Raw genomic sequence first — 458,281 nt, forward strand, 5'->3', positions numbered from 1 at the left:
GCGTAATCGCCGATACGGATACCCGATGCCCTGGCGCCCTCGATCAGGATCTCGCCCTCGCTCGGCTCCAGCAGCCGCCCTGCCATCATCAGCAAGGTGGTCTTGCCCGCGCCGTTGGGGCCGATGAGCGAGGTCATCCGCCCGGCGGGGAACTGCAAGCAGACATCGCGCAGCACCGTCTTCGGGCCATAGCTCTTCGAGAGATTCTTGATCGTGATCATGCGGTGCCTCGCGAGCGCGCCATCAGCGCCAGGAACCAGGCGCCGCAAACCAGGTTGACCAGGATGCCGACGCTGGTCCGGTAGTTGAAGAGATGTTCGACCGCAAGCTGCGCCAGGATGAAAATGCCGACCGCGATAGCGCAACCGGCCGACAGCGTGGCGCGGTGGCGGCGCGTGCGCGTCAGGGCATAGGCGGTGTTGGCGACGAAGATGCCCATGAAGGCGGTGGGTCCCAGCAGACTGGTCGACACCGCGACCAGCACCGCAATCAGCGCCAGATGCAGCCGCAAGACGCGCTGATAATCCACGCCCAGGGAGATGGCCTGATCGCGTCCCAGCGAGATCACGTCCAGCGCCGGCAACGTCTTGACTCCAGCCAGGCACACGCCCGCGACGACGATCGCGGAAACCAGCAACTGGCCCGGCTCCGCCTTGTTGAAGGAAGCCTGGGTGAAGCCGAGCAGAATGGAGAATTCGCCAGGACTGGTCTTCAATTGCACGAACTGCGTGAAGGTGCCGATCACCATCGTCAGCACCAGCCCCACCAGCAGCAGGAAGTACACGTTCTGCCTGCCATCGCGGAACAGCCAGCGGTGGATGATCCACGAATAGCCCAGCATCAGCAGCACGGACAGGAAGAAGTTGCCGTTTGCGCCCAGCAGGACCAGGCTCTGCGCCCCCATGGCCAGGACCATCAGGGATTGCAGCAACAGGTAGACGGCTTCGTAGCCCATGATGGCCGGCGTCAGGATCCGGTTGCCGGTGATGGTCTGGAACACGATGGAAGACCACGCGATGCAGATCCCGCCGATGAGCATGGCCGCAAGCCGGGCAAGCCGCTTGGGAATGATGTAGTCGAAGTCCAGGTTGGAACGGAACAGCAGGAAAGCCAGGGCCAATGCGATGACCGTCACCCATGCCGCCTGCCGGGGAACCGCGCGCATCACCGGTGCCTCCAGAAGATCAGCATAAGGAACAGGATGCCGCCCACGCCGCCCGCGGTCAGTCCGATAGGCACTTCGAACGGATAGATCAGAAGGCGGCCCAGGATGTCGCAGGCCAGCAGCAGCGTCGCGCCTCCCAGCGCGACGACGGGCAAGGTGCGACCCAGGTTGTCGCCGTAGCGCAGCGCGACCAGATTGGGGATGACCAGCCCCACAAAGGGAATAGCCCCAACGGTAATGACCGTGGCGGACACGGTGACGGCCACCAGGATCAGCCCCAGCGCCACGGTGGCCCGATAGTTCAGGCCCAGGCTCGCCGCCATGCCTTCGCCCATGCCCAGGACGGTGAAGCGGTGCGCGTACAGATAGGTCAACACGACGATCGGCAGGATCAGGTAGATGATCTCGTAGTTGCCCTGCACGATCTTGGAAAAGTCGCCCAACATCCAGCCCTGCATGCTCTGCATGATGTTGTTGCGATACGCGTAGAACTCCGCCAGGGCGCTCAGCACGCCGCCATACATCAGGCCGATCACGGGCACGAGCACCGAATTCTTGAACTTGATGCGGCGGACGACTGCGACGAAGAGCAGGCTGGCCGCGAAGCAGAAGCCCAGCGCAAACAGCATCCGCGCCGCCGGCCCGGCGGCAGGCATCGACAGCATCGACACCAGGATGCCCAGCTTGGCGGCATCCAGTCCGCCCGACGTGGCGGGTTCGACGAACTTGTTGCGCACGATGTGCTGCAGGATCACGCCGCAGACGGCCAGCCCGACGCCCGTCAGCACCAGCGCCGCCAGGCGCGGCAGCCGGCTTGCGGTCAAGGTGAGCCAGGCATCGCCCGACAGCGAGTACAGCTGCGGCCAGGCGATCTGGCGCGCGCCCACCAGCAGCGACGCGCCGCAAAGCACGATGAACAGGCCGACCAGGCTGGCACGCATCAGGCGTGCGCCCCTGCAATGCGCCAGCCGCGGGCAGCCTTGCGCTGATCCAGGAACTGCGCGTACCGCCCCTGGCTCTCACGCAGCGCTGCGGGCGTGCCTTGCTCGGCGATACGTCCGTCCTCGAGCACCACGATCTGGTCGGCCATCGCCACGGTGGAAAGCTGGTGCGCGATCACCACCAGCGTGCGCTTCCCGCGCAGCCGCGCCAGCGTCCCGGTGATGATGGCCTGGTTCTCCGCGTCCAGCGCCGCGGTCGCCTCGTCCACCAGCATGATGGGCGCAGGGTTGAGCAGCGCGCGGGCGACGGCGATGCGTTGGCGTTCGCCGCCGGACAGCCGCGCGCCGCCCTCGCCTACCGGTGTGTCCAGCCCTTGCGGCAGGCGCGCGGCGATGCCGTCCACGCCGGCCTGTTTGGCGACATCCATCAACTCGGCATCGCTGCAGCCCGGCCTGCCGGCGCGGATGTTTTCGGCGATGGATCCCGTGAACAGATAGTTGTCCTGGAAGACCTGGCTGATCTGGCCGGCCAGCCTCAAGCTGGAAATCTGCCGCACGTCCACGCCACCGACCAGCACGCCGCCCTGGTTCACGTCGAAGAAACGCGCAATCAGCCGCGCCAGCGTGGTCTTGCCGGAGCCGGACGCGCCAACCAGGGCAACCATGCTGCCCGGTTCGATACGCAGATTCACACCTTGCAGCACCTCGGGCGCGTGATCCGCGTAGCGGAAATGCACATTGCGCAATTCGATCGAAGCATCGCGCGGTTCCTGCGGCGCATCGGACTCCGGCAGCGGCGGGACGGCATACAGCGCTTCGATGGCGTCGAGTTGCCCGCGCGCGCCGCGCAGCACCTCCCCATAGCCGACCACCTCCAGCAACGCATCGATATAGCGGACCGCAAGCATCAGCGCGACGATCGCGGCCACGATCTGTCCGGTTGCCAGCGGGTTGCCCAGGATGCCGTCGAGCCACCAGGCTGAGGCGGCCAGCAGGACGGCAAAGACGGCCTGCACGGCCCAGACGTTGAGAACGGCCGCCCCGGCCGACAGCCAGATCACCCGCGCCCCGGACGCGCGCTGTTGTTCCACTGCCTGTTCGAGCAGTCGCGTGCCTCCGCCAGCTCCGTTGAACGCGCGCAGCACCGACTGGGCCTGCGCGAATTCGACCATGCGCTGGCTGGCATCGGCAAAGCGCTGCTGGAAAGCCTCATCCGCGCGCCGCGCCAGTCTTGCCGTGAGCGCCAGCAAGCCTGCCAGCAACGGCAGCGCCGCCAATGCGATCAGGCCCAACAGCCAGTGCTGCGCAAACAGTGCGACGACGAGCACCGCTGGCGTCACCACGCCGGCGATGACGGGCGTGAAGACATGCGCGGGGAGCTGGGCCACAGACATCATGCCTTGCGTGACGACGTGCCCGAGACGGGCCGTATTCTGCGGCGTGAACCAACCCACGGGCAGGCTGGCCACATGGTCGCCGAGGCGATGGCGGGCGTCTTGCAGGATGGCGACGCCCACGCGCACGCCGGCCCGCTCCACATGGCGCCGCAGGCCCCAGCAGACCGCTACCCCGGCCAGCAGCGCGGCCAGCCACGGGGCGGCAGCCTTCACGTCCGCTTCAAGCAGATGCGTGAGCAGCGGCGCCAGCGCGGTAATGGTCAGCCCGCAAAGCACTCCGTAGGCCACGGCCATCCAGCCGTAGCGGCGCAGGACAGGCGCGTCCTGGCCCAGCAACAGCATGAAGGTCTTCAGCATGCGGCCACCTCTTTGTCATCGGAGCTTTCGTAGCCGCCCTGCGCCCACAGCCGGGCATAACTGCCGCCTTGCGCCAGCAACTGCTCATGCCGGCCTTGTTCGACGACGGCGCCGTCCTCGACGACCAGAATGCGGTCGGCGTGCATCACCGTATCCAGCCGGTGCGCGATCACCATCACCGTGCGCCCCCGGGCGAAGCGCGACAACGCGCCCTGGACCGCCGCCTCGTTGCCGGCGTCGGCCGCCGCCGTGGCCTCGTCCAGCACCAGCACGGGAGGATCCAGCAGCACGGCGCGCGCAATGCTGGCGCGCTGGAGTTCGCCGCCGGAAAGCTGCGCGTCCTCGCCGATCACCGAATCGTAGCCGCGCGGCAGCGCCAGGATGCGCTCATGGATATTGGCGGTGCGGGCGGCGTCCTCGATCTCTTGCAGGGTCGCGGAGGGCCGGCCCAGCGCGATGTTGTCGCGCACGCTGGCATGGATCAGGCGCACTTCCTGCAATACGAAGCCCACGCGCCGGTAGAGCTGCGCGCTCGCGATCCGCCTGAGATCGGCGCCGCCCAGCGTGATGCGCCCTTCGTCGGGGTCGAAGAATCGCAGCAGCAGCCGCGCCAGCGTGGACTTGCCCGCGCCCGAGGGCCCGACGATGGCGGTGACCGTGCCGGGTTCCAGCGTGAAGCTGATGCCCGACAGGGTCCGGCGCTCCCCGCCATAGGAATAGCCCACGCTCTCGAACCGGACTTCATGGCCCTCGGGGATTTGTTCCTGGCCGGGCGCCAGCGGTTCCAGCACCGGCGTCTCCAGCAGCGCCTGCACGCGCTGCGCGGCGCCCGCGGCGCTGCCCAGATCGTGCAGCAGCGTATGCAGCAACAGCACCGGCGCGCATATTCCCGGCGCCACCAGCGCGAACGGCAGCACATCCACCGGCGCCATCCAGTCCAGCCCGACGAACAAGGCGCCAAAACCCAGCACCACGCCCAGCACCGTGACCGGCGCGATCATTGCATGGGCATGCGCCATCGCCGCCACCAGCGGACGGGTAAAACTGGCAAACGCCTCGGCGAAGGCGTCGACGGCCTCGCGATAGCCGCGATGCGCCTTGCCTGCATCGCCGAATGCCTTGACCACGGAGATGCCGCCGACGAACTCGACCGTTGCGCCATTGAGGCGCCCAAGCCGCTCGACGAATTCCTGCATGTTCGCCCCGCCGGCCTTCATGGCCCGGCGCAGGAACAGGAAGAAGCCGGGGAACGGCAGCAACGCCGCCAACGCCATGCGCCAGTCCTGCGCGAACAGGTAGATGACCGAAATCGCAATAGCGCCCGCGGCGCGTCCCACCGCCGTGTAGAAATGCGCGGCCAGGCTGTGCAGCGTGCCGATGTCGTCCTGCATCGCCTGCTTGACCTCGCCCGACGCCCTGCTGGTGAACCAGCCCAGCGGCACCTGCGACAGCCGCTGCGCGGCGGCCAGGCGCAGTCGATGCGTAAGGCGGTTATCGGCCAGATGAGCCGTCAATTCGCCGGCCGAGATCAGCGCCATGCCGGCGAACATGCACGCCAGGCTGGCGACGACAGTCCACCAGATTCCTGGCCAGGCTTGAGCGGTTGCGGAAGGCTCGGCGCCAGCGAGGACGATACGGGCAATGTGCGCGATCCCCGCCAGCGGCACCAGGGTAAGCATGGTGCCCACCGCGGCCAGCGCTGCGGCGGCCATCAATTGCCCGCGTACGGGGGCCAGCACCAAGCCTAGCGGACCGGGTTTCCCAGGCTTGGCCGCGGCTGCTCCTGAACTGCTCATGAAATCGACTTACCCAGATGTTGGTGATAATTATTTGCATCACTATAAACTAAATTCTCGAATTAGTTTCATTGCAATAAACTAAATAAATCGGGCCGGGTTAAAGTGAAGGCTGAATGACGCCAAGGAACCAGGAACAGCCATGACACCGCCAGAGCGCCGACCAGCGCGGGGACGCCCTCCCACCATCACCCGGGAGCGGATTGCCGACGCCGGCATAGCGATGGGCCTGCCGAACATCACCTTCGTCGGGCTCGCGGCGGCACTGGGCGTCAGCCATATGGCGCTGTACAAGCACGTGCCCAGCCTGGAGGAACTCAAGCGCCTGGTCGCCGAGGAGATCTTCAAGCGCTGGCAGATACCGCAAGCCTGTAGCAACGACCGCGGCGAACTGAAGGAATACCTGACCACTTTTGCCGCGTCCGTGCGCGAGTTCGTCAAGGCGCACCCAGGCGTCACGCCCTACGTGATCCGCAGGCTGGCTGCAACGCCTTCCATGCTCGCCAAGATCGACGAACAACAGCGGCACATCGCCAAGGCCTACGGAATTTCCAGGGAACAGTCCCGCATCCTGCTGGCGACGGTGGCCTTCCACGGCATGGCGGTGGCCGACACGGTGTATTCGGTCGCCGGGCTGGAGCCGGTCGTGGAGGCGGAACGCGCGGCGGAAGAATCCGAGATGGAAGTGGAACTGGACCAAGGCATGCAGGCGCTGATCATCGGCCTGCTCGCCATGCTGGATAACGGCCCCCCGCGGTCCGACGCCGCCGCGCCCAAGAAGCGCGTCCCCGGACAGGAAAGAAAGCCGTCCAAAGGCTGAGGGCCGGCCGCGCGGCCCATTGCCGGAATGGCAATCCCGCTACGCAATCGGCCATTTCGGCAGCCTGGCCTTGCGGTACGGCAAGCTGCTCCAGTCCGGGCTGGCGGAACCGGGCGCGGCCACGTACAACACCGCCTTGGCCAAGGGCGCGTACCTGGCGTGGAAGTGGTGCGCGGACTTCACCACGATCAGGCGCTGCGCCGTCAGGTCGCAGCCCAGCTGGGTAAAGAGGTCCGTGTGATAGGCCTGTGTACGCAGCGAGACCAGGACGACCAGGATGCCGTCCACGTCGACCAGCGCGCAGTCGCCCAAGGCGATGCGGGTGTTGGAGTTACCCGTCATGTACATGTCCGCATGCGTCGCCACGACCCGGCAGCGCGCGTCCACGGGGCTGCCGGACAACGGACCGACCTTGCCGCCGATACGCAGGTCCAGCTCCGCGCCGGGGCCGGCGTCGAACGCAATGCGCGCCGCAACCGGATCCCACAAGGGACCGATGGCGGCATTGCGTATGCCGCGCTCGCGCATCCTGGCCAGCAGATAAGTGGAGTCTCCGGCTGCGCCGCTGCCGGAATTGTCCGAACGGTCGGCCAATACGATCGGCCCGTCGCCATGGGCCAGCGCTTCATCCAGCGCCTGGTCCACGCTGCGGTAGGACACCATGAGCTGCTCGCGCATGCCGATGAGTTCATCGGCCAGGCGGCGCGCCAGCGCTTGCGCGGCGCTAGCGTCGCCATCGGCGTAGACCAGCACCTTGGTGCCCATTTCCGGCACGTCTCCCGTGGCGAAGCCTTGCGCCGCCGAGATCGACAGGATGCCGTCGCGGCCTTCCAGCGCCTTGATACGGCTGACGAAGCCCTGCGCCGGTTCGCGCGTGGTGTGCATGGGCACGATCATGTCGCAGTCGATCAACGCCGCGACGGGTCGCGTGCGCCCGGCCTGCGCGTCCAGGCACAAGGCCAGCAGGTCCTCGGCGCGCTCCAGTACATCGGTGTGAGGATATTCCTTGAACAAGACCAGCACCGTGGCCTGCTCCACCATCAGCGGCGTGAGATGCGCGTGCGGATCCAGCTCCGCGCCCACCACCACGTCGGGGCCGACGATCTCGCGCACGCGGCGCAGGATGTCGCCCTCGCAGTCGTCGTAGCCGTCGGCCACCATGGCGCCATGCAGGCCCAGCAAGACCATGTCCACCGGCAGCGCCGCGCGCAGGTCGGCCAGCAACTCGTCTCGCAAGGTTTCGTAGGCCGCGCGCGTGGTGGTGCCGCCCGGCTGGGCCGAAGCCACCAGCCCTTCGACCAGCGTCCAGCCTCCTGCGCTTGCGCCTTGGCGCGCAACCCATAGCGGTCCGGCGTAGAACGTCATATGGTCGGGATGCGTGCCGCCGGGAAGATACTCGCGCGACTTGAACGCTGCGAGGCCGGTAGGCAAAGGCGAGAACGTATTGGTTTCGGTGGCGAGGGCGCCGGTGAATATGCGCATGGGGCGACTCCAGGGCGCGGCGCGCCGCTAGCGGTTGAAAGGCGACGGCCTTGCGGCTTGCCCGCCGGCCAGGAACAGCTCCAGATTCTGAGCGCCGCCAGACCCGCCCACAAATTCCAAATCATGAACTGTCCATAACCTTTCATATGCGCGCGGAAAGGCTTTCGGCCGGCCTATCGTTTTCCCTTAAAAGCAGCCGATCTGCGCGCTTTTCGCCGCGATTTTCCCCGAAAAAGCGCACACCATAACCTTGGGTTATCCATGGGAACACGTTAGCTATTTGTGCCTCGCTGGTGTGCCGCCGATCATCCGCGATACGGAACGCAGTGCCTCTCTCATGTGGCGGCAATGACGGACATCCGATCCATACAAGGGGAAAATTATGTCGTCGACCTGGACCGCCGCGCGCGCCGCGGCGCATGCAGCAGCCTGTCCGGAGGCCCGGCCATGAAGATCTTCAGCGCCGGCCTGGGCACGGAAACCAACACCTTCGCGCCCATGCCCACCAGCCTCGCCTCCTTCCAGGACCGCGACTACTATCCGGCGGGCACGCATCCGGACTCGGTGACCTTTGCAGGCGCGCCGCTGTACGTGGCACGGCAGCGCGGCCGCGAGGCCGGCTGGACGCTGGCCGAAGGCCTGGTCACGTCCGCGCAGCCGGGCGGCACGACCACCCGCGCCGCCTACGAGACGCTGCGCGACCAGATCCTGGCCGACCTGCGCGCGGCGATGCCGGTGGACATGGTGTTGCTGGGCCTGCACGGCGCCATGGTGGCCGACGGCTACGACGACTGCGAGGGCGACATCCTGCGCCACGTGCGCGAGATCGTCGGCCCCGATGTGGTGGTGGGCGCCGAACTGGATCCCCATGCGCACCTGAGTCCGTTGATGGTGGAACAGGCCACGGTGCTGGTCCTGTTCAAGGAATATCCCCACACCGACATCCGTGAACGCGCGGAAGACCTGCTGGCCTTGTGCCTGGACGCGCAGGCCGGGCGCACGCGACCCGTCGCGGCGTTGATCGACTGCGACATGATCGTGCCCATGCACACCACCCGCGAACCGGCGCAGGGCTTCGTCAGCCGCATCAAGGCGCTGGAAGGCCGCGACGGCATCCTGTCGATCTCGGCGGCGCAAGGCTTCGCCACCGGCGACGTGCCGGAAATGGGCACCAAGGTGCTGGTCTACGCCGATGGCGACGCTAGCGCCGCGCAAGCGCTGGCGCGCCGCCTGGCCGATGAACTCATCGGCATGCGCGAGCAGCTCATGGTGCCCTACCGCAGCGTGGACCAGGCGCTGGACGAAGCGCTGGCCTTCGGCGACGGTCCGGTGGTGCTGGCCGACCGGCCCGACAATCCCGGCAGCGGCGCGCCCGGCGACGCCACGTTTGTCCTGAGCCGCATGCTGGAACGCGGCGTGACGAACGCGGCGCTGGGTCCCATGTGGGATCCGGTTTCGGCGCGCATTGCGTTCGACGCCGGTCCCGGCGCGGTGCTGGACCTTCGCATTGGCGGCAAGGTCGGTCCCTTGTCCGGCGACCCTCTGGACCTGCGCTGCACGGTCAAGGCCATCCAGGCCGACATGATCATGACGGGCCTGTCCGGCGCGCCGGCAGCGATGGGGGACTGCGCGCTGGTCGAGACCCAGGGCATCGAGATCGTGCTGACCTCACTGCGCAACCAGGCCATCAACATGGACCTGTTCACGCAGCTGGGCTGCGATCTTTCTTCCAGGAAGATCGTGGTGGTCAAGTCCGCGCAGCACTTCCATGCCTCGTTCTCGAAAGTCGCGCGCCACATCATCTATGTCGGCGGCAAGGGCGTCGCCACGCCCGACTGGAAAACGCTCACGTACCGCAATATCCGGCTGCCCAAGTGGCCGCTCTAAGAACCTGCCGGCGCGCGGACGCCGGCGCCTCCACCAACAAGATGGGAGCCTAGCGCGATGAAAAAACGCCTGCTTTGCCTGTTCTCGACGGCCACCCTCGGCCTGGCCTTCACCCTTGGCGCCGCGCCGGCGCACGCGCAGCAGGCCAAGACCCTGCGCATCGTGCCGCACGCCGACCTGAAGGTGCTGGATCCGACCTTCACCACCGCCTACATCACGCGCAACTTCGGCTACATGGTGTACGACACGCTGTTCGCGATGGACTCGCACAGCAAGCCGCAGCCGCAGATGGTGGAAAAGTATTCGGCCAGCGACGACAAGAAGACCTGGACCTTCACGCTGCTGCCTGGCCTGAAGTTCAGCGACGGCCAGGCGCTGACCACCGCCGACGTGATCGCGTCGCTGCAGCGCTGGTCCGCGCGCGACAACATCGGCCAGGCCATCACGCGCGCCGGCGGCAAGTGGGAAGCCGTGGACGCCAACACCTTCAAGCTGACGCTGGACCAGCCGTTTGACCTGGTGCTCGAAGGCCTCGCGAAGGTGTCCAGCTATCCCGCGTTCATCCTGCCCCAGCGCCTGGCCTCGCAGCCGGCCGACCGCCCGCTGACCGAGGTCGTAGGTTCCGGCCCTTACCTCTTCAAGCGCGCCGAATGGGTGCCCGGCAGCAAGATCGTGTTCGAGCAGAATCCGAACTACGTCGGCCCCAAGGCCCAGGCCGACGGCCTGGCCGGCAACAAGACCCCGCACATCCCGCGCGTGGAATGGCGCGTGCTGCCCGATTCCAACAGCGCCACGGCCGCGCTGACCAACGGCGAAGTCGACATGATCGAACAGGCGCCGGCGGACTACATCGACGCCTTGCGCGGCAACAAGAACGTCAAGATCGGCGTGATGGAGCGCGCCCAGGGCTACATCATCCTGAACCAGTCCATGCCGCCGTTCAACAACGAGAAGGCGCGCCAGGCCGTGGCCCACCTGGTGGACCAGGACAAGTTCACCGCCGCCATGGGCTACCCGGACGACCTGCGCATGAAGTACTGCGCCACGGTCTTCATCTGCGGCGGCCCCAACGACACCACCGCCGGCGCGGCGCCCTACGCCAAGCCCGATCCCGCCCTGGCCAAGAAGCTGCTGGCCGAAGCCGGATACAAGGGCGAGAAGGTCGCGATCCTGCTTCCCACCGACCTGGCCTACCTGAACTCCGCCACGCTGGTCGCCATCCAGGCGCTGCAGGACATCGGCGTCAACCTCGACATCCAGTCCATGGACTGGGCCACGCTGACCGCCCGCCGGGCCCGCAAGGAACCCATCGACAAGGGCGGCTGGAACATCTTCCTGTCGGCCGCTTCCGAGTTCAACGTCGACTCGCCCATCAGCAACACCTACCTGGGCGCGGTGTGCGGCAACAGCCTGCCGGGCTGGCCCTGCGACAAGAAGCTGGACGAACTGCGCGCCCAGTGGATCGCGGCCACCAGCTCGGACGAGCGCAAGCGCGTGCTGGACCAGTTCCAGGAGCGCGCCTATGAAGCCTTCCCCGCAATCTCGGTGGGCCAGTATTCGCGGGCATTCGCCTCGCACAACAGCCTGAAGAATGCGGAAAAGATCTGGAGCCTGCCGAACCTGTGGGTGCTGGACAAGTAATCCGCAGCCAGCCTAATCGATACGCGAGACAACCATGGGTTACATCATCCGGCGAGTGCTTGCCATCGTGCCTGTCATGGCAGTGGTGGCGGTGATCGTCTTCCTGCTGATCCACCTGTCGCCGGGAGACCCGGCGGCGCTCATCGCCGGGGATTTCGCCTCCGCCGACGACATCGCCAAGCTGCGCGTGGCGCTGGGCCTGGACGAGCCGCTCTGGCGGCAGTTCGGGCTGTGGGCGGGCAAGCTGCTGCAAGGCGACCTGGGCACGTCCATCTTCACCCACGTGCCCGTGACGCAGCTGCTGGCGCAGCGGGTGGAACCCACGTTGTCCATTGCCGCGCTCACGATGCTGGTCTCCATCATCGTGGCCGTGCCGCTGGGCGTGCTGGCCGCCTACCGCGCCGGCACCTGGATCGACCGCCTGGTGATGCTGTTCGCCGTGCTGGCGTTCTCGGTGCCGGTGTTCCTGGTCGGCTACCTGCTGATCTACGGCTTCGCCATCAAGCTGCAATGGCTGCCGGTGCAGGGCTATGTCAGCCTGTCCGAGGGCGTGGGCCCGTGGCTGCGCAACCTGACCCTGCCCTGTATCAACCTGGCGCTGGTATACATCGCGCTGATCACCCGCATGACCCGCGCAACCGTGGTGGAAGTGCTGCACGAGGACTACATCCGCACGGCGCGCGCCAAAGGCCTGGCGGTGCTGCCCGTGCTGGAGCACGCGCTGCGCAATGCCGCCATCCCGATTGCCACCACGGTGGGCGTGGGCATCGCGCTGCTGATCGGCGGCGTGGTCGTGACCGAGACTGTGTTCGCCATTCCCGGCATCGGCCGGCTGGTCATCGACGCGGTCCAGCACCATGACTATCCGGTGATCCAGAGCGTGCTGCTGCTATCGGCCGGCACCTACGTGCTGATCAATCTGCTGATCGACCTCAGCTACCGGCTGTTCGATCCTCGCATCCGTTACTGAGCCGCCGCAGGAAAGAATCATGTCAGAAAGCTCGATTTCCACCAGCCCGCCCGTGGTGCTGCACGAGGCGCTCAGCGCCAGCGGCCGCCGCTGGCGCTGGATACGCAAGCACCCCACCCTGATCCTGGGCCTGGCGCTGCTGTTGATCGTGGCGGGCCTGGCCATCGCCGCGCCCTGGATCGCTACGCACAACCCTATCAGCATCAATCCGCTGCAACGCATGAAGCCGCCGTCGGCCGAACATTACTTCGGCACCGACGCGCTGGGCCGCGACGTGTTCAGCCGCGTGGTGTGGGGCGGCCGCGTGTCGCTCGTGGTGGCCATCGTGGTGGCGCTGATCGCGACCGCGGTCGGCGTGGTGCTGGGCCTGATGGCGGGCTTCGTGCGCTGGGCCGACGCGATCATCATGCGCATCATGGACGGCATGATGGCCATTCCCGACATCCTGCTGGCCATCGCCCTGATGGCGGTGATCCGCGCCAGCCTGACCACGGTGATCATCGCGATCGCCATTCCGCAGGTACCGCGCGTGGTGCGCCTGGTGCGTTCGCTGGCGCTGACGCTGCGCGAACAGCTTTACGTCGAGGCTGCCCACGCCGTGGGCACGCGCCTGCCGGTGATCCTGCGGCGCCACGTGCTGCCCAACATGGTCACGCCGCTGGTGGTGCAGGCCACGTTCATTGCCGCCACCGCGGTGCTGACCGAAGCGGTGCTGTCGTTCCTGGGCGTAGGCGTGCCGGCCCAGGTGCCCAGCTGGGGCAACATGATGGCCGACGCCCGCAACTACGTGGCGGTGGCGTTCTACACCATCCTGTATCCGGGCATCCTGCTGGCCGTCACCGTGCTGGCGATCAACCTGATGGGCGACGGCCTGCGCGACGCGCTCGACCCCCGCCTGACCAACCAACGCTAGGAGCACGCCATGGCAATCTCTCCCGCCGCCGTCGCCCCTGGCGATGTGCTGCTCGAAGTCGACAACCTGCGCACCTACTTCGATACCGTGTCCGGCACCGTGCGCTCGGTGGACGGCGTGTCCTACCAGGTGCGGGCAGGCCGCACGCTGGGCGTGGTCGGCGAGTCCGGCTGCGGCAAGAGCGTCACTGCGCTGTCCATCCTGCGGCTGATCCCGACGCCGCCCGGGCGCTATGCCGGCGGCCAGATCCGCTACCGCGGCACCGACCTGCTGGGCCTGACCGAAAAGCAGATGCGCCAGATCCGCGGCAACCGGATCTCGATGATCTTCCAGGAACCGATGACCTCGCTGAACCCCGTGCTGACAGTGGGCCGGCAGATCGCGGAAACGGTGATGCTGCATCAAAAGCTCGGCCGCCGCGAGGCCTACCGCCGCGCCGAGGAAATGCTGCGCCTGGTGCAGATCGCGGAACCCGAGCGGCGCGTGCACGAGTACCCCTACCAGCTTTCCGGCGGCATGCGGCAGCGCGTGATGATTGCGCTGGCCCTGGCCTGTAATCCCGAAGTGCTGATCGCCGACGAACCGACCACGGCGCTGGACGTGACCATCCAGGCGCAGATCGTGGACCTGCTGCGCAGCCTGCAGCAGAGCTTGGGCATGGGCATCGTGCTGATCACCCACGACCTGGGCGTGGTGGCCGAATGCTGCGACCGCGTGGCCGTGATGTACGCAGGCCGCAAGGTGGAAGAAGCTCCCGTCACCGAACTGTTCGACCGCCCCCTGCATCCGTACACGCGGGCGCTGATGGCGTCGATGCCGTCGATGAACGCGTCGACGCAACGCCTGGCCGAGATCCCCGGCATGGTGCCCGCGCCCAGCGAGCTGGGCAAAGGCTGCAGCTTCGCGCCGCGCTGCGCCTACGCCACCGACCGCTGCCGGGCCGAAGCGCCGCAATTGCTGGAACATGGCAGCGACCACGTGGTCGCCTGCCACGAAGCGGCGCGCGTCGCCGCGCAACCGGCCCCGCAGGCGGCCGCTTCGACGCCCCCCGGCGCCGCCCTGACTGGAGTCCAAGCATGAGCGCCCGCAACCAGCCCGCCGCCCCGGCCACGCCCTTGCTGGAAGTGCGCGACCTGAAGATGCACTATCCCGGCGCGGGCGGCTGGTTCAAGCCGCGCCGCAAGGTCATCCAGGCCGTGGACGGCGTTTCCTTCTCTGTCGCCCGCGGCGAGACCCTGGCGCTGGTGGGCGAATCCGGCTGCGGCAAGACCACCACCGGCAAGTCCGTGCTGCGCCTGATCCAGCCGACCTCGGGATCCGTGCGGCTGGAAGGCGAGGAAATCCTGGCGCTGTCGGCCGAGCAGATGCGCAGCCGCCGGCGCGACATGCAGATCATCTTCCAGGATCCGTACGCGTCGCTGAATCCACGGCTGACGGCAGGCGACATCGTCGGCGAACCGCTGCAGAACTTCCCGGCCTCGGGCGGCCGGTCACGCGCCGATGAGATCGCCTGGCTGTTCTCCAAGGTCGGCCTGCGTCCGGAGGCGATGAAGAAGTTCCCGCACGAGTTCTCCGGCGGCCAGCGGCAGCGCCTGGGCATCGCGCGGGCGCTGGCCCTGCGGCCCAAGCTGATCGTGTGCGACGAACCGGTGTCCGCGCTGGACGTGTCGGTGCAGGCGCAGGTAATCAACCTGCTGATGGACCTGCAGGAAGAGATGGGCATCGCCTACCTGTTCGTCGCGCATGACCTGGCGGTGGTGCGCCACATCAGCCATCGCGTGGCGGTGATGTACCTGGGCCGCATCGTCGAGGTCGCCGACCGCGACACGCTGTTCTCGCGCCCGCTGCACCCGTACACGGAAATCCTGCTGTCGGCCGTCCCGGTTCCCGATCCGCACAAGCCCGCGCAGCGCAAGCTGCTGCAGGGCGATCCGCCCAGCCCGGCGAATCCTCCCAGCGGCTGCCGCTTCCACACGCGCTGCCCGCTGGCGCAGCCAGTGTGCAAGGAGAAGCAGCCGGTCCTGACCCAGCGGCCAGACGGCTCGGACGCCGGGCAGCACTGGGTGGCGTGCCACTTCCGATGAGCGCGCCGCGCCTGCTGGCGGGTCCTCTGCCGGGCAGCGACCCGGTCTTTGGCCGCGGCATCGCCGAGCTGCGGTCGGCCATGGCAGCGGGCGCGCTCAGCGCCATGGACCTGGTGCGCGCCTACCTGGCGCGCATCGCCGCGCACGACCAGGCCGGGCCAGCGCTCAACGCGGTCATCGCGCTGAACAGCCAGGCGCTGGCCGAGGCCGCCGATCGGGACAGGGAAAGACAGCGCGGGGCGGCGCTGGGGCCGCTGCACGGCATTCCCCTTCTGCTCAAGGACAACATCGATACCGTGGGCATGCCCGCCACCGCTGGCTCGCTCGCGCTGGCCGGCCGCCGCCCGCAGCGCGACGCCGACGTCGTGCGCCGGCTGCGCGAAGCCGGCGCCGTGGTGCTGGGCAAGACCACGATGCACGAACTGGCCTGCGGCATCACCAACGTTTCTTCACTATCCGGCCGCACGCGCAACGCCTACGACGCCGCCCGCGTTCCCGGCGGATCCAGCGGCGGTAGCGCCGTCGCGGTGGCGTCCAGCTTCGCGGCGGCCGCGATAGGCACCGACACCAGCGGCTCGATCCGCATCCCCGCGGCCTTCAACCAGGTCTGGGGCCTGCGGCCCACGGCCGGACGCTACAGCAACGCCGGCGTGGTGCCGCTGTCGCCGACGCTCGACACGGTCGGCCCGATGGCCCGCAGCCTTGCTGATATCTCAGCCCTGTGGTCGGTGATGGCGGGACAAGGCGAAGACGCGCGCGGCGCGGACCGGGCCTGGCGCATCGGCACGCTGGAAGCATTCTTCGGCCCAGCCGGCGCGGAACTGGAGGTGTCGCGCCACGTCCGCGCGGCGCTCGCCGGTTGGCAAGCCGAGGGCGCACAGATCCAGCCAGTCGCGCTGGCGCTGGAAGACGCGCGCCTGACCGCCGCCAACGTCACCGGCCATGAATTCCGCGACGCGCTGGCCCTGTGCCTGCGCGATGCGGGTCTGCCCGTGCGCAGCCTGACCGACATCCTGGACGGCGGCTATCCCCACCCGGAAGTCGCGCCGCTGCTGCGCGAGCGCGATGCGCTGCGCGATCCCGACGGCAGCGCGCGCCTCGCGGTGCTGGCCCGCGCCCAGGTGCTGCGCGACGAATTGTTGACTGCCATGGACCAAGGCCAGCTGGACCTGCTGGCCTATCCCAGCGTGCGTGGCGCGCCGGCACTGCTGGGCCAGGCCCAGCGCGGCGGCAATGGGCTGCTCGCGGCGGTGACGGGGCTGCCGGCCTTGAGCGTGCCCATCGGCTTCACGCCCAGCGGAATACCCGTCGGCCTGGAACTGCTGGGTCGCGCGGGCAGCGAGCGCCAGCTGTTTCAGGCTGCGCGGCGCTTCCAGGCTTGAAAACTCCTTGCCGCGTAAGCAGCCGTAGCGGTCACGCCCTGGCCTCCTCGACGATCCAGTCGATGAAGGCGCGGACTTCCGGACGCTGGACCGCGCCGGGCCTGCTGACGGCGTAGTAGGCGAACCTCGCGGGCCAGGGCTTGTCCAGCGCCTGCACCAGGCGTCCGGCCGCGATCTCTTCCTGCGCGTGCGCGGCGGGCACCAGCGCAAGTCCCTGGCCCGCTTCCGCCGCCCGGATCAGCAGGAAATCGTCATCGAACGCATTGCCGCGCTGCGCCCGGGCATCCTGGGCCACGCCATGCGCGCTTAGCCACAGCGGCCAATCGGCGCGGTCCGCATCGTGCAGCAGCGGGTAATCCAGGCAGTCCGCCGGTTCGGCCAGCGCCGCTGCGAAGCCTGGCGCGGCCACCGGCACGAGCACCGGCGCCATCAGCGGCACCACATCCAGTCCCGGATAGTCGCCCAGCCCGTGGCGCAGGGCGACATCGACGTGGTCGCGCCGCAGATCGACCAGGGCAGGCGTCGCCTCTACCCGGATTTCGATGTGCGGATGCCGTTCCTTGAACCGCCCCAGGCGTGGAACCAGCCAAGACGCCGCGAACGTCGCCACGGTGCTGACGGTCAGGCTTTGCCGCGCCTGCTTCGCGGCCAGCATGTCCACTGCCTTGTCGATCTGCGCGAACGCCGCGCTAAGCATCGGATACGCCTCGGCGCCCGCCTCCGTCATGCGCATGCCGTGGCGTTCGCGCACCAGCAGGGCGATGCCGAGCCGGTCCTCCAGCAGCCGGATCTGCTGGCTGACGGCGCCCGGCGTGACATGCAAGGCCTGCGCCGCCGCGGTGATGCTGCCGCGCTGGCTTACCTCGACAAAAGTGCGCAGCGCCTGCAGGGGAAGCGTTGCCGTCATTTTAGATTTCCTAAATTTAAAAGTGAGAAATGATCGCTGTACCGGATCCCGCTCAACAAAGAAAATTTCAATGCCGCCGCGGATCCTGAATATTTAGCTAATCTTAAATGAGCAAGCCCATGCTGAATCTATACACCGATAGTTCTCCCAATGGCTACAAGGCCACCATCGCGCTGGAAGAACTGGAACTGCCCTACCGCCTGCACCATGTGCGCATCGCGCAGGGCGAGCACCGCCAGCCGGATTTTCTGGCCCTGAATCCGCACGGCCGCATTCCGGTACTGACCGATGATGAAACCGGCGTGGCGCTGTTCGAATCGGCGGCCATACTGCTGTATCTCGCGGAAAAGATCGGGAGGCTGCTGCCCACGGACATCCAAGGCCGCTGGGAAGCGATCAAGTGGCTGCAATTCCATTCCAGCAGCGTCGGTCCCATCATCGGGCAACGCGTGAACTTCGAGGTGTTCGACAAGGCGCGCAACCCCGCCGCGCTCGAACGCTACCAGCGCCTGACCGAGGATGCGCTCGCGGTGCTGGACCGCAGGCTGGCCGATCAGCCCTACCTTGCCGGCGACGCCTACTCCATCGCCGATATCGCGCATTTCGGCTGGAGCCACATCGCACGGATCATCGATTTCGATTTCAGCCATCACCGGCACCTGAGCGCATGGCACGAACGCGTGGCAGCGCGGCCCGCGGTCGCCAAAGGCATCACCCTGCCCGCGCCGGCAACGGGCGCTTGAAGGAAACAAGGACAGTCGGAATGGACACCACCCTCTCTCTCCATGGCACGACGGGAGCGTCGTACTTCGCTTTTTCCGCGCACCCCGGCTATCGGCGGATGTTCGCGCCCGACCGCCTGACGCTGGGCATCTTCCTGCCGCTGCGCTTCTATGAAGGCAGCATGGCGGTCCTTGCGGGGCAGGCCGAACTTGTGCGGCAGATCGACCGGCAGGAGTTTGCCGCCGTCTGGGTGCGCGACGTACCCTTGTACTCCCCTTCGTTCGGCGATGCCGGCCAGGTCTTCGATCCGTTCACCTACCTGGCCTTTCTGGCGGCGCAAACGAAGAAGATTGCACTGGCCACGGGCAGCGCGACCTTTTCCCTGCGCCCCCCCATCGATCTGGCCAAGGCGGCGACAACCATCGACCAATTGTCGGGCGGCCGGCTGGTGCTGGGGATTGCGTCGGGAGACCGTCCGGTCGAGTTTCCTGCCTATGGGCTGAATCACGACGAACGCGCTGCGCGTTTCGCCGAGGCGGTTTCGTACTTCCGTCAGTTGATGCGCCCAGGACGCCTGGAGATCGATTCGCCGCTGGGGCGCTTCAGCAACGCGGAATTCCTGCCCAAGCCCGCCGCGGGCGTCATTCCACTCATCGTCACCGGTTCGTCGGGGCAGTCGCTGCCGTGGGTCGCCGAACACGCCGATGGCTGGCTGACCTATCCCGACGCCACCGATACATCGACAGGACCCAAGCGCCTGGGGGCCAAGATCCGTGCCTGGCGCGCCCAGATTCCCGACGGCGGCTTCCGGCCGCACATGACCAATGAATGGCTGGACCTGGCCGAAGACCCCGACCATCCCCGCACGCCCTTGCATAACGGCTTCGTGCTGCGCACGGGCAGGAAAGGCTTGATCGCGTTGCTGGAGGAATGGCAGGAGGCCGGCGTCAATCACGCCGCGCTGGGCATCCAGTTCTCGCAACGGCCCGCGGCGGACGTGCTGCAGGAACTGGCGGAGGAAGTGCTGCCGCATTTCCCCACGCATGAAGGGCCTGGGACTTTGCCGGACGCTTGGTAGCTCACGCAGGCGGCTACGCTATCCTTGACGGTTTTCATCCTCCAACCCCGTCATGGCGCAGCCCTCCGCCCGCATACTCGAAGGAACCATCGACCAGATCCGCCTCGCGGTGCCGCTCGTGCGGCACGATGCGTTCCTGCGCGTAGGAACAGAAAGCGTGATCGCCGCCGGGCTGGAAGCGCCGCAGATCAATCAATTGCAGCGCCTGCATCAGCAGGGCATGCCGGCGCGCCTGGGTGTGATGGACGGCGAAGAAGGGCCGGCCGTCTTCTCCTGGGCAGTTCCGGCGCGTGGCGATCCCATCCCGCCGCGCTACTACCAAACCCTGAAACGGCGCGGCTGGCGCGAGGTCGTCATCGGCGGCGCGGTCTGCGCGGCGTTCGTGTGGCTGGCTTGGCTGCTCGGCATCGCCAGCCTCACACGCGTGTTCCTGATGGTCTTCTCGCTGGTCGTCGCCCTGGTGGCGCTGGTGGTGGCGGGTTCGGCCATGCACGGCCTCTGGCACAACCGCCGCCACCGCCCGCTGATCCTGGCCACCGAAGCGCTTTTCGATCCCGAGCAAAAGCCGGTTGCCGGCATACCTGCCCCGCCGCCCGAGCCGCCACGCCTGGAGCCGCTATCGACGCAGGACGAGGGCGAACCGCCCATCGGGTACGTGCGGGGCCGCCTTACCGGCCTCACGCATGAGATGCGCCAGGTTCACAAAGGGCCGAACTATGGCATCTACCGCTACACGGTCAACGGCGTGGACTACGCGATGATCGCCCAGGAAGCGTTCGGCGACGCGCTGCCCTTCCTGGCCGAGGGCGACCGCGTCGAATTGGCAGTGCGCACGGCCTCCGTCCACCAGGATGGCCGGCGCGCCGTCTATGCGCTGCGCAATCTGGAAGATGGCCGCTGCTATATGTGCCACCGCTACTACGGCGGCGAGCTAGGCAGGGACACGCCTATCCGCGTGGGCATGAGCCAGCGCGCGCGCCTGCTCAAGCTGATAGGCGCGTTGATGCTGACGGCCTGGCTGTTCGTGGTCGGCCTGCAGTTTTTCGCCGGACCGGACGACGGTTCGTTCCGGGACTTTCCCGAACTGGCCGTCTTCCTGCTGGCGCTCTTCTTCATCGTGTGGCTGGGCTTCGCCCTGCCCCTGCTATGGCTGGACACGCGCTGGCGCATGGGCCGGCCCACGCGGCGGCAGCGTTTCACGCAGCGGATCTACGCCATGCTGGACCTCGGTACGCCCCTTGCGCCCTCGCAGCGCATCGAAGACGTGTAGCGCGCGCAGGCCTCAGTTGCCCAGCAGCTTCACCGTCTGCGGGTTGTAGCCGGAATACGCGCCGCCGCAGCCCGTATAGGCTTGCGCGGCGGCGGGCAGGCCGGTAGCGCGGACGGAGAGTTCGCCGCGCGCGCGGATCTCCCTGTAGCGTTCGGCAGCCACCGTCTCATCCGGCAGGAAGTACAGCCGCACGCGCTGCAGGCCCTTGCCTGGGTCCTTGCCGCTCGCCGCGCTGAAGGCCGGGACGTTCACCGTCGCCTCGCGCCAGGTCCCGGGTTCTTCCAGCGTCTGCCAACGCACCCGCAAGGGCTGCTCCAGATCGAGCAGGACCGGGCTACCGCCACGCACCGGATCGCAAGGCTGCCGCAGCACGCTGCGCGCCGCCTGCGAGCCCATGTCATAGGCCTGGCCGTTGATCTCCACCCGGGCGATGGTCTGCGGCGTCAGGTTCTGCAGGCTGAAAATCGCCACCCCGGGCATCCCGGCCGCCTCCATCCGGTCGTCGGTGGTGCCAGCGAAGCGCGCGATGCCCGGCGCCACCTCGACGTGATCGGCATAGTGGTAATAGTGATAAACCACCAGTTCCGCTTCGCCCTGCGCGGACGCCGAGGGCAGCTTGCCCATATCCGGATACGGCAGGCGTTTCAGCGGCACGGACGGGCCTGGCGTTCCGTCCTGGCTGGAGTACACGTAGCGATCCACGCCGTCCTTCAGGCGCGCGCCGTCGTAGGGGAAATTCTCGCTGGCCGCGGCCCCCTGGTTCGGATAGCGGCGAAAGCGCGAAAACATGTATTGCGCCACCGACCCGGGCTCCAGGTACGGCGACGAGCCCGACGACACGCTCCCGCCGCGCCTGTCCGTCCAGATCGTGCGCCCGCTCAGATTGACGTGCGCTTCCTCGATCGCTGGGTGCGACGCCTGGAAACGGTCCCACCTGCCCTGCTCGATGGAGTCGCTGACGGGCACGATGGCGAGTGCCAACACCGTAGGCAGGAACATCAACGCGTGGACGCGCCCCGGCACCTGGCCTTTATCGCGCACCATGTAGATGATCCAGCACAGCGCCAGCACCAGGGCCAGAGGCCCGCCGAACAACACGCCATAGCTCAACAGCGCCTGCGCGCCCCAGCCCAGATTGGGGCTGGAGACGAACACGATGCCCAGGAACGCCAGCAGTCCCGCCAGCAGGAAGGAGACGATGATGCCAAACAGGTAGTGCCGGATTTGCTTCAAGTGCGCAGTCCTCGCCGGTCGCGGCATCGGCGCCATCCCGGTAGGCATGGCAGCCGACGATCTAGTCTGGCGGCAGGATAACGCTAATTCCAGTTCCGCTCTGGATCGGGAAGCGGATTTTGCCTGTCAATCCGCCAGCGCCCGCCCTGTTCTCTACGATGACGGGCGGCCCTTCCAGCGCCCCCCGAGGCTCGTCGCCTACTTGCCCTTGCGCAGCGACAGCGGCACACCCCAGATCGGGTCTTCCATGCCCTGCTTGCCCAAGGGCGTGATCTGCATCGGTGTCATCTTGGCCAGAAGCTGACGGTGTTCCGCGCTTACGTTCTCAAGCCGCTCGATGTACTTCTGCGTGAACTCCATGGGCGCTGGACGCGTGTAGACGGTCAGATCTTCGAGCGGGCATTCGATCATCTTCGGATCGACCGCGCGGCAGGCGGACTGCCGGTACTTGTAGCTCGGCGTCTTCAGGTGCATGCGCTGGCTCAGCACCAGTTGGCCGCTCTTGAGCGTGAAACTTGCCAGCGCCTGCTGCGGCGGGATGCGGGCCTGCACCTTGATCGCGGGGATATCGCGGGAATCGGTCTCTTCGCGATAGCCGGCCGCACCGAGCTGCGTGGTCTCGCTGTATTGCTGCTCGCCCCAGCTCACGCAGGCGCCCGAAGCCGCGTGCACGGCGGTGCAGACCGTGCGCGTCTTGGTCTCGGTGCCATAGGTAGCGTCGCGCCAGTTGGTTTCCCGGTAGAACTCGCGATAGAGCTCGGGCGACAGATAGGCGGTGCCGTTGGCGCCGCGGCCCGAACCCTCCTTGCCGCTCGCAGCGCCGACCTGGTCAAGCAAGGCATTCAGCTTGTAGTCGTCGCCACCGGTCAGCAGATATTTGCCCGGCGGCAGGATATGCACCTCGAAGGCCTGGAACAGATAGGTCGTCTTCTTGTCCCGTTGCAGCGAGTTGGTCTGAAAGCCGCGGCTGAAAGTTATGCGCGGATCCTTTTCGTACATCCAGATGACGCGCGAGGTCCATTTGGTCATTTCCAACGCGTCGCTCAGCGAACGATGCGGCATGATGTCGGCCACCAGCACCACGGCCATATCGTCCTTCAGCGCCGCGTCGATCAGGTCCAGCAGCTGGGCATAGCGCGGATCGTTCCTGGTGCCTTCGGCGCTCAGGAACGGATGAGGCGCGCAGCCGGACAGGGCCAGCGCGAGCGCCAGGGCGGACAGGGCAAGTCGCGGACGCGTCAGGGTCATGGATCAGTCCTTGGTATGAGCGGGATCGGTCGGTTGAGCGCGCATACTACTGGCTCGGGGCCAGATCGCAATCCTTGCATAGCGGCTGAAACACACGCCGGCCGGCTCCGATCCGGCGTTCATGCGGACCCGCGCAAGCGCCCGGCCATGCATCGCAGCCGCCAGGCCAATAACGGCGGGGCCGCGGCCCCCCCGTACTGCCGCGCCGCCTCGCATGGGCGCTCGGATCGCTGACACAAAAGGTTTGAAATTATTTGTTGCGATTGTTTCTCGTCTCGGCGACGCTAGGCGTCGTCCATCGCGATTCCGCCCCGGAGACCCCCGCCATGTCGCTCGCCCTTTACGGCCATCCCTTCTCCTCCTACACGCAGAAGGTGCTGATCGCGCTGTACGAAAACGGCACTCCATTCGAGTTCCGCTGCATCGGCCCCGACACGCCAGAGCACGCGGCCGAATGGCTGCGCCGCTGGCCCCTGCACAAGTTCCCGCTGCTGGAAGACGGCGGCCGCAACATCGCCGAGACCAGCATCATCATCGAGCATCTGCAGCTGGATCATCCCGGGCCGCAGCGCCTGCTGCCCTCCGATCCCAGGGCGGCGCTGCAGGTGCGCTTCCTGGATCGGTTCTTCGACCTGCACGTCATGAACTGGACGCAGCATGCGGTAGGTGGCGCGCTCTCGGGCGACGAGAACAAGCGGCGGGAAACGCTGGCCCTGGCGGTGGAAAAGCTGGAAGTCGCCTATGCATGGCTCGAAACGCATCTGGCCGGCAAGACCTGGGCGGCTGGCGAGGACTTTACCCTGGCGGACTGCGCCGCCGCGCCCTCGCTGTTCTATGGCGACTGGACGCACCGCATCGCCGAATCGTATCCGGTGCTGCGCGCTTATCGGGCGCGGCTGCTTGCGCGTCCATCGTTCGCGCGGGCCGTGGAAGAAGCGCGGCCGTACCGGCCGCTGTTCCCGCTGGGCGCGCCGGACCGGGATTGACCCCGGGCCGGCAGACGCGTCACTCGTTGCCGGCGGCCATGTCCCACACCTTCTGGGCGATGGGATTCTTCTGTTCCTCGATGATGTGCGCCATCAGGCCCACCGAACGGCCGATCATCGTCAAGGCCTTGCCCAACTCCGGCGTCAGGCCCATATCGAGCACGATGGCGCCCTTGGCCCCGGTGGCATTCAGCGGAATCTTGCGGCCCGACTGGCGGGCGGCCGCCGCGGCCAACTCGACGGCAAAGCGCGAGTAATTGCCGTAATAGCCGCAGTCCCTGGCGATCTCGAACATCTTTTCGCAACGGGGATCGCCGTCCACGTGTATGGGATGCCCCACGCCGGGAATCTTGCGCTTGGCCGCCTTGTTGGCCGCGACGCATTCCTCGGCATAGCGGCGCAGTTCCTCGTCCGTGTAGCTATCCTGCTTGGGCAGGGCGTCGCGCAGAAAGCGCGCGGCGTATTCGATCACGCCAAGAAAGCGGCTGCCTGCGCCCAGCAATCCCGCCGCCAGGGCGCCCTGCATGGCCTCGGGCGCGCCGTGCAGGGTCAGCCGCGCCGACAAGGCGCTGGGCGTGAGGCCATGGTCGGTCGCGCTCACCAGGAACAGGTTGAGCATGGTCTTGAGCTGCGGCGTGGGGAACTCGCCCAGCAGCTCCAGGGCCAGCACGTCGATGAAATCGCGCTGGAACAGGTCCTGCACCAGGTCATGGCCTCGCACCAGGATGGTATGGGCGTCGCCGCCTCCGATCTTGCTGTCGAACATCTGAAATCTCCGTGTTTTTTTCCGGGCAGCGGACGGCCGCTGCGCCGGCCTGCTATTCGATGACGGCATCCAGCGCCACCACGCCGCGCCCTTCGTCCAATACCACCAGCGGGTTGACCTCCAGCGATTGCACGTCGTCTCCCAGCGCCGTGAACAAGGCCGCGATGCGCAGCATGGCATCCACCAGGGCCGCCCTGTCGCGCGCCGGCAGGCCGCGATGGCTGGCCAGGCGGCGCGCGATGCGCGTTTGGTCCAGCGCGCGCTCGATCTGCTTGCGGCTGGCCGGCAGGTGGCAGCGCGCCACGTCGGCCTCGACCTCCACCCACACGCCGCCCGCGCCCACGCTCAGCACCGGGCCGAAGACCTCGTCGCGATGCAGGCCCACCAGCATTTCCACGCCGTCGACCACCATCTCCGACACCAGCACGCCGCGGATGGCCGCGACGGGCACCTGATGCCGCGCCGCGTTCGCGACGATGTTCTCGAAAGCCTGCCGCACTTCGGCTTCATCGCGCAGCCGCAGCTGCACGCCGCCGATCTCGCTCTTGTGCAGCACGCCGTCGGCCACCAGCTTGAGCGCCACCGGAAAACCGATGGCGCACGCGGCTGCCGCCGCCTCTTGCGCCGTGGCCGCCTGGGATTCGCGGGGCGCGCGCACGCCGTACTGCGCCAGCAGCGCCTTGGCCTGCGCTTCATTGCAGGGCAGCGTTACGACAGGCGCGGCCGCCGGCAGGCCTGCGGGCGGAGCGTCCGGCGCCTCGTCGGCCCCCAGGTCCGCGTACGCGCTGACGCGCTTGAGCGCCTGCATGGCGTTGCGCAGGCTGTAGACCGGCGCGAATCCTTCCTGGATCAGAAGGTCGTGCGCCGGCCCGCGGCGGCTGCTCATCCAGACGGGCACGAAGGCCTTGGCGCCGCCCTGTGCGACCGCCAGCATGTTGCGCACCAGCCCTTCGGTGCTGGCCGAATAATTGGAGGTGATGGGATAGAGCACGGCGTCCACGCCCGGGTCCGCAAACAGCGGCGCCAGGCAGCGCCGCGCCAGATCCGGGTCGGTCAGCGCCTTGGTGGTCAGGTCCACGGGATTGGTCAGGGCCGCGTAGGCGGGCGCGTGCCGCGCCATCTCGGCCACGGTTTCATCCGCCAGCGCGGCCATGGCCAGCCCGGCTTCGCCCACCTTGTCGGCCGATAGCACGCCCGCGCCGCCCGACGATGAATACACGCAGATGTTGCGCAGGCGGCGCACGCCCACGCGCGATATCAGGCTGGCGACGTCCAGCAGTTCGTCCAGGTCTTCGACGCGGATGACGCCGTACTGCGAGAACACCGCGTCGTTGACGGCATCCTCGCCCGCCAGCGAGGCAGTATGCGATTGCGCCGCCTTCTTGCCGAAATCCGAGCGGCCGATCTTCAGCGCGATCAGCGGCTTGCCCGCGCGGCGCGCGGCCGCCGCCGCCGCAATGAAACGCGGGCCGCTGCGTATGCCTTCCATCACGGTGCAGATCAGGTCGGTTCCCGGGTCATGCGCCAGCCAGTTGATGAAGTCCGCGCTGTCCAGGTCCAGTTCGTTGCCGGTGGAGAACCAGCGCGAAAAGCACACGCCGCGCTCGTTGCCCTGCATGAGCGAACGGCCCAGGCCTCCGCCCTGCGTCACCAGGCCGATGCGCGAAAGCTTTCCCGTCCTGCCGTCGTTGCGGAATTCGGTGGAAAAGGTCAGGCCCAGGCGCGGCGCCAGCATGGTCATGCCCGCGCAGTTGGGACCGTACAGGCGCATGCCGCTGCGCTGCGCCAGCGCCAGCATCTCGGCCTCGACCGTGCGCCCCGCTACGCCCAGCTCGGCGAAACCGCCCGTGAACACGATGACGTAGCGCACGCCCTTGGCGGCGCAGGCGCGCAGCGTGGCGACGGCGGATTCGGCCGGCACCAGCAGCAAGGCCACGTCGATGCCTTGCGCCGGCACCGCGTCCACGCTGGCATGCAAGGGTTTGCCGAAGAGTTCGCCGCCCTTGGGGTTGACCAGGTGCACCTCGCCGTCGAAATCCGAGTGCTCCAGCACGTTGACCACGGTGGTATGGCCCAGCGTGCCAGGCTTGCTGGAGGCGCCCACGATCATGACCGAACGCGGCCGCGTCAGCTCCACCAGATCGTCGAAGCGGACGTTGGGATCAAACTGGGAAGGACTGGCGCTCATGCGGCCTCCGGTCGGCATTTCATCAGGGTGGTCCATTCCGACTCCACCACGACCTCGCCGTTCTGGTTCTTCACCGTGCGCAGCATGGTCACGCGGCCCGTGCCGGGGCGCTTCTGCGACAGCGTCTTCTCGCCTATGCTCAATTCGACATGGATGGTGTCGCCGATGAGCACGGGCTTGCGCCACACGCAGCGCAGTTCGGTCAGCGCCAGCCGGGTGCCGTCCATCAGGCGGTACACCGGCATGCGGGTGGTCAGGCCCGACGCGATGGCCAGGGTCAGCATGCCGTGCGCGGCGCGCTGGCCGAAGGGATGGCTGGCGGCGAATACGGCATCCGTGTGCAACGCGTTGTAGTCGCCGGACAGCCCGGCGAACTGCACCACATCCGCTTCGGTGACCGTGCGGCGCGGACTTTCCCAGGACTGCCCGGACGCCAGGTCCTCGAAGTACAGGCGGCGGCCCAGATGTTCGTCCAGATCGAATGGCGTGCTCATGCGTAACGCCCTCCCGTCACGTGCACGGTCTCGCCCGTGGTGAAGCCGGCCAGGCGCGATGCCAGGAAGGCTACCGTCGCGGCCACATCGGCCGGGTCGCCCAGCCGGCCGACCGGCGTGTTGGTCTTGGCGCGTTCGGTCAGCTCTTGGTAGTCGGGGCGCTTCTGCATGCGCGGCGTCGAAATGACGCCCGGGGCGACCGCGTTGGCGGTGATGCCGAACTTGCCGGACTCCAGCGCCAACGAACGGGTAAAGCCGATCAGCCCGGCCTTGGCGGCCGAGTAGTTGGTCTGCCCGGGATTTCCCAGATGGGCGCGCGAGGCGATGTTGATGACGCGGCCGAAGCGCTGTTCCATCATCAGCGGCAGCACTGCGCGCGAGCAATGGAATGCCCCTTGCAGCGTCACGTCCAGCACCGCGTGCCAATCTTCCTCGGACATCTTGGTCAGATAACGGTCGCGCGCGAAGCCCGCGTTGTTGACCAGGATATCCACCTTTTTCCAGCGCTCGACCGCCTGCTGCACGGCGCGGCCGACCTCGTCCTTGTTGGTCACGTCGGCGCGCACGCCCAGGACGTTCCCGCCCAAGGCAGACAATTCGGCGCAGGCGGATTCGATCGCCTCTTCATTGGCGTCGCACACCACCACATTGCAGCCTTCCTGCACGAAGCGCCTGGCCATTGCCATGCCCAGCGTGCCCGCGCCGCCCGTGATGAAAGCGGTGCAACCCTTCAGTTCCAGATCCATGATGCCATTCCATTCGAGTTTCAATGTTCCTGCCACGCCGGGCCCGCCCGGGCCCGGCGTTCAATCGACCTGCAGCCGCGCCTTCTCCACCAGAGCCTGGGCGCCGGCCCTCTCCTTGGCCCAGAAGACCGCGAAGGCTTCGGGCGTGCTGCCCACCAGCGGCGTGTAGATGCGCGCGAAGCGTTCCTGCACTTCGGGCATCTGCAGGGTGTCGCGCAAGGCCTTGGAGAACTTGTCGACGATGGGTTGGGGCGTGCCCGCCGGCATGACCACGGCCTGCCAGGTCGTCACTTTGAAGCCGGGCACGCCGGACTCGGCCACCGTGGGCACGTCGGGCATGTCCGCCACGCGCTGGTCGCCGCTGACGGCAAGGGCGCGCAGCGCGCCTTCCTTGATGAAGGGCGCGGTGGTGGAGCGGCTGTCCACCATGAAGGACAGGCGCCCGGCGATCAGGTCCTGCAGCGCGGGCGCGCTGCCCTTGTAAGGCACGTGCGTCATGGGCGCGTTCAGGGCCAGCGACAGCGCGGCGCCCGCCACGTGCATGGAACTGCCGTGCCCGGCGGACCCGTACGACAACCCCGCGTCGGGCTTCTTCGCCGCCTGCACCAGGTCCTGCATGGTCTGGAATGGCGAAGACTTCGGCACCACCACAACCAGCGGCGAATCGGTCAATTGCGTGACCGGCACAAAGGCCTTGCCCGGATCGACCTGCACGCCCTTGTAGAGATAAGTGTTGATGGCCAGCGGCCCGACGTTGGCCCACAGCGCCGTGTAGCCGTCGGGTTCGGCCGTGGCCACGGCCTGGTTGGCGATGTTGCCGTTGGCGCCGGGCTTGTAGATCGGCACCACGGGCTGGCCGAGCTTTTTGGATAGCTCGTCCTGCACCATCTTGAACGCGATGTCCGAAGCGCCCCCGGGCGCGAAACCGATGACCATGCGCAGCGGACGGTCGGGCCATTCCGCGTGCGCGCCGGCCGCCAGCATGCAGGCGGCCAGGCCCGAGGCCAGCTTAACGATGAACTTCATGTTGTCTCCTGTGGGCGCCACGCTAGATCGTGGTGTCGTACTTGACGTTCTTGAGCTGGGTGTTTTCGTAGATGGCTTCCAGCCCGCGTTCCTTGCCGATGCCAGACTGCTTGTAGCCGCCAAACGGCGCATCGAACGACGTCCGCAGGCCGGTGTTGATGGCCACGCTGCCCGACTGCAGGCCGCGCGCCATGCGCAGGGCGCGGCCGCCGTCGCGCGTGTACAGCACCGCGGCCAGCCCGTAGCGCGTGTCGTTGGCGATGCGCAAGGCGTCGGCTTCGTCGCGAAAGCCGATCACGGATTGCACCGGGCCGAAGATCTCGTCCTGCGCGCTCTGCATGCGCGCGTGGGAGTTCAGCAGCAGCGTGGGCGGCACGAAGTAGCCCTTGGCCGTGTCGCCTTCCAGCTTCATGTTGCCGTAATGGACGGGCTGCGCGCCCTCTTCCCGCGCCAGCGCCACGTACTTCTCGACGCGCTGCTTCTGGGCCGCGCTGACCAGGGGGCCCATCTCGGTCGCTGGGTCCGCGGGCGAGCCGATGCGCACGGTGTCCAGGCGCTGCTGCAGCAGGCCAAGGAATTCCTCGCGCACGGAATCCTGTACCAGCAGGCGCGTGCAGGCGATGCAGACCTGGCCGGAATTCTTGATGATGTCGCCCGCGGCCACGGCCGCCGCCTTGTCCAGCGGCGCGTCCTCGAACACGATCAGCGGCGACTTGCCGCCCAGCTCCAGCGTGACGCGCTTGACGTCGGCGGCCGCGGACGCCTGGATACGCGCGCCGGTCACGGTGCCCCCGGTGAACGACACCCGTGATACCAGCGGATGAGTGACCAGCCGTTCGCCCACCGTGGCGCCGGGACCGTTGACCACGTTGATCACGCCGGGCGGAAAGCCGGCTTCCTCGAACAAGCGTGCCAGCGCCATGCTGGACAGCGGCGTCACTTCCGAGGGCTTGAGGATCACCGTATTGCCCGCGGCCAGCGCCGGACCGAGCTTGTTGACGGTCAGCGTCATCGGGTAATTCCACGGCATGATGAGCGCGCACACGCCCAGCGGCTCGCGTATCGTGAAATTGAGCACGTCGGCATTGCCCACCGGTATGGTCTCGCCGCGCAGGGCCGGAATGATGCCCGCGAAGTACTCCAGCGACGCCGGCATGCCCTTGAGCGAATCCAGCGAATGCGTAATGGGCTTGCCCACGTTCAGCGTTTCGATCCAGGCGAGCTTTTCGCGGTCGCGCTCGAACAGGTCGGCCAGGCGCCGCAGCAGCTTGCCGCGCTGCGCCGGCGTGGTCTTGCGCCAGTGCGTTTCAAAGGCGGTGTGCGCAGCCTGCACGGCGGCGTCCACATCTGCCGCCGAGGCTTCGTGCACGCTGGCGAGCACCTGCGCCGTGGCCGGGTTGCAGGTATCGAACGTGCGGCCTTCGGCGCCAGCGCGCCAGTTTTCCCCGATCAGCAGTTCATAGGGGCGGGAATCGATGACATCCATGCGGGCGCTCCTTACGCGGCCATTTGCAGGTATAGGGATTGGATTTCTTCCGGCGCGAGTACGCGCGGATTGATGGGCATGGACGCGCTCAGCATGGCCTGGCTGGCCAGCTGAGCGGCGTCCTGCTCAGACAGCGCCAAGCCGGAAAAGCGCAGGGGAATGCCCGCCAGCCGCGCCAGCGACTCGACCGCCTCGATCAGGGCCAGGGCGTCCTGTTGTTCGTCGCCCGTCGCGGCTATGCCCAGCGCGCGGGCGGCCTCGGCGTAAGGCGCGGCGGCGGTCTGCGCCGTGTGGCGCGCCACCACGCTGAAGATCGGACCCAGCACTTCCGCATGCGCCATGTGGACGCGCGACTCCAGCGGCGTGCACATGGCGTGCACGGCGTCCACCTTGCTCATGCCGATGGCCAGGCCCGCCATATATGCGCCCATCTGCATGTCGGCGCGCGCGCGCAGGCTGTCCGGGGCGCGCAGCACGTCGGGCAGCGCCCGCATGCACAGGCGCAGGGCCTGCAAGGCCATGGCCTTGCCGACAGGGGAAGGATCGGTATTGATCCAGGCGCCCAGCGCATGCAGCACGGCGTCGAAGCCGCCCTGCGCGGTGGGGCGCGGCGGCAGGCTGAGCGTAAGCTCGGGCTGCAGCGCCACCAGCGCCGGACGGGCGCGCAAGGAACGGTACAGGCGCTTGCGCCCGTCGTCGCCCTGGATCAGCGCGGCCGAGCTGCTTTCGCTGCCGGTGCCCGAAGTCGTGGGCACGGCGATGAAGAGCGGATCGGCGGGCTCGGCGGCGGCGTTCAGCCAGGCTTGCCCACACGGCGCCTGCAATTCGTCGGCATCGAACCCGCCCGCCAGGCAGGCGTAGACCGCCTTGGCCACGTCGATGGCGCTGCCCCCGCCCACCGCCAGCACGCTGGCGCAGCCCTGCTCGCGCGCCACGTGCAGCGCGGCCCGCACCTGGTCCATGGCGGGATTGGGCACCACGCCGTCATAGACATGCCATTGCAGTCCCGGCATGGCGGCAAGCGCCGCTTCGACCGCGGCGCCCGTTGCGCCCCAGGTGCCGGCATCGGTCACCACCAGCGGCAGGCGCAGGCGTGCGCCCGCGGCCGCCAAGGTTCTGGCCAGGGCCTTCCCGCCCCAATGGCAAACGCCAGGCCAGGACATCACGCCCTGGGCCTGTGGCGCACAATCCTGCTGACCGCTCATTCGTCCTCCTGATCTTGCATAATTTGCTATGCGAATTTATAATTCATTTAGTGAATTGATAATAGAAAAGGAGCTTGCCCATGTCAAGAGCCTCGCCTCGCGCGCCCAAGAACGACGCCACCGAAGATTCCGCGGAACCCGACCGCCAATTCGTCACCGCGCTGGCCCGCGGGCTGGACATCCTGCGCTGCTTCAGCGCCGAACGGCGCATGCTGGGCACGACGGAACTGGCCCATCTGACCGGCCTGGCCCAGCCCACGGTCTGGCGGCTGTGCCATACGCTGCAAAAGACGGGATTCCTGGCCGCCGTGCCAGGCAAGGACAAGCTGCAACTGGGCATCGCCGCCATCGCGCTGGGCGGCGCGGCGCTGGCGGGGCAGGAAGCGCTGGACATCATCCGGCCCATGTTGCAGGCGCTGGCCGACCGCTATCAGGTCGCGGTGGCGCTGGGACGGCGCGACGGCGACAGCATCGTCTACCTGCTGCGCTGCCAGGGAAATTCGCCGCTGCTGATGAATCTGCGCGTGGGTTCGCGCATACCGCTGTTCCATAGCGCGATCGGCTGGGCCTACCTGGCCTGCTGCTCGCCCGAGGAACGCGAGGCCCTGCTGCAAGAGGCCCGCGCATCCGGCAAGGCCGGCGATGCCACGGAGCAACAGGCCATTGCCGACGCCATCGCCCGGTATCCGGAGCGCGGCTTCGTCTATCACGAGCGCCCCGCCTATCAGATCAACACCGTCGCCGCCGCCATCGAACTGCCCGCCGGCGAACGCTACGTGGTCAGCTGCGGCGGCCCGGCGGCGCTGCTGCCCCGGCAACTGATGCTCGATGAAGCCGGCCCCACGCTACGGCAGTTGGCGCATGAACTGCAGCCCATCCTGCTGATGGGGAGGCACGTGTGACCCAGCCTCTTGCTCCGGCCATTCCGCAACGCTGGCCCACCCGCATCACCGAACTGATGGGCATACGCTGGCCGTTGCTGCTGGGCGGCATGATGTGGCTGTCGGATGCGCGGCTGGTCGCCGCCATGGTGCGCGCAGGCGGCATGGGTTTCATGACCGCGCGCAGCTCACGCACGGACCAGGACTTCCGGCAGGCGCTGCGCGATTGCGGCGAACTGACGGGCGGCCTGCCGTTCGGCGTCAACCTCACGCTGTCGCGGCGCGCGGCCAATAACGAGTCCATGCTGACGCGGCTGCGCATCGCGCTCGACGCGGGCGTGCGCCTGTTCGAAACGGCGGGCCTGCCGCCCACGCCGCTGCTGCCCGCGCTGCGCGAGGCTGGCGCCATCGTCATCCACAAGTGCGCGCATGTGCGCCATGCCGTCGCGGCGCAGAACATGGGCGTGGACGCAGTCACGCTGGTCGGCATGGAAGAAGGCGGCCACCCCGGCAGCAACCAGCTGCCCACGTTCCTCAACGGCGCCTATGCCCTGGAACAGCTGCGCATTCCGCTGGCGCTGGGCGGCGGCATCGGCCACGGCCGGCAGATCGCCGCGGCGCTGGCCCTGGGCGCCGACGCCGTGGTGATGGGCAGCGTCTTCACGCCAGCGCAGGAGACCCCGGCGCACGCCGCGTACAAGCAGCGCGTGGTCGACACCAGCGAGCACGGTACCCGCGCCGTGCTCGGCAGCCTGGGCGACACCTGGCGCATCCTCGACAACGAAAACGCCCGCAAGGTCGCCGCGCTGGAACAGGCGGGCGCCAGCAGCTACGCGGACTTCGGCGAACTGATCAGCGGCGAACGCACCCAGGCCCTCGCCTATCAGGCGGGCCAGCATGAAGAAGGCATGCTGTCCATGGGTCCGGCGGTGGGCTTTGCCCGCGGCATAGAACCCGTGGAAAGCATCGTCCTGCGGCTGCAGCGGGAATGCATGCAGGCCAGCGCGCGCTTCAGGCACATGCTCGATTCCGCTTGAATCCGGTCCCGCGCCAGCGGGCCGTTTCTCACCTCCCGCATCCCTGCCCCGCCCTGTGCGCGGCAGGGATTTTTCATGCGCGAACGGCGCCGAATCCAGCCGCCGGTCGAAAACCCGTTATTGCAGCGTCCTGATGGCCGCAGTATCATCAATTCATTAAACGAATTATTAATTCGCAATGCGAATAACAAACGGATCACCCAAGAATCCGTCCGCGCAACGCAAGCGCGCTCAACCCAGAAAAACAGGAGACAGGAATGAAGTTCAGCAAGATGGTTGCGGCAGCCCTGCTGGCCGCGGGATTCGCGACGGCGGCCTCGGCCGCGGAATGGCCGGACAAGCCGATACGCGCGGTGATCGGTTTTGCGCCCGGGGGACCTTCCGACATCGCGTTCAAGATGATGCAGGACGAGCTGAGCAAGAAGCTCGGCCAGCCCGTCATCCCGGAATACAAGCCTGGCGCCAACGGCAATCTCTCGCTGCTGGCCGCGGCCAGCGCGCCCGCCGACGGCTACACCATCCTCTGGACCAATGCGGCCACCATCGCCGTCAACCAGTACCTGTACAAGGACCTGAAGATCGACCCGGCCCAGGCCTTCGCGCCCGTCGCGCAACTGACCGATTCGCCGCTGGTGGTGGTGGTGCCCAAGGATTCGCCCTACCAGACCATGGCGGACCTGATCAAGGCGATCAAGGCGGACAAGCAGGCGACGATCACCTACGGATCGCCGGGCTACGGCAGTTCGGCGCACACCGCGGCGTCCTCGCTCGCGCTGGCCTTGAACACCAAGCTCACGCACGTGCCGTACAAGGGCAGCGCGCCCGCGCTGCAGGACCTGGTCGCCGGACGGTTGACCTTCATGATCGACAGCCGCTCCAGTTCCCTGCCCTACATCAAGGACGGCATGCTGCGCCCCCTGGCGGTCAGCGGCGCCACCCGCGTCAAGGATCTGCCGGACCTGCCCACCATCGCCGAGTCCGGCGTCCCGGGCTTCAAGGTCACCACCTGGCAGGCCGTGGTCGTCCCCGCCGGCACGCCCAAGCCCATCATCGACAAGCTGGCCCGGGCGCTGGAAGAAACCGCCGCCATGCCCATCGTGCAGGAACGCTTCGAACGCATCGCCACCCCGCTGGTCAGCAGTTCGCCCGAAGCGTTCGCCAAATTCTGGGCGGAGCACCGCGAGGTCACCCGCGACCTGGTGGAACGCGCCAACCTGAAGCTGGAGTAAACGCATGAGCAACATCGACCTGACGCCCGAACAACAGGAGCTGCAGCACAGCATCCGCCGCTTCATGCTGGCGGAAGTGGCGCCCATCGTCGCGCAGCACGAAAAGGCGCGGACCTTTCCGTTCGAACTCATGCCCAAGCTGGCGGAGCTGGGCTACCTGGGCGGCAACCTGCCCGAAGACCAGGGCGGACACGGCATCGACATGCCCACCTGGGCCATGATGATGGAAGAGCTGGGCTACCACTGGCTGTCGCTGCGCACCATCGTCAACATCACCAACGGCTCCATCAAGCGCCTGGCCGCCCACGGTTCACCGGCGCAGAAAGAGAAGTACCTCAAGCCGCTGATGGCCGGCCGCCTCAAGGCCTGCACAGGCCTGACGGAGCCGAACACCGGCTCCAACATCGCCGGCATCCAGACGCGGGCCGACCTGGTCGGCGACGAGTGGGTGCTGAACGGCCGCAAGCTGTGGATCACCAACGGCTGCGACGCCGACTTCGCCATGGTGGTGGCGCGCACCTACAGCCCCACCTGCGAGGGCAAGCTGTCGACCTTCATCGTCGAACGCGCCCTGGCCAACTATGACGTGCGCAAGCTCGACACCATGGTGCTGCGCTGCACCGGCACGGCCGAACTGGGCTTCGCCGACGTGCGCATCCCCAAGGAAAACCTGGTCGGCGTCGAAGGCGCGGCCCTCGCCGGCACGCTCAAGGGCCTGGATGCCGCGCGCCTGAACATCGCCATGGGCGCCGTCGGCGCCGCGCAGGCGGCCCTGGACATGTCCATCGACTACGCGAAACAGCGCGAACAGTTCGGCCGCCCCATCGGCAGCTTCCAGCTGGTGCAGAAGCACATCGTAGACATGACGGTCCGCGTCGAAGCGGCGCGCGCCCTGGGCATGCGCGCGGCCCATGCGCTGGAAGCGGGCAAGGACGTGCGCCAGGCCTGCTCCATCGCCAAGCTCTACGCCACCGAGGCCGCCCACGAAGTGGCCAACATGGCGCTGCAAGTGCATGGCGGGTTGGGCTACTCGGAGGAATATCCGATCGAGCGCATCTTCCGGGATACGCGCGGCGGCATGATTCCCGAAGGCACGACGGAGATCCAGACGCTGATCGCGGGGCGGGAGATCCTGGGGATGAACGCGATAGCCTGACGGGCGGAGCGCCAGCCCTCAGCCATCCCGCTCATGATTGGTGATGAAGTCCGGCGGCAACGCCGGGCCCCACACATACAGCGAATCCTCCGGCGGATAATCCCCCGACGGCCACTTCTGCCCTTCGGCGATAAAGTCGATGTCGTACGAATACTCGGCGTAGCTGCCCCAGGGATCGCGCACATAGCGGAAATAGTTTGAACCCAGCACGTGCCGGCCCACGCCCCAGCCGTCCGCATACCCCGCCGCGCCCATCTGCTCCATGCCTTGCCCCACCGCATCGATGGACGGCACGCACCAGCTGCTGTGATGCAGGCCCAGGCCATGCGACTTGGCCAATGCGATCAGGTGATGGTCGCTGCCGTGCGGACTGTGGATGAAGGCGATGGCATCGCCCGAGGTATCCGACACGCGCAGGCCAAGCGCGTCCACGTAGAAGCGCGTGGCCCGAACCACGTCGGCGCTGAACAACAGGATGTGCGACAGATACAGCGGCCGCACCTGCCGCACCTGGCTGCGCGCGGGCGCGCGGCCGGCGCCGCCGCTGGCCTGTGGCGGCTCTTGCGGCGCGGGGGCCGACGGTGAAGACTTGGCTGCAATCCGCAATTGCAGGGCCAGCCCGTCGGGCGCCTCAATCCAGAGCCCTGCGGGGTCGGCGTCCTGCGGCGCGTCGCGGCGGGCGATACCCAGGCGGTCCAGATGCACGGCGAACCGTTCCAGGTCGTCCGCGTGGATCCCCATGCTTACCCACAGCAGGCGCTTGCGCGCCCCCTGCAAGATGCGCGCCCAGCGATGCGGATGGCCATGGGTATACAACGCCAGGCAGCCGCCTTCATCCCGCACGTCCAGGCCGAAACTCGAATAGAAGCGCCTGGCCTCTTCGAGATCGGGAACGCTGAACACGAACTCGTCCACTGAGTGCACGGCGAGCGGCGCTGTCTGCGCATTCGATTGCATGTCTGTCTCCAAGAATCTTGTTCTGGTTGCGGCAGGCTGTCCTACCCTCACTGTTCGACGGCGACCTTCTGCGCCAGACCCTGGTACAGCGCCGTCTCCGTCTGGTAGAAGTCCCGCATGTCCGCCACCGAGTTCTGCGCCACCAGCTCCATGCCGGTGGAAACAACATACTCGCGAAACGCGGCGTCTTCCATGGCCTGGACGATCGCGCGGTTCAGGCTGGCGACGATCGCTTCCGGCGTCTTGGCCGGCACCAGAAAGGCGATCCACGTGCCGTATACGAAGTCCCGCAGCTTTTCGCTGGATGCGGACAAGGGCGGCACTTGGGGCAGCCTGGGACTAGGTGCGGCGCCGGTCGTCGCGTAGGCCCGTATGCGGCCGGACTCGATCAGGTCCAGCGTCGACCCGCCCAGCGGCAGGAAGCTCAGTTCTATCTGACCGCCCATCAGGTCCTGCGTGACGGGCGGAACGCCCCGGTAGACGACGTGGTTGAGCTTGAACTGGCTTTGCCGCGCCCATTGCTCGCCCAATAGGTGGATCATCGAGCCCGGACCGATATGTCCGAAGTTCAGTCCCTTGTCTCCCTGGGCCTGCGCCAGTTGGGTCAGTTCGCCCAGGTTCTTGGCCGCGACCGCGTTGCCGCCGGTCAGGATGTAGGGCAGCCGCGCCACCACCGCCACCGCGCGCAGGTTCTCCGCCCGGTACTTCACATGCTGCATCGTGGCCGGGGTCAGAATGGGTTCGGTCTGGGACGCGATCAACAGCATGCGTCCGTCCGCTGGCGCATTCAGCACCCGTTGCGTGCCGATGGAACCGCCCGCCCCGGGTTGGTTCTCGACGATGATGGTCCTGCCCAGCGCGGCCTGCAGCAGCGGCTGCAGCTTGCGCGCCACGCCGTCGGTGGGATTGCCCACCGGCTGCGGAACGACGATGGAGACGGGCGGCGCGTCGGCCTGGGCTTGCGCGTTCGCGCACGCCAGGATGCCGATCAGGAACTGCAGACTCGCGGCCACGCCGCTACGCAGTGCTTTCATTGCGGGCCTTTCTGGTTGAACTCGTTGGAAAGCCAAAGCTGCCGGGGATCTGGAATCCCCGCCACGGCATCACTCAAGTTGCAGGCGCGACACCATGGGGCCGAACTGGACGAACTGACTTTTCAGCAAAGCACTCATCTGCTCGGGACTGGAACCGCTGGCCTCGGCGCCCAGTTCGGCTAGGCGCTGGCGGATGGCGGGCTGCTGGACGGCCTTGGACACCGCCTGGCCGATACGCGCCACGACGGCGTCGGGCGTCTGCGCCGGGGCGAGCAAGCCGTTCCAGCCCTCGGTATCGATGCCGGTAAAACCCAGTTCGCTGACGGTGGGCGTGTCCGGCAGGGACGGCGAGCGCTGCGGCGAGGTGACCGCCAGCGCGGTCAAGGATCCGGCCCGGATGTCGCTCAGCGACGAAGACAATTGGTCGCCGCCCATCTGGATGCGGCCCGCCAGCATTTCGCCCTTCAAGGGCGCAGCACCCTTGAAGGGCACGTGCGTCATCGACGCGCCCGTCTGTTCCTGGAACCACATGCCGAACACGTGGATGTACGAACCGGGTCCCGTGGAGCCGTAGGCGTAGTGGGTCGAAGGATTCTTTTTGAGCAGTTCCGCGAATTCCTTCAGGTTGCGGGCCGGCACCGAAGGCGTGGAAGTGATGACCAGCGGCACGTTGGCCACCACGCTCACGCTGCGCAGGTCGGCCGAGGGATCGAAGTTCAGCCGCTTCGCGCCCTGCGCCACCAGGGCGGCCAACGGATAGGAGATGTTGGCCATCAATACGGTATAGCCGTCGGGCGCCGCCTTGGCGACGGCATCGGCGCCCAGCAGCCCGCCCACGCCCGGACGGTTCTCGACCACCACCGGCTGCCCCAGCTCTTGCGACATGGGCGTTGCGATCAGCCGCGCGATCAGGTCGGTGGTTCCTCCGGCGGCAAACGGCACCACGATCTTCACCGGCCGCGCCGGCCAATCCGCCGCGCTGGCCACGCCCAGGCTGGACGCCAGGCCTGCGGCCAGCAACAGCCTGGCCCAACGACGCCGGGCGGGATTGCTCACGGACGACTTCACAAAAGCAGTTGCGATTCGCATGTCTGGAGTTCCAAGAGTAGATCGTGGCCGTGCGCCCCGGCGCGGATGGCGCCGGGGCCGCTGGATGCGTGGAGAGAAACCTAGGCGGACGGCGCCTCGTCGCGGATGCGGTTGCGCAGCGTACCGATGCGCTCGATGTCCACCTCTACCGTGTCGCCGTCCTTCATGTAGAGCTTGGGCGTGCGCCCGAAGCCCACGCCGGCGGGGGTACCGGAGAAAATGATGTCGCCGGCCTGCAAGGTAATGGCCTCGCTGACGGTCGAGATCACGGTAGCCACGTCGAACAGCATGTCGCTGGTGTTGGACGATTGCATGGTTTCGCCATTGAGGCGGGTCTCGATCCGCAACCCGCTACCGCCCGCCGGCAGTTCGTCAGCCGTGACCACGTATGGCCCCCAGGTGCCCGTGCCGTCGAAATTCTTGCCCACCGTCCACTGCGGCGACTTGAACTGGTATTCGCGCACCGAGATTTCGTTGCCCACGGCGTAGCCGAACACGTGGTCCAGCGCCTGTTCCTTGGCGATCCGCCGTCCGCCCTTGCCCAGCACCACGACCATTTCGCCCTCGTAGTCCAGCGTATCGCTGATGGCCGGACGCTCCACCACCGCGTCATGCGCGCCCAGGCTGGTCGACACGCGCAGGAACAGCGTCGGGTAATCGGGCTGGTCGTACGGGCTTTCCTTGGTGTGGTCGGCATAGTTCAGGCCGACGCACAGGATCTTGGGAGGTTCGATCGACGGCGACAGAAAGGTCGCGGCAGCCGGATCGATGAACTGCGTGGCCGCGGCTGCCATGCGCTCCAGATCGGCCAGCGTCTTGCCCTGGCGCAGCAGCGTACCCAGATCGACGCCTGGAGCGGACAGCAGCGCCAGGCGGCCCTGCACGAGTGCGGCGGCGCGAGGCGCGCCGTCGATTTGTAGGGTGGCCAGTTTCACGTGATCTCCTGATGGATGAGGGTTGAACGAAGAATATGTAATTCATAAAAATATATATATTCTGGTTTTCCCTGGAAAACTTGAGCTTCATAGATAAAAACCTTATCGTTTCGCATGACCTCCGTTTCCACACCTTTCCGGACTGCGGCATCGGCCCTGGCCAATGACATCCGCGCAGACATCATCACGGGCAACCTGCCCCCGGGGGCACGCCTGCGCATCAAGGATCTCTGCGAACGCTACGACAGCGGCGCGATCCCGCTGCGAGAGGCGCTTTCGCGCCTGGCCACCAGCGGATTCGTGGTCGCGGAAGACCAGCGCGGCTTCCGCGTGGCGGACGTGTCGGCGGAAGAACTGCTGGACATCACCGAAACCCGGATCCACATCGAATGCGAAGCGCTGCGCCGCGCTATCGCGCTCGGCAGTCTGGACTGGGAAGAGCGGCTGGCCGGCGCGCACTACCGTCTGAGCCGCCTGCCCCTGCACGCTACGGACGGCTCCGGCTTGTCGGCTGAATGGGAACAAGCGCATTCCGCTTTCCATTCGGCGCTGATCAGCGGCAGCGATTCAAAGTCGCTCATCGCCATAGCCGAGCTGCTGCGCGACCAGACCGCGCGCTACCGCTACCTGTCGGTGCAGCTGAATTCCGGGACCAAAGCCGCCTCCGGCTCGAAAAAGGGCAAGGAACGCAACGTCGCCGACGAACACCGCAAGCTGCTGGAAGCCGCGCTTGCCCGCGACGCCGATACCGCCGCCAAATTGCTGGCCCAGCACCTGCGCCAGACCACGCAGCTGGTGCTGGCCCAAATTCCCAGCCATTAGAAATCTCCCCGCCTAGCGCCGGGCTGTCGGTCTTCCCAGGGAGCCGCCTCGCTACTCACGTCAAAATCACAACCTACCAAAAGTAAGTTACTATTGGTAGGTTAATTATTTTGATGGAGTGTAGACGCCATGCATGCGCTAATCGTTGTTGCACATCCCGATCCCGCGTCGCTGACCCACGCGGTGGCGCGACAGGTCGCTGAAGGAATTTCCGCTGCCGATGCCGGGCATACGTTCGAAGTCGCAGACCTGGCCGCCGAAGGTTTTGACCCTAGGTTCACCCAGCCGGACGTCGCGCTGGCCATGGGCAAGGGGGAGCCCCTGCCGGAAGTCGCCGCGGAACATGCGCGGCTTGAACGCGCCGATGCTCTGGTGCTGGTCTACCCCGTGTACTGGTGGTCCTTCCCGGGCTTGCTCAAGGGCTGGATCGACCGGGTGTTCACCCAAGGCTGGGCCTACGAAGATGCGGACGGCAAGCTGGTCAAGAAGCTGCAACGCCTCAACGTGCATCTGGTCGCTCTGGGCGGCGCCAACCAGCGCACCTATGCGCGGCACGGCTACTTCGGCGCCATGAAGACGCAGATCGACCACGGCATCTTCGGCTACTGCGGCGCCAACGTCGCCACCTCGGAATTGCTGCTGCCCTCCGACGCGGGCTTTCCCGCCGCCCATCTCGAAGCCGCCCGGACGATAGGCCAGAAGATTTTCTCCTCGCGTGCTGTAATCCACGAGGAGGAAGTCCAACAATCATGACCGCAAAGATGCCAAGCCCCGCCAGAGCCAACCCGCAGCGCCGCCTGTCGCGCGACGATCGCCAACGCCAGTTGCTGGACGTCGCCTGGAAGCTGATCAGCGACGAAGGCACGGACGCCCTGACCCTGGGACGGCTGGCCACGGAAGCCGGCATCACCAAGCCCGTGGCCTATGACCACTTCGGCACGCGCAACGGGCTGCTGGTGGCGCTGTACCAGGACTTCGACGTCCGCCAGACCGCGCTCATCGACGCCGCGATCGCCGCCAGCAAGCCGGCCTTGAAGGAAAAGGCCCGGGTCATCGCAGCGGGCTACATCGAATGCGTCATGACGCAGGGCCGCGAGATTCCCGGCGTGCTGGCCGCGCTGGGCGGCTCCCCGGAACTGACAGCAGTAAAGCATCAATACCAGCAGGCCTTCATCAAGAAATGCCAATCCATACTTGCGCCTTACGCCGGATCCACGGGAATATCGCCGGCCAGCATGTGGGCGATGCTGGGCGCGGCTGACGGCCTGGCGCACGCGGCCGTGGCTCAGGACATCAGCGTGGATCAGGCGCGCGACGAGTTGATGGATACCATCATGGCGATGGTCAAACGCAGCAAGTAAATCAGCGCAGCGGCATCGCCACCGGACGCAGCGGCGCCGCATCGCCGCCGCGGATCTTCAGCGGCCCGCCGATGAAGGCGAATTCATAGACCTGGTCGCGCGACAACTCGTCCAGCGCCGCCAGCTCGATGATGGGCACGCCCTTCTGCGCCAGCAGATAGGTATGCAACGGCACATAGTCGTCGGACACCTCTGAAGGGAAGGTCTCGAAACTGAGGTTGTCCGCCCCCAGAATCATGGCGCCGCCCTCCTCGACCAGATAACGCGCCGCGTCCAGGCCCATGCCCGGCGGCTTGGCCATGTAGGCCGCCGGATCGTTGTACAGCTTCATGCGGCCAGTGCGGATCAGGACGATGTCGCCTTCGCGCAGCTCGGTCTTCTGGCGCGCCAGCGCAGCTTTCAGGTCCTGCCGGGTAATGCGGTACTGATCGGGAAGCATCTCCACGCCCTTGAGCGCGGCCACGTCGATCAGCACGCCACGCGCCACCAGCGGCGGGAATTTCTCGATGCCCGTGCGCTTCCAGCCGCGGTCGCCCAGATGCTCGTCGGCCCGGAAGCCGTTCCAGATCTTGCCATGGATGCCGAAGTGGTTGAGCGCATCGATATGCGTGCCGGTGTGGCTGTACATCGAGAACGCCGTGCCGGTGTAGCTGCGCATGGCGTTCATGTCGCGGCCCATGCCCATGGGATCGTCGACTTCGGTGCCGCGCGGCGTGTGCGTCATCCAGAACTGGTAGTGCGGATCGCCCGCGTCCTGCCAGCTGGGCATGCCCACGTAGTATTCCGTGGCCAGGTCATAGACCTTGCCGCCAGCCACGCGCGACATTACCGCGGCGCGCGATTCGGGCGTGATCAGGTTGAGGCGGCCGATCTCATCGTCCGGTCCCCAGGGGCTGATGCCCACCTCCTGTCCGGAGGCCGGCGCCCGGGCGGGCGCGCCGTGCGCGAGCGCGTTGAAGCTGAGGGTGGCGCCCAGCGCCAGGCCGAGCAATTTTTGGGTGTAACGGGTAGTCATGATGCACCTTGTGCGTTTGGCTTCCGTCCCGCGGACGGAAAAATGGAAAGAAGGAAGACGTGGGCGACGCGCCGATACCCGGCGATCAGGCCTCGACCGCGGCGGGCATCAGCGCCCGCAGCCTGTCCCGCAGATCGGCCGTGGACATGGTGTGCAGACGGGCCCGGTGCGGCCCGGCTATCAACGTGGGTATGGAGTCGATGGCCAGCCGCGCGGCGGCGGCGCGATCGGCCTGTACGCGTAGCAGGGCTTCGTCGCCCTGCATGAGGGCGGCGAATTCGGCCCGGTCATGGCCCAGCCCTGCTGCGATGTCCAACAGCACGGCGTGATCGCCGACATTACGATGCTCGCTCAGGTGGGCATGCTGAATCGCGTCGAACATGTCCCAATGGCCCGCGTCGCCGGCCAGCAGATGCGCGGCCTGGCAAGCCAGCGCGCCGGCCATCCCGCTGGGGTAATCGAATGATTCGGCGCGCATGCCCTCGACGTCGATGCGGGGCAGGTCTTCATGGCGGGCGCAGGCTTCCCAATGGCCCAGGATCACCTGCTTGGCGCGCGGCATCGAGCCGAACACCTGGCACATCTGTTCAGGCGATTCCTGCAGCACGAAGCTGCGCTGGCGCACGGCAATGCCCAGTTCGGCCGCGACCTGGCGCAGGCGGGGAGACATGACATAGCACCAGCCGCAAACCACGTCATGGAAGAAGTCCACGGTCAGCGGCGCGGCGGGTGCGTAATTGGAGGTCGAAGTCATGATGGCGTCCATCTCGTTTCAATGGACGCCAGCTTAAGGACGGGCCGGCGCGGGAGTAAGGTGTCCGCCGGCAGGACTTTATTCGCTGCGCGTCAACAATCGCCGCGCATGGCCGCCGGCAGATGGTCCGCCATGAAATCCACAAAGGCCTTGACCTTGGGCTGCAAGTGGCGGCTGGTCGGATAGACCGCGTAGACATGGCGAGGCGCGGCGGGCTGTTGGGGTAAAACGCGCACCAGCCTGCCGCTGGCGATGGCGGGCGCGGCCAGGAACGACGGCAAGGCGCCTATGCCCAGCCCCTCTTCCAGCAGGTCCCGCAGCATCAGGCTGTTGTTGACCTGCACCAGCGCGGGTCCGGCCAACGGATCCGCCTGCAGGCCTGCATCCTCGTCCGCAACCGCGCCAGGGCTTTCGGCCAAGGTATAGCTGAGGATGTCATGCCCGCGCAGCGCGTCCACGCTTTCCGGAGTGCCGCGGCTGTCGAGGTAGGACGGCGCCGCGCACAGCACCTGCGTCAGCGACGCCAGCCGGCGCGCAATCAGCGAAGAATCGTCCAGTTGCGCGCGCAGCCGTATGGACACGTCAAAGCCCTGTCCCACCGCATCGACCAGCCGGTCTTCCATCGCCAGGTCCAGGCGCAGTTCCGGATATTGGCGCAGAAAGCGCGCCAGCAGCGGCGTCAGCACGCTCAAGGCAAACGAGACCGGCGCGTTCACGCGCAGCCGCCCCGACACCAGGCGGGACTCGCGCCTGACGGATTTTTCCAGGGCGTCCAGTTCGTCCAGCAGCCGGCAGCATTCGGCGTAATAGGCCGCGCCCGTGTCGGTCAGGCTCATCTTGCGGGTGGTCCGCTGGATGAGCACGGCCCCCAGGTGGGCTTCCAGCGCCCGCAACTGCTTGCTGAGCCCGGCGGACGACATATCCAGCGCCTCGGCCGCCTTGGCCAGGCTGCCCAGTTCGACGATGCGCCGGAAGGCGCGCATGTAGTTGAAGGTGTCCACCTGCGTTCAACCGCCGTCCGGCCGCGCCGCCTCGACCAGGTTGTCGCGCAGCGCGACAACCTGCTCCCTCAACGCCGCGAACTGATCGCCCGTGAGACCGCAAGCATCGCTCAGGTTGATGCTTGCGGTCTTCTCGCGCAAGCGCCGCCCTTCGTCGGTCACGCGCACCCGGACCAGCCGCTCGTCCACCGAGTCGCGCACGCGTTCCAGATAGCCCATGCCTTCGAGCTTCTTGAGTATCGGCGTGAGGGTGTTGGATTCAAGAAAGAGCTTTTCGCCCAGGCTGCCGACCGTCTGATCGTCCTCTTCGAAGAGGGCAATCATCGTCACGTACTGCGTGTAGGTGAGCCCGAGCGCGTCGAGGATGGGGCGGTACACGCGGCCGAACGCCAGGTTGGTCGAATAAACCGCGAAACAGAGGAATTCCGCCAGCTTTCTCTGGGATGGATCGTTTGGGGTCTTGGGCTTCATGTGCACCTCGGTATCTGGTCTGCCTGATGGCGCCACTTTACATCGCATGCGATGCAGTCGTAAACGATTTGATACGAATTTCCTCGCTTCAGCCTCTTGACGCCGGGACTCGCGCTTCTTACCATGCGCTTCAATCGCATTCGATTTAATCGAATCCGATTTAAATTCCAACTGACAAGGAAGTTCCCCATGCCCGCCCGTATCCAGAAAGTCCTTTTGACTGGCAAGACCCATACGACCCTCTCTCGCAACTATGTCTCCCAGGGCGGCGAGGAACGGCTCGATATCCGTCTTTCGACTCCCAACAACCCGGGCCTGGTCCAGGCTTTCGAAGACATCCAGCCGCATCCGACCGCCGAGCAGCTTTTCGCGGGCGCCTGGTCCGCCTGCTACACCAGTGCGCTGGACGTCATTGCCAAACAGATGAAGGTGCAACTGCCGAACGATCGCGCGGTGGACGTGGAAGTGGATCTGGGCATGGCGGGCAGCGCCTACCTGCTCCAAGCCCGCTTCAACGTGTTCCTGCCCGGATTGGGCCAGGCGCTGGCCGAGCAGATTGCCCACGCGGCCGATGAAATCTGCCCGTACTCGAAAGCCACGCGGGGCAACATCGATGTGACCCTCAACGTCCATGCGGCCTGAAGGGGAACCGACATGCGCAAGCTCCTGCTCGTACTCATCCTGTTTGCCGGCGGACTGGCGCATGAGCTGCGCAACCCGCTGAGCTGCCAGACCATCACGGCGCGCAACGACAGCGGCGCGCGCCGGCAAAAGCGCGAGTCCTGACTCTCGCGCCCCTCTCTCCTTGCGTCGCGGTGCCTACCCATGCTGATCATTCTTGTAGCTTTTCTTGGCGGCGTTCTCACCATCGTGAGCCCCTGCATCCTGCCCATCCTGCCCTTCGTGTTCGCACGCGGATCAGGTTCATTCCGGACCCATGCCTTGCCGCTGCTCGCGAGCATGGCCGTCGCGTTCGCGGCGGTCGCCAGCCTGGCGGCGTTCGGCGGCGCCTGGGTCGTGACGCTCAATGAGAGCGCGCGCTACGCCGCGATGGCACTGTTGGCGCTCTTCGGACTTGCGTTGCTGCTGCCCGCCGTGGGCGACTGGATGAGCCGGCCGCTGGTTGCGCTTGGCAATCGCCTGGCAGGAGCGCCTCCCGGCTCGCCGCGCGCGGCCGGGCTGCTTTCCATCGGGCTGGGCCTGGGCACCGGCCTGCTGTGGGCGCCGTGCGCCGGCCCCATCCTGGGACTGCTGCTTACCAGCGCGGCGCTCAACGGCGCGAACATCCAGACTTCCTTGCTGCTGCTGTCATTCGCCTGCGGCGCGGCGGTGGCGCTGGCCGCGGCGCTCTGGCTCGGACGCGGCATGGCCGCGACGTTGCACCGCTTCCTGCCTGCGGCCCAAGGCCTGCGCAGGGTGGCCGGCGCCGCCGTCATGGCCGCGGTTGCCGTGTCCGCGCTCGGATGGAACCCGGCGCTTCTCTCCAGCGCCTCTGCCTCGGGCGCAGCGCGGCTGGAGCAGCAATTGGTCGAACAGCTACGCCCGAACAATCCGGCCAAGACGTTCGCAGCCGCGAACGGTCCGCTGGCATCCCTGCAGGATGCCAACGGCTGGCTGAATTCCGGACCGTTGGGCGCCGCCGATCTCGATGGCAAGATCGTGCTGGTCGACTTCTGGACCTATTCCTGCATCAACTGCCTGCGCACGCTCCCCTATCTGAAGGCCTGGCACGACAAGTACAAGGATGCTGGGTTGGAAGTGATAGGCGTGCACTCGCCCGAATTCGCATTCGAGAAGAGCGCCTCCAATGTGCGCCGGGCGGTCGCGGACCTGGGCATTCAATACCCCGTCGCCCTGGACAACGGGTTCCGGATTTGGCGAGCGTTCCGCAATCAGTCCTGGCCCGCCTTCTATCTGCTCGATGGCCAGGGCCGCGTGCGGTACACGGTCGCGGGCGAGCACGATTACCAGCAGACGGAACGCGTGATCCAGCGCCTGCTCGCGGAAGCGGGCCGGACGCTGCCCGACGCCGATGCCGCCCGGCCCGCGGCGCGCGGCGTGGAAGCGCCGCCGCAGTGGTCGACGCTGCGTTCGGGCGAAAGCTACCTGGGCTATGGCAAGGCCACGAGCTACGCGCCGGGCGGCACGCCGATCAGGCAGCATAAGGACGCGGTCTACCAGCCCGCGGGCGAACTGGGCGCCAACCAATGGACGCTGGCCGGATCATGGCGGCTGGAGCCGGAACTTGCGGTGGCCACAGGCGCCAACGGCCGCGTCATCCAGCGCTTTCATGCGCGCGACCTGCACATGGTGCTGGGCCCTGCGGCGGACGGCCGGCCGGTGCGATTCCGCGTCACGCTGGACGGCCGGCCGCCGCTGGCGGATCACGGGGCCGACATCAATGAGCAGGGAGAGGGCGTCATCGAGGGGCACAAGCTTTATCAGCTCGTGCGGCAACAGACGCCGGACCGCGACCGCGTCTTCCAGATCGAGTTCCTGGAGCCCGGCGTTGAAGCCTACGCCTTTACTTTCGGCTGATGGCGATCTGGGGTTGCTTCGGAACGCCCTGCAGCAACCCCTTGAACGTGTCCAGGAACGCCTGGGCGCGCGCGGAGACCACGCGCGTCTGAGAGAGCGCATACAGGGTCGTGGGAGGCAGTTCCCACTCCGGCAACACACGCTCCAGCGTGCGCCGCGCCCCCCTGTGGTCCAGCAGCAGATCACACGGCATCCATGCGATGCCCGCGCCTGCCATCGCCAGCTGCACATTGAGCAAGGCGCTCTCGGTCACCACCGTCGATGAAACCGGAATGCGGCAACTCTCGCCGTTTCGGCGCAGTTCCCAGTCCGTCTCGGTCGCGACCACAAGCAACTCATGGTTGTGCAAATCCGCCGGGTCCCTGGGGCGCCCCGCGGCGTTCAGGTAGGCGCGCGATGCGATCAGGACGCGCCTGAGCTCCAGCACCGGACGCTGGATAAGCAAAGAATCGCGCTGAGGACCTCCCCGGATCGACAATTCAAAAGGCATCGGATTGTGGCCCGTTTCCCCTCCCCCCACCACGATGTCGAGCCTGACCTTCGGATAATCCCGGCGCATCGCCGCGACCAGGATAGGCAGCAATGCAGTGAGACTGGAAGGAATCGAAACGCGCAGCGTTCCTTCGGGTCGGCCGACATACGATTGAATGACCTCGTGCGCATTGAGCGCGGCCTCGACGTGGCCGACGCATTCCTCGAAATAGCGGACACCGGCCGTCGTGGTGGACACCTTGCGCGTCGTGCGTACCAATAGCTGAGCGCCCAGCTGGCTCTCCAGTATCGACAGCCGCCTGGACACCGTGGAAACAGGCATGTCCAGCATCGCAGCGGCGGATGTGAATCCGCCGTGCTTGACCACTTCCACGAAGATGAGAATGTCCTGCAGGGATATTCCGCGATTTTCCATGAGCGTCCTCGGCGGCCCTTGATTCGAACAGCCCGACGCGCTTCCCCAGTTCGATCCCGCCCGCCTTGCGCCGCAGCTCTTTGCAGCTGCTGTCATGCTGCGGGGCGAGTGAGCCAATTCTGGAAGCGCGTCGGTCCGATGTGCGCATGCGCGCCCGCGACCAGCGAACGGTCGTCCAGCTCGCTGCCGTAGTAGCGCGCATGCACGTCGGCAACAACGGTGCGGGCATCGCCGCGCGCGGCCAGAAACTTGCGGCCCAGCTCGTCAAGTGGAAAGCGGTCCGGCCCTCCCACTTCGACCGTGCCATTGACCGGAGTCGCGACGGCCAGGTCGGCCAGCACCGCCGATACGTCGTCGGCCGCGATGGGCTGGATCAGGGCGGGAGACAGCCGGATCATGCCATTTTGCGCACCCGCGCTCACGATGCCCTCTACGAACTGGAAGAACTGGGTTGCGCGCAGGATGGTGTAGGGAATCTTCGATTCCCGGATCAGCTTTTCCTGGGCCACCTTGGCGCGCATGTAGCCGCTGTCCGGCAATCGCTCAGCGCCGACCACGGATAGCGCCAGGTAATGTTCCACGCCAGCCCGGGTTGCCGCCGCCAACAGATTGCGCCCAGCGGTTTCGAAGAACGCCATCACTGCCTGATCCTCGAACGACGGAGAATTGGACACGTCCAGCACTGCCTGCGCCCCGGCCAGGGCCTCGGCCAATCCCGCGCCGGTCAAGGTGTCCACGCCCGTCCTGGGCGATGCCGCAACGGTTTCATGACCGTTTGCGCGCAGCCGTTGCACCACATTCGACCCGATCAGGCCGGTACCGCCGATAACCACGATTTTCATGTTCCGCTCCTTGCTTGATTGCCGTCCCGTCGCACATCCCGACCGGGTGCTTGCAGTATGCTTAGCACCCGGGCGGAAGGCTTTGCGGCCGCCTTGTTTTTCCCTTGGATTTGGCTTGCGCATTCGTCCAGCCGACTGACCTGAAGCCAGGCGCACAAGAACGGCACAAGGAGTACGGAATGCAATTCTCTTTTGACAACTGCGTGCTGGACCTGGACCGGCGCGAGCTGCTGCGCGCGTCCAGCGCCGTTGCCACGGCGCCCAAGGTTTTCGACGTACTCGCGTACCTGATGGAGCACCGCGACCGCGTCGTCAGCCGCGACGACCTGGTCAACGCCGTGTGGCAAGGCCGGATCGTGTCGGAGTCGACCTTGGCCACCCACATCAACGCGGTGCGCAAGGCTGTGGGCGACGACGGGCAACAACAGCGCGTGATTCGGACCGTCGCCCGCAAGGGCTTTCGCTTCGTCGCGGCAGTGACAAGCGAACAAGCGCCGCAGGCCGCAAGCCTTCCGACGGCTTCCGCCTCCGCGAGCCAGCCGGTAATGCACGCCACGCCTGCTGAAGTTTCCGCTTCCGCGCCGGCGGTTCTCGCCAAGCCCTCCATCGCCGTGCTGCCGTTCGTCAATCTCAGCGGCGACCCGGAACAGGACTATCTGTCGGACGGCGTGATCGAGGACATCATCTCGGCCTTGTCCCAATACCGCTGGCTTTTCGTCGTCGCCAGGAACTCGAGCTTCGCGTACAAGGGGCACGGCGTGGACGCCAAACAGGTGGGCCGCGAACTGGGGGTGCGCTATGTGCTGGAAGGCAGCTGGCGCAAGTCGGCAAACCGCGTGCGCACCTCGGCGCAACTGATCGACGCGACCACGGGAATACTGCATTGGGCGGGCCGCTTCGAGGGCGTGCTGGGGGACATCTTCGAACTGCAGGACCAGATCACCGAAAGCGTGGTGGGCGCCATCGCGCCACAGCTGGAGCGGGCCGAGATCGACCGCGCCCAGCGCAAGCCTACCGGCAACCTGGACGCCTACGACTACTATCTGCGCGGCATGACCAAACTGCACCAGGGCACCCGCGAATCCGTCGACCAGGCGCTGCAACTCTTCCATACCGCTATCGCGACCGATCCGGATTACGCGTCGGCGTATGCAATGGCGGCGTGGTGCCACTGCTGGCGCAGGGTCAACAACTGGATGACGGATGTCGGGAAGGAGACCGCGGAGGGTATACGCCTGGGTCGCAAGGCCGTCGACCTGGGGCCGGACGACGCGGTTGCGCTGACTCGGGGCGGCCACGCGCTGGGCCAGCTGGGCGGGGACACCTCGGGCGCCATCGCGCTGCTCGACAAGGCGCTCAGCCTCAATCCGAATCTGGCCGCGGCGTGGTTCCTGGGTGCGTTCCTCAGGCTTTGGCGGGGAGAAGTCGAGGACGCCGTGGAGTTCTTGAAGCATGCGATGCGGCTCAGTCCCCGTGACCCGGAGCTCTACCGCATGCAGGCAGGCATGGCCACCGCGCATCTCTTCCTGAAGGATTTTGACGCGGCGGCGTCATGGGCGGAGAAGGCCTACCAGAACCTGCCGAGCTTCCAGATGGCGGTCGCGATAGGCGCGGCCAGCCACGCGTTGGCCGGACGGACGACGGACGCGCAACGCGGGCTGCAGAACCTGCGGCAGCTCAATCCCAGCCTGCGTCTGTCCACGCTTGCGGAATGGGTGCCCATCTGCGCGCCGCAGCATCTCGCAACGTTGACGGAAGGCCTGCGCGCGGCGGGCCTGCCGCAATAGCGGCGGCCGTCCCCCTCGATTCCATCAGTCATCGACCAGGATTTCGGGCGTGACCGACATGCCCACCTTCAGATTGGCGGCTGCTGGCTGATCCGCATTGATGCGAATCCGCACCGGCAGCCGCTGGACGATCTTGGTGAAGTTACCGGTGGCATTGTGCGGCGCGACTGCGGAATAGCTCACGCCGCTGGCGGGCCCCAGGCTTTCCACCGTTCCCGCCAGCACCTCGCCCGCCAGCGCATCGACCTCGATAGCCACCGCCTGGCCCGGCCGCACGCGCGCCAGCTGCGTTTCCCGGAAGTTTGCCGACACATAGACAGCGTCCAGCGGGACTATCGCGAGCAAAGGCTTGCCGACAGTGACGAAGGCGCCGACACGCACCGATTTCTGCCCCACGGTGCCGTCCACGGGCGCGGTGATGCGGGTGTACGACAACTTGAGTTCCTCCGCGGCCTGCACCGCCTGCGCCTGGGCGAAGGCGGCGCGGGCCTTTTCCAGGTCCGCCTGCAGGACATCCACCTGCTGGCGGGCAGCCAGCAGGCTGGCCTGGGCCTTTTCCAGGCTGGCCTGTTGAACGCTGGCCTGCATTTCGGCCTGCTGGCGCGCCTGGACGGTTCCCGAGCCGTCCGTCGCCAGGTTCCGATAGCGCGTCTGGTTGGCACGGGCCAGCTTCAGCGCGGCCTCATCCACCGCCACCGCCGCCTGCGCCTGGCGGATGGAGGACTCCTGCTGGACCAGCCGGGCTTGCAGGCCGGCGACGCTGGCCTGGGCGCTGGCCGCCTGGGCCCGGGCGGCATTGGCGGCGGCGACGAAATCACGGTCGTCCACGGTGGCGAGCAGTTGCCCCTGCCTGACGGGCTGGTTGTCCTCGACCAGCACCTTGTCGATCCGGCCCGCGACCTGCGGCGCCACCATCGTGAAATCCGCGTGCACGTAGGCGTCGTCGGTGGACTGGGTGGATGCCCGGGATTCGGAACGGTTGAGATACAGGCCGCCGCCGATCAGCAGCATGAGCAGCAGCGCCGTGGTCGTGATCTTTGCTTTCTTCGGTAATGCCATGATGGACTATCCCTGAATGGAAGATGGAACTGTGGAAGGACGCGAGACCGGGCGCAGATCGGGAGGGGGGATGTAGTTCAGCCTCAACACGATGGGAATCAGCAGCAACGCCAGGACGCCCAATACGCGGTAGGCATCGGCGATCGACAGCACCAGCGACTGCTGGCTGACGATGCGCATGAGCTGCCCGGGCTCCAGGCTGTCCGGGACGTAGTTGCCGACCAGCGCCGCCTGGCCCAGCAGCATTTCCGCATGGAAGCGGCCGCGCACGGTCAACAGCTGCCCGACCACGGCGGCGCCCAGCACCGAGCCCAGCGCGCGCAGCGTATTGATTGCCCCCGAGACATAAGGCCCTTCGTGCGGTTGCACCACGCTGGTGATCAGGAACAGCATGGACACCACGGCCATGGGCTGCCCCATGGCTTGCAATGCCTGTGCCAGCACGAACTGCTCGCGGTTCCACGTGACCGTCAACTGCGCGCCTGCCAGGCAGGCGAGCGCGATCAGGACCAGCCCCGCCGAAAACACCATCCGCGCATCCACCCATTTCCGATACAGCAGCAACGCCACCGCAAAGCCCAGGACCAACTGCGGCAGCGCCACGATCAGCCCGATGGATGCCATTTGCGCGGGCCTGTAGTCCTGGATCGGCGCCAGATAGCCGGCCGGCAGCAATGAGCCGGACAACAGCACCACCAGCAGGAAAACGAACAGAGTGAAGCCCAACACCAGATTCCGGCGACCCAGAACCTGCAGCTTGATGAACGGCATGGGGTGATACCACTCCGTCAGCAGATAGACGACCAAAAGAATCACGCCCGCTGCCAGCGCAAAGGTGACCAGGGGCGAGTTGAACCAGTCCAGCCGGACGCCCTGGTCCAGCGCGACGGCGATCAATCCGAACGCCGGCACGCCGCAAGCCATGCCGAACCAATTGGCCTGACGAAAGCGCCCTGCGTCCACAGGCTCGCGGTGCAGCCCCCAGCCGACCAGCGCCGCGGCGATCACGGCCAGAGGGATGATCTGCCAATACACCCAACGCCAGTCGAACAGCGCGTCGGTCCACAGGCCGGCCAGCCAGATGGAGAGATTGGGGGCAAAAGTGGCGGTCATCGCATACAACGCCAGGCCGTACAGCCTGATGGGCGGCGGCAGGAACTTCAGCGCCGCCATCATCAACAGGGGAATCGTGGTGCCGCTGGCGAGACCCTGCAGGAACCGCAGGGCCAGCAGCAGATGCAGGTCCTGGACAGCAGGCAGGACCAAGGCCAGCGTCGTGCACGTGCCCAGCATCCAGAGTTCGAAGCGGCGCACCGACAGCGTGATGGCGAACCACGCCGCGAACGGCATGGCAATCAGTTCTCCCGCACTGTATGCCGTCGTGAGCCAGGAACCCCCGTCAAAGCCGGCGCCCAGCGCGCCGCGCAAGTCCGCCAGCGCCAATGCGCCGACACGGTTGTTCAAGCCAGCCATCATGGCCGCGAGAAAGATGCCCAGAAGTCCGGCCATGGCGCGCATCGAAGGCTTGGGCTGGCCGTGCGCCGCTTGAGCGGATGGCGTGGCGCTCATGGCGTGGCCTGCTCTTGCGAATTCCAGCCGCCGCCCAGCGACTTGTACAGATTGACCACCGTAAGCGTGCCGTCGGTGGCGCTGGCGTTCAGACGGGTCTGGCTGGCAAGCAGGTTGCGCTGCGCGGTGAGCACGGTGAGATAGTCGGACGCCCCCTGTTCATAGCCGCGCTCGGCGGCCCGCAGCGCCTGCAGGTTCTGCTCATACGACACCAGCAGTTCATCGTGTTCGCGTTGCTGCTCGGCCCAGGCATCCAGTGCATTGTCCACCTCATGCCAGGCCTGCAGGACCGTCTGCCTGTAGGCCAGCGCCGCCGCCTTCTGCCGCGCTTCGTTGAGCGCCAGGCGCTGCACCAGCCTGCCGCCCTGGAAAATGGGCAGGTAGACCGTCGGGCCGATCGAGAAAAAGCGGGAGTCCCAGCTGGCCAGGTCGCTGCCATCGAACGCTTCCACTCCAAGTTGGCCGACCAGGGCGATGCGCGGATAGAAGTCGGCCTTGGCCACTCCTATCGCCGCCGTGGCGGCATGGAGCCGGGCCTCGGCGCGCTGGATGTCGGGTCGCCTGTGCGCCAGCTGCGAAGACACGCCGACTGGCACGCTGGCGGGCAAGGAGGGCAGCGGCATCGTGCCGCGCAACGTTTCGTCCAATGCGCGCGGCCGCTCACCCAGTAGCAGCGCCAACGCATTCAGCAGCGCGTTGCGGCGCTTGTTCAGCTCAGGCAACAAGGCCCGCACCGTCGCCAGCTGCGCGCGGGCCGTGGCGGTTTCGAAACGGGTGGCCACGCCATTGCGTTCCCGGCTCTGCGTCAAGCCCAGAACCCGCTCGGCGACCGCCAGGTTCTGCCGGGCGATGTCGAGCTGGGCTTGGGTGCCGCGCAGTTGCAGGTATGCGCGGGCCACCTCGGCCGCCAACGCCACCTTTGCGGCCTCGCGGTCGTACACGGTGGCTTCCAGGGAAGCCTCGGCGCCTTCGCGCAGGCGCCGGGCGCGGCCCCACAGGTCTATCTCCCATCTGGCGTTGAACCCCAGCCGCCAGAAGTCGTCGGGGGTGCTGGACGCGCCCAACGCGACGAACTTGCCGTTTTCGCTGAGCGCTTCGCGCGCATAACTGGCGCCCGCGTCCAAGCTGGGCAAGAGTTCCGACGAGGCGATCCCCAACTGCGCCCGGCTTTGTTCGATGCGCGCGGCGGCCATCTGCAGATCGAGGTTGCCGGCGGCGGCCTGGGCCTGAAGCCGGGCAAGCACGGGATCTTCGAACAGCAGCCACCATTGCACCGGCACCTCGGCGTCGGACAGCCGCGCGTGACCGGCAGGCTCCTGCCTCGGCGCGAGATCCACCTCGGCCAGTCCATCGGCCGGCCGGACGAAGTCGGGCCCGACCGCGCAGCCCGCCAGCATCGCGGCGCACAACGCCGCGCTGGCGCAACGCCATAGCGGCGAACGGATCGGTGTCAACATCACGGCAGTTCCTTGTAGGTGAGCAACGCATTCGTCGGGACAAGCGACGAGGCCAGTATGCTCAGCCCCTTACGGGAACGCTTCGCGTACACCTTGGATTTCCATTGAGTTTGGCTTGGGGATTCGTCCAATCCACCCGTAATCCTGGACAACCGCTGTCAGCCCGAAGTTGTGTCTTTTCATTTCGATTTTGGCTAAAGAACGGGACAAAGATCCGCTATGTCTCAGCAACGGCCCAAACCGGCTTGAGCAGGCCCGGAAAATTCGCGCCTGGGACAGCAACCGAAGAAGTTAGAAATAATGCGAAATAAATTGCACTGCCCCCTCCGCTAAGGTCGAGCTAGCCATTGACTTGGAGGAGAGCGAGCATGAAGGCCATCGGTTCTGCTGCGATTCTGTCCGCGACTATCGGCTTATCCCTGCCCGCCGCGGCCCCCGCTCAGGTCTACCAGAACGGGACCGCGACGGCGACTTTCAATGTTTCCCTGACGGTGCAGGCAAACTGCACGATTGCGGCCGATCCGCTGGTCTTTCCCTCTACCGGCCTCTTGAGCGCCGCGGTGAATCAGGAAACTACAGTCAGGGTCACCTGCACCAACACCACGCCCTACAACGTAGGCCTGGACGCCGGCACGGCGGCGGGCTCGACGATCGCGAATCGCCTGCTCGTGGGCACCGCGCCAGGCAACACCACCACCAGCGTGGGCTATCAGCTCTACCAGAATGCAGGCCGCACGACGATCTGGGGCAACACGCAAGGCACGGACACGGTGGGCGGCACCGGCACGGGCGCGGCCCAGACGCTGACCGTCTACGGCAGGGTGCCGCCCCAGGCCGCCCCCAAGCCGGATACGTACCAGTCGACGGTCACGGCCACCGTCTACTTCTGACCGCGGATCGACATGACGACGCTTGGGATCGTACGCCAGGCGGCGGGGGCCTGTTTGTTCGGCATGGCGCTGCAAGCGCATGCCGCCAGCCTGCAGATCTCGCCGGTAATCCTGAACCTGGACGGCGCGGAACGCGCCGCCAGCATGACCTTGCGCAACGAAGGCGCCGAACCGATCTATGGCCAGGTCCGCGTGTACGCATGGAGCCAGACCACGACCGAAGACGTGCTGCAGGAGACCTCGGACCTGGTGGCCAGCCCCCCGATGATCCAGATCGCGCCGGGCGGCACGCAAGTCGTGCGCCTCTTGCAGCCCGAGGCCGCCAAGCGGCCCGGCGAAGCGTCGTACCGCCTGATCATCGACGAAATCGCGCCACCCGATCCTTTGCGCGCAACGGGCGTGCAAGTGCGGCTGCGCTATTCGGTGCCTGTGTTCGTGGGCGCGGCCCCGCAAACTCCCGCGCAGCGGCACCTGGCCTGGACCCTGGTGCGCAACGGTCCCGACTGGGCCCTGCGCGTCGACAACAGCGGCACGCACCGCGCGCAGCTCAGCGACGTGGCACTGGTCTTCAACGGCCAGCGCCGCAGCCTGCGGGATGGCCTGCTCGGCTACGTCCTGGGCGGCAGCGCGCGCCAGTGGCCCCTGCCCTTCCAGCCCGCCATGCACGGGGCGGTCACGGTCAACGCGCGGGTGAACAGCGTTCCCGTCCAGGCCGACGTGCAAGCCGATACAGGGAAGTGAAACATTGCACGCGCGCCATGCAGCTGACTCTGATGCTCGCCGCCGCAGCGGTTCATGGCGGCGTGCGTGCACAGGCCGCGCCTGAGACGGCCGTGGGACTGGCGGCCATCGACGTCTATCTGAACGTCAGCATCGGCGGCCAGCCCAGCCATCGGATCGCGCGATTCGAAGACGAGCATGGCCGCCTGTCGGCTCGCGGCGCGGACTTGCGCAGCCTGGGGATCGATACCCATGCCTTGGGAATAGCAGACGATGCACGGATTCCCCTGGAAGAGATCCCCGGCCTGAAGTACCGCTACGACGCGGCCGCGCAAGACGTCGATCTCGACCTGCCGGACCGGTACCGCATCGCGAACCGTATCGATGCGCGGGGCTTGAATCCCGTCGCAGCGGCCACGGCGGATCGCGGCCTGCTCATCAATTACGATCTTTATGCACGCACCGACCGCGACAATCCGCTGGCGATCTGGAGCGAACAACGCTATTTCGACCAATATGGGGTCTTCAGCAATACAGGCACGGCTTACCTGTATCGCGACCTGCGGCGCTATGTCCGCTTCGACTCCAGCTGGACCCACTCCGACCCCGCCACATTGACGGCCACCCAGGTGGGCGACACGATTTCCGGATCGCTGGCCTGGTCGCGCTCCATACGCATGGGCGGCCTGCAATGGCGGCGCAATTTCTCATTGCGGCCCGACCTGGTCACGTTCCCCATGCCGGACTTCGCCGGCAGCGCCGTGGTGCCGTCCTCCGTCGATGTCTATATCAACAACATCCGCCGCTATTCGGGTGACGTCCCCAGCGGCCCCTTCGTGGTCGACAACGTCGCGGGCATCACGGGTTTCGGGCAGGCAAACGTCATCACGCGCGACGCCCTGGGCCGGCCCGTGTCGCAGTCGGTGCCCATCTACATCGATACGCGGCTGCTGGCGCAAGGCATGTCCAGCTATTCGGTCGAAGCGGGCTTTCTGCGCCGCGCGTATGGCTGGCGCTCGTTCGACTACAAGGACGATCCCGCCCTCAGCGGCACCTGGCAATACGGCGTCTCGAACGCACTGACCGTTGAAGCGCATGGCGAAGCCAGCGCCGGCCTGTACAACGCGGGGGCCGGCATGCTGGCCAAGCTGGGCATGGCGGGCGTCGTCAACGCGTCGCTGGCCGGCAGCCTGGGCAGGAACAGCGGCCTGCAGGTGGGCCTGGGCTATCAGTACGTGGACGAGCGCTACTCCATCGACATACAGAGCCTGCGCGCGATTTCCGACTACGCCGATCTGGCGGCCAACGACGGCATCCCCGTATCGCCCGCCAGCGACAGGGCGACGCTGGCCGTGCCCCTGGGCGGCGGGCAGACCGTATCGCTGAGCTATATCGGCCAACGCTATCCGGGCGTCGACGCCGCCCACATCGGTTCAGTGGCCTACACCACGCGGCTGGGCAACCGCGCCACGTTGAGCGTGAGCGCCTACCAGGACTTCAACGACAGCGACAGCCGCGGCGCGTTCCTCAGCCTGGGCATCACCCTGGGCGAAACCTCGTTCAATGCCATGGCCGGACGCCAGGACGGCGGCTCATACACCAACGCCAGCGCAATCCGCAGCCCCGATTACGGCGGCGGATTCGGCTGGGGCGTGCAGGCCGGCACCTACGAGGCGGGCCGCTACGAGCAAGGCTGGGGCCGCTACCTGGGACGCTACGGCGAGATCACGCTGGGCGCGCAGCGCTACGACGGACGCACCACGGGAGAGCTCGACGTGAATGGCGCCTTCGTGTTCATGGATGGCGCGGCGCAAGCGTCCCGGCGCATCGACGACGGCTTCGCGCTGGTCTCCACCGGCGAACCCGGCCTGCCCATCCTGCATCAGAACCGGGTCATCGGCCATACGGGCTCGAACGGCCGCCTGGTGGTGCCGGACCTGAACAGCTACCAGACCAACACGCTGGAACTCGACGGCATGGACCTGCCACCCAACGCGCAGGTGTCGGCCTATGCGCTCGACGTCGTGCCCCAGTCCCGATCCGGCGTGCTGGCGGAGTTCGGCATCACCCACGAGGCCGCGGCCACCGTCGATCTCGTGGACGGCAACGGCAAGCCGCTGCCGGTGGGCGCGCGGGTCGTGCACAGGGAGAGCGGGTCCGAGGGCGTGGTGGGCTACGGCAGCCAGACCTTCGTGCGCAACCTGGGCAAGCGCAATCATCTGGACGTCCAAGGTCCGGATCTTGCCTGCACGGCGCGGTTCGACTTCCAGGCCCCCGCCGACGGCAGCCTGCCGCGCCTGGGGCCGGTGGCATGCGTGGAGGCCCGGCCATGAAAACACTGATGGCCGCATTGCTGCTGGCGGCCCTGTGGCTGGGCGGGAACGGCGCGCATGCGCAAACTTGCACCGTGTCCATGACACCCATCACGTTTCCGAACTTCAATCCGGTGCTCGGCGCATCGGTAACGCAGACCGGCACGCTGACGGCGACCTGCACCTGGGGCCTGCTTACCCCGGGATATGCCCGCGTGTGCGTGAATCTGGGCATCGGCGGCGGATCGACCGTGCAAGACCCGCGGCAGATGGCCAATGGAGTCAATCGCCTGCAATACCGGCTATCGCCGAACTCCTCCATGAGCCCGCTGTGGGGCTCGGCCGCCAACGGATCCACGCCCGTCATCATCGACCTCACGCAGCCCCTGCTAGGCAGCCAGGCCACCGTCAACCAGCCCATTACCGGGCAGATCCTGTCAGGCCAATACACGGTACCCACAGCCAACAACGCCACGACCGCGTACTCGGAAACTTTCACCGGCGTGGCAACCTTCGACTACGGATTCTCCATCCTGGTCCGGCCCGCCTGCTCGTCGCTGACCACTCGCGGCAGCTATAACTTCACGGTACGCGCCAACGTGACCAACAACTGCACCATTTCCGCCTCCCCGTTGAACTTCGGGTCGATGGCTGACTTTCGCTCGGCGCGCCTGGCCAATACGACGCTGGCGGTGCGCTGCACGAACAACGACGCCTACCGAATACGCCTGAATGGCGGCCAGAACGGCACCGTAAGCCAGCGCTACCTGCGAGACGCCACCGGCACGCGGCTGGTAAGGTATGACCTGCACACGTCGGCGGACCGCACGATCCCCTGGGGCGACGGCACCGCGGGCACCGCCTTCGTCACCGGCACGGGAACCGGCAACATCCAGCAGGTGCAAGTCTATGGACGGGTGCCCGCGCAGACGGCGCCACCCCCCGGGCAATACAGCGACGTGGTGACCGCGACCATCGAATTCTGAGGGTCAGAACACCACTGTCCAGTATTGGTCGCCCCCCGCGCGCTGCGCATGCCAGGGCGTTCCCTGGGAACATCGCACCGCGGGACGAGCCGGTCCCTGGCTGACCGTGCAGAGGCTGGGAACCGTGAAGCGCACGAGCATCGGCGCAAGCGGCGCGGACTTTGCCTGCTGGGCCGCCAGCCCGATGCTGCCTGCAAGCAAGAGTCCCAACGCCGGGAAGACAAATTTGGAGGTCATGAAAAAGCTCCAGACCAGAGTTGAGCCATCTGCACTAACGGCGACGCGCCGGATTTCTTAAGCGCGGCACGACTTCGCCCCCAATTTTTTGCCCAGATCGCACAGGAGATTCACTAGTGGTTAGATCCGCAACGACAGCATCGGTTCATTTCCCGCCTGCCGTCCTGGCAGCCCCATTGCGGCGGCGCCGACGGCCCAGGCCCTGGCTGGCGGCCCTGCTGCTGGCGACAATGCTGTGTTGCCTTGCCCTTTCCTGGCAAGCCCAGGCCGCGGGGCTGCTACAGCCGCAAGCCGCGGCGGCGTCTTCCTCGGCGCTGACTCCGGCGGCCCTGGCGGACTTGCTGGAGAATCCCGAAGCGCGCAAGGCGCTGGTGGATGAGTTGCGCGCGCAGGCCACCGGCGCAAAGCCTGCCGCTTCCCGTCCCGCAGGCGCGGCCCCTGCGTCCGCGCAGCCCGCCGAACCCGGGTTGCAGGAACGCATGGCCGACAACGTCCAGCGCTTCCTGACCGGCCTTGCGACCGACATGGGCCAGGGCGTGGAAGACATGCGCGCACTGGCCTCGGGCAGCAGCCTGCGCATGGACGGCGACGCCGCGGGCCATGCCCTGAAGCCTCTCGCCCTGGCCGCGGCCGCCACCATCCTCGCCTTCATCCTGCTACGGATGATCGCCATGTACGTCTACGGACGCATCGACCGCTGGGTCGCCGAACAGCGCCCCACTCCCGAAGCGCCGCCCAAACGCGGCGCGCCTGCCTCCATGCGGGTGCTGTACCGGCGCGCCGGAGCCATCGTGGGCGCGCTGGCCATCGATGCCGGCGTGGTGGTGCTTGCCGCCATGGCGGGCGGCGCCGCAGCCCTTTGGAGCACGCCTGGCCGCGGCACGCTGGACACGCTGGCCGCGGTATTCCTGCGCGCCTTCGTCTCGGTGGAAATCGTCAAGGTGCTGGTCCGCACGGTGTTCGCCGTCAAGCATCCGCACCTGCGCCTCTTGCCCATGACGGATGACAACGCCAGGTACTGGAATGCGTGGCTGCTGCGCATCGCCACCGCGGCCGGCTACGGCACGCTGCTGATCGATCCCGTGGTCTCGGCCTCGCTGTCGCCCGCGCTGGGGCGGCTGGCCAACCTGCTGATCATGCTGGCCGTGTACGTGTATGCGGTGCGCGTCATCTGGCGCAACCGCCAGACCGTGCGCGGGCACCTCGACCGGCGCGCCGCCAGCGCGACGACGTTCATGGGCTCGCGGCTGCACATTCTGGCGCGCGTGTGGCATGTGCTGGGCATAGGGTACTTCACCATCCTGCTGGTCGTCAGCCAGGTAGACCCGACCAACGCCCTGCCCTTCATGGCCCGCGCCACCGCGCAGACCCTGCTGGTCATCGGCGTGGGCAGCCTGCTGATCCTGCTGCTGAACACCGTGCTGGCCAAGCCCATCAGGCTGCCGGACGACCTGCGCAAGCGCCTGCCGCTGCTGGAGGCGCGCGTCAACGCCTATGTGCCCGCCACCTTGAAGCTGGTCGGCCTGATCATTCGCATCGTGCTGGTGCTGCTGGTCCTGGACGCGTGGCGCGCTTTCGACCTGTCCCGCTGGCTGGCCTCGGATGCCGGCGGCGCCGCCATCCGGATGACGGTGAACATCGTCATCGTGCTGCTGATCGCGGCGCTGGCCTGGACCGTGATCGCCAGCATCATCGAGCATCGCCTCAGCCAGAGCGAAGGTCGCGGCATGCCCAGCGCGCGCGAGCGCACCCTGCTGGCGCTGTTCCGCAACGCGGCGCTGATCGTCATCGTGACGATGACGTTGATGGTGCTGCTGTCGCAGATCGGCATCGACGTCGGACCGCTGATCGCCGGCGCCGGCGTGGTCGGCCTGGCCATCGGTTTCGGCGCGCAGAAGCTGGTCCAGGACATCATCACGGGCGTCTTCATCCAGCTTGAAAACGGCATGAACGAGAACGACGTGGTGCAGGTCGCGGGCGTATTCGGCACGGTGGAGAAGATGACGATACGCTCGGTGGGCATCCGCACGCTGGACGGGGGCTACCATCTGGTGCCGTTCTCGTCCGTGGACGTCGTCGCCAACCACATGCGGGACTTCTCGTACCACCTGGGCGAATACACCATCGCGCATCGCGAGAGCGTGGACGACGCCATCGTGCATCTGCGCGCGGCCTTCGCCGAGCTGATGACCGACACGGTGCTTGGGCCCGAGATCCTGGAAGACATCACGGTCGCCGGGGTCACCGCGGTCAACGAGAAGGGCGTGACCATCCGGATCCTGATCAAGACCACGCCGGGCATGCAATGGGCCGTGCAGCGCGGCTACAACCGCCTGCTGAAGAAGCACTTCGACGCCGCCGGCATCGAACTGCCCTACCCGCACACCGTGGTGTACTTCGGCCAGGACAAGCGGGGCTATGCGCCGCCGGCGAATGTCTTCGTGCAAGCCGAGCGGCCCGACGAAGGCGAGGACGCCCGCGCCGCCGGCCACACCCGGCGCCCGCTGGAACCCGCGCCGCGTGGCGAGGACTCGGCCGAGGTGCTGGGCAACGAGCTGGAGGCGCGCGAGGAAGGCGAAGCGCCGCGCACGTAGCCATACGCCAAGAGCATCCATGGGCCCGGCCAGGCAAGGAGCGTCCGCCCCTTGTCGCGGGCGCGCTTACGCATTGACCGCGACGTCATATTTTGATAATTTCTTAACAAATTATGTCATCGCCGAATTGCCCTGCGCAGGGTGCTCCGCGGCGCTCCGGAGCCAGCACCGCCCCCGCCGGCAGCTGGCCACCCTACCCGGAGATTCCCATGACGGCTGTGCTGATGGTCGACGACCACGCAATGTTTCGCGAGGGTCTGCAACTGACCATTGCACGGCTGGCGCCCTCCCTTGAAATCTGCCTGGCATCGAACGGCAACGAGGCCATCTCGATGCTTGCAGCCCGTGCGGATATCAGTTGCGTGATCATGGATTACTACCTGCCGGACATCGGCGGCAGCGCGCTGCTCAAGCGCCTGCGCCAATTGCGCCCCGGCATACGCATCCTGGTGATGTCCGCCTCCGAAGACCAGAACGACCGCGACCGCGCGCTGATGGCAGGCGCGCGCGGCTTCCTGCACAAGTCCGCAAGCAGCCAGATGCTGCTCGCAGCGCTGGAGGAAATGCAATCGCCGCAAGGAACAGGCGCGCAGCCGCCCACCGCCGCGGCCATACCGTGCGCGGCCATGACCGATGAAATTGCCTTGCTCAGCGAATTGACTCCCAGGCAAAGCGACGTGCTGCGCCTGATATGCGCCGGCATAGGCAACCGCGAGATTGCGCTGCAACTGGACGTGGCCGAGAAAACGGTCAAAACTCACATCACCGCCATCCTGTCTGCGCTCGGCGTGCAAAACCGCACGCAGGCCACACTATTGGCGCGCCGGGGCGGCTTGCTGGGCAAACCCAAGTAACCGTTCCGCTATTCGTTCAACAGCGACAGGTACCGCGCCATTCCCCCCTCTTCCTGCGCGACTTCCTGCATCAGGTCCGCCAATGACATGCCGCCCCAGGCCACTGCCTTTCGCAACAGGTAGGGCGTGGGGCTGTGCGGTTCGATCGCCGCCAGGTAATCGGCGATGCGCGATAGCTGGCGGTAGGCTTGCGCGCGATTGGTCAGCGGACCCAACGACGCCACGACACCGGCGTCCACAGGATCATGAATGGCCGCGGCCTCCTGATCCGCATGCGCCCGGCCGGGCATTGTCAGCGCCGGCGCTTTCCTGGCATCGCCGGCGATGGTTTCGCCCTTTCCCCCTGACCGGATGCTGTGTTCGGCCAGCAGGCCGCCGGCCACGCGCGCCAGCCGGGCCAATACATCGGGAGTACGCCGCAGCCCCGGCGCGTCGCGCCCCAGCCGTTCGTCCAATCTGCGTTCCAGCCCTTCCCATGCGGCTGCGGCCGCGTCGACGAACCTCACCATGGACTGAAGTCCCGCACGGTTGGCCGGTAGCGCCGCATACGGCATCAAGGCATCCCGGCTGAGCGCAGGCTCGGCAGGTTCAGATTCAGATTCCGCATCCGTTTCGATGCCGGAAATCGCACGGGACGTATTGCAGGCGCGCTCCCAATCGTAGAGATTGATCTCGGGCGGCTCCCTGTCTTCGGCGCGCAGCAACGGCAGATGCAGCGTGCAGGCCAGCGACAGGGTGGTGTCCAGCCAGATGAACGGCGCACAACGCGCGTCGGCCGCGTCTTCGTCTTCCATCCGCGGCCAGGCGGTTTCCCAATAACGCTGCAGCAGGCCGTCCAGCACACGAATCCCCGCCGCCAGGCCTTCCAGGCCATGCAAGCGCGTCCAGGCTTCGCATAACCATGCCGCCACCTGCAGGTCCTTGCCCTGCGTTGCCAGAGCCTCCTGGCACAACGCGGCAACCAGCGGCCAATCCGCTTTTTGCAACGGACGGTCCCAGTCGCCCATCGGCAGACTGGCGTCGTCATGCCGGCGCGCATCCTGGATCTGCTGGTACACGGGTGCATAGCGCAGCGCGGCACCCGCGCCGCCTTCCAGCGGCAACGGCGCCAGCAGGGCTTCCAGTACCGCCCCCTCCAGCGGCATTGCTTCGTGCTTGCTCATTGCGCGCTCCATTCCGGCGCGCGCGCCGGAAAACTGTTCGGCCATTGCAGCGGCGTCTTCCTGCCTGCCGGCATCAGGGCGATGCGCAGGAACACCCGCCCCTCTTCCAGGTCCGGCACCCGCGCCATTCCAGCCGCGTTGGCCATTCCCAATGGAAAATCGAAGCGCAGCAGCGGGCCTGCTCCGCGTGGCCCGGCGTCGGCGGCCTGGTGGCGCTGCATCATGGAGATCAAGGCCCAAGGATCGCTGAATTGCCACGTCAGGATTCGCCCGTCGGTCGTCAGGGCGGGCTGCCGCGGGTCCGCCATCGCGATCAGCGGCGAATCCTTGGCTAACCGCAGCGTCAGCGTGACCGGCGTGCCGTAATTCCAGTGCAGGGTCCTGGACGCGTCGCCCAGAGCGAGGCTCTGCCCCCCTATGTTCAGCGTCCAGTCGATCAATTGGTTGGCGGCCAATTCATCGCTGCGGTTGGCCCGGAACTCCACATTCAGGTCATAGCCGGCCACCCCGGCATCCTCGGACGGGTACAAGGGCGCGAACAGGGCGCGGACCTGCGCGAAATTGTCGATGAACCTCATGACCGATCCGGATGGAGTCGCGCCCCTGGCTTCGCCGTCCGCATCCCGGTATGTTCCGGCCACTCCGTCATAACGCTTCAAGGTCTGGCCAAGTTGCCCGTAATCCGCCGACGCCAGCCCCGCGGAGCCTTGTGCGGCAATGGCTCCCACGCTGGCATACCGCGCAACCGCACCCACCGCGCCCGGATTGAACGGCGCGCGGCCCGCCACCAGCACGTTGAAGGTCGCGGAGAAATCCTCCCACTGCTGGCGCAGGTCGGACACATACCGTTGATTGCAACGTCCCTGCAGCGCGCTGTACAGACGTGCATACACGGCGCCGAAGTAATCGTCGCCGCCGGCCGGCGGCGGACCCGCGGGGCGCGCCCTGCAGCCGCCCGAAGCCGGGTCCGCCACTGCCTGCACGAACTGTTCCAGGCGCAGCAAGCTGCTGTTTGGATTGCGCAACCGATACCGCTCCAGATCCTGATTGATGGCGCGCCACCGTTGAGCCAGCGGCGAGGCCGCGCTGATGGGATCCAGCGCCGCCAGGTACACCCCGGCCTCGGCGCCCAAGGTCAGGGCGCGCGCCGACTGATGGTCCAGATAGGGTCCGAGGCCGGCGGCGTCAGCGACGCCGAACATCGCCAGCACGGAAGTGCGCACGGCCGGCGCGGCGGCTTCCGCATCGAACCGGGTCGCGTACAGCTCCGAACGCTGCAGGCGCCGATCCACCTGGCGCAAATGCTCCATCGCGTCGCGGGACACCAGGGCATCCAGCGTGTCCGACTGCCGCGTCGCGCCCAACTCGGCCAACAAGGCGCGGATCCGCAGCAAGCGATTGCGTGCCGCCGTGAAAGCAGCGCTGTCTTCTCCCGCATCGGCCTGCGCCGGCGTGGCCGCTGCCATGGTCTGGTCGAACACCAGCCTGCCGAACTGCACGTCCAGCGTCCGTTCCACCACCGGTGACAAGGTGGGCGGCACGCTCTTCATCCCGTCCGCGAGAAAGCGCTTGCGCACCTCGCCCAACGCCAGGGCCTGATCCAGCTGCACGCGGTTCCAGACGATGACCGCGCCGCCGTCCAGAACGGGCGGCTGCAGGTCGCGTGGCGGGGCCATGAAAGGCTGCGCCAGCAGACCCGCGAACGCGTCGCGCAACGCCAACCGGGAAGGAGACAACACATAGCGCGCCTCCTTGTCCTGCCACAGCAGGCCGCTGTCCGGCCCGTCCAGACGCAGGGCTCTTTCGCTCTTGAATCCCTCGAAGTCCGCGCGGTCGCGCTCGCGCGCCGCGGCTGCGGCCTCCGGCCCCAGCAGACGGTTCTGGGCAGCGCGAGCCATCGCGCGGTCATAGGCGGCGCCTGGCGTGAACACGGCCTGACGCATCCATCCTCCCTTGCCGGCCGCCAACAGATCCTGTTGAGCGGTGATCGCGGTAACCAGCCTGCGATAGCTGCCGCTCACCTGCGCCGCGTCTTCCGCGTTCATGGCGGCGTCCGTGATCTGGCGCGTGGACTGCGCCACGGCGCGCTCCGTGAGCAGCAGCGGATTATTCGCAAACAGGCGCCGGTTCAGCTGCGCCGACGCCTTCTCGAACGCGCAGCCGAATGCCTGCTGCAAGCTGGCCAAGCCCTGCTCTGCCGTCGGCGTCATGCCGTAGAGCACGTTTCGATCGTGGCCGCGGCTGAAGTACGGAAGCACGTTACCCAGATCGCCTTGCAGATCGGCGCCTAGCGCGTAGCGGACCACCTGCCGCAGCGCGTCGGCGTTGCCGCCGCCCGGCTGGCGCAGATGCTGAAACGCCCGCAGCGCCGCATCGAACTGGTCGGCGCCCGCCACGTACCGTTGCAATGCACGCAGTTCGGGCTGTTCATCGATGCTCAGACTGCCGGCGCTGCTTTCATCGCCCTCCAGACTGGCGGACGGAGCGCATATGCCGTCCGACGCCAGCAAGCCGCTCACCGGGTCCAGTCCTACCCCCGTCAGCTGCGACGCGCGCGCGGCCAGCTCACGCTGGATAGCCGTCACGGCAATTTCGCCGAACTCTCGGGCAAAGCGCGCACGCACGCGGGGAGTCAGATCGTCGATGCGCGACCAGGATCCCGGCATGAAGACGGTCCACCCGGAATCCACCTGCAGCCCCTGATCCAGCGTCAGCAAGGCCAGGGCGCGCCGCCGGTACCATTCCGCCGGCAGCTCCTGGCCCTGTTGCAACGCCACGGCGCGCTCGCGCGCATCGCGCCGGGTATCTTCCAGCGCTGCGACCAGAGGCGCGTTGTGCCGTCCCAGTTCTACCGTGGCGATGATCAATCCCCCGCCCCACACCCCGAGCAAGGCGATGCCGCCCCAACGTACCGCCCGGTGCAGCACGGGCCGGGTCAGATGTTGCGAGCGCGAAGGCCGGGTCAGTCCGTACTCCTGGAAGATCTTGCGTTCGAAAAGGTCCCGCAGGAAGGCCGGTTGGCGCAACAGGTCCGCCAGCGCCGGATTCGCGGCCTCACGGCCGTCGCCCAGGTACGGTTCGGCGTCACCGGCATCCACTCGCGGCCCTGACTCGGCTTGCCGCCCGATCGTGCGCGCCGCCAGCTCTCCGCTGTCTCCGGTCAGATAAATGCCGCGAAAGAAAAAAGGCTCGTGATAAGCGCTGGGCCGCAACAGCTCGTCCACGTATAGCTGCAGCTGCGCCTGCATAGCCTGGATGCGCGCCGGCAGCAGCAGGAAGCCGCGCGCGTCCGCGACGCCCGCGTCGACCGCGAACAGTTCCGCGCTGGCGTCCGACACGGCGCCAGTGATGGAGCGCATCGCCGTCTCCACCCAATCCGATTGATATGTGGTGGACAGGTCGTAGGGGGAAGACCAGCCCAGCATGCTGGCCCGCAGCGGTTCCGGCAAAGCTCCCGCGAACTCGCTGAAGCCCTCCAGGGCTTCGCAGTCCGTCACCACCACATAAACGGCAAACCGCATGGCGAACCGGTTCTGCGCCAACCACAGCCGCCGATGCGCCAGCTTGGCCCGCCGGGCAAGTTCCAGCTGGGAGTCCGTGTCGGCGGTCAGCAGCATGCCAGCAGGCACCGTGATCACCACCGAGTCAAAGGGCCGCTGCGGACGATAATTCCGGCACAAACCCAGGAATTCGTCCCAGGGCTTTTCGTTGCTGTCCTGCCCCGGCGCATCCAGATAGGCCGCCTTGATATCGATGACAATGCCGCGGTCGAAGAAATTCCACGAAATCCCCTGCGTCGACGTCGGCCCCGCGGCTTCCGAGCCCAGCACGCTGGGTACGCCCGCCTGGGCTATCGGCAGTCCGCCGCTGCCGTCGCCCTCGTTGAGCACCATGATCCACGGTATGCGGTAGCGTTCGCCGCGCGCGGCGATGTTGGCCTCGATCAGCTCGACCGCCTGGCGGAAGGCATTGCGCAAGGAATCGGAGCGCAGCCGCACGACCTTGCGGTCCTGCTCGGGTTTCTTATGGGCGCCATGCCTGGCGAAGTACAGGACTATGCCCAGCACGGCAAACACAACCAGGGTCAGCACGACGACCGACAACAGGAACAGATTGCTCGTCAGCATGGCAAGGCTCCCTGGATCACGTCACGGATGATCTGCATGGCGTCAGTCCCGGGCAACATCGGCGTGCAGCGCCTGACGCACCGGCCATGACTGCCATAGCCAGGCGATCTCCGACACGGCCAGCAGCGACGCCATGCCCAGCAGAAAGATGAAGGTCCATCGGCTGACCGTCGGCAGCTTGCGCGGCGCGACGTGCGACAGGATGTTGGAGTACGCCGCCGGCGCCAGGACCCGGTCCCGGCCTCCCAGGTCCGCCCGCCGCTGATAGACGAATTCGTACAATTCCTCGCGATAGCCGCGCAGCCGTTGCGCCGCATCCGCACCGCGATAGCGGCCCTGAAACCCCACCGCCAGCGCAAACAGGTACAGGCGGGCGATGCTGCGGCGCGATGGCTCGCGCCCCGACAACAATTGCTCGATGCGCTGGAAAACCAGATCGCCCGCCACGTTGGTGCGGAACAAGTTGGATTCGAGCAGATAGGCGGTCCAGCGGTCACGCCCCGCCCACTCGGCATTCAACAGGATCTCATCGGCCAGGACCGCCTTCAGGTAGCGCGCGTCGGCCAGGTTCTCGGCGTCGAACCGGGTGCTGTCACGGCGTGCCTGCAATGTCTGGATCTCAAGCAGGCTCAGCATGTGCCGGCTGAGCTCCTGCGCCGCAGCCTCGGCCGATGGCGCCTCGCCTGCCGACACCCGCATCCGCACTCTCTCCAGTTCGTCCAGAAACCCGCGGAACTGGCTGGTCACCAGGTCGTCTTCGTCCCCATCGGGCCGATTGCGTGTCAGATTCGCCATGATCTCCCTTCCCTCAGCCCTTCACGAACAACAGCATTTCCTGGGGCCGCTGCGCACTTTCGCCCTCGTTGGAATTGGCGATCAGCAATGGCTCATCGCCGTGCACCAGGCCCGAGGCGGCCTGGATCTCGAACAACAGGTATCCCGAGCCCGAACGCAGGCCCAGTTCTTCGGCGTACTCGACATTGCGCCGTACAGCCCCCAGCACGCGACGGCTGCGCAACGATGGATAGACAGGCTGGGACCCGATGACCGCCCCTGCCATCCACGCCAGCAGGTCGCGGTCCGATTGGCCCCGCACGCCGATCACGAGCCGCTCCCCTATCCATTCCGGGCGCAGCTTCAGCGCGAAGGCGCCGTGGTCGAAGTCGAACTTGTACTGGCGGAAATCCTCGTTGATCTCGGAGCTTGCTTCCCGCAGAAAGCGCAGCATGGGCGTAAAGACGGAAAGCGGATCCGCATGGTCGTAGTCGGGTGGCGGCGGCGATATCGCGCCAGGCTTGAGCAGGCATAGCGATCCCGCCAGGGACGCCAGCGCCAGATACAAGGTCCAGGGGTGCAGATGCGGCGTGCGCAGGACGGCCTCGGCCATGGGCAAGCCTGCGAGCAGGCTGCGCAGCCTGTCCCTGAGCTCCAATTGGGTCAGCCGGTCATCCACCCGGGACGATGGATTGGCCGTCTGCCGGGCGATGAAGGCAGCCTTGCCGCGCAACTGGCCCAGCAACGCCGAGGCGGCGACCCAGAGCGGGTTGTCGTGTTGCACTTCCAGCAGCGGCGGCAGGCGTTCGCCAACCCTGACGACCTCATTGTCCTTGTAGAGCGATCCCAGGCGCAGCGCCACGAACTGCGCGGCAGGCACGTCCCCGGCCGACAACGCCAGGTTGGGCAGCAGGCGCGAGATATCCGCCGCAGGGGCGTCGGACACCTGGTCCTCTACCGGCGCCCCGGCCACGGAACGGAATCGGCGGACTTGCCCTTCGCGTCGCGCCAGGGTCGCGACGGGCAAGGTCACGTAAAAGTCGATCGGACCGTCGGCCAATTGCGCCGCATGGGAATCCAGCGCCAGTTCCAGTCTTTCCGCCGTGTCCGTTCGCGCGGCATAGGCAATGGCAGTGCCGTCCGGCATGATCGCTTCCAGCTCCAGAACCCGCACGATGCCGGCGGGCAACAGTCCGCTGTCCAGCACCAGCCGGCGCACGCCCCAGCTGAAGGGCGCCGCCGCCAGCGTCTGCCACGCCACCAGCGTGTCGACGCGCGAGGCCAGCAACTGGAAGTGCTGGGGCGCCAGCAGCATGCCTTCATGCCATTCCACGGCATCCGTCACCACAGTTTGAAGGCGGGTCATGCGGCGGCCCTCCTGGCATGCGCACCGGGCGCGCCGGGCAAGAATCGAATCCTATTCATCATTGGCCCGCCGTCACGGTAAATCCCTTGTTCTCCAGGCGGATCAGCAGCCGGCCGCTGAACGCGTCCACCCGCGCCCGATGAGCACCCGGCGCCGCATAGCGCGCAAACACGAATGCCCCCGCCACGCGCGGGCCTTCGAGTTTGTCTCCGGGTACGCTCAGATGCTGGCCCGGAACCACCTCCCAACCTTCATATCGCAATCCCTGCGGATAGGTGTTGAGCAGGTCGTCCTTCCCGGCGAACCACTTGGCTGCCGTCAGTTCGGCAAAGCGCGCCAAGAGGGCTTCGTCCTTGACCAGCACCAGGTCGACCGCCACCGGACTATCGCCATTCGCGTCCGTGGCCGCGGATACCACCACCTGCTTCCACGCCGGCTTTTCGCCTTTGAAATAGTCCAACCCCAACGCGGAACATCCCGTCAGGGCCGCCATCAGCATCAATACCCCGCCTCGCGCAGCGCGCCATGCCCACCCCGTCGCTCTCATCACCTGGCTCCCAACCCGATACCCAACAATACGATCAGCAATCCCGCCAGCACCATGCAACTTCCCATCAGCATCAGCTGCATGCCGGAAAAGGCCAGTTGCAAAGGAGCGCGCCCCGCCGTCCCGTCGCGCCCGGCCGCCCGTTCGGACGAAAGGCCGTCCGACACCCAGGCCACGACCACGCACACGCATAGCAGGCTGAGCACCGTCCGCAATCCGTCGCACAGCAGGTCAATGGCCACGAACAACACGCCTGCAGCTTCCACCGGCAGCTCGAGCAGCCCCAGCGTCAAGCCCGCGAACGCCACGTTCGCCGCTCCGCCATGTCCTGCCGACACGAAGGCCGCCGCCATCGAACCCGCCGCGACCAGCACGAGTTCCGCGCCGCCCAAAGGCCTGCCGTAAAGATTCGCGACGAATAGCGTCACCAGCGCGAAATACAGCGCCGCCCCGCCCCTCAGGAATACCGCACCGAAGGGCAAGGCAAGCTCAGCCACGCCGCGGCTGAATCCCAGGCGCGCGCTCATGACTTCGATGGCATGCGGAACTGGCGCTGTCGCGCTGCCGGAGGCCAGCCCGACCAGCAGCGGTCCTTTCATCTCCGCCAACACGGACAGGAACGGCAGGCCTGCGCGGGCCGATATGACGGCCATCGCCGCGATCGACAGCACGATCGCCGACAACATGAAGCACAACAGGAAGCCGCCCATGGCGCCCAGCGTGGCCGCCTGCGCGTTCGACGTCAGATACGCGCTGGCGCCAAACGCCAGGACCGGAATCAGCAGATTTGCCCGGTCGATGATGATCCCCAACGCCCGGTACGAGCTTTCAAAGATTCCATCGAGCAACGCGGTACGCTCGCGCGACAACGAAGCGAAGGCCAACCCGAACAACAGCGTCGCCACCAGAATTCCCAGCGTGTTCCCCTGCGCCAGCACGCGAAAGAAGTTGTCGGGCAGCAGCCCACGCATCACGCTCTCCCGCCGCGATGCGCCATCGCCCATTGCCGCGCCGGCATCCGGCGATTCCATCAGGCTGACGCTGTTCTCGGACAGCGCATTGCCCTCGCTCCAGACCAGCTCGCCCAACTGGGCATGTTCCTGCGGGCTCAGGTGCTTGCCCGGCATGACGGCCGCGCCCAGCAGGGTGCCGCTCACGGCGCACGCGCCCACCAGCGCCACCGCCAGGGCCGCGGTCAGCGCAATCCGCCTGCCCGGGCGCGGCATATCCAGCACCTGGCGCAAACCGAAGAAGATCGCCACCACCAGCAAGGGCATGGCGGCCATGTTCACCACCACCAGGTAGAGCTTGCCGACCAGGTAGGCGGCGTGCCCCAACGGCTGCGCCATGACGCCCGCCAACGCCCCGGTCGCCATGCAGAAGGCCAGCAATACGGTGCTGCCGGAGAGGCGGTTCAAGGCGCTCATGCGGACACGTTCCAACCGCGCGTCAACGCATAGCGGACGGTTGCCGCCGCCAGCTCCTGCGTGCTGTCGATCAGCGGCATGGGCGCGTGCGCGATCGCCCCCGCAGCCAAGGGAATCTCCGTGCACCCCATCACGGCCGCCGTCGCCCCGCCGGCTTCGAGCTGCCGCAACGCCAGTTCCAGCTGGCTCGCAGCCGCCGTCAGGTCTCCCGCCTTGACCTGCGCGATGCAGGCGGTGATCCGCGCCTGCTCCACGGCGCCCGGCACCAGGAAATCGATACCTCGTTCGCGCAGGCTCGCCTGGTAGAAGCCCGACACCAGCGTGCCGCGCGTGGCCAGCACCGCGACCTTGCCGCCTTGCGGCACGGCGTCGGCGCAAACCTCGCCGATATGCAGCATGGGCGCCGCGCTGCGCCGCTGCATTTGCTGGTACCAGTGGTGTGCCGAGTTGCACGGCACCACCAGCAATCCGACGCCGCTGCGATTGAGCAGGTCCACGCCCGCGTACAACGCCGGCAACGGATCCAGGCCATCCCCCAGGATCGCGGAAGAACGGTCTGGCGTATGCGGCAGGTTCGCCACCACCATGGGCAGATGATCCTGGTCGCGCGCGCCCTGTGTCAGGCGAACAATGCGTCCCATGAAGTCCACCGTCGCCAACGGCCCCATGCCCCCAAGCACTCCGATCATCGTCATCGCGGCCTCCTATACCCGCAGCGGCCGCGGGCAAATGACCGACACCGCCGCCGAGTTGCCGATCACCAGGATCAGGGTGCGCAACATGTCGCATAGCGGATCGATGGCCAGGAAGAGAATGAAGGCGGCCTCGAACGGCAACCCCAGATAGGCGCAGGTGATCCCGATGAGCGACACGGTCACCAAGCCCGTCATGCCGGCCGACGCAAAGCCGGCCAGCACCGACACCAGCAACACCGTGGCCACCTCGCCCACGCCCAGCGGGCGTCCATACAGCTGCGCAATGAACAGCGTGGCGCATACGTAATAGACCATCGGCCCGACCCGCAGCAACGACACGGCCAGAGGCACAAGCAGTTCCACCCGAGCCCGGGCGAATCCGAGCTTGTCGGCCAGGCTTTCGATCATGCTCGGCATGCAGGCCGCGCTGTTGCGCGTCGCCAGCGCCAGCGCGAACGGCGCGCGCAGGGCTTCCAGCGTCACGGACAGCGGCTGGTTCGAACGCTTCCAGATGACCACCACCGCCAGCGACAACAGCAGCACGGCCACCGCAAAAAAGGCCAGAACGAACTGCGTCATCGCCTGCAGCGGCTCGATGCCAGACTTGGCCATCTGCGAGGCGCTCATGCAGAACAGGATCAGAGGCAGGGGCAGGCTGAGCCAGTGCATCAGCTTCTGGCAAGCGCAATACACGGTCTCGAGCACCTGGCTCAAGCCTACCGAAATGCGCTCAGGCACATAGCCCACCGCGATCCCGAACAGCAACGCGAACACCAGCGACTTCAAGGCGTCGCCGCTGGCCAGCGCGGCGAAGATATTGGTCGGCACCAGGCTGCCGAGCAGGTCGGCCAGGGTCAACGTCTTGGCGGGCACATCGGCGCCGTACAGATTCATCACAGTGACGCTGGAGGCGGAATCGCTGCCGACGATGAGGCCGAATGCCTGCAATGTCGCGCTGGACAGGTCGGCGCCGGGGTTCAGGATGAGCAGCACGGCCGCCCCGACCAAGGCCACCAGCGCGGCGGTGCCGGCGAAGACCGCCAGCACGCGCAGAAAAAGACGCGATGCGCCGCCGTCGCGAAACAGGCGCTGCAGGCTGAATATCACCGCCGAGATCATGAACGGCAAGGTCGTCATCTTCAGGAAATCGACGTACACCTCGCCGATCAGCGACAGGCTGCGGGAAAATGCCGGCAGGTAAAGCCCGGCAAGGCCGCCCAGCACCAGGCTCCCCAGCACCAGCCAGGGATTGAGGACGATCGCGTAGAGTCGTTTCAGAGTCATGATGGTCCAGCTTGCGCCTGCCTCAGTGATTGGTGGCCTGCAAGACCACGTTGACGTCGAACCGCTCGCTGCGGTCCGCCAGGTACAGGTTGATAAAGCCCAGCAGCGCCTGATCCGACGCATTGACGGCCATGCCGAGCGTGTCCTCCAGATCCTGCAGCGTCACGACCCGCAACCGCAGCGAAGCCGTGGGATCGATCTTCAGCACGCGCTTGACCTCGAATTCGTCACGGTAGGCGGCGGTGACCTCTCCGCTGTCCAGCGCGGCCAGCACGGCCTGCCAGGTGGGGTATTGCCGCACATCGGCCTGCGGAAAGTTGGCCGTCACGTAATCCGCATAAGAGGATTTGGCCACCACGCCGATCGTGCCGGTATAGGCGCGTATCACCTCCGGCACCGAGCGGCCCCGCGCCAGTTGCGCGAACTTGACGCGGTTGAGCAGCAGGGCGCGCTTGAGCGACAGGTATGGCGCGCTGAAGCTGACGACCCGCGCCCGCGATAGCGTGCGCGACAGCTTGCTGATGGCAAGGTCCGCCTGGCCTTCGGCCAGCAGGGTCACCACGCCGTCGAAGGTCTGGGCCTGGCGGTTGAAGCGCACCCGCACTCCCAGCTTCTGCGCGATCTCCCGCGCGAAATCCACGTCAAAGCCACTCAGCTTTCCATTCCGTTCTTCGAAGAACGGCGGCTGGTCCACGCCCAGCAATGCGACCACCAGTTCCCCCCGGTTGATGATCCGGGCAAACTCAGGCGCCAGCAGGGCGCCGTTGTCCATCCGCACCACGCCGGTCTGCGCCTGAGCGGCCGCGCCCCAGGACATGGCCGATGCCGCGCAGAAGAACGTCGCCAGCACGGCGAGACGAACGGACCGGAACAGGGTTTTCAATAGGTGCAACATGCAAGGCTCCGGCCTGTCAGTAGCCAAAAGGAAGAAGCGGGGAACTCAGTCATGGCGGTCCGCCTTGGGCGCCGCGGCCTCTACCGTGGCGGGCGCGGCGGCGGCGATACCCGGCGGCGCGGCTGGCGGTTCCGACAGGCGGGCTCCGATCTGGAAGCCCAGCAGGAACAGCAGCACGCAGAGCAGGACGGCGCAGGCCAGCGTGACGGTCAACATTCGGGGAGTCAGGGAGAATACGTAAGACATGCGTTCACATCCTCAGGGAACCAAAGTCGTGACCTGCGCGGGCGCCGTGATCCGGATCAGTCCACCCCAGGTGCAGAGCAGCATCGACGCGTCCTGCAAGGCGGGCTTGCCACCGATCAGCACGGTGGGTGAACCGGGCAGCCAGGGGCCGGGCGTAGCGGGCATGCAGGGCATGGGCGTCAAGGCGCCCAAGGCCGCGGCGGTGGCCGCGGCAACCGCCGGATTGCCCAGGCAACTGCACATGCCGAAAGGCGCCACATTGGCGACTGGCGCATGGTCCATGATGGTGGCAGCTGGCAATGCCCCCGCCAGCACGCCCGCAGGCATTACATTCAGCACGGACGGCGCCGCGCCAAAGCTGCACATCAGGGCCGAACCCGTGGTCACTTGCAGGGCCATGGCTATCCTCTGATCCACTTTTCCAGGCGCGCGCCGAAAGTGGGAGATGACGGTTCGGAGTCTGCCGGCTCCAGGCGGCGCCAAGGCTGCTCCGGCGCACCATTCACGTAACGGCGCTCGGCCAGCGCAGCGCCATCAGGCGCGTAACGGCGGGCGATGCCGTGCAATACCCCCGCGCGGTACGGAGACGCTGCCAACAGCGTGCCGTCCGCAGCGTAGTCACGCGTTTCGCCATCCAGGAGGCCCAGGCGATAGCTTTCGCGGCGGACCACGACACCATCTTGCAGGTATTCGGCCATGCCATCGAGCCTGCCCATCAGGTAGGTCTGCCGCAACGTCTCCAGGCCCGACTGCGCATATGCCACGCAAGGTCCGTGCAATAGCCCGAGCTCATACTGCTGGCGCGACGCCAGCTTGCCATCGCGATAGGACAGCGCTTCGCCATGCAACCTGCCCTCGGCGTAAGACGCTACACGCAGCAACGCGCCAAATTCGTCGTGTATCCGCAGCGAGCCGGACAGGCGGCCCTGCCGGAACTCCGCCTGCAGCAACACTTCTCCGTCAGCGCCATATCGCGTCATCGGGCCTTGCGCCACGCCGGCCTGCCAGGAACTGCGCGCCGAGAGGCGGCCGGCCTCGTCCAGCTCTTCCATGATCTGGATCTCGGGCAAGGAGGTATCGGAGCTATGCATGGCGCGCCTCAGTTGATCTTGACCAGGCCGCCCTTGAGCGCCAGCAGGCCGCCGCCATCGACGGTCTGCGTCGCCGTCGCCTTGTGTTCGATCGTCAGCGCCTTGTTGCTCAGCGTGGTTGCGGCTTGCGCGGTCAGCGTCGACGCGCTTTTGATGCTGATGGAGCCTGTGACGTCGATGACAAGATTGCCGCTGACTTTCAGCGTGTAATTGCCGGCCACGTCCTGAGTAAATGCCGCCCGGTTGGCGTGCGTTTCCTCGCCATGGACCTCGACGCTGCGCACACCCTGCACCACATGCGATTCCTTACCCTTCTGTACCTCGATGCGGCGGTCTCCCCGCTTGACGATGCGGCTTTCATTACCGCCAACCTCCGTCTCAAGCGCGTCCTCGATGACGACCCGCATGTCCTTCTGCGCATGCAAGTACAGTTCTTCCGCATCGAGTTTGTCCTCCATGCGGATCTCATTGCCCGCCACGCCGCGCTTGGACGAGCGCGACCGCATGACGCTCTGCGTCTGCTCCGCCGGCAGCTGCACGGGCAAGGTCTGCTGCTTGTTGTAGACCGTACCCGTCACCAGAGGCCGGTCGGGGTCGCCATCGACGTAACTCACCACCACCTCCTGGCCGACTCGGGGCAGGAACCAATGCCCCCACCCCTGCCCCGCCACACTCTGCGATACCCGTACCCAGCAGGAGCTGTCCTGGTCTCGCGCGGGGCCGTCATCCCAATGGAACTTCAGCTTCACCCGCCCATGCGCGTCGGTCCATATCTCTTCACCCGCCAGCCCCACCACCTGGGCGGTATGCGTCCCGGTGACCATGGGCCGGGGCGTCACAGGCCTGGGACGGAACGGCACGGCCTCCGGCAGCACGTCAAAGCGGTTCCGGTATCCCTCCTGGGTCGCGTCGTGCGTGACGGCCCGCAGAACGTAGGACACATTCAGAGCGCTGTCCGGGTGACCGGCCAGTTCAAAGCGGGAACCGGCCGACAGGCCATGGCATCCGCTGACGCCGCTGCCCACCTGCCCGTCGGCCTGTTGCGCAGCCAGCCTGATGGCGGCCTTGCGGTCGCCGTCCGCGGCGTCGGCGTACTTGCCGGGATAGACATAGTGCCGGGCGTCGGGCAACAGCGCCGGCTTGCGCGATGCGGCAAGGGAAGTGCTCGCCGTGAGATAGTCATAGTCCGCCAGCACATGCCCCGGCGCCACGATGCCGTGCGCCATCTCGAACGCATGCACGCGGTCCGGGTCCGCCCCATCGTCCTTGTCCAGCGCGCACTGCAGGCGGGCGGCATGCGCATTCACGGAATGCGCGGCGGGGCTGTCGGCCAGCACCAGCGTATGCCTGCCATCGGCGCCGTCGAAGAAATAGAAGATTCCCTCTTCTTCCATCAGGCGGGAAATAAAGTCGAATGGGCTTTCGTCGTACTGCACGCAATAGGGACGCCGCGGATAGGCGCCCGCTCCCAGCCGGGTCTCGAATGCCACCTCGTAGCGTCCCAGCGTTTCCTTGACGATGTCCAACGCGGTCTTGTTCTGGTGTATGGCACGGTCCCGCCCCAGCGTCAGCAGCCACAGGCGCGGCTGCAGTTCTGCCAGGTAGTAGGCATGCCCGCGGTCCGCGCCCAGGTGCACGAAGCGCGTGACGATTCCGTTGAAGTGCCGAGGCCGCTGACGCGGGCGCTGCAATGTCACCGTGACGGCCTTGCCGACGATCGCTCTCGCATCCAGCGCCTTGTTGGCCGACCTCATCCTGAGATCGAACCGGAACAGCTCCGACATCGCCTCGCGCCCGCTGAAGGATTCCAGCAACAGGACGTCCTTGCCGAACGGCGTGGATACCGAGGCAAACCAGTGGGCTTGGGTCTGATCGGCGGCCATGGGCTTATCCGGTCTCCGCGTCGCGGAATCGGAAATCGATCGCACCCGCGGGCGTCAGGCCCAGATGGACGCCGCCGAACGGCGCGGCCACGGAAATGCGTTCCAGCACCTGGCGCGCCAGCTCCGGCAACACCGCCTGCGTCAGGATATGGTCCACATTGCGCGCCCCGCTGTCCACTTCCTTGCAACGCGCCGCGATCGACTGCGCCACGGCGTCGTCCCAGCTCAGGTTCGCGTGGTGGTTGCGCGCGAAACGCCGGGCCAGGCGTTCCAGCTTCAGATTGACGATGGCATTGATCTGGCTATCTCCCAACGGGTAGTAGGGAACCATCACCAGGCGGCCCAGGAACGCCGGGCTGAACTGCCGCAACAACGGGGCGCGCAAACGCTCGGCCAGGGCCTCTGGGGAGGGCCGCGCCCCGCCCCGGCAGGCATCGGTGATGACGTCCTGCGACGCATTCGACGTCAACAGGATCAGGGTGTTCTTGAAGTCGATGGAAACGCCCTCGCCGTCCTCCATGGTCCCTTTGTCGAACACCTGGAAAAAGAGCTCGAGCACGTCGGGATGCGCCTTCTCCATTTCGTCCAACAGCACGACGCTGTAGGGACGGCGCCGCACCGCTTCGGTCAGCACGCCCCCGCGGCCGTATCCCACATATCCTGGCGGCGCGCCTTTCAGGCCCGACACGCTATGCGCTTCCTGGAACTCCGACATATTGATGGTGATCATGTTGCGCTCGCCGCCGTACAAGGTATCGGCCAGCGCGCACGCGGTCTCGGTCTTGCCGACGCCGCTGGGACCCAGCAGCAGGAACACGCCCACCGGTTTGCCAGGATCGTCCAGGTCCGCGCGGAAAGTACGGATGCGCCGGGCGATGGCGTCCAGGGCTTCGTCCTGTCCCACGATGCGTCCGGACAGTTTCTCCTGCAGATACAGCACGGTGTGCAGCTCATCGGCCAGCATCCGGCCCACCGGAATGCCGGTCCAGCCGGAAATCACTTTCGCCACGACCGAAGAGTCCACGCACACCGGCACGATGGGCTCGTCGTTCTGCACTGCCTCAAGGCCTTTTTCCAGGCGGGTCAGATTGGCGGTCAACGCGTCCAGGTCCTCTTCGTCCGCCGCCTTGTCGCTGCCGGCCACGACGCGGTCGGCGATACGGCGGCGCCACGTCAGGATTTCAGCCACCGCGCTGCGTTCGGCTGCCAACTTCTCTCCCAGTCGGCGGTGCTGTTCGCGTTGATCCTCTATCTGACGCTGCGTCGCCGCGATCGCGTCATGACGGTCCGTGCCCGTGGCGGCCTCGTGGCGCAGTATGCGCAGCTGGTTCTCGGCCGCCTCTATAGCGCGCCCAAGGGCCTCGATTTCTTCCGGCTCCGCGCTCTGGCCGATCGCCACCCTGGCGCAAGCCGTATCCAGCACGCTGATCGCCTTGTCCGGCAACTGCCGGCCGGAGATATAGCGGTGCGACAGCTTCACGGCGTCCCTGACCGCGGCATCCAGGATCTCGACGCCATGATGGGCCTCCAGCCGTTGCACCATGCCGCGCAGCATTTCGACGGCCGCCGCCTCGGTGGGTTCTTCCACCTTGACGACCTGAAAGCGCCTTGCCAACGCCGGATCCCGCTCGACGTAACGCTTGTATTCGGCCCAGGTCGTGGCGGCGATGGTGCGCAATTCGCCGCGCGCCAAGGCCGGCTTGAGCAGATTGGCGGCGTCGCCCTGCCCTTCGCTGCCGCCCGCGCCTATCAACTGGTGGGCCTCGTCGATGAACAGGATGACCGGCGTCGCCGACGCCTTCACTTCACTGATCACCGATTTCAGCCGGTTCTCGAATTCGCCGCGCACGCCCGCCCCGGCCTGCAGCAGCGCCAGGTCCAGGGAGCGGACCGATACATTGCACAAGGCCGGAGGCACGTCGCCTTGCACGATGCGCTGCGCAAAGCCCTCGACCACGGCGGTCTTGCCCACGCCGGCCTCGCCCGTAAGAATGGGATTGTTCTGCCGGCGGCGCAGCAGCACGTCGACCAACTGCCGGATTTCCGCATCCCTGCCACGCACCGGGTCGATCGCCCCTTCGCGCGCCAGGGCCGTCAGGTCGATCGTATACAGCTCCAGCGCCGATTGGCGCGTCCCGCCCTCGCCCGGCGTCGGCATGACAGGCGCGCCGCCGGCGGGCAAGCCCGCGGCTCCCGGCCCGGACGGGGGAGACGAGGTTCCAGCGTCTTCCGCGCTGCCCGCCAGGATGGACGGCAATGCCGCTCGCAAGTCGGCCCGGGAGATGTTCAGCAATCCCGGCGCCGACTCCAGCAGCAATCCGCGCAGGCTGTCGACCTCCAGCAACGCCAGCAGCAGGGTGCCGGACCGGATCTGCTGCTGCCCCAGCAGCATCGAGCTGAGCAGCCATGCCTCCTGGAACATGGGAGGGAAATTCGGCGACAAGGACGGAGTGCGGCCGTTGCCCCGCTTGAATTGCTCCTGCGCGCGCTGCAATTGCGCCGACACGTCTTCCGCCCGGATCTGGTAATGATCCAGCACCGCTTTCAGATCGGGAGCGGCGGTTTCCAGCAGCGTCAGCAGCAAGTGCTCGACATCCACGTTGTAATGCGTCTGGCGCACGCACTGCTGCGCCGCCAGTTCCATCGCGTGCTTGCAGACCGGGTTGAGCCGGGCCAGCAGCGTGCGGATGTCGATATCCATGCCGGATTTGCCTTATGTACGGTTGGCCAATGGGGAAGCGGACGCCATGCGCGCCGTCAGGCGCACCGGCGCCGGAGCGAGGGTCTGCCGCTTAGCGGTGGCCCAGCTGGTCCACCCCAGCCGGGCTGCTGCCGCGCCGCCCAGCACGCACGCACCGGCGCGCGGCTGCGCGTGCAGCACGAAATCCACGTTCAGGTCTCTCCGGAGGTGACTGCGGATCAGCCACAGCGCCAGTTCGTGGTCCGCGCCCCCGGGTAACAGGCGCTCGAACCGGGCGGGACTCAGGTCCAGGAATTCGATACGGATCCCGGCCCCCTGGTCCCATACCCGGCGGCCCAGCGCCCGCGACGCATTCAACGCCAACCCCTTTCCGCCCAGGCGCGAATGATCCTTCGCGTCCAGCGTCCGCCATTGCCCGATGAATTGCCGGCCCAGCACCTTCAAGCCCAGACGGTCCGCCAGCAACGCCAGCAGCCCGGTCATCGATCGCGTCGCCACGCCCAGCAGACCGGCGTGCCTGACCCACAGGCGCTGGCCTTGCGGACCGGCCTCGTCGCGGGCATAGCCCAGGTCGCTCAGCGCATCCAGGCAGCCCACCAGCGCCGACGCATGCGGCGCGGACGCGTTAAGGCCCAGCGCGTGCTTCTTGCGGCTTCGGTAGAAGAAGGACAGGAAGCGGTGGTTGAAGATATCCAGGAAATCTGCGGTGGCGTGATCCCGCGACGCCCGCCGCTGCAGCACCAGTTCGGTGTACGCCAAGGGCAACGGACTGCTGGCGCCGGCAAGTGTCATCACCGGCGTAGTCAAGGCGTAGCGTGTCTGCATGGCCTGGCCCCAACGCCCCGCGTCCTGCTTCCGGGCGATGGCACGCACGTCGCTGGCCTCGAACGCGACCGACACATGCCCGTGCAGGCGCACAGCCTCGCCGTCGCCATTTCCGCGGCCCAGCGGCGCGGCCGCTGGCGTCGCGCGCTCCAGCAGGGCGATCGCCTGGAACAGGTTGTAGCGTTGCGGGCGGGAGAGCAGCCGGGCGATCATAGCGATTGCTGGTAGCCCGTCATGGGCTGCCACTGCTTCCATATTTCGTCGCCCCGGCGCACCGCCAGCCGCACGAACGAATTGACCGATGTATACATCGCAAAGAACCGCGCCAGCACTGCGCCCAGCAGCAGCGGCGATCCTCCCACGAACGCATCGGCGTCGAACTCCACCGTGACTTCCATGCCGTGGCAGAAGCCGCGCCAGGCCTCCTTGCCCACATGCGCCGTGACTGGGCGCGCACTGACGCCCTTGAGGCCGCGGATCAGATCCTGCTCACGCGTGCTGCCGGACGCGAACAACTGCAGGATCTGCTGCAGGCGTTTGTGTCCGGTCGATGACTCCACCAGCGACTGCTGATTCAACGTCAGCAGCGACACCAGGCGCCACAGCGCGTCGCCGCCCAAGGGCGGGTTGCGCTGCGCGGTGGGCTCGTACAGGCATTGCACCGATACGTTCTGCGCCACACGTTCGAACACCATGCGGGCGCCCACTGGCACCTGCTCGGCAAGGCGCCGGTTGGTGCAAAGCAGATTGGCATAGACCACGGGTTCAACGGGCCGGCGAATCTCGTTGCGGGCATCCACGAAGCTCAGGAACATGTCGGTGCCGCTTACGCGGTCACGCAGGCTGTGTTCCCTTCGGGCAGACCAGAACAACGTACCGCGAGCGGCGTCCGCGTGCTCGACCTCCGCATAGCTGGGCACGGGAATCGAGCGCTCGGCCGCCGGATCGGACAGGATCACGGACAGCACCGAATGCACTTCCGTCGTCTCGTCACGGCGCTTGTCGGCCACCAGGCGATATTCGTAATGGCTATCGTCGATCGTGACCGGTTCGCTGGTCTGCGCGTACAGGTTGATCACCGGCGTGCAACCCAGGCGGAAATGCTGGGCGCCTATCGCGCCCAGGCCGCGAGCCTGCCTGTCCAGGTGCAGCGCGATCTGGCAACGGCGCCCCTTGAACGGCAGCCCCCGCGGCAAATCCAGGTCAAAGAAATGGAACTTGCGCGGAAATGCGAAGTACTCCTGCATCAGGCCGTGCGCCGGCAATCCATTCGGCGGCTGCGGCAATACGCTCTCTTCCGGCGCATATCCCACTTCGCGCCAGGCCGTCAACGGCAGCGGCACAACGCCGCCCCCTTCGGCATAGAGCGATATGCCGGCCACGCCCGCCGCCAGCAACTCGTACAGCGGCATCGTCACCATCCAGTCGCCCTGCAGGTGGATGCGCAGTGTGCGGATTTCCAGCTCCGACAGCTCCACGCCGGAATCGCTTTCCAGCTCCAGGCGCAAAGCCTGGTCTTCAGAGAAGCCGGCGCTTCCTATCCTCAAGGGCCACAGCGTGGCATCCCAGGCGGTGCGGAACCGGCAAAGTTCGCCGGCCTCGGTCCGCGCCGCCAGGCCGCTATGCCGCGGCACGGGCAGTCCGGCCGTCACTTTTCCCTGGCTGCCGTCCAGAGCCAGCTGCACCACGGTCATCGACGGGATGGGCTGCACCAGCGTCGGACAGACGTTGTCCAGCATCGCGGCGGCGATCTGGGGAAACTCCTGATCCAGGTCGCGGTGCACCCGGGCCGCCAGGAACGCAGTGGCTTCTATCAGGCGTTCGGTATGCGGATCTGGCGATTCCGTGCCATGCAGCGCCAGCCTGGATGCCACCTTGGGATAGCGCAGCGCGAAGTCCGCCCCCTGATTGCGCAGGTAGGACAGCTCGCGCTTGTAGTACTGCAGGATGCCATCGGACGCCAGATCGGTCATGACCCGCCCCCCGTCCCGCTCTGCGCGCCTGCCAGCAGTTCGAATGCCACGTGGTTCACCGCGCCGCCGACCCGCATGTCGGCCCGGATCTCCAGCCGGCATGGGCCTATCCCGTTCGCGGCGGGCGCCATGTCCACCGACACATTGGACAGGCGGGGTTCATAAAGGGCAATGGCCTGCTTGACTACAGCAGCGACGGCCTCGCGATCCGACGCCGACACCGGCGACCGCGCCGAGTAGTCGGGCACGCCGTAGTCGACCACCGTTGCCGCCGAGCGTGAAAAGGCCTCGAAATCCAGGCGCGAACGCGTGTTCAGCAGGCGCTCCAGGTCCCTGGCCACCGCCAGTCTCTGCGCGTCGGCCCCCGCCAGTTGCGACTCCGCATCAGCCGCCAGGCGGTCAAACAAGGGCACGGGCGAATAAAGGGTATCGGTCGGCATGTTGCGGGCGTTCCTGTACGTGCACCGGCGCCGCGCCCGCACATGCGGGAGCGGCGTCCGGCATTACTTCTTGGGCGCGGCGGTGGACTTGTTCGTCGCCAGGTCCCAGCCGAACGATGCCGTGCCGGCCTTGTTGCCGGCGGTGGCCTGCTGGGTGTATTCGATGGAGAGCTTGCTGAAGCACAACGTGAAGCTGTCGCTGCCGCCGCCCTCGCCCAGCGCGGAGTTGATGGACGAGACCATCGCATTGCCCAGTACGTACTTCACGTGCAACAGGAACGACCCGCTCTCGTTGCGGCCGATGAGTATGGTCGCGTCGTTCAGCTTGGCGCCGGACGCGCACGCGTTGTATAGCGCGGGCGTGGACTGGTCCATTACCTTGGTAAACGCCATTTCCGAGAAGCTGGGCCGGCCCAGGGCGCGCTCGGTGTTGGCCATGTCCATCGACATCGGCAACATCACGCCATGCGAGGCGCCCAAGAGGATGATCGCGTCGGCATGGCCGTCCAGAGTGGAGTTGCCTTTGATGTTGTTGATCTTGAGCAGGATGGTATCCATGGAATTCCGTGTTCGAAGAGGATTCGGTTGGCGTGCGCCGCCGACTGGCGGCGCGCGGTTCGAAAGTTCAGGCAGCCGCGGCCGGCAGGTCTGCCACCAGGCGGATGGACGCGGTCAGCTCTTCCATCTGGAAATGAGGCTTGATGAAGCAGGTGGCGCGGTACGCGCCGGGCTTTCCGGGCACCTCCGTGACGTCGACGCGCGCCTCGCCCAGCGGATAGCTGGCCTTCTGTTCCTGCGAGGCCGAGGGGTTGATCAGCACGTAGTCCGCAATCCAGTTGTTCAGATAGTTCTCGACGTCCGTACGCGACTGGAAGCTGCCCACCTTGTCGCGCATCATCACCTTGATGTAATGCGCAAACCGCGACGCGGCCAGCACGAACGGCAGGCGTGATGACAGCTGCGCATTGGCATTGGCGGCATCCTTGTTGTAGACCTTGGGCTTGTTTGCCGTCTGGCTGCCGAAGAACGTGGCCTGGTTCGAGCCCTTGGCGTTCACGAACGCAATGAACCCCAGGTCGCTGAGTTCCTTTTCGCGGCGGTCCGTGATCGTCACTTCCGTCGGGCACTTGAGCGCGATGTCGCCTTCATCGGTCTTGTAGGCATGCGCGGCTATGCTCTCCACCTTGCCGCCGCCTTCCACCCCGCGGATCGCGGTCGACCAGCTGTACTTGGCGAACGCGTCGGTGATGCGCAGACCCAGCTGGTAGGCGGAATTCGCCCACAGATACTTGCTGTGATCCGAGCCGTCGACGTCCTCTTCGAAGTTGAACGTATCGACCGGCTTGGTCTTGGCGCCGTAGGGCAGGCGCGCCGCATAGGACGGCAGCACCAGCGCCACGTAGCGGGAATCTTCCGACTCGCGGAAGCTGCGCCACATGGCGAGCTCGGCGCTTTCGAAGACCTTGGAGAGATCGCGCGTGACGCCGAGGTCCGTGTACGATTTCAGGTCGAAGAGGCTGGGCGCGGCAGAGGCGATGAACGGCGCGTGCGCGGCGGCCGCGACCTTGGAGATGCGTTCCAGTAGCGCCAGATCCTGCGGATGCCGGCCAAATGCGTAATCGCCTATCAGCACGGAATACGGACTGCCGCCGAACGTGCCGTACTCGTCTTCATAGACCTTTTTGAAGAGCAGGCTCATGTCGTGATCGACGGCCGACTCCAGGTCTTTCAGCAATTCCTTCTTCTTGACGTTCAACAGCCGCAGCTTCAGCCGCGAGCTCGTCTCGGTGCCATGGACCATATCGTGCAAGCCGGTCCACGATGCTTCGAGCGCCTGGAAGTCCGGCGCATGCATGATGGCGTTCAGCTGATCCGTCAGCAGACGGTCGATTTCCGCCACGCGCTCATTGATCATCGCCACCACCGACTTGTCCGGGCTGGTGCGCATGCCTTCGTCCAGGATCTGGGACGCCAGCTGCCCGAGCAGTTTCTTCGCGTAGGAATTCTGCGACGGCTCCACCGCCATATTGCCTTCCTGCACGATGCGGTCCAGCAGGCTGAGTTCGCCCGCCTGCGCCGCTTCCTGCGTTGCGTTGCCTCCAACCGCCGCCGTATCGGCCGTCTGTTTGCTTGCCATGTTCGTCACCCTGAGAATTGAAATTGCCCGCGCGCGGCTTCGGCGCAAGGCCTGCCCTGCGCGCGCTGACGTTGCCGTCCGCGTTAGGCCGACGGCGCCGTTGCGGCCGGTTCGGCCACATCGCCGGCCGTCCCGCCAGCCTGCGCTTCGCTCTTGACGGCCTTGAGCTCCTCGGTGCTGCGCACGATGCGCTCAAGGATGGAGTCCAGCTCGTCATTGCCATCCAGCTTGGCCAGCAGGTCGCGCAGTTGATGCCGCGCCTCCAGCAGCTTGGACAGCCGCGGCACCTGCTCGACCAGGGATTCGGGATGGAAGTCGGCGAACTTCTCGAAGTTCAGCTCAATGCGCAGATTGCCTTCGCCCTTGGCGGTGTCGGGCACGGACAGGTCCAGGCGCGGGCGGATCTTGCCCAGGATTTCGTCGAAATTGTCGCGGTCGATCTCGACGAAACGGCGCTCTTTCAGCTTGGGCAGCGGCGTGGCCGGCTGACCCGAAAGATCCGCCAGCACGCCCACCACCATCGGCAATTCACGCTTCTCGATCGCGTCGCCGGTTTCAACGTCATACGTGATCTGAACCCGCGGCGGGCGGTTGCGGCCCACCCATTTCTGCAAGCTATTGGACATGACCCTCTCCGAAGAAACCACTCGTACCGCACAGCGAGCGCTGCGCTTTGCTGGTGCGAACAATAGCGCCGGCCTTCGGGGGCTACATCGGACTTTAGTCGTAGTATTTTGAAATTATCAGAAATTTCCATCCTGCTTTTGGATGAGAAATGACTTAGGCGCAACCTTGAAACTGCGGGCCCGACCCGCGTCAGCCCGGCTTCGCGGGGGAGCGTGTCCTTGCCAGAAAATTTCCCGAGGGCTGTGCTGACATCCACTGGATTTTCTCGACAATTTCCTTCGGGCTGCCCGTGGTGGAAACGAATTCATTGGCCTCTGGAGCGGCGGCTGCGGCATTGGCAACAGGTTCCCGCTTCGTCACGAGCAGGCAGGAGCGCGCCATGCCCATGTCCCTCGCAGGTCGTGCCTCGCGCAGAGCTCTCAAGTGACTGGCCGGCAGAAACTCCCCACGGTGCACCAACTGGCGGCATTCGGCCACAAGCAGCCCGACGCTGGCGGCATAGCAGACTTTCGCCACATTCTTCGCGCCATGCAGGGTCGCGTTCTCGGGCGCGCGCCGGTACTCGAAAAAGGTCGAAACGTAACGCTCTGTGCCCGGAACGGACCCCAGGCTGCCGGGACCGGCACTATCCATCCAGACCATCAAGCCCTGGAGGTTGTACGACCAGAGCAAGAGAGACTGGCCTGGCCTCAGCTTGCCTATGCGCCAACCTACCGGCGGGGCGGGTTTGGAAAAGAACTGCCCCAGCGTCTCCGGCTTGCTCCGCACCCGATTTGTCTCCACCTTGTCCAGTATTGTCCTACCCAGAATCAGACTCATGAGCCACCCCTTCCTGTGCTCTGCCCTTGGCAGCAAGCCCGCAGGATAGCTACCGTCCGCGGGCCGCGCATGGGACTTTGGTCTTACTGGGGCAAAGACTCGAGGACGGCGCACGGACAGCGGCGGGGCATTGCCGCCCGTGCGCCGGATGGGGCCGGCCGTCTACTTTCCATACGTCGCGATCAGCGTTTCCAGCGGCACATGGCCCTGGCACAGTCCCGGATAACCGGGGCTTGCTCCCTCTTCCAACGAGATCGCATATTTGACCGCCGGGTCGCTTTCCAGCCGCTGCCGCAGCGCCGCCAGCCTGGGCCAGCGGGACTGGGCAGCGACCTCATGGAAGTCCAGCCAGCGCGCAACGCCCACCAGCACGGCGTCCGCCAGAGTCGGACGATCGCCCATCAGGAACGGAGTCTCGCCCAGCATCGCTTCGAGCTTGTCATGGCGTTCTATGACGCGTTGCGCCCCCCACTCCCGCAGCGTTTTCTGCAAGGCCGGATCAGGCGGATCCATTTCCAGGGCGACCCAATGCGGGGTGAAGGCGGCGGTGAAACCAGTGTTCAGAAAAGCCATGAACTGGTGCATGCGGTCGGATTCCGGCGACAGCGGGTCAAAGCTGATCCTGCGCTCGTCATCACGGTTTTCGATCCAGCGCGCAATCGCCATGGTTTCCGTGAAAACCGCGCCCTGTTCGCTGACGAATGCAGGCGTCTCGTGGCGCGCGTTGATCCGCGCATAGGAGGGCAGACGCATTTCGCTCAGCATGTCCACGCGGCACAGGCGATAGGGTTTGCCCAGCCACTCCAGCGCAGCGACGAGCCCCATGGAACTTCCCAGCGGAAAGCCATAAACAAGAATGGGTTCCAAGATTTCTTTCTCCGTAGATGAGGGTCACGCTGCGCAGCGGATTGAATTCTACGGATCTGCTAGGCTAAGTAAATTACGCACATTTTTGTCACCATGACCCGCCCATGAAAGACCTGGTTTCGCGTTGCCCCATCGAGGAAGTCATGCAGATACTGAGCGGCAGATGGCCGACGCTGCTGGTCTATTACCTCAAGGAAGGCACCAAGCGTTTCAGCGATCTGCGCCGCGACAATCCGACCATCTCGCATCGGATGCTGACGCTGGAGCTGCGCAAGCTGGAGTTGGCCGGGATCGTCCAGCGCACTGATTTCGATGGCTATCCGCGGCGCGTGGAGTACGCGCTCACGCCATCGGGAAAGACGCTGGTGCAGCTGCTGGATGCGCTGGGCGACTGGTGGGATGAGCACGGCGAGGCGTCCGAAGACGCCTCCTGAGCAGGCCTGCCAGCTTTCAAGCCGGGCTTATCCGCCCCCCTGCTTGCCAGTGCCGATCAGATCCAGCAGGCCATCCGACAAGGTCCCGCGCCAGACCAGGTAATCATGTCCGCCCGCCACCTCGCGGTGCGTAACCAGATAGCCCTTGGCACGCAGCACATCCCGCAGATGCCGGTTGGTCTCCAGGATGCCCGGCTGGCCGCCGCGTCCGGACTCGAACAGGCCGGCGCCAAGGAAGAAGCGCACCGGCAGCTTGCGCACCGCGACGAATTGCCGCGTCAGCCACTGGTCCTCCTCGCCCGCCGGCGACCACCAATAGGAACCTGATTGGCTGAGCACGTTGCCGAACACTTCGGGGTGGCGCAACGCCGCATAGGCCGATGCCAATCCGCCGTAGCTGGAACCGCCGATGACGGTGCGCGCGGCAGGCGCGCTGATGCCTTGCTTGCGCGCCCACGGCATCAGCTCTTTCGCCAGGAAGTCCGCAAAGTCCGGGTTGGGCGGCAATTCCTGGCTGCGGGATTCCGCCGTAGGGTTGTCGATGAGCAGCGCCGCCGTCGGAGGAATGACGCCTGCGGCGATCATGTTGTCCAGAATGGTGGGCGTGGGCACGCGGCCCAGATAGGCGCCGGCGTCGAACAGCACCAGCACGTGATTGTCCGCTGCGCCAGACTGCCAGCCAGCAGGACGGTACAGGTGGATCTTGCGCGTGTTGCGCATGAGATCGCTGCGCAGCTCCATGGTCTCCACCGTTCCCTGCCGCACGCCCGCGCGGGGCTCGACCCAGGGCTGCTGCGGCGCGTCCGCCAGTTCCAGCATGGAATAGGTCTGGTACGCGTCGACGCCGCGCGCCGGGTATGCCTTGGGATTGTGCGGATCGGCCTGCGCCGTGGCCAGGATCGCGCGGCGCCGCGCCATGCCGGAGCCCGGAAGCTCGGGCACATCGGGCGCCAGGCGATATGACAGGCGCGTGGACCTGGGGACGACGAAGCTGGCATGCCAGACATCGGAGTTGCCCAGCCGCGCCAACTGAGCATGGTCCGACGACGGCCCGCCGAACAGGCGCACATTGCGTTCGGCGCCGCGCCACAGGAATGTGACGCGGTCATGCCCGGCGTCCACGGCCTCGACCAGCGGCGTGCCTTGCTGCGCCACCTCATCCCAAAAGGCATCCGTCGTGCCGCCCGCGGCCAGCGTCGCCGCCAGCGCGGTCAGGCGCGGGCTGTCGAGCGCCGCCGCGGGCGCACGTTGTCCCGCAAGGGGCAGGCGTTCCGTCACGGCCCAGCGGAACAGGCCCTGGCCCTGCGCGCGAACGGTGTAGAGGCCATCCTCCGGCGCCACCAGCATCAGGGCTCCGGCCGGCTTTTCGCCGTCGCTCAGCCGGCGTACGTGCTGCCCGGCGCTGTCCAGAAGATCCAGGGTCACGCCGGATTCGGCGGCCCAGGTGCCCGCGAGGAACTCTCCCTTCTGTAGCGAAATTCGTTCGTCCACATGGGCCTCGGGTGTGACGGCGCCCTGCCTGGACTGCGCCGCGGCCATGCCCGGCGCCACGCCTATCATCGACACCGCCAGCGCAGCCGACGACATCCAATCCCGCCATTCCAATCTGTTCTTTTTACGCATGTTCATCCATTCGTTTGTTCACGGCCCGTTCGCGGCGGTCCGCTATCCCTCGCGCGCGGCGAGCCTTCTGGGCGCCCATACGCTGTCCGCGTCGCCCCGTCCGATCCTGCGCGCGCTGGCCTTTGCCATCCAGGCAAATCCCAGCCCTGCCGCCAGGGCCGTCGCGTCCACTGCCAGCGCCGCGGCCGACGTGTGCGCCCAAAGCCCGGAGGCAGGAAACAGCCCGCCCACGAGCGAGGCCGCGGGTATCGCCAGCGTCAATGCTGCCGCGACCCATAGCAGATGCACCCCTGCCGCCGCGCCTCCGCGCAGGAAGGCCCAGGCCAGGCTGGCGAAGAACGCCATGTAGTACAGCGCCCGCAGCCAGGCATTCAGATCGCCGACGTGCCCGCTCAACCCTTTGGACGCGACCATCATCAACGAAATGCCACACACGCATCCCAGGCAGACGCCCACTGTCGCCGACGCCATCAGCCGCGTGTCCAAGCGCTGCACTGGAATCTCGCCCGTCTGCCGGTCGGCGCGCTTGCGGCGGGTTTCTATCCACAGCAGGTTGCCGCTATAGAACAGCCATGCGCCCGCCAGTCCAAGCAGGAAATAAAGCCACTGCACTGCCGCGCCGCCGAAGGAAGCCATGTGCAGCGCGAAGAAACTGCTGACCCAGAGGTTGGGCGCGTCCTGTCCGCCCGGCAGATAGTCGCGGTTGAGCACCTTCCCGCTGTAGGGATCGAGCGCCACGAAGCCGCCTCGCGCCCGCGGCGATACCGCACTGTCGTCCTTGCCCCAGACGCGTACGATGGCGCGCGGGCTGGCGACCTGTTGATACTGCAACCCATAAGGCTCGAAGCCCGGGGCGAGGGCGCGCGCCTGGGTCAGCAGTTCCGCCGGCGTCAGCATGTCTGCAGGATTCCGGACCTCTCCAGCCGGCGCGCCGCCGCCGGACCGCTGGAAGACGGATTCCAGCTTGCCTTCGTACATGAGCTTGTCCTGCAGATCGTAGATTCCGTCGTGGAACGCGAACACGACGGAGCTCAGCGCCATGACGATGTGAAATGGCAGCGAAACAATGCCCACCACGTTATGCGCATCCAGCCACATGCGCTTCAGGTTCTTCCCGACCCGCAACGCGAAAAAGTCCTTGACCAGCGACGGCAGCAGCACGATCACTCCCGACACCAGGGCAATTGCATAGAGCGATGCGACGATGCCCATGAACCAGCGGTTGGGATCGCTGTCGACAGGCAGGCCCACCACGCGGTGAAGCACATCGATGAACGGCATCAGCCCACTGGGCGCGGCCTCCTCCAACCGCAGCTCGCCGCGCGCATCCAGATAGGCGACATGGTGGCGGATCGACGATTCATCGTGATCGTCGGCCTGCCCGTCACGGACTTCCCAGGACATACGGGCCGGCACGTGTTCGGCGTCCTGCAGATGGATGCTGAACCCCTTGGCCACATCCGGCCGCGCTTGCAGGGTTCTGGCGATAAGGTCGGGCGCGTCTTCCAGCGCCACGGGCGCGACGGCCGCGGGCGGCGTAGCCCAACGGGTCAGCGGCTCTTTGAATACGGTCAGCGCACCGGCGTAGAAGGCGATGAACAGCGCCATGCCGGTCAGGATGCCCGTCCAGGTATGGACGGATTTGTAGATGCGTATGTAGTCGGCTCTCATGATCGCGGACTCCCTTCAGATCGCCTTGACGACAAGCAGTCCGCCATAGAGCAGCACGCAGGCTCCGCCCAGCCAGATCCACGCGCGCAGGCCGCTGGCGAAAAAGTAGACGGTACTCGCGACGCCGAGCCAGACGGGCGGCACCAGCCACATGGCCAGCTGCGAACGCGTCGCCAACGGAATGCCGGCAGTCAATGCGGCCAGCGTTGCGCTGGCGCCCATGGCCAGCGCGAAGCCGAGCAATGCGCCCGCCAGGCTCTTCGATATCCAGTCGCGCCGGATCGGCGCGGGCTTAACGGGCTTCATGCGTATCGCTACCGCGCAGGCCCGCCAGTACGCCCAGGTACGGCATGAGGCTGAAGAACAACATCAAGGCGGTGCAGAAAACGAACACGGCCGCGACGGCAGAGAATGCGCGCAGGCAACCCCAGCCGCCCAGCGCGAGCAGCAGAATGCCAGCGACGCGGGCGGGCAGGACCGGCCAGGACGTGGCGCCCCATCGCTGGTTGGGCGAAGCGCGATAGATACAGAAGCTGCCCAGGAACAGGCTCGCCAGGCTGGAAAGAATCAGGACTTCCATGGTCACCCCAGGATGAAATGCCCGAGACCTGCCTGCCAATCCCTGCTCCGAATCGACTGTCCGGAACAGGGACCGGCAAAACATCCCGCATTCAGAAACTGATGCTGGCGGAGGCGGTTACGGTGCGCGCCGGCCCCAGCGTCACGATAGGCGTCGTGTCGCTGAAACTGCCGGCGTAATAGTGCTTGTCGAACACGTTGTTGACATTCAGCCGGTACACGACGTCCCGGCCGTTGATCTGCGTGGCGTAGCGGGCGCCCAGGTCCAGTTGGCCCCAGCCCGGGATCTGCAGTTTGTTGGCCGCATCCGCGTACTGGCTCGAAGTCGCCTGCACGCGCGCGCTCAGCGTCACGCCGGGCACCCACGGCGTGTCCCATTCCAGCCCGGCATTGGCCTGCCAGCGCGGCGCGCCCACCGCGGTATTGCCGTCATAGCGGCCATACGAGGTCTTGACCTGCGTGCCTTGCGTGTAAGTGACGCCGCCCAGCACGCGCAAGCCCGCAGCCAACTCGCCGAAGGTATTCCACTCCACGCCGCGGACACGCTTCTCGCCGCCGTCCGCATACGTAGGCTTGGCCGTGGAGCCCTCCGTCACCAGCATGGGCTTGTCTATCTGGAAGAATGCCAGGGTATTGGTGAAAGTGCCGGCATTCCACTTGACGCCCAGCTCCTGCTGCTTGGTCTTGTAGGGCGCGAACACCTGGCCATAGTTGCTGGCGCTGGTGTCCGTGACGCTATCGCCCTTGCTCAGGCCCTGCACGTAGTTGGCATACAGCGAGACGTCCGGTCCCCAAGGTTTGACGACGATGGCGACAGCCGGTGTCACGGCGTCCTCGTCATAGCGGGCCGTCGTCTTGCCGGTCTTGTCGAAGTTCGTCGTCTTCACGCGCTGGTTGCGCAGGCCGCCGGTCAGGAGCAGCTTGTCGTCGAAGAAGGACATGGTATCCACCAGCGCCAGGCTGGACAGCGTGTTCTCCGCCGTCTTGGGCGCGCTGCCCGGCACCGCAGGCATGACCGGCGTGATCGGGTCGTAGATATTCGACTTGAAAGTCGATGCCGGCCCGGTGGCCGACCCGTCTTCCAGCTTCAGCAAGGAAGCCTGGAGCACCAGCTCGTGCCGTACGTTGCCCGTGTTGAACCGCGTGCGCAGCCCGCCCTCGGCCGAGGTGGCATCCGTGTAGGCGCGCTGGCCGATGATGGAGCCGGTGAAATTGCCATTGGCGTCGATCTGCCGCGCATGGGTGCCATTGATCAGGCCCGATTGATGGCTGTCGCGCCTGCCCACACCGGCAAAGGCCGATACGCTGTCATTGAAGCGGTATTCAGCCCGCGCCATGACCGCGTTGCTCTGGATGCTGCCATAGCCGGTGCTGAACTGGTTGATGCGAGGATCGGGCGCTTCGGGCACGACCGAACCGCCGAACCAGAACATGGCCGGCGTGCCGCCCGAAAACGACTCCTGGCTATGGTAGGCGTCTATCGACGCGCTCAGGGCGCTGCCGCGATAGTCCAGGCCGGCGGACAGGAACTCGCGTTTTCTGGATTGGCCGTCCAGCGTGGTGGCGCCGTCGCTGAAGGAACCGTTGACGCGCGCGCCCCATTCATTGGCGGAGCCGAAACGGCGGCCGGCATCGATGGTCGTGCCCAGCTGGCCGTCGGCCTGCCAGTTCACGCCGAAGGTGGCATTGGGCGTGTCTTCCGCCCGCTTGGGCACCAGGTTGATCGTGCCGCCCACCGCGCCGCTGGGCGCCATGCCGCTGAACAAGGCGTTCGGGCCTTTCAGCACCTCCACCCGCTCGACGAACTCCAGCGGCGTGCGCCCCATGGGCGCCAGGCCATACATGCCGTTGATCGCCACGTCGTTCTGGTTGACGTCGAAGCCGCGGATGCGGAAGTTCTCGTAGGCGTGTCCGCTCGACGTCGTGAACCGCACGGAAGGATCGTTGGCCATCACGTCCGCCAACGTGCGCGCCTGCTGGTTCTGGATCAGCTCGGAGGTATAGCTGGTGACGTTGAATGGCGTATCCATCACGTCCTGATTGCCCATCAGGCCCAGGCGCGCGCCCTGCGCCACCTGCCCGCCGGCATAGGGCGCGGGCAAGTCTTCCTCCGAGACCGAACCCGCGGTCACGGTGACGGGCTGCAGCGTCGTGGTTTGCGCCGCGGTCTGGGCGGCGGCGCTGGCGGGAAGAATCAAGGACAGCGCGACTGCCGGGCTAAAGCACTGGACGCACAGCGAGATAGTCAACTGAGTTTTCTTGGCCACAATTCATCGTTCCGATATCTAAATGCGAATGCTTATCAGATGAATTATATATTTAAGAAAGCACCGTTCGCCAAGAAATCAGGAGTCCGCGGCCAGAATCCGCTCGAATTGGCACGCAATTCAATAAGAATCAAAGGCTTATATTTTTTTGATTGACATCCCAACGCAAAATTCTGCGGCCTCGGTTTGGAAGTCGCCAGCGCGGGCGCGCTTGGCAGAAGCGACAAGGCCATCCCGGCGTCCCCAAGCACAGTCCCCGCCGGTAAACTGCGCAGTCCTCTCGGCGCCGACAGGCCCATCGAACGCTTATATAACCCTGGAGAGCTACACAAGATGATCCGTCATCTGGTCCTTGCAGCATCGTTGGCCGTGGCAGGCAGCGCCGTGGCAGCCCCCTCTTTCAACTGCGCCAAGGCCGCGACTCCGGTCGAAAAAGCCATTTGCGCCCACCCGGCGCTGGCCGACCAGGACGCGGCCATCGCGCAGCAGTACAAGGCGGTACGCGGCAAGCTCGACGCCGAGGCAGTCAAATCGCTGACCGCCGACCAACGTTATTTCCTGGGCGTGCGGGACAATATCTATGCCGAGCCCTTTTCGGGCAGCACGCCGGTCAAGGAGATCGGCACCAGCATGCGCTACCGCCTGAATTTTCTGAAGTCCATCGATCCGCAGCCGCCTGCCGGCTTTGTCGGCAAGTGGAAGAACGTCGAAGGTGAAATTGAAATCACCCGCGGCGCCGACGGCCAACTGCTCGTGGCCGCCAATTCGGCCCAGCCCTACAACGGCCGCTGGGTCTGCGATCTGAGCGGCAAGGCTGTCGCCGTAGGCGACAGCATCATCGTCACCTATCAGGACGGGCCGCCGTGGACGCTGGACCTGACGCGCCGCGGCGCTGTGCTGGTGGTGCGAGAAACGCCGCCCGCCGGGGTCGAGAAAGACGGCTTCGGTCCGCCGTTCTGCGGCATGAACGGCAGCCTGGAGGGAGACTGGTTCGCGGTGCGCTGATCAAAGGCATTCCGCAGCCGCACGCAAACTCGATGCGACTGCGTGCCGCCGGACACCACGATTACACCGATGACGCAGCTGTTCCAAGGGCTGCGGCCAGCAAATCGGCCAGGCCACGCCCGGCCCTGCCATCTTCATCAAGACGCGGATTGTAGATAGTGATCTCAAGGCCAACGGCCTTGCCGCTCGACAGGGCAATCCGCAGCGTGGCCGTCAGCTCTTCCCACGACAAGCCGCCAGGCACGCGGAAATCGACGGCCGGCATGATGGCGTCGTCAAGACAGTCTGCGTCGAGGTGGATAAAGAAACCATCCAGCTCTGCTCGCGTCAGATGATCGACTGCCTGCCGCGCAGCAGCCTCGATGCCCATCGAACGCACTGCGGGGAGATCAAGCGTCTTGAGCGCTTCAGGGAGCGGCTGGCTGCCGTACTCTTCCTGGTCCTCATGATCGCGATACGCGAACGCAACGGCGTCTTCAGGGCGGACCAACGGCCCGCGCCCTTCGATGTCGGCCAATAACGGCGGACCATGGCCGGTGACGAAGGCAAGATCCATCGAAGCGCCTTCGCCGTTGGGTTCCGCCTCCGGTTGGAAAAAGTCCGCGTTGCCGTCGATGAAGAGCAGACCGTAACGGCCGCGCCTGCGCAACGCGAGCATGGAACCCAGCAGGATTGTGCAATCGCCGCCTAGCAGCACCGGAAACTCGCCCGCATCAAGCAGCGCGCCCACCGCGTCGGCAAGCTTGGGCGACCACGCCGCAATGGCCTTGGCGTTCAGGGTGCCGGTCTCGGGATCCGGCGTCGGATTCTTGGGAGGTACGGCAAGTCGCCCGGCGCGGCGTGCACGGATGCGCTCAGCAAGGCCGTGGGCCAGCAGCTGATCAGGCAGGCATTCCACACCGTCGGTCGCCAAGCCTAGCGTGGAAGGGGCTTCGAGGATTGCATAGGAGAGAGTCGGCATCAGCGCCTCCGGGGCGGCCATTCCGCAAAAAATATGATGCCAGACTACAAATTGCGGCGCGAAAGCTCAATCCGACACCGTATCTTCCGTTTCCCTACGGAGACGCGGGCGGCTCCCATGACCCGTGCGAGCCCTGGAGCAAGACCCTCAAGCCTGCGCGCGGCGCGGCAGCCAGCGCCAGAACACGCCGGCCGCCACCAGCCCCAGCGTGCCGACACCGAACGATGCGCCGCCGAGCGACACCAGGGCGGTCAGCACCGACAGCGCCACGGGTCCGCCGCTTGAGCCAAGGTCGGCCATGAAACGCCAGATGCCGAGGAACTGCGTGCGCGCGCCCGCTGGGGCGGCGTCGGCGCCCAACGTCATGACGATGCCCGATCCGATGCCGTTGCCGAAGCCCAGCAGCGCCGACACCAGGATGAAGCTCGCCACCCCGTCGGTAAGCGGGATCGCCATCAGGCTCAGCCCCATCAGCAGCGTGCAAGGCAATGCCACCCACAAGCGGCCGCGCTGGTCCATCACTTTGCCCGCCGGATAGAACACCGACATATCGACTGCGGCGACCAGCCCGTAGATGAGCGAAGTGGTGGCGGCGTCGAGGCCCAGGTGGTCTGCCCACAGGGGAATCACCACCTGGCGCGACGCGCGCAGCGCGCTGATCAGCATCACGCCCACGCCGAGCGTGGCGTACACGCCGCGATGGTCGCGCGCAACCTCGCCCATGCGTGCGCGCGGCGCGCCCGCGCCCGCGCCCGCCGAAGGCTCGATATCAGGCGCCTTGATGGCAATGAGTCCTGCGCCGAGCATGGCGCAGATGGCAATCCAATAGGCGCCATCCAGCCCCACGAAATGAATCAGGGCCGCACCCGCGAACGGGCCGAAGAAAGTACCGATCCGCGTCGTACCGCCGAGCGTGGACAGGGCGCGCGCCCTGTACGCCAGCGGCACGACCTCGATCATGTAGCTCTGGCGCGCCAGCTGAAACACCGACTGCGCGCATCCTTGCATCAGCATGGCCAACGCCAGCACCCAGAGGTTGGGCACGCCAATCACGAGCAGCAGGCCGACCACGCTCAACACCGCCGCGCCAGCCATGGCGCGCTTCTCGCCGAAGCGATGGGTGATCAGCGCGGACGGAATATTGGAAAGCAGCGAGCCAACCCCGATGAGGGCGGCTATCAGGCCGGCGGTGGCTATCGACGCTCCTTGATCGCGGGCGGTGAGCGCGATCACGGGAAGAATGGCGCCGTTGCTGATGCCATAGAGCAGCGACGGGCCGAACGCCGGCACGGCGATCTGCTTCAGATTGAACGAATCGGGTTGCGACATGGCGGGAGAATGGGAGACCGGCCGCCTGTCCGCCGCCTTGCCACGGGGCACGGGACCGGTCCGGCGGACATTGGCGCGGGATGCCGGAAGTGTAGCTGGCGCCCCTCGCGCCCGCCTGTCGGCCAGCTGACAGCCGCCGCGTCTCTCGCCAGCTGTTCAACGTCCGGCAGATACCGCTTTCCCTTCCCGGCGAAGCTGGCCGCATCGCTTGACAATCCTTGACTGTTGAGTCCTGGCGATACATTGCAACACACTGTAATCTTTTTCCATACAAATTGTGTCGGCCGAGCATGCGCTCGACTGTGTACCGTTCCACGTATTCGCCTGTCCATGCCCGCAACCCTTCTTGAATGGTCCGTGCCTGCAGCGATCCTGATGTGCGCCATCGGACTCTGTGCTGCACGCTTCATCGGCTTCAATACGCTCCGGTGGGGCTGCGCCCTGGCCAGCCTGGGCGCAGGCTACGCCATCATGCTGGTGCAGGCCAGCGCACTTTCCCCATATAAACAGGTTGTCGAGGATGCTTTCATTCTGGGCGGCGTCATCCTCGCCTGTCGCGCCCTCCAGAGCCGCAGGCGCAGCCAGGTTCCCCCCTACTTCGATGCTGCGGTCCTGCTTGCCTCGACGGCGATGGTAGTTGTCTCGGTAGTGCTGTTTGCCAGTGCGAAGCTGGAAACGTTCTTCGTGCAAGCCTGTTGCGCGCTCGTGACCTGGCGGGCCACGCTGTCCTTCGCCAGGCATGCCGTGACCACGTCGGACAGGGTGCTCACCGCCGCGTTCCTCTTCATCTCCCTCGTGTTGACGGGCCAGTGCATCCTGTACATTGCCGCCCCGATTCCGCCGCTCTCAACGGGCGAATGGAGAACGTCGGTCTGGGGCATCCTGATCCAATACACCGGACTGCTCGGAAGCATAGTCCTGACCTTCGCGGTCTTCATCGCGACGAGCTACGACGCCATAGAGAAGTACCGTCGCCACGCCCATACCGACGCCTTGACGGGCCTGCTGAACCGCCAAGGACTCGATAGTCTGCTTGCCTCCGGGCGCGCATTCTCGGATGCGGCAACGCCGACCGCGCTGATCATGGCCGACATCGACAACTTCAAGCGCATCAACGATGTCTTCGGCCACGCGTTTGGCGACATGGTGCTTGCCCGATTCGGCGCCCTGCTCAGGCCGCTAACGGACACCCGCATCCATGCGGCCCGGCTGGGAGGAGAAGAATTCCTGCTGCTGCTGCCCACGGCAAGCCTGGAAAGCGCCACCGCAATCGCCGAAGAGATCCGTGCCAGTTTCGTGGCGCAGCGCTGGACGCCACAGGTTCCAGATTCCTGTTTCACCGCAAGCATGGGAGTGACCGTCGTGCAGGCAGGAGAACCTTTCGCCAGCGCGTTGAAACGGGCAGACGACCTGCTTTACGAGGCGAAGCGACGAGGACGGAACTGCACGGTTGCGGGCATGGCGCCGGCCGAGGCCGGGCATGGCCGCCACGCGCCTGGCGACAACGCAAGCACTCAAGCGTGTTGCGCACAGGCATGAAGTCGCCGGCGCGGCCCGCGCCGCGCTCATAGCGTCATGACCGGCTCGTCTTCAATCCGAAAGAACAAGGCGCTCGGCCCCATGATGCCCGTTCCGTCGAGATACTCGAAAGCAACGCGCTGGCCCGGCGCGGCAGCTTGCCCTAAATGCTCGACCCGGTACATCACGCCCCCGATGCGATAGTTGTGAACCAGCGTGGAAATGTTCGAGTTGGACGCGCGCACGCGATAGGTCACGACTTCCTCGACCAAGCCGCGTACCCCGTGCTTGTAGCGGGCCCGCTTCAGCCTGGGGCTGCGCATGCCCAGCACGAATCCCGTGAGAACGAAGAATGCGGCCAGCAGGATCAAGGGCCCCAGGAACAGGCTGCCGACCAGCGGGGCCAGGGCGAGCACGTAGAAGAACTTGCGCAGGCTCAATTCTTCCTTGCGCACGGCCTCGCGGTCGGCGTTGCTGACTTCCTCGACCGAATTCCAGGCCTGCGCGCTCATCGGGTACTCGGCCAGCAACAGCACGGGTGGCGCATCGGGGTCCAGCGTCAGCAAGTGCAGGCGCACGGGTAGGTCCGTCAGCGCCACGGCCGTCACAGGCCGGAAGCCTTCTCGAGTGTCCCTGGCGATCTCGTTCCAAAACGGCAGAGCTACGTCCACGCGCTGTTCGCCGAAGACGTAGCAGATGCCGGGACTCCCGGCCGGACCAAAACCGGTCAGGTGCCCGGAAACGATCTGCTTGGGTACACGCCCCTTCAACACCCGATTGAAGCGGCGCCAGGCTTGCGGCAGGCGCAGCAACCTGCGTCCAAGAAAGACCGCGAAGCAAGTCATCGCCACTGTGCACAACAGGATCACCACGCCGTCAGCGCCGCGGCGCAGGCTGCGATCGGACGCGCCAAGCACGACGAACATGATCGCGCTGCTCGCCAGTAGCAGGAACATCAGCCCCGCGAACACGGCCGTCAGGAATCTGCCGCGACGGCCACGGCGCAGGAGCACGATGTCCTCATCGGCCAGGGGTTCTTCCGTGACTTGCAGCATTGCGCTCATGCTACCCCGGCAGCTTGCGCTGCTTGCGCGCCGCGCGTTCGGCCAGCCGCTGCGCCATATCCTGCTGGCGCTGCAGCAGATCGGCTATCTGCTCGGCGTAGAGGTCGGTGAGGTCGCCGGCCAGCGGCTCCACATCGGTCAGGTCATCGATCGCCACGACCGTCCCCGCCTGATCCACGCCCCAGATCCGGCTGCCGTCACCCACGACCTTCAGCACGGGCAGGATGCCGGGCAAACCGGCCTCGGCAAGCTGGCGCTGCTGCGCCGAGATGCTGGCCCATTCGGGCAACTCCGGCGCATCGATGCCCAACAGCACCAGGCCGCGCCAGAAAGTCCAGGCGGGGCCGACTTCGAATTCCTTCGCATGCGGCCAGACTTCCTCGCGCGCCATCACGCACAGGCCGTTGGTACGCTGGCAGAAGGCCGCAAACGCCGAAGGCAGCGGGAAGCCTACAGCGGCTTCCAGCCCGGCGATCGCCTCCGCATCGGGCGCGGGCGCGGCCACGACCTCGAAATGCTCGGTGTCCACGGGATCCAGGATTTCCCACATGCGTTGATGAAACTGTTCGGCGGTCATGGTCATGCAAGCATCCTGAAGCTAAGAAAAGTCCTGGTTCGCCGCGAAAGCGGGAGCCTTGAAAGCGCACCACTATATCTTTGATTGCGGCGGCAAGCGCTTCCACGACCTGCGCACACACCTCGACCTGCCTGGCCGCCATGACCGTTCAGCCCCGCCGGCCAAACAGCATCGTCAATCCGAACAGCGCTCCCAGCCCGCCAACGATAGCCAGCGACATCGACGGTTCGCGCAAGCTCAGCGCCATCACCGCCACACCTGCCCCCAGCGCGATGATCAACAGGCCCACCAGGCGTCCTGCCGTGGAACCATAGAAATGTGTGCGGCGCGCCGCCTGCGTACCGGCGGGCTGGCGCGTATTCCACGCCGCCAAGGCCTGCTCAAACTCGCGCAACAGACGTTCACGTGTGGGCCGGTCCACTGCACTGACCAGCAACGTCGGCAGGCCGGGACGGACCAGCTTGAGATAATCGTCGGTGCCCCAGCGGGACAATTGGGCGAAGGCGACGGCAGAGCGGCGCGAAAACTCCAGCCCTTCGGACGTCACCTTGACGGTATTGCGTGTGGGAAAGCCCTTGAACGCCACCAGCGGCGGCGCCAGCAACCCCAGCACCGCCAGCACAACCGCCAGAACAATCGGCCCACGGTTGAACACCACCAGCATGAAGCTGCCCGCCGCCAGGGCGAAGGCCAACGGCACCGACAACTGGTGCCATCGGGTATAGACCGAGACCTGAATCCCGTCGTTGCTAGTCATGTTTGAGCCAATTGCATGTCGACTTCTCCGTGAATGACGCACGTGTCACGATCAGAGTGTAATCATGCGCCTGTGCGGAACCTGACGCGGCATTGCCTCCACGCGCCAAGAGGCCGCTTTGGATACGGTGGCTCGGATCAGGATTCGCAGATCCAGTCCGCAGGCCGGTCATCCGCCGCGAAGCATACGGCCGGCCAATAGCCATCCATGAACCAGGTCGCGTCGCGCGGCGCCAGATGCAGCACGTAGCCCCCGTCGGCCGCGACGATCAGGTCGGATGGCGTGAAGTGTTCCAGGAACGTCACAGGGGGATCTTCGGGGTCGCCGGTGTCGCGTCCCGCCTGCCAGAGGAATTGCAACGCGGCGTCGCGGTGCGTCGCCAGCGCTTGAGCGATCGAGCGGGCCCGCGCCAGCAGCGGCGCCGCCGCCTGCGGATCGGCTGCGAGCAGCACCACGCGCAGCCGGCCTCCGTCGGCGGTCGCGCAGTCCAGCCAAGTTTCCTGGGCCGGCATGTGGTCGTGGGTATAGGGCTGCATGGAAGGTCCGCCTATCGGCGCTGTCGCGCCTCGGCGCGACGCCGGCCGACGTGCATGATGGCCATGCCCGAGATCGCAAGGGCGGCGCCGATGAACAGATTCGCGGGCGTGGCTTCGCCCAGCCAAAGGCTGGAGAACAGCACGCCGAAGACGGGCACCAGCGTGATGTAGCCCGACGCCGCGCCGGCGCCCAGCGCCTTCACGCCTTCGAAGTACCAGGCGTAGGCGATCGCGGTCGCCCCGAACGCCAAAGCCAGCAGGCTGCCCCAGGCGCTGGCCGGCGCCTGCCCCAGCTTCTGCCAGGCGGGAACGCCTTCCACGATCAGACTGGTGAGCAGCAGCATCAGCGCGCCAATCACGGTGGTCACCGTGGTGGTGGTCAGGGCGTCCACGCCTTTGAGCACCAGCCGGCCGATCAGGGTGTAGGCCACCCAGCAGGCCACGCAACCGAGCAGCAGCAGTTCGCCGATGCCTACGCCGGAGCCGGCGGCTGCTTGTGAAACCCCGCCGCCGATGGCGATATACGCACCGATGGCCGAAAGAACCATGCCGGCCAGGATGGCTGGATTGAGATGTTCGCGGAACAGGATTGCCGCCAGCAACAGCGTCGCGCCGGGGTTCAGCGTCACCACGATCGCGGCCTTGCCGGCCGGCACCAGCTGCAGGCTCAACATGAAGAAGCTGGAGTAGCCAAAGACGCCCGCCAACGCGGCGGCGGCCAGGCCAAGCCATTGGTTGCGCGTCAGGGACTTAAGGCCGCGCAGCGCCGAGGCGCGATGCATCCACAGAACCAGCACCACGCTGGCGAACAGGAACCGCAGGCTGGCCGCGGCCAATGGAGCCATGGCCTGGGCGACGACCTTGCCCCAGGACCACGACGCGCCCCAGAGCGCGGCCATGCCGACCAGGCGCAGGTGCGTGGCCATCAGCGTATTTTTCATCTGTGCTTCGAAGGTGAGCTGCGGTGGTCGCGCGGGGCGACGGTGAAAAGCAATGCGTCGAGGTTGTCTATCCGTGACAGCCGTCAGCGCGCATGCGGGATTTTAGCTGGCGCAGTTTCAACGCGATATTGCAGTATGGCTTCTTCACACGGTCAAAGGCTCCTCAGGAAATCGACGAGCGCCTTGTTGACTGCCTCGGGGGCTTCCTGTTGCAACCAATGCCCCGCGCCGGGAATGACTTCAGCAGCGCGCAGTTGGGGAACTAGGGCCGGCATGGCCGCGATGATCTGGTCCATGCCGGGAATCGCCAGGCCCGTATCCCTTTCCCCTACGAGATAAAGCGCAGGCACATCCACCGTCTTTCCCTCAAAGGCCCCCTGCAGCGCCCAATTGCGGTCCAGATTCCGGTAATAGTTGAGGCCGCCACGAAAACCGCTGGCGGTGTAGCTTTGGACAAAGGTCGCCAGATCCGACGGAGTAAGCCAGGCCGGCAACGTCTGGGGGACAGGCAGCGAATCGAGCAGGCCACGGCCAGCGGCTACCATGCCAAACGGATTGGGCGTGGCGGGGTCGTCACGCGGCCCGGCGTCGCCCGATGCCGCGAAGTAGATGGCGCGCAGGGTCGCGCTGATGTCGCGCTCGAACTCCTCTTCAGCAACTCCCGGCTCGTTGAAGTAATGCGTGTAAAACGCAGCGGACTCGGTTCTGGGGAAGAGGCGGCTGGGTGCAACCGGCGCTCTGCGCATCATGGGAACGCCCAGGGCGACGACGGCCCGAAAGCGGTCCGGACGCAGTTGGGCTGCCTGCCATGCGATGCTGGCGCCCCAATCGCCCCCCACGATCACCGCATCATCGGCCCCCTCTCTTTCGATAAGCGCGACCAGGTCGCCGATGACATCCAATGTTGTGAACGCCGCCACATCCGCCGGACTGTCGCTGGCTCCATACCCGCGCAAATCCGGGGCCACGGCGCGGAATCCCGCATGGGCCAGGGCGGGCAGTTGATGGCGCCAGGCATAAGCGGTCTCGGGAAAGCCGTGGCACAGCACGACGAGTGGACCTTCGCCCTGGGCCGTGACGCTGAGCGCGATGCCGTTGACGGTCACATCGCGTGTTTCAAGGTCGATCATCGGGCAAGCTCTCAAGAAGTATCCGGTGCAGCTATAATACCGTAACACCTGTAGTTACGGTAATTGATCCCATGGCCAATGACACCCGCCTTGCCCGTCTGCTGCACGTCTTGATCCACATGCATTTGCGCGGCGGCACGACCACTTCTGGAACGCTGGCCCAGATGCTGCATACGAATGAGGTGGTGGTGCGCCGATCCATGGCGGCGCTGCGTACCGCCGGCATGGTGACCTCCACGGGCGGGCGCAACGGCGGCTGGGTACTGGCCAGGGGACTGGAAACCATCACCGCGCGCGATGTCCATGAAGCCATCGCCCATGGCACGGTCTTTACCATCGGGCCAGCCGACGACAATCCTGCCTGCCCCGTGGAACGAGCCGCGAACCAATTGGTGGCGGATTCCCTGCGCGAAGGCGAGCATGCCTTGCTGCAACGCTTGGGCGCGGTATCGCTTTCCGAGCTTGCCGCGGAGATTGCCTCGCGCGAGGAAGGATGACGCCGTAGAGTCGAATGAGCTGCGCAGGCAGAGCGTTTATCGTTGTTCTATCTACTGTTCCTTCAGCCCCAACGACTTCATCAACGGGGCGAACAAATTCTTTTCGTCCTGCACGCGCGCGGCATAGTCCGCCACACGCAGCGGTAGCGCCTCGGCGCCCGCATCGAGAAAGCGCGCCTGGATCTCCGGCCTCGCAAGCACTTTGTTGATTTCGGCGTTCATGCGATCGACCACGTCATCGCGGGTGCCAGCGGCGGCATACACGCCAAACAGGCTGTCTGCGAAAACACCGTCGATGCCGACCTCGGAAAAGGTTCGTATGTCGGGCGCCACGGCAGCGCGTTGCCGGCTTGCTACCGCAAGTACCTTCAGTTTGCCCGCTTGCACCATGGGAAAGACCGTGGCGGGTCCAAACGCAAAGTCGATCTGGCCCGCTGCCAGGTCTTGTATCGCTGGCGCCACGCCGCGATAAGGCGCATGGGTAGCCTGCATGCCAGTAGCCTGCTTGAGCAGTTCGCCGGCCAGATGCGGCGTCGTGCCGTTTCCGGCCGAACCGTAATTGAGAGGAGCTGGCTGCTTGCGCGCGTATGCCACGAACTCTTCGAGCGTATTGACGCCAAGCGAGGACCGGACAAACAGGAACAACTGGCTATTGGCCAGCAAGGCAACCGGCCGCAGGTCCCGCTGCGGATCGAACGGCATGCTGGCGAACATCACTGGATTGACCGATTCGGTCGTCGATGGATTGAGCAGGAAGGTATGGTTGTCGCCACCGTTGCGCACAACCTCGGCTCCCGCCACGTTGCCACCCGCACCGCCCCGATTCTCCACGATAACGGTCTGCTTCAAGGCCTCGGCCAAGTGCGGCTGCACCGTGCGCGCCAACACGTCGACCAGCCCTCCGGGTGCCAAACCCACGACCAGGCGCACGGGCTTGACGGGCCAGGCCTGAGACGGCGTTTGCGCATGACTGCCCGTGGCCCAGCCAGTCAGCGCCAGCATCATCATGGCCAGACAACGTCTACGCAACAGCATGCGATTCTCCTTATGGGGGCTCACCCCGCGATCCCGCGCTCGGTGCGTCACATGCCGCACCACGGAGAACCGCCTCGATGCCTCATGCGGCGGCGGTCCTGCGTCTGCCGCTCATTCTTCATAAAAGTTTAGGCTTAAAGAATCCCGGATTACCCTAATTTTCCAGCGGCACGGGCGGCGTATCACGCTACCTCCCACAACGCCGCTGTCACACCCAGCAACAGCAGCATCGCCGACGTAATGAACCACCGCACGGTTTTCCGGTATTCATTCTCGGCTTCATCCTCCAGACGCAAGGCGCGGTAGAGAGCAATTATCTGCAGCAGGCTGGCGAGCAACAGGGACACGCCGGGCAGCACGGACAGCGCGCTCCAATCGCCCGGCGCGTCGAAGCCCCAGTAGCGCAGGAAACCCAGCGAAAAGCCGAGCAATACCGTGATGGCCGTAATCAATCCAGCCCGAAAACCCTGGGGCAGTGGCCCGTGGTTGCGGGTCCGTACCGCGTCGTCGCCTGGCGTTTCCGGTGTCATCATTGAGATATTCCGCACTGAGTACGCTACGGCCCACCCGCTACCGGTTTATGTGGGAGCCAAACCTGAACTCCTGCCTTCACTCGAGACCAGGTTGAATTGATTATGGCTGCTATCACAGCGTACTGGGGCTGTTTCCCTCCCCGTGTTTGCACGCCTGTCCTTTGTCGCCGTGCTTGCCGGCTGCTCGTCTAACTTCCGCCTCAATGAAGTTAGACGCCATCCAGCTCCCCAATATGTAACAACCAGCCCCCTCCCCCTTGAACCCTAGAACATCATCCCTATAATTAGCACTCGACACCGGTGAGTGCTAACAAGCGTTCCCGGGCCTAACCGATCATTTCCTTCTCTTTTTTGCAACAGGAGTTCCTCATGGCCTTGCGTCCCCTGGGCGATCGCGTGATCGTCAAACGCCTCGAAAACGAGCGCAAGACTGCATCGGGCATCGTTATCCCCGACAGCGCCGCTGAAAAGCCCGACCAGGGTGAAGTCGTGGCCGTCGGCCCCGGCAAGAAGACCGAAGACGGCAAGATCCTGCCGGTCGACCTGAAGGCTGGCGACAAGGTGCTGTTCGGCAAGTACGCCGGCCAGTCCGTGAAGGTTGACGGCGAAGAGCTGCTCGTCATCCGCGAGGACGAAATCCTCGCCGTGGTCCAGTAAACCCCGCCTCAAACGAATTTTCGAAGGAAGCTAAGAAATGGCTGCCAAGCAAGTATTGTTCGGTGACGACGCCCGCGTGCGCATCGTCCGCGGCGTGAATGTTCTCGCCAACGCTGTCAAGACCACCCTGGGCCCCAAGGGTCGCAACGTCGTGCTGGAGCGCTCGTTCGGCGCCCCGACCGTGACCAAGGACGGCGTGTCCGTCGCCAAGGAAATCGAACTGAAGGACAAGTTCGAAAACATCGGCGCCCAGCTGGTCAAGGACGTTGCCTCCAAGACCTCCGACAACGCCGGTGACGGCACCACCACCGCCACCGTGCTGGCCCAGGCCATCGTCATGGAAGGCCTGAAGTACGTTGCCGCCGGTTTCAACCCGATCGACCTGAAGCGCGGCATCGACAAGGCTGTCGCCGCCGCCGTCGCTGAACTGAAGAAGCAATCCAAGCCGGTCACGACCAGCAAGGAAATCGCCCAGGTCGGCTCGATCTCCGCCAACAGCGACACCTCCATCGGCCAGATCATCGCTGACGCGATGGACAAGGTCGGCAAGGAAGGCGTCATCACCGTCGAAGACGGCAAGTCGCTGGAAAACGAGCTGGACGTCGTCGAAGGCATGCAATTCGACCGCGGCTACCTGTCGCCCTACTTCATCAACAACCCGGACAAGCAAGTTGCCGCTCTGGAAGATCCGTTTGTCCTGATTTTCGACAAGAAGATCAGCAACATCCGCGACCTGCTGCCCGTGCTGGAACAAGTTGCCAAGTCGAGCCGTCCGCTGCTGATCATCGCTGAAGACGTCGAAGGCGAAGCCCTGGCTACCCTGGTTGTGAACAACATCCGCGGCATCCTGAAGACGACCGCCGTCAAGGCTCCTGGCTTCGGCGACCGCCGCAAGGCCATGCTGGAAGACATCGCCATCCTGACGGGCGGCACGGTGATCTCCGAAGAAACCGGCATGTCGCTGGAAAAGGCCGGCCTGGCTGAACTGGGCCAAGCCAAGCGCATCGAAGTGGGCAAGGAAAACACGACCATCATCGACGGCGCTGGCGACAGCAAGTCGATCGAAGCTCGCGTCAAGCAAATCCGCGTCCAGATCGAAGAAGCCACGTCCGACTACGACCGTGAAAAGCTGCAAGAACGCGTGGCCAAGCTGGCCGGCGGCGTTGCCGTGATTCGCGTTGGCGCTGCCACCGAAGTCGAAATGAAGGAAAAGAAGGCTCGCGTCGAAGACGCCCTGCACGCCACCCGCGCTGCAGTGGAAGAAGGCGTTGTGGCTGGCGGCGGCGTTGCTCTGCTGCGCGCCAAGCAAGCCATCGCTGACCTGAAGGGCGACACGCCTGACCAGAACGCCGGCATCAAGCTGATCCTGCGTGCTGTGGAAGAGCCGCTGCGCACCATCGTCACCAACGCCGGCGAAGAAGCCAGCGTGGTCGTCAACACCGTGCTGAACGGCAAGGGCAACTACGGCTACAACGCCGCGACCGGCGAGTACACCGACCTGGTCGAGCAAGGCGTGCTGGATCCCACCAAGGTGACCCGCACCGCCCTGCAGAACGCCGCTTCCGTCGCCAGCCTGCTGCTGACCGCCGAAGCTGCCGTGGTCGAACTGGCCGAAGACAAGCCCGCTGCTCCGGCCATGCCCGGCGGCATGGGCGGCATGGGCGGCATGGACTTCTAAGTCCCGCCATCCTTGCAAGGCCTCCCCGGCTCCGGCCGGGGGATGCAGTATCCCGAAAAACCCCCGGTCCTTCGCCCCGGGGGTTTTTCTTTTTTCCGCAACGCGGCCTCGCCAAAGAACACGTTTGCGCACAATCTGCGGGTTTCGCCGCAGCGCATGCGTCCCTACAATGAAGGCTCCCCCAGAACGAGCCGAGTCCCATGCGTTTGCCCTCGACCCTGTTGCGCGCCCTGCGTCCGTCCGAAATCGGCGGGCTGTTGATGGACTCGGCCAAACAGTGGTCCACCCATCGCGCCTCCAGCAAGGGCGCGGCGCTGGCGCTGTACATGGTGTTTTCGCTTGCGCCCATGCTGATCCTGGTGATCGCGGTGGCGGGCGCGTTCTTCGGCGAAGACGCGGTGCGCTCGGAGTTGTTCTCACAACTGCGCGAGCTGACCGGCGAGCGCGGCGCTGAAGTCATCCAGACGGTGCTGGCCAGCGCCCATGAATCAGGCAAGGGCTGGATCGCGGCGCTGATCTCGATCTTCGTGCTGATCTTCAGCGCCACCACGGCCTTCGCGGAACTGAAGGCCAGCCTGGACGAACTGTGGGAAGTCTCCGCCAACCAGAAAGGCGGGCTGCACGGCATGGTCCGCAGCCGCATGCTGTCGTTCGGCCTGGTGCTGGTGCTGGCGCTGTTCCTCTTGATATCGCTGACGGTGAACGCCGCGCTTGGAGCCGCACGGGGTTATTACGGCGATCTCTGGACGGCTTCGTCCTTCGCCCTGGTGGCGGAGTGGATTTCCAGCCTGTTTTCCTTCTCCATCGTGGTGGCGCTGTTCGCGGTCATCTACAAGCTGCTGCCAAGCGCGAAGATCTCGTGGCCGGACGTGATCCCGGGCGCCATTGTGACCGCGGCGCTGTTCCTGGTGGGCAAGTGGGGCATCGGCGTCTATCTCAGCCGGGGCGCGGCGGTGTCGGCCTACGGCGCGGCGGGGTCGCTGATCGCGCTGCTGCTGTGGATCTACTATTCGGCGCAGATCTTCTTCTTCGGTGCGGTGTTCACGCGCCAGTTCGCGCTGCGCTTCGGCAGGAAGAGCGCGCCCGCGTCGGACTCGGCGGACTCCACGCCCGCAGCAGACGCCTAAGCTTGGCGCCATCAGCCCCGAGCGTCGTCCTGCTGCTCCAGACCCGCCATCAAGCGCAGACATTTCAGGAACACCGGCCGCAGATCCTCGGGGATGGGGGCCAGCACCTCCGCCTCCACGGCAGCATCCTGCGGCAGAATGCGCGCCAACAGAGCAATGCCCTCTTCCGTGATCTCCAGCGCATAGGCGCGCCCGTCCTGGGCTGAGCGCTTGCGGCGCACGTAGCCCTTTTTGGTCATGCGCGCGATCATTTCAGCGAAGGAATTGCGGTCCAGCGCGATCAGTTCGGCGATGCGATTCTGGGTCGCGCCGGGATTCTGGTAGACGGTGATAAGCAACGCCTTCTGGCGCGGGGTCAGGTCTTCGTCGGGAAAGGCCTGGGCGAACAGGGCTTCGGCCCGGAAATGGGCCCGGCGCAGCAGATGGGACGCGACCTGGGTCAGGTCGAACGCCTGCAAGGCCTGGGGAGCGGCCGGGTCGGGAGGGATACGTCGGGATCTAGCGGTCATCGGGCTTCCAAGGGATGGATGTCGGCGATCATGGCATTGCTGCGCGGGTCCATAAGATAGCTCACGCCCCTTTCAGACTTCATCATGCCCTGCCTTTCCGGTAGTCGGTCAAGCCCACGCCGGTATGGCGCTTGAAGAACTTGCCCAAATAGGAGGCGTCGGCGAAATGCAGTTCCTCGGCAATTTGCTGCACGGATTTCCTGGGCTGGGTAAGGCGCTTTTTTATCTCCAACACGACCTGCCTGTCGATCAGCGTTTTGGGCGCGTCGTTGAAGAACCTCCTGCTCAACTGCGACAGATAGTATGGAGTGATATGCAGCAGCCCTGCATAGAACGCCACCCCGCGCTGTTGTACGCAGTGCATCGAGATCAGCTCCCAGAATTTCCAGCAGACCGCTTCCGATCTGCTGAAGTCATTCCTCATGCCGGCCCCAAGGCCGTCTGTCTTTTCACAGATCCACAAGAACAGGTTCTGGACGTGGTTGACGATCATGGTCCGCTGGTAGGTGACGCACTGCTCATGGATCAGCGCCGCCTGGCCTTCCCAGGCCTTTGAATACCGCGGCGACAGCTTTTCGGCAGCGAAGAACGGCGAACGGCTCAAGAAGGAAAACAGGCTGTTGGGCAGGGCGTGCGCAATCTCCGCAGCGATGGACCGGTTCATCAAATAGCAGGCGCATGAATAGTCATCCGACTTGCGTTTGATGAGCGCGATGGAATCTTCCGCCAGGACCAGGAGATCATTTTTCTTCATCCGGTGCGGCTTGAAGTTCACTTCCCACTCGGCGCTGCCCTCGCGGCAGATCAACACCACCACATACGCCAACGCCAAGGGGTGCCCCACCTGTTCGTCAAAGCTGTTGAGGCCGATGGCCAGGTCTTCGATGCCTGTATCCGAGAGCTGAGAGAGCGTTTTCATTTACGCTGAAATTTTAAATCATCACCCATGAATTCCCGCAATCTTGTTTTCAAAATTACCTAATCTGCTCAACCCTGTCTATTATCAGTTGCGCCCTCGGATCCTAGAATTGCGGCTGCTGTTTTCATTGCTGAAAGGAAGGGAAATCATGCTGCGCACCGAACGCCTCATTTTGCGGCCCTGGCACACCGACGACGCGCCGAGCCTGTTTGCGTATGCAAGCGACGAACGGATCGGCCTCGCCGCGGGCTGGCCTGCTCATACAAGCGTCGAACATAGCCGGGAGATCATCCAGACAGTTTTTTCGCGGCCACTGGCCTATGCCTTGACACAGAAGGGAGACAACACCGCCATAGGCCTGGTGGCGTTGCTCATGGGGAAGGACAGCAATTTCGACATTGCTGACGACGAAGCCGAAATCGCGTATTGGATCGGCGTACCGTTCTGGGGCCAGGGGTTGATTCCTGAAGCAGTCAGGGAACTGATGCGCCATGCGTTTGAAACGTTGAACTTCAACGCGCTATGGTGCGGCTATTTCGCCGACAACGAGAAATCGCGCAGAGCCCAGGAAAAGTGCGGCTTCAAGCACCATCACACCGAGGAGAACAAGTTCAATCAGTTCATGAACGACTACCGGACGGAGCATGTCAGCCGCATCGGCAAGGAAGAATGGCAGACGCTGACGGCTTCGGAATCGCATTGACTTGAGGCGGGGCGCTGTCTATGATCCAAAATATAGTACGTATACGTATTTATTTTGCATCCAGACCGAGCCCTGCACATGACGATCCGACAATTGCGCAACTACATCGACGGCCGCTTCGAAGACGGCGCGTCCACCTTCGACAAGCACAGCCCGGTGGACGGGCGCCTGGTCGCCCAGGTCCACGAAGCCAACCGCGACCAGATCGACCGCTCGGTGGCGGCGGCGCACCGCGCCCTGCCCGCCTGGGCGGGGCTGTCGGTGGCCGAGCGCACCGATCATCTGCTGGCCCTGGCCGACGGCATCACGCGGCGCTTCGACGATTTCCTGCAGGCCGAGATCGGCGACACCGGCAAGCCGGTGGGCTGGGCAGGCAAGATCGACATCCCGCGCGGCGCGGCCAATTTCCGCGCCTTCGCGGAACTGGCGCGCACGCTGGACATGGAAAGCTACATGACGGATACGCCCGATGGCCGCCAGGCGCTGAACTACGCCTACCGCAAGCCGCTGGGCGTGGTGGGCGTGATTTCGCCCTGGAACCTGCCGCTCCTGTTACTGACCTGGAAGGTGGCGCCGGCGCTGGCGTTCGGCAATACGGTGATCATGAAGCCGTCGGAAGTCACGCCGTCCACGGCCACGCTGCTGGCCGAGGTCGCGCATGAAGCCGGGCTGCCGGCCGGCGTGCTGAACCTGGCGCATGGCTTCGGACCTGGCTCGGCGGGCGAATTCATGACCACCCATCCGGACATCGACGGCATCACCTTCACGGGCGAATCCGCCACGGGCGCCGCCATCATGCGGGCCGTGGCGCCGGGCGTGAAACCAGTGTCCTTCGAGCTGGGCGGCAAGAACGCCGCGCTGGTGTTCGCCGATGCGGATTTCGATGCCGCGGTGGATGGCGTGACGCAATCGGTGTTCGCCAATTGCGGGCAGGTCTGCCTGTGCACCGAGCGCGTCTACGTCGAACGCCCGATCTATGAGCGCTTCGTCGCCGCGCTGGCGGCGCGCGCGGAAGCCCTGCGCATAGGCTGGCCCATGGATCCGGCCACCGAGATGGGACCGCTGGTGTCGCGCGAGCATCGCGAGAAGGTGATGTCGTACTTCGCCCTGGCGCGCGAGGAAGGCGCGACGGTGGTGTCCGGCGGCGGCGTGCCGATATTCGGCGATGCGCGCGACGAAGGCGCCTACGTGCAGCCCACGATCTGGACCGGCCTGCCCGAGACCGCCCGCTGCATCAAGGAGGAAGTCTTCGGCCCGGTCTGCCACGTGACGCCCTTCGACACCGAAGAAGAAGCCATCCGACTGGCCAACGACACGCGCTACGGCCTGGCCGCGGCCGTCTGGACGCAGAACCTTACGCGCGGCCACCGCGTGGCGCAGGCCATGAAGGTCGGCCTGGCCTGGGTCAATTGCTGGTTCCTGCGCGACCTGCGCACGCCGTTCGGCGGCAGCGGCCTCTCGGGCATCGGCCGTGAAGGCGGACGCCATTCGCTGCATTTCTATACCGAACCCACCAATGTCTGCATTAAGCTCTGACCACCCCACGCAAAGGAAGACGCGATGAACCAACCCCAGCCCGGCGTCAGCGCCACCGTCGTCGCCGGCAAGGCCACGCCCCGCGGCAAGTATCCGCACATCAAGCGCGCGGGCGATTTCCTGTATGTCTCCGGCACCAGCTCCCGCCTGCCCGACAACCGCATCGCGGGCGCCGAGGTCGACGCCATGGGCACCGCCACGCTGGACATCCGGGTGCAGACGCGCGCCGTCATCGAGAACATTCGCGACATCCTGGCCACGGCCGATGCGACGCTGGCCGACGTGGTCGAGATCAGCACCTTCCTCGTCAACATGAATGATTTCGGCGGCTACAACCAGGTGTACGGCGAGTACTTCGACTCCGACGGTCCGGCCCGTACCACCGTCGCCGTGCATCAGCTGCCGCACCCGCAGCTGCTGATCGAGATCAAGGCGGTCGCCTACAAGCCGCAAGTGCGCTAGCGGCGCATGTCGGACTTCCGCATCACGCCCAACGCGCTCAGCCGCAAGCTGAAGCTGCACCAATTGCAGGTGTTCGAGCGCGTGCTGGCATGCCGTTCGCTGTCGCGCGCCGCCAGCGAGCTGCATCTGACCCAGCCCACCGTCACCAAGGCCATCCACGAACTGGAGTCCTTCTTCGGCGCGTCGTTGTTCGACCGTTCCAACCGCGGCGTGACGCCGACGGAGCTGGCCGTGGTGCTGGGCCGCCGGGTCCAGGCCATGATGGCCGAGATCCGCTACATGGCCGACGACATCGACGCGGTGCTGGGCGGGGCCAGCGGCCATGTGGTGGTGGGTACGCTCATCGCTGCGTCGGCCAAGCTGCTGCCCGAGGCGATTGCGCGCCTGATGACCGCGCACCCCGGCATCCAGGTCAGCGTGCGCGAAGGGCCGACCTCCCAGTTGCTGCCGGCGCTGGCCACGGGCGACCTGGACATCGTGGTGGGCCGCCTGCCCGGCGCCGACATGGCATCGATCTCCGGCGTGGCGGTGGACCATCACAAGCTGTACCGCGAGGAGCTGTGCCTGGTGGCGCGCGCCGCCCATCCCCTGGCCGGCGCGCCGTCCGCACCGCTGGCCGCGCTGACCGATCACATCTGGATCCTGCCCGCCGCCAGCTCGCCGCTGCGCGCTTCGATCGAGCGCAGCTTCCTGGACGCCGGCCTGCGCCTGCCGGCCCGGCATGTCGAATCGCTATCGCTCCTGACCAATATCGGCGTGCTCATGCACAGCGACGCGCTGGCGCTGCTGCCTTACGACGCGGCAGCGCCGTTCCTGGCCACGGGCATGCTCGCGCGCCTGCCCACCGACGCCTTCGGCGCATTCGGCGACGTGGGCTACTCGGTGCGCGCGGACCGCCCGCTGACGCCGGCCTGCCAGCGCCTGGTGGACCATCTGAAGCAGATCGCGGCGCAGCGCGCTGAAGCTGTCGGTTGACAGACAGGTCAGGGTTATCCCGCCATAGACAAGCCGCATACCCGGCGGCGTAATTTCTATTGTGCAGGCCCGCAAGGTCCCGCCTAGACTGCGGGCTATGGGGCAGCCCCGGTCCGCCCCCAGACTTCCGGAGATCCGCATGCCTGCCTATGGCCCGCCGTTGAACTTCCAGCGCTGGATAGACGACCACGCGCACCTGCTCAAGCCACCGGTCGGCAACCAGCAGATCTGGCAGGACGCCGACTTCATCGTCACCGTGGTCGGCGGCCCGAACCACCGCACCGACTACCACGACGACCCGCTGGAAGAGTTCTTCTACCAATTGCGCGGCAACGCCTGGCTGTCGCTGTGGGTGGACGGCAAGCCCGAGCGCGTGGATCTGAAGGAAGGCGATATTTTCCTTCTGCCGCCGCACGTGCGGCATTCGCCGCAACGACCCGAGACCGACAGCGCCTGCCTGGTCATCGAACGCCAGCGCCCTGAAGGCCTGCTGGACGGCTTCGAATGGTATTGCCCGCAATGCCGCAGCCTGGTGCACCGCGTGGAGGTACAGCTCAAGAGCATCGTGACCGACCTGCCGCCGCTGTTCCAGGCCTTTTATTCCAGCACCGAGAAACGCACCTGTCCCAGCTGCGGAGAGATCCATCCGGGCAAGGGGCATGCGCCCTCCGCGCAGGCGGCCCCGGCCTAGGGGCGTTTCCTTTTGCCCGATCTTGCGCCACACCGCCACGCGCCCGACCGACTTCTTTTCCTTTGCACATGACCCAGAAAATCGACATGCACGCGCACTTCTTCCCGCCGATCACCCGGCAGGAAGCGGCGGCGCTGGACCCCGTCAACGCGCCCTGGCTGCGGCTGGACGGCGACGGTTCGAGCGGCCAGATCATGGCGGGTGACCGCCCGTTCCGCCCGGTGGACGCCACCTTGTGGGACCCGGCCCTGCGCCTGGAACAGATGGACCGCAACGGCGTAGACCTGCAGATCCTCTGTGCGACGCCCATCATGTTCGGCTACTCCTATCCGGCCCGGGCCGCCGCCGACTGGGCGGCGCGCATGAACGACCTGGCGCTGGAACACTGCGCCCATGCGCCAGCGCGCCTGAAGGCGCTGGCGCAGGTGCCGCTGCAGGATCTGGAGCTGGCCTGCAAGGAAGCGTCGCGCGCCCGCGCCGCCGGCCACCTGGGTGTGCAGATCGGCAACCACGTCGGCCCGCTCGACCTGGACGACGAGACCCTGGTGCAGTTCCTGATCCACTGCGCCAACGATCACATCCCGGTGCTGGTGCATCCCTGGGACATGATGACCGACGGCCGCATGAAGAAATGGATGTTGCCGTGGCTGGTCTCCATGCCCGCTGAAACCCAGCTGGGCATCCTGTCGCTGATCCTGTCCGGCGCGTTCGAGCGCATCCCGCGCAGCCTGAAGCTCTGTTTCGCGCACGGCGGCGGCAGCTTCGCCTTCCTGCTGGGCCGCGTGGACAATGCCTGGCGCCATCGCGACATCATCCGCCAGGACTGTCCGCAGCTGCCCTCTTCGTACACCGACCGCTTCTACACCGACAGCGCGGTGTTCGACCCGCGCGCGCTGCGCCTGCTGATCGACGTAATGGGCGAAGACCGGGTGCTGCTGGGTTCCGACTACCCCTATCCCCTGGGCGAACAGGAAGTGGGCAAGCTGGTGACCCACGCTGGCCTGCTGCCGGACGTGCAGCAGAAGATTCTGAGCCGCAACACGATGGAGTTCTTCGGCCTGGTCCGCTGACGCTTCCTGCGTAGCGGGACGGCTGCGCTCAGGCCTGGCCGTCCAGCGGTGTGAACGGCGGCAGCGCAAGCCCCAACCTGGCGCTCCATTCGGCCATTTCGGCCTTCAAGGCCGGCGGCACCGGAATCCCCGCGGCCTGGCGCTGCGCCTGCGAGGCCAGTTCGGGATCGCCCGGCATGCGTGGCGAACCGGGCTGCGCCGCCAGTTCGGCCGCCATGCCCGCCACCACGGCAGCCAACGTCGCGCCGCCCGCGAACCGGGCGGGATCGATGACGATGAAGAACGCCCCGAGTTCGCGTGGACGATCCAGCTGCTCGTACATGGGACCGATGTGCGGTCCATGGGGGTTACCGTTGAGCGGCCCGCACAAGAGTTCGACCATCATCGCCAGGCCGTAGCCCTTGTGGCCGTAGTCGCCGCCCAAGGGCGTCAAGGCGCGGACACGCCGCGCGTCGGTCACGCTACGTCCCTCGGCGTCCAGCGCCACGCCTCCGGGCAGTTCTGTGCCGTCGCGGCGCGCGTTCATGACGCGATTCCATGGAATTGAGGTCGTCGCCATGTCCAGGCACAGCGGCTCGCCATCCTGTCTGGGGAAAGCGAAGGAAATGGGGTTGGTGCCGAAATACGGTTGCCGGCCGCCGAACGGCGCGGCAATGGAATCGGAATGCGTGTAGGCCATGCCAATCAGCCCTTGCCGAGCGGCCGCGCGCGTGTACAGGCCGATGGCTCCGCAATGCGAAGAGTCGCTGACGCCGACGGCGCCCACGCCCGCCTCGCGCGCCAGCGCCATGGCCGTCTCGTTGGCCCGGTGCGCCACCACGATGCCATGGCCCCTGCCGCCATGCACCTGCGCACAAGCCGCCCCGCTCTGCTCGATACGGATTTGTGGCCGCGCCAGGATGGAGCCATGGACGACCCGGTTCAGGTAGTGCGGCAGCCGCGCGATGCCATGCGAGTCAATGCCCCACAGGCTGGTCTGCGCCAGGCTGGATGCCAGGCAGTGGCCGTCGTCTTCATTGAAATCCAGGACCCGCAAGCACGCTTCGCCCCATTCCTGCCAATGCGCCGCGCCCACGCCTTCCGACCTTGCCATGCTGCGCTCCTTATGGATGCTGGCGGCGCGCCGCCAGCGGTCAAGCGGCCGGCACGGGCTGCGCCGAGTCTTCCCTCGCCGCGTCCTGCTCCAGGGCCTCCAGCGCGCCCAGCACGCCCAGCGTGCGCAGGCGTTCCAGCTGCAGGGCCAGCGCCTCGACAAAAGCGGGCTTGCTGCCCAGATCGCCGAACACAGGCCGGAATCCCGCCATCACAGTGGCTCGCCGATGCGCTGCCTGGGAGGGGGCCGAAGCCGTTGCCGCCACCTCGGCGCGCGCCAGCAGTTTGGCAAGCGCGCCGGCCAGCGGATCCTGGATGGCATAAGTGTTGCCCTGCTCGTCATATCCGCGCAGGTAATGCAGCCAGGCGGCTACGGACATGGCCAGCCGGCTGAAATCGTCGCCCCGTTGCTTGCGGTCGCGGATGGCGGCCAGCAGGCGCTGCGGCACCTTCTGCGAACCATCCATCGCGACCTGCCGGGTGAGGTGAGGCAGCGCCGGATTGGACACGCGCGCCAGGAAGCGCTGGCGATACTCATCCAGCCCTGATCCCGGAACGCCGCGCAGCGTGGGCGCAAGCTCCAGCCGCATCATGTCGTCGACATAGCGGCGCAGCGCCGGCGTCGCGGCGGCTTCGCTATTGGTGCGCAGACCCAGCATCGAGCCCAGGTACGCGAACGCGGAATGCGGCGCGTTGACCATGCGCAGCTTCAGGCGCTCGTATGGCGCCGCGTTGCGCACGAAGTTCGCGCCGGCCGCGTCCCAGGCAGGCCTGCCGGCCGCGAACTTGTCCTCGATGACCCAGTTGAGGAAGGGTTCACCCACCACCGGCCAGGCGTCCTCGAATCCCAGGCGCTTTGCCACGCGCGCGCGGTCTTCGTCCTGCGTGCCCGGCACGATGCGGTCCACCATGGAATTCGGAAAAGTGCAGTTGTTGTCGATCCATGCGGTCAGGCCCACGTCGACCCGCAAGGCGAAGGCCAGCACCAGGCTGCGCAGCGTGTCACCGTTGGCGTGCAGGTTGTCGCAGGACAGCAGCGTGACGGGGGGCAAGCTGCGTTCGCGCCGCAGCGCCAGGCCGTACACCAGGATGCCGATGGTGCTGCGCGGCCTGACCGGATGCGCAAGGTCGTGCACGATGTCCGGGTCATCCCAGCGCAGGTGGCCGGTGGACGGTTCGTGGCTGTAGCCCTTCTCGGTGACGGTCAGGCTGACGATGCGCGTCTGGGCGGACGCGATGCGCTCCAGCACCGCCTGGGGATCTTCCTCGGCCACCACGACCCGCAACACCGACCCGACCACCCGCAACTGTTCCCGCAACTGCCCATCCGGGCCGGCGTCGCGCAGCGCCAGGGTGTACAGGCCGTCTTGCGGCGTCAGCGCGTCGCGCGTGGCGGGGCTGCGCAGCGAAACGCCCACGATGCCCCAACTCAGGTCCCCGCTGGCGGCCATGGCCAGGTCCGTCACCACCGCCTGGTGGGCGCGGTGGAAAGCGCCTATGCCCAGATGCACAATGCCGGGCGTGACCCGGCTGCGGTCATAGGCGGGAGATTCCACGTCCTCGGGCAGATGCGCCAGGGACTCCGAATTCAAACGTTCGAGCATGGATTACCAGTGCCATAGTGCGCCATCATGCGCCTGCCGGTTGACCGGCAGGTAGGCGCGTTGGTAGGGATATCTGGCGGCGAGCTTTTCGTCGATGTCGACACCATGGCCCGGCGCGTCGCCAGGGTATAGCATGCCCTGATTGAAGCTGTAAGCATGGGGAAACACTGCGTCCGTTTCGTCCGTGTGCCGCATGTACTCCTGGATGCCGAAATTCGGCACCCACAGGTCGAAATGCAGAGCGGCTCCCATGCAGGCTGGCGACAGGTCGGTGGCGCCGTGGCAGCCGGTCCGGACCTGATAGAGCGCGGCCAGATCGGCAATGCGGCGCAGATGCGTTATGCCGCCCGCATGCACCACCGTGGCGCGGATGTAGTCGATCAGCTGGTTTTCGATCAGGTCCTTGCAGTCCCAGATGGTGTTGAAGACTTCGCCCACCGCGATCGGCGTGACCGTGTGCTGGCGGATCAGCCGGAAGGCTTCCTGGTTTTCCGCGGGCGTGGCGTCCTCCATCCAGAACAGGCGGTAGGGCTCCAGCGACTTGCCCAGGCGGCCGGCCTCGATGGGCGTGAGCCGGTGATGCACATCGTGCAGCAGATGGGTGTCCCAGCCCACTGCGTCGCGCACCCGCTGGAACAGGCGCGGCGCGTGGTCCAGATACTTTTCCGTGGACCAGTCATGCTCGGAGGGCAACGACCCGTCGGCGGGTTCGTAGAACATGCGGCCGCGCCCCACGCCATAGACCGAGTTCAGGCCCGGCACCCCGCTTTGCGCGCGGATGGCCAGATAGCCCATCTCGCGGTAACGCAGCACCTCGTCCACGGTTTCGTCGATGTCGCGGCCATTGGCGTGGCCGTAGACCATGACGCCCGAACGGCTCTTGCCGCCCAGCAACTGGTAGAGTGGCATGCCTGCGGCCTTGGCCTTGATGTCCCACAAGGCCGTGTCCACGGCGGCGATCGCGGACATGGTGACCGGACCGCGCCGCCAATATGCGCCACGGTACAGGTACTGCCAGATGTCTTCGATCTGCTGCGGATCGCGGCCGATCAGGCAGGGAATCACGTGCTCGGTCAGGTAGGCCGCCACGGCCAGCTCGCGGCCATTCAGCGTGGCATCGCCGATGCCGTACAGGCCTTCATCGGTTTCGATCTTCAAGGTAACGAAATTGCGGCCGGGGCTGCAGACGATGACGCGCGCTTGGGTAATCTTCATGGATGGTCCTGTGGAATGCTGGAAACCCCTGGCCGACGCCGGGCGCTTACATCACCGCGCCCAGTTGCCAAGGCACGAACTCGTTCTGGCCGTAGCCATGTTCCTCGCTGCGCGTGCGCCGGCCCGAAGCCGTTTCCAGCATCAGACGGAATATGCGCTCGCCCATCCCGGCCACGCTTTGCGCGCCGTCAACCACTTCGCCGCAATTGATGTCGATATCGTCGGACTGCCGCTGCCACAGCGCCGTGTTGGTCGACAGCTTCAAGGACGGCGCGGGCGCACAGCCGTAGGCCGAGCCGCGGCCGGTGGTGAAGCAGATCAGGTTGGCGCCGCCCGCGACCTGGCCGGTGGCGGACACCGGGTCGTAGCCCGGCGTATCCATGAACACCAGCCCGCGCGCCCTCACCGTCTCGGCGTATTCGTACACGTCGGCCAGGCGGGTCGTGCCGCTCTTGGCGATGGCGCCCAGGGATTTCTCCAGGATGGTGGTCAGCCCGCCCGCCTTGTTGCCGGCCGAGGGGTTGTTGTCCATTTCCGCGTCGTTGCGGGCGCAGTACTCCTCCCACCAGCGCAGCCGGGCCAGCAGTTTGGCCGCGACCTCGGGCGTGGCGGCGCGCCGGGTCAGCAGGTGCTCGCCGCCGTAGATCTCCGGCGTCTCCGACAGGATGGCGCTGCCGCCATGGCGCACCAGCAGGTCCACCGCGGCGCCCAGCGCCGGGTTGGCGCTGATGCCCGAATAGCCGTCGGACCCGCCGCACTGCAGGCCGACGGTCAGCATGCTTGCAGGCACGGGTTGGCGCTGGACGCGGTCGGCCTGCGCCAGCATGGCGCGCACCAGTTCGATGCCATGCTCCACGGTCTTGCGCGTGCCGCCGGTCTCCTGGATGTTGAAGGTATGCAGCAAGCCGCTCTCGCGCAGTCCTTCCTGCTCCATCAGGCCGCCGATCTGGTTGGTCTCGCAGCCCAGGCCCAGCACCAGCAGGCCCGCGAAATTGGGATGGCGGGCGTAGCCGCCCAGCGTGCGGCGCAAGAGGCGCAGCGGTTCGCCCTCGCTGCCCGTGGCGCAGCCGGCGCCATGCGTCAGCGCCACCACTCCGTCCACGTTGGGATAGGCCGCCAGCGCGTCCGGATGGATATCGCGACGGAAATGGTCGGCGATCGCGCGCGCGGCGGTGGCCGAACAGTTCACGCTGGTGAGGATGCCGATGTAGTTGCGCGTGGCGACGCGGCCGTCGGCGCGCACGATGCCGTCGAACTGCGCGGGCGCGTCGACGTAATCGGTGGCGCGCGCGTCGACGCCCACGGCGTAATCGCGCTCGAAGTCGGAGAACTCCAGGTTGTGCGTGTGGACATGCGCGCCGGGCGCGATGTCGCAGCGCGCGACACCGATGATCTGGTTGTAGCGGCGCACCGGCTCGCCCGCGGCGATGGCGCGCGTTGCCACCTTGTGCCCTGGCGGCACCAGGCCGCGCACGACGACGTCTTCGCCAGCCAGGCGCGTGCCGCCGGCCAGCTGGCGCCTGGCGATCACCACATTGTCCGCCGGGTGGATGCGTATGACGGCGGTATCGGTTTCAGACATGAATGCCTCCTGGCGTTCTCGCGCCGCTAACCGTCGATCAGCGCAGGATCCCAGGCGTGGACGCGCTGCTGCTGTTCGCCCAGGCCGGCAATGCCCAGCCGCATCTCGTCGCCGGCCTTCAGGTACACGGGCGCCGGCTTCTGGCCCATGCCCACGCCCGGCGGCGTGCCGGTGCTGATCAGGTCTCCCGGGTACAGGGTCATGAAGCGGCTGACGTAGGACACCAGTTGCGCCACGCCGAACACCATGGTGCGGGTGCTGCCGTTCTGATAGCGCTTGCCGTTGACCTCCAGCCACATGTCCAGCGCCTGCGGGTCGGCGATCTCGTCGGCGGTGACCAGCCACGGGCCGACCGGGCCGAAGGTGTCGCAGCCCTTGCCCTTGTCCCAGGTGCCGCCGCGCTCGATCTGGTACTCGCGTTCGGACACGTCGTTGACCACGCAATAACCGGCCACGTGCTTCATGGCGTCCGCCTCGCTGACGTAGCGGGCCCGCTCGCCGATCACCACGCCCAGCTCGACTTCCCAGTCGGTCTTGACGGAATCTTGCGGCAGCACCACAGGATCGTTGCAGCCGACCACGGCCGAGGTGGGCTTCATGAAGACCACAGGCTCGGCCGGCACCGGCAGGCCCGACTCCGCTGCGTGGTCGGCGTAGTTCAGACCGATGCAGATGAACTTGCCCATGCCGCTCCAGGGTGGAGCCAGGCGGCCCGGGCGGTCCACCAGCGGCAGGCTGGTCGGGTCCAGCGCGCGCAGCGGCGCGAGGCCCCCGCGCGTGAGCGTGGCGGCGCCTATGTCCGGCAGGACCGCCGACAGGTCCCGCACCTGCCCGCGAGCGTCCAGCATTCCGGGTTTCTCCGAGCCTTTCGCTCCATAGCGCAACAGTTTCATCGCATGTTCCTCATTTGTATGTGGTGAATGTTCAGTTGGACCAGCCGCCGTCGATGACCTGGGCGGTGCCGGTGGTAAAGGCGGACTCGTCGCTGGCAAGGTACACCGCCAGCAGGGCGATTTCCTCGGCGCTGCCGATGCGGCCCATGGGCTGGCGGGCGACGAAGGCGGCCTCCACCACGGCCAGCGTCTGCCCGCCGGCGCTGGCCTGCGCTTCGATGCGCTGGCGCAGCGAAGGCGATTCCACCGTGCCCGGGCAGATGGCGTTGCAGCGTATGCCCTGCCCGACGTAATCCGCGGCCACGGACTTGGTCAGCCCGATCACCGCTGCCTTGGTGGCGCCGTAGACGCAGCGGTTGGGCGCGCCCTTGATGCTGGACGCCACCGAGGCCATGTTGACGATGGAGCCGCCGCCCCGCGCCAGCATGCCGGGCAGGCAGGCGCGGATCATGCGGTACATGGATTTCACGTTCAGTTCGAACGAGAAGTCCCAGGCCTTTTCGTCGCATTCCAGGATGGTTCCGGCATGCACGAAACCGGCGCCGTTGAACAGCACGTCCACCGGCCCCGCCTCGGCGACCAGCGCGCCGATGGCGGCTGCGTCGGTCACGTCCAGCGTGCGGCGCCGGCATCCCGCCAGCGTCTCCAGCGCCCCGCCGTTGATGTCCAGCGCCAGCACGTCGGCGCCTTCGCGGACGTAGGCCTCGGCCACGGCGCGGCCTATGCCTTGACCAGCAGCGGTGACGATGGCGGTCTTGCCTTGCAGCCTTCCAGTCATGACGTCTTCCTTTTTACTTGGCCATGCCCATGGCGGTGGGCAGCCAGAGTGTGATCTGGGGGATATAGGTAATGGCGATCAACGCCAGGAACAGCGGCACCAGCCACGGCAGGATCGCGACCGTGGTCCGTTCCACCGACAGCTTGGACACGCGCGCCAGCACGAACAGCACCATGCCCATGGGCGGATGCAGCAGGCCGATCATCAGGTTCAGCGTCATGATCAGGCCGAAATGGATCGGGTCGATGCCGAGCTTGAGCACGATGGGCAGCAGGATAGGCACCAGGATGGTGATGGCGGCGATAGTGTCGATGAAGCAGCCCACGATCAGGATCAGGACGTTGGCCATCAGCAGGAACACCCATTTGTTCTGGGTCACGCTGAGTATGCCGTCGGTCAGCGCCTGGGCCGCCTGGGTGGTGGTCAGCAACCAGGCGAACACCGAGGCTGCGGTGACGATGAACAGCACCGACGCCGTGGTCTCGATGGTGTCGAAAGTCGCCTTGGCCAAGGTCCGCAAGGTCATGGAGCGATAGCGCACCAGTCCCAGGAACAACGCCCATATCACCGCGGCCACCGCGGCCTCCGTGGGCGTGAACCAGCCCAGCGTCATGCCGCCGATCAGGATGACGGGCGCCATCAGCGCCATCACCGCCGAAAAGTTGTAGCGCCAGTCCAGCGCCAGCAACACGGCAAAGGCGATGCCTGCTGCCAGGTTCGCCGACATGCCGGCCTCGGTCATGAGCCAGATCGCCAGCGGGAACGCCAGCACGATGCCGACTTCCAGCCCGGCGGCGCCCAGGCGCTTCCAGTCGAAGGACACGTCGCCGCCCCAGTTGTTGCGGCGCGCGTAATAGGCCACGGTCAGCATCATCAGCACGGTCAGGACTGCGCCGGGAATCAGGCCGGCCAGGAACAGCGAGCCGATCGACACGTTGGCCATCATGCCGTAGATGACGAAGGGCAGCGACGGCGGAATGATGGGACCCAGCGTGGCCGAGGCGGCCGTCACCCCCACCGCGAACTCGGTTTCGTAGCCGTGATCCTTCATGGCCTTGATTTCGATGGTGCCCAGGCCCGCGGCGTCGGCAATGGCCGTACCCGACATGCCGGCGAACACCACCGAACCGATGATGTTCACCTGCCCCAGTCCGCCGCGCATCCAGCCCACCAGCGCAACCGCGAAGTTATAGATGCGGCCGGTGATGCCCGCGATGTTCATCAGGTTGCCGGCCAGGATGAAGAACGGCACGGCCAGCAGGGGGAAGGACTCCACCCCTGCGATCATGCGCTGCGCCACCACCACGTCGGGCACGCTGCCCGAAATCAGCACGAACAGCAGCGATGCGCCTGCCATGGCCACCGCCACCGGCAGGCCGAAGATCATCAACAGCAGAAAGGTTCCGATCAGTATGCCCATGTCTCGCTTCCGGTTGTCGTTGTCGGATTCCGGGGCCGCCCCGGCTAGTCCTGCGACTCGTAGGCCGCGGGGTTTTCCAGGATGGAGTAACCCTGGCGCCAATTGCAGATCGACACCTGCACCGAGCGCAGGAACATCAGGACGAATCCCGCCAGCGCCATCCAGTAGACATAGGCCTTGTTCCAGAACAGCGTGGTCATGGGCTCGTCGCCCACCAGCGCGATGTAGCGGTAGGTGAGCCACACCGCATAACCGAAGAACGCCGTGCGCAGCAGGTCGATGATGGTGGCCAGCGTGCGGCCGACGGGGCGCGGCAGGTAGCGGTACAGGAAATCCACCTGGATGTGGCGGCAGGCGCGCACGCACATGGCCGAGCCGATGAACACCACGCCGATCAGGCAATAGACGGCCAGTTCCTCGGTCCAGGCGTAGGAGTCGTTAAGCACATAGCGCGAAAAGAACTGCAGGAAGACCAGCAGCGCCATGGTCCAGAAAATACCCAGGCAGATCCAGTCCTCGGGCTGGTAGCCCGCCAGGCTGACCTCGTGATGATCGGCTTCCTCGAAACTCTGGACGATCTCCTGCGCCGTGGCCGGCGGCTGGTGCCCCGCGGGATGGACAGGGTTGTTGCTGGCGGCCGCCATCACGGCGGCCTTGGCATCGGAATGCATGGCGTTCCCCTTGTGCGGAGTCGGACGGGTCGATGCGGGGCCGCGGGGCGGCCCCGGGCGCGCTTACTTCACGGCCTGGATCCGTTCCCAATCCGATTTTTCGTAGCCGTACTGCTTGAACGGCACTTTCTCCAGCACGGTGTCGCGGAAGTCCTGGACGTTCACCTCCGCCACGTTCAGGCCGCGCTTGCGAAACACCTCGACCATCTTCTTCTCGCTTTCGGCGACCTCGGCGGAAGCCTTCTCGGCCGCCTGCTGCGCCACTTCGGCAAAGATCTTCTTGTCCTCGTCGGACAGGCTCTTCCACAGCTTGCCCGAGATCACCGTGTTCAGGTGATCGACGATATGGCCGGTGAGGATGATGTTCTTCTGCACTTCGTAGAACTTCTTGGCCTCGATGGTGGTGAGCGGGTTCTCCTGCGCCTCAACGGTGCCGTTCTGCAAAGCCAGGTAGACCTCGGCGAAGGCGATCGGCGCGGTGTTGGCCCCGCAGGCGCGCGGCATGGCCAGATAGGCGGCCACGTCAGGCACGCGGATCTTCAGGCCCTTCATTTCGGAACACTTGGTGAATGGTCGGTTGGACGTGGTCTGGCGCGTGCCGTAGTAGGTGGTGGCGACGATGTGGTTGCCGCTTTTCTCGTCGTAGCCGCGCGTGAGTTCCTTGTAGATATCGCTCTTGGTGTAGGCTATCAGGTGCTCTGGATTGCGGAAGATGTAGGGGTAGTAGGTGACGCCGATACGGGGAAAGCTCTTGGCCGCGAAGCTGGAGCCGGAGATGATCATGTCCACCGTACCGAGGGTCAGGCCCTGGTTGATGTCGTTTTCCTTGCCCAGCTGCGAGGCCGGGTATACGTCGATCTGGTAACGGCCGTTGGTGCGCTTGCCGATTTCCTGCGCCGCCCAGACGGAGGCGGTATGGAAGGGTTCGGATGTTTCGTACACGTGGGCCCACTTGAGCTTGGTTTGCGCCACTACGCTGCCGCTGGCGGCGAGCGCCAGGGCGGCAACCAGCGCCTTGACGGCGTTGCCTAGGTTCATGTCGTCTCCTCGTTGTTTTTTGAATGCCCGGCGTGGCGGCCCATGGTGAGCCGCCAGCGGGGTCACGCTTCAACTACAAGTTGCACCTTGGTACTGCGACTGCGATCCGCCGCCAGCTCGAAGGCCTCGAACGCCTGCGACAACGGCAACTGCGCGCTCATCAGGGGCCGCACGTCCACCTTGCGCGTACGCAGGTAGGACACGGCCCAATCGAACTCCACGCCCGCGCGGAACGCGCCGACGTAGTCGAGCTCCCGCGCCATGATGTTGTTGGCCGGAAACGCAATGCCCTCGGCGGGCAACGTTCCCACTTGCACGATGCGGCCGCCGCGCCGCGTCGCCGTCAGGCAGGTCGCCAGCGCCGCCGGGCTGCCGGCGGCCTCGATGCTGATGTCGGCGATATCGGTCAGATCGGCGGGCGCGAGCTGGTCGCTGCGCACGGCCAGGTCGGCGCCGACCTGGCGCGCCATGTCCAGCGGCCGGTCGGCCACGTCCGCCACGGTCACGTGGGCCGCGCCCGCCAGCCTGGCAGCGAGCACGGTCATGCAACCTATGGTGCCGCCGCCCGTCACCAGCACGCGCTTGCCCATCATGGGACCCGCCCGGTTGACGCCATGCAGGCCGATGGACAGCGGCTCGGCACAGGCGATCTCGCCCAGCGTAACGTCTGCTTCCGGCACCGGCGTGAGTTGGCGTTCGCCCATGACGAAGCGCTCGCGGAACATGCCTTGCACGTGCGGATAGATGCTGGCGCTGCCGAGAAAGCGCATGTTGCGGCAAAGATTGTCGCGGCCGGCGCGGCAGTAATCGCAGCCGCCGCAAGGATGGGAAGGATTGATGGCGACCTTCATGCCCGGCGCCACCGACCGCACGGCATCGCCCGTGCGCAGCACGACGCCCGACGCCTCATGACCGGGGATGAGGGGTTCGCGGATGACGAAGGCCCCCACGCGGCCATGCAGGAAATAGTGCAGGTCGGATCCGCAGATGCCCGCGGCGCCCAGCCTCAGCTCCACCTCGTGCGGCGCCAGCGGCGCGACTTCGTCCGGTTCCAGGCGCAGGTCGCGCGCCCCGTGGATGCGACAGGCCAGCGTCATGGCGACTTGCTCCTTGGCGTTCCGAACATCGGGCATCTGCGTGCGATGCTCATGATTCCGTCTGCTCCCGGCTATCCAAGAGCTGACCTGACGCGTCCGCGCCGGGCCAGCTTGCGGTAAGACGGTCGTGCGAGCAGGCCAGATGGTGGTGCATGGCGGCGCGCGCGCCGCGGTCGTCGCCAGCGCGGATGGCGTCGATCACCTTGCGGTGTTCAGCGATGGCGGCAGCCCAGCTGGACGGATTCTCGAAGTAGTCGCCCAGCTTCACAGACAGCGGATTGTGGCGCTCGTCGAACAGTTCGCTCACCACGCGCACCAGCACGGCGTTGTTCGCCATCTCGGCCACGCGCAGATGGAACAGGCGGTCTCCGCGGATCGGCACGTTGCCGGCCAGCGCCTCGTCTTCCATGGTGCCGACGGCTTCGGCCAGCCCATCCACCAGCGCGGGCGTATTGCGCAACGCGGCCTGCGCGGCCAGCTCGCCCTCGATCACCTGGCGGGCGCGTATGGTTTCCAGAGGGCTCTCTGCCGTCAGGCTGGCGCGCGGCCCGCCGGCCAGGCTTTGCACATAGACGCCCGAACCCATGCGGACTTCCACCCAGCCTTCGACCTCCAGCGCGATCAGCGCCTCGCGCACCGAAGGGCGGGACACGCCGAGCTTGAGCGCCAGATCGCGCTCGGGCGGCAGACGCGCGCCGGCGGGGAACTCGCCCGACTCGATCAGCAGGCGCAGCTGGTCGGCGATCTGGCGATACAGGCGGCGGGGTTCGATGGTCTGAATGGGCATGGACTACGGTGGCGTCAGTCGGAAATTCAGGCCAAAAGGTAAAGTGGCCTTACCAATTGACCAAATCTTGCGCCCGCGCCGGATACGTCACAATTAGGGTTTGCCCAAAGATGCGTGCGATGGCTTCGCGGGCAATGCATATCTGTTAAAAAGCCGCCACACCCAGCCCATTTTCCGCACCCATGTCACAGAATCCGCATCATTCGCCCTACAAAAGCACCGGGGGCCTGCGCCGCATCCTGAATGCGCTGCGCTACTCCCTGCAGGGTCTGCAGGCCGCGATCAAATACGAGGCGGCTTTCCGCCAGGAGCTGGCGCTGGCCGTCCTGATGATCCCGGCCGCATTCTTCCTTGGCCGCACGACGGTTGAAGTGTTTTTCCTGGTGGGCACGGTCATCATGGTGCTGGCGGCGGAGCTGCTGAATTCCGCCATCGAGGCGCTGGCCGACGCGCTTTCCGTCGAATCGCACCCGCTCCTGGGGCGGGCCAAGGACCTGGGCAGCGCCGCCGTGATGCTGCTGCTGATCTTCGCCGGGACAGTCTGGGTAGGCGTGGCCATCAGCCGTTTCGTCATGCATTGACACCGCTAGTCATCTCCCGGGAGATGCGCCGCTATTTATACTGGAAGCCATGATGCCTAGATCGACGCCCGACTCCTCTGAGCGCATTGTCATCGTCGGCGGCGGCGCCGGCGGCCTGGAATTGGCGGCCAAGCTGGGCCGCGTGCATGGCCGGCAGCACATCACGCTGGTCGACAGCCGCCCCTTCCATATCTGGAAGCCCTCGCTGCACGAAGCGGCCGCCGGCACGCTGGACATCCACCAGGAAGGCCTGTCCTACCTGATGCTGGCCCACATGAACGGGTTTTCGTTCGCGCAGGGCCGCCTGGAACACATCGACCGCGAGCAGCGCCGCATCACCGTGGACGCGGTGAACGACGCGCAAGGCCAGGAAGTCCTGCCACGCCGCGAGCTCGCCTACGACACGCTGGTCCTGGCTCTGGGCAGCACGTCCAACTTCTTCAATACGCCCGGCGCGGCCGAACATGCGGTCACGCTGGATTCCACCGAAAACGCGGAGCAGTTCCGCCTGACCATGCTCAAGGCCATGGCCCTGGTGGATCAGGCCAAGGTGCGCAATCCCTCGGCCCGCCTGGATCTGGTGATCGTGGGCGGCGGGGCCACCGGCGTCGAGCTGGCCGTGGAGCTGGTCGAGGCCAGCCACGTGGTCAGCGCCTACGGCCTGCCGAATTTCCGCGCCGAACGCGATCTGGCCATCACCCTGGTGGAAGGCGCCCCGCGCATCCTGTCGGCCCTGCCCGAGAAGATCTCGGTCGCGGCCACCAACCGCCTGACGGAACTGGGCATCCGGGTGGAAGCGTCCTGCCGGGTCTCGGAAGTCACCGCCGACAGCGTCAAGACGGCCGACGGCCGCGAGTTCCCGGCCCAGCTCTGCATGTGGGCGGCAGGCATCCAGGGCCCGGCCCTGCTGGCCGGCCTGGACCTGCCGCTGAACAGGGTGGGCCAGGTGGAGGTGAACGAACGGCTGGAAACCGCCGATCCGCACATCCTGGCGCTGGGCGACTGCTGCGCCGCGCCGTGGCGCGACGGCCGCAGCGTGCCCGCCCGCGCGCAAGCCGCGCACCAGCAGGCCGACTATCTGGCCAAGAAACTCACCGCGCGCCTGCGCCATACGCCCGAGCCCACCACGCCCTATGTCTACGAGGACCATGGCTCGCTGGTGTCGCTGGGCCAGGACGCTGGCGTCGGCAGCCTGATGGGCAAGCTGGCCGGACGGGGACTGTTCGTAAGCGGTACACTGGCACGCCTGATGTACATGAGCCTGCACCTGATGCACCACAAAGCGGTGCTCGGCATCTCGCGTACCGCCTCCCTTGCCCTGGCCCGCCTGCTCATGCGGCGCACGCGCCCGCGGGTCAAACTGCACTGAACTCCCATGAATTTCCTGCAAAAACTCGAACACGCCTGGACCACCAGCAACTCGCTCCTGCAAGTCGGGCTGGATCCCGACCCGCAGCGCTTCCCCCGCGAACTGCAGGACAAGCCCGACGCCATCTTCCAGTTCTGCCGCGACATCGTGGACGCCACCGCGCCCTATGCCTGCAGCTTCAAGCCGCAGATCGCCTACTTCGCCGCCCATCGCGCCGAAGACCAGCTGGAAGCGCTGTGCCAGCACATCCGCGAAAAACACCCTGACCTGCCCATCGTGCTGGACGCCAAGCGCGGCGACATCGGCTCCACCGCCGAGAACTACGCCCGCGAAGCCTACGAACGCTACCAGGCGCACGCGCTGACGGTCAGCCCCTACATGGGCCTGGACTCGGTCGAGCCCTATCTGGCGTGGCGCGACCGCGGCGTGATCGTGCTGTGCCGCACCTCCAACCCCGGCGGTTCGGACCTGCAATTCCTGAAGATGGACAATGGCGAGCCGCTGTACCTGCACGTCGCAGGCCTGGTCGCCGACAAGTGGAACGCCAATGGCCAGTGCGGCCTGGTGGTGGGCGCGACCTTCCCGAATGAGCTGGCCGCGGTGCGCGCACGCATCGGCGACGCGGTGCCCCTGCTGGTGCCAGGTATCGGCGCCCAGGGCGGCGACATCACCGCCACCGTGAACGCCGGCGCCAACGCGGCCCGCAGCGGCATGATGATCAACTCGTCCCGCGCCATCATCTACGCCAGCGGCGGCGACGACTGGCGCGAGGCCGCCGGCACGGCGGCCAAGGGCCTGCGCGACGCGATCAACGCTGTGCGCTGATCCGGGGCATGGGGGCCGGCAGCCCCCTGCCGCGCAATCCGTTTCTCAGCGCCGGTTGACCGGCGCGCCCAACAATTCCAGCAACCCGCGCAGCGCGTAGTCCACCGCCGCCTGGCGCACCTGCGCACGGTCGCCGGGGAACACGTGCGTGACGGCGCGACTGCTGATGCCTTCGCCCGAACGTTGCGCAAAGCCGAAGCACACCATGCCCACCGGCTTGCCCGGCGTCGCGCCGCCCGGCCCGGCGATGCCGGTCGTGGACACCGCCACATGCGCGGCGGGAGACGCCAGCAGCACGCCGTTGGCCATCTCCAGCGCCACCGGTTCGCTGACGGCGCCGAAGTGGTGCAAGGCGTCGGGCGATACGTCCAGTTCAGCAACCTTGGCCTCGTTGCTGTAGGTCACGAAGCCGCGCTCGAACCAGTCGCTGGAACCGGCCACCGCCGTCATCGCGCCGGCCAGGAGGCCTCCGGTGCAGGATTCGGCCGTGCCCAGCATCCAGCCCTTGCGCCGCAGCGTTTCGCCCAGCCGTTCAACCAGCGCCAGCGAAGTGGCTTGCGCCAGTTGTTCGGCCGACAGATTGGGCCGGGTGCCTTCTTGTTGTCCGCTCATCCCAAGACTCCTGTGCGCACGACCAGCGCCATGACCAGCAGGGCGTATCCAGCCGCCACGATATCGTCCCACATCACGCCGAAACCGCCTTTGATATGGGCGTCAAAGAACTTGATGGGAGGCGGCTTGACGATGTCGAACGTGCGGAACAGCACGAACGCCAGCGCCTGCGGCAACCAGCCCGCGGGCGTCAGCCAGAGCACCAGCCAGAACGCCACCATCTCGTCCCAGACCATTCCGACATGATCCGACTGCTGGAGTTCACGCCCGACGCGATGGCAGGCCCAGCAGCCATACAAAAAAGCCAGCGCCAGGAATGCGCCGATCGCCCAATCCGAGGCTGCGGGCGCGGCGGCGACCCAGATCGCCCAGGCCAGCAGCGTGCCCCAGGTACCGGAGGCCGGCCGGATCAGGCCGCTGCCAAAGCCAAAGGCGATGAGCCGGCCCGGATCGCGGCAGACCCAGGACAGCGGCGGGTATGCGGTCCGGGCTCGGTCGCGCATGGAGGTGGGACGGTTGTCGGTCGACGGCATGGGTATGCGGGTTGGGACGCGGCGGATCAGGCCGCGGGAAAGTGATCGAAACCGGCCGGCAGCTCGGTCAGGGGCTGGCCCTGGCCGTCCAGCACGGACAGGCCCGGCTGCGCCTGGATCTGCCCCACGCGGGTCACGCGCGCGCCGGCCGCAGCCGCCGCCGCAAGCACGGCCTCGCGTCGGGAGGCGGGCGCGGTGAAGCATAGCTGGTAGACGTCGCCGCCGCCCAGCACCGCGCGGCGCAGCGGCGCTTCTTGCAAGCCAGCCAGGGCGGGCGACACGGGCATCGCGGCGTAATGCAGCATGGCGCCCACGCTGCTGGCAGCCAGGATATGACCCAGGTCCTGCAGCAGTCCGTCGGAAATGTCGATGGCGGCATGGGCGATGCCGCGCAAGGCCAGGCCCAGCGCGACCTGAGGCTCAGGCCATTCCAGCGCGCCGCGCGTCGCCGCCAGCAGCGCCGCGTCAGAGGGGTATTGCCCGTCCAGCAGGCGGTAGGCCACGTCGGCCGCCCCCAGCTCGCCGGACACCCAAATGTCGTCGCCAGCCCGGGCGCCATCGCGGCGCAAGGCCTGCCCGGCCGGCACGGCGCCGAACACAGTGACGCTGATGGCAAGGTCATGCGCGCTGCGCGTCGTATCGCCGCCGATCAGCGGGCAACCGTGAGCCGCAGCCAGCGCATGGAAGCCTGCGGCAAAAGCCGCAAGCCAGGGCTCGTCCAGCCGCGGCAAGGCCAGGCCCAGCACGCAGCCGATGGGGCGTGCGCCCATTGCAGCAAGGTCGGAAAGGTTCACCGCCAGGGCCTTATGCCCCAGCGCTTGCGGATCCACATCGGGAAAGAAATGGCGGCCTTCCAGCAGCAGGTCCGTGCTGGTGGCCACCTGTTCGCCGGGCGGGACCGGGAACAGGGCGCAATCATCGCCCACGCCCAGCAGGCCGGCAGGGGCCGCGCGGGTGAAATAGCGCGCGATCAGATCAAATTCGGACGCCAAGGCAACTCCGCAGTCCGGCACGGCAGGCCGGCATTGAAACCTACGGGGGCTTGCCGCCCCCACAAATCATGCGGCGCCCCGCACAACCAGGAAGAAACCCCAACCCACTCCTCACGCGGCAAGAAACAGGTGCCCCCCAAATCCGGGCCGCGCGGATCCGGCTCTGCCGGTCCGCAGCGGCGCCCCCCTGGGGGGGAAGCGCGCAGCGCTTCGGGGGGGGGGGAGAGGAAGCTACCTCTTGTTGACTTCGTGGGCGCGCACGTCGGCCGCCAGCTTATCGAGCACGCCGTTGACGAACTTGAAGCCGTCGGTGCCGCCGAACGACTTGGCCAGTTCGACGGCTTCATTGATGGCGACCTTGTACGGCACTTCGACATGATGAATCAGTTCGAAGCTGCCGATCAGCAGGATGCCATGCTCGACAGGCGACAGTTCGGCCAGCGGACGGTCGACGTAGGGCGTGAAACGCTCACGCAATGCGGGCGCTTCGCGCAGCACGCCATGCAGCAAGGTCTTGAACCATTGCGCGTCGGCCTCGGAAAAATCCTCGGTGTCGCGCAGATGGGCGTCGATCTCGCCGGCGTCCTGCGTACCCTCGCCGCCGCGCAGCAGCCACGCGTACACGCCCTGCAGGGCGAATTCGCGTGCGCGGCGGCGCGCGCTGCGCGCGTTGGCGCGGGCCTGCGCCGCGCTATCAGCGCTGGTCGTCGTCTTCTTCGTCGTCAAAATCTTCGTCCTCGTCTTCGTCGTCTTCGTCTTCTTCCTCGGGTTCCAGGGCCGCCACCAGGTTGGCCATTTCAACGGCCACCTGGGCGCAATCGCGGCCCTTGCCGGCCGCGCGCGCCTGCGCCTGCTCGTCGGTGTCGACGGTCAGCACGCCGTTGGCGACGGGGATGCCGGTTTCCAGGGAAATACGGGTGATTGCAGTGGCCATTTCATTGCTGACCACTTCAAAGTGATAGGTCTCGCCGCGGATGACCGCGCCCAGCGCGATCAGGGCGTCGAATTCAAACGTTTCGGCCATATGGGACAGGGCCACGCCCAGTTCCAGGGCGCCGGGAACGGTGGCGACCATCACGTCGCGCTCGTCCACGCCCAGTTCGGCCAGTTCCTTCAGGCACGCTTCGAGTTCGGCCTGGCCGATTTCTTCATTGAAGCGGGCGCGTACGATGCCGATGTGCAGCCCTTCGCCGTTCAGGTCGGGGGTAAGGATGTAAGGGTTCATAGGTCGGCCTTCAGTGTGTTGCGGGAGTATTCGGAGGGTCGCAATCGTAACCCGTAATGGTGAGCGAGAAGCCCGCCATGCTGGGCATCTTGCGCGGCCGGGCCAGCAGCTTCATCTGGCCCACGTTCAGGTCACGCAGAATCTGGGCGCCAATCCCGTAGGTACGCAGGCCGTAGCGGTCGGCGTTGCCGGGGTTGGCCTGGGCCTTGGAATCGTTCCAACCGGCGATCTGGCCAAACAGGTGTTCCGTGGACGACTGGCAGTTCATCAGCACCAGCACGCCGGCGGGCGAGGCCGCGATGGCCTGCAAGGCCTGCGCCACGCCCCAGCTGTGCGGGCTGGCGCCGGTGTCCAGCACGTCCAGCACGGAGGCCGGCTCGTGCACGCGCACCAGCGTCTCGGCGTCGGGAGTCACGTTACCATGCACCAGCGCCAAATGGGCGGAGCCGGTGGCGGCGTCTTCATAGGCCACGGCCTCGAATTCGCCCCAGGCGGTCTGCATGGTGCGCTTGCCCACGCGCTTGACGATGGATTCGTGTTCGCTACGGTACTGGATCAGGTCGGCGATGGTGCCGATCTTCAGGCCGTGTTCGCGGGCGAACTGCACCAGGTCCGGCAGGCGGGCCATGGTGCCGTCCGGCTTGAGGATTTCACAGATCACGGCGGCGGGCGTCAGGCCGGCCATGGCGGTCAGGTCGCAGCCCGCCTCGGTGTGGCCGGCACGGACCAGCACGCCACCGGGCACGGCGCGCACCGGGAAGATGTGGCCGGGCTGGACCAGGTCCGCGGGCTTGGCGTCGCGCGCCACCGCCACCTGGATGGTGCGGGCGCGGTCGGCGGCCGAAATGCCGGTCTCGACGCCTTCGGCGGCCTCGATCGACTGCGTGAAGTTGGTGCCGTAGCGCGTGCCGTTGCGGGCCGCCATCAGGGGCAGGTCCAGTTGGCGGCAGCGCTCTTCGGTCAAGGTCAGGCACACCAGGCCGCGGCCGTGCGTCACCATGAAGTTGATGGCTTCGGGCGTGACGAATTCGGCGGCCATGACCAGGTCGCCCTCGTTTTCACGGTCTTCTTCGTCAACCAGGATGACGATGCGGCCGGCGCGCAGCTCGGCGATGATTTCGGCAACAGAGGCGATGCCGAAGGATTCCGGCTCGGAGCCGGGCAAAGGGGACAACTGGACGGACATGGCGGGCACGTAAACCAGGCGGGAAAGCCCGGATTTTACCGCCCCTGGAGGCGGAACCCCTATCCGGCCCTGCCAGCCCCGCCGGCCGGGGGTGTCCGGTAAACTTTCGCCCGGAGACCACCCCTAAAAAACCGAGCCAAGGAAACCCCACATGCAAGCCCTTGCGGCCATGCCTTTGACCGTCGCGGCGGCCGTCCGCGTCGTGCTGACCGACATCGACGACACGCTGACCACCGAGGGCCGCCTGCCGGCGGACGCCTATGCGGCGCTGGAGCGCCTGGAACAGGCCGGCATCCAGGTCGTGCCCATTACCGGCCGCCCCGCCGGCTGGTGCGACCACATCGCCCGCATGTGGCCGGTGCGCGCCGTGGTCGGCGAAAACGGCGCCTTCTATTACGCCTATGACCGCCAGGCCCGCCGCATGACCACCCACTACTGGACCGACGCCGCCTCGCGCCAGGCCAGCCGCCGGAAGCTGGACGCCATCCGCGACCGCGTCCTGGCCGAAGTGCCCGGCGCCGCCGTGGCCAGCGACCAGGACTACCGCGTGGCCGACCTGGCCATCGATTTCTGCGAGGACGTGCCCGCCCTGCCCGATACAGCGATCACCCGGATTGTCCAGATCTTCGAGGAAGCCGGCGCCCAGGCCAAGGTCAGCTCCATCCACGTCAACGGCTGGTTCGGCGACTACGACAAACTCACCATGACGCGCACCATGTTCCAGCGCGAGTTCGGCGCGGACGTGGCCGGCGCCCTGGACAGCACCCTGTTCATCGGCGACTCGCCCAACGACGAACCCATGTTCGCCTACTTCCCGATTTCGGTCGGCGTGGCCAACATCCAGGCCCAGCTGCACCGCCTGACGCACCGCCCCGCCTTCGTCGCCGCCTACCATGGCGGCGCGGGCTTCGTGGAAATGGCCGACCGGCTGCTGGCCGCGCGGTCCCCCCAAGCACAGCCGGCCTGAGGTCCGCATACCGTGGCGACATCCCCTTCCGCTTCCTCTCCGGCCGCCAACGACGGCCGCCGCAGCATCCAGTCGATCGAGGTGGGCGTGCCGCTGCTGGCCGCCCTGGTCGACGCCGGCAAGCCCCTGACCCTGCGCGACCTGGCCGCGGGCGCCGGCATGACCTCGGCCAAGGCGCACCCCTACCTGGTCAGCTTCATCCGCGTCGGCCTGGTGCAGCAGGACGCCATCACCGGCCAGTACGAACTGGGCCCCTTCGCTCTGCAGATGGGCCTGGTCAGCCTGCAGCGCCTGGACCCCGTGCGCGTCGCCATGCCGGAAATCGCCAAGCTGCAATCGGAAATCGGCCACACGCTGGGCATTGCCGTGCTCGGTTCGCACGGCCCCACCATGATCCACATGACCGAAGCCAGCTACCCGGTCCACGTGAACATGCGCAAGGGCACGGTGATGTCCATGCTGCACACGGCCACTGGCCTAGTGTTCGCGGCCTGGCTGCCGCCCAAGGTCAGCGAGCACTACATCGCGCGCGAGGAAGGCGACACGGCCGTCATCGCCAGCATGCCACCGCCGCGCAAGGCGTCCCGCGCCAACATCGAGGCGCAACTGGCCGACATCCGCGTGCACGGCATGGCGCGCGCCCTGGGCAACCCGCTGCCAGGCGTGGACGCGCTGTCGGTGCCGGTCTTCGACAACACCGGCAATATCGCCCTGGCCCTGACCAGCCTGGGCCCCACGGGACTGTTCGATGTGGCCTGGGACGGCGCCATCGCCCGGCCGCTGCTGGCCTGCGCGCAGGAAATCTCGCGCAAGCTCGGTTACCGGAGCTGAGCCAAACGGCGAATTTCGCGCAAAAACGAACACAAATCGAACAAATCGAACAAAAGCCGAAAAGAAACACAGGGACTTTCCCGAGTGCGTCCCCTCCTCTTCCATGTTTGAATTCAGGTTGAATTAAGTGACACGTCACACAAACAAAGAAAGAGGAGACACAAGATGCAAGCTCTGCGCCTGCTTCAAGCGGCCACGCTGGCCGCCTTCGCCCTGGGCACGTCCGCCGCGCAAGCCGCCGACGCCTGCACCAACCGCGGCGACCTGGACCAGATGTACTGCGACGCCAACAAGGACCTGGCGGCCGACACGCCCACCGATCCGGCCAAGCTGAAGACCCCGTCCACCCTGGTGTTCACCTACACCCCGGTGGAAGACCCGGCGGTCTACGAAGACATCTTCAAGCCCTTCACCAAGCACCTGTCCGAATGCACGGGCAAGCGCGTGGTGTTCTATCAGGTGCAGAGCAATGCCGCGGAAATCGAGGCCATGCGCTCGGGCCGCCTGCACGTGGGCGGCTTCTCGACCGGCCCCACCGCCTTCGCCGTGAACATCGCGGGCGCCGTGCCGTTCGCGGTCAAGGGCTATGCCGACGGCTTCCAGGGCTACAACCTGATCGTCATCGTCAAGAAGGACAGCCCCTACCAGAAGCTGACCGACCTGAAGGGCAAGAAGCTCGCGCACACCGCCCCCTCGTCGAACTCGGGTCACATGGCGCCGGTCGCGCTGTTCCCCAAGGAAGGCCTGACTCCCGACAAGGACTACAAGGTCATCTTCTCCGGCAAGCACGACCAGTCCGTCATGGGCGTGAACTCCGGCGACTACGACGCCGCTGCCGTGGCCTCGGACGTGTTCAAGCGCATGGTCGAGCGCGGCCAGGTCAAGGAAGCCGACTTCCGCGTGATCTACAAGAGCGAGAAATTCCCGACCTCGTCGTTCGCCTACGCGCATGACCTGGAGCCCAAGTTCCGCGACCAGATGCTCAAGTGCTTCTACGACTACCGCTTCCCCGCGGAAATGTCCAAGGCCTTCGACGGCGCCGACCGCTTCTACCCGGTGACCTACGAGAAGGACTGGGCCATCGTGCGCCAGGTCGCCGAATCCGGCGGCGAAAGTTTCAACCGCGCTGCCTACGACCGCGAATCAGCCAAGAGCAAGAAGTAATTCCGTATGACGACGTCGCTACGCATTTCCGGCCTGGTGAAGGAATACCGGGCCGGCCGGCCGGTACTCAACGGCATCGACCTGCAGATCGCGGGACAGGGGCTTACAGCCATCATCGGCCCCTCGGGCACCGGTAAAAGCACGCTACTGCGTTGCATCAACCGGCTGATCGAACCCACCAAGGGCGAGATCGTGCTGCAGTCGAACGACGGGTCCGTGGACCTGGCCCGCGTGCGCGGCGCGTCGTTGCGCCGCGCGCGCCGCCGCATCGGCATGGTGTTCCAGGAATACAACCTGGTCGAACGGCTGACGGTCATGGAAAACCTCCTGACCGGACGGCTGGGCTACACCTCCGCCGTGAAGGCCTGGATGCGCCGCTTCGAGCCCGAGGACATCCAGCACGCCTACAAGCTGCTGGACACCGTGGGCCTGGCGGGTTTCGCCGACCAGCGCGCCGATGCGCTGTCGGGCGGCCAGCGCCAGCGCGTGGGCATTGCCCGCGCGCTGATGCAGCGCCCGCAGCTGCTGCTGGCCGACGAGCCCACGTCCTCGCTCGACCCCAAGACCTCCGTCGAGATCATGGAACTGCTGTCCGAACAGGGCAGCGCCACGGGCATTCCCGTCATCGTCAACATCCACGACGTCGAACTCGCCCGCCGCTACGCCACCCGCATCGTCGGCATGTCCGGCGGCCATGTGGTCTATGACGGCGACGGCCAGGGGCTGGACGCCGCCATGCTCAAGACCATCTACGGAGGCGAGTCTTGGCTGGAATGATCCCACCCAAGGGCGCCCGCCCCTTCGCCATGTCCGGGCGCGCCAAGGCCGGCGTGCTGCTGCTGCTGGCCTACACGCTGTATGCCGGCGCGCAGCTGGACTTCAGCTGGGCGCGCTTCGAAACCGGCATGGGGCACGCGTCGACGTTCCTGGCGCGTATGTTTCCGCCCAACTTCGAAAAGCCCGCCACCTTGTGGAAGGGCATCGCGGAAAGCCTGGAGATCGCGGTGCTGGCCTCGGTGCTTGGCATCATCATCGCGCTGCCCATCGGTTTGCTGGGCGCGCGCAACATGATGCCCACCTGGGTATCGTGGCCCGCCCGCGCCATCGTGGCCCTGTGCCGCGCGCTGCATCCCGTCATCGTCGCCATCCTGTTCGTCAAGGCCGTGGGCTTTGGCGCGCTGGCCGGCATCCTGGCGCTGACGGTCGCCTCGGTCGGCTTCATCGGCAAGCTGTTCACCGAGGCCATCGAAGAGATTTCGTTAAAGCAGGTGGAAGCCGTGCGCGCCACGGGCGCCTCGTTCGCCAACGTCATCATCTTCGGCGTGCTGCCGCAGGTATTCGCCCGCTTCATCGGCTTTGCCACCTACCAGTTCGACTCCAACCTGCGCAACTCCACCATGGTGGGGATCGTGGGTGCGGGCGGCGTGGGCGGCACGCTGTTCTCGGCGTTCCAGCGCTTTGACTACGATTTCGTCAGCGCCATCCTGCTGACCCTGATCGCCATCATCATGCTGGGTGAAATCCTGGCCGGCTTCGTGCGCGCCGTGTTCCTGGACAACCTGGGATTCGAACGCATCCTGCAAGGCCGCTTCGCGGGAGCGCGCGGCATCGGCAGCGGCGCAACTCCGGTCAAGCGCCGTGCGGAGGTGGACGAATGAACGCCCACGCATCCACCTTCAATCCACCGGGTTCGCCGCGCGTCTGGCAACGCTACAGCATGGGCCAGCGCCTGCTGCGCTTCGCGCTCTACCTGCTGGTGGTCGCGGCCATCGTGCAGGCGATCCGCGGCGTCGAGATCATTCCGGAGTTCCTGTACGACGCGCCCGAGCAGATGGCCGATCTGTTCCAGCGCATGTGGCCGATAGACTGGGCCTACTACCCGGAAGGCGTGCACGGCGCGCTGATCGAAACGCTGCACATCGCCACGCTGGGCACCATCCTGTCCGTGGTGATGGCGGTGCCGGTGGGCCTGCTGGCGGCCAACAACCTCACGCCCAGCAAGACCGTCAACATGCTGGCCAGGCTGATCCTGGTGTCCAGCCGTTCGGTCAATTCGCTCGTGTGGGCGCTGCTGTTCATCGCCATCTTCGGGCCCGGCGCGCTGGCCGGCACGCTGGCCATTGCGTTCCGCTCCATCGGCTTCGTCGGCAAGCTGGTGGGCGAAGCCATCGAGGAAGCGCAGCGCGGCCCGATCGAGGCCGTCACCGCCACCGGCGCCAGCAAGGCATCCGTGATCTGGTACGCCTACTGGCCGCAGATCCGCCCCGCCTTCTGGTCCATCGTGCTGCTGCGCTGGGACATCAACGTGCGCGAATCGGCGGTACTTGGCCTGGTGGGCGCCGGCGGCATCGGCATGGCACTGGACACGGCTCTGAACCTGTTCCAGTGGGACCGCGTGGCGCTGGTGCTGGCTGCCATCTTCGCGGTGGTGGTCGTGGCCGAAATCATCATCACCCAGGTCCGCAAACGCATCCTCTGACGCGTCCGCGGATCCCTACAGCGTTCCTTTGCTCCGCCCGGAAACGGGCGGTTTTTTTTGGGGGCTGATGAATCAGAACCGCACGCTCACCCCTGCCCTGACGCCGTGATCTTGCGCCCCGCTGGCGAGCTGTCCTTGGTAGGACAGATCGAACGACACCTTGCGCGACACCTGCACGTCCAGCCCCGCTTCCAGCACCGCGCTGTTCTTCGCGATGGGCACGCCGGCCACGGCAAAGGCATCGCCCGCCGCGAAAGCCTGGGTGGCGGCGGGCTTCAAGTCGCCGAAGGCGTAGCGCCAGCCCAGCGATCCGCGAGCCGTGGCTTGCGCGCCGCCCAGTTCGAAGCTGGACATGAGCCGCGAACCCAGTGTCGTGTACGTGGTCTCGGTGGTCTGGCTGTTTGCACGCAGGGCGGCTGCGCCGCCGCTCTCGCTGTAGCCGTCGGTCTTGAGGTTGACGTAGGCCAGGTTGGCGAACGGCTCCAGCGCAGCGACGCGCGTGTCGATGCGATAGCTGAGGTCGGCAAACGCCTGAACGGTGCGGCCGTCGTAGTTGGCCTTGAGGCTGTCGGAGTAGCCGGGCATGGATACCGAGCGCCGAGTCGCGATGTCGTGCCAGCTGTAGGCCAGCCCGCCGCGCAGGCCCACCGCGCCCCACTGGCCGCCGCCGTAGGCCCCGAGATGGTAGTTGTCGCTGTCGCCCGATGACGCGCGATCGCGCACGTCGAAATCCGTGCGGGTGTAGCCCGCCATCAGGCCCAGCCGCCAGGCATCGGACACCGGCGCATCCACGCCCAGCAGAAAGCCGCCGGTCGAGCTCTTGACCTGGGCAGCATTGCCGTCGCCGTCGGTCTGGCGCCAGGAACCCAGGCCCTGTATCCAGCTGGCGGGCCCCGTCGCCGTTGCCGGAGCCAGGCGGGCGCCGCCCCCTGCGGACGCCAGCACCGGCGTCGCCGACGCGCCGACCGCGCCCGCGGCCGAGCGCAGGCGCTCGCTGGCGGCGTCGCGCACATAGCGGCTGTCTTCGAGCAGCACGGTCTTGGCCGACGCGTGGATTTCGCCGGATAGCTGGTCGAAGCTGGAACGCAGCAAGCCCTTGTCGTCCGGTAGCACGGCGAACGCGTCGTAAAGCCCATTGCCCGCCGCCATGCCGATGCTGTCGATGGCGCCCGCCGCCGCGCGCTGGTTGCGCGTGTCGGCGGCCGTGGCCATCGCGGTGCCGTTGCGCGCCAATTCCAGCGACACTCGGCCCGCGCCGTAGTCGTAGCCGAGTTTCGGCGTCAGGAAGGCATAGTCGGACGTCACCGTATCGAACCGGCCGGACAAGGCGCCGTCGGCCGCCAGTATCGTGTAGACGGAACGCAGCCCGTAGTCGCCGCCGATACCGATATGCGCGACCGAGCCGCCATTGATCGTGGCATTGCCCGTGACATGGATGAGGTCGGCATCGGCGCCCTGCGGATTGGTTTCCACGGCGTAGCGCGCGCCGCTCTCGATGACGAGATCGCCGTCGACGGTCAGCGTGCCGATGGAATTCCCTGGCGCCAGCGTGCCGCCGGCCGCCACGGTCACCACCGAGCCAGCGCCCGAGCCCACTGTGCCGCGGCCTCCGAGCACGCCGCCCTGGCCGATATTGAGCGCGCCGCCAAGTTTGCCGTTCAAGGCCAGCCGGCCGCCCTGAATCGTGGTGCTGCCGGTAAAGCCCGAGCTGTCGCCGCTCAGCGCCAGCGTCCCCGCGCCGCTCTTGACCAGCGCGCCGCCACCGGAGATGGCGCCGCCGAACGTTGCGTTCGCACCTTGTTCGAACACCAAGGAGCCATTGTTGTCGACATTGCCCCGGATCGACCCGACATCGCCGATTAGCGTGCCTTCCCGGATGACGGTATTGCCGTAGGCGTTGCCCGCGTTGTCCAGTCGCAGCGTGCCGGCTCCGGTCTTGATCAGGTCGGCGTTGCCCAAGACTGTGCCGACCAGCCCCAGCGTTGCGCCGCCAGCCACCTCGAAGCGCCCGGCCTGGGTCAGCGTCATGGCACGCGCGGTATCGAAGGACGCCGATGCCGCCAGCGTGCCGCCATTGAATGCCACGCCGCCAGAAGCCGCACCCAGGTTCGCATCGCTTGCAACCTGCAACGTGCCCCCGGCTATCGTGGTGCCGCCGCTATAGGTGTTGTTGCCGCTCAGGACCAGCGTGCCGGCGCCGGCCTTGAGCAGCGATCGTCCGCTCCAGCCCGTCGCGGCGTTGGCCGCCTGGTCTGCCAGATCCGCGCCGACTACGAACCGGTTGGCGGCATCGCTCAACGTGAACGTGCCGTGCGCCAGATTGTTGTTGGCGGTCCAGCTCAGGTCGTAGCTGGCGAGGTATTGCAGGCCATCGGCCGACTTGCGCGTGTTGACCGTGAGGTAATCCACCGCGCCGCTGAAGCCGCCCACGCGCACCGACCCGAAGTCGCCGCGAATGCCGCCACGGGTGTCGATCAGCACCTTGTCGAGCTGGCTGGCGCTGCCTATGCCGCTGAGGGCGAAGGCGACGCCCTCGCCCAGCGTCAGCCCGCCCGCCTGCAAGGACGGGCCGCCCGCGCCGGCTGCGATATCCAGGGCTGTGCCATCCGCCAGATTGACATTGCCCGCCACCGCCAGCGACGCCGGCCCCTGCACCGACAAGGCGCTGCCCGCTGCGCCGACGTTCAAGTCCCCTGTCAGACTATTGGCTGCGCCGGCTACGCCGTCGCCATATTGCAGGACGCCGCCCGTGACTTCGGCGGAGCCGCCCAGCGAACCTTGCACCACGAGCCTTCCGCCGGACACCGTGGTCTTGCCGAAGTAGGAGGAACTGTTGCCAGCCAGGCTCAGCGTGCCCGCGCCCTTCTTTACGAGCGCGCCGTCGCCCGAGATGGCGCCGGCAAAGCGCGCATCGGCGGTCTGCTCGAACACCAGCCTGCCGATGCTGTTGATGTCGACGTTGCCCGAGATCGAACCGGCATGGCCGACCAGGGTGCCAGCGCGCACCCAGGTATTGCCGTAGGCGTTGGCCCCGTTGTCCAGACGCAGCGTGCCGGCGCCGGACATGAACAGATCACCGCTGCCCGTGACGGCGCCGAGCAACCCCAGCGTCGTGCCGGCGGCCACGTCAAAACTGCTTGCCTGCGTCAGTGCGACCGCCCGCGCGGTATCGAAGCTGCCCATGGTCGCCAAGGTGCCCCCGTCGAAACGCAAGCCGCCGGACGCAGCGCCAAGGCTCGCATCGCTCGACACCTGCAACCGGCCACCTGCAATCAACGTACCGCCGCCATAGCTGTTGTTACCGCTGAGAACCAGCGTGCCGCCGCCGCTCTTGGCCAGCGCGCCCGCGCCCGAGACCGCGCCGGTCAGGCCCAGCGTGGCGCCCGCGGCCACATCGAATCGCCCCGACTGCGCCAGGGCGACCCCGCGCGCGATGTCGAAGGTGGTCGTCACCGCAAGCGTGCCGTCGCCGAAGGCCAGGCCGCCGGCCGCGGCCCCCAGGTTGGCATCGCGGTCGATCTGCAGCGTGCCGCTGTCGATCGTCGTACCCCCGCCGTGGCTATTGCTGCCGCTCAAGACCATCGTGCCCGCGCCGCTCTTGACGAGAGCTCCCGCACCCGACACCGCGCCGGTCAGGCCCAGCGTGGTGTCTGCCGCCACGTCGAAACGTCCGCTCTGCGCCAGCGTGACGGCGCGCGCGGTGTCGAAGCTTGCGGTGGTCGCCAACGTGCCGTCGCCAAAATGCAGGCCTCCGACAGCTGCGCCCAGGTTGGCATCGCTATCGACCTGCAACGTGCCGCCCAGGATGGCCGTGCCGCCGCTGTACGTGTTGGCGCCTTGCAGCACCAGCGTTCCGGCGCCGGCCTTGGTCAAGCTCTTGCCGTCCCAACCGGCGGCGGCATTGGCTGCCTGGTCGGAAAGCGGCACCCCCAGCGTGAACCAGTTCGACGCATCGGCCAGCGTGAAAGTGCCATGGGCCAGGTTGTTGTTGGCGGTCCAGCTCAGGCCGTAGGTGGCGAGGTACTGCTTGTTGTCCGCGGACTTGCGTGTGTTGACGGTGAGATAGTCGACCTCTCCGGTAAAGCCGCCCACGTTGACGGCGCCGAAATCACCGTCGATGCCGCCTGTGGGCGCCTCGATCAACACGGTATTGAGCCCGCTCTTGTCGGCGATGCCGCTCAGCCTGAACACCACGCCATCGCCCAACGTGACCTTGTTTGCCTGCAACAGCGGGCTGCCCGTGCCGGCCATCAAGTCCAGCACAGTGCCATCGGCCATTTCCATGTCGCCCGTGACCGCCAGCGTGGCGCCCCGATGCACCGCCAGCGTGCTGCCGGTGCCTGAGACATTCAGGTTGCCGCTCAGGGTGTTGGCCGCGCCCGTGGCGCCGTCTCCGTACTGCAAGACCCCGCCCGTAACGGCGGCCGAACCTCCCAGCTGGCCCAGCACCACCAGCTTGCCGCCCGACACCGTGGTCCTGCCCTTGAATGCGCTATTCGCGCCCGTCAGCAAGGTGGTGCCGGCGATCTGGTTCAGACTATGTGAACCGGCGCCTGTGCTCAACAGCGGCGTCGAAAACGTGTAGGCGGACTCGGTATGGTTGAAGTTCACGGTGGCAATGCCGGCGCCGAACTGGATTGCGCTGGCGTTGAGCGTGCCGGCGCCTACGGCCGGCTGCCCCGCCGCCGCGCCGATATTGATCGTGCCGGTGGTGGGAAAGAAAAGAAACCGGTCCTGCGCCAGGGACACGGCCCCTCCGCCGCTCGCGCCAACGCTCACTGTGCCGCCTTGCGCGATCGTCAGGCTGCCCGCCCCCGTTCCCACGCCAAATCCCAGGGTCATCGCGCCGCTGTTGTCCCAGATGGAGCCGGCGCCGCGGACAACAACGTTGCCGCTACCGCTCATGCTGCCCACATAGCTGTCTTTGTTCGAGACGAAGCCCCCCGATTCGATGGTCAGTGTGCCCTGACCGGACACATCGCCCACCCTGAGCTCGCCGTTATTGATCCAGGTTGAACCGCGCCCCGACACCAGGAAGGCGCCATTGCCGTTCTGGATGCGCCCGACAACGCCATCGACGCTGGTCGCATATCCCCCCGCCAGGATCGACACGCTGCCCCTCCCGCCTTCCGAACCAACCAGCAGCACCGCGCGATTGCTCCAGAGCGACCCGACATCGGAAACCGTCACTTTCGCCGCGTCATTCTGCCGGGCATCCACCGTCGCAAACTGGTTCGAGACCGTGCCGCTACTGAAGATGCTCAGCTCTCCGGGTCCGGCGCCGCCGACAAAAAGGTTGTCCGTCAGCGCCCAGGTCGAGCCGGGGCTGAACACGCTGACCCGGGCCGTGGCGCCGGGAGCTTGCCCGGCATCGATACGTCCTTCCGCGGTACCCAGAACGTTGAGGATCTGCAGGTTCCCGCCCGTGACGGTGGTGTTGCCGACGAAGCCTGAACTATTACCGGACAGCCGCGTGGAGCCGGCATAGTGATTGAGCTGGTGCGTGCCCGCCGCGCTGCTGACCAGCGCCGCGCCGAAGTCGTAGAGGTTGTTGGTGTTGAAATTCAGCGTGCCGGTACCCGCGCCGAACGCGAGTCGCTGCGTTACCAGGAAACCAGCGCCCGCGGGCGCGGCGCCGGGAGCCGCGCCGATGTTGATCGTGCCGTCCGCCGAGGCCGAGTCGGCCAGAGACACTGTGTTGCCGAGCGACATCAACAGCTCGCCGCCATCGGCGATAGTCACTGTTCCCACGCCGAATATACCCACGGAGAGCGGGACGAAGACCGTAATCTTCGGGCTTGACATGGATCCGACCGTGGTATCGCCCGTGAAGGAGACCAGCGGCCCCGCTTGTGTTTCGCTGGCCGTGCCCAGGGCAACCAGCAACATCGCCATCAACGGCAGGCTTCCGCGCGCGGATCGCCCCCTGCGGCAACCGCCCTTGCCCTGCCCGCGAGCATTTTCACTTACCACTTTCCACAAGCCTGCGCTGCGGTTGAAGACGATGCGATACGTATGATTCATTGGGCTCTTATGTAATCGGGGCCCGCACGAACAGTTGCCGGGCAGACGCGGGTAGAAGCCGGGGCCGCGAAGCGCGTTACCCGCCAATTACAATTAGAAAAGCGATTCGTAACATTGCATATCACTGAAACTTGGTAATTGAACGAAGCCGGCCAACGCTTCGGCATGCGGCTGCCAGCGTCTCCCCCTGGCTTGCGGGCAAGGCTGCTCACCCGGTTGTTGATGCGCCGCAAACACGTTTATGCTCCATGTGAAATAAATATGACCGGTCATCAAATCGCCCGCCCCGTTTGATTAAGATCTCGGCTTTTGCCGTTGGACGCCCGCCGCCATGTCGGAACAGGAATTGAAACTGCACGTGCCTGCGGCCTCGCGCCAGGCGGTGCTCCGAGAGGTCAAGCAGCGCGAGGCGACCCGCATCCGCCTGCACGCCATGTATTTCGATACGCCGGAACGCGAACTTGCGCGGGCGCGCATCGCCATCCGGCTGCGCCAGGAAGGCCGCGACTGGGTGCAGACGCTGAAGATGCCTGGCATCAATGCCATCACGCGCATCGAACTCAATCACCCGCGGCCGGGCCCGGTGCTGGACCTGTCGGTGTATGCCGGCACCGAGGTCGAAGCCGCGCTGGCAGCCATCAAGGGCGAACTGGGCCTGCGTTATGAAACCGATGTGCAGCGGCTGCTGCGCAAGGTCCGCACGCGCTACGGCACGGTGGAACTGGCCTATGACACCGGCATCCTGCGCGCCGGCGCGCTGGAGCTGCCCATCTCCGAACTGGAATTCGAACTGGTGTCGGGCCGCCCCGCCGCTATCTTCGCGGCGGCTCGCGGCTGGCAGCAGCGCCACAGCCTGGTGCTGGACCCGCGCAGCAAGTCCGAACGCGGCGATGCGCTGGCCCAGTTGGCTCAGCGCCTGGCAGATGCGGACGCCATTCCGGGCGATGACCTCGAAGCCCGCCGCGCCCAAGCCATCGCCCAGTTCTGGGCGCCGCGCGGCGCCGCATCGGTCAAGCTGCGCGAAGACATGACGGCGCCCCAGGCCATGGCGCGCATCGCGGCGGAATGCCTGGACCAGATCGCGCGCAACGCCTCGGTGCTGGCCGAGGTCGACACCGAGGGCGTCTACCGCGCCGGCAACTCCGAACACGTGCATCAGCTGCGCGTGGGCGTGCGCCGGCTGCGTTCGGCCTGGAAGCTGTTCGACGGCTGGATCGCACCGATTCCAGACACTCTGCTGCAAGGCGTGCGCACGCACTTCGCCGCCTTCGGCGCCAACCGCGACCAGGACGTGCTGAACGAAACCGTGGCGCCCGCGCTGATGCGCGCAGGCATGCCGGTCATCCCCATGGAAGCCGCGCCCCCGGAACAGGACGCGCGCAGCATCGCCGGCGGCAAGGCCTTCCAGGCCTGGATGCTGGAGCTGCTGGAATGGAGCCTGGACGTGCCGCCGGCCCTGCCGTCCGCGGAAGGCCAGACTATAGCCAACGGCACCCCCAGCGACGCCGCGCCCGAGCCCGCCATCCGGCTGGAAGGCGGCGTGGCGGCGCCCAGCGTCAAACCCACCATCATTCCGATGCTGGCGCCCGAACCCGATCCGCAGCGCCTGCACAAGCAGCTTGCGCGGCGCCTGCACCGCTGGCATAGCAAGGTGGCCGACCAGGGCACGCAATTCGCGACGCTCGACATTCCCACGCGCCACGAACTGCGCAAGCGCGGCAAACGGCTGCGGTACAGCCTGGCATTCGCCGAGTCGCTGCTGCCCGCGGGCAAACTGCGCGGCTATCGCAAGCTGCTGTCGCGCGTGCAGGACGTGCTGGGCGAAATCAACGACCTGGCAGTGGCCAAGGACTACTACGAGTCGTGTACCGCCACCCATCCGCAAGCCTGGTTCGCCCTGGGCTGGATCAGCGCGCGCCTGGAAGAACTGGCGGACGACGCGCAGCAAGCGTTCGACGATCTGGCCGCCAGCAAGCCATTCTGGAAGTGACGCGGGCTTGAACGCAAAAGGGACGGCATGCGCCGTCCCTTTGTTTTTTCCGGCGCATGCGCGCCGGACCCACGGACCTCAATCCGCCAGCAAAGCCCCGGCGAACTCGTCGGCCACGAAAGGCTGCAGGTCTTCCAGGCTTTCGCCCACGCCGATCCAGTACACCGGGATCGGGCGCACGCCCTGGCTGCCCGCGGCCACGGCTGCCAGCGTGCCGCCCTTGGCGGTGCCGTCCAGCTTGGTCACGACCAGGCCGGTCAGATTGATGGCGGCATCGAAGGCGCGGATCTGCGCCAGGGCGTTCTGGCCGGTATTGCCGTCCACCACCAGCAGCACTTCGTGCGGCGCGGCGGCGTCCGCCTTGCCGATGACGCGGCGGATCTTCTTCAGCTCTTCCATCAGGTGCAGCTGCGTGGGCAGGCGGCCCGCGGTATCCACCATCACCACGCCCATGCCGCGCGCGCGGCCGGCGTTGACCGCATCGAACGCCACAGCCGCCGGATCGCCGCCGTCCTGCGAGATCACCGTCACGTTGTTGCGGCTGCCCCATTCGATGAGCTGCTCGCGCGCGGCGGCGCGGAACGTGTCGCCCGCGGCCAGCAGCACGCTGGCGCCCTGGCGCTGGAAGGTGTGGGCCAGCTTGCCGATGGAAGTGGTCTTGCCGGCGCCGTTGACGCCGGCGATCATGACGACCAGGGGTTGCGTGCGCTTCAGGTCGAAGGCGCGCTCCAGCGGGCGCAGGTGGTCGGCCAGCAGTTGGCGCAAGGCCGCCTTGACCTTGGCGGGGTCCTCGATGCGTTCCTTCTTGACCCGCGCGCGCAGCGCCGTCAGGAGCTTTTCCGTGGCCTCCAGGCCCGCATCGGCCATAATGAGCGCCGATTCGAGTTCCTCGAACAGGTTCTCGTCGACCTTCACGCCGATGAAGATCCCGCCGATGCTCTGGCCCGTACGCGACAGGCCTTGCTTCAAGCGGGACAGCCAGGAAGCCTTCTTGGGGGCTTCGGCGGCGGGCTCGGGGGCTGGGGCCGGCGCCGCAGCCGGAGCCACCGGAGCCGCAACCGGCGCGGGAGCGGCGATCGGAGCTTGCGTTGCCACCACCGGCGCGGGCGCCGCGACAGGAGCGGGGGCCAATGCCGGGGCCGGCGCTGGCGCCGGAACAGGCGCTGGCGCCGATACCGTAGCGGGTGTCGGCGCAACCGGCGCGGGCGTCACGGCCGGCGCCTCATGCGGCGCAGCAACAGGCGCCACAACGGGCGGTGCCGCCGGTGCGGCGACGCCCGGGTCAATGCTCGGTTCGCGGCGCGGTTCGGCGGCCACAGGCGCCGGCGGCGCGGGAGTGACCGGGACGGCGGCGGGCTCGGCAGGCGCGGCTACGGCGTCTGCAGCCTCCGGCGGCGGCGCGGGTTGAACCGGCGCGGCGGGCGGAGGGGATTTTTTCTTGAAGAAGCGGCTAAACATGGGTAACAAGTATATTCGTATCGTCGGGGGCCAATACAGACGCACCCCCATTGCCGTGCCCGACGTGGAGACGCTGCGCCCCACGCCCGACCGGGTGCGCGAGACGCTGTTCAACTGGCTCAATCACCTGTGGGGCGGCGAGTTCGCCGACAAGCAGGTGCTGGATCTATTCGCCGGCAGCGGCGCCTTGGGCTTCGAGGCGGCCTCGCGCGGCGTGGCGCATGTACAGATGGTCGAGCGGGACAAGACCGCTGCGTCCGCGCTGCGGACACTGCGCGACAAGCTCAAAGCCGACATGATACGCATCCACGTGGGCGACGCCATGCAGGTCGCCGAGCGCATGGATGCGTCCCGATTTGACCTGATCCTGCTGGATCCGCCTTTCGGCCAGGGCTGGCTGCCGCGCCTGTGGCCGATTCTGCCAGGCATTCTGACCGAGCATGGGCTAGTCTACGTAGAGGCGGAAAGCCCCATCGAAGCCCCCGAGGGATTCACGATCTTGCGGCAGGACAAGGCAGGCGCGGTCCACTACCACCTGCTGGAATTTGCTGCATTGCGCAAATAGGTCAATAATCCGAGCTTCGGAGGATGGTGTAAACCACAAATAACGGTACGGAGCTCGTATGATCACCGCTGTATATCCCGGCACTTTCGACCCGCTGACCAGAGGCCACGAGGATCTGGTCCGCCGTGCCGCCACGCTTTTCGACAAAGTCGTGGTCGGGATCGCCATTAGCCGCAACAAGAAGCCCTTCTTCAGCATCGACGAGCGCGTGGAAATCGCGCGCGAAGTGCTGGGACACTATCCCAACGTGGAAGTGCAAAGCTTCGGCGGCCTGCTCAAGGACTTTGTGCGCGACCAGGGCGGGCGCGTGATCGTGCGCGGCCTGCGCGCCGTGTCCGACTTCGAGTACGAATTCCAGATGGCCGGCATGAACCGCCATCTGCTGCCCGACGTCGAAACGCTCTTCATGACGCCCTCGGACCAGTACCAATTCATCTCCGGCACCATCGTGCGCGAGATCGCGCAGTTGGGCGGCGACGTGAGCAAGTTCGTGTTCCCGTCCGTCGAGCGCTGGCTCCAGGAAAAAGCCAAGGAACGTCGCGAACAGTCCTGGCCGGGCTGAGCCCCGCCGCAGGTATTGCTCCACCCTCGAAGGGCGCGCAAAGCGCCCTTCTTGCGCTGCGCGGCCCGGGCGCGCGGCGGCGGTACAATGCGCTTAGCCCTACCCGCCCCATACCGCAGCCCGCCATGGCCCTGACCATCACCGAAGAATGCATCAATTGCGACGTTTGCGAGCCCCAGTGCCCGAACGAAGCAATCTCCATGGGCGAGGACTATTACGTCATCGACCCTGACCGGTGCACCGAATGCGTGGGCCATCACGACGAGCCGCAATGCAAGGTCGTGTGCCCCGTGGAGTGCATCGAGCTGCACCCGCAATGGAATGAAGGCCAGGAACAGCTCATGGCCAAATACCGTCGCCTGACCGGTGCCGCATGAGCGACGCCGCGCAGTCCAGCATCAACCTCCCTCCTTCCCGCCACCACGCCCGCCGCGACCTGTCCGCATCGGCCATCGCCGCCGGCCTCGTCGCCGTGCTGGTCAGCTTCGGCGGCACCGCCGTGCTGATGGTGCAGGCAGGCCATACCGCGGGCCTGGATTCGGCGCACATCGGCTCCTGGATCGGCTCGCTCAGCCTGGCGTTCGGCCTGGGCGGCGCCTTGTACAGCCTGCGCACGGGCCTGCCCATCGTCATGGCCTGGTCCACGCCTGGCGCGGCGCTGCTGGTCACCGCGCTGGCCGGCGTTCCCTTCAATGAGGCAATCGGCGCCTTCATCCTGGCCGCCGCGCTGACGTTGGCCTGCGGCCTGTTCGGCTGGATCGATCCCATCCTGCGCCGCATCCCCGGCGAAATCGCCGCGGCCATGCTGGCGGGCGTGCTGCTCAACTTCGGCATGGGCGTCTTCAGCAACATCAAGCAGCAGCCCGCGCTGGTGCTGGCGATGTGCGTCGCCTATCTGCTGTGCCGGCGCTGGGCGCCGCGCTACGCGGTGCTGGTCGTCATGCTGGTGGCCATCGCCATCGCCTTCGGCCTGAACCTGATCCAGCTGGACCTGCTGGACTGGCGCCTCACCGAATTCGTCTGGACCACGCCCGCCTTCAGCGCGCAGGCCGCGGTCAGCCTGGGCATTCCGCTTTTCGTGGTCGCGATGGCCTCGCAGAACCTTCCCGGCCTGGCCATCCTGCAAGCGGCGGGCTACCAGCCGCCCGCCTCGCGCCTGGTGGCGGCCACCGGCCTGCTGGGCCTGCTGGCCGCGCCCTTCGGCGCGCACAGCGTCACGATGGGCGCCATCAGCGCGGCCATCTGCACCGGTCCCGAAGCGCATCCGGACCCGTCCAAGCGCTACATCGCCGCGGCCACCTACGGCCTGGGCTACGTCGTGCTGAGCGTCGTAGCCGGCGCCGTGGCCGTGTTCTTCCAGGCCTTGCCCTCCGCCCTGCTGGCCGCGCTGGCCGGGCTGGCGCTGCTGGGCACCATCATGGGCGGCATGGCCGCGGCCATGGCCAACCCGCAACGCCGCGAAGCCGCGCTCATCACGCTGCTGGCCACGGCATCTGGCTTCAGTTTCTGGGGTATCGGATCGGCCTTCTGGGGCCTTCTGGCAGGCCTGCTGGCCCACGCGGCTTTCGAATTCAAGCGCTCTGGCGCTCAGGCTTGAACGGCCCTTGCGCCCGGCCCGCTCAGGCCGGCCAGGCGGCCACGGGCGTATCGGGATGCACCTTCATGATGCGGCAAGGCACCTGGACGAAGTTGGAAATCCAGGCCGCGGCCAGTTCCCCTTCGTCGATCACGTCCACCACCTGCTCGCCCACCTTCATGCTGTAGCGCACGCTGTCGTCGTCTTCGATGACGTCCAGCGGAATGTCCATGCGCAGCATGCCAGGCGCCTTCAGCACCAGGTAGCCCAGCCGCAGCTCGACCGAAACGTCGGCCAGCCGCGGACACAGGCTGCGGTTCAGCCACTGCCCGGAATCGTTGGCGACCAGCCATTGCCGGTGATAGCCCGCGGCCTCGGCCTGCGTGGTGACGCCGCACTCGGCCACGGGTTGGAAGTTCTCGGCGTTCATTTGCCCAGCAGTCCCTTCAAAGCCTTGTCGACGGCAGCGCCGCCCTTGCCCTTGCCCGTCACCGCTTCGCGAAGCTTGTTTTCCAGGCTGCGCTGGAGAATGCCGCCGATGGCGTCCTTCCAGAGCACGGTATAGGTCGGCTTGTCGAACGGTCCCTTGACGTGCACGGGGATGGTCACGTCCTTCAGGTCTAGCAGTTCCTTGCCTTCCGGATCGGCTGCCGGATTGACGACGCGGGCTCGCGCCACCAGGTCCAATTCGCTCTTGACGAAGTCAATGGTGGCCGGATCGCCCTGCGTCACGCGCAACAGGGGCGACACCACGTTCAGGCGCTTGACCGCGGCCACGCCCTTGGTGAAGGCCAGGTCGGCGTCCATCTCGGAGAATTCCGTCTGCTTGCTGGTGTCGGACGCGACGGTTTCATTCTGCGATTCCGGTTTGAAGGCGGCCTTCAGTTCGCGCAGCGTCTGCGTCAGGTTGATGCCCTTGACCGCGCCATCGCGCAGGCGCAATTGCATGGTGCCGCCCAGGCCGCTCTTCATGGCGTAGGCATTGGCGCCGGCTGTCTTCAGGTCCAGCGCAAGGCTGCCCGTACCGCTCAGCACGTTCTGGCGCGCCAGGTCCATCAGGAACGGTTCGATGGCGATACCGGCCAGCGACATCTTGGTGGCCAGCTGGTTACCCTGCGCGGCGTCCACCGACAAAGTGCCCGCCAGCTTGCCGCCGTACAGGCCGGCAGTCAGGCTGGAGATATCCAGCTTGCCCTTGTCCAGCTTGACCGCGGCGCCGACGTCGTCGGCCTTCAGGCCGCGCACGACCAGCTTGCCAACCTTGATCGTGCCATTGACGCTGGGACCGATCAGCGCAGACAGGTCGATCGTGTCGTCGGCAGGTTTGGCAGGCGCCGCAGGGGCTGCAGGCTGCGCGGGCTTGCCGTCTTCCTTCTTGGCTTCGGCCGGCTGCTTGGGCGCCGGCTGCGCGGGCGTTGCCGCAACCGGCGGCACCAGCTTGTCCAGGTCCAGCGTATCCACCACCAGTGCGAAATTCACCTTGGGCGCATCGCTCAGCTTGGTAATGTCCGCGCTCAGATCGAACTTGCCGCCTTCCAGCACGGCGTTGATCTTGCTCGTGGCCTGATCCTTCAGCAGATCCGCGGTCACGCTGCCGATCACGGGGATCTGCAGGCTGCCCTTGGGCAGTCCAGGATCGGTGATGTTGACGTCGCCCCGCAAGCCAGACAGGCCGCCGCTGCGCTGCAACAGGTTCAAGGACAGCGGCGAGGCGAAGTTCAGCTTGACGATCCGTTCGCCATTCTTGGACGTGCTGTCCAGCTTGGCTTCCTTGATCTCCAGCTCACCGGCGTTGCCGCTGATGCCGTTCAAGCCGAAACTCGCGTCCAGGCCGCTGATGCGCACGCGGCCCGTCAGCGCCTCACCCGTGGCCGACGCCGGAGAGATATTGAGCGCGGGCGCGTCCACGGCGAATTCGAAGGGACCATCGGCCACGCCGCCCTTGGCGCGTATCGCCAGTTTCTCGATCTGCAGCTGGCTCTTATGCGGGTCGATCGCCAGCTTGGGGATGGCCACGCTGGCATCCACATTGGTCGCGCGCGCAGCGGGATCGGTGACGTCGCCCTGGAACACGACTTCCAGGCCGGCGATGTCCAACGCCGACTTCTGGCCGTTGAAGGCCAGATTGCCGCGCATGGCCAGGCTCTTGGCTTCGGCCCCCGGCAGCTTGCCGTCCATGCGCAGGTCCAGCTTCTGCGCAGCGTAGCGCTTGGCCGACGGATCCAGCGTAAGCAGGGCCTGGCCGGTCAAATTGGCGTCCACGCGCGGATCGCCACCCTCGACGCGTGCGGTCATGCGCACATCGAACGGTTGATTGAAGGTGACGCGGCCGGTGTTGGCGTTGATCTTGGTGACCGCCACCGCCATGCCCGTGATCTCGTCCTGCAGCTGCACCTGGCCGTCCTTCAGGTCCAGCCCGGCGATGTCGATCTGCATGTTGTTGCGCGGCTGCGGCAGGTTGCCGTTGGCGATGGCCTGCACCGCGCTCTGCGCCGCGCCCGCCAAGGCTTCAGCCGGATTGGCCGGCGCCGCCGTGATCGGCGCGGTGCCGCCCACGAGATTGCTGAAATTGAAATGGCCCTGCTTGTCCCGCACCACACGGGCCTTGAAACCGGTGATCGCGACGTGGTCCACCACGAAGCTGTTGGACAGCAGCGGCCACACCGCGACCGCCAGACGGGTGCTATCGATGGAGGCGAAGGTTTCGGAGCTGTCCGGCTCGGACAGCGACACGCCCTGCACCGACAGCCCGATGCGCGGGAAGAGCGACAGCTCGATCTCGCCGTCTATCGTCAGCGTGCGTTGGTAGCGTTGCTGGACAAGCTCTTCCAGCTTGTACTTGTACGCGTTGGGGTCGAATGTCAGCAAGAAGATGGCCAGGCCAACGACGGCCACGACAACCAACACTACCAGGCCTATCAAAATGCGCTTGAACCACGTTTTCATTGCTGCCCCGTCGGTACCTCGACTGGAAATCCTTGAATGCCGTCCGCTGCGCCGGGCGCGCGGAAGGTGCTTTAGCTGCGGAAAAACCGCCAGGCCCATGTAGCCACGGCCTTTCAGGGCGTGCCCGCTCTCTTGCCGAGCCTGGGGCTGCGGCGCCGAAAATGGAATCTGCCAAGGAAAGCCTGATGAAGACGCCAGCCGAGCCAGCGTACAGATAGCGCTATCGTAACAAATCGGGCCGACTTCGCGCGGATGGCCGGGCGCGGCCGCGCAAAATCAACACTATCGGTATCGATGCGGCGTCTCGAAATCCGGCCTCGGACCTGACAACTTTCTGTCTCGCGGATTGTAGGGCTAGAATGATTGATACATCAATCATTGATAGATCCAACAATGTCCGCCCCCGCTACAGGCACCCCGCACTCGCCCGGCCAAGTGCTTCCTTTCCGCCAAACCCTGCTTGCCATGCTGGGCATGTGCTTCGTCATGATGATGGTCGCCATCGATCAGACCGTGGTCGGCACCGCGCTGCCGACCATTGTTGCCGAACTCAAAGGCTTCGAACTGTATGCATGGGTAGCGACGTCTTACCTGCTTACCTCCGTCATCACCGTGCCTATCTTCGGCCGCCTGGGCGACTACTACGGGCGCAAGCCGTTCGTAGTGGCAGCCATCGTATTGTTCACCCTGGCCTCGGCGCTATGCGGCGCGGCCGACAGCATGTTCACGCTGGTCCTGGCGCGGGCGCTGCAAGGCATAGGCGGCGGCATGCTGGTAGGCACGGCGTTCGCGTCCATCCCCGACCTGTTTCCCGATCCCCACGTGCGGTTGCGGTGGCAAGTCATGCTCAGTTCCGCCTTCGGCATCGCCAACGCCATCGGCCCGACCTTGGGCGGCGCGCTGACCGAGCACTATGGCTGGCGCTCGGTGTTCTACGTCAACCTGCCCATTGGCCTCCTCGGACTCTGGTTCGTCGCCCGCTATCTGCCGCATCTGCGCAGCCACACGACCGGCCGCGTGCGGCTGGACTGGCAGGGTGCGCTGCTCATCGCCGTGGCGCTGGGCAGCCTGCAATTGCTGGTCGAGCTGTTGCCCAAGGAAGGGCTTAGCGCATCCCTCCTGCTGCTGGGCGCGGGCAGCGCGGTAGCCTTCGCCCTGCTGTTCTGGTGGGAACGGCGCTGCCCCCACCCGCTGCTGCCGCTGGACATGTTCCGCAACCGCGGCCTCGCCATGCTCTTCACGCTGGCCCTGCTGGTGGGCGTGACCATGTACTCGCTGCTGTTCTACGCGCCGCTGCTGCTGCAAGGCGGCTTCGGGCTGTCGCCCCAGGACGCCGGCCTGCTGATCACGCCAATGGTGGTTTTCATCACGGTGGGCAGCATCGTCAACGGCCGCATCATCACCCGCATCCGCAATCCCAACCGCATGCTGTATGCGGGCTTCATCCTGATGGCGCTCTCGTGCCTGGGCATTGTTACCACCCATAGCTATACGTCACATGCGCTCATCGCTGCATACATGCTGATGGCCGGGCTGGGCATGGGTTTCATCATGCCCAACCTGACGGTCTTCGCGCAGCAGACCGCCGGCCGCAGCCACCTGGGCATCGCCACGGCGCTGCTGCAATCCCTGCGCATGATCGGCGGCATGTTGGGCACGGCGATCGTCGGCACCATGATCAACCACAGCTATTTCAGCGGCGTCGAATCCACGCTGCGCGGCGCTTCCGCCCGCTGGCTGCCAGAGCTGAATGATCCCCAGATGCTCGTCAATCCCGAGGCCCAGACGCAGTTCCTGGCACAATTGGCGCACCAAGGCCAGGACGGAACCTCGCTGATCGAGATCGCGCGCGTCGCGCTCGTCGGCGCCATCCACGAAGGGCAACTCATAGCCCTGGCGGTCGCGGTGTTCGCGCTCTGGTGCGTGCGGCGCGTGCCGCCGGTCCAGTTGATCCGCCCTTCCACACCAGAGCCGGCCGGCGTCGGAGAATAGCTTTTGCCCAAACAACAACAAGGCTTGCAGGTCATCCAGCACATGGGACAGGCCTACCGCGGCATGCAGAGCGCGTTCAGCAGCACCGTCGGCCACGCCCTGCCCCGTTGGCGCATTTTGCTGGCGCTGCATGAGTGCGGCCAATGTTCGCAGAAGCATCTGGCCGAACGCTGCCGGCTCGATCCCGCGTCGCTCACACGGCAGCTGCAGGCCATGGAAAAAATGGGCTGGATCGCGCGCGCAGTGGATCCGCAGGACAACCGCCTGACCAACGCCAGCCTCACGCCGGCCGGCCAGGCCGTGGTGGACGAAGCCCTGCCCAAGCGGGCGGCGTTCTTCGAGGAGTCGCTCAAGGGGTTGTCGGCCGCGGATATCGACACTTTGAATCGCGTGCTGAGCGTGCTGGAAGCGAATTTCCTGCGGGCGGCGGACAAGGCGCCAAGCTAGCACGGGCTCCGCCGCCATAAGAAGCACGGTATCGGCCCATAGCAAAACACGATTCGCGAGCCATAAGGATCATCCAGAATACAAACCGACTCCCCCACATAAGAACAAAGAGGCGGCAATGGATTCGGTGTATTTGGTGGTGACGCTGGGCGCGGTCATCGCGGGCTTCCTGCAGGGCCTGTCAGGCTTTGCCTTCGGCCTGGTGGCGATGTCGTTCTGGGCCTGGGTGCTGGACCCGCGCCTGGCCGCGACGCTCGCGGTCTTCGGCGCCCTGGTCGGGCAGATCCTCGCCGCCATCACCGTGCGCCGCGGCTTCGATCTGCGGCGATTGCTGCCCTTCGTGATCGGCGGCCTGTTCGGCATTCCGCTGGGCGTGGCGCTGCTGCCGCGCCTGGACATGGACTGGTTCAAGACCATACTCGGCATCCTGCTTGTGATCTGGTGTCCCGCCATGTTGTTGGCCAAGAACCTGCCGAAGATCGCCGCAGGCGGGCGCGCCGCCGATGCGGCCGTCGGCATGGCCGGCGGCGTGCTGGGCGGCATAGGCGGCTTCACAGGCACGCTGCCCACCTTGTGGTGCACCCTGCGCGGATTCGACAAGGACGCGCAACGCGCCATCATCCAGAACTTCAACCTGTCCATGCTGCTGGCGACCATGGGCACGTATCTGGCCAGCGGCATCGTCACGCGCGCCATGCTGCCCATGTTCGCCATCGTCGCCGCCGCCATGCTGGTGCCGGTGTTGCTGGGCGCGAAGCTTTACATAGGCATCAGCGAGGCGCGCTTCCGGCAGATCGTGCTGGGGCTGCTGACGGCTTCCGGAGTCGCGTTGCTGGCCTCGGCGGTGCCGCGGCTGCTGGAGCGCATGGCATAGTTCCGTCCGTGAACGCAATACGGACAATCAATGCCCATGAATTCCGACCGCCGCTACCTCGTCATCCAGGCCCACGCCAGCGAGTTCCCCGAACCCATGCTGGTGCGCAAGGGAGATCGCGTCACCGTCGGCGAACGGTACGATGGCCCCGAGGGCTGGCCCGACTGGTATCTGTGCACGCCAGCAGGCCAACAAGCCGGCTTCGTGCCGGCGCAATTCCTGGACCGCCACGCCGACGGCAGCGCCACGATGCTGGAGGATTTCACCAACAAGGAGCTGGATGTCGCGCAAGGCGAAATGCTGCGCGGAGAACGCGAACTGAATGGGTGGGTGTGGGCGGTAAGGCTTGCGGATGGAGAGACGGGCTGGGTGCCGCTTGAAAACCTGCGTCTGTGCGATCACACCATCTGCTGATGCGGTCCAACCCGGCCGCTGCCAGTCATCCCGCTTTTCGCCGCAACCGATTGTTTCTCATCCCTCATACCGTTCTCGCAAAGCCCTTCCTGAAGCGGCGCGCATCGCTGTTGACGCCTCACCAAAAAAAGCACCCCAAAGATCGGACACAGGTCTGATCTTTGGGGTGCTTCGCGGGATGTGCTGTTTCGCTTAGACGTTGAACAAGAAGTTCATCACGTCCCCATCCTGCACGATGTATTCCTTGCCTTCCGCGCGCATCTTGCCCGCTTCCTTGGCGCCCTGCTCACCCTTGTAGGTGATGTAGTCGTCATAGGAGATGGTCTGGGCGCGGATGAAGCCGCGTTCGAAGTCGGTGTGGATGACGCCAGCGGCCTGGGGCGCGGTGGCGCCGATCGGCACGGTCCAGGCGCGCACTTCCTTAACGCCGGCGGTGAAGTAGGTCTGCAGGCCCAGCAGCTTGAAGGCGGCGCGGATCAGGCGGTTCAGGCCGGGCTCTTCCATGCCCATGTCCGACAGGAAAGCCTGGCGGTCGGCGTCGTCGAGGTCGACGATCTCGGATTCAATGGCGGCGCAGATGGCGACCACGGGCGCGTTGCGCGCGGCGGCGAATTCGGTCAGGCGGTCGAGCAGCGGATTGTTGGTGAAGCCGTCGTCCGCCACGTTGCCCACGTACATCGCGCGCTTGGCGGTGATGAAGCAGAGCTGGGCGATGTCGGCCTTTTCCTCGGTGGAGAGGTCCAGCGCACGGATCGGCTTGGCTTCGTTCAGCTGGGCCACGCACTTTTCCAGCACGGCCACGATGCGCTGCGATTCCTTGTCGCCCGAACGCGCGGTCTTCTGGTGGCGTTGCAGGGCCTTTTCAGCGGTCTGCAGGTCGGCCAGGGCCAGTTCGGTTTCGATGACTTCGATGTCGGCGATGGGATCGACCTTGCCGGCCACGTGGATCACGTTGGGATCTTCGAAGCAGCGCACCACGTTGACGATGGCGTCGGTTTCGCGGATGTGCGAGAGGAACTGGTTGCCCAGGCCTTCGCCCTTGCTCGCGCCGGCGACCAGGCCCGCGATGTCGACGAATTCGACGGTGGCGGAAAGGATGCGTTCGGGCTTGACGATTTCAGCCAGCTTCTGCAGACGCTGATCCGGCACTTCGACCACACCAACGTTGGGTTCGATGGTGCAGAACGGATAGTTCTCGGCGGCGATGCCGGCGCGGGTCAGAGCGTTGAAGAGGGTCGATTTGCCTACGTTGGGCAGGCCGACGATGCCGCATTGCAGAGCCATGGGAATCCTGTGTAAGTACGGTATTGATCGTTAACGTTCTAGTTTACCCCGGCTGGGCGCTCAGGCCCCGCCGGCCGGGCCGCCGTTGCGGCCCCGGTCAGGCTGCGGCGGCGGGAACCCAGCGCATGATGATCCAGATCATCAAAATGGGGCCAGCGTTGAAAGCAGAATGCAGCAATATGGCTGCGCCGATTCCGCGACGCACGCGCATCCAGCCCAGCACGAGGCCCGTGAGCCATTGCGGCAGCACCAGCAGGGGCAGCAGCCAGTATGGCGTCTTGCCGTAGACGAAGTTGGTCAGGTGCACCGCGGCAAAGGTCAGCGCGACCAGGTGGAACACCAGGCCGAAATGCTGCAAGTAATAGCGCCGCCAGGTGGTGTCCCAGCCTCGTAGCGGTTCGGGGCGCTGGCGCGCGCCCCAGCAGGCCAGGATGACGAATGCAGCCAGCAGCAGGCCGGTCCAGACCTTGGGCCCCCACAGCACCACGGGCACCATCGCCGGGATCAGCCATAGCGCCTGTCTTGGACGGCGCAGGCCATAGCGGAACAGTATCTCTTCCACCAGCGGCGCCCAGATGACGGCGGTCAGCCAGGGGATGTTGGCGGGATCGAGCCGATGCGTAACGCCGCCGAGCCCGGCGGCGGCCACCGCCACCGGCCCCAGTGCGAACAGGTTCACGGCCCACAGCAGCGCGGCCCAGGCCAGCAGGCGTCCAGGCCCCAGGCCCGGCCACCAGTCGGCCACCAGCCCGCTCGCGGACGCGCGGCCCGGCAGGCGCGAAGCCGGATGCGGGTGCCGGATGAAACGCCAGAAATCCGCAACTTCGCTGCGAAAGCGAAGTTTTCCGCCAGATAGCGAAGCCGATTGCCGCTGGTCCGTCATCAGGCCTCGTTGCCGCTGTGGAGTTGGCGTGTCGCCAGGGGAAAATCTCCGGCCAGCATCGCCGGCACGACCGCGCGACACCGGTCGATCACCGCTTCGATCTCTTTCTGTTCCTCGCGGCGCGGCGGATGCAGCACGAAGTCCGCCACCTGCTGGGCCAGGCCCAGCGTGCGGGGATGGCCGATGCCAATGCGCAGGCGCCAGAAGTTGGGGCTGCCCAAGGCCGCCTGGATGTCCTTCAAGCCATTGTGGCCGGCGTGCCCACCGCCCTGCTTCAGTTTCACCTGGCCGGGCATCAGGTCCAACTCGTCATGCAGCACCAGCACCTGCTCGGGCACAAGCTTGTAGAAACGAGCCAACGCGCCGACCGCCTGGCCGGAACGATTCATGTAGGTATTGGGCTTCAACAGCAGCACGTTGTCGGCGCCCAGACGGGACTTGGCCACCATGCCGAAAAAGGACTTCTCCAGCGCAAAAGAAGCGCGCAAGTCGTCCGCCAGATGGTCGGCCAGCCAGAAGCCGGCGTTATGCCGGGTCGTTTCGTAGTCAGGGCCGGGATTACCCAGTCCGACGATGAGGCGTATAGGAGTAGACATGATGGGGGGTGTTTAAACCAAAAAACCCTGCGCATGCAAATGCACACGCAGGGTTTCGGGTACCAGCCGTGGAAAGCCCGAGGGCTTTCCGGCAGGACTTAGGCGGCCGGAGCTTCGGCAGCGCCTTCGTCGGCGGCAGCGCCGCCCTTGACCACGGCCGTGGCGGCCAGCAGCGGGTTGGCGTCACCGCCGTGGGGCACGTACGTCACGCCCTTGGGCAGCTTGATGTCGGCCAGGTGGACCGAAGCGCCAGGCAGCAGATCCTTCAGGTCCACTTCGATGAACTGGGGCAGCGCTGCCGGCAGGCAGGTGATTTCCAGTTCGGTCAGGACGTGGCTGATGATGGCGCCGCCCAGCTTCACGGCCGGCGAGACTTCAGCGTTGATGAAGTGGAACGGGACCTTGGTGTGCAGGGCCTGGTTGGCGTCCACGCGCTGGAAGTCCACGTGCAGGACTTGCGGCTTGTAGGCGTGCCATTGAACCGAACGCAGCAGGACTTGCTCTTCCTTGGCTGCGCCTTCCAGCGCCATTTGCAGGATCGACGCGTGGAATTCTTCCTTGCGCAGGGCGTGGTAGATCTCGTTGTGGTCGAGTTCGATGTTCAGGGGGGCAGCCGTACCGCCATAAACGATGGCGGGAACGCGGCCCGCGCGGCGCAGGCGGCGGCTCGCACTCGAACCCTGGACGCTACGCGCAGTGGCATTGAATTTCATGGAAAACTCCAAAAACAATAAATGGCGAAGAGACTTCGCCGATTAGTGCACGGCACGCGAAATGCACGCCGTGTTTGTTGCGCCTTGCCGCGACCAGCAAGGCGCAAAACTCTGTATCCGGACTACCCGTCCGAGGGCCGCTACGTCTTAATCGACGAACAGCGAGCTGACCGATTCCGCGTTCGAGATACGCAGGATGGTCTCGCCCAGCAGCGCGGCGCACGACAGCTGGCGGATCTTGCCGCTGGCCTGGCCTTGCTCGGAGAGCGGAATGGTGTCGGTGACGACCAGTTCGTCCAGTTCCGACGCTTCGATGCGGTCGATGGCGCCGCCCGACAGCACGGGGTGCGTGCAATAGGCGTAAACGGCGCCGGCGCCGCGGTCCTTCAGGGCCTGGGCCGCCTTGCACAGCGTGCCGGCGGTGTCGACCATGTCGTCCATGATGATGCAGGTGCGGCCGTCGACTTCACCGATGATGTTCATCACTTCCGACACGTTGGCGCGCGGACGGCGCTTGTCGATGATGGCCAGATCGGCTTCCAGCTGTTTGGCCAGCGCGCGGGCCCGCACCACGCCGCCGATGTCCGGGGACACGACGACCAGGTTCGAGAAATTGCGGCGCCAGATGTCGCCCAGCAGGATCGGACCCGCGTAGATGTTGTCCACGGGGATATCGAAGAAACCCTGGATCTGGTCGGCGTGCAGGTCCATCGTCAGGACGCGGTCGACGCCAGCCACTTGCAGCATGTTGGCCACGACCTTCGCCGAGATGGCCACGCGCGCCGAGCGCGGGCGGCGGTCCTGGCGGGCATAGCCGAAATAGGGAATGGCGGCGGTGATGCGGCCAGCGGAAGCGCGGCGCAAGGCATCGACCATCACCATGATTTCCATCAGGTTGTCGTTGGTGGGGGCACAGGTGGGCTGCAGGACGAAGACGTCCTTGCCGCGCACATTCTCGTTGATCTCGACCATCACTTCGCCGTCCGAGAAGCGACCGACGGTCATCTTGCCCAGGGACATATCGAGGTGGTTGACTACGTCCACGGCCAGCCGAGTATTGGCGGTGCCCGTGAAAATCATGAAGCTATCGTTTGCCATGATGGATGATGCGATGGTCGTTTTAAGACACTAACGAGATGATGCGAGGTAATGCACCAGCGGACCCGGAAAATAAAAAAGCTGCTGAACCCGGGCCAGTGTCTTACAGGCGTGTTCAACAGCTTTTTTATGTATTCGGTTGGCTGGGGAGGAAGGATTCGAACCTTCGCATGCCGGAATCAAAATCCGGTGCCTTAACCAGCTTGGCGACTCCCCAACTATCTTGCAATCCAATTCCGCAACGGATGTTCAGCTAACCCAGTACATGCCTGCACTAACCGAAACCGTGGATGCGTTTGGCTGAATGTTTTATCAGCGCCGCGCATTATAGCGGATATTTCTGCTTCTGCCAAAACGGCTTCGGAGAGTTCGGAAAATTCGGCGAATAAACACGCGCCAGATCCCGACATGCGAACTGGAGTTCCACGAAGGACCTCCTGCTCAGCAAGCCACCGCGATGCCCCAAGCACTTCTGGGTAAAGGCGGTAGACCACCGGCTCCAAATCATTCCTGCCGAAGCGGGAAGTAGGCGAAGCAAGAAAGACCGCTATTGTGATGGAAGAAGAATCTCTTGTCAAATCAGGTGCGGAAAATATTTGTGGCGTGGGCACGCTGGCGTCCGGCTGTGCCACCAGATATGCACGATCCGGCAGCGTCACCGCCGTCAGGTCTTCGCCTACACCCTGGGCGAATGCGGATTGACCGAAGACAAACACGGGCACATCGGCGCCCAGAGGCAAGGCCAGCTCCATGAGTTCGCGCCGCGACAGCCCGGTATTCCACAACTTGTTCAGCGCGATCAGCACGGATGCCGCATCGCTGGAGCCGCCGCCCAGGCCGCCGCCTTGCGGGATGCGCTTTTCCAGGCCGATCTGCACGCCCTGCTTCGTACCCGTGGCCCGCTGCAGCGCATGCGCCGCGCGCAGGGTCAGATCCTGCTCTTCGGGCACGCCAGGCAGCTCCGTGGCGCGGCTGATGACGCCGTCGGCGCGCACATCGAAATGCAAGGTGTCGCACAGGTCGATAAAGCGGAAGGCGGTTTGCAGCAGGTGATAGCCGTCGGCGCGCCGGCCTACGACGTGCAGGAACAGATTGAGCTTGGCGGGAGCGGGTACGTCGTAGAGAGTCACGGCTGAACAAACAAAAAAAAGCGGTCGCCCCGATTTTACCGGGCGACCGCTGATTCCGGGCCAAGACGGCCCGCCATTCAAGGCTGATTGACGACCAGACGCAGCATGATGCGCCGGCCCGGCTCCTGGCGTTCCAACACCAGCAATTGGGGACCTAGCGTGTCGTAACGTGAGAGCCGCGCGCGCCAGCCGCCCTGCTCAAAAGCCGCCAGGCGACCCAGTTCGTCGCGCGACACTTCGGTCGCTTCGGGCGTGGCCGCCAGCTTGCCCCGCAGCCAGTCACGCAGCCCGGACACGGGCATGCTGCTGCCCAGCGCTTCCGCGGCCAGGGCATCGGGATTGTCGGCGACCAGGCGGGTGCCGTCGGCCTTGGTCAGGCTGGCCGCGCCGGGCCGTCCTTCCACCCGAGCCTCGGTCGAACCCAGCGGGTTGGTCAGGTCCAGCACATACTGGCGGCCATCGTCCGACCACGAGAAGCCGCCCTGCACGGCGTTCTGCTTGCCGCTTTCCTCGTTGACGGTAATGGCGAAGCGGCCGATGCGCGAAAACGCGTCGGCGCTGGCGCCTTCGATCGGTTTGGGCGTGGTGCAGGCCGCCAGCGTCGCCGCCAGCAGTGCCATCAGGAACCAGCGCAGCGGCGCGGCGGCGCCGAGCGCACGTTGAAACACTGCGGTCACAGGCTGATCCCCAGGCGCTTGGCCACGTCCTGAACAGTCTTGTTCTTGGGATCCTTGGCCACCGCGGCGCGCAGCAACTCGACGGCCTGGTCGCGCTTGCCCTGGGTCCAGAGGACCTCGGCCAGGTGGGCTGCGATATCTGCTTCCGGACGCACGCTGTAGGCGCGCCGCAGGTAGTCGGCGGCAGCTGCGGAATCGCCCATGCGGTACTTGACCCAGCCCATGCTGTCGAGGATGAACGGATCGTTGGGCGCGAGCTCCAGCGCTTGCGTGATCAGATCCAGGGCCTCGGGCAGGCGCTGGTTGTGATCGGCCAGCGTGTAGCCCAGCGCGTTGTAGGCATGCGCATGATCAGGGTCCAGCGCGATGACCTGGCGCAGCATGCGTTCGAGGTCGGCCAGACGGTTCTGGCGTTCGTACAGCATGGCCAGTTCGTACTTGATCTCGACCGTGTCGGGCAGCGCCTGATCGGCCGCTTCCAATACCGACACCGCCTGCTGCACGCGGTCGGCGTCGCGCAGGATCTGGGCCTTGGTCAATACGCCGAGCGTACGCTCTTCCTCGTCCTGCGGGCCGGCGGCGTCGATCATGGCCAGCGCGTCGTCAATGCGACCGCTCTTGGCGCGCAAGGCGGCCTGGCGCATGCGCACCGAGTAGCGCAGCGTCGGATCGTCGATACGGCCCAGTTCAGCAATGGCGTCGTCGTAATGGCCCTGGTCTTCGGCGATGCGGGCCAGCAAGACATGGGCGTCGGCCGCGGCGGCGCCGGCATCGGTTGCGCCCGGGACGGTCGCGCGCTGGCGTTGCTGCTGCACGTCCAGATACTGTTGCAACAGGCTCTTGGCCTGCGGCAATTGCCCGGCCTTGTAGGCCAGTTGCGCCTGCATGAACAGGAGGTCGAAATCTTCCGGCGAACGGCGCGACATGGCCTGCAATTCAGCCAGCGCGCCGTTGTAGTCGCCGCTGTCGGCCAACTGGCCGGCCAGCATCAGGCGCACCTTGCGGGCGTTGGGATTGCGGGCGATATAGGCGCGCGCCTCGGCCTGCGCGCGCTGCGGGTCCACTTTGTAGCCGTATTCCAGCACGCGCAGGGCCGCGGGTTCCGACTTGGGATCCGCCGCCAGGGCCGCGCGCGACTCCTGCGCGGCACGGGTGTAGTCGCCCGAGGCGGAAGCCACGTCAGCCAGCGCCAGGTGCGCTGCCGGCAGCTTGCGCACGCTGTCGCTCAGGGATTCGTCGAGGATGCGCAGGGCGAGGCGGCGGTCGTTCAGGCGGCTCAGCACGGCCAGGGCCTGGCCGATGGCGGCCGGCTTGTCGCGCGAGGAATCGATGCGGTTGCGCAGGGCCTGCGACAGGCCCTTGGTCTGGCCGTTGGCGGCGGCCAGCGCCAGCTCGGTGGAACTGGCCTCCACGTCGTTGGGAGACAGGCGCGCCCAAACCCGCGCGGCGTCCAGGGCGCCGGGCAGGTTGCCGCCGGCCAGTTGGAATTCGAGGGCGCGGCGAGCCAGGCGTGGATCGCCGGTATCCCGCGCCAGGCCCAGCATGGTGGTAGCCGCGGAACCGTACATGCCGCGCTGCGCGGCGATCTCGGAGGCGAGCACGCGATAAAAAATGTCCGCGGTCAGCGAGACATAGGGCAACTGCCCGGGGCGCAGCCGTATGACTTCGGTTTCAGGGTGGCGGCTCTGGGGCGCCATCCTGGGCCCGGTCGCATCGCGCGTCCGGCTGTCGGCGGCCTGGGCCGGCGGGGTCAGTATTGCTGCCAGCGCAAGCGCTAGCGCGGCGATCCCGATGTTTATAGGTTTGAAAGACGACTTCACGCGGCCCGTCCGGTTGATGGCACAATCTTCGTACACGCAATTAATGATCTTACACTGGCTCATGCCGGAACTGCCTGAAGTCGAAACCACGCGTCGGGGAATCGACGCCGTCATCACCGGCCGGACGCTCACGCGCCTGGTCATCCACGAATCCCGCATGCGCTGGCCGATCCCGCAGGATCTGCCGTCGCTGGTCGCTGGCCGCGCCGTGCTGGAATGCGCGCGCCGCGGCAAGTACCTGCTGCTGCGATTCGAACACGGCACCCAGATCGTGCATCTGGGCATGTCGGGGTCGCTGCGCAGCGTCGCGCCTGGTGAATTCCTGCGCAAGCACGACCATGTCGAATGGATCTTCGAACAGGCCGTGCTGCGCCTGCATGACCCGCGGCGCTTTGGCGCGGTGCTGTGGCACCCCGAATCCGACGGCCCCATCGAAGCCCACCCCCTGCTGGCCAAGCTGGGCATCGAACCCTTCGATCCACGGTTCGACGGCGCCTGGCTGCACCGCCATTTCAAGAACCACAGCGCCGCCATCAAGCAGGTGCTGCTGGCCGGCATGGCGGTGGTGGGCGTGGGCAATATCTATGCGTCGGAAAGCCTGTTCCGCGCCCGCATCAATCCCAAGACGCCAGCCAACAAACTGTCGCCCGCCCGCTGCGAGCGCCTGGCCGACATGGTGCGCGCCACCCTGGCCGATGCCCTGACCTCCGGCGGCAGCACGCTGCGGGACTACGTCGGAGCCACCGGCGAACCAGGCGCCTACTTCGAGATCCACGCCGCCGTCTACGAACGCGAGGGTCTGCCCTGCCGCGTCTGCGCCACCCCCATACGGCGCATCGTCCAAGGCCAGCGCGCCACCTACTATTGCCCGAAATGCCAAAGGAATTGACCGCTGCCGCCCCGGAAATCCGCGGGAAATCCCTGTAAAAACAAGACCATTTGTTTATAGCAAACGTATTGCACGAAAACTAACGTCAAGCTATATTCCTTCCACACACCCTATTCCTATAAAAGTGGAAGGAGCCTCCATGAGCAAGCAATTCGCCTCGCACGCCGACCTGGACGACAAGGTCGTCTCGTTCGAAAAACTGTCCGACAACGCCTATGCCTACACGGCCGAAGGCGATCCCAACACGGGCGTGATCATCGGCGACGAGGCCGTCATGGTGGTCGACACCCAGGCCACCCCTGTCATGGCACAGGACGTGATCCGCCGCATCCGCGAAGTCACGGACAAGCCCATCAAGTACATCCTGCTGTCGCATTACCACGCCGTGCGCGTGTTCGGCGCGTCGGCCTACAACGCCCAGGAAATCCTGGCCAGCCGCGACACCTACGACCTGATCGCCGAACGCGGCGAACAGGACAAGGCCAGCGAAATCGGCCGCTTCCCCCGCCTGTTCCGCAATGCCGAATCGATTCCGCCGGGCCTGGTCTGGCCGACGATGACGTTCAAGGGCGAAATGACGGTCAACCTGGGCAACCTGGAAGTCAAGCTGCTGCAAGTGGGCCGCGGCCACACCAAGGGCGACACCATCGCCTGGTTGCCCGAGCAGAAGATCCTGTTCGCTGGCGACCTGGTCGAATACCAGTCCACCCCCTACTGCGGCGACGCCTACTTCCGCGACTGGCCCAGCACGCTGGACGCGCTGTCTGGCTTCGAAGCCGAGAAAATGGTCCCGGGCCGCGGCCCCGCGCTGAAGAACGCCACCGAAGTCCGCCAGGGCCTGGCCGGCACGCGCGCCTTCCTGACCGACCTGTACGGCGCGGTGAACCGCGGCGTGGCCGAGGGCAAGGACCTGAAGACCATCTACCGCGAGGTCTACGACTTCATGAAGCCGCGCTACAGCGACTGGGTAATCTTCGACCACTGCATGCCGTTCGACGTGTCGCGCGCCTATGACGAGGCCACCGGCTACACCCACCCGCGCATCTGGACCGACAAGCGCGATCTGGAGATGTGGGCGCAGCTGGAAGGCTGATCCCGGCGGGCCGCCAATGGCCCATCCGAGCACCAACCGGAATCGCGCGCCGCAAGGCGGCGCGCGGCTTCGTGACATAAAAACAATATGACCCACACAGGAGACAACCGTGGGAGACATCGACTTTCAGGCGATGGAATTCGCCTATGAAAAACACGCCGACCAGGCCGCCAGCGAGCTGGCGCGCCATCAGGTGGTGGTGGTGGGAGCCGGCCCGGTCGGTCTGACCACGGCGCTGGACCTGGCGCGCCAGGGCGTGCGCGTGGTGGTGCTGGACGACGACTTCCGCCTGTCGACCGGCTCCCGCGCCATCTGTTTCTCCAAGCGCACGCTGGAGATCTGGGACCGCCTGGGCGTGGGTCAACGCATGATCGACAAGGGCGTGTCCTGGAACGTGGGCAAGGTCTTCTTCCGTGAGCAGGAAGTCTGGCGGTTCGACCTGCTGCCCGAACCCGGCCATCGCCGCCCGGCCTTCATCAACCTGCAGCAGTACTACGCCGAAGGCTATCTGTACGAGCAGGCGCGCCAGGAACCCAACATCGATCTGCGCTGGAAGAACAAAGTTGTCGGCCTGGAGCAGCGCGATGACGGCGTGGTCCTGAACGTGGAAACCCCGGACGGCGCGTATGCCCTGCATGCCGACTGGCTGATCGCCTGCGACGGCGCGCGTTCGCCGGTGCGCAAGCTGATCGGCCAGGAAAGCCACGGCCGCATCTTCCGCGACCGCTTCCTCATCGCCGACGTCAAGATGCAGGCGGACTTCCCGACCGAGCGCTGGTTCTGGTTCGACCCGCCCTTCCATCCCAACCAGTCCGTGCTCTTGCACCGCCAGCCCGACAATGTCTGGCGCATCGACTTCCAGCTGGGCTGGAACGCCGACCCGGTCGAGGCCGTCAAGCCTGAAAACGTGCTGCCGCGCATCCGCGCACTGCTGGGCCCCGACGCGCGCTTCGAGCTGGAATGGGTCAGCGTCTATACCTTCGCGTGCGAACGCATGGACAAGTTCCGCCACGGCCGTGTCGTCTTCGCCGGCGACTCCGCGCACCGCGTATCGCCGTTCGGCGCCCGCGGCGCCAACAGCGGCGTGCAGGACGCGGAGAACCTGGCCTGGAAACTGAAGCTGGTGCTGGCCGGCCAGGCGCCCGAGACACTGATCGACAGCTACGCCGTCGAACGCGAATACGCCGCCGACGAGAACATCCTGAATTCATCGCGCGCCACCGACTTCATCACGCCCAAGAGCGACATCAGCCGCAATTTCCGCAACGCGGTGCTGAACCTGGCCAAGACCCATCCGTTTGCGCGCTCGCTGGTCAACAGCGGCCGCCTGTCGCTGCCCGCGACCTACGCCGGTTCGCCGCTGAACACGCCGGACACCGACGCCTTCAGCGGCCGCATGGTGCCGGGCGCGGTGGCGCTGGACGCGCCCGTGAACGCGCAAGATTGGTGGCTGGCGCAATTGGACGGTGAATTCGTGCTGGCGTTCTTCTGTGGCGACGCCCTGCCCGACCGCAACACGCTGCTTGCCCTCCAGGCGCTGCGCATGGCGCCTGTGCCGGTCAAGGCCGTGCTGGTCGCCAGCCCGCAATGCGATCTGTCCGCGCTGCCCAAGGAGCTGGCGTCCGTCACGGACCGCGAAGGCTGCCTGGGCAAGCGCTATGACGCGCAAGCCGGCACGGCCTACCTGATCCGCCCCGACCAGCACATCACCGCCCGCTGGCGCGCCTTCGAGGCCGACGCCGTCACCGCGGCCGTCAGCCGCGCCACGGGCCGGGCCTGAACTTCGAGATCACTCCATCATGCTGATTACCGAAACCAACCTGGTCTCGCCTGACGACTTCTACGAAGCGCTGATCGAGACCCACCGCGACCTCACCAACGAGCAAAGCCAGGAGCTCAACGCGGCGCTGATCCTGTTGCTGGCCAACCACTTGGGCGACATGGAAGTGCTGCGCGAGGCGCTGCGGCAAGCGCGGGCGTCCGTGGCGCCGTAGTTCCCTTCACGCCCCGACCGCGAACGCATTGACGATCAACGCGCGCAGCCATTGGTTGCCGCTGTCGCGGTCCACCCGGCGCTGCCAGTACATGTTGGTCTGCAGCGCCGGCACTCTTATCGGCGGCGTCATGTAGCGCAGGCCGAATGGCGGCGCGGCGCTGGCGGCAAGTTTTTCGGGCACGGTGGCCAGCAGGTCGGTCGCGCTGACGATGTAGGGCACGGCCGAAAAATGCGGCACGCTGAAATGCTCGGCCAGATCGACGCCGGCGCGTTCCATGGACTGGTTGACCTGCCCATAGGGCGCCGCGCGCGACACGATGAGGTGGCGCTCGGCCCGGAAGGCCTTGAGGCTCATGCCGGCGTGCGCCGTCGGATGCGCCTGCCGGAACAGGGTCGCATAGCCCTGGCGGAACAGCATGCGCTGTAGCGTACCCGCCCCCATTTCATCGAATGCGCCGATCGCCAGATCCACCCGCCCCGCCTCCATTTCCCGAGGCAGATCCGGTCCCTGCACCCGCACCGAATCGATGCGCACCTGCGGCGCCACCTGCACGCAGACTTCCATCAGGCGCGGCATGAAGTGGATCTCGCCCACGTCCGTCATCGCCACCCGGAAGCGGCGGGTGCTGGTGGCGGCATCGAAGACGTCCTGGTCTTTCAGGGCCTGCGACAACATGGTCAACGCCTCGCTGACTGGGCCCGCCAGGCGCTGCGCGCGCGGCGTGGGCAGCATGCCCTGCGCCGTGCGCACGAACAGATCGTCGCCGAATGCTTCGCGCAGGCGGCGCAGCGCGTTGCTGACCGCGGGTTGCGACAGGTCCATGCGCCGCGCCACGGCCGACAGATTGCGGTCCTCCAGCAGATGCTGGAACAACAGCAGCAGGTTCAGATCGACATCGCGCAGCTCGGCCATACGCCCCCCTACTATTCACAAAATTTATAGTCTCTATTTTTGCATTCCCATAGCCGTAGCGGGGATTTTTTCCGACAATGCCATATGGGCTCCGGAAACCTTCCGCACGAGCCACCCGCACCAGGCCGCGCGGCCAAGCACCGCGCCGCCGCTCAGGAGGAATCTATGGAACTGCAATACCAGACTGGCTTCGGCAACAGTTGCGCTACCGAAGCCCTGCCCGGCGCGCTGCCGCTGGGCCGCAACTCGCCGCAGCAATGCCCCTACGGCCTGTACGCCGAGCAGTTGTCCGGCACCGCCTTCACCGCGCCGCGCAGCGAAAACCGCCGCTCCTGGCTCTACCGCATCCGTCCCGGCGCGCAGCACAAGCCGTTCGAGGCCTTTGACGGCGCCGCCGGCTGGCAAAGCACCTTCGGCCAAGGTCCCGTCACGCCCAATCAGTTGCGCTGGAGCCCGTTGCCCATCCCCGCCGCCCCCACCGACTTCCTGGAAGGCGTGAAGACCTGGGGCGGCAACGGCGGCCCCGACGAACTCAGCGGCGTAGGCATCCACCTGTATGCGGCCAACCGTTCGATGCAAGGGCGCTACTTCTACAACGCCGACGGCGAACTGCTGCTGGTGCCGCAGGAAGGCCGCCTGCGCCTGGCCACGGAGCTGGGCCTGATCGACCTGGAACCGCTGGAAATCGCCGTCATCCCGCGCGGTGTGCGCTTCCGCGTTGAACTGCTGGACGGCAACGCGCGCGGCTACATGCTGGAAAACTTCGGCGCGGCCATGCGCCTGCCGGAGCTGGGCCCCATCGGCTCGAACTGCCTGGCCAATGCCCGCGACTTCAAGACCCCGGTGGCCTGGTACGAAGACCTCGAAGGCGACTTCGAACTCATCGCCAAGTTCACGGGCGGCTTCTGGCGCGCTTCCATCGACCATTCGCCGTTGAACGTGGTGGCCTGGCACGGCACGCACGCGCCGTACAAGTACGACCTGCGCAACTTCAACACCGTCGGCTCCATCAGCTACGACCATCCGGATCCCTCGATCTTCACGGTGCTGACCGCGCCGTCGGACACCCCGGGAACGGCCAACATGGATTTTGCGATCTTCCCGCCGCGCATCCTGGCCATGGAGAACACCTTCCGTCCGCCCTGGTTCCACCGCAACATCGCCAGCGAATTCATGGGTCTGATCCAAGGCGTCTACGACGCCAAGGCCGACGGTTTCGCGCCGGGCGGCGCCAGCCTGCACAACTGCATGAGCGGCCACGGCCCCGACGCCGAGACTTTCGAAAAGGCCTCGCACGCCGATACCAGCAAGGCCCACTACATCCGCGACACGATGGCCTTCATGTTCGAGACGCGGCGCGTCATCCGCCCCACGGAGCAGGCGCTGGCCTCGGTAGAATTGCAAGGCGACTACTACCGGTGCTGGCAGGGCATCGCCAAGCATTTCGACCCCAGCAAGGCGTGACGCGCAGGCCTTCTGCCATCCACGCCCGCGGCGATGAGCGCAAGCTCATCGCCGTTTGGCATTTGTAATTTCCGGCGCCTGACGCCCGGCCACCGCATAACCACACTGAAAGAGACACGCAGCCATGACCACCATCAACGAAACCCACGACCCGTCCCTGAAGAGCTGGATCGCCAGCGCCAACACCGGCGAGTCGGATTTCCCGGTGCAGAACCTGCCCTATGCCACCTTCCGCCGCAAGGGTTCGACGGAGTCGTTCCGCCCCGGCGTGGCCATCGGCGACCAGATCCTGGACCTGGCCGCGCTGGCCGCCAAACAGCCCTTCGAGGGCCTGGCAGCGGAAGCCCTGGTCGCGTGCGCCACGGACAGCCTGAACGCCCTGATGGCCCTGGGCCAGGCCCACTGGAGCGCCCTGCGCCTGGCGCTGTCGCGCGCACTGCGCGAAGGCGCTGCCCTGCGCGGCACGGTCGAGCCCCTGCTCGTCGCGCAAGCCGACGCCGAATACACCACGCCCGCCCGCATCGGCGACTACACCGACTTCTACATCTCGGTGCACCACGCCACCGCCGTGGGCAAGCAATTCCGCCCCGACAATCCCCTGTTGCCGAACTACAAGTGGGTGCCCATCGGCTACCACGGCCGCGCCTCCAGCATCGGCGTGGACCAGAAGTTCCCCCGCCCCGTCGGCCAGACCCGTCCCGCCAATGAAGGCGAAGCGCCGCAGTTCGGCCCCTGCGCCCGCCTGGACTACGAACTGGAACTGGGCATCTTCGTCGGCACCGGCAACGCCCAGGGCGACCGCATCCCCCTGGCCGACGCCGAATCGCACGTGTTCGGCCTGTGCATCCTGAACGACTGGTCGGCGCGCGACATCCAGGCCTGGGAATACCAGCCCCTGGGCCCCTTCCTGGCCAAGAACTTCGCCTCCACGATCTCGCCCTGGGTCGTCACCATGGAAGCGCTGGAACCGTTCCGCACGCAGTGGATGCGCGGCCCGTCCGAACCGCAGCCCCTGCCCTACCTGGCATCCGATGCGAACCGCGCCAAGGGCGCCTTCGACGTGCAGATGGAAGTCCTGCTGACCACCGAAAAGTCGCGCGCCGACAAGCAGCCGCCGGCCTTCCTGTCGCGCAGCAACTTCCGCGATGCCTACTGGAACGTGGCGCAGCTGATCACCCACCACACCGTCAACGGCTGCAACCTGCAACCCGGCGACATGCTGGGCACCGGCACCCTGTCCGGCCCGCAACCTTCGGAAGCCGGCTCGCTGCTGGAGCTGTGCAACGGCGGCAAGAACCCCATCGACCTGCCTTGGGGCGAAAAGCGCACCTTCCTGCAGGATGGCGACCAGGTCATCATCCGCGCCGAATGCGTGAAGGCAGGCTATCCGCGCATAGGCTTCGGCGCCTGCTCCGGCACCGTGCTGCCCGCCCGCGCCTGATCCGCGCCTAGTCCGCGCCGGCGCCCGCCCTGGCGGGCGCCGTCAACGCCTCGATCTCATCGTCCTTGGCCTGCCACTGCTGGCCCAGCCAATGGTGAAAGGTCGTACGGAACGCCTTGTCGCCGGAGTAGTTGCCTTCGCAAAACTCCGGCGGCACCGGCAACTGCCGCATGCGCACCAGCACCTGCCCCGCACGACCGCAGGCCAGATCCCAGAAGCTGGGCGCACCATCCGGATAGACGATCGTCACGTCTATCATCGAACGAAACCGCTTGCCCATCGCATTCAACGCCACCGCCAGTCCGCCCGCCTTGGGCTTGAGCAGATGCCGATACGGCGATCCTTGCGCAGCGCGCTTGGCAGGGCTGAAACGCGTCCCTTCAGCAAACACCATCACGCTGGTCGGCACCAGCGAGAACTTCGCGCAGGCCCGCCGCGCAGTCTCCTGATCCTGCCGCCCCAAATCCGGATTGCGGCGCAACGCCGCCTTGCCGTGGCGCTTCATGAACGGAAAATCCAGCGCCCACCACGCCAGCCCGATCACCGGCACATAGATCAGCTGCTGCTTCAGGAAGAACTTCAGCAACGGAATACGCCGGTTCAGCGACTGCTGCAACACGAAGATATCCACCCAGGACTGGTGATTGCAGTTCACCAGATACCAGTCCGCATAGCGCAGGCCCTCATTGCCCTGTACATCCCAGGGCACATCCTGGATCCGCGCCAGCCATCCGGCGTTGCAGGACACCCAGGCCGTGGCAATGCCGTTGAGCACGGGATCGACACCCCGCCTGACCGCCGCGAATGGCAGCAGCAGCTTCAACAAGGCCAGCGGGAACAGCAGCAGGCACCAGAACACCGTGTTGAGCGCCAGCCAGACGGTGCTGATAACGCCCGTCACCCAGGCGAAACGTCCACGCGGCAATGGCAGCACGCGACGGCGCGCAGGCACGCGAGCACTGGATTTGTTTGATTGGGCAGGCGCAGCGCGGCCAGCCCCGGAAGACGATTCAGGAAAAGTCATGCGCCAGTTTCCTACCTTCAGCAAAAACTCGACTTGCGCAGAATCAAGCCACGATCAGCGCGCAGCGCACAGCGCCCCCCCCCACGGCAACACAGCGCAAGACACCACGTATGCTCGATCAGGCCGCCCGGGCGGCCTGATCGAGCGGGCACCGCAAAATCTTCCACCGCCCCGCCGCCCGCGGCAAGCACGCCAAGCAAACCACCCACCCCCGCGACGGTAAAGTTTCAAAAACCGAAGCTTGGGGCGTTGGGGGCCTGGGGCGCGCGGGGCGTCGATAAGCCCGAGGGAATCTGAAGGAAAGGCCGAAGGCCTTGACGAAGATGACGACGGGGAAGTCCGGAGCGAAGGCTCCGCACCGCAATCGTTGCCCCGCGCGCCCCAGGCCCCCAACGCTCCAAGCGTCTTAAGAACCAGCAGCATCCCGCACAAACCACGCCGCCATCAAGGCAACCGATACCGCTCTTCCCGATAAGCCCAACTAGCCCACAAAGCATGCGCCAAAGCCTCTTCCGAGAGCCGAGGATCCAAAGGTTCCACCGGCGCATAAACCTCATCCCGCCCCACAGGCGCAGCCTCATACCTGAACTGCCGCGGCGCCTTCGAAGGCTCCAGCACCAGCAATTGATCCCCCCGCAAATACCCGAAATTATCCGCGTACTGCATCATCGCCCGATCAGGATCCCGCTGCGTCAGGTCCACGCCCAGCATCGGATTCACGTTGTCCAGGCCCATCAAGGACAGCATGGTAGGCGCCATATCGATCTGGCTGACCAACCGTTCATCCTGCCGAGGCGCAATCCCCGCCCCCAGAATCAGCGCAGGAATCTGGAAATGCCGCACCGGCACCGGAATGGAACCGTAAACACGCGAATCGTGATCAGCAATTACCAGGAACACCGTGTTGTCCCAGTACGGCGCCTTGCGCGCCTTATCGAAGAACTGCCCCAGCGCCCAGTCCGCATAGCGCACAGTGTTATCCACCGTCGCCGGATCGCCCACCGGCTTGATGCGCCCTTCCGGATACTCCCACGGCGAATGGTTCGTCACCGAGAATGCCAGCGTGAACACCGGCTTGTCGCCATCCGCGCGCAGCAGCCGGTCCACCTGATTGAACATGTCCTCGTCCGACGCTCCCCACGACCCCTCGAACACCGGATTCACGAACTTGGGACGATCCACGATTTCGTCGAAACCGTTGCCCAGGAAAAAGGCCCGCATATTGTCAAAGTGCGACTCGCCCCCGTACACGAAACGCGAATGGTAGCCATGCTTGCCCAACACCTGCGCCAGCGTGAAGAAACCCGTCTGCGAACGCGGCAGCTTCACCACCGCGTCGGCCACGCTGGGCAGGAACCCCGCCGTCACCGCCTCGATGCCCCGCACCGAACGCGTGCCCGTCGCATAGGCACGGTGGAACATCCAGCCTTCCTTGCCCAGCCGGTCGATATTGGGCGTCAGGTCACGCCCGCCCAGGCTGCCCACATACTGCGCGCCCAGGCTTTCCTGCAGGATGATGACCAGATTCAGCGGCTTGTCCCGGCGCACCGTCGCCTTCTGCTCATGCAGGCTGGGATAGCGCGCATCCAGCGGCGCCCCCGTCAGTCCCGCCTTCTCACGCACAATGGCATTCATTTCGTCCACAGCCATCTTGGGATACATCGCGGCCGAGGAACGCTCATCGCGCATGCGGTAGGCGGCATCGAACACGCTATACAGCGAATTCAGCGCCAGCGCGTTGACCATGGCGTCCGAACTGTAGGCAACCTTGGCCGGATTGATCGGACGATGCTCCAGCGTGCCGCGCGCGCCCAGGAACACCAGCGCCAGGATCACGAATGAAGCCACCGGCCGCTTCCACCACGACATGAAGGGGTCGCGCGTGCGGGTCGGAAACAGGCGGATCGACAGCCAGGCCGCCAGCACCAGCACCACAAAGGCCGCCAGCAACACGCCCTTGTAGCCCTGCCACAGCATCGAACCGACCTCCTTCGGATTGAGCAGATAGATGAAATAAAGCCGGTTTGGCCGCGTATCGTATTCCGCGATGAACTGCGGCGTGGAAACCTCCAGCAGCACGAACAGCATCCACCAGGCGCGGAACCACCAGGCGGTGATGCGGGCGGCCAGCGGCCGATGCCCGAACCAGGGCGAAAACACCGCCGGCAGCGCGATCACCATGGACATCAGGCAGACGTCGATTCGCAGGCCGCCCAGCACCAGCGGCCCTAGCCCCCCTGCCGCCTCCACCCGGTCCCACATCCAGAAGGCCAGCCCCAGCCGCGACAGCGTCAGCAGCGCCAGGACCGCAATGATGAACCGCAGAGTCAGACGGCGCATGCGAGCACCTCCCCCTGGCGCCGCAACGCCTGCTCAGATGAAAGAATGCCGCTGTATATGCCGAGCAGAGCCATGCCGCCTCGTGGTTCGAAATTGGAAAACGCGCAAAGGTTAACGCGGTTTGGGACGATTCCGCGGCCGCTCTTACTGGGCGCGCCGCAGCCGCTCGCGGCTGTTGCTCAGATGCGTGCGCATGGCTGCGCGCGCGGCCTCCGCGTCCTGGCGCTGGATCGCACTGTAGATGTCTTCGTGCTCGAGGTTCACACGCGCCAGGTAGGCGGCGCGGTCCTCGTGTGCGAACTTTGCCGAATTGATCCGCGTGCGTGGAATGATGGCCGAACCCAGATGCGACATCAGATCCGCGAAATAGCGGTTGTCCGTGGCTTGCGCGACCAGCAGATGGAACTGGAAGTCCGGCGTGACGGTGTCCCCGTCGTTTTCCAGCGCGCTCTTGAAGGCCTCCAGCGCGCGCCGCATCTCATGCAACTGCTCCGGGCTGCGCCTGGCCGCAGCCAGGCCGGCAGCCTCGCTTTCCAGGCAGATGCGCAGCTCCAACAGCACCAGCACATCGCGCACCGTGGCGATGTCGGCAGGATCCACGCGGAAATCCCCGCCGCCGCTGGGCTCCAGCGCATATGTCCCCACGCCGTGATGCGTCTCTACCAGGCCCGAAGCCTGCAGTCGCGACAGGGCTTCGCGCACCACCGTACGGCTGACGCCGAACTGGCGCATGATCTCGGATTCCGTCGGCAATTTTTCGCCGGGCCGGATGTCCCCGCCACGGATGCGTTCCGTGATGCTCTCGACCAGCCCCTGAGCCAGGTTCCGGGGACGACGCCGCGGCGTGACGGGAGTATCGGCGGGAACATTCATTGGCTAGGATCCGAAAACAGTTGAGCGCGGCCGGGGACCGAGCGTCGCCGCTCATTGTACTTTGGGCCGGTATCGAGTCCGCGCGCCAGAATGGCGCCGGCGACGCGCAGCATGCCGCCGTTTCGCCCGGAGCAACCGTCCCGGGAGTCCCACGGCTAATGGTTCAAGCCCGAGACGGCCGGACGCGCAACGATGAGGGGATAGAAAAACAGGGCCGCCAGGAACCACATCAAGGTAGCGGACCAGAGCGTCTGACTGAGAAAATGGGCGCCCTGCAAGATACGCACCGTGGAAAAACCCACTCCTCCCGCGATACCCGCTGCCAGCCCCCACCAGCGCCATGCCGGACGCCCCAGCGCCCAGCCCAGGAAATACAGGGTCAACATCGAATAGCCCGCGCCCGCATGACCGCTGGGCAAAGCGCCGCCCCCTCCTGCCCGCACCCAGGTCCACCAGTACGACGGATAAGGGGTGTAGCCGCCCAGGGAGTCCAGATCATAGGGACGGGGCAGCGTCGTGTAGTGCTTCAGTTGGTTCACCAGCACCTGCCCGGTCAGGCAAGTTGCCGCCAGCACCAGCGCCGGTCCGCGCCACGGCCGCCAGGCCGGAATGCGATAGCTTGCCGCCGCCACGCCCACCGCGGCCAGTCCTATCCCGATAGGCAGGGCCAACACCATGCGATGCCCGATCAGATCCAGCCAACGGTTCAGACGCAGCGGAAAATCGTCCAGCGCCGGATCGAACAGCGCTCGAGCGATGCGCATATCCAATCCTGAGACATTGGCCCACCAAGCCAGGCAGGCCAGCGCAAGCGTGATCGCAAAGACATGGATCGACAGATACGATGCCGGCGTCGGCTTGCGCAACGCGGGCGGCGATAAAGGCGGCATGGTGGCGACAGGATGTCCGTCAGGCAAACGGGCAGCTTAGGCCGCCGACAGTCAAACTTTCGTCAAATTTGACCTTGCGCCCCGCCGGCCGCCGCCATCGCATGCCCCTCAGCGGCCTCAAAACGCAGCGTGAAGCAGGTGCCGCGCTGCTCGCCCTGGCGCGAAGAATCGACCGTCAGCGACCAGCCCTGCATATCGCAGACGCGCTTGGCGATCGCCAGTCCCAGACCGCGCGCCGTCTCGTCGGGGCCGCCCGCGCCCGAATCCCGCATGCGGCCGCTGTAATAGCGGCGGAACAGGAAGGGCAGATCGTCGGCGGCAATGCCTTTGCCATCGTCGCGCAGCTCCAGCGCGCCGTCGGCCGCCATGCTGGCGGTCAGCGTCGCGGGCGCGGCGTGTTCCACCGCGTTGCGGATCAGGTTGCGCAACACGGTCAACAAGGCATAGCGATCCAGCATGCGAACCTGACCGGCGGCGATCCGGTTTTCGAAACCGAGCCCGGTCAACCCCGCCTGGGTTTCGTACCCGCGCCAGGCGTTGTCCATGCATTCGCCGAGATCGACGGACTCCGCCGGGCGCAGTTCGTCCCGCGCCATAGAGCGTGCGCTCTCCAGCGACACGATGACATCGTCCACGTTGTCCACCACGCGAGTCAGCCGCTGGCGTTGGTCCGGAGTCAATACCTGGGTCAGCAGCATCAACTCGCTGTCCGAGCGGATCGCGGCCAAGGGCGTGCGCACCTCGTGGCTGAGATTGCCCGCGAATTCGCGCTCGCGCGCAATCGACCTGTCCACCTGGTTCTGCACCCGGTTGAAGGCCTCTATCAGCCGGCCCGCCTCGTCGTCGCGCGTCACTGCCATATCGGGCGACCCCGGCGCCCAGGTGGCCAGCCGGTCGGTCAGGTCCAGCAACGGACCGACCGCGATGGCCGCCACGCGCCGTGACAACGCATAGGCGCCCACCACGCAAATGGCGCCCACGCCCAGCACGATCAGGCCGAAGTCATGCACCCGCCCTTCGTTCTCGGTGGCGTCGTACAGCAGGTACACCTTGGCCCGTCCTGTTTCGGCCACCATCACATGCCAGGTGTAGGCGCCCGGCTCCACCAGATGCAGGCCGCTATCCAGAGACTCGATTTCCGGCGGCATGTCGGCGGGCCGATTGCCGTCCAAGCTGACCCAGGCGCGCATCGAACCGCCCAGTTCGCGTACACCTTCGCGCGGCAGGAAACCGTCGCTGACCCGGGCGTGCTGCACCAGCCGGTCCATTTCGGTGTTGAGGATGTCGTTGACCAGATCATCTTCCATCTGATCGAAGGTCAGGTAGGCCAGCAGGGCCAGCGCCGTCACGAACAACGCCACGGTTCCGGTCAACGCCCAGACCACGCGCTGGGTCAGCGTACCCCCCGCGGACGCCGACGAAATGCCGCTCATCTTGTCGCCCCGGCTTCCAGCGTCAGGCGCCAGCCGGTGCCGTGGATGGTTTCGATACCGTCGAAACCGGCATCGGCCAGCGCACGCCGCAACAAGTGGACCTGGCTGCGCAAAGCATCGGACGAAGGCGGCTCGTTGCCCCACAGCGTGGACTCCAGCTCCTCGCGCGACACCACCCTGCCGGGATCGCGCAGCAGCGCCTCGATGATGAGGCTGGCCTTGCGTGTGAGGTGCACGGGGCTGCCGTTGACCGACACCGCACGGTTGCGGGTATCGTAGGACAGGGGGCCAAAGGCCCGCACCGAGTCCACTGTCGCGCCCTTGGCGCGCTGGATAAGCGCCACCAGGCGCGCTTCCACTTCCAGCAGCGCGAAAGGCTTGGTCAGGTAGTCGTCCGCGCCATGCGAGAACCCGGCCAGCTTGTCTTCCAGGCTGTCGCGCGCCGTCAGCATCAGCACCGGAACATCCGCGCGCATGTCGTTTCGCAGCGTGTGCAGCACTGCGTTTCCGTCCATGCCCGGCAGGCCGATATCCAGGATCAGGGCGTCGAAGCGCTGCTCCTTCAGCCGCTCCAGCGCGGCCGGCCCCGAATAGGCGGCATCGGGCAGAAAGCCGCGCGCTTCCAGGAAGGTGTACAGATTGCCCGAGATGACCGGATCATCCTCGACGATCAACACCCTGTAATTCGCGCCCGCCGCGGGACTGGTTGCCATGGTTGCGATTCCCTTTCGTGCGCGCCACCTCAGGCCCGCAGTACCTTGCCCGGATTCATCAGACCTTGCGGGTCCAACGCTCGCTTTATTCTGCGCATCAGATCCAGTTCGATGGCGCTCTTGTAGCGCGGCAGTTCGTCGATCTTGAGCTGCCCGACGCCATGTTCCGCGCTGATCGAACCATGGTGCGCGTGCACGCTGTCGTGCACCACGCCGTAGATGTCGCCTTGCAGCGCCAGCAGTTCGGTCTCGGTCTGCCCCGGCGCATGGGCCACGTTGTAGTGCAGATTGCCGTCGCCCAGGTGCCCGAAGATCACATGGCGCACGCCAGGAAATCGCGCCTGCAGCAAGGCGTTGGTCTTGTGCACGAAGCCGGCGATGGCCGAGATCGGGATCGACACGTCATGCTTGACCGACTTGCCCAGCTCCGCTTCGGCCAGCGGAATACTTTCACGCAAGTGCCACAGCGCCTTGCTTTGCGCCACATTCGCGGCAATGGCTGCATCGTTCACGAGCCCGCTTTCGATGGCCTCGCCTAATACGGTCTCGAAGCGTTCGCGCGCGTGCGCCTCGCTTTCGCTGTCGGACAGCTCAAGCAGGGCGAACCATGGCGATGCGGCGGAATCCCCCTCGAAGGGCAGGCGCTGCTGCGGGAATAGTCGAACGACCGACTGCAGGCAGGCACCGCTCATCAGTTCAAAGCCGGTCAGCGCCGCGCCAAAGCCCGCCCGGGCGCGCGACAGCAGCTCGACGGCCTGATCGATGCCGTCCAGGGTCAGCAATGCCGTGCATGAAGCCACGGGCCTGGGAAACAGTTTCAGCGTGGCGGCGGTGATGATGCCCAGCGTGCCTTCGCTGCCGATGTACAGGTCGCGCAAATCGTAGCCGGTGTTGTCCTTGCGCAGGCCGCGCAGGCCGTGCCAGATCTCGCCTTCGGCGGTCACGACCTCCAGGCCAAGAGTCAGTTCACGCGTGTTGCCGTAGCGCAGCACCTGGGTGCCGCCGGCATTGGTCGCCAGGTTGCCGCCTATGGTGCAGCTGCCTTCGGCGGCCAGGCTCAGCGGAAACAGCCGGCCCGCCGCGGCTGCGGCCTCCTGTACGGCCTGCAGCACGCAGCCCGCTTCCACGGTAATCGTGTCGTTGTCGGTATCCAGTGCGCGCACCGCTGTCAGGCGGGTGGTGGACAGGATCACCGCGCTGCCGGACAGGTCAGGCGTGGCGCCTCCGCACAGGCCCGTGTTGCCGCCCTGCGGCACCACCGGCACTCCATGGGTAGCGCACAGTTTCACGGCCGCCGCCACTTCCCCGGTCGAGCCGGGACGGATAACCGCCAGCGCGGCGCCTCGATAACGGCGGCGCCAATCCAGCACATACGTGTCGGCGTCCGTGCCCGTCAGCACGTGGGATGCGCCCAGAAGGGACTGTAGATCGCTCAGCAAGGTCATAGCGCGGCACAAGTAGCGCCTGGGGCGAGCCCAGGCTGGGGGTGTGCGGTCTATTGTAGGGGGTGAGCGCCCGGGTCACAGCACGGCGGGCATGCCGCACCCGCCGGCAGAGTCTTTCAGCCGACGGCCTGATCCAGCCGCGTACCCGTCAGGCCCGAACAATAGGCCCGCGAGGCGATGCGGTTCATCAGGAAGGCCCGGTCCACGCCCGCGGGGCCGGGCATTTCCGACAGCGCGCGGTAGGCGCGGCGCAGGACCTCGCCCCGGGTCGCGCCGCACACCAGCAGCCGCGTGCACGGCAGGCGGCGGTCCACGCAACCATCGATGCGCAGTTCCAGCGCATGGGCAGCGACCGGTTCGCAGTCATGCACGGCCGTGCCCGCATGTGCCTGCGCCTGGGCGTCGATCACGCGGAACACGCCGCTGCGATCGTCCAGCGCGAAAGCGACAGTGCCCATGCCCTGCCAGCCGCGATCCCGCGCCACGTCGGCGGCGACGGCGCGCAACGCGCTTTCCACGGAAACCGGCAGATGAGGCGCCGGACACTCGGCGATCAGCACGCGGGCGTCGCGCCATACGCAGCGTTCCCAGGCGCGGCCTGTGGCCAGGCCGCCCGCCTCGGAAACGAACACGTGAATGTCGAGCCGGCGCTCGCGGCCTGCGGCCGGTCCGGCGTGATCCGTGGGCGGGCCCCGCCGGTTTGAGGCGCCCCTGGATGACATGACAGTAGAAACTTTGGCGCCCATGGCCCCTCCCGGTCTTTCTGCTTGCATAGCAAGCGTATCACCTTCGGAGGACGAGCAAGTTTTGTGCCATGCCCAGCCCACTGGGCAAACCCCGTAGCGCGGCCTGCCGCCGCACCGGAAACACGCGTGGGAGCCCGTGGGCGCACCAGATCAGGGCGGACGTCCCGCCACGGTGCAAGAAGGGAAAAAGCCCTACGCCGTCTGCCGGATGAAGGGGGAGCGCCAATGGGGGATAATTCCGGTTTAATCCCTAGCCAGGCGCGTTTTGATATGCGGGTTTACCAGAATCCGCTTCAGAACCCGAGCTGGAACCCAACATCCAAGGAACCGTCGTGGGCAACAACACGCAATTTCCGGGCTCGGTCTTCAAGGCCTATGACATCCGCGGCACCGTGCCCGACCTGATCGACGCCCGCTTCGCCCGCGCCTTGGGCGTGGCGCTGGCAGCCCGCGCGCGCGAACAAGGCGTGCAGACCCTGGTCGTCGGCCGCGACGGCCGCCTGAGCAGCGAGATGCTGTCGGTGGCGCTGCAGGAAGGCATGCTGGAAGGCGGAGTGGACACGCTGGACATCGGCATGGTGCCCACGCCGCTGGTCTATTTCGCCGCCAACGTCATGCAAACGGGATCGGGCGTCGCCATCACCGGCAGCCACAACCCGCCGAAGTACAACGGCTTCAAGATGATGATGGGCGGCCGCGCGCTCTACGGCGAGGACGTTCAGGCGCTGGCTGCCAGCATGAACGGCCCTGCCAGCGCCCCGGCGGCCCGGCCCGGCGTGCGCCGCCAGCTGGACTTGGTGGCGTCCTACATCGCGCGCGTCGCGTCCGGCATCAAGCTGGCGCGGCCCATGAAAATCGCCATCGACTGCGGCAACGGCGTGGCCGGCGCGGTCGCCCCGGCGCTGTTCCGCGCCCTGGGCTGCGAGGTCACCGAGCTGTTCTGCGAAGTGGACGGCACTTTCCCCAACCACCACCCCGATCCCGCCGAACCCAAGAACCTGCAGGACCTGATCAAGTGCGTGGCCGAGACCGACTGCGAACTGGGCCTGGCTTTTGACGGCGACGGCGACCGCCTGGGCGTGGTGACGAAATCGGGCCAGATTGTCTGGCCGGACCGCCAACTGGTGCTGTTCGCCCGCGACGTGCTGGACCGCAATCCGGGCGCCACCATCATCTATGACGTGAAGTGCAGCCGCCACGTGGGCCTGTCGGTCGAAGCGGCCGGCGGCGTGCCGCTGATGTGGAAGACCGGCCATTCGCTGGTGAAGGCGAAGCTGGCCGAGACCGGCGCCCCGCTGGCCGGCGAGATGAGCGGCCACATTTTCTTCAAGGAGCGTTGGTACGGCTTCGATGACGGGCTCTACACCGGCGCTCGCCTGCTCGAGATCGTGTCGCGCGACGCCGATCCCTGCGCCGTGCTGGAAGCCCTGCCGCAAGACGTTTCCACCCCCGAACTGAAGCTGGAGATGGAAGAAGGCCAGCCCTTCACCCTGGTCCAGGCCTTGCAGGAGCAAGGGCAATTCCCCGGCGCGAATCGCGTGATCACGATTGACGGCGTGCGCGCGGAATATCCTGACGGCTTCGGCCTGGCGCGCCCCTCGAACACTACGCCGGTGGTCGTGCTGCGTTTCGAAGCGCAAACGCCCGCAGCGCTGGAACGCATACAAGCCGACTTCCGCCGCGAACTGAGCAAACTCGCGCCGCAAGCCGATCTGCCTTTCTAGTTTTGCCTATGTCCTTATCGAACAGCCCAGCCTGGCAACAGTTCCTCGCGGCCACACACGCCGCGCCGCGCAGCGGCGAACAATTGCGTGTCCTCAATGCCCCCGGCCTACGCCTGGACCTGAGCGCGCAGGCGTATTCACCGGACCTGCAAAAGGCCGAGGCAGCCCTACTTGAACAACAGGGGTTCGACGCTGCCCGGTCCTGCCTGTTCGACGGCGGCAACGCAAACTGGACCGAACAACGCGCCGCCTGGCACACCGCGCTGCGCGCCCCCCAACCGCCCGCCAGGGTGGCCAAGTCCGTCCTCGGCGAACGCGAGCGCATGCGCGAATTTGTGCGCCAGGCCGACGCGGCCGGGCGCTATGGCAGCGTGCTGCACCTGGGCATAGGCGGCAGCGACTGGGGGCCCCGGCTGGTCACGCGCGCCCTGCGCCACGGCGGCGCGCGGCGCGAAGTGCGTTTCGCCTCCAACGTGGATTCGCATTCGGTCGCGGACGCGATGAGCCGCCTGGATCCGCACGACACCCTGGTCATTGTCGCCTCCAAGTCGTTCACCACCACTGAGCCGCTGGCCAATGCCGAGGTCGCCATGAACTGGCTGCGCGATGCCGGCGTAGCGGATCCGATCAGACAGGTCGTGGCGGTCACCGCCAACGTCGAGGCGGCCTTGAACCTGGGCATCCTGCCCGATCACATTTTCCAGATCTGGGATTGGGTGGGCGGACGCTATTCGCTATGGTCGGCGATCAGCCTGCCGGTCGCACTGGCGCTGGGCACAGACTCCTTTGACCAACTACTGGCGGGCGCCGCCGCCATGGACGAGCATTTCCGCACCGCGCCCATCGAGGAAAATGCGCCCGTCCAGCTGGCGCTGGCCGGCGTCGTAAACCGCAGCGTGCTGGGCTACGATTCACTGGTGATTGCACCCTACGATTCGCGGCTCTACCACATCGTACCCTGGGCCCAGCAGTTGGAAATGGAATCGCTGGGCAAGGTCGCCACCGCCGACGGCAGCCCGGCCGGCGTGCCCACCGGCCCGGCCGTCTGGGGCATGTCGGGCACCGATTGCCAGCACACCTTCTTCCAGTGGCTGCACCAGGACACCCGGGGCGCTCCCGTCGACTTCATCCTGTGCGAAAAACCCGACCACGCCTACGCGCGCCACCACGAGCTGCTGATCGCCAACTGCCTGGCACAGCGTTCCGCGCTGCTACGCGGCAAGTCCTTCGAGGAAGCGCTGGCCGAAACCTCGGCGATTGAAAGCGATCCCGACCGCGCCCGGCTGCTGGCGCAGCACCGCGTCCATCCGGGCGGACGGCCCTCCTCGCTCATCGTGCTGCCCCACCTGGAGGCCTATACCCTGGGTGCGCTGCTGGCGCTGTACGAGCACAAGGTGTTCACCCAGGGCGTAGTATGGGGCATCAACCCCTTCGACCAATGGGGCGTTGAATTCGGCAAGGCCTTGGCCAAGGGCATCATGCACGAGTTGAATTCGCAGCAAGCCAGCCAGCAGGATCCCTCCACCCGCTACTGGATCGACGCGATCACGCGCCGTCCTTAAGCGCGAACCGGCGCCTTGCCGGCGCCGGTGCTTCCATTTCAGGCGCTGAGCGCGTCGTAGATTTCCACGTGGACGCGCGCCACGCGATCGATGTTGAACTCGCGCTCGGCCAGCGCCCTGCCGGCGGCGCCCATGGACTGCCGCAAGGCCGGATCCTCGGCCAGACGGGCAATGGCGTCCGCCAGCGCCTGCGCATCGCGCACCGGCACCAGCAGTCCGGTTTCGCCCGGTTCGATCGCATCGCGGCAACCCGGCACGTCGGTGGTCACGACCGCGCGCGCGCAGGCCGCGGCCTCGATCAGCGACTTGGGCAGGCCTTCGCGATAGGAAGGCAGCACGGCGATATGCGAGGCTGCGTACAACGCGGCCACGTCGGAACGTTCGCCTAATGCGCGCACGCAGCCTTCCTGCTGCCAGGCGTCCACGTCGTCCTGCGTCGCCGAGGCCGGATTGCCTGCGTCCACGCCGCCAACCAGCTGCATCGTGACAGGCAAGCCGCGCTCGCGCAGCAGCCTTGCCGCCTGCACGAATTCCTGCACGCCCTTGTCGCGCAGCAATCGGGCCACCATGGTGACCACGACCGGCGGCGCCGGCGGTTCGGGTTGGGCCCGATACTCATTCAGGTCCACGCCCGCGCCCCGGATCATGACGACCTGGGCGTCGCGCACCGCTCCCAGCGACTTGAGCAAATCGCGGTCGCTGGCGTTCTGGAAGATCACGCGGCTATTGGGATGGCCCAGCGCCAGCCGATACAGGCGCGCCACCACGGCGCGCACCAGCTTCATCTTCAGCGAATTGGACAGGAACACGAAGCCCAGGCCGGAAATCGCCGCGACCATGCCCGGCACGCGCGTCAGACGGGCAGCGATGCCGCCATAGAGCACGGGCTTGATCGTGACCAGATGCACGATCTGCGGTCGCAGATGCCGGAACAGCCGTATCAGGGCCAGCAGCGTACCCAACTCCTGCAAGGGATGCTTGCCGCTGCGCGTCATCGGTATGGCGTGATGCGTCATGCCCAACGCCTGGATGTCGGCCACGGCCGGACCGTCCATGGTGGCGACATGCACCTCGTAGCCCGCCTGTTGCGCGGCCAGCGCCACGGGCACGCGGTGCGACATGAAGAAGGCCGGATTGTTGACGACAAACAGCAGGCGGCGCCCTGCGCTCATGCTTTGACTCCCGAGATGCGGCGCCACACCGCGATATAGCTTTGCACCATGCGAGCCAGGTCGAAATTTTCCAGCACGCGGGCGCGGCCCGCTTCGCCCGCGCGCATGCGGCCGCGCGAGGCCACTTCGCACAGGGCCGTCTCAATGCCGCGGGCCAGCGCCTCGGGCTGCTCCGGCGGCACAACCACGCCGGCGTCGCCCACGATAAAGGCCGCGTCGCCCACGTCCGTCACGACGCAGTAGACGCCGCAGGCCATGGCCTCGGCCACCACGTTGGGAAAGCCTTCCGCGCAGCTGGACAGGACATGCAGGTCCAGCCCGTTCATTGCGGCGGGCACATCGTCGCTTGGTCCCGCCAGCACCAGCCGGTCGCGCAGGCCCAGCCTGTCGATCAAGGACGCCAGCTCGGTGTTTGCGGGATCCATGCCGCGGCCGATCAGCACGCAGCGCAGTCCCGCGTCGCGTCCGTCGCGCACCAGCGCGGCGACGGCGCGCAGCAGGTTGGCGTGGTCCTTGAGCGGATCCCAACGGGCCACGCAACCAATGGCCGGCAGGTCCTGCGGCAAACCCCATTGCGCGCGCACCCGCTGCCGGGCTTCATCATTCGGCGCATAGCGCGATAAGTCATAGCCATTGGCGATGACCACCATGCGTTCGCGGTCATAGCCTTTGTCGGCATGGCGCTGCGCCGACTTCTGGGCGGCGCACACGATGGCCTTCGGTATGCGGCCCGACAGCAGCGCGCAGGCCCGCAGCACCAGGCGAGCCGAGCGGCTGCTGCGCTCCAGGTGTTCGCCCGAATTGCGGATGCCCCAGGCGATGGCGCGCACGCCCGCCAGGCGCGCCGCCAGGCCGCCGATCAAATCGGCGTGGTACATCCAGGTCTGCACCGCATCGGGACGCGTCGTCGCGATCAGCGAGCGCAGCGCCAGGAAGCCGCCCAGGCTGACTCGTCCGCGCTTCATGGCCAGCGTATGCACGGCGACGCCTGCCGCGCGCAGACGCTCGCCATAGATGCCTTCGTCCGTCAGCGACACGACGACATGCTCCACGTCAGCCCCGGGATAGGTCGCCAGGCGGAACAGCACGGATTCGGCCCCGCCCTGCCCCAGGCCGGTGATGATGTGCAGGACACGCAGCCGCCGGGCGTTCATCGTCCCTCCCGCACGGCATCGAATAATTCATCCCATTCCGCCAGGACGCTGGCCAGCGCATAACGCTGGCGCACCGCGGCAGCACCGCGCATGCCCAGTTGCTGACGCAGGGAGGCATCGCCCAACAAGCGGCGCAAGGCCTCGCGCAGGGCATCGCGATTGCCGGCGGGCGCCAACAGGGCGTCCTCGCCGTTGCGCGTCATCTCGCGCGGTCCGCTGGGACAATCGAACGCCACGCAGGGCAGGCCCAACGACATGGCTTCCAGCAGCACATTGGGGAAGCCTTCCACCAGCGAGCTCAGCACGAATGCCTGACCGCGCGCAAGTTCCTCCCAAGGCGCCTCGGTGCGGCCGGGCAGGCTGATGCGCGACTGCAGGCCCAGGCGTGCGACCTGCTCTTCCAGCGCGCCGCGTTCAGGGCCTTCGCCCCAGATGCGCAGATTCCAATCCGGAAAGTCCGGCGCCAATTGCGCGAACACGTCGATCAACAGGTCGAATTGCTTATCAGTGACCAGGCGTCCCATTGCCAACAGTTCGCGTGGACCACCGTCTTCTCGTTGCGGCACCAGCGGCGCATCCAGCAAGGGCGCGGGCAGAGGATTGGGAATCACGGCCAGACGCTTGATGCCCGGCACCTGCCGCGCGAACGGGCCGGCGGTATCCTCCGCCTGCACCGTCACCATGTCGGCGCGGGGATACAGGACGCGGCGCAGCTTGCGCCACACCGCTCGCGTCGTGGTTTCGGCCACCGGATTGGTGCGCTCGCAAACGATGAGCGGCGCCTTCAATCCCAGGGAAGCCAGTATGGCGGCCACATTGACGTTGGTCAGGAAGGACACCACCACGTCCGGCTTTGAATCGCGGATGTGTTTGCGCAGCGCGAGCAGACGCTTGAATGCGGCCATGGCTCCCGACGCACGCGTGCCTGCCAGATCCGCCAGCCAGGCCAGTTCGACCTTGTCCGACAGCGGATAAAAGCAGCTGCCCTTGGACGAGTAGGTGGGCGTCAGAATGACGGAATCCCCGCGTTCGGCCCATGCGTTGACCAGCGTGGCGGCGACCCGTTCGGCGCCGCCCGCGTGCATGGAACTGACCAGCATCAAGATTTTCATGCGTCAAAGACTCCCAACCGATCCTCCCTGTTCCTTGCCGCCGCGGTAGCGGTCAAGCCAGGCCTGCATCATCAACACGCCCCACAGATGGCTGTCCCAATTGCGATGGCCCGAACTGTGCTCGCGCCATTTGCGCAGGATGGGCTCGGGCTCGAACCAGCCCTCCTGGCGCAGGCGCGCCGGGTCCAGCAGCGCATCGGCCCATTCACGCAGCGGGCCGCGCAACCACGCGGCCAGCGGCACGGCGAAGCCGCGCTTGGGACGGTCCACCAGCGCTTGCGGCACATGACGGTGCAGCACCTGGCGCAGCAGCCACTTGCCCGTGTTGCCGCGCACCTTGTATTGGTGCGGCAGGCTCCAGGCGAACTCATACACCCGGTGATCGATCAGCGGCACGCGCGTTTCCAGGCTGACGGCCATGGCGGCGCGGTCCACCTTGACCAGGATGTCGTCCGGCAGGTAGGTCACCGTGTCCAGCTTCATCATGGCTTCGAAAGTGGAACCCTGCATCGCCCGGGCGAATTCGGACACCGGCTCCACCCCGCCCTTCACCACGCTGGAAGGATCGGCCCAGTACGACACGAAATGGCGGTAGAACTCGCCGCGCGTATCGGTGCGCAGCAGCTCGCCCAGCTTGCCGACCTTGCCGCGCCAGGCGCCGCGCCCGGGCAGATGGGTAGACGCACTCAACAACGCGCCGGCGGGCTTGCGCAGCAGCGCCGGGACGCGTTCGCATTGCTGCCACCAGTTGTTCACACGGAAATAGCGCGAATAGCCGCCGAAGAGTTCATCGCCGCCATCGCCGGACAGCGCCACGGTGACGTGCTGGCGCGCCATGCGGGTGACCAGCGAGGTCGGGATCTGCGACGAATCCGCGAACGGCTCGTCGTACATGTCGGCCAGCGTGGGCACCACGGCCAGCGCGTCCTCTGCCGTCACGTACAGTTCGGTGTGGTCGGTGCCAAGATGCGTGGCCACCGCCTTGGCATGCTGCGCCTCGTCGTAGCCCTTCTCGTGAAAGCCGATGGCAAAAGTGCGCACGGGCTGCGAGCTTTGCGCCTGCATCAGAGCCACGATGGTGGACGAGTCGATGCCGCCGGACAGGAAGGCGCCCAGGCTCACGTCCGACAGCATCTGGCCGCCTACCGCCTTGGACAGCACGCCTTCCAGCGCGTCAGTGGCCTGCGCGTCGGATTCGAAAGACAGTAGCGATTGCGCGGAAGTGTCCGCGGCTTCGCGGGCCGACCAGTACACGCGCGGCTCGGGCATGCGGCGGCTGCGGGTGTCATCGGCCGTGAATTCGACCCAGGCGCCCGGGGGCAACTTGGCGATACCCTGGTAAATCGACTGCGGCGCTGGAATGTAGTTGTGCCGCATGAACGACGCCAGCGCGTTGCGGTTGAGCTCGCGGCCGAAGCCCGGAATCGGCATCAGGCCCTTGAGTTCGGACGCGAACACCAGCTCGGCGCCTGAATAGCCGTAGTACAGCGGCTTTTCACCCATGCGGTCGCGCGCCAGCATCAGCTTGCGCGAGGCGCGGTCCCACAACGCGATGGCGAACATGCCCACCGCGGCCTGCAAGGTCGCCTCGATGCCCAGGGCGGTAAAGCCCGCCAGCAGCGTTTCCGTATCGGAATGGCCGCGCCACGACGGCGCCAGCGCCGATTGTTCGAGCTGCTTGCGGATGTCGAGGTGGTTGTAGATTTCACCGTTGAACACCATGACATAGCGGCCGCAGGCCGACGTCATGGGTTGGTGGCCGGCCTCGGTCAGGTCGAGGATCGCCAGGCGCACATGCGCCAGCGCCAGCTCGGCCTCGGGATCCTCCCAGAAACCATTGCTGTCCGGCCCGCGGTGGCGGATGCGGCGGCAGCTTTCCGCCAACACCCGCTCCTTGTTCCCGACAGGGCCCCAAATCCCGACTATTCCGCACATGATGAAGTTCTCGTTGTCACTGTAGCAACGGCGCGACGCGCGGCCTCAACGGCCGGTTCCGCGCACACCGTCAAAAAGTTCTTGCCATTTCTGCAGCACGCGCGCGGCCGAAAAACGGTCGCGCACGTCGGTCGCGGCCTGCGCCATGCGTACACGGTCCGCGTCATTGCGCATGACGGCGTCCAGCGCCTTGCATAGCGCGGGCACGTCGCCATTGGGGCGCACCAGCACGCCGTCCACGCCCTCGCGGATGATCTCGCGCGGCCCCGTGTCGCAATCGAACGACACGGCGGCCAGCCCGCTTGCCATGGATTCGAGCAGGGTATTGGACAGCCCTTCGAAGCGCGACGTCAGTACGTACAGATCGGCGCTGTCATACCAGTCGCCGACGTTGCCTGCGCGCCCCGGCATGAAAATCCGCGACGCCAGGCCGGCCTCGCGGACCTGCGCCTCCAAGGCGCGGCGCTCGTCGCCCTCGCCCAGGATAACCAGATCCCAGCCAGGATGCGACGCCGCCAATTTCGCGTAGGCCTGGATCAGCAGGTCGAAACCCTTGTCGGCGTGCAGGCGCCCCACCGCCAGCAGGCGCTTGCGGCCGTCGCCCGACACCGGCGTCAAGACCGGTTCAGCGCGAGGCAGGGGAAAGTGTACAGGGTTGGGAATGACGGCCAGCTTGCTGCCCGGCACGTGCTGCGCCAGCCAGTCGGCGGTGCCGCGGGTCAGCGCCACCACGCTGGCTGCGCGCGGATATGTGAGGCGGCGCAGGCGCTGCCAGAAGCCCGACAGGGTCTGCGAAGGCGGATGGGTATGCTCGGTGGCGATCACCCGGCAGGACAGGCCCGCGCAGGCCAGTACCGACAGTACCGACGCCGTCGTCATCATGCCCAGCACGATGTCCGGGCGGAACGACTTGACCACGCGGCGCAAGGCGCGCACCCGTTGCACATTGCTCCAGATGCCGCGCAGGCCACCGCCCTCGCCCGCCGTATGCAGGACCTCGCGGCGCACCTTGGGGTGCAGCGTGTAGACGTCACCCTCGGCGCTGGCCTGCGTCACGACCATGACCTCGCGGCCCATGCCCGCCCAGTGCGCGCTCAGGTCCGCGGCCACGCGCTCCGCGCCGCCGCCATGCAGGGAGTGGATGAACAGCAGGACGCGCGGCGCCGGGCCGGTATCGGTCACGGGCATTCAATCGGCCTCTTTGGGTTCAGGCTTGCGCATTGCCACCAGCAGGTAGCACGCGAAGGACAACAGATACATGAGGCTTGTCGCCAGCATGATGCCGGCAGCTCCCATCCTGGGCGCCAGCACGGTATTCAACACCGCCTTCAGGGCGAAATTGGCGACGGCAATGGCCGCCATCACGCGGTAGCGGTTCTGGCTGGCCAGCAATTGCACCAGGATCAGCACGCCGAAGTAGAACGGCAGTTGCAGCAGCCCCCAGCGAAACACATGCGCCACGGCCTGGGTATTCTCGGCGGTGAAGGCGCCACGCTGGAAAAGCACGGAAACGCCCCACGGCGCCAGTATCCAACCCACGGCGACGGCGACGGCGCCTGCGGCCACCATCAGCACCGACCATTTAAGCGCCATCCCTCGCGCACGAGCGGTGTCGCCGCGCGCCTGCACATCGGCCAGCACCGGCAAGGCCGCGCGCCCCACCGACACGGCGCCAATCCCCAGCACCAGCGACAGCAGCCGGCTGGCATAGCCCAGCGTGGCGTTGGCGTTCGCGCCCAGATTGGCGGCGGCGTACTGGTCCAGCGGACCGACGAAACTCATGGCCACCTGGCCGATCAACATCACGCCCGCGGCGCCCAGCAGTTCGGGCCAGTGCGGCGATTGCAGCGTCAGCCGGGGCGCGCCCCAGAAGCCGCCATCGGCGCGCGCAGCCAGCCACGCGAGCCAGACGGTCTGGATCGCGTAACCCACCAGCGTGCCCCACAGCAGCGGCCCGACGCCGTCGGCGCTGGCGGCCAGCATCACCCAGGCCAGCGTCGCCACGGCCGGCACGCTGTCCAGCAGGGTATTGACGTGTCTTTCCTGCGCCCGCAGCCGCGCGGCGCTGATGCCGGCAACCAGCAGCAGCGCCGACACCGGCGCGAAGGCGACAAGCAGCTGGCCCGTCATGTCGCCCACGCGGGCCGACAAACCCTGGCCCAGCACGCCGACGACCTGCGGCCAGGCGAACCAGGTCAGCAGCGCCAGCGCAATGCCCGCGGCGCCCACCCAGCCCTGCAGCTCGCGGATGAACAGATTTCTTTCGGCGACATCGGCTCGGCGCAGCCGCACCAGCACCGGGATCAGGACCACCGACAGCACGCCCACGATGGTGACCGGCAGCCAGGTGGCCATGGTCATCGTGAACTGGTAGGCGTCCACGGCGTCGCTGACGCCGTAGCGGTACGCCACCGCCATCTCCTTGATGGCGCCGGCGGCCTTGCCCAGCAGCAGGAACACCGCCACCCGGAAGGCGCCCTTGAAGATGCGCTGGTGGTCCGGATGGATGCTGCCGAGTTTTCTGACGAGTGCTTTCAAATCAACGCAGGAATTGCGTGTACCAGGGCATGGCCACTTCCAGGCCTTGCAGCACGGTGTGCGTAGGCTCGTAGCCCAGCAACCGGCCCGCCTTGCTGACGTCCGCCTGCGAATGGCGCACGTCGCCCGCGCGGAAGTCGGCGTAGACCGGCTTCTTGCCATAAACCACGTTTTGGTTGCCCAAGGCTTGCACCAGGAAGCCGAACAGCTGGTTCAAGGTGCTGCGGCCGCTGACCGCCACGTTGTAGACCTGGTTGCGGCCTTCCGGCGCGGCCATGGCCGCGAGGATGTTGGCCTGCACGGCATTTTCCACGAAGCAGAAATCGCGGCTGGTCTCGCCGTCGCCGTTGATGGTGACGTCCTCGTTCTGGATCATCGCGGCCGTCCACTTGGGGATCACGGCCGCGTAAGCGCCATTGGGGTTCTGACGCTTGCCGAATACGTTGAAGTAGCGCAAGCCCACCGTTTCGAAGCCATAGCAGCGCGCAAACACGTCGGCATAAAGCTCGTTGACGTACTTGGTAACCGCGTAGGGAGACAGGGGCTTGCCGATGTTTTCCTCGACCTTGGGCAACGCCGGATGGTCGCCGTAGGTCGAGCTGGAGGCTGCGTAGACAAAGGATTTGACCTCCGCATCACGCGCCGCCACCAGCATATTCAGGAAGCCGCCGATGTTCACTTCGTTGGACGTGATCGGATCCTTGAGCGAGCGCGGCACAGAGCCCAGCGCAGCCTGGTGCAGCACTAGCTCCACGCCTTGCATCGCACGGCGGCATGCTTCCAGGTCGCGGATATCGCCTTCGATGAAGGTGAAGCGGGCCCACTGCTCGGGCGTGACGGAATTGCGCACTTCGTCCAGGTTGTGCTGAAAACCCGTCGCGAAGTTGTCCATGCCGGTCACGGTCTGGCCCAGCTTCAGCAGGGTTTCCAGCAGGTTCGAACCGATGAAGCCGGCGCAGCCGGTCACCAGCCACTTGCGCGGCGCGGCCGACAGTTCCTTTTTGATGGTCTCAAAGCGGGTGGTCATGGGCAGTCCTTACAGGCGCAGATCGGATTCGGAAGGCGAAAGCACGTACTTCAGGTCATACAGGATGTGCTGCGGCTTGCCGAGCTTGCGGATGCCTTCCGCACCCAACGCCTTGAACTGGTTGTGCGCCACGCCCAGGATCACGGCGTCATACTTGCCTTCCTCGGGCTTGGCCACCGGGGTCAGGCCGTATTCGTGCATGGCTTCTTCGGAATCGACCCACGGGTCGTACACGTCGACATCGACGTTGTAGTCGCCCAGTTCCTTCACGATGTCCACGATGCGGGTGTTGCGCAGGTCGGGGCAGTTTTCCTTGAAGGCCAGGCCCATGACCAGCACACGGGCGCCCTGCACGTGGATGCGGCGCTTGGTCATGGCCTTGACCAGTTGCGACACCACGTAGCTGCCCATCGAGTCGTTCAGGCGGCGGCCCGCCAGGATGATCTCGGGGTGATAGCCGATGGATTGCGCCTTGTGAGTCAGGTAATAGGGATCAACGCCGATGCAGTGGCCGCCGACCAGGCCCGGACGGAACGGCAGGAAGTTCCATTTGGTGCCGGCCGCCTGCAGTACGGCTTCGGTGTCGATGCCCATCTTGTTGAAGATCAGGGCCAGCTCGTTGATCAACGCGATGTTCACGTCGCGCTGCGTGTTTTCGATGACCTTGGCGGCCTCGGCCACGCGAATGCTGGAGGCCTTGTGGGTGCCAGCGGTGATGATCTGCTTGTAAAGCTGGTCGACCAGTTCGGCCACTTCGGGCGTCGAACCGGAGGTCACCTTCTTGATCGTGCTGACGCGGTGGTCCTTGTCGCCCGGATTGATGCGCTCGGGGCTGTAGCCGGCAAAGAAGTCCACGTTGAACTTCAGGCCCGACACGCGCTCCAGCACCGGCACGCAGTCTTCTTCGGTGGCGCCAGGGTAGACGGTGGATTCGTAGATGACGATGTCGCCACGCTTGAGCACGGCGCCGATGGTCTCGCTGGCCTTGACCAGCGGGGTCAGGTCCGGCTGCTTGTACTCGTCGATGGGGGTCGGCACGGTCACGATGAACACGTTGGCCTGGCCAAGCACGGCGCGGTCCGCCGTGTAGCTCAACTGGGTTGCTTCCTTCAGCTCTTCATCGCTGACTTCCAGCGTATGGTCGTGGCCCGCCTTGAGCGCGTCGATGCGGCGCGTATTGATATCGAACCCGATGACCGAACGCTTCTTGCCGAACTCCACAGCCAGCGGCAGGCCGACATAGCCCAGGCCGACAACAGCGAGTTTCACATCCTGAATTCGCAACATAACTCTCCCTTCACCGTAGAACGATTACGGCATTTCAAATATGGTCGGGTAATTAGAAAAAGATTACCGAGCCCCCGGCGGCAGCCGCCGGGGCGCCCAAAACTAATCGGAAGCCCGTAAAACGGATGGCAGCAGCAGCCAGCCCGGACGACGCCAGGACACAAGCCGCGAATACAGCCAGATATAGACGGCGGCGAACACCACAAGGCTGACGCACAGCGCCCAGGCGTTGTCCCACCAGATGGTCGCGGGCACCAGGCCGATCAGGGCCAGCACCCACATGTAAGGCGAGGCCAGCGCATTGCACAGTGCCGGCACCGCATGCCGCCGGCCGCGGCTGAACGTGACACGCACCAGACGGCGGAACACCAGCTGGTGCAGGTGCAGCGCATCCGGCTGGTCCACCGGCACGCCGCGCTTGAAGCGGCGGCGCCAGATCGAAAAACCGGTTTCGAAGACGGGATAGAACAACACCGCCAGCGCGTAGAACGGCGACACCGAAGGATTGCGCACCACCAGCAGCACGGCCAGCTCGGCCAGCATGAAGCCCAGGAAGTACGCGCCCCCGTCGCCCAGGAACACGCGCCCGAACGGGAAGTTCCAGACCAGGAAGCCCAGCGTGGCCGAGGCCAGCGCCGCCGCCACCAGGAAAATCGGCACGTCGCCCACTTGCAGCGCCACCAGGCTGATCGAGACGGCCATCAGCGTGGCCACCATGCCGGCCAGGCCGTTCATGCCGTCGACGATATTCAGCGCGTGCGTACAGCCGCCCACCGCGAACATGGTGAACAGCAGCGACACCGGCCAGAAGGAAAGCACGTAATCCACCGGCGCCATGCCCACGCGGCTGACGCCGCCCAGCAGCCACCAGGCGATCGCGGCCGACAGGAAGGCCGCCAGCAGGCGCTTGCTGGCGCCGATGTCCTTGGTGATGTCTTCCAGCAGGCCGGCCACGAACACGGGCAGCGCCGCGACGAATAGCGCGGGCCACAGCCAGGTCAGCGTCATGTTGCTGGGTCCAAGAACCAGCAGGCCCGCCAGCGTGCCCGCGAGCACTGCCAGCCCGCCGACGCGGGGCGTGGCGCGGGAATGGTTGGCTTGGGGCTTGTTGAGGTCGCTGTCGCCGGTGAAGGCGCCATGCCAGCGCTCCGACGCCACGATGAGTCCCCCCACCATGAATGCGACCACGCAAATGTACAGCCAGGTCACCGAGTCACCTCTGGTTGGTCTATCGAGACAGGCCCGCCATTATCGGAGGCAGGTGTAACGCCCATATATGGGAGGAATAAGGAAGTGCAATTCACCGGCACAGAACGTAACGCATTGCGCCATGCCGGCAGCACCAGGTTGGAACTGCCATTTGGCTCGATCGCCAAGGCGAAACCGCGCAGGCGCGGAAATAGGGATTTCATGGAACGATTGTAGAACTTTCCGCCCTGGCGCACGCGAAATATCCAAGGGAAAACGCGCAGACCGCCCCCTGGCATAAGTGCCATGAAGGGCTACGGTCGATGCTCTGTTCCAGTTAAATGGGGACACATTTAAAGCATCGAAAAAAAAGCCCGAGATCGTGAGATCTCGGGCTAAATCCACCAAAGGAGGAGGGTGGAGGAGACAACCGTGGCATGTTGGGAGCTGGCCTTCTGCTCGCTACGCTTTCGGGGTTTTGCACCGCGCCGACTGCGTTTCAACATCCGATGAATGAATAGTACCGAGGTTTTTTGTGCGATGCAAGAATTTTTTTAGTCTGCCGCACAAGAGATTTTTTGCGTTGCAAATTTGCCGCAACACCCCAAGCATCCCTCTGGAAACCCGCGCCAATCAATGCCCGTTCCAAAAACAGGGTTTTTGCCGAATGGGTAAACCCACCCGGGGCTTACCCTAGCCATCATCGGGTTATCCCGCTCTGGATTTCGCACCAGAACGGTGCGCCCGGCACCGAGTTGCAGCTATTTTTGCGCATTGCAACATTTCGCTTTCCAACTGCTTCAGACCCAGTAAGCGGTAGTCGTCATGACCTTGGACATCGCCCGCATCGCGGCCTTCACTGGCCCCGGCAAGGGCACGCCGCCCGCCGCTTCCGCACTTGCGCGATGCTGCGCCTCGTCCTCTTTCATCTTCTGCACGATCTGGCGCGACCGCTCGTCTTGCACCGGCAAGGTGCGCAGATGTTCTTCCAGATGCGCTTCGACCTGTTTTTCGGTTTCCGCCATGAAACCCAGATTGCGCGGCACGCCGGCGTAGCTGGCCAGCACGCCGAGCGCAAACGAACCCGCGTACCAAACCGGATTCAGCAGGCTGGGGCGGCTGCCCAGTTCCGTCAGCCTTTGATTGCACCAGGCCAGATGATCCACTTCCTCGGAAGCCGCGTTCAGCAGCAATGCCCGCGGCGCGGGTTCGCGGCATACCGAAGCCTGGCCCCGGTACAGCGCCTGGGCGCAGACCTCGCCGACATGATTCACCCGCATCAAGCCGGCCGCGTGGCGCTTTTCCTGGGCCGACAGGGCTTGCGGCGCCTCATCGGCGGTGGCCGGATACGGACGGCCGGCAGTGGCGCTGCCGGACAGCACCCGCAACGCGCGGTCGGCCTCGGCCAGCAGGGCATCCACGGGGCTGATGCGGCGCAGGAAGGAAACGGGGCTGGGGCGTGACAGAGCGGTGTACATAGGGCAACTCCTCGGCAAGGCTGGCGCACACACCCCTGATGCGGGGCGGGGCTCTCATGCCCGGAATTGTACGCAACAGGTATCATCAGCCATTGACAGCGCTCAAGCTCAAGGACACGACAATATGGAATGCACGATCGACTGGGGCGGCCCGAACGGCATGCTCTTCACCGCCAGCACCGGCAGCGGCCACGTGGCCGTGATGGACGGCGCCGTGGACGGCGGCGGGCACAATCTGGCCCCCCGTCCCATGGAAATGCTGCTGGCCGGCACCGGCGGCTGCACCGCCTATGACGTGGTACTGATCCTCAAGCGCGGGCGCCATGCCGTCAGCGGCTGCAGCGTCAAGCTCCAGGCCGACCGCGCCGATACCGACCCCAAGGTCTTCACCCGCATCCATTTCGCCTTCACCGTTACCGGCCACAACCTGCCGCGCGCCGCGGTCGAGCGCGCGGTGCAGCTGTCGCACGAAAAATACTGCTCGGCCTCGGCCATGCTGGAGAAGACTGCGGCGCTGACCTTCTCGGTCGAGATCGTCGACACGCAGGAAACGCCGGCCGCCGCCTGAACCGCGCCCGCGTGGTGTAATTCGTCTATTCCTAACTTATAAGAGCCGCCGCGATCCGTTCGCGGCGGCTGTCTGCGTCACCCGCCGGGCGAGCGTGCGCAAGGACCGCCATGAAACAATACCTGGACCTCGTTCAATCCATCCTGGACACCGGCGCGTGGCAGGAGAACCGCACGGGCATACGCACCCTGAGCATGCCGGGCGCATCGCTGCGCTTCGACCTGCAAAAGGGCTTCCCCGCAGTGACCACGAAGAAGTTGGCCTTCAAGTCCGCCATCGGCGAAATGGTGGGTTTTCTGCGCGCCTCGCGCAGCGCAGCGGAATTCCGCGAGCTTGGCTGCAAGGTCTGGGACCAGAATGCCAACGAGAACAGCCAGTGGCTGGCCAACCCGTACCGGGAAGGACCCGACGACCTGGGCCCCGTCTACGGCGTGCAATGGCGCCAGTGGCCGGCCTACAAGATGCTGGACGCCAGCCGCTCGGCGCAGATCGCCGACGCCCTGTCGCGCGGCTACGCCAAGGTCTCCGATCTGGAGGAAGGCGGCGTGCCCAAGGTGCTGCTCTACAAGGCGGTGGACCAGCTGCGGCAATGCCTGGACACCATCCATGAGCGGCCCGGCGACCGCCGCATCCTGTTCCACGGCTGGAATTGGGCGCAGATCGAGGAAATGGCGCTGCCCCCGTGTCACCTGCTCTACCAATTCCTGCCGAACGCGACGACCCGCGAGATATCGCTGTGCCTGTACATCCGTTCCAACGACGTCGGTTTGGGCACGCCATTCAATCTCACCGAAGGTGCGGCCCTGCTGCATCTGGTCGGCCGACTGACTGGCTACACGCCGCGCTGGTTCACCTATTTCATCGGCGACGCGCACATTTACGAAAACCACCTGCCGATGCTGCGTGAGCAACTCACGCGCGAGCCCTACGAAGCGCCCACGCTGGTGCTGTCGGACCGCATTCCCGATTTCGCGGTCACCGGACGCTATGAGCCCGAATGGCTGGAGAAGGTGGAACCCAGCGACTTTTCATTGTCGGGCTACACCCACCACGCCCCCCTCACCGCCGCCATGGCCGTATAGACCGTGGCAGCCTGCGTGCTCATGGCCGCAGGTGAAGATTGGTGAGCATCTGGAAGCGTGTTTTCGGTATAACCCATCCCTTAGCCATGGACGCGCGTCCAGAAATGCCCGCGCGCCATTGCTTCCGACCGGCACCTGCCGCGCCGTGCCTGTCGCTCGCCGCGACCCGGGCAGTCCGCCCGGCAGCGCCGTCCGCAGGCGTTGCTCAGCCGCACTCCCCTTCCCAAAAAGAGAGCACGTGTATCACCAGCGTCGACCGCCGAATTCTGTCTTGCGACCGACTTGCAACCATAGACTACCAATTGAATTGATATGAAGCCCGCGCGGCGGCAGCATGCGCCAAGGACAGGACCCTACAAATGCTCGTCGGAACTTATAACCCTTCGCTCGTCCTCGTATCTCTAGGAGTCGCCATCCTGGCGTCGTACACGGCGTTGGGCATGGCCAACCGCGTCAGGGCCTCGCACGGGTTGCCCAGCGCGCGCTACTGGTTGGCGGGCGGCGCGTTCGCGATGGGCGTGGGCATCTGGTCCATGCACTTCGTGGGCATGCTGGCCTTCAGCCTGCCCATTGCCATGGGTTACGACCTGCCCCTGACCGTCCTGTCGCTGGTCATTGCCATCGGCTGCTCCGCCTTCGCGCTATGGACCGTAAGCAAGGATGAGCTGCCGCGGCGACGGCTGATGATCGGCGCCCTGCTCATGGGAGCCGGCATCGCGGCGATGCACTACCTCGGCATGGCCGCCATGCTCATGGAACCCGGCATCGTCTACGACGCCAAATGGTTCGCGCTGTCCATCGTGATTGCCGTGGCCGCCTCCGGCGCGGCGCTGTGGATCACCTACCGGCTGCGCCACGGCGGCCCCCGCGTGGTCTGGTCGCGGCCGCTGGCGGCAGTGATCATGGGCATCGCCATCGTCGGCATGCACTACACCGGCATGGCCGCCGCCGGATTCCCCGCGGGCAGTATCTGCATGGCGGCCAACAGCGGCATTTCGGCCGGCTGGCTGGCCATCGCCGTGACCGCGGTGACCCTGAGCGTGCTGGCCATCGCCCTGCTGGTCGCGGTGCTGGACAACCGGCTGGAGGCGCGCACCTCGGCCCTGGCTTCTTCGTTGGCCGAGGCCAACGAAGAACTGGTGCAACTGGCGTTGCACGACACGCTGACCAAGCTGCCCAACCGCATCCTGCTGGAAGACCGGCTGGAGCAGGCGATCGAAAGCGCCAGCCGCCGCAAGGGCTACTTCGCAGTCCTGTTCTTCGACCTGGACGGCTTCAAGGCGGTCAATGACGCCTACGGACACCACACCGGCGACGCTTTGCTGATCGACCTGGCGCAGCGCATCCGCCAGGCCCTGCGCACGCAGGACACCGTGGCGCGCCTGGGCGGCGACGAGTTCATCGTGCTGAGCGAAGTGATCGAACCCACCGACGCAGCCAACGTCGCCGACCGCCTCATCGACGCCATCGCGCGACCCGTCACTGTCTACGGGCATGAGGTGATGGTGACCTCGAGCGTGGGCATCGCCATCTATCCCAACGACGGCCAGGACACCCACGCCCTGCTGACCAACGCCGATGCGGCGATGTACCACGCCAAGCGCCTGGGCGGCACTGGCTACAGCTTCTTCGAACCGTCCATGAATGCGGACGCGCACGAGCAGATCGAACTGCTGCACGACCTGCGCCTGGCGCAGGAGCGCAACCAGCTCGTCCTGCACTACCAACCCAAGTACGAAGCGCCCGCCGGCCCCATCATCGGCGCCGAGGCGCTGCTGCGCTGGAACCACCCGACCCGCGGCCTGGTGGGCCCGGACCAGTTCATCCCCACGGCGGAAAAGACCGGCCTGATCCTGTCCATCGGCGAATGGGTGATCAACGAGGCCTGCCGCCAGATGCGGGAATGGATCAACGCCGGCCAGGGCCACTGGACCGTCGCCGTCAATATCTCGGCCCTGCAGTTCGCCCACGCCAGCCTGGTGGAAACGGTACGCTCGGCCCTGGACCGCCATGGCGTGCCGCCGGCCTGCCTGACCCTGGAAGTGACCGAGTCCACCGCCATGCGCGACGCCGAGGCCAGCCTGGCGGTGCTCAAGCGCCTGTCGAACCTGGGCGTGACGATTTCGATCGACGACTTCGGCACCGGCTATTCCAGCCTGCTCTATCTGAAGCGGCTCCCGGCCACCGAGCTGAAGATCGACCGCGGCTTCGTCAACCAGTTGGAGAACGACAACGAGGACGCCGCCATCGTCTCGGCCATCGTCGCGCTGGCGCAGCAACTCAACCTGCGCATCGTCGCCGAGGGCGTGGAAACGCCGGCGCAACAGAAGTTCCTGACGGGCCTGGGCTGCGATTCGCTGCAGGGCTTCCTGCTGGGCAAACCCATGCCCGCCACCGAATTCCTGGAACACGCGGTCGACTGAGCGGCCCGCGCGGCGCAAGCCGCCGCGCAAATTTGCTACGCTTGCCGTAGCCAACCGGCCGAACCCCTACCGTCCCGACCCCGCATGCCCGCCAGCCTTACCCTCATCGTCGCCTACTCCACCAATCGCGCCATCGGACGCGACAATGCCCTGCCCTGGAAACTGCCGGGCGATCTGGCGCATTTCAAGCGCAGCACCCTGGGCCACCCCATCATCATGGGCCGCAAGACCTGGGACTCGCTGGGTCGGCCGTTGCCCGGCCGCAGCAACATCGTGATCAGCCGCAACCCCGATTTCAGCGCTGCGGGCGCCATCGTGGTGCCGTCGCTCGAAGCAGCGATCCAGGCCTGCGGCGACATCGATGCGGCCTATGTGATCGGCGGCGCGCAGATCTACGCGCAAGCCCTGCCGCTGGCCCAGCGCGTGCTGGCCACTGAAGTCCGCGCCGAGGTTGAAGGCGACGCCTTCTTCCCCCTGCTGCCCGCCTTCCAATGGAAGGAAACGGCGCGCGAAGCGCAGCCGGCCGAAAACGGCTACGAATACGATTTCGTGACTTACGAGCGCCAGTGACTCAGGCCGCCGCCCCGGCATTTCGCATGAAGCGCCAGAGCGCTGGCGCCTCCGAGTAAGCGACGTTGAAACGCACCCAGGGCGTATCGGCCTCGTCCGCCTCGAAATAGGAACCGGGCGCCAGCCAGATCCCGTCCTTCAGCGCCAGTTCCGCGAGTCCGTTGGCGCCGCGTTCGCGCCACTGCCCGGCCACCTTGGCCCACAGGAAAAGGCCGCCTTGCGGCCTCCCATAGATCTCGAAGCCATGCTGCGCCATCAGCTCGCCCACGCCGGCATGGGCCTCTGCCAGCCGTTCGCGGGTGCGGGCGATGTGGGCACGGTAGCGGCCTTCGCGGATGACCTGGTGGACGATGCGCTCCATGATCTCCGGCGAGGTCAGGCCCACCGCCATCTTGGTGCGCGCGATGTCGCGCGCCAGATCGCGATGCGCCACCACGTAGCCCACCCGCACCGATGGACTGATAACCTTGGAGTAGCCGCCCAGGTAAACCACGCGCCGCGCCCCATCCAGGGCGGCCAGCATGGGCGTTACGCCGGGCGCAAGTTCGCGCGAGATATCGTCTTCCACCACCCACAGGCCATGCCGCTCGGCCGCCTGCAGGATGCGGAAGGCATTGGCCATGCTGATGCTGGCGCCCGACGGGTTCTGCAAGGCGGTATTGACGACCAGCGCTCTCGGCCGGTGGCGAGCCACCACCGCTTCCAGCGCCTCGCAGTCCAGCCCGTCCGGCGTGCGGGGCACGGACACCGCCCGCAAGCCAGCCAGACGCAGCATCTGCAGCAGGTTGGCGTAGGCGGGCTGTTCCACCACCACCGTGTCGCCCGGCCGCAGCAGGGTGCGTATCACCATGTCCAGCCCGTGCGTCACGCCCTGGGTCAGCACGACCTGCGAGGCTTCGACCTCCATGCCCTGCGCGCTCAGGCTGGCCGCGATGGTCTCGCGCAGCGGCGCGTAGCCGTAGGGATGGCCGTAGTTCGCGATACGCATGGCCGGCACCCGCCCCATATGGCGCAGGGCCATGTGCAGCCCCTCTTCGTTCAACCATTCGCCCGGCAGCCAGCCGCAGCCCGATTTGATGGGGATGGAATGGTCCGCGAAGATATCCGACAGCAGCCAGCCGGCGTTCAGGCGCGGCGGCTCCCAGGATGGCGGCTGGGCGGGGCGCGCCGGCGCGTCCGGCGTCGCGACCCGATAGCCCGCGCCCGGCCGCGCCGCCAGCCAGCCCAGCGATACCAGCCGGCTGTAGGCGCTGGCCACCGTGAAGGTGCTGACGTCATACAGGCGAGCAAACTCCCGCACCGAGGGTAGGGACATACCCGGACGCAGTGTCTGTTCTTCGATGGCGCGCAGGATGGCGGCGACCAGCTGCTCGACCAGGGTCGGCGCCTGGCCGCGAGCGCGGTTGGGCTGGAAATCGATCACGGAGATAACTGTACAGTTGTGTCGTTCATAACTATACAGTTAGCCGCATTTGCGCGGATCGTATATTTTCATTCCTATCCGGACGCACCAGAATCGTTTCAATCCCGCTGGCTGCACAACCGTCGCCCAAGTCCAGCGCTTGTCCGTCCCCTGGAGCCGCCATGAACGCCCCCGACAAACTGCCTGACCTGTCCCACCTCTGGATGCCCTTCACTGCCAACAAGCAGTTCAAGGCACACCCGCGCATGCTGGCGACCGCCAAGGGCATGTATTACACCTCGACCGACGGCCGCCAGATCCTGGACGGCACGGCCGGCCTGTGGTGCGTCAACGCCGGCCACGGCCGCGAGGAAATCGTCGCCGCGATCGCCAAACAAGCAGGCGTGATGGACTACGCGCCGGGCTTCCAGCTGGGCCACCCGCTGGCCTTCGAGGCCGCGACCGCAGTCGCGAGCATGATGCCGCAGGGCCTGGACCGGGTTTTCTTCACGAACTCGGGCTCCGAATCCGTCGACACCTGCCTGAAGATCGCCCTGGCCTATCACCGCGCCCGCGGCGAAGGCCAGCGCACCCGCCTGATCGGCCGCGAGCGCGGCTACCACGGCGTAGGCTTCGGCGGCATCTCGGTCGGCGGCATCTCGACCAACCGCAAGACCTTCTCCGGCGCGCTGCTGCCCGCCGTGGATCATCTGCCGCACACCCACAACATCGAGCAGAACGCCTATTCCAAGGGCCAGCCGGCCTGGGGCGCGCACCTTGCCGACGAACTGGAGCGCATCGTCGCCCTGCACGACCCGTCCACCATCGCCGCGGTCATCGTCGAACCCATGGCGGGTTCGACCGGCGTGCTGATCCCGCCCAAGGGCTATCTGGAAAAGTTGCGCGAGATCACCTCCAAGCACGGCATCCTGCTGATATTCGACGAAGTCATCACCGCGTACGGCCGGCTGGGCGCCGCCACGGCCTCCGAGTTCTTCGGCGTCACGCCGGACATCATCGCCATGGCCAAGGGCGTGAGCAACGCCGCCGTGCCGGCTGGCGCGGTCGCGGTCAAGCGCGAAGTGCATGACGCCATCGTCAACGGCCCGGCCGGCGGCATCGAGTTCTTCCACGGCTACACCTATTCGGCGCACCCGCTGGCCGCCGCCGCCATCCTGGCCACGCTGGACATCTACCGCCGCGAAGACCTGTTCGGCCGCGCCCGCAAGCTGTCCGGCGCCTTCCAGGAAGCCGCCCACAGCCTGAAGGGCGCGCCGCACGTCATCGACGTGCGCAACCTGGGTCTGGTCTGCGGCATTGAGCTCGCGCCGCGCGCGGGCGCTCCCGGCGCGCGCGCCGCCGAAGTCTTCCAGAAGTGCTTCGACAGCGGCCTGATGGTGCGGTACACCGGCGACATCATCGCGATCTCGCCCCCGCTCATCATCGAAGAGGCGCAGATCGGCCAGATCTTCGAACAGATCGGCCGCATCCTGAAAGAAGTCGCCTGATCGTCCGCCGCCCCGCGAGGGGCGGTTTTTCGCCTGGGCGGCCGACGGCCGCCCTGTGGCATTTTTCAAAGCCCCAGATTCGAGCGTTCCCATGAAGAAGATCCCGCATTTCATCAATGGCCAGCACTACGACGGCCGCAGCAACCGCTACGCCGACGGCTTCAACCCCGCCACCGGCGAAGTCACCGCGTCCATTCCGCTGGCGTCGAATGACGAAGTCGCGCTGGCCGTGGCCGCTGCCAAGGCCGCGTTTCCGGCCTGGTCCGAAACGCCCGCGCTCAAGCGCGCACGCATCCTGTTCAATTTCAAGGCGCTGCTGGACAAGCATCAGGACGAACTGGCAGAACTGATCACCCGCGAACATGGCAAGGTCTTCTCCGACGCCAAGGGCGAGGTCACGCGCGGCATCGAAATCGTCGAATTCGCCTGCGGCATTCCGCAGTTGATGAAGGGCCAATACTCCGACCAGATCGGCGGCGGCATCGACAACTGGAGCATGCGCCAGGCCCTGGGCGTAGTGGCCGGCATCACGCCGTTCAACTTCCCCATGATGGTGCCGTGCTGGATGTTCCCGGTGGCCATCGCCTGCGGCAACACCTTCGTGCTCAAGCCTTCCGAGCGCGACCCGTCGGCGTCCGTGCGCCTGGCCGAACTGCTGGCCGAAGCCGGCCTGCCCGAAGGCGTGTTCAACGTCGTGCACGGCGACAAGCAGGCGGTAGACGCGCTGATCGCGCATCCCGACGTCGAGGCCCTGTCCTTCGTCGGCTCGACGCCGATTGCCGAATACATCTACGCCGAAGGCACCCGCCGCGGCAAGCGCGTGCAGGCGCTGGGCGGCGCGAAGAACCACATGGTGGTCATGCCCGATGCCGACCTGGACCAGGTCACCGACGCGCTGATGGGCGCGGCCTATGGCTCGGCCGGCGAACGCTGCATGGCCATCTCGGTGGCGGTGGCGGTGGGCGACGTGGCCGACAAGGTGGTCGAACGCCTGACGCCGCGCGTCAAGGCGCTGGTGGTCAAGGACGGCATGCAAGGCGATGCAGAGATGGGCCCGCTCGTCACCTCGCAGCATCGCGGCAAGGTCGTGGGCTATATCGAAGACGGCATCGCTGCCGGCGCCACGCTGGTGGTCGACGGCCGCGGTTTGAAGGTACCTGGCAACGAAAAGGGCTTCTTCCTCGGCGGCACGCTGTTCGACAACGTCAAGCCTGCCATGAACATCTACCGCGAAGAAATCTTCGGGCCTGTGCTGTGCGTGGTGCGCGTGCCGGACTTCGCCTCGGCAGTCGAACTGATCAACGCCCATGAATTCGGCAATGGCGTGGCCTGCTTCACGTCCGACGGCGGCGTGGCGCGCGCCTTCGCGCGCCAGATCAAGGTCGGCATGGTCGGCATCAACGTGCCGATCCCGGTACCCATGGCCTGGCATTCGTTCGGCGGCTGGAAGCGCTCGCTGTTCGGCGACCATCACGCCTACGGCGAAGAAGGCATCCGCTTCTATTCGCGCTACAAGAGCGTGATGCAGCGCTGGCCCGACAGCATCGCCAAGGGCGCCGAGTTCACCATGCCTGTAGCGAAGTGAGCCCACCCCCGAAGCGCTGCGCGCTTCCCCCTCAGGCGGGCCCCCCTCAAGGGGGCGTCGCTGCGGACCGGCAAAGCCGGATCCGCGCGACCCCGCTTGGGACGATCTTGCCAGTTAGTTGCGTTGTGCCCGTTTGCAGCGGGAACTGAAACGGGCGCGGCGTAGCCGCGCCTTCCTCATATCAAAAACGACAAGGGGAATCCTGATGCGCATCGGGATAGGCGGCTTTCAGCATGAGACCAATACGTTCGCGCCTTCGCGCGCGGCGTGGGAAGATTTTGCCGAGAAAGGCGGGGGCTGGCCCAAGCTGGTCAGCGGGCCCGCCATGTTCCAGGCGGTGGCGGGCGCCAACATACCGGTGGCGGGCTTCATCGAAGCCATGGGACGGCACACCTTGCTACCTACTACCTGGGCGGCGGCCAGCCCCTCGGGTCCGGTCACCAAGGATGCGTTCGAACGCATCAGCGCGATGATCCTGCAGGGGCTGTCGCAGGCGCTGCCGCTGGATGGCGTCTATCTGGACCTGCACGGCGCCATGGTCACGGAACACCTGGACGACGGCGAAGGCGAACTGCTCAAACGCGTGCGCGAGCTGGTGGGTCCGGACGTGCCTGTCGTGGCCAGCCTGGACCTGCATGCCAACGTCACCCGCGCCATGGTGCGCCACGCGGACGCGCTGGTCTGCTATCGCACCTATCCTCACATCGACATGGCCGAAACCGGGCAGCGCGCAGCCGAACTGCTGGCCGCGCGGCTGGCGGGCGCGCCGCGGCCCTGCGTGGCCCTGCGTGCGCTGCCCTACCTGATTTCGCTGTGCTGGCAGTCCACCGACATCGAACCCTCGCGCAGCCTGTACCAGATGGTGGGCGACATCGAAGCGCGTGGCGCCCTCAGCCTGTCGTTCGCCACGGGTTTTCCCGCAGCCGATTTCCCCGAGTGCGCGCCCACCGTTTGGGCTTATGGCGCCACCCAAGCCGACGCCGACGCCGCTGCCGACGAAATGGCGCGCGCCGTGCTCAACGCCGAACGCGACTTCGGCGGCAGGCTCTACACGCCCGACGAAGCCGTGCAGGAAGCCATGCGCCTGGCGCGCGACGCGCACAAACCCGTGGTCATCGCCGACGCGCAGGACAACCCGGGCGCGGGCGGCAGCTCGGACACCACCGGCGTCTTGCGCGCCCTGATCCGGCACGATGCGCGCGACACCGCCATCGGCCTCATCGTCGACCCCGCGGCCGCGCTGGCGGCCCATCGCGCGGGCGCTGGAAACAAGGTACGTATTGCATTGGGTGGACACTCGGGTATTCCCGACGATGAACCGCTGGACACCGAGTTCATCGTCGAGAAAACTTCAGATGGACGCTTCGATACGCACGGCGCCTTCTATCGCGGCTTCCATATGGACCTGGGCCCCAGCGCCTGCCTGCGCGTGGGCGGCGTACGCATCATCGTCGCCTCCAACAAGGTGCAGATGGCCGACCAGGAGATGTTCCGCTTCGCCGGCGTGGAACCGCAACGCGCAGCGATCCTGGTGGTCAAGAGCTCCGCCCACTTCCGCGCGGATTTCACCGGCATCGCGGAAAAGATCCTGGTATGCGCGGCCCCGGGTTCCATGCTGATGGATGCGGCAAAACAACCATGGACACGGTTGCGTCCCGGCATCAGAATGGCGCCTTGCGGACCTGTCTTTTCGGGCGGGCCCGCTACCGCCTGAAGCTCGCACGCCGCCACCGCGCGGCGGACCAACGACGCAGCGGCGCGATGGCGCCGCTCACCACGCATCAAGGGGAACATTCATGCTGAAGTACGTCCGAGCGGCCGCGCTGGCCGGCGCCACCATGATGATGGCTCACGGCGCCTACGCCGAGACCGTCATCAAGTCGGTGATGCACTCGCCTCTGCGCCTGACCGACCCGCATGCCACCACCGCGTACATCACGACGTGGCACGGCTACATGATTTACGACACCCTGCTGGCCACCGACGCCGACAACAAGATCCAGCCGCAGATGCTGGAAAAGTGGGAAGTCTCCCCCGACGGCAAGACCTACACCATGACCTTGCGCGACGGCCAGAAATGGCATGACGGCAAGCCGGTGACGTCCGAGGATTGCGTCGCTTCGATCAAGCGCTGGGCCGCCGGCGACGGCATGGGCCGCACGCTGCTGAAGTTCACCGACAAGATCGAAGTCATCGACGACAAGAATTTCCGCATCGTCATGAAGGAACCCACGGACCTGGCGCTGCGCGCCCTGTCCAAGCCCACCGGCACCGCGCCGTTCATGATGCCCAAGCGCATCGCCGAACAGGCCATCGGTCAGCCCATCACCGACATGACCGGCTCGGGTCCGTTCAAGGTCATCGAATTCAAGCCGGGCGTGAAGACCGTCTACGCCAAGAACGCCGACTACGTGCCGCGCAAGGAACCCGCAAGCGGCCTGGCCGGCGGCAAGGTCGTCAACGTCGACAAGGTCGAATGGGACGTCATGCCGGATGCGCTGACCACCGCCAACGCGCTGCTGGGCGGCGAGATCGACTTCGTCGAACAGTTCCCCTATGACCTGCTGCCGATGATCGAAGGCAACAAGGATCTGAAGGAAGAGTCGCTCAGCCCGGTCGGCTACTTCACGATGTACCGCTTCAACTTCAAGTACCCGCCCTTCAACAACAAGAAGGTGCGCCAGGCCGCGATGTACGCCATCGGCCAGGAAGACGTGATGAAGGCGCTGGTCGGCAATCCGAAGTACTGGAAGACCTGCGCCTCGCTGTGGGGTTGCGGCACGCCGCTGGAAAGCGACATCGGCAAGGACATGGTGGTGCCGTCCAACATCGAGAAGGCCAAGGCGCTGCTGAAGGAAGCGGGCTACGACAACACGCCCATCCTGGTCATGCACGCGACCGACGTCGGTACGCTGTCGGCGCAGCCGGTGGTGATGGCGCAGGCGCTGCGCAAGGCCGGCTTCAACGTCAACCTGGCCGCGATGGACTGGCAAAGCGTCGCAACGCGCCGCGCCTCGAAGGCTGCGCCCGCGGAAGGCGGCTGGAACATCCACAACACCAACTGGTACGCCACCGACGTGATGGACCCGGTCCGTTCCGCCCCGGCCGCGGCCAACGGCGACAACGCCTGGTTCGGCTGGCCCGACTTCCCGCAGATCGAAGAACTGCGCACCAAGATGGCGCTGACCTCCGACCCCGCGGAACAGAAGAAGATCGCCGAGGAAGTGCAGCGCATCGGCATCGATGAAGGCCTGTACGTGCCGCTGGGCCAGATGTCCGTGCCCACCGTCTACTCGACCAAGCTCTCGGGCCTGGTGCACGCGCCGGTGTTCGCGTTCTGGAACGTCAAGAAAGCCCCTTGATGGGCAAGTAGTTCAGGGGGAAATACATGCTGGCATTTGTCTCACGCCGGCTCCTCGCGACCATCCCCGTTCTGGTGATGGTCGCGGTGGTGGTCTTCGCGATATTGCGTTTCAGCCCGGGAGATCCGGCCATCATCATGGCGGGCGACGGCGCCACGCCCGAGCGCATCGTCCAGATACGCCAGACGATGGGCCTGGACCAGCCGGTCATCAAGCAGTTCTTCATCTGGGGCGGCAAGCTCCTGCAAGGCGACCTGGGCACTTCGCTCATGTCGGGCGTGCCGGTCACCAAGCTGATCGGCCAGCGCCTGGAACCGTCGCTCAGCCTGGCGGTGCTGACCCTGGTGTTCACCCTGCTCGTCGCCATTCCGCTGGGCGTGCTGGCCGCATGGCGCCAAGGCAAGCTGCTGGACCGCGCCGTGATGGGCTTCTCGGTGCTGGGATTCTCGGTGCCGGTCTTCGTCACGGGCTACCTGCTGATCTGGCTCTTCGCCATCAAGCTGGGCTGGTTCAACGTGCAGGGCTACGCGCCGCTGGCCAAGGGCTTCTGGCCGTACCTGCACCGCCTCATCCTGCCGTCGCTGGCCCTGTCCACGGTCTACGTGGCGCTGATCGCGCGCATCACGCGCACCAGCGTCATCGAGGTCATGGGCGAGGACTTCATCCGCACGGCGCGCTCCAAGGGCCTGGGCGAAACCGGCGTGCTGCTGGGCCACGCCCTGCGCAACGCCGCCGTGCCCATCGCCACGGTGGTGGGCCTGGGCATCGCGCTGCTGATCAGCGGCGTGGTCGTGACCGAATCGGTGTTCAACATCCCCGGCCTGGGCCGGCTGGTGGTGGAAGCCGTGCTCGCGCGCGATTACCCCGTCATCCAGGGCCTGACGCTCTTCTTCGCGTTCGTCTACGTGTTCATCAATCTTGTTGTCGATTGCGCCTACACGGTGTTCGACCCTCGGATCAGGTACTAACACCATGCAAACGCCAACCGATGCCGCCGCGCAAGCGGCCGCAGATCTCCCCGGCGGCGGCACGCCCCAAGCCACCGCCTGGCGCCAGATCCGCCAGGGCCTCAAAAGCTGGCCCGTGATGCTGGCGCTGATCGTGCTGGTGGCCGTCGTCGCCATCGCGCTGTTCGCACCGCTGCTGGGTACCGTCGACCCCACCTCGATCAACCCCGGCGCGCGCCTGAAGCCGCCCTTCTCCGATTACCTGCTGGGCACCGACGCCTTCGGCCGCGACGTCTGGTCGCGCGTGGCCTACGGCGCACGCGTCTCGCTGATCGCGGGCCTGGGCGCGGCGCTGGTCAGCGTCGCCATCGGCCTGGTCATCGGCGTGATCGCGGGCTGGTTCCGTTCACTGGACGGGCTGATCATGCGCACCATGGACGCCATCATGGCCATCCCCGGCATCCTGCTGGCGATCGCCCTGGTGTCGGTCACTGGCGCCAGCATCACGACCGTTCTGGTCGCCATCACCATCCCCGAAATTCCGCGCGTGGTGCGGCTGGTGCGCGGCCAGATCCTGACCGTGCGCGGCGAACCCTATGTCGAAGCCGCGCTGGCCCTGGGCACGCCGCTGCCGCTGCTGCTGTGGCGCCACATGGTGCCCAGCACCATCGCGCCGCTGACGGTACAGGGCACCTATGTGTTCGCGTCCGCCATGCTCACCGAAGCCATCCTGAGCTTCCTGGGCGCGGGCATCCCGCCCGAGATCGCCTCCTGGGGCAACATCATGTCCGAAGGACGCATGTACTTCCGCATGCTGCCCGGCCTGATCCTGTTCCCCGGCCTGTTCCTGTCGCTGACCGTGCTCAGCGTGAACATCCTGGGCGACGCCTTGCGCGACGCGCTGGACCCGAAAATGGTGCGCAGGATCTGATGCCGATGACCTATTCCCCCACTCCTCCCGCGGGCGATACTTCGACCGCCATCCTGGCCATCCGCAACCTCTCGGTGGAAGTCGCCGGCGCCGGCAACCGCGTCGTGCGCAACCTGAGCCTGGACGTGCATGCCGGCGAAACCGTGTGCGTGGTCGGCGAATCCGGCTCCGGCAAATCCGTCACCTCGCTGGCCGTCATGGGCCTGCTGCCTCCCGGCGTGCTGGGCGTCAGCGCGGGTTCGATCCGCGTGGAAGGCGAAGACGTGGTCACGGCCACGCAGCGCCGCCTGCGCGAGATGCGCGCCACGCGCATGGCCATGGTGTTCCAGGAACCCATGACCGCGCTGAACCCCGTGCACACCGTGGGCAAGCAGGTCGACGAAGTGCTGCGCCTGCACCGCAAGCAGATGTCGGCCGCGGAGCGCCGCGCCAAGGTGCTGGACATGTTCCGGTCGGTGCACCTGCCAGACGTCGAACGCATCTTCGAAGCCTATCCGCACCAGTTGTCGGGCGGCCAGCGCCAGCGCATCGTGATCGCCATGGCGCTGATCCTGGAGCCCAAGCTGCTGATCGCGGACGAGCCGACCACGGCGCTGGACGTCACCACGCAGAAGCAGATTCTGGCGCTCATCAAGGAACTGCAGGTCAAGCACCAGACCGCGGTGCTGTTCATCACCCACGACTTCGGCGTGGTGGCCGAGATCTCCGACCGCATCGTGGTGATGAACCGCGGCGACCTGATCGAAAGCGGCACGCGCAACGAGATCCTGGCCGAGCCCAAGCAGTCCTATACCCGTCGCCTGGTGTCGTCCGTACCCAGCCTGGTGCCCTCGCGCCGCGAGGCGCCGGCGGGCATGCCGGTGCTGCACGTCAAGGGCCTGGGCCGCACCTACGGCACCAAGAGTTCGCTGTTCTCGCGCCAGGCCGCGCGCAACGTGATCGCGGCCGCCGACGTCAACCTGACGCTGCGCAAGGGCGAGATCCTGGGCATCGTGGGCGAGTCCGGTTCAGGCAAGTCGACCGTGGCGCGCTGCATCGTGCGCCTGATCGAACCCACCGCCGGCCACATGATGATGGGCGGCGAAGACCTCAGCACCCTGTCCGGCTCGGCGCTGCGCCCGGTGCGCCGCCGCATCCAGATCGTGTTCCAGGATCCGTACCGTTCGCTGAATCCGCGACGCACCGTCGGTGAGTCCATCATCGAAGGCCTCTTGAACTTCGGCGTTGCCCGCGAGCAGGCATTGAAGCGCGCCGGCGAAACGCTGAGCGTGGTGGGCCTGAGTCCGGACGCAATGAACCGCTACCCGCACCAGTTCTCCGGCGGCCAGCGCCAGCGCATCTGCATCGCGCGCGCCCTGGTCATGGACCCCGAGGTCCTGGTGGCCGACGAAGCCGTGTCCGCATTGGACGTGTCGGTGCAGGCGCAGGTGCTGGAACTGCTGGAACAGGTGCGCCAGCGCACGGGCGTGGGCGTGCTGTTCATCACCCACGACCTGCGCGTGGCGGCACAGATCTGCGACACCATCATGGTCATGCAGCGAGGCAAGGTCGTCGAAACCGGCTCCGCCGAAACCGTGCTGACCGAACCGCGCCACGAATACACGCGGGCCCTGATCGACGCCGCCCCCGGACGCGACTGGGACTTCCGCAACTTCCGGCCGGTCGCCGCCGGCCTGGGCCACGCGGCCGCGCCCTGAAACTCGCAGCCTGTACACACACTGGAACCGAAATGCCGCAACCGCATGAACTGTCCGCCGTGGAGCTGCTCCAGGCCTACCGCGACAAGACGCTCTCGCCCGTCGAAGTCACCCGCTCGGTGCTGGAGCATATCGCCCGCTGGGAACCCCAGCTGAAGGCCACCTACGCGCTGGATGCGGACGGCGCGCTGGCGCAGGCCCGCGCCTCCGAGGCTCGCTGGATGAAGGGCGAACCGCTGGCGGCCGGCGGGCACACGCTGGACGGCGTGCCCGCCACCATCAAGGAAAACATCGCCACGCGCGGCGTGCCGGTGCCGCTGGGCACGGCAGCAACGGAATTGAAGCCTGCCGCCGCCGATGCACCGCCGGCCGCCCGCATGCGCGAGGCGGGCGCCGTGCTGCTGGGCAAGACCACCATGCCCGACTTCGGCATGCTGTCCTCGGGACTGTCCAGCTTCCATGAACTGACCCGCAATCCCTGGGACCTTTCCAAGAACCCCGGAGGCTCCAGCGCCGGCGCGGGCGCCGCGGCAGCCGCAGGCTACGGCCCGCTGCATATCGGCACCGACATCGGCGGTTCCGTGCGTCTGCCGGCGGCCTGGTGCGGCATTGCCACGCTCAAGCCCAGCCTGGGCCGCATTCCCATCGACCCGCCGTTCATGGGCCGCTGCGCCGGCCCCATGACGCGCACCGTCGCCGACTCGGCGCTCATGATGGGCGTGCTGTCGCAGCCCGACGCGCGCGACCACATGAGCCTGCCCTACCAGGACTTCGACTGGCTGGACCTGGAACTCGACCTGCGCGGCCTGCGCATCGGCTTGCTCATGGATGCGGGCTGCGGCCTGCCCCTGGACCCGGAAATCCGCGCCGCGGTCGAGGCCGCTGCCCGCGCCTTCGAGGCCGCCGGCGCCATCGTGACGCCGATGCAGCCCTGGATGACGCCCGACATGCTGGAGGGCGTGGACCGCTTCTGGCGCACGCGCTCGGCCATCGATCTGTCGGCCTTGCCGCAGGCCCGCCGCGACAAGATCCTGCCCTTCATCCGCACCTGGGCGGAAAGCGGCGGCGGCCAGTCCGGCGAAGCCGTATTCCGCAGCTACTACGAGACCATGAACGTGCGCGCCAAGACGGTCGCGGCCTGCGCGCCCTACGACTACGTGCTCTCGCCCGTGGCCCCGGTGGTCGCCTACAACGCCGAATGGCCGTCGCCCACCAACGAGGTCGCGACCACCATGCACCACATCGGATTCACGCTTCCGTACAACATGAGCGAGCAGCCCGCGGCGTCCGTCAATTGCGGCTACACCAAGGCCGGCCTGCCCATCGGCCTGCAGATCGCTGGCGCGCGCTTTGACGACCTGGGGGTGCTGCGCATGGCGCGCGCCTGGGAAGCCATGCGACCCGAACAACACCCCTGGCCCCAGCCGCCCCGGGCGGCCTGACCGATCCTCAACAGCAAACCCACAGGAATTCCCATGCGTTGGCTTTTGGCAATGATCAAGCACGAGACGAATACGTTTTCGCCCGTGCCTACCCCGCTTGAGCGCTTCTTTCGCGGCAACCCGGAGGTCCTGGCCGGCGACCGCGCCATCAAGGCCTACGAGAACACCGACAGCGGGCTGGGCGGCTATATCGAAGTGGCGCGCCGCGAAGGCGCCGAGATGGTCGTGCCCGTGGCGGCCGAATCCTGGCCCAGCGGCCCCGCCAGCGCCGAAACCCATGAACGGCTATGCAAGCTGGTCCTGGACGAGGTCCAGCGCGGCGGCTACGACGCCATCCTGCTCGACCTGCACGGCGCCATGGTCGCCGAAGGCGTGGAGGACGCCGAGGGCGACCTGCTGCGCCGCCTGCGCGAGATCGATCCGCACACGCCCGTGGCGGTGACGCTGGACATGCACGCCAATATCTACGACGACATCGTCAAGCATGCCACGGTCATCACCGGCTTCCATACCTATCCGCACGTGGACATCCGCGCGGCCGGCCTGCGCGCCGCGAACGTGATCGCGCGCACCCTGAAGGGCGAGATCAAGCCTGTCATGTCCTGGGCCAACAAGCCCATGCTGCCGCACATCATGTGCCAAGGCACCCACGCGGCGCCCAACAAGCCGCTGCAGGAACGCTGCAAGGAACTGGAAGCCGGCGGCGTCCTGGCCGCCTCCGTCTTCGTGGGATTCCCCCACGCCGACATCCGCGAAGCCGGCCTGAGCGCCGTGGTCTGTACCGACGGCAACCTGGCCCAGGCGCAGCGCCACCGCGACGAGCTGCTGGACCAGGCCTGGAACGGCCGCGCCGACTGGGTATTCCACCCGGAGCCGCTGGCGCCCACCATAGCCCGCGCCAAGGCCATCGAACAAGGCCCGGTCGTGCTGCTGGACCATTACGACAATACCGGTTCCGGCGGCACCATGGACACCACCGCCGTGCTGGCCGAAGTGCTGCGCCAGGAACTGGAGAACGTGGTCTTCTATGCCATTTGCGACCCGCAGGCCGCACTCGATGCGGCCGCGGCAGGCGTGGGCCAGACGATCACGATCCAGCTCGGCGGCAAGCTCGCCATGCCCGCCATCAAGGAGCCCAGCGAGCCGCTGGAGGTTACCGGCCGCGTCAAGCTGGTGTTCGACGGCGTCTACCTGAACCGCGGCCCCATGTACCGCGGCGTGCGCAACGACACCGGCCTGACGGTCGTGATCGACACAGGCCGCGTGGAAATCGTGGTGGTGTCCCGTCACCAGGAGCCGTTCGACATCAACTGCCTGCTGTCGGCCGGCATCGATCCGCTGCAAAAACGCTATGTCGTGCTCAAGAGCCGGGTGCATTGGCGCGCGGGCTTTTCCGACATGGCAACGCAGGTCATCGAATGCACCGGCGTGGGGGTGACCACCTCGGACTACGGCCAGCTTGATTTCAAGCACGTGCGCCGCCCCATCTATCCCCTCGATCCGATGTAAACCGGACCGCCGTCGCTGTACCCCGGAAAGCCGGCGCAACTGCGCCGGCTTTCATTTTGAAATCTTCTGTAACGGCGAGCGCCCTCAGATGACCATCGGCCTCGGTATACTCGCCGCGGGCCTTACAGGCCGATGAATACGCGTATTCCGATGGCGGGCGTCAGTAACGGCGTCCGGCGGCCAGAAGCAGCCGCCGTTCACCGGATATGACTCGATAATCAACGATACAAGCAGAACGATGAAAAAGAGCGTAGCGATCACCCTGGGCGTGGTCATAGTGGGAGCGGGAAGCTGGGTCGGGGCCACGTGGTACACCGGCAAGCGCATCGAGGAAAGCTCGCAGCGCCACCTGGCGGAAGCCAATGAAAAGCTGGCCAAGATCACGCCCCGGTTCGGTCTGCGCATCGATCAGCTGAAGTACGAGCGTGGCCTGTTCTCGACGCAGGCGCGCTACGGCGTGTCGCTGGTCAAGGGCGACAAGGTCGCCGAAGACATGCCCAAGGGCATGATCGAGTTCGATGCGTCCATCGAACACGGCCCCTTCCCCAAGAGCGCCCTGGCGCGCGGCGCCATCGCGCCCAAGCTGGCGTTCACGCACGCCGAGCTCGCCAAGACCGACAACATCAAGGAACTGTTCGAGCTGACCAAGGGCGTCGCGCCCCTGAGCGCCGACACGGTCATCAGTTTCGGCGGCTTCGCCACCTCCACCGCCAATATTGCCCCCGTGCAGATCACGCACGAAGGCAACGCCGTCAATTTCAGCGGCATGGCGATCAACGGCACCTTCGACCGCGCGCTGCAGGCCGTCACGGCGCACGCCCTGGTCGAAACGCTGTCGGTGGACGGCGAAAAGTCGGATGATCCCGTCAAGATGCTGATGTCCGGCCTGACCATGGACGTAGACAGCCGCATGGGCAAGTTCGGCCTCTCCATCGGAGATTCCAGCGTCAAGCTCAAGCGCCTCGACGTGACCCGCGCCGGCGACGACATCAAGGTCTCGGTGGACAATCTGGGCTACGGCGTCAAGCTGGCCGAAGACGACAAGAACGTCAACGTCGAAGCCACCTACCAGACCGGCACCATCACGCTCAACGACGTGGCGCTGGGCAACGGCCAGGCCGTGATCAAGCTCGCCAAGCTGGACGGCGCCGCCATCAAGCAGCTGTCGGACACCTACAACCAGATCGTGCGCCAGTACATGCTGGGCGCCAGCGACGAAGGCCTGAAGGACGAGCAGTTCGACGCCGTGCTGGAAAACGCCGGCAAGCTGCTCAACGGCAACCCCACGTTCAGCATCGACCCGATCAGCTGGAAGACCGACAAGGGCGAAAGCAAGCTGACCTTCGCGCTGGACCTGACCAATCCGCCCAATGTCAAGGACCTGACGCCGCAGGAGATCATGGTCAAGGCCATCAAGCAGATCGACGCGACGCTGGTCATCTCCAAGCCCATGGTGCGCGAACTGATCGTCCAGTACGCCGTCAAGAAGCAAGGCTTGACCGCGGAAAAGGCGGCCGAGGAAGCCGACGACCAGATGCGCTCGATGTCCGGCATGGCTGAAATGCTCAACGTCGGCAAGAACGACGGCGACAACATCATCGGCAAGTTCCACTACGCCGATGGCATGGGCGACCTGAACGGCCAGAAGATCCCCGCCGACGAACTGTTCTCGGGCCTGCTGGGCGCGACCGGAATGGACGACGACATGGATGACATGGACGGCATGGAAGAGGAAGGCGAACCGGCCGAAGGCGCGGAACTTGCCGCGCCCTCCGACACCGCGTCCGTGGCCGGCTACATGCAGGACTTCGACCTGGACACCGTGACGACCATGCTGGACGACATGGTCTACAACCCCCGCAAGCAAGACGGCGACGAAGGTCCCGTCCTGATCCTGGATCCCCGCGACACCGGCGCCAGCGAGCTGCGCGTCGACTTCCTGTGCAACGACTTCACCGAGAAGTGCCATGACCTCGTCGTGACCGCGACCTACAGCAGCAAGAAGCCGGTCTCGCTCAAGGCCATCAACGCCTGGAACCAGGAATACCGCTGGACCCGCGCCTACCTGGACGACAAGAACCGGGCCGTGCTGCAGATGGACATGAACTCGGAAGGCGGCATCGGCAAGGAAAACCTGCAGATCATGCTCAACACGTTCTTCAGCATCGCGGAAGACTTCTCGGTGGCCAGCAAGGCCGCGCCGGCGAAGTAAACCTCGGCTGACGCAAGGCAAAAAAATCCCCCATCTTTCGGATGGGGGTTTTTTTTGCCTTGGGCCCGGCTCGCGCCGGGCCTCGCGGCCCGCATTTATGCGTAGGCTTCGATCGGCAAGCAGGCGCACACCAGGTTGCGGTCGCCGTAGGCGTTGTCCACGCGGGCAACCGGCGGCCAGTACTTGGCGTCGCGCAGCGAGGCCACCGGGTAGGCGGCCTGCTGGCGCGGGTACGCGTGCAGCCATTCCTCGGCCAGCAGCATCTGCGCGGTGTGCGGCGCGTTCTTCAGGACGTTGTCCTCGGCATCGCGCTCGCCGCGCTCGACCTGGGCGATTTCTTCGCGGATCGAGATCATCGCGTCGATGAAGCGGTCCAGTTCGGCAACGCCTTCCGATTCGGTCGGCTCGACCATCAGCGTGCCGGCCACCGGGAAGCTCATGGTGGGCGCATGGAAGCCGTAGTCCATCAGGCGCTTGGCGATGTCTTCGGCGCTGATGCCGCTGGTTTCCTTGAGCGGGCGCACATCGAGGATGCACTCGTGCGCCACGCGGCCGTTGCGGCCCGCGTACAGGACCGGATAGTGGTCACGCAGGCGGGTGGCGATGTAATTGGCGTTCAGGATGGCGACTTCAGTGGCGCGGCGCAGGCCGTCGGCGCCCATCAGCGAGATGTACACGAACGGAATCGGCAGGATGCCCGCGGAACCGAACGGCGCGGCCGACACCGGGCCGACCTTGGCGTCGCCAGGCAGCTTGCCCTGCTCGTTCACCACGCCCGGCAGGTAGGGAGCCAGGTGCGCGCGCACCGCCACGGGGCCCACGCCGGGGCCGCCGCCGCCGTGCGGAATGCAGAAGGTCTTGTGCAGGTTCAGGTGGGACACGTCCGAACCGAACTTGCCCGGCTGGGCCACGCCCACCATCGCGTTCATGTTGGCGCCGTCCAGGTAGACCTGGCCGCCGGCCTGGTGCACCAGATCGCAGATCTCGGTGACGGCTTCCTCGAACACGCCGTGGGTCGACGGATACGTGATCATCAAAGCGGCCAGCTTGTCGCCGACCTGTTCGATCTTGGCGCGCAGGTCGGCCAGATCGACGTTGCCGTTGGCATCCGACGCCACCACCACCACGTCCATGCCGGCCAGTTGCGCCGAGGCCGGGTTGGTGCCGTGCGCCGACGACGGGATCAGGCAGATGTTGCGCTGATGCTGGCCGTTGGCCTGATGGTAGCCGCGGATGGCCAGGAGGCCTGCGTACTCGCCCTGCGCGCCCGAGTTGGGCTGCAGGCTGATGTTGTCGTAGCCGGTGATCTCGCACAGCGCGGCCGACAGGCGGTCGATCAGTTCGTTGTAGCCCTGGCTTTGCGAAGCCGGCGCGAACGGGTGGATCAGCGCGAACTCGGGCCAGGTGATGGGGATCATCTCGGCGGTCGCGTTGAGCTTCATGGTGCACGAGCCCAGCGGAATCATGGTGCGGTCCAGCGCCAGATCCTTGTCGGCCAGCTTGCGCAGGTAGCGCAGCATGTCGGTTTCCGACTGCACGCTGGAGAACACCGGGTGCGTCAGGATCGCGCTTTCGCGCGCCACGCCGGCGGGAATGCCGCTGGCGGCGGCCGCGTCCAGCGCGTCGATGTCGAGTTCGACGTCATCGCGTTCCAGGCCGGCGGCGAAGACGTTGACCAGCGCCTGCAGGTCAGCCGCGGTCACGGTCTCGTCCAGCGACACCGCCAGGCGGGCGCCATCGACGCGGCGCAGGTTGATGTGCGCGCAATCGGCGGCGGTCAGGATGGCGGGCGTGGCCGCCCCGGTTTCCAGCAGCAGCGTGTCGAAGAAGGTGTCGTTGACGACCTTCACGCCCAATTTGACAAGTTCGGCGCGCAGGATGGCGGTGCTGCGCTGCACGCGCTCGGCGATGCGGCGGATGCCGGCCGGACCGTGCCACACGGCATACATGCCAGCCATCACGGCCAGCAGCACTTGCGCGGTGCAGATGTTGGAAGTGGCCTTTTCGCGGCGGATGTGCTGTTCGCGCGTCTGCAGCGCCAGGCGCATGGCCGGGTTGCCCTGCGCGTCCTTGGACACACCGACCAGGCGGCCAGCCATGTTGCGCTTGAAGGCGTCCTTGCAGGCCATGAAGCCGGCATGCGGGCCGCCGAAACCGAACGGCACGCCAAAGCGCTGGGCCGAACCGATGGCGATATCCGCGCCCCATTCTCCGGGCGCGGCCAGCAGGGCCAGCGCCAGCAGGTCAGTCGCGACGGCCACGATGGCGCCTTGCGCATGCGCGGCTTCGGCCAGCTTGCGGTAGTCGGCGACGGAGCCGGTGCTGTGCGGGTACTGCAGCAGCACGCCGAAGCACTCGGGCAGGCCTTCGGCCTCGTCGCCGATGGTGATTTCGATGTCCAGGCCTTCGGCGCGCGTGCGCACGACTTCGATGGTCTGGGGATGCACGTGGCGCGAAATGAAGAACACCGGGCTCTTCGACTTGGCGCTGCGGCGCGCCAGCGTCATGGCTTCGGCGGCGGCGGTGCTTTCGTCCAGCAGCGAGGCGTTGGAGATGTCCAGCCCGGTCAGGTCCGCGACCATGGTCTGGTAGTTCAGCAGGGCTTCGAGGCGGCCCTGCGAGATCTCGGGCTGGTAAGGCGTGTAGGCCGTGTACCAGGCGGGATTCTCAAGAATGTTGCGCAACACCACGTTGGGCGTCTGCGTGCCGTAGTACCCCTGGCCGATGTAGCTGCGGTAGACCTTGTTGCGGCCGGCGATCTGCTTCAGTTCGGCCAGCACGTCGGTTTCGCTGCGCGAGGCGGGCAGCGCGAGCGGGGCCTGGCTGCGGATCTTGGGCGGCACGACTTCTTCGATCAGGGCGTCCAGGCTGGCGCTGCCGATGACGGCAAGCATGGCGGCCTGGTCGGCGTCGGAAGGGCCGATGTGGCGGGGAATGAAGTCGGTGTGGGTGTCTAGGGCGCGCGACATGGAGAGGTCTCGGGATAGCGGGTGTCGTCGGAGGACGGACGGTATTGCATCTTGCGGAACAGGCGCGTGGCGGGTGCCCTGCGCCCGTTCCAGCCAGGCTGGCTTAGCCGTTGGCGACGGCTTCGTAGCCGGCGGCGTCGAGCAGCTTGTCGGCGTCGGCGGCGTTGACCGGCTTGATCTTGAAGATCCAGGCGGTGAAGGCCGATTCGTTGATCAGGTTGGGATTGTTTTCCAGCTCTTCGTTGAACGCGACGATCTCGCCAGCCACGGGAGCGTAGATGTCCGAAGCGGCCTTGACCGATTCGACCACGCCAGCGGTTTCACCGGCGTTCAGCTTGGCGCCGACCTTCACGTCGCCAACGAAGACCAGGTCGCCCAATTGATCCTGGGCGGTATCGGTGATGCCGACGACGAACACATCGCCTTCGGCTTTGACCCATTCATGGGACTCGGTGTACTTGCGATCGGTGGGCAGACTCATGGGAACTCCTGAGGGAATGCGGGTAGATGAATGGTGTTGCGCGCCTCGCGCGGGCGGCCGTCGCCCCAGGGGCCGGCGGCTCGCGCGAAGCTTCGAGTTTACGAGTGTTCGACCGCTTTGCCGTTACGCACGAACGGCAATTTGCAGGCCAGGGCGGGCACCCACTTACCGCGGATGTCGACTTCGACCGTGTCGCCCGGCTTGACGCCTTGAGGCAGACGGGCAAAGCCGATCGATACGCCCAGCGTGGGCGACATGGTGCCGCTGGTGAGCTCGCCCGTGCCTTCCTTGGTGCGCACGGCCATGTGCGCGCGCATCACGCCGCGTTCTTGCAGCTTCAGGCCGATGAAGGTGGCGGGGGTAGCGAATTGTTCCAGCGCGTCGCGACCGATGAAGCGGCGCTCGGCGTTCTTCAGGGACACGGTCCAGGTCAGGCCGGCCTGGTCGGGCTGGGTCAGCTCGTCCATGTCCTGGCCGTACAGATTCATGCCGGCTTCCAGGCGCAGCGTGTCGCGCGCGCCCAGGCCGCAGGGCCGCACGCCCTGGGCGACCAGGTCGCGCCACAGCTGCACGACTTCGGCGGCCGGCAGCACGATTTCAAAGCCGTCCTCGCCGGTGTAGCCGGTACGGGCCACCAGGGTGTCGTCGCCCACGCGGGCGGCCACGAAGGGGGTAAGCGGCTCGCTGGCGGCCTGCCAGGCCGGGCGCGCGGCCCAGACCTTGGCGCGGGCGTTGGGGCCTTGCACGGCCACCATGGCCAGATCGCGGCGCGGCGTGATGGCAACGTCGAACTGGCCAGCCTGCTTGACGCGCTGCATCCAGGCGACGTCCTTGTCGGCCGTGCCTGCGTTGACCACGACGCGCCATTCGTCGGCGGCGAAGAAATAGATGATCAGGTCGTCGATCACGCCGCCTTGCGGGTTCAGCATGCAGCTGTACAACGCCTTGCCGGGCACGGTCAGCTTGGACACGTCGTTGGCGACCAGGCGCTGCAGGAAGGCGAACGCGTCGGGACCGGCCACGTCGACGTTCAGCATGTGCGACACATCGAACATGCCGGCGTCCTGGCGCACGGCGTGGTGCTCTTCCAGCTGCGAACCGTAGGCCAGCGGCATGTCCCAGCCGCCGAAGTCGACCATGCGGGCGCCAGAGGCGATATGTTCTTCGGCCAGCGGGGTGCGTTTGAGGGTTGCGGACATGCGCGGAAACTCCGGGGCGGCAGTGTTGCCAGGGTTACGGAATGCCAGTGGTGCCAAGCGGGGTGCGCTTGTACAACGGCTGAATCTTCCGCCCCTCTGTCCTTTTGCCTGAGAGTTGCCCCGCATGGCGGGTTTGCACCTTCGGCGCCTGGGCTGCTCGCTATGTCCCTAGTTCAGGGTCGGCGCCAGGTCTCTCCAGAGTACTGTTTTGCCGCGTCCGCACGGTGAGAAAACCGGGACAGGGCAAGCATGGGCGGTATGGGTTACCTGAGCGATTCCGGGCGAATTGCGCCTTCGGCGGCGGCCGGACGTACAGGCCGCTCTCTCCCGCAACATGCGTGACAGCGGCGCAAGCATACAACGAAAGCCGCGGCCAGGGAATGCCCGCGGCGGCTCAGCCCAGCGCCGTGTCCAGCAGCATCATCAGCACGAAACCCAGCATCAGGCCGCAGGTCGCGTAGACCTCATGCCCCTTGCGGTGCGATTCGGGGATGATCTCGTGGCTGATCACGAACAGCATGGCGCCTGCGGCAAAACCCAGGCCCCAGGGCAGAAGCGGCTCGGACCAGCCGACCACTGCGGCGCCGAGCACCGCGCCCAGCGGCTCGACCAGGCCGGACAGCATGCCCAGCGCCACCGCGAAGGCGCGCTGATAGCCCGCCGCCAGCAGCGCCACCGCCACCACCAGCCCTTCGGGAATGTCCTGGATCGCAATGCCGGTGGCCAGCGCGGTGCCGCGCATGGCGTCGTTGCCCGCGTAGCCCACGCCTATGGCCAGGCCTTCCGGCAGGTTATGCAGGGTGATGGCGAAGACGAACAGCCAAGTGCGGCGCAGGCGGTGCGCCTCGATGCCTTCCCGGCCCTTGATGAAATGTTCGTGCGGCAGGGTACGGTCCATGAGCAGCAGCACCGCCGCCCCCAGCAGTACGGCCGCGCCCACCGTCAAGCCGGCGCCCCAGGGGCCATAGCCCAGGTCGCGGCCCGCGGCGATGCCCGGCGCCACCAGCGAGAAGGCGCTGGCGGCCAGCATCACGCCGGCGCCGAAGCCGAACATGCTGTCCTGCATTTTCTGGGGGATGGTCCGAGCAAACAGGATGGGCAAAGTACCCAGGGCAGTAGCGCCCGCGGCCACCAGCCCGCCCAGGAGGGCATCGGCCACGTGCGGCGCGCGCACGTCCAGATAGGCCCACAACTGGTGCAGGCCCAGGCATGCCACCAATACGGCCAGGGTCCACACGCTGATGCTGGTGGCCGCCGGCCGCACGCGATGACGGCTGAAGGTATTCATGTGCCGCTGCCCTCCTTGCGAGAGATGCGCTCAGCGCTGGGCTGCCGCGTAGCGGCGCGCCACTTCAGGCCAATTCACGACATTGTAAAAGGCGCCGATGTACTCGGGCCTGCGGTTCTGGTACTTCAGGTAGTAGGCGTGCTCCCACACGTCCAGTCCCAGGATGGGCGTGTTGCCGTGCATCAGGGGGCTGTCCTGGTTGGCGCTGCTTTCCACCGCAAGCTTGCCGGCCGGCGTCACCGAGAGCCAGGCCCAGCCGCTGCCGAAGCGGGTCAGCGCAGCCTTGGTGAACGCGTCGCGGAAGGCGGCCTGCCCGCCCAGTTCGGACTCGATGGCCGCTGCCAATGCGCCGTCCGGCTCACCCCCGCCCTCGGGCGACATGACCGACCAGAACAGGCTGTGGTTGGCGTGGCCCCCGCCGTGGTTGCGCACGGCGCCGCGGATGGCTTCGGGCAACTGCTCCAGCCGCGCCACCAGGGACTCGACCGGCTCGTTGGTGACGATGCCCGCGCCTTCCAGCGCAGCGTTCAGGCTGTTGACGTAGGTCTGATGGTGCTTGCTGTAGTGGATCTCCATCGTCATCGCGTCGATGTGAGGTTCCAGGGCGTCGTAGGCATACGGCAGGGGCGGAAGAGTGTAGGCCATGCATGTCTCCGTTGGATCCGCCCCCCGATTCAGGGCTTGGATCAATATCGAAAACATAAATGATAAGTATTTTTATTTGATATAACAATGGCAGGCTTCCAATACCTGCCATAGCGCCGGCCTATCGGCGCCCTGTCCCGCCAGAGGACGCTACAGCGCCTTGCCGCAGGCCACGCCCGAAGCCCAGGCCCACTGGAAGTTGTAGCCGCCCAGCCAACCCGTGACGTCCACGGCTTCGCCGATGAAATAGAGGCCGGCGACGGTCTTTGCCTGCATGGACTTCTGGTCCAGGCCGCGCGTGTCCACGCCGCCGCGCATGACTTCGGCCTTCTTGTAGCCAGCCGTGCCGCTGGGCACCAGGCTCCACTGATGGATGTCCTGGGCCAGCGTGCGCAGGGTCTTGTCCGGTGCGTCGGCCAGGCGCAGCGCCGCCAGGCCCGGCTTGCCGCCCTGCTCCGCCAGGTGCAGCCAGCGGTCAGCCAGGCGCTTGGGCCAGAGGCCCGCCAGGACGGTATGCAGCTGCTGCCGGTTGCCCGACTTCGACGCCAGCAGTTCTTCCGCCAGGTCGCGGCCAGGCGCCAGATCGATCACGATGGGCTCGCCAGGTTTCCAGTAGCTGGAGATCTGCAGAATGGCAGGTCCGGACAGGCCGCGATGGGTAAAGAGCAGGTCCTCGAGGAACTCGCCGCGCGCCTTGCCCTGCCCCGTGTGCAGATTGACCTCCAGCGCCACGCCGGACAATTCGGAAAGGGACCGCCACTGCTCGGCATCGAAGGTCAGCGGCACCAGGGCGGGACGCGGTTCCACGACCTTCAGGCCGAACTGCCGCGCGATCTTCAGGCCGAAATCGGTGGCGCCCAGTTGGGGAATGGCCATGCCGCCGGTCGCGATCACCAGTTTCGCGGCGCGGATCGTGCCCTGGCTGGTGCGCAGCTCGTAACCCTGCTCGCCATGGCCGATCTCGGCCACCGAGCATCCCATGCGCCACTGCACCCTGCCCGCGTCGCACTCCGCGCGCAGCATTTCGATGATGGATTCGCTGGAATCGTCGCAGAACAGCTGGCCGCGATGCTTCTCATGCCAGGCGATGTGGTGGCGCTTCATCAGCGCCAGGAAATCCTGCGGCGTGTAACCGGCCAAGGCCGAACGGCAGAAATGCGGATTGTCGGAGAGGAAGTTGGCGGGGCCGGCGCCGATATTGGTGAAGTTGCAGCGGCCGCCGCCGGAAATGCGGATCTTCTCCGCCAGGCGCTCGGCGTGGTCGACCAGCACCACGCGCAAGCCGCGCTGGCCGGCGACCGCGGCACACATCATGCCCGCGGCGCCGGCGCCGAGTACTGCTACATCGAACATCAGTCTTCGATCAGGCAGTCGACGTAGTAGCGCTTTTCGCCATCCGGACCCACTTCGTCGGCCAGGCCGTGGATGTAGGTTTCGAAGCCCGGGAAGCGCTGGTTGAACTCGCGCGCGAACTGCAGGTACTGGACGATGGTGCGGTTGAAGCGTTCGCCCGGGATCAAGAGCGGGATGCCCGGAGGATACGGGGTCAGCAGCACGCCAGTGACGCGGCCTTCGAGCTTGTCGATGTCGACGCGCTCGACCTCGCGGTGCGCCATGCGGGCGAAGGCATCCGACGGCTTGAGGGCCGGCACCATGTCGCTCAGGTACATCTCGGTGGTCAGGCGGGCCACGTCACGCGCGCGATAGGCTTCGTGGATCTCCTGGCACAGGTCGCGCAGGCCCATGCGCTCGTAGCGGCGATGGTCGCGGCAGAATTCCGGCAGGATGCGCCACAGCGGCTGGTTGCGGTCGTAGTCGTCCTTGAATTGCTGCAAGGCGGTCAGCAGCGTGTTCCAGCGGCCCTTGGTGATGCCGATGGTGAACAGGATGAAGAACGAATACAGGCCGGTCTTCTCGACCACCACGCCGTGCTCGGTCAGGTACTTGGAGACCAGCGCGGCGGGAATGCCGGTTTCGCCGAAGCTGCCCGACATGTCCAGGCCCGGGGTGATGATGGTGGCCTTGATCGGGTCCAGCATGTTGAAGCCTTCGGCCATTTCGCCGAAGCCATGCCAGTGGTCGTTGGACTCCAGGATCCATTCGTCGCGGTTGCCGATGCCTTCCGAAACCAGGCGGTTCGGCCCCCAGACCTTGAACCACCAGTCGTTCTTGCCGAATTCGGATTCCACCTTGCGCATGGCGCGACGGAAGTCCAGGGCTTCGCGGATGCTTTCCTCGACCAGCGCGGTGCCTCCCGGCGGCTCCATCATGGCGGCGGCCACGTCGCAGGACGCGATGATCGCGTACTGGGGCGAGGTGGACGTGTGCATCAGGTAGGCTTCGTTGAAGACGTTGCGGTCCAGCTTGCGGGTCTCGGACTCCTGCACGATGATCTGCGAGGCCTGCGAAATGCCGGCCAGCAGCTTGTGCGTGGAGTGGGTGGCGAACACCATCGCGTCCTGGCTGCGCGGGCGGTCCTGGCCGATGGCGTGCATGTCCTGGTAGTACTCGTGGAACGACGCATGCGGCAGCCAGGCTTCGTCGAAGTGCAGCGTGTCGACGTAGCTGCCCAGCTGCTTCTTGATCATTTCGACGTTGTAGATGACGCCGTCGTAGGTGCTCTGCGTCAGCGTCAGGATGCGCGGGTTCTTGTTCACCGCTTCGCGCGCGAAGGGGTTGGCCTCGATCTTCTTGCGGATGTTGTCCGGGTGGAATTCTTCCAGCGGGATCGGACCGATGATGCCCAGGTGGTTGCGCGTGGGGCGCAGGAACACCGGAATCGCGCCCGTCATCGTGATGGCGTGCAGGATCGACTTGTGGCAGTTGCGGTCCACCACCACCACGTCGCCCGCGGCCACGTTGGCATGCCACACCACCTTGTTGGAGGTGGAGGTGCCGTTGGTCACGAAGAAACAGTGGTCGGCGTGGAAGATGCGCGCGGCATTCAGTTCGGATTCGGCCACGGGACCGGTGTGGTCCAGCAGCTGGCCCAGTTCGTCCACGGCGTTGCAGACGTCTGCGCGCAGCATGTTCTCGCCGAAGAACTGGTGGAACATCTGGCCCACCGGGCTCTTCAGGAATGCCACGCCGCCGGAGTGGCCGGGGCAGTGCCAGGAATACGAGCCGTCCTGCGCGTACTTGACCAGTTCACGGAAGAACGGCGGCGGCAGGCTGTCGACGTAGCTGCGGGCTTCGCGGATGATGTGGCGCGCCACGAATTCGGGGGTGTCCTCGAACATGTGGATGAAGCCGTGCAGCTCGCGCAGGATGTCGTTGGGGATGTGCTCGGAAGTGCGCGTCTCGCCGTACAGGTAGATGGGGATGTCGGCATTGCGGAAACGCAGCTCGCCGATGAAGGCGCGCAGGTTCTTGATGGCGCTGGCCACGTCCTCGGGCGAATCCACGTCGAACTCTTCGTCGTCGATCGACAGGATGAAGGCGCTGGCCCGGCTCTGCTGCTGGGCGAACGAGCTCAGGTCGCCGTAACTGGTCACCCCGATCACCTCGACGCCCTCGGCCTCGATCGCCGCGGACAAGGCGCGGATACCCAGACCGGACGCGTTCTCGGAACGGTAGTCTTCGTCGATGATGAAAATGGGGAAGCGGAATTTCATGCAGGCGCTCCTGGGGGCAAGGCGGGTTCGGACGCGTAACGCGGCGCGAGTGTACTTCTAGTAAAAATCCGCCTGATGACAGACGGCGCGAGCACCCGCCAGGGCGGCGGGAATGGCCGAATTGTAGGGCTGTTTTTCTTACAGTCCTAAGGGAAATCCCGGAATGGCCCGGACGGCCGTTGTCATCGCGCCAAAAGCGGACGTTTTCAGCACAGAGAGCCGGGCCGCACGGGGAAGCAAACCGGGCGCCCGAGGCGCCGGGACGCTAGCGGATGGTGCGGGCCTCGCCCGCCTGCAAGGCCATCAGGAACTGCTCGAAATAAGGTGGGATGGCCTCGGCGGAGCCGTAACGGATGCGCCTTTCGACCTTGGCGATGGCGCCGAAGCAGACCTCGGAATCGGGCTCGCCGCAGACCAGCACCACTGGGTCCTCGTCATCGCACACTTCGTAGAGGCCGCCATACGCGCGGCGTCCCACCTCGTAGAGGTAGGCGGCGGCGCCGACGGTCTGCATGGGAGTGAGAGGCAAGGTCCCGAGATGGGCGGCCTCCAGCGCTTCGTCCAGCGCATGGACGCTGGATGGCGTGTAATCCAGCACGGCGCCAGCCGAGCCGGCTGCCTGGACGAAGTCCTGCGCAGCACCCGCCACGCGCGCCACGAACTCTTCCTGGACTTCGTCGCGCTTGGCGTCCTGGTTTGTCTTGAGGAAACCGAACATCATTGGCTCCTTTGTGAAAACCGCAAGCGGCGTTAGGACCATTATAGGCAGCGCGTCCCCCTATACTGGCGAATCCACCGCCGAACGTTCCCTATTCCCAACACTTGCCGACCATGTCCCCGATCACCGTCCGACGCCTTGTTCCCGCCGACGCGGCGCCGCTGCGCCAATTGCGCCTGGACGCCCTGGTGGAAACCCCTGAATCGTTCGGATCGAGTTACGAAGAGGAACACACGCTGACATTGGAGGATATCCGCGGCTGGATCCTGCCTTCGGACGACAGCGCAATGTTTGGCGCGTTCTGCGGCGGGGTCCTGGCCGGCATGGTCGGCGTGGGCCGACAGCGCAAACTGAAGATGCGCCACAAAGCGCACATCTGGAGCATGTACGTGGCGCCGGCGCAGCGCGGTCAGGGCCTGGCCCGGCAACTGATGCAGGCGGCGATCGCCCATGCCTCGGGCATGCGCGGCATCCGCCAGGTGCAGCTGAGCGTGACCGCCAACAATCAGGCCGCCACCGCGCTGTATCTAAGCCTGGGCTTTGCCGAATACGGGCGCGAGCGCGAAGCGCTATGCGTCAACGGCGAACTCTACGACGAAGCGCTGATGGCGCTGCCGCTGGCCGGCAAGTAGCGGCGCGGCATCAGGCCGCGCCAGTCCGGCGCCGCGTGCTGAACGCCCGCACCAGATTGCGGCCTTCGTCCTTGGCTTTGTAGAGCGCCTGATCCGCCGCCTTGATCACCGCGTCGGGCGCGCGCAGGGAGTCGCTGCGTTCGGCTACGCCTATGCTGACCGTCACCCGCAGCGGCCGCGCATTACGCGCGTCGCGCCCGCCGCGGCGGCGCAGGCCGATCTGGTCGGCCTTGGGGCGCACCGGCTTGTCGCGCAGGCGCATCTGGTAGGCCTCGATGGAGCGCCTGACGCTTTCCAGGTGCGGCATGCTTTCCGCCGCGGTCTTGCCCGGGAACACCAGCGTGAATTCCTCGCCGCCGTAGCGGTAGGCCCGGCCGCCGCCCGGCACGCGCCGCAACTGCGCCGCCACCATGCGCAGGACCTGGTCGCCTACGTCATGCCCGTGGGTGTCGTTGAAAGCCTTGAAGTTGTCGACGTCGGCCATCGCCAGCGTATAGACGCGCCCCATGCGCTGCAGACGCTCGTTCAGCGCGCGCCGGCCCGGCAGGCCGGTCAGCTCGTCGCGAAACGCCATGTGGAAACCTTCGTGGGCCAGCGAGATGCACAGGGCCGTCAGCGCGGCGGTAGACATCAGCGCCAGTTCGACGGGATGCTCCGCCCCGCGCGGCAAGGCCCACGCCATGCACACGAATCCTAGCCACTGCCCCGCCTGCTGCGGACGCCCATAGCGCAGCAACAGCAGGGTCAGCGTCAGGCCCGTGGCCAGCAAGGCGATCAATCCTTCGATCGGCACGCTCAGGTGGGCCAACCTGCCCTGCACGGAGAGCATGCCAAGCAGATCGTTCACGCCGTCCTTGCCGGCCAGCGCAATCGCCGCCGCGCCGGCGGCGATCATGCCGATGCGGGCGGCCAGGTCCAGCAACATGCTGGAGCGCTCGGACCACAGGGCGTTGATGGTGTAGGCCAGGGACCACCACGCCAGCGCCGGTCCGACGGCCCAGGGCGCTTCCGTGGCCAGCGCCGGCCAGGCCGCCGTGGCGGCCAGCACGCTGAGCATCAGCACCATGGTCTGTGCGCGCTGGTACATCAGGCACACGGCAACGCCGATCAGCGCCATCACCCAAGGCACGAACGGCACGATCTGCGTCAAGGCCGGCGGCCATTCGCGCCACAGCAGCAGCCCCACCGCAGCGGCCACCGGCAGCGCAGGATAGAACAACAAAGGCAGCCAGGGGATATGGGGGTAACGCACGGGTCGGGGCTTTTTTACGCTTGCGGAGATGACGTCGCCAAATCGGCAAACACATGTACTGTCATTTACGGACGCGGCCGCGATGTTCTTTAGCGGATTTGCAAGTAACACCGCGCGCCGCGGCCATGATATGTTTTTTTCTTCACTCAGCAGACGGCCCCCCAATGCACATCCTGGTCAACATCGACGTGCCCGATCTCGAACACGCCATCGACTTCTATCAACGCGCGTTCGGCCTGACGCTGCGACGCCGTATAGGACCGACGGTGGCCGAGATGGCAGGGGCCGAGGCGCCCATCTATCTGCTGGAGAAGGCGGCGGGTACGCCTGCCGCCGGCGCCACGCGCCAGCCGCGCGACTATGCGCGGCACTGGACGCCGGTGCATCTGGACGTGGTGGTGGAGGACGCGGACCGCGCGGTCGCACAGGCGGTGGCCGCTGGCGCGCGCCTGGAAGACCCGGCCGTCTCGCACACCTGGGGCCGCATCGCCCACCTGAGCGATCCCTACGGTCACGGTATCTGCATCCTGCAGTTCCTGGGCCGGGGCTACGATGAGCTGTCCACGCCGCAGCTGCAATACGCCCCGGTCTCGGAAGCGGATTTCGAAGACCTGCTGGCGCTGCGCATCGAAGCCATGCGCGAAAGCCTGGAGCGCCTGGGGCGCTTCGATCCTGAACGCGCGCGCTCGCGGCTGCGCAGCACATTCCGGCCGGAACACACCTGGTCCATCGAGCAAGATGGCCAGCGGATCGGGTTTTACGCGCTGCGCCCGGAGGGTGACGGCTTGCGCCTGGATCATCTGTACATCCGCCCCGCCGCGCAGGGTTCGGGGCTGGGCGGACAGGTCATGCGCAAGATCCTGCAGGAGGCCGACCGCCTGGGGCTGGCGGTAAGCCTGGGCGCGCTGCGCGACAGCGATTCCAACCGCTTCTACCGCCGGCACGGGTTCGTGCAGACGGGCGAAAGCGAGTGGGATATCGACTACCTGCGTCCGGCGCCGCGGCGCGCGGACTGAGACTTCAGGTGCGCGGCAGGGTCACGCCGCGCTGGCCCTGGTACTTGCCGCCGCGATCGCGGTAAGAGGTCTCGCAGACTTCGTCGCTTTCCAGGAACAGCATCTGCGCGCAGCCTTCGCCCGCGTAGATCTTGGCCGGCAGCGGCGTGGTGTTCGAGAACTCCAGCGTCACGTGGCCTTCCCATTCGGGTTCCAGCGGCGTGACGTTGACGATGATGCCGCAGCGCGCATAGGTGCTCTTGCCCAGGCAAACCGTCAGGACGCTGCGCGGGATGCGGAAGTACTCGACCGTGCGGGCCAGCGCGAAGGAATTGGGCGGGATGATGCAGACGTCGCCCTTGAAATCCACGAACGAGCCTTCGTCGAAGTTCTTCGGATCGACGATGGTGGAATTGATGTTGGTGAAGATCTTGAACTCGTCCGCGCAGCGCACGTCGTAACCGTAGCTGCTGGTGCCGTAGCTGACGATACGCCCGCCATTGGCCGTGCGGACCTGCCCTGCTTCGAAGGGTTCGATCATGCCGGCTTCGGCCTGGCGGCGGATCCAGCGGTCGCTTTTGATGCTCATGGTGGGAATGGTGCTAGGGAATGGAATGGACGCCATTTTATCCCGAGTGCGGATGCGCCACCGGCGAGGGGCCGGGCGGGACCGTGCCGCCCGGTTCCGCCTCAGTTCCCCCAGAAGGTCCGGTAGACCAGCGCGATGCCATTGACCGCCCCGCCCTTCAGGTCCACCGACAAACCGCGCGCCAGCCTGTAGCTGGCGCGGCCGACGGTATCGCTGCCCGCCAGCGCCTGCTCCACGCTCAGGGTGATGCCGTTGGCGAAGGTCTTGCTGGCCACCAGGAATTGCGTGGCCAGCTGGCTGTCGCTGTCCCGGTTGACGTCGCCGGCCACCGTGCGGTCCGGCAGGATGCTGCCGGAACTGCCGATGTTGCCCGTCTTGATGCTGACGTCGTCCAGGCCGAACTGCTTGTAGAACGGCTGCCCGCCGCCCAGCAGCGCGGTACCCACCGACATCAGCAGCGCCGCGTCGCCGCCGCTTTCGTCGGGGCCGCGGCCGAGCAGCAGCCAGGACAGCTTTTCCACGTCGCTGACGTCCGGGTACGACACCAGGTCGATGCGCGGCCGCTGCGCCGTGCCGACCACCTTGACGCCCGCCTCGACCTGTTCGCCCGTGCGCAGCGCCTCGATATCCAGCAAGGGGTTGTCCAGACGGCCCTGGAAAGTCAGCGTGCCGCGGCTCAGGCGCAGCTTCTGGCCGTAGGCTTCGATGCCGCCGCCACGGGTGCGCAGCGCGCCCACGCCGGTCAGGCGTCCATCGTTCAGCATGATCTGAATGGAGCCCAGCAGGCCGGCGTCCAGTCCCATGCCTGTGATGTAGAAGCGCGGCCCCATGTCGAACTTCAGGTTCATGCTGGTCTGCAGCGGCGTGGAGACGGTGCCGGGGTCATCGCCCGGCCGGCGCACCTTGACGTCATCGTCCAGCGACGGCACGCCCTGCAGGATTTCCAGGCTGAACCAGCCGGCGTCCGCCTTCAGGTCGCCCACGATGTCGATGCGCGGCATGGCCGCCTTCACGTCGATGACCCCGGACACCATGGCGTAGCGGTCCGAACGCTGCAGCGCCGGGAAGCGGTACAGGGTCAGCCGGATATCGCCGCCGCCATCGATGAAATTCCACTGCCCCTTGGCTTCGGCGTAGCCGCCCTTTGCCTCGGGATTGGTGGTGATCCATTCCTTGGTGCGCCATTCGGCCGGCATCACCCGCAACGAGGCCGGGAAGCGCAGGCTTTCCAGCACCACCCGGTCGCCGTCCAGGCGCGCGGACAAGGTGCCGTCGATCAGCCGCACGCCGTCGTCGATGCGCACCACGCGCAGCTTGTCGCCGCGGATGCTGCCGCTGGCCGACCATTTGCCCGCCAGGGTGCCCTGGGCTTCCAGATTGGCCTTGACCGTGCCGCCGACTTCCATCGAGTCGCCCACGAACAGGCCAACCCAGGCCAGGTCGGCGATATCCGCGTCCAGCTTGGCGCGCAGCGGCTGGCGCGGGTCCAGCGCCATGCCGCCCTTGGCGTCCACCACCAACACGGCGGTGCCGGTGCCGTTGATGAGGCCCATCTTGTCGGTGGCCAGATTGACCTTGGCGTCCAGGCGGCTGGCGTTGGCGGAGGTCGGCGTGGCGGTCAGGTCCAGCACCAGCGCCTTCAGTCCCAGCGGGATGGGAGGATCGCCCGGTATCAGCAGGTCGCCCTCGCGGCGCGCGATGCGCGCGCGGCCGCCCAGCCGGCCGTCGAACTTCAGGTCCCACAAGACGTCCAGCGCGATGCGGCGCTGGCCCTCGGGCACCATCGCGTTCACGCGGCCGGGCCGCTTGCCCAGCTTGGCCGCGGCCTCGGGATCGAAGGCGCCTATCACCTGGCGCGCCATGGCGGCCGTGATCACCAGGTTGTCGGCCTTGCCCGCCGTGTCCCAACGCTTGCCGCCCCCCCGCGAACCCTGGTGCGCCAGGACCACGCGCTCCTTGCCAGGCAGGGTCAGGCTCAGCGCCGTCTGCCCCACCTGCCACTGCCATTGCGGTTCCACGGCGGAAGGCACGAAAGCCAGCGTGACCGGACGGTCCACGGCCACGGTGAAGCCGGCGGTCTCTGCCGTCAGCCTCGAGAACGTGCCGCGCCATCCCGGCAGGGCTGCGTCGGGCGTGCCGGCTGGCCCCTTGCCCCAGGAACCGGCAAAGACGATGTTGGCCTTGGCGGGCGCCTCGCCCAGCACGCCCGCGCGCGGCTTGGGCGGCGTGTAGCCGGCAGCAAGCTCGCCGCGGTGCGCAGCCAGCGTGCCCGCCAGCTTGCCTTTCAACTCCGCGCCGCCGGGGATGCCCGGCCAGAACGCGTCGAGCTGGGGCGCTTGGGCGTCCAGCGACAGCGCGCCGTCCTTGGCGTCCAGCTCGCCCCTGGCCTGGACCCGGTTGCGGCCCAGCTTCAGGTCCACGTCCAGGCCGTGGATGCGCAGTCCGGCCAGAGGATCGGCCTCGGGCGCGGCAGCACCGTTCGGCACGGCGGCGGGTCCCCCGTTATTGGTCGCTGCGGCGATATCCACCTGGGCCTTGAGCGCGCCAGTCAGGGGCTGCTTGTTCCAGCGCGTGCCCTCTTCGAAGCGCAGATCGACCGCGGCGTGGCGTAGCTGGCTCAGGTTCTCGATGTCGGCTTGGACGTCGCCGCGCACGGTCAGGACCGCAGGCGGAACATCCTTGCCCAGCCAGGGCGACAAATCCAGGCGCTGGGCGCTTATGGTGCCCGCGATGCGGTCGCGGCCCGTCCCTTGCGTGCTATCGGATTGCAGGTCTAGCTGCGCGGCCAGGGTCGATTTGTCAGGCAGTTGCGCCTGCGCCCGGGCGCTGCGCAGCACCAGCGCCGTGCGCGGCGCAAGGTCGGCGGTCAGGTCCAGCAGCAGGCCGGAGCCCTCGCCCTCCAGCTTGGCCTGGATACCATCCAGGGAACCGGCGGCATCGGCGCGCAGCACCACCTGGCAGGCGGGCCGGGGCGGCTCGGAAGGCGTCGCCTTGGGATCTGTCCTGGCCCCGGCTTTGGATTCATCCTTGGGGTCGGCCTTGGCGCCAGGCTTGGGCTCAGGCTTCTTGGCAGCGCCCGCCTGACGCTCATACACGCCACTCAGCTTGTCGGCTTCGCACAGCGGGGAATCGGAGCCGGTCCCGCGCGCGGTCACGTCCAGGCGAGCGGCGAACGGCCAGGGATCGGCCATGCCTTGCAGTTCGGCCTGCCCGGAGATGTCCGCCTGCGCAGCCTCGTGGCCCACCCGCAGGCTGGCGATGCGCAACTGCGCGCCCTGCTTGCCCGCGGCGAAGGAGGCGTCCAGATTGCCCAGGGTCACGGGCAAGGGTTCGCCGTCCTGGTCCAACTGGAAGTCGCCCAGCGCCACCCGGTCGATAGCGATGTCCACCGGCAGTTCGGGCAAGGAGAAAGGCTCGCCGTCGTCCTCGGCAGGCGCCGTCTCGGGCGTTGCGGTCAGGCCGATGTAAACCGAGCCCGCCGATACATCGCGCACGTGCAGCAGACGGTCGCCCAGGGCGCGCCAGTTCACGTCCAGGTGCAGGTCCGTGATGTCGACGCGGGTGCCGCTGACGTCCAGGTCCAGCTTGCCCACGGAGACGCCGCGCAACAGCGAGCCGCTCACGTCCAGCGCCTGGCCATTCAATTGCTGGGCGGCGGTGGTCAGGAGCAGCCGCGTGCCGTTCTGCGAACCGACCAGCCAGAACAGGAAGCCGCCCGCCAGCACGGCCAGCATGGCCAGGCCCGGCAACCACCACACCAGCACATGGCGCAGGAATTTGCGCAAGGCCTTCAAAACGCGATCCCCAAGGAAAAGTGCAGGCGCAGGTCGCGGTCGCGCTGGCCGTAGGCCACGTCCAGGAACAAGGGCCCGGCCGGCGTGCGCACGCGGGCGCCTACGCCGTAGCCCACCGCCATCGACATGTCGCCGAACGATTCCGCGGCGTCGCCCGCGTCCACGAACACGCCCATGCCCCAGCGCTCATTGAAATAGTGGTCGTACTCGATGCTGCCGACCAGCAGCGTGGGCGCGCCCACCACAGCGTCGTCTTGCTTCACGCCTATGCTCTGGTACTTGTAGCCGCGGATCGAACGCGCGCCGCCGGTGCGGAAACCGAAATCGTCCGGCACGCGCACCTTGCTGTTGGACCAGACCCGGCCGACTTCGCCGCGCACGGTCAGCACGTCCAGCTTGCCGATAGGCCACCATTTCTGGGCCCTCAGCCGGGCGCGGGTGTAGGGTTCGCCGGAGTCCAGCGTCACGCCCACGCCGCCGCCCACCGCGATCAGGTTGCCTTCGCGCGGGTCGTACTTGTTATCGACATCGCGGCGCAGCCATTCGGCCGTGGCGGTCAGGGTCGGCAGTTTGTACTGGTCGCCGCCGTCGATCTTCACGTGATCCTCCGCCAGCAGCAGGCCCCAGCGGGTCTCGTATTCGACCCGGCTATCGCCCGCGCCCTTGCGCTCCTGCAGGCGCGTAGCGCCCAGCGCGTAACGCGTCACGTCCAGCCCCTGGATGTCGGAGTGGTCGTACAGGACCCCGAAGGAATCCTTGTAGCCGCGCTGGTTCGGCGGCAACAGGAAGTCCGCGTAGGCGCGCTGCTGCAGCCGGTCCACGCTGAAGCCCGTCTCCAGGGTGACCGGCTGGCCAAAGACCACGTTCTGCCGGTACAGCGACTCCACGCGCAGGCCGGCCTCGTCGTCCACGCCTATCGATCCGGTGAACCGCTTGGGCGGCGCTTCCACCACCCGTACCTGCACCGGCAAGGTCACTTCGCCGTTCGAGTCGTAGGCGGGCGCAGGCGGCGGCATGCCGCCGGACACGGAAGGATCTCCCGCCGGCGTGGCAGCCGCCAGATCGGTCGAGCCCGGCGCGCGTGCCCGGTCGGCATTGGGCGCAGGAGTCGGCTGCGCCTGGCCCGGCTGCTCCAGCGACACGAACGCGCCGCGGAAGAACGCAGTGGATTGCAGGTCCTGCTGCCAGGTGTCCAGCTTGTTCTGGTCATAGGCGGCGCCCGGCGAGTAGCGCACATAGCGCTCCACCAGCTTCTCTGGCACCCGTTTCAGGCCTTCCGTGGTGAGCTCGCCCATGCGCACCTGGGGGCCGCTGTCTATTGTGACGCGCAGGGCGGCCGATGCCGTATCGGCCTCGATTTCCGCCTGCGACGCGGTCATGCGCGCCAGCATGAAGTCACGCGAGGACACCGCGTCCAGCAGGTTCGACTTGGCCTTGTTCCAGTCGCTGTTGATGAAGGGCTGGCCCGTCTTGAGCTGCCAGTCGTCGCGCAGTTTCTGCACCCGCGCCGCGAACTCGGGCCGGGTGATGCGGCCGGTGAAGCTCAGGTCCACGGACGTAACGGTGGTGCGCTTGCCCGAAACGATACTGATGTCCCAGGTTTCTCCGCCGATATCGGTGCCGGCTTCGAGCTTCACCGTGGGCGAGAAATAGCCCTGGGTGGCCAGGGCCGCCAGCGTCGCGTCGCGCGCGCGCCGACGCAGGCGGTTGATTTCACCGCCGTCCTGGTCTTCCGCCAGCCGCGCGATCGCATCGACGGCTTCGGTAATCGCCTGCAGGGCGGCCGGCGGCACGCCGCCGGGGTCCACAATGATTTCCGGGCGCTTGGCCAACGCCTCGCCCGTCACCACAACAAGTCCTGCCAAGAAGGCGCGGGCTGCCCACCGCATGCGTCAGGTCGGTTGCTGCACGACGATGGACGGGAACTTCCCGGCCATGTCGCGGGGAAGCGCCGCCACGCCAGCTGCCAGCTTGCGGGCGATGCCGCGATACAGCGCCGCGGCTTCGCTGCCCGGATCCGACACCACGGTCGGCGAACCGGCATCGGTCTGCTCGCGGATCGCCAGCGTCAGCGGCAGGCTGCCCAGCCAGGGCGTCTGGTATTGCTCCGCCATGCGCTGGCCGCCGCCCTCGCCGAAGATATGCTCGGCATGGCCGCATTGCGAGCAGATGTGGATGGCCATGTTCTCGACCACGCCCAGGATCGGCACATCAACCTTCTGGAACATGCGCAAGCCCTTGCGCGCGTCCAGCAGCGCCACGTCCTGCGGCGTGGTGACGATGACGGCGCCCACCACCGGCACCTTCTGCGCCAGGGTCAGCGCCACGTCGCCCGTGCCGGGAGGCATGTCGACGATGAGGTAATCAAGATCGCGCCAATTGGTCTGGCGCAGCAGTTGCTCCAGCGCCTGCGTCACCATTGGGCCGCGCCAGATGGCGGGCGAGTCGGCGTCGATCAGGAAGCCGATGGAGTTGGCCTGCAGGCCGTGGCCCGTGAGCGGCTCCATGCTCTTGTTGTCCAGGCTTTCGGGACGGCCCGAGATGCCCAGCATGGTCGGCACGCTGGGGCCGTAGATGTCGGCGTCCAGCACGCCCACCTTGGCGCCTTCCGCCGCCAGGGCCAGGGCCAGGTTCACGGCCGTGGTGCTCTTGCCCACGCCGCCCTTGCCGGACGCCACCGCAATAATGTTGCGCACATTGGGCAAGGGCTTCAGCCCTTTCTGCACGGCATGGGCGGCGACCTTCCAGCTCACCTCGACCTGGGCGTCGGCCACGCCGGCCGCGGCCAGCGCCGCCACGGCGATATCGCGGACCTGGGTGCGCGCGGCATCGGCCGGATACCCCAGCTCCAGCGCCAGCGAAACCCGTCCGCCTTCCAGCTTGATGTCACGATCTTTTACAGAAACGCCCAAATCCATACCGGTATTCGGGTCCTGCGCGGCGCGCAGCGCGGCGCGAATTTGTTCTATCGTTATACTCATGTCACTATGGTTCCGTAGGCAGCGCGGCTTCTGCGGCCCGCCATCCCCTAAAGGATAGCGGATACCCGGGAACCTTTCCCTGCGTTTTGCATCCGATCTTCATGACCAACACACTTATCCGCTTCTTTCGTGCCGTCCTATTCGCCGCCCTGGCCTTGATCGGCATGGCGATGGCGCTGGTGTTCATGCTTTCCACGGCGATCGCCGTGGCGATCCTGTACGTGGTCGCCAAGGTGCGCGGCAAACCTTTCGGCGTACGCGCCTATTGGAGCCAGCGCCAGGGCGCCCGCCCGGGACCGTTCCAGTCCGCCACCGCCCCCTTCGCCACGCAGCCGCGCGGCGACGTGATCGACGTCGAAGCCCGCGAAATCCGCTGACGGCGGCTTTCCAGCATGCTTGCGCCGCCCGCGGCGCAAGCGGACCGTGGGCTTGTGCGTCCGCGCGGCGGAATTGCCGTGTATTCGCGCCCATCCCCGCATTCTTTCGCAACCCGCCTGATTCGCCTGCCCCGAAGGGCGGGTTGAGCCATTGACGGGCCGCTGTCCGGCAAGTCTGCGCGCTTGCCCTAAAATGGCCGGCCTACCCCTTTTTTCCCTCAACCTCCAAAGACAACCATGTCTCGCACCCTTTTTGTCACCACAGCGCTGCCCTACGCCAACGGATCTTTCCACATCGGCCACATCATGGAGTACATCCAGGCCGATATCTGGGTTCGTTCGATGCGAATGGCGGGCCACACGGTGCACTTCGTGGGTGCGGACGACGCGCACGGCGCGCCGATCATGCTGAAGGCGGAAAAGGAAGGCATCACGCCGCAGGCCCTGGTGGCGCGCTACGCCGCCGAGCGCCCGCAGTACCTGAACGGCTTCCACATCCGCTTCGACCACTGGCACTCGACCGATTCGGCCGAGAACGTTGCGCTATCGCAGGACATCTACCGCGCGCTCAAGGCCCAGGACCTGATCGAAACCCGCTCCATCGAGCAGTTCTACGATCCGGTCAAAGGCATGTTCCTGGCCGACCGCTACATCAAGGGCGAATGCCCCAAGTGCCACGCCAAGGACCAGTACGGCGATTCCTGCGAAGTCTGCGGCGCGGTCTACGCGCCCACCGAGCTGATCAACCCGTACTCGGCCCTGACCGGCGCCACGCCGGTGCTGAAGTCCTCGGACCACTTCTTCTTCAAGCTGTCCGATCCGCGCTGCGTGGAATTCCTGCAGCAATGGACCACCGGCTCCAACGCCGCCGGCGGCAAGCATCTGCAGCCTGAAATGCTGGCCAAGACGCGCGAGTGGCTGGGTTCGGACGATGGCGAGGCCAAGCTGGGCGACTGGGACATCTCCCGCGACGCGCCCTACTTCGGCATCGAGATCCCGGACGCGCCGGGCAAGTATTTCTACGTCTGGCTGGACGCGCCCGTCGGCTACCTGGCCTCGCTGAAGTCGTATTGCGCGGTCAAGGGCATGGACTTCGATGCGCTGCTCGATCCTGCCGGCCCCACCGAACAGGTCCACTTCATCGGCAAGGACATCGTGTATTTCCACGCGCTGTTCTGGCCCGCGATGCTGAAGTTCGCCGGCCGCAAGACGCCTGACGCCGTGAATGTGCACGGCTTCATCACCGTCAGCGGCGAAAAGATGTCCAAGAGCCGCGGCACCGGCATTTCGCCGCTGCGTTACCTGGAACTCGGCATGAACGCCGAATGGATGCGCTACTACATCGCCGCCAAGCTGAACGCCCGGGTCGAAGACATGGACTTCAACCCCGAGGACTTCATCGCCCGCGTCAACAGCGACCTGATCGGCAAGTACGTCAACATCGCCAGCCGCGCCGCCAGCTTCATCACCAAGCATTTCGATGGCGTCCTCGGCTATTCGGGCGACACCTCGGCGCTGGCCGCGGAGTACGCCGAACAGGCGGAGTCCATCCGCGCCGCGTTCGAGGCGCGCGAATACAACCGCGCCATCCGCGAAATCATGGCCTACGCCGATCGCATCAACCAGGCGTTCGACACGGCCCAGCCCTGGGTGCTGGCCAAGGGCATCGCCACCGCCGATGACGCTCAGAAGGCCGCCCTGCAGGACATCTGCTCGCGCTCGCTGGCCGGCTTCAAGGCCTTGTCCGTGATGCTGGCGCCGGTGCTGCCGGCGCTGTCCGAACGCGTGGCGCTGGAACTGTTCGGCGCGCAGGCGCCTTTCACCTGGGCCGATGCCTCGGTGCTGCCGCAGCGCGTGGCGCCCTTCAAGCACCTGATGCAGCGCGTCGAACCGCAGATGCTGGAAGACCTGTTCGAGCCGCCGGCCGCCCCCGTGGTGGTGCCTGGCGGCGAGCCCATCGCCGAGACCATCTCCATCGACGACTTCGCGCGCGTCGATCTGCGCATCGCGCAGATCGTCAACTGCGAACACGTGGAAGGCTCGACCAAGCTGCTGCGCCTGACGCTGGACGCGGGCGAAGGCCGTCACCGCAACGTGTTCTCGGGCATCAAGTCGGCCTACAAGCCGGAAGACCTGATCGGCAAGCTGACCGTCCTGGTGGCCAACCTGGCTCCGCGCAAGATGAAGTTCGGCGTATCCGAAGGAATGGTGCTGGCCGCCAGCCATGCGGATGAGTCCGTGGACGCCGGCATCTACGTGCTGGAACCGTTCCCCGGCGCCAAGCCCGGCATGCGCGTGCGCTGATCCCGCGCCCCCGCTGAATGCAAAAAGCCCGCCAGTTCAAATCGGCGGGCTTTTTGTTATTGAGCGCGGTACATCAGGCCTTGCTGGGCGCCAGCGCCGGGTCCAGCGAAATGCGTTCGTCGAAGACGAAGCATTTGCCGTCATAGCCGGGACCGCCGGTTTCCTCGAAGTACTTGAGGATGCCGCCATCGAGTTGGTAGACGTGCTCGATGCCGGCCTCGTTCATGTAGATCGCGGCCTTTTCGCAGCGGATCCCGCCGGTGCAGAAACTGACCACGGTCTTGCCTTCCAGTTCGGCCCGGTGCGCCTGCACCGCCGCAGGAAATTGCGTGAAGCGTTCAATGCGCCAATCGATGGCGTTCCTGAAGGTGCCTTCGTCGACCTCGAAGGCGTTGCGCGTGTCCAGCATGACCACGGGCCGTCCGGCGTCGTCCATGCCGGCCTCGAGCCAGCGCGCCAGCGTCTTCGCATCCACGCCGGGCGCGCGTCCCGCTTCCGGGCGGATCGCCGGATGATTCATGCGGATGATCTCGCGCTTGATCTTCACCAACAGCTTGCGGAACGGCACCGCCGCGCTATGGCTGAACTTCACTTCCAGGTCGGCGAAGCGCGGATCGGCGCGCAGGGTGCGCAGAAACGCGTCGATGCCATCCGCCGAACCCGCCAGGAACAGGTTGATGCCCTCTTCGGCCAACAGGATGGTGCCCTTGAGCGCGGCCAGGCCTGCCTCGTCCAGAAGGCGGGCGCGCAACTCGGGCAGAGCATCCAGCGAAACGAATTTGTAAGCGGCGATATTGACGACGGAAGTCATGGAAAAGCGGAAAAAAGCGGGCGGCGAAAGGCGTAATAGTAATCGCTGGGCGGTTTTCCCCGCCCGCCGCCCCGTTTGATCCGGCTCAACGATTGACGATTTCCTGCTCGACCACCGCGTCCAGCACCCACTGCAACGTCGACGCGTCGGCCGGCGGATTCGGGTTGCGGACCTCGACCACGCGCAAGCGGTAACGCACGCCAGGCTGGAAGTTGAACCCCGTGATTTCGCCGTACCAGAGCTGCCAGGGCTGTCCGGCGCTGTCGCGCACCTGGTAGCACATGGCGCGGCCCGCGCCGGCGGTGCAAGGCACGCGCTCCGAATTCACGTAGACCAGCTTGGTCGGTCCCTGCTGGCCGCCTGCGATGGGATCGGTGCGGCGTCCGAAGTCCAGCCTGTCGCCCGAGCTGAGCACCCAGGTCATGCGCTGCGGATTGTTGGCGTTGTCCACCGACGTGGCGGTGATGCTGGTCAGCGCAGCCAGGAAATCCTGCTCCAGCTTCATGTTCTGCGGCGCGCAGGCCATCATGGTCGACACCGGGCGCCCCTGCACGATCAGCAGGCCATTGGCAACGGTATAGGAGCCGTTGTACTGGTTGCAGCCGGAGAAACCGGAAATGCGCGGCGCCCCCTGGTCATGGACGAAGCTCGCCGTAAGCGGGCGCGAATTGGAAGAGGGATGCGGAATCTGCCGCAAGCCGCCGCCGGGCAAGGTCCAGCGCGCCAGATCCCAGCTGGTCTGCGCCAGCATGTCGGAAGCGGAAGCGGGCTGAAAGCGCGGATCCTGGCCATCCGCGGCACGCTTGGGCGGCGCCGAGCAGGCGGCCAGGCCGATGGACAACAGGCAAGGCGCCAGCCAGCGCAAAGACGCGGGAAGGGGCATGAGGGTCTCCGAAAAAGCAAGGAATGCAGCGCCCGCGCAAGGCGGCGGGCCGGACCACGCCATTGTAGGCGCGGCCTGGCGCCGTTATTCGCGGCTTAACACTCTTTGATACGCGGTCCGCTGGCTACGTCAGGGGGTGGGCGGATCCTGGCGCCGCGCGAACTCCAGCACGTCGCCGCCGCGCAGATTGAAGGTCAGGTGCCGCGGCGCGCCGCCGTTGTCCAGCGTGAACGTGTCGATGGACGCCAGGCCGCGCAGATAGTCCGCTTCGAGGCGGGCGCGTTCCGGCGCGGGGCAGGCCATGCGCGTGGCGGCGGGCGCGTCGATGTAGAGCTTGCCGCCTTCGAGCTTGTAGGTGCCCATGTAGCGGTTGCAGCCGGAAAAGCCATTGACGCGATATTGCTTGCCTTGCGCCAGGAAGGTCAGGCGTACCGGTTCGCCGTTGTCACCATGGGGAATGTCGCGCAGCGCGCCGCCCGCCTGCGTCCAGCGCACCAGTTCCCAACTGGTCTGGGCCAGCGAATCCGCGCTGCTGGCGGCGTTGGCCGCAGCTGCGCCTTGCGGGCGCGCGCCGCCAGTCGATCCGGCGCAACCGGCCAGGGCCGCGGCCAGCAGAGCCGGAGCAATCAAGCGGCAACGCGTGGACAAGAGCTTGGACATGTACGGGACTCCATCAATTACACATCCCTCGACTGTAACCGCCCTTTCGGTCCAGCACGCGTGTTCTAAGCCCATAAGCGGTATCCAAAAGCAGCACGGCAAATGCATGGCCACGCTCCAATTGCATGGCCTTGCTGCATCGAACGCCCCATGGCGGCGGCACACATCGACGCGCAGAATCAGTACAGATCGTCACCCGTGCCTGGCCGGCATGCAAGGCGCGGCAGCCGATCGCAACGACCGCAGGCGCAGGTGTCCGGCTCCTCACGGGGGCCAAAAATAAGATCAATCCGGGGGAGACACGGCGATGGGCTTTTTGAGAACCTTGTTGGCATTGTCGGTGGTGCTGGACCATCTGGGCGCAGGCGCCACCGATCATCTGGTGGGCGGCCGTCTCGCGGTACAGCTGTTCTACGTCATTTCGGGCTTCCTGATTTCCTATGTGCTCACCGCCACCGACCACTATCAAGGCGCGGTGGGCAAGTTCTATGCAAACCGCTTCCTGCGGCTGTTCCCGATCTATCTGGCCGTTGCGGCGCTGACGCTGGCCGCGCACGTGATGAGCGGCGGCGCATTCTTCCGCATCTACGACGCGCTGCCCTTCAGCGCCGAACTGTTCCTGGTGCTCTCCAACATTTTCATCATGGGCCAGGACTGGCTGATGTTCTTCGGCATCGAACATTCCGCGCTCAAGTTCACTGGCAACTTCGCGCACAGCGAAGTCCCGCTTTACGAAGGGCTGCTGGTGCCGCAGGCCTGGACCCTGGGCGTGGAGATGAGCTTCTACCTGGTCGCTCCCTTCATCCTGCATTCGCCGCGCCGGCTGCTCGCATTGCTGGCCGCATCGCTGGCGTTGCGCGGCGTGCTGATCGCCACCGGCATAGGCTTGGGCGATCCCTGGACGTATCGGTTCTTTCCGACCGAACTCGCCCTGTTCCTGCTCGGTTCGCTGTCGCACCAGGTGCTGTTGCCGCGCTATAAGGCCTGGACGCAACGGATCAAGCGCCTGCCGGAAATCGGCACGGCCGTGCTGGCGGTCTACTGTGTGCTGCATTTCTCGATCGCCATGAACCAGACCGTGCGCGACGGCCTGGCCGTGCTGCTGTTCGCGGCGCTGCTGCCGCTGGCCTTCCTGTTCCAGTCGCGCCACAGGCTCGACAAGGCGATCGGCGAGTTGAGCTACCCGATCTACATCTGCCATTCGCTGGTGATCATGTTCTTCAAGTGGCTGCTTGAAGAAGCGCATCTGGACCAGCCGCTGCTCTTCATGGCGCTGGTGATCACGAGCACCATCGCATTCTCGGCCCTGCTCAACAGCGTGATTGCGGATCCCATCGAGCGTCTGCGCAGCCGCCTGCGCACCGACGACCGCGATCCCGCGCCCGCGTCCGACACCCGGCGGCGCCCCGCTGGCGCGCCCGCGCAGCCCCTCGGGTCTATTCGCCGCGTGCCTTGATGTAGGCGGCCAGCACTTGTTCGATCTGCCGTTTTTCCTGGGAGCTCAGGCGCGCATAGGTGGCATAGGAGATGGATTCGAACGGCCAGGCGGCGGGGAGCGCCACACGCTCCGCGCCCGCCTGGATGACGCCCGGCTCCGGGTTCAGCATCGGCCCCTCGCCGGTGCTGAGCCACATGGGATTGACGCATAGCGCGCGGGTCAGCTTGATGAGCGCGTCGCTGGATGGCCGCCGGCGCTGCCCGCTCTCGTAGTTGCCGATAGCGCTTTGCGACAGGTTGCTTGCGACCGCCAAGTCCTTTTGAGTCCATCCCTGAAGCATTCTTGCGTTGCGCAGACGATGGCTAAACGTGTCCAATCGATCAACCTGAGACATTAATAAGAATTTATTTATTTGATTAAAACATCTCAATACTGGCGCCAAATAAACGGATTACACCCGAATTGCGGGGCTAATCCGTAAATCGCGCCACGTAGCCGACTGCGCGCGCTTCAAGCCTGTTCCAGGCGCCTCGAAGCGCGTCGGCGCGCCATCAAAAAGACCATATCTATCATTGGCTTGCATTGCCACATCGGTATTGCCGCGCAGCTGCGGCCCCTGTCATGCAAGCGTGCCGCGGCGGCAAGAGCGTGGCGAGTTTAGGGCGTTTCACGTATTCAAAATCGAAAATAATGTATCGGCGATACATAATGCGTTAACACCCGCTTCCCAAAACAAACAGTATTTCAAGCGTTTCCATAGCGCTGCCCCTGCACTTTCTGTTACTGTCAGAAACTACAGAAACGTATCTTCACAAAAAAACACGCCCGTGTTTAAATGAAACACGGGCGTGACTTCCAAGCAGCATCGAAGCATGGGCGGCCATCGGCGTAAGCACGAAACCAGGGGCAATCCCCCCCGGCCTCGCGCCCATCCGAACAACACCGCCCGGCGCTCTCGCGCCTCGGCGCGCAGCACAGGGAGACGGGTATGACACGCAGCGCCCCGCCTAGGCATCAGGCACAGCCGCCCAGGCCTGTCTCCTCATTGGAAGCATCAATGAACAACACGCTGGATGTCATATTTCTGGGCCACGACGACGCCAGGCATGCCGGACTCATCGAAGCCCTTTCGCACCTGGGTTTCAATGTGCGCCGCTGCCATGACCTGGCCGACGTCTACGACAGATACTCGCGCCGCCCCTGCCCGCTGGTGGTGCTGAAAGCGCCCCTGCCCGACATCCACAATGCCGCCGTCCGGCTGCGCGCCGTGGACCGAGGCCTGGGCATTGTCGCCATTGCCGCATTCGCCGATGCCGAAAGCCGCATCCGTACGCTGCTCTGCGGCGCGGATGCCTGCCTGCCGCCGGACGTATCCGGGCTGGAGCTGGCGGCGGCGCTGCAGGCGCTGGTGCGCCGCGCCGTGGGCCTGGACGGCGCGGACGCCGCATCCGACGGACACACGCTGGATGAATCCATGCACGACACCTGGCGCCTTGCGAACAAGGGTTGGACCCTGATCAGCCCCACGGGCCGCACGCTGGGGCTGACCACCGGCGAGCGCGACTTCCTGTCACGGCTGGTCAACGCGCCCGACCGCAAGGTCAGCCGCGACGCCTTCTACGCGGACGGCGCGGACGAGGCCGACAGCGGCATCTCGCGGCGCCGCTTCGTGGACGTCATGATCAGCCGCTTGCGGCGCAAAGCGGCGGCCAACGAGATGACGCTGCCGATCCGCGCCGTGCATGGCTGGGGCTACATGTTCGCAGCGGACATCACGCTGGACCTGGAATTTCGGGTATCTGGGGAAGAAAGCCGCCTGGAGGCCCAGGGCGACTGGCGCCGAGAAACGGCGGACGCGAACGCGTCCATTTGAGGTCCGGCCCGCAACGGGCCAGGACGAAAAAAACGCGGCGCTGCCTCGAAAGGTAAGACGCCGCGCTAAAACAACACGTGAGCCTGGAGTCATCAGCCGGCACTGATGCCTACTACCTGGATCACGCGATTCCAACATTCGTGCCTCATACTGCTCACGTACGGTCAGACCGTGAACCTGGGCGGGGTCTCTAGTCCCTGCACAGGCTGCAACGTGATCAACGCCAGGCGATTCGTCCGTTTGCTAAAACAGCGGCCGTCCCGCCCTTATCAGCGGCGTTCCTCATGGATAGCCGCTTGATGCACGAAGTTTAGGACCTCGGGCAGGTTTGCAGTAATTCTTTGTTGATAGCCTTCCATACATATCTGGTATAGCGCGGCACGCCCCCTACAATGCCGCCAAAGGACTTGGGATCCGTTCCCGCCAAAGCCATGCCCACACTACCCGTTCCCCTCAAGCACCGCTTGCGCAAGCTGCTGGCGCTGTTTCCGCCCAACTGGTGCCTGGCCATCCTGGTGGCGCTGGACGGGTACGCCTTCATGCATCCGGTGCTGCGCGAGGTGCGGGCGCGCGAATACGGATTCTGGCTCGCCATCGACAACTGGCATGAGGTCATGCGCGTGGTGGGCCTGCTGGAGATACCGCGCCTGGTGTTAGGCGTGGGGCTGCAGGTCATCGCGCTGGGACTGATCCTCAAGGCGCGCATCGCCTGGGCGTTCTCGCTGGTGCTGCTGATCGGCGTGGGCACCTTCGCCATCATGGGAGACAGCGGCCGCGCCGGCCTGGGCATCTATACGCTGGTCCTGGTCATCGCGCTGATCGCCTACTGGCGCCGTTTCGACCGCGCCAGCGTGACCGCCGGCTCGCTGTTCGCCCTGGTCAGCATGCTGTCGCTGCTGATCTACGCGGTCTTCGGCACGCTCTATCTGGGCAATGAATTCAATCCGCCCATCACAGACGCCACCACCGCGCTCTACTTCTCCATCGTATCCATGTCCACGGTCGGTTATGGCGACATCACGCCGCACACCGGAACCGCGCGGCTGTTCACCGCGTCGATTATCATCCTGGGCATCACCATCTTCGCCACCTCCATCAGCGCGATCGCCGGGCCGGTGATCGGCGGCAATCTGAAACGGCTGGTCAAAGGCAGGTTCTCCACCGCCATGCGCAAAAATCACATCATCATCGCGGGCGCGACGCCCCTGGCCATGAGCGTTTACGACGGCCTGCGCCGCCGCGGCGACGAAGTCACCGTCATCGTGCCTCCTGGCGTGCCGCAGGAATATCCGGCGGCCACGGACCTGATCGAAGGCGACCCGTCCAGCGTGGATGTGCTGCACAACGCGGGCGTGACCCGCGCGCGCTACGTGCTGGCGCTGCGCGACGACGACGCCGAGAACGCCTTCATCGTGCTGGCCGCGAAAGAAGCTTGCGGCGAAAACGGCGCCAAGACGGTCGCGCTGGTCAATACCAGCAAGCACCTGGAGAAGATCCGCCGGGTGAATCCCGACCTGGTGTTCTCCGTGCAACTGCTGGGCGCCGAGCTGCTGGCCCGCGCCATCAACGGCGAGCCCATGGACAGCCAGAGCATCACCGACCTGTTCTTCGCCAAGGCCGCCCCCAACGGCAAAGCCGCCTGAAGACTACGCGTCGCCGGGCGGTTCATGCCCGGCGTACCAGCGCACGAACTCGGCCGACGGCATCGGCCGCGCAAACAGATAGCCCTGGATGAACGCCACGCCGCGCGCCTTCAGATAGTCGAACTGATATGGCGTTTCCACGCCTTCCGCCACGACCGACAGCCCCAGACGGTGCGCCAGCGTGATGATGGCGTCCAGCACTGGCGCTTCCTCGCCCGCGGGCCCGATGGCCTGCACGAAGCCCTGGTCGACTTTCAGGTAGTCCACCGGAAATTTCTGCAGGTACGACAACGAACAGTGGCCGGTGCCGAAGTCGTCGATCGCCACGCGCAGGCCCTGGCCGCGCAAGGCATCGATGTTGCGCCGTGCCTGCCCGTTGTCCATGATCAGGCTGCGCTCGGTGATCTCCAGCACCACCAGCGGATGCCGAGCCGCGATCTTGGCCGCGAAGGCCTGGACGTCGGGCAGCAGTTCCACGCTGGATAAGTGTTCGGCCGCGATGTTCACGCCGATGTGGAAATCCGGCGGCGTGGGCCAGGTCCGCATGTCACGTTCGATCAGCGTGAGCAGATGCTGGGTCAGCGGAATGATCATGCCTTCGGCCTCGGCCTCGGCGATGAAGACGTCCGGGCGCACCGGCCCGATGCCCGGCCTCTCCCAGCGCATCAGCGCCTCCACGCCCTCGCAGCGGCCCGTGGCCTGCCCGTACACGGGCTGGTAGTGCACCAGGAACTCGCCAGCCCGCATGGCGCGGCGCAGGCGTTCCTTGAACGAACGCCTGCTGACCTGCAGCCGGTGCGTGGCCACGGCCAGGCCCAGCCCGAGCAGCAGCGCCACCGGCAGATACGTCGCCATGGACCGGGACCACGCGCGCACCAGGGTCTCTGGCGGCGCCAGGACGTTGACTCTCAGGCCCGTCGCGGTGGCATCGTCCTCGTCGCGCAGCGGCACCGCGCGCGCCGCCGCGCCGCCCCAGGAATCGCTGCGTATCGGCGCGCCGTTCCTGCCGACGACCAATTCCAGCTGCAGGTCGTCCATGGTGGCCACGGCATTCACCAGGTCCTGCACGTAGCGGCCATCCACCACCACGATGCCGCCATGGCCGTCGGCGCCGGACTTGCCTATGAGGATGGCCGGCCGCTCCGGCGCCAAGGGCGTGCCGGCCACCGAGATCTGCCAGTGGTCCGACACGATGTTGATTTTCCACTTGCTGAAATCGTCGAGCGAGGCGTCCACGGCGCCTACCGCCGATGAGCAGTAGACGCGCTGGTTACGTACCAGGACCAGGGAACGAAAATACGGATTCAAGGTGCCCCAGCGCTGCAGCATGGGCAGCACCTCGTCACAAGGCTTGCCCGCCTGTTCCGCCACCCGCCCCAGCATGTCCTGGGATTGGATGAGGATGCTCTCGGCCTGGGCGCGCACGATGCGCGCGGCGGTCTCGCCTTCGAGCCGCTGTGCGTTGTGCGCTTGCAGCCATGTCCAGCCAACACAGGCCAGGATGGGAAGCACCAAAGCCAGGGCCACAGGCAGATAACGCCAGGACGGTGTGTCGCCAGTCACTCCCGATGTCGCCATGTCACCTCGCCGCGTAGGTCGTGCATGGCCGCCGCGCGACCAACTCTGGATAGGACACCAAGCCGGGCGCAGCGTCAAGGAACTCCGGGGCCCTCCGTCACGCAGGGCTCTGGCGCAGAAGCTCGCAGATCAGCGCCACATGCGCCTGCCGCCGCTCGGGCAGGTCGATGCGCTCGTCAGGTCCCATCAGCGCAGACATGACCAGGGTATGAACGATGGGCGACAGCAGCAGCCAGGGATGCTTGAGCGCGACGCAATCGGCGCACAGGCCGCGGTCGCGCGCGCGCTCCAGCAGCCGCGCGATGTCGGTTTGATGCGCCTGCGCGGTCTCCTGCCGCCAGCGCGCGGCCAGGTGGGGCACGCGCCCGCTTTCGGCCAGCAGCAGCCGCATGGTGCTGATCATGGCCGCGTTTCCGAGGCTGACGTAGAGATGATTGACGATGCGTTCGGCCAGATGGCGCGGCGACTGGGCGCCATCCACCACCGCCTCGATGTCGAGCCGCGAGGGGCTGAGGTGGCGCGTCAGCAGGGCTTCGAACACCGCTTCCTTGCTGTCGAAATGCGCATAGAGCCCACCCTTGGACAGGCCAGCCCGCAGCGCGATGTCATCCATCCTGGCGCCGGCATAGCCCGCCTGCGAGAACTCCTGGAGCGCGGCATCGAGAATCTGCCCGATCCGCACCACCGGAGGAAGACGACGGCGCTGCATGACCATCCCTCTGCTCCCTGTATATGTGCAATTCATTAAAAACCGACCAGTCAGTCGCTACTTTGATTCTGATCAAGGAATGCGTAGCCGCCGCACTGCACAATATCTGCAAGCATGAACCCGGTATCGGGTCCGCCCCGAAGGCGGCGTCACAAGCCTGCCCAGGGACGCGCCCGGCCCCCGCGCTGGAGAGACCCCGCATGACACTCCGCCCGTTTCCGGCCACGATCGCCTCGCGCCTCGTTCCCGCAGCCCTGCTGACGCTGCTGGTCAGCGGTTGCGTGTCCATGGCGCCCGACTACGAGCGTCCCGCGCTGCCCGTGCCTGCCGCCTATACAGCCCCGGGGCCCGAAGCGACCGCGGCCAACGCCGCAGCCGCCGCCGAAATCGGCTGGCGGACCTACTTCCCCGATCCAGCGCTGCAGACGCTGATATCCACCGCTCTGGACAACAACCGCGACCTGCGCCGCGCCCTGCTGCGCGTGGAAGAAGCGCGCGCGTTGTATGGCATCCAGCGCGCCGACCAGTTCCCCACCATAGGCGTGCAAGCGGATGGCTCCCGCGCCCGTGTACCGGGCGACCTGAACCTCACGGGACAGCCGCTGGTCTCCAGCCAATACCAGGTGGGCCTGGGCATGGCCAGCTGGGAGCTGGACTTCTGGGGCCGCGTGCGCAGCCTGAAGGACGCCGCCTTGCAGAATTACCTGGCCTCTGATGCGGCCGCGCGGGCCGCGACGCTGAGCCTGGTCGCCGAAGTGGCGGACAGCTACCTGTCCTTGCGCGAACTGGACGAGCGCCTGGCGCTGACCCGCGAGACCATCGCCTCGCGCGAAGAGTCGCTGCGCATCTTCCGCCGCCGCTTCGAGGAAGGCGCAATCTCCAAACTGGACCTGACCCAGGTCGAAACGCTGTGGCAGCAGGCCAAGGCGCTGGGCGCGGACCTGGAACAGACCCGCGCCGCCCAGGCCAGCGCGCTGGAGCTGCTGGCGGGCGCGCCGCTGAACCTGCCCAAGCTGCCCACGCGCCTGGACGACAACGCCGTCATGCGCGAGTTGCCGGCGGGCCTGCCCTCGGACCTGCTGGTCAACCGCCCCGACATCGTCGCCGCCGAACATCAGCTCCAGGCCGCCAACGCCAACATCGGCGCGGCCCGCGCCGCCTTCCTGCCGACCATCACCCTGACCGGCGCGTTCGGCACCGCCAGCAGCGAGTTGGACGGCCTGTTCTCGGGCGGCAGCCGCGCCTGGAACTTCGCGCCCAGCATCAGCCTGCCGATCTTCGACGGCGGCCGGCGCTCGGCCAACCTGGACCTGACCGAAGCGCGCCGCGACCAAGCCGTGGCCGCCTACGAACAGACCATACAGACCGCCTTCAAGGACGTGTCCGACGCGCTGTCCGCGCGCTACTGGCTGGCGGAACAGGTGGACGTGCTGCGCGCCACCGTGGCGGCGCAGAGCGAACGCGCCCGCCTCGCCCAACTGCGCTACGACCATGGCGCCTCGCCCTATCTGGAGGTGCTGGACGCGCAGCGCGATCTGCTGGCGGCCCAGCAGAAGCTCGCGCAGACGCGCCGCGCCCTGCTGTCCAGCCGCGTGCGGCTGTATGCGGCGCTGGGCGGCGGCACGCAAGCGCCGCCCACGGCGCAGACCGCCTCCGCGCCAACCGCCAGCCCCCGATAAACCAATAATCAAGGATCCCCGATGCGCCTGCCCACCCGAAAACTGGTCCCTGTCCTGATCGCCCTGGCGGTTGCCGCCGGCGGCTACTACGGCTGGCGGTTGCTGTCCGACAGCGGCCCGGGCGAGGGATTCATCAGCGGCAACGGCCGCATCGAAGCCACCGAAATCGACGTGGCTGCCAAGCTGGCCGGCCGGGTGCAGGAAGTGCTGGCGGTCGAAGGCGACTTCGTCGCCGCCGGCCAGCCGCTGGCGCGCATGCAGATCGACACTTTGCAGGCGCAGCGCGAGGAAGCGCGCGCCCAGCATCAGCAGGCCGTCAACGGCGCGGCCAGCGCCAGCGCGCAGGTCGCGCAACGCGAGAGCGACAAGCTGGCTGCAGAGGCCGTGGTGGTGCAACGCGAAAGCGAACTGGACGCCGCGCGCCGCCGCCTGGCCCGCTCTGAGACGCTGTCCAAGGAAGGCGCCTCGTCCATCCAGGAACTGGACGACGACCGCGCCCGCGTGCGCAGCGCACAGGCCTCGGTGCATGCCGCGCGTGCGCAGGTGAAGGCCGCGCAGGCCGCCATCGACGCCGCGCGCGCCGCCGAGGTCGGCGCGCAATCCGCCGTCACCGCCGCACAGGCCACCATCGCCCGCATCGAGGCCGACATCGCCGACAGCGAGCTGCGCGCCCCGCGCGACGGCCGTGTGCAGTACCGCGTGGCACAGCCTGGCGAAGTGCTGGGCGCTGGCGGCAAGGTGCTGAACATGGTGGACCTGGCCGATGTCTACATGACGTTCTTCCTGCCCGAGCAGGCGGCCGGCCGCGTGGCGCTGGGTCAGGACGTACGCATCATCCTCGACGCCGCGCCGCAATACGTCATCCCCGCCAAGGTCTCCTTCGTGGCCAGCACCGCGCAGTTCACGCCCAAGACGGTGGAGACCGCCAGCGAACGGCAGAAGCTGATGTTCCGCGTCAAGGCCCAGATCAGCCCCGAGCTGCTGCAGCGGCACCTGAAGCAGGTCAAGACGGGCCTGCCGGGCGTGGCCTGGCTGAAGCTCGATGCCGACGCGCAATGGCCCGCCAATCTTGAAGTCAAGGTGCCCTGATGACCTCCCCGGACACCGCGCCCGTGGTGACGCTGTCCGGCGTCAACCTGCGCTACGGCAAGACGGTGGCGCTGGACGGCATCACCCTGGACATTCCCGCCGGCCGCATGGTCGGGCTGATCGGCCCGGACGGCGTCGGCAAGTCCAGCCTGCTGGCCCTGATCGCGGGTTCGCGCGCGGTGCAGGAAGGCAAGGTGGACGTGCTGGATGGCGACATGGCCAGCCGCGGGCACCGCGACGACGTGTGCCCGCGCATCGCCTATATGCCGCAGGGCCTGGGCAAGAATCTCTATCCCACCCTGTCGGTCGAAGAGAACCTGCAGTTCTTCGGCCGCCTGTTCGGCCATGACGAAGCCGAGCGCCGCCGCCGCATCGACAGCCTGACGCGCAGCACCGGCATGTCGGCCTTCCTGTCGCGCCCGGCCGGCAAGCTGTCCGGCGGCATGAAGCAGAAGCTGGGTCTGTGCTGCGCCCTGATCCACGACCCCGACCTGCTGATCCTGGACGAGCCCACCACCGGCGTGGATCCGCTGGCGCGCGCGCAGTTCTGGGACCTGATCAACGAGATCCGCCGCGAGCGCAGCGGCATGAGCGTGATCGTGGCCACGGCCTACATGGACGAGGCGCAGCGCTTCGACTGGCTGATCGCCATGGACGAAGGCCGTGTGCTGGCCACCGGCACGCCCGCCGAACTGCAGCAGCGCACCGGCGCGGACTCGCTGGAAGCCGCCTTCATCTCCTTGCTGCCGGAAGAAAAGAAGCGCGGCCACAAGCCGGTGGAGATCGTGCCGCTGGCCATCGACCAAGACGCCGAGATCGCCATCGAGGCGCGCGACCTGACCATGCGCTTCGGCGATTTCGTCGCCGTGGACCATGTCAACTTCCGCATCCGCAAGGGCGAGATCTTCGGTTTCCTGGGTTCCAACGGCTGCGGCAAGTCCACCACCATGAAAATGCTGACCGGCCTGCTGCCGGCAAGCGAAGGACAGGCCTGGCTGTTCGGCGCCGAGGTCGATCCGCGCAACATCGATACCCGCCGCCGCGTGGGCTACATGTCGCAGGCGTTCTCGCTGTATGGCGAGCTGACCGTAATGCAGAACCTGGTGCTGCACGCGCGCCTGTTCCACGTTCCGGAGGCCGAGATTCCGGCGCGCGTGGACGAGATGGTGCGGCGCTTCGACCTGGGCGAAGTGCTGGACACCTTGCCAGAGAATCTGCCCATGGGCGTGCGCCAGCGCCTGTCGCTGGCGGTTGCCATGGTGCACAAGCCCGAGCTGCTGATCCTGGATGAACCGACCTCGGGCGTGGACCCCGTCGCGCGAGACAACTTCTGGCGCCTGCTGATCGCGCTGGCGCGCCAGGACCAGGTCACCATCTTCATTTCCACCCACTTCATGAACGAAGCCCAGCGCTGCGACCGCATGTCGCTGATGCATGCGGGCAAGGTGCTGGTCAGCGCGTCGCCCGACGAGATCACGCGCATGCGCGGCGCGCAGACGCTGGAGGAAGCCTTCATCGCCTACCTGATCGACGCGGGCGCCGGCACCAAACCAGAAGACGCTGACGCGCAAGCCGCCCCCCCCTTGGCGTCCGCCTCCGCCGAAACGCCGGAACACCGCGGCTTCAGCCTGCAGCGCATGCTGAGCTACATGTGGCGCGAATCGCTGGAACTGCGCCGCGACCCGGTGCGCGCCACGCTGGCCCTGGCCGGTTCGCTCTTGCTGATGTTCGTGATGGGCTTTGGCATCAGCATGGACGTGGAGGACCTGCGCTATGCGGTCATGGACCGCGACCAGACCGGCCTGAGCCACAACTACAGTCTGAACCTGGCGGGCTCGCGCTACTTCATCGAACATCCGCCCATTTCCAGCTACGAGGAGATGGACGCGCGCATGCGCAGCGGCGAGCTGTCGCTGGCCATCGAGATACCGCAAGGCTTTGCGCGCGACGCGGAGCGCGGCAACGGCGCGCAGATCGGCGTCTGGATCGACGGCGCCATGCCGCAGCGCGCCGAGACCATCCGCGGCTATGTGCTGGGCATGCACCAGGGCTGGCTGATGCAGCAGGCGCGCGAACGCCTGGGCTCGGACGCGACCCTGCCGGTCAGCATAGAGACGCGCTTCCGCTACAACCCGGACGTGCGCAGCCTCCCCGCCATGGTGCCCGCCGTGATCCCGCTGCTGCTCCTGATGATGCCGGCGATGCTGACGGCGCTGGCGGTGGTGCGCGAAAAGGAGCTGGGTTCCATCATCAATCTGTACGTCACGCCCGTGACACGGCTGGAATTCCTGCTGGGCAAGCAGGCGCCCTACGTGGCGCTGGCCATGCTGAATTTCCTGCTGATGACGCTGCTGGCCGTGACGCTGTTCGGCGTGCCCATCACCGGCAGCTTCCTGACCCTGCTTGCCGCCGCGCTGATCTACAACGTGGTGGCCACCGCCATCGGCCTGTTGGCCTCCACGTTCACCCGCAGCCAGATCGCGGCGCTGTTCTTCACCATGATAGGCACCCTGGTGCCCGCGGTGCAGTTCGCCGGCCTGCTCAACCCGGTTTCGTCGCTGGAAGGCGCCGGCCGCCTGATCGGACAGGTCTACCCCGCCACGCACATGCTGACCATCAGCCGCGGCGTCTTCAGCAAGGCCCTGGACTTCTCCAATCTGCAAGGCTCGTTCTGGCCGCTGCTGATCGCCATTCCCGTCATCCTGGGCGCCTCGGCGCTGCTGCTGAAGAAACAGGAGACCTGAGATGCGGCACCTGGCCAATATCTACCGCCTGGGCGTGAAGGAGCTGTGGAGCCTGGCGCGCGACCCGATGATGCTGATCCTGATCCTCGTGTCGTTCACGCTGATGATCTACACCGCCGCCACGGCCGTGCCGGAAACCTTGCACAACGCTCCCATCGCCGTGGTCGACGAGGACGTCTCGCCCCTGTCCGCGCGCATCACGTCGGCCTTCTATCCCCCGCACTTCACACCGCCGGAAGTAACGACTTCGGCCGAGGCCGATGCCGGCATGGACGCGGGGCGCTACACCTTCTCGGTCAACATTCCGCCCAATTTCCAGCGCGACGTGCTGGCTGGCCGGCCCGCTGAAATCCAGCTCAACGTGGACGCGACCCGCATGAGCCAGGCGTTCACGGGCAGCAGCTACATCCAGCAGATCATCAGCGACGAGATCAACGAGTTCGTCAAACGCTACCGCGCGCCCACCGAACTGCCGGTGGAGCTGGCGGTGCGCATGCGCTTCAACCCCAATCTGACCCAGGCCTGGTTCGGCGCGCTGATGGAGATCATCAACAACGTCACCATGCTGTCCATCATCCTGACCGGCGCCGCGCTGATCCGCGAACGCGAGCACGGCACCATCGAGCACCTGCTGGTCATGCCGGTGACGCCGACCGAGATCATGGTCGCGAAGGTCTGGTCGATGGGGCTGGTGGTGTTGGCATCTGCTGGGCTATCGTTGACTTTCGTGGTACGCGGCTTGCTGCAAGTGCCGATCGAAGGATCGGTGGCGCTGTTCCTGGTCGGGGCGGCGCTGCACCTGTTCGCGACGACCTCTATGGGCATATTCATGGCCACGCTTGCGCGCAGCATGCCGCAGTTCGGCATGTTGCTTGTACTAGTGCTGCTGCCCCTGCAAATGCTGTCGGGCGGCACCACGCCGCGCGAAAGCATGCCGCAGTTCGTGCAGGACATCATGCTGGCCGCTCCCACCACCCACTTCGTGGAACTCGGCCAGGCCATTCTCTACCGCGGCGCGGGCTTGAGCGTCGTGTGGCAACCCTTCCTGGCGCTGGCGCTCATAGGCTCGGTCCTGTTCGCGTTCTCGCTGGCGCGCTTTCGCAAGACCCTCAGCCAGATGGCTTGAGGCCTGTGTGTTCGTTACCCCTTACCACTCTCTTAAAAGGACGGATGATGAAGAAAACCACTGCCTCCACGCCTCAGGGCCTTGCCAGCGCCAATGCCGCCTATTGCCAGCGCATGGCGCAGCTTGCGCAGGAAAGCCAGCAGCGCTGGGTTGAACTGGGCCGCCGCCTGGCCGGCGGCAACGCGGAACAATACCTGGCCGCACTGGCGCCCTTGCAACAATCCGGCAACTGGCAAGAGATCGCGCCCGCGCTGGGCGAAATGACGCGCAAGCAATGGCAAAGCCAGCTTGAAGCCAGCCAGGCCATCACCCACGCGCTGCTCGAAGAACAGGCCACCCTGGCCGCCGGCATGAGCGAAGCAATGCGAGGCTGGCTGAAGCAGGCCACCGGCGGCGCCATGGGCATCGAAGACACCCCCATGGCGCAGATCTGGAAGACGCTGTCGAACCAGATGGCGTCGGCGTGCTCGGCCATGCGCGACGCAAGCCAACCGGGATCCCATCATGACGGCTGAACGCACTGCGCTCGTCACAGGCGGGGCCGGCTGCCTCGGGCAAGCCATCGCGCGCGCCCTGCGCGATGCCGGCCACCAGGTCATCATCACCTACCACTCCAGCGAAGACGCCGCGCGGGCGTGGGTGGACGCGGAGGCGGCCCAGGGCCGCCGCTACGCCATGTACAGGGTGGACGTGGCCGATTACGACTCGTGCCAGGCGCTGGCGCGGCGCCTGGAGGAAGACGGCCGCCAGATCGACATCCTGATCAACAACGCCGGCCTTACCCGCGATGCCAGCCTGCGCAAGATGAGTCACGAAAACTGGACGGACGTGCTGCGCGGCAACCTGGACTCCATGTTCAACATGACGCAGCCGCTATGCGGCGCCATGGCCGACCGGGGCTGGGGCCGCATCGTCAACATCTCGTCCGTCAACGGCAGCAAGGGGTCGTTTGGCCAGACCAACTATGCGGCCTCCAAGGCCGGCATCCACGGCTTCACCAAATCCCTGGCGCTGGAGCTGGCCAGGAAAGGCGTGACGGTGAACACCGTATCGCCCGGCTACCTGGCGACGCGCATGGTGGAGGCCGTGCCCGAAGAGGTGTTGAAGGAGAAGATCCTGCCGCAGATCCCGCTGGGCCGGCTCGGCCGCCCGGAAGAGATCGGCGCGCTGGTCGCCTTCATCTGCAGCGATGCCGCGGCGTTCATGACCGGTAGCAATGTCGCCATGAACGGCGGCCAGCACATGTATTGATGCGGCTAGGGGCCGCCGCGGCTCATTCCCGCGGCGCGCCCAGTTCTTCCAGCAGGAAGTCGACGAAGGCGCGCACCTTGGCCACCATGTGGCGGCGCGAGGGATACACCGCATACACGTAGGTCTCGTCGGGTTTCCAATCCTGCAGCACCGCCTGCAGCGCGCCGCTGTCCAGGTCCTGCTGCACGTATACGCGCGGCACCAGGCTGACGCCAAAACCGGCGCGCAGCGCATCGCGCACCGCCAGGCTGGAACTCACCCTGTAGCGGCCCCGCACCGGCACGCGTTCGGTCTCGCCCGCGCGCTTGAAGGTCCATTCGTCCGCGTGGCCAGACAAGGTGAACTGCACGCGCTCCATGTTGCGCAGCGCCAGCGGCGAGGCCGGCACGCCATGGCGCTCGAAGTAGGCCGGCGCGCCGCAAAGCACGTGGTCCAGCGTCATCAGCTTGCGCGCCACCAGGCTGGAATCCTCCAGCCGGTCGGTGCCGCGGATGGCCAGGTCGTAGCCTTCCTTGACGATGTCGATGCGGCGGTCCTCCAGGTTGAGGTCCAGCGATACCTGAGGATAGCGCTCCAGGAAGCGCGGCATGGCGGCGGACAGCCGGACCAGGCTCAGCGACATGGGCGCGCTGACCCGCAAGGTGCCCGACGGCGCCTGCTGCAAGGGCCCCAGCGATTGCTCGGCTTCGCTCAGGTCGTCCAGGATGCGCACCATCTGTTCGTAGTAGCGCGCGCCGGCTTCGGTCAGGCTCATGCGGCGGGTGGTGCGGTTGAGCAGGCGCGCCGCCAGGTGGGTTTCCAGTTCGGCGATGTTCTTGCTGACCGCGGCGGGCGACAGGCCCATCTGCCGCGACGCGGCTGCGAAGCCGCCCCGCTCCACCACTTGCCTGAACACCCTCAGCGCCGTCAGATGATCCATAGATTATTCACTATTGGTGAATGATATTGCCATTGAATTGGATATTATCGCCAAACAAGGATTCAATTAGCCTGTGGACATGGAGACGGCGCGCATATGGCGAGCCGGCAATCTCAGCAAATCCCAAGGATGGCAGCCATGAACCACGCCCTGACCGACGCAATCGCGCAACGCGTTTCCGCCAACTTCTTCGATCCCGCCCGCGACGTGAACGACGACATCATCCGTACCCTGGTCTCCTGGGCCACCCGCGCGCCCACCGCCTTCAATCTGCAGAACTGGCGCTTCATCGCCGTGCGCAGCCAGGAGGGCAAGCGCCGGCTGCGCGAGTTGGCGTGGAACCAGCCCAAGGTGAGCGAATCGGCGGTGACCTTCATCGTGCTGGGCGTGCTGCCCCAGGCCGCCTGGATGGCCGACCGCCTGCAACCGTCCGTGGACGCGGGCTTCATGCCCGCGGCCATGGTGCCATCCTGGGAAGCCGCGGCCAGCCGCCTCTATGCCGACTCGCCGCAGACGCAGCGCGACGAGGCCGTGCGCAGCGCCACCTTCGGCGCCTCCACCCTGATGCTGGCAGGACAGGCCCAAGGCCTGGCCGCCAGCCCGATGACCGGCTTTGACGCCGCCGGCGTGGCCCAGGCCTTCGGCTTGCGCCAGGAGGAGGTGCCGGTCATGCTGGTCGCCATGGGCTACGCGCAGGAAGGCAATTGGCCGCAGAAGCCGCGCCGCCCCGTCCACGACGTGCTTGAACTTGCCTGAGCTAGCCGGAGCATGACAATGAACCGCGGTTCCGATCTGCTGTTGACTGCCCTGGCGCCCGCCATCTGGGGCAGCACCTACGTCGTCACCACCCTGATGCTGCCGCAGGACTATCCGCTGACGGTCGCCATGCTGCGCGCGCTGCCGGCCGGCTTCCTGCTGCTGCTGATCGTGCGCCAACTGCCGCAAGGCATCTGGTGGCTGCGCGCCTTCATCCTGGGCGCGCTGAACTTTTCCGTTTTCTGGGCTCTGCTGTTCGTGGCGGCCTACCGCCTGCCGGGCGGCGTGGCCGCCACGCTGGGCGCGGTCCAGCCGCTGGTGGTGATACTGCTGGCACGCAGCCTGCTGGGCACACCCGTGCGCGGCCTGTCGGTGCTGGCGGCGCTGGGCGGCCTGGGCGGAGTGGCGCTGCTGGTGCTGACGCCCAAGGCCGCGCTGGACCCGGTAGGCATTGCGGCCGGATTGATCAGCGCCGCCTCGATGGCCCTGGGCACGGTACTCAGCCGGCGCTGGCAGCCGCCGGTATCCGCGCTCACCTTCACATCGTGGCAGCTGACGGCGGGCGGCATCCTGCTGGCGCCGCTGGCCTTCGCCGCCGAGCCCGCCCTGCCGCCGCTCACCGCGCTGAACGTGGCCGGCATCGCCTACCTGGGCTTGATTGGCGCGGCGCTGACCTATGTGCTCTGGTTCCGGGGCGTGGCGCGGCTGGAGCCCGCGGTGGTCTCCTCGCTGGGCTTTCTCAGCCCCATCACCGCCGTGCTGCTGGGCTGGGGCATGCTGGGCCAGCAGCTGAGCGCCGCGCAGATCGCCGGCATGGTGATCGTGGTCGCCAGCGTGTGGCTGAGCCAGCGCGCCCAGCGTCCGGCCGCCATCACGCCTGCCCCGCGTCCGCTGTAACGGCACTGGCGCCGCCGCAAATAGTTGTGGCGGCGCCGTCCTGGCCGGCGCATGATCGTTGCTCCATCCCGAGGAAGGAGCCGCATCATGAGCAGCAAACCCAGCATCATTCTTGTGCACGGTTTCTGGGGCGGCGCCGCCCACTGGAGCCGCGTCATCCTGGAACTGGCGCGCAAGGGCTATCAAGACCTGCACGCCGTCGACATGCCGCTGGCCTCCCTGGCCGGCGACGCCGAACGCACGCGCAAAATGATCGCGCAGCAGAAGGGCCCCGTGCTGCTGGTGGGCCATTCGTACGGCGGCGCGGTCATTACCGAAGCCGGCAACCAGCCCAACGTGGCCGGCCTGGTGTACATCGCCGCCTTCGCCCCGGACGCGGGAGAAAGCCCGGGCGGCATCACTCAGGAAATGCTGCCCGCGGCTGCGCCCAACCTGGCGCCCGACAGCGACGGCTACCTCTGGCTGCGCGCCGACAAGTTCCATGAGAGCTTCTGCCAGGACCTGTCCGCCGACGAGGGCCTGGTCATGGCCGTCACGCAAAAGGCGCCCCTGGCCAGCGCCTTCGGCGAAACCGTGTCCGTCCCCGCATGGCGCAGCAAGCCGTCCTGGTACCAGATATCCAGCCAGGACCGGATGATCGCCCCCGAAAACCAGACGCGCATGGCCGCGCGCCTGAACACCCGCAAGACCATCACGCTGGACGCCAGCCACGCATCGCTTGCGTCGCGCGCCGCCGAGGTGGCCGGCCTGATCGACGAAGCGGCGCGCGCCTGCGCATCCTAGGCGCCGGCCTGGCGGGCTGCGCACTCAAAACCAGCGTATCAGGGGACGCACCCGCCTTTTCTGTGCTGCTTTTTTTGTAACTTCATCGTCTTCGCAAGACTTGCAGCACAGATGCTTTCCCTATGAAAAGCGCATTTTCTTCCGGCAATCCATCCAAACTGATCCGCTTTTTTATTCATGCTCTGAATCTGTACTGATCCAGGCTGCGGCTCTAACTTCACGGTGTAGGTCAAACACCCGTCAGCGCACGCCGTCTTGTGGCGGTTGAGGCGCGCTGGCGAAGAAGTCAGGAATACCGCCATGGATAGCGACGCGCTATTGCTTGCCCGAATACAGTTCGGCTTCACCATCTCGTTTCACATCATCTTCCCCGCCATCACCATCGGCCTGGCCAGCTATCTCGCCGTGCTGGAAGGCCTGTGGCTGCGCACGCGCAACACCGTCTACCGCGACCTCTACCATTTCTGGACCAAGATCTTTGCCGTCAACTTCGGGATGGGCGTGGTGTCCGGCCTCGTGATGGCGTATCAGTTCGGCACCAACTGGAGCTTCTTCTCCGATTTCGCCGGCAGCGTGACCGGGCCCTTGCTGGCCTATGAAGTGCTGACCGCCTTCTTCCTGGAAGCCGGCTTCCTGGGCGTGATGCTGTTCGGCTGGTCGCGCGTCGGGCCAGGCCTGCATTTCTTCTCGACCGTGATGGTGGCGCTGGGCACGCTGGTGTCGGCCACCTGGATCCTGGCCTCCAACAGCTGGATGCAGACGCCCGCCGGCTACGAAATCCTGGACGGGCGCGTGGTGCCCACGGACTGGCTGGCCGTGATCTTCAATCCGTCCTTCCCCTACCGCCTGGCGCACATGGGCATCGCCGCGTTCCTGGCGACCGCGCTGATGGTGGGCGCATCCGGCGCCTGGCACATGTTGCGCGGCGACCGCAGCCCCGCCGTGAAGAAGATGTTCGCGATGGCCATGGGCATGCTGCTGCTGGTGGCCCCGCTGCAAGCCGTGGTGGGCGACTTCCATGGCCTGAACACGCTCAAGCACCAGCCCGCCAAGATCGCGGCCATCGAAGGCCATTGGGAGAACGAGCCTGGCGCTGGCGTGCCGCTGACACTGTTCGGCATCCCCGACATGGAGCGCGAGGAAACGCGCTACGCGGTCAACATTCCGCGCCTGGGCAGCCTGATCCTCACGCATAGCTGGGACGGCCAGTTCCCGGGTCTGAAGTCCTATCCGCCCGAAGACCGTCCCAATGCCACGGCCGTGTTCTGGTCGTTCCGCGTGATGGCGGGCCTGGGCATGCTGATGATCGCGCTCGCCCTCTGGGCCGCGTGGTCGCGCTGGCGTGGCCGGCTGTACGAATCGCGCTGGTTGCACCGGTTTGCGCTGTGGATGGGACCTTCCGGGCTGATCGCCATCCTGGCCGGCTGGTACGTGACGGAAATCGGCCGCCAGCCCTGGGTGGTGTACGGCGTCATGCGCACCGCCGACGCGGCCACGCCGCACGGACTGGGCGAACTGACGCTGACGCTGGCGCTGTTCGTGGTGGTGTACCTGCTGGTGTTCGGCGCCGGCGTCTCGTACATGCTGCGCCTGATCCGCATGGGCCCCAGCCCCGCCCCCGGCCACGCGCCGCTGTCGGGCGGCCCGGGAGAACCGCGCCAGCCCTCGCGGCCGCTGTCGGCCGCCTCCACCCTGGCGGGCATCGAGCCCGCGCAACGCAAGCATTCGGGAGTCTGAGGCCATGGGCATCGACCTTGCACTGGTATGGGCCGTCATCATCCTGTTCGGGGTGATGATGTACGTGATCATGGATGGCTTCGATTTGGGCATCGGCATCCTCTTTCCGCTGATCTCCGATCGCGAGGAACGCGACGTCATGGTCAACACCGTGGCGCCCGTGTGGGACGGCAACGAGACCTGGCTGGTGCTGGGCGGCGCCGGCCTGATGGCCGCGTTCCCGCTGGCCTACTCGGTGATCCTGAGCGCGCTGCACCTGCCGCTGGTATTCATGCTGCTGGGCCTGATCTTCCGCGGCGTGGCGTTCGAATTCCGCTTCAAGGCGGACGAGCATCACCGCCCGCTGTGGGACCGCGCCTTTGTGCTCGGTTCCGTGTGCGCCACGTTCTTCCAGGGCGTGACGCTGGGCGCCTACATCGAAGGCATCCCGGTCGTGGACCGCGCCTATCAAGGTGGCGCCTGGGACTGGATCAGCCCGTTCTCGCTCTTCACCGGGGCGGGGCTGGTGGTGGCTTACGCGCTGCTCGGCTGCACCTGGCTCATCATGAAGACCGAAGGCCGCCTGCACCGCCACATGTGCGACATCGCCCGTCCGCTCACGCTGCTGCTGCTGGCCGTGATCGCGGCGCTCAGCGTCTGGACGCCGCTGGCGCAGCCGCAGATCGCGCAGCGCTGGTTCAGCCTGCCCAATATGTTCTGGTTCCTGCCGGTGCCGTTGCTGGTCGCCGTGACCGGCTTCGATCTCATCCGCCGCGTCAAGGGCATGCCCAACGCCGGCCCCTTCGTGCTGTCGCTGGCGCTGCTGTTCCTGGGGTACAGCGGCCTGGGCATCAGCATCTGGCCCGCCATCATCCCGCCTGACGTGTCCATCTGGACCGCATCCGCGCCGCCGCAAAGCCTGGGCTTCGCGCTGGTGGGAGCGCTGGCGATCATTCCGATTATTCTCATGTACACCGCCTGGTCGTACTACGTGTTCCGGGGCAAGGTGCGCCTTGGCGAGGAGTTCCACTGATGAACGGCTCCCAATCCTCCCTGCCCTCATGGCGCAGCCGCCTGCTCTGGCTGGCGATGATCTGGGCATGCAGTGTCGCGGCCCTGGGCGTGGCGGCCTATGCGCTGCGCCTGGTGATGAGATCCATCGGCATGTCGACCTGAACCCGCTCCAAACAAACGGACCCGCCCCATGAAGCGCTATGAACGGCTGACAGAAGAAATCACCGCCTCGATCCGATCGGGCCTGCTGCAGGCGGGCGACCGCCTGCCCTCGGTGCGGCAGACCAGCGCCAGCCGCGGGGTCAGCCCGTCGACGGTGTTCAAGGCCTATTACCTGCTGGAAGCGCGCGGCCTGATCCGGGCGCGCGACCGCTCCGGCTATTACGTGCTGCGCGCGCCGCACGCCACGCTGCCGGAGCTGGACGGATTGTCCAGCGCCAGCGCCGGACGCCATCCGGTGGACGTCAGCGACAACGTGCTGCAGGTGCTCAACGCCACCCTGCGCCGCGACATGCTGCCCTTCGGCTCGGCCTTTCCCAACCCGTCGCTGCTGCCCTACGGACGCCTGGCGAAGTTCATGGCAGCCACGGTGCAGCGCCTGGACCCCTGGGGCTCGATCGACGACCTCAGTCCGGGCGACGCGGCGCTGCGCCGCGCCATCGCGCTGCGCTACCTGGCCGACGGCATGTCGGTGCCGGTGGACGACATCATCATCACCAACGGCGCGCTGGACGCGCTGAACCTGAGCCTGGCGGCGGTCACCGAGCCCGGCGACGCGGTCATCGTGGAATCCCCCACCTTCTACGCCGCGCTGCAATCGCTGGAGCGCAACCACCTGCACGCCATCGAAGTGGCCACGCATCCGCGCGAAGGCATAGACCTGCGGGCGCTGGAGCAGGCCATCCTGCGCCACCGCCCCAAAGCCTGCTGGCTCATGACCACCTTCCAGAACCCGCTGGGCAGCCTGATGCCCGACGACAAGAAGGAAGCGCTGGTGCGGTTGCTTGCAAGCCACGACGTGGCGTTGATCGAAGACGACGTCTACGGCGAGCTGTACTTCGGCGAGCAGCGTCCGCGCCCCGCCAAGGCCTACGATCGCGATGGCATCGTCATGCACTGCTCTTCGTTCTCCAAGACCCTGGCGCCGGGCTACCGCGTGGGCTGGGTGGCCGCCGGCCGCTACACGCGGCGCATCATGCGCAACAAGCTCACCACCAGCCTGGCCACCGCCGCGCCTACGCAGGCCGCCATCGCCGCCTATCTGGAAAAAGGCGGCTTCGACCGCCACCTGCGGCAATTCCGCCAGGCGCTGGCCCAGCAGCAAGGGGAACTGCTGCAAGCCATCGCCCGCTACTTCCCCAAGGGCACGCGCGCCACGCGACCGCTGGGCGGCTACTTCGTGTGGGTGGAGCTGCCGGCCCATATCGACACGCTCAAGGTGCACCGCGCCGCGCTGGGACACGGCATCAGCGTCGCCCCGGGTCCGCTGTTTTCAGCGTCAGGCGCCTTCGGCAACTTCCTGAGGCTGAACGGCGGCCATCCCTGGAATCCCGAAATGGAGCAAGGCATGGCGACGCTGGGCAAGCTGCTGGCGGGCGGCTGATCCGCGAGCGTCGTTCAGCGGCGCTTTCTCGCGGCCTCCAGATCGCTGCGCAAGGACGCAGCGTCCGGCCGCAGGGGCAGCGCCAGGACGCCCTTGCGGTCGATGGCGCCCCAATCGCCGCCGACCATCACGGAATGCTCGCCATCCTGCACGCTGACGCAATAGCTGCACACTGCGGCCAGACCGCCGCTGAAAGGCTCAGCCCACGCATAGGAGGTGGCCAGCGCCAGGTCCAGCTGCTTGTCGTAGTAGGCCATGCCTTCCGGCCTGCGCCCGCGCGCCAGCCCTTCCTCGAACTCGTCCGGGCCGTTGTCGTAGGTAATCACGGACACCGACCGGCCATCCGGCCGCACCCAACGCCAGCCAGCGACGGCCGCGGGCGCCAGGCCATCGGCGCCGAACTGCATGCGGCGCAAGATTTCGGGGTTGAAGACGATGCCGCCGCCGTCCTCGCGGGCGCACTGTTCCGCGTGGCCGAATGCGCCTTCGTCGGTCTTGTCCGTATAGAAGCAGGAAAGTTCGAAGGCAGCCGCGTTGCCCGTTGCCAGGGCCAGCGTGGTGAGCAGGGCAATAAGCATGCGTCATTCTAGGACACTGCCCCGCTCTACGCCCCCGGTATCAGTTCGCCGTGGCGCCCGAATCCTTGACGGCCTTGGCCCAGGCCGCGATCTCGCTCTGGATGAAGGCGCCAAACGCCGCCGTGTTCAGGCTGGAGGCCTGCGCGCCCTCTTCCATCAGGCGCTGCTTGACCGCAGGCGCGGCCAGCGCGCCGCTCAACGCCTGGTTCAGCGTGGCGACCACCGCGTCCGGCGTGCCCGCCGGCGCAACGATGCCGTGCCACGACACGGCCTGAAAGCCCGGCAGGCCCGATTCCGCCATGGTGGGGATATCCGTCATGGCGGGCGAACGCTGCGGCGAGGTAACCGCCAGCGCGCGCAGCGTGCCGGCCTTTACGTGCGGCAGCACGCCGGGAATGGTCGTGAACATGAAGTCGATCTGGCCGCCGATCAGGTCGGTGATGGCCGGACTGCCGCCCTTGTAGGGGATGTGCGTGAACTGGAGCTTCGCGGCGCTCTTGAACATCTCGCCGGCCAGATGGCCAGGCGTGCCCGCGCCGGCCGAGCCCATGTTGATCTTGTCGCCCTGCGAACGGATGTAGGCAACCAGCTCCTGCACATTGGCAGCCTGCACCTGCTTGCCCACCACCAGCACATTGGGCACGGTGGCCAGCAGCGTCACGGGCGTGAAGTCCTTCACCGCATCGTACGAAATCCGCGAGTACAAGGACGGATTGATGCCATGCGTGCTGGCAGTTGCCAAGAGCAGCGTGTAGCCGTCCGGCGCGGACATCGCCACCTGCTTGGCGGCGATGGTGCCGTTGGCACCGCCCTTGTTGTCGATGACGATGGTTTGCCCCAGCGTCTTCGCCGCCTCCGCCGCAACGGTGCGCGCCAGGATATCCGAGGTGCCGCCCGCGGAATGCGGCACCACCAGCGTGATCGGCTTCGAGGGGAAGGACTGGGCTTGCGCCGGCAAGGCCGGCAGCAGACAGGCGGCCAGCGCGGCACGCGCCAGCAAGGAAGTGCGGAACATTGAAGTCTCCTGGTTTGTTGTCGGTCGCGGCGCCGTCGACGGACGCCGTCATGGCCGCGCGGCTGCGCGGTGCTTCAATCCGAGCCCAGTTGCAGCTTGTTGGGCTGGCGTTTCTCGATGGCCCACTTCAACAACGCGGCCGAACGATAGATGCCGTGGGCGAACTTGCCGTAGGGCAGCGTCAGGAATAGCGCCATCACCACGCCCAGGTGAATCGCCAGCAGCAGCGCCATCGCGCCGCCGTCGCGGCCGGCCAGCAAGGCCAGGCCCGTGGCGCTGGTCAGGAACAGCAGCGCAATGAAGCCGCGGTCCATGGGCTTTTGCGCCGCGTCGCCCTGCTGCGGATGACGCTTGAGGTTCAACCACAGCAGTCCCGCGGGTCCGATCAACAGGCCGACGCCGCCTGCCGTACCCAGCAGCACAGGCGCGCTCCAGAAGGGATACGGCGCCTGCTGGTCCAGCAGATAGTGATACAGCGTCGCCACGCTGGTGGCGGCGAAACACAGCATGAAGCCGTAGAACGTGAAGTGATGGAAGCGGCGGCGCCACAAGGTGAAGGCGTCGTCCGCGTTGTTGCAGCCCTTGCCATGCCCCCCATCCAGGTAGCGCAGGCGCAGGGCGTCATGCGCCGCTTCCGCCACTGCAGCGCCTGTGGCCGCGCCCGGACTGACATTGCGCCAGAAGCGCGTCACGCCCACGCCCAGCGCCAGCATCGCAAAGCCGAACACCGCGCCGAACATCAGCGCCAGCGTGTTGTGCGGGAACACCGCGTAGAAATTGCCGGCCATGGGCTCATGGAACAAGCCGCCCGCCATCAGCACGGCCATCGCCAGGAACAGTGCCAAGCCCGCAGCGGCGGCCAGCGACACGGTCAGGCCATTGCGCTTATACAGGGCGCCCAGCGCTGCGGGCCAGGCATAATCGGTGTACGTCTGCATCCGCACCCGCGCCATGGATTGCGGCACGTTCACCGCGAACTCGTGCGGCGGCGCGTACTGGCAGGCATGCAGACAGGCGCCGCAGTTGTGGCACAGGTTGGCCAGGTAGTTCAAGTCGGCCTTGCCGAATTCCAGGCGACGGGTCATGGCGGGAAACACCGCACAGAATCCTTCGCAATAGCGGCAGGCGTTGCAGATCTGCATGACGCGGGCGACTTCGGTTTCATCGCCCGTCAGCAGATCCGCCCGGCGTTCGGCCTGTTTGCCATGCCAGCGCACCGGCTGCTCTGCCATGACGGGCGCTGCCTCGCCATGCTGCGTGGAAAAGGACTGGGCCTCGCGGGCCAGGGCTTCAAGCTGCTTCATGTCGTGCTTCCGCGTTATGCCGGCCGCGCGCGGCGGCGGCGGCCCGGGTGCCGGCGATGCGGCCGAAGGCCGTGCCGATGGACATCCCCACCCCGGCCGTATAGCCCTTGCCCAGCACATTGCCTGCCATCATTTCGCCCGCGACGAACAGGTTGTCGCTGGGCACGTCGCTGAACCGGACCGCGGCGGTGTCGTCCACCTTCAGGCCCAGGTAGGTAAAGGTGATGCCGGGCCGCAAGGCATAGCCATAGAACGGCGCCGTGTCGATGGGCCGCGCCCAGTGCGTCTTCGCCGGCGCCAGGCCTTCGGTATGGCAGTCGTCCAGCGCCGTATGGTCGAACTTGCCGACGCGGCAGGCCGCGTTGTAGTCGCGCACGGTCTGCTCGAAGACCGCCGGGTCCAGCCCCAGCTTCACCGCCAGTTCCGGCAAGGTGTCGGCCTGCACGCCCGGGAACACCGGCGGCATGAAGCGGCCCACGGCCTTGGCGTCAATGATGGAATAGGCGATCTGGCCCGGCTGCATGGCTGTCAGGCGGCCCCAGATCGCGTAGCGCTTGGGCCAGAAGTCCTCGCCCTCGTCGTAGAAGCGCCTGGCCTCCCGGTTGACCACCACGCCCAGCGACACGCAATCGATGCGCGTGCAGATGCCGCCGTCGTACAGCGGCGCGCGCGCATCGATTGCCACGCAATGCGACTGCGACGGATCGCCGATGCTGTCCGCGCCGGCGTCCAGCATGAACTTCAGCAGCACGCCCATGTTGTAGCGCGTGCCGCGGATCAGGAAATTGTCGGCCGGCCATTCGCCGCGCTCGTTCTGGCCCCAGGCTTCGCGCAGCCACTCGCGGTTGGACTCGAAGCCGCCGGCCGCCAGCACGCAGGCGCGCGCCTCGATGCGCTCATGGCCGATGCGCGCCGCCACGAAGCGCCCTTCCTCCAGCTCCAGCGAGTCGACCGGCGCGTCGTAGCGGATCTGCACGCCCAGCGCTTCGGCGCTGCGATAGTAGGCGTTGACCAGGGCCTTGCCGCCGCCCATGAAGAAGGCGTTGGTGCGCGCCACATGCAGCGCGCCGGACAAGGGCGGCTGGAAGTTCACGCCATGGCGGCGCATCCAGTCGCGACAGGTGGAGGACTCGCGGATGACCAGCCGCGCCAGATGCTCGTTGGTCAGCCCGCCCGTCACCTTGAGCAGATCCTGCCAGTATTCTTCCTCGGGATAGGCCTCGACCAGCACGTCCTGCGGCGCGTCGTGCATGCAGCGCAGATTGCGCGTGTGCTGCGAATTGCCGCCGCGCCATTCGCGCGGCGCCGCTTCCAGCAGCAGCACGCTGGCGCCGGCCTCGCGCGCCATCAGGGCCGCGCACAGCGCCGCGTTGCCCCCTCCCACCACCAAGACGTCGACCATGCCATCGTTCCTCTTCCAAGGAACGGACTGTAGCGAGCGGCAGCGCCCGCCGATATCAGCCAGCCGTCAACAGGTCTTCATGAATCGTGAAGAGCCACCACCGGCCATTTGCCCTCGCGCGCCAGCGTGCGCGACACATCGGCCAGCACCAGGCGGGCGGCCAGCGCCGCAGGCGACAGCTCGTCCTCCGACAGGCTGGCCAGCAGATTGGGGCGGTACAGGTGCGCGTCGTCGATGCGCGCCATGTGCAGCTGGCCCGGCGCGATCCGGGCCATGGCGGAACTGGGCTGGATGGTGGCCACGTGGCCCAGTTGCACCACGTCCATCAGCACCGGCAGGCCGTCCACCTCCACCGCCACAAGCGGCGTGCGGCCCGATTGCTGATACGCGTTGTTGACCAGCGCCCGCAGCCCGTGGCGTCCACTGGGCAGGACCAGAGGCAGATGCGAAATGGCCTCGATGCGCGTGGTCTCGCCGGCAGGCAAACCCGCCATGTCCGGCCGCGCCAGCAGGAACAGCGGCTCGTCCAGCAAGGGCGTCACGCTCCAGCGGCGCGCGGATTCCGCCTGGAACACGATGGCCAGGTCCAGCATGCGGCCGTTGAGCATGTCGCTCAGATGGCCCGACAGCGCCTCCACCAGATGCAGACGGATGTCGGGATAGCGCTCGTTCATGGCCTGCACGAAGGGCGCGCCCAGGATGGCGGCGGTGGTGGAAGGCAGGCCCACGCTGACGTGGCCCGCCAGCCTGGCCTGCTGCGCGGCATGTACCGCATCGTCGGCGTGGCGCAACGCCAATTGCGCCTGACGGAAGAACGCCAAGCCCGCGTCGGTGGGCTCCACGCCGCTGGCGCTGCGCCGCAGCAGCCGCGTGGACAGCTCGCCCTCCAGCCGGCTGATCTGTTGGCTGAGCGCCGACGTCACCATTCCTATGGACTGCGCGGCGCGGCCGATGCTGCCCGCCTCCACGACGCGGACGAAGTAACGCAGTTGGCGCAGTTCCATGGGCGGCCCCGGCTTTCCAGAAGGGATGACAGGGCCGATTGTAGAGGCAGGGTACGCGCGGCGTTATCCGGGGATCGTCAGGCCCCTGGCCACCGCAGGACGCGCCACGAAGGCTTCCAGCACCCGGGCGACATTCTTGAAGCGCGAGAACTCCACCAGCTCGCCCGCGCCGTAGAAACCCACCAGGTTGCGCACCCAGGGCAGGATGGCGATGTCGGCGATGGTGTACTCGTCGCCCATCACCCAGTCACGGCCTTCCAGGCGCTGGTCCAGCACGTTCAAGAGGCGCTTGGATTCTTCCGCGTAGCGGTCGCGCGGGCGCTTGTCTTCATAGTCCTTGCCCGCGAACTTGTGGAAGAAGCCCAGCTGGCCGAACATCGGGCCGATGCCGCCCATCTGGAACATGACCCATTGCAGCGTCTCGTAGCGCCCCGCCGTGTCCGCCGGCAGGAACTTGCCCGCCTTGCTGGCCAGGTAGATCAGGATGGCGCCGGACTCGAACAGGCCCAGCGGCTTGCCCTCGGGACCATTGGGATCGAGGATGGCCGGGATCTTGTTGTTCGGGCTGAGCGACAGGAATTCGGGCGAAAACTGGTCTTTGGCGTCGAAGCTGACCCGGTGGACCTCGTAGGGCAGCCCGGTTTCCTCCAGCAGGATCGACACCTTCACGCCATTGGGCGTGGGCAGCGAATACAGCTGGATGCGGTCGGGGTGCCGGGCGGGCCACTTCTTGGTGATGGGAAAGGCGCTGAGGTCGGTCATGCGGGGGCTCCAGGGGGAGGGGCGGAAAGGTCGGGGTAATCCTAGCGCAAATCCGGTCCGCCGCGCCGCCGGATGAAATCCCCTAGCGCAGGTCTTCGGGATTCATCGACGCATCGCGCACGTACTTGTCGCCCGGCTCAGGTTGCAGCGTGGCCTCGATCTCCGGCGGAAACGCCGGGATCTTGCTGGTCTGCATCACCGCCCAGCGCATGATGGCATGCAGGTAGTTGAAGGGCACCATGACCAAATACATGAGGCCAGGGCTCTGCGCATCATTGGCGAAGATGCGTTCCTTGCTGAAGGCGAAACTCTCGCGCTTGCCGTCGACGGGCATGCAGTACAGGACCGCATCCAGCACCGCCTGAGGACCCTCTTCCATGTACCGGCGCAGGAACTCCCAGTGGGAATAGGCATTTTCGACGCGGCTGGTGGCGATGCAAAAGGCGAAGGTGTCCTGCACCGTGACGCCGTCCTCGGCCAGGATCAGGCCGCGTATGTCCCAGTTGAGCCAGCCGAACGTGCCCTTGCCTCGGCCCAGCGTGAAGTAAATCTTGTCCCAGGGCGCCGTCAAGACGGTGCCATTCAGCCGGAACACGTGTACCAGCCGGCGCTTGCGATCCAGCGCGATGGGATAGTAGGTCCAACGGAACATCTCCTTGCACGCAATCCAGACGCCAGCCAAGCCCAGCATGGCGAACATCGCCATTCCGATGAAGATCGCTTCCCAGAGACCGTTCTCATTGGGCAGATCGCCCGCTACCAGAATCCAGGCCAGCATCAGGATGCCACCCACACCAAAGGCGATTCCTATGGCGCCGATCAGTGCAATAAAGCCTCGCCAGCCATACCAGCGATCCACCGACAGCAGGCTGTTGGAATTCATCTTCACGACGCAGAGCTGCGCCAGCAGCGGCACATCGAGACGCTTCTTTTGCAGCAAGCGATGCTCGCGGTCGAACTCCGAAAGCGGACGATCGTTAGGGAACCTGGACATCAGTCCCGTAAAGTCCATCACGACCCTCCCAAGGCCACGCGCAGGCTGTTCATCTCTTGCTGCACCCCATAGTAGTAATCGGCCCCGGCCTGTCCCTGCAGTTTCCCCCACAGACAGCGCTTCAGCCATTCATCGATCTTGTTGCCCTTGAACTTCTCTATCAATATCGCCACGATGATCAGGAGCACCGCCGCGATCAGGCCCACGACCGTGGCCGACAGGGCGAACGCTCCGATGACAACCAGGCTGAGGATACCCGAGGCAAGGTAAAGCCCGCCCATCAAGCCGTTCTTTTCAATCGTGAATTGGTCCGCGGCAGATTTGAAATCGAACACGGCCATGATGACGCCAGTGACGACGCCTATGCGGCCGCCCCATCGCACCAGCAGAGAACCGGTGGTTTCAAGTCCCACCCCAATCCCCAGCCGCATACCCGCGGCCTGCCGGCTCTTGAGCGCCACGCCCAGTACGTCTGCCACCGAGCCGCCCGCCGACGCGATGCCGACCACGAACTTCCAGCTCGCGTCGCTGCGTTCGTGAGGCATGGCCGATTCCAGGTCGCTCCAGAGCTTGTACACCGCCACAGTCTGGAACAGGCAGCCGACGACGCCGACACGGACGTCCGTGTTGATCGCGGTGCGCCAGCGCGACAGTTCCCGGGCTTCGTATTCCTCGACCGTCATGGTGGTCTGCGCCAAGGCCCTGGCCCTATCCGCGGCCCGCAGGTCCGTTGACACATTGGCGGCAGCGTCCCTGTCCACCAGCATGAACCAGCGCTTCTTGTCGGTGCCCTCCAGCTGTTCGCCGCGCACCTCCAACCGCCGCAGCTCGTCCGCCACCGCCTGCTCCATCTGGCGCATGCTCACCTGGCTGCCATGCTGGCGCAGTACCTCGCGGATCAGCGCGGCGCGGAAAGCCTTCTTGCCGCCCTCGACTTCCACGATCGCCACGTTCTGCCGCGCCAGCAGGCCCACGTACATCGCCAGCTTGCGCGCGATGCCGCTATCCACGCCCAGCCTGAGCACATGCACAACCGGCCCCATGACCTGCTCCAGCAGGCGCGCGGTCTTGTCCATCTGACCTTCGCTCAGCACCTTGAGCCCGGTCTTGTAGGCCTCGTGCAGATTGCCCCAGGGGATGGCCTTCCAGTCGAGCGCCGCTTCGTGCGCCTCGACCACCTTCTTGACCACGAAATCCTGGTTGTGGAACATGGCGCGCAGCAACAGGTTGCGCGTGTCGTCCGGTTCCCCCTGTAGCCAGTCCGCATACTGCTTGAAGCAAATGCGCTTGTCCTGGGTTCCGTCGATGCACAACGCAAGGACCGTCTGGTAAACCGCACCGCTATCCGCGTTATTGGAGTCGTAGTTGCATTCGAACGAATCGAGCGTTTTCTGGCAGGTGATCCACGCCACGTGCGCCTTCGCCAAGGGCACGATGGTCGCCGCGTCGAATTGCGCCAAGCGCTCGTCGAATCCCTTCTGCCATGCCCTGCGCGCGTTCTCGTCGTAATTGTCGAAGTACTTCGACCAGGCTTCCCAGCGCACCTTGCCGCGCTCGGCCTCGGTCGGATGGCGATAGTCCTCCGCCTCGGCCATGCGCTGCTTCTTGTTCTCCGGCATCAGCCAGTCCGCCAGCATCTGGCCTACCGCCAGCCCCCCGGCCCCCGACCCTCCCGGGCCGGCTCCCATACTCGGAGTCGTGGTCCCATAGACCGTATGGTTGGTGGCATCCCGGCCTCTTTGCTCCAGGAACTCGCTCTCGGCCGACTGCATGATGATTTCGCTAAGAGACTCGATGGACTTCGACACGGTCAGGGGACGCAGGTCCTCCTTGTTCGATACGAAGTCGTCGAAGCGTATGCGCATCAGCCGCGCGAGATCCTGCAGGATTCCGGTGCTGTCCGGCAGCGCCAGCATCAGGCCCTTGCCGGGCAGGAAGGCCTCCGCGGCGTTCTCGATCATTTCCCCCATCCAGCCCTTCACGTCGTAATAGCCGACGGTGCTCCAACCCAGCAACTGCTGCTTCTGATGTTGATCCAGGTCGCGCTTGCGATGCACCTGGTAGTCCGCGGCCGTATCCTTCAGGGTGTTGATGCTCTTGGCATTTGCGTGCTTGCCGCTGCTGAGCCAGGCCTGCACATCGAACTTGAACATGTGCCGCTCGCGCATATCGGCGCCCTTCTTGCCCTTGTGCGCCTTGCACACGTCCTTGGTCCACTGCACGTCCGAAAACGCCAACCATACGAATGTCGCTTTTTTGGCGTTCGGAATAGTCAGCAGCGAAGCCTTGGCTTCGTGGTCCATCGTGCAAGTAAAGGTCCGGTCGCAGTCCTGCACCGGCTTGTCGAGATCAAAGTTGTACAGCGTGGCGTTTTCGTTGACGTAGTAGCCCTTCAGCTCAGAGCGCGCCTCGTCATAGACGTACAGATAGCCCGGACGCAGCAGCCGCACGCCATAGCGCGCGCTGTCACCCAGGGGCCGCTCTGCCAGCTGCGGCGTGTTCAGGTCGCCGTCCAGCGCCGCAAAGGCACCGTCGTTCTTCAGCACCGCGTAGCGCAGCGGCATGATGGGCAGGCCGATCCGGTGAAACGGGCAATCCTCTCCGCAATCCAGCGACGAGCGCTTCTTCCCGCAGTTCTTTGCATCATCGGCCATCGGGCTCTCCAGTTCGTTCCATATCCGCGCGCACGCTGGACCAGTCCTCATCCGACAGGTCCTGGACCGCAGCAAGGTAGGGGTAATCATCTTCGGGCTGCATTGCTGCCAGGCAGGCGCGGACCCGCTCGTGGCGGTGGAAGGCGGGGTGCACGTCCAGGGCATGCCGTGCAAACGCCTTGCGCTCCTGCGCGGTCGCCAGGCCCAGTTCGCGGGCCGTGCGGAAATGCGCCATCACCTTCTGGCCCAAGGCGACGCGCCCTTCGGGCTCCAGCGTATCCAGGTCCGACAGCACTTCATTCAGGGCCTGCAGCTGGGTCAAGGCGAAGGACTGATCCACGCTCAGCTTCGGACGCGCCGCCCCCTCGGCGTCGGGGCGCGCCACCGCACGCCATGCGCCATCCAGGTGGAACACGAAGCGCTGCACCGGCCCGCAAAGCCAGACCAGCTGCGCCGGGTCCAACATCCATGGCAGCTGGACCAAAACGCGCGGATCAAAAAAGCGGAAAAAGCACGGGCCCTGTCCCGCGATGTCGACGATCATCCGCGAGCGCAGATGCGCGGCAACGGCATCGGCGGGCTGATCGGACTGCAACAGCAGCCCCAGCCAGAGATCCTCGCCATCGAGCAAGGCCTGGTTCAGGCTAGCCAGCGCCTGCACCTTGTCCGCCGCTGGCATTGCGGTCAGGTCCACCAACCGGGGCATGAGTCCCGGCATTTTCCGTAGCGCCGGCGGCACCAGGGCTTCGGCCTGGACGCAGGCCGGCACGCCGGCCGTCCGCTCGTCCTGGATGAGGCCAAAGCCATGGGCGCTGAAAGCCTGGTAATCGAGCATGCCGCCTTCCTCCCGCCTCAACCCAGCGGCACCACGGCGCCGCCGCGCTGGGCCGCGCCGCGCACGCGCGCTTCGCACAAGGGGCTGGCTTCGTTGAAGACCAGGTTCGCCTGGCTGCTTTCCGGGCCGACCCAGTTATGCACGCCGGCCTTCAGCTCGACCTTCCCCGGCGCATGGAGCTGAATGCCGCCGCCCTCCACCCGCACATAGGCGCCGCCGGCCGTCGCCAGCACGCGCTTGGCCGCCTGCACCGTCACGCCGGCCTGCGCCGACGCGAAGGTCACCGCCTTTTCCGCGGACAGAGTCATCTTGGCATCCTGACTGTGCAGGCGCAGCTTGCCGCCCGCCGCATGCAGCAGCAGCCCCTGGCCCTGCACCGGGCTGCCGCCGGACGCCTTGCGGCCAAGCGTGAACAACACCGCGCCGCCGGCCACGCCCACCGCCAGGTTGGCGCTGCTGACCCAGTTCACGTCCGGCGCCACCTGCGCCAACGACGCCCCGGCCGCCAGGAAGGCGTTGGCCGGCGTGTATTGGCCGATGCCGCTGGGCGCGCTCACTTGGACCTGTGGTTCGCTATAGGCGGCAACGGGCTCGCCCTCGGGCGCGTCCTGCTTCGCGTCGATCACCTCCAGGACGTGCTTCAATGCATCCTGCGCCGGCAGTGTTTCCGGATCGTCTTCCAGCACCGCGTTCTGTCGCGCTGCCGCCTGCGCCAACTCCTCCGCTGAACGCGCCGCCCGCTCGATCTGCTTGGCCGCTTCCGAGCTGTCCAGCAACGCACCCTCGGCGTTCCCGCGCAGGTCCGCGCTGATCAGCAGACCGGAGCCGCCGCGCAGCGCCACCGCCTCTCGGGTCGACAGTTCCGCGCCGTGGCCCAGGTCCTGCAGTCTTTCGTTGTCGCGCTGCTGCTTGATATGGCCCAGGTTCAGGCGGCTCTCGGCCTGCGTGGTCGAAGCCGTCAGACGCGACTGTCCGGGCGTGTCGTCGTGCACCAGCTGGTTGTAGCCGCCGGTGCCCTGGCCGCTGCTGGCCAGCGCCTGCGTCTTGAAACCGGACATCACCACGTTGTGCGCATGACCGTCGGCGCCGCCCGCGAACCAGGCGGGCGCGTTGCCGGTGGCGTTGGCGGCGCCGCCTTGCACCTGGTTATGCGCGGCGTCCTCGGCGCCTGCGCCGTTGTAGAGCGCCCCCACCACCACGGGCCGGTCGATGTCGCCGTGCAGGAACTCGACCAGCACTTCCTGGCCGACGCGCGGCACGAAGTTCCCGCCCCAGTCGCCGCCCGCCACGGACTCCGCCACCCGCACCCATGTGCCAAGTTCGTCCTTGGCCGGCGCGTTCTCGTCGCCCGAAGGATGCTCCAGGCGGCTGCTGGAAGCCTTGCCGCGTTGCCAATGGAACTGCACCTTGACGCGGTGATCGCGGTCGGTGTGCACCGGCGCCTCGGCGCCCACCACCAGCGCGGTCTGCGCGCCGTACACGGTGGGCCGCGGATGCAGGCGTTCGCCGTGCCCGTCGCGCGTGGCCTTGCGGAATTCCGTATCGATGCCGATGCAGGTAAAGGTATTGCGGTAGAAGTCGGCCTCGGCTGCCTGCGGACCGGTCTCGCCCAGCGCCTCGCGCACGGCGCGGCCCAGGTCCTCGTCGAAGTTGTTGCGGGCCTCGTGCCGCACGGCGATCGCCACATAGGCGGCCCCGCCCTGCTGATAATGCCCGGTCAGCTCAAAGCGCTGGCCCGGCGCCAGCGTGCGCACCGTGCCCGCGCCTTCGCAGCTGTCCTGGCCCACGCGCAGCGCGGCCAGCGCGATGTGCGCCAGGCGTTCGCCCTGCGCACTGTCCTCGTAGGCGTACTGGCCGGGATAGTCATTGACGACCAGATCCATCGCGCCCTTCGCGCCGCCGCCATCGACCTGGGCCGCCACCGGCCTGGCCTGGGCGCTGCGGTAGTCCCAGCTGGCCATGCGCACCGCATTGGTTTGCCAGCGTGCGCGCCGGCTCCATTGCTGGATGCTGTCCTCGGTCTCCGTCACGTCGGCGCGCGCGAAGCGCACGCTGGCCTGCGCGCCAGGCTGAAAGGCGCCGTTGTGGTCGGCAATGATCAGCGTGTGGCTGCCCTCGCCTTCGCCGGCCTCATGCTCCACCCAGTAGAACAGGCCTTCTTCGGCCAGCAGGCGCTCGACGAAGGCATGATCGGTTTCGCGATACTGCACGGTGAGGCTGCGCTTGGGGTAGGCGGCGCGGTCCTTCACCACCCAGCGCCATTGCGGCGCCAGCCCCCCCTGGTCCTTGTAATCGCCGAAGATGCTGTCGACGATTTCAATGACTGTCTTGTCCTGATAGGCAAAGCTGTCGCGGCGCGCGCGCAGAAACGCGAGCCAGGGCTCCAGCGTCAATCCATAGCGCGCCAGCCCGCCGTTGGCGCCCTGGAACTCGGCCGCCATGATGTAGCCATTCCAGACACGGGGCTGTTCGCGGCCCAGCGCGGTCTGCAGGCGCAGCGTCGCCGGCTTGCCCAGCAGTTCGGACAAGGGGATGCCGGCATCGTCCGACAGCGCAGTCAGTTCCAGCCGGAACGCGCCGTCCGACAGGGTCTCCGTGGCGGACAGCGTTTCCGCGACGAGCCGGTTGGCGCCCAGCGGCGTGCGCAGGTCCAGCAAACGGTTGGCCTGGTCGACCGACGCGATCGACATTCGGGAAAGGCCGGCATTATCCATCGGCATGTCAGGCTCCGGCGTCAGGCAAGGCGGTAACGGAAATCGCCGTTCTTGCCGGCGGTAACGCGGATGCGGGCGATGGCCTCGCCCTGCGCCATGCGGCCCAGCACCTGTTCCGCGATTTGCGGCAACAGCGTGCCATTCAGGATGTGGTCGACGTTGCGCGCCCCCGTATCCACCTCGGTGCAGCGCGCCAGCACGGCCTCCACCAGCGCCTCGTCCCATTCGAAGACGGCGCGGTGATTGGCCTGGACCCGCTGCGCGATGCGGCCGAGCTTCAGCCCGATGATGCGGGCCAGCGCGTCGTCGTCCACCGGGTAATAGGCGATGGTCTTCATGCGGCCCAGGAAGGCGGGCTTGAAGGCCTTGTACAGCTGCGGCGCCAACAGTTCCTGCAAGGCCTCGGGATCGGGCCGTTCCTCCGCGCTCTTGTTCAGGCACGCCTGCATGATGGCCGAGGACCCGACATTGGAGGTCAGGATGATGAGCGTGTTGCGGAAATCGATTTCGCGGCCTTCGGCGTCGTCCATCACGCCCTTGTCGAACACCTGGAAGAACAGCTCCAGCACGTCCGGATGAGCCTTCTCGATTTCGTCCAGCAGCACCACGCTGTAGGGCTGGCGGCGCACCGCCTCGGTCAGAACGCCGCCCTCGCCGTAGCCCACGTAGCCCGGCGGCGAGCCCTTCAGGCCCGATACGCTGTGGGCTTCCTGGTACTCGCTCATGTTGATGGTGACCAGCTTGCGTTCGCCGCCATACAGCACGTCGGCCACGGCCAGCGCGGTCTCGGTCTTGCCCACGCCCGAGGGGCCGATGAAGAGGAACACGCCCTTGGGTTTGTTCGGGTCCTCCAGGCCGGCGCGCGCGGTGCGCACGCGCTGCGCGATGGCGTGCAAGGCATGGTCCTGGCCGATGACGCGTTCGGCCAGCAGGGGCTGCAGTTCCAGCACCGTGCGAATTTCGTCATTGACCATGCGGCCCAGCGGAATGCCAGTCCAGGCCGACACGATCTCGGCGATGACCTGCGCGTCCACGAAGGCCGGCACCAACGGCGCCTCGCCCTGCAAGGCGCGCAGTTGCTGCTGCAGTTCGGCCAGTTGCGCCTGGCCGGGCGTGGCGACGGGTTCGGCCGCCTTGCCCGAGCGGCGCTTGCCGGCGGGCTCCGGCGTCACGTCCGTTCCCGCCGCTTCCAGTTCCTCGCGCAGCGCGTGGATCTGCCTGACCAGCTCGCTTTCCTGCTCCAGCCGCGCTTCCGCGTCCGTCAACGCGGCGCGCGTGGCGTCCATTTCCTGATCCAGTTCGCGCAGGCGCGCGGATTGCGCCGCGCCCGCCGCGGCTTCGCGGCGCAGGGCGGCGCGTTCGGTCTCCAGGCGCGCCAGGCGGTGGCGCGCGTCATCGATCAGTGCCGGCGTGGCGCTGCGGCCCAAGGCCACGCGCGCGCAGGCCGTGTCCAGCACACTGACGGCCTTGTCCGGCAGCTGGCGGCCGCTGATATAGCGGTGCGACAGACGCGCGGCGGCCACGATGGCCTCGTCCAGCACGCGCACGCCGAAGTGCTGCTCCATCAGCGGCGCCATGCCGCGCAGCATGCTGGCGGCCAGTTCCTCGCTGGGTTCTTCCACCTTCACGACCTGGAAGCGGCGCGCCAGCGCGGCGTCCTTCTCAAAGTACTTCTTGTATTCGCTCCAGGTGGTGGCGGCGATGGTGCGCAGTTCACCGCGCGCCAGCGCCGGCTTGAGCAGGTTGGCTGCGTCGTTCTGTCCGGCCTGCCCGCCCGCGCCTATCATGGTGTGGGCTTCGTCGATGAACAGGATGATGGGCGTGGAGCTTTGCTTGACCTCGTCGATCACATTCTTCAGACGGTTCTCGAATTCGCCCTTGACGCTGGCGCCGGCCTGCAACAGGCCCATGTCCAGCGTGCGCAGGGCCACGCCCGCCAGCGCCGGCGGCACGTCGCCCGCCACGATGCGCAGCGCCAGCCCCTCGACCACCGCGGTCTTGCCCACGCCGGCCTCGCCGGTCAGGATGGGATTGTTCTGGCGGCGACGCGTCAGGATGTCGATCATCTGGCGGATTTCGGCATCGCGCCCGATCACCGGATCGATCTTGCCTTCGCGCGCGCGCTCGGTCAGGTTGGCGGTGTATTGGTCGAGCGCCGGCGTCTTGGACAGGCCTGCAGCAGGGGCCGCGCCGTCCTGGGCAGCGTCCGCCGCCGGACTGTCGCCCAGCGCCACCGACTGGCCCGCCTCTTCGGAGCCCGCCGTCAGCGCGGCGAAATCGTGCTTCAGTTCATCCAGCCTGAACGATTCGAACAGGCGCGAACCGCGGCGCGCCAACTGGGCCAGGTCGGGCTCGGTCAGCAAGGCCAGCAGCAGATGGCCGGAACGGATGCGCGTGGTCTGCGTGTCCAGCGAAGCGATCAGCCAGGCATGTTCGAACAGCCGCGGCAGATGCGGCGAAAACACCGGCGTGCGGGTGTTGCCATTCTTGAAGCCGCGGATCTCGGCATTCAGGTCCGCTTCCAGCACCGAAGCCTCGATACCGCTGCGCCGCGCCACGATGCTGAAATCGCTGGCCGGCTTTTCCAGCAGCGCCAAAAACAGGTGTTCCAGGTCCACCTCATAGTGCCCCTGGGCCATGCACAGGCTGGCGGCGCGCTCGGCCGCCTGGCGGCAGGTCTGGTTGAGCTTTCCAATCAGGGTCTTCAAGGGTGTGGCCATATTCCAGGTCGTCTAGTCTCAATGTATGGTGTGCAATTCGTAGCTGGCGTCATCGCGGTCCGATGCCACCGCTTCGGTGCAAAGAAAGGAGTTCCAGCCCAGACGCGCGCCGCCGCCTTCGCCCAGCACGCTGCCGCCCACGTCTTCCTTGGCCATCACCAGCCGCACTTCGTATTCGAAGCTCATGCCGCCGAACATGGTCAGGAGTTTCTCCAGCGCCTGGGCGCGTGCGCCGCCGGGCAGGAAGTCGGTGAACGCGTCCTTGGACAAGGGGCCGATCCACAGCCGGATGCGCATGTCGCGCTGCCAGATGCGGTCGCCGGCCATGGCCGACACGCCCAGCACCGCGCCAGGCATGCCCAGCTGCGTGCGGTTCTGCGGCGGCACGTGATACCAGCGCCCGACGAACTGCTCCACCCGCAGCGGCACCTGGAAGTAGTCCGCCAGTACCCGTTGCAGGTAGGCCGCCGATACCGGCCGTTGGCGCGCGGCCGCGGCGTAGTGCGCCAGCGATTCGTCGAACACCCGACCCTGCCCCGACTGCAGGCGGTCGCGCAGCGCCGGATGGCCGATGCCGCCCAGCGCCAGCAGCAGCGGCAGGTAATGGTGGTCCTGTTCGGTCTCGTGCCGCACCGGCATGCGGTACTTCTTCCAGGCCGCGTAGAACAGCGCCGCCGCCCGGTTGGAGAAGATATCGAAGAAGGCGCGGGCGCCGCGGTCGCGCCGCGAGCTCTCGCGCGTGCTCAGGATCTCGGTGTAATGCAGCGGCATGGCGCCCTGTGCGCCCAACAGGCCAAAGAAGGCCGGTTCGATCTCCACTCGTCCCAGGTTGCCTGCTGCCAGCGCCGCCAGCCGCGCTTCGGTGTCTTCCAGCGCCTGGCCCTGCTTGTCATAGGCTGTCAGCGCGGCGATCTCGCTGGCGGGAAAGCCCAGCGAAGACGAGTTCAGGAAGCGCAGGTGCGCGGGCACGGCATTGCGCGCGCGGCTGCCTTCCTGCCGCGCGAACCACGACTCCAGCACCCGCACGGCCTGGAAGAACTTGAAGCGCTGCGGCTCGGCCAGCAGCGATTCGATTACGCTAGGATCGCGTCGCCGTTGCATGGAGCGCACCGTAGGATTTCTTCCGCGCCGCGGCGCGACAGCACAACCAGCTGCACGAAGCTGTTGGCATGCACGTATAGGCCGAAAAAGCGGTTGATCACCGCCACGAAGGCATGCAGGCTGGTGCCGACGAAGTTGTCTTCGTTGATCGTCAGCCGGATCTCGATGCCGCGCACGAAGGTCGCGAACGGCTCGCCGGGCATCCAGTGCGTGGCAGGCTTGTAGTCCAGGCCGACCAGCCCTTCTATCTGGCGCGCCGCCACCGCGGAGTGCGACAGGTCATACAGCCGCAGCGTCTCTTTCAACGCAGGCAGACCGCTGTGGACCAGCGACAGGTGGTTCAGAGCCAGATGCGAAATAAGGCGCCAGTGCGCCGCCCGCCCCTGCTGGAAACGATGCGTGTGCGTCGGCCGGCGCAACATGCGGATCTCACGCGCGATCGAGCCGCCCTCCAGGAACAGGTCCCCGCCCGGCTGCCCCACCGCCAGATGCGCGGGCAGGTCACGGTTGGTGCAGGTCAGTTCCAGGCTGAGGGTCTCGGTCTGCGGCAGCGAGGGATCGAAATCGATGTCGACGATGGACAACTCCATTTCGTAGCCCGGACTGCGCTCGGCCACCATGGCATTGCGTCGCGCCGTCCAGTAGTGACCGGCGCCCTCGGGCGTTTCGCCATGATGCAGCGAATAGAAGGGTCGGAATTCCACCACCGAATCGCCCTGCATGTTCTGCCGCACCTGGCGCACGCGGTCGATCGAATAGATCTCGTAGCCATAGGCGCGGCGCGCGTCGGCCACCACCGGATAGGACGCCTGCGCATGGGTGACGCGGATGGGATCGGCGCGTTGCGCGAACAGGTTGACCACGGGCGTGCAGCCCAGCCGGAAATTTTCCGCGGAGGCCGACTCCAGCAGGCGCGCCGTGTTCGAATCCGCGCGCACGCCCTTCAATGCCAGATGCAGGGTGATTTCACGCACCGGCCCTGCCGCGCGCCTGAGCGCCGCGAGGTCGATGTCCACGAAGTTGAATTTCTCGGAGAACGCGAAGTACTCCGCCAGCAGCCGGTAGGCGGGATGCGAGCTGGCCGGGAAGTCGATCAGGGCTTCGTCCTCGGACAGCCCCACCTCCGCCAGCGGCACATCCTGCATGCGGTTCCAGCGGCCCGGCTGTGTTTCAAGATAGGCCGCGGCGGTGCGCAGGAACAGGCAGTCTCGCAGCGCGGCTACGAATGAGGGCTCGCCATGCAGGTATACGCGCAGGCGGTCCACCGCCAGGGTGGAAAAATTCTGGGTTTCTGCCAGGCAGGCCAGCGTCAGCGACAACCGGCCCGTCACGCCCGCCGGCAGGCTAGCTGCAGACGGTGCATTGGCCGTGGCCGCGAACACCGCCTGGCGTACGCTCACCGGCGCCAGGGTCACGTCGTACGCCGTGCGGAAACGGCACGCCACGCCGCGCACGGGATGCGACTTCAATTCCGTGCCGCGCGCCATGCGCACCGGCGCGGTCAGCTGCGAGGCCATGCCGCCCATGTCGAACTGCGCCACCGAGCACGAAGGGAACGGGCGCAGGTAATGCGGGTACATGACCTCGAACAACGCTTCCGTGAATTCCGGATAGTCGTCGTCCAGTTTCTTGTTGATGCGTGCGCCCAGCAGCGCGAACGATTCGATCATCCGCTCGACGTGCGGATCCTCGCAGGTTTCGCCGGATAGCCCGAGCCGCGCGGCGATCTTGGGATAGCGCTGCGCAAAATCGCGCGACGAACCGCGCAGAAAGCCCAGTTCGCGTTCGTAGTAAGGCAGCAGTTCTTCCATCTTTCCCTTCTTCGCCGGCGGCGTGCCGCCGGCGCCCGCGTGCATGGTTTGTTATCAGGCGGCCGCCGCGGCCTTGGCCCGGCCCTTGCTCACCGAGTACTGCAATGTCGACGGCTGCAGCGTCGCGTCGAAAGTGACCGGCTCATGCGCAGGCCCTACGTCCAGCATCGCGGTAATCGCGAAATACAGCACCGAGGTCGCGCGGCTGTCCACCTGCAGCAACACCCGCACATGCGTCAGGCGCGGCTCATGGCGGGCGATCGCCTGCTCCAGCGACCGGCAGATGAACTCGCGGTCGTAGTGACTGGCCAGGCTCAGGCCGGAAAAATCCGACAAGCCATAGGTCAGGATGGACCGCTGGCAGTTCGGAAAGCGCTTGAGCGAGTCTTCTGTGAAGACCATGCGCGTGTTGAGCAGGGCCTCGATGTCGCGCGCGACCGTTTCCTTGATTTCTTCCACCGACAGGCGTCGCAACGCATGCGGTGTCTGCCCGTCGCCGTCGAACAACTTGTCGAACAGGCTGGGTTCGAATCCCTTCATCGCGGCCTCATTGAGCAAAGGCGCCGGACCGGCCGGGGCCTTTGCCGTTCATGCGGTCAGGTTCAGACCGAGTACGTCTTGTCGTTCTTGGTGAGGCTCCATGCGCCCTGGGCGTTGCCGCCCTGGTTGCCGCCCACCTTCTGCTGCGTGTACTTCCACTGCACGGCGGCGTACTTCAGCGAGAACGATTCGTGCGGCAGGCCTTCGCTGACGACTTCCGGCGCCACGCGCGAGATGATCACGTACTTGAGCTTGATTTCCAGGTACTTGACGCGGTTGCCTTCGCCGTCGGCGCGCAGGAAATCGATGGTCACTTCGTCGAACGTCGTGCCGCCGGATGCGTGCTGATACAGCAGCGGGCTGACCACGTCCAGGTCCTTGGTGAAGACCATCTCGCCATGCTCGGTGCGCTCGGCGGTGTGGCCGCCGGAGGTGGAGGCGGTAGCCGAACGCGGCTGGATGATTTCATGGCGCCACGATCCGACTTCGATCCAGTCCGGATGGTCCTTGTCCTGCGACTCGCCCTTGAGTGCGGGGTTGCCGAATTTGACGTAGATGTCCTTCATTAATAGCCTCTCTGGTTAAAAATCGTCGAATCCGACGGTGGTCACGACTTCTGGGCTTGGGCGGGGAGTTCCGCGACCAGGCGCAACGAAATCGAAAGCTCATCGAGCTGGAAGTGAGGCCGCAGGAACGCCACGGCCCGGAACACGCCGGGACGCCCCGGCACCTCGGCAACCTGCACCGATGCTTCCCGCAAGGGGAACTGCGCCTTCTGCTCCTGGCTCGCGTTGTCGTCCAGCAGCACGTACTGCGAGACCCAGCGGTTCAGGAAGCTCTCGACAGATTGCGCGGAGGCAAAGCTGCCGATCTTGTCTCGCATCATGGCCTTCAGGTAGTGCGCCACGCGCGATACCGAAAAGATGTATTGCAGCTGGGCCGACAGCACCGCGTTGGCGTTGGCGCTGTCGGTGTTGTACTTCTTGGCCTTCTGCACCGACTGCGCGCCGAAGAACGCGGCGTAGTCCGAGTTCTTGCAATGCACCAGCGGAATCAGGCCCAGGTCGCTCAATTCCTTTTCGCGCCGGTCGGTGATGGCGATCTCCGTCGGGCACTTCAGGGCGATTTCGCCGTCGTCGGTCTTGAAAGTGTGGGTCGGCAGGTTCTCGACCAGGCCGCCGCCTTCCACGCCGCGGATCGCCGCGCACCAGCCGAAGTCGGCAAAGGCCGCAGTCAGGCGCGCGCCGAAGGCCCAGGCGGCGTTGCACCACAGGTACTTGGCATGGTCGGTGCCGTCCACTTCCTCGACGAAATTGAAGCCCTCTACCGAAGTGCCTTCCTTCGGGTCATAGGGCAGGCGGCCCAGGAAGCGCGGCATGGTCAGGCCCACGTAACGCGAGTCTTCCGAATCGCGGAAGCTGCGCCACTTGGTGTATTCCACGGTATCGAACACCTTGGCCAGGTCGCGCGGGCGGCCCAGGTCGGCAAAGCTGTCCAGGCCCAGCAGCTCGGGCGAGGCCGAGGCGATGAAGGGCGCATGCGAAGCCGCGGCCACGTGCGACATCTGTTCGATGAAGTACATGTCCTCGGGCTGGCGCGTGATCTCGAAGTTGCCCAGCAGCGCGCCGAACGGCGAACCGCCGAAGGTCCCGAACTCTTCTTCGTAGACCTTCTTGAACATCAGGCTCTGGTCGAAGTCGATGGCGGTCTGGAAGTCGCGCACCAGATCGCGCTTGGTGACGTTGAGCACCTTGATCTTCAGCATCGGGCCGGTGTTGCTCTCCTGGCACAGGTAATGCAGGCCGCGCCAGGTGCTTTCCAGCTTCTGGAACTCGGCGCCGTGCATTACTTCGCTCAGCTGGGCCGAGATCAGGCGGTCCAGCTCGGCCACGCGGGCGTCGAGCATCGCGGACAGGTTGTCCGAGACCACGACGGTGCCCTTCATGACTTCACGGGCCAGCTCGCCGATGAGATCCTTGGCGCGGTCGTGCTCGGCCGTGGACTTGGCCACGCGGCTCTGTTCGACGATCTGGTCCAGCAGGCCCGAGTCGGCCTCGGCGGCGGGCGCGGATACGTTCTGCGCGGCGGCGGAATTACTCATTGCTGCCTCCCTTGCCGTTCTTGCCGGCTTCGCTGGTCAGTTGCTGCAGTTTTTCAGTGCTGCTGAGCACTTCGCCCAACAGGTCTTCCAGCTTGTCGTTGCCCGCCAGCTTGTTGCGCAGGTCGGCCAGCTTGGTGCGGATGTCCAGCAACTCCTTGAGCGGCTCGATCTGCTGCACCACGGCCTCGGGCCGGAAGTCCTCGACCGAGCGGAACTTCAGGTCCACGCCGAAGGTGCCGCCTTCGTCGGTCAGGCGGTTCTTCACGCGGTACGCGGCGCGCGGCTCCAGGCCGCGCATCACGTCGTCGAAGTTGTCGACGTCGATGTTGACGAACTTGCGGTCTTTCAGGCGCGGCAGCTCGGCTTCGGACTGCGCGCTGAAGTCGCCGACCACGCCCACGACAAACGGCAGTTCCTTCTGCTCGATCGCGTCGCCCTTCTCGACGTCATAGGTCAGCTGCACGCGCGGCGGACGTACTTTCTGGAGTCTTTTCTGAACGCTTTCTTTCTTAGCCATGGGGGCTCCAAGCGAAGTGCATAGTGAAGAGGCCGTGGGGCCCGATCAGGGTTTGAGGAGGTTGCCGAACGGATCCGGCGCGCGGCCGGCCGGCGCGGCGCCGGAAGCAGCCGGGGCCACAGGCGGCTTTGCGGCGGGAGCCGCAGCGGAATTCGCCGCGGGGGCCGCAGGCGTAGCGGGCGGCGTCGCCGCCGCCGCGTTGGCGGCAGGCTTGGCCTGTTGCGCGGCGGCCGCGCCCTGCGCATCGTTGCGCCGCGGCTGGCGCGGGCGCGGGGGCTTGTAACCCTCGGGGAACAGCACGTCCTGGCCCAGGGTTTCACGCATGGCGGCAGCCAGCGCCACCGCATCAGTGCGGGCGTTGCCCGCCAACAGCGCGTTGGCGCGCAGATCGGCCAGCGATTGCATGGCCACGCGCAGGCCGCCCACGGCCCGCACGGTCTTGGCGGTGAAGTCTTCGGGGTCACGGTTCAGCGCTTCATCGGCCGCGACGATGGCCTCGCCGTACTTCTGCTCGTCGAAGCGGATCTTGGCGATGTACGACCACGGCTCGCCGCGCGCGGGATTGAGCAGGGCTATTTCCTGGAACTCGGCAACCGCCTGATCGTTGCCCTTGGCAGCCAGCGTCTGCGTGGCGTGCGTCATCGACTGCTTGTACTCGGCGTCGGTCTGCGGCTTGGGGGACGTGGCGCAGCCCGCGAGGAAGGCCATCATTGCGCCGATGAGGAGAACCCGGGATATGTGCATTTTTTTGGTATGTAGGAGGGTGTAACCAAGGCCGCGTATTTCAACAACCTTTTGTTAGCGCAGCACTACAGTGCATTACTTCATGTAACTCGCGCAGAAACTTCGCTCATCGTGCCGTGATCTGTATGTTGTCGCAGGCTTCCGGTATAAAGAGCCATGTCAAAACATCTCTATTTTTCTCGGTGCATGGCAGCAGCGGCCATCATCGCGGCAAGCCCCGTAATCAGCGGTTGCGCAGCGGTTTCAGCGATCGGAGCGGTGGCCGGAATGACCGGCGGCATGATGGATATGGCGGGCCTGAAAAAAGACCCGAATGCGCCAATCGATGTGAAATTGGCGATACATGCCGGAGAAAATTTGAATGCGAGTAGCGGACAGCCAATGGCTGTGGTTACGAAAATATACTATTTGAAGAATGCCGAGGCATTTCAGCGCGCACCGCTCACGCAATTGGTTGATACTGACGCCGAAAAGGCGGCGTTGGGTGACAGCATCATCGCTGCACGCGAAGTCACACTGACGCCGGGACAGCGCTACGAACACCTGGAAAAAGTGCCTAAAACCGCTGCCTACATCGCTGTCGCGGGCTTGTTCTACGCGCCCGCGCCGCAGCGTTGGAAATACGTATTCGAAGTGAAGACCGCCGAGGACACCGGCATCGTCATGGGCGCCCATGCCTGCGCGATGACCGTGGTCACCGGACAGATAGTGTTGCCACCGGGCGTGCCCGGCTTCGACCCGGCCCGCCTCGGCTCGGTGCAATGCCCGAACTGAACGCAAGCCGCGCCTAGCCGCCGTCATCGACGCCCTCTATATATAAGAAGCAAGAGCCAGCAAACGTGAGCCATTCAGCGAAGATACTGTGGGGAGAGGGGCTGTTCCTGCGGCCCCAACATTTTCAACGCCAAGACGCGTACCACGAGGCCCGCCTCGCGGAAATGAGCCGCGCGCTGCATCCCTATGCATGGGGCTTGCGCGCGGCGCGCTTCGACGCGGCGGCGCTTGCCAACGGCATGCTGCGCGCCACCGAGCTCTCCGCGATATTTCCCGACGGCGAAATCTACAGCGCCCCCCATAACGACGACCTGCCGCCCGCGGTCGCGCTGGACGGCCTGGACGGCGCCAGCACGGCGGTGTTCTACCTGGCGCTGCACCCGATGAAGGACATCGGCGGCAACTATCGGGACACGCGCCAGGAACAGGGCTTCGATGCGCGCTATGCGCACCAGGACAGCCCCGCGCCGGATCTGTACACCAACGCCAGCACGGCCGAACTTGCCTTCCTGCGCAAGAACGTGCGCCTGCTGTCGGAACACGAGCCACGCGACGCGCTGCTGACCATTCCCGTAGCGCGCGTGCGCCGCACGGCCAGCGCCGGCTACGAGCTGGACACCAGCTTCATCGCCCCCAGCGTCACGGTGCAGGCGTGCAGCGCGCTGTTCGAACAGCTGCGCCGGCTGCTGGACGCACTGCAGGCCAAGGTCAACGCGCTCTATGGCTTTCACCGCGAACCGAACAAGAACATCATCGAGTTCCGCTCGGGCGATGTGGCCTCGTTCTGGCTGCTGCACACCTGCAACGAAGCCTATTCCGCGCTGTCGCACCTGTTCCACAATCCGCAGCTGCATCCCGAGCGCCTGTTCCAGGAAATGCTGCGGCTGGCCGGCGCGCTCATGACCTTCTCCAAGGTGCACACCCTGGCGGACCTGCCGGCCTACCAGCACGACGCGCCGGGCGCGGCCTTCGCGCAGCTGGACGAAATCCTGCGCGACCTGCTCGACACCGTCATCTCCACCCGCTACTTCTCCATCGTGCTGGAAGAACTGCGCCCCTCGTTCCACGTCGGCCGGCTGGATTCCGGCAAGCTCGACGAGACCACCGCGCTCTACCTGTCGGTATCCGCCGCCACGCCGGCCAGCGAACTGGCCGAGACCGTGCCGTTGCGCTTCAAGGTGGGCGCGCCCGACGACGTGGAAAAGCTGGTGCTCTCGGCCATGCCCGGCGTGCAGCTCGTCTACACGCCGCAGGTTCCGCCCGCCGTGCCCGTCAAGCCGGGCGCCTGCTACTTCACCCTGCAAACACGCGGCTCGCTGTATGACCGCATGCTGCAGGCACGCAGCATCGCCATCTATGCCCCCTCGGGCATACCTGAACTGAAACTGGACCTCATCGCCGTCACCCGCTAGAGCCTGCCCATGACCGCCGCCGCGCCTACCCTGATGCCCGGAGCCTCGCTCCCTCCCCGAGCCGCCGATTTCTATGGCTCGCGCCCCGCGAAGTCCCTGCTGGACCTGCTGTACGACGGCTTCCTGATGCTGTTCCTGCTGAAAAGCGGCCAGGAACCCGTGGACGCCGCCTCGTTCTCGGCGCGCGTGCAGCAGTTCCTGGCAGACTTCGAGCGCAGCGCGAAGAAGATGGACATTCCGGCCGAGGACGTCTACGCCACCAAGTACGCATTTTGCGCCGCGGTGGACGAGACCGTGCTGAATTCGGGCTTTTCCATCCGCGACGCCTGGATGCTGCAGCCGCTGCAGCTGACCCTGTTTGGCGAACAGCTTGCGGGCGAGAATTTCTTTGCGCGCCTGGAAGACCTGCGCGCGCAGGGCGCGCCGCGCCTGCAATCGCTGGAAGTGTTCTACATGTGCCTGCTGCTGGGCTTCCAGGGCAAGTACATGATCGAAGGCCAGGAGAAGCTGGGCTATCTCACGGCGCGGCTGGGCGATGAAATCACGTTGCTGCGCGGCAAGCGCGCGGGCTTCGCGCCGCACTGGCCCCTGCCCGACAAGATCGCCCACACGCTCAAGCGCGACGTGCCGCTGTGGAGCATCGGCGCGTTGTTCGCGCTGCTGGGGCTGCTGGCCTATCTGGGCATGAGCCACTTCCTGAACCGCGACATGCAGACCGCCATGGCTCCGTACCATGACATCGTCAAGATCGGCCCGCGCGCCGCGCACCTGACCATCTCGCTACCCTGAAGGCCTCAGGCCACCGCTCAGCACCATGACCGACCGTTCCCAAGCGCCCGCCGGATTCAGCAGCCTGGATGTTGCCGCCCTCTCCCAGAACGCCCGCATGCTACAGGTGCGCACGCCCCTGGATGCGGCGCTCGCAGTGGAACGCATGGTCCTGCGCGAAAGCGTCTCCGAACTGTTTGCCCTGACGCTGGACTGCCTGGCGTCCTCGGCCGAACTGGATGTGCAAGCCCTGCTGGGCCGCGAGATCAGCGTCAGCCTGCTGCTGGCCGACGGCAACAGGCGCCAATGGCATGCAGTGGTGGAAGGCGTGGACGCGCTGGGCGCAGACGGCGGCCTGGCGCGCTACCGGCTGCACGCCGCGCCCTGGCTGGCAGCCCTGGGCTTGCGCCGCGACAGCTTTCTGTACCAGGACAAGTCGGTCACTGACATCCTGAGCGAGATCTTCGCCGACTATCCGCAGGCGGCCTATTCGTTCGACATCGCCGAACCGCCCGCGCCGCGTCCACTGCGCACGCAGTACCGCGAGACCGACCTGGCCTTCGTACTGCGCCTGATGGCCGAAGCCGGCTTGAGCTTCCGCTTCGACCACCAGCAGGGCGAACAGCAGGACGAAGCCTCGGGCGGCGCGCGGCACCGGCTGGTCGTGTTCGACACTCGCGCGGCGCGGCCCGTCTGCCCCGATGCCACGCTGCGCTTTCACCGCAGCGACGCAACGGAAACCGAGGACAGCATCACGCGCTTTGGCGCGTCCCGGGCGGTACGGCCTAATGCCGTGACGCGCCTGGCCTGGGACGACCGCAAGCTGCTCGCGCATGCGGCGCATGCGCAGTCCGACGTCCAGGCCGGCGCGGTGCCCCGCCTTGAAGACTATGACTACGACGGCCACGGCCGCCATGCAGACGGCGACAGCGCGGAGCTTGCCGCCGCGCGCAGCCTGCAGGCGCATGAAGCCCGCATGGTGCGCTTCGACGGCGGCGGCACGGCCCGCCAGATGATGCCCGGCCATGACTTCACGCTGACGCAGCACAGCCGCTACGCCGCGGGCTCGGGCCAGGCCGTCGATGAGATGGGCGGCAACCGCTACACGCTGCTGCACGTCGAACACGAAGCCGCCAACAACCTGGGCAGCCAGGCCGCCCAGGCGCTGGGCGATTCCGATCTGGAACATGGCTCATACCGCAATACCTTCGGCGCCCTGCCGGCAGCCGCGCCGCTCATGCCCGGCTGGCGCGCCAAGCCCACGGCGCCCGAAGGCCTGACGGCCGTCGTGGTGGCTGCGCAGGACGCGCCCATTTCCTCGGGCCGCGACCTGCGCATCAAGGTGCAATTCCCCTGGCAGCGCGGCGCGCGTCCGCTACCGGGTGGCCTGGCGCACCGCAGCCATGGCGACGACACCGGCAATGCGCCGGGCGACGACAGTTCCGGCACCTGGCTGCGCGTTGCGGGCGCGCAGGCCGGTCCCAATTGGGGCGCGCACCATCTGCCGCGCAAAGGCACCGAGGTCCTGGTCGAATTCCTGGACGGCGACATCGACCAGCCCGTGGCCTCGGCCCAGCTGTACAACGACGCCGACCTGCCGCCCTGGTCCGCCGGCGAGGACGCTGAAGCCAATCATCCCGGCAGGCTCAGCGGCTGGCACAGCAAGGGCCTGGACGGCGAGGGCCACAGCCAATGGCTGTTCGACGACACGCCGCGGCAGATGCGCACGCGCCTGTCGAGTTCCATCGGCGCCACGCAGCTGGGCCTGGGCTATCTGGTCGCACAGGGCGCGGATGAAGCCAGTCGCGGCGCATGGCGCGGCACCGGCTTCGAGCTGCGCTCGGATGCCTGGACCGTGGTGCGCTCAGGACAAGGCATGCTGCTGTCCGCCAACGCACGCGAGGACGCGCGCTCCACCCAGGCCGACGCGCAGGAAGCGCTGGCGCTGCTGCGCGGGGCGCAGAATGCGGCGCAACGCCTGGATGCCGCCGGCGCGCAGCGCCAGGCGCGCGCGCTCGCGGCCACCAGCCAATACGACACGCTGACCCGCGCCATCGATCCCAAGGGCGATGGCCGCTATCCGGGCAGCGTAGGCGGCCAGCAGGCGGTCAAGGCCAGCGGCGGCGAACGCACCGGCACGGACGCAGTGGAGCGCATCGACGGCGCCCGCATGCTGATCGACGCGCCGTCCTCCCTGAACTTCGCCACGCCCGCCTCGGCCATCCTGCACGCCAGCGAAAACCTGCACGTCACCGCGCAGGCCGACGGCCACGTGGCAGCGCGCCGGACCTTTGCCACGGCCTCCGGCCGCTCCACCAGTCTGTTCGTGCAGGACGGCGGCATCCGCGCCGTCGCCGCCGAATCTCCTGTGTCGATCCACGCGCATACCGACATGCTGGAAATGCTGGCCGGCCAGGACATCACCGTCACCTCCACTACCGACAGCATCGAGATCCTGGCGAACCAGAGCATCACCCTGCAGGCCGCCGGCGCCAGCATCGTCATGAACGGCGGCGACATCCTGTTCAAGGGGCCGGGCATGTTCTCGGTCAAGGGCGCATCCCACAACCTGATCGGGCCTGCCAGCGACGCGGCCGCGCTGCCCGCGCTGCCGTCCTCGCAAGTGGGCGATCCCATGCTGGTCACGGCCGAACTGGTGCACCGCCCCAAGGCCAAGTTGCAGGCGCAAGCCGGCTCCGGCCAGGCGCTGAATGCGGCCGGCGCGACGGGCGCGGTCGCCTCGGCTCCAGCGGCTGGAGGCCCCACAGCAGCTGCAGCCAGCGGATCGCAAAGCTCGCTGCTGGGTAGCGCGGGCGCGGCGCTTGCGAGCGGCGCAACCGCCGTATCCAAGGGCCTGTCCGCCGCGGCCGATGGCGCCTCCGGCATGCTGAACCAGGCCAAGAGCATGGCTGGCGAAGCGCTCAAGCCCGTGCAGGAATTGGGCGCGATGGCTGGCAAGACCATGCAGGCAGCGGGCAAGGCGGGCTCGGAACTGATGTCGGGCGCCATGGCAAAGGCCGGCGGCATGGCGCAAACGGCCATGCAAAATGTGGCTCCGTCGCTGACTGGCGGCGCCACGTCCTCACTGGCTAACGGCGCCACGCAGTCCTTGGCCAGCATGGCAACGCCGTCGCTGATGGACGGCGGCCTCTCCACCATGAAGATTCCACAGGGCGCTGGCGACGCGCTGGCCGGCGCGGTTTCCATGCCCCAGGCGCTGACTGACGCGGCAGGCGCCGTGTCCAAGGCCGGCGGCATGGCTACGCAGGCGTCGGCCCTGGCCTCGCAGGCGTCCACCGTCGCCTCGCCGGCCGCAGGCGCCGGCCCGTCGGCCTCGGGCATGCTGTCGGGCGCTTCCAGCGCCGCCACGGCAATGGGCAACGCCACGGCGGCATCCGCCCTGGGCGCCGCCTCCAACCTGACCGCCGCCGGCAGCGGCGGCGTGGGGTCCGCCATCGGCCCGGTCATGACGCAGGCCATGGGCGCCATGGGCGGCCGCCCCGCCGCGCTGAGCTCGGCGGTGAACACGCTACTGACCATGCCCGACGTCAACCAGGGCAATCTGCCCGCGGTGGCGGGCGCCATACTCAGCACGCCGGGCCTGACCGACTCCGCGATTCCGTCCGTGGTCGGCGCCATCCTGCAATCGCCCACGATATCCAACGTCACGCTGCCCAAGGTGGCGGAGGCGATCATGAACATTCCCGCGGTGGCGAACTCGCCTTATCCGGCGATGGCCAAGCGGGTCATGGAAATGGCCGGCGTCGGCCTGCCCAGCCCTGTGGCGAGGCCCGCTGGCGCGCCCGGCGGCCAGGACGCGGGCGGCTCCGCAGCGGCCGGGACGCCGGATGCCGGCGCACCCACGCCGTCCGCCTACCGGGCCAGGAGCGGCGCCAAGCTCCAGTACGTCAACCTGAAGGAAGAGGACGAGGTCTGGAACGATGGCCAGGCGCTGGACAGCCTGGATCGCCAGACCAACAAGCCCAGGATCCGCGTGCGCTTCAACAAGGCCGGCCAGCATCGCTTCAGCGTCAAGGTCAGCCCGCGTCCGGGCAACGCGGTGTACTCCGCGCGTGAGCAAAGCCGCCAACCGCTGTACCGCGAGCCCAACCAGCGTTCGTACAGCTACGTAACCGACGCCGACGGCACCAAGGTGGTCGACAACATCACCCTGCCCGCCGCCGGCCTGAACACCTATACCTTCGAGGTGGTGAACGACAAGAACCAGATCATCTCCACGGAGCAGGTCGAGACCGCAAGGCGGCTATATCTCCAGGAGATCATGCTGCCCGGCCCCGAGGCTCTGGCGCGCCGCCACGGCTTCCAGCCGACCGCTACGGAATACGCGCGGCATGGTGTGGACGTCGTGCAATTGCCGCCGGTCAGCACGCGCGGCGACGCCAACATGGACGTGTTCACGGACGACGGCTATGAACGCCTGCGCCGGCTGGCCGCCTCCGTCTATCCAGGGTCGCAGGGCCCGGATCACGAGCCCTATACGCTCGTCGTCTGCCACATCGACCGGCTGGCCACGATGCTGCCCGTCCAGCCCATTTACGTGCAAGCCTCGGCCGGCCCCGGCGCGGCCGACAAGCAGGTGCAGTTCGTCAACGCCGACGGCACCCTCAGCTTCCTGTGGTATCACATCGAACCTGGCGTGGACTGGTACGTCGAATGCCTGTTCGAGTACACCGACCCTGCGGCCGGCATCAGGCAGGTCCCCATCCCCAAGGATCGCATGACCCCGGTGCCTTACGACCCTGCGAATCCCAAGGCCTGCGATACCCTGAACATCCGCATGGCGGGCCTGGTGCCCGTGCCGACCTCGGGCAAGATCATTCTGAAGGTCCGGTTGCTGGAAAGCTCCGCAGGCGGCGTGGCGTTCCCTGGCACCAACCTCCTCGGCGTGGCGGCGATGAGCCCCTGGGAGCCCAACACGCTGGATTATCTGCAGCAGACGCTGGTGCACGAGATCGGCCACCTGATCGGCATGACGCCCAGCGGACCCGAGTGGGTACGCGCCCACCCAGACGAAGCCGACATGGACTCGTCCAAACTCGACAAGGGTCCGTATTTCTACTCCCAGTTCGGCAACCACTGCCACTTCGGCCTGCCCGCCAGCCAGGCCGATCCCAGCCACACCGGCTCCTGCGTCATGTTCGGCGGCGACTGCGTCAGCATCCGCTTCTGCGCCAGCTGCGCCCAGGCCGTACGCAAGACGGACATGTCCAATGGCTGGCCCTCGTTCTGACGCGCGGCGCCGCGTGGCGCCGGCGCTGGCCCTGCTGCTCGCGGCCGCGATGGCCATGGCCGCGCCTGGCGCCGCCACCGCCGCGCGCCCCACCCCACATACCCAGAAGACCACGATGAACACCGACTGGATCGACCCGCCCTCGTTCGCCACCGCCCCCATCGGCACGGTGCGCGACCATGCCTGCATTCCGCCCAACCATGGCAGCGACGACCAGCTCAACATCGCCGCGCCCGCGCGCGTACGTCCGCAGGCGTCCGGCGCGCTGGTGATCCCGGTCTGCGCGCAAGGCATCATTCCCGTATCGCAGAACCAGAAGCTGCCGCGCTTCGTCGCCGTCAATACGCAGACCAAGGCGGTTTATGAAGGCGTGGCCTACGAATACAAGCCGCGCAAACGCCCCGGCATGGAAGTGGACGAGATCCCCAGCTCGCGTCCGCCCAAGGGCATCCCCATCAGCCCGGGCATCAGCGTCGGCACGCAGTTCAGCACCGACCTTGCGGCGCAGGTGCAGCTGCCCAAGGATCCGGCGGTCTACGAGGTGTATATCGAATCGAACGGCGTGCGCTCGAATACGGTGAAGATCGAAGTGCAGGCGGCGAAGTAGGCGCCCTGCTTGCAGCGGCCGCCTCAGCCGCCAGGCCGGCGATTCCATATCGCGCCGCCCCATATCCAGCCCACAAGGGCCAGCGCCAGCATCGCGATCATGAATTCAACCCGGTGCTCCTGCGGCACAGGATTAAGGTGGGACAAGGTTAGAAAGGGTTCCACGGACAGCAGTTCGGTAGCCGCAAGCGAACTGAAAAGCATCGCCAGAACCAGCCCCGTAAAGCGCGGGCGCGCGCCGCGCGTCTCCTTGTCGCCCGTGATGAACCACAGCAGGCGGATCAGCTGTATCGCCGTCGCGGCGAACGGCACGCAGATGGCCAATGCCAGGGCGCCCAACGCAAGAAGACCGTAGATCGACATCATGCGTCCACCCTGGCGGCCGCTAAGAGGCGCGGGGCCCGATCATGCGCAGCACGCGGTCCCGGATCGACCGCCCATAGGCCCAGCACCAGACGGCCAGCGCCAGCATCGCGACAGTGAAGTAGGCCCTGGCCTCGATCGGCACTGGATTCATCGCCGAGATCGTCAGAAAGGGTTCATAGCCCACGAAATCGCTGGCGGCCAGGGTGCTGAAGACCAGCGCCAGCACCGGCCCCGTAAAATGCGGCCGATCGCCGCGCGTGGTCTTGTCGGCCCAGAAGGACCAATGGATGAAACGGCTTAGCTGGATCGTCACCGCGAACAGCGGGATGACGACGGCAAGCATCAGGACGATAAGGGCGACGAGGACTTGAGGCGGAAGCATGGCGGGATTTTAACGGCTGCGGGAAACGGCGCCGCGCCCGATACGGGCGCGTAGCGCCAGCCCGAACACCGCCATTCCCATCGACAGCGACAGCAAGCGCAAGGCTTCCAGCGCCTTGTCGAAATAGGCCGGCTGATCGAACTGGACGGCGACGCCATAGCCGAAGACGGCGTAAGCAATGCAGGCCAGCAGAAACACCGCCATCAGCGCGATCGTGACGTCACGCACCGCGCGCCAGGCCTTGGCCGAAAGCCCCGGCAGATTGGACTCCAGGCACAGCAGGATTCCAGCGCCCCACCAGAGCGGAACGATCTGGAAAATCCCCCAGGCCAGCAATTCGCCGGACTGCAGGACATTGGCGGGATACACCTCATTCATGGCCGCGCTCCCGCTTCGCCATTCTCCGATGGACCAGCAGGACAATTAGGGCGGTAAGTAGAGACGGGCTCATGTACGGCATCAGCCCAAGCAGCGGAAACTCGTAGCCGCTGTCATGGTTGGTCGCCAGCCAATAGAACATGCCCAGCAGGACCAGCGCAAAAACCCAGACGGCCAGCATGCCAGCCGATATCCCGCGTCTGAAGGAGCGCGTCCCCAGCCTGCCAAAATGCTGGGGCCACCGGCAGATGATCAGCGCCAGGATGCCCGCCGCCGGCACCAGGTAGGCGGTCGACTGGGCCATCAACATGCCAGACTCCGCAATCGCAGCAAGGACCGCACGCAAATTCTTCTCCCAGGGCTAGAACCGACGCTCTCAGCGCAATCTGTGGCGCAGTGTCGGGCCGATCCGAGGCAGGATCAGCGAGGGCCCCAGATAGTAGGGCAAGCGGGGCAGAAAAGTAAGCGTACTGCCGGTCATAAGTCGAACGACGACATGGATGGTTCGAATGGGGTGGCCATTCAGGCCCTGCCGGCGCCATCAAAGATTCGACTCCCGACCCATTCCCGGAAGCCCTGGCGCCACGTTGTCAACCATTGCCCCTTTCCGCTCGGCGCATCTTGTATCGGACAATCCCCCCAATGAGCGACAAGATCATTGACGGCCCCAGATAAGCCAGGAAGGAGAGCAAGAGGAAACCATAAGACCGCGAATAGTTCTCGGTGACATGATTGAGCAACAATGCGCCCATAGCGAAGAGCCAGACCGCAATCATGACAAAGGAAAATGCCCTGCGTGACGCTGAAGATCCCAAAACCCCAAATCTGCCAGGCCAGGCCTGGACGGCGACTCCGAAAAGGCAGACGAGTGGCAGCGCGTACATCGACGCCTGCGCCGTCCGAAACGCCTTTTCGGCGGACCAGAGCATCAGGTCGTCCAATACCGTCTCCCAAGACATTCAGAGAAACTGAGCTGACGCTCTAACAGAGCAGTCCGGCCAGGCGGTCCGAATGCTGAACGAGCATCGAGAGTGCCGCATCGCCGGCTGACTAGCGATCCGATTTGGGCCGGCGAATGAACCACAACACCACTCCTGTCGCCGCCAGTGCTATCGACAGCCACATTCTGGACAACGTGTGGCTAGCCAGATTCGCGAATCCAACATGATCGAAATGGGCGGCCGCCCACAATCCGTATATGCCGTAAGCGACTGCAAGCATCAGAAAGATCGCCATCGCCGCCGCCATAAGATTGCGCAAAAGACGCCATGCCGCCCGAGACAATCCGGGCCAGTCATGATCAATACATAGCAACAAGCCTATGACCCATATCGCAGGCAAAACTTGCTGCCAGTTCGTGGCGAAAGTCTCTCCCACAACTAGCAACAATGCACGCTGGTCATCCATTCTCCTTTTTCCTCCCGTACATCTTGTGCTGGATTACCAGTCAGACCAGCGACAGAATCATTGAGGGCCCTAGATAGCCAACAAGAAAGAAGAACCCGAAACCTTCCAATCGAGAATGGTATTTCCAAACGTAGTAGAGCAGCAGGACACTGACGGCTGCAAACATCCAAACAGCCACCATGGCCACAGCCCAGTACCTTTGCGCGGCTGGAGATCCCAATATCCCGAATCGGCTTGGCCATATTTGAACCGCGATTCCGAAAAGGCAGAGCAGCGGCAGTGCGTACGTCAAGTCGTGCGCCAGTTGAAACGTCACCCCTTCGACCCCAACAATCACTTCATGCACGCACACCTCTTAAGGGATTATGAGACACCGACGCTCAGCACATTGAACAATTTTTTCGCCCCAAGAGCGGCCAGGCCACATGTGAGCGACGATTCCGAAGACCGGTGGCATCACGTATTTCAAGGGTTCCGTGATGCGAGGCCCCGCTGCAGCAATGCCCTCAAAAAAGCAATCTAGACGACGGGCCGGATACGCGCACGCAGCACCAGTCCGAGCATCGCCATCCCGATGGATAGCGACAATACCCACAAGGCATCCCCGGTCATACGAAAATATCCGGGCTTATCGAAAATGGCAGCAACGCTGTATCCGAAGATGGCATAGACACCGCACACCAACAGAAAAACAGCCATCATGACGGCCACGATATCCCGTACCCTACGCCAAACTTTCGGCGACAGCCCAGGAAGAGCGGACTCGACGCATAAAAGAAATCCTACACCCCAAACAACTGGAAGAAGCTGAAAGACGCTTACGGCCAGGGACTTGCCAGAAAGAAGAATATTGACGGGAAACTCATACATGTTCGCGATCCCTCCGCGCCAATCGCCAATGGATCAATAGCGCAACGAGAGAAATGATGAGCGATGGAATCATGTAAGTCATCAGCCCAGGCATCGCGTAGCCGTATCCATTGTCATATCGGCTAGCAACCCAATAAAGCAGCAAGAGCAATGACAGCGCGAACACCCAAATCGCTGCCATTCCTCCCGAAATCCAACGCCTGGAAGCCACCGTTCCCAGCTTGCCAAAGCGCTGTGGCCAAAGATTGATGATCACCGCCAACACGCATGCGAGCGGCAATACGTGGCAGGAAGACCAGGCAATCAAAATTCCGAGCTCCGCGAGCGCCATCAAGATTTCCCGCAAAGCAGTCTCCGTCTTGAGCTAAGTTGCCTAACCAACTTTCCGGATTGCGTCATGCATTTCGATCACGTTTCGGCCCCGGCAGTGCCATCAGGAATTCGACTGCCAGCCCGTTCCCGGATACTCTGACGCCAGGCCGCCGAACTTCGATACCAATAGCAGCGCGACATAGCGAGCGCCGGCATGGCAGCGCGCTCCCCCCTCGGGATAAATGCGCAACTCCAGTACAACCTCGCCAGGGGGTGCCAACTTACCTATGGCCCCCTCCCAGCGCTTCTAGCCTGCAGTCGTTACCCCGGGGCCCTCAGCCGAGCAATCTTTTCTTCAGGCAAGGTCTTCATTGCCCTGGCGAAATCTCCAGGCTGGCGCCCCGGCCTTGCCAGTATCGCTGCGATCTCCGAATCGGCGTCGAAACTCGGCGAGACAGTGAAATACAGGTACATGTACTGCCTCATGTCTTGCTCATCCTCGATGCGATACTTTATCCACGCCGTTTTCGCCACTTTCACCAGGGGCTTATGCAAGTCAGAGATGTCCTCATACTCCTTGAGCGCATCAGGGTGTGTCCTGTACAACCAGCGCGTCGTCTCGACAATCGGAATTCGTGTTTGACCCAGCAACTTGCGACTTAGAGCCATCTCCATATGCTCATCGGGGTAGATATGCAGCTCGAGATTCAGCGGATCATGGCCCGGCGGGATCGCGGTGGAGGGAAAATTCACCGTCGTTTCCTTGTCGATGAACATCTCTTCGAATTTCCCGTCGTACATGTGCTTGCGCAAGGCATCGCCATCAGCGACCCGCCATCTAACCTTGAAGCTCGTTCCCTTCAAGGTATAACAGCACGTCACCGACCCCTCCCCGCCCCCCGGGCGGATGGAACCAGTACCAGCCCGCCCCCCCGATGCGTCCGTAATCTGAATGTAAGCCACATCCCAGGGCGTGTAGTTGTATGCGATCAGGCTGACGCCCTGATACGCGGGCTCGGCCGTGCAACCTGCGAGCAATACTGGCGCTATCAAGGCCATTAGACGCTTGGACATCCCCAATCTCATTCCTTGACGGCCAGTTCCGACGCCTGCCCGCCGGCGACTAGAACGGCAACCCCAATAGCAGTGGATTCGGTGTCGCCATGTTGGAGAAGGTTGCGTCGGCCGCCTTCTTCAATTTTTCCGTAAATGTGGGCTGCCGCGTATCGTCGCCATCGTCTATATAGCGGGACCGGAAAAGCCGTGCATTGTTGGGCAGGCGTTGAATCGCCCAACCATCATCCGGCGGATCCACCGGATCATGCATATAGCCCGAAAAAATACGCATAATCGCCGGCCCCACACGCAGACGCTCGTTCTCCGGCAACGACGACACCTCCATGCAGGCACGTTGATAGTCGTCGGGAGGCGAGATGCGGGATCCCCCGTAGAACGTCACCTTGCCGGGGTGCTTATGCATGATCTCCAGGCGCGCAAAGTCGATCGCGGCCTGCATCGCCGTGATGTACAAATACCCCGGAGCAGCGCCAGTTCGTGCGTCATTGAGCAACATCCGCAGCCAGGCCACGTAAACCATACGATGAAGGTAGAGTTGCCGCGCAAGCGTCTTGTCGCCTTCCATACCATCGATCGCGTCCTGGGCATGCCGTAGCCCCAGCAGCTGTTGGGAAGGCCGCGCCAGCTGTTGCTGATAGCTGCGCAGATCATTACGTACCCTGGAGGTCGCGGCAATATCGAAATCAACGCCGAGCTTGCCGGCGTTCACCCTGGTTTGTTCCAGCCCATCGAAAGGCACGCCGGAAAGCCTGGCTATCCGCCACATTTCCTGTAGCGTGACGCGGCCGATACCGGGATCGCGCTGCTGAAATCCGGGCGGGTAGCACCCCGACAGGTCGGCGCCCAAACCTGGATATATACGTTCTTGGCGAGCGGGAGGCGACATAGGCGTTTCCATCAATGGCAGCAACGTCGCACCGCCCAGCGTATGTACACGCCATCTCAGCTCATGCGCAGAGATAAAATGCGCCGCCTTCGCGAGCGCTCGCGGCAGCTCCTGGTCCTTGGCGGCGGTGTTGCTCAAGAATCCCCATGATGCTTTCGAAGCCAAGAATCCAACGACAGAGTTGTCGCGATACCCTACAGCGTCAAAAAATCCAGCAAACACCATCTTGAGCGGGACCTTGCGCTTATCCGCCAGTGTCCATTCCAGCTTGTCGCTATTGGCATCGCCGTCGCATTCCTTGCACAGCTCATTGAGAAAAGCCCGAGCCAGCGCCGCGCCCCAATCGCAGCCAAAAACCGAGACCTGAATTTCCTCAAGCCTTATCTGAGACGAATCGATGATCGCCTTGAACCCCGTCACGCCTTGGGAAATGCGGGGTTCCACTCCCGAATTTATTGCCTCGAACATGAATCTAGAATCGCGTACCGGATCAAGTTGATCCAGGATTGCTCGCGTAATGTTCCCGGCCGCATCCTTGATTACCTTGACTCCAGTCCTGCCTGGATTTCGCACGGCTTCCCCGACATCCCGCCGCACCTTTCCCGGCAGCCCTTTCAACGTGTCGCCGATCGCGTCTCCTACGCGCTTGCCCTTCAGGATTTCCATGCCGACGTCCTTGGCGGCATCTGTGGGAACTCCCTTCGCCGGATCCAGGGTCACGCTTTTCAGCATATCGCCCGAGATCGATCCGGCCCGGTCTTTCGCGAATTCATAGGCATTCAGATTCATTTCCGTGCCGAGCCCCGGAATGTATATCCGCCGACGCAAAATTGCTCCGAGAGCCCCCTGCCCAAAGCCCCTGGACAATCGACCTACGTTGGACGGAGGTAGAGAAGATTCTTCGATACTCAGACCGACTCCGTCAAAAAACACGGCAATATGCATCTTGCCGTGGCATCTGACTCCGTTGACGGGCTCACATTGGAGGGCTCGTGCAGCCTCCCGCTCCTCATCTACCGATATTTCCCTCCAGCTGTCGCGATCCGTCATTGGTTTGTCACCCAGTCATTCCCCGGAAGAGCGGGGTCCACATCGCTGAATTCCGATACCAGCGGGCGCGTGACATAGCGCGCGGCAGCCTTGCCATCGGGATAGATGCGCAATTCCAGCACCACCGCGCCCGCTGGCCGCCGAGGCTGCGGCAGCGTCACTACAAAGGGGTAATCTTCCTCTGCCGTTTCCTGAGGGCCGGAGTCATAGCGCCACGATATTTGCATCGGAGCATCGGGCGCGGCGGGCTTATACCCGAACAACTGCATATTGTCTCCCCTGGCGGAATTCGCTCTTGCGAACCACCGACGACCAGGCATCAACGAATACGCCACGTCGTACTGCGTAAAGTTGTACGCGTAGACCGCCACCGATCCTTCCAACGCGCTTCGCTGAAAATTTTGCGTCTGGCTTCGCTCTACGTAGACATAAGCCCCAGCCGCCACGGCGATCACCGCCAGCACGCCCAGCGCGACCCACCGTCCCAGTTTCGAACGCCCCGACTTTCCCTGACCCCGCTCAGACATCCCCGACATCCCTCTATCCCTAGTTGATCATTGACTGACCCAGTCGCCGCTATTCCACACCGATTCCGGCGCATCCATGGGCTCTGGCATTTCTTTTTCCGTCGCAAAGCGGGCCTGTACCCGGTCCGCTGCGGTAAAGCGCAGCAACAGCACCGCGGCATTTCCCGGACGTGGAACCTTCAATTCGGCGCTGTGCGGATACTGCTTCTCGCTGCCGTTGATGGCCCCCCACACGACCTGCACAGGTTTGCGGCGGCTGTCCGGGCCATAAAAGCACGCACCCGAAAGAGGCCCGCCAGGAGCTCCCGACGCTCTCGCGACCCGATCGCCCGGGAATGCGCCGGACGAGTCCTCCAAGCGATAGCCGATATCGACCTCCGTGTCGTTGCGGGCTTCGCAGATCAGCAATGGCGGCAAGAGTGCGACGTAGGCCCAGCGATAGAATGGCGGACCTGCGATGGCGCCAATGGCAACCAGGGCCAATATCAGTACCGTCCATGGCCACAGACGTTTGGACTTCATGCAACTCTCCTATGTGCGGACTCTGTTGGCAGCGGCTCAATGGCATAGCCTGCCGGAGCCTCAAACTCCGGCGCGCCATCCTGCATGGCCAACTCCGCCCTGACAGCGGCGCGCTCTTCGGAGGCAAGACGCTCCAACGCACTATCCAGTGCTTCCCCACCCCGTAAACGAGCCTGGACCACCGAGCTGCGGTGCGCCATGGGATGCAGATCCAGCGCATCCAGCGCGTAGCAGAACTGGCGCTCGAAGGTCGTCAGCCCATGTGCCGCCGCCACCCGCGAAAGATGGCAAGCCAAGGCGTACGGCGTGGGGCGCGTCCAGGGGGCCAGCATGGCTGGCACCCGCTGCATCAGCGCGTCGAGCAGAGGGCCGGGTTCGCACAAGCGCATCAGGGCCTCCGTCTGCGGCTGCGTCAGAATCCAGGGCGGCGAGCTTGGTCCCTCTGCCGGCCCGTCCGACGCCGGCGTCAGGGAGCAGCCCCGGTTCCAGGGATCGACCCAGGACCAACTTTCGCCCGGATTCAACATGCCGCGCAGCACGTCTACTCCCATCAGCGTCAGCATGGGTTCCGCATGGCGCGGATCGTAGTAGCGCAGCAGGAAGTCCAGGCCATCGTCGGTCCGCGCATCCAGCCAAACCGCCAGATGCCGGGCCATCTCTTCCAGAGGCCGTTCGGTCCATATCCACGATACGGCATGATGCGCCTGTCCGACCCGCCACAGCCACTCCGCCTGCGCGAGATCGGGCTGCGCCAGCATCGGGCCTATCGATGCCGCCACAGCCTCGTGGCGCCGCGCGTATAGCGATGCATCGCCAGGTTCCCTGAAATGCCGCAGCAATTCGGCGGGCGCGGGATCCCGGCAGCCATCCAACATGCCGGGTTCGACCAGGGCATAGAGATTGAGGTCCGATACCTGGACGCGAGCGCTGGCCAGGACCTTGGCGTGCAGGCCGTCGAGATCGGAATGCAAGACCAGCGGACGAACCTGATTGCTCATGTGCGAAACACCGCTGGCAATGCCTGCTTCATGGCGTTCTTCAGGCATTCGACGCAAACCTGGCCAGGCATGGCGGGAAACTGATAGGGCATCTGGTCCGGCCCCGCAAACTGCTTGTTCCCCGTCTTCACATCGATGCGCCCCGGCGCGGTCACCGTGATGTTGCCGCCTTCCAGCACGATGCTGGCGCCGGCCGCGGTGGCGATGCGGATGCGTTTGGGCGCGGCATACTCGACGTTGGTCTGCGCGCTGCCGATGGTGATGTCCTTCTGCGCCTGCACGCGCAGGATGTCGTGCTGGGCCTGGACGTGCACGTCGCCGGTGGCGGAGATCAGGTCCAGGCCGGAGTCCGCGCCGCCCTGCTGCAGGCCGGCGACGATGCCCAGGCCCTGTCCGGTGTGCACGCGCAGCGCGCCCATCACGGCCAGGTTCTGGTCCTTGCCGGCCGACCAGTGCACGGTCTCGCCGGCGGTGTATTGCATGTGTTGACCAGCGACCTGCGCCAGTCCCGCGCGCGCGGCCATGAACACGACCGGATCCGTCAGGTGCGGCACCTTGCCCTCGGCCGCCTGGGTGTGTTTGGCCGAAGCGTCGCTGCGCGCACCATCCAGGCTTTCGCCTGCGACGGTGCCGGACACGGCGCGATGCATGGCGGCCAAAGGCGCCTTGCCGTCGTCCAGCACGCTGGCTTCCGCTCCCTTGGAGCCCAGCGCGCTCGCCAGGCGCAAGCCCTGGTGCGCGCCGACCACGCCATCCAGCGAACGCGCCATCTGGTCGGCCTGGCTGGCCAGCGCCTGCAAGCCCGCAGCCTCGCCTGCGGGGCCGGCGCTGGCGCCAGTGCCGGCGTAGGTGCTGAGCAGCACGCCCGCGCCGCCGCGCACGGCGCCGTAGGCGTCGGTGCGCAGCTCGGCGCCCAGGCCGCGCAGTCCGCCGCGGTAGTTGCCGGCCTGATGAATCAGGTGGCCCAGGTTCAGTTCGCTGGCTTCCTGGCTGCTCTTGATCTGCAGGCGCAGTTGTCCGTCGCTGTCGTCGAACACGATCTGGTTGTAGCCCGAGCCGCCGAACTCCTTGCTCTTGAAGCCGCTCAGCGCGGCGGCGTTGCGGTGGTTCTCGTCGCCGCCCGCGGCGCCATGCCAGGCAGGCGCATTGCCTCCCGCCAGGTTGGCCTGGGCGCTGGGTGCGGCATCGCGCGCGGCGGTGTAGACCTGGGTGTCGGCTTTACCGCCGTCCCGGCCGCCCGGCGTGGCGGGCGTGCCGCCCTCGCCGCGGCCGTTGTACAGCGCGCCCACGACGATGGGCTGGTCAACGTCGTCGTCCAGGAAGCGCACCAGCACCTCCTGGCCGATGCGCGGCACGAAACTCATGCCCATGCCTGCGCCCGATTGGCGCTGCGCCACGCGGGCCCAGCGGCTCTTGGCCACCCCCTCGGCATCGTCTGCCTGCCAATGGAATCGGATGCGCACGTCGCCGCGCTTGTTGCGCAGGATCTCGTCCTCGCCCTGCGCCTGCACTGCGCCGTCGGCGCCCGTGACGATGGCCGTGTGCACGCCATGGACCGAAGGCGCGCCGCTCAGGCGCGCGCCGCGTGTCTGCGGCAAGGCTGGCCGCCAGGGGCGGTCGCAACGCACCGCCTGGAAGCGGTTGGCGTAGCCGACCTCGCGCGCTTTCGCCAACACCGCGGCGTCGGGCCGCGACGGATCGGCGTTCGAACCCGCCGCGCCAGGCGCCGCGGGCGCCTCGGTATCCAAGGCCAAATGTGCGTCCAGCCCACCCAAGCGCTGCGACAGCGAGGCTCGGGTTTCTGGCGGCAGGTTGTTGATGCCGACGTGCTCGACCCGGTCCAGCGCAAAGGCGGGCTCGAAGCCTTCTTCGTCGGCAGGCCCCAGTGGAGACATGTTCTGCAGCGTGAAACGCGTGCCGGAACGGAAGGTACGCACCCCGCCCTGGCCGACAAAAGTCTCAGCGCCGGCTTGTACGGCTTCCATCGCGAGCGTGGCCTGGCGCCGCGCCTCGGCCTCATCAGCAAAGCTGCCGTGGCCTGCCACCTCGTACCATTCCAGGCCCGCGTCGTCAGTGCTGTCTGCCGGACGCGCCAGCGCCTCTGCCGCCACGGCGCGCTTGCCGCCGCCGTGCCAGCCCAGGACGGTGACGCGGTCAGGACCGCGCCGCCACTGGCGCGACATGGCCTGCACGGTGTCGCGCGACTCGGTCGCGCCGGCGCGGTGAAAGCGCACGCCGCCGCCTGCCGACTCGGCATCCTCGGCCAGGCCGCGGCTGTCGGCGAAGATCAGCGCGACGTGGCGCGCGGGAACCTCCGGATCTTCGACCGTCGTCCAGCCCAGGCCTGCTTCGGCCAGCAGGCGGCTGATGAAGTCATAGTCGGTCTCGCGGTACTGCGTGGTGTAGGGGCGCGGCGCCACGCCGGCCTGCGCTTCGGCCGCATCGGGAGCCACGCGATGCACATAGCCTTCGTAGCCGCCCAACACATGGCTGACGATGTCCAGCACGGAACGCGCTTCGAACACGCGGCTGTTGCGCTGCTGCGTGGCCAGCCACAGCCAGGGCGCGACCGTCAGGCGGTAGCGCGCCAGGCCCGCGTCGCCCGACAGCAGCTCGGCTTCGCGGACCAGACCGCTGCGACTCGCGCGGCTGCCGTCGGCGCGCGTGGTCCACAGTGTCACGGGGCGGCCGATCATGTCGCGCAATTCCAGGCCGGCGTCGTCGGACAGCGCGACCACGCGCGTCTGCGAAACGCCCGACAAGGCTTCGCGCGCGATCCAGCCCTCGACCTGCAGCGAGGCGAGCGCGCCCTCGCCCTCCAGGCTGTAGAGGCGGGCGTCGGAACTGAACAGGCCAGGCGTTGCAGTCGGATCCATTGCGGAAAAAACCTTCTCTGAAGACTCAGGGTTCGACCTGGGCTTGCGGATTGGGGCATTCGGGCGCCGTGCCCCAATAGCCCGAACACACCCGCAAGCGGCATTGCTCGCTTTCCAGGAAGCCCAGCTTGCGGCATTGCTCCAACCGGGCCGCCAGGGGCGAGCCCGGCAGTTCGCGGACGAAGACGCCGTCGTTCTTGTAGACCTTGGTACCGGGCGGCGACGCCGGCGGCAGGCCATAGGACATCAGCGCGGCCAGCAATGCGGCGTCGGAATCGTTGCGCGGCGTCTTGGCGCGCTGCGGCGCGGCCTGGGGCGACGCTTTGGGCGAGCCTTGCGAAGTGATCGCGCGCGGCACCGTGGGCCCGGCTGCCTTGGGCGCAGCGGCCTGCGCCTGCAACGCAGCGCGAGGCTGCGGCGGCGCGGCGGTGACGGCCAACGCAGACAAGGGGTTCTCGGGCGCGCGGTCCTCATCGGCATTGGGAAGTCCCAATTGCGCGAGAGGATGGTCTTCGATGACGGCCGCGGAAGAAGGCTGCGGGTCGGGATCGGCAGCGGCCACGCGCGCACCCGCTGTTGGAGCGGCTGGCGCGGCGGCGGGCTGCGCTGGCGGCGTAACCGGAGGAGTCGATTCAGCGACCACAGGCAGCGGCGGCGTATCGAACACGCTATATAACACCGCGCCCGCAGCGCCCGTCAGCAATAGCAGCAGCAAGGCCAGCGGCAAGCGGGAACGGCGCTTGGGCGCCAGGTGTTTGACTTCGGCGTCCGGCACTCGCCCCTCTAGCGCGGCGAGGATGCGCGACGCTGCGCGTTCATCCGGTGACGGTGAGCGTCCTGCGAGCAAGCTGGGAACAGAGGTCGGTGATCGCGATCTTTTTTCGTCTTCTGCCATGCGAAGTCCCGTGTCTGCAGAGGTCGTCTAAACCCCTGTAACCAAGGGGTTCGAGAATACCTGATGACTTCTTTCGCATCATCGATTCTTGTTACGAGTTCTAAGCCACAGACGCGTTTTGCAACGTCCAAGCGCTTGCCTGAATCCCGAATAGAACAAAAGATTACGCCTTCGTAACTGAGGGACCTCCTTGCTTCTCCTGCTGCCTCTCTACTTTCTGCTCGCCATCGGCGTTTCCGCGTTGCTTGTCTTTCCGTCCTTGCGGGAGGCCACGGCAAGGGGAGCGCGCGCGCTTGCACAGGGAATACGCCAGGGCATGGCGCGCGGCGCGGGACACGCAGGAGGGGCGATGGGCGACTCCGCACAGGCGCTGCGCACGGGCTTTGGAAAGGCTGGCGGCGCGTTTTCGGCATACCGCTGGCACATCGCTGCGGGCCTGCTGGTTGTGTTGCTTCCGTCACTTTTCGCTTTCGTCATGCGACACAATCACACATTTGTTTACGAGGATCGGACCGCGGGTCCGGACCCTCGCATCCAGGCTTTGCTGACCGGCGAAAGACTGGTCCCGCCGCCTCCGCTGCCGCCCGAAGCGTTCACCACGCGCGAAGTGGAATTGGTGCGTCCCAACCTGGGCGGCGCCAGCCGCGACTGGAACCTGCTGGACGCCGATTACCGCCAGCGCCTGCTGGCCGCGTACCGCGTGATGCGTGAAGAGCACGGCTACGAGATGGTGCTGATCGAAGGCTATCGCAGCCCCGACCGCCAGGCGGAGCTTGCCAAGATGGGCTCGCACGTGACCAATGCCGGCGCCTACCAGAGCTATCACCAGTTCGGCCTGGCCGCGGACAGCGCCTTCCTGCGCGACGGCAAGGTGGTCGTGTCCGAAAAGGATCCCTGGGCCATGCGCGGCTACGAACTGTTCGGCGAAACCGCCGAGCGCGTCGGCCTGACCTGGGGCGGCCGCTGGAAGATGATGGACTTCGGCCACACCGAGCTGCGCCGCCCCGGCGTCATGCGGCGCAATGGCGGAGCCGCGCAATGATCAACTCCGAAAGCGTCATATCGCATCCATGAGCCGCATACTCAAAACCGGGCTGTTGCTGGCCCTCGTCTTCGGCGTGGTCTGGCTCGCCGTCATCATCTGGTGGCAGGAGTCGCGCACGCTGCCTACGGGCGTGGACATCGGCCTTTATCTGTTCGCGCTGCCGCTGGCGTTGATCGCCGCCGCCTGGAGCGGCGCGCGCATCGTGCGTGCGCGCCGCGAGGCCCGCGCCGCGCCGGCGCAGCCCGCGCAGGACGACGCCGCCCAGACCGCCGAACCCGCTCCCCAGGCCGCGAGTCTGCGCGTGCTGGCCAGCGCTGCCAGCGCCGCCGTAGGCAGCGAGGCCGTCGCGATCCATACCGCACTGGCCGCGCAGCAGCGTCCGGATCTGGACCCTTCCTTCAAGAACACGCAAGGCTTTCCTGTCTTCAGCGCGCGCGCGCCGCAGCTCGATACCGATGCGCTGCGCGCCGCGGCGCGCGAGGCCCGCGCCCCGGCCGCCGCGCTCGAAGAAGAACGCGTGCGCGCAACCGCCCTGCTGGCAGAGGTGGTGGAGGCGCTGGCGCTGGAAGCGCGCGCCATCGTGCTGAAGCAAGGCGAACCGCAACATGACGAAGCATGGCCGCTGCTGCAGCTGGAACTGCTGCTGCCCGCCGACTGGTCCGACGCCGTGCGCGACCATGCCGTGGACCAGGCACTCGCGGCGGCGGCGTGGCCTGCCAGCCGCATGGTCCAGCGCCTGCACGCCGCGCCAGACGCGCTCACCAGCGATGGACTGCTGCGCCAGCTGGCGCAGGAACCCCTGACCGCGCGCAGCGCCACGCTACGCCTGGTTGCTGTCGCCGACTCCCACATCGATGCGACGCGCGTCGAGCAATGGGACGCGGCCGGCCGGCTCATGTCGAACGCCAATCCCCAAGGCCAGGTGCCCGGCGAAGCCGCGGCGGGCCTGTTGCTGGACCTGGGCGCCCATGCGCCTGGCGGCGAGCCCGCACGCAGCGACTCCGCGCTGACCCTGACCCTGTCCGCACAAACACAGCGCGCGGTCGACGCCGACGCGCGCGGCGCGCTGCATGAGCCACGCGTGACCGAGTTGGCCACGCAATTCCTGGCCGAACAAGGCCAACCCGCTGATGGCGTGGCCGCGCTGATCAGCGATGCCGACCACCGCGGCAGCCGCCCGCTGGAGACCGCCGGCCTGGCTGCTGCGCTGTTTCCGGCGCTGGACCCCAACCAGGACTGCCTGGCAGTAGGTTCCGGCTGCGGCCATACCGGCGCGGCCGCGCATCTGCTGACCGTGGCCGTCGCGGGCGCCGCCTGCGCCCAGGCCGGCGCGCCCGTGCTCGCCCTCATGACCCAAGACCCGGCGCTGCGGACGCTGGCGCTGGTGTCGCCTTCCGAAACCCTTCCCGCCTGACCCACAAGAACATAGTTCAAACCATGCGCAGCCCCTCCGATCTCCTATCCGGCGCCTCCCGCGCCATCAGCGAAGGCCGACATTGGTCCTCGCGCGCGCTGGCCAATCCGCGCACCTTCATGGCGCTCGGGCTGCTGGCCCTGGTGGTCTTCCTGTTCCTGTTCGCCGACACGGTGGAGATCGGCCTGGTCTGGGCGGGCATCGCCCTGGGCGTATGCGTGCTGCTGTGGCTGTGCGCCTATCTGTGGCGCCGGCGGCGTACCCGCAAGGCCAACAAGAACCTGGGCGACATGCTGGAGCAGCAGGTGCAGACGGGCGCCGCCGCCAACCGCAACGACGTGGAAGCGCTGCGCACGCGGCTGACCCAGGCGGTGCGCACCATCAAGACCTCGAAGATCGGCCAGACCTCGGGCAACGAGGCCCTGTACGAGCTGCCCTGGTACATCGTCATCGGCAACCCCGCGGCCGGCAAGAGCAGCGCCGTGATCAATTCCGGCCTGCAGTTCCCCTTTGCGGACAAGAACGGCGCGGCGGTCCGCGGCGTGGGCGGCACGCGCAACTGCGACTGGTTCTTCACCACCGAAGGCATCCTGCTGGACACCGCCGGACGCTACTCGGTGCATGAAGAGGACCGCAACGAATGGATGGGCTTCCTGGACCTGCTCAAGCGGCACCGTCCCAAGGCGCCCATCAACGGCATCATCGTGGCCGCCAGCATCGACGAGCTGACGGGCGCGGGTCCGGAGTTCGCGATCAACCTGGCCAAGAACCTGCGCCAGCGCGTGCAGGAGCTGACCGACCGCCTGGAAGTGTTCGCGCCGGTCTACATCATCTTCACCAAGGCCGACCTGATCTCGGGCTTCAGCGAGTTCTTCTCCGACAGCGACCAGAGCGAGCGCGACCGTGTCTGGGGCGCGACCCTGCCCTACGGCGCCGAGGAAAACCGCGACGTGCTGGCGCTGTTCGACAGCCGCTTCGACGAACTGTATGAAGGCCTCAAGGAAATGGGCACGGCGCAGATCTCCCTGCGCAACAGTCGCGACCTGCCGCCAGGCCTGCTGACGTTCCCGCTGGAATTCGCCGGCATCAAGCCGGCGCTGCGCACGTTCCTGTCCACGCTGTTCGAGACCAATCCGTTCCAGTACAAGCCGGTGTTCCGCGGCTTCTACTTCACCAGCGCGCTGCAGGAAGGCATCACGCAAAGCACTTCCACCGAGCGCCTGGCCGAACGATTCGAACTGCGTCCCGCCGCGCGCGCGCAGTCGCGCAGCGTCACCTCCAACAATGGCTTCTTCCTGCGCGACCTGTTCTCCAGCGTGATCTTCGCGGACAAGAAACTGGTGCGCCAGCACGCCAGTCCCGCCAAGACGCGCATGCGCTACCTGGCCTTCTTCGGCCTGGTGCTGGCGCTGGGGCTGGTACTGGGCGGCTGGAGCTGGTCCTACCTGGGCAACCGGCAACTGGCGCAGAACGTGCAAGCCGACCTGGACAAGGTGGTGCGCCTGCAAAGCGAGCGCACCGACCTGCAAAGCAGGCTCGAAGCAATGGAAATCCTGCAGGACCGCATCGAACAGCTGGATCGCTATTCCTCCAGCCGTCCGTGGTCCCTGGGGCTGGGCCTGTACCAGGGCGATGTGCTGAAGGAGCGGTTGCTGGCCGAGTACTACAACGGCGCGCGCCAGTTCATGCTGACGCCGGTGAAGGCCAGCCTGGAAGACTTCCTGGCCAAGGTCGACACCTCCGCCGCAGCAGCCAGTGGCAACGCGCCGCAACCGGCGCCGCAGCAGGCCCGCGCCGCGCACGCGGTCAATGGCGACACGCTGTTCCAGGACGCCTCGCCCACCAACGCGGACGACGCCTACAACGCGCTCAAGACCTACCTGATGATGGCCAACCATCAGCACGTGGACCCCACGCACCTGTCCGACCAGATCACGCGCTTCTGGCGCGGCTGGCTGGAAACCAACCGCGGCGCCATGCCGCGCGACCAGTTGATCCGCAGCGCCGAGCGGCTGATTTCGTTCTATGTCGGCCGCGCGCAGGACGAAGGCTGGCCGCAGATCGACACCAATCTGGCGCTGGTCGAAAAGACCCGCGGCAGCCTGCGCGCCGTGATGCAGGGCATGCCGGCGCGCGAACGCGCCTATGCCACGCTCAAGGCGCGCGCCGCGACGCGCTTCCAGGCCATGACGGTGGCGCGCATCGTGGGCGAGAACGACGCGGGCGTGGTCGCCGGCAGCTACGCCATCCCCGGCACGTTCACGCGCGAAGCCTGGGAACAGTACATTCAGCCCGCCATCGGCGAGGCCGCCAAGAAGGAAGTGCAGACCAGCGACTGGGTGCTGGGCGTGAACGCGCGCGACGACCTGACGCTGGAAGGCAGCCCGGAGCAGATCCAGAAAAGCCTGGCGACGATGTACAAGACCGAGTACGCCGAGGAGTGGCAGAAATTCCTGCGCGGCGTGACGATCAAGCCCTTCACCAGCTTCGAGCAATCGGTGGGCGCGATGAACCGCCTGGGCGATCCGCAGACCTCGCCCATCGCCAAGCTCATCAATACCACCTATGAGCAAACCTCCTGGGACAACCCTTCGCTGATCAACGCCGGGCTGCAGCAGGCCCAGAGCGGCGTGGTCGGCTGGTTCAAGCGCGTCATCCTGCGCCAGACGCCGCCGTCCGCCGCGCCCGCCACCGCCGCCAACGGCGAGGCGATTCCGATGGGTCCGGTGGGACGCGAATTCTCCGACGTGGCGCGCCTGGTGGTCACGCGCGACAACCAGTCGCTGCTGGGCAACTACATGGGCGCGCTGTCCAAGATCCGCACCCGCTTCAACCTGCTGAACAACCAGGGCGATCCCGGCCCCGGCGCGCTGACGCTGATGCGCCAGACGCTGGAAGGCAAGGACTCGGAACTGGCCGACGCGCTGAAGCTGGTGGACGAGCAGATGCTGGCGGGCATGTCGGCGACGCAGCGCGAGACCCTGCGCCCGTTGCTGGTGCGCCCGCTGATCCAGGCCTACGCCGTAACCATGCAGCCAGCGGAATCCGAGTTGAACAAGGTCTGGAACGCGCAGGTCTACCGCCCGTTCAACCAGACCCTGGCGGAGAAGTACCCCTTTGCCAGCCGCGCCAGCGTCGAAGCCAGCAGCGATGAGATCGGCCAGGTGTTCGGCCCGCAGGGCAGCATCGCCAAGTACGTCAACGACACGCTGGGTCCGCTGACGGTGCGCCGCGGCGACATCCTCACGGCACGCACCTGGGGCGACATGGGCGTGAGCCTGCAGCCCACCTTCACGGCCAATTTCGCGCAGTGGGTGGCGCCGCTCTCGGGAGGCGCGGCCGGCAGCGGCGCGGCCAGCCAGCCGCAGACGCTGTTCCAGATCCAGCCCAAGCCCGCGGCCGGCGTGACCGAGTACACCATCGAGATCGACGGCCAGCAGCTGCGCTACCGCAATACCCCGCCCCAGTGGGTCAATTTCGTGTGGCCCAACGCCCAGGGCGCCCCCGGCGCGCGCATCACCGCCACCACCTTCGACGGCAGCGTGGTCGAGATCGTCAACGAACCCGGCCGCTTCGGCCTGGAACGCCTGATCTCCACGGCCCAGCGCACCGCCAACGCCGACGGCAGCTTCAACATGAGTTGGGGCAAATCCAACGTGACGGTGCCGGTGAAGCTGCGCATCATCAGCAACGCCCAGGCGCCCGGCGCCGGCGGCAGCGAGCCCGGCGGCAGCCAGGGCCTGCGCAACCTGCGCCTGCCCTCGTCCGTGATCGGCGCCTCTCCCGAATCCTCCGCCCAGACGCAACCCGGAGCGCCGCAATGAGCAGCCCGCAGTCCCCCTTGTTCCGCACGGCCTACTTCGGCAAGATTCCCAGCCGCGGTGATTTCGTGAAGAACACTTCACATCCGCAGCTGATGGCCACGCTGGATGCCTGGGTCGCCAGCACCATGGAGATGTTGGCGCAGGAACCGCACTGGAAGGCGCTTTACGACGAAGCCGAGCCCATGCCGTTCGCCATCCTGGGGTCGCGCGGCAAGCTGGCCATCGCGGGGCATCTGCAGCCCAGCCAGGACCTGTCGGGCCGCCGCTACCCTTTCCTTTCCGCCACCTCGGTGGAAGTGCAGAAGCCGTTGGCCTTCATTGCCCGCAGCCCCATTGCCTTCAGCCGCATGTGGAACCGCATGAGCGGCGCCGCCGCCCTGCTGATGCAGGACGGCGATCCCGCCTCGGCGCTGCAAACGCTCAACGAACTGGAAGGCGAAATCCGCACGGCGGCCGACGACGGCTTCGACGCCTTCGTCGACCTGCAGACCGTGGAGCGGCTGGAGGCGATGCTGCGCGGCAACGGCCACGCCGCGCGCGTGCACGACATCATCCTGGCGCTGGGCATCCTGCTGGAGCCGGTGATGTCCAGCGGCTCCTCGCAGCTGGACAAGGGACTGTCGCTGCCGCTGCCGGACGATCCGCTCTACATCAACCTGGTGGCCGCCTATTGGATGACGCTGATCTCGCCCTTCCTGTCGCGCGCGGACTTCGAGATCACCCTCTTCATCGGCCGCATCGCCGGCAAGCACCGGCTGGCCGTGGATTTCCGCGGCGCCTCGCCGCAGACGCTGGCCAGCCTGCTGTCCACGCCGCAGGCATATGCCGAACAGCACATCGTGCTGGAGGACGCGCCCTGGGTCCGCAACCACGTATCGGCCAGCCACGGTCTGGCCAAGCTGTCCAGCTATCTGGACCAGCCGCGCCTGTCCTTGCGCCTGGCGCTCGACACCTTTCTTGAAGTCTTTACCGGAGCCTGACCATGCGCCTTTCCTTCCTGCTCATGGCGGCGCTGTATGCCTGCACGGCCGCAGCCCAGGACGCGGCCACGGTGGTGCCCGCCAACGTCATCCCCCAGCCCGGCCAGGTCGTGGCCAGCGGCGCCGTGCCGGACGAAGCCGCCAAGGCCGATGTGCTGGCCCGGCTGCAGCAGGTGTATGGCGTGGGCAACGTGATCGACCAGATCGATGTGGGCGGCGTGGTCGCGCCGCCGAACTGGTCGGAGCACGTCGGCAAGCTCATCGGCCAGCCATTGAAACAGATCAACCGCGGCCAGCTGGAGATCGACGGCACCCAGATCCGCCTGCGCGGCGAGGTGCAGAATGAAGCCTCGCGCCAGCAGATCGCCAGCGCCTTCGCGACCTCGCTCAATCCCACCTACAAGATCGTCAACGGCCTGCGCGTATCCGCCAGCAAGGACGAACAGGGCTTGCTGGACCAGGTACTGACCAATCGTGTGGTGGAATTCGAGACCGGCAGCGCCACGCTCACCGCGCGCGGCCGCGAGCTGCTGGACAAGGTGGCGGACGTGGTGCCCAAGCTGCATAGCGACAAGGTGCAGATCATCGGCCACACCGACAGCTCCGGCAGCCGCAGCACCAACCTGGCGCTGAGCCAGGCGCGCGCCGATGCCGTCAAAACCTACCTGGTGGACAAGGGCCTGCCGCCCGCGCGCTTTGAGACGCTGGGCGCGGGGCCTGACCAGCCGGTCGCCACCAACGCCACGGCCGAAGGCCGCGCCAAGAACCGCCGCATCGAGTTCCGCGCCAGCCGCTAGGCGCCTGGCGCTTGGCCGGCCCGCGCGGGCCGGCTTGTGCAAACAGTGACTTTGCGTTCAGCCGTTGTGGTCCGGCGGCTTGGGCACGCCCAGCAGCTCTTCCAGGCCGGACAGCGCATCGCCGTTCTTGAGGACGGTGCGCAGCCACAGGTGCAGCGACATCTCGCCCCAGCTGGCGGCCTTGTCGGCCAGATAGGCCACGGGGCTGTGAGGCTCGGTGCGGCGGAAGAACTCCGCCACTTCGCGCAGCTGCGCCAGCGCCTGCTCGCGCGTTTGCAGCGGGCCGCGCGCGGCTGCGGGCGCGGCGGAAACAGGGTCGGCAGCGGACAAGGTCGGCTCCATCCGGGCAGCTGCGGGCGCAGCGGTGGGAGCGGCCGGCGCCGCGGTATCCGCGCGCACCAGCAGCCCGGCGTCGCGAGCGAAGCGGCGGGTCAGCTCGGTCACGTCGCGCAGCGCGTCGCGCACCGGCGAGAAGGCCGGGCCGTCGTCGCCCAGGCGTTGCGCCAGGGTCTGTTCCAGCGTATCCAGCGCCGCGAAGCAGCTTTGCAGATTGCCTTCCAGTTCGGAATAGAAAGCGGGCGGCGTGTCGCGCCGCGCCGCGTCGAACTGGTCCAGCGTGAGCTTGCCGCGCGTGATCTCGGCCGCGTTCTGCGGCGCGCGCTTGACCGCGTTGGCCAGTTGCGAGGCGCTGTCCCACAGCGCCGCGCCATAGCGCCCGCCCTCCGACTGGGTCAGCGGCAGCTCGCGGATCAGCTGTTGCGAACGTGCCAGCAGCCAGGCCAGGTTGCCCACGCGCTGCTGCACGTCGCCCTCGTCCGGCACGGGATGCAGGCCGTCCCAGTAGTGGCTGCACAGGCCGTCCACCAGCAGATAGCCGTCGCGCAGGCCGGCGAAGCCGCGCGTCTTGGCCCAGGCCTCGGCCAGCCAGGCGGCCACGCGCACGTCCTTGCTCTGTTCGCGCAGCACCGTGGTGCAAATGCGGATGACTTCCGGCCAGTCGGCCTCCTTGATGTCGATAACCCAGTCGCCCTGGTCCAGGTTCGGATCATCGTGGCGGCGGGCTTCGCGGATGGCGTCAAATTCGGCTGAGAACACCATGTCGACGCCGCAGGGCGCCTCGCCCGCAATGGGCTGCAGCAATGTGTCGATATCGCTCATATAAATCTGGTCGGATGGCAGGATCGCGGCCGCCGGGCCAGCGGCGGGCAGCGACAAGAGGACCGATCCTCCCATATCTGTAACGACTGCGCGTTTGAAGATGACACGTCCTATTACAAAACGCATCACGGACCCTGGATATCATGCGGGTTCCCCAGGACAAGGATGCGCGATGAACAAGTCATTCCACATGATGCCCGACGGCCGCTTCATCATTGGCAAGCCGCGCCGTTGCCCCGACGGCACCTACGTCGGCGACGGCGGACCCATCACCCGCGCGCCGGATGGCACTTACGTTGCCGGCAAGCCGCAGCGCGCGCCTGACGGCCGCTATCTGGGCGGCGACGGTCCGGTGCGCATGGCGCCCGACGGCAGCTTCGTCACCGGCACGCCGCGGCAGGCGCCGGACGGCACCTATCTGTAAGCACACATAACCAAACTGACAGGGCAACAGGCAGCCATGGCGCAGCTATCGGTGATACGCAAGGGCGACCGCACCTCGCATGGCGGAGTGGTCGTCACGGGCGACGAAACAGTAATGATCTTCGGCCAGCCCATGGCCCGGCTGGGCGACCGCGTCACCTGCCCCAAGTGCAGCGGCACGCATACCATCGTCGAAGGCGCGGCCGCCGTCAGTTCGGACCGACGCACCGCGCTGGAAGGCATGAAGACATCCTGCGGCGCCACGCTGATCGCAAGCCAGCAGTTCTACCGGCTGGAGCAGGGCTAGGCCCCGGACCGCGCAAGCAGGCGCCTCAATCCCAGGCGCAGCGCCAGCACGGTGAACGCAATAGGCAGCACCATGCGCCACTGCGCCACGAACAATTCCATCGTGGCCTCGCCAGGCGCCCAGGTGTTGCCGAACACCTGGGCCTCGGGCGGCGCCAGATAGAGCGCAACCAGCGCGGCGGCCAGCGTCGCCGCGGCCCGCCATGCGGCCGAACGGCGCACCCGCGCCGCGCGCTCGGCCAGCGCCAGCGCCAGCAGGCCGGCCAGCCCCGCCAAGGCGGCATCGACGTAGAAGTCGAACGGCCCGTACATGAACGGCGCATCCGGAATCATCCAGCCGTAGGCATCGGTCTTCAGCACTGAAGTCAGGCAAGCGCCGAACAGCGCCGCCGCAGCAGAGAGCAGCAGGAAATCACAGAACCGCAGGAAGAATTTCGGCATCATGGAACGGGAATGCGCCGCGTGCGGCGGCGGGGTGCGGGCGCAAGAATGCCACAGGAGGAATCCCGCTGCATCCGATACGCACCGTCCGGCGCGATTGCTCGCCAGGCAGCGACGCGCCGCGTTCTCTGAGAGAATGCCGCCTGTCTCTCAGGCTCCACCGCTCAGACCTCAAGCAGCACCCATGACGCTTCCGCAATCCAGGCTGTACCCGTTGCTGTTGTCCGGCGCGCTCGCGCTTGCCCTGGCGGCTTTGCCGGCATATGCCTCCGCCGGCTCGTCCTCCCGGAAAGCCGCCACCCGCAACACGCCCGCGACGCCGCCCCAAGGCATGCCGCAGTACGGCAAGGGTGAACATGGCCGCTACCTGATCCTGAGGCTGGACAACAGCCGCGGCGGCGGCATCGCTCCCAATACGCCATACCGCCTGTTCCTGACAGGCGCGGACAAGGCCATCGAGGGTACGCCCGACCACGACGGCATCGTGCACGGCGTCACCGACGCGCTGGGCCGCAGCGCCTGGATCTGGACCCGCGAGGCGCATTCCGCCGAAGACTTCACCTTGATCCGGCGCATAGGGAGCGGCGCCTGGGGCAGTGTTTTCCAGCTGCAGAGCGGCGGGGATAATGGTCCGCTGGGGGGGTGGCCTTACATCACCACCATGCATGTGCGCTGGGGTGAGCAATGGGTAGACCTTGGGTACAGCACCGCGCAGGGCAATACCGCCTACTTCAGCCACGCCCGGCCGGCGGCCTCCCTTTCGATCTCGGTCGAGGCCAATGCGGCAGAGAACCGCCGCTGCTTCGACGAGCTGGACGCCATCAACCGCAAGTTCAGCCAGGGCGATGCCGAGGGCGCGCTGCAACTGGTGGATGCCGCCGCCTGCGGCGCAGAGCCGCAGCAACAGCTGGACATGGCCAACCTGCTGCTGATGGCCGGCCGCGCCGACCTGGCGCGCCTATGGCTGGAACGCGCCCGCTCAGGATCCGAGCCCGTGGATCATGACGTGCTGCGCGCAAGATTCAAGCTGGAACGCCTGCTGGGCCTGCCCGCCCTGGCGCTGGAGGACGCGCTGGAATTGCAGCGGCGCCAGGCCGACGTCCCGCTGCGGGACGATCCCGACTGGGCCAACAGCATCGCCTACTATCTGGCGGATTTTCCCGACTACCTGGCGCAAGCCGAGGCGCAAGCGCACAAATCGATAGCCACGGCCGGCGCCCTTCCCTACAACCTGGGAACGCTGGGCTGGATCCTCGTCCTGAGGGGCGACGTCGACGGCGGGCTGGACCTGCTGAAGCAGTCCTACCGCGAGATTCCGCGCGACGAGGAAATCGTGGCCGATTACGGCCTGGCGCTGTGGCGCCACGGCCAAAAAGACCTGGCCACTGGGCTTTGGAAACAGGCCGAGGCCCAATGCGTGTGGGGCGGGCGCATGTACGACGCGCTGCGCGAGGCCGGTCATCCGCACCCCTACTTCCAGGCCGCGAATTCCCGAGCGGTGCAGGCCTATCAGCAGCGCTGCGCGGCGCCGCAGACCAAACGCAAGATCAGGACTGGCGCTGCCGTCAAAGCGTAAAATAACGAAGACAGACCAGCAGCGCCCCGCAGCAGCGGTACGCGCAGGAGACCACCATGAAATCCGCCCTGATCCGCTTGCTTACTCTCATGGCCACGGCCCTGGTCCTGGCCGGTTGCGCGCAGGGCAGTGGCGGCCCGCCCCATCCCGGCGCGGTCAATCCCTACAGCCAGGGCGGCTTCCACGACGCCGGCCCCAACTACCCCGACACCGGCCGCTGACCAGCGCCGGCCTCAGGCTTCCCGCAGCGCGCCCGACTTCAGCAGGGGCGCCAGGATGCCGGCGGTGTAGACCCGCGCCAGGTTCACCAGGAAGTCAGTGAAGTCCGCCTTCGCGGCATGATCGGCCTGATCCGAAATCACCCTCAGCACAGCGAAGGGCACGCCGAATTCGTAGCAGACCTGCGCCATCGCCCCGCCTTCCATTTCCAGGCAGAGCGCATCGGGCAGGCGCTGGCGTAGCTGGTGCGCATAGTCATTGCTGTTGACGAAGACGTCGCCGGTGGCGATGAGCCCATGGTGCACCCGCGGCGGCTGTCCGCCTGGTCCCACCGGCAAGCCGCCCTGGCGCACGAACTGTCCCGCGCTTTCCAGCAGCCGTTCGCTCAGGACCGGATCCGCATCGAAGCGTTCGCGCCCCAACAGGGGAATCTCATGCTGTCCAAACAGCGGACGCGCGTCCATGTCGTGCTGCATCAACGCACTGGCCACGACCACATCGCCCACCGCCACATCCTCATGCAAGCCGCCCGCCAGTCCGGTGAAGACCACCCGCGACGCCTTGAATTCCTGGATCACGATGGATGCCGTCGCAGCCGCGGCCACCTTGCCAATCCGGCTCAACGCAATCACGCAAGGCGTGCCCCACAAGGTGCCGACGTGGAAGTCGCGCATGGCAATGCGGTGAATGGCGGCGCCCGGATCCATCGCCGCCAGCAGGTCGGCGATCTCTTCGTGCAAGGCGCCCAATATGGCTAAACGTCCCATGTACATCTACTCGATTGATGCGCGGCCCGCGGCCGCCCTGCCCCGCAACATACTCCATGCCCGGCGCGGCCGCCAACGCGTGCGGGCCTCCCCGCGCTTGCCTGGAGGATTGCTACTTTTGATGTAGTGAAGTTTTCCTCCTGCGCCCGCGCCGCCGTGCGAACCCAGAAAATGCGCTGGATTGCGACCAATTAGCTAGTCAAAAAAGCGGTGTACGTCCATGCAGCAGGGAAACCATGCACCCGGCGTTGTCCGAACGCCGTGCTAGCTTACCGTCGCGCACGACGCGGACCATGCCAGCAAACAGATTCATTGCAAGACTCAATCTGTGGAGAACGATCATGGTGAAGAATCTGGCCGTATTCTTCGACGGGACCTGGAACGAACCCAATGACCGCACCAACGTCTACGAACTCTACAAGGCGGCGCCCGAGACCTCCACGCAGGAGACGTTCTATATCGAAGGCGTAGGCACGCAGGGCCAGGGCCTGTGGGCGGCCATCGACAAGTTCGCCGGCGGCGCCTTTGGGGCAGGACTGTCGGCCAATATCCGCACGGGCTACCGCTGGCTTTGCCAGCGCTACCAACCGCGCGACCGCATCTTCCTGTTCGGGTTCAGCCGTGGCGCCTACTCCGCCCGCAGCCTGGCCGGCATGGTGCGCAAATGCGGCCTGCTGAACGATCCCTCCGACAACAACGTGGAGCAAGCCTATGCGCTCTACCGCGACGACTGCATCCCCTCCTCGCTGGAAGCCGCGACCTTCCGCGTGAATTTCTCGCGCGAGACCGACGTGCATTTCGTCGGCGTCTGGGACACGGTCGGCAGCCTGGGCATACCGGTAGGCGGCATCCCTTTTCCGGGTTTCTCCAGGTTCTACAACTTCCACGACACCGAACTCAGCAACCACGTCCATCACGCCTATCACGCAATCGCCACCAACGAATTCCGCGAACCGTATGCGCCTACCCTGTGGACCCGGCTGGCTGACTCCGAGCCGCGTCCAGCCGACCATCCGGTCGAGCAGCGCTGGTTCATCGGCGCCCATTCGGACGTCGGCGGCGGCTACCGGGACGGCAGCCTGCAGACGCTGCCCGCCTCGTGGCTGCAGGAGAAGGCGCGCCAGGTCGGCCTGGAGGCCGGACTGGCGCAACGCGTCGCCACGGACTACGACCAATGCGAGCCGCACGACTCCTACCGCGAGTTCACGGAGAAGGTGCTGATCCATGTAAAAAAGCGCCCCAGGCTGTGGGATGGCGCGACCGTGCTCAATCTGACGGTGGACGACCAACTCCTGAAACGGTTCGGGCGCAGCCTGGATTTCCTGAAGGAGTATCCCGACTTCAAGAACGCGCTGGAAAAGCTGCCCGTCTCACGGCCATGATGGGCCCGCCGCGCATGTTGGAAGAAGCCCTGAAAGCGCTCGCAATAGAGTGATGCAATGCGCTGGCAAATGAGACTTTACGACTTAAAGCGATACAAACTTCGTTCCGTCGGACTGTGGCGGGAAAACCATGCATTGGGCGGCCCATTTCAAGTAACCTCCGGCCACCAGTCATTGTTCCGAGCCGATGTTTACGCATGTTCCGCAATGTCTTTGCTCTCAAATCCCTTGAAAGGTATTTCCTGACGCTGGCAGCCAGCGTAGCGCTGCCGGTCTCCATGCTGACCGTGATCGTGGTGCAGCAGAACTGGCGGTCGCTGGCCGCCACCGACGACGCCATGCGGGGCTTCATCGTAGTCCGCACGACCCTGATGACGATGGAAGCGGTATCCGCCGAACGCGGCCCAATGAACTCGGCGCTGGGCTCCGACCTGCCGGTCCCCGAAAACATCCTGCGTGCGCTGGCCGAAGCCCGCCAGCGCACCAATGCGCAAGTCGCCGACCTGCTTGCGCTCTACCGCGCACCTCTCAATCCCAACGGCGCCCGCGAATTCACCAACATCCAGCGCATCCGCGAGTCCCTGTTGAACGCCCGCGCCAGCGCCGACGCGGCCATCGCCGCGCCCCGCGCCAACACGTCCGGCCACAACCTGTGGACAGTGGTCGGCGACATGGTGGCGGTGGTTCCCGAACTGCGCGCCGCGATGTCCGACGGCATCGGCCTGGTCGCCCGGAACCAGGGCGAAGACTTCGACCTGCTGTCCCTGGCGCTGCTGGCCGGCGAACTGCGCGAACAGGCGGGACTGGTCGGCTCCACGTTCGCGCCGGCCCTCAGCAAGCGCCGCACGCTGACCGCCAGCGATCAGCTGAGGATAGAACGCGTGATCGGCCGCATCGACGAACTGCGCGCCCTGATCGACGCCAACATCGCCAGCATGCCGCGATACGCATCCTCCCTCGCCTACCGCGAGCTGCAGCAGCAGTACTTCGGCGATGGCATGAGCTACCTCGACAGCGTGCGCGCCATTGCCGAACGGGCGCCCGAGGAGTCATTGGTGTCGATGTACGAACTCGGCGCGAACTATGTGCCGCGCATGAAGTCCATCGTCCGGTTTCGCGACCTGATGCTCAACGAAGTGGAGCGGCGCATCGGAGAAAACCGCCAGGCCGCGATCCGCGTGCTGCTGACCACCCTGGCGGCCGCGGCGATGCTCACGGCCGCGTTGATAATCGGCCTGACCATGTTCCGCAAGCGCGTCATCCGGCCTTTCGTCCGCGCCACGAACATCATCGGCGCGATCGCGAAAGGCGGCGATGTGCCGCCCATTCCCGCCGACCAGTACCGGGGCGAAGTCAACGGCATGTTCAAGGCGCTGAACGTGCTCAACGACAACGCCACCGCCGTCCGTAAGCTGGAACTCGAACGCGACCGCCTGATTCAAGACCTCGCCATCATGGCCGAAACGGATTTCCTGACCGGCCTGCTGAACCGCCGCGCCTTCGAAAAGCGCCTGGAAGCTTCACTGGACGATATCCGCAACGATCCGCAGAGCGGTCTGGGCTTCATCCTGTTCGACATCGACCACTTCAAGTCCATCAATGACACGCACGGCCACGCTACAGGCGACGAAGCGCTCAAGACCGTGGCCGATCTGTGCCGCAAGACCTTCCGCGAATCCGACGTGGTCGCGCGCGTGGGCGGCGAAGAGTTCGCGGTGCTGTGCCGCAGCCGCAACCCCGACCGCGTCCGGGACATCGCGGAACGCATGCGGCTGAGCATCGCGCAAACGCGGCTCAGTGCCGGCGCAGGCGCCAGCTTCAGCATGACCGCCAGTTTCGGCGTGGCCCACGCCCGCGGCAGCGATACGGCAGCGCTGGAAAACCTGTCGCGTCGTGCCGACGAATTGCTATATAAGGCCAAGCTGACCGGCCGCAACTGCGTGCTGCTCGAACAGATGGCTTGACGCCACGAGCCACTCAAGCCGCCAGCGTTTCCCGCGCCGGCGCGCGGTATTGCTCCCACAGCCCGGCTTCCCGCGCGCGCGCCCGTTCGACGTTCTGCTCCTTGACATGGCCATAGCCGCGGATCGTGTCAGGCAGCTCGGCAAGTTCCAGCGCCGTGGCGTGATTAGCCGCGTCCAGCGTGCGGGAGAACTCCTCGGCCAGCGCCAGGTAGTCGGCCGCCAGTTGTCGCTCCATGCGGCGTTCGGCGGTCTTGCCGAACACGTCCAGCCAGGTGCCGCGCCACCGCTTCATGGGCGCCAGCGCGCGAAACGCCAGTCCCATCCACGAACCGTAGGCGCGCTTCTGCAGGCGTCCGCGCGCGTCGCGGCGCGCCAGCGCGGGTGGCGCCAAGTGATAGCGCAGCCGGTAGTCGCGGCCGGGTTCTCCTTCGAACTGCTCGCGCAGCCGGGCCTTGAAGGCCGGATCCACGTACAGGCGCGCCACCTCGTACTCGTCCTTGTAAGTCATGAGTTTGGCGAGGTTGCGCGCGACCGCCTGCGTGACCTCGAAACGCTGCGGATCCGCCAGCGCGGCTTCGCGCGCCCGCACCGCTGCCACCGCATCCAGGAAGCGCGCGGCGTAGGCCTCGTCCTGATAGGCGCGTACGTGTTGCGCCAGCCGCTGGATCTGGCCGTCCAGGGACTCCGGCAAGGCCATCACCTGCGCCCGCGGCGCCGGCTTGAGCGCGGCGGCGCCATGATGCGCGGCTTGCCGGCCCAGTTCAAAGGCGGCCAGGTTCTTTTCGACCGAGACGCCGTTCAGCTCGATGGCGCGCCGCAGGCTGTCCAGCGCCAGCGGCAGGCCGCCCTGCTGCCAGGCATAGCCCAGCAGCAGCGGATTGGCGTAGATGGTGTCGCCGAGCAGGGCCTCGGCCAGCGGGCCGGCCTCGATGAAATCGCAGTTGCCGCCCGTGCTGCGCGCCAGCGCGGCTTCGGCTTGCGCGCCGGGGAAGCGCCAGCTCGGCTGCGACAGGAAGGCTGCCGTCGGCGCGGCGCTGCTGTTCACCACGGCGCGGCCATGGTCCGGGCGCAGGCGCGACAGCACTTCGGGCGACGCCGACACCAGCGCGTCACAGCCGATGACCAGGTCGGCCTCGCCCAGCGCCACGCGCGTGGCATGCAGGTCCGCGGGGCGATTGGCCAGCTGCACGTGGCTGAGCACGGCGCCGCCTTTCTGCGCCAGCCCGGCCATGTCCAGCACGGTCACGCCCTTGCCTTCAAGATGCGCGGCCGCGCCCAGCAGCGCGCCTATGGTCACGACGCCGGTTCCGCCCACGCCCGCGATCACCACGCGGTAGGCCCCAAGCGGACGGATCCCTGCCAGGTCGGGCTGCGGCGGTTCGGCCAACGCGGGGAGATCCCTGCCCGTGCCCGGCTTGCGCAGCGTCGCGCCTTCCGCCGTGACGAAGCTGGGGCAAAAGCCCTCCACGCAGGAAAAGTCCTTGTTGCAGGACGACTGGTTGATGCGGCGTTTCGTGCCCAGCGGCGTATCCAGCGGCTCGACCGACAGGCAATTGGATTGCACCGAGCAGTCGCCGCAACCTTCGCAGACCGACTCGTTGATGAAGGCGCGGCGCGGCGGATCGGGATACTCGCCGCGCTTGCGGCGGCGGCGCTTCTCGGTGGCGCAGGTCTGGTCGTAGATCAGCACCGTCGTGCCAGCGATGTCGCGCAAGGCGCGCTGCACGTCGTCGAGCGCCTTGCGGTGGTGCACCTCCACGCCCTGCGGCAACGCGGTAGCGCCGGCGTACTTTTCCGGCTCGTCGGTCACCACCACGGTCTTGACCACGCCTTCGGCCTGCATCTGGGCGGCGATCTGCGGCACCGTGAGCACGCCATCCACCGGCTGCCCGCCCGTCATCGCGACGGCGTCGTTGTAGAGAATCTTGTAGGTGATGCTGGCGTGCGCGGCGACTGCCGCGCGTATGGCCAGCAACCCCGAATGGAAATAGGTGCCGTCGCCCAGGTTGGCGAAGATGTGACGCTCAGCGGTGAAATCCTTCTGCCCCAGCCAGGCGACGCCCTCGCCGCCCATCTGGCTGAAGGTGTCGGTCTTGCGGTCCATCCACATCGCCATGTAATGGCAGCCTATGCCGGCCACGGCGCGCGAGCCTTCGGGCACGCGGGTGGAGGTGTTGTGCGGACAGCCGGAACAGAACCAGGGTTTGCGCTCTTCCACCAGCGTGGGACGGGCAGCCTCGCGCTCCTTGGCGTCGACGACAGCCAGCCGCGCCGCGATGCGCGCTCTCAGCGCGTCCGACAGGTCGGCCTTTTCCAGCCGCGCGGCGATGGCGCGGGCGATCAGCGCGGGCGACAGCTCGTGACGCGCGGGCAGCAGCCAGCCGCCGCGCGGCGTGGACCATTCGCCGCCGCCGTTGTCGCGTTCGTCGAACTTGCCGTAGACGCGTGGCCGTACATCGTCGCGCCAGTTGTAGAGTTCTTCCTTCAGCGCGTATTCCAGGATCTGGCGCTTTTCCTCCACCACCAGGATCTCTTTCAGGCCGGTGGCGAACTCGCGCGCATCCTGCGCGTCCAGCGGCCAGATGCAGCCCACCTTCAGCACGCGTATGCCGGCCTCGCTACAGGCCGCCTCGTCCAGGCCCAGGTCGTTGAGCGCCTGGCGCACGTCCAGATACGCCTTGCCCGCGGTCATGATGCCGAAATGCGCTTGCGGGGAATCCAGCACCACGCGGTTCAGCTTGTTGGCGCGCACATAGGCCAGCGCCGCATACCACTTGTGGTCCAGCAGCCGCGCCTCCTGCGCCAGCGGCGTGTCGGGCCAGCGGATGTTCAGACCGCCTTCGGGCAAGACGTCTTCGGGCAGCACCACCTGCACCCGGTCCGGATCCACTTCCACCGAAGCGCTGGACTCGACCACGTCGGTCACGCATTTCATCGCCACCCACAGGCCGGTGTAGCGGCTCATGGCCCAGCCATGCAGGCCGTAGTCCAGGTACTCCTGCACGTTGGACGGATACAGCACTGGGATGCCGCTGGCGATCAGCACGTGCTCGGACTGGTGCGCCACCGACGAGGACTTGGCGGCATGGTCGTCGCCCGCCAGCATCAGCACGCCGCCATGCGCCGAACTGCCGGCGGAATTGGCGTGCTTGAGCACGTCCACCGACCGGTCCACGCCCGGCCCCTTGCCGTACCACATGCCGAATACGCCGTCGCGCGCCGCCCCCGGAAACAGGTTCAGCTGCTGCGAGCCCCATACCGCCGTGGCGGCCAGGTCTTCGTTCACGCCGGGCTGGAACACCACGTCGTTGGCCTGCAGGTGGCGCTTGGCCTTCCACAGGGCCTGGTCCAGCCCGCCCAGCGGCGAGCCGCGGTAGCCAGAGATGTAGCCGCCGGTGTTCAGGCCGGCCTGCAGGTCGCGCTGCTTTTGTAACAGCGGCAGCCGCACCAGGGCCTGGGTGCCACTCAGATAGATGCGCCCGTGGCTGCGGGTGTACTTGTCGTCCAGCGTCAGGCCATGGGTATCGGCCGCGCCTGCGGAAAGGGGGGTGTCCACGCTAGTCTCCTGCGTTCCGGTTCTTGGTGTTTTGCCGCAGTGTAGGAAGCAGACTGGTTATCGTATATTCATATATTCAGGTATCAGGTATTCGCTAAACAGATGGCTAACGATGTCACCCTGCGCCAACTGCGCTACTTCGCGGCTGCCGCCCGGACCGGCCGGTTTTCCATGGCCGCCGCCGACGAGCATGTCTCCCAATCCGCGGTCACCAACGCCGTCCTGGCGCTGGAGGCGCAACTGGGCGTGCGGCTGTTCGACCGCCATCCGCATGGCGTCACCCTGACGCCCGAAGGGCATAACTTCCACCAGCGGGCGCGTGAAGTGCTCGACTCGCTGGACGACGCCCTGCGTGAACCCGGCTTCCAGCGCTATGCGCTGCGCGGCGCAGTGAGGATCGCCGCGTCCTACACGGTGCTGGGCTACTTCCTGCCCGACCTGCTGGCGCGCTTCCGGCGGCGCTATCCCGACGTGGAGCTGGACCTTGTCGACCTCGACCGGCCCGAGATCGAAGCCGCCGTAACCCGCGGCGAGGTCGAGCTGGGCGTGGCGCTGCTGTCCAACGTGGAACGGCGCGAGCGCTTCGGCCACCAGGTGCTGGTGCGCTCGCGGCGGCAGCTATGGACCGCGTCCGGCCATCCGCTGGCGCAGGCATCGGCGCCGTCGCTGGCCGACATTGCCGGCTATCCCTACATCCTGTTGGAAATGGACGAAGGCGAACGCTCCGCGCTGGCCTACTGGCGCGCCCACGGCCTGCAGCCCGACATCGCCTTCCGCACGCGCTCGATGGAGGCGCTTCGCGGGCTGGTTGCGCATGGCTTCGGCGTCACGATGCTGTCGGACATGGTCTACCGTCCGTGGTCGCTGGAGGGCCGCAAGATCGAGGCCGTACCCATTACCGATGCCGTCCCGCCCATGGAGGCCGGGCTGCTGTGGCATCCGCAAGCGCGGCTGGCCAAGCCCGCCGAAGCCTTCCGCCAGTTCATGATCTACGCCTGCGGCGTCTAGCGCCGCAGCACGCCTGGTCGCTATACCAGGATCGCGCCCTTGCGGCGCGTGAACTGGGCCAGGGAACGCAGGGCCAATGCATGCATGGCAGCCACCGACGGCAGCAGCGTTTCTTCCTTGCGGGTCAGCACGCCGACGATGCGCTCGACCGTGGGTTCGGCCAGCGGCACGAAGGCCAGTCCGGTCGCGGCGGCCGGCCGCGCCAGCACCGGCAGCACCGTCACGCCCAGCCCGCTGACCACGCTGGCCAGGAGCGACGCGCGGTTCGACACCACCATGAACGGGTCCTCGATGGCGCTGCCCAGTTGCCGGTTCTTCAGCGTGTCGAAGGTGGCATTGCCTATCAGGCGCTCGCCCGCCAACGCCGACCAGGGCACGGGGCCGCGCCGCCGCGCCAGCGGATGGCTCTTGCGGCACACCAGGCCGAACGCGTCGCGCGCCACCGGCGCGAACGCCACCTCCGCGGTGCGCGGCACCTGCCCCGCCACCCCTACCTGCACCTCACCGCTCAGCACCAGCCGGTGCACATCCTGCGACGACTCGTCGACGGCGCGGATGCGGATCGCGGGGTGGCTGCGCGCATAGCGCTCCAGCAAACGCGGCAGCCACTCGTCGGCCAGCGACGGCATCACCGCCAGCGATACCGGTCCCTGGCTGCCCAGGCCGAACTGACGCGCCGCGTCCAGCACCCGGTCGTGGGTGGACAGCAGTTCGCGGAATAACGGAGCCACGGCGATACCCAGGGGCGTGAGCTGCGCGCGCTTGCCGGGTTCGAACAGCGGCGCGCCCAGCTGCTGCTCAAGATCCTGCATGGCCGCCGACACGGCCGCCTGCGAACGGAATGTGCCTTCGGCCGCCAGACGGAAACTGCCGTGGTCGGCCGCCAACAGAAACTGGCGCAGATGCTGGATCTTCAAGGGCACGGACATGGCTTCAGGGCTGCAGAAAATTCGGATTTTCCGAAATTAACTTGAGTTAATTTGGATTGTCAAAACTCCGCCTTGCCTTCAACAATGGCCGCGTCTTTCATTCCTACAGGTACTGGAGCAGCGGTTATGTCTTTGCAAGTGCGCAAGGTAGTCAGCTATGTGGAAAAAACCCTGATCGAAGGCGGTCGCGCCGCCGAGCGCCCGCTGGTGATGGTCATCGCCGCGGCCGTGATCCGCAATCCCTGGGCCGGCCAGCCGTTCCAGGAAGACCTGCGGCCCAAGATCCTGGAAGCCGCGCCGCCGCTGGGCGAGCTGCTGGTCGCGGAAATCCTGCGTCAGGCCGGCTCGGCCGACCAGGTTGAAGCCTATGGCAAGGCCGCGGTCGTAGGCACGGCCGGCGAAGTCGAACACGCCTCGGCGCTGATCCACACCCTGCGCTTCGGCAACGCCTATCGCGGCGCGGTTGGCGGCACCAGCTACCTGAGCTTTACCAATATGCGCGGCGGCCCCGGCTGCGTGATCACCGTGCCGCTGATGCACAAGCTCGACGAAGGCCTGCGCTCGCACTATCTGACCGTGCAGACAACCATCAACGACGCGCCCGCCCCCGACGAAATCGTGATCGCCCTGGGCGCGGCGACCTCGGGCCGTCCGCATCATCGGATCGGCAACCGCTATTCCGACCTGCAGGAACTGGAACGCGAGGCGCAGGCCAAATGAGCGCGCATTTTCGCCGTTCGGGCCGCGGCGTACCGCTAGTGCTGCTGCATGGCGTCGGCCTGGACCACACCTTGTGGGACGATCTGGCGCCGCTGCTGGAGCCGCATTTCGAGGTGCTGCGCTACGACATGCTGGGCCATGGCCGCGCCCCCGCCGTCGCCGATGGAGTGACGGTGCAGGACTACATCGCGCAGCTGGACGCGGAACTGGATCGCGCCGGCTGGCAAAGCGCCAATCTGCTGGGCTATTCCATGGGCGGCCTGATCGCGGGCGCCTATGCCGCCGCACGCCCGCAACGCGTCACGCGCCTGGCCTTGCTGAGCACGGTGTTCCGCCGCAGCGCGGACGAAACGCGCGCCGTGCTGGCGCGGCTGGAAGCAGCTGCCACGCAGGATCCCGCAGCCGCGGCCCAGGTCTCGCTGCAGCGCTGGTTCACGCCCGCGTTCCAGGCCCGGCGTCCCGAGCGCGTGGCCAGCATCGGCCAGCGCCTGCTGGACAACGACCGCGCCAGCTTCCTGGCCGCTTACCGCGTGTTCGCGCAGGGCGACCCGATCCTGGCGCAGGCCGCGCCAGACATCGCCTGTCCCGCGCTGGCGCTGACCGGCGAACTGGACGTCGGCTCGACCCCGCGCATGACACGGGAACTGGCCGAAGCGCTGCCCCATGCGCAGGCGCGTGTGGTGCCAGGCCAGCGACACATGCTGCCGGTGGAGGAACCGGCCATCGTAGCGGCGGCGCTGCATGGATTTTTTCTGCCGGCTGCCGGCGCGCCAAGCGCGGCCTAGCCCGCGTAGAGTGGATACGGAGACAAACAATATGAATCGCAGAACCATCCTGAAGAACATGGCGGCCCTGGCGCTCACGCCGCTGGGCGCAGCGCTCGGCGGCGCCGCCAGCGCGCGCGAAGCCCCTTTGCGCGTCATCGTGCCCTTCCCGCCCGGCGGCGGCACCGACGTGCTGGGCCGAGTGATCGCCGCCACGCTGGAAGGCGCGCTGGACCGCCCGGTGGTGGTTGAGAACAAACCCGGCGCCAGCGGCATGCTGGGCGCCGACTACACCGCCAACGGCGCCAAGGATGGCAGCGTGCTGCTGTTTGCCGGCCTGGTGCCATCGGTGCGCTACTACGCCAAGCCGCCCGAGGACGTGCTCAAGCAACTGGCGCCGGTCTGCCCGATTGCGCGTTCGCCCTACATGGTGGCGGTCAATGCGGACCTGCCTGCCAAGACCCTGGGCGAACTCGTCGCCCAGGCCAAGCGCGAGCCCAAGGGGCTGACCTTCGGCTCCCCCGGCAACGCCACGCCGCAACATCTGGCCACCGAATTGCTGCAGGCCGCCTGCGGCATCGACATGCTGCACGTGCCCTACCGCGGCACGGGTCCGATGATGACGGACCTGCTGGGCGGACAGATCCAGGTGGTGGTCGCCACCGTCGCAGCGGTGGAACCGTATCTGCAAGGCGGACGCCTGCGCGTGCTGGCCGTGACCAGCCCGGAACGCCTGCCCAAGTACCCCGACATTCCCACGGTGGCGGAAGCCGGTTACCCCGGCTTCTCGGCGCAGATCCAGTTCGGCACCTATTGCGCGGCCGGCACTCCGGAAGCCGCCATCGCGGCGCTGAACCAGGGCATCAACCGCGCGCTGCAGACCGAGACGGTGCGCGCCAAGCTGGGCGAACAGGGCTTCCAGCCCACCGGCGGCACGCCCGCGCAGCTGCAACAGGCGTTGCTGGCGGAAATCCGCGACGTGGCGGGGCTGGTGCAGGCCGGCAAGGTCAAGGTCGACCTGTAGCGTCCCCCATACGTCCCGATGCTGGATAACCAGCATTTACAGGCGTGTCGTCCTCTGTGCATGCTGGCCGTTGATCCGGCGCAGATCGGGCGCAACATGGAGACGACATGCCTAGTCAGGAATCCCTGCACTCCGCCCATATCCGCGAGATCGAACAAGTCGGCCAGGGCCGCCCCACCCAGCGCGACGCGCACGTGGTCAGCAGCTGGCTGCGCTGCCTGGACCAGTACCGGCTGGATCCCGCCCAGGCCTGCGAGGCCTATATCGTGCCGGATGGCCGGCTGCGCGAACACCGCCAGCAGTCCGAAGCGCTGATTTCCATTGCAAGGTCCGGCCTGGACCATCTGTTCCGCCAGGTCGCCGGCCAGAACTACGTGCTGCTGCTGGCCGATCGCCAGGGCGTCACCGTGGAATTCCTGGGCGACGCGCAGCAGACCGCCAGCCTGCGCAAGGCCGGACTGTATCTGGGGTCGGAATGGTCGGAGCGCCGCGCCGGCACCTGCGCCGTCGGCGCCTGCCTGGAAAGCGGCGAAGCCCTTACCATCCACCAGACCGACCACTTCGACAACACCCACACGCCCCTGTCCTGCACTGCCGCCCCCATCTACAACGCCGACGGCGAACTCGCGGCCGTGCTGGACATCTCGCTGCTGAGCTCGCCCATCCTGAAAGCCAGCCAGAACCTGGCGCTGCACCTGGTCACCAGCACCACGCGGCGCATCGAGATGGCCAACCTGATGGCGCGCACCAGCAACGAATGGGTGCTGCGCTTCGCGCGCTCGCCCGAATTCCTGGACGTGGACCCGGAGGCCGCGATCTCGCTGGACGGCTCCGGCCGCATCCTGGGCATGACGCATACCGGCGCCAAACTGCTGGCGCGCGCCGCCGGCCTGGACTGGCGCAATCCCGCCGGCCTGATCGGCCAGCCCGTCACCCGTTTCTTCGACGTGCAGCTCGATGACCTGCCGCGCTACACCCGCGCCCATGCGCCGCAGCAACGCCTGATCGCGGCCCGCGACGGCAACGCGCTGTTCGCGCACGCCATCGAACCCAACCGGCACGCGCGCGGAACCTCGGTCGCCGTGCGCGGCGCGCCGTCCGCGCTGCGCGGTCTGGATGGCGGCGATGCTCGCATGGCGGCCATGCTGACGCGCGCAGCCAAACTGGCCCGGCAGGGGCTGCCCCTCCTGCTGCAAGGCGAAACCGGAGTCGGCAAGGAATACCTGGCCCGCGCCATCCACGACAGCAGCCAGCGCGCCGGGCGCTTCGTCGCCGTGAATTGCGCGGCGATTCCCGAATCGCTGATCGAAAGCGAGCTGTTCGGCTACCTGCCCGGCGCCTACACCGGCGCGGCGGCCAAGGGCCGCAAGGGCCTGATCGAGGAATCCGACGGCGGCACCCTGTTCCTGGACGAGATCGGCGACATGCCGCTGGCGCTGCAAAGCCGCCTCTTGCGCGTGCTGGCCGAATCCGAGGTCACGCCCATCGGCGCCAACGCCCCGCGCGCCGTGCGCCTGTGCCTGGTGTCGGCCTCGCACCGCGACCTGGCCGCCCTGGTGCGCGAGGGGCGCTTCCGCGAAGACCTCTATTACCGCATCAATGCGGCCACGCTGACCGTGCCGCCGCTGCGCGAACGTGCGGACCTGGAATGGCTCATCGCCCGCCTGCTGGCGCGCCACCAGGACGAGTCCGGCGCCCCCGTGCTGGCGCCCGCCGCGCTGATGGCGTTGAAGGCGCATGCCTGGCCCGGCAATATCCGTGAACTCGCCAACGCCATCGCGGTCGCCGCCGCGCTGTGCGAGAACGGCGTGATCGAACCCGCCGACCTGCCCGACGCACTGGCGCCCGAGGCAGCCGTCGCCAGCCCGGCAGAAGCCGCCTTGCGCGCCATGCTGGCCAGTTGCGGCGGCAACGTCTCCGAAGCGGCGCGGCGCCTGGGCGTGGACCGCTCCACCGTGCATCGCCAGATGCGGCGCCACGGCGTCTCCTCGCGCTCCTGAGGCCCACGGCCGGGCGCCACCCCAGGCGCCACACCCTTGCGCCACAGGTGTGGCGCGGCGCCACGGCATCCAGTCCAGCTCTCCTGCGCGCCAGGGCTGGCATGCCGATTGCTTGATCGTTATCGACGCCCACCGGCCGGCACAGGCCGGGGCCGCCAGCGGACCATGTCCCGGTCCGCCACGACAACGATCGCCCGCCACGGGCAAGGAGACTAGACATGCAGACCGATCAAGCCGGCGCCGCCCTGGACGCCGTGCTCACGCGCCTGAACACAGCGCTGGGCAACAAGGACATCGACGGCGTCGCGGCCCTGTTCCAGGATGACTGCTACTGGCGCGACCTGGTGCTGTTCACCTGGAACATCCGCACGCTCGAAGGCCATGGCCAGATCCGCGACATGCTGCAACACCAGCTGTCGCAGGTGGAGCCGGTGCGCTTCAGCCTGGATCCGAAGGAAACCGTGTCGCAGGAGGCCGGCCTGCTGCAAGGCTGGATCGAGATCGAGACCAACCGCGCGCGCGGCTACGGCCACATCCGCGTCCAGGACGGCAAGATCTGGACGCTGCTGACCACCATGTCCGAACTCAAGGGGCACGAGGAACCCAGCGGCCTGCGCCGTCCCAAGGGCGCCGAACACGGCAGCAGCCGCACGCGCCAGACCTGGCTGGAAAAACGCGAGCAGGAAGCCGCCGAACTGGGCTACCAGACCCAGCCCTACGTGCTCATCATCGGCGGCGGCCAAGGCGGCATCGCGCTGGGCGCACGCCTGCGCCAACTGGACGTGCCGACCATCATCATCGAAAAGAACGAACGCGCCGGCGACAGCTGGAGAAAGCGCTACAAGTCCCTGTGCCTGCACGACCCGGTCTGGTACGACCATCTGCCCTACATCCCCTTTCCTGAGAACTGGCCCGTCTTCGCGCCCAAGGACAAGATCGGCGACTGGCTGGAGATGTACACCAAGATCATGGAGCTCAACTACTGGACCTCCAGCGTCTGCCAGTCGGCCCGTTACGACGAGCAGAAACAGGAATGGGAGGTCACGGTGCTGCGCGAGGGCAAGCCCGTGGTGCTGCGGCCCAAGCAGCTGGTGCTGGCCACCGGCATGTCCGGCAAGCCCAATGTCCCCACCTTCCCCGGCCAGGACGAATTCCAGGGCGAACAGCAGCATTCCTCGCAACACCCCGGTCCCGACGCCTACCGCGGCAAGAACGTGGTCGTCATCGGCGCCAACAACTCCGCGCACGACATCTGCGCGGCGCTGTGGGAAGGCGGGGCCAACGTCACCATGGTGCAGCGCTCGTCCACCCACATCGTGCGTTCCGACACGCTGATGGACATCGGCCTGGGCGGCCTGTATTCAGAGCAGGCGCTGGCCAATGGCATGACCACCCGCAAGGCCGACCTGACTTTCGCGTCCCTGCCCTACAAGATCATGGCGCAGTTCCAGATCCCGCTCTACGACCAGATGCGCGAACGCGACGCCGGGTTCTACGCCAAGCTCGAAGAGGCCGGCTTCATGCTGGACTGGGGTGATGACGGTTCGGGCCTGTTCATGAAGTACCTGCGGCGCGGCTCCGGCTACTACATCGACGTCGGCGCCTGCGATCTGATCATCGACGGCAGCGTCAAGCTGCAGTCACGCACCGACGTCAGCCACCTGACACGCGACGCCGTGGTGCTGAAGTCCGGCGTCAGCCTGCCGGCGGACCTGGTGGTCTATGCCACCGGCTACGGCTCGATGAACGGCTGGGCCGCCGACCTGATCAACCGCGAGGTCGCGGACAAGGTCGGCAAGTGCTGGGGCCTGGGCTCGGACACCACCAAGGACCCAGGCCCATGGGAGGGCGAGCAGCGCAACATGTGGAAGCCCACGCAGCAGGAAGCGCTCTGGTTCCATGGCGGCAACCTGCACCAGTCGCGGCACTACTCGCAGTACCTGTCCTTGCAGCTGAAGGCGCGGCAGGTGGCCGTGCCGGTGCAGGTCTATGGCTTGCAGGAAGTGCACCACAAGCGCTAGGCGCCCGCCCTGCGTCCCATAGGGGCGGGCTTGCGCCCGCCCCGCCGCCGAGGTAAATTGTTGACAATCTTGCGTCACACGGCGCTTTTTTCCGAATTTTTCTTCCCATAGCGGAAAGATTGTCAACACAATGAGCAAGGTGCTGACCCTGCCCGGCGCCGCCCCCGGCGACAACGAGACGCTTGCGGAACACATATTCCGCAAGATCCAGTCCGCCATCGTCAAGGGTGAAATCGCCCCCGGCAGCAAGATTTCCGAGCCCGAGCTGGCCCGCATCCATGGCGTCAGCCGCGGCCCGCTGCGCGAGGCCCTGCACCGCCTGGAAGGCCAGAAGCTGCTGGTGCGCGTGCCCCACGCCGGCGCCCGCGTGGTGTCGCTGTCGCAGCAGGAACTGTCCGAACTCTATGAAATCCGCGAATCGCTGGAAGGCACGGCCTGCCGCCTGGCCGCCGAACGCATGCCGCCCTCGGAAATCGCCGAGCTGCGCGCCGTGCTGGAAGCGCACGAACGCGATGAAGCCTTCCAGGCCGGGCTGGGCTATTACCAGCAGGAAGGCGACTACGATTTCCACTACCGCATCGTCAAGGGCAGCGGCAACCAGATGCTGTTCCGCATGCTGTGCGACGAGCTCTACCAGCTGGCGCGCATGTACCGCATCCAGTATTCGACCACCCCCAACCGCCCCCGGCAGGCCTACGCCGAACACCACCGCATTCTGGATGCCATCGCCGACGGCGATGGCGAGTTGGCTGAAATCCTGATGCGCCGCCACATCCGCGCATCCCGTATCAACATCGAACAGCAGATCGCGCAGGGCAACCTGCAGCGCACCGAGGCATGAACCAAAACTACCGCAAGCCCCTGCCCGGCACCCGCCTGGACTACTTCGACACCCGCGCCGCCGTCGAGGCGATCTCGCCCGGGGCCTACGACCGCCTGCCCTACACCTCGCGCGTGCTGGCGGAAAACCTGGTGCGCCGTTGCGATCCGGCCATGCTGACCGACGCGTTGAAGCAGCTGATCGAGCGCCGCCGCGATCTGGACTTCCCGTGGTTCCCGGCGCGCGTGGTCTGTCACGACATTCTCGGCCAGACCGCGCTGGTCGACCTGGCCGGCCTGCGCGACGCCATTGCCGACAAGGGCGGCGACCCCGCCAAGGTCAATCCGGTGGTGCCGGTGCAGCTGATCGTCGACCACTCGCTGGCCGTGGAATACGGCGGCGACGACCCCGACGCCTTCGCCAAGAACCGCGCCGTGGAAGACCGCCGCAACGAAGACCGCTTCCATTTCATCGACTGGACCAAGCAGGCCTTCCGCAACATCGAAGTCGTGCCGCCGGGCAATGGCATCATGCACCAGATCAACCTGGAACGCATGTCGCCCGTCATCTACACGCAGGACGGCGTGGCATTCCCCGACACGCTGGTCGGCACCGACAGCCACACGCCGCACGTGGACGCGCTGGGCGTGATCGCCATCGGCGTGGGCGGCCTGGAAGCCGAGAACGTCATGCTGGGCCGCGCCTCGTGGATGCGCCTGCCCGACATCATCGGCGTGGAACTCACCGGCCGCGCGCAGCCCGGCATCACCGCCACCGACATCGTGCTGACCCTGACCGAATTCCTGCGCAAGGAGAAGGTCGTGGGCGCCTACCTGGAGTTCTACGGCGCAGGCGCCGCCAGCCTCACGCTGGGCGACCGCGCCACCATCTCGAACATGGCGCCCGAGTACGGCGCCACCGCCGCGATGTTCTCGATTGACCAGCAGACCATCGACTACCTGCGCCTGACCGGCCGCGAGGACGAGCAGATCGCCTTGGTCGAGAACTACGCCAAGACCACGGGCCTGTGGTCCGACAGCCTGAAGCAGGCCGAATACGAACGCGTGCTGCGCTTCGACCTGTCCAGCGTGGTGCGCACCCTGGCCGGTCCGTCCAATCCGCACCGCCGCCTGCCGGTCAGCGACCTGGCCGAGCGCGGCATCTCCGGCGTGGTGGAAAACAATCCCGGCCAGATGCCCGACGGCGCCGTGATCATCGCCGCCATCACCAGCTGCACCAACACCAGCAATCCGCGCAACGTCATCGCCGCCGGCCTGTTGGCGCGCAACGCCAACCGCGCGGGCCTGACCCGCAAGCCCTGGGTCAAGAGCTCGCTGGCGCCGGGATCCAAGGCAGTCTCGCTGTACCTGGACGAAGCCGGCCTGACGCCGGAACTGGAACAGCTGGGCTTCGGCGTCGTGGCCTTCGCCTGTACCACTTGCAACGGCATGTCGGGCGCGCTGGACCCGGTCATCCAGCAGGAAATCATCGATCGCGACCTCTACGCCACCGCCGTGCTGTCCGGTAACCGCAACTTCGACGGCCGCATCCATCCCTATGCCAAGCAGGCCTTCCTGGCCTCGCCGCCGCTGGTCGTGGCCTATGCCATTGCCGGCACCATCCGCTTCGACATCGAGCGCGACGTGCTCGGCACGGACGCCGCCGGCCGCGAGATCCGTCTCAAGGACATCTGGCCCAGCGACGAAGAGATCGACGCCGTGGTGAAGTCGGCGGTCAAGCCCGAGCAGTTCCGCAAGGTCTACGCCCCCATGTTCGGCATCCAGGACGACCGCAAGGCCGCCGTCAGCCCGTTGTACGACTGGCGTGCGCAGAGCACCTACATCCGCCGCCCGCCATACTGGGAAGGCGCGCTGGCAGGCGAGCGCACGCTGCGCGGCATGCTGCCGCTGGCCGTGCTGGGCGACAACATCACCACCGACCACCTGTCGCCATCCAACGCCATCCTGATGGACAGCGCCGCGGGCGAATACCTGCACAAGATGGGCCTGCCCGAAGAGGACTTCAACTCCTACGCCACCCACCGCGGCGACCACCTCACCGCGCAACGCGCCACCTTTGCCAACCCCAAGCTCTTCAACGAAATGGTGAAGAACGCGGACGGCACGGTGAAGCAAGGCTCGCTGGCCCGCGTGGAACCTGAAGGCAAGGTCATGCGCATGTGGGAAGCCATCGAAACCTACATGGACCGCAAGCAGCCGCTGATCATCGTGGCCGGTGCCGACTACGGCCAGGGCTCGTCGCGCGACTGGGCCGCCAAGGGCGTGCGCCTGGCTGGCGTGGAAGCCATCGTCGCCGAAGGCTTCGAACGCATCCACCGCACCAACCTCATCGGCATGGGCGTACTGCCCCTGGAATTCAAGGCGGGCGTGAACCGCAAGACGCTGGCCCTGGACGGCACCGAAAGCTATGACGTCATCGGCGAGCGCAAGCCGCGCGCCGACCTGACGCTGGTGATCCACCGCCGCAACGGCGAAACCGTCGAAGTCCCCGTGACCTGCCGCCTGGACACGGCCGAAGAGGTCTCGATCTACGAAGCCGGCGGCGTGCTGCAGCGCTTTGCCCAGGACTTCCTGGAAGCTTCCGGCGCCGACAAGAAAGCCGGCTGATCCGCCATAGGCGGGACGGGCGCCGCGGCGCCCGCCCCAACACCCATCATCAGGACTGCCCCATGACCCATGCTCCCCAGACCAAGATAGCCGCCACCTACATGCGCGGCGGCACCAGCAAAGGCGTGTTCTTCAAGCTCGACGACCTGCCCGAGTCCGCGCGCGTGCCCGGCGCCGCGCGCGACGCGCTGCTCATGCGCGTGATCGGCAGCCCCGATCCCTACGGCAAGCAGATCGACGGCATGGGCGCGGCCACCTCCAGCACCAGCAAGACCGTCATCATCGGCAAAAGCACGCGCCCCGACCATGACGTGGACTACCTGTTCGGCCAGGTCTCCATCGACCAGCCCTTCGTGGACTGGAGCGGCAATTGCGGCAACCTGTCCGCCGCCGTCGGGCCGTTCGCCATCACCAACGGCCTGGTCGACCCCGCCCGCGTGCCGCAGGACGGCGTCGCCGTCGTGCGCATCTGGCAGGCCAACATCCAGAAAACCATCATCGCGCACGTCCCCATGACGGGCGGCGCGGTGCAGGAAACCGGCGACTTCGAACTGGACGGCGTGACCTTCCCGGCGGCTGAACTGCGCCTGGAATTCATGGACCCGGCCGAGGAAGGCGACGGCGGTTCCATGTTCCCCACCGGCAAGCTGGTGGACGACCTGGAAGTGCCTGGCATAGGCACGTTCAAGGCCACCATGATCAACTCCGGCATCCCCACGATCTTCCTGGACGCCGAAGCCTTGGGCTACCGCGGCACCGAACTGCAGGACGACATCAACGGCGACGCCGCCGCGCTGGCGCGCTTCGAGACCATCCGCGCCCACGGCGCGCTGCGCATGGGCCTGATCAAGACACTGGAAGAGGCCGCCAGCCGCCAGCACACGCCCAAGGTCGCCTTCGTGGCGGCGCCCAAGGAATACGTGTCCTCCAGCGGCAAGAAGATCGGCGCGGGCGACATCGACGTGCTGGTGCGCGCGCTCTCCATGGGCAAGCTGCACCACGCCATGATGGGCACCGCGTCCGTCGCCATTGCCACCGCGGCGGCGGTGCCGGGCACGCTGGTCAACCTGGCCGCGGGCGGCGGCGAACGCGACAATGTCTGCTTCGGCCATCCGTCCGGCACCTTGCGCGTCGGCGCCGAAGCCCAGCTCGTGGACGGCGAATGGAAGGTCACCAAGGCCATCATGAGCCGCAGCGCCCGCGTGCTGATGGAAGGCTGCGTGCACGTGCCGCGCGAGGGGTTCTGATTTTTTCAGTCCAAGAGCCGGCGGGAGACTCGGCCCGCCGGCGCACCACGAGCTCAACCCTATTTTCAATCAATTTTTTTCATTTCCCCTAAAAACGCCCATTTCTCCTCCCCACTTCTGGCCCAAAGCCACATCTTCTTGCAGCCCTTGTCAGGAATAAAAACCTTGAAGGTCGCGAGATCCTGGCGCTCGACAATTGTGCCTACGCATCCCTCCTGACGGATTCGTCCCGTCTCACGGAAAACCCCATAGATTTTCCCATCGGGATATCTTTCAGACCATAACCCCTCATCATTTTTTGCCCAAACGCGAATACCAGCCTTATCTCCGTATGGGTAATCAAAGCTGAACTTGGTCGGCGGTTCCAATTTCTGCGGCCTAAGCGGCAATAAAAACAAAGCCAAGACTACTGCGCCAGAAACAGCGACCGAACACACACCTCCTCCAGGCCTAACCGAACAGGTAGGCTTTACGGCGGATGAAAGCATAGATAATTCGCACATTGGAAAATCCGAATTGGGAAGCAATCTTTCCTGATTCAAATCACTTGGCGAATACGCTCTTTCAACGCGGAATTTTGCCCAAATATATGAAGCAAAAACAATCAACAAAACCAATCCGCACCAAAATAAAAAACTCTCTCGCAACGAAGGCAACGATCCCATAACCGGATTTGTAACAACGCCCCAGCCTTCCACAGATTTCAATCTAAAAATGCCTCCATACTCGTATATCAATGCTGGCAGATAATTAACAATACCGTGCGAAAAAAACAACAACATCAGAATTAGGACACCGAATCCTATCGAGCGAAGCATCCCTGAAGAAACAGGTCTCTTGGCGGCATACTCCACCACTAGACCACACGCAATTGTCATCACCAGAAAGATAAGCGACGCGGAAATAGAAAACCCTATCGCAACATCAACTTTATTCCACGTTGGAACAGCCCCCAATAGGAGAATTTCCCCAGCCGTAGTCAGCACTGTTTTCGTACTAAGCATACCCAAGATCGCGCCCAGCGTTGCAAACCCCCAAACCTCAGCCATGGTGTGCACGGTATCACCCCAATAGCGCCCTCGCGCGCGACGCGTCATCAATGTCCGATAGGCATGGTGAAAAACCAGAAAGCTCAGCCCCATAAAAATAGCAAAAAAACACAGCAGCACTGGAAAAAAATACATATCTGTCTGCACACAGGCAACTAACTCATTCCAAAAAATCTGGTTATTTTTCGCCGTGTCACAGGAAAGTCTTATAGGTTGTGGTAACGAGGAGGCCACTCTGACAATTATCAATCCGGCGGCGAAACAAAATAGCCGATCGACGCGCGCCCACCCTGCGCCGGTCACAAGCCGCTCAAACCTGTCGCGCGCAGAAGGATGAAATGAACGCAGCAACCGAAAGGCGAACGGCTTATCCTGAGCTAGCCGCGCCAGGTTATCGGCAATGCCTTGCCTGTAGCCATGTTGTGCCGCTCCCTCATCAGCCATGAACTCGCGCAAACGCATCATGTGGCGTAGGATAAGGCCAATCACCAAAGCACTAATCGCTGAGGGAAAACCTGCCACACCTATCACAAGCACGTTCGGGCCAACCCCTCTGGCGACATCTAATCCTGCCTCTTTCCAAGAAGGAATTTTTTCGACGAACTGACTCCAAAAGTATGCTTGGCTCAATGAAAAATTGATAACTAACAATAGACAATAGGCAATAAACGTATACCAGGTTCCAATCAGCAACAGAGTATCTCGCTTCGCCAAATGCATACACTCATGTGCGAGAATTGCCGCCGCTTGCGCCGGTGCCTTCCTCCACAGCAGCCTGAGGCCACCTCCCATAATGACGTACTGCCTGGGAAAACTCAGAACACAGCAAGCATTGGTATCTGTAAGGTTGGATGTTGTAAGAAAGAGAGGGCTACGCTTTACTACACCCTGGGCGATGCTGCTTGCCCCAGCATCCAACGCTGCATCTGTATCTGACAGCTTGCTGGGCCTGACGCGGGATAGCAGCCGACGCAGGCGAAAATAGCCGATCGCCCCCGCCAAGCTCAACACCAGCACCACTTGAACCGCGCTTTCCAATACTGACCATCGCGCGTCTCTGCTACTGTTTCCCGTCCACCAAGTCAACCAAAACGCGCCCAAATCCCTTTGCTGCGTGGCGTCTAGGACCATATAGGCCCATATAAGCAACAAGCCGATTCTCGTGTCATCAACGAGTTGGAGTTGATTGAGTCTTGCCGGAATCGTCATCACTAGCTCCTAAGAACTGCGCGATAAGCGCATCGGCCAATGACTCCGCTGTTCGAGGGCTAAGTTTACGTGCGACGGCAGCGTGAACAATAGCCACGCGGATCTGTTGCGCCGAGACAGAAATGCGATTTGACATAGTGGGGGCAGTGGACCTCACCGCGCGGCGATCTAATGCTTTTTTGAGAGCATCCTTACCTACATCCAATAGCGCGTCAAAAATTTTCGGCCAGATAGCCTGTATCACTGGAGCCGCCACACCAAACAGTGCCCCCGCCATCAATGGTATTTCGCTGGCGTCAAACGCCCCTGGTTGCCTGCCTATTTCCGCAGTAGCCATGCGTCGCGCTTCAATGATATCTGGCAGAAGCTCATATTCGGCGGGCTCTTCCTCCTCAAGTACTTTCCCGATAGCCTGCCACACCCGGAGCTCTCCTTCGCTTATTTTCATTATTTTCCCCGTTAGTCATTCGGCTCGATCTTGGATGAACCTCAGAGAAGCACTTCCCAAAATTAAGAAAGGCCTTCAAAAGTTTATATAAGCTCCTTTGCTATCACCATAGTTATAGCTTCCTAGTTAAAAATTACGTCTATCCAGTTGTTCCAGCGTCAACGGCAAGACCACGCTGCTGTCTCTGTTTCTACGATAAGAAGTCGCAGGTTAAGGCAATGCATAGCCATTTCGCTAAATTTTCCGGCAGAGTTCTAGCCGACCGCCGGCTATCTACACGATGAAGAACGGGGCTTTCAAGCCCCGTTTTTTTGTCCTGCGCAAGCACCTCAGCCCTGCGCTCCCGCCGCCTCCAGCAGGCGCACAACCTCGACCTGTCCGCGCTCGCGCGCATGGCGCAGCGGCGTCACGCCCTTGCCGTCGGCCAGGTTGACGGCGGCGCCGGCGTCGATCAGCCGCTTGACGATCGCCAGGTGGCGCGCGCCGCCGTCGCCCAGGATCACGGCTTCCAGCAGGCCGGTCCAGCCCAGGTTATTGACATGGTCCGGGTCCACGCCGGCGCGCAGCAGCATGTCCACCACCTCGACGTGGCCGCGCTCGCAGGCGGGAATGAGCGCCGTGCCGCCATAACGGTTGGTGCTTTTCAGGTCGGCGCCATGCGCCAGCGTCAGCGCCAGGATCTCGCGATAGCCGCGGGCGCCGGCCAGCAGATAGGCGCTGTCGCGGATCGAGTTCTGCGCGTTGACGTCGGCGCCGGCCTCGATCAGGGCGCGGGCCGCCTCGACATGATTGCCCTGGGTGGCGCGCAGCAGCGGCGTATTGCCTTGCGCGTCGCGCGCATTGACGCCGGCGCCTTGCTCAAGCAGCTGCTTGACGCGGACCGCGTCGCCGTTGCCTGCGGCGGTCAACAGCGCAGTGTCCGGGGCTGCGGCAGCGGCCGCTCCTCCCATCCCCAACAGGAATGCCGCCAGCCAAAGGCGGCCCGCACGAAAGATAGACATCGATGTTTCCTCCAGATCAACAGCCTGAGGCCGGCCGGATGGACTCGCGGCCCCGTGAGATTCCAAGTATGGCGGCCGGCCCAAGTATTATGAAATTAATTGGCTTGATAGATTCGAGTGGACATCCCAATGCTAGATCCCGTCCTGCTGCGCAGTTTTCTTACCGTCGTGGACACGGGCAACTTCACCCGCGCCAGCGAACACCTGCACCTGACGCAATCCACCGTCAGCCAGCACGTCATCCGGCTGGAAGAGAACCTGGGCTGCCGCCTGCTGGACCGCACGCAGCGCCATGTCCTGCCCACCGAGGAGGGCGAGCGCCTGCTGGGCTATGCGCGCAGCATCCTGCGGCTGGCTGAGGAGGCGCGCGAAAACGTGGCCGCCGCCCAGGCCAGCGCCGTGGTGCGCGTGGGCGCGCCCGAGGATTTCATGGGCGCCACGCTGATGCCTACCCTGGCCGCCGTGGAAGCGGCCTATCCGCGCCTGCGCGTGGAAGTCGAAGGCGGCCTCAGTCATCAGCTGCTGCGGCGCTACCGCGATGGCGAACTGGACCTGCTGCTGGTCAAGCAATGGGAAGTGGACGCCGATTGCGATGCGCACTGGCCCGAACCCCTGTGCTGGATCACCGCCCGCGATGCGCCGCCGCCCGCGCCCGACACCGCCGTGCCGCTGGTGGCCTTTCCGTCCGGCGCGCTGTACCGCCAGGAAATGACCGCCATGCTGGAAACCAGCGGCAAGCCCTGGCATGTGCGCTTTTCCAGCCCCAGCCTGCCCAGCCTGAGCGCTGCCGTCGCCGCGGGACTGGGGATCAGCCTGCTGCCTGCCGCCTGCGCCAGCGCCGAACACCGGCTGCTCACGCCCGAGGAAGGATTTCCGGCGCCGCGCGGCCTGCACTTGTCGCTGTATGCGCGCTCGCGGCTCAGCGACGCGGGTCACGCGCTGCGGCGCGCATTGCAGGACTTCTGCACGCAACGCGCCGCGCAGGTCACGCCGCCGGCGTGACGCCAGCGTATGCCCGAGCCGCCTCGCCCACGGGTTCGCCCTTGCGGAACAAAGCGCGCTGGCTCGGCACCGCGGCAACCGCGGCGGCGCCGTTGGGCACGGGCAGCACCACGAAGGTCGCCTCATTGCCCACCTGCAGGCCGTACCCGTCCAGGCCCAGCACCGCCGCGCCCGCATGCGACGCCATGTGCAAGGCCGTCAACAAATCGTCGTCCGTGTAGAAGCCCGAGCGGTAGCCGATCAGCATCGCACGCTGCAGCATGTCGCCATTGCCATAGGGCCACCAGCAATCCTGGATGTTGTCATTGCCCGTGAATACGCGCACGCCCGCCGCGCGCAGCGCCAATACCGGCGGAAAGGCCCGGTCGCCTGGCGCGTTCGTCATGATCGCCACGCCGGCGTCGGCCAGCTTGCGCGCCACGTCCTGCAGCGCCCCCTGGCCGACGTCGCCCAGTGCATAGGCGTGGCTGATGGCGACTCGACCCGCCAGGCCCAGCGCCTGCGCGCGCGCGGCAATGCGCGCAATCTGCGCAACGCCCTGCTCGCCCGGCTCATGCAGGTGGATATCGATCTTGGCGCCCAGCCGCTCAGCGATGCCGAACACGCAATCCAGCTGGCCTTCGGCATCGCCGTCCAGCGTGGAGGGATCGATGCCGCCCACTACCCCGGCGCCTTCGCGCACGGCCGCTTCCAGCCATTGCGGCGTGCCCGGACAGGACATCACGCCGGCCTGCGGGAACGCCACCAGTTCGATATCGACAATGCCGCGCCATTTCTCGCGCGCCGCCATGACGGCATGCAGATTCGCCAAGCCGGTCGTGGCGTCCACGTCCACGTGGCAGCGCATCGCCACCGTGCCGAACGCCGCGGCTTGCGCGATAAGGACATCGGCGCGCCCCTCGATGGGCGGCGCGGCCGCAAGCTCTTCTTTCTCGATGGCCAGCCGTTCGCGCAGGCTGTCCGCGGGCCGGTGCGGCCGCCAGCGGTCGCCGACGAAACTCTTGTCCAGATGGATATGGCCGTCGACAAAGCCCGGCAGCACCAGGTGTCCGCGCAGGTCGGTCACCTGCGCCGCGCCCAGGACGGGCGGCTCGGCGCCCAGCGCCAGGATGCGGCCATCGCGCACGTGCATGTATAGGGGATTGCCGTCTGCTCCCACGGCATTGAGGTATACGCGGTCTGTCATGTGTCGTCTCGGTCTTGCGCGGCCACGCCGTACGCATGGCCCGGGCTTGCGTACACCTTATCGGATGGCGCGCACGGCGGCCAATTAAGTGTTGCGATACCCGCCAATGCGATTCGCGATACCCGCGCATGCACGCCTGGCGGACGCAAGCTGGACTAGCGCGGGGTATGTCCCTATACTTGGCGCCTGTTGTAGTTCATTACGCATGCAGCCAGGCGATGCACATCGCTGGAAGCATCCATCACACGGCCGCGCACAGCGGCCCGGCGTGTAACGCCGAAACACCCACACCCAGCCGTAAAGGCTGCGGAACAAAACTCCTGCTTACCAGGCAGGACCATCGCTCGCCGCATCGGGCAACGTAAAAAAGCAACCAGCGTTCTGCGCTATGCGGCGGCAAGACACCTATACGGTGTGCCTTATTGCTGTCCGTCCGCGGGCGTGTCCAGTCACGTCCGCGCCGGGCAGGCATGCGATCGCGCCTACGGCCGCTCGCCTGGTGTTTCGGCTGCGTCAAAGGGGTTTGCCGCCCATCGCATCCCGCGGAAACGGCCTTCATGCAGCCATGACTGTCCGTCATGAACACGCTGTCAAGGAGAAAGGACGAAGACGATGCAAGAGACAGAATTCTTTCAGCTATCCGCCACCACCGCCATCCTGCTGCTGGTCGGGTTCTATGGCGCGACGTTCCTCATGTCGCTGCTTATCGGCCAGAAGAACGAAAACGTCGATGGCTACATGGTGTCGAACAACGCGGTCGGCTTCGGCCTGTCCACCGCCAGCATGATCGCAACCTGGATCTGGGCCGCATCGTTCTACGCCAGCGCCACCTCGGGCTACAAGTACGGTCTGTCGGGCCCCTTGCACTACGGCTTCTGGGGCGCGCTGATGATTCTCTTCATCTATCCCTTCGGCAAGCGCTTCCGCAAGCTGGCGCCCAAGGCGCATACGCTGGCCGAAGTCATACACGCGCGCCACGGCACCTCCAGCCAGATGATCATGGCGGTGTCGAACATCGTGGGCAGCTGCATCAGCCTGATGGTGAACTTCACGGCGGCGGGCGCGCTGGTCTCGATCCTGAGCCCGCTCACCTTCATCCAGGGCGTGCTCATCGCCGGCCTGGGCGTGCTGTCGTACACGCTGTGGTCGGGATTCCGCACTTCCGTAATGACGGATTTTGCGCAGCTGGCCGCCATGATCATCGCGGCGGTGGTCATCATCCCGCTCATCTTCTTCAACGCGGGCGGACCCGACGTGCTGTCGGAAAACATGTGGCGCCTGAGCGCCGACCAGGCGGACTTCTATTCCACCCGCGCCATCCTGGAACAGGGCGCGCCCTATTTCGTGGCCGTGCTGGCCTACGCCATCGGCAACCAGACCATCGCCCAGCGCCTGTTCGCGGTGCGCGAAGACCTGATCAAGCCCACGTTCCTGACGGCCACGGCGGGATATGGCGCCGTCGTGATCGGACTGGGCATGCTGGGGCTGCTGGCGCTTTTCGTCGGCCTGGAGCCCGCCAACGGCGACATGAACAACATCATCCCGCAGATGGCCTCGACCTACCTGCCGCCCTTCGGCATTGCGCTGTTCTTCCTGCTGGTGGTGGGCTCGCTGTCTTCGACCGCCGACTCCGACCTGGCCGCGCTGTCTGCCATCGTCATGACTGATGTTTACGCCAAGAACCTGGCCGGCGGCCGCCCCGATCCGCGCCGCATGCTGTGGTGGGGCCGTATCACCATGATCGTCGCCACGATGATTGGCGTGATATTCGCCAGCCTGCGCCTGGATATCCTGGTCATGCTGGTGTTCGTCGGCGCGCTGTGGGGCGCCATCGTTTTCCCCGTCATCGCCAGCTTCTACTGGGACCGCGTCGACAACCGCGCCTTCGTCAGCGCCGTGCTCAGCGCGGTTATCCTGTTCACCGTCGTGCGCTTTGAATTGCTGCCCATCACCGGCGCGGTCGCCGTGTTCTTCGAGATCTGCTCGGCCATCGGCGGCGGCGTGGTGCTGGGCCTCATGACGTTCGGCTTCTTCGGCCGCACCGCGGCGCTCGCCGTGGGCGCCCTGGGCATGCTGGTCATGCTGCCCGTGTTCGTAGGCACCTTGCGCGAGTACATCGTCCTGATGGGCTCGCTGACCGCCTACGGCGTCAGCGCCACGGTCTGCGCCGGTCTCAGCCTGCGCAACCAGCAGCGCTTCGATTTCAGCCTGTTGGCGGACCGCGTAACTTCCTTCCAGGAAGCGCAGGACGCCCTTTCCGCACCCGCCGTGCAACGCCCCGAAATCCAGCCGGCCCAAGGCTGAGCATCCATTCAGCAACAAGGAGACTGATATGTGGTTGACGTTCTACTTCCTGGTGTGGCCCGCCATTTCCGCCCTCATCCTGGCGCTGCTGTGCGTGACGCTGTGGCGGGACATCCGCGCTGCCAGGCGCAGCGGCCAAGCGATGGTCTGAGGCCGTACGCTGGGGGCCGTTACATTCACGCCAGCCGCAACGGACGCTGGGCCTGCGACTGCGCTTCAAGGTAGACCGCGTGCGTGTCCGCCACGAAGCGGGACAGGGCGAAGTCCCGCACTGCCTTTTCCCGCGCCGCGCGCCCCATGGGACCCAGTAGCTGCGGTTGCGCCAGGATCTCGCGCAGCACGCCTGCCACGGCCTCGGGCGTGCGCGCCGGGACCACCCAGCCGTCCAGCCCGGGATACACATTCTCGGCCAGCCCGCCGGCATTGCTGACGATGACCGGCACACCCATGGCCATCATCTCGCGGCACGCGAACGAGATGGTCTCCATCTCCGAGGACAGCACAAAGCCCACGTCCAGCGCGTCCACGAACGACCGCACGTCGTCCAGCAGGCCCGCGAAGATCACCTGGTCTTCCATGCCCAGTTCGCGCACCCGCCGGCGCTGAGGTTCGCCGGGAGGCTCGCCAGCGATCATGATGACGATACGCGCCCGCAGCTCGACAGGCAGCAAGGACAGGGCCTCGACCATGTCCGGCCAGCGCTTGTAGTCCGCGGTGCCCGCATTGCTGCCGACCACCAGCCGGCCCGCGTGCGCAGCCGGCAGCCAACGGCGGCGGGCTTCAGCCCTCGCCTGCGGCGCGGGGGGCATGAACCGCTCCACGTCCACGCCATTGCGCACGGTGCGCAGGCCGCAGCGCCCGAATGCGCTGCCCGCCAGCTTGCGGCGCGTGTGCTCGCACACGCAGATGACGCGGTCCGTCGCCAGCCGGGCGCGCAGCGTCGCGCCCAGGCTGCTGGCGATCCGGTCGTTGTGCTGCGTATACACCACCGCAGGGCTGTCCGCCCCCAGCCCCAAGCCTGCCAGCATGCACACACGATGGTCGGCAGAACCGTTGACGTGCGCGATGTCGAAGCGTTCCTGCACCAGCAGCCGCCGCAGGCGCCGTGCATTGGGCAGCGCGGCCAGCAGGCCGCCGCGGAAATCCAGCGCTTCGACCCGCACGCCCGGCATCGCCAGGGCCGTCTTGAACAGCCGGCTGTCTGGCGGCGCCGCCACGACGATATCGTGCGCGCCGCGCAGCGCGCCGGCCAGCGATAGCACATACGTGGTATGCCCGCCGCCATCGCCGCGATGGAAATTGGTGTACAGGATCTTCATCGAGCAACGCCGGTTCAGGCCCTGGACGGACCGGTCCCCGCGGCCGCCATCCGCGCATATCCCCGTGCACGTTTCGGCGCGCAAGGTGCATAATGCGCCGCAACGGCAATTTCATCGTTGGCCGTTTCAAAGCTCTTCGAGACAGATTTTCGAGCACTCACGGATCGCTCCTTGTGTTTCAGCGCCGCCAAGCGGGAACTTGGCAGACACGCTGAACTCTACGCAGTCGGCAATTACAGAAGCCGGACCGACTCATTACATTTGTGCAAGGAATGCGAGGCGCCCCATGCGTATCCTCTTGATCGAAGATGAAAGAAAGCTCGCGGACTACGTCCGCAAAGGATTGACCGAGCACAACTACGTGGTCGACATCGCCCGCGACGGTATCGACGGACGGCACGCCGCCATCGAGGGCGATTACGACGTGGTGGTGCTGGACGTGATGCTGCCCGGCGTCGACGGTTTCGGCGTGCTGGCGGACCTGCGCAAGCACAAGGAAACGCCGGTCCTGATGCTGACCGCCCGCGACAAGGTGGAAGACCGCGTGCGCGGCCTGGAAGGCGGCGCGGACGATTACCTCGTCAAGCCTTTCGCCTTTTCCGAGCTGCTGGCGCGGATCCAGGCCCTGCTGCGCCGCGGCCGCGGGCAGGAGTCGACGCTGCTCAAGCTTGCCGACCTGGAGATGGACCTGGCGCGGCGCAAGGCGCAACGCGGCGGCATGCGCCTGGACCTGACCGCCAAGGAATTCACGCTGCTGACGCTGATGCTGCGCCGCCACGGCCAGGTGCTGTCCCGGACGGTGCTGGCCGAGCAAGTCTGGGACATGAACTTCGACAGCGACACCAACGTCATCGAAGTCGCCGTGCGGCGCCTGCGGGCCAAAATAGACGATCCGTTCGAAACCAAGCTGCTGCATACCGTGCGCGGCATGGGCTACGTGCTGGAGCTGCGCGAAAAATGAAGCTGCCGCGCATCGCGTCGATGGAAATCCGCCTCACGCTGCTGCTCGGCGTCATTGCGCTGGTGGTGTCCAGCATCGCCGGCTACACCTTGTTCTGGGCCTTGAAGCGCGAGGTGCAGCGCCAGGAGATCACCGAGGTGGCCGGCAAGCTGGAACTCATCAACCACCTCATCGGCATGCAGACCACGCTGGCGCAGATGCAGGATCTGCGTAGCGCCCTGGACAACATCATGGTCGGTCACGGCAATCTCAAGACCTGGATCACGCTCGCCGACGGCAGCGTGTTCTACGGCGAGGCGCCACCCGTGGACGTGCGGCCGCTGTCCGGCCGCGAGATCAGGCTGCACTCGCAGGACGGCTGGAACATGCGCGGGCTGCGCGTGCCGCTGGAAGGCACGCTGCTGCCGGGGGCCGAGCTCACCGTGGCCGTTAACCTGCGCCCTGGCACGCAGTTCCTGTATGCCTTCGCCACCGCGCTGGTCCTGATCTGCGCCACCTGGGTCGGCGCCACGCTGGTGCTGTCGGCATGGGCGGTGCGGCGCTCACTGTCGCCCATCCGCCGCCTGTCCCAGCAGGCCGCCCGGATCCAGCCGGACAATCTTGCCGTGCGCCTGCCGGAACAGGGCATAGACCGCGAGCTGCGCGAATTCACCCATACCTTCAACGGCATGCTGGGCCGGGTGCAAACGGCCTACCAGCAGATGGAAGGCTTCAACGCCGACGTGGCGCACGAACTGCGCACGCCCCTGGCCACGCTGATCAGCGGCGCCGAGGTCATCCTGTCGTCCCCCCGTTCCGAGCAGGAGCTGCGAGAGGTGCTGGAATCCAACCTGGAGGAGCTGGAAGGGCTGAAGGCGCTGGTCAACGACATGCTGTTCCTGGCCCGCGCCGACGGCGGCGAACCAGCGGGGGACCTGCAGGAAGTGGACGTGCGCCGCGAGGTCGCCCGCGTGGCCGAGTACTACGAAGCCGCGCTGGACGAAGCCGGCGTGTCCATGACCGCGCACGGCGCCGCCATCCTGATGGCCAACCCGCGGCTGTTGCGGCGCGCCATCGCCAACCTGCTCAGCAACGCCATCCGGGCCACGCCACGGGGACGCGGCATCGACCTCTATTGCATCACCCGGCAAGAGGAGATCGAGATCAGGGTCAGGAACCCCGGCGCGCCGATCGCAGCCGAGGCGCTGCCGCGCATCTTCGACCGCTTCTATCGCGGCGACGATGCCCGCAGCCGGCGCGCCGACGGGCACGGCCTGGGCCTGGCCATCGTCCGCGCCATTGCCCGCATGCACGGCGGCAACGCGTTCGCGCGCTGCGGCGGTCAGGGCACCGAGGTCGGCTTCACGCTGTCCCGGACGCCGAACATTACAGGAAAGTAATCCTCCCGACAGGTTGCGGTGTGGAGCGCGTCACTAAAGTGGCGCCTCCTACCCCCAATTCGAGTCTAGAGGATACGCATGAAGAAACTGGTGAAACTCGCACAAGGCGCCGTGGCCGCGGGCGTCTTTTTGCTTTCCTTCGGCGCCATGGCTGCCCCCGGCCACGGCGCGGGCCACGGCGGCGGCCATGACGCCGCCGCCCCCATCGGCAAGCCCGGCAACCCCGCCAAGGTCTCGCGCACGATCGTGGTCGACATGACGGATGCAATGCGCTTCACGCCGGACAAGATCGACGTCAAGGCGGGCGAGACCATCCGTTTCAAGGTCACCAACTCCGGCAAGATCCGCCACGAAATGGTGCTGGGCACCACGGCAGACCTGAACAGCCACTACCAGATGATGCTCAAGGACCCGGGCATGCGCCACGAGGAGCCGAACTCCTTGTCCCTGGAAGCGGGCAAGGCCGGCGACATCGTCTGGACCTTCGACAAGGCGGGAACCGTCGCCTTCGCCTGCCTGGAGCCCGGACACTATCCCGCCGGCATGAAGGGCGCGGTTTCCGTCAAGTAATCCACTGCCGGGATGCCGGTCCGGCTACCGGGGAGATAGAGCATGAGTAGAGCAGTTTCGAATCCGCGCCGCCGGTTTGTGCAGGGCCTGGCCACGGGCGGCGCGCTGGCCGGCATGGGTCTGTGGAGTCCGTCATCATGGGCGCAGGCCGGCGCCGCCCGGCAGAGCGTGCTGTCGGGCACCGAGTTCAACCTGGAGATCGGCGAGAGCCCCGCCAATTTCACTGGCGCTCCCCGCATCGCAACCACGGTCAACGGCATGCTGCCCGCGCCCACGCTGCGTTGGCGCGAAGGCGACCGCGTCACGCTGCGCGTCACCAACCGCCTGCGCGAAGACACCTCGATCCACTGGCACGGCATCATCCTGCCCACCGGCATGGACGGCGTTCCCGGCCTGAGCTTTCCCGGCATCGCGCCCGGCGAAACCTTCACGTACCAGTTCGACGTGGGGCAAAGCGGCACGTACTGGTATCACAGCCATTCCGGCTTCCAGGAACAAACGGGACTGTACGGCGCCATCGTCATCGACCCCAAGCGCCCGGACCCGGTGCGCGCGGACCGCGACTATGTGGTGCTGTTTTCCGACTGGACCGACGAGGATCCCATGAGCGTGTTCCGCAAGCTCAAGGTGATGCCCGACTACTACAACTACATCCAGCCCACCGTCGGCAGCCTGATCGACGACGCCGAAAAATCCGGCTGGAAGAATGCGCTGAACGAGCGGCTCATGTGGCAGAAGATGCGCATGAACCAGACCGACCTGGCCGACGTCTCGGGCGCAACCTATACCTTCCTTACCAATGGCAAATCGCCGGCCGGCAACTGGACCGGCCTGTTCCGTCCGGGCGAACGGATCCGCCTGCGCTTCATCAACGGGTCGGCCATGACCTACTTCGACGTGCGCATCCCCGGACTGAAGATGACGGTGGTGGCCGCCGACGGCCTGGCCGTGCGGCCCGTGGAGGTGGAAGAGTTCCGCATCGCTGTGGCCGAGACCTATGACGTCATCGTCGAACCGCAGGACGAGCGCGCCTACACGATCTTTTCGCAGGCCATGGACCGCTCCGGCTATGCGCGCGGCACGCTGGCCCCGCGCGAGGGCATGCAGGCCGAGATCCCGGCGCTGGACCCGGTGCAGGTGCTGACCATGATGGACATGGGCATGGCGCACGACATGCCCGGCATGGACATGGGCGGCTCGCAAGCGGGGGGAATGGACCACGGCGCTCAGGGTGCGATGAACCATGGTGCTCAGGGCGGCATGAATCACGGCTCCATGGCCGGCATGGACCACGCCGGCATGGCAGGAATGGCAGGCATGAACCATGGCGCGGACGGCAACGAAGGCGGCATGGTCGAGGTCAAGCATCCCTACCCCGCCGAGTACAGTCCCGCCAACTCCATGGTGCCTGACATCGTTTCGACCCGGCTGGACGATCCAGGCGTGGGCCTGCGCAACAACGGCCGCCGCGTGCTGACCTATGCTGACCTGCACTCCATGGTCGAACCCGCGGACAACCGCCCGCCGACTCGCGAGATCGAACTGCACCTGACCGGCAACATGGACCGCTACATGTGGTCGTTCAACGGGCTGAAGTTCACCGAGGCCAAGCCCATCGTGCTCAAGTATGGCGAGCGCGTGCGCTTCGTGCTGGTCAACGACACCATGATGACGCACCCCATCCACCTGCATGGCTTGTGGAGCGACCTCGAATCCGCCGACGGCAATTTCCAGGTGCGCAAGCACACGATCAGCCTGAACCCGGCGCAGCGCCTCACTTACCGCGTTAGCGCGGACGCGCGCGGCAACTGGGCCTATCACTGCCACTTGCTGTTCCACATGGAGGCCGGCATGTTCCGCGCGGTCGTCGTGGAATAGGGGGAATAATGAGAACAACGACATCCAGAATGCACTGGTCCGGGCTCGTCGCGGGCGCCGCCCTTCTTACGGCCGCATCCGGACTGGCCCAGGCGCAGGCGCCGGCCGGAACGATGGACGGCATGGACCATGGCTCGATGCAAGGCATGGACCACAGCTCGATGCCTGGCATGAACCATGGATCGACGCAGGGTCAGAATCCGACCTCGACGAAGAGCATGGCCCCCGGTTCAATGAAAGGCATGGACCACGGCTCGATGCAAGGCATGGATCACAGTTCGATGCCGGGCATGGATCACGGCGCCATGCCCGGCATGGACGAATCCCCGCCCAAAGGCCCGCCGGTGGGATCCCTGCCCTCCAGTGACGGCAGCACGGAGCAGCGCTACGCCGCCTACCGCATCCATCCGCACATGATGGACAACGTCGTCACCAGCCATCTGCTGTTCGACAAGCTTGGCGTCGCCTACGACCGCAACGAACAGACCAGCCTGCAATGGGACGGCCAGTTCTGGATCGGCCGCGATCTGAACAAGCTGTGGATCAAAAGCGAAGGCGATCGCCTGAACGGCAGCACGGACGCCAAGATCGAGGCCTTCTGGAGCCACACGATCTCGCCGTTCTGGGACCTGCAACTCGGTGCGCGGCGCGATTTCGGCACGGGACCGAAGCGCAACTGGGCGGCGTTCGGCGTGCAAGGCGTGGCGCCCTACGGCATCGAAACCGAAATCACCGGCTACGTCGGCGGATCCGGCAGAACCGCGCTGGCGTTGAAGGCGGAATACGACCTGCTGCTCACGCAGCGCCTGATCCTGACGCCTGAAATCGAAGCCAGCCTGAACGGCAAGAATGACGAGGCGCGCGGCGTGGGTTCCGGGCTGTCGGACGCATCGTTCTCCTTGCGGCTGCGCTACGAGGTCACGCGCGAATTCGCCCCGTATGTCGGCGTGTCGTTCGGACGCAAGTTCGGCAAGACCGCCAGCTACGCCAGCGAAGCCGGAGAAAGCCGTTCCGAACGCGCGATCCTGGCGGGCGTGCGCATCTGGTTCTAAGTATCGCCGGCGCCGCAACTCGCGGCGTCGGCCAGAACTTTTTCAACTGCTACGCCCGCATCCGCGCGATCTGTGCTGAAACACGGCCGTTTCCGTCCGAACATTACAGGAATGTAAACCGCCAGCAATGTGACGGTCAGACGCGCCTCCCTATAGTGGCCCCTTTGTCCACACAGCGGCGGAGCGGCAATGCTTGAAGCGATGGATCTTGGTTGCATGCGCGCGGAGCGCCCGCTGTTCAAGCAACTGGCCTTGCAGGTGGCGCCCGGCGAATGCCTCTTCGTCCACGGACGCAACGGCAGCGGCAAGACCAGCCTGCTGCGCATTCTGGCGGGCTTGGCGCAGCCCGCTCGCGGCAAGGTGCTGTGGCAGGGACTCGGCATTTCGCAACTTGGCAGCAACTATCGCAGCCAGTTCTTCTATGTGGGCCATACCGATGGCCTCAGTGGCGAACTCAGCGCCATCCAGAATCTGCGGGCGCTGCAAGCCGCAAGCGGACACGCGGACCGGCCCGCTGCCATTGCGTGCGCGCTGCGCGAGGCAGGCCTCGCAGGCAAGGAGCATCTTCCCGTCCGCGCCCTGTCGGCCGGCCAGAGGCGGCGGGCGGCCCTCGCCCGCCTGCTTGCCGAATTCCGCCCCCTTTGGATTCTCGACGAACCCGTGACCGCCCTGGACGCCACCGCTCACGCGTGGCTGGCGCGCGCCATGGATCGCCATCTGCGCGATGGCGGCGCGATCGTGGCGACGAGCCATCAGGCGATCGCGCTGGACCATGCGCACAAGCAGATCCGGCTTGGCTCCTAGCGCATGAGTTCCATGCCGAAATTGCTCGCAGCCATTGCGCTGCGCGACCTGCGCATCGCCCAACGGCGCGCCAGCGACACGCTGACGCCGCTGGCCTTCTTCCTGGTGGCCGCCAGCCTGTTCCCCCTGGCGGTCGGCCCCGAGCCGGAAACGCTACGCGCCATTGCGCCAGGCGTGCTCTGGGTGACGGCCTTGCTGTCCTGCCTGATGTCGCTGGGCCGCCTGTTCGAGGCAGACCATCGCGACGGTTCACTGGAGCAGTTGATACTGTCCGCCGCGCCCTTGCCGGTGATCGTGCTGGGCAAGGTAGCTGCCCACTGGCTGCTGTCCGGTTTGCCGCTGACCTTGCTTGCGCCCGTGCTGGGCCTGCAATTCGGCCTGGATGCCGCCGCCCTTCTGATCCTGACGCTGGGCCTGGCCATCGGCACGCCCGCGCTTGGCCTGATCGGCGCCATAGGCGCGGCGCTCACCTTGACCGCGCGCGGCGGCGGCGCGCTGCTGGCCCTGCTGGTGCTGCCCCTCTTCATTCCCATTCTGGTATTCGGCGCGGGCGCTGTGCAGGCAGCGCAAAGCGGCCTGGGCGCGAATGCGCACCTGTCGCTGTTGGGCGCCGTGCTGGCCTTGTCCCTGTTCCTCGCGCCGCTGGGCGCGGCCGCCGCCCTACGCATCTCGCTTGAATGAGGAACCCATGATCCGCTGGTTTCACTATGCCTCGCCCAAGGCCTTCTATCCCCTGGCCGGAAAAGCAATCCCCTGGTTCGCCACGGCCGCGGTCCTGCTGGCCGCGGCCGGCCTCTATATCGGCTTTATCGCCGCGCCCGCCGATTTTCAGCAGGGCCAGGGCTACCGCATCATCTTCGTCCATGTCCCGGTCTCCTGGATGTCGATGTTCGTTTATCTGGTGATGGCGTTCTGGGCGCTGGTCCACCTGGTTTTCAACAGCAGGCTGTCAGCCATGATGATCGCCGCGCTGGCGCCTACCGGCGCGTTGTTCACGTTTCTTTCGCTGTGGACCGGCGCGCTATGGGGCAAGCCCATGTGGGGCGCCTGGTGGGTCTGGGATGCGCGGCTGACCTCGGAATTGATCCTGCTGTTCCTGTACGCGGGCTATATCGCGTTGAGGGCCGCCATCGACGATCCGCAGCGTGCCGACCGCGCCGGATCGGTGCTGGTGCTGGCCGGCGTGGTCAACATTCCCATCATCTATTTCTCGGTGCAATGGTGGAGCACCTTGCATCAGGGCGCTTCGGTCTCGCTGACCGCCGCACCAAGCATGGCCGGCATCATGCTCGCCGGCATGCTGCTGATGTCCCTGGCCGCGTGGATGTACAGCATCGCAACGGCGCTGGCGCGCCTGCGCTGCATCGTGCTCGAGCGCGAGCGGCACGCGGCCTGGATCCGCGAACAATGGAGTAGCGAATGATGCACTGGTCCAGTCTGGGCGAGTTCCTCGCCATGGGCGGTTATGCGCTTTACGTGTGGGGATCGCTGCTGATGACGGCGTTCCTGCTGGGCAGCGAACAGCTGCTGCTGGCGCGCCGCCGCCGCGCAATCCTGGCGGGGCCGCCCCCCGTTCAATGGCGGGAGGGCGGCGATGAGTAAGCGGACACGTCGCTTGTGGCTCGTCCTGGGCGGGCTGGCCTCGGTGGGCGTGGCCAGCGCGCTGGTGCTCAACGCCTTCCAGAGCAATCTGGTGTTCTTCTACACGCCCACCCAGGTCAGCAACAACGAAGCGCCGGCTGGACGCGCCTTCCGCGTGGGCGGCATGGTCGAAGGCGGCAGCGTGCAGCGCACGCCGGGCTCGCTCACCGTCCGTTTCGTCGTGACCGATACGGCCCACACCGTCCGCGTGGCCTATGAAGGCATCCTGCCGGACCTGTTCAGCGAAGGAAAGGGCGTCGTGGCGCAGGGCCGGCTGGACGGCGATGGCCTGTTCCGCGCCGACGAGGTGCTGGCCAAGCATGACGAGAACTACATGCCCCCCGAGGCGCAGCACGCGATCGATCAGGCCGTATCGCAGGCCGCACCGAAGACCGCCCCCCAGGAGGCCCGCTCCCGATGATTCCGGAACTCGCTCATTTCGCCCTGATCCTGACGCTGTTCGTGGCGCTGGTGCAAGGTGCGCTCGCGCTGCGCGGCGCGGCCCTGGACCGCGCGGACTGGATCGCCATTGCGCGGCCCGCCGCGCAGATCCAGTTCCTGCTGGTTTCGTTCAGCCTTGGGGCGCTGATCTGGTCTTTCGCGGCCAAGGACTATTCGGTGGCCTATGTGGCCTACAACTCGAACTCCCAATTGCCCTTGTTCTACCGCATCGCGGCGACCTGGGGCGGGCATGAAGGCTCGCTGCTGCTATGGATGTTCATGCAGACGGGCTGGGCCGGCGCGGTCAGCCTGTTTTCGCGGCAGTTGCCCGACGCCATGGTCGCGCGCGTGCTCGGCGTGCTGGGCCTGATCAGCGCGGGCTTCCTGCTGTTCGTGCTGCTGACGTCGAATCCGTTCGAACGCCTGGTCCCGGCCCCGGCTGACGGATTGGACCTGAACACGCTGCTGCAGGACATCGGCCTGATCTTCCACCCGCCGCTGCTGTACATGGGCTATGTCGGGTTCTCGGTGGCGTTTGCGTTCGCCATCGCCGCGCTGCTGTCGGGCAATCTGGACGCGGTCTGGGCCCGCTGGTCGCGCCCATGGACCACAGCGGCCTGGCTGTTCCTGACGCTGGGCATCGCGGTCGGCAGCTGGTGGGCCTACTACGAGCTGGGTTGGGGCGGCTGGTGGTTCTGGGACCCGGTGGAAAACGCCTCCTTCATCCCCTGGCTGGCCGGCACGGCGCTGATCCACTCGCTGGCCGTGACCGAAAAGCGCGGCAGCTTCAAGAGCTGGACCGTGCTGCTGGCGATCGGCACGTTTGCGCTGGCCTTGCTGGGCGCGTTCCTGGTGCGTTCGGGCGTGCTGACCTCGGTGCATGCGTTCGCGACGGACCCGGCGCGCGGCGTATTCATCCTGGCGCTGTTCACCGCCACGGTCGGCAGCTCTCTGTTCCTGTATGCCCTGCGCGCGCCCCGGATCGGCCACGGCGGCCAGTTCGCGTTCGTATCGCGCGAATCGCTATTGCTGGTCAACAACGTGCTGCTGGCGGTTGCCGCCGCGAGCGTGTTGCTGGGCACGCTATATCCGCTGCTCATCGACGCGCTGGGCCTGGGCAAGCTGTCGGTCGGACCACCCTACTTCAACGCGGTCTTCGTGCCGCTGATGGTGCCCGCGCTGCTGCTCATGGCGGTGGGGCCCATGGCCAACTGGAAATCGGCCGATGCTGGCAGCCTGCTCAAACGCCTGTCGATTCCCGCGGCGCTGGCCGTGCTGGCGGGCGTGGGCGTTCCCCTGCTCTTCGACCGTTGGTCCGGGGGCACGGCGCTGGGGCTGGGACTGGCCGCGTGGTTGGCGACCGCCATCGCCGTGGACGTCGTCAAGCGCATCCGCGCGACCCGCGACCGCTGGTGGCGCCAGCCACGCAGCTGGCTGGGCATGCATCTGGCTCACCTGGGCGTGGCGGTGTTCGTCACCGGGGTTACGCTGGTGGGCAGCTACGAGACCGAACAGGATCTGCTGATGCAGCCCGGGCAAAGCGCGCCAGTGGCTTCGTATCGCGTCGAATTCAAGGGCGTGGCGCGCGTGCGCGGCCCGAACTACGAATCCGATATGGGAACCTTCGCGCTCTACCGCGGCGAAAAGCGCCTGCGCGACCTGCATCCAGAAAAGCGCACTTATGCGTCCTCGGCGCTGCCGATGACGGAGGCGGCCATCGCCGCCAACGGCCTGCGCCATATCTACGTCGCCCTGGGCGAACCCATGGAGCAAGGCGCCTGGAGCGTGCGCCTGTACTACAAGCCGTTCGTCGACTGGATCTGGGGCGGCTGCATCCTCATGGCCCTGGGCGGGCTGCTGGCGATCAGCGATCCGCGCTACCGCCTGAAGCGCCGCGAGAAAAAACAGCCGCAACGCGCAGTACCGCAGGCGCCGGCGGAGGCCCGGCCATGAGCCGCTACATCTGGCCCCTGGCGGGCTTCGTGGTGCTGGTGTTCTTTCTAGGAATAGGCCTGACCCTAAACCCGTCCGAAGTGCCGTCGCCGCTGATCGACAAGCCCGCGCCCGCGTTTGCCCTGCCCGAACTGCATGAGCCCCAGAAGACCTTCACGCCTGAGAGCATGAAAGGCCGGGTATGGGTGCTGAACGTCTGGGCGTCCTGGTGCTATGCCTGCCTGACGGAACACCCCTATATCCAGGAGTTGTCGTCGCAGCACGGCGTGCCTGTCATAGGCTTGAACTACAAGGACATACGGGACGAAGCCATCGCCTGGCTGGCGCGCAACGGCGATTCCTACGAGGCGTCCGTGTCCGACACCGACGGCAAGGTCGGCATCGACTACGGCGTCTACGGCGTGCCGGAGACCTTCGTCATCGACCAGGCCGGGACCATCCGCTACAAGCACATCGGCCCGGTGACGCGCGAATCGCTGCGCGACACCCTGCTTCCGCTGATCCGGGGGCTGCAATGAAGATACTCCTGCGCGTATTCGCGCTATCGCTGGCGTTGGGCTACGGCGCGGGCGCCCAAGGCTCGACTGACGACCGCCGCGTCACCGAGATCGCCTCGGAACTGCGCTGCCTGGTCTGCCAGAACGAATCCATTGCCGCCTCGCGCGCCGACCTCGCCGTCGATCTGCGCCGCGAGATCCGTCAGCAGCTGGACGCCGGAAAATCCGAGGCCGACATCCTGGCCTATATGGAGGCCAGGTACGGCGACTTCATCCTCTACCGGCCGCGCCTGAAAGCCTCCACGCTGCTGCTCTGGTTCGGCCCCGCCGCGCTGCTGGCCGCCGGGCTGGCCGCGCTGGCCCTGACCTTGCGCCGGCGCAGGCTGCGCCAGCGCCGCCCCGCGCTGACGCCTGCCGAGCGCCGGACTGCCGACGCCCTGCTGGGCGTCGACGCTGAAAAAGGATCTGGAACATGACTCAGCTCTTCTATCTGTCGGCCGCGTTGATGGCCGCCGTCGTCACCCTATGGCTGATCGCCGCCCTGCGGCGTGCGCCCGCCGCCAGCGCCGCCAACAAGCGCCGGGCGGCGAACGTGGCGGTGCTGCGCGACCAGCTGCGCGAGCTGGAGCGGGACCGCGCCAACGGCATCCTCTCGCAAGACGCCTTCGCCGAAGCGCGCACCGAGCTACAGCGGCTGGCGCTGGAAGAAGCCGGCGAAACGCAAGACCGTGCCACGGCGACGAACCCCGGCCGGCTGCTGCCTGCGAGCCTGGCCCTCGCGCTGCCTCTGGCCGCCATAATTGCCTATGTGGCGCTGGGCAACCCCGCCGCCATCGCCCCGCCTCAGGCGCCTGTCGCACAACCCGAGGTCACCGCCGCCGACATCCGGGCCATGGTGGCCAAACTTGAGACCCGCCTGGCGAGCAATCCCGACGACTATCAGGGGTGGCTGATGCTGGCCCGTTCCCACCGCTACTTCGGCCGGCACGCCGACGCGGTCCAGTCCTTTGCCCGGGCCGCGCCGGTGGTGGACAGCAACCCGGCAGCCCTGGCCGAGTACGCCGAATCGCTGGTGCTCAGCGCCAACCGGGGTTTCGGCGGACAGCCTGACCAGCTGTTGCGGCGCGCGTTGGACCTCAACCCCGAGGAGCCGCTGGCCCTGATGCTGGCGGGCGCAAGCCGCTTTGACCAGCGCGATTTCCCGGCGGCCATCGATTTCTGGCAACGCCTGCTGGCCAGGCTGCCTGCCGGCAGCGACATGGCGCGCACCGTCAATGAGGGCATCACGCTGGCCCGCCAGCGCCAGCGCGAAGGCGCTGCGCCATGATCGCGGCGGCCCGTCATGCTTGACCTGTCCCTCATCGGCTTGGCCACCGCTTTCATCGCGGGGACCGCATCGTTTCTGTCGCCTTGCGTGCTGCCGCTGGTGCCAGGCTATCTGTCTTACATCGCGGGCGGATCCGGCGCGTCCGCGGATGATGGCCGTGCGCTGCGCTGGCGCATGCTGGGGCTGGCGGCCTGCTTCGTCGCCGGCTTCTCTACTGTCTTTGTCATCTTCGGGGCCAGCGTCACGGCGCTGAGCCGCCTGCTGCTGTCCTACCGCTACGAACTGAACCTGGCCGCAGGCGCCATCATCGCGCTGGCGGGCTTGATGTTGCTGGGCGTCCTGCGCCTGCCCGCCTGGGCGCAGCGCTACTACCGGTTCGATCCGGCGGGCCAGGGCAGCCCCGGCAGCGCCGCGATCCTGGGCGCCGCGTTCGGATTCGGCTGGACGCCTTGCATCGGCCCGATCCTGGCCGGCATCCTGGCGCTGGGCGCGGCCTCGGCCAGTGTGGGCCAGGGCGTGGCCCTGCTGGGCGTCTACGCACTGGGACTGGGCGTCCCCTTTTTAGCGGCAGCCTGGTTCATGAGCCCCTTCCTGCGCCGCATGCAGGGCCTGCAACGCGCCGGCCGGATCCTGCGGATCCTGACCGGGCTGATCCTGATCGTGATGGGCTGGGCCATCGCCACCGGCCAATTGGCCCGTTTCGCCATCTGGATGCTGCTGACCTTCCCCGCCTTGGGCAGACTGGGCTGAGCCAGGTCAAAACTCGTCCGATCAAACGCTTGACCTTGACATCATTGGAATCTTTATAGTGACACCCATCAGCAGGAAATTCCAAGTTTTCAAGGAGCGGATATGAGTGCCATCCCAGCAGACAGCGTCGCGGTCAGCCTGCCTATCGAAGGCATGACCTGCGCCTCGTGCGTGGGCCGGGTCGAAAAGGCCTTGAAGGCCGTGCCGGGCGTCAACCAGGCCAGCGTCAACCTGGCGACCGAACGCGCCGACATCACGTTTGCAGGGGCGCCGGACGTCGCCGCCGCCGTGCAGGCGGTGCAGAAGGCGGGTTACGCCGTCGCCGAAACCACGATCGAACTGTCGGTCACCGGCATGACCTGCGCCTCCTGCGTGGGCCGCGTCGAAAAAGCCCTGAAGGCGGTGCCCGGCGTCAGCAGCGCCAGCGTCAACCTCGCCACCGAGCGCGCCAGCATCACCGCGGCCGGCGGCGTGCCCGTCAGCGCCCTGATCCAGGCGGTGGCCAAGGCCGGCTACGAAGCCAAGCCCCTGGCCGCCGAAGCCAGCGACACCGACGCCGTGGCCGAACGCCAGGCCGCCGAGCTGAAGTCACTGAAGCGCGCGCTGACCGTCGCCACGATCTTCGCGCTGCCGGTGTTCATCCTGGAAATGGGCGCGCACATCGTGCCGGCGTTCCACCACGTCATCGCCGAAACCATCGGCACGCAGAACAGCTGGTACCTGCAATTCGTGCTGGCCAGCATCGTGCTGTTCGGCCCCGGCCTGCGCTTCTTCAAGAAAGGTATCCCCGCGCTGCTGCGCGGCGCGCCCGACATGAACTCGCTGGTGGCGGTGGGCACGTCCGCCGCCTATGCCTATTCGGTGGTCGCCACCTTCGCGGCCGGACTGCTGCCCGCCGGCACCGTCAACGTCTATTACGAGGCCGCCGCGGTCATCGTGGCGCTGATCCTGCTGGGCCGTTACATGGAGGCACGCGCCAAGGGCAATACGTCCGAGGCCATCAAGCGCCTGCTCGGCCTGCAGGCCAAGACCGCGCGCGTCGTGCGCAACGGCGCGACGCTGGAACTCGCCATCGAGGAAGTGGTGGCGGGCGACCTGATCGAAGTCCGCCCCGGCGAACGCATCCCGGTGGATGGCGAGGTGGTGGAAGGCAACAGCTTCATCGACGAGTCCATGATCAGCGGCGAGCCCGTGCCCGTCGAAAAGCAGCCCGGCTCCGAAGTGGTCGGCGGCACCGTCAACCAGAACGGCGCGCTGACGTTCCGCGCCACCAAGGTCGGCGGCGACACGCTGCTGGCGCAGATCATCCGCATGGTCGAACAGGCGCAAGGCTCCAAGCTGCCGATCCAGGCCCTGGTGGACCGCATCACCATGTGGTTCGTGCCTGCCGTCATGGCGGCGGCCGTCGTGACCTTCATCATCTGGCTGACGTTCGGCCCCGAACCCGCCCTGACCTTCGCGCTGGTCAATGCCGTGGCCGTGCTGATCATCGCCTGCCCCTGCGCCATGGGCCTGGCCACGCCGACCTCCATCATGGTGGGCACGGGCCGCGCCGCGCAGATGGGCGTGCTGTTCCGCAAGGGTGAAGCGCTGCAATCGCTGAAGGACGCGCAGGTCGTGGCCGTGGACAAGACCGGCACGCTGACCAAGGGCCGTCCCGAGCTGACCGACCTGATCGTTGCACAGGGCTTCGAACGCGCTGCGGTGCTGGGCAAGGTTGCCACCGTCGAGGCCAAGTCGGAACACCCGATCGCCCAAGCCATCGTGGATGCGGCGCGCGCCGAGAACATTGCGCTGGGCACGATTTCGCAATTCGAATCGATCACCGGCTTTGGCGTCAGCGCCCGGGTCGACGGCGACCTGGTCGAGATCGGCGCTGACCGCTTCATGCGCGAACTGGGCCTGAGCGTCGAGTCCTTCGGTTCGGACGCCGCGCGCCTGGGCGACGAAGGCAAGACGCCGCTGTACGCCGCCATCAACGGCCAGCTGGCCGCCATGATCGCCGTGGCTGACCCCATCAAGGAAACCACGGCCGCCGCGATCCGCGCCCTGCATGACCTGGGTCTGAAGGTCGCGATGATCACCGGCGACAACCGCCGCACCGGCGAGGCCATCGCCCGCCAGCTCGGCATCGACGAAGTCGTCGCCGAAGTGCTGCCCGACGGCAAGGTCGCGGCGGTGCAGCGCCTGAAGCAGCAGTACGGTCCCATCGCCTACGTGGGCGACGGCATCAACGATGCGCCGGCCCTGGCCGAAGCGGACGTCGGCCTGGCCATCGGCACCGGCACGGACATCGCCATCGAAGCCGCCGACGTGGTGCTGATGTCGGGAGACCTGGGCGGTGTGCCCAACGCCATCGCGCTGTCCAAGGCCACCATCCGCAACATCAAGCAGAACCTGTTCTGGGCGTTTGCCTACAACGTGGCGCTGATCCCGGTAGCGGCGGGCTTGCTGTATCCGGTCAACGGCAGCCTGCTGTCTCCGGTGTTCGCGGCGGGCGCAATGGCCTTGTCCAGCGTGTTCGTGCTGAGCAACGCGTTGCGGCTGCGCCGCTTCGCCGCGCCCTTCCCGGCCCGCGGCTGAGCGGGGCTTCCCGGCAGCCGCCGGGAAGCGCTCTTCCCGCAGGTTCTACTGCTTCGGCGCGCTGGCCACCAGCGCGCCGAATTTCTTGTCCAGCTCCGCCAGCGCATCGTTGATGTGGGCGCGACGCGCCTTGATCCAGGCGTCCTGCTCAGCCAGCTGCGCGCGCGCTTCCTTCAGCATGCGCTCCATTTCCGCCGGCTGCGGACCGCCCGAAGTGGCGCGGTTCTTGACGATGGCCACGGGATCCAGCGTGGAGCGGAACTCCGCCTCGCTCATCGGCAGTTCGTTGCCGTACTTCGAGTCCTTCATGGCGTCCGCATAGATACGGCGCGCCTGCTCATACGGGAAGTCCAGCGGCTTGATGTTGTTGGCCTTGGCGTAGCTGACGACCTCGGACGCAAAGTGGTGGCCGTCGCGGAACGGCAGCTTGTACTTGCGCATCAGCACGTCGGCCAGTTCCTGCGAGGCCGTCCAGTCGCTGTTCAGTTCTTCCAGCGCGCGGTCGGGGCTGAGGACCATGGCCTTCAACACCCGGTCCCAGCGCTTGAGCGCCGAAATCCCGGCATCCACCATGGCGGAATTCTGCTTCACGTCCTTCGGATCGCTCATGCCTGGCGTGATGTTGTGCGTCTGCACCACCGGCCCCATGGCCAGCGTCACGGCCGTGGAGGCATCGCTGCGGGTATCGTTGAGCAGGCCGGGATTGCGCTTCTGCGGCATGGCGCTGGACACGTAGGTGTTGCCGCCCCCCTCTTCCAGCAGGATCCAGGGACGCGGCTGGGCGTACTGGGTCATTACGTCCTCGACGAAATTGCCCGTGCGCAGCGCAATGCTGGTGACGATGGAGGCGACTTCCACCGGCTGATCCATGGACGAGATCTGCGAGGCGTCATAGGCGTTGTCCACCAGTGCGGCGAAGCCCAGGTACTGCGCCATGCGCTTGCGGTCCAGCGGCCAGCTGGTGCCGTTGAGCACCGTCGTGCCCATCGGCGAACGGTCGATGCGCACGTAGGCCTCACGGATGCGCTGGGCGTCGCGGGCCAGGCCGGCGGCCTGCCCCAGCAGATAGTGCCCATAGCTGTTAGGCTGCGCCGCCACGCCATTGGTGTAGTTCGGCACGATGGTAGCTGCATGCTTGCCCGCCAGTTCCACCAGCGTGGTGGAGGTGACGTTCAGCTGGGCCGCCAGGTCCAGCAGCTTGTCGCGCAGGATGGCGCTGCGGTAGGTCGCGTGCATGTCCTGGCTGGAGCGCCCCGCGTGCAGCAGCGTGACATCCTCGCCCGCCGCCTTGATCAGCAGCGGCTCGAAGGTGATGACGCTGGCCGGGCGCTTGGCGCCCGGCTGGTTGCCGTCGTTGATCACCTTGGCCACGCCGGCCGCCAGTCGCGGCGCCATGGACTTGTCCAGCAGCCCCTCGTCCGTGTTGATGACGGCAGTGGCCTTGTTGATCTCGCCCAGCCAGAAGAACGGATCGCGCGGCACGGAGCCCGCGGGCTGGGCTTGCTGGGCCGATGCCTGCGCGCCGAGCGTCAAGGCAAGCGCGGCACTCAGGGCGGGAAGTAGATGTCTCATGGCTGTCTCGTTAGGATGGCGAGCGGCCAGTGTATCGACGGGCCTGACGGGGGGAAATGGCGGATTTCACCGAGCCAGGCGGGATTTCCTGACGATTTCCTTTAACATACCGCGCAAAAACCACGACATTCGCCCATGCCCCGTCCGAATCTGACCAACGCCGAAACCCTGTGCCAGATCGCCAAGCTGGGCAGCTTCCGCGCCGCGGCCGAACGGCTGCACACTTCCCAACCCGCCGTCTCGGCGCGCATGAAAGAGCTGGAGCAGTCGCTGGGCTTTCCGCTCTTCGAAAAGCGCGGCCGCCGGCTGGAACTGACGGTGCCCGCACGCCGCTTCGTCGAACGCGTGGAACCGCTGCTGCTGGCGGTGGAAGACGCCTTCACCGACGCGGAGGCCGTCAACAACGCGGCCGGCACGGTGCGCATCGGCATGGGCGAGATTTCCATGACCTGGTTTTCACGCGTGGTGCCCGAGCTGCGCCGCGCCCTGCCGCGCGTTTCCTACGAGATCGAGCTGGACCTGGCGATCAAGCTGCAGGAGCACCTGACGTCCGGCGCGCTGGACATTGCCATCATGGCCAATCATCTGCGCGACGACCAGTTCATCTGCGAATCGCTGGGCACGACCCGCATGTCGTGGATGGTCTCGTCCCGGCTGCTCAGCGACGCGGAAGGCAAGCCCCGCAGCATGCAATCGCTACTGCAAACCGAGCCGCTGTGGTGCGTATCGCGCCCGTCGGGCTTCTTTGGCCCGGCGCAGGACGAGTTGCGCGACATGGGCGCCAACCTGGACAACATCTGCAGCTGCAATCGCCTGAACAGCCTGATCGAAGTCGTCGAGGCGGGCGGCGGCATCGCGCAGTTGCCGGAAATGATGGTGGCCGAACAAGTTCGCGCCGGCACCCTGGTGCTGGTGGACCCGGCGCTGACGCCGCTGACGCTGGAGTTCACCATCGCCATCCACCGCAACCAGGGCCAGTCCGTCGTCCATCAGGTCGCCGAAGCCCTTGCCCGGCTGGGCAAGGCGGCTACCGGCCACGCCTGAGAACTCGCGGCCGCGTTCAGGCGTCGAGCAGCGCGCGCTTCTGCACCTTGCCGCTGGCGTTGCGCGGCAGCTCAGCCATGAACTGCACGTGCTCGGGCACCTTGAAGTACGCCAGCCGCCCGGCGCAATAGGTCTTGATGGCATCCGCATCCGCCTGGTGCCCTGCGTGCAGCACGACGAAAGCCTTGACCGACTGGTCGCGCACCGGATCGGGTATGCCCACCACGGCCACGTCGCGCACGGCCGGATGCCCCATCAGGGCCTCTTCCACTTCCGCGGCCGAGATGTTCTCGCCGGCCCGCTTGATCACCTCCTTCTTGCGGCCGAAGAAAAAGAAGTTGCCCTTGGCGTCCTGGTAGCCGAGATCCCCCGTGTGCAGCCAGCCGCCCTCGAACACGGCCTGCGTCGCAGCCGGGTCGCGGTAGTAGCCCAGGGTCAGCGTGCGCCCAGGACGTCCGCGCACCACGATCTCGCCCACTGCGCCTACGGCGACCGGCCGGTTGTCGTCGTCGACCACGAACACTTCGCGGTCGGGCGTGGCGCGCCCGATGGACGGATAGGCGGACGGCGATGCATGCGGCTGCAAGGTGATGTAGAGCATGGTCTCCGACTGCCCATAGCCATTGCGCAGCGGGATGCGGAAACGCTCGATGAACGCCGCGATCTCGGCTTCCGAAATATTGATGGCATAGCCCGCGTACCGCACCTGATGCGCCGTATCGAAAGGCGTGGGCGGCTGGTTCAACAAGGTTCGGCACAGCATGCCGGACAGGCTGCAGATCGTGATGCGGTGTTCGATGAGCTGGCGCAGGTAGCGCGTGGCGCTATAGCGTTCCCCGATCACCGCGGTGGCGCCCGCGGTCAGGCAGGACAGCACAGTTTCCTGGCAGTTGGCGTGGAACAGCGGCTTGTTGTTGAACACGCGGTCAGCGCGGCCAATGCCGCTGTTGGCTGCGCCCGCCTGGCCACACCAGAGCAGATTGGCGTGGGTGAGCATCACGCCCTTGGGCCGCGCCGACGTGCCCGAGGTGTACAGGATCTGTGCAAGGTCGTCGCTGCACAGATCGGGAGCCCGGTAATCCGCGGATTCCGCAGCCAGCGCACCGCTCAATCCTTCCTGCCCCAGGCTGCCGCGCTTCACCGGCACGATATCCGGCGCTTGGTCCATCCCGGCGCACACTTCGCGAACCAGCGCTTCATGCGCAGGCTCGACCAGCGCCAGCGCGGGCTGGCAATGCTCAAGCTGATAGGCCACTTCCGGCGCAGTGAGATGGATGTTGCCCGCCACGATGACGGCGCCCGCCAGCATCAGGCCCATCCACAGCGGCACGTACTCCGCCGTGTTGCCCATGAATACGAATACGCGGTCGCCCGGCTTCACGCCGCGCGCCTGCAAGCCCGCGGCAAATGCGCGGGCCGCTTCGCGTAATTGGATGAAACTCAACTGGCTGATGTCGCCGTTGTGGTACTCATGCACGATCGCCAGCTTATGCCCGTGGCACAGCGCCTGTTCATCGAGCAAATCCGTGATCCCGCGGTTTCCTGCAGCGTCCATCCAGCCTCCGGCTATTCTGATTTTTCAAGGGCGCGCCGGCTCCTTGCGGCCGCGCCCATGGGTAGGAAAATCAGTATAGGTAGCGGAATTTCGCCGCACTAGCTAAACGTTTTTATGCATATCCATCAAGGTTTTTCATGCCTGCCGGCATGGCCGAATGATTGATGGAATTTATGCGTTTCCATCAAAACGTTTGCTTAGTCGACAGCGGCTGGAAAACCTATACTCCGTTTGAAAGAGGCCACGCAGCAGAGGCGCCGGCCAGACCAAGAAGAATGCAAAACCGGAGGAGCTGCCGTGCAAGAGGCACCGATCAAGGACCAGGTTTCGGCCGAAGAATGGGCAGTGCGCGTGGATCTCGCCGCGGCCTACAACCTGGCTGTAGAAATGCGCATGACCGACCACATCTATACGCATATCTCGGCCCGGGTTCCCGGCGCCCAGCCGCACTTCCTGATCAATGCCTACGGCCTGATGTTCAACGAGATTACCGCCTCCAACCTGGTCAAGGTGGACATCGACGGCGGCATCCTGCTGGACCAGACCGGCCTGGGCATCAACCCCGCCGGCTTCGTCATCCATAGCGCCATCCATCGCGTCCGCCACGACGCGGCCTGCGTCATGCATACGCATACCGCGGCCGGCATCGCGGTGTCCGCGCAAGAGGCTGGCCTGCTCATGATTTCGCAGCATGCCATGCGCTTTCACAACCGCATCGGCTATCACGACTACGAAGGCGTCGCGCTCGACATGGACGAGCAGCAGCGCCTGATCGCCGATCTCGGCTCCCACAGCGCGATGATCCTGCGCAATCACGGCCTGCTGGTCTGCGGCGCCAGCGTGCCGGACGCCTTCGACGCCATGTTCTATCTGGAGCGCGCCTGCCAGGCGCAGGTCGCGGCGCTGGCCGGCGGCCTGCCGCTGGTTGTGCCCGGAGCCGAAGTTGCCGAGAAGGTCGGCCGCCAGTTCGACCGTCTGGACCGCCCGTCCCGCCACAAGCACTGGCCCCCCCTGCTCCGGCTGCTGCAACGCATCCGGCCCGAATACCAGGAATAGCGGCAACCGCGCCGCCATCCCGGCGGCCCATTTTTTCGCAGAGTAGAAATGAAAGATGCTCATCAATGCCGCGTCGCGGTATATGGTGCGGGCGCGATCGGCTGTCTGCTCGCCGCGCGCCTGGCCCAGGCAGGCTGCGAGGTGACCATGATCGCCCGCGGAAAGACGCTGGCCGCCTTGCGCCAGCACGGCGTCGGCTTGACGGTCGACGGCGTCACGCGCCACTACCCGGTGCGCGCCACCGACGAACCGCGCCAGGTGCGCGACGCGGACTACCTGATTCTTGCGGTCAAGCAACAGGCGCTGGACGATATCTCCGCGCACCTGGCGCCGATGCTCGCGCCGCAGGGCGCCGTGGTGCCGGCCGTAAACGGCATCCCCTGGTGGTATCTGCCCACGCTGGGCAGTCCCCTGGGCGACACGCCGCTGCAATCGGTGGATGGCCGCGGCGCCCTCAGGCGAGCGCTGCCTTTGGAGCGGGTGCTGGGCGCCGTGGTGTACATCGCGGCGAACGCCACCGCGCCTGGCATCGCGGCCCAGAACGCCCGCAACAATCTCATCCTCGGCGAACCGGACGGCTCCATGTCTGCGCGGGCCGATCGGCTCGCCGGGCTGTTGCAAGCTTCAGGCCTGCAATGCGAGGTCAGCGGCGACATCCACCAAGCCGTCTGGATCAAGGCGATGGGCAACGCCACCTTCAACCCCTTGAGCGTGCTGGCCCGCGCCACCATGGCAGCCATGGTCCAGGATCCATATCTCGAAAAACTGGCGCGCGCCATGCTCGGCGAGTACCTGGCGCTGGGCCAGGCGCTCGGGCTCGAGCTGCCGGTCACCGTAGAACAACGCATGCAGGCAGCCGCCAGCGCCGGCGCCGCCCAGACCTCGATGCTGCAGGACGCGCTGCAAGGCAAGCCGCTGGAAACCGACGCCCTGGTCGGCGCCATGATCGAGATCGCAGCAAAGTTGAACCTGGACATGCCCCACGCCAACACGGTCTGGGGCTTGATCCGGCACCGGAGCCTCAGCGCAGGCTCCATCTGAACGCCACACCTAGAAAACCACAGGAGACAAACTCATGAAATGGCTATCGCATTGCCTGGCCGCAACCCTGATCTGCACGGGCGCAGCCGCCCACGCCCAGGACTATCCCAACAAGCCCATCAACATCGTGGTGCCCTTCACGCCCGGCGGCGTCACGGACGTCATGACCCGACAGGTCGCGGCCAAGCTGCAGGCAGATCTGGGCCAGCCGGTGGTGGTGGTCAACAAGCCCGGCGCCGGCACCATGATCGCCTCGGCCTACGTGGCCAAGGCGCCGGCCGACGGCTACACGCTGTTGATGGCGGCATCGTCCCTGGGCATCGCTCCCAGCCTGTACAAGAACACCGCGAACTACGACCCGGTCAAGGACTTCCAGCCCGTTTCACTCATCGCCAGCGTGCCGCACGTACTGGTGACGGGCAAGCAGGTGCAGGCGTCCAGCGTCAAGGAACTGATCGCCGCGCTCAAGAAGGACGGCAAGTCGGCGACCTTCGCCTCTTCCGGCAACGGCACGTCCAACCATCTGGAGGGCGAGCTGTTCGCCGCGCTGACCGGCCTGAAGATGACCCACATCCCCTACAAGGGCAGCGTTCCGGCGTTGACCTCCCTGGCTGGCGGCGAAGTCGACATGCTGTTCGTGGACATCGCGGCCGCCCAGCCTTTCCTCGATAGCGGCAAGGTACGGCCGCTCGCCGTCACCACCAAGACGCGGTCCTCGGTGCTGCCCGACCTGCCCACGGTCGAGGAGTCCGGCCTGCCCGGCTACGACGCCATGCCCTGGCTGGGCATAGTGGCCCCGGCCGGCACGCCGTCCGCGGTCGTCGAAAGGCTGCAGGCATCCCTGCAGAAGATGAAGACGGCGCCCGACGTGCAGGAGCAGTTCAAGAAAATGGGCCTGGACGCCCTGTTCACCAAGCCGGGCGATTTCGGCGCCTTCATCGTCAGCGACAGCGCCAAATGGGCCGAGCTGATCAAGAAGTCCGGCGCAACCGCCGAGTAGGCCGCAACCCGATCCCCCACGCCACTCCTGGAAGGACCCTTACATGCATCGCGATACCCCGGCTCCGGCAACACCGTTCGGCAACGACCTGTGGGAGGCCACGCTCAAGCGCGCGCTGGCCAGCGCCAACATCCCCACTTTGCTCATGGTGCTGGTGCACCTGACGGGCGACACGCAATGGCTGTCCGAGCGCTACCAGTGCTCGCGCATTCGCGGCCTGGAAGACAACGACCCTGGCGGGTTGCCGGACGCCGTGCAGGAAGAGATCCGCGAGGCCGCGTACTCGGCCATCCTGCTGACCCGCCGCGGCCAGCAGCCCACGCTGCCGGCGCCTGCGCATGAACAGCTGGTCGCCATGCTGCGCACCAGCATCGGGGAAGATGTGCCCGACTCGTACGGCCCCATGATCGCCGCCTGGCTGGGCCTGGACCCGGACTTCGCGCTGGAGCAACACGATGCGTTCCAGGTGCCGCAAGGCTATCGGGTGCTGGTCATCGGCGCCGGCGTGGCAGGCCTGTGCGCCGCGATCCGCCTGCAAGGCGCGGGCATTCCGTATGTGGTGATCGAGAAGAACGCCGAAGTCGGCGGCACCTGGTACGAGAACCGCTACCCTGGCGCGGGCGTGGACACCCCTAACCACATCTACTCGTACTCGTTCGCCAAGCACGACTGGTCCCGCTACTTCGCCCTGCAAGGCGAGATCCAGGGCTATTTCGAAAGCGTCGCCGACCAGCATTGCGTGCGCCCCAACATCCGCTTCAACACGCGCGTGGAGTCCGCCCGCTACGACGAAGACGCGCTGTGCTGGAACATACGCACGGTCGGGCAGGACGGCCAGGTCCAGGACTATGTGGCGGACATCCTCATTAGCGCGGTGGGCCTGCTGAACGTGCCCAAGCTGCCCCCCATACCCGGCCTGGAGAGCTTCAAGGGCCCCTGCTTCCATACGGCCAACTGGCCGGAAGGCCTGGACCTGCGCGGCAAGAACGTGGGCATCATCGGCAACGGCGCCAGCTCCATGCAGGTCGTTCCCGCAATCGCCGACCAGGTCCGCTCCCTGACCGTGTTCCAGCGCTCCAAGCAATGGGCCGCGCCCTTCGAGAAATTCCAGAAACCGGTGCCGGAGGACGTCCGCTTCCTGCTGCGCGAGGTGCCGTACTACCAGGAGTGGTATCGCCAACGGCTAGCCTGGATCTTCAACGACCGCGTCCACGCCACGCTGCAGATCGATCCGCAATGGCCGCACCCCGAGCGCGCCATCAATCAGATCAACGACAGGCACCGCGAACACTTCACCAGCTACATCAAGGCGGAACTCGGCGACCGCCAGGACCTGCTGCCGGACGTTCTGCCCGACTACCCTCCCTTCGGCAAACGCATGCTGATGGACAACGGCTGGTTCCGAACCATGGCCCGGGACCACGTCGAACTGGTCACGGGCGGCATCGCCCGGGTCACGGAAAACGCGGTGGTGAGCGACAACGGCCGGGCGCACGAACTGGACGTGCTGGTGGTCGCCACCGGTTTCGACGCGATCAACCTGTTGTCCTCGTTCAAGCTCTATGGCCGCGGCGGGCGCTCGATCCGCGAAGCCTGGGACGAAAAAGGGGCCGAGGCCTTCATGGGCGTCGCGGCGCCGGGCTTCCCCAACCTGTTCATCCTGGCCGGCCCCAACACCGCCCTGGGCCACGGCGGCAGCGTCGTCGCCCTGCTGGAGACCCAGGTGCGCTATGTCATGGGCCTATTGCAGCAAGGTCTGGACAAGGCCGGCGGACGCTTCGAGATCGAAGTCCGCAGGGACAGGCACGACGCCTACAACGCCCGTGTCCAGGCCGCCCATGACCGCATGATCTGGACCCACAAGGGCATGAGCAACTGGTACCGCAACGCGCATGGCAAGGTAGTGGCGCCCACTCCCTTCCGCAACGACGACTACTGGCACATGCTGCGCAAGACGGACATGGGCGACTACCACTACCGTCCGGCGTCCGGCGAGGGCGAAACCGAGCCGTCCGCCGCCACTCGCGTCGAGACAGCCTGAATGGCGCATCCGCAGAAGAAGCGCTGCCTGGTACTGGGCTGCGGCGGCGTGACCGGGCTGGCCTGGGAGATCGGCATCCTGGCGGGCCTGGCGCGCCAGGGCGTCGACCTCACCGCGGCGGACCTGTTCATCGGTTGCTCCGCAGGCTCCGTCGCCGGCGCGCAGCTGGCGCTGGGCGTCCCGCCCATGCAGCTGCTGGCGACGCAACTGGGAGGGACGGGCGCCGAACAATATCGTCCGTACTCGCAACAAGCCGCGGACGAAAAGAACCGCGAGCTGTACGGCAAAGTGGGCGCGGACCTGCAGCAAGCGCGGCAGCGCATCGGCGCCTATGCGCGGCGTTCCGCCACGCCCACACTGGCGGAACGCCGCGCCATCATCGCCGCCCGTCTGGGCGCAAGCGACTGGCCTTCCCGTCCATTGCTGGTGGTCGCGGTCGACACGACCACCGGCGAAGGGCGCAGTTTCAGCGCCGCCGACCAGGTCGATTTCGTCGATGCCATCGCCGCCAGCTGCGCCGTGCCGGGCGCCTGGCCGGCCGTGCCCATCGGCGGCGCGACCTACATGGACGGCGGCATCCGCTCCATGACCAATGCCGATATGGCGGCCGGCTATCAGCAGGTCGTAGTGCTGGCGCCGCTGGGTTATCGGGAAGGGAATCCGGTCAGCGGCCATCTGCGGCGCGAACTGCAGGCCCTGCGCGAGGCCGGCAGCCAGGTCCATGCCGTGCTGCCGGACGCGACCAGCGAGCAGGCCATCGGCGACAACGTGCTGGACCCGGCGCGCCGCGCCGACGCCGCCGAGGCCGGGCTGCGCCAGGCATCGGCGCTTGCGCAAACCCTGCGGCAAGCGTGGCGCTGAGCCTGTCCCGCACTCCGCCCAGCGCTGTTCCCCTCAGGAAAGCGGTCTGCCCACTTTCATGAATGTGGCAGGTATCGACATACCGCCAGCACCCTAGACTCCCCGTTCAAGCCCGGCCGCCGCGCGGCCTGGCCCCACCACGAACGCGGAGTTGATCATGAACGCATCACCGGCTGGCCTCAGACCCGCCGACTTCTTTTCCCCCACCGTCGCCGCCCTGATCTCGGTGCTGGTGAACTACGGCGGCACCTTCGTGCTGGTGTTCCAGGCCGCGGAGCTGGCCAGGCTGACTCCTGCCCAGACCGCGTCCTGGGTATGGGCGGTTTCCATCGGCGTCGGCATCACCGGCACACTGTTGAGCTGGCGCTACAAGGCGCCCGTCATTACGGCCTGGTCCACACCCGGCGTGGCGTTTCTGGCGACCGTGATGCCCTTCACGCCCTACGGCGAGGTCATCGGCGCGTACGTCCTGTCGGCGCTGGGCTTCGTCGTGCTCGGCCTGTCCGGCGCGTTCGAGAAGCTGGTGCGCATGATTCCGGGCGGCATTGCCGCCGGCCTGCTGGCCGGCATCCTGCTGCAATTCGGCGTCAATGCCTTCGGCGGGGCCAGCGCCGATCCACTGCTGGTAATCGTGCTGGTCATCTCCTATGCGCTGCTCAAGCGCTATACCTCGCGCTTTGCGGTGGTCGGCATCCTGGTCATCGGCCTTGCGCTGCTCATCGCACAAGGCCGCATCGACTTCTCGGCAGTCCACCTCAGCCTCGCAGCGCCGGTCTTCGAAATGCCGCAGTTCTCGCTGCAGGCCTTGCTGGGCGTCGCCCTGCCGCTCTTCATCATCACGCTGACGGGGCAATACATGCCCGGCATGCTGGTGCTGCGCAACGACGGCTACCAGACCAGCGCGAACCCGATCCTCACCGTGACGGGCCTGGGCTCGCTCCTCATGGCGCCCTTCGGCGCGCACGCCTTCAACGTGGCGGCGATCACCGCCGCGATCTGCACCGGCCGGGATGCGCATCCGGATCCCGCCAAACGCTACCTCGCGGGCCTGGCCTGCGGCGTGTTCTACATCCTGGTGGGCACCTTCGGCGTCACGCTGGCGACCTTGTTCATGGTGCTGCCCAAGGCATTCATCACCACGCTGGCCGGCCTTGCCTTGCTGGGCGCGATCGGCGGCAGCCTGGCCAATGCGATGGCCGACGCCCGCACCCGGGAGACCGCGCTCATCACCTTTCTGGCCACCGCCGCCAACGTCACCCTGCTGGGCGTGGGCGGCGCGTTCTGGGGGCTGGTCGCCGGCCTGACCGCGCACCTGCTCATCCATGGCGGCCAGCGGGCGCTGGCAGCCAATTCCTGACCCCTTCATCTCCATACGTCCATCGAAACAGGAACCACCGTGACGAACCCCAACCTTCCCGACAGCCTCGCACTGCCTTGCGTCAGCGCCCTGCCCTTGGCGCAGGCCGACCCCGGCATCTGGGGCGCCATCGACGCCGAACGGCGCCGGCAGAGGCACTCGATAGAACTCATCGCTTCCGAAAACTTCGTCAGCCGCGCGGTGCTGGAAGTCCAGGGCTCCGTGCTGACGAACAAGTACGCAGAGGGCTACCCTGGCCGCCGCTACTATGGCGGCTGCGTCAACGTGGACGTGACCGAGGAGATCGCCATCGAGCGCGCCACGCGTCTGTTCGGCGCCCGCTACGCCAACGTACAGCCCCACTCGGGCAGCCAGGCCAACCAGGCGGTCTACCTGGCGCTGCTGGCCCCCGGCGACAAGATCCTGGGCCTGGACCTGAGGGCGGGCGGACACCTGACCCATGGCTCCAAGGTCAACATGTCGGGACGCTGGCTGCAGGCGCTGAGCTACAGCGTCGATCCGGCCACGCATCGGGTGGACATGGACGAGGTCGAGCGCATCGCGCGCCAGGAAAGACCCAAGCTCATCATCACCGGCGGCTCGGCCTACTCGCGCACGTTGGACTTCGCGCGTTTTCGCGCCATTGCCGATGAGACGGGCGCGATCTTCATGGCGGACATGGCGCATTTCGCCGGCCTGGCCGCGGCCGGCGCGTATCCCTCGCCGGTGCCGCATGCGCACGTCACGACCACCACCACCCACAAGACCTTGCGCGGCCCGCGCGGGGGCATGATCCTGACCGATGACGCCGAACTCGCCCGCAAGATCGATTCGGCCGTATTCCCGGGCCTGCAGGGCGGTCCGCTGATGCACATCATCGCCGCCAAGGCCGTGGCCCTGGGCGAAGCGCTGCAGCCCGCCTTCCGCACCTACGCCCACGCCGTGGTCGAGAATGCGCGCGTCCTGTGCCGCCGGCTGGCCGAAGGCGGCCTGTCCATCGTGTCGGGCGGCACCGACTGCCATCTGGGCGTGGTCGATCTGCGACCCTGGGGACTGGCCGGTAATACGGCGGAGCAAGCGCTGGAACAGGTTGGCATCACCTTGAACAAGAACGCCGTCCCCAACGACCCCGCCAAGCCGGCCGTTACCTCCGGCATACGCGTGGGCAGCGCCGCCTGCACGTCGCGCGGCATGGGACCCGCCGAATTCCAGGAAATCGGCGACATGATCCTGGCCTTGCTGGGCGGCGTGCGCGCCGGGGCCGTCGACGCCCGCACGGAAAGCGCCATCCGCGAAGGCGTGGCCGGGCTGGCCAGGCGCTTCCCGCTGCCGTACTGAAGTCCCCTAGCGCTTCAACGCATTCGACAGCCGCAGCACCGCGGCGTCGATCTCGTAGGCCGTCAGCGAGGCATAGCCCAGCAGCCAGCCCTGCTGCTTGTGATCGCCCGCATAGAGCCGGCTCAGTCCAGGCAGCCGAAGGCCCGCGGCCTCGGCTTGGCGGATGGTCTGCTCCTCCGACCATCCGCGCTCCAGCAGGCATGGGATCTGCAACCCGCCGGGAGGCCTGTAGGCCTGCACGACGCCGTCCAGCTGCTTGCCCAGCGACTCCAGCAGCACCTGCCGCCGTCCCGCGTACAGCTTGCGCATGGATCGCACGTGCGAGTTGTAATGGCCGTCGTCCATGAAGCGCGCCAGCGTCAGCTGCAGGATCTGCGGCGTATGCCCGTCCATGATGCTGCGCGCACGGGCAAAGGCATCGACCAGGCCGGGCGGCAGCGCCATATATCCCATCCTGAGACCCGGATAAAGCGTCTTGCTGAACGTACCCAGGTAGAGCGTGCGCTGGTGCATGTCCAGCCCCTGCACGCAGGCCGTAGGCAGGCCGTCGTAGTGGAATTCGCTGTCGTAGTCGTCCTCGATGATCCATTTGCCGTGCTCCGCCGCCCAGCCGATCAGATCCAGCCTGCGCTCAAGCGACAGCGTCACGCCGGTGGGGTATTGGTGCGACGGCGTCACGTACACGCAGTTGGCGCCGCTGCGGTCCGCGCGCAGCAGGTCCGTGCGTATGCCCTGCGCGTCGACATCGATGGGCACGATCCGCGTTTCCGCGGATTCGAAGGCCTTGCGGGCGCCGAAGTAGCCGGGGTTTTCCATCAGAATGGGCTTGCCGGCGTCCGTCAGCAATTGCGCGCACAGAAACAGGGCCTGGCGGGTGCTGCTCAACACCAGCACCTGCTCAGGCAAGACCTTGGCCCCGCGCTCCAGGTTCAGATAGGCGGCGATGGCGCGGCGCAAGGGCTCGGCGCCCTGCGGGTCGCCATGCAGCAGCACATGGCTGCGGTAGTCCTTCAGGACCTGGCGCTGCAGCCGTTCCCAGACGTCGGTGGGAAAGCTGCGGGTTTCCGGCAGGCCCGTGGCGAACGCCTTGATGGCCTGCTGGTCCGCGACCCCGCCGCTGTCCAGGATCATGCGCCCGCGCCGGCTCAGGCCTGCCCCCGGCGGTAGTGCGCCCAGCTTGTTATCCAGCTTCGCGCGCCTTCGCGCGGCGCCGCGCAGTTCGGTGCTCACGGTCTGCGACACGTAGCTGCCCGAGCCCTCGCGCCGCACGATGTAGCCGTCGCGGTGCAAATGCACATAGGCATTCTCCACCGTATCTCGCGCCACCCCCAGCGACTTGGCCAGTCCGCGGGTGGCGGGCAGCCTGAGGCCAGGCCCCAGCGCACCGTCGAGGATCAGGGCGCGCAGCGCCCGCTGAATTCTCTGATGCAGCTCCAGGCGCTGGAGCTCCGCATCGTTCATGCGCATCCTCAGCGTATCCAGCTCGAAGGTCTTAGGCATGTGGTCTGCTCACAAGAAGAAAACTGGCCTGTCCGGGCCGGCCATTCTATCCGTAGACTCACCCGATCGCCACGGCAACCGCGGGCGTAACCATGCAGGAGCCCGCGCCAGGCGGGGCAGAATCGGAAAATATGGCAAGGTCATACAACTTCAGCGCTGGTCCGGCCGCGCTGCCGCTGGAAGTGCTGCAGGAGGCGCACGAAGAGTTCTTCGATTTCGCGGGCACCGGCATGTCGGTAATGGAAATCAGCCATCGCTCGCGCGTGTTCATCGATATCGCACGCCAGGCGGAATCGGACCTGCGGGCCATCCTGCAGATCCCCGACCGCTACAAGGTGCTGTTCCTGCAAGGAGGTGCTTCGTTGCAGTTCTCGCAGGTGCCGATGAACCTGCTGCGCGGCAAGGCGTCGGCGGATTACCTTCACACGGGGCTCTGGTCCGGCAAGGCCATCGATGCGGCCCGGCGCTACTGCAAGGTCCGCGTCGCGGCCAGCAGCGAGGCATCGGGCTTCGACCGCATCCCTGCGCCCGGCGAATGGCAGCTCGACGCCGATGCGGCCTATCTGCACTACACGGAGAACGAGACGGTGCATGGCGTGCAGTTCCCCGCCGCGCCGGACGCGTCCGTCCCGCTGGTGTGCGATGCCTGCTCCAGCCTGCTGTCCAAGCCCATCGACGTGTCCCGGCACGGTCTGATCTACGCCGCCGCGCAGAAAAACATGGGGCCCGCCGGCGTCACGGTCGTGGTGGTGGACGAAGCCCTGCTGGACGGCGCGCTGCCCATCACGCCCGACGTGCTGAACTATGCGCACGCGGCGCGGGCGGACTCGATGCTCAACACGCCCGCCACCTTCTCCTGGTATCTGACCGGACTGACGCTGCGTTGGATCCGCCGGACCGGCGGCGTGGAACGCATCCATCAGGCCAACCAGGCCAAGGCCGGGCTGCTGTACCGCGCCATCGACGCCAGCGACGGCTTCTACTTCAACAAGGTCCGGCCGGAATTCCGGTCCATCAACAACGTGCCGTTCTTCCTGGCCGATTCCGCCCTGGAGCCCCTGTTTCTGCGTCAGGCCGAGAGCGTCGGGCTCATGGGGTTGAAAGGACACGCGCACACCGGCGGCATCCGAGCCAGTCTGTACAACGCGGTGGAGCTGCCTGCTGCGGCCGCGCTGGCCGATTTCATGACAGACTTCCAGCGCACGCGAGGCTGAAGCCGGCGCGACGGCCCCAAGAAAGCACAGGGAGACCAGCATGGATTTCAGGCAGCTCAGGCAGTTCGTGGTTCTGGCCACGGAATTGAACTATCGCAAGGCGGCCGCCCGGCTGCACATGACCCAGCCTCCGCTCAGCGTCGCAATCAAACGGCTCGAAACCGAGATTGGTGCAGACCTCTTCGAACGGGACCGCCTGGGCGTGCGCCTCACGGTCGCCGGCGGCGCCTTTCTGCGCGAAGCGAAGCGCCTGCTGGAAGGCGCCGATGCCGCGCTGCAGACTGCACGCGATGCGGCCGAAGGACGTATGGGCGCGCTGCGGGTATGCGCGGTGCCCAGCGCCGCGTTGAACCTGCTGCCACGCATCCTGCCCGAGTTTACGCAGCGCTTTCCGCACATACGCCTGCGACTGACCAGCGGCAGCACCGTCGGCATCCTGGCAGGATTGCAGCGCGGCGAGCTGGACGCGGCATTCCTGGTGCCGCCCGCGTCCGGGGTGCCGGGCATCGCAATCACGGGCTTGCAGCGCGAACGGCTGGCGCTGGCCGTGCCTGCGGGCCACCGGGTGGCAGGCATGAAAAGCGCCAGGCTCTCGGACCTGTCGGATGAAACGCTGGTGACCCTGGCGCACTCCGACAGCCCCGGGTTCGCGGGAGAGATCGTCGCGGCCTGCCAGCGCGCGGGGTTTCATCCCCGGGTTCTGCAGGAATCGTCCCACGCCCTCATCAGCCTGCCGCTCATCGCCGCGGGCCTGGGGGTCGCCATCGTGCCGGCGGCGCTGCGCCGGATCGCCATCGACAACGTGGCATATGTGGACCTCATGGACGTGGAGGGCGCGCCCCTGACCTACGCCATGGCGTTGGCAGCGCCCGCCGAGTCCATGAATCCGGCAGTCCGCTGGTTCATCGACACGGCGCGCGAGGTGCTGGGCGCGCAAGCCGCCTGACCCCCCTGGGGCTTACGGCGCCGGACGCGAAAGAATGCCCGCCCATTTTTTCTGTTCGGCCACGACCCGCTGCTCGAACGCCGCTTGCGATCCATCCACGGGTTCGCTGCCACGCGCGTAGATCTTGTCCTGCACCGATGGGCTTTTTGCCACCGCGGCAATGGCCATGTTCAGGCGCTCAACCACATCGGCCGGCGTGCCTTTGGGAACGGCAATACCCGACAGCGACCCGCCTTCCACGTCCTTGCCCAGCACTTCCTTGACCGTGGGAATGTCAGGCAGATTGGCCAGGCGTCGCGACGACGTCACCGCGTAAGGACGAATCTGCTTGGCCTCGACGAAACCCACCGCGGTGACGGCGGAAACGGCCGTCAGATCCGTGTTGCGGCTCATCACGGCCGTCATGGACTCCGATCCGCTCTTGTAAGGCACGTGCAGCATCTTCACGCCGGTCGCCTGTTGCAGCAGCTCCAGAACTTGATAGTTGTCGGAGCCCTCGCCGGCCGTGGAAAACGCGATATTGTCAGCCTTGGCCGACGCGGCCTTGATGATTTCCGGCAACGATGCATATGGACTGTCCGCCCCCACCGCCAGCACCGTCGGCGTATTGGCCAACATCGCGACGTAGGTGAAGTCCTTGTTCGGATCATAGGGCAGCTTCTTGTAGATCAGCGGATTGACCGCGACCATGCCGTTGGTGATCACCAGCAGCGTATAGCCGTCGGCCGGCGACTTCGCCACCGCGCCCGCGGCGATCGAGCCGCCCGCGCCGCCGCGGTTCTCCACCACCACCGGCTGGCCCAGCTCGCGCGTGAGGCCCTCGGCGAACACCCGCGCCGTGGTGTCGGTCACGCCGCCGGCGCCGAACGGCACGATCAGGCGTATGGGCTGGTCGGGATACGACCCCGCCCATGCCGCCGCAGCGGGAAGCACTACACCCAACAAAGCCGCCATGCAGCGGCGCAATCCCTTGTTCATCGCGCGATCTCCATTTTTTTGAGGATTTCAAGAAGCCGTTGTTCCAGGTCCGGGGCCAACGGCGCGAGAGGCGCGCGCAGATGGCCGCTGTCCAGGCCGCGCAAGCGCAAGCCCGCGGCCACGGTCCGCGGCAAGCCATGGTCCATGAGAAAGTTCAAGAGATCGATCTGGCGGCCGAACCATTCGTCCGCGCCGCGCGCGTCGCCGGCCATGGCGCAGCGATACAGGTTCAGGGCAAACGACGCGCTGACGTTGGCCGACGCCGTGCACCAACCCGCCGCCCCTTCCGCAAACCCGGTCCGCGCCATGCAATTCAGGCCGATGTACACCGCGGTCCGGTCCGGGCAGGCCGCGCGCAGCCGCGCGATCTTCGTCGGGTCCGGACTGCTTTCCTTGATCATGGTGACGTTGGGCAGCTCGGCCAGCCGGGCCAGGAACTCGACGGGCAGGTCCATGCCCGTCGTGAACGGGTTGTTGTAGACCATCACCGGTGTGGAGACCGACTGGCAGACCTCGCGGTAGTAGGCGTGGATTTCGTCCTGGGTCAACTTCCAGTAGGTGCTAGGCAATAGCTGCAAGGCTGCGGCGCCCGCGCGTTCGGCGTAGCGCGCGTGACGCACCGTGCTGGCGGTACTCAGGCTGGACACGCCCGCGAGCACGGGCAGCCGCCCGCTTGCCGCGCGGATGACGGTGTCGATGACGGCCTCGCGCTCGCCGTCGTCCAGGTAAGGCAGGCAGCCGACGCTGCCCAGCGGCGCCAGCGCATGCACGCCCTCGCCGATCAGCCGCTCGACGTGCGCTTCCAAGAGCGCATGGTCCACCCGCCCGCGTTCATCGCAAGGCGTCAGCAGATAGCCGATGATTCCCTTCAAGTGCATCGCTCGTTCTCCATGTTGGCTTGCAGTCTAGGGACGCCGCCCAGGCCGGTCCAATACCTATTTCCAGAGCGCCTGATACCTCCCGCCCACACTGCCGTACAGGCAAATCTTGTATCCAGTAATTCCCGCGCAAGGCCGATAGACTTTCCCGGTCTATCACCAAGGAGCAAGCCATGAGCAGCAATGACGTTCTCGACCAGGCGCAGACCCACCACATGCCCGAGTACCGCAGGCCGGAGGACATGGAATGGGAAATGGGCCGGTTCAAGAACAAGACGAAGTTCCTTTTCCATACGCGGGCGGAACGCCTCACCGAGCCCAACGCAGGATTTCTCCGCTATGAACCCGGCGCGGGCTTCCGCCTGCACAAGCACGACTTCGCCCAGGTCTGGTACGTGATCGAAGGGGAATTCAACATGGGCGGAAAGATGTACGGCCCCGGCACCGTGGTGTTCCATCCGGACCCGCACATCGAGGAAGCGCTCAGCACCGAAACGGGCGGCACCTTGTTCTTCGTCCAGTACCAAGGCCCAACGACCGGCGGCCGGCCGGTTTACGAAGGCCGCATGAACATCAAGGGCGAGCCGCCCGCGATCACCGAGCAGGACCTCGAACACTGATACGCGGTTCCCCGGGGCGGCAGCCAGGATTGGCAGCCGTCCACGGCAGGCAGTCGAAACCGACCTGCCCACCAAGAAATAGAACATTCCAAGGAGAAAACCATCATGCACGCACGATTTCTGCGCGCCTGCCTCGCGTCGTTGACGTTTTCGCTTGCCGCTCAGGCCCAGGCTGCAACGGACTGGCCTGAGCGCCCCATCACGCTGGTCGTGCCGTTCGGCGCCGGCGGCATCACCGACCTCACCGCCCGCACCGTGGCCAAACAGCTTCAAGCCGAGCTCGGCAAGCCGGTGGTCGTAGAGAACAAGCCGGGCGCCGGCGGCAATATCGCCGCCGACATCGTGGCCCGTGCCAAGCCCGACGGCTACACGTTGATGGTGATCACCAACGGCATGGTCGCGGTCAATCCGCTCATCCACAAGCAGCTGAACTACGACGCGCTCAAGGATTTCGCCTACGTCTCCATGATCGCCAACACGCCGCTGGCCCTGGTCGTGCCGCAAGACTCCCCGATCCGGGACCTGCCGGCGCTGGTGACGCGGGCCCGCAGCAAGCCGGATGCCGTCTCCTTCGCCAGCTCCGGACAAGGCACCTCGATACACCAGGTATTCGCCCTGATGCAGCGACAGACCGGCGCCACGCTCATGCATGTGCCCTACAAGAGCGGCGCGGAAGCCGCCACCGCCCTGCTTTCGGGCGTGGTGGACGTGACGGCGGTAGAGACCGTGGTGGTCGGACCATTCATACAGTCCGGACGGATGCGGGCGCTGGGCGTAACCTCGGCACAGCGGGTGTCAAATTTGGCTGACGTTCCCGCGGCCCGCGAAGCCCTGGGCGGCGATTTCGATGTGGGCTCGATATCCGGACTCGTAGCGCCTGCCGCCACGCCCCGGAGCATCCTCGACAAGCTGGAACATGCGATGCAGGCGGTGGCGCAGAGCGAGGGCATGGCGCAGCTCCATGCGCAAGGCAGCCAGCCCATGCCCGCGGGGTCGCAGGTCTTTCTGGAGCGCATGCGCCAGGAACAGCAGAAGTGGCGACTGGTATTCTCCGCGGAGCCGGGAAAATAGCCCGCGGAGGATCGCTGCAGCCGTCAAGAACAGGGGAGTCGGGCCATGGATCGCATTTATCCCGCCGCGGAAGAGCTGGTGCAGCATCTGGTGGAGTCGATCTCCGCCAAGATCTTCAATGGCGCATATGCGCCCGGACAGAAGCTGCGGCAGGAGACCCTGGCCGAAGAATACGACGTCAGCCGCACGCCGGTGCGCGAAGCGTTCCGGCAGCTGGAGACCAAGGGCCTGATCGTGCAGCAGCCGCGCTACGGCGCCACGGTGGTGGCGCCGACCCTCAAGGACATAGGCGCGAACTACTGGCTGCGCGGCGAGCTGGAAGGCATGGCGGCGGAACTGGCGGCACGCTGGATCTCCGACGCCGACCTGCAAAGACTGCAGGCCGCGCACGCCGAATGCGCCGAGGCGGTCGCCGCGCTCTACGCCGAGGTCAACGCGGGCGGCTCGGCCGCGCCGCGCCAGGCCGCCGCGCCCATGCGGCATTGGGTCGTCAAGAACCAGGAGTTTCATGCCCTGATCTTCCGCGCTGCGGGCAATCCGTCGCTGGAGCGCATCATCAAGGACCTGCACACGGACTACACCAAGAACATTCTCAACATGACCGTGCTGGGCATGTACGAGGCCCGCATGAAGAAGAACATCGAACATCATGCGGCCGTCGTCGAAGCGCTGACGGCGCGCGACACCGCGGCGTCGCGCGCCGCCATGCGCGCGCATATCCATGAGTCCGGGGAGTTCGTGGTGGACTGGCTGCAAAAGCGTCCTGAAGGCCGCAAGCCACCACGGTAGTCCGTTGCTGGCTCAGATCCGATCCAGCCATTGCTCCATCGCTTGGCGCGCGCAGCGCTCAAGCTGTGGACCGTAGCGTTGCGCGTCCTCGCGGATCACCGCGGGATCAATCTGGCGCAGGCTCAGTTCGCAGGCATGGCCGATGAGCCAACGTTCGATCTGTGCGGAATCCGCCTCCAGATGGAACTGCAGGCCCAGTATCCTGGGTCCCAGCGCAAACGCCTGGTTCGGGAAGCCCGGCGTTTCGGCCAGGCGCGCCGCGCCTTCGGGGATGGCGAACTGGTCCCCATGCCAATGCAGCACAGGCACCGACTCGACCGCGCTCAGCACGGAATCCTGCCCTTGTTGCGTAAGGGTCAACGGCGCATAGCCGATCTCGGCGCGGCCGGTGGACACCACGTCCGCGCCCAACGCTGCCGCCATTAGTTGCGCGCCCAGACATATGCCCAGGGTCGGTTTGTCCTGGCGCAGGCGTTGCGCGATGGCGCGCAGCTCCGGCTCCAGGAAGGGATAGCGGCCGGTTTCATAGACGCCGATGGGGCCGCCCAGGATCACGACGAGGTCGGCGTTAGCCACGGTGGCGGCGTCGATGGCGTCGACGCCGGCCTCCAGGTATCGCACGCTGTAGCCGCGATCGGCCAAGACCGGCGCCAATATGCCCAGGTCTTCAAAGGGAACGTGGCGGATCGCCAAAGCGCTGAGGCTCATTCCAGGAACTCCTATTGCGGGCTCGGATGGCGGTCCAGCCCGCCCAGCAAGCCTTCGGGGGTTGAGACGAACAGGTTTTCCGATGCCAGCAACCGTATGCCTTGCGGCGTGCTTTCCAGCAGGCGCCGTTCGCCCTCGGCGACCTGCAGGCTGAGCTGATAGCCGTCCTTGGCCGGCAGGCGCGCCGCGATGTCGCGGCTGTCGGCCAGCGCGGACGCCGCAGTGGATTCGAAATGACCGATCAGGCGGCCGTCGCGCTTGATGATGAGTCGGTACACCGGCATGCGCGCTACTCCTGAGAGCCGGACGCGCGCGATTCCGCGCCGTTGTCGGTCGGCCAGTAGTAGGAATCCGGCGTGTTGCGCGCGCCGAAGATGGCTTGACCGACGCGGACCACGGTGGCCCCTTCCTCGATGGCGATCTCGTAGTCGCCCGACATGCCCATGGACAAATCTTCCAGGCCGATGCCCGCGGGCGCGTCCTGGCGCAATTGGTCGCGCAGCGTGCGCAACAGCACGAAGCACTCGCGCACGCGCGCGGCTTCGGCCGAAAACAGCGCCAGGGTCATCAGACCGCGCACCCGCAGTCCCGAAAACGCGGGCAATTCGCGCAGAAAGGCCGCCGTCTCGTCCGGCTGCAGCCCATACTTGCTGGCTTCGCCCGAGGTGTTGACCTGCACGAAAACGTCCAGCTGGCGCCCTTCCGCTTGCAGCCGGCGGTCCAGCGCCTCAGCGACCCGCAGGCTGTCGAGCGCCTGGAACTCGGCCGCATAGCGGGCCACGAGCTTGGCCTTGTTGGTCTGCAGGTGGCCGATGACCGACCATCGCAGATCGGTCAGGTCGGCCATGGCTTCCCATTTCCTCGAAACTTCCTGCAGCTTGTTCTCGCCCAGGTAGCGGCAGCCAGCCTCGTAGGCCAGCCGGATGCGCGCTTCCTCCACCGTCTTGCTCACGGGCAGCAGGCGCACCGTGGCCGGATCGCGCCCGGCGCGGCGCGCGGCATCGGCGATGCGTCCGTTGACCGTGGCCAGGTTGTGGCGGAAGTCTTCGACCGACTGCGCCTGCGGCCAGCGGCCATGCTGGTCATGCTGTGTCTGGGTGCCCTTGTCTTGCCCTGGGTCTTGCTCGCTCATGCCTGAACCTCGCGGAGGAACAACGGCGGGCGCTTTCCATTACGCTTATGCCGTCTAAAGTTTTGTCATAGGTCAATATTATCACGCCGTCGCGCAGGCGGCCGATGCTACGCGTTGGCCGCCAGCCACTCGCGCGGCGAAACACCCATCCGCTGCCGGAACGCTTTGGACAAGGACGAGGCGCTGGCAAATCCCAGCTCCGCCGCCACCAGCTTGACCGCGCGGCCGGACCGCATCATGGACGCCGCCAGGCTCAAGCGCCAATCGGTCAGGTAGGCCGCGGGCGTGGCGCCGGTAGCATCCTTGAAGGCCGCTGCAAAGGCGCTGCGCGACATGCCCGCCATCGCCGCCATCCGGGCAAGCGACCAGTCTTCATACGGCGAGCGGTGCAGCGCCACCAACGCCCTGGCCAGACGCGGATCGGACAGGCCCATCACCAGACCGCTGGTCACACCCACTTCCTCCGGATGGTCGAGTATCCACCTGAGCAGCTGGATCAAGACCACCTCGAACAGGCGGTCGGCCAACAGGCGTGAACCGCAGCGCACCTGATCCGCCTCGGCGAACAGCAGGTCCAGCGCCGGCCGCAAGCCTTCGACCGCGTCCAGCGGGATCCGCACCACGGACGGCAGCGACTGGACGATGGGATTGCGTTCGCCGCCATCGAAATCCAACGCCGCGCAGGTGAAATCCGAGCCGTCCCGCGGCGGGTTCACGAATTCGTGATGCACGGCGCGCGGGTAGAACAGCAGGGTCGGCTCGGCCAGGCGCAGGCGCGGCGTGGCGGTCTCGCCCGGGCGATGCCGCACTTCCATTTCGCCCCGGCGCAACACGTGCAGGAAGCCGCGCCCAGGCACGGCTTCGAAAGCCTGGGTGCCGCATAGCGCCCCCGTGTGGAACAGCGTGGCGCGCACCCGGAAACGGTCCAGCAGCGCCGACAGCCGGTCAACCTGAATGGGAAGAGGATTGCTCATATCTTGGACGAAATGACAATTTTTATGGATTAAAAAACACCTTACGTCCAGACATTCTACGTACGATTCCTCCAGCCCGTTCGATATCGGCGGCCTTTTTTTCATTTCCAGGAGTTACCGACATGTCCCGAGTTCCTCTTATCGATGCCAGCAGCGCCAGCGCGGACCGCAAGGCGCTGCTCACGCAGATCCACGGCGCCTTTGGCGCAACGCCGAACATGTTCAAGGCCGTGGCCAATTCGCCGGCTGCGCTGCAGAGCATGTGGGGCGCCTTCGGCGCGCTGGGCGGCGGGGTCATTCCCGCCAAGCTGGGCGAACAGATCGCGGTGGCGGTGGCCGACCGCAACGCTTGCGAATACTGCCTTGCGGCCCACACGGCCCTGGGCCGCAAGGCAGGCGCCAGCGCCGAAGAAATGGCGGCCGCGCAAGGCGGCGACGCCGCCGATCCCAAGACAGCTGCGGCGCTGCGCTTTGCGCTCAAGCTGGTGGAAGCGCGCGGGCAAGTGAGCGAAGCCGACGTGCAGGCCGTACGCGCGGCTGGCTACAGCGACCAGGAGATCGTCGAGATCCTGGCGCACGTCGCGCTCAACCTGTTCACCAACTACGTCAACGTGGCGTTTGCCGTGCCGGTGGATTTCCCGGCCGTGAAGCTGCGCCGCGCCGCATAGCACGACCACAGCGGCCGGCGGGGCGTCATCGCCCCGCCGGCCGCATCAGAGGAGCATTCAGATGTCCCGATCAGACACCCTGGCCGACGCACTGCCCCCGCCCTTGCTGGCGGACGAATGGCTGAATGCGGACGGTCCCATCGAACTCGCTGCCCTGCGCGGCAAGGTCGTGCTGCTGCATGCGTTCCAGATGCTATGCCCCGGGTGCCTGTCGCATGGGCTGCCGCAGGCCGAACGCGTGCACAGACTGTTCCGCGGCCAGGAGGTCGCGGTCATCGGCCTGCACACCGTGTTCGAACACCACGACGTCATGGGGCCCGCCGCGCTGCGGGCCTTCAATCACGAGTACCGGTGGAGTTTTCCCATCGGCATAGACCGGCCAGCGGCGACGGGCGCCATCCCGATGACCATGCAAGCCTACGGTTTGCGCGGCACGCCCAGCCTGGTCTTGTTGGACCGCCAGGGACGCGTGCGCCTGCAGCACTTTGGCAGCATCGACGACCTGGCACTGGGCGCAACCATTGGGAGGCTGCTGGCGGAGAACGATGTTCCTGCGGCACACGCGGCCGCATCCGATGATCCCGCCCGCGACGAGTGCGACGCGCTAAGCTGCCCCGCGCCGCGTCCGCGCTAGACGCCGCGGGCCCTCCCGTGCCGCTATGGCTGAACCAGGGCGCGCAGCGCGCGCACCAGGCAGGCCGCCTGCTCCTCGGTGCCCACGGAAATGCGCAGGTATTGCTCCACGCGTGGCCGCGCGAAATGGCGCACCAGTATTTTCGCGTCTCGCAGGCCGGCGGCGAGCAAGCGCGCGTCGAAGCGCGGATGACGGACAAACAGGAAGTTCGCCTGTGACGGTAAGACATCAAAGCCCATCAGGCGCAAATGCGCGCAGAGCAAGGTACGGGTGCCGATGATGGCCTGCCGCGTCTCCTCGAAATAGGCGCGGTCCTGAAAGGCCGCTGCAGCGCCTGCCTGGGCCAGTCGCCCGAGCGGATAGGAGTTGAAGCTGTTCTTCACCCGCTCCAGCGTGGCGATCAACGACGTCTGCCCGATTGCAAACCCCACGCGCAGGCCGGCCAACGCCCTGGACTTCGATAGCGTCTGGACCACCAGCAGGTTCGGATACTGCTCGACCAACGCAATGGCGGAGCGCCCGCCGAAGTCCACGTAGGCCTCGTCCACCAGCACCAGCCGGCGAGGCTGGATCTCCAGCAGCCGCTGCACGCGGTCCAGCGGCAGGCACTCTCCCGTGGGCGCGTTCGGGTTGGCGATCACGATGCCGGCTATGCCCGCATCCGCGGCGCCCAGCGCCGCGAATCCGTCCAGGTCCAGCCTCAAGCGCTCGTCCACGGAGATCTGCGCGCAGCGTATGCCGAACAGGCGGCAATACACCTCATAAAAGCCGTAGGTCACATCCGCCATCAGCAAGGGTTGGACGCCGTGCTGGAAGAACGCGCAGAACGCCAGCGCCAGCACTTCGTCGGAGCCGTTGCCAGCAAAGACCTGCGCTACCGGCACCCCGTGATACTGCGCGATGACCTCGCGCAAATGCCCGGCCTGCGGGTCCGGATAACGCTCCAGACCGTCAGCAGCCGCAGCGGCGATGGCTGCTATCGCGGCTGGGGACGGCGGATAGGGATTCTCGTTGGTGTTGAGCTTGATCCATCCATTGCCGGGAGCCTGCTCTCCAGGCACATAGGGCGACAGGGTTTCAACGCGCGGGCTATGTAGGGAAACCATGTTGTTGCGGCTGCGGCCTCTCGGTAAGCGATCGACGGGATTCTTACTGTGGATTTTGTCCTATGCCATACTACACTATGATTCAGGACAATATCTGCCATTACGCACAGCCGCGAGTTTCATGTCGACCTCTCTTTCCCTGTTTGTCCAACGCATCGCGTCCAAGCGCTGGCTGACGCGTTGCGCCGGCTGGCTGGCCGCATGCCGCCAGCCATGGGTGGCCCAGCCGCTGATACGCGGCTATGCCAAGTGGTACGGCATCGATCTCGCCGAAGCCCTGCACGCCGACCCCAGGGCCTATGACAGTTTCAATGCCTTCTTCACGCGCGCCCTGCGCCCTGGCGCCCGCAAGCTGGCCGATGCGGACTGGACCAGCCCCGCGGACGGCACCGTCAGCCAGTTCGGCCGCATCAGCCTGGGGCAATTGATCCAGGCCAAGCAGCGCCGATACAGCGCGGCCGCGCTGCTGGCCGATGCAGACCTGGCGCACGCATTGGAAGGCGGCTGGTTCACCACGATCTATCTCAGTCCGCGCGATTACCATCGGGTGCACATGCCCTGCGAGGGACGCCTGCTGGGCATGCGCCATGTGCCGGGGACTCTGTATTCCGTCCGGCCGGAGATCGTGCAGCACATGGATGGCCTGCTGGCGCGCAATGAGCGGCTGGTCTGCTGGTTCGAGCATCCACTCCATGGCGTCTACGCCATGGTGCTGGTAGGCGCCGCCATCGTTGGCAGCATAGCCACGGCCTGGCATGGCCAGGTGGCGCCGCGGGGCCGGCGTATCCAGCAATGGGACTACGGCGGCCAGGCCCCTTTGCGCTTGCCGCAAGGCGCCGAAATGGGACATTTCCAGTTGGGGTCGACCGTGGTATTGCTGATGCCGGGCAACGCCTGGCGATTCCATCCCGGCTGGAAGACAGGGCGCGCCGTCAGATTGGGACAAGCCATGGCCGACCGGCGTTGACGCCGGCCGTGGCTAGACCATGCTTTCCCGGATATCCCGCGCCAGCTTGCGGCACTGCCCGGGTTCGATCGCAGAGACGGTGATGCGCAGGCCCCTGACCGGCTCCTGGACCCCGAAGGCATCTCCATGGCGCACCAACCAGCCGCGATGGGCCAGGGCCAGCGCGACCGCCTGGTCGTCGGTATCCAGCGGTACCCACAGGTTCAGGCCGTCGCCGTCCGCGGCGTATGGCACGCCTTGCTCGGACAAGGCGCCTTCCAAGGCCTTGCGCCGCTGGGCGTAGTCCTTTCGGGCCTGGGCCATCTGCTTGGCCACCTCGGGCCGGCCCAGCGTGACCTCGACCATGTCCTGCAACAGATGGCTGACCCAGCTGGTGCCGGAAGCCAGCCGCAAACGAAGCTGGCGCGACGTCGCGGTATCGCTGGCCACCATGGCCAGGCGCACGTCGGGGCCCAGCGTCTTGGAGAACGAGCGCACCAGCGCCCACCGCTGGATGCCCGAAGGCAGCACCGAGTGGTATTCCTTTCCTGACAGCAAGGCGTAGTGATCGTCCACGATGACCATGGCATGGGGATACTTGGCCAGCACCCGCGCCAGCGCCTTCGCCCGCTTTTCGCTCAGGCTGCAGCCCGTGGGGTTGTGGGCGCGCGGCGTCAGGATCACGGCCTGCGCGCCCTTGGCCAGCGCCGCTTCCAGGGCTGCCGCCTGCATGCCTTCGGCGTCGACCGGCACGCCCAGCGCCTGCAGGCCGGCGATGCGCAGCATGTTGATGCTGCTCAGGAAGCAGGGATTTTCGACCGCCACCTTATCCCCAGCCACCAGGTGCGAGCTGAGCAGCCGTTCGATGGCGTCCACTGCGCCGTGGGTCAGGTTGATCTCGAAAGGCGCCGGACAGTCCCGCGCGAACCAGGCGCGGGCATAGCTTTCCAATCCCGCGTTGACCGTGGGTTCACCGTAGAGCCGCGGCTGATAGGGCCGGATCGCGAGGGCCGCGCTCAGGTCCGGCAGCCAGGCCGGATTGGGATTGCCGCTGGCCAGGTCGGCCAAGGGCGAATCCGATAGCGCGCCTTCCTGTTCGCCCGGACCGGACTGGTCGCGAATGATGGTGCCCAGGCGCCCCTGGGTCAGCGCAATGCCCGCCGTCACCAAGCGCTTATAGGCGGCGGCGACCGTATTGCGGTTGATATCCAGTTCGACCGCCAGATCGCGCACCGGCGGCAACGCCTGGCCCGGCGGCAACTGGCCCGACTGAGCCAGCCCGCGCACGCAATCGAAGATCTCAGCGGCGGTCTTTCCTTGTATTTTCATAGCGTCCTAAGACAATTCCGTTCCTGGCATGGGCAGCGGCCGAGCCGACTCCCGGCGTAAGTTTGACATGGATTCCCAGTCCGCATAAAGCGGGCTTACCGCACGCAATCCACGTAGTAGCGCAGGTTTCCGTCCGCGTCGCGCAGCTCCACGAAGCCATGGATGTCCGTGCCGAACCCGGGACACTCGCGGTTCAGCTCGCGCGAGAACTTCAGGTAATCGACGATGGTCCGGTTGAACGCCTCGCCCGGGACCAGTAACGGTATGCCCGGGGGATAGGGCGTGATCAGGCTGGTGGTGACGCGGCCTTCCAGATGGTCGATCTCCACCCTCTCGGTGCGGCGTTGGGCGATGCACGCATAGGCATCGCAGGGCTTCATCGCGGGGGTGACGTCAGTCAGGTACATGTCCGTGGTCAGCCGGGCGATGTCATGCCTGGCATAGGTCGCATGGACATGCTGGCACAGGTCGCGCAAGCCCATGTTCTCGTAGCGAGGATGCTTGCGGCAGAACTCCGGCAGGATCCGCCACATGGGCTGGTTGCGTTCGTAGTCGTCCTTGAACTGCTGCAACGCGGTCAAGAGCGAACTCCAGCGGCCCTTGGTGATCCCTATCGTGAACATGATGAAGAAGCTGTACAGCCCGGTCTTCTCCACGATCACGCCATGCTCCGCCAGGAACTTGGTGACGATGGAGGCCGGAATGCCGCTGTCCGCGAAGTTGCCGTCCAGATCCAGCCCTGGCGTCACGATGGTGGACTTGATCGGATCCAGCATGTTGAAACCGTCCGCCAGCGCCCCGAATCCGTGCCAGGACGACTCGCCGTCCCCGCCGCGGATGATCCAGTCCTCGGGCGAGCCTATGCCCTCCGGCGCCAGCGTCTCCGGTCCCCAGACCTTGAACCACCAGTCGCCATCGGCGAAATGCGTGCCGACCTCCTTCATCGCGCGCCGGAAGTCCAGGGCCTCGGCGATGCTCTCCTCCACCAGCACCGTGCCGCCGGGCGGCTCCATCATGGCCGCGGCCACGTCGCAGCTGGCGATGATGGCGTACTGGGGACTGGTACTGGTGTGCATCAGATAGGCTTCGTTGAAGAGATGCCGGTCCAGCCGCCGCGTCATGGAGTCTTGCGCCAGCACGTGGCTGGCCTGGCTGATTCCGGCCAGCAGCTTGTGCGTCGATTGCGTGGAGAAAACCAGCGATTCCCTGGGCCGCGCGCGCTGCTTGCCCATGCAGTGGTAGGCGCCGTAGAACGGGTGGAACACCGCGTGCGGCATCCAGGCCTCGTCAAAGTGCAAGGCGTCCACGTAGCCGTCCAGGGCCGTCTTGATCTCCTCGGTCTGGTAGATGATGCCGTCGTAGGTCGACTGCGTCAGCGCCATCACCCGCGGGCGGACCGCGTCGGCGTCCAGGTGCTTGAGCAGCGGATGGGCGCGGATCTTCTCCCGGATGGCCTGGATATCGAACTCGCTGCGCGGAATCGGGCCGATGATGCCGAAATGGTTGCGTGTGGGGCGTAGAAAGACGGGTATCGCTCCCGTCATGACGATGCTGTGCAGGATGGACTTGTGGCAGTTGCGGTCCACCAGCACCACATCGCCCGGCGCCACCATGTGGTGCCACACGATCTTGTTGCTGGTACTGGTCCCGTTCGTCACGAAATAGCAGTGGTCCGCATTGAAAATGCGCGCGGCGTTGCGCTCGCTCGCGCCGATGGCGCCGTTGTGATCCAGCAGCTGCCCCAGTTCCTCCACAGCGTTGCAGACGTCCGCGCGCAACATGTTCTCGCCAAAGAACTGATGAAACATCTGACCCACGGGACTCTTCAGGAACGCCACGCCGCCCGAATGGCCCGGGCAGTGCCAGGAATAGGATCCGTCCTCGGCGTAGTCCAGCAACGCCTTCAGGAACGGCGGCTTGACGCCCTCCAGATAGGCCCGGGCCTCGCGGATCAAGTGTCGCGCCACGAATTCGGGCGTGTCCTCGTACATATGGATAACACCCTGGAGTTCGCGCAGGATGTCGTTCGGAATGTGCCGCGCGGTCTTGGTTTCGCCGTACACATAGATCGGCACGTCGGCATTGCGCCGCCGAACTTCACTGATGAATTCCCGCAATGCCAGCAGCGCGGGCGCGACGCCCTCGCCGTGCGCGAGTTCCTCGTCGTCGATGGACAGGATAAAGGCGCTGGCTCGGCTTTGCTGCTGCGCGAACAGGCTGAGATCGCCGTAGCTGGTCGTTCCCAGCACATCGAAGCCTTCGGCCTTGATGGCCTCGGCCAATACCCGGATGCTCAGGCCGGACGTGTTTTCCGAGCGGAAGTCCTCGTCGATGATGACGATGGGAAACTGGAACTGCATTGCTGTCCTCTGTCTATGGGTTGCCGCTTGCGTTTTAGTTTGTACTCGAACATAATTATATCTGTCCTAGGACAAAATAAACGGTGCGGTGGCAGAGTGGCTATGCAGCAGGATTGCAAATCCGCGAAGGTTGGTTCGATTCCAGCCCGCGCCTCCAGTTTTCCTGGCCGCGGGCGCGGTGCGCTAGGTTGCGTGGTCGCGCAGATGCTCGCGCAACGCGTCAGCGAATGAAAGCGCGATGACCGACGACGGCCAATGCTCTGGCCATACCAGGCTGAGATCGAACGAGGCGCCCGGCTCCAGCGGCCGCAGCTGATCCAGCCCGCCCGGGATGCGCGCGGCGGTCAGCCGGTCTACCAGCGCGATGCCCACGCCGCGCATCACCAGTTCCATCGCCACCGAGGTCCAGAACACCTGCACGCGACGCCGCGCGTAGACCTTCTGCTGCTCCAGCAGCGCTTCCAGCCAGAAGCGGGTGTGGTCCAGGTTGTCGTAGATGATGAGGTCGCGGCCGGCCAGTTGTTCCACACGGATGGTGTCGAACTTTTCCAGCGGGTCGCCGGGAGGAATGGCGCAATATAGCTGCAGGCTCACCAGTGGCTCGGCCACCACGCCCGGGTGCTGCCCCCCGTAGAAGCACACCCCCATATCCACCTGGCGCGCCGCCACCCATTCGACGATGCGCGCCGAACTGCGCGTCTGCAAAGCCACGGAGATGTTGGGCCGGTCCGCCATGAAACTGGCCAGCACGTCCGGCATGACGGTCAAGGACAGCAAGGGCAAGGACGCCACGGTCAGGTGGCCTTGCTTTTCGCTGCCCAGGTCCTTGATGAAGCTATCCAGTTGCGAAAGGCCGGAGAACAGCCGGTCGACCTGGCCATAAAGCGCCCTGCCTTCGGGCGTGGGCAGCAGACGCCCTCCCTTGCGCACGAACAGCGCCACGCCCACGCGGCGCTCCAGCTGGGCGATGTACTTGCTGGCGGCAGGCTGTGAAATCAGCAGCACCTGCGCCGCCCGGGATACCGAGCCTTCGCGCATCACCGCCCTGAAGATTTCTATCTCTCTCACGTTCATGCGCCGACTATAACTATTTAGCTATAGGGATGGCAATTATTGGTATTAGGCAGTTATGCAGATTGTTCCTAGGATGAACGCTCGACTTTCATCCAGGACCCATCGTGTCGGAAAACTACGCAACCATGGAATTGCCGTTCGGCCCGGAAACCTATGCCGCGAACCTCTCGCTGCTGGCACAGGACATCCAGGCTCAGGGCCTGTCAGCCGCCATCCTGTTCGACCCCGAGAATATCTACTGGCTGACCGGCTACCGTTCCATTGGCTACTTCACCTTCCAGTGCCTGGTGGTCTCGCCCGACGGCGGCATCGCCATGGTCTCGCGCCAGGTCAACCACGCCGTGGCGACCGGCAACCGCAACATCGCACGCTTTGTCGCCATCGATGACATCAGCGACCCGGTCGATGTATTGGCGAGCTACCTGAAGGACATCCTGCCCAGCGGCCGCATTGGCCTGGAAACGGCTTCTGGCTACCTCAGCGTGGCCGCCTACAAGCAGCTGCAAGCCCGCCTGGGCCCACGGCTGGCCGACTGGCAAGGCCCGATGGAAGAGGCGCGCAAGATCAAGACCCCGGCGCAGCTGGGCTTCATGCGCCAGGCCGCGGACGCGGCGGTCGCCGGCATCGACGCCGCAGTGCGCGCGATCGCAGTCGGCGCCACCGAAAACGATCTCGCCGCCGCCATGCTGCACGGCGCCACCAAGGCCGGCAGCGAGTACACCCGCGTGCCGCTGGTGGCCGTGGGGCGCGCCAGCGGCGTCTGCTTCACCACCTGGCAGCGCCGGGAGCTCAAGCGGGGCGACCTGGTGTTCCTGGAGGCCGCGGCCAACATCAACCGCTATCACGCCATGATCTCGCGCAATTGCGTGGTCGGGCGCGCCACCGAGCGGCAGCGCTTCCTGGCCGGCACCGTCATCGCCGCGCTGGACGCCGCCATCGACGCCATCCGCCCCGGCGTCACCTCCGCCCAGGTGGACCAGGCCTGCCGCGCGGTCTTCGAGCGGGCCGGGCTGGGGCATTACTTCGATCACCGCACGGCCTACGGCATAGGCATCGGCTTTCCGCCCAACTGGGCCGAGGGCCGCTTCCTCGCGCTGCGTCCGGACGACCCCACGGTGCTTGAGCCCGGCATGACCTTTCACCTGGTGCCTTCCCTCTTCATGCCCGAAGGCGGCTTCATGGCCAGCGAAAGCGTGGCCGTCTCCGAGGACGGCTGCGAAGTGCTCACCCGCTATCCGCGCGAGCTGATCGAAATCGACGTCTGACAACAAGACCGGCTCCAACAACATACAAGGGGAATTGCCGTGTTGAAGAACTGGATGTATCCAACCATCGCGGTCATGGGAGTGCTGCTTCTGTGGCATTTCGCGATACCGCTGTTCGGCCTGCCAGCCTACCTGTTGCCGCCGCCGCTAAGCGTGCTCGAACGGCTGTGGACCGACTCGGCGTTCCTGGGACATCACTCCTGGGTCACGTCCGTCGAGACGCTGGGCGGCTTCCTGCTGAGCATCGCCGTCGGCATACCGCTGGGCATCCTGCTGGTGTGGTCGCGTCCGCTGGAGCGCGCCATCATGCCGCTGCTGGTGGTGTCGCAGGCGTTTCCCAAGGTAGCGGTCGCGCCGCTCATCATCATCTGGTTCGGCCTGGGCCTGTTTCCCAAGATCCTGATCGCATTCTCGGTGGCCTTCTTCCCCATCGTGGTCAGCACGGTGGCGGGCATGCGTTCCGTGGACGCGGACCTCAACGACCTGGCCCGCTCGATGCGGGCGGGCGCCCTGCGGACCTTTCTGCGCATCCGGCTGCCGTATGCGTTGCCGCAGATCTTCTCCGGCCTGAAGGTCGCCATTGCTTTCGCCACGGTCGGCGCGGTGGTGGGGGAATGGGTGGGCGCCGAAAGCGGCCTGGGCTACGTGCTGCTGTCCGCCAACGCCAACCTAGACACGACGTTGCTGTTCGCGGTGCTGGTCGCGCTCATGCTCATCGGCCTGGTCTTCTACTACCTGGTCGAGTTTTCCGAACGATTCCTGATTCCCTGGCACATCAGCGTGCGCAGCGACGCCCTGCCCTCTGTCTGACCCCGCCCTCCGGAGACTCCATCATGAAATTCACAACTCGACTTGGCTGGACCCTGGCTTGCCTGCTGGCCGCAGGCGCGGCCGGCGCGCAGGAGAAGCTGAGCCTGCGCCTGGACTACAGCATCTACGGCACGCACGCGCCGCTGTACTACGGCATAGACAAAGGCCTCTACAAGGCCGAAGGCATAGACCTGAGCATCGGCGAAGGCAGCGGCTCCAGCAACACCGCGAAACTGGTGGCGCAGGGCATCGATCCCATCGGCTTCATGGACTACGGCACCATGCTCAAGGGCGTCGCCGCGGGCATGCCGCTGAAGGCCGTCTTCGCCGTGCACCAACGCTCTCCCATGGTCATCATCAGCCACGCGGACGCTCCGGTGCGCGCGCCCAAGGACCTGGAAGGCAAGGTGCTGGGCATGAGCGCATCCGAGTCGACGGCTCAGATGTTCCCAGTGCTGGCCGCCCTGAACGGCGTGGACCAGAAGAAGATCAATGTCATCGCGCCCGCCGTGGGCACCAAGACCGCCCTGTTCCTGCAACGCCGCGCGGACGCCATCACGGGCGTCACCTACTTCCATATCCCGCCGCTGGAAGCGCAGGGCGCAAAGGTGCATTACTTTTTCTATGCCGACTTCGGCGTCAACGCGCTGGAAGGCGGGCTGGCGGCCAATACCAAATGGCTGGAGGCCAATCCCGAAACGGCTCGGCGCTTCCTGCGCGCCACGCGCAAGGCCTACGAGGCGGCCCTGGCCGACCCGGCCGCCTCGGTCGACGCCCTGGTGCGCCAACGTCCGGAACAGGCGCGCAATCGCGAGCAACTGGTGCGCCAGCTGCAGCTTTCGCTGCAGGCCGCCGGCACGCCCAACACCAAGGGATTGCCGTTCGGCGTCTCTGCGGAGAAGGACTGGCAGGCCATGGTCGACCAGTTCGTGCAATCGAATCAGATCGCCAGCCCGGTCCCGACCAGCACGCTCTACACCAACGACTACAACAGGGACTAGATATGGCACAGCACGCAGCCTTGACGCTCGCTCCCGCAGCGGGCGCGCCCGATACCGCGATCGACATCCGCGGCATGGTCCAGCGCTTTGGCTCCTATGTCGCGGTCGACGGCATCGACCTTGCCATACCCGAAGGCCAGTTCCTCTCCGTGCTCGGCCCCTCCGGCTGCGGCAAGAGCACCTTGATGCGGGCGGTCGCCGGCCTGACGCCGCCCACCGCCGGCGAGATCCGCGTGCTTGGCGAGCGCGTGACCGAGCCGGGCGCCAACGTGGGGATCGTGTTCCAGCGTGCGGCGCTCCTGCCATGGCGCGACGTCGTCGGGAACATCTCGCTGCAGCTGGAGATGCGCAAACTGCCCGCGGCGCGTCATGAGGCCCGGCTGCGAGAACTGATCAAGCTGAGCGGACTGGAAGGTTTTGAAAAATGCCTGCCGCACCAATTGTCCGGCGGCATGCAGCAACGCGTGGCGCTGTGCCGCGCGCTGATCCACGACCCCGACATCCTGCTGATGGACGAACCCTTCGGCGCCCTGGACGCGATGACGCGCGAAGCCATGAACCTGGAGCTGCAACGGGTATGGCTGGAAAGCAAGAAGACCGTCATGTTCATTACCCACAGCATCTCCGAAGCGGTGTTCCTGTCCGACCGCGTGGTGGTGATGAGCAAGCGGCCGGGCCGCGTGGCGCTGACCGTCGACATCGATCTGCCGCGTCCGCGCAACTACGCCATGGTCGGGCACCCAAACTTCGTCAAGGCGGCCACGGTCATACGCGAGTGCTTCGACGCCGCGGGGATGACGGAATGAATCCCGTCCGCTACGACGCCGGCCCCTACCCCCGGGCCCGCCTGGCTTTCCTGTGCGTGGCAAATGCCGGCCTGACCGAGGGCGAAATGCACGCCATGGCTCCCGACGGCGTGGGCCTGAGCTTTGCCCGCGTGCCCATGGCAACGACCTGCACCGTGCAAAGCCTGGCCGGCATGGAGAGCGGACTGCTTCAGGCCCTGGACGGCCTGGCGCCAGGGCGTCGCGATATCGACGTGGTCTGCTACAACTGCACCGCGGGCAGCTTCGTGATCGGCAACGACAAGGTACGAGCGCTGCTCGCGCAGGCCCGCCCCGGCGCGGCCGTGGCCACGCTGCTGGACGGCGTCACGCAGGCGCTGGACGCGGTCGGCGCGCGCCGCCTGGCGGTTGCCACCGCCTATGACGATGCCGTCAACGAACTGGAGCGCGCTTACTTCGAAAGCATCGGCCACGAAGTCGTCTCGCTGCAGGGCCTGGCCCTGCCCGACGACGAAACCATGAACCGGGTCTCGGCCGACTATCTGTACGAATTCGCCTGTGCCGTGGACCGGCCCGATGCCGATGCCGTCTTCATCAGCTGCGGCGCGCTGCGCTCCACCGCCATCCTCGGACGTCTGGAGGACAGGCTGGGCAAGCCCGTGATCGGCAGCAATCAGGCCAGCATGTGGCATTGCCTGCGGCTGGCGGGGATCCACGACCGGATGGACGGCTATGGCCGGCTGTTCCGGGAATATTGAAATCCGGACCCGTCATGGATGAAATCGATACCCGACTGATCGGCATTCTGCGGCGCGACGCGCGCACGCCGCTTTCCGTTTTGGCCAGCAAGGCCGGCGTGTCGCGCGGCACGGTCTCCAACCGCCTGCGCAAGCTGGAGGAGGACGGGCTCATCGCCGGGTATACGCTCAAGCTGCGCCCTGACTCCGACCAGGACGGCCTGCGCGCCTGGATGGGCATCACCGTCGACGGCAACCAGACGCGCGCCGTGCTGGCCAGCCTGCTGGGCGAGCCGAGCGTCGAGCAGCTGCACGACACCAACGGCCGTTGGGACTTGCTGGCCGAAATACGCGCAGATTCCACTGCAGATCTGTCCAAGGTGCTGGAACGCGTGCGCCTGATCAAGGGCATCGCGGCCACCGAAACCAGCATCCTGCTCGCGACGTACCGCTGAAACCGGCGCGCTAGGCCGGCAGCGGCTCGCCCCGCAGCCTTATCTGCGCGACGGTTCTTTCCCCGCGCTGCTCCAGCACGAACTGATGCCTGTCCGGATACCTCAGCGTCAACCGCCTGCACAGATTCCCTAGTCCGCCCCCGCCGCTGGCCAGATCGAAGGGCGCGTGCAGCCGGCCGGGATTGTCCACTTCGATGAGCAGTTCATCGCCCTGCAAACGCGTGCATATGCTGATCGGGAAATGCGCGTGTTCCGAACGCATGCCGTGCTTGATCGCGTTTTCCACCAGTCCCTGCAGCGTCATGCGCGGAACACTGATCCGTAGCGTGGCCGGATCGATCTGGCTGCGCAATTCAAGCCGCTTGTCAAAGCGCAGCGCCTGGATGCGCACATAGGCTTCGGCGGCCTCGATCTCCTCCTCCAGCCTGGACAAGCCTCGTCCGCGCCGGTCCAGCGAATAGCGCAGGTACTCGGCCAGGCTGCGCGTCATTTCCTCTGCGATGGCAGGCCGATCGGCGATCTCGGCCACGATGGTGTTCAGCGAGTTGAACAGGAAGTGCGGCTCGATCTGCAGCTGCAGATGCTCAAGCTCCAGTCTCAAGGAGCGCGTCTCCGCCTTCATCTTGGACAGGCGCTCGCTGCGTGCGTTCAGCTCGGCCGAGACGCCGAAATAGATCAGCGTCCAGATCGAGAGCATGCCCATGTAGTAGAGAAAGCCCAGCCGGTACTGGTTGCCCGGCAGCACGCGGATTGCGCCAGGCAGAAACAGGCTGTGGATGCCATAGGCGATCGACGCCAGCAAGGCCGAGGCGGTCAGGCAGAACAACACCGCGCAGACCAGCACCAGCAAGGGCGGATCGCCTTTGCCCGCACGGCGGCCATGCAGCACGGCCGCCCCGCTGGTCAGGACGAATGCCAGGGGTTCCAGCGCCACGGTAAGCCAGAAGGCTGCGGTGGCATTGCCGAACACCGCCAACCGGATGAAGAAGCCCACGATCGCGAGAAAGAGCCATCCCAGCGTCTGCGCCCGCCAGAAGCCAAGCGAGGACTCCCCTGGACTCAAACCCTGGCCGATCGATGCGAACTTCATGGATGCGCCCCCCGGACGGGCAAAGGGTTCTCTGGAAACTGCATAGGCCTTATATTTACCCGCGTGCCAGACCGGACGACTATACCCGCCACACCATGGCGCCAGGGAGGAAAATGCTGCGTGTGCTTGTCATCGACGATGAAGCCCCGGCGCGGCGCTACCTGCGCCGGCTGCTCGAAGCCTCGCCCGACGTCCATGTCGCGGGCGAAGCCGACAGCCTGGAATTGGCGCGAACGCTGATCCGCGAGCATCGTCCGGATGCCCTGTTCCTGGACATCGAACTCACTGCCGCCACGGGTTTCGACCTGCTGGACCAGCTGGAAGTCCCACCCGCCGTCGTCTTCGTCACCGCGCACAGCGACTACGCCGCCCGCGCCTTCGACGTACAGGCCGTCGACTACCTGCTCAAGCCCGTGCGTCCGGGCCGGCTTGAACAGGCGCTGGCGCGGCTGCGCCCGCGCGCTGGCGGCCACCTGACGCTGCGAACGCGCAACGGCACCAAGATCATCAAGATCCATGAACTGACCATGGCGCAGGCGCAAGGCGACTACGTGATGCTTTGCAGCGCCGCGCACGCCAACGAGCTGATGCACATCACCTTCAAGCGCCTGGCGGCCCAGCTGCCCAGTCCGCCCTTCTGCGCCTTGTCGCGGTCGGTCATCATGAATCTGGAACATGTCTCCCACCTGTCGCAGCTGCCCGGCGCGCAGACCGAGGTCGCGTTCAACAACGGCGTTGCGCCCGTGGTGCTGGGACGGGTCGCGTCGCAGCGCCTGCGGCGCGCGGTGGCGCAGCGCTGACGCGACGGGTCGGCCATTGTGGCCAGCGTCGGGATAGGACCGTTGCCGCATCGGTTCGGGCCGGAAATGTGCCGATTGTCATCGGCCGGCCACGAGACATCACGCAGTTTTCGACGAAACGGGGATTTTCCTCGACCAAACATGCCCCAGGAAGACGGCGTCAATAGCCTATGGGGTAGCCGTCCTTGCGATGATCCGACGCCGCCAGATAGCCTCCCTGCTCCAGCCGGTAGGCCATCTGCGCACTGCCGAACTCCAGATCAAAGCGCGGCGCCACATCGACCTTGTGACCGCATGCGCGCAGGTGCTCGACAGCATCCGGCGGGACGTTCCACTCCACCGCCACGCCCACGTTGTCATCCTTGATGCGCCAGCGTGGCGCGTCGCTCGCTGCCTGGGGATTCTGGCCGAAGTCGGCCAGCCGGCTCATCACTTGAAGATGGCCCTGCGCCTGCATGGAGCCGCCCATGACGCCAAAGCTCATCAAAGGCTGCCCGCCCTTCATCAGGAAGCCTGGAATGATGGTGTGGAACGGCCGCTTGCCTGGCGCCACCACATTGGGATGCCCGGCCTTCGTTGAAAAGCCCCAGCCCCGGTTCTGCATGGCGATGCCCGTTCCCGGCACCACCACGCCGGAACCGAATCCCTTGAAGTTGGATTGGATGAACGACACCATGGTGCCGTGCCGGTCTGCCGCGGTCAGATACACCGTCCCGCCGCTGTGCGGATTGCCGGCCCGGGGTTCGCCCGCGCGATCCGGATCGATGAGCTTTGCCCGTTCCGCCAGATAGGCGGGTTCCAGCAACTGCGCGCTCGACACCTGCATGTGGGCCGGATCGCCCACATGTTCGTACAGGTCCGCGAACGCCAGGCGCATGGCCTCGATCTGCAGATGCAGCGCGCGGCCGCTGTCGCGCCCGCAACCCGCCAGGTCGAAACGTTCCAGCATGCCCAAGGCCATCAATGCGCCGATGCCCTGGCCATTGGGACCAATCTCGTAGAGCTCCAGGTCGCGGTAGCGCATGCCTATCGGCTCCACCCAGTCAGCCGCATGGCCCGCCATGTCGGCCTCGGTGATATAGCCGCCCGTGTTGCGCGCGTGGGCGGCTATCGCCGCGGCCAGCTCGCCGCGGTAGAAGCTCTCGCCCTTGCTGCGGGCGATGCTCTCCAGCGTGGCGGCCTGGCCAGGACTGGAGAAGCGCTCGCCGGGCAAGGGCGCGCGGCCCCCGGGCGCAAAGGACTCGGCAAAGCCCGGCTGCCCGCTCAGGCGCGGCACCTGCTTCTGCCACTGGCGATGCACCGTGGGCGAAACCAGATAGCCGTCCCGCGCATAGCGTATGGCGGGCTCGAACAAGTCCTCGAACGGCAGCGAACCGAATTTCTCCCAGATCGCGCGCCAACCCGACACGACACCGGGTACCGTCACGCTGCCCCAGCCTATCGGGTCCATGCCATCCAGATGCGCGAACCTGGCCGTTTCCCAGGCGGCCGGCGCGCGCCCCGACGCATTCAGCCCATGCAGGCGCCCGCCATGCCAGACGATGGCGAACATGTCGCCGCCGATCCCGTTCATGCATGGCTCCACGACGGTCAGCGCAATGGCAGTGGCGAGTGCCGCGTCGATCGCGTTGCCGCCCCGCGCGTACATCTGCAGGCCGGCAGCGCTGGCCAGTGGCTGCGACGTGCTGACCACGTTGTCCGCAAGCAGGGGCATGCGTTGCGATGCATAAGGAAGCTGCCAGAAGGGATCGTTCGGAATGGGCATGGGAGTCGGGTCGGAAGTTAGGGGCTGGCCGCCCGCGGGCGGCCAGCAAGAAAGCCGGGACGGCCGCTATTTGCCCGCAGTAATGTTCAGGGCCTTGACCTTGTCGCGCCAGAACGCCTGCTGGTCCAGGATGAACTTGGGCAGGGTCTGAGCCGGAATCTCGCTGATCTGGAAGCCCTGCGCCTCGATGGCCTTGCGGAATCCCGCGTCGCCCTGCGCCTTGGCCAGCGCGCGGGCCACGATGTCCAGGCGGTCCTTGGGCGTTCCCTTGGGCGCCATCAACGCGAACAGGTTCTCCGCCTCCAGGCCCTGCACGCCCAGCTCCTTGAGCGTGGGTACGTCAGGCATGACCGGCAGACGCTTGGCCGAGGCCACGCCCAGCACGTCGATGCGGCCGCCCTGTTTATGCGGCAGCGAGCTGGTCACGCTGTCGAACATGAAGACCGACGCGCCCGAGATGACTTCGGGCAAGGCCTGGCTGCTGCCCTTGTACGGGATCTGCAATGCGTCCACGCCCGCCTGCTCCTTGAAGATCTCGCCCTCCAGGTTGGACAGGGTGCCCGCGCCCATCGACGCGTAGTTGTACTTGCCCGGCGCTGCCTTCAGATAGGCCACCAGGCTGGCATAGTCCTTGATGCCCAGCGTCGCGGGGGTGACCAGGATGTGCGGGGCGCTGGCGATCGCGCCCACCGCATCGAAGTCGCCGTCCAGCGACACCTGCTGCTTGCCATTGAGCGCTTCGTAAATGGAGTTGGACATCACCGACGAGATGTACAGCGTGTAGCCGTCGGCTTCGGAGCGCGCAGCCGCCTGCATGCCGATCAAGCCGCCAGCGCCGGGGCGGTTCAACACCACCACCGACTGGCCCAGCGTGTCGCCCAGCTTCTGGCTGAGCTCGCGAGCGAGCACGTCCGTCGCTCCGCCCGGTGGAAACGACAGGATAAGCTGAAGCGAACGCTGCGGAAAATCAGCCGCCCCCGCGCCGGTAGCCGCCGACAATGCCAGCGCGGCAAAGGCGCGCTTCAGAATGCCGAGTCCCTGCGGGCGCGCGGCGGCGCGGCCCGATTTACATACAACACTAGCCATGCGATTCCCCTTGGTTGAAGCGCCGTAGGCGGGTCTGTTGCCCTTGTATCCTGGCGGCCCTGGTCGGCCCATTCTATGAATTGCTTTTGCGGCAATCAATATCAATAATTAGCATGCCAATTGCTATTTTGAGAATCACGACATGCTCAGCACCGCGCACCGCTATTTCCTCGAGGTCGTACGCGCAGGCAGCATCAAGGACGCGGCCACGAGCCTCCACGTAGCGCCCTCCGCCATTAGCCGGCAGATCGCCAAACTGGAGGATGACTGCGGCGCGGCCCTGTTTGAACGGCGCCCGCATGGCATGGAGCTGACCCGGGCCGGCGAAATGCTGGCCGACTATGCGCGCCGCGTCGCCATGGATGCCGAACACGTGCTGCGCGATATCCGCAGCCTGCGTCATGCGGAGCTGACGACCATCCGCATAGGCTCCAACGAAGCCGTGGCGCGCAACGTGCTGCCGCCCATCCTGGGCGCGTACCGCGCCCTGCATCCCGATGTAGCGTTCCAGGTGCACATCGGCTCGCCCGGCGTCGTGACGCAGCGCCTGCGCGACAACAGCATCGACGTGGGCCTGGCCTTCAGCCTGAACGCGGGCAACGGCATCGCCGTGCGCTACGAAATCGTCTCGCCCGTTCGCGCCATCATGGTCCCGGACCATCCTCTCGCCAAACGCGCCAGCGTGTCCTTGGACGACCTGCGCCGCTACCCGATCGCGCTGACCGACTCGGGCACCACCGTGCGCCTGTTGTTCGACAGCTCGGCGGCGGGCGGCGACGGGCCGCCTTTCGACATCGCCTATTCGAGCAACTCGTCATCGGTCATTCGCGCCATCGTCGAGGCCGGCCATGCCGTCACGCTGGCCGGCGAGATCACGCTCGCCGAACCGCTGCGCAGCGGCGCGCTGGTGGCCGTGTCCTTGCAGCAAGCCGTCTTCGCCGAACGCACGCTGCAAGTGCAGACCGCCAGCCACGCCAGGTTGCCCGAAGCGACGGCCGCTTTCATCGAGCACCTGATCGAAGCGCTATCCACAGGCGCCCGTTCACACGATTCTTGACTTGGCGCAGGCTTGCCGCAAAACTGAAGTTCTACACGCGCGCAGGCTCGGCCAGGCGCGGAAGGCCCCGATTCAATGGTCAGAGTGAATGATTGAAGGAGCTCCGCATTGACCACTGCCGCGATGCCCAGACTGAAACTGCGCCGCCTTGTCACCGTGCTGGCGCTCGCGAGCGGAATCATCGCCTTCGTCAACACCCTGTACGCGGCCTACCTGGTGCAGCGCGAGCAGTTGATTGCCAACACCCTCGAGGCCAACCGGGCCTATGCGGTCAAGCTGGCGGAAGTCACCGACATCTACATCGAATCCATACAGCGGCAATTGCTCCTGTCAGCCGAGCGAGCGCCTGGCCTGCTGGGTTCGAAACCCGCCATGGAAGACGAACTCGCGCGCCTCGTCCATCAGAGCGACGGCGTCATGACGGCCGCCATCGCCGACAGTAGCGGCACCATCCTCGCCACCGCTCCCGCCGACGCGGGCTTCGAAGGCAGGACGCTGGTGCGCCAACAATTGGCGACGGGCGCCCAACATCTGAAGGGCCAGATATCGACCCCCTACGTGGGTATGGAGGGCCAGCTGATACTGGCGTTTTCCGAGCCTTTTCGTGATGCCAAGGGCAACTATGCCGGCACGATTCTCACGGCCATCCACCTTCGGCAAGGCAACGAGTTCGACAAACTGGTAGGCGAGCACTTCTACCGCGACGGATCCTACCTGTATGTCGTCGACGGCAACGGCACCATCATTTACCACAAGGACAAGGATCGCATCGGCACCAGCGAAAGAAGCAACGCCGTGGTCGAAGCCGTGCTGCGCGGCGAGACGGGTGCGATGCCCGTGGTCAACACCCGCGGCGCGCACCTCCTGGCCGGCTACGCCGCGCTCAAGAACGGCGGATGGGGCGTCGTGGCGCAACGCCCGCTGGACGAAACGCTGCGCCCGCTGCGGAGCCTGACCGACAGGATCGTGCTCTACGCTTTGCCGGTGGGGCTGATCATGTTCCTGGTCATCTATCTGTTGGGCCGCTGGATCTCGCGGCCGTTGGAGGAACTGGCGCAGATCATCGAACGGGACCAGCCCGGCGCATCCGCTGGAGATCTGGACAGGGTCAAGGGCTGGTACTACGAAGCTGCCCGCCTGCGGAACGCCGTGACGATGAGCCAGAGCTCCCAAACCCGGCGGCTCGACAAGCTGAACACGGACACCATCACCGATCCGATGACGGGCCTCTTCAACCGCAGGGGCCTGGCGCTGCAGATCGCCACCCTGCGCCAGACCCAGCAGCCTTTCGCGGCGCTCGCGCTGGACCTGGACCACTTCAAGCGCGTGAACGACACCTACGGGCACGCGGCCGGCGATCAGGTGCTGATCGCGCTGGCCGCCATCCTCAAGACCTGTGTGCGAGGGGAAGACGCGCCGTGCCGCGTCGGCGGCGAAGAGTTCCTGATCGTGATGCCCAACGCCTCGCGTGACACGGCGGAGATGGTCGCCGGACGCATCCGGGCTGCGACGGCAAGCCATGCCATGCCGCAAGCGGTGGGGCGTGTCACGGTGTCCATCGGCATCGCGCTGTGGCCGTCGGATGATGCCGACATCGACAAGGTCATGGCGAAGGCGGATGAGGCCTTGTACCGGGCGAAGAATGCGGGACGTGATCGGGTGGAGGTCTGGTCGGCGGGGAGTCCGCAGGCCTAGCCTTCGTCCGCAGGACGCCGCGTATACCCCGCGGCCAAAGCATGCGCGACCCTTTCTGCGTAGCGCTGCATGATGGCCGCCAACGCCTCGAGGTTCTTCGACTTCAGGCGCTGCAAAGGTCCCGTAACGCCAAGGCTGTAGATCACGCCCAGATGCGGCAGATGCACCGGCACGCCCAACGCCGCCAGGCCCTCATCGATTTCGCCGATGCAGGTCGCGTAGCCCTGCTGACGGACCTGGGCGTACTCGTCTCTGATGCGGCGGCTATCCACGCAGGTATGCGCGGTCAAGCGCGGTAGCGGTTCCGCCAGCGCGGCATCGATGACCTTGGGCGCTTGAAACGCAAGAATGGCTTTGGCCGATGCGGCCGCATGCGGCGCCATGCCCTTGCCGGGCAATACGAATCCGCGCCAGGGTGTATCGGGCGCTTCCATCAGCACGGATGACACCTGGTGACCGCTGTGCAGCTTCGCCAGGTAGCAGGTTTCATCGGTCTCGGCCGCCAGGTCGGCCAGGTGCGGGCGCACCACCGCGCCTATCCACTCCGTATCTGCGCTGGCGTATGCCAGCCGCTTCACCCGCGCACCCAGCACATAGGTGCTTGCGGCCAGATCCACCAGTTGTGAGTCCTGCATGGTGCCCAGCAGTCGATGCGCGCTGGTCTTGGGTAAAGCCAGCATGCGCGCGATTTCCGTGAGGGCCAGGCCGTCGGGAAAGGAGGCGAGCAGTTCGAGGATGCGGGTGTAGCGCTCTAGGGGGGGGAGTTTGGAATCTTGGCTCATAGGCGTTCCTTGGACGCGCATTGTAGGGCGGCCGAACGCCCATGCCGGGAAAACCCGGTCTTGCTGTCCTTGCCGGCTGTTTTTTATTATACCGAAAAAAGGAACGTTGTACCGATTTTCGGAACGACAAGAAAACCATCAAAACCCTGGGGAAAGCCGCCCCGCCTTCAACGTTGATCGTTACAGGAGCGCAGCATCATGTCTTTCAAGAACATCCTCACCCTTGCCCGCCGCGTTCTACCGGCCGTCGCCCTGGCAAGCCTTGCCAACGCGGCCTACGCCCAGAACGTGGTGGTAGGCGCCACCGTGCCCCTCACCGGCCCCTTGTCGCTGACCGGCAAGCAGTACTTCAATTCCCTCAAGCTGGCCGAGGACGACATCAACAAGGCGGGCGGCCTGCAAGGCAAGCCGGTCAAGTTCGTGTTCGAGGACGCCCAGGCGTCCAACGGCACGGCCGTCAATGCCTACGTGAAGCTGGCGCAGGAGAACAAGCCCGCCTTCACCTTTCTCACCAGCTACAGCACCCAGAACATGGCCGTCGCGCCGGAAGTGGCGAAGGCCGGCATTCCTGCGATGTACGCCGGCGGCGCCGATGCCGTCGCGGATCTGCGCAATCCTTGGCTGTTCCGCATCCGCCCGCAGGACAGCACGGCGGCCGTCGCCATGGCGCGCTTCGTCAAGGATGAGCTCAAGCTGTCCAAGCCCGGCATCCTCTACATCCAGAATGATTTCGGCCAGGGCGGCGCCAATGCCGCGGCGGCCTTCCTGAAGGATCAGGGCATCACCCCCGTCGGCACGGAAGCCTATGGCCAGAACGACAAGGACATGTCGGCGCAGATTCTCAGCCTGAAGAACAAGGGCGCCGACGTCATCCTCGCCTTCGTCTACCCGCAGGACGGCGCGATGGTGCTGCGCCAGATCAAGATGCTGGGTCTGAAGCAGCCCGTGGTGGCCTCGTCGGCTGCCTTTGTCCCGGCCGCCATGCAACTGTTGTCGCCAGCCGATCTGGACAACGTCTGGGGCGTGATCGACACCTATCTGCCCGCGACCGACAAGGGCAAGAACTACGCGGAACGCTTCAAGCAACGCTTCTCCATGGACGCCGATCCCTATGGCGCCGCGTACTACGACGGCGCGATGCTGATGGCCCAGGCCATCAACGCCGTCGGCGCCGAACCGCAAAAGCTCCAGGCCTATCTCAAGGACCTGAAGGGTTATCAGGGCGTTTCGCACGTCTACAGCTTCGATGCCAAAGGCAACGGCGTGCACGATGTCGCGATCGTGAAGTTCGCCAAGGGAAGCAAGGACATGCAGTTCATCAGCACCATCAAGGTCGACTGAGCATGGCCGGCGCCACAAGGGGAACTCCATGCAGGAAATGATCCAACTGCTGGTCAACGGCGTCGCGCTCGGCAGCGTCTACGCCCTGGCCGCGCTGGGCTTCGTCATCGTGTATTCGGCCACCAGCGTGGTGAACTTCGCCGCCGGCCAGTTCGTCATGCTGGGCACTTTCTTCGGGGTCAGCACCATCATCCAGGCCCAGTGGCCCGCAGCCCTGGCCTATCCCGTGGCCATCGCGATGATGGCGGTCTTCGGCCTGTTGTTCTATGCCCTGGTCCACTTGCCGCTGCAGAACCGTCCCGTCGTGACGGTCATCATCGGCACGGTGGCCGCCGGCATCGCCATGCAGAACGGCGCGTTGCTGATCTGGGACGCCTGGCCCTTCCGCATGCCGTCGCCTTTCGGCGACGGCACTATCAGCCTGGCCGGCGGCGTCATCACGGTGCACGCCCTGGCCACCATCATCATCACGCTGCTGTTGATCGCCGGTCTCTACGCGCTGCTGCACCGTACTTCCATCGGCCGCTCGATGCGAGCGGTGGCGCAGGACGTCGAGACCGCGAGACTGATGGGCCTGCCGGTGCGCCAGCTGCTGGGCTTCGCCTGGCTGCTGGCGGCCGTGTTCGCGGGCTTTGCCGGCCTGCTGGTGGGGCCCATGTGGTTCGCCGACGTCAACATGGGCGATGCCGTCGCGCTGAAGGCCTTCGCCGCCACCATCATCGGCGGATTCGGCAGCGTACCCGGCGCGATCGCGGGCGGGCTGGTGGTGGGCTTGATAGAAATTCTTGGCGCGGCATACCTGTCCTCCACCTACAAGGACCTGCTGGCCTTTGGAATCATGATTCTCTTCCTGCTGCTGCGGCCGCAGGGCATCTTCGGCGAACGCATCGCCGATCGGGGCTGACCATGAAACGATCCCATCTGCTCTGCGGTCTGGCCGTCCTGGCGTTGGCCGCCGCCCTGCCCCTCTATACCCAGGGCTACGGCAACCGTCTTGCCAATACCGCCGTCATCTCGGCCATTGCCGTCATCGGCTTGAACTTCGTGTTCGGTTATGCCGGCCTCATCTCGCTTGCGCACGCCGCCTTCATGGGCGTGGCCGCGTACCTGGTGGCCGTCCTGACCACCTCCCACGGCTGGAATCCCTGGCTGGCGGCGCTGCTCGCCATTGCCGCCACCTGCCTGACCGCCTATGTCACCGGCCGTATCCTGTTGCGCCTGAAGGGGCATTACCTGGCGCTGGCAACCTTGGGGCTGAACGTCAGCTTCACCATCGTCGTTTCCAACTGGATCGACGTCACAGGGGGCACGAACGGCATCTCCGGCATTGCGCCGCTCTCGCTGGGCGCCATCAAGCTCGACGACGAACCCAGCTTCTACCTGTTCTCGCTGGCGGTGCTGACCTTGCTGGCCCTGCTGGCCGCGCGCATCCGCCATTCGCATGCGGGCCGCACGCTGATGGCGGTGCGCGACGATGAGCTGGCCTCGGCCATGACGGGACTGCCGGTCACCGAGGTCAAGGTGGCGGCCTTCACGCTGGGCGCCGCCTACGCGGCCGTGGCCGGCTGCCTGTTCGCCTTCCACATCCGCTTTGTCTCGCCCGAGGACTTCAACTTCTCCCACTCCATCATCTACCTGGCCATGCTGGTCGTGGGCGGCGAAGGCAGCATCGTCGGCGCGATCCTGGGCGCGGTAAGCGTGACCCTGCTGCCCGAACTGCTGCGCGGCGTCGGCAACGCCTATCTGCTGGTTTTCGGCGTTCTGGTGCTGGTCATCCTGATCGTGCTGCCCCGCGGCCTGATCAGCCTTGTCGACCCGGCCACCTACCGCCGGCGCGCCAAACGCAGCGGCCGGCGCGGCGTGGTCCATGGAGGCAGCCTGTCATGAGCCTCATGCAAGTACAGAACATCAGCAAGCATTACGGCGGCGTGCAGGCGCTGTCGAACGTCAGCCTGGAGATCGGCGCCAACCAGTTCTACGCCATCATCGGCCCGAACGGCGCCGGCAAAAGCACCCTGCTCAATGTGATGACCGGCCTGGTTCCCCCCACATCCGGACAGGTCAGCTTCGACGGCAAAGTGCTGACCGGACTGCCCACGCACGCGATCATCCACGCGGGCATAGGCCGGATTTTCCAAAGCGGCCGACTGTTCACGCGCCTCAGCGTCCTGGAAAACGTCATGCTGGGCGCCGCCATGCGCGACCCGCGCTCGCTGAGCGCGCTGCTGCTGCGCCCCCGATCCACGCGGGAGCGCGAACGCGCCGCCCGTGATGCCGCCTACGACACCCTGCGCCAGTTCGACCTGCACACGCTGGCCGACCGCAGCATAGGTTCGCTGTCCTACGGCAACCGCCGCCTGGTCGAGATGGCCAGAGTCATGGTCGCGCGGCCGCGGCTGTTGCTGCTGGACGAGCCTGCGGCCGGTCTGAATTCCGGCGAGGTCGAACAACTGATGGACCTGTTGCGGCGCCTGCGCGAACAGCACCGGCTATCGGTCGTGCTGATCGAGCACAACATGGGCATGGTGATGCGGCTGGCCGAGAACGTGGCGGTACTCAACTTCGGCGCCAAGCTGGCCGAAGGCACCCCCGCCGAGGTGCAGTCCGATCCCGCGGTGCTCGAAGCCTATCTTGGAGGAGGCTACCAGCATGTTGCAGTGTAGAAACCTGGGTGCGGCCTACGGCGACATCGTCGCATTGCGCGGCATCGATCTGGATGTGCGCGCTGGCGAGGCCGTGGCGCTGATTGGCGTCAACGGCGCCGGAAAAACCACGCTGCTGCGCGCGATCTCCGGCTTGCTTCCCACCACCGGTGAACTGAACTTCGACGGCAGTTCCCTGGACACGCTGCCGATCCAGCGCCGCGTAAAGGCGGGCATCGCCCATGTCCCGGAAGGCCGCAGAATATTTCCGGGCCTAACCGTGAAGGAGAACCTGGAAGTCGGGGGCTCGGTGCGCGGTGGCGGCAGCAGCGATGACTTCGACCGCGTCTACGACCTCTTCCCCCGGCTGAAGGAGCGCGCCAGCCAGCTGGGCTGGTCCCTGTCTGGCGGCGAACAGCAAATGCTGGCGATCGGCCGCGCCTTGATGGCGCGCCCCCGCCTGCTCCTGCTCGATGAGCCTTCGCTTGGCCTGGCGCCGCGCCTGGCCGAAGAAGTCTATGCCCGCATCGCCCGCATCAATGAGGGCGGCATGACCGTCCTGCTGGTCGAACAAAACACCGTGCTCGCACTCGGCGTGGCCGACCGCGGTTATGTCATCGAAAACGGCAGCATCGTCTTGACCGACACGGCCGAGACCTTACGTCTGCACCCGCGGGTCCGGGACGCCTACCTGGGCCGCTAATTCCTGCTTGAGAGAAACCATGTATCCCGATCCTTCCTCCCGTTCACAGGCGCTGCACACGCGCGCCAAGCGCAGCCTGCCCGGCGGCAACACGCGCACGACCGTCTATCTTTCGCCCTACCCCGTCTACGCGGCGCAGGGCGCCGGCTGCCGCGTCCGCGACGTCGACGGCAACGAGCTGATCGACTGCATCAACAACTTCACGGCACTCATCCACGGCCATGCGCACCCGGCGCTGGCCGCGGCGGCGCACCGCCAGATCGACCTGGGCACCGCCTTCGGCATGCCGACCGAGAGCGAAATCGCGCTGGCCGAATTGCTGGCCGAACGCGTGCCGGGCATTGAACACATCCGCTTCACCAACTCCGGCACCGAAGCCGTGATGATGGCGCTGAAGGCCGCTCGCGCCTATACCGGTCGCCCCAAGATCGCCAAGGTCGAGGGGGCCTACCACGGCTCCTATGACCATGCCGAAACCAGCCTGGACGCCAGCCCCGCGAACTGGGGTGAGGCAACCGCGCCCGCCTCGGTGGCGCACTCGCAGGGAACGCCGGCAGGCGTGACGGCGGACGTCGTGATCCTGCCCTTCAACGACTGCCAGGCCACCGAAGCCCTGCTGCGCGCGCACGCCGCCAGCCTGGCCGGCGTGCTGATCGACCTGCTGCCCAACCGGGTTGGGTTGATTCCCGCCAGCCCCGAGTATCTGCGCATGCTGCGGCGAGTCACGACGGAGCTGGGCATCCTGGTGATCGTCGACGAAGTCATTACGCTGCGCCTGGCGCCAGGCGGTGCGCAAGCGCGGCTGGGCGTCACGCCGGACCTGACTACCGTCGGCAAGATCATGGGCGGCGGCTTTCCCGTCGGAGGCGTGGCCGGACGCGCGGACGTGATGGCGGTATTCGATCCCAGCGCCGGCCGTCCGGCGGTACCCCACGGCGGCACCTTCTCGGCCAACCCCGTCAGCATGGTGAGCGGACTGGCCGCCATGCAATTATTGGATAACGCAGCCTATGCCCAGCTCGACCGTCACGGCGACATGCTGCGGCAGGGATTGAACCAGGCCTTTGCCGACGCCGGCATCGCAGGCCAGGCCACCGGGCTGGGATCGCTCGTCAAGCTGCATCTGAAGGCGCAGACGCTGACCAGCTACCGCGATGCCTATCCCAGTCCGGAACAGGCTCAGGCCATGGCACGCTTCAATCGCGAAATGCTGAACCGCGGCGTGCTGATGGCCAGCTATGGACTCATCGCCCTGTCCACGCCCATGCGGGATCAGGACATCGCCCAGATCGTCGAGACCGCGCATGCAGCGCTCAACGTCTTGCGCCGCGAAGAGGTGTTGGCATGACTGTCACCGTAGGCATAGACGTAGGCGGCACCTTCACCGATCTGATTCTGGTCGATGACGAATCCGGCGCCGTGCGCATCTCCAAGGTCCCCAGCACGCTGGAGAATCAGGCTTTCGGCGTGCTCGAGGCATTGCGCCGCACCGAGGTCCCCCTGGAACGGGTGGACAGCATCGTCCACGGCACTACCACCACCACCAACGCCGTACTCGAACGCAAGCTCGCCAAGGTCGGGCTGATCACCACCGACGGCTTCCGCGACGTGCTCGAACTCGGCCGGCGCACCCGGCCGCACGCCTACGGACTGACGGGCAGTTTCGTGCCGCTCATCCCCCGCGAGCTGCGGCGTGAAGTTCCCGAGCGCATGGACGCCCAAGGCAAGGTGCTGACTGCGCTGGACGAGGAGGCATTCGTAGCCCGGGTCCGGGAACTGGCACAGACCGGCGCGGAAGCCCTGGTCATACATTTCCTGCACAGCTACGCCAATCCCGCCCACGAGCTGCGCGCCCTGGAACTGGCGCGCCAACACTGGCCGAACGACTACATCACCGCCGGCCACACCATCATTTCCGAGTTCCGCGAGTTCGAGCGCGGAACCGCCGCCGCCGTCAACGCCTCAGTCCAGCCCATCCTGGACCGCTACATCGACCGCTTGCAGAGCAGCCTCACCGCGGCGGGCTTTCGCAACGACCTGCTGGTGATGCAAGGCAACGGCGGCACCGTATCGGCGCGCACCATCGCGCGCGCCGCCATCAACACCGTCATGTCCGGGCCGGCGTCGGGCGTCATGGCCGCGGCCTATTCCGGCCGGATGTCCGGGTACCCGAATCTGATCACCTATGACATGGGCGGCACGTCTTCCGACGTCGCGCTCATCGAGAACAGCGTGCCCAAGGTATCCAGCGAGCTGGAGCTGGAGTACGGCATGCCCCTGCACGTGCCGATGGTCGATGTGCATACCGTCGGCGCGGGCGGCGGCTCCATCGCCCGGGTGCAGGCCGGCGGCATGCTGCGCGTCGGCCCCGACAGCGCGGGCGCGCGCCCCGGCCCCATCTGCTACGGACGCGGCGGCGAACTGCCGACGCTGACCGACGCCAATCTGGTGCTGGGGCGGCTCGACCCCGATCGCCTGCTCTCCGTGGATCGCGCGGTCACCGTGGACGAAGTGGCCGCGCGCATCGAGGAGCACATCGGTCGCCCGCTGGGCCTGGACGCGGTGCAGGCTGCGGCGGCCATTCTGCAGATCGGCAACAACAACATGGCCGGCGCCGTGCGCTTGGTCAGCCTGGCCCGCGGCTACGATCCCCGCGATTTCGCGCTCTTCGCCTTCGGCGGCGCGGGGCCGCTGCACGCCGTCGCGCTGGCGCGCGAACTCGCCATACCGACCGTCCTCATTCCGGTGCGCCCCGGACTGACCAACGCCCTGGGTTGCCTGGTGGCGGATGTGCGGCATGACTTCGTAAAGTCTTTCAACCGGCCGCTCAAGGATCTGACGGACGCCGATCTGCAGGCCTGCCTGCATGACCAGATCGCCCTGGGGCATGCCGCCATCGAGCGCGACGGCATCGCCGTCTCCGACATCGAAATCTTCCATCACGCGCAGATGCAGTTCCAGGGCCAAAGCCATCTGTTGACAGTGGCCGTCGAAACCGGCGCCGCCACCGTCGCGCAGCTGCAGGAGGCTTTCGCCCGCGCCTATTGGCAACGGTTCCAGGTCGAACTCTCCGAGTTGCGACCGGTTCTGGTGACGCTGGACACCAGCCTCGTCGGCAAGCGCCACGCCATATCGCTGGACTCGCTGCGCAGCACAGGAACGGCCGCTGCGCCGCCACGGCGGCGTCCGGTGTGGTTCGCGGAAACGGGCTGGACCGACACGCCCATCTACCCACGCGAGCACATCCCCGCCGAAGGCCTGAACGGGCCCGCGATCATCGAACAGCTGGACGCCACCACCGTCATCGACCCCGGCGCGCACGCCCGCGGCGACGGCTACGGCAACCTCATCATCACTCTCTAGGGCAGATGCACTCCCATGACCCACATCGACCCCGTCACGCTGACCGTCATCCAGAGCGGGCTGCATCAGGTATGCAATGAAATGGACCTGGCGCATTGCCGCGCGGCGTTCTCGCCCATCATTTCGGAATCTCAGGACCGCTCCAACGGCATCTACCACCGCGACAGCGGCGAACTGATCGCCCAGGGAGAGCTGGGCCTGCCCATCTTCGTGGGCACCATGCAGTTCTCCACCCAGGCCGTGATCGAACGGGCCAAGGACATCGCCCCCGGCGATATCTTCATGGTCAACGATCCCTACCTGGGCGGTACCCACCTGATGGACGTGCGCTTCGTCAAACCCTACTTCTATCGCGGCAAGCTGTACGCCTGGCTCGCCAACACCGGCCACTGGCCCGATATGGGCGGCATGGTGCCCGGCGGATTCTCTGCCCACGCCACCGAAATCGAGCAGGAAGGACTGCGTCTTCCTCCAGTCAAGCTCTACAAGAAGGGGGAGCTGGATCCGGAAATCCTGTCCATCCTGATGTCGAACATCCGCATCTCCGAGCAACGCATCGGCGACATCAAGGCCCAGGCGGCCGCGCTGGCCATCGGCGAACGACGGCTGACCCAGCTGTTGGACCGCTACGGCCAGGACACCGTCGACACCGCCATCGAAGAACTCAAACGCCAGGCCTCCGTCCAGACCCGCGCCGTGATCGCCGCGATTCCTGACGGTGAGTATCTTGGACAAGCCTTCCTGGATTCCGACGGCGTGCAGGACCAGCCGCTGAAGGTGGCGGTGCGCATCCGCAAGGAAGGCGAGCTCATGCACTTCGACCTCAGCGAATCCAGCCCGCCCTGCGCCGGCCCGATGAACAGCGTCATCGCCACGACGCGCTCATCCATCTACCTGGCGATCAAGCATGTTTTCCCCGAACTGCCCATCAATGCGGGCCTGTTCGAACCGCTGCGCATCGAGGATCCCGACGGCACCTTCCTTTATGCGAAGTATCCCCGGCCGGTATCGGGCTGCGCCGCGGAGGTCAGCCAGCGCATCGCCGAAGCCGTATTCGACGCCTTGCAGAAAGCAATCCCCCAGCGCCTGTTCGCGGCGCCCGCCGGCACCACCGCCAATCTTGCCATCGGCGGCGATGACCCCATGCATGGGCGCTCCTATGTCATGTACGTCATCTCGGGCGGCGGCTACGGCGGCCATCCCGCAGGCGATGGACTGACCAACGGCTGCTCCACCATCGGCATCTCCAAGGCCGCGCCGGTGGAGGTCCAGGAACAGTTGTATCCGGTGCTCTTCGAGCGCTACGCCATCCACGAAGGATCCGGCGGACTGGGCGAGTTCCGCGGCGGCATGGGCATCCATTACCGGATCCGTCTCAGGGCAGGCTCGGCGCGCGCTTCCATGGTCATGGACCACGGAAAATTCGGTCCGCCCGGCGCGGCGGGTGGGCAGGAAGGCGGCCGTACCCGCGTCACTGTCTATCGCGACGGCGCAGCCTATGTGCCAGCCCATGTATCCAAGGATCAGGGGATCGTCATGCAGGCCGGCGACGTCATCGAGGTCTACACGCCCGGCGGCGGCGGCTATGGCGATCCCGCGCGGCGCTCGACACTCGCCCGCGAGAACGATATACGGCAGGGCTACTACCCCGGCTGACGCGCCGTCCCGCACGGGACGGCCGTGGCGCCCACGGACTTCGGTCCGCGGCGCCGTTCCTACTTCGGTAATTCCTGTTGGCTTTCATCCGATGACTAATCTTCATTAGACGGTTTTCACCACCCGCCTACAATCCTCGCCAGGGTCAACTCAAATAAAAAGACCGTGGAGACAAGATGAAGACAGCCGTTCCTGGCGGGGCCTCCCTTCTCACCCGACTCAAGTACCTGGCATTGGCCGGCCTGTTCATGGCGGCCTCCGGCCACGCGCAGCAGCCGGCAAAGCTGGTCGTCGGCTTGCCGGCCGGCGGATCGTTCGATACCGTGGCCAGGATCGTGGCGGAGAAGCTTCCTAATCATCTGGAGCGGCCCGTGGTGGTGGAGAACCGCCCCGGCGCGCAGACGCGCATTGCCATTCAGGCGGTCAAGGGCGCCGCGCCCGACGGAAGCAGCTTGCTGGTGGCGCCGGGCGTGGCCATCTTCCTCTACCCGCACCTGTTCCGACAGCTCAATTACGATCCCTTCGCCGACCTTAAGCCGGTGACGCAGCTGGTGAGCTGGGACATCGTGCTCGCCGTCGCGGCCGATAGCCCCGTCACCTCGTTCAACGAGTTCCAGACCTGGGCCAGGCAGAATCCGGACAAGGCGTTCTACGGTACATCCGGCACCGGCAGCCTGCAGCATTTCCTGGGCGTTTCACTGGCCAGGCGCCTAGGTACGCCGCTGGAGCACATCGCGTTCAAGGGCGGCAAGGACGCCGTGACCGCGCTCCTGGGCGGACACATCAATGCCATCGTTATGGATGCGGGCGAAGTGGTCCCGCTGGCGCAGGCTGGCAAGCTGCGCGTTCTGGCGACCTTCAGCGCACAACGCGAACCGGCGCTGCCGCAAACGCCGACCATGCGCGAACTCGGGCTGGGCGAACTCGAGACCTCGGGCTGGGCTGGGCTGTATGCACCGGCCGGCACCCCAGAGCCAGCCATCCGCAAGCTGAATTCGGCGGTAAACGACATCCTCGCCCTTCCCGACGTCGCCAAGCGTCTTTCCGAGCTGGGCATGCGACCGGCCGGCGGCACACCGCAGGCGGTCGACGCGCTGGCGCGCCAGCAGCTCGAGCAGTGGCGCGATACCGTGGCCCAGTCCGGCTTCGTGGTCGATTGAGCTGCGCCGCCCGCCACCCATTTTCTGATCTCACTGGATCAAGTCCCATGTTCGCATTGACCACCCTCGACATCGCCTCTCGTCCCGTTGCCTGCCTGGAAATCGAAGGGCGGAATTATCCGCTGGCCACCTGTGCCCAGGTGTTGGACCAGCCCGCCCTGGATACCTCCGTCCGCGATCTCTTCGAAGACTGGCCGCGCTCGCTGGCGCTGCTTGAGCAGGCAGCCGCCCGCCGCTCCGCGCTCGACGGCCATGAGGTCTCCGGACCGGTGCGCCACATGGCTCCGCTGCAGTATCCGGGCAAGGTGCTTTGCGCCGGGGCCAACTACCATGACCACCTGGCGGAAATGAACGTCCCGAACGCCGAGGACAAGTCCGCACAGCGCCTGTTCTTTTTCTTCAAGCCGCCCCGCCAGGCCGTGGTCGGCGAGGGTGCCACGGTACACATGCCCATAGGCTGCCAGCGCCTGGACTGGGAGATCGAACTGGCGCTGGTGATAGGAAAGACGGCCAGGAATGTGCTGCCGGAAAATGCGCTGGACCACGTGGCGGCGTACACCGTCGCGGTCGACATGTCGGCGCGCGACCTCAACAAGGCGCCCGACACCTTCTACAAGCTGGACTGGGTGGCCGGCAAGGCGCATGACACCAGCTGCCCGCTCGGACCCAGACTGGTACCGGCGGCGTTCATCCGCGACCCCATGGACCTGGGTCTGAAGCTCAGCGTCAACGGCCAGATCAAGCAAAACGCCCGTACCAGCGGCATGGTCTTCGACATCCGTGAGCAGCTGGCAATCCTGAGTCGCATCATGACGCTGGAACCCGGAGATCTAGTACTGACGGGCACGCCCGCCGGCGTGGGCGCGCCACAAGGCACGTTCCTCAAGATCGGTGACGAAATCAGCGCAACGATCGAGGACATCGGCACGCTGGCGGTACAGATCCAGGCATCGCGCTGACATCCTGGCCGGCCACGGCCGCACCTTTCCAATGAGGCAGTTCCATGCAGTCTCTTTTCTCTCCCCTGCCCGCTACAGCCGGCGACACCATCTTCGCGCTGGTTGAAGCCTTCCAGAACGACCCTGCGCCCCACAAAGTCAGTCTCAGCATCGGCACCTACTTTGCCGAAGACGGCAGCATCCCTGTGATGCGCGCCGTGCGCCAGGCCCGCGACATGCTCGTGCAGGCGGGAAAGCCGCATCCCTACTTGCCCATCCCCGGCTCGGCCTCATACCGCAACGCAGCCAGATCGTTGATCTTCGGAGCCAATGGCCCCGAGCCTGAGCGCGTGGTGACGACCCAAAGTGTCGGCGGCACCGGCGCCTTGAAGCTGGGCGCGGACTTGCTGCGCCATATCTGCCCCAAAACGACGGTCTGGGTCAGCGATCCGACATGGGAGAACCATGCTCAGATCTTCCGCCAGGCGGGCTTCGCGGTGCATGAGTATCCCTACTACGACGCCCAAACTGCCACCGTGCGCTTTGCGCAGATGCATGACGCGTTGCAGGCTCTGCCGGCAGGGTCCATCGTCGTGCTGCACGCCAGCTGCCACAACCCAACTGGCGTGGACCTGTCTGCAGATCAGTGGGAGGCACTGACCGAACTGTTTGCGCGCCAGGGCCTGATTCCCTTTTTTGACCTGGCGTACCAGGGGTTCGGACTAGGTCTGGATGCGGACGCCGAACCAATCCGGGCAATGGCGCGGGCGGGCGTGGAATGCCTGGTCGCCAGTTCCTTCTCGAAGAACTTCTCCCTGTACGGCGAACGCTGCGGCGCCCTGAATATCGTGTGCCGCGACCAAACCGCCGCGGACCGCGCGCTGGGCCAGCTCAAGCTGCTGATACGTGGAAACTACTCCACGCCTCCCACGTTTGGCGCCGCCCTGGTTGCCGCCATTCTGAGCGATGACGCGTTGCGGCAAGTCTGGACCGATGAACTGGAGCAGATGCGGACACGGCTCGTCAGCCTGCGCGCCCGCTTGTCCAACGCGCTGACGCAATTGACCGGCGCGCGCGAAGCCTGGGACTATATCGAGCGACAGCAAGGACTGTTCTCCTACATGCGGTTGAGCCCCCAACAGGTCGAATCGCTGCGCCGCGAACATGCCGTGTATCTGCTGAAGTCCGGCAGACTCTGCGTTGCCGGCCTGACCGACGGCAACATCGATTATGTCGCACGCGCCATCGCCGCTTGCACGCAGCGCTGAACATTTCTCCCTGCGCCCGCAAGTCCGAGGCGCCCCACTGACAGGAGCAAGGCAATGGCCCTACCCAACCGGCTTATGGCCGCGAGTTCCGGATTGATGCTGGCCCTGGGACTGACACTGCCGGTGGCCAAGGCCGCCTCCGATGCCGGCCTGCTGCAGGAGGCCCTGCAACGGGCGGACCAGACCGAGTCTGAAGTGATCGCATGGAGACGCCACATACACCAGCATCCTGAGCTGTCGTACCAGGAGACCGAAACCGCGAAGTACATCGCCGACGCCTTGCGCGCCATGCCCGGCATCACCGTCGAGACCGGGATAGCGCGCACAGGCGTCAAGGCCGTGCTCAAGGGCGGCAAGCCGGGACCGGTGGTGGCGTTGCGCGCCGACATGGACGCCCTGCCCGTCGAGGAACGCAATGACCTGCCATTCCGCTCGCAGGCCAAGGCCGTATGGCGCGGAGAGCAGGTATCGGTTTCCCACGCCTGCGGCCACGACACTCATGTCGCAATGCTGCTGGGCGCGGCCAAGGCCTTGTCGGCGATGCAGGACGAACTGCCCGGCACGATAGTCTTCCTATTCCAGCCCGCCGAAGAATGGGGACCCGACAAGGAGCCCAGCGGCGCCAGGGCCATGATCGCGCAGGGAGTGCTGGAGAATCCCAAAGTGGACGTGGTCTTCGGCCAGCACATCAGCGCCGGCGCCCCCTCCGGCACCATCGCCTATCGCGCCGGCCCTACCATGGCCAGCGGCGACCGCTTCGAGATCTCACTGCACGGCAAGGGCGGACACGGCGGACGCCCATGGACCGCGAATCCCGCGCTCGTACCTGCGGCAGAACTGACATTGGCGCTGCAGGGCATCACCAGCAGCAAGGTGGATCAATCCGACGGCGTCACCGTACTGTCCATCGGCATGTTGCAGAGCGGACGACGCGCAAACATCCTGCCCGAAAGCGCCGAACTGGCGGGCACGGTACGCTCGCTTTCGTCGCACAACCAACGCATCGTCCACGAGGCCATCCGCGCACGCGCCGAGCATATTGCGCAGGCCTATGGCCTGAGCTCCAAGGTGAACATCTACACCGGCTACGAGGTCGTCGACAACGATAAATCCCTGACCGGCAGCTTGATACCTGCATGGCAGGAAGCGGCCGGCGCCGGCAAGACAGTTGAAATGCCCGCGCCATCCACCGGCAGCGAGGACTTCGGCGCATATGGCGTCAGCGGCAAGGTGCCCTCGGTCTTCTGGTTCATTAATGCCTCGCCATTGGGCGACAAAAGCGGCGCGCCCAACCATTCGCCGGAGTTCGCCATCGACGAAAACGCGCTGCGCGTGGGTGTACGCGCGCTGGTGGCTTCCGCGCTGACGTACATGGACAAGCAGTAGGCCGCCCCCCACATCCCGATCCCGCCCGGCGCCGCTACGCGCGCCGGGCGTTCCTTCCAATGCCCCCGATACGGGGAGCTGATCGTGCCCTGTTCGTTCTGTTCCCGAACGGACCATGTCTTCCATCCCAGCCATCCGACCGTCCCCTAGCACGCTCGTGCTCGCACGAGCGTGGCGCGGCAAGGGCTTTCCTTGCTCCCAATTCCCATAAAGATACCGATTGGTATTTTTCATTTCTCATAAAAAACAAAAATCTCAGCATTAAAAGCCGGGATTTTTTACATGGGAAAACGCGATTGACATAAAAACATACCGAATGGTATGTTTGCCCAAAGAATGCAGCCCGCCGCTGAAGGAGACAATCGGCGGACGGTCTGCACGCAGGCTCACCAACCCATGGCAAGGATGTCTAAGAATATGGATACCCCACGTTGGAAGCAGCGCCCGGAAGGATCGAATTGGGGAGACTTCGGCCCTGACGATCAGATCGGGCGCATGAATCTGCTAACCCCGCAAACGCGCTTGCGCGCGTTCCGCGAGGTGCAGGAAGGCCGGGCGTTCTGCCTCAGCCTGCCGCTGGACTACCCAGGCGGGAACACTTTGTTCCAGCATCGCCGGGAACCGCAGTTCTCCTACGACAAGCGCGGCGACGGCCACAACTACAACTATCGGCTGTCGCAGGTCTGCCCCTGCTTCAACGACGTCGTTTCGGACGACGCCGTCCTCATGTTCCTGCAGTACTCGACCCAATGGGACGGACTGGGGCATGTTGGACAGATGTTCGATGCGAACGGCGACGGGCTGCCCGAAAAGGTCTACTACAACGGCTATCGCGGCGGCCTGGACGTGATCGGGCCCGATGACGCAAAGAGCGGCCTGGGCGCCAAGGCCATCGGTATCGAACGCATGGCCACCGCCGGCGTCCAGGGGCGTGGCGTGCTGGTCGACCTGGAACGCCGCTACGGGCGCGAACGCGCACTGATCGGCTATGACGAGCTGATGGCAGCCCTGGACGGCGTCGCGGTACTGCCCGGCGATTTTCTCTGCCTCTATACGGGCTTTGCCGACCTGATCCTGGAAATGAACAAGCAGCCGGACGGCGACGTCCTGGCGCGCTCGTGCGCCGTGCTGGACGGCCGCGACGAACGCCTGCTGCAATGGATCACCGACTCCGGCATCGTGGCAATCTGCGCCGACAACTTCGCGGTGGAAGCCTATCCGGCCACGCCAGGCAAGGGTGAGCACTATCCCGGCCTGCCCCTGCACGCGCATTGCCTCTTCAAGCTTGGGCTGCATCTCGGCGAACTCTGGTACTTCGCAGAGCTGGCGCAATGGCTGCGCGAGCATGGCCGCAGCACTTTCCTGCTGACGGCGCCGCCGCTGCGCCTGCCCGGCGCGGTAGGTTCGCCCGTCACTCCCGTCGCCACCGTCTGAAGCCGGCCGCGGGCGCGACGCCCGCGGCTCTCACCTCTTTGCCGGAGACCGCAATGCTGAATCGCATTCCGGCCTGGGCCGCCTTGGCCCTGGCCAGCCTCGCCCCACTTGCGCAGGCCGCCCCACCCAGCTACCCAGACAAGCCCGTCACGCTCGTCATTCCCTTTCCCCCCGGCGGCACCAGCGATGTGGTGGGCCGGCAACTCGCCATGCAGTTGGGCGAGGAGCTGGGAGGGACCTTTGTCGTCAACAACAAGGCCGGCGCATCCAGCATGATAGGCGCCACCTTCGTGGCGCGCGCACCCAAGGACGGATACACCCTGCTGCTTTCCTCCGGCAGCACCTTCACCGTCACGCCTCATTTGATGACCCAGATGTCGTACACGCTGGACGACTTCGCGCCGGTTTCCGCTGTCGCCACCGTGCCGTTCGCCTTTGTGGTGAAGAAGGACTTTCCCGCAAAAAACGTGGCCGAATACGCCGCCTATGCCAAAGCTCATCCCGGCAAGGTCAACAACGCCACCAACGGTCTCGGCAGCATGGTCCATTTGCTGGGCGAGCTGGCTGCAGCTGGCATGGGCGTGGACGTGACGCAGGTGCATTACAAGGGCGCGGCGCCCGCCACCGTGGACATGATAGGCGGCGTGGTCGACTCCAACGTGGAGGCGCTTACCAGCGCCGTTCCCAATGTGCGCGCCGGGCAGTACCGCGCGCTGGCCGTGCTGAGTCCGCAGCGTCAACCGCTGTTGCCCGACGTGCCCACATTCGCCGAGCTGGGCTATCCGGACGTGGTCGGCGAAACCTGGTACGCCGTGTTCGCTCCGGCCGGGACCCCGGCGCCAGTGGTCGACAAGCTCAACGCCGCACTGCGCAAGATCACGGCTTCGCCACAGTTCGTGCGCACCATGCAGCAGATCGGCAATGAACCGCGCAGCAGCAGTCCGGCGGAACTGCGCGATATCACGTTGCGGGAGAGTCAGCGCTGGGGCGCGCTGATCGAAAAGTTGAAGATCCCGCCCGTGCAATAGGCGGGATCGCGGGCGCCCGGCTCAGCGCGGCAAGTAGCCGAGCGCCTGCATCCTGCGCAGATTTTCCAGCACCGACAGCTCGCTGTCGATGCAATCGCCGAAGCCGGCCTGGCGCAGCTTGATGGTGGATACCAGCGGCGGGAACGGCAAGGGGTGTTGCGCCGACCAGGTCGCGTCCGCGTACTGCCATGACAGCCCGATCAGGTCCGACAGCTCGTTCACATGCAAGCCCTCCCGCCGCGCCATCTCGCGCCAGACCTGGGCTTCGGCGGGCATGGCCTGCCGCATACGGGTCTGCACCAACTCCCCTGCAGGCATGCCGAAGAATTCGGCCAGGCGCTCAAACAGATGGCGCCAGGCCATCACATCGCCATTGGCGATATTGAAGACCTCACCCCAGGCTTGCGGCGCATCCCAGGCCCACTCGACCGCGCGAGCGATCAGACGCGCATCCGTGCATTCCGTCAACAGCTCCGGATGTCCGGGATAGGCCAGCGGCTGGCCCGATTCCCGCAACAGCGCGGCGTAGGCGCCCAGCGTCGCCACCGGATTCATGGCGCTACCCAGGGCAACGCCAAGCACGATCTGCGGGCGGAATATGGTCCATCCGAACCCTTGCCGCCGCGCCTGTTGTTCCAGCATGTCTTGCTGGTCGAAATAGAAATTGGCATGGTCGCGCACGGCGTCCTGCTCGCGCGCGGGGATGCGCATGGCCCGCCCCGTATGCACGCCGTAGGCCTTGGTCCCCTGCATCAGGGTCACATGCGCCAGCGGCGCGCCGTCCAATGCCGCCAACGTATTGGCCAGCATCCGCGTATTGATGGCGACGTTCTCCGGATCCCGCCACCCCTTGAGCAAATCCGGCTGCTCGTTCAAGGCGGCATAGACCAGATGCGTCACATCGCCGTGCTCGGCCAAGGCCTGCCGCGTTGCCTGCGCATCGCGCAGGTCGGCCGCAATCCATATCGCATCCCTGGCAAAGTCGGCCGACCGTCGCGACAAGCCTGCGCACAGCACGTCCGGCCGGCCATGCAGATGCTCCATCACCGCCCGCCCCACCACGCCCAACGCGCCCACCACCAGCACCTTTCTTGTTGTCATTGCGACTCTCCGAACTCGAATGCGCCGTTGTCGATGGCGATCTCGCCGCGCTCCACAACCACGGCGCGAAAGCGCGCCAGTCCCGGCTGCTCCCGCCAGACATCGACCCGCAGCCTCTCGCCCGGATAGACCGGCGCGCGAAAACGCCCGCTCATGGCGCGCACCCGCTCGGGCTCTCCCGGACAGCAAAGGCGCGCCAGGCCCAGACCGGCCACGCCAAAGCTGGCCATGCCATGCAGGATCGGCCGCTTGAAGCCCGCCAGCCGCGCGGCCGCGGGATCGATATGCAGCGGGTTCAGGTCTGCCGACAACCGGTAGACCAGGGCGGCCTGCGGCGAAGTAGGGCAATCGACAGCCGCATCGGGTTCGCGCGCCGGCATCGCCGGCGGCGCCGGCCGCGCCGACGCCCGCCCGCCGAAACCGCCATCGCCACGGCAGAACACGGTCTGCTGCAGGGTGGCCAGCAAGGCGTCGTCCGCGGCATCGAACAGTTCACGCTCGACGTACAGCAAAGCGCCCTTGCCGGCGCCCTTGTCCGCCAGGTCGACGATGCGAGTCACGCCTCTTACCCGCCCTTTGGGGGCAAGGGGCCGGTGCAGGCGTATGGACTGTTCGCCATGCACCGTGCGGCGCCAATCCAGCCCCAGCGGCAGATCGCGCAGCCAGAGGCCCGGGTCCGCCAACACGTTGACCAGGGTCGGCTGGACCTTCAGCCGGGTTTCATCGACGTAGGACAGCTCCTCCTCGTCGACGGGATTCATGCCCGCGCCGAGCGCGAGGGCGTAGAGCGCGCAGTCGCGCCAGTCGTATTCCTGGATGCGCTCGGGGATGCGCGCAGCCAACAGTGTTGCCGGATCGATGGGCATGCGAACCTCACAAAACGTCGGCGGTGCCGAGTATGGCCGTGGCCTGGCTGGACAGCACGCCGCCATTGGCATGGGCGAGCGACACCTGCACGTCGGGCACCTGCCGCTCGCCCGCCTCGCCGCGCAACTGCTGCACCGACTCCAGCAAGGTGTACAGGCCGTACATGCCAGGATGGTTGCAGGAGAGCCCGCCGCCGTTGGTATTGACCGGCAGGGAGCCCCCAGGCGCGATGGCGCCACTGGCGACGAAGGCGCCCCCTTCCCCCTTGGCGCAGAAGCCCAGGTCCTCCAGGAACAGGATCGTGTTGATGGTGAACGCGTCATAGACCATGAGATGGCCGATGTCGCGCGGCGACAGCCCGGCCATGGCGTAGGCGCGTTGCCCTGACTCGACCGCGCAGGTGGTAGCCAGATCCGGCATGCAGGATATCTGCCTGTGGCTCGTCGCCACGCCGGTGCCCAGCACATAGACCGGCGGCCTGCGCAGGTCGCGCGCGCGATCCGCGCTGACCAGCACCACGGCGGCGCCGCCGTCGGTCACCAGGCAGCAATCCGCCTTGCTGAGCGGGTCGCTGACCATGCGCGAGGCCAGCACATCCGCGCGCGTCAACTCGCCGCGCACATAGGCATCCGGATTGCGCTGCGCCCACAGGCGCGCCGCCACCGCCACGTCCGCCAGCTGCTCGCGCGTGGTCCCATACCGATGCATGTGCCGCGCCGCGGCCAACGCATAGCTCGAGATCGGATAACGCGGCGCGAACGGCGTCTCGTAGGGCTGCGGGTCAGGCATGGATGCCAGCTTGCCGCCTGCGGTCAACTGGTTCGACCCGTAGCAGATCAGCGCGACATCGCACAGCCCGGTTTCCAGCGCAGCCATCGCCGATTGCAGATGGAACAGGAACGACGCACCGCCGACCATCGTGCCATCGGCCTGGCGCGGCTGTATGCCCAGCCGTTCCGCCACGTTCAGCACCGGCAGGCCGGATGTGGACATGGCGCAATACAGACCATCTACATCCTTCATCCCCAGGCCGCAATCTTCCAGCGCAAGGATCGCCGCCTCCTGCAGCTGATCGAAGGGAGAACGGCCGGGCGCATTCCAGCGCCGCGTATTGCCTATGCCGGCAATGGCGCAACGGCCTCGCAAGCGGGCGCTCATGAGCGTTCTCCCGGGGCGTCGAATACGATGTAGGCCCCGTCATCGCCCGCGACGATGCGCGCGCGCACTTTTGAACCGATGGCAGGCGCGTCCACGCCCTCGACGCGGGTCATCATCCGCGCCCCGCCTTCCACTTCGACCAGCGAGACGTTGTAGTCTCCGGCGCGGTCGCGCACCGTCGTGGTTGAATAGACCACGCCCGCGCCCGGCGACTCGCGCCAGGTCAGCCGTGGGCTACCGCAGGCCCGGCAGACCAGCGCCGGAGGAAAGCGCACGCTGGCGCAGTCGTCGCAGTGCTGCAACAGGATACGGCCCTCCCGCAAACCCGCCTGATGGCGGACGTCGGGTCCGGGCCCGTCAAAACGCGCATCGCCAGCCATACCTCACCTCCCCTGCCAGACGGGCGCGCGCTTCTCGGCAAACGCCGCGGAACCTTCGCGGGCATCGGCCGACGTGAAGACATGCTCGGTCAGTTCGGCCTGGCGGCTCCAGATCTCGTCGGCCGGCCAGCCTTGCGACTCGGCGATGACGCGTTTGCTGGCTGCCACGGCCAGGGGCCCGTTGGCGACGATGCGGCGCGCCAGCTCCCGCGCGCCCTGCAGGGCCTCTCCGGGCGCAGTCACCTGGTTGATCAGGCCGTAGCTCAAGGCACGCGTTGCGGGAAACATGTCGCCGGTCAACGCCAGCTCCATCGCCACCCGGCACGGCAACTGCCGCGGCAGGCGGACCAGGCCGCCGGCAGTGGCCGCGAGCCCGCGCTTGACCTCCGGAACGCCGAACTGCGCATTCTCGGCCGCCACCACCAGATCGCAAGCCAGCACCAGCTCGAAGCCGCCCGCCAGCGCATATCCCTCGACCGCCGCGATAAGCGGCTTTTTCGGCGGGCGCATGGTCAGCCCGCCAAATCCTCGCCCTTCTATGCTGGGCCGTTCGCCGCGTAGAAAGCCTTTCAGGTCCATGCCGGCGCAGAACGAACCGCCGGCGCCGGTCAGGATGCCTATGCGCAGGTCCTCGCGGTCATCCAGTTCATCCACGGCTGCGGCGATGGCCCGCGCCACGGCAAGGGTCACCGCATTGCGCGCTTGCGGCCGGTTGATGGTGATCGTCAGGATTCCGCCGCTGCTCTCCAGCAATACCTCGTCGCTTTCCGTCTTGTTCTCGGTCATCGTTATCTCCTCTACACGTCAGCGTGGGGCCATGCGCAAGGCGCCATCCAGACGGATGGTTTCGCCGTTGAGCATGGGGTTGGCAATGATGTGTTCTGCCAGCAGGGCGTATTCCGCGGGCATGCCCAGGCGCGCCGGGTGCGGCACCGAGGCTGACAAGGTCTTGCGGGCATCGTCAGAAACGCGAGCCAGCATGGGCGTATCGAAAATTCCAGGCGCGATGGTGCAGACGCGTATCGCCTTGCTGGCCAGGTCGCGCGCGGCCACGATGGTCATGCCCACCACGCCGGCCTTGGAAGAGGCATAGCCGATCTGGCCGATCTGGCCTTCGTACGCCGCCACCGAAGCGGTCAGGATGCAGACGCCCCGTTCACCCTCGTCGTCCACCGGGTTGCGCGCCATATGGGCCGCCGCCACGCGCAGGGTGTTGAAAGTGCCGATCAGATTGATGCGGACGATGTCCGTATAGGTTTCCAGCGAGCCGGGATTTCCTTCTTTGTCGATGAGACGTACCGGCCCGCCGCGGCCCGCGCAATGCACCAGCACCCGCAAGGGGCCGAGCGTGGCCGCCAGTTCGCACGCGGCCTGCACGTCGGCCTCCCGGGTGACATCCGTGGGAGCGAACAGCGCCCCGATATCGCGGGCGGCTGTCTCCCCCGCTGAACCAGGCAGATCCGCGATCACCACCTTCATGCCCTGCGCGACCAGGCGTTGCGCCGTCGCCAGGCCCAGCCCGGATGCGCCGCCTGTCACCAGCGCGCTGTTGCCTTCTGTCTTCATGCCAAAGCCCTCAGTGACGAAAAAGGAAATTTCATAGTACATACCAATGAGTATCTGATCAATAAAAACCAAAAAACTGATTTTTACCTAGGGAAAATGCCTAGAATCAAACTTTATTTACGCCGTTGACCTATCAAAATACCGAATGGTATGTTTACTCCGACAGCCGATTCAGAGTGCCGGAGACCTACCGGCCCGCGGCCTCCGTCAACCGTTGCACCACGCAGTCCCCATTTATGCAGCACGGCGGCCATGGCCGCCGCAGCGCCGGCGCAGACCGGTGTCACAAAAATCAGGAGACAGGCATGAAGCGGATACAACAGTTGTTGCGCATGGCATCGCCCCTGGCGCTGGCGGCCTCGATGGCCTTGTGCGCACCCGTCGGGGCGGCCCCCGCGCCCATCAAGGTAGGCGTCATCTTCCCGTTGTCGGGCGGCGCGGGTCCGCAAGGCCAGCACGTCACGCAAGCGATTCAGGCCATGGCGGCGGTGATCAATGAAGACGGCGGCGTGCTCGGCCGTCCGATCGAGATCGTGTCGCGCGACGACGAATCCACGCCGGCGGTCGGCGTATCACGCGCCACCGAACTCATCAGCGCCGGCGTGTCGGTCATCATCGAAGGCTGGAACAGCCCGGTGACGTTGGCGATGCAACCCGTGATCGCCCGCGCCGGCGTGCTGGACATCACCGCAATCTCCAAGGCAGACCCCATTCTTTCCGGCGAAGGCAATCCGCTGGCGATCCGGCTGAACAGCTCGAACGCACAGGACGGCACGGTCATCGCCGAATACATCGCCAAGACCGCCGGCGCCAAGCGCGTCGCCTTTCTTACCGAGAACGACGCCTACGGCAACGGTGCGCAGGAATCCATCGAGAAGGCGCTGAAGGCTCTCGGGCACACCTATGAAAAAGTGGCCGAGGAGAAATTCCCCTTCACCCAAGCCGACTTCCGCGTCGCCATGACCAACGTGCGCGCCGCCAAGCCAGACATCACCGTCGCCATTAACGCCAACGAAGGCCTGGGCATGCCCGCCATCATCCGCCAGGCCCGCCAATCACGCCTGCCGGGCCAACTGGTGAGCGCGGTCGGCACCGTGGCCCCCAGCGTCATCAACGTAGCGGGCGATGCCTCGGACGGCCTGATAGGCGCGGACATCTACTTCCCCGACGTCGAGCCCTTCGCCTCGAACAGCGCCAACAAGCGCTTCGTCGCCAAGACGCAGGAGATGTTCAAGTACACGCCGGACAAGTTCATGGCGCTGGGCGCGACCTCGCTGCAGGTTTGGGCCCAGGCGGTCAACGAGCTCAAAACGCTCGATCGCGAACCTGTGGCCAAGCGCATACGCGGCGGCAGTTTCAAGGGCACGCTCATGGGCGACGTCACGTTCGAGCCCAACGGCCAGCTGCAGTCGCACTATTACCTGTTCACGGTCAAAGACCGAAAGATCGTGGTCAAGCCATGACTGCCGCCTTGCGCGTGGACAGCCTGGCCGTGCGCTACGGCGCGCTGGTCGCCCTGGAAGACGTCAGCTGGGAAGTCAGCGCCGGCGAATTGCTGGGCATCATCGGCCCCAACGGCGCCGGCAAGAGCTCGTGCTACGACGCCGTGTCTGCGCTGGTCCCCCGCGGCGGCAGCGTGCATCTGCGCGGGCGCAACATCAGCGCCGTGCCGGCCCACGGGCTGGCGCGGCTGGGCATCAAACGCGCGTTCCAGCAAAACGCCTTCTTTGACCAGTTGAGCGTGCGCGACAACATGGTGGCGGCGTTGGGCGGCACGGCCGGCCTCGGCGCCTGCATCCTGCGCCCGCTGACGGCGGGCCGGCAGGCGCAGGCCCTGCGCGACCAGGCCGCCAAGCGCCTGGAGCGCTTCGGCCTGCCGCCCGATTGCCACGATCTGAAGCCGCATGAAATCTCGTACGGCATGCAGCGCATGCTGTCCATCGCGCTGGCCTACGGCTCGGGCGCCGACGTGCTGCTGCTGGACGAACCCGCCGCGGGGCTGGGCGGCGCCGACATGGCAGCCCTGACCTCGCTGTTGCGCTCGCTCAAGGCCGAGGGCGTGGCCGTGGTGGTGATCGAGCATCACATGGACCTCATCATGTCCGTCGCCGACCGCATCTGCGTCCTCAACCTCGGCAAGACTTTGGCCTGCGGCACGCCGGCAGAGATCCAGCGCGACCCGCGCGTGCTCCAGGCCTATCTCGGAGGCGATTCATGATGTCCACGCCACACGTACTCAGCGCGCGGCGTCTCGATGTCGCCTATGCCGGCAATCGCGTGCTCCAGCTTGACCAGCTGGACCTGCGGGCCGGAGAGATCGTCGGGGTGATAGGCGCCAATGGAGCAGGCAAGTCGACGCTGGTCAACGCCCTGCTGGGCTGGTCGCGCGGTCAGCCCGCGGTCAGCGGCGAGGTCCAGCTTTCGGGACGGCCCATCGACGGCCTGCCGACACATGAGCGCGTACGCGCGGGACTGTTGCTGGTGCCGGAGTCTCGCCTGGTTTTTTCACGCATGACAGTGGAAGAGAATCTCGCCCCCGCCATCACGCCCGCCGAGGACTCGTCGCGCCGCTATTACAAGCGCGACGATGTCTACGATCTATTCCCCCGTCTGCGCGAACGCCGCCTGCACCTGGGCGGTCAGCTCTCCGGCGGCGAGCGGCAGATGCTGGGCATCGGCCGCTCGCTCATGATGGGGCCGCGCGCCCTGCTGCTGGATGAACCTTCCATCGGGCTCGCGCCCATGCTGGTGACGCAAGTGCTGCAAAGCCTGCGCTCGCTCGCCAGCGCCGGCCTGGCCATCCTGCTGGTGGAACAGAACGTACGCGCCGCCTTGCAGGTGGTCGATCGTCTGCTGCTGCTCGAGCGCGGCCGGCTGGTGCTGCAAGGCCCCGCAGCAGAGGTCGGCGCGGATCCACGCATCGCGCAAGCCTATCTGGGAGCACATACGACATGAGCCTGCTGCAACAGTTGATAAATGGCTTGGTGCTGGGCCATGCCTACGCGCTGATCGCCATCGGCTGGACCTTGTTGCTGGGCGTTGCCCGGCTGGTCAACTTCGGCCACGGCCAGATGTACATGCTGGGCGCCTTCGTCACCTGGTGGGCGACCACCACCGCCGGCCTGCCCTATCTGCTGGCCTTGCCGCTGGCCATGGCGGCCGGCGCGCTGATCGGCATCATCATGCAGCGCATCATGCTGCGCGCCACGTTCGAACAGAACCTGGTGTCAATCATGATCATGACGCTCGGCTTCGGCTATGTCATGCACGGCGCAGCGTCGTTGGCCTTCGGCTCGACAGGACAAATTCTGGATACCGCCTGGTCGCAACGCGATATCGAGATCGGCGACCTGTGGCTGACCTGGCAGGATGCCGCCATCGTCGCCGCCGCCATCCTGCTGTTCCTGCTGCTCAAGCGCGTGCTCGACGGCAGCCGCGCCGGAAGGCTGGTGCGCATGGTGGCCGAGGATCCCAAGCTGGCCCAACTGGCGGGTATCAACGTACGGCAGGTCTACTACGGCGTGTTCGCCTTCGAAGGCGCGGCGGTCGCCCTGGCCGCCGGGCTGGTGGCCCCGCGCACGCCGATCCTGACCTCCATGGGTTTCGAAGAGGTGATCATCACTTTCGTGGTGGTCGTGCTGGGGGGCATCGGCAGCGTGACCGGCAGTTACGTCGCGGGCGTCGCACTGGGCGTCTTTACCGCGCTGTTCAGCGCCCTGGTGTCGCCCGCATACGCAACCGCCGCGGCCTTCGTCGTACTGATTGGCGTGCTGGTGCTGCGCCCTGGCGGCCTGACCGCCGGCTCGATGAAAGGAGTCCATTGATGGCCACGCTTTCCGCCTCGCGTCTCGCGCTGCTGCCGGGCGCCGTCATCGTATTCTTCCTGCCTTCCTGGCTGGGCGGCAGCCAGGCTCTCTACAGCGCCGCCGTGCTGATCGCCATCATGGCCATCATGGCCTACGGGCTGGATGTCATCGTCTCGGACCTGGGCGAGGTGAGCCTGGGACATACTGTCTTCTTCGCCGCGGGAGCTTATGTGACGGCGTTGCTGGCCACCCGCTCCGGCGCTAGCGCCTGGTTGACGCTGGCCGCGTCGATTGCGGTCGCCCTGGGATTGGCGGCAGTAATCGGATTGGCCACCCTGCGTTTGCGCGAGTTCGTCTTTTCGCTGGTGACGTACGCGGTCGCCGTGGTCGCCATGACCCTGGCAGCCAACTGGGCCTTCCTGGGCGGCTCGGATGGCATCCGCGGCCTGCCCACGCTGGACTTGTCCATCGGCGGCTGGACGCTCAGTGCCGGCAATGACCAGACGCTCTGGCCCTACGCGTTCACGCTGCTGGCGATCACGCTCTACCTGGTGGACCGCTTCCGCCACTCGCGCCTGGGCCAGGCGGCGCTGATGGTGCACCTGAATCCCCGCCTGGCCACCATGAACGGCATCGATCCGCTCAGGGTGCGCCTGCAGGTCTTCCTGTTCTCGGCGCCCATCACGGCCTGCGCGGGCTGGTTGTATGCCTATCAGCGCGCCTACGTCAGCGCCGACATCCTTGAAACCTACTTCCTCATCCTGATGCTGACCGCCGTCGTACTGGTCGGCCGCCGCCAGTTGCTCGGGCCGCTACTGGCCACCGCGTTGATCCTGATCCAGGAAAAGTTTTTCTCGTTCGGAGGCTATGTCGACAAAATCGTGCTCGGCAGCCTGCTGATCCTTGTTCTGGCTTTCTTTCCGCAAGGGCTGATGGGCCTGCTGGCGACACGTCGCAAGCGTCCCAAGGCCATGGCGACCACACTGGAGAACTCGAAGTGACTGTTATCTGGAATCCCACGCTGGACGATACCGCCACCCGCTGGCAGGCCCTGGCCCATAAGCTGGGCTCCGAGCGCTTCGCGCCGCTCGCCCCCGAACTGGACCGTGAACAACGCTATCCCTGGGAGACCATCGCCGCCCTGGTGGAAAACAAGTTCACCGGCCTGTTCCTACCCACGCAATGGGGCGGCCAGGGCGCCAACCTGGTCGCCACCGTGGCGGCGGTCGAAGCCCTGGGCACGCACTGCGCTTCGACCGCCGCCATCATGTGCGCCTATCAGTTGGGCGCGTTCCCCCTGCTGCTGGCCGGCACGGACGAGCAGAAATCCTTCTATCTGCGCGAAATGGCCGAGGGCCGCGCCACCAGCTTTGCACTTTCCGAGCGCATCGCCGGTTCGGATGCCGCGGCCATCGAGGCCACGGCCGTGCGCGAAGGCGGCGGCTGGCGCCTGCGCGGGGAGAAATACTGGATCGGCAATGGCGGCGCGTCTCGTTACTACGTGGTCTTTGCCAAGACCGACCCGGCGGCAGGAGGACGCGGCATCAGCGCCTTCATGGTCGACAAGGAGCAGCCGGGCGCGGTCATTGACGAACTCTCCGACAAGATGGGCATCCGCGGCACCCAGACCTCGAACCTGAAACTCGACCTGGTCGTGCCCGAAAGCGCCCAGGTCGGTGAACTCAACCGCGCGCTGCGCCTGGCGTTGCAGACGTTGAATGTCGGCCGCATCATGGTCGCCGCCCAGTCCCTGGGCGTGGCGCTGGCGAGCTACCGCGAGGCCGCGGCCCGCGCCGTGGCGCGCCGGACTTTCGGCCAACCCATCGGGGACAACCAGGCCATCGGCTTTCGCCTTGCCGACATGGCCACGGAAATCTCGGCTGCCCGCATGATGCTGTACCAGGCTGCCCAAGCCTATGACCGCCAGGAAGACGTCTCCAACCTGGGCGCCATGACCAAGCTGTTCGCCTCGGAGGTTTCGCACCGGGTAGTGGACAATACCGTTCAGATCTGGGGCGGGCTGGGCTACTGCAAGCCTACGGTGGCCGAGCGGCTGTACCGCGACCAGCGCATACTCGAGATCTATGAGGGCTCTTCCGAAATCCAGCGGCTGGTCTTGTCGCGCGCGGTACGCAAGGAGGCGGAAGAGCTGGCTATTTGACCCGATTCCGAAAAGAGGTAGCAATGGTGAGTGCACAACAGAACCCGGCAGAAGTGGGCGGCGGCGAGTCGCGCGAGGAAATCCTGCAGGCGGCCGCGGAACTCTTCATGGAGTTCGGCTATGCGGCCACTTCCATCGACGCGGTCGCCCAACGCCTGGGCGCCACCAAGGGCCGCATCTATCACCACTACCGGAGCAAGGCCGACCTGTTCTTCGACGTGCAGGTGGCGGCAATGACCCGGCTGACGGACGAGATCGACCCCATCGCCCGCGGCGGCGGCAAGGCGGTCGAACGCCTGTCGGCCATGGCGCTGCGCCATACCCAGATCCTGCTCAAGGAACTGCCGATGCAGAAGGTGGCGGTGCAGGGGCTGGAGCGTCACCTGCTCGAGGCGTCCGCGGCCGCCAAGCGGCTGCGGTCCGTGGTGAAGATGCGCGATGACTACGAGCAGATGTTCGTCGAGGTGATCGATGACGGCATCCGCGAACGTGACTTCGTGGACCTTCCCGCCAGGATGTTGAGCAAACCCTTCTTTGGCGCGCTGAACTGGGCCACCGTGTGGTACAGCCAGCGGCGTCTGCAGAGCGACGCGGCGATAGACGATATCGCGCACACCCTCGCGGCCTATGCGCTGCGGGGGCTACTCAAGGACTCCAACAATGAAGCAGCAAGAGCAACTCCCCTATTCCAGTACCATCTGGGATGAGGTCGAAACCTGGTCGCGCGACCGCATCGAGACCTTCCAGCTCGAAGCCTTGCGCCGGCAGTTGCGGCGCGTCGCGGATACCAGCGAGCACTACCGCAAGGTGTTCGCGGACGCGGGCTTCGTTCCAGAAGACCTCAAGACCCTGGCAGACCTGAGACGCCTGCCTTTCACCCACAAGCGCGACTATCTCGAAGGCCTGCGCGCCGCGCCGCCCTTCGGCACGCTGGCCGCGGTCCAGCCCGGCGAGGCCGTGCGGGTGCACTTTTCCTCCGGCACCACGGCGCAGCCCGCTCCCGTGCTCTGGACCCAGCATGACGTGGACCGCTGGGCCGAGCTGTACGCACGCTATCTCTACGGCCAGGGGCTGCGCCGCGGCGATGTCTTCCAATGCATGTTCAATTACGCCTGGTTCGTCGGCGGCCTGGGCGCCACCCTGGCCGCGCAGCGGGTCGGCGCGCTGGTGATTCCGGGCTCCTCCGGCGACACGCAACGCCAGGTGGAAACCATCTTCCAGTACGGCACGGACTGCGTCATCGGCACCCCGTCCTTCATGGCCCACATGGCCGAGACCGCCCAATCCATGGGACGCGACCTGCGCGAATCCCGCGTGCGCATGGTCTGCGTCGGCGGCGAGCCCGGCGCCAGCGTGGCCGGCACGCGCGAACGCATCGAGCGCCTGTGGGGCGCCAAGATGTTCGACTGCTACGGCGCCCTGGAATGCCAACCCATAGGCTGGGATACCGCCGCGCAGCTCGGCCCCACGCTGGCCGAGGATTTCATCTACGTCGAAATCCTGCACCCCGACACGCATGAGCCGGTGGCCGACGGCGAACGCGGCGTGCTGGTGCTCACCCATCTGGACAAGCAGGCCTGCCCGCTGGTGCGCTGGTGGACTGGAGACATCGTGGTGCGCGACAGCCGCCCGGGCCCCGATGGCCGCACCCATGCCCGCCTGCCTGGCGGCGTGCTCGGCCGCGCCGATGACATGCTGATCGTGCGCGGCGTGAATCTGTTCCCGTCCGCCATCGAAGACGTGGTCCGTGGCTTTGCCGGCGTCAGCAATGAATACGTGATCATCATCGACGACAGCGTCAAGGATCCGAGCACGGGCTTCCTGACCGGCGTGAAGCTGCGCGTCGAACGCGAACCCGGCGCCAGCGCCGACCTCGGCGAAAGGCTGTCGCAACTGCTGCGCGATCGCCTGCAGGTGCGCTTTCACGTGGAAGTGGTGGAAAACGGCACCCTGCCGCGCACCGTCCACAAAGCCAAGCGGGTGATCCATGCCTGAGGCCGACACTCCACGCCCCCTTGCCGGCAAGCGCGTCATCGAGCTGTCGCAGTTCATCGCAGGCCCTACCGCCGCGCAGTACCTGGCGGATTTCGGCGCCGACGTGGTCAAGGTGGAGCCGCCGCGCGGCGATGGCGTGCGTACCTTGCCGGGAAATAGCTTCGGCAGCTTCTACGCTCGCAGCTTCAACACCGGCAAGCGCAGCCAGGTGCTGGACCTGGCCGCGCCGGACGGACGAGAAGCACTGGAGACGCTGCTGGCGCAGGCCGACGCCTTCATCTGCAATCTGGCGCCAGGATCGCTCGCCCGTCTGGACCTGCAAGGCCCGGCGTTATGCGCACGCCATCCCCGCCTGACCGTCGTGCTCATCTCCGGCTATGGACAGCAGGACGACCGCATCTGCATGGACACCATTGCGCAATGCGAATCCGGCTTCGCCCTCTTGAACGGCGACGAGGACGGCTCGCCGCGCCTGACCACGAGCTGGCCCGTGGACATGTTCAGCGGCATGTACGCGGGACTGTCCTGCGCGATGGCAATGCTCGAAGGCCGCGGGCGCTTGATCGATCTCTCCATGATGGAGGTGGCGTCCGCAATGCTGCTGGGGCCGGCGGCGCTGGCGCTAAGCGAAGGCGAAACACTGGATCCGCCCATGGGCAACCGCGACCGCGCGTCGGCGCCTTCCAGCATATATCGCTGCGCAGACGGCCATGTCTACATCCTGGGCGGGCTGGACAGCTATTGGGCGCGCCTGCGCCCGCTGATCGGCGCGGACGATGCACCCATCAAGGAACGCATCCGCCGCGCGGCGCACTTCGACGCCCAGGTGGAAGCCTGGACCCTGCCGCAGACCCGCGAAGCCGTGCTCCGGCAGATGCGGGACATGCAGATCCCGGCCGGTAATGTCCGGGCGCCGGCCGAAGCGCTGACGCTCATCCGCGGCCTGCGGCCTGGGGCCGTATCGCAGGAACTCGCCAACGGCGAACACGTGCCGGCCTTTCCCGCCCTGTTCGACGGTCAACGCATCCCCCGCAGCCCCACGCCGGCCATCGGCGGCGGGCGGCGGCAGGTCTCTTGAATTCCTACTTCCAGGTGAACCTCATGAAATCTGAAACTTGCATGGAATCCACCCAGGTCATGCGGCCCGGCGTTCTGGTCGGCCGCAGCGCACTGGTCACTGGCGCCGGCTCTGGCATCGGTCGTGGCATCGCCCTGCGTTTGCTGGCGCTGGGCATGGACGTGTTCGGGGTGGGACGGCGCGAAGATCCCTTGGCGGAGACCGCCGGAATGGCCGAAAAACTGACCGGCGACTTCAGCTATGCCTGCGCCAACATCCGCGACACCGCCGCCATCGAGGCGCTGATCGCCGAAGTGGGCGAACGCCAGGGCATCGACCTGCTGGTGAATAATGCCGGCGGCCAATTCTTCGCGCCCGCCGCGCAGATCAGCCGCAAAGGTTGGGATGCGGTGATCGACACCAATCTGAACGCCGTGTTCGTCGTAACCAAGGCAGCTTACCCCTTCCTCAAGGCTCGCCAAGGCACGGTGGTGAACATCTCGCTCTCGGGCGTGGACCGCGGCTCCATGGGAATTGCCCATTCCATCGCCGCACGCGCCGGCGTGCTGGGCCTGACTCGGACCCTGGCCCTGGAATGGGCTGCTGACGACATCGCGCTCAATTGCATCGGCCCCGGAGCGGTGATCACGCCAGGATTGGCCGGCGAGGCTGCGCAGGCCATGCTGGACCGCCTGGTCGCCGCCACGCCCATGGGCCGGGCCACATCGATCGAAGAAGTCGCGGAGCTGGTTGCCTTCCTGGCCACGCCGGCTGGCCACCTGATGACGGGCCAGCTGCTCCAGATCGATGGCGCTGCGCATCTGGGCAGCGGCCTGCACATGATGGACGCGCACTGACGCCATCTGGCGCTGCCGATGCGCAAATGCATCGGCGGCGCCGCCCTTCAAAACTTCGGCGCGCGCTTCTCGATGAACGCGGTGACCGCCTCGCGGTGCTCAGCAGTCTTGTGGGCCAGCGCCTGATAACTGGCCGACAGCTCCAGCAAGGACGCCAGGCTGCTGTGCTGGCCTTCGCGCAGCAGGCGCTTGGTCATGCGCATGACGCCGCCGGGATTGGCGGCGATCTTTGCGGCCAGGGTCCTGGCGGTCGGCAGCAGGTCCGCCGCCGACACCACCCGGCTGACCAGCCCCCACGCCAGCGCGTCCTGCGCGCTGATGGCCTCGCCCGTGTAGGCCATTTCGCTGGCGCGGGCCATGCCCACGGCGCGCGGCAGCAGCCAGGCGCCGCCGTCGCCCGGCACGATGCCCACACGCACGAAGCTCTCGGCGAACGTGGCCGTGTCGGCCGCGATGCGGATGTCGCACATGCAGGCGATGTCCAGTCCCGCCCCGATGGCCGGACCGTTGACGGCGCAGATGACGGGCACGTCCAGGCCATGCAGCGCAAGTGGAATGCGCTGGATGCCCTGCCGGTACTCCTCGCAGATGTGCTCGGGGGTCAGCGCATCGTCGAAAAAGCGGCGCATGTCCTTGACGTTGCCGCCCGAGCTGAAGATCGGCCCGGCGGCGGTCAGGATCAGCACCTTCACGCTGGCGTCCTGGCGGATGTCCGCGCATAGCTGCACGATCTCTTCGACGGCGGTGTTGCCGGTCAGCGCATTGCGTGTCTCCGGCTGGTTCATGGTGGCGACGACGATGCCGTCCTCGCGTTCTATCTGCAGAAAAGCCATGCAAGTTTCTCCTGAGAGCCGGGCTTAGGCCGGGACGTCGGTAATCTTACGCACCAGGTCCAGCGTCGGCCCCGCATGCGCGAGCAGCGCATCGCCCGCCACGTCATGCCAGTAGGCTTCGCTGCCCGCGGTCTGACGCCAGGCATGCAGGCGGCGCGTGTAGAGTTGCAAATCGTATTCTTCCGTAAAGCCGATCGCGCCATGCACGGCGTGCGCCAGCTCGGACACCACCAGCGCCGCCTCGCTGCAGCGCGCCTTGGCGACCGCCACCCGCAGCCGGTCCGGCGCCACGCCGTCGGCATGGCAGCCGAGCTGCGCCGCCATGCGTGCGGCGCAGACATGCTCGCTCATGACGGCCAGCTGATGCTGGATGGCTTGGAACTTGCCGATGGGCCGGCCGAACTGCTGGCGCTCATTGGCGTATTGCAGGGTGCGCTCCAGCACGCTGCCCAGCGCGCCCGCCATCTGCGGCGCGACCACGCAGGCCTGCATGGTGCGGACGTCGGTAGCCGCGTCCATCGGCGCCAACGGCGCAGCCGCGACCTGGGCCGGGGTCCAGCTCAGGGCGGCGTCCAATGCCAGCGCCTGCGGCTCCCTATGCGCCTGCGCGGCGTCCAGCAGGCGCCAGGCATCGCCCGTCTGCACAAGCACACTGTCAGCCACCGCGCCGCCGCGCACCAGCGCGCAATGCCAGGCGCCATCCGCCTGTTGCACGCCGCGTGCCAATGCAATGCTGCCAGCAGGCCGCTGCGCCGCCGGCAGCAGCGCGCGCGCGATCATGGTCTCGCCCAGCAACAAGGGCAGCGCATGAGCGCCGCATTGCTCCAGCACGCCGAACACCTGCTCCAGGCTCAGCCCGGAACCGCCCTCTTCCTCGCCGACCAGCGCGTCGGCCAGGCCGGTGTCCTCCAGCTGTTGCCAGAGCCTGCCGGCGGCGTCGCCGCCCGCTTCGATATCGCGCACCGCCTGCGGCGTGCAATGGTCCGCCAGCACCTGGCGCGCGGCATCGGCGTAAAGATCGTTATCGCTCATGTCATGCTCCTTCAGCGCAGGCCCAGGCCGCGCGCGATCATGCCGCGCAGAATCTCGCGGGTGCCGCCCCGCAGGGAAAACGAGGGCGAGGCCTCCGTCACGTACTTCAAGGTCATCAGCAGTTCCACCGGAATGTCCTCGGCCTCGCGCGAGTACAGGTCTTCCGCAATCCAGGCCGGAATCATCTGTTCCAGCGTGGTGCCCAGCTCCTTGACCAGCGCCGCCTCCACGATGGGGCTGGCGCCGCGCGTCAGCTTCTCCTGCACCGACACCGACATGGCCCGCAACGGCGTCAGCTGGCCGAGCACCTTGCCGGCCAACCGCCGGGACGAGGGCGTGCGATTGGCGGGCAGGCGCGCATAGTCCAGCCATTGGTCGAACAGCACGATGCTGGAATACAGCCGTTCCGGGCCGCTGCGCTCGAACGCCAGTTCGGCCGTGACCTGCTCCCAGCCCTGCCCTTCGTCGCCCACCAGCGCATCGGCGTCCAACTGCACGTTATCGAAGAACACTTCGCAGAAGTGGCTGTCTCCCGACAGGTCCTCGATCGGCCGCACCGTCACGCCGGGCAGGGACAGGTCGACGATCACCTGCGACAGGCCCTTGTGGCGATCCTCCGGCCCGCCCGAGGTGCGCACCAGCGCAATCATGTACTGGCAGTGATGGGCGTTGGTGGTCCAGATCTTCTGGCCGTTGAGCAGCCAGCCGCGGTCGTTCGGCGCCGCGCGCGTGCGCACGCTGGCCAGGTCCGACCCCGAGTTGGGCTCGCTCATGCCTATGCAGAAGAAAGACTCGCCGCGGCAGATCCGGGGAACATGAAAGCGTTTCTGCGCTTCCGTGCCGTACTTGAGGATGAGCGGCGCACTCTGCCGGTCCGCGATCCAGTGCGACCCGACCGGCGCACCGGCATTGAGGAATTCCTCTACCAGCACATAGCGCGCAAAGGCGCTGCGTCCGCCCCCGCCGTATTCGCGCGGCAGTGTCAGGCCGATCCAGCCGCGCTCGCCCACGCGCCGGCTGAACGCGGTGTCGTAGCCGCCCCAGGAACGCGCCCGGATATGCGCCGGCATGTCGCGCACCGCTTCCTGCAGGAAGGCGCGCACGGCGGGACGCAGGGCCTCGTCCTCGGGAGGAATGCGCGTCAGCGGCAACGCCAGTGAATTCAAACTGCTCATCCCAGGACTCCATTGATTCGATGTGTATGCAGGGTCTCCGCACTCAAGCCCAGCAGGCGGGCCAGGACTGCGTCGGTATGCTGGCCCAGTTGCGGCGGCGCGTGGCGGTAGCTCACCGGCGTGTCCGACAGGCGGATGGGGCTGGCGACCAGCGGCACTTCGCCCGCCTGCGGGTGCTGCATGCTCATGCGCAGGCCGCGCGCCTGGACCTGCGGATCCTCGAATACGTCCGCGACGGTGTTGATGGGTCCGCAAGGCACGCTGTGCTGCTCCAGCAGCGCGACCCAGTCGCGCGTGCTGCGGGTGACGGTGATGGCGCGCAAGCCATCGATCAGTTCCTCACGATGGGCAATCCGCGCCGCATTGCGCGCAAAGCGCTCGTCCTCGGCCCATTGCGGCCGTTCTATGGCGACGCACAGCCGGGCGAATTGTCCATCGTTGCCGACGGCCAGGATCATATGCCCGTCGGCGGTCGGAAAATCCTGATACGGCAGCGTATTCGGATGCGCGTTGCCCATGCGGCGCGGCGCCTGCTGGCCGTACAGATAGTTCATCGCCTGATTGCCCAGGCAGGCGACGCCCACGTCAAGCAAGGCCAGATCAATATGCTGGCCGCGCCCGGTGTGCGCACGCGCCTGCAGCGCGGCCAGGATGGCGGTGCTGGCATACAGTCCCGTCAGGATGTCGGTCAACGCCACGCCCAC

General features: G+C 66.3%; 405 protein-coding genes, 2 tRNA genes, 1 pseudogene and 2 riboswitches (2 of these 410 cut by a window edge). Of the genes and pseudogenes, 197 read left to right on the forward strand and 211 right to left on the reverse strand.

Annotated features, from left to right (window positions below):
- The 5 genes in view from HV793_RS01665 to HV793_RS01685 are tightly spaced (each overlapping or abutting the next) and all read right to left on the reverse strand, a layout consistent with a single transcriptional unit that may run on beyond the window.
- Positions 1-221: the start of an iron ABC transporter ATP-binding protein gene (locus tag HV793_RS01665; protein WP_175180678.1), read on the reverse strand. Its footprint begins 556 nt before the window's first position; 221 of the gene's 777 nt are visible here — the first part of the coding sequence; the start codon lies at positions 219-221; the stop codon falls past the left edge of the window.
- Positions 218-1,165 carry an iron chelate uptake ABC transporter family permease subunit gene (locus tag HV793_RS01670; RefSeq protein ID WP_119451905.1) on the reverse strand — a complete coding sequence of 316 codons (948 nt, stop codon included), beginning with the start codon at positions 1,163-1,165 and terminating at the stop codon, positions 218-220. Before HV793_RS01670 ends, HV793_RS01665 begins: the two co-directional genes overlap by 4 nt.
- Complete coding sequence (locus HV793_RS01675) at positions 1,165-2,106, reverse strand: ABC transporter permease (RefSeq protein ID WP_175212539.1); 942 nt, start codon at positions 2,104-2,106, stop codon at positions 1,165-1,167. The genes HV793_RS01670 and HV793_RS01675 overlap by 1 nt, the downstream gene beginning before the upstream one ends.
- Complete coding sequence (locus tag HV793_RS01680) at positions 2,106-3,860, reverse strand: ABC transporter ATP-binding protein (RefSeq protein WP_175212540.1); 1,755 nt, start codon at positions 3,858-3,860, stop codon at positions 2,106-2,108. Before HV793_RS01680 ends, HV793_RS01675 begins: the two co-directional genes overlap by 1 nt.
- Positions 3,854-5,656, reverse strand: a complete 1,803-nt coding sequence (locus HV793_RS01685; RefSeq protein WP_175212541.1) for an ABC transporter ATP-binding protein — start codon at positions 5,654-5,656, stop codon at positions 3,854-3,856. The genes HV793_RS01680 and HV793_RS01685 overlap by 7 nt, the downstream gene beginning before the upstream one ends.
- 142 nt (positions 5,657-5,798) lie before the next feature.
- Here HV793_RS01685 and HV793_RS01690 point away from each other — a divergent pair, with 142 nt between their 5' ends.
- The gene (locus tag HV793_RS01690; RefSeq protein ID WP_119451901.1) at positions 5,799-6,476 is read left to right on the forward strand and encodes a TetR/AcrR family transcriptional regulator; all 678 of its coding nucleotides are present in this window, start codon (positions 5,799-5,801) and stop codon (positions 6,474-6,476) included.
- A gap of 39 nt (positions 6,477-6,515) precedes the next feature.
- On the opposite strand, the gene HV793_RS01695 is transcribed toward HV793_RS01690, so the two are convergent.
- Positions 6,516-7,958 (reverse strand): M81 family metallopeptidase, encoded by a 1,443-nt coding sequence (locus tag HV793_RS01695; RefSeq protein WP_175212542.1) that lies wholly within the window; start codon positions 7,956-7,958, stop codon positions 6,516-6,518.
- Positions 7,959-8,405: 447 nt separating this feature from the next.
- Between HV793_RS01695 and HV793_RS01700 the strand changes: the two genes are divergently transcribed.
- From HV793_RS01700 to HV793_RS01730, 7 genes are read left to right on the forward strand one after another with little or no spacing between them, the layout of a single operon-like run.
- The gene (locus HV793_RS01700; RefSeq protein WP_054452290.1) at positions 8,406-9,845 is read left to right on the forward strand and encodes a M81 family metallopeptidase; all 1,440 of its coding nucleotides are present in this window, start codon (positions 8,406-8,408) and stop codon (positions 9,843-9,845) included.
- A gap of 57 nt (positions 9,846-9,902) precedes the next feature.
- Complete coding sequence (locus HV793_RS01705; RefSeq protein ID WP_175212543.1) at positions 9,903-11,486, forward strand: ABC transporter substrate-binding protein; 1,584 nt, start codon at positions 9,903-9,905, stop codon at positions 11,484-11,486.
- Positions 11,487-11,520: 34 nt separating this feature from the next.
- A complete protein-coding gene (locus HV793_RS01710; RefSeq protein WP_054451821.1) occupies positions 11,521-12,456 on the forward strand; it encodes an ABC transporter permease in 936 nt (311 codons plus the stop codon).
- Between the two features lie 19 nt (positions 12,457-12,475).
- On the forward strand, positions 12,476-13,369 hold the full coding sequence (locus HV793_RS01715) for an ABC transporter permease (protein ID WP_054451823.1): 894 nt from the start codon (positions 12,476-12,478) through the stop codon (positions 13,367-13,369).
- Between the two features lie 9 nt (positions 13,370-13,378).
- Positions 13,379-14,449 (forward strand): ABC transporter ATP-binding protein, encoded by a 1,071-nt coding sequence (locus tag HV793_RS01720; protein WP_054451825.1) that lies wholly within the window; start codon positions 13,379-13,381, stop codon positions 14,447-14,449.
- Positions 14,446-15,453, forward strand: coding sequence for an ABC transporter ATP-binding protein (locus tag HV793_RS01725; RefSeq protein ID WP_175160281.1), 1,008 nt, complete (start codon positions 14,446-14,448; stop codon positions 15,451-15,453). The genes HV793_RS01720 and HV793_RS01725 overlap by 4 nt, the downstream gene beginning before the upstream one ends.
- Entirely contained in the window at positions 15,450-16,835 is a 1,386-nt protein-coding gene (locus HV793_RS01730) for an amidase (protein WP_175212544.1), read from the forward strand. Before HV793_RS01725 ends, HV793_RS01730 begins: the two co-directional genes overlap by 4 nt.
- A 31-nt stretch (positions 16,836-16,866) precedes the next feature.
- On the opposite strand, the gene HV793_RS01735 is transcribed toward HV793_RS01730, so the two are convergent.
- Positions 16,867-17,742: a LysR substrate-binding domain-containing protein gene (locus tag HV793_RS01735; RefSeq protein ID WP_054451830.1), complete on the reverse strand. Its 876-nt coding sequence runs from the start codon at positions 17,740-17,742 to the stop codon at positions 16,867-16,869.
- A gap of 119 nt (positions 17,743-17,861) precedes the next feature.
- Here HV793_RS01735 and HV793_RS01740 point away from each other — a divergent pair, with 119 nt between their 5' ends.
- The 3 genes from HV793_RS01740 to HV793_RS01750 all read left to right on the forward strand — a co-directional run bounded on the left by HV793_RS01740 (position 17,862) and on the right by HV793_RS01750 (position 20,813).
- On the forward strand, positions 17,862-18,485 hold the full coding sequence (locus HV793_RS01740; protein ID WP_175212545.1) for a glutathione S-transferase family protein: 624 nt from the start codon (positions 17,862-17,864) through the stop codon (positions 18,483-18,485).
- 98 nt (positions 18,486-18,583) lie between these two features.
- The gene (locus HV793_RS01745) at positions 18,584-19,543 is read left to right on the forward strand and encodes an LLM class oxidoreductase (protein ID WP_217481769.1); all 960 of its coding nucleotides are present in this window, start codon (positions 18,584-18,586) and stop codon (positions 19,541-19,543) included.
- A 52-nt stretch (positions 19,544-19,595) separates the two neighbouring features.
- Positions 19,596-20,813, forward strand: a complete 1,218-nt coding sequence (locus tag HV793_RS01750; protein ID WP_175212547.1) for a hypothetical protein — start codon at positions 19,596-19,598, stop codon at positions 20,811-20,813.
- A 12-nt stretch (positions 20,814-20,825) separates the two neighbouring features.
- On the opposite strand, the gene HV793_RS01755 is transcribed toward HV793_RS01750, so the two are convergent.
- Both HV793_RS01755 and HV793_RS01760 read right to left on the reverse strand, forming a co-directional pair.
- Complete coding sequence (locus tag HV793_RS01755; protein ID WP_175212548.1) at positions 20,826-22,046, reverse strand: hypothetical protein; 1,221 nt, start codon at positions 22,044-22,046, stop codon at positions 20,826-20,828.
- A gap of 198 nt (positions 22,047-22,244) precedes the next feature.
- The gene (locus HV793_RS01760) at positions 22,245-23,294 is read right to left on the reverse strand and encodes a hypothetical protein (RefSeq protein WP_175212549.1); all 1,050 of its coding nucleotides are present in this window, start codon (positions 23,292-23,294) and stop codon (positions 22,245-22,247) included.
- Positions 23,295-23,620: 326 nt separating this feature from the next.
- On the opposite strand from HV793_RS01760, the gene HV793_RS01765 reads away from it, so the two are divergent.
- Positions 23,621-24,280 (forward strand): glutathione S-transferase family protein, encoded by a 660-nt coding sequence (locus HV793_RS01765; RefSeq protein ID WP_125470942.1) that lies wholly within the window; start codon positions 23,621-23,623, stop codon positions 24,278-24,280.
- A 19-nt stretch (positions 24,281-24,299) separates the two neighbouring features.
- On the opposite strand, the gene HV793_RS01770 is transcribed toward HV793_RS01765, so the two are convergent.
- From HV793_RS01770 to HV793_RS01800, 7 genes are read right to left on the reverse strand one after another with little or no spacing between them, the layout of a single operon-like run.
- Positions 24,300-25,046 carry a citryl-CoA lyase gene (locus tag HV793_RS01770; RefSeq protein WP_054451836.1) on the reverse strand — a complete coding sequence of 249 codons (747 nt, stop codon included), beginning with the start codon at positions 25,044-25,046 and terminating at the stop codon, positions 24,300-24,302.
- 52 nt (positions 25,047-25,098) lie between these two features.
- Entirely contained in the window at positions 25,099-27,234 is a 2,136-nt protein-coding gene (locus HV793_RS01775; RefSeq protein WP_175212550.1) for an acetate--CoA ligase family protein, read from the reverse strand.
- Positions 27,231-27,728 (reverse strand): MaoC family dehydratase, encoded by a 498-nt coding sequence (locus HV793_RS01780; protein ID WP_054451838.1) that lies wholly within the window; start codon positions 27,726-27,728, stop codon positions 27,231-27,233. Before HV793_RS01780 ends, HV793_RS01775 begins: the two co-directional genes overlap by 4 nt.
- The gene (locus HV793_RS01785; RefSeq protein WP_054452294.1) at positions 27,725-28,474 is read right to left on the reverse strand and encodes an SDR family oxidoreductase; all 750 of its coding nucleotides are present in this window, start codon (positions 28,472-28,474) and stop codon (positions 27,725-27,727) included. The genes HV793_RS01780 and HV793_RS01785 overlap by 4 nt, the downstream gene beginning before the upstream one ends.
- A gap of 60 nt (positions 28,475-28,534) precedes the next feature.
- Positions 28,535-29,500: a Bug family tripartite tricarboxylate transporter substrate binding protein gene (locus HV793_RS01790; protein WP_054451839.1), complete on the reverse strand. Its 966-nt coding sequence runs from the start codon at positions 29,498-29,500 to the stop codon at positions 28,535-28,537.
- 22 nt (positions 29,501-29,522) lie between these two features.
- Positions 29,523-30,986 carry an aldehyde dehydrogenase family protein gene (locus tag HV793_RS01795; protein WP_175212551.1) on the reverse strand — a complete coding sequence of 488 codons (1,464 nt, stop codon included), beginning with the start codon at positions 30,984-30,986 and terminating at the stop codon, positions 29,523-29,525.
- A gap of 11 nt (positions 30,987-30,997) precedes the next feature.
- Entirely contained in the window at positions 30,998-32,191 is a 1,194-nt protein-coding gene (locus HV793_RS01800) for an iron-containing alcohol dehydrogenase family protein (RefSeq protein ID WP_175160295.1), read from the reverse strand.
- Positions 32,192-32,271: 80 nt separating this feature from the next.
- Here HV793_RS01800 and HV793_RS01805 point away from each other — a divergent pair, with 80 nt between their 5' ends.
- From HV793_RS01805 to HV793_RS01825, 5 genes are all read left to right on the forward strand, one after another.
- Positions 32,272-33,093 carry an IclR family transcriptional regulator gene (locus HV793_RS01805; protein WP_054451842.1) on the forward strand — a complete coding sequence of 274 codons (822 nt, stop codon included), beginning with the start codon at positions 32,272-32,274 and terminating at the stop codon, positions 33,091-33,093.
- Complete coding sequence (locus HV793_RS01810) at positions 33,090-34,109, forward strand: NAD(P)H-dependent flavin oxidoreductase (protein ID WP_175212552.1); 1,020 nt, start codon at positions 33,090-33,092, stop codon at positions 34,107-34,109. The genes HV793_RS01805 and HV793_RS01810 overlap by 4 nt, the downstream gene beginning before the upstream one ends.
- A gap of 75 nt (positions 34,110-34,184) precedes the next feature.
- The gene (locus HV793_RS01815) at positions 34,185-34,370 is read left to right on the forward strand and encodes a hypothetical protein (protein WP_175212553.1); all 186 of its coding nucleotides are present in this window, start codon (positions 34,185-34,187) and stop codon (positions 34,368-34,370) included.
- A complete protein-coding gene (locus HV793_RS01820; RefSeq protein WP_054451843.1) occupies positions 34,367-35,338 on the forward strand; it encodes a Bug family tripartite tricarboxylate transporter substrate binding protein in 972 nt (323 codons plus the stop codon). Before HV793_RS01815 ends, HV793_RS01820 begins: the two co-directional genes overlap by 4 nt.
- A gap of 4 nt (positions 35,339-35,342) precedes the next feature.
- A complete protein-coding gene (locus HV793_RS01825) occupies positions 35,343-36,494 on the forward strand; it encodes an acyl-CoA dehydrogenase family protein (RefSeq protein ID WP_054451844.1) in 1,152 nt (383 codons plus the stop codon).
- A gap of 18 nt (positions 36,495-36,512) precedes the next feature.
- Here the strand turns inward: HV793_RS01825 and HV793_RS01830 are convergent, their stop codons facing one another.
- The 4 genes from HV793_RS01830 to HV793_RS01845 form a co-directional block, all read right to left on the reverse strand.
- A complete protein-coding gene (locus HV793_RS01830; RefSeq protein ID WP_175212554.1) occupies positions 36,513-37,451 on the reverse strand; it encodes a VOC family protein in 939 nt (312 codons plus the stop codon).
- A 47-nt stretch (positions 37,452-37,498) separates the two neighbouring features.
- The gene (locus tag HV793_RS01835; protein WP_175212555.1) at positions 37,499-38,485 is read right to left on the reverse strand and encodes a tripartite tricarboxylate transporter substrate binding protein; all 987 of its coding nucleotides are present in this window, start codon (positions 38,483-38,485) and stop codon (positions 37,499-37,501) included.
- A gap of 69 nt (positions 38,486-38,554) precedes the next feature.
- A complete protein-coding gene (locus tag HV793_RS01840; protein ID WP_175212556.1) occupies positions 38,555-39,574 on the reverse strand; it encodes a Bug family tripartite tricarboxylate transporter substrate binding protein in 1,020 nt (339 codons plus the stop codon).
- Between the two features lie 80 nt (positions 39,575-39,654).
- Complete coding sequence (locus tag HV793_RS01845) at positions 39,655-40,509, reverse strand: fumarylacetoacetate hydrolase family protein (protein WP_054451848.1); 855 nt, start codon at positions 40,507-40,509, stop codon at positions 39,655-39,657.
- 114 nt (positions 40,510-40,623) lie between these two features.
- On the opposite strand from HV793_RS01845, the gene HV793_RS01850 reads away from it, so the two are divergent.
- From HV793_RS01850 to HV793_RS01860, 3 genes are all read left to right on the forward strand, one after another.
- Positions 40,624-41,331, forward strand: a complete 708-nt coding sequence (locus tag HV793_RS01850; RefSeq protein ID WP_175180658.1) for a GntR family transcriptional regulator — start codon at positions 40,624-40,626, stop codon at positions 41,329-41,331.
- Between the two features lie 129 nt (positions 41,332-41,460).
- Positions 41,461-42,084: an NAD(P)H-dependent oxidoreductase gene (locus tag HV793_RS01855; protein WP_175212557.1), complete on the forward strand. Its 624-nt coding sequence runs from the start codon at positions 41,461-41,463 to the stop codon at positions 42,082-42,084.
- Positions 42,081-42,692, forward strand: coding sequence for a TetR/AcrR family transcriptional regulator (locus tag HV793_RS01860; protein ID WP_175212558.1), 612 nt, complete (start codon positions 42,081-42,083; stop codon positions 42,690-42,692). Before HV793_RS01855 ends, HV793_RS01860 begins: the two co-directional genes overlap by 4 nt.
- A 1-nt stretch (position 42,693) precedes the next feature.
- Here the strand turns inward: HV793_RS01860 and HV793_RS01865 are convergent, their stop codons facing one another.
- The 4 genes from HV793_RS01865 to HV793_RS01880 all read right to left on the reverse strand — a co-directional run bounded on the left by HV793_RS01865 (position 42,694) and on the right by HV793_RS01880 (position 45,933).
- The gene (locus tag HV793_RS01865; protein WP_175212559.1) at positions 42,694-43,707 is read right to left on the reverse strand and encodes a cyclase family protein; all 1,014 of its coding nucleotides are present in this window, start codon (positions 43,705-43,707) and stop codon (positions 42,694-42,696) included.
- A gap of 85 nt (positions 43,708-43,792) precedes the next feature.
- Positions 43,793-44,473, reverse strand: coding sequence for a DsbA family oxidoreductase (locus HV793_RS01870; RefSeq protein ID WP_199728347.1), 681 nt, complete (start codon positions 44,471-44,473; stop codon positions 43,793-43,795).
- An 80-nt stretch (positions 44,474-44,553) separates the two neighbouring features.
- Positions 44,554-45,462, reverse strand: a complete 909-nt coding sequence (locus HV793_RS01875; protein WP_175212560.1) for a LysR family transcriptional regulator — start codon at positions 45,460-45,462, stop codon at positions 44,554-44,556.
- A 6-nt stretch (positions 45,463-45,468) separates the two neighbouring features.
- Positions 45,469-45,933, reverse strand: a complete 465-nt coding sequence (locus HV793_RS01880) for a MarR family winged helix-turn-helix transcriptional regulator (protein ID WP_054451854.1) — start codon at positions 45,931-45,933, stop codon at positions 45,469-45,471.
- Between the two features lie 189 nt (positions 45,934-46,122).
- On the opposite strand from HV793_RS01880, the gene HV793_RS01885 reads away from it, so the two are divergent.
- Genes HV793_RS01885 through HV793_RS01890 form a run of 3 tightly spaced genes read left to right on the forward strand, consistent with a single transcriptional unit; the run spans position 46,123 to position 48,471 of the window.
- The gene (locus HV793_RS01885; RefSeq protein ID WP_175212561.1) at positions 46,123-46,575 is read left to right on the forward strand and encodes an Ohr family peroxiredoxin; all 453 of its coding nucleotides are present in this window, start codon (positions 46,123-46,125) and stop codon (positions 46,573-46,575) included.
- 12 nt (positions 46,576-46,587) lie between these two features.
- Entirely contained in the window at positions 46,588-46,719 is a 132-nt protein-coding gene (locus tag HV793_RS31225; RefSeq protein WP_255423697.1) for a hypothetical protein, read from the forward strand.
- 39 nt (positions 46,720-46,758) lie between these two features.
- Positions 46,759-48,471 carry a redoxin domain-containing protein gene (locus HV793_RS01890; protein WP_175212562.1) on the forward strand — a complete coding sequence of 571 codons (1,713 nt, stop codon included), beginning with the start codon at positions 46,759-46,761 and terminating at the stop codon, positions 48,469-48,471.
- Here the strand turns inward: HV793_RS01890 and HV793_RS01895 are convergent.
- Together HV793_RS01895 and HV793_RS01900 are read right to left on the reverse strand one after the other, a co-directional pair.
- Complete coding sequence (locus tag HV793_RS01895) at positions 48,458-49,378, reverse strand: LysR family transcriptional regulator (protein ID WP_175212563.1); 921 nt, start codon at positions 49,376-49,378, stop codon at positions 48,458-48,460. The genes HV793_RS01890 and HV793_RS01895 overlap by 14 nt on opposite strands.
- A 92-nt stretch (positions 49,379-49,470) precedes the next feature.
- Positions 49,471-50,220 carry an SDR family oxidoreductase gene (locus tag HV793_RS01900; RefSeq protein ID WP_054451858.1) on the reverse strand — a complete coding sequence of 250 codons (750 nt, stop codon included), beginning with the start codon at positions 50,218-50,220 and terminating at the stop codon, positions 49,471-49,473.
- 179 nt (positions 50,221-50,399) lie between these two features.
- Between HV793_RS01900 and HV793_RS01905 the strand changes: the two genes are divergently transcribed.
- The gene (locus HV793_RS01905; RefSeq protein ID WP_054451859.1) at positions 50,400-52,007 is read left to right on the forward strand and encodes a winged helix-turn-helix domain-containing tetratricopeptide repeat protein; all 1,608 of its coding nucleotides are present in this window, start codon (positions 50,400-50,402) and stop codon (positions 52,005-52,007) included.
- Positions 52,008-52,031: 24 nt separating this feature from the next.
- Here HV793_RS01905 and HV793_RS01910 read toward each other — a convergent pair whose 3' ends face one another.
- From HV793_RS01910 to HV793_RS01920, 3 genes are read right to left on the reverse strand one after another with little or no spacing between them, the layout of a single operon-like run.
- Positions 52,032-53,066, reverse strand: coding sequence for an HlyD family secretion protein (locus HV793_RS01910; protein ID WP_054451860.1), 1,035 nt, complete (start codon positions 53,064-53,066; stop codon positions 52,032-52,034).
- 6 nt (positions 53,067-53,072) lie between these two features.
- Complete coding sequence (locus HV793_RS01915) at positions 53,073-54,635, reverse strand: MFS transporter (RefSeq protein ID WP_125470959.1); 1,563 nt, start codon at positions 54,633-54,635, stop codon at positions 53,073-53,075.
- Positions 54,632-56,092 (reverse strand): efflux transporter outer membrane subunit, encoded by a 1,461-nt coding sequence (locus HV793_RS01920; protein WP_175212564.1) that lies wholly within the window; start codon positions 56,090-56,092, stop codon positions 54,632-54,634. The genes HV793_RS01915 and HV793_RS01920 overlap by 4 nt, the downstream gene beginning before the upstream one ends.
- A gap of 368 nt (positions 56,093-56,460) precedes the next feature.
- Between HV793_RS01920 and HV793_RS01925 the strand changes: the two genes are divergently transcribed.
- The 4 genes from HV793_RS01925 to HV793_RS01940 are packed head-to-tail and all read left to right on the forward strand — an operon-like array spanning position 56,461 to position 61,000.
- Positions 56,461-56,982, forward strand: a complete 522-nt coding sequence (locus HV793_RS01925) for a Csu type fimbrial protein (RefSeq protein ID WP_054451863.1) — start codon at positions 56,461-56,463, stop codon at positions 56,980-56,982.
- Positions 56,983-56,994: 12 nt separating this feature from the next.
- The gene (locus tag HV793_RS01930) at positions 56,995-57,723 is read left to right on the forward strand and encodes a fimbrial biogenesis chaperone (protein WP_175212565.1); all 729 of its coding nucleotides are present in this window, start codon (positions 56,995-56,997) and stop codon (positions 57,721-57,723) included.
- Between the two features lie 32 nt (positions 57,724-57,755).
- The gene (locus HV793_RS01935) at positions 57,756-60,035 is read left to right on the forward strand and encodes a fimbria/pilus outer membrane usher protein (RefSeq protein WP_175213136.1); all 2,280 of its coding nucleotides are present in this window, start codon (positions 57,756-57,758) and stop codon (positions 60,033-60,035) included.
- On the forward strand, positions 60,032-61,000 hold the full coding sequence (locus HV793_RS01940; protein ID WP_158598584.1) for a Csu type fimbrial protein: 969 nt from the start codon (positions 60,032-60,034) through the stop codon (positions 60,998-61,000). The genes HV793_RS01935 and HV793_RS01940 overlap by 4 nt, the downstream gene beginning before the upstream one ends.
- A gap of 3 nt (positions 61,001-61,003) precedes the next feature.
- Here the strand turns inward: HV793_RS01940 and HV793_RS01945 are convergent, their stop codons facing one another.
- On the reverse strand, positions 61,004-61,237 hold the full coding sequence (locus tag HV793_RS01945) for a hypothetical protein (RefSeq protein WP_119451874.1): 234 nt from the start codon (positions 61,235-61,237) through the stop codon (positions 61,004-61,006).
- A 230-nt stretch (positions 61,238-61,467) separates the two neighbouring features.
- Here HV793_RS01945 and HV793_RS01950 point away from each other — a divergent pair, with 230 nt between their 5' ends.
- Together HV793_RS01950 and HV793_RS01955 are read left to right on the forward strand one after the other, a co-directional pair.
- The gene (locus tag HV793_RS01950; RefSeq protein ID WP_175212566.1) at positions 61,468-63,831 is read left to right on the forward strand and encodes a mechanosensitive ion channel domain-containing protein; all 2,364 of its coding nucleotides are present in this window, start codon (positions 61,468-61,470) and stop codon (positions 63,829-63,831) included.
- A gap of 209 nt (positions 63,832-64,040) precedes the next feature.
- Positions 64,041-64,685 (forward strand): response regulator, encoded by a 645-nt coding sequence (locus tag HV793_RS01955; protein WP_054451868.1) that lies wholly within the window; start codon positions 64,041-64,043, stop codon positions 64,683-64,685.
- Positions 64,686-64,693: 8 nt separating this feature from the next.
- Here the strand turns inward: HV793_RS01955 and tssA (HV793_RS01960) are convergent, their stop codons facing one another.
- The 22 genes from tssA (HV793_RS01960) to HV793_RS02065 form a co-directional block, all read right to left on the reverse strand.
- Positions 64,694-65,848: a type VI secretion system protein TssA gene (gene tssA / locus HV793_RS01960; protein WP_225590379.1), complete on the reverse strand. Its 1,155-nt coding sequence runs from the start codon at positions 65,846-65,848 to the stop codon at positions 64,694-64,696.
- On the reverse strand, positions 65,845-69,975 hold the full coding sequence (locus HV793_RS01965; RefSeq protein ID WP_175212567.1) for a type VI secretion system protein: 4,131 nt from the start codon (positions 69,973-69,975) through the stop codon (positions 65,845-65,847). Before HV793_RS01965 ends, tssA (HV793_RS01960) begins: the two co-directional genes overlap by 4 nt.
- A 42-nt stretch (positions 69,976-70,017) precedes the next feature.
- Positions 70,018-70,761: a DotU family type IV/VI secretion system protein gene (locus tag HV793_RS01970; protein ID WP_054452301.1), complete on the reverse strand. Its 744-nt coding sequence runs from the start codon at positions 70,759-70,761 to the stop codon at positions 70,018-70,020.
- A gap of 22 nt (positions 70,762-70,783) precedes the next feature.
- Positions 70,784-72,115, reverse strand: a complete 1,332-nt coding sequence (tssK, locus tag HV793_RS01975) for a type VI secretion system baseplate subunit TssK (RefSeq protein WP_175212568.1) — start codon at positions 72,113-72,115, stop codon at positions 70,784-70,786.
- A 58-nt stretch (positions 72,116-72,173) separates the two neighbouring features.
- Positions 72,174-72,614, reverse strand: coding sequence for a hypothetical protein (locus tag HV793_RS01980; protein ID WP_175212569.1), 441 nt, complete (start codon positions 72,612-72,614; stop codon positions 72,174-72,176).
- Positions 72,615-72,661: 47 nt separating this feature from the next.
- Positions 72,662-74,089 (reverse strand): dicarboxylate/amino acid:cation symporter, encoded by a 1,428-nt coding sequence (locus tag HV793_RS01985; protein WP_054451873.1) that lies wholly within the window; start codon positions 74,087-74,089, stop codon positions 72,662-72,664.
- Positions 74,086-74,784: a cysteate racemase gene (gene cuyB / locus HV793_RS01990; protein WP_175212570.1), complete on the reverse strand. Its 699-nt coding sequence runs from the start codon at positions 74,782-74,784 to the stop codon at positions 74,086-74,088. Before cuyB ends, HV793_RS01985 begins: the two co-directional genes overlap by 4 nt.
- A gap of 9 nt (positions 74,785-74,793) precedes the next feature.
- A complete protein-coding gene (locus HV793_RS01995; protein WP_054451875.1) occupies positions 74,794-76,068 on the reverse strand; it encodes a dicarboxylate/amino acid:cation symporter in 1,275 nt (424 codons plus the stop codon).
- Between the two features lie 22 nt (positions 76,069-76,090).
- Positions 76,091-76,963 carry an ABC transporter substrate-binding protein gene (locus HV793_RS02000; RefSeq protein ID WP_225588892.1) on the reverse strand — a complete coding sequence of 291 codons (873 nt, stop codon included), beginning with the start codon at positions 76,961-76,963 and terminating at the stop codon, positions 76,091-76,093.
- 45 nt (positions 76,964-77,008) lie between these two features.
- Positions 77,009-77,209: a hypothetical protein gene (locus tag HV793_RS02005; protein ID WP_119451867.1), complete on the reverse strand. Its 201-nt coding sequence runs from the start codon at positions 77,207-77,209 to the stop codon at positions 77,009-77,011.
- A gap of 12 nt (positions 77,210-77,221) precedes the next feature.
- Complete coding sequence (locus HV793_RS02010; RefSeq protein ID WP_054451876.1) at positions 77,222-77,608, reverse strand: DUF4280 domain-containing protein; 387 nt, start codon at positions 77,606-77,608, stop codon at positions 77,222-77,224.
- Positions 77,609-77,610: 2 nt separating this feature from the next.
- Positions 77,611-78,300, reverse strand: coding sequence for a toxin-antitoxin system YwqK family antitoxin (locus HV793_RS02015; RefSeq protein ID WP_119451865.1), 690 nt, complete (start codon positions 78,298-78,300; stop codon positions 77,611-77,613).
- Between the two features lie 8 nt (positions 78,301-78,308).
- On the reverse strand, positions 78,309-80,183 hold the full coding sequence (locus HV793_RS02020) for a type VI secretion system Vgr family protein (protein ID WP_054451878.1): 1,875 nt from the start codon (positions 80,181-80,183) through the stop codon (positions 78,309-78,311).
- A 4-nt stretch (positions 80,184-80,187) separates the two neighbouring features.
- A complete protein-coding gene (gene tssH / locus HV793_RS02025) occupies positions 80,188-82,884 on the reverse strand; it encodes a type VI secretion system ATPase TssH (protein ID WP_175212571.1) in 2,697 nt (898 codons plus the stop codon).
- Positions 82,885-82,896: 12 nt separating this feature from the next.
- The gene (gene tssG, locus HV793_RS02030; RefSeq protein WP_225588891.1) at positions 82,897-83,922 is read right to left on the reverse strand and encodes a type VI secretion system baseplate subunit TssG; all 1,026 of its coding nucleotides are present in this window, start codon (positions 83,920-83,922) and stop codon (positions 82,897-82,899) included.
- On the reverse strand, positions 83,919-85,682 hold the full coding sequence (gene tssF / locus HV793_RS02035; RefSeq protein ID WP_225590381.1) for a type VI secretion system baseplate subunit TssF: 1,764 nt from the start codon (positions 85,680-85,682) through the stop codon (positions 83,919-83,921). Before tssF (HV793_RS02035) ends, tssG (HV793_RS02030) begins: the two co-directional genes overlap by 4 nt.
- Positions 85,679-86,122: a type VI secretion system baseplate subunit TssE gene (tssE, locus tag HV793_RS02040; RefSeq protein ID WP_175212572.1), complete on the reverse strand. Its 444-nt coding sequence runs from the start codon at positions 86,120-86,122 to the stop codon at positions 85,679-85,681. Before tssE (HV793_RS02040) ends, tssF (HV793_RS02035) begins: the two co-directional genes overlap by 4 nt.
- Positions 86,123-86,185: 63 nt before the next feature.
- Positions 86,186-86,680, reverse strand: a complete 495-nt coding sequence (locus HV793_RS02045; protein ID WP_054451882.1) for an Hcp family type VI secretion system effector — start codon at positions 86,678-86,680, stop codon at positions 86,186-86,188.
- Between the two features lie 67 nt (positions 86,681-86,747).
- Entirely contained in the window at positions 86,748-88,259 is a 1,512-nt protein-coding gene (gene tssC, locus HV793_RS02050) for a type VI secretion system contractile sheath large subunit (RefSeq protein ID WP_054451883.1), read from the reverse strand.
- An 83-nt stretch (positions 88,260-88,342) separates the two neighbouring features.
- Positions 88,343-88,885 carry a type VI secretion system contractile sheath small subunit gene (tssB, locus tag HV793_RS02055; protein WP_054451884.1) on the reverse strand — a complete coding sequence of 181 codons (543 nt, stop codon included), beginning with the start codon at positions 88,883-88,885 and terminating at the stop codon, positions 88,343-88,345.
- 190 nt (positions 88,886-89,075) lie between these two features.
- Positions 89,076-89,705: a hypothetical protein gene (locus HV793_RS02060; protein ID WP_054451885.1), complete on the reverse strand. Its 630-nt coding sequence runs from the start codon at positions 89,703-89,705 to the stop codon at positions 89,076-89,078.
- 162 nt (positions 89,706-89,867) lie between these two features.
- Positions 89,868-90,572: a glutathione S-transferase family protein gene (locus HV793_RS02065; RefSeq protein WP_054451886.1), complete on the reverse strand. Its 705-nt coding sequence runs from the start codon at positions 90,570-90,572 to the stop codon at positions 89,868-89,870.
- Between the two features lie 104 nt (positions 90,573-90,676).
- On the opposite strand from HV793_RS02065, the gene HV793_RS02070 reads away from it, so the two are divergent.
- On the forward strand, positions 90,677-91,006 hold the full coding sequence (locus tag HV793_RS02070) for a winged helix-turn-helix transcriptional regulator (protein WP_175212573.1): 330 nt from the start codon (positions 90,677-90,679) through the stop codon (positions 91,004-91,006).
- A 27-nt stretch (positions 91,007-91,033) separates the two neighbouring features.
- Here the strand turns inward: HV793_RS02070 and fes are convergent, their stop codons facing one another.
- The 5 genes from fes to HV793_RS02095 form a co-directional block, all read right to left on the reverse strand.
- A complete protein-coding gene (fes, locus tag HV793_RS02075; RefSeq protein WP_244958576.1) occupies positions 91,034-92,629 on the reverse strand; it encodes an enterochelin esterase in 1,596 nt (531 codons plus the stop codon).
- A gap of 42 nt (positions 92,630-92,671) precedes the next feature.
- The gene (locus HV793_RS02080) at positions 92,672-94,300 is read right to left on the reverse strand and encodes a PepSY-associated TM helix domain-containing protein (protein ID WP_175212574.1); all 1,629 of its coding nucleotides are present in this window, start codon (positions 94,298-94,300) and stop codon (positions 92,672-92,674) included.
- A 15-nt stretch (positions 94,301-94,315) separates the two neighbouring features.
- Entirely contained in the window at positions 94,316-94,606 is a 291-nt protein-coding gene (locus HV793_RS02085; RefSeq protein WP_054451890.1) for a hypothetical protein, read from the reverse strand.
- Positions 94,593-94,880, reverse strand: coding sequence for a hypothetical protein (locus HV793_RS02090; protein WP_175180636.1), 288 nt, complete (start codon positions 94,878-94,880; stop codon positions 94,593-94,595). The genes HV793_RS02085 and HV793_RS02090 overlap by 14 nt, the downstream gene beginning before the upstream one ends.
- 91 nt (positions 94,881-94,971) lie before the next feature.
- On the reverse strand, positions 94,972-97,146 hold the full coding sequence (locus tag HV793_RS02095; protein WP_175212575.1) for a TonB-dependent receptor: 2,175 nt from the start codon (positions 97,144-97,146) through the stop codon (positions 94,972-94,974).
- A 333-nt stretch (positions 97,147-97,479) separates the two neighbouring features.
- Here HV793_RS02095 and HV793_RS02100 point away from each other — a divergent pair, with 333 nt between their 5' ends.
- Positions 97,480-98,151, forward strand: a complete 672-nt coding sequence (locus HV793_RS02100) for a lysozyme inhibitor LprI family protein (protein WP_175160400.1) — start codon at positions 97,480-97,482, stop codon at positions 98,149-98,151.
- A 61-nt stretch (positions 98,152-98,212) separates the two neighbouring features.
- On the opposite strand, the gene HV793_RS02105 is transcribed toward HV793_RS02100, so the two are convergent.
- Positions 98,213-99,112, reverse strand: coding sequence for an arginase family protein (locus HV793_RS02105; RefSeq protein ID WP_175212576.1), 900 nt, complete (start codon positions 99,110-99,112; stop codon positions 98,213-98,215).
- A gap of 147 nt (positions 99,113-99,259) precedes the next feature.
- Positions 99,260-100,441 carry an MFS transporter gene (locus tag HV793_RS02110; RefSeq protein WP_119452017.1) on the reverse strand — a complete coding sequence of 394 codons (1,182 nt, stop codon included), beginning with the start codon at positions 100,439-100,441 and terminating at the stop codon, positions 99,260-99,262.
- A 330-nt stretch (positions 100,442-100,771) separates the two neighbouring features.
- Between HV793_RS02110 and HV793_RS02115 the strand changes: the two genes are divergently transcribed.
- A complete protein-coding gene (locus HV793_RS02115; protein WP_175212577.1) occupies positions 100,772-101,980 on the forward strand; it encodes a GGDEF domain-containing protein in 1,209 nt (402 codons plus the stop codon).
- Positions 101,981-102,006: 26 nt separating this feature from the next.
- On the opposite strand, the gene HV793_RS02120 is transcribed toward HV793_RS02115, so the two are convergent.
- The 6 genes from HV793_RS02120 to HV793_RS02145 form a co-directional block, all read right to left on the reverse strand.
- Positions 102,007-103,023, reverse strand: a complete 1,017-nt coding sequence (locus HV793_RS02120; RefSeq protein WP_125472458.1) for a hypothetical protein — start codon at positions 103,021-103,023, stop codon at positions 102,007-102,009.
- Position 103,024: 1 nt separating this feature from the next.
- Positions 103,025-103,606: an SMI1/KNR4 family protein gene (locus HV793_RS02125; protein ID WP_125472459.1), complete on the reverse strand. Its 582-nt coding sequence runs from the start codon at positions 103,604-103,606 to the stop codon at positions 103,025-103,027.
- 142 nt (positions 103,607-103,748) lie between these two features.
- Positions 103,749-104,357 carry a hypothetical protein gene (locus tag HV793_RS02130; RefSeq protein ID WP_175212578.1) on the reverse strand — a complete coding sequence of 203 codons (609 nt, stop codon included), beginning with the start codon at positions 104,355-104,357 and terminating at the stop codon, positions 103,749-103,751.
- 137 nt (positions 104,358-104,494) lie between these two features.
- A complete protein-coding gene (locus HV793_RS02135) occupies positions 104,495-104,893 on the reverse strand; it encodes a hypothetical protein (RefSeq protein WP_175212579.1) in 399 nt (132 codons plus the stop codon).
- Between the two features lie 11 nt (positions 104,894-104,904).
- Positions 104,905-105,834, reverse strand: a complete 930-nt coding sequence (locus HV793_RS02140) for a DMT family transporter (RefSeq protein ID WP_054451900.1) — start codon at positions 105,832-105,834, stop codon at positions 104,905-104,907.
- Positions 105,835-105,986: 152 nt separating this feature from the next.
- The gene (locus tag HV793_RS02145) at positions 105,987-106,964 is read right to left on the reverse strand and encodes an alpha/beta fold hydrolase (RefSeq protein WP_175212580.1); all 978 of its coding nucleotides are present in this window, start codon (positions 106,962-106,964) and stop codon (positions 105,987-105,989) included.
- A 71-nt stretch (positions 106,965-107,035) separates the two neighbouring features.
- Here HV793_RS02145 and HV793_RS02150 point away from each other — a divergent pair, with 71 nt between their 5' ends.
- The gene (locus tag HV793_RS02150) at positions 107,036-107,461 is read left to right on the forward strand and encodes an RrF2 family transcriptional regulator (RefSeq protein ID WP_054451902.1); all 426 of its coding nucleotides are present in this window, start codon (positions 107,036-107,038) and stop codon (positions 107,459-107,461) included.
- A 51-nt stretch (positions 107,462-107,512) separates the two neighbouring features.
- On the opposite strand, the gene HV793_RS02155 is transcribed toward HV793_RS02150, so the two are convergent.
- Together HV793_RS02155 and HV793_RS02160 are read right to left on the reverse strand one after the other, a co-directional pair.
- The gene (locus tag HV793_RS02155) at positions 107,513-108,496 is read right to left on the reverse strand and encodes a Bug family tripartite tricarboxylate transporter substrate binding protein (RefSeq protein WP_175212581.1); all 984 of its coding nucleotides are present in this window, start codon (positions 108,494-108,496) and stop codon (positions 107,513-107,515) included.
- A gap of 182 nt (positions 108,497-108,678) precedes the next feature.
- On the reverse strand, positions 108,679-109,029 hold the full coding sequence (locus tag HV793_RS02160) for a hypothetical protein (RefSeq protein ID WP_054451904.1): 351 nt from the start codon (positions 109,027-109,029) through the stop codon (positions 108,679-108,681).
- 369 nt (positions 109,030-109,398) lie between these two features.
- On the opposite strand from HV793_RS02160, the gene groES reads away from it, so the two are divergent.
- From groES to HV793_RS02175, 3 genes are all read left to right on the forward strand, one after another.
- Positions 109,399-109,686, forward strand: a complete 288-nt coding sequence (groES, locus tag HV793_RS02165) for a co-chaperone GroES (protein WP_006221616.1) — start codon at positions 109,399-109,401, stop codon at positions 109,684-109,686.
- Between the two features lie 37 nt (positions 109,687-109,723).
- On the forward strand, positions 109,724-111,364 hold the full coding sequence (groL, locus tag HV793_RS02170; RefSeq protein ID WP_054451905.1) for a chaperonin GroEL: 1,641 nt from the start codon (positions 109,724-109,726) through the stop codon (positions 111,362-111,364).
- A 200-nt stretch (positions 111,365-111,564) separates the two neighbouring features.
- The gene (locus HV793_RS02175) at positions 111,565-112,491 is read left to right on the forward strand and encodes a YihY/virulence factor BrkB family protein (protein WP_175212582.1); all 927 of its coding nucleotides are present in this window, start codon (positions 111,565-111,567) and stop codon (positions 112,489-112,491) included.
- An 11-nt stretch (positions 112,492-112,502) separates the two neighbouring features.
- Here the strand turns inward: HV793_RS02175 and HV793_RS02180 are convergent, their stop codons facing one another.
- The gene (locus HV793_RS02180; protein ID WP_175212583.1) at positions 112,503-113,000 is read right to left on the reverse strand and encodes a MarR family winged helix-turn-helix transcriptional regulator; all 498 of its coding nucleotides are present in this window, start codon (positions 112,998-113,000) and stop codon (positions 112,503-112,505) included.
- Positions 113,001-113,082: 82 nt separating this feature from the next.
- On the reverse strand, positions 113,083-113,919 hold the full coding sequence (locus HV793_RS02185; protein ID WP_175212584.1) for a helix-turn-helix domain-containing protein: 837 nt from the start codon (positions 113,917-113,919) through the stop codon (positions 113,083-113,085).
- 148 nt (positions 113,920-114,067) lie between these two features.
- On the opposite strand from HV793_RS02185, the gene HV793_RS02190 reads away from it, so the two are divergent.
- The 6 genes from HV793_RS02190 (at position 114,068) to HV793_RS02215 (ending at position 119,356) form a co-directional block, all read left to right on the forward strand.
- The gene (locus HV793_RS02190) at positions 114,068-114,622 is read left to right on the forward strand and encodes a GNAT family N-acetyltransferase (protein WP_225588886.1); all 555 of its coding nucleotides are present in this window, start codon (positions 114,068-114,070) and stop codon (positions 114,620-114,622) included.
- Positions 114,623-114,700: 78 nt separating this feature from the next.
- Entirely contained in the window at positions 114,701-116,158 is a 1,458-nt protein-coding gene (locus HV793_RS02195; protein ID WP_175212585.1) for a 2-hydroxymuconic semialdehyde dehydrogenase, read from the forward strand.
- Positions 116,159-116,182: 24 nt separating this feature from the next.
- Positions 116,183-116,620 (forward strand): RidA family protein, encoded by a 438-nt coding sequence (locus HV793_RS02200; RefSeq protein WP_119452004.1) that lies wholly within the window; start codon positions 116,183-116,185, stop codon positions 116,618-116,620.
- 6 nt (positions 116,621-116,626) lie between these two features.
- Positions 116,627-117,595: a LysR substrate-binding domain-containing protein gene (locus tag HV793_RS02205; RefSeq protein WP_054451910.1), complete on the forward strand. Its 969-nt coding sequence runs from the start codon at positions 116,627-116,629 to the stop codon at positions 117,593-117,595.
- 139 nt (positions 117,596-117,734) lie between these two features.
- Positions 117,735-118,286 (forward strand): 3-hydroxyanthranilate 3,4-dioxygenase, encoded by a 552-nt coding sequence (locus HV793_RS02210; protein ID WP_119452003.1) that lies wholly within the window; start codon positions 117,735-117,737, stop codon positions 118,284-118,286.
- A gap of 68 nt (positions 118,287-118,354) precedes the next feature.
- The gene (locus HV793_RS02215) at positions 118,355-119,356 is read left to right on the forward strand and encodes an amidohydrolase family protein (RefSeq protein WP_175212586.1); all 1,002 of its coding nucleotides are present in this window, start codon (positions 118,355-118,357) and stop codon (positions 119,354-119,356) included.
- Positions 119,357-119,384: 28 nt separating this feature from the next.
- On the opposite strand, the gene HV793_RS02220 is transcribed toward HV793_RS02215, so the two are convergent.
- The 11 genes from HV793_RS02220 to HV793_RS02270 form a co-directional block, all read right to left on the reverse strand.
- Entirely contained in the window at positions 119,385-120,449 is a 1,065-nt protein-coding gene (locus tag HV793_RS02220; RefSeq protein ID WP_175212587.1) for an Ldh family oxidoreductase, read from the reverse strand.
- Between the two features lie 40 nt (positions 120,450-120,489).
- Positions 120,490-122,052, reverse strand: a complete 1,563-nt coding sequence (locus HV793_RS02225; RefSeq protein ID WP_175212588.1) for a mannitol dehydrogenase family protein — start codon at positions 122,050-122,052, stop codon at positions 120,490-120,492.
- Positions 122,053-122,055: 3 nt separating this feature from the next.
- Entirely contained in the window at positions 122,056-123,267 is a 1,212-nt protein-coding gene (gene manD / locus HV793_RS02230; protein ID WP_054451915.1) for a D-mannonate dehydratase ManD, read from the reverse strand.
- Positions 123,268-123,313: 46 nt separating this feature from the next.
- On the reverse strand, positions 123,314-124,849 hold the full coding sequence (locus HV793_RS02235; protein ID WP_175212589.1) for a UxaA family hydrolase: 1,536 nt from the start codon (positions 124,847-124,849) through the stop codon (positions 123,314-123,316).
- A 26-nt stretch (positions 124,850-124,875) separates the two neighbouring features.
- On the reverse strand, positions 124,876-125,742 hold the full coding sequence (locus HV793_RS02240) for a fumarylacetoacetate hydrolase family protein (RefSeq protein WP_175212590.1): 867 nt from the start codon (positions 125,740-125,742) through the stop codon (positions 124,876-124,878).
- 31 nt (positions 125,743-125,773) lie between these two features.
- The gene (locus HV793_RS02245; protein ID WP_175212591.1) at positions 125,774-126,520 is read right to left on the reverse strand and encodes an SDR family oxidoreductase; all 747 of its coding nucleotides are present in this window, start codon (positions 126,518-126,520) and stop codon (positions 125,774-125,776) included.
- Positions 126,521-126,533: 13 nt separating this feature from the next.
- Entirely contained in the window at positions 126,534-127,940 is a 1,407-nt protein-coding gene (locus tag HV793_RS02250) for a TRAP transporter large permease (protein WP_125472474.1), read from the reverse strand.
- A 44-nt stretch (positions 127,941-127,984) separates the two neighbouring features.
- The gene (locus HV793_RS02255) at positions 127,985-128,611 is read right to left on the reverse strand and encodes a TRAP transporter small permease (RefSeq protein ID WP_119451997.1); all 627 of its coding nucleotides are present in this window, start codon (positions 128,609-128,611) and stop codon (positions 127,985-127,987) included.
- A gap of 63 nt (positions 128,612-128,674) precedes the next feature.
- Positions 128,675-129,649, reverse strand: coding sequence for a sialic acid TRAP transporter substrate-binding protein SiaP (locus HV793_RS02260; protein ID WP_054451920.1), 975 nt, complete (start codon positions 129,647-129,649; stop codon positions 128,675-128,677).
- A 62-nt stretch (positions 129,650-129,711) separates the two neighbouring features.
- A complete protein-coding gene (locus HV793_RS02265; RefSeq protein WP_342357251.1) occupies positions 129,712-130,782 on the reverse strand; it encodes an L-idonate 5-dehydrogenase in 1,071 nt (356 codons plus the stop codon).
- 13 nt (positions 130,783-130,795) lie between these two features.
- The gene (locus tag HV793_RS02270; protein ID WP_119451995.1) at positions 130,796-131,533 is read right to left on the reverse strand and encodes a FadR/GntR family transcriptional regulator; all 738 of its coding nucleotides are present in this window, start codon (positions 131,531-131,533) and stop codon (positions 130,796-130,798) included.
- 182 nt (positions 131,534-131,715) lie between these two features.
- On the opposite strand from HV793_RS02270, the gene HV793_RS02275 reads away from it, so the two are divergent.
- The 3 genes from HV793_RS02275 to pyrF are packed head-to-tail and all read left to right on the forward strand — an operon-like array spanning position 131,716 to position 134,308.
- On the forward strand, positions 131,716-132,114 hold the full coding sequence (locus HV793_RS02275) for a diacylglycerol kinase (RefSeq protein WP_054451923.1): 399 nt from the start codon (positions 131,716-131,718) through the stop codon (positions 132,112-132,114).
- 49 nt (positions 132,115-132,163) lie between these two features.
- Positions 132,164-133,483 carry an NAD(P)/FAD-dependent oxidoreductase gene (locus tag HV793_RS02280; protein ID WP_054451924.1) on the forward strand — a complete coding sequence of 440 codons (1,320 nt, stop codon included), beginning with the start codon at positions 132,164-132,166 and terminating at the stop codon, positions 133,481-133,483.
- Positions 133,484-133,489: 6 nt separating this feature from the next.
- Positions 133,490-134,308, forward strand: coding sequence for an orotidine-5'-phosphate decarboxylase (gene pyrF / locus HV793_RS02285; RefSeq protein ID WP_054451925.1), 819 nt, complete (start codon positions 133,490-133,492; stop codon positions 134,306-134,308).
- A 45-nt stretch (positions 134,309-134,353) separates the two neighbouring features.
- Here the strand turns inward: pyrF and HV793_RS02290 are convergent, their stop codons facing one another.
- From HV793_RS02290 to ribBA, 6 genes are all read right to left on the reverse strand, one after another.
- On the reverse strand, positions 134,354-134,920 hold the full coding sequence (locus HV793_RS02290) for a CinA family protein (protein ID WP_175212592.1): 567 nt from the start codon (positions 134,918-134,920) through the stop codon (positions 134,354-134,356).
- Positions 134,917-135,423 carry a phosphatidylglycerophosphatase A family protein gene (locus HV793_RS02295; RefSeq protein WP_054452311.1) on the reverse strand — a complete coding sequence of 169 codons (507 nt, stop codon included), beginning with the start codon at positions 135,421-135,423 and terminating at the stop codon, positions 134,917-134,919. The genes HV793_RS02290 and HV793_RS02295 overlap by 4 nt, the downstream gene beginning before the upstream one ends.
- Positions 135,424-135,479: 56 nt before the next feature.
- Positions 135,480-136,445: a thiamine-phosphate kinase gene (thiL, locus tag HV793_RS02300; protein WP_175212593.1), complete on the reverse strand. Its 966-nt coding sequence runs from the start codon at positions 136,443-136,445 to the stop codon at positions 135,480-135,482.
- Positions 136,446-136,676: 231 nt separating this feature from the next.
- The gene (gene nusB, locus HV793_RS02305; protein WP_054451928.1) at positions 136,677-137,171 is read right to left on the reverse strand and encodes a transcription antitermination factor NusB; all 495 of its coding nucleotides are present in this window, start codon (positions 137,169-137,171) and stop codon (positions 136,677-136,679) included.
- A complete protein-coding gene (gene ribH / locus HV793_RS02310) occupies positions 137,140-137,670 on the reverse strand; it encodes a 6,7-dimethyl-8-ribityllumazine synthase (protein ID WP_006391339.1) in 531 nt (176 codons plus the stop codon). Before ribH ends, nusB begins: the two co-directional genes overlap by 32 nt.
- A 10-nt stretch (positions 137,671-137,680) precedes the next feature.
- On the reverse strand, positions 137,681-138,856 hold the full coding sequence (gene ribBA, locus HV793_RS02315) for a bifunctional 3,4-dihydroxy-2-butanone-4-phosphate synthase/GTP cyclohydrolase II (RefSeq protein ID WP_054451929.1): 1,176 nt from the start codon (positions 138,854-138,856) through the stop codon (positions 137,681-137,683).
- A gap of 151 nt (positions 138,857-139,007) precedes the next feature.
- On the opposite strand from ribBA, the gene HV793_RS02320 reads away from it, so the two are divergent.
- The 6 genes from HV793_RS02320 (at position 139,008) to phnE (HV793_RS02345) (ending at position 144,297) form a co-directional block, all read left to right on the forward strand.
- Entirely contained in the window at positions 139,008-139,823 is an 816-nt protein-coding gene (locus HV793_RS02320) for an HAD-IIB family hydrolase (RefSeq protein ID WP_054451930.1), read from the forward strand.
- A 12-nt stretch (positions 139,824-139,835) separates the two neighbouring features.
- Positions 139,836-140,654 (forward strand): IclR family transcriptional regulator, encoded by an 819-nt coding sequence (locus HV793_RS02325; RefSeq protein ID WP_054451931.1) that lies wholly within the window; start codon positions 139,836-139,838, stop codon positions 140,652-140,654.
- Positions 140,655-140,819: 165 nt separating this feature from the next.
- Positions 140,820-141,818, forward strand: a complete 999-nt coding sequence (gene phnD / locus HV793_RS02330; RefSeq protein ID WP_175212594.1) for a phosphate/phosphite/phosphonate ABC transporter substrate-binding protein — start codon at positions 140,820-140,822, stop codon at positions 141,816-141,818.
- A gap of 6 nt (positions 141,819-141,824) precedes the next feature.
- On the forward strand, positions 141,825-142,595 hold the full coding sequence (gene phnC / locus HV793_RS02335) for a phosphonate ABC transporter ATP-binding protein (RefSeq protein ID WP_175212595.1): 771 nt from the start codon (positions 141,825-141,827) through the stop codon (positions 142,593-142,595).
- Positions 142,592-143,476 (forward strand): phosphonate ABC transporter, permease protein PhnE, encoded by an 885-nt coding sequence (phnE, locus tag HV793_RS02340; protein ID WP_054451934.1) that lies wholly within the window; start codon positions 142,592-142,594, stop codon positions 143,474-143,476. Before phnC ends, phnE (HV793_RS02340) begins: the two co-directional genes overlap by 4 nt.
- Positions 143,473-144,297: a phosphonate ABC transporter, permease protein PhnE gene (gene phnE / locus HV793_RS02345; RefSeq protein ID WP_119449618.1), complete on the forward strand. Its 825-nt coding sequence runs from the start codon at positions 143,473-143,475 to the stop codon at positions 144,295-144,297. The genes phnE (HV793_RS02340) and phnE (HV793_RS02345) overlap by 4 nt, the downstream gene beginning before the upstream one ends.
- 72 nt (positions 144,298-144,369) lie before the next feature.
- Here the strand turns inward: phnE (HV793_RS02345) and HV793_RS31065 are convergent, their stop codons facing one another.
- On the reverse strand, positions 144,370-150,039 hold the full coding sequence (locus tag HV793_RS31065) for an autotransporter domain-containing protein (RefSeq protein ID WP_244958578.1): 5,670 nt from the start codon (positions 150,037-150,039) through the stop codon (positions 144,370-144,372).
- A 153-nt stretch (positions 150,040-150,192) separates the two neighbouring features.
- Positions 150,193-150,321: pseudogene (locus tag HV793_RS31280) on the reverse strand (ESPR domain-containing protein); the annotation flags it as partial.
- A gap of 331 nt (positions 150,322-150,652) precedes the next feature.
- Between HV793_RS31280 and HV793_RS02380 the strand changes: the two are divergent.
- Positions 150,653-152,311, forward strand: coding sequence for a CYTH and CHAD domain-containing protein (locus HV793_RS02380; RefSeq protein WP_119449619.1), 1,659 nt, complete (start codon positions 150,653-150,655; stop codon positions 152,309-152,311).
- Positions 152,312-152,389: 78 nt separating this feature from the next.
- Here the strand turns inward: HV793_RS02380 and ftsY are convergent, their stop codons facing one another.
- Positions 152,390-153,769, reverse strand: a complete 1,380-nt coding sequence (gene ftsY, locus HV793_RS02385) for a signal recognition particle-docking protein FtsY (protein WP_054451937.1) — start codon at positions 153,767-153,769, stop codon at positions 152,390-152,392.
- Between ftsY and rsmD the strand changes: the two genes are divergently transcribed.
- The 4 genes from rsmD to HV793_RS02405 all read left to right on the forward strand — a co-directional run bounded on the left by rsmD (position 153,768) and on the right by HV793_RS02405 (position 156,493).
- Positions 153,768-154,334, forward strand: a complete 567-nt coding sequence (gene rsmD / locus HV793_RS02390; protein ID WP_054451938.1) for a 16S rRNA (guanine(966)-N(2))-methyltransferase RsmD — start codon at positions 153,768-153,770, stop codon at positions 154,332-154,334. The genes ftsY and rsmD overlap by 2 nt on opposite strands.
- A 58-nt stretch (positions 154,335-154,392) precedes the next feature.
- Positions 154,393-154,896: a pantetheine-phosphate adenylyltransferase gene (gene coaD, locus HV793_RS02395; RefSeq protein ID WP_013396175.1), complete on the forward strand. Its 504-nt coding sequence runs from the start codon at positions 154,393-154,395 to the stop codon at positions 154,894-154,896.
- A gap of 125 nt (positions 154,897-155,021) precedes the next feature.
- Positions 155,022-155,273, forward strand: a complete 252-nt coding sequence (locus tag HV793_RS02400) for a YfhL family 4Fe-4S dicluster ferredoxin (RefSeq protein WP_042795127.1) — start codon at positions 155,022-155,024, stop codon at positions 155,271-155,273.
- Positions 155,270-156,493, forward strand: a complete 1,224-nt coding sequence (locus HV793_RS02405) for a benzoate/H(+) symporter BenE family transporter (RefSeq protein ID WP_175212596.1) — start codon at positions 155,270-155,272, stop codon at positions 156,491-156,493. Before HV793_RS02400 ends, HV793_RS02405 begins: the two co-directional genes overlap by 4 nt.
- Positions 156,494-156,515: 22 nt before the next feature.
- Here HV793_RS02405 and HV793_RS02410 read toward each other — a convergent pair whose 3' ends face one another.
- Entirely contained in the window at positions 156,516-156,902 is a 387-nt protein-coding gene (locus HV793_RS02410; RefSeq protein ID WP_054451940.1) for an MOSC N-terminal beta barrel domain-containing protein, read from the reverse strand.
- On the reverse strand, positions 156,899-159,418 hold the full coding sequence (locus tag HV793_RS02415; protein WP_175161368.1) for an AsmA family protein: 2,520 nt from the start codon (positions 159,416-159,418) through the stop codon (positions 156,899-156,901). The genes HV793_RS02410 and HV793_RS02415 overlap by 4 nt, the downstream gene beginning before the upstream one ends.
- Before the next feature lie 393 nt (positions 159,419-159,811).
- On the opposite strand from HV793_RS02415, the gene HV793_RS02420 reads away from it, so the two are divergent.
- The 4 genes from HV793_RS02420 to HV793_RS02435 all read left to right on the forward strand — a co-directional run bounded on the left by HV793_RS02420 (position 159,812) and on the right by HV793_RS02435 (position 163,145).
- Positions 159,812-161,410: an MDR family MFS transporter gene (locus HV793_RS02420; protein WP_175212597.1), complete on the forward strand. Its 1,599-nt coding sequence runs from the start codon at positions 159,812-159,814 to the stop codon at positions 161,408-161,410.
- A 3-nt stretch (positions 161,411-161,413) separates the two neighbouring features.
- On the forward strand, positions 161,414-161,857 hold the full coding sequence (locus HV793_RS02425; protein ID WP_175212598.1) for a MarR family winged helix-turn-helix transcriptional regulator: 444 nt from the start codon (positions 161,414-161,416) through the stop codon (positions 161,855-161,857).
- 118 nt (positions 161,858-161,975) lie between these two features.
- On the forward strand, positions 161,976-162,731 hold the full coding sequence (locus tag HV793_RS02430) for a sulfite exporter TauE/SafE family protein (RefSeq protein WP_175212599.1): 756 nt from the start codon (positions 161,976-161,978) through the stop codon (positions 162,729-162,731).
- Between the two features lie 30 nt (positions 162,732-162,761).
- Positions 162,762-163,145 carry an SH3 domain-containing protein gene (locus HV793_RS02435; protein WP_244958580.1) on the forward strand — a complete coding sequence of 128 codons (384 nt, stop codon included), beginning with the start codon at positions 162,762-162,764 and terminating at the stop codon, positions 163,143-163,145.
- A gap of 192 nt (positions 163,146-163,337) precedes the next feature.
- Here HV793_RS02435 and ychF read toward each other — a convergent pair whose 3' ends face one another.
- The 9 genes from ychF to HV793_RS02480 form a co-directional block, all read right to left on the reverse strand.
- A complete protein-coding gene (gene ychF, locus HV793_RS02440) occupies positions 163,338-164,429 on the reverse strand; it encodes a redox-regulated ATPase YchF (protein WP_054451948.1) in 1,092 nt (363 codons plus the stop codon).
- 97 nt (positions 164,430-164,526) lie between these two features.
- Complete coding sequence (locus tag HV793_RS02445) at positions 164,527-165,312, reverse strand: CPBP family glutamic-type intramembrane protease (RefSeq protein WP_054451949.1); 786 nt, start codon at positions 165,310-165,312, stop codon at positions 164,527-164,529.
- The gene (gene pth / locus HV793_RS02450) at positions 165,312-165,908 is read right to left on the reverse strand and encodes an aminoacyl-tRNA hydrolase (RefSeq protein ID WP_054451950.1); all 597 of its coding nucleotides are present in this window, start codon (positions 165,906-165,908) and stop codon (positions 165,312-165,314) included. Before pth ends, HV793_RS02445 begins: the two co-directional genes overlap by 1 nt.
- Before the next feature lie 98 nt (positions 165,909-166,006).
- A complete protein-coding gene (locus HV793_RS02455) occupies positions 166,007-166,621 on the reverse strand; it encodes a 50S ribosomal protein L25/general stress protein Ctc (RefSeq protein ID WP_042797362.1) in 615 nt (204 codons plus the stop codon).
- A 147-nt stretch (positions 166,622-166,768) separates the two neighbouring features.
- Positions 166,769-167,719, reverse strand: coding sequence for a ribose-phosphate pyrophosphokinase (locus tag HV793_RS02460; protein ID WP_006227587.1), 951 nt, complete (start codon positions 167,717-167,719; stop codon positions 166,769-166,771).
- Between the two features lie 140 nt (positions 167,720-167,859).
- Positions 167,860-167,936 (reverse strand) — tRNA-Gln (locus tag HV793_RS02465).
- Between the two features lies 1 nt (position 167,937).
- A complete protein-coding gene (gene ispE / locus HV793_RS02470; protein WP_082400801.1) occupies positions 167,938-168,849 on the reverse strand; it encodes a 4-(cytidine 5'-diphospho)-2-C-methyl-D-erythritol kinase in 912 nt (303 codons plus the stop codon).
- A gap of 77 nt (positions 168,850-168,926) precedes the next feature.
- Positions 168,927-169,469: a lipoprotein insertase outer membrane protein LolB gene (lolB, locus tag HV793_RS02475; protein ID WP_175213141.1), complete on the reverse strand. Its 543-nt coding sequence runs from the start codon at positions 169,467-169,469 to the stop codon at positions 168,927-168,929.
- Positions 169,470-169,522: 53 nt separating this feature from the next.
- Entirely contained in the window at positions 169,523-171,409 is a 1,887-nt protein-coding gene (locus HV793_RS02480; protein ID WP_119449626.1) for a tetratricopeptide repeat protein, read from the reverse strand.
- Here HV793_RS02480 and mutM point away from each other — a divergent pair.
- From mutM to HV793_RS02500, 4 genes are all read left to right on the forward strand, one after another.
- Positions 171,408-172,235: a bifunctional DNA-formamidopyrimidine glycosylase/DNA-(apurinic or apyrimidinic site) lyase gene (gene mutM, locus HV793_RS02485; protein ID WP_054451953.1), complete on the forward strand. Its 828-nt coding sequence runs from the start codon at positions 171,408-171,410 to the stop codon at positions 172,233-172,235. The two genes, HV793_RS02480 and mutM, sit on opposite strands and share 2 nt — an antisense overlap.
- Positions 172,236-172,374: 139 nt before the next feature.
- Entirely contained in the window at positions 172,375-173,328 is a 954-nt protein-coding gene (locus HV793_RS02490) for an MBL fold metallo-hydrolase (RefSeq protein WP_119449627.1), read from the forward strand.
- 109 nt (positions 173,329-173,437) lie between these two features.
- On the forward strand, positions 173,438-175,108 hold the full coding sequence (locus HV793_RS02495) for an FAD-dependent oxidoreductase (RefSeq protein WP_175161362.1): 1,671 nt from the start codon (positions 173,438-173,440) through the stop codon (positions 175,106-175,108).
- 19 nt (positions 175,109-175,127) lie between these two features.
- A complete protein-coding gene (locus HV793_RS02500) occupies positions 175,128-175,322 on the forward strand; it encodes a DUF2783 domain-containing protein (protein WP_054451956.1) in 195 nt (64 codons plus the stop codon).
- Between the two features lie 6 nt (positions 175,323-175,328).
- Here the strand turns inward: HV793_RS02500 and HV793_RS02505 are convergent, their stop codons facing one another.
- Positions 175,329-176,237, reverse strand: coding sequence for a LysR family transcriptional regulator (locus HV793_RS02505; protein ID WP_054451957.1), 909 nt, complete (start codon positions 176,235-176,237; stop codon positions 175,329-175,331).
- Positions 176,238-176,402: 165 nt separating this feature from the next.
- Here HV793_RS02505 and hmgA point away from each other — a divergent pair, with 165 nt between their 5' ends.
- Positions 176,403-177,701, forward strand: a complete 1,299-nt coding sequence (gene hmgA / locus HV793_RS02510; protein ID WP_054451958.1) for a homogentisate 1,2-dioxygenase — start codon at positions 176,403-176,405, stop codon at positions 177,699-177,701.
- 124 nt (positions 177,702-177,825) lie between these two features.
- Positions 177,826-179,142 carry a fumarylacetoacetase gene (gene fahA / locus HV793_RS02515; protein WP_175212600.1) on the forward strand — a complete coding sequence of 439 codons (1,317 nt, stop codon included), beginning with the start codon at positions 177,826-177,828 and terminating at the stop codon, positions 179,140-179,142.
- 7 nt (positions 179,143-179,149) lie between these two features.
- On the opposite strand, the gene HV793_RS02520 is transcribed toward fahA, so the two are convergent.
- The 8 genes from HV793_RS02520 to HV793_RS02555 form a co-directional block, all read right to left on the reverse strand.
- Positions 179,150-180,067: a 1-acylglycerol-3-phosphate O-acyltransferase, YihG family gene (locus HV793_RS02520; protein ID WP_244958624.1), complete on the reverse strand. Its 918-nt coding sequence runs from the start codon at positions 180,065-180,067 to the stop codon at positions 179,150-179,152.
- 543 nt (positions 180,068-180,610) lie between these two features.
- On the reverse strand, positions 180,611-182,506 hold the full coding sequence (locus tag HV793_RS02525; RefSeq protein ID WP_175212602.1) for an LTA synthase family protein: 1,896 nt from the start codon (positions 182,504-182,506) through the stop codon (positions 180,611-180,613).
- A 144-nt stretch (positions 182,507-182,650) separates the two neighbouring features.
- A complete protein-coding gene (locus HV793_RS02530) occupies positions 182,651-183,379 on the reverse strand; it encodes a FadR/GntR family transcriptional regulator (protein WP_054451961.1) in 729 nt (242 codons plus the stop codon).
- Positions 183,380-183,534: 155 nt separating this feature from the next.
- Positions 183,535-184,269 carry a phosphatase PAP2 family protein gene (locus HV793_RS02535; protein ID WP_119450303.1) on the reverse strand — a complete coding sequence of 245 codons (735 nt, stop codon included), beginning with the start codon at positions 184,267-184,269 and terminating at the stop codon, positions 183,535-183,537.
- A gap of 62 nt (positions 184,270-184,331) precedes the next feature.
- Positions 184,332-185,702, reverse strand: a complete 1,371-nt coding sequence (locus HV793_RS02540) for a sensor histidine kinase (protein ID WP_175161351.1) — start codon at positions 185,700-185,702, stop codon at positions 184,332-184,334.
- Positions 185,699-186,415 carry a response regulator transcription factor gene (locus HV793_RS02545; protein ID WP_119450305.1) on the reverse strand — a complete coding sequence of 239 codons (717 nt, stop codon included), beginning with the start codon at positions 186,413-186,415 and terminating at the stop codon, positions 185,699-185,701. The genes HV793_RS02540 and HV793_RS02545 overlap by 4 nt, the downstream gene beginning before the upstream one ends.
- Positions 186,416-186,444: 29 nt before the next feature.
- Entirely contained in the window at positions 186,445-187,860 is a 1,416-nt protein-coding gene (locus HV793_RS02550; protein ID WP_175212603.1) for an FAD-binding oxidoreductase, read from the reverse strand.
- A gap of 116 nt (positions 187,861-187,976) precedes the next feature.
- Positions 187,977-188,606, reverse strand: coding sequence for a BPTD_3102 family carboxylase-like protein (locus tag HV793_RS02555; RefSeq protein ID WP_054451966.1), 630 nt, complete (start codon positions 188,604-188,606; stop codon positions 187,977-187,979).
- A gap of 332 nt (positions 188,607-188,938) precedes the next feature.
- Between HV793_RS02555 and HV793_RS02560 the strand changes: the two genes are divergently transcribed.
- Positions 188,939-190,330: a phosphomannomutase/phosphoglucomutase gene (locus HV793_RS02560; protein WP_054451967.1), complete on the forward strand. Its 1,392-nt coding sequence runs from the start codon at positions 188,939-188,941 to the stop codon at positions 190,328-190,330.
- Positions 190,331-190,338: 8 nt separating this feature from the next.
- Positions 190,339-191,892: a glucose-6-phosphate isomerase gene (pgi, locus tag HV793_RS02565; protein WP_175180601.1), complete on the forward strand. Its 1,554-nt coding sequence runs from the start codon at positions 190,339-190,341 to the stop codon at positions 191,890-191,892.
- Positions 191,893-191,930: 38 nt separating this feature from the next.
- Here pgi and HV793_RS02570 read toward each other — a convergent pair whose 3' ends face one another.
- From HV793_RS02570 to coq7, 10 genes are all read right to left on the reverse strand, one after another.
- Positions 191,931-193,064: a glycosyltransferase family 4 protein gene (locus HV793_RS02570; RefSeq protein WP_175212604.1), complete on the reverse strand. Its 1,134-nt coding sequence runs from the start codon at positions 193,062-193,064 to the stop codon at positions 191,931-191,933.
- Positions 193,061-194,218, reverse strand: a complete 1,158-nt coding sequence (locus HV793_RS02575) for a glycosyltransferase family 4 protein (RefSeq protein ID WP_175161342.1) — start codon at positions 194,216-194,218, stop codon at positions 193,061-193,063. Before HV793_RS02575 ends, HV793_RS02570 begins: the two co-directional genes overlap by 4 nt.
- Positions 194,215-195,330: a glycosyltransferase family 4 protein gene (locus HV793_RS02580; protein ID WP_175212605.1), complete on the reverse strand. Its 1,116-nt coding sequence runs from the start codon at positions 195,328-195,330 to the stop codon at positions 194,215-194,217. The genes HV793_RS02575 and HV793_RS02580 overlap by 4 nt, the downstream gene beginning before the upstream one ends.
- A gap of 3 nt (positions 195,331-195,333) precedes the next feature.
- A complete protein-coding gene (gene asnB, locus HV793_RS02585; RefSeq protein WP_175212606.1) occupies positions 195,334-197,265 on the reverse strand; it encodes an asparagine synthase (glutamine-hydrolyzing) in 1,932 nt (643 codons plus the stop codon).
- A 45-nt stretch (positions 197,266-197,310) separates the two neighbouring features.
- Positions 197,311-198,453 carry a glycosyltransferase family 4 protein gene (locus HV793_RS02590; RefSeq protein ID WP_175212607.1) on the reverse strand — a complete coding sequence of 381 codons (1,143 nt, stop codon included), beginning with the start codon at positions 198,451-198,453 and terminating at the stop codon, positions 197,311-197,313.
- On the reverse strand, positions 198,454-199,803 hold the full coding sequence (murJ, locus tag HV793_RS02595) for a murein biosynthesis integral membrane protein MurJ (protein ID WP_175212608.1): 1,350 nt from the start codon (positions 199,801-199,803) through the stop codon (positions 198,454-198,456).
- Position 199,804: 1 nt separating this feature from the next.
- Complete coding sequence (locus tag HV793_RS02600) at positions 199,805-200,830, reverse strand: SDR family oxidoreductase (RefSeq protein ID WP_125470104.1); 1,026 nt, start codon at positions 200,828-200,830, stop codon at positions 199,805-199,807.
- Positions 200,831-200,839: 9 nt separating this feature from the next.
- Positions 200,840-202,117, reverse strand: a complete 1,278-nt coding sequence (gene tviB / locus HV793_RS02605; protein WP_054451976.1) for a Vi polysaccharide biosynthesis UDP-N-acetylglucosamine C-6 dehydrogenase TviB — start codon at positions 202,115-202,117, stop codon at positions 200,840-200,842.
- 102 nt (positions 202,118-202,219) lie between these two features.
- A complete protein-coding gene (locus tag HV793_RS02610; RefSeq protein ID WP_125470105.1) occupies positions 202,220-203,326 on the reverse strand; it encodes an MraY family glycosyltransferase in 1,107 nt (368 codons plus the stop codon).
- 779 nt (positions 203,327-204,105) lie between these two features.
- Positions 204,106-204,783: a 2-polyprenyl-3-methyl-6-methoxy-1,4-benzoquinone monooxygenase gene (coq7, locus tag HV793_RS02615; protein WP_175212609.1), complete on the reverse strand. Its 678-nt coding sequence runs from the start codon at positions 204,781-204,783 to the stop codon at positions 204,106-204,108.
- A gap of 124 nt (positions 204,784-204,907) precedes the next feature.
- On the opposite strand from coq7, the gene HV793_RS02620 reads away from it, so the two are divergent.
- From HV793_RS02620 to HV793_RS02635, 4 genes are all read left to right on the forward strand, one after another.
- Entirely contained in the window at positions 204,908-205,351 is a 444-nt protein-coding gene (locus HV793_RS02620) for an OsmC family protein (RefSeq protein WP_119450316.1), read from the forward strand.
- A gap of 110 nt (positions 205,352-205,461) precedes the next feature.
- A complete protein-coding gene (locus HV793_RS02625; RefSeq protein ID WP_054451978.1) occupies positions 205,462-206,433 on the forward strand; it encodes a thymidylate synthase in 972 nt (323 codons plus the stop codon).
- A gap of 359 nt (positions 206,434-206,792) precedes the next feature.
- Complete coding sequence (locus HV793_RS02630) at positions 206,793-208,856, forward strand: putative bifunctional diguanylate cyclase/phosphodiesterase (protein ID WP_054451979.1); 2,064 nt, start codon at positions 206,793-206,795, stop codon at positions 208,854-208,856.
- Between the two features lie 84 nt (positions 208,857-208,940).
- Positions 208,941-209,426, forward strand: coding sequence for a dihydrofolate reductase (locus HV793_RS02635; RefSeq protein ID WP_054451980.1), 486 nt, complete (start codon positions 208,941-208,943; stop codon positions 209,424-209,426).
- Between the two features lies 1 nt (position 209,427).
- On the opposite strand, the gene HV793_RS02640 is transcribed toward HV793_RS02635, so the two are convergent.
- Entirely contained in the window at positions 209,428-210,849 is a 1,422-nt protein-coding gene (locus tag HV793_RS02640; protein WP_054451981.1) for an aminotransferase-like domain-containing protein, read from the reverse strand.
- A gap of 161 nt (positions 210,850-211,010) precedes the next feature.
- On the opposite strand from HV793_RS02640, the gene aptA reads away from it, so the two are divergent.
- The 10 genes from aptA (at position 211,011) to HV793_RS02690 (ending at position 226,021) form a co-directional block, all read left to right on the forward strand.
- A complete protein-coding gene (gene aptA / locus HV793_RS02645) occupies positions 211,011-212,336 on the forward strand; it encodes an omega-aminotransferase AptA (protein ID WP_175180591.1) in 1,326 nt (441 codons plus the stop codon).
- A gap of 91 nt (positions 212,337-212,427) precedes the next feature.
- Positions 212,428-213,921 (forward strand): CoA-acylating methylmalonate-semialdehyde dehydrogenase, encoded by a 1,494-nt coding sequence (locus HV793_RS02650; protein WP_054451983.1) that lies wholly within the window; start codon positions 212,428-212,430, stop codon positions 213,919-213,921.
- A gap of 205 nt (positions 213,922-214,126) precedes the next feature.
- Positions 214,127-215,635, forward strand: a complete 1,509-nt coding sequence (locus HV793_RS02655) for a M81 family metallopeptidase (protein ID WP_119450318.1) — start codon at positions 214,127-214,129, stop codon at positions 215,633-215,635.
- An 82-nt stretch (positions 215,636-215,717) separates the two neighbouring features.
- The gene (locus tag HV793_RS02660) at positions 215,718-217,283 is read left to right on the forward strand and encodes an ABC transporter substrate-binding protein (protein WP_054451985.1); all 1,566 of its coding nucleotides are present in this window, start codon (positions 215,718-215,720) and stop codon (positions 217,281-217,283) included.
- 26 nt (positions 217,284-217,309) lie between these two features.
- Entirely contained in the window at positions 217,310-218,251 is a 942-nt protein-coding gene (locus HV793_RS02665; protein WP_054451986.1) for an ABC transporter permease, read from the forward strand.
- Positions 218,252-218,255: 4 nt separating this feature from the next.
- Positions 218,256-219,161: an ABC transporter permease gene (locus tag HV793_RS02670; protein WP_054451987.1), complete on the forward strand. Its 906-nt coding sequence runs from the start codon at positions 218,256-218,258 to the stop codon at positions 219,159-219,161.
- 5 nt (positions 219,162-219,166) lie between these two features.
- A complete protein-coding gene (locus HV793_RS02675; RefSeq protein WP_054451988.1) occupies positions 219,167-220,858 on the forward strand; it encodes an ABC transporter ATP-binding protein in 1,692 nt (563 codons plus the stop codon).
- A gap of 32 nt (positions 220,859-220,890) precedes the next feature.
- Positions 220,891-222,300: an amidase gene (locus tag HV793_RS02680; RefSeq protein ID WP_175212610.1), complete on the forward strand. Its 1,410-nt coding sequence runs from the start codon at positions 220,891-220,893 to the stop codon at positions 222,298-222,300.
- A 33-nt stretch (positions 222,301-222,333) separates the two neighbouring features.
- Complete coding sequence (locus tag HV793_RS02685) at positions 222,334-223,809, forward strand: M81 family metallopeptidase (RefSeq protein WP_119450320.1); 1,476 nt, start codon at positions 222,334-222,336, stop codon at positions 223,807-223,809.
- Positions 223,810-224,047: 238 nt separating this feature from the next.
- A complete protein-coding gene (locus tag HV793_RS02690) occupies positions 224,048-226,021 on the forward strand; it encodes a DUF945 family protein (protein WP_175212611.1) in 1,974 nt (657 codons plus the stop codon).
- Positions 226,022-226,116: 95 nt separating this feature from the next.
- On the opposite strand, the gene gcvP is transcribed toward HV793_RS02690, so the two are convergent.
- From gcvP to HV793_RS02730, 8 genes are all read right to left on the reverse strand, one after another.
- Positions 226,117-228,990 (reverse strand): aminomethyl-transferring glycine dehydrogenase, encoded by a 2,874-nt coding sequence (gene gcvP, locus HV793_RS02695; RefSeq protein WP_054451992.1) that lies wholly within the window; start codon positions 228,988-228,990, stop codon positions 226,117-226,119.
- A 103-nt stretch (positions 228,991-229,093) separates the two neighbouring features.
- Positions 229,094-229,471 (reverse strand): glycine cleavage system protein GcvH, encoded by a 378-nt coding sequence (gene gcvH / locus HV793_RS02700; protein WP_042795177.1) that lies wholly within the window; start codon positions 229,469-229,471, stop codon positions 229,094-229,096.
- 98 nt (positions 229,472-229,569) lie between these two features.
- Positions 229,570-230,670, reverse strand: a complete 1,101-nt coding sequence (gcvT, locus tag HV793_RS02705; RefSeq protein WP_119450323.1) for a glycine cleavage system aminomethyltransferase GcvT — start codon at positions 230,668-230,670, stop codon at positions 229,570-229,572.
- An 86-nt stretch (positions 230,671-230,756) separates the two neighbouring features.
- A riboswitch (glycine riboswitch) is annotated at positions 230,757-230,879 on the reverse strand.
- A 35-nt stretch (positions 230,880-230,914) separates the two neighbouring features.
- Positions 230,915-231,010, reverse strand: a riboswitch (glycine riboswitch).
- Positions 231,011-231,064: 54 nt separating this feature from the next.
- Positions 231,065-231,958 carry a ZIP family metal transporter gene (locus HV793_RS02710; RefSeq protein ID WP_054451994.1) on the reverse strand — a complete coding sequence of 298 codons (894 nt, stop codon included), beginning with the start codon at positions 231,956-231,958 and terminating at the stop codon, positions 231,065-231,067.
- Positions 231,959-231,988: 30 nt separating this feature from the next.
- Complete coding sequence (locus tag HV793_RS02715; protein ID WP_088154256.1) at positions 231,989-232,603, reverse strand: superoxide dismutase; 615 nt, start codon at positions 232,601-232,603, stop codon at positions 231,989-231,991.
- Positions 232,604-232,753: 150 nt separating this feature from the next.
- Positions 232,754-233,956: a BaiN/RdsA family NAD(P)/FAD-dependent oxidoreductase gene (locus tag HV793_RS02720; protein ID WP_175161320.1), complete on the reverse strand. Its 1,203-nt coding sequence runs from the start codon at positions 233,954-233,956 to the stop codon at positions 232,754-232,756.
- Complete coding sequence (locus tag HV793_RS02725) at positions 233,956-236,217, reverse strand: arginine/lysine/ornithine decarboxylase (RefSeq protein ID WP_054451997.1); 2,262 nt, start codon at positions 236,215-236,217, stop codon at positions 233,956-233,958. Before HV793_RS02725 ends, HV793_RS02720 begins: the two co-directional genes overlap by 1 nt.
- A 265-nt stretch (positions 236,218-236,482) precedes the next feature.
- Positions 236,483-236,935: a hypothetical protein gene (locus tag HV793_RS02730; RefSeq protein WP_054451998.1), complete on the reverse strand. Its 453-nt coding sequence runs from the start codon at positions 236,933-236,935 to the stop codon at positions 236,483-236,485.
- Positions 236,936-237,048: 113 nt separating this feature from the next.
- Between HV793_RS02730 and HV793_RS02735 the strand changes: the two genes are divergently transcribed.
- A complete protein-coding gene (locus tag HV793_RS02735; RefSeq protein ID WP_175161318.1) occupies positions 237,049-237,567 on the forward strand; it encodes a GNAT family N-acetyltransferase in 519 nt (172 codons plus the stop codon).
- A gap of 10 nt (positions 237,568-237,577) precedes the next feature.
- On the opposite strand, the gene HV793_RS02740 is transcribed toward HV793_RS02735, so the two are convergent.
- Positions 237,578-238,819, reverse strand: coding sequence for a GGDEF domain-containing protein (locus HV793_RS02740; protein WP_175161315.1), 1,242 nt, complete (start codon positions 238,817-238,819; stop codon positions 237,578-237,580).
- 164 nt (positions 238,820-238,983) lie between these two features.
- On the opposite strand from HV793_RS02740, the gene HV793_RS02745 reads away from it, so the two are divergent.
- Positions 238,984-239,835 carry a GNAT family N-acetyltransferase gene (locus tag HV793_RS02745; protein ID WP_175212612.1) on the forward strand — a complete coding sequence of 284 codons (852 nt, stop codon included), beginning with the start codon at positions 238,984-238,986 and terminating at the stop codon, positions 239,833-239,835.
- 4 nt (positions 239,836-239,839) lie between these two features.
- Here HV793_RS02745 and dcd read toward each other — a convergent pair whose 3' ends face one another.
- From dcd to apbC, 4 genes are all read right to left on the reverse strand, one after another.
- Positions 239,840-240,403, reverse strand: a complete 564-nt coding sequence (gene dcd, locus HV793_RS02750) for a dCTP deaminase (RefSeq protein ID WP_041654363.1) — start codon at positions 240,401-240,403, stop codon at positions 239,840-239,842.
- A 101-nt stretch (positions 240,404-240,504) separates the two neighbouring features.
- A complete protein-coding gene (locus HV793_RS02755) occupies positions 240,505-244,197 on the reverse strand; it encodes a translocation/assembly module TamB domain-containing protein (protein ID WP_425321795.1) in 3,693 nt (1,230 codons plus the stop codon).
- On the reverse strand, positions 244,194-246,086 hold the full coding sequence (locus HV793_RS02760) for an autotransporter assembly complex protein TamA (RefSeq protein ID WP_054452001.1): 1,893 nt from the start codon (positions 246,084-246,086) through the stop codon (positions 244,194-244,196). Before HV793_RS02760 ends, HV793_RS02755 begins: the two co-directional genes overlap by 4 nt.
- A gap of 3 nt (positions 246,087-246,089) precedes the next feature.
- The gene (gene apbC, locus HV793_RS02765) at positions 246,090-247,178 is read right to left on the reverse strand and encodes an iron-sulfur cluster carrier protein ApbC (protein WP_054452002.1); all 1,089 of its coding nucleotides are present in this window, start codon (positions 247,176-247,178) and stop codon (positions 246,090-246,092) included.
- A 101-nt stretch (positions 247,179-247,279) separates the two neighbouring features.
- On the opposite strand from apbC, the gene HV793_RS02770 reads away from it, so the two are divergent.
- The gene (locus tag HV793_RS02770) at positions 247,280-247,555 is read left to right on the forward strand and encodes a hypothetical protein (RefSeq protein ID WP_006226181.1); all 276 of its coding nucleotides are present in this window, start codon (positions 247,280-247,282) and stop codon (positions 247,553-247,555) included.
- Positions 247,556-247,792: 237 nt separating this feature from the next.
- A complete protein-coding gene (metG, locus tag HV793_RS02775) occupies positions 247,793-249,859 on the forward strand; it encodes a methionine--tRNA ligase (protein WP_054452003.1) in 2,067 nt (688 codons plus the stop codon).
- 73 nt (positions 249,860-249,932) lie between these two features.
- On the opposite strand, the gene HV793_RS02780 is transcribed toward metG, so the two are convergent.
- The 3 genes from HV793_RS02780 to HV793_RS02790 form a co-directional block, all read right to left on the reverse strand.
- Positions 249,933-250,670, reverse strand: coding sequence for a sulfurtransferase (locus tag HV793_RS02780; RefSeq protein WP_054452004.1), 738 nt, complete (start codon positions 250,668-250,670; stop codon positions 249,933-249,935).
- A gap of 85 nt (positions 250,671-250,755) precedes the next feature.
- Positions 250,756-251,553, reverse strand: coding sequence for an META and DUF4377 domain-containing protein (locus HV793_RS02785; RefSeq protein ID WP_054452005.1), 798 nt, complete (start codon positions 251,551-251,553; stop codon positions 250,756-250,758).
- Between the two features lie 129 nt (positions 251,554-251,682).
- On the reverse strand, positions 251,683-252,213 hold the full coding sequence (locus HV793_RS02790; protein WP_054452006.1) for an META domain-containing protein: 531 nt from the start codon (positions 252,211-252,213) through the stop codon (positions 251,683-251,685).
- A 307-nt stretch (positions 252,214-252,520) separates the two neighbouring features.
- Between HV793_RS02790 and HV793_RS02795 the strand changes: the two genes are divergently transcribed.
- Positions 252,521-253,669, forward strand: coding sequence for an acyltransferase family protein (locus HV793_RS02795; RefSeq protein WP_125470121.1), 1,149 nt, complete (start codon positions 252,521-252,523; stop codon positions 253,667-253,669).
- On the opposite strand, the gene HV793_RS02800 is transcribed toward HV793_RS02795, so the two are convergent.
- Positions 253,650-254,045 (reverse strand): helix-turn-helix domain-containing protein, encoded by a 396-nt coding sequence (locus tag HV793_RS02800; RefSeq protein ID WP_119450332.1) that lies wholly within the window; start codon positions 254,043-254,045, stop codon positions 253,650-253,652. The genes HV793_RS02795 and HV793_RS02800 overlap by 20 nt on opposite strands.
- A 663-nt stretch (positions 254,046-254,708) precedes the next feature.
- On the opposite strand from HV793_RS02800, the gene HV793_RS02805 reads away from it, so the two are divergent.
- Positions 254,709-255,524 carry a response regulator transcription factor gene (locus HV793_RS02805; RefSeq protein WP_119450333.1) on the forward strand — a complete coding sequence of 272 codons (816 nt, stop codon included), beginning with the start codon at positions 254,709-254,711 and terminating at the stop codon, positions 255,522-255,524.
- A 431-nt stretch (positions 255,525-255,955) separates the two neighbouring features.
- Entirely contained in the window at positions 255,956-257,167 is a 1,212-nt protein-coding gene (gene kch / locus HV793_RS02810; protein ID WP_054452010.1) for a voltage-gated potassium channel protein, read from the forward strand.
- A gap of 3 nt (positions 257,168-257,170) precedes the next feature.
- Here kch and HV793_RS02815 read toward each other — a convergent pair whose 3' ends face one another.
- Positions 257,171-258,745, reverse strand: coding sequence for an EAL domain-containing protein (locus HV793_RS02815; protein WP_175212613.1), 1,575 nt, complete (start codon positions 258,743-258,745; stop codon positions 257,171-257,173).
- Positions 258,746-258,842: 97 nt separating this feature from the next.
- The gene (locus tag HV793_RS02820) at positions 258,843-259,460 is read right to left on the reverse strand and encodes a TetR/AcrR family transcriptional regulator (RefSeq protein ID WP_054452012.1); all 618 of its coding nucleotides are present in this window, start codon (positions 259,458-259,460) and stop codon (positions 258,843-258,845) included.
- A 194-nt stretch (positions 259,461-259,654) separates the two neighbouring features.
- Between HV793_RS02820 and HV793_RS02825 the strand changes: the two genes are divergently transcribed.
- The 6 genes from HV793_RS02825 to phbB are packed head-to-tail and all read left to right on the forward strand — an operon-like array spanning position 259,655 to position 267,343.
- Positions 259,655-261,133 carry an efflux transporter outer membrane subunit gene (locus HV793_RS02825; protein ID WP_175212614.1) on the forward strand — a complete coding sequence of 493 codons (1,479 nt, stop codon included), beginning with the start codon at positions 259,655-259,657 and terminating at the stop codon, positions 261,131-261,133.
- A 21-nt stretch (positions 261,134-261,154) separates the two neighbouring features.
- Positions 261,155-262,222 carry an HlyD family secretion protein gene (locus HV793_RS02830; RefSeq protein WP_054452014.1) on the forward strand — a complete coding sequence of 356 codons (1,068 nt, stop codon included), beginning with the start codon at positions 261,155-261,157 and terminating at the stop codon, positions 262,220-262,222.
- Positions 262,222-264,966, forward strand: coding sequence for a ribosome-associated ATPase/putative transporter RbbA (rbbA, locus tag HV793_RS02835; RefSeq protein ID WP_175212615.1), 2,745 nt, complete (start codon positions 262,222-262,224; stop codon positions 264,964-264,966). Before HV793_RS02830 ends, rbbA begins: the two co-directional genes overlap by 1 nt.
- 1 nt (position 264,967) lies before the next feature.
- Positions 264,968-266,092, forward strand: a complete 1,125-nt coding sequence (locus HV793_RS02840; protein WP_059371289.1) for an ABC transporter permease — start codon at positions 264,968-264,970, stop codon at positions 266,090-266,092.
- Positions 266,093-266,139: 47 nt separating this feature from the next.
- Complete coding sequence (locus HV793_RS02845; protein ID WP_082400836.1) at positions 266,140-266,607, forward strand: hypothetical protein; 468 nt, start codon at positions 266,140-266,142, stop codon at positions 266,605-266,607.
- Complete coding sequence (gene phbB / locus HV793_RS02850; RefSeq protein ID WP_175212616.1) at positions 266,597-267,343, forward strand: acetoacetyl-CoA reductase; 747 nt, start codon at positions 266,597-266,599, stop codon at positions 267,341-267,343. The genes HV793_RS02845 and phbB overlap by 11 nt, the downstream gene beginning before the upstream one ends.
- 22 nt (positions 267,344-267,365) lie before the next feature.
- Here the strand turns inward: phbB and HV793_RS02855 are convergent, their stop codons facing one another.
- On the reverse strand, positions 267,366-268,262 hold the full coding sequence (locus tag HV793_RS02855; RefSeq protein WP_175212617.1) for a LysR family transcriptional regulator: 897 nt from the start codon (positions 268,260-268,262) through the stop codon (positions 267,366-267,368).
- Between the two features lie 138 nt (positions 268,263-268,400).
- On the opposite strand from HV793_RS02855, the gene HV793_RS02860 reads away from it, so the two are divergent.
- From HV793_RS02860 to HV793_RS02890, 7 genes are all read left to right on the forward strand, one after another.
- Entirely contained in the window at positions 268,401-269,018 is a 618-nt protein-coding gene (locus HV793_RS02860) for a nitroreductase family protein (RefSeq protein WP_175212618.1), read from the forward strand.
- 18 nt (positions 269,019-269,036) lie between these two features.
- The gene (locus tag HV793_RS02865; RefSeq protein WP_175212619.1) at positions 269,037-269,915 is read left to right on the forward strand and encodes an EamA family transporter; all 879 of its coding nucleotides are present in this window, start codon (positions 269,037-269,039) and stop codon (positions 269,913-269,915) included.
- An 87-nt stretch (positions 269,916-270,002) separates the two neighbouring features.
- Positions 270,003-270,698, forward strand: coding sequence for an alpha/beta hydrolase (locus HV793_RS02870; protein WP_119450340.1), 696 nt, complete (start codon positions 270,003-270,005; stop codon positions 270,696-270,698).
- 300 nt (positions 270,699-270,998) lie between these two features.
- Entirely contained in the window at positions 270,999-272,435 is a 1,437-nt protein-coding gene (locus tag HV793_RS02875; protein ID WP_054452023.1) for a cytochrome ubiquinol oxidase subunit I, read from the forward strand.
- A 4-nt stretch (positions 272,436-272,439) separates the two neighbouring features.
- Positions 272,440-273,447 (forward strand): cytochrome d ubiquinol oxidase subunit II, encoded by a 1,008-nt coding sequence (gene cydB, locus HV793_RS02880; RefSeq protein ID WP_125470129.1) that lies wholly within the window; start codon positions 272,440-272,442, stop codon positions 273,445-273,447.
- A complete protein-coding gene (locus HV793_RS02885) occupies positions 273,447-273,590 on the forward strand; it encodes a DUF2474 domain-containing protein (RefSeq protein WP_082400805.1) in 144 nt (47 codons plus the stop codon). Before cydB ends, HV793_RS02885 begins: the two co-directional genes overlap by 1 nt.
- Before the next feature lie 28 nt (positions 273,591-273,618).
- Positions 273,619-275,031 (forward strand): aminotransferase-like domain-containing protein, encoded by a 1,413-nt coding sequence (locus HV793_RS02890; protein WP_175212620.1) that lies wholly within the window; start codon positions 273,619-273,621, stop codon positions 275,029-275,031.
- Positions 275,032-275,045: 14 nt separating this feature from the next.
- Here HV793_RS02890 and HV793_RS02895 read toward each other — a convergent pair whose 3' ends face one another.
- From HV793_RS02895 to HV793_RS02980, 18 genes are all read right to left on the reverse strand, one after another.
- The gene (locus HV793_RS02895; protein WP_175212621.1) at positions 275,046-275,609 is read right to left on the reverse strand and encodes a hypothetical protein; all 564 of its coding nucleotides are present in this window, start codon (positions 275,607-275,609) and stop codon (positions 275,046-275,048) included.
- A gap of 40 nt (positions 275,610-275,649) precedes the next feature.
- On the reverse strand, positions 275,650-276,624 hold the full coding sequence (locus tag HV793_RS02900) for a Bug family tripartite tricarboxylate transporter substrate binding protein (RefSeq protein ID WP_119450343.1): 975 nt from the start codon (positions 276,622-276,624) through the stop codon (positions 275,650-275,652).
- A 74-nt stretch (positions 276,625-276,698) separates the two neighbouring features.
- Positions 276,699-277,928, reverse strand: coding sequence for a tricarballylate utilization 4Fe-4S protein TcuB (tcuB, locus tag HV793_RS02905; RefSeq protein ID WP_054452028.1), 1,230 nt, complete (start codon positions 277,926-277,928; stop codon positions 276,699-276,701).
- Complete coding sequence (tcuA, locus tag HV793_RS02910) at positions 277,915-279,330, reverse strand: FAD-dependent tricarballylate dehydrogenase TcuA (protein WP_125470132.1); 1,416 nt, start codon at positions 279,328-279,330, stop codon at positions 277,915-277,917. The genes tcuB and tcuA overlap by 14 nt, the downstream gene beginning before the upstream one ends.
- A gap of 77 nt (positions 279,331-279,407) precedes the next feature.
- The gene (locus HV793_RS02915; RefSeq protein WP_119450346.1) at positions 279,408-280,334 is read right to left on the reverse strand and encodes a LysR family transcriptional regulator; all 927 of its coding nucleotides are present in this window, start codon (positions 280,332-280,334) and stop codon (positions 279,408-279,410) included.
- Between the two features lie 63 nt (positions 280,335-280,397).
- Positions 280,398-281,096 carry a glutathione S-transferase N-terminal domain-containing protein gene (locus HV793_RS02920; protein ID WP_119450347.1) on the reverse strand — a complete coding sequence of 233 codons (699 nt, stop codon included), beginning with the start codon at positions 281,094-281,096 and terminating at the stop codon, positions 280,398-280,400.
- 82 nt (positions 281,097-281,178) lie between these two features.
- Complete coding sequence (locus HV793_RS02925) at positions 281,179-282,090, reverse strand: DUF6708 domain-containing protein (protein WP_225588882.1); 912 nt, start codon at positions 282,088-282,090, stop codon at positions 281,179-281,181.
- 17 nt (positions 282,091-282,107) lie between these two features.
- The gene (locus tag HV793_RS02930; protein WP_054452035.1) at positions 282,108-284,744 is read right to left on the reverse strand and encodes a T6SS effector BTH_I2691 family protein; all 2,637 of its coding nucleotides are present in this window, start codon (positions 284,742-284,744) and stop codon (positions 282,108-282,110) included.
- A complete protein-coding gene (locus HV793_RS02935) occupies positions 284,734-285,579 on the reverse strand; it encodes a DUF4123 domain-containing protein (protein WP_175212623.1) in 846 nt (281 codons plus the stop codon). Before HV793_RS02935 ends, HV793_RS02930 begins: the two co-directional genes overlap by 11 nt.
- 17 nt (positions 285,580-285,596) lie before the next feature.
- Positions 285,597-288,299 carry a type VI secretion system Vgr family protein gene (locus HV793_RS02940; protein WP_175212624.1) on the reverse strand — a complete coding sequence of 901 codons (2,703 nt, stop codon included), beginning with the start codon at positions 288,297-288,299 and terminating at the stop codon, positions 285,597-285,599.
- Between the two features lie 14 nt (positions 288,300-288,313).
- A complete protein-coding gene (tssH, locus tag HV793_RS02945) occupies positions 288,314-291,013 on the reverse strand; it encodes a type VI secretion system ATPase TssH (RefSeq protein WP_119450353.1) in 2,700 nt (899 codons plus the stop codon).
- An 18-nt stretch (positions 291,014-291,031) separates the two neighbouring features.
- Positions 291,032-292,123, reverse strand: a complete 1,092-nt coding sequence (gene tssG, locus HV793_RS02950; RefSeq protein WP_175161300.1) for a type VI secretion system baseplate subunit TssG — start codon at positions 292,121-292,123, stop codon at positions 291,032-291,034.
- On the reverse strand, positions 292,087-293,925 hold the full coding sequence (tssF, locus tag HV793_RS02955) for a type VI secretion system baseplate subunit TssF (RefSeq protein ID WP_175213144.1): 1,839 nt from the start codon (positions 293,923-293,925) through the stop codon (positions 292,087-292,089). Before tssF (HV793_RS02955) ends, tssG (HV793_RS02950) begins: the two co-directional genes overlap by 37 nt.
- Positions 293,926-293,979: 54 nt before the next feature.
- A complete protein-coding gene (gene tssE, locus HV793_RS02960; protein WP_054452040.1) occupies positions 293,980-294,465 on the reverse strand; it encodes a type VI secretion system baseplate subunit TssE in 486 nt (161 codons plus the stop codon).
- 62 nt (positions 294,466-294,527) lie between these two features.
- Positions 294,528-295,031 carry an Hcp family type VI secretion system effector gene (locus HV793_RS02965; RefSeq protein ID WP_006395404.1) on the reverse strand — a complete coding sequence of 168 codons (504 nt, stop codon included), beginning with the start codon at positions 295,029-295,031 and terminating at the stop codon, positions 294,528-294,530.
- Between the two features lie 41 nt (positions 295,032-295,072).
- A complete protein-coding gene (gene tssC, locus HV793_RS02970) occupies positions 295,073-296,566 on the reverse strand; it encodes a type VI secretion system contractile sheath large subunit (RefSeq protein WP_059371264.1) in 1,494 nt (497 codons plus the stop codon).
- Positions 296,559-297,083 carry a type VI secretion system contractile sheath small subunit gene (gene tssB / locus HV793_RS02975; RefSeq protein ID WP_013396290.1) on the reverse strand — a complete coding sequence of 175 codons (525 nt, stop codon included), beginning with the start codon at positions 297,081-297,083 and terminating at the stop codon, positions 296,559-296,561. Before tssB (HV793_RS02975) ends, tssC (HV793_RS02970) begins: the two co-directional genes overlap by 8 nt.
- 45 nt (positions 297,084-297,128) lie before the next feature.
- On the reverse strand, positions 297,129-297,794 hold the full coding sequence (locus tag HV793_RS02980; protein ID WP_054452042.1) for a hypothetical protein: 666 nt from the start codon (positions 297,792-297,794) through the stop codon (positions 297,129-297,131).
- A gap of 189 nt (positions 297,795-297,983) precedes the next feature.
- Between HV793_RS02980 and tssJ the strand changes: the two genes are divergently transcribed.
- The 5 genes from tssJ to HV793_RS03005 all read left to right on the forward strand — a co-directional run bounded on the left by tssJ (position 297,984) and on the right by HV793_RS03005 (position 306,639).
- On the forward strand, positions 297,984-298,601 hold the full coding sequence (gene tssJ / locus HV793_RS02985; protein ID WP_225588881.1) for a type VI secretion system lipoprotein TssJ: 618 nt from the start codon (positions 297,984-297,986) through the stop codon (positions 298,599-298,601).
- A gap of 65 nt (positions 298,602-298,666) precedes the next feature.
- Positions 298,667-300,013 (forward strand): type VI secretion system baseplate subunit TssK, encoded by a 1,347-nt coding sequence (tssK, locus tag HV793_RS02990; protein WP_054452043.1) that lies wholly within the window; start codon positions 298,667-298,669, stop codon positions 300,011-300,013.
- Positions 300,014-300,046: 33 nt separating this feature from the next.
- Positions 300,047-300,802 carry a type IVB secretion system protein IcmH/DotU gene (icmH, locus tag HV793_RS02995; RefSeq protein ID WP_223283522.1) on the forward strand — a complete coding sequence of 252 codons (756 nt, stop codon included), beginning with the start codon at positions 300,047-300,049 and terminating at the stop codon, positions 300,800-300,802.
- 25 nt (positions 300,803-300,827) lie between these two features.
- Entirely contained in the window at positions 300,828-306,032 is a 5,205-nt protein-coding gene (gene tssI, locus HV793_RS03000) for a type VI secretion system tip protein TssI/VgrG (protein ID WP_175212625.1), read from the forward strand.
- Positions 306,013-306,639, forward strand: a complete 627-nt coding sequence (locus HV793_RS03005; RefSeq protein WP_175180570.1) for a hypothetical protein — start codon at positions 306,013-306,015, stop codon at positions 306,637-306,639. The genes tssI and HV793_RS03005 overlap by 20 nt, the downstream gene beginning before the upstream one ends.
- Positions 306,640-306,662: 23 nt before the next feature.
- Here HV793_RS03005 and HV793_RS03010 read toward each other — a convergent pair whose 3' ends face one another.
- From HV793_RS03010 to HV793_RS03085, 16 genes are all read right to left on the reverse strand, one after another.
- Positions 306,663-307,004, reverse strand: a complete 342-nt coding sequence (locus HV793_RS03010) for a hypothetical protein (protein WP_175212626.1) — start codon at positions 307,002-307,004, stop codon at positions 306,663-306,665.
- 19 nt (positions 307,005-307,023) lie between these two features.
- Positions 307,024-307,386 carry a hypothetical protein gene (locus HV793_RS03015; protein WP_175212627.1) on the reverse strand — a complete coding sequence of 121 codons (363 nt, stop codon included), beginning with the start codon at positions 307,384-307,386 and terminating at the stop codon, positions 307,024-307,026.
- Between the two features lie 9 nt (positions 307,387-307,395).
- A complete protein-coding gene (locus HV793_RS03020; RefSeq protein WP_175164332.1) occupies positions 307,396-307,764 on the reverse strand; it encodes a hypothetical protein in 369 nt (122 codons plus the stop codon).
- Complete coding sequence (locus tag HV793_RS03025) at positions 307,757-308,074, reverse strand: hypothetical protein (protein ID WP_125470144.1); 318 nt, start codon at positions 308,072-308,074, stop codon at positions 307,757-307,759. The genes HV793_RS03020 and HV793_RS03025 overlap by 8 nt, the downstream gene beginning before the upstream one ends.
- Before the next feature lie 280 nt (positions 308,075-308,354).
- On the reverse strand, positions 308,355-308,705 hold the full coding sequence (locus HV793_RS03030) for a hypothetical protein (RefSeq protein WP_175212628.1): 351 nt from the start codon (positions 308,703-308,705) through the stop codon (positions 308,355-308,357).
- Between the two features lie 109 nt (positions 308,706-308,814).
- Positions 308,815-309,171 (reverse strand): hypothetical protein, encoded by a 357-nt coding sequence (locus HV793_RS03035; protein ID WP_175212629.1) that lies wholly within the window; start codon positions 309,169-309,171, stop codon positions 308,815-308,817.
- A 40-nt stretch (positions 309,172-309,211) separates the two neighbouring features.
- Positions 309,212-309,517 carry a hypothetical protein gene (locus HV793_RS03040; protein ID WP_175212630.1) on the reverse strand — a complete coding sequence of 102 codons (306 nt, stop codon included), beginning with the start codon at positions 309,515-309,517 and terminating at the stop codon, positions 309,212-309,214.
- A gap of 173 nt (positions 309,518-309,690) precedes the next feature.
- On the reverse strand, positions 309,691-310,041 hold the full coding sequence (locus HV793_RS03045) for a hypothetical protein (protein WP_175212631.1): 351 nt from the start codon (positions 310,039-310,041) through the stop codon (positions 309,691-309,693).
- Entirely contained in the window at positions 310,034-310,387 is a 354-nt protein-coding gene (locus tag HV793_RS03050; protein ID WP_175212632.1) for a hypothetical protein, read from the reverse strand. The genes HV793_RS03045 and HV793_RS03050 overlap by 8 nt, the downstream gene beginning before the upstream one ends.
- A gap of 287 nt (positions 310,388-310,674) precedes the next feature.
- Entirely contained in the window at positions 310,675-311,427 is a 753-nt protein-coding gene (locus tag HV793_RS03055) for a DUF3304 domain-containing protein (RefSeq protein WP_125470149.1), read from the reverse strand.
- Positions 311,428-311,476: 49 nt separating this feature from the next.
- On the reverse strand, positions 311,477-313,105 hold the full coding sequence (locus HV793_RS03060) for a hypothetical protein (RefSeq protein WP_175212633.1): 1,629 nt from the start codon (positions 313,103-313,105) through the stop codon (positions 311,477-311,479).
- Between the two features lie 257 nt (positions 313,106-313,362).
- Positions 313,363-313,830, reverse strand: a complete 468-nt coding sequence (locus HV793_RS03065) for a hypothetical protein (RefSeq protein ID WP_175212634.1) — start codon at positions 313,828-313,830, stop codon at positions 313,363-313,365.
- A gap of 90 nt (positions 313,831-313,920) precedes the next feature.
- On the reverse strand, positions 313,921-314,415 hold the full coding sequence (locus HV793_RS03070; protein WP_175212635.1) for a hypothetical protein: 495 nt from the start codon (positions 314,413-314,415) through the stop codon (positions 313,921-313,923).
- On the reverse strand, positions 314,412-315,413 hold the full coding sequence (locus HV793_RS03075; protein WP_175212636.1) for a DUF4123 domain-containing protein: 1,002 nt from the start codon (positions 315,411-315,413) through the stop codon (positions 314,412-314,414). Before HV793_RS03075 ends, HV793_RS03070 begins: the two co-directional genes overlap by 4 nt.
- Positions 315,410-318,289 carry a type VI secretion system Vgr family protein gene (locus HV793_RS03080; RefSeq protein ID WP_175212637.1) on the reverse strand — a complete coding sequence of 960 codons (2,880 nt, stop codon included), beginning with the start codon at positions 318,287-318,289 and terminating at the stop codon, positions 315,410-315,412. The genes HV793_RS03075 and HV793_RS03080 overlap by 4 nt, the downstream gene beginning before the upstream one ends.
- Positions 318,290-318,314: 25 nt before the next feature.
- Complete coding sequence (locus tag HV793_RS03085) at positions 318,315-319,064, reverse strand: hypothetical protein (RefSeq protein WP_054452052.1); 750 nt, start codon at positions 319,062-319,064, stop codon at positions 318,315-318,317.
- A 310-nt stretch (positions 319,065-319,374) separates the two neighbouring features.
- On the opposite strand from HV793_RS03085, the gene HV793_RS03090 reads away from it, so the two are divergent.
- The 5 genes from HV793_RS03090 (at position 319,375) to HV793_RS03110 (ending at position 327,244) form a co-directional block, all read left to right on the forward strand.
- The gene (locus HV793_RS03090) at positions 319,375-320,226 is read left to right on the forward strand and encodes a M15 family metallopeptidase (RefSeq protein WP_054452053.1); all 852 of its coding nucleotides are present in this window, start codon (positions 319,375-319,377) and stop codon (positions 320,224-320,226) included.
- A 28-nt stretch (positions 320,227-320,254) separates the two neighbouring features.
- Positions 320,255-321,643, forward strand: coding sequence for a hypothetical protein (locus tag HV793_RS03095; RefSeq protein ID WP_175212638.1), 1,389 nt, complete (start codon positions 320,255-320,257; stop codon positions 321,641-321,643).
- Between the two features lie 119 nt (positions 321,644-321,762).
- On the forward strand, positions 321,763-325,467 hold the full coding sequence (gene tssM / locus HV793_RS03100) for a type VI secretion system membrane subunit TssM (protein WP_175213145.1): 3,705 nt from the start codon (positions 321,763-321,765) through the stop codon (positions 325,465-325,467).
- On the forward strand, positions 325,464-326,447 hold the full coding sequence (tagF, locus tag HV793_RS03105) for a type VI secretion system-associated protein TagF (RefSeq protein ID WP_054452055.1): 984 nt from the start codon (positions 325,464-325,466) through the stop codon (positions 326,445-326,447). The genes tssM and tagF overlap by 4 nt, the downstream gene beginning before the upstream one ends.
- A gap of 2 nt (positions 326,448-326,449) precedes the next feature.
- Positions 326,450-327,244 (forward strand): OmpA family protein, encoded by a 795-nt coding sequence (locus HV793_RS03110; protein ID WP_175159931.1) that lies wholly within the window; start codon positions 326,450-326,452, stop codon positions 327,242-327,244.
- A gap of 57 nt (positions 327,245-327,301) precedes the next feature.
- On the opposite strand, the gene tssA (HV793_RS03115) is transcribed toward HV793_RS03110, so the two are convergent.
- On the reverse strand, positions 327,302-328,402 hold the full coding sequence (tssA, locus tag HV793_RS03115) for a type VI secretion system protein TssA (RefSeq protein WP_175212639.1): 1,101 nt from the start codon (positions 328,400-328,402) through the stop codon (positions 327,302-327,304).
- Positions 328,403-328,574: 172 nt separating this feature from the next.
- Here tssA (HV793_RS03115) and HV793_RS03120 point away from each other — a divergent pair, with 172 nt between their 5' ends.
- Both HV793_RS03120 and HV793_RS03125 read left to right on the forward strand, forming a co-directional pair.
- Positions 328,575-328,826: a hypothetical protein gene (locus HV793_RS03120; protein ID WP_054452057.1), complete on the forward strand. Its 252-nt coding sequence runs from the start codon at positions 328,575-328,577 to the stop codon at positions 328,824-328,826.
- A gap of 36 nt (positions 328,827-328,862) precedes the next feature.
- A complete protein-coding gene (locus HV793_RS03125; protein ID WP_042795237.1) occupies positions 328,863-329,132 on the forward strand; it encodes a PAAR domain-containing protein in 270 nt (89 codons plus the stop codon).
- Here HV793_RS03125 and HV793_RS03130 read toward each other — a convergent pair.
- Positions 329,129-329,575, reverse strand: a complete 447-nt coding sequence (locus HV793_RS03130) for a hypothetical protein (RefSeq protein ID WP_244958581.1) — start codon at positions 329,573-329,575, stop codon at positions 329,129-329,131. The two genes, HV793_RS03125 and HV793_RS03130, sit on opposite strands and share 4 nt — an antisense overlap.
- 181 nt (positions 329,576-329,756) lie before the next feature.
- On the opposite strand from HV793_RS03130, the gene HV793_RS03135 reads away from it, so the two are divergent.
- Entirely contained in the window at positions 329,757-331,148 is a 1,392-nt protein-coding gene (locus HV793_RS03135; RefSeq protein WP_244958582.1) for a tetratricopeptide repeat protein, read from the forward strand.
- 56 nt (positions 331,149-331,204) lie between these two features.
- Positions 331,205-331,369 carry a hypothetical protein gene (locus tag HV793_RS03140; RefSeq protein WP_175212640.1) on the forward strand — a complete coding sequence of 55 codons (165 nt, stop codon included), beginning with the start codon at positions 331,205-331,207 and terminating at the stop codon, positions 331,367-331,369.
- Positions 331,370-331,381: 12 nt separating this feature from the next.
- Here the strand turns inward: HV793_RS03140 and HV793_RS03145 are convergent, their stop codons facing one another.
- Entirely contained in the window at positions 331,382-332,134 is a 753-nt protein-coding gene (locus tag HV793_RS03145) for a 5'-methylthioadenosine/adenosylhomocysteine nucleosidase (RefSeq protein ID WP_054452337.1), read from the reverse strand.
- A 341-nt stretch (positions 332,135-332,475) separates the two neighbouring features.
- Between HV793_RS03145 and HV793_RS03150 the strand changes: the two genes are divergently transcribed.
- On the forward strand, positions 332,476-333,516 hold the full coding sequence (locus HV793_RS03150; RefSeq protein ID WP_175212641.1) for a T6SS phospholipase effector Tle1-like catalytic domain-containing protein: 1,041 nt from the start codon (positions 332,476-332,478) through the stop codon (positions 333,514-333,516).
- 197 nt (positions 333,517-333,713) lie between these two features.
- Positions 333,714-335,480, forward strand: coding sequence for a GGDEF domain-containing protein (locus HV793_RS03155; protein WP_175212642.1), 1,767 nt, complete (start codon positions 333,714-333,716; stop codon positions 335,478-335,480).
- A 13-nt stretch (positions 335,481-335,493) separates the two neighbouring features.
- Here the strand turns inward: HV793_RS03155 and HV793_RS03160 are convergent, their stop codons facing one another.
- Positions 335,494-339,036 (reverse strand): indolepyruvate ferredoxin oxidoreductase family protein, encoded by a 3,543-nt coding sequence (locus HV793_RS03160; protein ID WP_175212643.1) that lies wholly within the window; start codon positions 339,034-339,036, stop codon positions 335,494-335,496.
- A 102-nt stretch (positions 339,037-339,138) separates the two neighbouring features.
- Here HV793_RS03160 and HV793_RS03165 point away from each other — a divergent pair, with 102 nt between their 5' ends.
- On the forward strand, positions 339,139-340,044 hold the full coding sequence (locus HV793_RS03165) for a LysR substrate-binding domain-containing protein (RefSeq protein ID WP_054452074.1): 906 nt from the start codon (positions 339,139-339,141) through the stop codon (positions 340,042-340,044).
- A gap of 20 nt (positions 340,045-340,064) precedes the next feature.
- Here the strand turns inward: HV793_RS03165 and HV793_RS03170 are convergent, their stop codons facing one another.
- Positions 340,065-340,973, reverse strand: coding sequence for a LysR family transcriptional regulator (locus tag HV793_RS03170; protein WP_175212644.1), 909 nt, complete (start codon positions 340,971-340,973; stop codon positions 340,065-340,067).
- A gap of 126 nt (positions 340,974-341,099) precedes the next feature.
- On the opposite strand from HV793_RS03170, the gene HV793_RS03175 reads away from it, so the two are divergent.
- The 8 genes from HV793_RS03175 to prpF all read left to right on the forward strand — a co-directional run bounded on the left by HV793_RS03175 (position 341,100) and on the right by prpF (position 352,196).
- Positions 341,100-341,693: an amino acid synthesis family protein gene (locus HV793_RS03175; protein WP_054452076.1), complete on the forward strand. Its 594-nt coding sequence runs from the start codon at positions 341,100-341,102 to the stop codon at positions 341,691-341,693.
- Entirely contained in the window at positions 341,690-342,478 is a 789-nt protein-coding gene (locus HV793_RS03180) for an alpha/beta fold hydrolase (protein ID WP_175212645.1), read from the forward strand. Before HV793_RS03175 ends, HV793_RS03180 begins: the two co-directional genes overlap by 4 nt.
- A 31-nt stretch (positions 342,479-342,509) precedes the next feature.
- Positions 342,510-343,481: a Bug family tripartite tricarboxylate transporter substrate binding protein gene (locus HV793_RS03185; protein ID WP_175212646.1), complete on the forward strand. Its 972-nt coding sequence runs from the start codon at positions 342,510-342,512 to the stop codon at positions 343,479-343,481.
- 107 nt (positions 343,482-343,588) lie between these two features.
- Positions 343,589-345,481: a sigma-54-dependent Fis family transcriptional regulator gene (locus HV793_RS03190; RefSeq protein WP_175212647.1), complete on the forward strand. Its 1,893-nt coding sequence runs from the start codon at positions 343,589-343,591 to the stop codon at positions 345,479-345,481.
- A 218-nt stretch (positions 345,482-345,699) separates the two neighbouring features.
- Complete coding sequence (locus HV793_RS03195; protein ID WP_175180555.1) at positions 345,700-347,502, forward strand: NAD(P)/FAD-dependent oxidoreductase; 1,803 nt, start codon at positions 345,700-345,702, stop codon at positions 347,500-347,502.
- Between the two features lie 130 nt (positions 347,503-347,632).
- A complete protein-coding gene (locus tag HV793_RS03200; protein ID WP_175159902.1) occupies positions 347,633-348,343 on the forward strand; it encodes a GntR family transcriptional regulator in 711 nt (236 codons plus the stop codon).
- A complete protein-coding gene (gene acnD, locus HV793_RS03205; protein ID WP_054452082.1) occupies positions 348,340-350,949 on the forward strand; it encodes a Fe/S-dependent 2-methylisocitrate dehydratase AcnD in 2,610 nt (869 codons plus the stop codon). The genes HV793_RS03200 and acnD overlap by 4 nt, the downstream gene beginning before the upstream one ends.
- A 62-nt stretch (positions 350,950-351,011) precedes the next feature.
- On the forward strand, positions 351,012-352,196 hold the full coding sequence (gene prpF / locus HV793_RS03210) for a 2-methylaconitate cis-trans isomerase PrpF (protein ID WP_175212648.1): 1,185 nt from the start codon (positions 351,012-351,014) through the stop codon (positions 352,194-352,196).
- Positions 352,197-352,261: 65 nt separating this feature from the next.
- Here prpF and HV793_RS03215 read toward each other — a convergent pair whose 3' ends face one another.
- From HV793_RS03215 to HV793_RS03225, 3 genes are all read right to left on the reverse strand, one after another.
- Entirely contained in the window at positions 352,262-354,454 is a 2,193-nt protein-coding gene (locus tag HV793_RS03215) for a M48 family metalloprotease (protein WP_175212649.1), read from the reverse strand.
- Positions 354,414-354,902 (reverse strand): hypothetical protein, encoded by a 489-nt coding sequence (locus HV793_RS03220; protein ID WP_175212650.1) that lies wholly within the window; start codon positions 354,900-354,902, stop codon positions 354,414-354,416. The genes HV793_RS03215 and HV793_RS03220 overlap by 41 nt, the downstream gene beginning before the upstream one ends.
- Positions 354,903-355,231: 329 nt before the next feature.
- Complete coding sequence (locus HV793_RS03225; protein ID WP_175212651.1) at positions 355,232-355,903, reverse strand: ankyrin repeat domain-containing protein; 672 nt, start codon at positions 355,901-355,903, stop codon at positions 355,232-355,234.
- 129 nt (positions 355,904-356,032) lie between these two features.
- Here HV793_RS03225 and HV793_RS03230 point away from each other — a divergent pair, with 129 nt between their 5' ends.
- A complete protein-coding gene (locus HV793_RS03230) occupies positions 356,033-356,905 on the forward strand; it encodes a LysR family transcriptional regulator (protein ID WP_054452085.1) in 873 nt (290 codons plus the stop codon).
- Here HV793_RS03230 and HV793_RS03235 read toward each other — a convergent pair.
- On the reverse strand, positions 356,889-358,091 hold the full coding sequence (locus tag HV793_RS03235) for an amidohydrolase family protein (protein ID WP_175180553.1): 1,203 nt from the start codon (positions 358,089-358,091) through the stop codon (positions 356,889-356,891). The genes HV793_RS03230 and HV793_RS03235 overlap by 17 nt on opposite strands.
- A gap of 612 nt (positions 358,092-358,703) precedes the next feature.
- On the opposite strand from HV793_RS03235, the gene HV793_RS03240 reads away from it, so the two are divergent.
- Both HV793_RS03240 and HV793_RS31025 read left to right on the forward strand, forming a co-directional pair.
- Entirely contained in the window at positions 358,704-360,395 is a 1,692-nt protein-coding gene (locus HV793_RS03240; RefSeq protein ID WP_054452087.1) for a sodium:solute symporter family protein, read from the forward strand.
- 28 nt (positions 360,396-360,423) lie between these two features.
- Complete coding sequence (locus tag HV793_RS31025; RefSeq protein ID WP_208949752.1) at positions 360,424-360,546, forward strand: putative transporter small subunit; 123 nt, start codon at positions 360,424-360,426, stop codon at positions 360,544-360,546.
- 25 nt (positions 360,547-360,571) lie between these two features.
- On the opposite strand, the gene HV793_RS03245 is transcribed toward HV793_RS31025, so the two are convergent.
- The gene (locus HV793_RS03245; protein WP_175212652.1) at positions 360,572-361,714 is read right to left on the reverse strand and encodes a glycosyltransferase; all 1,143 of its coding nucleotides are present in this window, start codon (positions 361,712-361,714) and stop codon (positions 360,572-360,574) included.
- Positions 361,715-362,000: 286 nt separating this feature from the next.
- Here HV793_RS03245 and HV793_RS03250 point away from each other — a divergent pair, with 286 nt between their 5' ends.
- From HV793_RS03250 to HV793_RS03325, 16 genes are all read left to right on the forward strand, one after another.
- Positions 362,001-362,675 carry a heavy metal response regulator transcription factor gene (locus tag HV793_RS03250; RefSeq protein ID WP_119450383.1) on the forward strand — a complete coding sequence of 225 codons (675 nt, stop codon included), beginning with the start codon at positions 362,001-362,003 and terminating at the stop codon, positions 362,673-362,675.
- Positions 362,672-364,054, forward strand: coding sequence for a heavy metal sensor histidine kinase (locus HV793_RS03255; protein WP_054452090.1), 1,383 nt, complete (start codon positions 362,672-362,674; stop codon positions 364,052-364,054). The genes HV793_RS03250 and HV793_RS03255 overlap by 4 nt, the downstream gene beginning before the upstream one ends.
- 78 nt (positions 364,055-364,132) lie before the next feature.
- Entirely contained in the window at positions 364,133-364,624 is a 492-nt protein-coding gene (locus HV793_RS03260; protein WP_175212653.1) for a cupredoxin domain-containing protein, read from the forward strand.
- A gap of 42 nt (positions 364,625-364,666) precedes the next feature.
- Positions 364,667-366,502, forward strand: coding sequence for a copper resistance system multicopper oxidase (locus HV793_RS03265; protein ID WP_175212654.1), 1,836 nt, complete (start codon positions 364,667-364,669; stop codon positions 366,500-366,502).
- Positions 366,503-366,735: 233 nt separating this feature from the next.
- The gene (locus HV793_RS03270; protein WP_370881503.1) at positions 366,736-367,554 is read left to right on the forward strand and encodes a copper resistance protein B; all 819 of its coding nucleotides are present in this window, start codon (positions 366,736-366,738) and stop codon (positions 367,552-367,554) included.
- A 189-nt stretch (positions 367,555-367,743) separates the two neighbouring features.
- Positions 367,744-368,358 (forward strand): cytochrome c biogenesis heme-transporting ATPase CcmA, encoded by a 615-nt coding sequence (gene ccmA / locus HV793_RS03275; protein ID WP_175212655.1) that lies wholly within the window; start codon positions 367,744-367,746, stop codon positions 368,356-368,358.
- 12 nt (positions 368,359-368,370) lie between these two features.
- Positions 368,371-369,039, forward strand: coding sequence for a heme exporter protein CcmB (gene ccmB / locus HV793_RS03280; RefSeq protein WP_175212656.1), 669 nt, complete (start codon positions 368,371-368,373; stop codon positions 369,037-369,039).
- 7 nt (positions 369,040-369,046) lie between these two features.
- Positions 369,047-369,781, forward strand: a complete 735-nt coding sequence (ccmC, locus tag HV793_RS03285) for a heme ABC transporter permease CcmC (protein WP_042795263.1) — start codon at positions 369,047-369,049, stop codon at positions 369,779-369,781.
- Complete coding sequence (gene ccmD, locus HV793_RS03290; protein ID WP_370126740.1) at positions 369,778-369,960, forward strand: heme exporter protein CcmD; 183 nt, start codon at positions 369,778-369,780, stop codon at positions 369,958-369,960. The genes ccmC and ccmD overlap by 4 nt, the downstream gene beginning before the upstream one ends.
- Positions 369,953-370,420, forward strand: coding sequence for a cytochrome c maturation protein CcmE (ccmE, locus tag HV793_RS03295; RefSeq protein ID WP_175212657.1), 468 nt, complete (start codon positions 369,953-369,955; stop codon positions 370,418-370,420). The genes ccmD and ccmE overlap by 8 nt, the downstream gene beginning before the upstream one ends.
- The gene (locus HV793_RS03300; protein ID WP_175212658.1) at positions 370,417-372,393 is read left to right on the forward strand and encodes a heme lyase CcmF/NrfE family subunit; all 1,977 of its coding nucleotides are present in this window, start codon (positions 370,417-370,419) and stop codon (positions 372,391-372,393) included. Before ccmE ends, HV793_RS03300 begins: the two co-directional genes overlap by 4 nt.
- Positions 372,390-372,911 (forward strand): DsbE family thiol:disulfide interchange protein, encoded by a 522-nt coding sequence (locus HV793_RS03305; protein WP_054452096.1) that lies wholly within the window; start codon positions 372,390-372,392, stop codon positions 372,909-372,911. The genes HV793_RS03300 and HV793_RS03305 overlap by 4 nt, the downstream gene beginning before the upstream one ends.
- The gene (locus HV793_RS03310) at positions 372,908-373,366 is read left to right on the forward strand and encodes a cytochrome c-type biogenesis protein (protein ID WP_082400815.1); all 459 of its coding nucleotides are present in this window, start codon (positions 372,908-372,910) and stop codon (positions 373,364-373,366) included. The genes HV793_RS03305 and HV793_RS03310 overlap by 4 nt, the downstream gene beginning before the upstream one ends.
- Positions 373,363-374,217: a c-type cytochrome biogenesis protein CcmI gene (gene ccmI, locus HV793_RS03315; protein ID WP_119450387.1), complete on the forward strand. Its 855-nt coding sequence runs from the start codon at positions 373,363-373,365 to the stop codon at positions 374,215-374,217. The genes HV793_RS03310 and ccmI overlap by 4 nt, the downstream gene beginning before the upstream one ends.
- A gap of 15 nt (positions 374,218-374,232) precedes the next feature.
- A complete protein-coding gene (locus HV793_RS03320; protein WP_054452098.1) occupies positions 374,233-374,967 on the forward strand; it encodes a cytochrome c biogenesis CcdA family protein in 735 nt (244 codons plus the stop codon).
- 102 nt (positions 374,968-375,069) lie between these two features.
- Positions 375,070-377,550: a heavy metal translocating P-type ATPase gene (locus tag HV793_RS03325; protein WP_175212659.1), complete on the forward strand. Its 2,481-nt coding sequence runs from the start codon at positions 375,070-375,072 to the stop codon at positions 377,548-377,550.
- A 45-nt stretch (positions 377,551-377,595) separates the two neighbouring features.
- On the opposite strand, the gene HV793_RS03330 is transcribed toward HV793_RS03325, so the two are convergent.
- Positions 377,596-379,122 (reverse strand): argininosuccinate lyase, encoded by a 1,527-nt coding sequence (locus tag HV793_RS03330; protein WP_175212660.1) that lies wholly within the window; start codon positions 379,120-379,122, stop codon positions 377,596-377,598.
- 135 nt (positions 379,123-379,257) lie between these two features.
- On the opposite strand from HV793_RS03330, the gene HV793_RS03335 reads away from it, so the two are divergent.
- Positions 379,258-380,166 (forward strand): LysR family transcriptional regulator, encoded by a 909-nt coding sequence (locus tag HV793_RS03335; protein WP_054452101.1) that lies wholly within the window; start codon positions 379,258-379,260, stop codon positions 380,164-380,166.
- 16 nt (positions 380,167-380,182) lie between these two features.
- Here HV793_RS03335 and HV793_RS03340 read toward each other — a convergent pair whose 3' ends face one another.
- A complete protein-coding gene (locus tag HV793_RS03340; RefSeq protein WP_175212661.1) occupies positions 380,183-381,721 on the reverse strand; it encodes a class I adenylate-forming enzyme family protein in 1,539 nt (512 codons plus the stop codon).
- A 297-nt stretch (positions 381,722-382,018) separates the two neighbouring features.
- Here HV793_RS03340 and HV793_RS03345 point away from each other — a divergent pair, with 297 nt between their 5' ends.
- The 7 genes from HV793_RS03345 to HV793_RS03375 all read left to right on the forward strand — a co-directional run bounded on the left by HV793_RS03345 (position 382,019) and on the right by HV793_RS03375 (position 390,415).
- Positions 382,019-382,777, forward strand: coding sequence for a class II aldolase/adducin family protein (locus tag HV793_RS03345; protein ID WP_175212662.1), 759 nt, complete (start codon positions 382,019-382,021; stop codon positions 382,775-382,777).
- Between the two features lie 48 nt (positions 382,778-382,825).
- On the forward strand, positions 382,826-383,818 hold the full coding sequence (locus HV793_RS03350; RefSeq protein ID WP_175212663.1) for a ketopantoate reductase family protein: 993 nt from the start codon (positions 382,826-382,828) through the stop codon (positions 383,816-383,818).
- Between the two features lie 34 nt (positions 383,819-383,852).
- Complete coding sequence (locus tag HV793_RS03355) at positions 383,853-384,818, forward strand: Bug family tripartite tricarboxylate transporter substrate binding protein (RefSeq protein WP_054452105.1); 966 nt, start codon at positions 383,853-383,855, stop codon at positions 384,816-384,818.
- Positions 384,819-384,861: 43 nt separating this feature from the next.
- Entirely contained in the window at positions 384,862-386,859 is a 1,998-nt protein-coding gene (locus tag HV793_RS03360) for a flavin-containing monooxygenase (RefSeq protein ID WP_175212664.1), read from the forward strand.
- Positions 386,860-387,720: a patatin-like phospholipase family protein gene (locus tag HV793_RS03365; protein ID WP_175212665.1), complete on the forward strand. Its 861-nt coding sequence runs from the start codon at positions 386,860-386,862 to the stop codon at positions 387,718-387,720. It begins immediately after the preceding gene.
- A 157-nt stretch (positions 387,721-387,877) separates the two neighbouring features.
- The gene (locus tag HV793_RS03370; RefSeq protein WP_054452108.1) at positions 387,878-389,077 is read left to right on the forward strand and encodes a benzoate/H(+) symporter BenE family transporter; all 1,200 of its coding nucleotides are present in this window, start codon (positions 387,878-387,880) and stop codon (positions 389,075-389,077) included.
- Between the two features lie 39 nt (positions 389,078-389,116).
- A complete protein-coding gene (locus HV793_RS03375) occupies positions 389,117-390,415 on the forward strand; it encodes a serine hydroxymethyltransferase (RefSeq protein ID WP_175212666.1) in 1,299 nt (432 codons plus the stop codon).
- Positions 390,416-390,421: 6 nt separating this feature from the next.
- Here the strand turns inward: HV793_RS03375 and pdxR are convergent, their stop codons facing one another.
- Complete coding sequence (gene pdxR, locus HV793_RS03380; protein ID WP_175212667.1) at positions 390,422-391,915, reverse strand: MocR-like pyridoxine biosynthesis transcription factor PdxR; 1,494 nt, start codon at positions 391,913-391,915, stop codon at positions 390,422-390,424.
- 131 nt (positions 391,916-392,046) lie between these two features.
- On the opposite strand from pdxR, the gene serC reads away from it, so the two are divergent.
- Entirely contained in the window at positions 392,047-393,129 is a 1,083-nt protein-coding gene (gene serC, locus HV793_RS03385) for a 3-phosphoserine/phosphohydroxythreonine transaminase (protein ID WP_175212668.1), read from the forward strand.
- Positions 393,130-393,169: 40 nt separating this feature from the next.
- Positions 393,170-394,075, forward strand: coding sequence for a LysR family transcriptional regulator (locus HV793_RS03390; protein WP_175212669.1), 906 nt, complete (start codon positions 393,170-393,172; stop codon positions 394,073-394,075).
- 12 nt (positions 394,076-394,087) lie between these two features.
- Here the strand turns inward: HV793_RS03390 and HV793_RS03395 are convergent, their stop codons facing one another.
- Both HV793_RS03395 and HV793_RS03400 read right to left on the reverse strand, forming a co-directional pair.
- On the reverse strand, positions 394,088-395,053 hold the full coding sequence (locus HV793_RS03395; protein ID WP_054452113.1) for a Bug family tripartite tricarboxylate transporter substrate binding protein: 966 nt from the start codon (positions 395,051-395,053) through the stop codon (positions 394,088-394,090).
- On the reverse strand, positions 395,050-395,931 hold the full coding sequence (locus HV793_RS03400; RefSeq protein WP_119450399.1) for a dihydrodipicolinate synthase family protein: 882 nt from the start codon (positions 395,929-395,931) through the stop codon (positions 395,050-395,052). The genes HV793_RS03395 and HV793_RS03400 overlap by 4 nt, the downstream gene beginning before the upstream one ends.
- 173 nt (positions 395,932-396,104) lie before the next feature.
- On the opposite strand from HV793_RS03400, the gene HV793_RS03405 reads away from it, so the two are divergent.
- The 3 genes from HV793_RS03405 (at position 396,105) to HV793_RS03415 (ending at position 398,411) form a co-directional block, all read left to right on the forward strand.
- Positions 396,105-396,551 carry a cupin domain-containing protein gene (locus tag HV793_RS03405; RefSeq protein WP_054452115.1) on the forward strand — a complete coding sequence of 149 codons (447 nt, stop codon included), beginning with the start codon at positions 396,105-396,107 and terminating at the stop codon, positions 396,549-396,551.
- A 105-nt stretch (positions 396,552-396,656) separates the two neighbouring features.
- On the forward strand, positions 396,657-397,622 hold the full coding sequence (locus HV793_RS03410; RefSeq protein ID WP_175212670.1) for a Bug family tripartite tricarboxylate transporter substrate binding protein: 966 nt from the start codon (positions 396,657-396,659) through the stop codon (positions 397,620-397,622).
- Positions 397,623-397,667: 45 nt separating this feature from the next.
- Entirely contained in the window at positions 397,668-398,411 is a 744-nt protein-coding gene (locus HV793_RS03415; RefSeq protein WP_125472257.1) for a GntR family transcriptional regulator, read from the forward strand.
- Positions 398,412-398,423: 12 nt separating this feature from the next.
- On the opposite strand, the gene HV793_RS03420 is transcribed toward HV793_RS03415, so the two are convergent.
- The 4 genes from HV793_RS03420 to HV793_RS03435 form a co-directional block, all read right to left on the reverse strand.
- Positions 398,424-399,119, reverse strand: a complete 696-nt coding sequence (locus HV793_RS03420; protein WP_175212671.1) for a glutamine amidotransferase — start codon at positions 399,117-399,119, stop codon at positions 398,424-398,426.
- A gap of 11 nt (positions 399,120-399,130) precedes the next feature.
- A complete protein-coding gene (locus HV793_RS03425; RefSeq protein WP_175212672.1) occupies positions 399,131-399,403 on the reverse strand; it encodes a cytoplasmic protein in 273 nt (90 codons plus the stop codon).
- 5 nt (positions 399,404-399,408) lie between these two features.
- Positions 399,409-400,251, reverse strand: a complete 843-nt coding sequence (locus HV793_RS03430; protein WP_119450405.1) for a YggS family pyridoxal phosphate-dependent enzyme — start codon at positions 400,249-400,251, stop codon at positions 399,409-399,411.
- Between the two features lie 107 nt (positions 400,252-400,358).
- Positions 400,359-401,225 carry an AraC family transcriptional regulator gene (locus HV793_RS03435; RefSeq protein ID WP_054452123.1) on the reverse strand — a complete coding sequence of 289 codons (867 nt, stop codon included), beginning with the start codon at positions 401,223-401,225 and terminating at the stop codon, positions 400,359-400,361.
- 122 nt (positions 401,226-401,347) lie between these two features.
- Between HV793_RS03435 and HV793_RS03440 the strand changes: the two genes are divergently transcribed.
- Both HV793_RS03440 and HV793_RS03445 read left to right on the forward strand, forming a co-directional pair.
- Complete coding sequence (locus HV793_RS03440; protein ID WP_175159855.1) at positions 401,348-401,893, forward strand: carboxymuconolactone decarboxylase family protein; 546 nt, start codon at positions 401,348-401,350, stop codon at positions 401,891-401,893.
- A gap of 61 nt (positions 401,894-401,954) precedes the next feature.
- Positions 401,955-402,527 (forward strand): redoxin domain-containing protein, encoded by a 573-nt coding sequence (locus HV793_RS03445; RefSeq protein WP_125472261.1) that lies wholly within the window; start codon positions 401,955-401,957, stop codon positions 402,525-402,527.
- A 23-nt stretch (positions 402,528-402,550) separates the two neighbouring features.
- Here the strand turns inward: HV793_RS03445 and hisC are convergent, their stop codons facing one another.
- Positions 402,551-403,633, reverse strand: coding sequence for a histidinol-phosphate transaminase (hisC, locus tag HV793_RS03450; protein ID WP_054452126.1), 1,083 nt, complete (start codon positions 403,631-403,633; stop codon positions 402,551-402,553).
- Positions 403,634-403,754: 121 nt separating this feature from the next.
- Between hisC and asd the strand changes: the two genes are divergently transcribed.
- Complete coding sequence (gene asd / locus HV793_RS03455) at positions 403,755-404,600, forward strand: archaetidylserine decarboxylase (RefSeq protein ID WP_175212673.1); 846 nt, start codon at positions 403,755-403,757, stop codon at positions 404,598-404,600.
- A gap of 12 nt (positions 404,601-404,612) precedes the next feature.
- On the opposite strand, the gene ptsJ is transcribed toward asd, so the two are convergent.
- Together ptsJ and HV793_RS03465 are read right to left on the reverse strand one after the other, a co-directional pair.
- Positions 404,613-405,908: a MocR-like B6 salvage transcription factor PtsJ gene (gene ptsJ, locus HV793_RS03460; protein WP_175212674.1), complete on the reverse strand. Its 1,296-nt coding sequence runs from the start codon at positions 405,906-405,908 to the stop codon at positions 404,613-404,615.
- Positions 405,909-406,003: 95 nt separating this feature from the next.
- Positions 406,004-408,268 carry an Orn/Lys/Arg family decarboxylase gene (locus HV793_RS03465; RefSeq protein WP_175212675.1) on the reverse strand — a complete coding sequence of 755 codons (2,265 nt, stop codon included), beginning with the start codon at positions 408,266-408,268 and terminating at the stop codon, positions 406,004-406,006.
- Positions 408,269-408,350: 82 nt separating this feature from the next.
- Here HV793_RS03465 and HV793_RS03470 point away from each other — a divergent pair.
- Positions 408,351-408,425: transfer RNA gene (locus HV793_RS03470), tRNA-Cys, on the forward strand.
- A gap of 26 nt (positions 408,426-408,451) precedes the next feature.
- Here HV793_RS03470 and HV793_RS03475 read toward each other — a convergent pair.
- The gene (locus tag HV793_RS03475; protein ID WP_158598560.1) at positions 408,452-409,336 is read right to left on the reverse strand and encodes a LysR family transcriptional regulator; all 885 of its coding nucleotides are present in this window, start codon (positions 409,334-409,336) and stop codon (positions 408,452-408,454) included.
- Positions 409,337-409,446: 110 nt separating this feature from the next.
- Between HV793_RS03475 and HV793_RS03480 the strand changes: the two genes are divergently transcribed.
- From HV793_RS03480 to HV793_RS03505, 6 genes are read left to right on the forward strand one after another with little or no spacing between them, the layout of a single operon-like run.
- Entirely contained in the window at positions 409,447-410,607 is a 1,161-nt protein-coding gene (locus HV793_RS03480; RefSeq protein WP_175212676.1) for a M24 family metallopeptidase, read from the forward strand.
- Positions 410,608-410,646: 39 nt separating this feature from the next.
- Entirely contained in the window at positions 410,647-411,417 is a 771-nt protein-coding gene (locus HV793_RS03485) for an ABC transporter permease (protein WP_082400822.1), read from the forward strand.
- Positions 411,418-411,440: 23 nt separating this feature from the next.
- On the forward strand, positions 411,441-412,418 hold the full coding sequence (locus HV793_RS03490) for an ABC transporter substrate-binding protein (protein ID WP_054452133.1): 978 nt from the start codon (positions 411,441-411,443) through the stop codon (positions 412,416-412,418).
- A 2-nt stretch (positions 412,419-412,420) separates the two neighbouring features.
- A complete protein-coding gene (locus HV793_RS03495) occupies positions 412,421-413,224 on the forward strand; it encodes an ABC transporter ATP-binding protein (protein WP_119450411.1) in 804 nt (267 codons plus the stop codon).
- On the forward strand, positions 413,221-413,961 hold the full coding sequence (locus tag HV793_RS03500) for a maleate cis-trans isomerase family protein (protein WP_175212677.1): 741 nt from the start codon (positions 413,221-413,223) through the stop codon (positions 413,959-413,961). The genes HV793_RS03495 and HV793_RS03500 overlap by 4 nt, the downstream gene beginning before the upstream one ends.
- A 14-nt stretch (positions 413,962-413,975) precedes the next feature.
- Complete coding sequence (locus HV793_RS03505) at positions 413,976-414,395, forward strand: Lrp/AsnC family transcriptional regulator (protein WP_054452136.1); 420 nt, start codon at positions 413,976-413,978, stop codon at positions 414,393-414,395.
- A 10-nt stretch (positions 414,396-414,405) separates the two neighbouring features.
- Here HV793_RS03505 and HV793_RS03510 read toward each other — a convergent pair whose 3' ends face one another.
- Complete coding sequence (locus tag HV793_RS03510) at positions 414,406-415,485, reverse strand: sensor histidine kinase (protein ID WP_175212678.1); 1,080 nt, start codon at positions 415,483-415,485, stop codon at positions 414,406-414,408.
- 113 nt (positions 415,486-415,598) lie between these two features.
- Between HV793_RS03510 and HV793_RS03515 the strand changes: the two genes are divergently transcribed.
- On the forward strand, positions 415,599-416,285 hold the full coding sequence (locus HV793_RS03515; protein WP_119450413.1) for a LytR/AlgR family response regulator transcription factor: 687 nt from the start codon (positions 415,599-415,601) through the stop codon (positions 416,283-416,285).
- Positions 416,286-416,445: 160 nt separating this feature from the next.
- Here the strand turns inward: HV793_RS03515 and HV793_RS03520 are convergent, their stop codons facing one another.
- Complete coding sequence (locus tag HV793_RS03520) at positions 416,446-418,050, reverse strand: gamma-glutamyltransferase family protein (protein WP_217481753.1); 1,605 nt, start codon at positions 418,048-418,050, stop codon at positions 416,446-416,448.
- A 66-nt stretch (positions 418,051-418,116) separates the two neighbouring features.
- Positions 418,117-419,136: a Bug family tripartite tricarboxylate transporter substrate binding protein gene (locus HV793_RS03525; RefSeq protein WP_082400824.1), complete on the reverse strand. Its 1,020-nt coding sequence runs from the start codon at positions 419,134-419,136 to the stop codon at positions 418,117-418,119.
- Between the two features lie 142 nt (positions 419,137-419,278).
- Here HV793_RS03525 and HV793_RS03530 point away from each other — a divergent pair, with 142 nt between their 5' ends.
- Together HV793_RS03530 and HV793_RS03535 are read left to right on the forward strand one after the other, a co-directional pair.
- Complete coding sequence (locus tag HV793_RS03530) at positions 419,279-420,193, forward strand: LysR family transcriptional regulator (protein WP_175212679.1); 915 nt, start codon at positions 419,279-419,281, stop codon at positions 420,191-420,193.
- 123 nt (positions 420,194-420,316) lie between these two features.
- Positions 420,317-421,888, forward strand: a complete 1,572-nt coding sequence (locus HV793_RS03535; RefSeq protein ID WP_244958583.1) for a GGDEF domain-containing protein — start codon at positions 420,317-420,319, stop codon at positions 421,886-421,888.
- On the opposite strand, the gene HV793_RS03540 is transcribed toward HV793_RS03535, so the two are convergent.
- The gene (locus tag HV793_RS03540) at positions 421,885-422,670 is read right to left on the reverse strand and encodes an IclR family transcriptional regulator (RefSeq protein ID WP_119450418.1); all 786 of its coding nucleotides are present in this window, start codon (positions 422,668-422,670) and stop codon (positions 421,885-421,887) included. The genes HV793_RS03535 and HV793_RS03540 overlap by 4 nt on opposite strands.
- A gap of 198 nt (positions 422,671-422,868) precedes the next feature.
- On the opposite strand from HV793_RS03540, the gene HV793_RS03545 reads away from it, so the two are divergent.
- The 14 genes from HV793_RS03545 (at position 422,869) to HV793_RS03610 (ending at position 439,589) form a co-directional block, all read left to right on the forward strand.
- On the forward strand, positions 422,869-424,011 hold the full coding sequence (locus tag HV793_RS03545) for an ABC transporter substrate-binding protein (protein WP_119450419.1): 1,143 nt from the start codon (positions 422,869-422,871) through the stop codon (positions 424,009-424,011).
- A gap of 28 nt (positions 424,012-424,039) precedes the next feature.
- Positions 424,040-424,915, forward strand: coding sequence for a branched-chain amino acid ABC transporter permease (locus tag HV793_RS03550; RefSeq protein ID WP_175212680.1), 876 nt, complete (start codon positions 424,040-424,042; stop codon positions 424,913-424,915).
- A gap of 2 nt (positions 424,916-424,917) precedes the next feature.
- Positions 424,918-425,898 (forward strand): branched-chain amino acid ABC transporter permease, encoded by a 981-nt coding sequence (locus tag HV793_RS03555; protein WP_054452144.1) that lies wholly within the window; start codon positions 424,918-424,920, stop codon positions 425,896-425,898.
- The gene (locus tag HV793_RS03560; RefSeq protein WP_054452145.1) at positions 425,895-426,674 is read left to right on the forward strand and encodes an ABC transporter ATP-binding protein; all 780 of its coding nucleotides are present in this window, start codon (positions 425,895-425,897) and stop codon (positions 426,672-426,674) included. Before HV793_RS03555 ends, HV793_RS03560 begins: the two co-directional genes overlap by 4 nt.
- A complete protein-coding gene (locus HV793_RS03565) occupies positions 426,661-427,356 on the forward strand; it encodes an ABC transporter ATP-binding protein (RefSeq protein WP_054452146.1) in 696 nt (231 codons plus the stop codon). Before HV793_RS03560 ends, HV793_RS03565 begins: the two co-directional genes overlap by 14 nt.
- Before the next feature lie 19 nt (positions 427,357-427,375).
- Positions 427,376-428,704, forward strand: a complete 1,329-nt coding sequence (locus HV793_RS03570; RefSeq protein WP_175212681.1) for an aspartate aminotransferase family protein — start codon at positions 427,376-427,378, stop codon at positions 428,702-428,704.
- Positions 428,701-430,719 (forward strand): hydantoinase/oxoprolinase family protein, encoded by a 2,019-nt coding sequence (locus tag HV793_RS03575; RefSeq protein WP_119450421.1) that lies wholly within the window; start codon positions 428,701-428,703, stop codon positions 430,717-430,719. Before HV793_RS03570 ends, HV793_RS03575 begins: the two co-directional genes overlap by 4 nt.
- 15 nt (positions 430,720-430,734) lie before the next feature.
- A complete protein-coding gene (locus HV793_RS03580) occupies positions 430,735-432,375 on the forward strand; it encodes a hydantoinase B/oxoprolinase family protein (protein ID WP_054452149.1) in 1,641 nt (546 codons plus the stop codon).
- 176 nt (positions 432,376-432,551) lie between these two features.
- Complete coding sequence (locus HV793_RS03585) at positions 432,552-433,535, forward strand: Bug family tripartite tricarboxylate transporter substrate binding protein (protein WP_175159828.1); 984 nt, start codon at positions 432,552-432,554, stop codon at positions 433,533-433,535.
- A 47-nt stretch (positions 433,536-433,582) separates the two neighbouring features.
- Positions 433,583-434,494, forward strand: coding sequence for a fumarylacetoacetate hydrolase family protein (locus tag HV793_RS03590; RefSeq protein ID WP_054452151.1), 912 nt, complete (start codon positions 433,583-433,585; stop codon positions 434,492-434,494).
- A 44-nt stretch (positions 434,495-434,538) separates the two neighbouring features.
- Positions 434,539-435,741, forward strand: coding sequence for an amino acid aminotransferase (locus HV793_RS03595; RefSeq protein WP_175212682.1), 1,203 nt, complete (start codon positions 434,539-434,541; stop codon positions 435,739-435,741).
- A 54-nt stretch (positions 435,742-435,795) separates the two neighbouring features.
- Positions 435,796-437,127, forward strand: a complete 1,332-nt coding sequence (locus HV793_RS03600; protein ID WP_341868355.1) for a M20 metallopeptidase family protein — start codon at positions 435,796-435,798, stop codon at positions 437,125-437,127.
- A gap of 417 nt (positions 437,128-437,544) precedes the next feature.
- Positions 437,545-438,561, forward strand: a complete 1,017-nt coding sequence (locus HV793_RS03605) for a cyclase family protein (protein ID WP_125471767.1) — start codon at positions 437,545-437,547, stop codon at positions 438,559-438,561.
- Positions 438,562-438,614: 53 nt separating this feature from the next.
- The gene (locus HV793_RS03610; RefSeq protein WP_125471768.1) at positions 438,615-439,589 is read left to right on the forward strand and encodes a Bug family tripartite tricarboxylate transporter substrate binding protein; all 975 of its coding nucleotides are present in this window, start codon (positions 438,615-438,617) and stop codon (positions 439,587-439,589) included.
- A 21-nt stretch (positions 439,590-439,610) separates the two neighbouring features.
- Here HV793_RS03610 and HV793_RS03615 read toward each other — a convergent pair whose 3' ends face one another.
- From HV793_RS03615 to HV793_RS03640, 6 genes are read right to left on the reverse strand one after another with little or no spacing between them, the layout of a single operon-like run.
- Positions 439,611-440,690 carry an NAD-dependent epimerase/dehydratase family protein gene (locus HV793_RS03615; RefSeq protein ID WP_175212683.1) on the reverse strand — a complete coding sequence of 360 codons (1,080 nt, stop codon included), beginning with the start codon at positions 440,688-440,690 and terminating at the stop codon, positions 439,611-439,613.
- Positions 440,687-441,556: a MaoC/PaaZ C-terminal domain-containing protein gene (locus HV793_RS03620; protein WP_175212684.1), complete on the reverse strand. Its 870-nt coding sequence runs from the start codon at positions 441,554-441,556 to the stop codon at positions 440,687-440,689. The genes HV793_RS03615 and HV793_RS03620 overlap by 4 nt, the downstream gene beginning before the upstream one ends.
- Before the next feature lie 7 nt (positions 441,557-441,563).
- Positions 441,564-442,715, reverse strand: a complete 1,152-nt coding sequence (locus tag HV793_RS03625; protein ID WP_054452158.1) for a thiolase family protein — start codon at positions 442,713-442,715, stop codon at positions 441,564-441,566.
- Entirely contained in the window at positions 442,712-443,038 is a 327-nt protein-coding gene (locus HV793_RS03630; RefSeq protein WP_244300502.1) for a Zn-ribbon domain-containing OB-fold protein, read from the reverse strand. Before HV793_RS03630 ends, HV793_RS03625 begins: the two co-directional genes overlap by 4 nt.
- 60 nt (positions 443,039-443,098) lie before the next feature.
- Positions 443,099-443,881: a crotonase/enoyl-CoA hydratase family protein gene (locus tag HV793_RS03635; RefSeq protein WP_175212685.1), complete on the reverse strand. Its 783-nt coding sequence runs from the start codon at positions 443,879-443,881 to the stop codon at positions 443,099-443,101.
- 18 nt (positions 443,882-443,899) lie between these two features.
- Complete coding sequence (locus HV793_RS03640) at positions 443,900-444,661, reverse strand: SDR family NAD(P)-dependent oxidoreductase (protein ID WP_054452349.1); 762 nt, start codon at positions 444,659-444,661, stop codon at positions 443,900-443,902.
- 305 nt (positions 444,662-444,966) lie between these two features.
- On the opposite strand from HV793_RS03640, the gene HV793_RS03645 reads away from it, so the two are divergent.
- Genes HV793_RS03645 through HV793_RS03690 form a run of 10 tightly spaced genes read left to right on the forward strand, consistent with a single transcriptional unit; the run spans position 444,967 to position 454,537 of the window.
- Complete coding sequence (locus HV793_RS03645; protein ID WP_054452161.1) at positions 444,967-446,124, forward strand: ABC transporter substrate-binding protein; 1,158 nt, start codon at positions 444,967-444,969, stop codon at positions 446,122-446,124.
- On the forward strand, positions 446,121-446,879 hold the full coding sequence (locus HV793_RS03650) for an ABC transporter ATP-binding protein (RefSeq protein ID WP_054452162.1): 759 nt from the start codon (positions 446,121-446,123) through the stop codon (positions 446,877-446,879). The genes HV793_RS03645 and HV793_RS03650 overlap by 4 nt, the downstream gene beginning before the upstream one ends.
- A complete protein-coding gene (locus tag HV793_RS03655; RefSeq protein WP_225590391.1) occupies positions 446,876-447,616 on the forward strand; it encodes an ABC transporter ATP-binding protein in 741 nt (246 codons plus the stop codon). Before HV793_RS03650 ends, HV793_RS03655 begins: the two co-directional genes overlap by 4 nt.
- On the forward strand, positions 447,613-448,485 hold the full coding sequence (locus HV793_RS03660; RefSeq protein ID WP_054452164.1) for a branched-chain amino acid ABC transporter permease: 873 nt from the start codon (positions 447,613-447,615) through the stop codon (positions 448,483-448,485). Before HV793_RS03655 ends, HV793_RS03660 begins: the two co-directional genes overlap by 4 nt.
- Positions 448,485-449,468 carry a branched-chain amino acid ABC transporter permease gene (locus HV793_RS03665; RefSeq protein WP_054452165.1) on the forward strand — a complete coding sequence of 328 codons (984 nt, stop codon included), beginning with the start codon at positions 448,485-448,487 and terminating at the stop codon, positions 449,466-449,468. The genes HV793_RS03660 and HV793_RS03665 overlap by 1 nt, the downstream gene beginning before the upstream one ends.
- Positions 449,465-450,628, forward strand: a complete 1,164-nt coding sequence (locus HV793_RS03670) for an acyl-CoA dehydrogenase family protein (RefSeq protein WP_054452166.1) — start codon at positions 449,465-449,467, stop codon at positions 450,626-450,628. Before HV793_RS03665 ends, HV793_RS03670 begins: the two co-directional genes overlap by 4 nt.
- A gap of 23 nt (positions 450,629-450,651) precedes the next feature.
- Positions 450,652-451,335, forward strand: a complete 684-nt coding sequence (locus tag HV793_RS03675; RefSeq protein WP_054452167.1) for a TetR/AcrR family transcriptional regulator — start codon at positions 450,652-450,654, stop codon at positions 451,333-451,335.
- On the forward strand, positions 451,289-452,623 hold the full coding sequence (locus HV793_RS03680; protein ID WP_054452168.1) for a phenylacetate--CoA ligase family protein: 1,335 nt from the start codon (positions 451,289-451,291) through the stop codon (positions 452,621-452,623). The genes HV793_RS03675 and HV793_RS03680 overlap by 47 nt, the downstream gene beginning before the upstream one ends.
- Positions 452,616-453,701, forward strand: a complete 1,086-nt coding sequence (locus HV793_RS03685) for a CoA transferase (protein WP_119450433.1) — start codon at positions 452,616-452,618, stop codon at positions 453,699-453,701. The genes HV793_RS03680 and HV793_RS03685 overlap by 8 nt, the downstream gene beginning before the upstream one ends.
- A gap of 23 nt (positions 453,702-453,724) precedes the next feature.
- Positions 453,725-454,537, forward strand: a complete 813-nt coding sequence (locus HV793_RS03690; RefSeq protein WP_082400839.1) for an SDR family NAD(P)-dependent oxidoreductase — start codon at positions 453,725-453,727, stop codon at positions 454,535-454,537.
- 47 nt (positions 454,538-454,584) lie between these two features.
- Here HV793_RS03690 and HV793_RS03695 read toward each other — a convergent pair whose 3' ends face one another.
- The 4 genes in view from HV793_RS03695 to HV793_RS03710 are tightly spaced (at most 24 nt apart) and all read right to left on the reverse strand, a layout consistent with a single transcriptional unit that may run on beyond the window.
- Positions 454,585-455,370 (reverse strand): crotonase/enoyl-CoA hydratase family protein, encoded by a 786-nt coding sequence (locus tag HV793_RS03695; protein WP_175212686.1) that lies wholly within the window; start codon positions 455,368-455,370, stop codon positions 454,585-454,587.
- A gap of 24 nt (positions 455,371-455,394) precedes the next feature.
- Positions 455,395-456,402, reverse strand: a complete 1,008-nt coding sequence (locus tag HV793_RS03700; protein ID WP_175212687.1) for an acyl-CoA dehydrogenase family protein — start codon at positions 456,400-456,402, stop codon at positions 455,395-455,397.
- Positions 456,403-456,413: 11 nt separating this feature from the next.
- Positions 456,414-457,577 carry an acyl-CoA dehydrogenase family protein gene (locus tag HV793_RS03705; protein WP_175212688.1) on the reverse strand — a complete coding sequence of 388 codons (1,164 nt, stop codon included), beginning with the start codon at positions 457,575-457,577 and terminating at the stop codon, positions 456,414-456,416.
- A protein-coding gene (locus HV793_RS03710) for a CaiB/BaiF CoA transferase family protein (RefSeq protein WP_175212689.1) crosses the window boundary here: on the reverse strand, positions 457,574-458,281 show its 3' portion. 540 nt of this gene lie beyond the right edge of the window; 708 of the gene's 1,248 nt are visible here — the last part of the coding sequence; its start codon lies beyond the right edge, outside the window — the gene reads right to left on this strand; it ends in the stop codon at positions 457,574-457,576. The genes HV793_RS03705 and HV793_RS03710 overlap by 4 nt, the downstream gene beginning before the upstream one ends.

Origin of the sequence: Achromobacter aegrifaciens (assembly GCF_902859965.1) — a bacterium.
Taxonomy (GTDB): domain Bacteria; phylum Pseudomonadota; class Gammaproteobacteria; order Burkholderiales; family Burkholderiaceae_B; genus Achromobacter; species Achromobacter aegrifaciens.

Excerpts from the sequence above, each read along its gene's own strand:
- HV793_RS03555 (WP_054452144.1), top strand. The coding sequence starts at position 424,918 with ATGAAACGATCCCATCTGCTCTGCGGTCTGGCCGTCCTGGCGTTGGCC.
- HV793_RS03320 (WP_054452098.1), top strand. The coding sequence starts at position 374,233 with ATGCTTGACCTGTCCCTCATCGGCTTGGCCACCGCTTTCATCGCGGGG.
- HV793_RS03025 (WP_125470144.1), bottom strand. The coding sequence starts at position 308,074 with ATGTTGATGGCCCAGTCGACCGCCTACCTGGTGCCGGCGGCGGGCATC.
- HV793_RS01995 (WP_054451875.1), bottom strand. The coding sequence starts at position 76,068 with ATGACTCTGAAACGACTCTACGCGATCGTCCTCAATCCCTGGCTGGTG.
- ccmC (WP_042795263.1), top strand. The coding sequence starts at position 369,047 with ATGATCCGCTGGTTTCACTATGCCTCGCCCAAGGCCTTCTATCCCCTG.
- HV793_RS03270 (WP_370881503.1), top strand. The coding sequence starts at position 366,736 with ATGAAAGGCATGGACCACGGCTCGATGCAAGGCATGGATCACAGTTCG.
- HV793_RS01760 (WP_175212549.1), bottom strand. The coding sequence starts at position 23,294 with ATGACCCTGACGCGTCCGCGACTTGCCCTGTCCGCCCTGGCGCTCGCG.
- HV793_RS02935 (WP_175212623.1), bottom strand. The coding sequence starts at position 285,579 with ATGCTCGATTACCAGGCTTTCAGCGCCCATGGCTTTGGCCTCATCCAG.
- HV793_RS03625 (WP_054452158.1), bottom strand. The coding sequence starts at position 442,715 with ATGAGCGCCCGCTTGCGAGGCCGTTGCGCCATTGCCGGCATAGGCAAT.
- HV793_RS03190 (WP_175212647.1), top strand. The coding sequence starts at position 343,589 with ATGCCTAGTCAGGAATCCCTGCACTCCGCCCATATCCGCGAGATCGAA.
- HV793_RS02980 (WP_054452042.1), bottom strand. The coding sequence starts at position 297,794 with ATGATGGCCTTCCTCGCGGGCTGCGCCACGTCCCCCAAGCCGCAGACC.
- HV793_RS03015 (WP_175212627.1), bottom strand. The coding sequence starts at position 307,386 with ATGCTTCCGCCTCAAGTCCTCGTCGCCCTTATCGTCCTGATGCTTGCC.
- HV793_RS03615 (WP_175212683.1), bottom strand. The coding sequence starts at position 440,690 with ATGACAACAAGAAAGGTGCTGGTGGTGGGCGCGTTGGGCGTGGTGGGG.
- HV793_RS02720 (WP_175161320.1), bottom strand. The coding sequence starts at position 233,956 with ATGTTCGATGTAGCAGTACTCGGCGCCGGCGCCGCGGGCATGATGTGT.
- HV793_RS01800 (WP_175160295.1), bottom strand. The coding sequence starts at position 32,191 with ATGAGCGGTCAGCAGGATTGTGCGCCACAGGCCCAGGGCGTGATGTCC.
- HV793_RS01795 (WP_175212551.1), bottom strand. The coding sequence starts at position 30,986 with ATGGATGTCATCGATTCCCGCCCCTATGAACTGCTGATCGGGGAAAAC.
- HV793_RS02010 (WP_054451876.1), bottom strand. The coding sequence starts at position 77,608 with ATGGCCCTGCAAGTGACCACGGGTTCGGCCCTGATGTGCAGCTTTGGC.
- tssB (WP_013396290.1), bottom strand. The coding sequence starts at position 297,083 with ATGGCTAAGAAAGAAAGCGTTCAGAAAAGACTCCAGAAAGTACGTCCG.
- HV793_RS02190 (WP_225588886.1), top strand. The coding sequence starts at position 114,068 with ATGCTGCGCACCGAACGCCTCATTTTGCGGCCCTGGCACACCGACGAC.
- ptsJ (WP_175212674.1), bottom strand. The coding sequence starts at position 405,908 with ATGAAAATACAAGGAAAGACCGCCGCTGAGATCTTCGATTGCGTGCGC.
- ribBA (WP_054451929.1), bottom strand. The coding sequence starts at position 138,856 with ATGTCCGTCCAGTTGTCCCCTTTGCCCGGCTCCGAGCCGGAATCCTTC.
- fahA (WP_175212600.1), top strand. The coding sequence starts at position 177,826 with ATGACCACCATCAACGAAACCCACGACCCGTCCCTGAAGAGCTGGATC.
- HV793_RS02220 (WP_175212587.1), bottom strand. The coding sequence starts at position 120,449 with ATGGCAAGGTCGGAAGGCGTGGGCGCGGCGCATTGGCAGGAATGGGGC.
- HV793_RS03395 (WP_054452113.1), bottom strand. The coding sequence starts at position 395,053 with ATGAACAAGGGATTGCGCCGCTGCATGGCGGCTTTGTTGGGTGTAGTG.
- HV793_RS03390 (WP_175212669.1), top strand. The coding sequence starts at position 393,170 with ATGGATTTCAGGCAGCTCAGGCAGTTCGTGGTTCTGGCCACGGAATTG.
- HV793_RS03620 (WP_175212684.1), bottom strand. The coding sequence starts at position 441,556 with ATGCCCATCGATCCGGCAACACTGTTGGCTGCGCGCATCCCCGAGCGC.
- HV793_RS02145 (WP_175212580.1), bottom strand. The coding sequence starts at position 106,964 with ATGATCGACCTTGAAACACGCGATGTGACCGTCAACGGCATCGCGCTC.
- HV793_RS02080 (WP_175212574.1), bottom strand. The coding sequence starts at position 94,300 with ATGAGAGCCGACTACATACGCATCTACAAATCCGTCCATACCTGGACG.
- HV793_RS03700 (WP_175212687.1), bottom strand. The coding sequence starts at position 456,402 with ATGAGCGATAACGATCTTTACGCCGATGCCGCGCGCCAGGTGCTGGCG.
- HV793_RS02215 (WP_175212586.1), top strand. The coding sequence starts at position 118,355 with ATGACCCAGAAAATCGACATGCACGCGCACTTCTTCCCGCCGATCACC.
- HV793_RS02140 (WP_054451900.1), bottom strand. The coding sequence starts at position 105,834 with ATGAAAAATACGCTGATGGCCACGCACCTGCGCCTGGTCGGCATGGCC.
- HV793_RS02790 (WP_054452006.1), bottom strand. The coding sequence starts at position 252,213 with ATGTCCAAGCTCTTGTCCACGCGTTGCCGCTTGATTGCTCCGGCTCTG.
- HV793_RS02500 (WP_054451956.1), top strand. The coding sequence starts at position 175,128 with ATGCTGATTACCGAAACCAACCTGGTCTCGCCTGACGACTTCTACGAA.
- HV793_RS03215 (WP_175212649.1), bottom strand. The coding sequence starts at position 354,454 with ATGACGATTCCGGCAAGACTCAATCAACTCCAACTCGTTGATGACACG.
- HV793_RS02060 (WP_054451885.1), bottom strand. The coding sequence starts at position 89,705 with ATGAGTCTGATTCTGGGTAGGACAATACTGGACAAGGTGGAGACAAAT.
- rbbA (WP_175212615.1), top strand. The coding sequence starts at position 262,222 with ATGACCTCCCCGGACACCGCGCCCGTGGTGACGCTGTCCGGCGTCAAC.
- ccmA (WP_175212655.1), top strand. The coding sequence starts at position 367,744 with ATGCTTGAAGCGATGGATCTTGGTTGCATGCGCGCGGAGCGCCCGCTG.
- HV793_RS02860 (WP_175212618.1), top strand. The coding sequence starts at position 268,401 with ATGAACCACGCCCTGACCGACGCAATCGCGCAACGCGTTTCCGCCAAC.
- tssF (WP_225590381.1), bottom strand. The coding sequence starts at position 85,682 with ATGACCGATCTGGCGTCCGATGGCATCCTGCAGTACTACAAGCGCGAG.
- HV793_RS03055 (WP_125470149.1), bottom strand. The coding sequence starts at position 311,427 with ATGTCCAAGCGTCTAATGGCCTTGATAGCGCCAGTATTGCTCGCAGGT.
- lolB (WP_175213141.1), bottom strand. The coding sequence starts at position 169,469 with ATGGCACTGCTGGCGGCGACGCTGGCGGCCTGCACCACGCCCAAACCG.
- HV793_RS02590 (WP_175212607.1), bottom strand. The coding sequence starts at position 198,453 with ATGCCCGTGACCGATACCGGCCCGGCGCCGCGCGTCCTGCTGTTCATC.
- HV793_RS02290 (WP_175212592.1), bottom strand. The coding sequence starts at position 134,920 with ATGAGCGGACAACAAGAAGGCACCCGGCCCAATCTGTCGGCCGAACAA.
- tssE (WP_175212572.1), bottom strand. The coding sequence starts at position 86,122 with ATGCCGACCGATACCCTTTATTCGCCCGTGCCCTTGTTTGACCGCCTG.
- HV793_RS02680 (WP_175212610.1), top strand. The coding sequence starts at position 220,891 with ATGCCGCAACCGCATGAACTGTCCGCCGTGGAGCTGCTCCAGGCCTAC.
- apbC (WP_054452002.1), bottom strand. The coding sequence starts at position 247,178 with ATGAGTATAACGATAGAACAAATTCGCGCCGCGCTGCGCGCCGCGCAG.
- HV793_RS03125 (WP_042795237.1), top strand. The coding sequence starts at position 328,863 with ATGGCGCAGCTATCGGTGATACGCAAGGGCGACCGCACCTCGCATGGC.
- HV793_RS01765 (WP_125470942.1), top strand. The coding sequence starts at position 23,621 with ATGTCGCTCGCCCTTTACGGCCATCCCTTCTCCTCCTACACGCAGAAG.
- HV793_RS02685 (WP_119450320.1), top strand. The coding sequence starts at position 222,334 with ATGCGTTGGCTTTTGGCAATGATCAAGCACGAGACGAATACGTTTTCG.
- HV793_RS03340 (WP_175212661.1), bottom strand. The coding sequence starts at position 381,721 with ATGGACGCTGCAGGAAACCGCGGGATCACGGATTTGCTCGATGAACAG.
- HV793_RS03605 (WP_125471767.1), top strand. The coding sequence starts at position 437,545 with ATGGATACCCCACGTTGGAAGCAGCGCCCGGAAGGATCGAATTGGGGA.
- HV793_RS01920 (WP_175212564.1), bottom strand. The coding sequence starts at position 56,092 with ATGTTGACACCGATCCGTTCGCCGCTATGGCGTTGCGCCAGCGCGGCG.
- HV793_RS01735 (WP_054451830.1), bottom strand. The coding sequence starts at position 17,742 with ATGACGGCAACGCTTCCCCTGCAGGCGCTGCGCACTTTTGTCGAGGTA.
- HV793_RS02210 (WP_119452003.1), top strand. The coding sequence starts at position 117,735 with ATGCCTGCCTATGGCCCGCCGTTGAACTTCCAGCGCTGGATAGACGAC.
- HV793_RS01965 (WP_175212567.1), bottom strand. The coding sequence starts at position 69,975 with ATGCTGACGAGCAATCTGTTCCTGTTGTCGGTCGTCGTGCTGACCCTG.
- HV793_RS01850 (WP_175180658.1), top strand. The coding sequence starts at position 40,624 with ATGACCTCCGTTTCCACACCTTTCCGGACTGCGGCATCGGCCCTGGCC.
- HV793_RS31225 (WP_255423697.1), top strand. The coding sequence starts at position 46,588 with ATGCGCAAGCTCCTGCTCGTACTCATCCTGTTTGCCGGCGGACTGGCG.
- HV793_RS02625 (WP_054451978.1), top strand. The coding sequence starts at position 205,462 with ATGAAACAATACCTGGACCTCGTTCAATCCATCCTGGACACCGGCGCG.
- HV793_RS03695 (WP_175212686.1), bottom strand. The coding sequence starts at position 455,370 with ATGGCTTTTCTGCAGATAGAACGCGAGGACGGCATCGTCGTCGCCACC.
- HV793_RS02650 (WP_054451983.1), top strand. The coding sequence starts at position 212,428 with ATGAAGAAGATCCCGCATTTCATCAATGGCCAGCACTACGACGGCCGC.
- HV793_RS02925 (WP_225588882.1), bottom strand. The coding sequence starts at position 282,090 with ATGTCCAGGTTCCCTAACGATCGTCCGCTTTCGGAGTTCGACCGCGAG.
- HV793_RS03370 (WP_054452108.1), top strand. The coding sequence starts at position 387,878 with ATGAACGCATCACCGGCTGGCCTCAGACCCGCCGACTTCTTTTCCCCC.
- HV793_RS02100 (WP_175160400.1), top strand. The coding sequence starts at position 97,480 with ATGATCCGTCATCTGGTCCTTGCAGCATCGTTGGCCGTGGCAGGCAGC.
- HV793_RS03180 (WP_175212645.1), top strand. The coding sequence starts at position 341,690 with ATGAGCGCGCATTTTCGCCGTTCGGGCCGCGGCGTACCGCTAGTGCTG.
- HV793_RS02295 (WP_054452311.1), bottom strand. The coding sequence starts at position 135,423 with ATGCGCGACCGAGCCCGGACCGCATACCCGCCGCTGTCCTGGGTCTGC.
- HV793_RS03520 (WP_217481753.1), bottom strand. The coding sequence starts at position 418,050 with ATGCCCATTCCGAACGATCCCTTCTGGCAGCTTCCTTATGCATCGCAA.
- HV793_RS03230 (WP_054452085.1), top strand. The coding sequence starts at position 356,033 with ATGCTAGATCCCGTCCTGCTGCGCAGTTTTCTTACCGTCGTGGACACG.
- HV793_RS02845 (WP_082400836.1), top strand. The coding sequence starts at position 266,140 with ATGAAGAAAACCACTGCCTCCACGCCTCAGGGCCTTGCCAGCGCCAAT.
- ribH (WP_006391339.1), bottom strand. The coding sequence starts at position 137,670 with ATGAACCCTTACATCCTTACCCCCGACCTGAACGGCGAAGGGCTGCAC.
- HV793_RS03510 (WP_175212678.1), bottom strand. The coding sequence starts at position 415,485 with ATGAAGTTCGCATCGATCGGCCAGGGTTTGAGTCCAGGGGAGTCCTCG.
- HV793_RS03305 (WP_054452096.1), top strand. The coding sequence starts at position 372,390 with ATGAGCCGCTACATCTGGCCCCTGGCGGGCTTCGTGGTGCTGGTGTTC.
- icmH (WP_223283522.1), top strand. The coding sequence starts at position 300,047 with ATGCCCGGAGCCTCGCTCCCTCCCCGAGCCGCCGATTTCTATGGCTCG.
- gcvH (WP_042795177.1), bottom strand. The coding sequence starts at position 229,471 with ATGAGTCTGCCCACCGATCGCAAGTACACCGAGTCCCATGAATGGGTC.
- HV793_RS02770 (WP_006226181.1), top strand. The coding sequence starts at position 247,280 with ATGACCAACACACTTATCCGCTTCTTTCGTGCCGTCCTATTCGCCGCC.
- HV793_RS02480 (WP_119449626.1), bottom strand. The coding sequence starts at position 171,409 with ATGAGCCAGTGTAAGATCATTAATTGCGTGTACGAAGATTGTGCCATC.
- HV793_RS03645 (WP_054452161.1), top strand. The coding sequence starts at position 444,967 with ATGAAGCGGATACAACAGTTGTTGCGCATGGCATCGCCCCTGGCGCTG.
- HV793_RS01945 (WP_119451874.1), bottom strand. The coding sequence starts at position 61,237 with ATGACCTCCAAATTTGTCTTCCCGGCGTTGGGACTCTTGCTTGCAGGC.
- HV793_RS02490 (WP_119449627.1), top strand. The coding sequence starts at position 172,375 with ATGAGCAAGCAATTCGCCTCGCACGCCGACCTGGACGACAAGGTCGTC.
- cydB (WP_125470129.1), top strand. The coding sequence starts at position 272,440 with ATGGGCATCGACCTTGCACTGGTATGGGCCGTCATCATCCTGTTCGGG.
- HV793_RS02435 (WP_244958580.1), top strand. The coding sequence starts at position 162,762 with ATGCCCATGAATTCCGACCGCCGCTACCTCGTCATCCAGGCCCACGCC.
- HV793_RS03490 (WP_054452133.1), top strand. The coding sequence starts at position 411,441 with ATGAAATTCACAACTCGACTTGGCTGGACCCTGGCTTGCCTGCTGGCC.
- HV793_RS02525 (WP_175212602.1), bottom strand. The coding sequence starts at position 182,506 with ATGCGCCGTCTGACTCTGCGGTTCATCATTGCGGTCCTGGCGCTGCTG.
- HV793_RS01745 (WP_217481769.1), top strand. The coding sequence starts at position 18,584 with ATGTTCGCGCCCGACCGCCTGACGCTGGGCATCTTCCTGCCGCTGCGC.
- HV793_RS02505 (WP_054451957.1), bottom strand. The coding sequence starts at position 176,237 with ATGGCCGAGCTGCGCGATGTCGATCTGAACCTGCTGCTGTTGTTCCAG.
- aptA (WP_175180591.1), top strand. The coding sequence starts at position 211,011 with ATGAACGCCCCCGACAAACTGCCTGACCTGTCCCACCTCTGGATGCCC.
- HV793_RS02780 (WP_054452004.1), bottom strand. The coding sequence starts at position 250,670 with ATGACTTCCGTCGTCAATATCGCCGCTTACAAATTCGTTTCGCTGGAT.
- manD (WP_054451915.1), bottom strand. The coding sequence starts at position 123,267 with ATGAAGATTACCCAAGCGCGCGTCATCGTCTGCAGCCCCGGCCGCAAT.
- HV793_RS01860 (WP_175212558.1), top strand. The coding sequence starts at position 42,081 with ATGACCGCAAAGATGCCAAGCCCCGCCAGAGCCAACCCGCAGCGCCGC.
- tssA (WP_225590379.1), bottom strand. The coding sequence starts at position 65,848 with ATGAGCAAGCACGAAGCAATGCCGCTGGAGGGGGCGGTACTGGAAGCC.
- HV793_RS02105 (WP_175212576.1), bottom strand. The coding sequence starts at position 99,112 with ATGCCGACTCTCTCCTATGCAATCCTCGAAGCCCCTTCCACGCTAGGC.
- tcuB (WP_054452028.1), bottom strand. The coding sequence starts at position 277,928 with ATGAAGCAGCTTGAAGCCCTGGCCCGCGAGGCCCAGTCCTTTTCCACG.
- HV793_RS03435 (WP_054452123.1), bottom strand. The coding sequence starts at position 401,225 with ATGAGCAATCCTCTTCCCATTCAGGTTGACCGGCTGTCGGCGCTGCTG.
- serC (WP_175212668.1), top strand. The coding sequence starts at position 392,047 with ATGGCAAGGTCATACAACTTCAGCGCTGGTCCGGCCGCGCTGCCGCTG.
- HV793_RS02005 (WP_119451867.1), bottom strand. The coding sequence starts at position 77,209 with ATGTCTTACGTATTCTCCCTGACTCCCCGAATGTTGACCGTCACGCTG.
- HV793_RS02415 (WP_175161368.1), bottom strand. The coding sequence starts at position 159,418 with ATGAAAACGTGGTTCAAGCGCATTTTGATAGGCCTGGTAGTGTTGGTT.
- HV793_RS03570 (WP_175212681.1), top strand. The coding sequence starts at position 427,376 with ATGTATCCCGATCCTTCCTCCCGTTCACAGGCGCTGCACACGCGCGCC.
- HV793_RS01730 (WP_175212544.1), top strand. The coding sequence starts at position 15,450 with ATGAGCGCGCCGCGCCTGCTGGCGGGTCCTCTGCCGGGCAGCGACCCG.
- HV793_RS03240 (WP_054452087.1), top strand. The coding sequence starts at position 358,704 with ATGCAAGAGACAGAATTCTTTCAGCTATCCGCCACCACCGCCATCCTG.
- HV793_RS03130 (WP_244958581.1), bottom strand. The coding sequence starts at position 329,575 with ATGATGCCGAAATTCTTCCTGCGGTTCTGTGATTTCCTGCTGCTCTCT.
- HV793_RS02535 (WP_119450303.1), bottom strand. The coding sequence starts at position 184,269 with ATGCCGCCTTTATCGCCGCCCGCGTTGCGCAAGCCGACGCCGGCATCG.
- HV793_RS02730 (WP_054451998.1), bottom strand. The coding sequence starts at position 236,935 with ATGTTCGGTTTCCTCAAGACAAACCAGGACGCCAAGCGCGACGAAGTC.
- HV793_RS02575 (WP_175161342.1), bottom strand. The coding sequence starts at position 194,218 with ATGAACGCCCGGCGGCTGCGTGTCCTGCACATCATCACCGGCCTGGGG.
- HV793_RS02380 (WP_119449619.1), top strand. The coding sequence starts at position 150,653 with ATGTCGGAACAGGAATTGAAACTGCACGTGCCTGCGGCCTCGCGCCAG.
- tssK (WP_175212568.1), bottom strand. The coding sequence starts at position 72,115 with ATGACCCGCCTTCAAACTGTGGTGACGGATGCCGTGGAATGGCATGAA.
- HV793_RS02255 (WP_119451997.1), bottom strand. The coding sequence starts at position 128,611 with ATGCATTCCGATGCCAAGGCCGCCGTGATGGCGGCCGCCAGCAACAAC.
- HV793_RS03325 (WP_175212659.1), top strand. The coding sequence starts at position 375,070 with ATGAGTGCCATCCCAGCAGACAGCGTCGCGGTCAGCCTGCCTATCGAA.
- HV793_RS03310 (WP_082400815.1), top strand. The coding sequence starts at position 372,908 with ATGAAGATACTCCTGCGCGTATTCGCGCTATCGCTGGCGTTGGGCTAC.
- HV793_RS01900 (WP_054451858.1), bottom strand. The coding sequence starts at position 50,220 with ATGAAAATCGTGGTTATCGGCGGTACCGGCCTGATCGGGTCGAATGTG.
- HV793_RS02550 (WP_175212603.1), bottom strand. The coding sequence starts at position 187,860 with ATGACCTTGCTGAGCGATCTACAGTCCCTTCTGGGCGCATCCCACGTG.
- HV793_RS01805 (WP_054451842.1), top strand. The coding sequence starts at position 32,272 with ATGTCAAGAGCCTCGCCTCGCGCGCCCAAGAACGACGCCACCGAAGAT.
- HV793_RS02115 (WP_175212577.1), top strand. The coding sequence starts at position 100,772 with ATGCCCGCAACCCTTCTTGAATGGTCCGTGCCTGCAGCGATCCTGATG.
- HV793_RS03225 (WP_175212651.1), bottom strand. The coding sequence starts at position 355,903 with ATGTCTATCTTTCGTGCGGGCCGCCTTTGGCTGGCGGCATTCCTGTTG.
- tssM (WP_175213145.1), top strand. The coding sequence starts at position 321,763 with ATGGCGCTCGGGCTGCTGGCCCTGGTGGTCTTCCTGTTCCTGTTCGCC.
- HV793_RS03120 (WP_054452057.1), top strand. The coding sequence starts at position 328,575 with ATGAACAAGTCATTCCACATGATGCCCGACGGCCGCTTCATCATTGGC.
- HV793_RS03175 (WP_054452076.1), top strand. The coding sequence starts at position 341,100 with ATGTCTTTGCAAGTGCGCAAGGTAGTCAGCTATGTGGAAAAAACCCTG.
- HV793_RS02555 (WP_054451966.1), bottom strand. The coding sequence starts at position 188,606 with ATGGGCGCCAAAGTTTCTACTGTCATGTCATCCAGGGGCGCCTCAAAC.
- HV793_RS01705 (WP_175212543.1), top strand. The coding sequence starts at position 9,903 with ATGAAAAAACGCCTGCTTTGCCTGTTCTCGACGGCCACCCTCGGCCTG.
- HV793_RS02890 (WP_175212620.1), top strand. The coding sequence starts at position 273,619 with ATGAAGCGCTATGAACGGCTGACAGAAGAAATCACCGCCTCGATCCGA.
- HV793_RS01895 (WP_175212563.1), bottom strand. The coding sequence starts at position 49,378 with ATGGAAAATCGCGGAATATCCCTGCAGGACATTCTCATCTTCGTGGAA.
- HV793_RS01710 (WP_054451821.1), top strand. The coding sequence starts at position 11,521 with ATGGGTTACATCATCCGGCGAGTGCTTGCCATCGTGCCTGTCATGGCA.
- HV793_RS01770 (WP_054451836.1), bottom strand. The coding sequence starts at position 25,046 with ATGTTCGACAGCAAGATCGGAGGCGGCGACGCCCATACCATCCTGGTG.
- HV793_RS03590 (WP_054452151.1), top strand. The coding sequence starts at position 433,583 with ATGTTCGCATTGACCACCCTCGACATCGCCTCTCGTCCCGTTGCCTGC.
- HV793_RS03170 (WP_175212644.1), bottom strand. The coding sequence starts at position 340,973 with ATGTCCGTGCCCTTGAAGATCCAGCATCTGCGCCAGTTTCTGTTGGCG.
- HV793_RS03150 (WP_175212641.1), top strand. The coding sequence starts at position 332,476 with ATGGTGAAGAATCTGGCCGTATTCTTCGACGGGACCTGGAACGAACCC.
- HV793_RS01680 (WP_175212540.1), bottom strand. The coding sequence starts at position 3,860 with ATGCTGAAGACCTTCATGCTGTTGCTGGGCCAGGACGCGCCTGTCCTG.
- HV793_RS03705 (WP_175212688.1), bottom strand. The coding sequence starts at position 457,577 with ATGAGCAGTTTGAATTCACTGGCGTTGCCGCTGACGCGCATTCCTCCC.
- HV793_RS01790 (WP_054451839.1), bottom strand. The coding sequence starts at position 29,500 with ATGAAGTTCATCGTTAAGCTGGCCTCGGGCCTGGCCGCCTGCATGCTG.
- phnE (WP_119449618.1), top strand. The coding sequence starts at position 143,473 with ATGAACGCCCACGCATCCACCTTCAATCCACCGGGTTCGCCGCGCGTC.
- HV793_RS02275 (WP_054451923.1), top strand. The coding sequence starts at position 131,716 with ATGTCACAGAATCCGCATCATTCGCCCTACAAAAGCACCGGGGGCCTG.
- HV793_RS02710 (WP_054451994.1), bottom strand. The coding sequence starts at position 231,958 with ATGAATACCTTCAGCCGTCATCGCGTGCGGCCGGCGGCCACCAGCATC.
- HV793_RS01880 (WP_054451854.1), bottom strand. The coding sequence starts at position 45,933 with ATGAAGCCCAAGACCCCAAACGATCCATCCCAGAGAAAGCTGGCGGAA.
- HV793_RS03550 (WP_175212680.1), top strand. The coding sequence starts at position 424,040 with ATGCAGGAAATGATCCAACTGCTGGTCAACGGCGTCGCGCTCGGCAGC.
- HV793_RS01830 (WP_175212554.1), bottom strand. The coding sequence starts at position 37,451 with ATGCAATCGAATGCGCAGACAGCGCCGCTCGCCGTGCACTCAGTGGAC.
- HV793_RS01685 (WP_175212541.1), bottom strand. The coding sequence starts at position 5,656 with ATGAGCAGTTCAGGAGCAGCCGCGGCCAAGCCTGGGAAACCCGGTCCG.
- HV793_RS02725 (WP_054451997.1), bottom strand. The coding sequence starts at position 236,217 with ATGAAATTCCGCTTCCCCATTTTCATCATCGACGAAGACTACCGTTCC.
- HV793_RS02245 (WP_175212591.1), bottom strand. The coding sequence starts at position 126,520 with ATGACTGGAAGGCTGCAAGGCAAGACCGCCATCGTCACCGCTGCTGGT.
- tssC (WP_054451883.1), bottom strand. The coding sequence starts at position 88,259 with ATGGCAAGCAAACAGACGGCCGATACGGCGGCGGTTGGAGGCAACGCA.
- HV793_RS01740 (WP_175212545.1), top strand. The coding sequence starts at position 17,862 with ATGCTGAATCTATACACCGATAGTTCTCCCAATGGCTACAAGGCCACC.
- HV793_RS02655 (WP_119450318.1), top strand. The coding sequence starts at position 214,127 with ATGCGCATCGGGATAGGCGGCTTTCAGCATGAGACCAATACGTTCGCG.
- HV793_RS02240 (WP_175212590.1), bottom strand. The coding sequence starts at position 125,742 with ATGAAACTGTTGCGCTATGGAGCGAAAGGCTCGGAGAAACCCGGAATG.
- tssA (WP_175212639.1), bottom strand. The coding sequence starts at position 328,402 with ATGAGCGATATCGACACATTGCTGCAGCCCATTGCGGGCGAGGCGCCC.
- HV793_RS02930 (WP_054452035.1), bottom strand. The coding sequence starts at position 284,744 with ATGGCCGATGATGCAAAGAACTGCGGGAAGAAGCGCTCGTCGCTGGAT.
- HV793_RS03535 (WP_244958583.1), top strand. The coding sequence starts at position 420,317 with ATGCCCAGACTGAAACTGCGCCGCCTTGTCACCGTGCTGGCGCTCGCG.
- HV793_RS01820 (WP_054451843.1), top strand. The coding sequence starts at position 34,367 with ATGAAGTTCAGCAAGATGGTTGCGGCAGCCCTGCTGGCCGCGGGATTC.
- HV793_RS03575 (WP_119450421.1), top strand. The coding sequence starts at position 428,701 with ATGACTGTCACCGTAGGCATAGACGTAGGCGGCACCTTCACCGATCTG.
- HV793_RS02885 (WP_082400805.1), top strand. The coding sequence starts at position 273,447 with ATGAACGGCTCCCAATCCTCCCTGCCCTCATGGCGCAGCCGCCTGCTC.
- HV793_RS02135 (WP_175212579.1), bottom strand. The coding sequence starts at position 104,893 with ATGCAGCCCTATACCCACGACCACATGCCGGCCCAGGAAACTTGGCTG.
- fes (WP_244958576.1), bottom strand. The coding sequence starts at position 92,629 with ATGCGTAAAAAGAACAGATTGGAATGGCGGGATTGGATGTCGTCGGCT.
- HV793_RS01675 (WP_175212539.1), bottom strand. The coding sequence starts at position 2,106 with ATGCGTGCCAGCCTGGTCGGCCTGTTCATCGTGCTTTGCGGCGCGTCG.
- HV793_RS02320 (WP_054451930.1), top strand. The coding sequence starts at position 139,008 with ATGCAAGCCCTTGCGGCCATGCCTTTGACCGTCGCGGCGGCCGTCCGC.
- HV793_RS03675 (WP_054452167.1), top strand. The coding sequence starts at position 450,652 with ATGGTGAGTGCACAACAGAACCCGGCAGAAGTGGGCGGCGGCGAGTCG.
- HV793_RS01890 (WP_175212562.1), top strand. The coding sequence starts at position 46,759 with ATGCTGATCATTCTTGTAGCTTTTCTTGGCGGCGTTCTCACCATCGTG.
- phnC (WP_175212595.1), top strand. The coding sequence starts at position 141,825 with ATGACGACGTCGCTACGCATTTCCGGCCTGGTGAAGGAATACCGGGCC.
- HV793_RS02430 (WP_175212599.1), top strand. The coding sequence starts at position 161,976 with ATGGATTCGGTGTATTTGGTGGTGACGCTGGGCGCGGTCATCGCGGGC.
- HV793_RS02800 (WP_119450332.1), bottom strand. The coding sequence starts at position 254,045 with ATGTCTCAGGTTGATCGATTGGACACGTTTAGCCATCGTCTGCGCAAC.
- HV793_RS02630 (WP_054451979.1), top strand. The coding sequence starts at position 206,793 with ATGCTCGTCGGAACTTATAACCCTTCGCTCGTCCTCGTATCTCTAGGA.
- HV793_RS03165 (WP_054452074.1), top strand. The coding sequence starts at position 339,139 with ATGGCTAACGATGTCACCCTGCGCCAACTGCGCTACTTCGCGGCTGCC.
- HV793_RS03260 (WP_175212653.1), top strand. The coding sequence starts at position 364,133 with ATGAAGAAACTGGTGAAACTCGCACAAGGCGCCGTGGCCGCGGGCGTC.
- tssG (WP_225588891.1), bottom strand. The coding sequence starts at position 83,922 with ATGATCGCCCGGCTGCTCTCCCGCCCGCAACGCTACAACCTGTTCCAG.
- HV793_RS01940 (WP_158598584.1), top strand. The coding sequence starts at position 60,032 with ATGAAAACACTGATGGCCGCATTGCTGCTGGCGGCCCTGTGGCTGGGC.
- HV793_RS02000 (WP_225588892.1), bottom strand. The coding sequence starts at position 76,963 with ATGTTGCACCTATTGAAAACCCTGTTCCGGTCCGTTCGTCTCGCCGTG.
- HV793_RS03330 (WP_175212660.1), bottom strand. The coding sequence starts at position 379,122 with ATGAGACATCTACTTCCCGCCCTGAGTGCCGCGCTTGCCTTGACGCTC.
- HV793_RS01690 (WP_119451901.1), top strand. The coding sequence starts at position 5,799 with ATGACACCGCCAGAGCGCCGACCAGCGCGGGGACGCCCTCCCACCATC.
- HV793_RS02205 (WP_054451910.1), top strand. The coding sequence starts at position 116,627 with ATGTCGGACTTCCGCATCACGCCCAACGCGCTCAGCCGCAAGCTGAAG.
- HV793_RS02665 (WP_054451986.1), top strand. The coding sequence starts at position 217,310 with ATGCTGGCATTTGTCTCACGCCGGCTCCTCGCGACCATCCCCGTTCTG.
- HV793_RS03220 (WP_175212650.1), bottom strand. The coding sequence starts at position 354,902 with ATGAAAATAAGCGAAGGAGAGCTCCGGGTGTGGCAGGCTATCGGGAAA.
- HV793_RS02915 (WP_119450346.1), bottom strand. The coding sequence starts at position 280,334 with ATGGAACTGCGCCAACTGCGTTACTTCGTCCGCGTCGTGGAGGCGGGC.
- HV793_RS02865 (WP_175212619.1), top strand. The coding sequence starts at position 269,037 with ATGAACCGCGGTTCCGATCTGCTGTTGACTGCCCTGGCGCCCGCCATC.
- HV793_RS02545 (WP_119450305.1), bottom strand. The coding sequence starts at position 186,415 with ATGGCAACCAGTCCCGCGGCGGGCGCGAATTACAGGGTGTTGATCGTC.
- HV793_RS03195 (WP_175180555.1), top strand. The coding sequence starts at position 345,700 with ATGCAGACCGATCAAGCCGGCGCCGCCCTGGACGCCGTGCTCACGCGC.
- HV793_RS03360 (WP_175212664.1), top strand. The coding sequence starts at position 384,862 with ATGCATCGCGATACCCCGGCTCCGGCAACACCGTTCGGCAACGACCTG.
- rsmD (WP_054451938.1), top strand. The coding sequence starts at position 153,768 with ATGGGTAACAAGTATATTCGTATCGTCGGGGGCCAATACAGACGCACC.
- HV793_RS02570 (WP_175212604.1), bottom strand. The coding sequence starts at position 193,064 with ATGAGCGCAGGGCGCCGCCTGCTGTTTGTCGTCAACAATCCGGCCTTC.
- HV793_RS01865 (WP_175212559.1), bottom strand. The coding sequence starts at position 43,707 with ATGACTACCCGTTACACCCAAAAATTGCTCGGCCTGGCGCTGGGCGCC.
- HV793_RS02940 (WP_175212624.1), bottom strand. The coding sequence starts at position 288,299 with ATGCCGATGGATAATGCCGGCCTTTCCCGAATGTCGATCGCGTCGGTC.
- coaD (WP_013396175.1), top strand. The coding sequence starts at position 154,393 with ATGATCACCGCTGTATATCCCGGCACTTTCGACCCGCTGACCAGAGGC.
- tssI (WP_175212625.1), top strand. The coding sequence starts at position 300,828 with ATGACCGACCGTTCCCAAGCGCCCGCCGGATTCAGCAGCCTGGATGTT.
- HV793_RS03410 (WP_175212670.1), top strand. The coding sequence starts at position 396,657 with ATGCACGCACGATTTCTGCGCGCCTGCCTCGCGTCGTTGACGTTTTCG.
- gcvT (WP_119450323.1), bottom strand. The coding sequence starts at position 230,670 with ATGTCCGCAACCCTCAAACGCACCCCGCTGGCCGAAGAACATATCGCC.
- HV793_RS01855 (WP_175212557.1), top strand. The coding sequence starts at position 41,461 with ATGCATGCGCTAATCGTTGTTGCACATCCCGATCCCGCGTCGCTGACC.
- HV793_RS03335 (WP_054452101.1), top strand. The coding sequence starts at position 379,258 with ATGCCCCGTCCGAATCTGACCAACGCCGAAACCCTGTGCCAGATCGCC.
- HV793_RS03495 (WP_119450411.1), top strand. The coding sequence starts at position 412,421 with ATGGCACAGCACGCAGCCTTGACGCTCGCTCCCGCAGCGGGCGCGCCC.
- acnD (WP_054452082.1), top strand. The coding sequence starts at position 348,340 with ATGAACCAAAACTACCGCAAGCCCCTGCCCGGCACCCGCCTGGACTAC.
- HV793_RS02715 (WP_088154256.1), bottom strand. The coding sequence starts at position 232,603 with ATGGCCTACACTCTTCCGCCCCTGCCGTATGCCTACGACGCCCTGGAA.
- tssC (WP_059371264.1), bottom strand. The coding sequence starts at position 296,566 with ATGAGTAATTCCGCCGCCGCGCAGAACGTATCCGCGCCCGCCGCCGAG.
- HV793_RS01950 (WP_175212566.1), top strand. The coding sequence starts at position 61,468 with ATGCTGTGTTGCCTTGCCCTTTCCTGGCAAGCCCAGGCCGCGGGGCTG.
- HV793_RS02830 (WP_054452014.1), top strand. The coding sequence starts at position 261,155 with ATGCGCCTGCCCACCCGAAAACTGGTCCCTGTCCTGATCGCCCTGGCG.
- HV793_RS03580 (WP_054452149.1), top strand. The coding sequence starts at position 430,735 with ATGACCCACATCGACCCCGTCACGCTGACCGTCATCCAGAGCGGGCTG.
- HV793_RS03465 (WP_175212675.1), bottom strand. The coding sequence starts at position 408,268 with ATGCAGTTCCAGTTTCCCATCGTCATCATCGACGAGGACTTCCGCTCG.
- HV793_RS02785 (WP_054452005.1), bottom strand. The coding sequence starts at position 251,553 with ATGCCCCTTCCCGCGTCTTTGCGCTGGCTGGCGCCTTGCCTGTTGTCC.
- HV793_RS03235 (WP_175180553.1), bottom strand. The coding sequence starts at position 358,091 with ATGACAGACCGCGTATACCTCAATGCCGTGGGAGCAGACGGCAATCCC.
- HV793_RS03005 (WP_175180570.1), top strand. The coding sequence starts at position 306,013 with ATGGCTGGCCCTCGTTCTGACGCGCGGCGCCGCGTGGCGCCGGCGCTG.
- groES (WP_006221616.1), top strand. The coding sequence starts at position 109,399 with ATGGCCTTGCGTCCCCTGGGCGATCGCGTGATCGTCAAACGCCTCGAA.
- HV793_RS03350 (WP_175212663.1), top strand. The coding sequence starts at position 382,826 with ATGAAAGATGCTCATCAATGCCGCGTCGCGGTATATGGTGCGGGCGCG.
- HV793_RS03075 (WP_175212636.1), bottom strand. The coding sequence starts at position 315,413 with ATGAGCAATCAGGTTCGTCCGCTGGTCTTGCATTCCGATCTCGACGGC.
- asnB (WP_175212606.1), bottom strand. The coding sequence starts at position 197,265 with ATGTGCGGAATAGTCGGGATTTGGGGCCCTGTCGGGAACAAGGAGCGG.
- HV793_RS02160 (WP_054451904.1), bottom strand. The coding sequence starts at position 109,029 with ATGATGACACCGGAAACGCCAGGCGACGACGCGGTACGGACCCGCAAC.
- HV793_RS03060 (WP_175212633.1), bottom strand. The coding sequence starts at position 313,105 with ATGAATCTGAATGCCTATGAATTCGCGAAAGACCGGGCCGGATCGATC.
- HV793_RS03185 (WP_175212646.1), top strand. The coding sequence starts at position 342,510 with ATGAATCGCAGAACCATCCTGAAGAACATGGCGGCCCTGGCGCTCACG.
- HV793_RS03515 (WP_119450413.1), top strand. The coding sequence starts at position 415,599 with ATGCTGCGTGTGCTTGTCATCGACGATGAAGCCCCGGCGCGGCGCTAC.
- tssE (WP_054452040.1), bottom strand. The coding sequence starts at position 294,465 with ATGAAGGGATTCGAACCCAGCCTGTTCGACAAGTTGTTCGACGGCGAC.
- HV793_RS02090 (WP_175180636.1), bottom strand. The coding sequence starts at position 94,880 with ATGGAAGTCCTGATTCTTTCCAGCCTGGCGAGCCTGTTCCTGGGCAGC.
- HV793_RS03505 (WP_054452136.1), top strand. The coding sequence starts at position 413,976 with ATGGATGAAATCGATACCCGACTGATCGGCATTCTGCGGCGCGACGCG.
- HV793_RS01700 (WP_054452290.1), top strand. The coding sequence starts at position 8,406 with ATGAAGATCTTCAGCGCCGGCCTGGGCACGGAAACCAACACCTTCGCG.
- tssJ (WP_225588881.1), top strand. The coding sequence starts at position 297,984 with ATGTCAAAACATCTCTATTTTTCTCGGTGCATGGCAGCAGCGGCCATC.
- dcd (WP_041654363.1), bottom strand. The coding sequence starts at position 240,403 with ATGAGCATCAAAAGCGACCGCTGGATCCGCCGCCAGGCCGAAGCCGGC.
- HV793_RS01980 (WP_175212569.1), bottom strand. The coding sequence starts at position 72,614 with ATGCTGATGGCGGCCCTGACGGGATGTTCCGCGTTGGGGTTGGACTAT.
- HV793_RS02870 (WP_119450340.1), top strand. The coding sequence starts at position 270,003 with ATGAGCAGCAAACCCAGCATCATTCTTGTGCACGGTTTCTGGGGCGGC.
- HV793_RS03665 (WP_054452165.1), top strand. The coding sequence starts at position 448,485 with ATGGCCACGCTTTCCGCCTCGCGTCTCGCGCTGCTGCCGGGCGCCGTC.
- HV793_RS02235 (WP_175212589.1), bottom strand. The coding sequence starts at position 124,849 with ATGTCTGAAACCGATACCGCCGTCATACGCATCCACCCGGCGGACAAT.
- HV793_RS03595 (WP_175212682.1), top strand. The coding sequence starts at position 434,539 with ATGCAGTCTCTTTTCTCTCCCCTGCCCGCTACAGCCGGCGACACCATC.
- HV793_RS01720 (WP_054451825.1), top strand. The coding sequence starts at position 13,379 with ATGGCAATCTCTCCCGCCGCCGTCGCCCCTGGCGATGTGCTGCTCGAA.
- HV793_RS03690 (WP_082400839.1), top strand. The coding sequence starts at position 453,725 with ATGAAATCTGAAACTTGCATGGAATCCACCCAGGTCATGCGGCCCGGC.
- HV793_RS02690 (WP_175212611.1), top strand. The coding sequence starts at position 224,048 with ATGAAAAAGAGCGTAGCGATCACCCTGGGCGTGGTCATAGTGGGAGCG.
- HV793_RS02410 (WP_054451940.1), bottom strand. The coding sequence starts at position 156,902 with ATGAACGCCGAGAACTTCCAACCCGTGGCCGAGTGCGGCGTCACCACG.
- ccmI (WP_119450387.1), top strand. The coding sequence starts at position 373,363 with ATGACTCAGCTCTTCTATCTGTCGGCCGCGTTGATGGCCGCCGTCGTC.
- HV793_RS03655 (WP_225590391.1), top strand. The coding sequence starts at position 446,876 with ATGATGTCCACGCCACACGTACTCAGCGCGCGGCGTCTCGATGTCGCC.
- HV793_RS03035 (WP_175212629.1), bottom strand. The coding sequence starts at position 309,171 with ATGGATGACCAGCGTGCATTGTTGCTAGTTGTGGGAGAGACTTTCGCC.
- HV793_RS03110 (WP_175159931.1), top strand. The coding sequence starts at position 326,450 with ATGCGCCTTTCCTTCCTGCTCATGGCGGCGCTGTATGCCTGCACGGCC.
- HV793_RS03140 (WP_175212640.1), top strand. The coding sequence starts at position 331,205 with ATGAAATCCGCCCTGATCCGCTTGCTTACTCTCATGGCCACGGCCCTG.
- HV793_RS01715 (WP_054451823.1), top strand. The coding sequence starts at position 12,476 with ATGTCAGAAAGCTCGATTTCCACCAGCCCGCCCGTGGTGCTGCACGAG.
- HV793_RS01725 (WP_175160281.1), top strand. The coding sequence starts at position 14,446 with ATGAGCGCCCGCAACCAGCCCGCCGCCCCGGCCACGCCCTTGCTGGAA.
- HV793_RS02795 (WP_125470121.1), top strand. The coding sequence starts at position 252,521 with ATGGGCTTTTTGAGAACCTTGTTGGCATTGTCGGTGGTGCTGGACCAT.
- hmgA (WP_054451958.1), top strand. The coding sequence starts at position 176,403 with ATGGAACTGCAATACCAGACTGGCTTCGGCAACAGTTGCGCTACCGAA.
- metG (WP_054452003.1), top strand. The coding sequence starts at position 247,793 with ATGTCTCGCACCCTTTTTGTCACCACAGCGCTGCCCTACGCCAACGGA.
- hisC (WP_054452126.1), bottom strand. The coding sequence starts at position 403,633 with ATGGTTTCCCTACATAGCCCGCGCGTTGAAACCCTGTCGCCCTATGTG.
- asd (WP_175212673.1), top strand. The coding sequence starts at position 403,755 with ATGTCGACCTCTCTTTCCCTGTTTGTCCAACGCATCGCGTCCAAGCGC.
- cuyB (WP_175212570.1), bottom strand. The coding sequence starts at position 74,784 with ATGACGATGATCGGAGTGCTTGGGGGCATGGGGCCGTTGGCGACGGTG.
- HV793_RS02130 (WP_175212578.1), bottom strand. The coding sequence starts at position 104,357 with ATGACTAGCAACGACGGGATTCAGGTCTCGGTCTATACCCGATGGCAC.
- HV793_RS03265 (WP_175212654.1), top strand. The coding sequence starts at position 364,667 with ATGAGTAGAGCAGTTTCGAATCCGCGCCGCCGGTTTGTGCAGGGCCTG.
- HV793_RS03200 (WP_175159902.1), top strand. The coding sequence starts at position 347,633 with ATGAGCAAGGTGCTGACCCTGCCCGGCGCCGCCCCCGGCGACAACGAG.
- HV793_RS01930 (WP_175212565.1), top strand. The coding sequence starts at position 56,995 with ATGACGACGCTTGGGATCGTACGCCAGGCGGCGGGGGCCTGTTTGTTC.
- HV793_RS02250 (WP_125472474.1), bottom strand. The coding sequence starts at position 127,940 with ATGGGCATACTGATCGGAACCTTTCTGCTGTTGATGATCTTCGGCCTG.
- HV793_RS01695 (WP_175212542.1), bottom strand. The coding sequence starts at position 7,958 with ATGCGCATATTCACCGGCGCCCTCGCCACCGAAACCAATACGTTCTCG.
- HV793_RS02260 (WP_054451920.1), bottom strand. The coding sequence starts at position 129,649 with ATGAACCTAGGCAACGCCGTCAAGGCGCTGGTTGCCGCCCTGGCGCTC.
- HV793_RS03020 (WP_175164332.1), bottom strand. The coding sequence starts at position 307,764 with ATGAATGAGGTGTATCCCGCCAATGTCCTGCAGTCCGGCGAATTGCTG.
- HV793_RS02405 (WP_175212596.1), top strand. The coding sequence starts at position 155,270 with ATGAGCGACGCCGCGCAGTCCAGCATCAACCTCCCTCCTTCCCGCCAC.
- HV793_RS02175 (WP_175212582.1), top strand. The coding sequence starts at position 111,565 with ATGCGTTTGCCCTCGACCCTGTTGCGCGCCCTGCGTCCGTCCGAAATC.
- HV793_RS03415 (WP_125472257.1), top strand. The coding sequence starts at position 397,668 with ATGGATCGCATTTATCCCGCCGCGGAAGAGCTGGTGCAGCATCTGGTG.
- HV793_RS02530 (WP_054451961.1), bottom strand. The coding sequence starts at position 183,379 with ATGAATGTTCCCGCCGATACTCCCGTCACGCCGCGGCGTCGTCCCCGG.
- HV793_RS03610 (WP_125471768.1), top strand. The coding sequence starts at position 438,615 with ATGCTGAATCGCATTCCGGCCTGGGCCGCCTTGGCCCTGGCCAGCCTC.
- HV793_RS03545 (WP_119450419.1), top strand. The coding sequence starts at position 422,869 with ATGTCTTTCAAGAACATCCTCACCCTTGCCCGCCGCGTTCTACCGGCC.
- HV793_RS01935 (WP_175213136.1), top strand. The coding sequence starts at position 57,756 with ATGCTCGCCGCCGCAGCGGTTCATGGCGGCGTGCGTGCACAGGCCGCG.
- HV793_RS03640 (WP_054452349.1), bottom strand. The coding sequence starts at position 444,661 with ATGAAGACAGAAGGCAACAGCGCGCTGGTGACAGGCGGCGCATCCGGG.
- HV793_RS03080 (WP_175212637.1), bottom strand. The coding sequence starts at position 318,289 with ATGGATCCGACTGCAACGCCTGGCCTGTTCAGTTCCGACGCCCGCCTC.
- HV793_RS01825 (WP_054451844.1), top strand. The coding sequence starts at position 35,343 with ATGAGCAACATCGACCTGACGCCCGAACAACAGGAGCTGCAGCACAGC.
- HV793_RS03010 (WP_175212626.1), bottom strand. The coding sequence starts at position 307,004 with ATGATGTCGATCTACGGTCTTCTTGCGTTGGGCGCCCTGGCATTGGCC.
- HV793_RS03070 (WP_175212635.1), bottom strand. The coding sequence starts at position 314,415 with ATGAAGTCCAAACGTCTGTGGCCATGGACGGTACTGATATTGGCCCTG.
- HV793_RS01925 (WP_054451863.1), top strand. The coding sequence starts at position 56,461 with ATGAAGGCCATCGGTTCTGCTGCGATTCTGTCCGCGACTATCGGCTTA.
- HV793_RS02735 (WP_175161318.1), top strand. The coding sequence starts at position 237,049 with ATGTCCCCGATCACCGTCCGACGCCTTGTTCCCGCCGACGCGGCGCCG.
- tssH (WP_175212571.1), bottom strand. The coding sequence starts at position 82,884 with ATGGATATCGACATCCGCACGCTGCTGGCCCGGCTCAACCCGGTCTGC.
- gcvP (WP_054451992.1), bottom strand. The coding sequence starts at position 228,990 with ATGTCGCGCGCCCTAGACACCCACACCGACTTCATTCCCCGCCACATC.
- HV793_RS02400 (WP_042795127.1), top strand. The coding sequence starts at position 155,022 with ATGGCCCTGACCATCACCGAAGAATGCATCAATTGCGACGTTTGCGAG.
- HV793_RS02125 (WP_125472459.1), bottom strand. The coding sequence starts at position 103,606 with ATGACCATGACCGCCGAACAGTTTCATCAACGCATGTGGGAAATCCTG.
- ccmE (WP_175212657.1), top strand. The coding sequence starts at position 369,953 with ATGAGTAAGCGGACACGTCGCTTGTGGCTCGTCCTGGGCGGGCTGGCC.
- HV793_RS03635 (WP_175212685.1), bottom strand. The coding sequence starts at position 443,881 with ATGACCGAGAACAAGACGGAAAGCGACGAGGTATTGCTGGAGAGCAGC.
- HV793_RS02540 (WP_175161351.1), bottom strand. The coding sequence starts at position 185,702 with ATGAGCGGCATTTCGTCGGCGTCCGCGGGGGGTACGCTGACCCAGCGC.
- prpF (WP_175212648.1), top strand. The coding sequence starts at position 351,012 with ATGACCCATGCTCCCCAGACCAAGATAGCCGCCACCTACATGCGCGGC.
- HV793_RS02155 (WP_175212581.1), bottom strand. The coding sequence starts at position 108,496 with ATGCTGTTGCGTAGACGTTGTCTGGCCATGATGATGCTGGCGCTGACT.
- HV793_RS02745 (WP_175212612.1), top strand. The coding sequence starts at position 238,984 with ATGCACATCCTGGTCAACATCGACGTGCCCGATCTCGAACACGCCATC.
- HV793_RS02840 (WP_059371289.1), top strand. The coding sequence starts at position 264,968 with ATGCGGCACCTGGCCAATATCTACCGCCTGGGCGTGAAGGAGCTGTGG.
- mutM (WP_054451953.1), top strand. The coding sequence starts at position 171,408 with ATGCCGGAACTGCCTGAAGTCGAAACCACGCGTCGGGGAATCGACGCC.
- pth (WP_054451950.1), bottom strand. The coding sequence starts at position 165,908 with ATGTCTACTCCTATACGCCTCATCGTCGGACTGGGTAATCCCGGCCCT.
- HV793_RS03680 (WP_054452168.1), top strand. The coding sequence starts at position 451,289 with ATGAAGCAGCAAGAGCAACTCCCCTATTCCAGTACCATCTGGGATGAG.
- HV793_RS01780 (WP_054451838.1), bottom strand. The coding sequence starts at position 27,728 with ATGAGCACGCCATTCGATCTGGACGAACATCTGGGCCGCCGCCTGTAC.
- HV793_RS02820 (WP_054452012.1), bottom strand. The coding sequence starts at position 259,460 with ATGGTCATGCAGCGCCGTCGTCTTCCTCCGGTGGTGCGGATCGGGCAG.
- tviB (WP_054451976.1), bottom strand. The coding sequence starts at position 202,117 with ATGTTGCGAATTCAGGATGTGAAACTCGCTGTTGTCGGCCTGGGCTAT.
- HV793_RS03245 (WP_175212652.1), bottom strand. The coding sequence starts at position 361,714 with ATGAAGATCCTGTACACCAATTTCCATCGCGGCGATGGCGGCGGGCAT.
- HV793_RS02455 (WP_042797362.1), bottom strand. The coding sequence starts at position 166,621 with ATGAAATTCAATGCCACTGCGCGTAGCGTCCAGGGTTCGAGTGCGAGC.
- HV793_RS31025 (WP_208949752.1), top strand. The coding sequence starts at position 360,424 with ATGTGGTTGACGTTCTACTTCCTGGTGTGGCCCGCCATTTCCGCCCTC.
- ychF (WP_054451948.1), bottom strand. The coding sequence starts at position 164,429 with ATGGCTCTGCAATGCGGCATCGTCGGCCTGCCCAACGTAGGCAAATCG.
- HV793_RS02110 (WP_119452017.1), bottom strand. The coding sequence starts at position 100,441 with ATGTCGCAACCCGATTCGTTCAATCTGAAGCAGATCGCCGTGCCGGCG.
- HV793_RS03430 (WP_119450405.1), bottom strand. The coding sequence starts at position 400,251 with ATGAGCGAGCAAGACCCAGGGCAAGACAAGGGCACCCAGACACAGCAT.
- HV793_RS01815 (WP_175212553.1), top strand. The coding sequence starts at position 34,185 with ATGCGCGAACGGCGCCGAATCCAGCCGCCGGTCGAAAACCCGTTATTG.
- HV793_RS02185 (WP_175212584.1), bottom strand. The coding sequence starts at position 113,919 with ATGAAAACGCTCTCTCAGCTCTCGGATACAGGCATCGAAGACCTGGCC.
- HV793_RS03425 (WP_175212672.1), bottom strand. The coding sequence starts at position 399,403 with ATGCCGGTGTACCGACTCATCATCAAGCGCGACGGCCGCCTGATCGGT.
- HV793_RS02460 (WP_006227587.1), bottom strand. The coding sequence starts at position 167,719 with ATGGCAAACGATAGCTTCATGATTTTCACGGGCACCGCCAATACTCGG.
- HV793_RS03095 (WP_175212638.1), top strand. The coding sequence starts at position 320,255 with ATGAGCCGCATACTCAAAACCGGGCTGTTGCTGGCCCTCGTCTTCGGC.
- HV793_RS03445 (WP_125472261.1), top strand. The coding sequence starts at position 401,955 with ATGTCCCGATCAGACACCCTGGCCGACGCACTGCCCCCGCCCTTGCTG.
- HV793_RS01905 (WP_054451859.1), top strand. The coding sequence starts at position 50,400 with ATGCAATTCTCTTTTGACAACTGCGTGCTGGACCTGGACCGGCGCGAG.
- HV793_RS03250 (WP_119450383.1), top strand. The coding sequence starts at position 362,001 with ATGCGTATCCTCTTGATCGAAGATGAAAGAAAGCTCGCGGACTACGTC.
- HV793_RS02600 (WP_125470104.1), bottom strand. The coding sequence starts at position 200,830 with ATGACCACCCGCTTTGAGACCATCAAAAAGGAACTGTCGGCCGCGCCG.
- HV793_RS03565 (WP_054452146.1), top strand. The coding sequence starts at position 426,661 with ATGTTGCAGTGTAGAAACCTGGGTGCGGCCTACGGCGACATCGTCGCA.
- kch (WP_054452010.1), top strand. The coding sequence starts at position 255,956 with ATGCCCACACTACCCGTTCCCCTCAAGCACCGCTTGCGCAAGCTGCTG.
- HV793_RS03585 (WP_175159828.1), top strand. The coding sequence starts at position 432,552 with ATGAAGACAGCCGTTCCTGGCGGGGCCTCCCTTCTCACCCGACTCAAG.
- HV793_RS01955 (WP_054451868.1), top strand. The coding sequence starts at position 64,041 with ATGACGGCTGTGCTGATGGTCGACGACCACGCAATGTTTCGCGAGGGT.
- HV793_RS03540 (WP_119450418.1), bottom strand. The coding sequence starts at position 422,670 with ATGAGCCAAGATTCCAAACTCCCCCCCCTAGAGCGCTACACCCGCATC.
- HV793_RS02635 (WP_054451980.1), top strand. The coding sequence starts at position 208,941 with ATGCCCGCCAGCCTTACCCTCATCGTCGCCTACTCCACCAATCGCGCC.
- HV793_RS02670 (WP_054451987.1), top strand. The coding sequence starts at position 218,256 with ATGCAAACGCCAACCGATGCCGCCGCGCAAGCGGCCGCAGATCTCCCC.
- HV793_RS02015 (WP_119451865.1), bottom strand. The coding sequence starts at position 78,300 with ATGCATAGCTCCGATACCTCCTTGCCCGAGATCCAGATCATGGAAGAG.
- pgi (WP_175180601.1), top strand. The coding sequence starts at position 190,339 with ATGTCCTTATCGAACAGCCCAGCCTGGCAACAGTTCCTCGCGGCCACA.
- HV793_RS03600 (WP_341868355.1), top strand. The coding sequence starts at position 435,796 with ATGGCCCTACCCAACCGGCTTATGGCCGCGAGTTCCGGATTGATGCTG.
- HV793_RS03365 (WP_175212665.1), top strand. The coding sequence starts at position 386,860 with ATGGCGCATCCGCAGAAGAAGCGCTGCCTGGTACTGGGCTGCGGCGGC.
- HV793_RS02965 (WP_006395404.1), bottom strand. The coding sequence starts at position 295,031 with ATGAAGGACATCTACGTCAAATTCGGCAACCCCGCACTCAAGGGCGAG.
- HV793_RS03525 (WP_082400824.1), bottom strand. The coding sequence starts at position 419,136 with ATGGCTAGTGTTGTATGTAAATCGGGCCGCGCCGCCGCGCGCCCGCAG.
- HV793_RS01775 (WP_175212550.1), bottom strand. The coding sequence starts at position 27,234 with ATGAGCGCCAGTCCTTCCCAGTTTGATCCCAACGTCCGCTTCGACGAT.
- tssF (WP_175213144.1), bottom strand. The coding sequence starts at position 293,925 with ATGGAAGAACTGCTGCCTTACTACGAACGCGAACTGGGCTTTCTGCGC.
- HV793_RS03135 (WP_244958582.1), top strand. The coding sequence starts at position 329,757 with ATGACGCTTCCGCAATCCAGGCTGTACCCGTTGCTGTTGTCCGGCGCG.
- HV793_RS02815 (WP_175212613.1), bottom strand. The coding sequence starts at position 258,745 with ATGGCGACATCGGGAGTGACTGGCGACACACCGTCCTGGCGTTATCTG.
- HV793_RS02180 (WP_175212583.1), bottom strand. The coding sequence starts at position 113,000 with ATGACCGCTAGATCCCGACGTATCCCTCCCGACCCGGCCGCTCCCCAG.
- HV793_RS02200 (WP_119452004.1), top strand. The coding sequence starts at position 116,183 with ATGAACCAACCCCAGCCCGGCGTCAGCGCCACCGTCGTCGCCGGCAAG.
- HV793_RS03045 (WP_175212631.1), bottom strand. The coding sequence starts at position 310,041 with ATGTATGAGTTTCCCGTCAATATTCTTCTTTCTGGCAAGTCCCTGGCC.
- HV793_RS03405 (WP_054452115.1), top strand. The coding sequence starts at position 396,105 with ATGAGCAGCAATGACGTTCTCGACCAGGCGCAGACCCACCACATGCCC.
- HV793_RS02150 (WP_054451902.1), top strand. The coding sequence starts at position 107,036 with ATGGCCAATGACACCCGCCTTGCCCGTCTGCTGCACGTCTTGATCCAC.
- HV793_RS02120 (WP_125472458.1), bottom strand. The coding sequence starts at position 103,023 with ATGAGCGCAATGCTGCAAGTCACGGAAGAACCCCTGGCCGATGAGGAC.
- HV793_RS02280 (WP_054451924.1), top strand. The coding sequence starts at position 132,164 with ATGATGCCTAGATCGACGCCCGACTCCTCTGAGCGCATTGTCATCGTC.
- tcuA (WP_125470132.1), bottom strand. The coding sequence starts at position 279,330 with ATGGTCGACGTCTTGGTGGTGGGAGGGGGCAACGCGGCGCTGTGCGCG.
- HV793_RS02760 (WP_054452001.1), bottom strand. The coding sequence starts at position 246,086 with ATGCGGTGGGCAGCCCGCGCCTTCTTGGCAGGACTTGTTGTGGTGACG.
- HV793_RS02825 (WP_175212614.1), top strand. The coding sequence starts at position 259,655 with ATGACACTCCGCCCGTTTCCGGCCACGATCGCCTCGCGCCTCGTTCCC.
- HV793_RS02875 (WP_054452023.1), top strand. The coding sequence starts at position 270,999 with ATGGATAGCGACGCGCTATTGCTTGCCCGAATACAGTTCGGCTTCACC.
- HV793_RS03500 (WP_175212677.1), top strand. The coding sequence starts at position 413,221 with ATGAATCCCGTCCGCTACGACGCCGGCCCCTACCCCCGGGCCCGCCTG.
- HV793_RS01670 (WP_119451905.1), bottom strand. The coding sequence starts at position 1,165 with ATGCGCGCGGTTCCCCGGCAGGCGGCATGGGTGACGGTCATCGCATTG.
- HV793_RS03155 (WP_175212642.1), top strand. The coding sequence starts at position 333,714 with ATGTTCCGCAATGTCTTTGCTCTCAAATCCCTTGAAAGGTATTTCCTG.
- ftsY (WP_054451937.1), bottom strand. The coding sequence starts at position 153,769 with ATGTTTAGCCGCTTCTTCAAGAAAAAATCCCCTCCGCCCGCCGCGCCG.
- HV793_RS02805 (WP_119450333.1), top strand. The coding sequence starts at position 254,709 with ATGAACAACACGCTGGATGTCATATTTCTGGGCCACGACGACGCCAGG.
- HV793_RS02085 (WP_054451890.1), bottom strand. The coding sequence starts at position 94,606 with ATGAAGCCCGTTAAGCCCGCGCCGATCCGGCGCGACTGGATATCGAAG.
- HV793_RS02920 (WP_119450347.1), bottom strand. The coding sequence starts at position 281,096 with ATGACCGACCTCAGCGCCTTTCCCATCACCAAGAAGTGGCCCGCCCGG.
- HV793_RS03660 (WP_054452164.1), top strand. The coding sequence starts at position 447,613 with ATGAGCCTGCTGCAACAGTTGATAAATGGCTTGGTGCTGGGCCATGCC.
- tssB (WP_054451884.1), bottom strand. The coding sequence starts at position 88,885 with ATGTCCAATAGCTTGCAGAAATGGGTGGGCCGCAACCGCCCGCCGCGG.
- HV793_RS02445 (WP_054451949.1), bottom strand. The coding sequence starts at position 165,312 with ATGACGGACCAGCGGCAATCGGCTTCGCTATCTGGCGGAAAACTTCGC.
- HV793_RS01915 (WP_125470959.1), bottom strand. The coding sequence starts at position 54,635 with ATGAGCGCCACGCCATCCGCTCAAGCGGCGCACGGCCAGCCCAAGCCT.
- phnE (WP_054451934.1), top strand. The coding sequence starts at position 142,592 with ATGATCCCACCCAAGGGCGCCCGCCCCTTCGCCATGTCCGGGCGCGCC.
- phbB (WP_175212616.1), top strand. The coding sequence starts at position 266,597 with ATGACGGCTGAACGCACTGCGCTCGTCACAGGCGGGGCCGGCTGCCTC.
- HV793_RS02020 (WP_054451878.1), bottom strand. The coding sequence starts at position 80,183 with ATGGCCGCCGATCAGACCCAAGCCCACTGGTTTGCCTCGGTATCCACG.
- HV793_RS02900 (WP_119450343.1), bottom strand. The coding sequence starts at position 276,624 with ATGTTCCGCACTTCCTTGCTGGCGCGTGCCGCGCTGGCCGCCTGTCTG.
- HV793_RS02225 (WP_175212588.1), bottom strand. The coding sequence starts at position 122,052 with ATGCTCGAACGTTTGAATTCGGAGTCCCTGGCGCATCTGCCCGAGGAC.
- HV793_RS01840 (WP_175212556.1), bottom strand. The coding sequence starts at position 39,574 with ATGCGAATCGCAACTGCTTTTGTGAAGTCGTCCGTGAGCAATCCCGCC.
- HV793_RS03420 (WP_175212671.1), bottom strand. The coding sequence starts at position 399,119 with ATGAGCCTCAGCGCTTTGGCGATCCGCCACGTTCCCTTTGAAGACCTG.
- ccmB (WP_175212656.1), top strand. The coding sequence starts at position 368,371 with ATGCCGAAATTGCTCGCAGCCATTGCGCTGCGCGACCTGCGCATCGCC.
- pdxR (WP_175212667.1), bottom strand. The coding sequence starts at position 391,915 with ATGCCTAAGACCTTCGAGCTGGATACGCTGAGGATGCGCATGAACGAT.
- HV793_RS03685 (WP_119450433.1), top strand. The coding sequence starts at position 452,616 with ATGCCTGAGGCCGACACTCCACGCCCCCTTGCCGGCAAGCGCGTCATC.
- HV793_RS01785 (WP_054452294.1), bottom strand. The coding sequence starts at position 28,474 with ATGGATCTGGAACTGAAGGGTTGCACCGCTTTCATCACGGGCGGCGCG.
- HV793_RS01985 (WP_054451873.1), bottom strand. The coding sequence starts at position 74,089 with ATGAGCGCCTTGAACCGCCTCTCCGGCAGCACCGTATTGCTGGCCTTC.
- HV793_RS02195 (WP_175212585.1), top strand. The coding sequence starts at position 114,701 with ATGACGATCCGACAATTGCGCAACTACATCGACGGCCGCTTCGAAGAC.
- tagF (WP_054452055.1), top strand. The coding sequence starts at position 325,464 with ATGAGCAGCCCGCAGTCCCCCTTGTTCCGCACGGCCTACTTCGGCAAG.
- HV793_RS03650 (WP_054452162.1), top strand. The coding sequence starts at position 446,121 with ATGACTGCCGCCTTGCGCGTGGACAGCCTGGCCGTGCGCTACGGCGCG.
- phnD (WP_175212594.1), top strand. The coding sequence starts at position 140,820 with ATGCAAGCTCTGCGCCTGCTTCAAGCGGCCACGCTGGCCGCCTTCGCC.
- HV793_RS01910 (WP_054451860.1), bottom strand. The coding sequence starts at position 53,066 with ATGGCATTACCGAAGAAAGCAAAGATCACGACCACGGCGCTGCTGCTC.
- HV793_RS03300 (WP_175212658.1), top strand. The coding sequence starts at position 370,417 with ATGATTCCGGAACTCGCTCATTTCGCCCTGATCCTGACGCTGTTCGTG.
- HV793_RS02855 (WP_175212617.1), bottom strand. The coding sequence starts at position 268,262 with ATGGATCATCTGACGGCGCTGAGGGTGTTCAGGCAAGTGGTGGAGCGG.
- HV793_RS01750 (WP_175212547.1), top strand. The coding sequence starts at position 19,596 with ATGGCGCAGCCCTCCGCCCGCATACTCGAAGGAACCATCGACCAGATC.
- HV793_RS02895 (WP_175212621.1), bottom strand. The coding sequence starts at position 275,609 with ATGCTTATTGCCCTGCTCACCACGCTGGCCCTGGCAACGGGCAACGCG.
- ccmD (WP_370126740.1), top strand. The coding sequence starts at position 369,778 with ATGATGCACTGGTCCAGTCTGGGCGAGTTCCTCGCCATGGGCGGTTAT.
- HV793_RS03145 (WP_054452337.1), bottom strand. The coding sequence starts at position 332,134 with ATGGGACGTTTAGCCATATTGGGCGCCTTGCACGAAGAGATCGCCGAC.
- HV793_RS02070 (WP_175212573.1), top strand. The coding sequence starts at position 90,677 with ATGAAAGACCTGGTTTCGCGTTGCCCCATCGAGGAAGTCATGCAGATA.
- tssH (WP_119450353.1), bottom strand. The coding sequence starts at position 291,013 with ATGGCCACACCCTTGAAGACCCTGATTGGAAAGCTCAACCAGACCTGC.
- HV793_RS03255 (WP_054452090.1), top strand. The coding sequence starts at position 362,672 with ATGAAGCTGCCGCGCATCGCGTCGATGGAAATCCGCCTCACGCTGCTG.
- HV793_RS02620 (WP_119450316.1), top strand. The coding sequence starts at position 204,908 with ATGGAATGCACGATCGACTGGGGCGGCCCGAACGGCATGCTCTTCACC.
- HV793_RS01835 (WP_175212555.1), bottom strand. The coding sequence starts at position 38,485 with ATGAAAGCACTGCGTAGCGGCGTGGCCGCGAGTCTGCAGTTCCTGATC.
- HV793_RS03530 (WP_175212679.1), top strand. The coding sequence starts at position 419,279 with ATGCTCAGCACCGCGCACCGCTATTTCCTCGAGGTCGTACGCGCAGGC.
- HV793_RS02045 (WP_054451882.1), bottom strand. The coding sequence starts at position 86,680 with ATGGATACCATCCTGCTCAAGATCAACAACATCAAAGGCAACTCCACT.
- coq7 (WP_175212609.1), bottom strand. The coding sequence starts at position 204,783 with ATGTACACCGCTCTGTCACGCCCCAGCCCCGTTTCCTTCCTGCGCCGC.
- HV793_RS03400 (WP_119450399.1), bottom strand. The coding sequence starts at position 395,931 with ATGCACTTGAAGGGAATCATCGGCTATCTGCTGACGCCTTGCGATGAA.
- HV793_RS01870 (WP_199728347.1), bottom strand. The coding sequence starts at position 44,473 with ATGGACGCCATCATGACTTCGACCTCCAATTACGCACCCGCCGCGCCG.
- HV793_RS02270 (WP_119451995.1), bottom strand. The coding sequence starts at position 131,533 with ATGCCCATTCAGACCATCGAACCCCGCCGCCTGTATCGCCAGATCGCC.
- HV793_RS03355 (WP_054452105.1), top strand. The coding sequence starts at position 383,853 with ATGAAATGGCTATCGCATTGCCTGGCCGCAACCCTGATCTGCACGGGC.
- HV793_RS02660 (WP_054451985.1), top strand. The coding sequence starts at position 215,718 with ATGCTGAAGTACGTCCGAGCGGCCGCGCTGGCCGGCGCCACCATGATG.
- HV793_RS01885 (WP_175212561.1), top strand. The coding sequence starts at position 46,123 with ATGCCCGCCCGTATCCAGAAAGTCCTTTTGACTGGCAAGACCCATACG.
- groL (WP_054451905.1), top strand. The coding sequence starts at position 109,724 with ATGGCTGCCAAGCAAGTATTGTTCGGTGACGACGCCCGCGTGCGCATC.
- HV793_RS02580 (WP_175212605.1), bottom strand. The coding sequence starts at position 195,330 with ATGAAAATCTTGATGCTGGTCAGTTCCATGCACGCGGGCGGCGCCGAA.
- HV793_RS02420 (WP_175212597.1), top strand. The coding sequence starts at position 159,812 with ATGTCCGCCCCCGCTACAGGCACCCCGCACTCGCCCGGCCAAGTGCTT.
- HV793_RS03560 (WP_054452145.1), top strand. The coding sequence starts at position 425,895 with ATGAGCCTCATGCAAGTACAGAACATCAGCAAGCATTACGGCGGCGTG.
- HV793_RS02675 (WP_054451988.1), top strand. The coding sequence starts at position 219,167 with ATGACCTATTCCCCCACTCCTCCCGCGGGCGATACTTCGACCGCCATC.
- HV793_RS02265 (WP_342357251.1), bottom strand. The coding sequence starts at position 130,782 with ATGCCCGATGTTCGGAACGCCAAGGAGCAAGTCGCCATGACGCTGGCC.
- HV793_RS03440 (WP_175159855.1), top strand. The coding sequence starts at position 401,348 with ATGTCCCGAGTTCCTCTTATCGATGCCAGCAGCGCCAGCGCGGACCGC.
- pyrF (WP_054451925.1), top strand. The coding sequence starts at position 133,490 with ATGAATTTCCTGCAAAAACTCGAACACGCCTGGACCACCAGCAACTCG.